288 protein-coding genes, 6 tRNA genes, 1 pseudogene, 9 riboswitches and 1 other annotated feature (1 of these 305 only partly in view) are annotated in these 326,009 nt (G+C 51.9%); of the genes and pseudogenes, 91 read left to right on the top strand and 204 right to left on the bottom strand.

The genetic code is table 11. The features are described 5' to 3' along the window. From QTL79_RS00530 to QTL79_RS00540, 3 genes are all read left to right on the top strand, one after another. On the top strand, positions 1-57 hold the final stretch of the coding sequence (locus QTL79_RS00530; RefSeq protein WP_346352972.1) for a thioesterase family protein. The gene continues 378 nt to the left of window position 1, outside the view; the window shows 57 of its 435 coding nt (coding positions 379-435); its start codon lies beyond the left edge, outside the window; its stop codon occupies positions 55-57. Between the two features lie 139 nt (positions 58-196). After that, complete coding sequence (locus tag QTL79_RS00535; protein WP_346352973.1) at positions 197-1,273, top strand: GTP pyrophosphokinase; 1,077 nt, start codon at positions 197-199, stop codon at positions 1,271-1,273. 135 nt (positions 1,274-1,408) lie between these two features. After that, positions 1,409-2,053 (top strand): DUF4253 domain-containing protein, encoded by a 645-nt coding sequence (locus QTL79_RS00540; protein ID WP_346352974.1) that lies wholly within the window; start codon positions 1,409-1,411, stop codon positions 2,051-2,053. 103 nt (positions 2,054-2,156) lie between these two features. On the opposite strand, the gene QTL79_RS00545 is transcribed toward QTL79_RS00540, so the two are convergent. Together QTL79_RS00545 and QTL79_RS00550 are read right to left on the bottom strand one after the other, a co-directional pair. Then, a complete protein-coding gene (locus QTL79_RS00545) occupies positions 2,157-3,044 on the bottom strand; it encodes a DMT family transporter (RefSeq protein WP_346352975.1) in 888 nt (295 codons plus the stop codon). A 116-nt stretch (positions 3,045-3,160) separates the two neighbouring features. Then, positions 3,161-3,865, bottom strand: a complete 705-nt coding sequence (locus QTL79_RS00550; RefSeq protein ID WP_346352976.1) for a helix-turn-helix transcriptional regulator — start codon at positions 3,863-3,865, stop codon at positions 3,161-3,163. A gap of 266 nt (positions 3,866-4,131) precedes the next feature. Between QTL79_RS00550 and QTL79_RS00555 the strand changes: the two genes are divergently transcribed. Continuing rightward, positions 4,132-5,427 (top strand): lipase family protein, encoded by a 1,296-nt coding sequence (locus QTL79_RS00555; RefSeq protein ID WP_346352977.1) that lies wholly within the window; start codon positions 4,132-4,134, stop codon positions 5,425-5,427. A gap of 276 nt (positions 5,428-5,703) precedes the next feature. Here QTL79_RS00555 and QTL79_RS00560 read toward each other — a convergent pair whose 3' ends face one another. From QTL79_RS00560 to QTL79_RS00595, 8 genes are all read right to left on the bottom strand, one after another. Next, positions 5,704-6,468, bottom strand: a complete 765-nt coding sequence (locus tag QTL79_RS00560) for a 4Fe-4S binding protein (protein ID WP_346352978.1) — start codon at positions 6,466-6,468, stop codon at positions 5,704-5,706. Positions 6,469-6,522: 54 nt separating this feature from the next. Next, the gene (locus QTL79_RS00565; protein WP_346352979.1) at positions 6,523-7,101 is read right to left on the bottom strand and encodes a TetR/AcrR family transcriptional regulator; all 579 of its coding nucleotides are present in this window, start codon (positions 7,099-7,101) and stop codon (positions 6,523-6,525) included. 132 nt (positions 7,102-7,233) lie between these two features. Beyond that, entirely contained in the window at positions 7,234-9,204 is a 1,971-nt protein-coding gene (locus QTL79_RS00570; RefSeq protein WP_346352980.1) for a methyl-accepting chemotaxis protein, read from the bottom strand. 41 nt (positions 9,205-9,245) lie between these two features. Then, positions 9,246-10,409 (bottom strand): MalY/PatB family protein, encoded by a 1,164-nt coding sequence (locus QTL79_RS00575; protein ID WP_346352981.1) that lies wholly within the window; start codon positions 10,407-10,409, stop codon positions 9,246-9,248. A 44-nt stretch (positions 10,410-10,453) separates the two neighbouring features. Continuing rightward, positions 10,454-11,047 carry a DUF1847 domain-containing protein gene (locus QTL79_RS00580; protein ID WP_346352982.1) on the bottom strand — a complete coding sequence of 198 codons (594 nt, stop codon included), beginning with the start codon at positions 11,045-11,047 and terminating at the stop codon, positions 10,454-10,456. 15 nt (positions 11,048-11,062) lie between these two features. Continuing rightward, positions 11,063-12,418 carry a C4-dicarboxylate transporter DcuC gene (gene dcuC, locus QTL79_RS00585; RefSeq protein WP_346352983.1) on the bottom strand — a complete coding sequence of 452 codons (1,356 nt, stop codon included), beginning with the start codon at positions 12,416-12,418 and terminating at the stop codon, positions 11,063-11,065. Between the two features lie 134 nt (positions 12,419-12,552). Beyond that, entirely contained in the window at positions 12,553-13,293 is a 741-nt protein-coding gene (locus QTL79_RS00590; RefSeq protein WP_346353257.1) for a FadR/GntR family transcriptional regulator, read from the bottom strand. Between the two features lie 206 nt (positions 13,294-13,499). Then, positions 13,500-14,465, bottom strand: coding sequence for an MBL fold metallo-hydrolase (locus QTL79_RS00595; RefSeq protein WP_346352984.1), 966 nt, complete (start codon positions 14,463-14,465; stop codon positions 13,500-13,502). 212 nt (positions 14,466-14,677) lie between these two features. Between QTL79_RS00595 and QTL79_RS00600 the strand changes: the two genes are divergently transcribed. Beyond that, positions 14,678-15,478 (top strand): carboxylesterase family protein, encoded by an 801-nt coding sequence (locus QTL79_RS00600; protein ID WP_346352985.1) that lies wholly within the window; start codon positions 14,678-14,680, stop codon positions 15,476-15,478. Between the two features lie 49 nt (positions 15,479-15,527). On the opposite strand, the gene QTL79_RS00605 is transcribed toward QTL79_RS00600, so the two are convergent. From QTL79_RS00605 to QTL79_RS00635, 7 genes are all read right to left on the bottom strand, one after another. After that, the gene (locus QTL79_RS00605; protein ID WP_346352986.1) at positions 15,528-17,276 is read right to left on the bottom strand and encodes a methyl-accepting chemotaxis protein; all 1,749 of its coding nucleotides are present in this window, start codon (positions 17,274-17,276) and stop codon (positions 15,528-15,530) included. A 202-nt stretch (positions 17,277-17,478) separates the two neighbouring features. Next, positions 17,479-18,216, bottom strand: a complete 738-nt coding sequence (locus QTL79_RS00610) for a sulfite exporter TauE/SafE family protein (protein ID WP_346352987.1) — start codon at positions 18,214-18,216, stop codon at positions 17,479-17,481. A 63-nt stretch (positions 18,217-18,279) separates the two neighbouring features. Next, on the bottom strand, positions 18,280-18,933 hold the full coding sequence (locus QTL79_RS00615; protein ID WP_346352988.1) for an HAD family hydrolase: 654 nt from the start codon (positions 18,931-18,933) through the stop codon (positions 18,280-18,282). Between the two features lie 98 nt (positions 18,934-19,031). Next, complete coding sequence (locus tag QTL79_RS00620; protein WP_346352989.1) at positions 19,032-19,610, bottom strand: pentapeptide repeat-containing protein; 579 nt, start codon at positions 19,608-19,610, stop codon at positions 19,032-19,034. Positions 19,611-19,850: 240 nt separating this feature from the next. Continuing rightward, a complete protein-coding gene (locus QTL79_RS00625) occupies positions 19,851-21,107 on the bottom strand; it encodes an MFS transporter (RefSeq protein WP_346352990.1) in 1,257 nt (418 codons plus the stop codon). A gap of 73 nt (positions 21,108-21,180) precedes the next feature. Beyond that, complete coding sequence (locus QTL79_RS00630) at positions 21,181-22,449, bottom strand: L-cysteine desulfidase family protein (protein WP_346352991.1); 1,269 nt, start codon at positions 22,447-22,449, stop codon at positions 21,181-21,183. Positions 22,450-22,478: 29 nt separating this feature from the next. Continuing rightward, positions 22,479-22,985: an L-2-amino-thiazoline-4-carboxylic acid hydrolase gene (locus QTL79_RS00635; RefSeq protein ID WP_346352992.1), complete on the bottom strand. Its 507-nt coding sequence runs from the start codon at positions 22,983-22,985 to the stop codon at positions 22,479-22,481. Between the two features lie 414 nt (positions 22,986-23,399). On the opposite strand from QTL79_RS00635, the gene QTL79_RS00640 reads away from it, so the two are divergent. After that, positions 23,400-24,041 (top strand): GntR family transcriptional regulator, encoded by a 642-nt coding sequence (locus QTL79_RS00640; protein ID WP_346352993.1) that lies wholly within the window; start codon positions 23,400-23,402, stop codon positions 24,039-24,041. A gap of 228 nt (positions 24,042-24,269) precedes the next feature. Then, the gene (locus tag QTL79_RS00645; protein WP_346352994.1) at positions 24,270-25,286 is read left to right on the top strand and encodes an alpha-hydroxy-acid oxidizing protein; all 1,017 of its coding nucleotides are present in this window, start codon (positions 24,270-24,272) and stop codon (positions 25,284-25,286) included. Positions 25,287-25,355: 69 nt separating this feature from the next. On the opposite strand, the gene QTL79_RS00650 is transcribed toward QTL79_RS00645, so the two are convergent. Continuing rightward, positions 25,356-25,709, bottom strand: a complete 354-nt coding sequence (locus QTL79_RS00650) for a winged helix-turn-helix transcriptional regulator (protein WP_346352995.1) — start codon at positions 25,707-25,709, stop codon at positions 25,356-25,358. Between the two features lie 150 nt (positions 25,710-25,859). On the opposite strand from QTL79_RS00650, the gene QTL79_RS00655 reads away from it, so the two are divergent. Then, on the top strand, positions 25,860-26,729 hold the full coding sequence (locus tag QTL79_RS00655; RefSeq protein WP_346352996.1) for an SDR family oxidoreductase: 870 nt from the start codon (positions 25,860-25,862) through the stop codon (positions 26,727-26,729). Between the two features lie 82 nt (positions 26,730-26,811). Here QTL79_RS00655 and iadA read toward each other — a convergent pair whose 3' ends face one another. From iadA to QTL79_RS00670, 3 genes are read right to left on the bottom strand one after another with little or no spacing between them, the layout of a single operon-like run. After that, positions 26,812-28,014 carry a beta-aspartyl-peptidase gene (gene iadA / locus QTL79_RS00660; RefSeq protein WP_346352997.1) on the bottom strand — a complete coding sequence of 401 codons (1,203 nt, stop codon included), beginning with the start codon at positions 28,012-28,014 and terminating at the stop codon, positions 26,812-26,814. A gap of 31 nt (positions 28,015-28,045) precedes the next feature. Then, positions 28,046-28,525, bottom strand: coding sequence for a YjiG family protein (locus tag QTL79_RS00665; protein WP_346352998.1), 480 nt, complete (start codon positions 28,523-28,525; stop codon positions 28,046-28,048). Beyond that, positions 28,522-29,184, bottom strand: a complete 663-nt coding sequence (locus QTL79_RS00670; protein ID WP_346352999.1) for a nucleoside recognition domain-containing protein — start codon at positions 29,182-29,184, stop codon at positions 28,522-28,524. The genes QTL79_RS00665 and QTL79_RS00670 overlap by 4 nt, the downstream gene beginning before the upstream one ends. A gap of 204 nt (positions 29,185-29,388) precedes the next feature. Between QTL79_RS00670 and QTL79_RS00675 the strand changes: the two genes are divergently transcribed. Then, positions 29,389-31,389, top strand: a complete 2,001-nt coding sequence (locus tag QTL79_RS00675; protein WP_346353000.1) for a sigma-54 interaction domain-containing protein — start codon at positions 29,389-29,391, stop codon at positions 31,387-31,389. A 204-nt stretch (positions 31,390-31,593) separates the two neighbouring features. On the opposite strand, the gene QTL79_RS00680 is transcribed toward QTL79_RS00675, so the two are convergent. The 4 genes from QTL79_RS00680 to QTL79_RS00695 all read right to left on the bottom strand — a co-directional run bounded on the left by QTL79_RS00680 (position 31,594) and on the right by QTL79_RS00695 (position 34,094). Then, positions 31,594-31,869 (bottom strand): hypothetical protein, encoded by a 276-nt coding sequence (locus QTL79_RS00680; protein WP_346353001.1) that lies wholly within the window; start codon positions 31,867-31,869, stop codon positions 31,594-31,596. 199 nt (positions 31,870-32,068) lie between these two features. Further along, on the bottom strand, positions 32,069-33,172 hold the full coding sequence (locus tag QTL79_RS00685; protein WP_346353002.1) for a Coenzyme F420 hydrogenase/dehydrogenase, beta subunit C-terminal domain: 1,104 nt from the start codon (positions 33,170-33,172) through the stop codon (positions 32,069-32,071). A gap of 43 nt (positions 33,173-33,215) precedes the next feature. Next, entirely contained in the window at positions 33,216-33,404 is a 189-nt protein-coding gene (locus QTL79_RS00690; protein WP_346353003.1) for a hypothetical protein, read from the bottom strand. A gap of 42 nt (positions 33,405-33,446) precedes the next feature. After that, a complete protein-coding gene (locus QTL79_RS00695) occupies positions 33,447-34,094 on the bottom strand; it encodes a LysE family translocator (protein WP_346353004.1) in 648 nt (215 codons plus the stop codon). Between the two features lie 169 nt (positions 34,095-34,263). Between QTL79_RS00695 and QTL79_RS00700 the strand changes: the two genes are divergently transcribed. The 3 genes from QTL79_RS00700 to QTL79_RS00710 all read left to right on the top strand — a co-directional run bounded on the left by QTL79_RS00700 (position 34,264) and on the right by QTL79_RS00710 (position 37,860). Further along, positions 34,264-35,145: a LysR family transcriptional regulator gene (locus tag QTL79_RS00700; RefSeq protein ID WP_346353005.1), complete on the top strand. Its 882-nt coding sequence runs from the start codon at positions 34,264-34,266 to the stop codon at positions 35,143-35,145. Between the two features lie 267 nt (positions 35,146-35,412). Then, positions 35,413-36,327: a helix-turn-helix domain-containing protein gene (locus QTL79_RS00705; protein ID WP_346353006.1), complete on the top strand. Its 915-nt coding sequence runs from the start codon at positions 35,413-35,415 to the stop codon at positions 36,325-36,327. A 231-nt stretch (positions 36,328-36,558) separates the two neighbouring features. Then, entirely contained in the window at positions 36,559-37,860 is a 1,302-nt protein-coding gene (locus QTL79_RS00710) for a hypothetical protein (RefSeq protein ID WP_346353007.1), read from the top strand. Between the two features lie 70 nt (positions 37,861-37,930). Here QTL79_RS00710 and QTL79_RS00715 read toward each other — a convergent pair whose 3' ends face one another. The 9 genes from QTL79_RS00715 to QTL79_RS00755 form a co-directional block, all read right to left on the bottom strand. After that, positions 37,931-39,163, bottom strand: coding sequence for an EAL domain-containing protein (locus tag QTL79_RS00715; protein ID WP_346353008.1), 1,233 nt, complete (start codon positions 39,161-39,163; stop codon positions 37,931-37,933). 143 nt (positions 39,164-39,306) lie between these two features. After that, entirely contained in the window at positions 39,307-39,828 is a 522-nt protein-coding gene (locus QTL79_RS00720) for a hypothetical protein (RefSeq protein ID WP_346353009.1), read from the bottom strand. A gap of 168 nt (positions 39,829-39,996) precedes the next feature. Beyond that, on the bottom strand, positions 39,997-42,768 hold the full coding sequence (locus tag QTL79_RS00725) for a sigma-54-dependent transcriptional regulator (protein WP_346353010.1): 2,772 nt from the start codon (positions 42,766-42,768) through the stop codon (positions 39,997-39,999). 26 nt (positions 42,769-42,794) lie between these two features. Beyond that, complete coding sequence (locus QTL79_RS00730; RefSeq protein WP_346353011.1) at positions 42,795-43,286, bottom strand: mannose/fructose/sorbose PTS transporter subunit IIB; 492 nt, start codon at positions 43,284-43,286, stop codon at positions 42,795-42,797. A gap of 251 nt (positions 43,287-43,537) precedes the next feature. After that, on the bottom strand, positions 43,538-44,341 hold the full coding sequence (locus tag QTL79_RS00735) for a Cof-type HAD-IIB family hydrolase (RefSeq protein WP_346353012.1): 804 nt from the start codon (positions 44,339-44,341) through the stop codon (positions 43,538-43,540). A gap of 101 nt (positions 44,342-44,442) precedes the next feature. Further along, positions 44,443-45,264: a PTS mannose transporter subunit IID gene (manZ, locus tag QTL79_RS00740; protein WP_346353013.1), complete on the bottom strand. Its 822-nt coding sequence runs from the start codon at positions 45,262-45,264 to the stop codon at positions 44,443-44,445. Positions 45,265-45,278: 14 nt separating this feature from the next. Continuing rightward, positions 45,279-46,046, bottom strand: coding sequence for a PTS mannose/fructose/sorbose transporter subunit IIC (locus tag QTL79_RS00745; RefSeq protein ID WP_346353014.1), 768 nt, complete (start codon positions 46,044-46,046; stop codon positions 45,279-45,281). A gap of 24 nt (positions 46,047-46,070) precedes the next feature. Beyond that, complete coding sequence (locus tag QTL79_RS00750; protein WP_346353015.1) at positions 46,071-46,544, bottom strand: mannose/fructose/sorbose PTS transporter subunit IIB; 474 nt, start codon at positions 46,542-46,544, stop codon at positions 46,071-46,073. 1 nt (position 46,545) lies between these two features. Next, positions 46,546-46,965 (bottom strand): PTS sugar transporter subunit IIA, encoded by a 420-nt coding sequence (locus QTL79_RS00755; protein WP_346353016.1) that lies wholly within the window; start codon positions 46,963-46,965, stop codon positions 46,546-46,548. 301 nt (positions 46,966-47,266) lie between these two features. Here QTL79_RS00755 and rarD (QTL79_RS00760) point away from each other — a divergent pair, with 301 nt between their 5' ends. Next, positions 47,267-48,166: an EamA family transporter RarD gene (rarD, locus tag QTL79_RS00760; protein ID WP_346353017.1), complete on the top strand. Its 900-nt coding sequence runs from the start codon at positions 47,267-47,269 to the stop codon at positions 48,164-48,166. Between the two features lie 99 nt (positions 48,167-48,265). Here rarD (QTL79_RS00760) and QTL79_RS00765 read toward each other — a convergent pair whose 3' ends face one another. The 7 genes from QTL79_RS00765 to QTL79_RS00795 all read right to left on the bottom strand — a co-directional run bounded on the left by QTL79_RS00765 (position 48,266) and on the right by QTL79_RS00795 (position 53,722). Then, entirely contained in the window at positions 48,266-48,586 is a 321-nt protein-coding gene (locus QTL79_RS00765) for a DMT family transporter (RefSeq protein ID WP_346353018.1), read from the bottom strand. Between the two features lie 523 nt (positions 48,587-49,109). After that, entirely contained in the window at positions 49,110-50,168 is a 1,059-nt protein-coding gene (locus tag QTL79_RS00770; protein WP_346353019.1) for a hypothetical protein, read from the bottom strand. 243 nt (positions 50,169-50,411) lie between these two features. Continuing rightward, positions 50,412-50,690 (bottom strand): DUF3795 domain-containing protein, encoded by a 279-nt coding sequence (locus QTL79_RS00775; RefSeq protein WP_346353020.1) that lies wholly within the window; start codon positions 50,688-50,690, stop codon positions 50,412-50,414. Positions 50,691-50,765: 75 nt separating this feature from the next. Then, the gene (locus QTL79_RS00780; RefSeq protein WP_346353021.1) at positions 50,766-51,677 is read right to left on the bottom strand and encodes a helix-turn-helix transcriptional regulator; all 912 of its coding nucleotides are present in this window, start codon (positions 51,675-51,677) and stop codon (positions 50,766-50,768) included. A gap of 132 nt (positions 51,678-51,809) precedes the next feature. Beyond that, positions 51,810-52,244, bottom strand: coding sequence for a CPCC family cysteine-rich protein (locus tag QTL79_RS00785; protein WP_346353022.1), 435 nt, complete (start codon positions 52,242-52,244; stop codon positions 51,810-51,812). 99 nt (positions 52,245-52,343) lie between these two features. Further along, the gene (locus QTL79_RS00790; RefSeq protein ID WP_346353023.1) at positions 52,344-52,772 is read right to left on the bottom strand and encodes a contact-dependent growth inhibition system immunity protein; all 429 of its coding nucleotides are present in this window, start codon (positions 52,770-52,772) and stop codon (positions 52,344-52,346) included. Between the two features lie 29 nt (positions 52,773-52,801). Beyond that, positions 52,802-53,722, bottom strand: a complete 921-nt coding sequence (locus QTL79_RS00795; RefSeq protein ID WP_346353024.1) for a LysR family transcriptional regulator — start codon at positions 53,720-53,722, stop codon at positions 52,802-52,804. Between the two features lie 142 nt (positions 53,723-53,864). Between QTL79_RS00795 and QTL79_RS00800 the strand changes: the two genes are divergently transcribed. Continuing rightward, complete coding sequence (locus QTL79_RS00800) at positions 53,865-55,217, top strand: Na+/H+ antiporter NhaC family protein (protein ID WP_346353025.1); 1,353 nt, start codon at positions 53,865-53,867, stop codon at positions 55,215-55,217. Positions 55,218-55,332: 115 nt separating this feature from the next. On the opposite strand, the gene QTL79_RS00805 is transcribed toward QTL79_RS00800, so the two are convergent. Further along, positions 55,333-55,647 carry a hypothetical protein gene (locus QTL79_RS00805; protein WP_346353026.1) on the bottom strand — a complete coding sequence of 105 codons (315 nt, stop codon included), beginning with the start codon at positions 55,645-55,647 and terminating at the stop codon, positions 55,333-55,335. 62 nt (positions 55,648-55,709) lie between these two features. Beyond that, entirely contained in the window at positions 55,710-56,246 is a 537-nt protein-coding gene (locus QTL79_RS00810; RefSeq protein ID WP_346353027.1) for a peroxiredoxin, read from the bottom strand. Between the two features lie 310 nt (positions 56,247-56,556). Here QTL79_RS00810 and QTL79_RS00815 point away from each other — a divergent pair, with 310 nt between their 5' ends. Continuing rightward, the gene (locus QTL79_RS00815; protein WP_346353028.1) at positions 56,557-56,934 is read left to right on the top strand and encodes a hypothetical protein; all 378 of its coding nucleotides are present in this window, start codon (positions 56,557-56,559) and stop codon (positions 56,932-56,934) included. A 236-nt stretch (positions 56,935-57,170) separates the two neighbouring features. Here QTL79_RS00815 and QTL79_RS00820 read toward each other — a convergent pair whose 3' ends face one another. The 9 genes from QTL79_RS00820 to QTL79_RS00860 all read right to left on the bottom strand — a co-directional run bounded on the left by QTL79_RS00820 (position 57,171) and on the right by QTL79_RS00860 (position 67,809). Further along, positions 57,171-58,250: a class I fructose-bisphosphate aldolase gene (locus tag QTL79_RS00820; RefSeq protein WP_346353029.1), complete on the bottom strand. Its 1,080-nt coding sequence runs from the start codon at positions 58,248-58,250 to the stop codon at positions 57,171-57,173. Between the two features lie 101 nt (positions 58,251-58,351). After that, positions 58,352-59,869: a peptide MFS transporter gene (locus QTL79_RS00825; RefSeq protein ID WP_346353030.1), complete on the bottom strand. Its 1,518-nt coding sequence runs from the start codon at positions 59,867-59,869 to the stop codon at positions 58,352-58,354. A 241-nt stretch (positions 59,870-60,110) separates the two neighbouring features. Further along, the gene (locus tag QTL79_RS00830; RefSeq protein ID WP_346353031.1) at positions 60,111-61,589 is read right to left on the bottom strand and encodes an apolipoprotein N-acyltransferase; all 1,479 of its coding nucleotides are present in this window, start codon (positions 61,587-61,589) and stop codon (positions 60,111-60,113) included. Positions 61,590-61,631: 42 nt separating this feature from the next. Next, positions 61,632-62,489 (bottom strand): AraC family transcriptional regulator, encoded by an 858-nt coding sequence (locus QTL79_RS00835; RefSeq protein WP_346353032.1) that lies wholly within the window; start codon positions 62,487-62,489, stop codon positions 61,632-61,634. Between the two features lie 142 nt (positions 62,490-62,631). Beyond that, positions 62,632-64,257, bottom strand: a complete 1,626-nt coding sequence (aspD, locus tag QTL79_RS00840; RefSeq protein WP_346353033.1) for an aspartate 4-decarboxylase — start codon at positions 64,255-64,257, stop codon at positions 62,632-62,634. 137 nt (positions 64,258-64,394) lie between these two features. Further along, positions 64,395-65,600 carry an MFS transporter gene (locus tag QTL79_RS00845; RefSeq protein ID WP_346353034.1) on the bottom strand — a complete coding sequence of 402 codons (1,206 nt, stop codon included), beginning with the start codon at positions 65,598-65,600 and terminating at the stop codon, positions 64,395-64,397. Between the two features lie 16 nt (positions 65,601-65,616). Beyond that, positions 65,617-66,546, bottom strand: a complete 930-nt coding sequence (locus tag QTL79_RS00850; RefSeq protein ID WP_346353035.1) for a LysR family transcriptional regulator — start codon at positions 66,544-66,546, stop codon at positions 65,617-65,619. A gap of 456 nt (positions 66,547-67,002) precedes the next feature. After that, positions 67,003-67,434, bottom strand: coding sequence for a hypothetical protein (locus tag QTL79_RS00855; RefSeq protein ID WP_346353036.1), 432 nt, complete (start codon positions 67,432-67,434; stop codon positions 67,003-67,005). Between the two features lie 33 nt (positions 67,435-67,467). Further along, entirely contained in the window at positions 67,468-67,809 is a 342-nt protein-coding gene (locus QTL79_RS00860) for a winged helix-turn-helix transcriptional regulator (RefSeq protein ID WP_346353037.1), read from the bottom strand. Positions 67,810-67,946: 137 nt separating this feature from the next. Between QTL79_RS00860 and QTL79_RS00865 the strand changes: the two genes are divergently transcribed. Both QTL79_RS00865 and QTL79_RS00870 read left to right on the top strand, forming a co-directional pair. Continuing rightward, positions 67,947-68,333 (top strand): cupin domain-containing protein, encoded by a 387-nt coding sequence (locus QTL79_RS00865; protein ID WP_346353038.1) that lies wholly within the window; start codon positions 67,947-67,949, stop codon positions 68,331-68,333. A 17-nt stretch (positions 68,334-68,350) separates the two neighbouring features. Continuing rightward, positions 68,351-69,247 carry a PhzF family phenazine biosynthesis protein gene (locus tag QTL79_RS00870; RefSeq protein WP_346353039.1) on the top strand — a complete coding sequence of 299 codons (897 nt, stop codon included), beginning with the start codon at positions 68,351-68,353 and terminating at the stop codon, positions 69,245-69,247. Positions 69,248-69,282: 35 nt separating this feature from the next. On the opposite strand, the gene QTL79_RS00875 is transcribed toward QTL79_RS00870, so the two are convergent. The 6 genes from QTL79_RS00875 to QTL79_RS00900 form a co-directional block, all read right to left on the bottom strand. Further along, the gene (locus tag QTL79_RS00875; protein WP_346353258.1) at positions 69,283-69,582 is read right to left on the bottom strand and encodes a hypothetical protein; all 300 of its coding nucleotides are present in this window, start codon (positions 69,580-69,582) and stop codon (positions 69,283-69,285) included. A 297-nt stretch (positions 69,583-69,879) separates the two neighbouring features. Then, the gene (locus tag QTL79_RS00880) at positions 69,880-71,436 is read right to left on the bottom strand and encodes an SLC13 family permease (protein ID WP_346353040.1); all 1,557 of its coding nucleotides are present in this window, start codon (positions 71,434-71,436) and stop codon (positions 69,880-69,882) included. Positions 71,437-71,517: 81 nt separating this feature from the next. Continuing rightward, a complete protein-coding gene (locus QTL79_RS00885; protein WP_346353041.1) occupies positions 71,518-71,829 on the bottom strand; it encodes an XdhC family protein in 312 nt (103 codons plus the stop codon). A gap of 1 nt (position 71,830) precedes the next feature. After that, a complete protein-coding gene (locus QTL79_RS00890) occupies positions 71,831-72,598 on the bottom strand; it encodes an XdhC family protein (RefSeq protein WP_346353042.1) in 768 nt (255 codons plus the stop codon). Positions 72,599-72,897: 299 nt separating this feature from the next. Then, positions 72,898-74,613: a methyl-accepting chemotaxis protein gene (locus QTL79_RS00895; RefSeq protein WP_346353043.1), complete on the bottom strand. Its 1,716-nt coding sequence runs from the start codon at positions 74,611-74,613 to the stop codon at positions 72,898-72,900. 232 nt (positions 74,614-74,845) lie between these two features. Continuing rightward, the gene (locus tag QTL79_RS00900; RefSeq protein ID WP_346353044.1) at positions 74,846-76,045 is read right to left on the bottom strand and encodes a MalY/PatB family protein; all 1,200 of its coding nucleotides are present in this window, start codon (positions 76,043-76,045) and stop codon (positions 74,846-74,848) included. A 264-nt stretch (positions 76,046-76,309) separates the two neighbouring features. On the opposite strand from QTL79_RS00900, the gene QTL79_RS00905 reads away from it, so the two are divergent. After that, the gene (locus QTL79_RS00905; protein ID WP_346353045.1) at positions 76,310-77,017 is read left to right on the top strand and encodes a helix-turn-helix domain-containing protein; all 708 of its coding nucleotides are present in this window, start codon (positions 76,310-76,312) and stop codon (positions 77,015-77,017) included. A gap of 86 nt (positions 77,018-77,103) precedes the next feature. On the opposite strand, the gene QTL79_RS00910 is transcribed toward QTL79_RS00905, so the two are convergent. After that, a complete protein-coding gene (locus tag QTL79_RS00910; RefSeq protein WP_346353046.1) occupies positions 77,104-77,364 on the bottom strand; it encodes a hypothetical protein in 261 nt (86 codons plus the stop codon). A gap of 122 nt (positions 77,365-77,486) precedes the next feature. On the opposite strand from QTL79_RS00910, the gene QTL79_RS00915 reads away from it, so the two are divergent. Beyond that, on the top strand, positions 77,487-78,395 hold the full coding sequence (locus tag QTL79_RS00915) for an AraC family transcriptional regulator (RefSeq protein WP_346353047.1): 909 nt from the start codon (positions 77,487-77,489) through the stop codon (positions 78,393-78,395). A gap of 137 nt (positions 78,396-78,532) precedes the next feature. Here the strand turns inward: QTL79_RS00915 and QTL79_RS00920 are convergent, their stop codons facing one another. The 4 genes from QTL79_RS00920 to QTL79_RS00935 all read right to left on the bottom strand — a co-directional run bounded on the left by QTL79_RS00920 (position 78,533) and on the right by QTL79_RS00935 (position 96,667). Next, positions 78,533-79,813, bottom strand: coding sequence for an MFS transporter (locus tag QTL79_RS00920; protein ID WP_346353048.1), 1,281 nt, complete (start codon positions 79,811-79,813; stop codon positions 78,533-78,535). Between the two features lie 21 nt (positions 79,814-79,834). Continuing rightward, the gene (locus tag QTL79_RS00925) at positions 79,835-95,287 is read right to left on the bottom strand and encodes an amino acid adenylation domain-containing protein (RefSeq protein ID WP_346353049.1); all 15,453 of its coding nucleotides are present in this window, start codon (positions 95,285-95,287) and stop codon (positions 79,835-79,837) included. A 199-nt stretch (positions 95,288-95,486) separates the two neighbouring features. Continuing rightward, positions 95,487-95,756: a hypothetical protein gene (locus QTL79_RS00930; protein ID WP_346353050.1), complete on the bottom strand. Its 270-nt coding sequence runs from the start codon at positions 95,754-95,756 to the stop codon at positions 95,487-95,489. 128 nt (positions 95,757-95,884) lie between these two features. After that, entirely contained in the window at positions 95,885-96,667 is a 783-nt protein-coding gene (locus tag QTL79_RS00935) for a C39 family peptidase (protein ID WP_346353051.1), read from the bottom strand. A gap of 178 nt (positions 96,668-96,845) precedes the next feature. Here QTL79_RS00935 and QTL79_RS00940 point away from each other — a divergent pair, with 178 nt between their 5' ends. Beyond that, positions 96,846-97,955: a coiled-coil domain-containing protein gene (locus QTL79_RS00940; protein WP_346353052.1), complete on the top strand. Its 1,110-nt coding sequence runs from the start codon at positions 96,846-96,848 to the stop codon at positions 97,953-97,955. Between the two features lie 149 nt (positions 97,956-98,104). On the opposite strand, the gene QTL79_RS00945 is transcribed toward QTL79_RS00940, so the two are convergent. From QTL79_RS00945 to QTL79_RS00960, 4 genes are read right to left on the bottom strand one after another with little or no spacing between them, the layout of a single operon-like run. Next, positions 98,105-98,521: a cupin domain-containing protein gene (locus QTL79_RS00945; protein ID WP_346353053.1), complete on the bottom strand. Its 417-nt coding sequence runs from the start codon at positions 98,519-98,521 to the stop codon at positions 98,105-98,107. Positions 98,522-98,543: 22 nt separating this feature from the next. Continuing rightward, positions 98,544-99,038, bottom strand: a complete 495-nt coding sequence (locus tag QTL79_RS00950) for a cyclophilin-like fold protein (RefSeq protein WP_346353054.1) — start codon at positions 99,036-99,038, stop codon at positions 98,544-98,546. Positions 99,039-99,089: 51 nt separating this feature from the next. Beyond that, positions 99,090-99,626, bottom strand: a complete 537-nt coding sequence (locus QTL79_RS00955; RefSeq protein ID WP_346353055.1) for a flavodoxin family protein — start codon at positions 99,624-99,626, stop codon at positions 99,090-99,092. 3 nt (positions 99,627-99,629) lie between these two features. After that, positions 99,630-100,028, bottom strand: a complete 399-nt coding sequence (locus QTL79_RS00960) for a MerR family transcriptional regulator (protein WP_346353056.1) — start codon at positions 100,026-100,028, stop codon at positions 99,630-99,632. A 249-nt stretch (positions 100,029-100,277) separates the two neighbouring features. Between QTL79_RS00960 and QTL79_RS00965 the strand changes: the two genes are divergently transcribed. Then, the gene (locus QTL79_RS00965; RefSeq protein WP_346353057.1) at positions 100,278-101,327 is read left to right on the top strand and encodes an alpha/beta hydrolase; all 1,050 of its coding nucleotides are present in this window, start codon (positions 100,278-100,280) and stop codon (positions 101,325-101,327) included. A 93-nt stretch (positions 101,328-101,420) separates the two neighbouring features. Here QTL79_RS00965 and QTL79_RS00970 read toward each other — a convergent pair whose 3' ends face one another. From QTL79_RS00970 to QTL79_RS01030, 13 genes are all read right to left on the bottom strand, one after another. Further along, the gene (locus QTL79_RS00970) at positions 101,421-104,360 is read right to left on the bottom strand and encodes a response regulator (protein WP_346353058.1); all 2,940 of its coding nucleotides are present in this window, start codon (positions 104,358-104,360) and stop codon (positions 101,421-101,423) included. 12 nt (positions 104,361-104,372) lie between these two features. Next, positions 104,373-105,452: an HD-GYP domain-containing protein gene (locus QTL79_RS00975; RefSeq protein ID WP_346353059.1), complete on the bottom strand. Its 1,080-nt coding sequence runs from the start codon at positions 105,450-105,452 to the stop codon at positions 104,373-104,375. A 5-nt stretch (positions 105,453-105,457) separates the two neighbouring features. Next, positions 105,458-106,555 (bottom strand): sensor histidine kinase, encoded by a 1,098-nt coding sequence (locus QTL79_RS00980; protein ID WP_346353060.1) that lies wholly within the window; start codon positions 106,553-106,555, stop codon positions 105,458-105,460. 26 nt (positions 106,556-106,581) lie between these two features. Then, the gene (locus QTL79_RS00985; protein ID WP_346353061.1) at positions 106,582-107,892 is read right to left on the bottom strand and encodes an extracellular solute-binding protein; all 1,311 of its coding nucleotides are present in this window, start codon (positions 107,890-107,892) and stop codon (positions 106,582-106,584) included. A 319-nt stretch (positions 107,893-108,211) separates the two neighbouring features. Then, positions 108,212-109,408 (bottom strand): pyridoxal phosphate-dependent aminotransferase, encoded by a 1,197-nt coding sequence (locus tag QTL79_RS00990; protein WP_346353062.1) that lies wholly within the window; start codon positions 109,406-109,408, stop codon positions 108,212-108,214. A 139-nt stretch (positions 109,409-109,547) separates the two neighbouring features. Beyond that, the gene (locus QTL79_RS00995) at positions 109,548-110,354 is read right to left on the bottom strand and encodes an acetoacetate decarboxylase family protein (RefSeq protein WP_346353063.1); all 807 of its coding nucleotides are present in this window, start codon (positions 110,352-110,354) and stop codon (positions 109,548-109,550) included. Positions 110,355-110,491: 137 nt separating this feature from the next. Next, positions 110,492-111,481 carry a DUF3089 domain-containing protein gene (locus QTL79_RS01000; RefSeq protein ID WP_346353064.1) on the bottom strand — a complete coding sequence of 330 codons (990 nt, stop codon included), beginning with the start codon at positions 111,479-111,481 and terminating at the stop codon, positions 110,492-110,494. An 88-nt stretch (positions 111,482-111,569) separates the two neighbouring features. Beyond that, positions 111,570-111,971 (bottom strand): FosX/FosE/FosI family fosfomycin resistance hydrolase, encoded by a 402-nt coding sequence (gene fosX, locus QTL79_RS01005; RefSeq protein WP_428845452.1) that lies wholly within the window; start codon positions 111,969-111,971, stop codon positions 111,570-111,572. Positions 111,972-112,158: 187 nt separating this feature from the next. After that, on the bottom strand, positions 112,159-112,884 hold the full coding sequence (locus tag QTL79_RS01010) for an MIP/aquaporin family protein (protein WP_346353066.1): 726 nt from the start codon (positions 112,882-112,884) through the stop codon (positions 112,159-112,161). A 24-nt stretch (positions 112,885-112,908) separates the two neighbouring features. After that, entirely contained in the window at positions 112,909-114,399 is a 1,491-nt protein-coding gene (locus tag QTL79_RS01015) for a sigma-54 interaction domain-containing protein (RefSeq protein ID WP_346353067.1), read from the bottom strand. Between the two features lie 310 nt (positions 114,400-114,709). Continuing rightward, complete coding sequence (locus QTL79_RS01020; RefSeq protein ID WP_346353068.1) at positions 114,710-115,852, bottom strand: acyltransferase family protein; 1,143 nt, start codon at positions 115,850-115,852, stop codon at positions 114,710-114,712. A gap of 109 nt (positions 115,853-115,961) precedes the next feature. After that, entirely contained in the window at positions 115,962-116,774 is an 813-nt protein-coding gene (locus QTL79_RS01025; RefSeq protein WP_346353069.1) for a substrate-binding periplasmic protein, read from the bottom strand. Positions 116,775-116,791: 17 nt separating this feature from the next. After that, positions 116,792-118,768, bottom strand: a complete 1,977-nt coding sequence (locus QTL79_RS01030; protein ID WP_346353070.1) for an ATP-binding protein — start codon at positions 118,766-118,768, stop codon at positions 116,792-116,794. Between the two features lie 464 nt (positions 118,769-119,232). Here QTL79_RS01030 and QTL79_RS01035 point away from each other — a divergent pair, with 464 nt between their 5' ends. After that, on the top strand, positions 119,233-120,519 hold the full coding sequence (locus QTL79_RS01035; protein ID WP_346353071.1) for a condensation domain-containing protein: 1,287 nt from the start codon (positions 119,233-119,235) through the stop codon (positions 120,517-120,519). Positions 120,520-120,679: 160 nt separating this feature from the next. On the opposite strand, the gene QTL79_RS01040 is transcribed toward QTL79_RS01035, so the two are convergent. The 11 genes from QTL79_RS01040 to QTL79_RS01090 form a co-directional block, all read right to left on the bottom strand. Then, on the bottom strand, positions 120,680-122,611 hold the full coding sequence (locus tag QTL79_RS01040; RefSeq protein WP_346353072.1) for an alpha-amylase family glycosyl hydrolase: 1,932 nt from the start codon (positions 122,609-122,611) through the stop codon (positions 120,680-120,682). Between the two features lie 162 nt (positions 122,612-122,773). After that, positions 122,774-123,880: a pyridoxal phosphate-dependent aminotransferase gene (locus tag QTL79_RS01045; RefSeq protein ID WP_346353073.1), complete on the bottom strand. Its 1,107-nt coding sequence runs from the start codon at positions 123,878-123,880 to the stop codon at positions 122,774-122,776. A 291-nt stretch (positions 123,881-124,171) separates the two neighbouring features. Next, a complete protein-coding gene (locus QTL79_RS01050; RefSeq protein WP_346353074.1) occupies positions 124,172-125,488 on the bottom strand; it encodes a sigma-54 interaction domain-containing protein in 1,317 nt (438 codons plus the stop codon). A gap of 122 nt (positions 125,489-125,610) precedes the next feature. After that, positions 125,611-126,507 (bottom strand): class I SAM-dependent methyltransferase, encoded by an 897-nt coding sequence (locus QTL79_RS01055; RefSeq protein ID WP_346353075.1) that lies wholly within the window; start codon positions 126,505-126,507, stop codon positions 125,611-125,613. Positions 126,508-126,820: 313 nt separating this feature from the next. Next, positions 126,821-128,137, bottom strand: coding sequence for an amidohydrolase (locus tag QTL79_RS01060; protein WP_346353076.1), 1,317 nt, complete (start codon positions 128,135-128,137; stop codon positions 126,821-126,823). 34 nt (positions 128,138-128,171) lie between these two features. Continuing rightward, a complete protein-coding gene (locus tag QTL79_RS01065) occupies positions 128,172-128,630 on the bottom strand; it encodes a hypothetical protein (RefSeq protein WP_346353077.1) in 459 nt (152 codons plus the stop codon). After that, a complete protein-coding gene (locus QTL79_RS01070) occupies positions 128,627-129,421 on the bottom strand; it encodes a DUF3100 domain-containing protein (protein ID WP_346353078.1) in 795 nt (264 codons plus the stop codon). The genes QTL79_RS01065 and QTL79_RS01070 overlap by 4 nt, the downstream gene beginning before the upstream one ends. A gap of 235 nt (positions 129,422-129,656) precedes the next feature. After that, positions 129,657-130,967: a helix-turn-helix domain-containing protein gene (locus QTL79_RS01075; RefSeq protein ID WP_346353079.1), complete on the bottom strand. Its 1,311-nt coding sequence runs from the start codon at positions 130,965-130,967 to the stop codon at positions 129,657-129,659. Between the two features lie 166 nt (positions 130,968-131,133). Next, positions 131,134-131,907: a PhzF family phenazine biosynthesis protein gene (locus tag QTL79_RS01080; RefSeq protein WP_346353080.1), complete on the bottom strand. Its 774-nt coding sequence runs from the start codon at positions 131,905-131,907 to the stop codon at positions 131,134-131,136. Between the two features lie 127 nt (positions 131,908-132,034). Next, the gene (locus QTL79_RS01085) at positions 132,035-132,427 is read right to left on the bottom strand and encodes a carboxymuconolactone decarboxylase family protein (protein WP_346353081.1); all 393 of its coding nucleotides are present in this window, start codon (positions 132,425-132,427) and stop codon (positions 132,035-132,037) included. 482 nt (positions 132,428-132,909) lie between these two features. After that, a complete protein-coding gene (locus QTL79_RS01090; RefSeq protein ID WP_346353082.1) occupies positions 132,910-133,164 on the bottom strand; it encodes a hypothetical protein in 255 nt (84 codons plus the stop codon). Here QTL79_RS01090 and QTL79_RS01095 point away from each other — a divergent pair. Next, positions 133,133-133,555 (top strand): hypothetical protein, encoded by a 423-nt coding sequence (locus QTL79_RS01095; RefSeq protein ID WP_346353083.1) that lies wholly within the window; start codon positions 133,133-133,135, stop codon positions 133,553-133,555. The two genes, QTL79_RS01090 and QTL79_RS01095, sit on opposite strands and share 32 nt — an antisense overlap. Positions 133,556-133,683: 128 nt before the next feature. Here QTL79_RS01095 and QTL79_RS01100 read toward each other — a convergent pair whose 3' ends face one another. The 4 genes from QTL79_RS01100 to QTL79_RS01115 are packed head-to-tail and all read right to left on the bottom strand — an operon-like array spanning position 133,684 to position 137,164. Further along, a complete protein-coding gene (locus QTL79_RS01100; RefSeq protein WP_346353084.1) occupies positions 133,684-134,979 on the bottom strand; it encodes a sensor histidine kinase in 1,296 nt (431 codons plus the stop codon). Continuing rightward, positions 134,979-135,650 carry a response regulator transcription factor gene (locus QTL79_RS01105; RefSeq protein WP_346353259.1) on the bottom strand — a complete coding sequence of 224 codons (672 nt, stop codon included), beginning with the start codon at positions 135,648-135,650 and terminating at the stop codon, positions 134,979-134,981. The genes QTL79_RS01100 and QTL79_RS01105 overlap by 1 nt, the downstream gene beginning before the upstream one ends. Continuing rightward, positions 135,625-136,215: a ferric reductase-like transmembrane domain-containing protein gene (locus QTL79_RS01110; RefSeq protein ID WP_346353085.1), complete on the bottom strand. Its 591-nt coding sequence runs from the start codon at positions 136,213-136,215 to the stop codon at positions 135,625-135,627. The genes QTL79_RS01105 and QTL79_RS01110 overlap by 26 nt, the downstream gene beginning before the upstream one ends. Then, entirely contained in the window at positions 136,199-137,164 is a 966-nt protein-coding gene (locus tag QTL79_RS01115) for an FAD:protein FMN transferase (protein WP_346353086.1), read from the bottom strand. The genes QTL79_RS01110 and QTL79_RS01115 overlap by 17 nt, the downstream gene beginning before the upstream one ends. Before the next feature lie 31 nt (positions 137,165-137,195). Between QTL79_RS01115 and QTL79_RS01120 the strand changes: the two genes are divergently transcribed. Then, complete coding sequence (locus tag QTL79_RS01120) at positions 137,196-137,648, top strand: hypothetical protein (RefSeq protein ID WP_346353087.1); 453 nt, start codon at positions 137,196-137,198, stop codon at positions 137,646-137,648. 344 nt (positions 137,649-137,992) lie between these two features. Here QTL79_RS01120 and QTL79_RS01125 read toward each other — a convergent pair whose 3' ends face one another. Then, the gene (locus QTL79_RS01125; RefSeq protein WP_346353088.1) at positions 137,993-138,976 is read right to left on the bottom strand and encodes an MORN repeat-containing protein; all 984 of its coding nucleotides are present in this window, start codon (positions 138,974-138,976) and stop codon (positions 137,993-137,995) included. A 221-nt stretch (positions 138,977-139,197) separates the two neighbouring features. Here QTL79_RS01125 and QTL79_RS01130 point away from each other — a divergent pair, with 221 nt between their 5' ends. The 3 genes from QTL79_RS01130 to QTL79_RS01140 all read left to right on the top strand — a co-directional run bounded on the left by QTL79_RS01130 (position 139,198) and on the right by QTL79_RS01140 (position 141,344). After that, complete coding sequence (locus tag QTL79_RS01130; protein ID WP_346353089.1) at positions 139,198-139,830, top strand: TetR/AcrR family transcriptional regulator; 633 nt, start codon at positions 139,198-139,200, stop codon at positions 139,828-139,830. Positions 139,831-139,849: 19 nt separating this feature from the next. Next, positions 139,850-140,617: a class I SAM-dependent methyltransferase gene (locus tag QTL79_RS01135; RefSeq protein WP_346353090.1), complete on the top strand. Its 768-nt coding sequence runs from the start codon at positions 139,850-139,852 to the stop codon at positions 140,615-140,617. A 298-nt stretch (positions 140,618-140,915) separates the two neighbouring features. Beyond that, complete coding sequence (locus tag QTL79_RS01140) at positions 140,916-141,344, top strand: hypothetical protein (protein WP_346353091.1); 429 nt, start codon at positions 140,916-140,918, stop codon at positions 141,342-141,344. A 112-nt stretch (positions 141,345-141,456) separates the two neighbouring features. Here QTL79_RS01140 and QTL79_RS01145 read toward each other — a convergent pair whose 3' ends face one another. From QTL79_RS01145 to QTL79_RS01155, 3 genes are all read right to left on the bottom strand, one after another. Beyond that, positions 141,457-142,845 carry a multicopper oxidase family protein gene (locus QTL79_RS01145; RefSeq protein WP_346353092.1) on the bottom strand — a complete coding sequence of 463 codons (1,389 nt, stop codon included), beginning with the start codon at positions 142,843-142,845 and terminating at the stop codon, positions 141,457-141,459. Between the two features lie 871 nt (positions 142,846-143,716). Beyond that, a complete protein-coding gene (locus tag QTL79_RS01150; protein ID WP_346353093.1) occupies positions 143,717-144,094 on the bottom strand; it encodes a VOC family protein in 378 nt (125 codons plus the stop codon). Between the two features lie 85 nt (positions 144,095-144,179). Then, positions 144,180-145,001, bottom strand: a complete 822-nt coding sequence (locus tag QTL79_RS01155; RefSeq protein ID WP_346353094.1) for a helix-turn-helix domain-containing protein — start codon at positions 144,999-145,001, stop codon at positions 144,180-144,182. Between the two features lie 508 nt (positions 145,002-145,509). Here QTL79_RS01155 and lplT point away from each other — a divergent pair. Beyond that, positions 145,510-146,670 (top strand): lysophospholipid transporter LplT, encoded by a 1,161-nt coding sequence (gene lplT / locus QTL79_RS01160; protein ID WP_346353095.1) that lies wholly within the window; start codon positions 145,510-145,512, stop codon positions 146,668-146,670. Positions 146,671-146,695: 25 nt separating this feature from the next. Here the strand turns inward: lplT and QTL79_RS01165 are convergent, their stop codons facing one another. From QTL79_RS01165 to QTL79_RS01175, 3 genes are all read right to left on the bottom strand, one after another. Continuing rightward, positions 146,696-148,564 (bottom strand): serine hydrolase domain-containing protein, encoded by a 1,869-nt coding sequence (locus QTL79_RS01165; protein ID WP_346353096.1) that lies wholly within the window; start codon positions 148,562-148,564, stop codon positions 146,696-146,698. Between the two features lie 52 nt (positions 148,565-148,616). Then, entirely contained in the window at positions 148,617-150,728 is a 2,112-nt protein-coding gene (locus QTL79_RS01170) for an AMP-binding protein (protein ID WP_346353097.1), read from the bottom strand. A 131-nt stretch (positions 150,729-150,859) separates the two neighbouring features. Further along, positions 150,860-151,819: a helix-turn-helix transcriptional regulator gene (locus QTL79_RS01175; RefSeq protein WP_346353098.1), complete on the bottom strand. Its 960-nt coding sequence runs from the start codon at positions 151,817-151,819 to the stop codon at positions 150,860-150,862. Positions 151,820-151,911: 92 nt separating this feature from the next. Between QTL79_RS01175 and QTL79_RS01180 the strand changes: the two genes are divergently transcribed. Continuing rightward, positions 151,912-152,526, top strand: coding sequence for a peptidase E (locus QTL79_RS01180; protein WP_346353099.1), 615 nt, complete (start codon positions 151,912-151,914; stop codon positions 152,524-152,526). A 76-nt stretch (positions 152,527-152,602) separates the two neighbouring features. On the opposite strand, the gene QTL79_RS01185 is transcribed toward QTL79_RS01180, so the two are convergent. Then, positions 152,603-152,932, bottom strand: a complete 330-nt coding sequence (locus QTL79_RS01185; protein ID WP_346353100.1) for a hypothetical protein — start codon at positions 152,930-152,932, stop codon at positions 152,603-152,605. A 137-nt stretch (positions 152,933-153,069) separates the two neighbouring features. Between QTL79_RS01185 and QTL79_RS01190 the strand changes: the two genes are divergently transcribed. From QTL79_RS01190 to QTL79_RS01205, 4 genes are all read left to right on the top strand, one after another. After that, positions 153,070-153,402 (top strand): helix-turn-helix domain-containing protein, encoded by a 333-nt coding sequence (locus QTL79_RS01190; RefSeq protein ID WP_346353101.1) that lies wholly within the window; start codon positions 153,070-153,072, stop codon positions 153,400-153,402. Positions 153,403-153,780: 378 nt separating this feature from the next. Then, a complete protein-coding gene (locus tag QTL79_RS01195; RefSeq protein ID WP_346353102.1) occupies positions 153,781-154,362 on the top strand; it encodes a helix-turn-helix domain-containing protein in 582 nt (193 codons plus the stop codon). A gap of 60 nt (positions 154,363-154,422) precedes the next feature. Beyond that, positions 154,423-155,082 carry a hypothetical protein gene (locus tag QTL79_RS01200; RefSeq protein ID WP_346353103.1) on the top strand — a complete coding sequence of 220 codons (660 nt, stop codon included), beginning with the start codon at positions 154,423-154,425 and terminating at the stop codon, positions 155,080-155,082. A 247-nt stretch (positions 155,083-155,329) separates the two neighbouring features. Beyond that, positions 155,330-155,494 (top strand): hypothetical protein, encoded by a 165-nt coding sequence (locus QTL79_RS01205; protein WP_346353104.1) that lies wholly within the window; start codon positions 155,330-155,332, stop codon positions 155,492-155,494. A gap of 275 nt (positions 155,495-155,769) precedes the next feature. Here the strand turns inward: QTL79_RS01205 and QTL79_RS01210 are convergent, their stop codons facing one another. From QTL79_RS01210 to QTL79_RS01240, 7 genes are all read right to left on the bottom strand, one after another. Further along, complete coding sequence (locus QTL79_RS01210) at positions 155,770-156,498, bottom strand: type II toxin-antitoxin system death-on-curing family toxin (RefSeq protein WP_346353105.1); 729 nt, start codon at positions 156,496-156,498, stop codon at positions 155,770-155,772. Between the two features lie 354 nt (positions 156,499-156,852). Next, a tRNA-Arg gene (locus tag QTL79_RS01215) sits at positions 156,853-156,928 on the bottom strand. An 87-nt stretch (positions 156,929-157,015) separates the two neighbouring features. Further along, the gene (locus QTL79_RS01220; protein WP_346353106.1) at positions 157,016-157,399 is read right to left on the bottom strand and encodes a VOC family protein; all 384 of its coding nucleotides are present in this window, start codon (positions 157,397-157,399) and stop codon (positions 157,016-157,018) included. Between the two features lie 115 nt (positions 157,400-157,514). After that, a tRNA-Arg gene (locus QTL79_RS01225) sits at positions 157,515-157,591 on the bottom strand. Positions 157,592-157,917: 326 nt separating this feature from the next. Then, positions 157,918-158,202 carry a hypothetical protein gene (locus tag QTL79_RS01230; RefSeq protein WP_346353107.1) on the bottom strand — a complete coding sequence of 95 codons (285 nt, stop codon included), beginning with the start codon at positions 158,200-158,202 and terminating at the stop codon, positions 157,918-157,920. 15 nt (positions 158,203-158,217) lie between these two features. After that, entirely contained in the window at positions 158,218-160,320 is a 2,103-nt protein-coding gene (locus QTL79_RS01235) for an RNA degradosome polyphosphate kinase (protein ID WP_346353108.1), read from the bottom strand. Then, positions 160,310-161,854 (bottom strand): Ppx/GppA phosphatase family protein, encoded by a 1,545-nt coding sequence (locus QTL79_RS01240; RefSeq protein WP_346353109.1) that lies wholly within the window; start codon positions 161,852-161,854, stop codon positions 160,310-160,312. Before QTL79_RS01240 ends, QTL79_RS01235 begins: the two co-directional genes overlap by 11 nt. A 152-nt stretch (positions 161,855-162,006) precedes the next feature. Between QTL79_RS01240 and QTL79_RS01245 the strand changes: the two genes are divergently transcribed. The 18 genes from QTL79_RS01245 to thiC all read left to right on the top strand — a co-directional run bounded on the left by QTL79_RS01245 (position 162,007) and on the right by thiC (position 184,239). Beyond that, positions 162,007-163,521, top strand: coding sequence for a Ppx/GppA phosphatase family protein (locus QTL79_RS01245; RefSeq protein ID WP_346353110.1), 1,515 nt, complete (start codon positions 162,007-162,009; stop codon positions 163,519-163,521). Positions 163,522-163,719: 198 nt separating this feature from the next. Next, positions 163,720-163,804: riboswitch (cyclic di-GMP riboswitch) on the top strand. A gap of 79 nt (positions 163,805-163,883) precedes the next feature. Continuing rightward, positions 163,884-164,870: an endo alpha-1,4 polygalactosaminidase gene (locus QTL79_RS01250; protein ID WP_346353111.1), complete on the top strand. Its 987-nt coding sequence runs from the start codon at positions 163,884-163,886 to the stop codon at positions 164,868-164,870. A gap of 33 nt (positions 164,871-164,903) precedes the next feature. Beyond that, positions 164,904-167,066, top strand: coding sequence for an NAD-dependent epimerase/dehydratase family protein (locus QTL79_RS01255; RefSeq protein WP_346353112.1), 2,163 nt, complete (start codon positions 164,904-164,906; stop codon positions 167,064-167,066). 1 nt (position 167,067) lies between these two features. Further along, positions 167,068-167,970 carry a hypothetical protein gene (locus QTL79_RS01260; RefSeq protein WP_346353113.1) on the top strand — a complete coding sequence of 301 codons (903 nt, stop codon included), beginning with the start codon at positions 167,068-167,070 and terminating at the stop codon, positions 167,968-167,970. Next, a complete protein-coding gene (locus QTL79_RS01265) occupies positions 167,960-169,771 on the top strand; it encodes a DUF2194 domain-containing protein (RefSeq protein ID WP_346353114.1) in 1,812 nt (603 codons plus the stop codon). The genes QTL79_RS01260 and QTL79_RS01265 overlap by 11 nt, the downstream gene beginning before the upstream one ends. 13 nt (positions 169,772-169,784) lie before the next feature. Then, a complete protein-coding gene (pelF, locus tag QTL79_RS01270; protein WP_346353115.1) occupies positions 169,785-171,209 on the top strand; it encodes a GT4 family glycosyltransferase PelF in 1,425 nt (474 codons plus the stop codon). After that, on the top strand, positions 171,197-172,660 hold the full coding sequence (gene pelG, locus QTL79_RS01275; RefSeq protein WP_346353116.1) for an exopolysaccharide Pel transporter PelG: 1,464 nt from the start codon (positions 171,197-171,199) through the stop codon (positions 172,658-172,660). Before pelF ends, pelG begins: the two co-directional genes overlap by 13 nt. Before the next feature lie 15 nt (positions 172,661-172,675). After that, a complete protein-coding gene (locus tag QTL79_RS01280) occupies positions 172,676-174,556 on the top strand; it encodes a coiled-coil domain-containing protein (RefSeq protein WP_346353117.1) in 1,881 nt (626 codons plus the stop codon). A 297-nt stretch (positions 174,557-174,853) separates the two neighbouring features. Next, positions 174,854-175,462 carry a TetR/AcrR family transcriptional regulator gene (locus QTL79_RS01285; RefSeq protein ID WP_346353118.1) on the top strand — a complete coding sequence of 203 codons (609 nt, stop codon included), beginning with the start codon at positions 174,854-174,856 and terminating at the stop codon, positions 175,460-175,462. Beyond that, complete coding sequence (locus QTL79_RS01290; RefSeq protein ID WP_346353119.1) at positions 175,462-176,469, top strand: HlyD family secretion protein; 1,008 nt, start codon at positions 175,462-175,464, stop codon at positions 176,467-176,469. The genes QTL79_RS01285 and QTL79_RS01290 overlap by 1 nt, the downstream gene beginning before the upstream one ends. Continuing rightward, positions 176,462-177,592 (top strand): ABC transporter permease, encoded by a 1,131-nt coding sequence (locus QTL79_RS01295; RefSeq protein WP_346353120.1) that lies wholly within the window; start codon positions 176,462-176,464, stop codon positions 177,590-177,592. The genes QTL79_RS01290 and QTL79_RS01295 overlap by 8 nt, the downstream gene beginning before the upstream one ends. Beyond that, positions 177,589-178,758 carry an ABC transporter permease gene (locus tag QTL79_RS01300; RefSeq protein WP_346353121.1) on the top strand — a complete coding sequence of 390 codons (1,170 nt, stop codon included), beginning with the start codon at positions 177,589-177,591 and terminating at the stop codon, positions 178,756-178,758. Before QTL79_RS01295 ends, QTL79_RS01300 begins: the two co-directional genes overlap by 4 nt. Positions 178,759-178,861: 103 nt before the next feature. Continuing rightward, a riboswitch (TPP riboswitch) is annotated at positions 178,862-178,964 on the top strand. An 86-nt stretch (positions 178,965-179,050) separates the two neighbouring features. Next, positions 179,051-179,251 carry a sulfur carrier protein ThiS gene (gene thiS / locus QTL79_RS01305; RefSeq protein WP_346353122.1) on the top strand — a complete coding sequence of 67 codons (201 nt, stop codon included), beginning with the start codon at positions 179,051-179,053 and terminating at the stop codon, positions 179,249-179,251. A gap of 2 nt (positions 179,252-179,253) precedes the next feature. After that, positions 179,254-180,030 (top strand): thiazole synthase, encoded by a 777-nt coding sequence (locus QTL79_RS01310; protein WP_346353123.1) that lies wholly within the window; start codon positions 179,254-179,256, stop codon positions 180,028-180,030. Then, a complete protein-coding gene (thiH, locus tag QTL79_RS01315) occupies positions 180,024-181,118 on the top strand; it encodes a 2-iminoacetate synthase ThiH (protein WP_346353124.1) in 1,095 nt (364 codons plus the stop codon). Before QTL79_RS01310 ends, thiH begins: the two co-directional genes overlap by 7 nt. Further along, positions 181,115-181,741 (top strand): sulfur carrier protein ThiS adenylyltransferase ThiF, encoded by a 627-nt coding sequence (thiF, locus tag QTL79_RS01320; RefSeq protein WP_346353125.1) that lies wholly within the window; start codon positions 181,115-181,117, stop codon positions 181,739-181,741. The genes thiH and thiF overlap by 4 nt, the downstream gene beginning before the upstream one ends. A 2-nt stretch (positions 181,742-181,743) precedes the next feature. Continuing rightward, positions 181,744-182,796, top strand: a complete 1,053-nt coding sequence (locus tag QTL79_RS01325) for a thiamine phosphate synthase (RefSeq protein ID WP_346353126.1) — start codon at positions 181,744-181,746, stop codon at positions 182,794-182,796. 141 nt (positions 182,797-182,937) lie between these two features. Continuing rightward, complete coding sequence (thiC, locus tag QTL79_RS01330; RefSeq protein ID WP_346353127.1) at positions 182,938-184,239, top strand: phosphomethylpyrimidine synthase ThiC; 1,302 nt, start codon at positions 182,938-182,940, stop codon at positions 184,237-184,239. A gap of 50 nt (positions 184,240-184,289) precedes the next feature. On the opposite strand, the gene cuyB is transcribed toward thiC, so the two are convergent. Continuing rightward, positions 184,290-185,039: a cysteate racemase gene (cuyB, locus tag QTL79_RS01335; RefSeq protein ID WP_346353128.1), complete on the bottom strand. Its 750-nt coding sequence runs from the start codon at positions 185,037-185,039 to the stop codon at positions 184,290-184,292. A 102-nt stretch (positions 185,040-185,141) separates the two neighbouring features. Then, entirely contained in the window at positions 185,142-186,032 is an 891-nt protein-coding gene (locus QTL79_RS01340; RefSeq protein ID WP_346353129.1) for a LysR family transcriptional regulator, read from the bottom strand. 160 nt (positions 186,033-186,192) lie between these two features. Between QTL79_RS01340 and QTL79_RS01345 the strand changes: the two genes are divergently transcribed. Continuing rightward, on the top strand, positions 186,193-186,618 hold the full coding sequence (locus QTL79_RS01345) for a universal stress protein (protein WP_346353130.1): 426 nt from the start codon (positions 186,193-186,195) through the stop codon (positions 186,616-186,618). 158 nt (positions 186,619-186,776) lie between these two features. Here QTL79_RS01345 and QTL79_RS01350 read toward each other — a convergent pair whose 3' ends face one another. The 8 genes from QTL79_RS01350 to QTL79_RS01385 all read right to left on the bottom strand — a co-directional run bounded on the left by QTL79_RS01350 (position 186,777) and on the right by QTL79_RS01385 (position 196,206). After that, complete coding sequence (locus QTL79_RS01350; RefSeq protein ID WP_346353131.1) at positions 186,777-188,060, bottom strand: O-acetylhomoserine aminocarboxypropyltransferase/cysteine synthase family protein; 1,284 nt, start codon at positions 188,058-188,060, stop codon at positions 186,777-186,779. A 99-nt stretch (positions 188,061-188,159) separates the two neighbouring features. Continuing rightward, a riboswitch (SAM riboswitch) is annotated at positions 188,160-188,274 on the bottom strand. A 148-nt stretch (positions 188,275-188,422) separates the two neighbouring features. Continuing rightward, a riboswitch (glycine riboswitch) is annotated at positions 188,423-188,501 on the top strand. A gap of 361 nt (positions 188,502-188,862) precedes the next feature. Next, positions 188,863-188,942, top strand: a riboswitch (glycine riboswitch). 609 nt (positions 188,943-189,551) lie between these two features. Further along, positions 189,552-190,673 carry a M20/M25/M40 family metallo-hydrolase gene (locus QTL79_RS01355; protein ID WP_346353260.1) on the bottom strand — a complete coding sequence of 374 codons (1,122 nt, stop codon included), beginning with the start codon at positions 190,671-190,673 and terminating at the stop codon, positions 189,552-189,554. Between the two features lie 136 nt (positions 190,674-190,809). After that, positions 190,810-191,979, bottom strand: a complete 1,170-nt coding sequence (locus tag QTL79_RS01360; RefSeq protein ID WP_346353132.1) for a DNA polymerase IV — start codon at positions 191,977-191,979, stop codon at positions 190,810-190,812. Positions 191,980-192,027: 48 nt separating this feature from the next. Then, positions 192,028-192,717 carry a thymidine kinase gene (locus QTL79_RS01365; RefSeq protein WP_346353133.1) on the bottom strand — a complete coding sequence of 230 codons (690 nt, stop codon included), beginning with the start codon at positions 192,715-192,717 and terminating at the stop codon, positions 192,028-192,030. Positions 192,718-192,834: 117 nt separating this feature from the next. After that, positions 192,835-194,190, bottom strand: a complete 1,356-nt coding sequence (locus QTL79_RS01370) for a lipase family protein (RefSeq protein WP_346353134.1) — start codon at positions 194,188-194,190, stop codon at positions 192,835-192,837. Between the two features lie 68 nt (positions 194,191-194,258). After that, positions 194,259-195,422, bottom strand: a complete 1,164-nt coding sequence (locus QTL79_RS01375) for an MFS transporter (protein WP_346353135.1) — start codon at positions 195,420-195,422, stop codon at positions 194,259-194,261. 247 nt (positions 195,423-195,669) lie between these two features. Next, positions 195,670-195,912 (bottom strand): hypothetical protein, encoded by a 243-nt coding sequence (locus tag QTL79_RS01380; protein WP_346353136.1) that lies wholly within the window; start codon positions 195,910-195,912, stop codon positions 195,670-195,672. Positions 195,913-196,041: 129 nt separating this feature from the next. Continuing rightward, positions 196,042-196,206 (bottom strand): hypothetical protein, encoded by a 165-nt coding sequence (locus QTL79_RS01385; RefSeq protein ID WP_346353137.1) that lies wholly within the window; start codon positions 196,204-196,206, stop codon positions 196,042-196,044. Positions 196,207-196,460: 254 nt separating this feature from the next. Between QTL79_RS01385 and QTL79_RS01390 the strand changes: the two genes are divergently transcribed. Continuing rightward, positions 196,461-197,966, top strand: a complete 1,506-nt coding sequence (locus tag QTL79_RS01390; protein ID WP_346353138.1) for a diguanylate cyclase — start codon at positions 196,461-196,463, stop codon at positions 197,964-197,966. 123 nt (positions 197,967-198,089) lie between these two features. Here QTL79_RS01390 and QTL79_RS01395 read toward each other — a convergent pair whose 3' ends face one another. Both QTL79_RS01395 and QTL79_RS01400 read right to left on the bottom strand, forming a co-directional pair. Then, positions 198,090-201,302, bottom strand: a complete 3,213-nt coding sequence (locus QTL79_RS01395) for an efflux RND transporter permease subunit (RefSeq protein WP_346353139.1) — start codon at positions 201,300-201,302, stop codon at positions 198,090-198,092. Continuing rightward, positions 201,299-202,435, bottom strand: coding sequence for an efflux RND transporter periplasmic adaptor subunit (locus QTL79_RS01400; protein WP_346353140.1), 1,137 nt, complete (start codon positions 202,433-202,435; stop codon positions 201,299-201,301). The genes QTL79_RS01395 and QTL79_RS01400 overlap by 4 nt, the downstream gene beginning before the upstream one ends. Positions 202,436-202,631: 196 nt before the next feature. On the opposite strand from QTL79_RS01400, the gene QTL79_RS01405 reads away from it, so the two are divergent. From QTL79_RS01405 to QTL79_RS01420, 4 genes and pseudogenes are all read left to right on the top strand, one after another. Then, entirely contained in the window at positions 202,632-202,925 is a 294-nt protein-coding gene (locus QTL79_RS01405) for an ArsR/SmtB family transcription factor (protein WP_346353141.1), read from the top strand. A gap of 19 nt (positions 202,926-202,944) precedes the next feature. Further along, positions 202,945-205,389 carry a DsrE/DsrF/DrsH-like family protein gene (locus tag QTL79_RS01410; protein ID WP_346353142.1) on the top strand — a complete coding sequence of 815 codons (2,445 nt, stop codon included), beginning with the start codon at positions 202,945-202,947 and terminating at the stop codon, positions 205,387-205,389. An 18-nt stretch (positions 205,390-205,407) separates the two neighbouring features. Beyond that, positions 205,408-205,656, top strand: a complete 249-nt coding sequence (locus QTL79_RS01415) for a TIGR03905 family TSCPD domain-containing protein (RefSeq protein WP_346353143.1) — start codon at positions 205,408-205,410, stop codon at positions 205,654-205,656. Positions 205,657-205,793: 137 nt separating this feature from the next. Beyond that, positions 205,794-205,982: pseudogene (locus QTL79_RS01420) on the top strand (hypothetical protein); the annotation flags it as partial. Between the two features lie 77 nt (positions 205,983-206,059). Here QTL79_RS01420 and QTL79_RS01425 read toward each other — a convergent pair. Continuing rightward, complete coding sequence (locus tag QTL79_RS01425; protein ID WP_346353145.1) at positions 206,060-207,013, bottom strand: sirohydrochlorin cobaltochelatase; 954 nt, start codon at positions 207,011-207,013, stop codon at positions 206,060-206,062. Positions 207,014-207,311: 298 nt separating this feature from the next. Beyond that, positions 207,312-207,493, bottom strand: a riboswitch (cobalamin riboswitch). A 350-nt stretch (positions 207,494-207,843) separates the two neighbouring features. Continuing rightward, the gene (locus QTL79_RS01430; RefSeq protein WP_346353146.1) at positions 207,844-208,200 is read right to left on the bottom strand and encodes a winged helix-turn-helix transcriptional regulator; all 357 of its coding nucleotides are present in this window, start codon (positions 208,198-208,200) and stop codon (positions 207,844-207,846) included. A 133-nt stretch (positions 208,201-208,333) separates the two neighbouring features. On the opposite strand from QTL79_RS01430, the gene QTL79_RS01435 reads away from it, so the two are divergent. Further along, positions 208,334-209,227 carry an SDR family oxidoreductase gene (locus tag QTL79_RS01435; RefSeq protein ID WP_346353147.1) on the top strand — a complete coding sequence of 298 codons (894 nt, stop codon included), beginning with the start codon at positions 208,334-208,336 and terminating at the stop codon, positions 209,225-209,227. 116 nt (positions 209,228-209,343) lie between these two features. On the opposite strand, the gene QTL79_RS01440 is transcribed toward QTL79_RS01435, so the two are convergent. Further along, complete coding sequence (locus QTL79_RS01440; protein WP_346353148.1) at positions 209,344-209,973, bottom strand: TetR/AcrR family transcriptional regulator; 630 nt, start codon at positions 209,971-209,973, stop codon at positions 209,344-209,346. Between the two features lie 183 nt (positions 209,974-210,156). Between QTL79_RS01440 and QTL79_RS01445 the strand changes: the two genes are divergently transcribed. Next, entirely contained in the window at positions 210,157-210,951 is a 795-nt protein-coding gene (locus QTL79_RS01445; RefSeq protein WP_346353149.1) for an MBL fold metallo-hydrolase, read from the top strand. Positions 210,952-211,038: 87 nt separating this feature from the next. Here the strand turns inward: QTL79_RS01445 and QTL79_RS01450 are convergent, their stop codons facing one another. The 3 genes from QTL79_RS01450 to QTL79_RS01460 form a co-directional block, all read right to left on the bottom strand. Then, the gene (locus QTL79_RS01450) at positions 211,039-211,341 is read right to left on the bottom strand and encodes a phosphatidylserine decarboxylase (protein ID WP_346353150.1); all 303 of its coding nucleotides are present in this window, start codon (positions 211,339-211,341) and stop codon (positions 211,039-211,041) included. 142 nt (positions 211,342-211,483) lie between these two features. Beyond that, positions 211,484-213,388, bottom strand: coding sequence for a heavy metal translocating P-type ATPase (locus tag QTL79_RS01455; protein WP_346353151.1), 1,905 nt, complete (start codon positions 213,386-213,388; stop codon positions 211,484-211,486). Positions 213,389-213,401: 13 nt separating this feature from the next. Next, positions 213,402-213,626 carry a cation transporter gene (locus QTL79_RS01460; RefSeq protein ID WP_346353152.1) on the bottom strand — a complete coding sequence of 75 codons (225 nt, stop codon included), beginning with the start codon at positions 213,624-213,626 and terminating at the stop codon, positions 213,402-213,404. A 189-nt stretch (positions 213,627-213,815) separates the two neighbouring features. Here QTL79_RS01460 and QTL79_RS01465 point away from each other — a divergent pair, with 189 nt between their 5' ends. After that, a complete protein-coding gene (locus tag QTL79_RS01465; RefSeq protein WP_346353153.1) occupies positions 213,816-214,175 on the top strand; it encodes an ArsR/SmtB family transcription factor in 360 nt (119 codons plus the stop codon). Positions 214,176-214,595: 420 nt separating this feature from the next. Beyond that, a complete protein-coding gene (locus QTL79_RS01470; RefSeq protein ID WP_346353154.1) occupies positions 214,596-215,516 on the top strand; it encodes a LysR family transcriptional regulator in 921 nt (306 codons plus the stop codon). A gap of 17 nt (positions 215,517-215,533) precedes the next feature. Here QTL79_RS01470 and QTL79_RS01475 read toward each other — a convergent pair whose 3' ends face one another. After that, positions 215,534-215,959, bottom strand: a complete 426-nt coding sequence (locus QTL79_RS01475) for an ester cyclase (RefSeq protein WP_346353155.1) — start codon at positions 215,957-215,959, stop codon at positions 215,534-215,536. A gap of 342 nt (positions 215,960-216,301) precedes the next feature. Here QTL79_RS01475 and QTL79_RS01480 point away from each other — a divergent pair, with 342 nt between their 5' ends. Further along, positions 216,302-217,531: an ATP-binding protein gene (locus QTL79_RS01480; protein ID WP_346353156.1), complete on the top strand. Its 1,230-nt coding sequence runs from the start codon at positions 216,302-216,304 to the stop codon at positions 217,529-217,531. Positions 217,532-217,733: 202 nt separating this feature from the next. Here QTL79_RS01480 and QTL79_RS01485 read toward each other — a convergent pair whose 3' ends face one another. Then, positions 217,734-218,948, bottom strand: a complete 1,215-nt coding sequence (locus QTL79_RS01485; protein ID WP_346353157.1) for a trans-sulfuration enzyme family protein — start codon at positions 218,946-218,948, stop codon at positions 217,734-217,736. Positions 218,949-219,203: 255 nt separating this feature from the next. On the opposite strand from QTL79_RS01485, the gene QTL79_RS01490 reads away from it, so the two are divergent. Next, positions 219,204-220,454, top strand: coding sequence for an AraC family transcriptional regulator (locus QTL79_RS01490; RefSeq protein ID WP_346353158.1), 1,251 nt, complete (start codon positions 219,204-219,206; stop codon positions 220,452-220,454). Between the two features lie 198 nt (positions 220,455-220,652). Here QTL79_RS01490 and QTL79_RS01495 read toward each other — a convergent pair whose 3' ends face one another. From QTL79_RS01495 to QTL79_RS01525, 7 genes are all read right to left on the bottom strand, one after another. After that, entirely contained in the window at positions 220,653-221,138 is a 486-nt protein-coding gene (locus QTL79_RS01495; protein WP_346353159.1) for a pyridoxamine 5'-phosphate oxidase family protein, read from the bottom strand. A 29-nt stretch (positions 221,139-221,167) separates the two neighbouring features. Then, entirely contained in the window at positions 221,168-221,482 is a 315-nt protein-coding gene (locus QTL79_RS01500; protein WP_346353160.1) for a DMT family transporter, read from the bottom strand. Between the two features lies 1 nt (position 221,483). Next, positions 221,484-221,807 carry a DMT family transporter gene (locus QTL79_RS01505; RefSeq protein ID WP_346353161.1) on the bottom strand — a complete coding sequence of 108 codons (324 nt, stop codon included), beginning with the start codon at positions 221,805-221,807 and terminating at the stop codon, positions 221,484-221,486. A gap of 72 nt (positions 221,808-221,879) precedes the next feature. Beyond that, a riboswitch (guanidine-I (ykkC/yxkD leader) is annotated at positions 221,880-221,975 on the bottom strand. A gap of 114 nt (positions 221,976-222,089) precedes the next feature. After that, positions 222,090-222,180: transfer RNA gene (locus tag QTL79_RS01510), tRNA-Ser, on the bottom strand. A 30-nt stretch (positions 222,181-222,210) separates the two neighbouring features. After that, positions 222,211-222,299: transfer RNA gene (locus tag QTL79_RS01515), tRNA-Ser, on the bottom strand. Between the two features lie 74 nt (positions 222,300-222,373). Then, positions 222,374-223,186 (bottom strand): polysaccharide deacetylase family protein, encoded by an 813-nt coding sequence (locus QTL79_RS01520; protein WP_346353162.1) that lies wholly within the window; start codon positions 223,184-223,186, stop codon positions 222,374-222,376. A gap of 27 nt (positions 223,187-223,213) precedes the next feature. Further along, positions 223,214-223,414 carry a hypothetical protein gene (locus tag QTL79_RS01525; RefSeq protein WP_346353163.1) on the bottom strand — a complete coding sequence of 67 codons (201 nt, stop codon included), beginning with the start codon at positions 223,412-223,414 and terminating at the stop codon, positions 223,214-223,216. Between the two features lie 138 nt (positions 223,415-223,552). On the opposite strand from QTL79_RS01525, the gene ubiE reads away from it, so the two are divergent. Beyond that, complete coding sequence (ubiE, locus tag QTL79_RS01530; protein ID WP_346353164.1) at positions 223,553-224,308, top strand: bifunctional demethylmenaquinone methyltransferase/2-methoxy-6-polyprenyl-1,4-benzoquinol methylase UbiE; 756 nt, start codon at positions 223,553-223,555, stop codon at positions 224,306-224,308. A gap of 275 nt (positions 224,309-224,583) precedes the next feature. Here ubiE and QTL79_RS01535 read toward each other — a convergent pair whose 3' ends face one another. The 3 genes from QTL79_RS01535 to addB form a co-directional block, all read right to left on the bottom strand. Beyond that, positions 224,584-225,159, bottom strand: a complete 576-nt coding sequence (locus QTL79_RS01535) for a superoxide dismutase (protein ID WP_346353165.1) — start codon at positions 225,157-225,159, stop codon at positions 224,584-224,586. A gap of 245 nt (positions 225,160-225,404) precedes the next feature. After that, positions 225,405-228,989 carry a helicase-exonuclease AddAB subunit AddA gene (gene addA / locus QTL79_RS01540; RefSeq protein WP_346353166.1) on the bottom strand — a complete coding sequence of 1,195 codons (3,585 nt, stop codon included), beginning with the start codon at positions 228,987-228,989 and terminating at the stop codon, positions 225,405-225,407. After that, positions 228,986-232,447: a helicase-exonuclease AddAB subunit AddB gene (addB, locus tag QTL79_RS01545; RefSeq protein WP_346353167.1), complete on the bottom strand. Its 3,462-nt coding sequence runs from the start codon at positions 232,445-232,447 to the stop codon at positions 228,986-228,988. Before addB ends, addA begins: the two co-directional genes overlap by 4 nt. 191 nt (positions 232,448-232,638) lie before the next feature. Further along, positions 232,639-232,723: riboswitch (cyclic di-GMP riboswitch) on the top strand. Between the two features lie 95 nt (positions 232,724-232,818). On the opposite strand from addB, the gene QTL79_RS01550 reads away from it, so the two are divergent. Then, positions 232,819-234,807 carry a methyl-accepting chemotaxis protein gene (locus QTL79_RS01550; RefSeq protein ID WP_346353168.1) on the top strand — a complete coding sequence of 663 codons (1,989 nt, stop codon included), beginning with the start codon at positions 232,819-232,821 and terminating at the stop codon, positions 234,805-234,807. A gap of 194 nt (positions 234,808-235,001) precedes the next feature. Here QTL79_RS01550 and rocF read toward each other — a convergent pair whose 3' ends face one another. From rocF to QTL79_RS01655, 21 genes are all read right to left on the bottom strand, one after another. Next, complete coding sequence (gene rocF / locus QTL79_RS01555) at positions 235,002-235,946, bottom strand: arginase (protein WP_346353169.1); 945 nt, start codon at positions 235,944-235,946, stop codon at positions 235,002-235,004. A 364-nt stretch (positions 235,947-236,310) separates the two neighbouring features. After that, entirely contained in the window at positions 236,311-236,628 is a 318-nt protein-coding gene (locus tag QTL79_RS01560) for a hypothetical protein (protein WP_346353170.1), read from the bottom strand. A gap of 229 nt (positions 236,629-236,857) precedes the next feature. Continuing rightward, complete coding sequence (locus QTL79_RS01565) at positions 236,858-238,543, bottom strand: glutamine--tRNA ligase/YqeY domain fusion protein (RefSeq protein WP_346353171.1); 1,686 nt, start codon at positions 238,541-238,543, stop codon at positions 236,858-236,860. A gap of 138 nt (positions 238,544-238,681) precedes the next feature. Next, positions 238,682-239,755, bottom strand: coding sequence for an HD-GYP domain-containing protein (locus QTL79_RS01570; protein ID WP_346353172.1), 1,074 nt, complete (start codon positions 239,753-239,755; stop codon positions 238,682-238,684). Positions 239,756-239,915: 160 nt separating this feature from the next. Beyond that, complete coding sequence (locus tag QTL79_RS01575; protein ID WP_346353173.1) at positions 239,916-240,734, bottom strand: DUF1848 family protein; 819 nt, start codon at positions 240,732-240,734, stop codon at positions 239,916-239,918. Next, a complete protein-coding gene (locus tag QTL79_RS01580) occupies positions 240,731-241,369 on the bottom strand; it encodes a YigZ family protein (protein WP_346353174.1) in 639 nt (212 codons plus the stop codon). Before QTL79_RS01580 ends, QTL79_RS01575 begins: the two co-directional genes overlap by 4 nt. A 58-nt stretch (positions 241,370-241,427) precedes the next feature. Next, positions 241,428-243,278 (bottom strand): PocR ligand-binding domain-containing protein, encoded by a 1,851-nt coding sequence (locus tag QTL79_RS01585; RefSeq protein WP_346353175.1) that lies wholly within the window; start codon positions 243,276-243,278, stop codon positions 241,428-241,430. A gap of 166 nt (positions 243,279-243,444) precedes the next feature. After that, the gene (locus QTL79_RS01590) at positions 243,445-243,867 is read right to left on the bottom strand and encodes an acyl-CoA thioesterase (protein WP_346353176.1); all 423 of its coding nucleotides are present in this window, start codon (positions 243,865-243,867) and stop codon (positions 243,445-243,447) included. 202 nt (positions 243,868-244,069) lie between these two features. Then, positions 244,070-244,852: a CheR family methyltransferase gene (locus QTL79_RS01595; protein WP_346353177.1), complete on the bottom strand. Its 783-nt coding sequence runs from the start codon at positions 244,850-244,852 to the stop codon at positions 244,070-244,072. A gap of 113 nt (positions 244,853-244,965) precedes the next feature. Then, positions 244,966-246,072, bottom strand: a complete 1,107-nt coding sequence (gene alr / locus QTL79_RS01600; RefSeq protein ID WP_346353178.1) for an alanine racemase — start codon at positions 246,070-246,072, stop codon at positions 244,966-244,968. A 191-nt stretch (positions 246,073-246,263) separates the two neighbouring features. Beyond that, complete coding sequence (locus QTL79_RS01605; protein ID WP_346353179.1) at positions 246,264-246,437, bottom strand: Spo0E family sporulation regulatory protein-aspartic acid phosphatase; 174 nt, start codon at positions 246,435-246,437, stop codon at positions 246,264-246,266. Continuing rightward, on the bottom strand, positions 246,403-247,107 hold the full coding sequence (gene hypB / locus QTL79_RS01610; RefSeq protein WP_346353261.1) for a hydrogenase nickel incorporation protein HypB: 705 nt from the start codon (positions 247,105-247,107) through the stop codon (positions 246,403-246,405). The genes QTL79_RS01605 and hypB overlap by 35 nt, the downstream gene beginning before the upstream one ends. After that, positions 247,107-247,451, bottom strand: a complete 345-nt coding sequence (locus tag QTL79_RS01615) for a hydrogenase maturation nickel metallochaperone HypA/HybF (protein WP_346353180.1) — start codon at positions 247,449-247,451, stop codon at positions 247,107-247,109. Before QTL79_RS01615 ends, hypB begins: the two co-directional genes overlap by 1 nt. A gap of 84 nt (positions 247,452-247,535) precedes the next feature. Then, the gene (locus QTL79_RS01620) at positions 247,536-249,518 is read right to left on the bottom strand and encodes a penicillin-binding protein (RefSeq protein ID WP_346353181.1); all 1,983 of its coding nucleotides are present in this window, start codon (positions 249,516-249,518) and stop codon (positions 247,536-247,538) included. Between the two features lie 150 nt (positions 249,519-249,668). Beyond that, positions 249,669-249,824 carry a hypothetical protein gene (locus QTL79_RS01625; protein WP_346353182.1) on the bottom strand — a complete coding sequence of 52 codons (156 nt, stop codon included), beginning with the start codon at positions 249,822-249,824 and terminating at the stop codon, positions 249,669-249,671. A 60-nt stretch (positions 249,825-249,884) separates the two neighbouring features. Next, on the bottom strand, positions 249,885-251,156 hold the full coding sequence (locus QTL79_RS01630) for an exo-beta-N-acetylmuramidase NamZ family protein (RefSeq protein ID WP_346353183.1): 1,272 nt from the start codon (positions 251,154-251,156) through the stop codon (positions 249,885-249,887). A 65-nt stretch (positions 251,157-251,221) separates the two neighbouring features. Then, positions 251,222-251,617, bottom strand: a complete 396-nt coding sequence (locus tag QTL79_RS17905) for a methyl-accepting chemotaxis protein (RefSeq protein WP_428845453.1) — start codon at positions 251,615-251,617, stop codon at positions 251,222-251,224. A gap of 527 nt (positions 251,618-252,144) precedes the next feature. Continuing rightward, positions 252,145-253,320 (bottom strand): FtsW/RodA/SpoVE family cell cycle protein, encoded by a 1,176-nt coding sequence (locus QTL79_RS01640; RefSeq protein WP_346353185.1) that lies wholly within the window; start codon positions 253,318-253,320, stop codon positions 252,145-252,147. Positions 253,321-253,341: 21 nt separating this feature from the next. Continuing rightward, the gene (gene trmB / locus QTL79_RS01645; protein WP_346353186.1) at positions 253,342-253,989 is read right to left on the bottom strand and encodes a tRNA (guanosine(46)-N7)-methyltransferase TrmB; all 648 of its coding nucleotides are present in this window, start codon (positions 253,987-253,989) and stop codon (positions 253,342-253,344) included. Positions 253,990-254,105: 116 nt separating this feature from the next. Then, entirely contained in the window at positions 254,106-256,013 is a 1,908-nt protein-coding gene (locus tag QTL79_RS01650) for a sigma-54-dependent Fis family transcriptional regulator (RefSeq protein WP_346353187.1), read from the bottom strand. Between the two features lie 209 nt (positions 256,014-256,222). Continuing rightward, on the bottom strand, positions 256,223-258,019 hold the full coding sequence (locus tag QTL79_RS01655; RefSeq protein WP_346353188.1) for a heme NO-binding domain-containing protein: 1,797 nt from the start codon (positions 258,017-258,019) through the stop codon (positions 256,223-256,225). A gap of 239 nt (positions 258,020-258,258) precedes the next feature. Between QTL79_RS01655 and QTL79_RS01660 the strand changes: the two genes are divergently transcribed. Beyond that, a complete protein-coding gene (locus QTL79_RS01660) occupies positions 258,259-258,945 on the top strand; it encodes a nitrite reductase (RefSeq protein ID WP_346353189.1) in 687 nt (228 codons plus the stop codon). A gap of 75 nt (positions 258,946-259,020) precedes the next feature. Then, positions 259,021-259,227 (top strand): (2Fe-2S)-binding protein, encoded by a 207-nt coding sequence (locus QTL79_RS01665; RefSeq protein ID WP_346353190.1) that lies wholly within the window; start codon positions 259,021-259,023, stop codon positions 259,225-259,227. 26 nt (positions 259,228-259,253) lie between these two features. Here QTL79_RS01665 and QTL79_RS01670 read toward each other — a convergent pair whose 3' ends face one another. The 13 genes from QTL79_RS01670 to ilvA form a co-directional block, all read right to left on the bottom strand. Next, entirely contained in the window at positions 259,254-259,715 is a 462-nt protein-coding gene (locus tag QTL79_RS01670) for a YaiI/YqxD family protein (RefSeq protein ID WP_346353191.1), read from the bottom strand. 1 nt (position 259,716) lies between these two features. Continuing rightward, entirely contained in the window at positions 259,717-260,901 is a 1,185-nt protein-coding gene (locus QTL79_RS01675) for a metallophosphoesterase (RefSeq protein ID WP_346353192.1), read from the bottom strand. 89 nt (positions 260,902-260,990) lie between these two features. Further along, positions 260,991-262,154, bottom strand: coding sequence for an iron-containing alcohol dehydrogenase (locus QTL79_RS01680; protein ID WP_346353193.1), 1,164 nt, complete (start codon positions 262,152-262,154; stop codon positions 260,991-260,993). A gap of 32 nt (positions 262,155-262,186) precedes the next feature. After that, on the bottom strand, positions 262,187-263,200 hold the full coding sequence (gene namA / locus QTL79_RS01685) for an NADPH dehydrogenase NamA (RefSeq protein ID WP_346353194.1): 1,014 nt from the start codon (positions 263,198-263,200) through the stop codon (positions 262,187-262,189). Between the two features lie 202 nt (positions 263,201-263,402). Then, a complete protein-coding gene (locus QTL79_RS01690; RefSeq protein WP_346353195.1) occupies positions 263,403-263,666 on the bottom strand; it encodes a SemiSWEET family sugar transporter in 264 nt (87 codons plus the stop codon). Positions 263,667-263,790: 124 nt separating this feature from the next. Then, positions 263,791-264,444, bottom strand: coding sequence for a FlxA-like family protein (locus QTL79_RS01695; RefSeq protein ID WP_346353196.1), 654 nt, complete (start codon positions 264,442-264,444; stop codon positions 263,791-263,793). A 206-nt stretch (positions 264,445-264,650) separates the two neighbouring features. Continuing rightward, complete coding sequence (ppnP, locus tag QTL79_RS01700; protein WP_346353197.1) at positions 264,651-264,932, bottom strand: pyrimidine/purine nucleoside phosphorylase; 282 nt, start codon at positions 264,930-264,932, stop codon at positions 264,651-264,653. 4 nt (positions 264,933-264,936) lie between these two features. After that, positions 264,937-265,752 carry a pyrroline-5-carboxylate reductase gene (proC, locus tag QTL79_RS01705; RefSeq protein ID WP_346353198.1) on the bottom strand — a complete coding sequence of 272 codons (816 nt, stop codon included), beginning with the start codon at positions 265,750-265,752 and terminating at the stop codon, positions 264,937-264,939. A 90-nt stretch (positions 265,753-265,842) separates the two neighbouring features. Next, positions 265,843-268,218: a trans-4-hydroxy-L-proline dehydratase gene (gene hypD, locus QTL79_RS01710; RefSeq protein WP_346353199.1), complete on the bottom strand. Its 2,376-nt coding sequence runs from the start codon at positions 268,216-268,218 to the stop codon at positions 265,843-265,845. 7 nt (positions 268,219-268,225) lie between these two features. Continuing rightward, positions 268,226-269,113: a glycyl-radical enzyme activating protein gene (locus QTL79_RS01715; protein WP_346353200.1), complete on the bottom strand. Its 888-nt coding sequence runs from the start codon at positions 269,111-269,113 to the stop codon at positions 268,226-268,228. Positions 269,114-269,131: 18 nt separating this feature from the next. After that, entirely contained in the window at positions 269,132-269,701 is a 570-nt protein-coding gene (locus tag QTL79_RS01720; RefSeq protein WP_346353201.1) for a helix-turn-helix domain-containing protein, read from the bottom strand. 191 nt (positions 269,702-269,892) lie between these two features. Beyond that, positions 269,893-270,258 carry a DUF7674 family protein gene (locus QTL79_RS01725; protein WP_346353202.1) on the bottom strand — a complete coding sequence of 122 codons (366 nt, stop codon included), beginning with the start codon at positions 270,256-270,258 and terminating at the stop codon, positions 269,893-269,895. Positions 270,259-270,645: 387 nt separating this feature from the next. Next, complete coding sequence (gene ilvA, locus QTL79_RS01730) at positions 270,646-271,635, bottom strand: threonine ammonia-lyase (protein WP_346353203.1); 990 nt, start codon at positions 271,633-271,635, stop codon at positions 270,646-270,648. 43 nt (positions 271,636-271,678) lie between these two features. After that, positions 271,679-271,941: a binding site (T-box leader), on the bottom strand. 185 nt (positions 271,942-272,126) lie between these two features. Here ilvA and QTL79_RS01735 point away from each other — a divergent pair. Next, positions 272,127-273,908 (top strand): tetratricopeptide repeat-containing diguanylate cyclase, encoded by a 1,782-nt coding sequence (locus tag QTL79_RS01735; RefSeq protein ID WP_346353204.1) that lies wholly within the window; start codon positions 272,127-272,129, stop codon positions 273,906-273,908. Positions 273,909-273,955: 47 nt separating this feature from the next. Here the strand turns inward: QTL79_RS01735 and QTL79_RS01740 are convergent, their stop codons facing one another. From QTL79_RS01740 to QTL79_RS01750, 3 genes are read right to left on the bottom strand one after another with little or no spacing between them, the layout of a single operon-like run. Continuing rightward, positions 273,956-275,017: a DEAD/DEAH box helicase gene (locus QTL79_RS01740; protein ID WP_346353205.1), complete on the bottom strand. Its 1,062-nt coding sequence runs from the start codon at positions 275,015-275,017 to the stop codon at positions 273,956-273,958. Further along, entirely contained in the window at positions 275,014-276,435 is a 1,422-nt protein-coding gene (locus QTL79_RS01745) for a sensor histidine kinase (RefSeq protein ID WP_346353206.1), read from the bottom strand. The genes QTL79_RS01740 and QTL79_RS01745 overlap by 4 nt, the downstream gene beginning before the upstream one ends. After that, positions 276,419-277,102, bottom strand: a complete 684-nt coding sequence (locus QTL79_RS01750; RefSeq protein WP_346353207.1) for a response regulator transcription factor — start codon at positions 277,100-277,102, stop codon at positions 276,419-276,421. Before QTL79_RS01750 ends, QTL79_RS01745 begins: the two co-directional genes overlap by 17 nt. 168 nt (positions 277,103-277,270) lie before the next feature. Between QTL79_RS01750 and QTL79_RS01755 the strand changes: the two genes are divergently transcribed. Next, positions 277,271-277,732: a hypothetical protein gene (locus QTL79_RS01755; protein WP_346353208.1), complete on the top strand. Its 462-nt coding sequence runs from the start codon at positions 277,271-277,273 to the stop codon at positions 277,730-277,732. A gap of 292 nt (positions 277,733-278,024) precedes the next feature. Here QTL79_RS01755 and lpdA read toward each other — a convergent pair whose 3' ends face one another. The 8 genes from lpdA to gcvT are packed head-to-tail and all read right to left on the bottom strand — an operon-like array spanning position 278,025 to position 286,377. Continuing rightward, entirely contained in the window at positions 278,025-279,419 is a 1,395-nt protein-coding gene (gene lpdA, locus QTL79_RS01760) for a dihydrolipoyl dehydrogenase (RefSeq protein ID WP_346353209.1), read from the bottom strand. 20 nt (positions 279,420-279,439) lie between these two features. Next, on the bottom strand, positions 279,440-280,261 hold the full coding sequence (locus tag QTL79_RS01765; RefSeq protein ID WP_346353210.1) for a lipoate--protein ligase family protein: 822 nt from the start codon (positions 280,259-280,261) through the stop codon (positions 279,440-279,442). Positions 280,262-280,268: 7 nt separating this feature from the next. Further along, on the bottom strand, positions 280,269-281,225 hold the full coding sequence (gene lipS2 / locus QTL79_RS01770) for a LipS2 family lipoyl synthase (RefSeq protein WP_346353211.1): 957 nt from the start codon (positions 281,223-281,225) through the stop codon (positions 280,269-280,271). Then, positions 281,222-282,094: a LipS1 family lipoyl synthase gene (gene lipS1 / locus QTL79_RS01775; protein ID WP_346353212.1), complete on the bottom strand. Its 873-nt coding sequence runs from the start codon at positions 282,092-282,094 to the stop codon at positions 281,222-281,224. The genes lipS2 and lipS1 overlap by 4 nt, the downstream gene beginning before the upstream one ends. Continuing rightward, positions 282,082-283,536, bottom strand: a complete 1,455-nt coding sequence (gene gcvPB, locus QTL79_RS01780) for an aminomethyl-transferring glycine dehydrogenase subunit GcvPB (protein WP_346353213.1) — start codon at positions 283,534-283,536, stop codon at positions 282,082-282,084. Before gcvPB ends, lipS1 begins: the two co-directional genes overlap by 13 nt. Beyond that, entirely contained in the window at positions 283,533-284,879 is a 1,347-nt protein-coding gene (gene gcvPA, locus QTL79_RS01785; RefSeq protein WP_346353214.1) for an aminomethyl-transferring glycine dehydrogenase subunit GcvPA, read from the bottom strand. Before gcvPA ends, gcvPB begins: the two co-directional genes overlap by 4 nt. Before the next feature lie 2 nt (positions 284,880-284,881). Further along, positions 284,882-285,271, bottom strand: coding sequence for a glycine cleavage system protein GcvH (gene gcvH, locus QTL79_RS01790; protein WP_346353215.1), 390 nt, complete (start codon positions 285,269-285,271; stop codon positions 284,882-284,884). A 2-nt stretch (positions 285,272-285,273) separates the two neighbouring features. Continuing rightward, on the bottom strand, positions 285,274-286,377 hold the full coding sequence (gene gcvT, locus QTL79_RS01795) for a glycine cleavage system aminomethyltransferase GcvT (protein WP_346353216.1): 1,104 nt from the start codon (positions 286,375-286,377) through the stop codon (positions 285,274-285,276). 143 nt (positions 286,378-286,520) lie between these two features. Next, positions 286,521-286,607, bottom strand: a riboswitch (glycine riboswitch). Between the two features lie 193 nt (positions 286,608-286,800). Here gcvT and bfr point away from each other — a divergent pair. Next, positions 286,801-287,271: a bacterioferritin gene (gene bfr, locus QTL79_RS01800; RefSeq protein ID WP_346353217.1), complete on the top strand. Its 471-nt coding sequence runs from the start codon at positions 286,801-286,803 to the stop codon at positions 287,269-287,271. 567 nt (positions 287,272-287,838) lie between these two features. Here bfr and QTL79_RS01805 read toward each other — a convergent pair. Together QTL79_RS01805 and QTL79_RS01810 are read right to left on the bottom strand one after the other, a co-directional pair. Then, positions 287,839-288,471 carry an EcsC family protein gene (locus QTL79_RS01805; RefSeq protein WP_346353218.1) on the bottom strand — a complete coding sequence of 211 codons (633 nt, stop codon included), beginning with the start codon at positions 288,469-288,471 and terminating at the stop codon, positions 287,839-287,841. An 11-nt stretch (positions 288,472-288,482) separates the two neighbouring features. Beyond that, positions 288,483-288,701: a hypothetical protein gene (locus tag QTL79_RS01810; RefSeq protein ID WP_346353219.1), complete on the bottom strand. Its 219-nt coding sequence runs from the start codon at positions 288,699-288,701 to the stop codon at positions 288,483-288,485. 195 nt (positions 288,702-288,896) lie between these two features. Here QTL79_RS01810 and gpmA point away from each other — a divergent pair, with 195 nt between their 5' ends. From gpmA to QTL79_RS01825, 3 genes are read left to right on the top strand one after another with little or no spacing between them, the layout of a single operon-like run. Beyond that, positions 288,897-289,610 (top strand): 2,3-diphosphoglycerate-dependent phosphoglycerate mutase, encoded by a 714-nt coding sequence (gene gpmA, locus QTL79_RS01815; protein ID WP_346353220.1) that lies wholly within the window; start codon positions 288,897-288,899, stop codon positions 289,608-289,610. A 35-nt stretch (positions 289,611-289,645) separates the two neighbouring features. Beyond that, on the top strand, positions 289,646-290,035 hold the full coding sequence (locus QTL79_RS01820; protein ID WP_346353221.1) for a response regulator transcription factor: 390 nt from the start codon (positions 289,646-289,648) through the stop codon (positions 290,033-290,035). Further along, positions 290,032-290,844, top strand: coding sequence for an HD-GYP domain-containing protein (locus QTL79_RS01825; RefSeq protein WP_346353222.1), 813 nt, complete (start codon positions 290,032-290,034; stop codon positions 290,842-290,844). The genes QTL79_RS01820 and QTL79_RS01825 overlap by 4 nt, the downstream gene beginning before the upstream one ends. A gap of 44 nt (positions 290,845-290,888) precedes the next feature. Here the strand turns inward: QTL79_RS01825 and QTL79_RS01830 are convergent, their stop codons facing one another. Next, positions 290,889-292,232 carry an MATE family efflux transporter gene (locus tag QTL79_RS01830; protein WP_346353223.1) on the bottom strand — a complete coding sequence of 448 codons (1,344 nt, stop codon included), beginning with the start codon at positions 292,230-292,232 and terminating at the stop codon, positions 290,889-290,891. 143 nt (positions 292,233-292,375) lie between these two features. Here QTL79_RS01830 and QTL79_RS01835 point away from each other — a divergent pair, with 143 nt between their 5' ends. Beyond that, complete coding sequence (locus tag QTL79_RS01835) at positions 292,376-293,725, top strand: MFS transporter (RefSeq protein ID WP_346353224.1); 1,350 nt, start codon at positions 292,376-292,378, stop codon at positions 293,723-293,725. A gap of 160 nt (positions 293,726-293,885) precedes the next feature. Here QTL79_RS01835 and QTL79_RS01840 read toward each other — a convergent pair whose 3' ends face one another. From QTL79_RS01840 to QTL79_RS01850, 3 genes are all read right to left on the bottom strand, one after another. Beyond that, positions 293,886-294,242: a 4-fold beta flower protein gene (locus QTL79_RS01840; protein ID WP_346353225.1), complete on the bottom strand. Its 357-nt coding sequence runs from the start codon at positions 294,240-294,242 to the stop codon at positions 293,886-293,888. 207 nt (positions 294,243-294,449) lie between these two features. Further along, complete coding sequence (locus QTL79_RS01845) at positions 294,450-294,815, bottom strand: response regulator (RefSeq protein ID WP_346353226.1); 366 nt, start codon at positions 294,813-294,815, stop codon at positions 294,450-294,452. A 31-nt stretch (positions 294,816-294,846) separates the two neighbouring features. Next, entirely contained in the window at positions 294,847-295,770 is a 924-nt protein-coding gene (locus tag QTL79_RS01850) for a chemotaxis protein (protein WP_346353227.1), read from the bottom strand. 383 nt (positions 295,771-296,153) lie between these two features. Here QTL79_RS01850 and QTL79_RS01855 point away from each other — a divergent pair, with 383 nt between their 5' ends. Beyond that, positions 296,154-297,116: a hypothetical protein gene (locus QTL79_RS01855; RefSeq protein WP_346353228.1), complete on the top strand. Its 963-nt coding sequence runs from the start codon at positions 296,154-296,156 to the stop codon at positions 297,114-297,116. Positions 297,117-297,170: 54 nt separating this feature from the next. On the opposite strand, the gene QTL79_RS01860 is transcribed toward QTL79_RS01855, so the two are convergent. Then, positions 297,171-297,722, bottom strand: a complete 552-nt coding sequence (locus tag QTL79_RS01860) for an N-acetylmuramoyl-L-alanine amidase family protein (protein ID WP_346353229.1) — start codon at positions 297,720-297,722, stop codon at positions 297,171-297,173. 362 nt (positions 297,723-298,084) lie between these two features. Next, positions 298,085-298,534 carry an Lrp/AsnC family transcriptional regulator gene (locus QTL79_RS01865; RefSeq protein WP_346353230.1) on the bottom strand — a complete coding sequence of 150 codons (450 nt, stop codon included), beginning with the start codon at positions 298,532-298,534 and terminating at the stop codon, positions 298,085-298,087. 132 nt (positions 298,535-298,666) lie between these two features. Between QTL79_RS01865 and QTL79_RS01870 the strand changes: the two genes are divergently transcribed. Next, positions 298,667-299,041: a nuclear transport factor 2 family protein gene (locus QTL79_RS01870; protein WP_346353231.1), complete on the top strand. Its 375-nt coding sequence runs from the start codon at positions 298,667-298,669 to the stop codon at positions 299,039-299,041. Between the two features lie 220 nt (positions 299,042-299,261). Here QTL79_RS01870 and QTL79_RS01875 read toward each other — a convergent pair. Both QTL79_RS01875 and QTL79_RS01880 read right to left on the bottom strand, forming a co-directional pair. After that, positions 299,262-299,337, bottom strand: a tRNA-Lys gene (locus QTL79_RS01875). 4 nt (positions 299,338-299,341) lie between these two features. Continuing rightward, positions 299,342-299,418: transfer RNA gene (locus QTL79_RS01880), tRNA-Gln, on the bottom strand. 180 nt (positions 299,419-299,598) lie between these two features. Here QTL79_RS01880 and rarD (QTL79_RS01885) point away from each other — a divergent pair. Together rarD (QTL79_RS01885) and QTL79_RS01890 are read left to right on the top strand one after the other, a co-directional pair. After that, on the top strand, positions 299,599-300,534 hold the full coding sequence (gene rarD, locus QTL79_RS01885) for an EamA family transporter RarD (protein WP_346353232.1): 936 nt from the start codon (positions 299,599-299,601) through the stop codon (positions 300,532-300,534). Between the two features lie 181 nt (positions 300,535-300,715). Continuing rightward, positions 300,716-300,898: a hypothetical protein gene (locus tag QTL79_RS01890; protein WP_346353233.1), complete on the top strand. Its 183-nt coding sequence runs from the start codon at positions 300,716-300,718 to the stop codon at positions 300,896-300,898. A gap of 101 nt (positions 300,899-300,999) precedes the next feature. On the opposite strand, the gene QTL79_RS01895 is transcribed toward QTL79_RS01890, so the two are convergent. Then, positions 301,000-302,166: a GGDEF domain-containing protein gene (locus tag QTL79_RS01895; protein ID WP_346353234.1), complete on the bottom strand. Its 1,167-nt coding sequence runs from the start codon at positions 302,164-302,166 to the stop codon at positions 301,000-301,002. Positions 302,167-302,347: 181 nt separating this feature from the next. On the opposite strand from QTL79_RS01895, the gene QTL79_RS01900 reads away from it, so the two are divergent. Beyond that, positions 302,348-302,497, top strand: a complete 150-nt coding sequence (locus tag QTL79_RS01900; protein ID WP_346353235.1) for a hypothetical protein — start codon at positions 302,348-302,350, stop codon at positions 302,495-302,497. Between the two features lie 299 nt (positions 302,498-302,796). Here the strand turns inward: QTL79_RS01900 and QTL79_RS01905 are convergent, their stop codons facing one another. The 5 genes from QTL79_RS01905 to QTL79_RS01925 all read right to left on the bottom strand — a co-directional run bounded on the left by QTL79_RS01905 (position 302,797) and on the right by QTL79_RS01925 (position 308,095). Next, a complete protein-coding gene (locus QTL79_RS01905) occupies positions 302,797-304,011 on the bottom strand; it encodes an SEC-C metal-binding domain-containing protein (RefSeq protein ID WP_346353236.1) in 1,215 nt (404 codons plus the stop codon). A 128-nt stretch (positions 304,012-304,139) separates the two neighbouring features. Then, positions 304,140-304,964 (bottom strand): alpha/beta fold hydrolase, encoded by an 825-nt coding sequence (locus QTL79_RS01910; RefSeq protein ID WP_346353237.1) that lies wholly within the window; start codon positions 304,962-304,964, stop codon positions 304,140-304,142. Between the two features lie 101 nt (positions 304,965-305,065). After that, positions 305,066-305,848: an enoyl-CoA hydratase/isomerase family protein gene (locus tag QTL79_RS01915; protein WP_346353238.1), complete on the bottom strand. Its 783-nt coding sequence runs from the start codon at positions 305,846-305,848 to the stop codon at positions 305,066-305,068. Between the two features lie 150 nt (positions 305,849-305,998). Continuing rightward, a complete protein-coding gene (locus QTL79_RS01920) occupies positions 305,999-306,328 on the bottom strand; it encodes a low molecular weight protein tyrosine phosphatase family protein (protein WP_346353239.1) in 330 nt (109 codons plus the stop codon). 81 nt (positions 306,329-306,409) lie between these two features. Beyond that, positions 306,410-308,095, bottom strand: coding sequence for a WG repeat-containing protein (locus QTL79_RS01925; RefSeq protein ID WP_346353240.1), 1,686 nt, complete (start codon positions 308,093-308,095; stop codon positions 306,410-306,412). A 220-nt stretch (positions 308,096-308,315) separates the two neighbouring features. On the opposite strand from QTL79_RS01925, the gene QTL79_RS01930 reads away from it, so the two are divergent. The 8 genes from QTL79_RS01930 to QTL79_RS01965 all read left to right on the top strand — a co-directional run bounded on the left by QTL79_RS01930 (position 308,316) and on the right by QTL79_RS01965 (position 318,247). Next, on the top strand, positions 308,316-308,633 hold the full coding sequence (locus tag QTL79_RS01930) for a hypothetical protein (protein ID WP_346353241.1): 318 nt from the start codon (positions 308,316-308,318) through the stop codon (positions 308,631-308,633). Positions 308,634-308,788: 155 nt separating this feature from the next. Then, a complete protein-coding gene (locus QTL79_RS01935; RefSeq protein WP_346353242.1) occupies positions 308,789-309,919 on the top strand; it encodes a GGDEF domain-containing protein in 1,131 nt (376 codons plus the stop codon). A gap of 168 nt (positions 309,920-310,087) precedes the next feature. Then, a complete protein-coding gene (locus QTL79_RS01940; protein ID WP_346353243.1) occupies positions 310,088-311,935 on the top strand; it encodes a SpoIIE family protein phosphatase in 1,848 nt (615 codons plus the stop codon). A gap of 20 nt (positions 311,936-311,955) precedes the next feature. Beyond that, the gene (locus tag QTL79_RS01945) at positions 311,956-313,944 is read left to right on the top strand and encodes a methyl-accepting chemotaxis protein (RefSeq protein ID WP_346353244.1); all 1,989 of its coding nucleotides are present in this window, start codon (positions 311,956-311,958) and stop codon (positions 313,942-313,944) included. Positions 313,945-313,955: 11 nt separating this feature from the next. Beyond that, positions 313,956-314,255 carry an STAS domain-containing protein gene (locus QTL79_RS01950; RefSeq protein ID WP_346353245.1) on the top strand — a complete coding sequence of 100 codons (300 nt, stop codon included), beginning with the start codon at positions 313,956-313,958 and terminating at the stop codon, positions 314,253-314,255. A 91-nt stretch (positions 314,256-314,346) separates the two neighbouring features. Then, complete coding sequence (locus tag QTL79_RS01955) at positions 314,347-314,838, top strand: GNAT family N-acetyltransferase (protein WP_346353246.1); 492 nt, start codon at positions 314,347-314,349, stop codon at positions 314,836-314,838. Between the two features lie 213 nt (positions 314,839-315,051). Next, positions 315,052-316,296 (top strand): peptidase T, encoded by a 1,245-nt coding sequence (gene pepT, locus QTL79_RS01960; protein ID WP_346353247.1) that lies wholly within the window; start codon positions 315,052-315,054, stop codon positions 316,294-316,296. Positions 316,297-316,306: 10 nt separating this feature from the next. After that, on the top strand, positions 316,307-318,247 hold the full coding sequence (locus tag QTL79_RS01965) for an OPT family oligopeptide transporter (protein ID WP_346353248.1): 1,941 nt from the start codon (positions 316,307-316,309) through the stop codon (positions 318,245-318,247). 58 nt (positions 318,248-318,305) lie between these two features. Here the strand turns inward: QTL79_RS01965 and QTL79_RS01970 are convergent, their stop codons facing one another. Together QTL79_RS01970 and QTL79_RS01975 are read right to left on the bottom strand one after the other, a co-directional pair. Next, complete coding sequence (locus tag QTL79_RS01970; protein WP_346353249.1) at positions 318,306-320,768, bottom strand: ABC transporter substrate-binding protein; 2,463 nt, start codon at positions 320,766-320,768, stop codon at positions 318,306-318,308. Between the two features lie 224 nt (positions 320,769-320,992). After that, positions 320,993-321,598 (bottom strand): ATP-dependent Clp protease proteolytic subunit, encoded by a 606-nt coding sequence (locus tag QTL79_RS01975; RefSeq protein ID WP_346353262.1) that lies wholly within the window; start codon positions 321,596-321,598, stop codon positions 320,993-320,995. Positions 321,599-321,771: 173 nt separating this feature from the next. Between QTL79_RS01975 and QTL79_RS01980 the strand changes: the two genes are divergently transcribed. From QTL79_RS01980 to QTL79_RS01995, 4 genes are all read left to right on the top strand, one after another. Continuing rightward, entirely contained in the window at positions 321,772-323,193 is a 1,422-nt protein-coding gene (locus tag QTL79_RS01980) for an amino acid permease (protein ID WP_346353250.1), read from the top strand. A 230-nt stretch (positions 323,194-323,423) separates the two neighbouring features. Then, positions 323,424-324,089 (top strand): hypothetical protein, encoded by a 666-nt coding sequence (locus QTL79_RS01985; RefSeq protein ID WP_346353251.1) that lies wholly within the window; start codon positions 323,424-323,426, stop codon positions 324,087-324,089. A gap of 77 nt (positions 324,090-324,166) precedes the next feature. After that, a complete protein-coding gene (locus QTL79_RS01990; protein ID WP_346353252.1) occupies positions 324,167-324,637 on the top strand; it encodes a hypothetical protein in 471 nt (156 codons plus the stop codon). Positions 324,638-324,782: 145 nt separating this feature from the next. Beyond that, positions 324,783-325,268: a DUF6803 family protein gene (locus QTL79_RS01995; RefSeq protein WP_346353253.1), complete on the top strand. Its 486-nt coding sequence runs from the start codon at positions 324,783-324,785 to the stop codon at positions 325,266-325,268. Between the two features lie 156 nt (positions 325,269-325,424). Here QTL79_RS01995 and tnpA read toward each other — a convergent pair whose 3' ends face one another. Further along, positions 325,425-325,895 (bottom strand): IS200/IS605 family transposase, encoded by a 471-nt coding sequence (gene tnpA / locus QTL79_RS02000; RefSeq protein ID WP_346353254.1) that lies wholly within the window; start codon positions 325,893-325,895, stop codon positions 325,425-325,427. Positions 325,896-326,009: the final 114 nt, after the last annotated feature.

The following is a 326,009-nucleotide window of genomic DNA, read 5'->3' on the forward strand; positions in this document are numbered from 1 at the left end:
TTTCTGGCTAAAGTCAACGAACGCGTCAAATTGATCAAACCGATTCCATTTAAATGATTTTCGCAGAATAAATAAAAAAGCTGCCTCTTTCGATTCTTTGATCGATTGAGGCAGCTTTTATTCCGGCATCCATAGAAAAGGATTTTATCTTTTCCCGCCGAAGAAACTATCAAACTTCTTTTTCTTGGAGGACTGCATGAAGCATCAAATTCTCGCTCAATACCGCGAACAGATCGATTTATACCGCGATTTCACGCAGCAGCTGCTGACTTTGGTTGCCGATCTTCTGAAGGCGGAAGGCATTCGCATTCATTCCCTCACTGCACGGACAAAGGAAGAAGACAGCCTGGAAGAAAAAATCGCCAAGAACCCCGGCAAATACTTTTGCCTCGAAGACATCACCGACATTGCCGGGCTTCGCATCACCACTTACTTTGAAGATGACGTCGACCGGGTCGCCGCGATCATCCAGCGCGAATTTTATATCGACGAACTCAATTCGATCGACAAGCGCCTCTTAATCGACCCGGATCGCTTCGGTTATCTCTCCTTGCATTACGTCGCTTCGCTGGCCGCGAGCCGTTATGCGCTGCCGGAATACGAGAAATTCAAGGACTGTAAGGTGGAATTTCAAATCCGCTCCATCCTGCAGCATGCCTGGGCCGAGATCGAACATGACCTCGGTTACAAATACCAGTTTTCCATCCCGCGCGAGATACGGCGCAGTTTCTCCCGTTTGGCCGGCCTGCTCGAAATCGCCGACCAGGAATTTCGCAACATCCGCACCTCACTGGCAGACTATGAACAGGATATCGCACGACGGATCAGCGACGCGCCGGAAAAAGTCTTCCTTGATCGCGTCTCTTTGTCCGCTTTTTTGGAGCGCAGCCTGATCGTCGACGAATTGAACCGCGACATTTTGTCGGTCAAAACCTCTTACGAAATCTATCCGGCTTATCAACTGGACAGTTTCATTAGCCAGCTGCATTTCTTCCAAATCGAATCGATCGCACAATTAGAAAAAGCGCTGCGCGAAAACCGCAGTTCCATCCTAAGCCTGGCTCATTCGTTTCTCAAAAAAGATTCCAACACCGCAGCGGACGAATTCACCGAGCTGCCGAATACGATCAGCATTTTTTATTTATGCTATGCCCTGATCGGAAAAAAAGGCTCCGTAGCCTCTGCTCTCGCATTCCTCTCTGAATACAGCATCGGCAACGCGACAGAGCGAGAAAGCCTTGCGCATTATTTGATTGAGTTTCAACTGGAATAACGCCTGACTTGTGCAAAATACTCTCTTGTTATGTTATGGAAAAAATGATTTACACTCTACAGGAAATCTTACTTTCTCTCACGTCGCACAAGCAGTAGAATAAGCATATTCATTGTATCGGGAGGTTCACGTGGCATGACCAAAGAAATCTTTTTTACGCTGTTAGCAGTACTGATTGTCGGCGCACTCCTCTGGCATTTCCGCTCAGGTTTCGCCGGAGAAAGTCCAACTACCGCCAACATCGATGCCTTATTGCGTAATGAGGCAACTCGCAACGGAGGTCAACTTATACGACTAGAAAATACCATGTGGGGTAAAGTCGATCAGCAAAAATATGACGTTTCTTATTTTGAGGTGAATGTGAACCGACGCCCAGAATTGCTGGCGCAATTAAAGAAAAAATGCAATGGAAGTGCTCGGCAAGTCTTTTACAGCAGTTTATCTTTTAAGGATTCACCAGAGCGAATTTGCATTATCAAAAGCCAAGACCCGTATGATATTATTCGTGTCATGGGAACCGACGGCACAAACTATGATATTAACAACGAGCAAATCATTAAAAAACTTAAAGAGTGGGATGAACGCTACGGAATCATTATCAAAGGAGCCGATGGCGATTGGGTCGATGTGCAGTTTAAAGTGATGCCATCAGATATGAAAAAATTTGCTGAAGAAGTGTACGTGTTTTGTCCTGATGCTGTTGAGCAAAACGCTGGCAGTATTGAAGCGCTAGTGGTAGAAATGAACAAATATCATGGCGTATTTTTATGGTGGGATTAAAATATCCGCTTTTCCTTTCTTCCTAATTTCAACCAATAAAATAAAACCAACCGCCCGCTTCAATCACGCGAAGCGAGCGGTTTTCTTTTTGCATCCGGCAGCGTTACTTTTTCGCATACTGAAACAGCACGCCCGAAACGATCACGACGGCCCCGGCAATTGCGCTGGGAAGAATCGGTTCGTTTAGAAACAGGGCGATATAAAGCAATGAAATAAACGGCGTTACATACAATAAGTTCGATAGGATATGCGTTTCGCCGCCCGCCAGCGCTTTGAACCAAAAGACATAAGATATGCCATTTACAAAGACGCCGTTAAAAATGATCCAAGGCCATACGTCGCTGCCGGGCAGCGGAATCGTTGAAAAAGCCAGCACGGTCGGCACGATGGCCATGAACGCCGAGAGAAAATAGATAAAGACGCTGATAATTTTATCGAAATCAAACCGCTTCGCAAGGACGGAAAAAAGCGCGAAAACGAACGCGCCGACAATCGCAAGCAAATCGCCGTTGAGATTTGTCAGATTGAATTGCGTCAGCTCTCCCTGGGTCGTGATGATAATGATGCCGCAAAAACTGACCAGCATCCCCGCAAGTTTTTTTACGGTCAGCTTGTCCGTTCCGAAGACAACGGAGAGCAGCAACACCAAAATCGGCCACGTGTAAGCAAGAATGAAGCCTTCGGCTGCCGTCGTTTTACTCAACGCGCCATAGAGAAAAAGGTAATAAAGATAATTCCCCAGCAGACCAAGTCCGGCCATGATCGCATATTCTTTCTTGCCGTATTGCCTCCAGTCGGCCGCTTTTTTCCGGCTCAGCGCCAAAATCGCCATCACAAGCGTCGAAAGCGCTGTCGAATAGAATAAGATTTGCAGGCTGTTCAGTTCAAGCAGCATTTTTTTTGTAATCACCGGTATCGACGCCCAAAGCAATATGCAAAGCGCCAGATTGACGTATGCATTTTTCCGTCCCGCCCCAGAGCATGCTTTCATTGTTCATTCCCCTTTTGCAATAAAAATAAGGAACCATCTTCACAGTTCCTTACTACCAGTATACCGTTTTCCCGACTGCGTTCTTTGCCGCTTCACAGGTAATTCTTAGCCGCATCTCAGTTTTTCTTGCGAAAATCGACTGGCGTCATTTTTTCGACGTCCTTGAACGCCCGGCTTAAAGAAGAATGATGGCTGTAGCCCGTCATATGCGCAATCTGAATGATCGGCAAGCGCGTGTTTGCCAACAGTTCCTTCGCCTTGTTCAACCGTACGCGCTGTATATATTCAAGCGGCGATACGCCCATGTTTTTCTTAAACCACTCGCTGTAATAGCCGACAGTATAATGTTCAATCTCGGCCAGTTTCCTCAAATCAAGTTCCTCCGCATAATGCGCCTGAATATGGCGCACCGAAGCAGGCAGGCACTCCTCCAGCAACATGGAGTACGCATAGGCAAACAAGTGGTTGATCGCGCCGGAGCGCGTCGTCCTTCCCGCCTCATTCAACAGCAGCTGACGGATCGCCTGCCAGCGTTCGTCAAAGCAGTATTCGCTTCCGCCTGCCAGCTTTTCCAAATCCTGTTTGACAAACAGGGCGTCCGGTATATCCAAAATCAAAAATTCGTTGCGCCTCTCCGCTCGAAAGGTATGGTCACAGTCCGGCGGGAGAAAAAAGAGCCGCGCCTCGTCAACCAGCACTCGCTTAGTTTCCGTTTCAATCTCCAACCGCCCGTTAAGAGGCATAATCAACTGAGCATACGCATGCGCATGGGTGCTAAAGGTACATTCATACCGCCTGCGTTCACACTGTATGTTGTCCAATTATCCTCACCCTTTTCAGCGTTATCTTTCATCCATTATACTCTCCCGTAGGCAATAAAGAAATCTTCGCTTTAAGGCAAGCGCAACATCGCAAAAGCATAGAACACCGTTAAGACAAAGTGGAAACGATTTTTCAGAAACTCCTTTTGATTTTTCAAACCATTCTTTTTTCGCAATTCATTGCTCACTCCCCCTTAAACGCGCAGGATTCTACTGTAAAAAATGGAATTTTATTCTTATGAGCTTTATATAAGGAGTGATCTATTATGTCGGTGACCGCCCCCGCTTCAAAAACATCGCCATTTTCCGGCGGCTATGTACACGAAGAAGCCGCCAATTTCATTGAATTCTGCATTGAACTCAACAATCAGGACAACCGTTTTCAACTGAAGGACAGCAATGACGCCGCACAACTTCAGAAATTCGAAGCCGCTATCGATCCCGCGCTTTGGAATCCGGTACCGCTTTTTGACAGCCGCAAGCAAGTGGCAGCCGACTATATCCGTTTTCGCACTTCACCGTCCGCGCCGGAGCAGGGCGAAGACGATCTGTCGCATTGGGAAAAGCTCTTCACAGAGCTTGAAGCTCGCGCCGCCGCAAAGAACCTTACGCCGCTTACCCAAGAGCTAATTGAAAGCAGCCCGGATCTCAACGGTTTTGGCCCCTGGCAAAATGCCTGGCTGCTCTATCAGGGCGTCGGGTCAAATGCAGGCCGTTACGCCATTGCGATTCGCGGCACAGTATTCAGCAATTCCCCAAGCGCGATTGAGGACGCTTTCTTTCAGCCCGTCCAAGCCCGTCGCTTCTTAAGCGACGCCGTATCCTTCGCCGCTTCCGACGCAGCCGCGCTGCACAGCGGTTTTGCCCATGCAACCTTCACCACGTTGTTTGACCTGCGTTACGGCATCCTGCAAATTCTTAACGAACAACAGCTTCCCACAGATGCTGTTTTGTACATTGTCGGCCACAGCCAGGGCGCCTCCATGGCAACATTGATTCATTCTTTTTTTCATCATGCGATGCAGTCTGCCGAAACAACTGGCGAAGATCCTTTCGCCCTGAAAGACACGCGCTATCATCTTAAATCCTACGCCTTCGCCCAACCCAAACCGGGCACCCCTTCCTTCGCCAGCGATTTTGCCCGCATTACGCAACAATACGACAACGCCGTCGTAATTAACAACGACCTCGATTCCATTCCCAAAGTTCCTTTGACGCTCGAAAGCATGAGCGATCTTGAAACCGCATTTCCTCCGGCAAGCATCGCCACTCGCCTGTTACGCTTTATCAGCGGTTTCTCCTCCGGGTTCCGTTCACTCGTCGGCGCGGTCATCGAGCCTCACGTTCGTAAGAGCGCGCAAAATTACGGCTACTTCTATCGCTACGATTCGCTTAAGCCGCTGCGCAGCATCGCAACCGATTCCTCCTGGTGCTTCGAGCCAGCCGGCCAGGTCTTATTCGTCTTCGGCACGCCAACGCCGCCGCAGTTCGCAGACGATCTTTTTTATCAGCACCATGCCACCACCTACCGCGAGCTGATTCGTGCGCAGTTGGGAGAATAGTCGCGGAAAATTTTCTTTAAACAAAATTCTTCTAAAATGATACCGCGTTTTGTCATCGAAACACATACAACAACTCACAAAAAGCCGCCCCATCCAATCACTTGATCAAATTATCATCTGGATTGAATAGGACGGCTTTGTTGTGAAAACACACTGGCACATTTTTTTGTTTTCAATACAATACTTTTTTCATTTGATGGAAAGCCATTTCAGCGCCTGAAAGATAGACGATATTCACTACCTTCTACTTATTTTTCCTGTCTCTAATGCAACTGTTCACGCTTTAATTCCGACCGGACATGTCTTTAGACAGTTATAACACATGTATTGATTGCCCAAATAGGCGGCCTGTTTCAAGCGTGCGTACTCTTGATCCATCAGCATATTTTTTTGTTCTTCCGGCGAACTGCCTAGACGCTGCAGCTGAAATGTAATATCGCCAACCAAGCCATACGGCTGCGAATGAGCGTAACATTTCATGACATCGGTTTGCCCTTTTGTTGCCAACGCCTGTGACGGGCAGTTTTTTACGCACAGGTCGCAATGAATGCACAAGTCTTCCTCGCATTTAGGCTTGGGTTGCAACGCTAAGTTCGTGATGATGCTGGTAAATTGAATTCTGGTGCCAAAGCGCGGATGAATAACCAGGTTATGGCGGCCAAACGTTCCGAGTCCGGCGGCAACCGCTGCATGGCGCTGCGAAAAATCCGCTATCGCTTTGCGGTCATTATGTATCTCCATCGGATAGGAAATGCCGAAGGTCGCTGTTTTCGCAGCATACTTGCGCTCCAGGAAGCGTGAAATTTGATAGCTCGAGGTTCGGGCAAACGAAGCCAAATCCAAATAGCCGTTTTGCGCCGTCGTCACACTGGGACTTTCACAACTTGTCAGCACTTTGAAGCCCAAGACAATAATCGACTTGGCATCCGGCAAAAATTTGCTGATTTCATAAGATTTCGGGCTATGGTAATCCTGCACCGCAGCAATACCGAAATCATCAACCCCCAACGCCGAAATGTAATTTGCAATTTCTTTTTCCATTCCTTCATCACTCCTTATATTTTAGAACGTTCATTCTAATTCATGCAAAAAAATTCAATCATGCAATATTGCTAACGAACATTCCGCAATACGACGCAATTTTTCTTTATCGGCTGCATTTCTTACCATCACCCGAATGCCAAGCAACGTTGTGTGTAAATGTTCGGCCAGCACTTGTGCGTCATAGGTCGCAGTGAATTCAGCCGCCTGCTGTCCGCGGCGAATCAATGCGGCAAGAAGTTGCTCCAATTGATGAAAGGCTGCTTGCGTCTTTTCTGCGACCGCCTCATCGTGAGGCGCCATTTCCGTGGCCGCATTTACAAACAGGCAGCCCCAGGGCCGGTCCGCTCTGCCTTCGATCATATACTCAAAGATGCAGCGTATCGCTTCTTCGGCCGTCGCGCAGCGTGAAACATCCGCCGTCAGTTTTTCTTTTATCTGTGCGCCGAAAAAATCGATTGCTTTCAAAAACAAGCTGTGTTTATCGCCAAAAGTATCGTATAAACTTCTGCGGTGGATTCCCATATGAGCCACCAGGTCGCTCAACGATGTTTTTTCATAGCCTTGACGCCAAAACAATTCCATCGCTTTTTCAAGCACTATACTTTCTTCAAATTCTCTACTGCGTCCCATTATTATCCCTCCTGTTAGAAATAATAATCTTTCGAGAACGATCGGTCAAGAATTTTTTTACGCATGACAAAAGCCGCCCCATTCATTTGCTTAGCACAAACAGGGCGGCATTTGCCATTTGAGAATCTTTTTTTACAGCTTAAACCGTTTTACCGCGCCCTGCAGTTCTTCCGCCATTTTGACGAGCGCCTGGCTGGCGCTGGCGATTTCTTGCATTGAAGCGGCTTGTTCTTCGGTTGCAGCCGATACGGTTTGTGTATGTCCGGCTGCGGCTTTGCTGATGGTGTCGATGTCATGCACCGAGTCAACGATCAGTTCGCTCTCCGAGGCCATTTGCTGCATCGCCGCCGAGATTCCTTTGACCTGTCCGGACACCCGTTCCACAAACCCAATGATTTCGCCGAACGCCTGCCCTGCAGTATGCACAACCTCGCTGCCGATCTTAACTTCCCGTGTTCCGTTATTCATCGCAACGACTGCTTTTTCCGTCTCGCTTTGCACTTCGATGATCAGCGCTGCGATCTGCTTGGCCGCTTCCTGCGATTGTTCCGCAAGTTTGCGCACTTCCTCGGCGACGACCGCAAAACCGCGGCCCTGTTCACCGGCGCGCGCCGCTTCAATCGCCGCATTTAAGGCCAGCAAATTTGTCTGCCCGGCGATGCCGGATATGGTTTCGACAATCTGTCCTATCATTTGCGAACGCTCGCCCAGTTGCGCGACCGCTTGCGCCGAAGTGGTCACCGTTTTTTCAATCGTACCCATCTGCGACATAACGGCTTCGACCGATTTTCCGCCGCCGCTTGCGGACTCGGAAGCCTGCTCGGCAATGCTCGTCATGGTAATCGCATTTGCGGATACTTCTTCAATCCCGGCCGACATTTGTTCCACAACGGCGGAGGCTTTTTCAATCGAACCCACTTGTTTGTCCGCGCCTTCAGCCAGTTCGCCAATCGTATTCGCCACCAGGCCGGTCGCCTGCGCCGATTGCTCAGCACTGGCCGTAAGCTCTTCCGAAGCGGCCGATACCTGATCGGATGAAACCATAATCCCCTGAATGATGCTGCGCAAATCTTCGCGCATGCGATCCAGCGAGCGGGAAAGTTCATTGACTTCTTCCACGCCGGACACTTCGATTTTACGCGTCAAATCGCCGCCGGCAATCGCTCCCGCGCCAGCGACTAATTGATGCAGTGGACGGGCTAGGCCTTTTGCCGCAAACATCGCCGTGGCCGCAGCAATCAGCAGGACAAAGAGCACTAAGATCGCCATCACCAGTATGCTGTGTTGCACCACGCTGTTGATTTCGCTTTTCGGCAAATAGGTAATTACGCCCCACTTGTAGCTGGCAACCGGTGCATACGCGATTAAGGAAGCAACGCCGACGGAGGACGCGCCTTCCATCGTGCCCGACTTGCCGTCATTGATCACCACTTGTATATATTTTTCCTGCGCAATGCTTGCCTGCTTTTTCACCTTTTCTTCGTCCCGGTGCGCCAAAAGCACGCCTTTTTGATCGACTACGTCCACATAGCCGGTTTTGCCAATGGCAATTTTCCCGGCCAGTTCACTGATGACTTTAAGACTGACGTCGCCTGCCAATACGCCGATTGTTTTGCCTGACGCATCCTTGATCGGAGCGGAAATGGTAACAGTCGGCGCATTCGTCAGCTGCGAAATATAGGAATCCGTCAAATAGGTTTTGCCTTGCATCGCATTTTTGAAATAGTCTTTGTCTGCTTTATTGTTCAAAGCGCTATTGGTTGTTTTCGCAATTTGCATGCCGCTCTGGTTCATCACATAGATTGTCTCAAACTCCGGATTTTTCTTCTGCGCCGTGATGATCATTTCCCGGAATTTGGCTGCATCCATCGAGTATGCGGTGGGCGAAAGAGCCAGCGTTTCGAGCAGCGTCTGATCATTATTGACAAAGCGTTCAATCTCATTGGCAATCTGCGTCGTAATTGTCTGGTTGCTGTTCAGTGCATTTTCCTTTGTCGCTGTAGCGCTAATATAGGAACTCACGCTGCCGATGCCGAGCGCTGCCAAAAAGGAAAAGGCAACCAGCAAAATCGTCAGACGGATTTGCAAAGTATTTTTCAGCATATCAAATCTCCTTTACAGTACCCCCATTATAGAAAGCACGGTTAGCTATTGACGGCCGCTTCGATCCGCGTCAGGGCTTCTTCCAGGCGAGAGCGAGGGCAGGCGATGTTCATGCGCATAAACCCGGCGCCGCCCGGGCCAAACGTCGAGCCTTCGTTCATCGCGACTTTTGCTTTTTCCAGGAAGAAGGCATGCAGTTCTTTCGGCGACAGCTGCAGTTCCCGGCAGTCGAGCCAAATGAGGTAGGTGGCTTGCGGGTTGCCGATTTTAATTTGCGGGATGCGCTCCGCAACGAATTTTTTAAGATAGGCCAGATTGCCTTCCAAATACTCCAGCATTTGATCGGCGTAGTAGTCGCACTCATTGTACGCGACTTCAATCGGCAGCGTGCCGAAGATGGTTCTGCCGTACGCTTTGTTGTCTTCGAGCGGCGCGTAGAAACGATCGTGATTGTGACGATTCGGAATTACGACCGCTCCGGTTCTCACACCGGCGATGTTAAACGTCTTGCTTGGATTCACACACACCACGCAGTTATCCGCCGCTGCTTGCGAAAGACTGCCGAACGGAATATGCCGATTGCCTTTATAAATGATGTCCGAATGAATTTCGTCCGACACGACGAACACATTATGCTTGAGGCAAAGTTCCGAGATGCGGCTCAGCTCTTCGCGCGTAAAACACTTGCCGACAGGATTGTGCGGACTGCAAAGCAAAAACATCGTCGTTCGTTTTTTGCTCAGCAGTTCTTCCAGATTTTCAAAGTCGATCGCATAACTGCCGTCGTCTTTGCGAATCAGCTGATTGCCCAGGATGTGCCGTCCGTTATTGGGAATGATATCGTGGAACGGATGGTAGGCCGGCATTTGAATTACGATATTGTCGCCCGGATTCGTAAAGGCGCGCATCGCATAGACGATTGCAGGAATAACGGCAGGCGTATACTCGACCCAGTCCACTTCCACATCCCAATTAAAGCGCTTCTTTTGCCAGTTAACAATCGACTGCTCAAAGGTTTTGACGTTCATCGGATAGCCGTAAACGCCATGTTGTACGCGTTCCAGCATCGCATCAATCACCGGTTGCGGACATTTGAAATCCGTATCCGCAATCCAAAGCGGCATTACATCGTCCTTATAGGTATCCCACTTTTTACAATCGGTTCCCTTGCGATCGATCAGTTCGTCAAAATCATGCTGCATCATTTCGTCCACCATCCTCAACATTTTTTGTCTGCCAAAAGGCGCGATCAGACTTGTCCTTCGGGATTGATGCCGAGTTTCCGACGCCAGTAGCGCGAATACACTGCGCCCAGCGGATTGTGGGCCAGCACTCTGTCTTTTGCCACGAGGCAGGTAACCGGCGTCGTGCACGCGCTGTTAAACAGTGCGTCATGTCCGACGCACAGGCCCACCGTGACGCAAAATTCCGCATGGTTGTCTGCAAGAACTTTCGCCTGCATCACAGGATTGCACATCGTTTCGTGCACGCCTTCTTTAATTTGTTCCAGGCCCAGCTTGTCTTTGCCGACGCCGCAGACCTTGCAGCAGACCGATTCGACTTCAAAGAACTTGGCAAAATATTTTTCGATCAATTCGGCTTCTTGATTGAGACCAATGCAAAAAGCCAGGCCGATTTTTTTGTAGCCCATGAATTTACAAAACTCAACCGTTTCCTCTAAGCGGGTAAGCTCGTTATAAAAGCGCCCTTCCGTGCAGGCCGCCGCCTTCATGATTTCAAAACGCTCGCCTTCATAGGCGCCCTTCACTTCTTCCTCGCCGATTTTAGTACAGTTTTGACCTTCCAAATAACATTTTCTGTGAGTACATTTTGCACATTTCAAAATAAAACATCTCCTTTATGAATTGATAAAGATAAATGCCACGTTAATTATCGCGGCGACCAGCATAGGGATAGCCGTTCTCTTTACGACCTGAACCGGGGATACCCCCGCCACACCGGCAATGGCGACGATCGCCGCGGTGATCGGCGATACGACGCGGCCAAAGCTTGTCATAATCTGCATCGGCAGGAGCAGCGTGATGACCTCGATCTTAAGCGTCGCAGCAATTTTAGGCGCAAGCGCCGCAAACGAGAAGAACGCCGCATTGCCTGATCCCATCAAAAACGCACAACCGGCAATGACAATGCAGAACAGGATAATCAGCCCATGAATGCCAAGACCCAAGTTTTGTGCGCCTGACGTCAGCGCATCGACTGCGCCGATTTTCGTCAGGCCGCCGGCAAACACTTCACCGGCCACGATTAAGGTTACCACCGTGGCGAAGCTGTTGCCCATGCCTTCATATAAGTATTTCAAACTTTGCAGCGTAGCGCGAATGTCGCGCGTACGTACATACTCGAACGCCATGCTGATGAAGGTACTCAAAAACATCGCGGTGACGACGTCCATCTTGATTTTACTGTGAAAAAGCGGGCTGAAACCAAGAATGAAGAGCATCGGAATAATCGGCAGAATCGCATAAATGAGCGGCGGACGCGTTTCATCTTCTTCGGCAAAATCAGCCAGCGCGTCATTGCCGGTAAAGCCTTCTTTCTTGTCCCACCACTTTTGCACGAAATAATGCGTAATGCCGAGAAGCAGCGTCGTCACGACGAAGATCGGCAGCTGATAAGTAACGAAATATACCGCCGGATCCAGCTTGCAGATGTTGGCCGCCAGAATCGCATTGCCCGAACCGGGGCCGACATCCATATACTGTGCGCAGCCAATCACTCCCAAAGCCGATAATTTGCTGACGCCAGCGCGGATCAAAATAGGATACAACATCACCATTAAGAGCAAGCCAAGCCCGGCATGACTCGGAATAAAGAGCACCAGGAACTGGCTTAAGAAAAAACTGAGGACAAGCAGAATATACGGCGACCTGATGTGTTTTAACGGCGACGCAACCACCGCAAACAACGACTTGCTTGCGCCAATGTACTCCATATACCTGGCAAAACCGGCAATCGACATGATCGTCAGGCCAAGACCGGCAACGCGTGAACTTAGCAGCACGTTTAATGTATGAAAAACATCGAGAAACGCGGAACCGGACGATTCTTTCGCAGACAGTATCGGATTACCAATAAAATAAGCGGCCATAGTCAGGGTTATCCCGGCAATCAAAAGAACCGCTTGCGGATAGTGTTTTTTTATGATCATATACACGACCCAGGCAACCACTAAAATTGAAATGATAATACCCATGCTTCACTAATCCTCCCTCTAAAATCCCCTCTGCTCCCTCTAACTGACATGGACTTTTTATTTTTACTGACGCATCTTATGCACCAAATTATTTTCGGTATACTGGTATACCAATGAGATTAAAGAAAAACATTTTAGTTTTTCTTTTCCTCCTGCAGCATTTTTTGAATCGCAATTTGCGCATTGCTCAAATGCTCTTGCATCGTTAATACTGCCGCCGCAGCATCTTTTTCGATAATATGCCGTAGAATTTGTTGATGATACTGCAATGAAGTCACGTGTCGCGTAACGTCGCTCAACGATTTTTGCCGCGAATAACTCAGCAAGTCCGATAAAAATTCGTTAACCTCGTTGATCACTTCATTATGCGCCGCTGCGATAACCGCCGTATGAAATTTGACTGACACATCACAGACCGGCTTGCCGGAGGCAATCAAGACTTCCATCTCCAACAGCAATTGCTGCATCGCCTCAATATCCTCTGCGGTTCTTCGCTCTGCAGCCAGACGAACCGCCTGAATTTCAAACGCTTCACGCGCTTCGAACAAATTCACCAGTTGATCGGCCGGGTTGGTCATCATAAAATCAAGCGTATGCAAGATCCGCTTCATTTCAATTTTTTTCACGAAAGCGCCTTCGCCCCGTACATAACGGATCGCGCCGAGAAATTCCAGCACCTTTAACGCTTCCCTTACCGGGACGCGACTCACGCTAAACATTTCGGCCAATTCTCGCTCCGAAGGCAACTTATCTCCTTCTTTCAAATGGCCTTCGCGCATAAGCTGCTGAATGCGGCTGACAATTTGCACATAGAGCGCATCCGACGCGTCTTCGGTGAATTTTTTTAATGGTTCTTCTACAAAAAATTTCTTCATTTTCAATCTGTGTTTCACTTTCTTCTTCGATAGTAACGCTGCTTTCCTTCAGTAAAGCGACTTGGTATTCTGGTATACCAGTTTATGCATACGTTAATTATAAAAATTCAATTCAAAACTGTCAATCAATTTTAATTTCTTTTTCTTTTAAACAAAATGCACGCCCACGTTCTCCCGCTGGAGTAACGTGAGCGTGCATTTGATTTTTAATCGATCGGTACAAATTTAAATCCTTCTTCGCCGTCGCTTGTCACATGGCCAATGCCCGGAAAGGCGAGGTGCGCGCCGCCGACAAGCGTATTATTCTTCGCAGCCTCACGCAAAATCTTTTGCCGCACTTTGGCAGCGTTCTCTTGGTCGCTGTCGTAGGCAATCGTCACTGCGGGATTTTCAAACTGCACCGCAGCGACGTGAATTACATCGCCCCACAAAATCAGCGTCTCACCTTTACTTTCAACAACATAAGCGACATGACCAGGCGTATGGCCGAAAAGTTCTTTCGCGCTGATGCCGGGAGTCAGCTGCGTATTGCCGTCAAAGATATTGAATTTCCCCGCAGTCAGATACGGCGTAAGCATTTCTTTTACCGCCTGAAACGTTCTTTTCTGCGTCTCGGAAGCCGTCGTCAGATTGCTCGCGTTCAACCAGTAATCCGCCTCGTTTTTATCGACGTAAAGCGTCGCATTGCTGAAGACGCGCTGTCCGTCGCTTGAGAGGCCGCCGATATGATCCGGATGCATATGCGTCAGATAAATCTCGTCAATTTCCTCCGGCTGATAACCGGCGGCGCGTAAGTTATCGACGACATGCCCCATCAGCGGCTTGCCTTTTACCCCGTTTCCCGTATCAACCAGCACCAGCTTCGAGCCAGTATTAATCAAAAAGGCATTTACTGTCGCCTCCATCTGGCCGCTTGGATAGGTCTCTTCCAATCGCGTGGCGATTTTATCCTTATCGCCTTGCAGCAGTTGCGCTTGCTGCAGAGTCGCACGTTGGCTGACGCCGTCCGAGAGCGTAATCACTTCTATCTCTCCAACCAGTACACGGCCTTTCTTGCCCTCAAGCGATCCGCCCTCCTCGCCAGCGGCAAAAGCAAAATTCATATTGCAGAGCAGCAAGGTTATCGTTAAAAACGCCGTCAAAAATCCGAGCGTCATTCCCGATCGTTCCATAAAAATCGACCTCCTCTTTTCTCGTCGCTTTCTTAGAGGTTCGCCTCATAAAACAGAAATCCTGCCCTGACAAAGTTGCTATTGATCCGTCACTCGCAGTTGCTTAGCTGCACAGTTATAATTAAGCTGTCCCCTGTTATGAAAGGAGACTGTGTCATAAATATCTGCGCTGTTGAAAAAGTTTCGACAGTCCGCGCTAAGGAGCTATCGTTTTGAAAAAACTCATTCTTATTGTCGTCATATTTGCGGCAGCATTCGCCTGCTTGAGCAAAGAAACGTTTTTTCCTGCAACGGACGGATCACAGACCGCCGTTACAGCAGGCAACGCGGAACCGATAGCTCGCTCGGATCGTTTTGTAGAAAAGAAGGCGATTTTTCGCTATAAAGACCAGACTCTGCAATACCTGCTTATTTTTCCCGCGCAATACACGCAAACAAGTAATCGCTGGCCCCTGATTTTATTTTTGCACGGCAGTTCGCTGCGCGGGCAAAATCTGGATTTAGTCAAAGAATATGGGCCAACCTGGCTTGCCGAACAGCGCAATGATTTTCCTTTTGTTGTCCTTGCGCCGCAATGCCCCGAAAATGACGATTGGCTGAACAAACTTGAAATCTTAGCAGCGCTTTTGGATGAAGTTCTTCCCGCATACCGCATCGATCCGGATAGAGTGTATCTGACCGGAACGAGCCTTGGCGGCAGAGGAACGTGGGCTTTAGCGACGCAACGCCCGGACTACTTTGCCGCCATCGTTCCGCTCGCCGCTGCCAAGCCGCTCCTTCCGACAACTTGGCCTAAACAAATGCTGACGTTGCCCGTCTGGGCATTCCATGGCGAAAACGATCGTATCGCGCCATTAGAAAATCATGAAGCCCTTCTTGCCTCGCTGCGCAGTCAAGGCGCAGCGCCGCGTCTCACCATTTTACCCAATCAGGGACATAATATTGCCGGCATCTATAAAAATCAGGAGATTTACGATTGGCTTCTCAGCCAAAAACGTGCTTCCACGCAATAGAAAAGAGCTGTCGCAAGATCGTCTCATCCTGCGACAGCTCTTTTTTACTTTATACCTGGAACTTCGCGACAACCTGGCGCAGCGTTTCGGCCATATTGGCCAATGCGCGGCTGGCTGTGGCGATTTCTTCCATCGAAGCCGCCTGTTCTTCGGTGGCGGCGGAGATCCCTTCGGCCTGATCGCAAACGTTGTTGCTGATGCCGTCGATCTTCTGCACCGACTGAACGATCTGTTCGCTGCTGCTGGCAATCTCCTGCACCGCAGCCGAAATATCGGTCACCTGATACGACAGATCGTTGATCAGGCTGACAATCTGCTGGAAGGTCTGTCCCGCACTGGTGACGACTTCGGTGCCTTTCTTCACTTCCTGATTGCCGACTTCCATCGCCGTAACCGCCGCATCGGTATCGTTTTGAATTTCCTTGATCAGCCCGGCGATTTGCTGCGCCGCAGCCTGCGACTGTTCGGCGAGTTTGCGTACTTCCTCGGCTACGACCGCGAAACCGCGCCCCTGTTCGCCGGCGCGCGCCGCTTCAATTGCGGCATTGAGCGCCAAGAGGTTGGTCTGGCCGGAAATACTCGCGATCGTATCGACGATCTGTCCGATTTCCTTGGAGCGCTCGCCAAGCTTGCCGACGACCACAGCCGTATTAGCCACCGACTGCTCGATGCTTTGCATCTGGTTGGTCGCTTCGTTGACCGCTTTGCCGCCTTCCTGCGCCGCATTGGAGGTTTTTTCCGCCACACCGGCTACGTTGGTGGCATTATCGGCGACCTGATGGATGCCGATCGCGATCTGCTCGACGATGCCCTTGGTATCGCCGACGATGCTGACCTGACCGGCAGCGCCTTTCGCCACATCGGTGATCGAAATCGCCACTTCGTTCGAGGCGGCAGCCGACTGGTCGGCGCTGGCCAGCAGTTCTTCCGAAGAAGCAGCCATCTGCTCCGACGAAGTCCCCAGCTGCTTGATGATCTCGCGCATACTGAGAATCATCTTATCCATCGCCCGCGCCATTACGCCGGTCTCATCCTTGGCCGCGAGTAGTTGGCCGTCAATCCGCTGCGTAAAATCGTTGGCCGCCATCAAATCCAAATGATGCACCGCCGCCGCGAGCGGCCGTGTGATCATTCGCGTAATCACGAACGCGACTGCACCGCCGACCAAGAGCGCGATTAGCAAGCTGATCAAGCTCATTTTCATCGTCTGTTCGATCTGATCCTGCTCTTGATCGAGAATCGTGTTGAAGCGATCAAGACGATATTTTTCGTAGGCCTCCATATGCTTGGCCGTAGCCGCTGCTGCCGGGGCCAATTCGTTGGCCATCAAAGCGAATAGCTCTTCTTTTTTCCCGGCCTGTGCTAACGGCACCGCTTTTTCAAAGGCAATCTTCTGATAAGCATCATCGAGTCGCTTCGCCTCGGCCGCCATTTCCTTGCCCTTCGGCGTCAACGACCCATCCATCAGCTTTTTGCTTATTTCATCATCTTCCTTGTCCAGCGCTTTGTACTCATCGAGAAATGAAGTCTTGCCCGTGATCACGAAGCCACGGATCGCAGCGACTTTCTGCGCGCTATGCACCGCCAGCTTATTCGTCTGCGTCAGCATCGGCAGCGCCGATTCCTGGTTCTCGTTGCTCATGACGAGAACCTGACCGAGAAGATAATAACTGATGCCGCCGGAAATCAGCATTACGGCCAGCACCGCCAGGAATCCTGAGACAATCTTCGCACCAATCTTCATCGTTTCCGGTTGCCGAGCGGCAACCTCACCTGCCCTTCGTTCTAATTTCTCCACCTGCCAGTTGAGAATGATCTAGAGCCACTCACTATGAAGAGATACCGTCTCCCTTTTCCCGCTCCCCCGGTTGCGCCGGTTGTTTCCTTTTTCAAGGTATAGTTTCTATTCGACACCTTCCATTTTTTCCCTTTTAGTTATACGGTAAATTTTGTAATACTTTTGTTATTTTTTTGCTTCGCTTTTCCCCCACTACCTTCCTTTAAATCCGCCCCATCAGTAACAGCATGCCGAGCGCCGCAATCGCGACCAAAACGATTCGTTTGAACCAGTCATACGATACCTTCGGCAGCAGTCTCCCGCCAATCAGCGTTCCGGCGACCGAAGCGCAGACGACGAGCGCCAATAATGCCGCATGTTCTTCCATTGCATGAAACTGCGTATAGGCATAAACCGGTATTCGCGTCACATCAATCAACACTGCGATCAACGCCGCCGAGGCAATCAACTCTTCTTTGCCGAGACCCTGCTGCAGCAGATAAAGCGAACGGATCGCTCCTTGGTTGCCGATCAGACCGCCCAGCAGACCGGATAAGAAACCGCCCAGTGCATCCATGCTTTTCGGCAACGCGAAATTGAGGCCGCGCGGCAATAATGAGAATGCGCCATAAAGAAGCAGAAAAAGGCCGACGCCGCTTTTCAGCCAGTCGCCGCTCAGATACAGCTGCGCATAAGAGCCGATAAACGCCCCGACCACGCTGACGCTGCCGAAACGCCGGATCACCCGCCAGTCGATGGCTTGGCGGTACAACACGATGCGCGACAGATTATTGCAGCCATGCACGATGGCCGTCAAGAAAATCGCGACCTTGACGTCGAAGAACAGCGCCATCACCGGCATCAGCACGGTACCGACGCCGAAGCCGGTGAACAGCGTGACGACGGAAGTCGCCAGCGTAACCAAAAGCAGTGAAAGAACCGACGGCTGCAACAGTTCCATATTCCACACCTCGCTTCGCAAATTCTCTTCCGCTCTTCTGTCGAGACGTTTTACAGGGCAGCTCTATTCTGCGCAGACGATTTTTTCGATTTCGTCCACTCTTTCAACGATATAATCCGCACCGGCTTTTTCATGTTCCGCGCGGTCGCCGTAGCCGAACAGGACACCAAGCGAAGCAATGCCGATCTTTTTTGCACCAAGTACGTCATGTTCCCGGTCGCCGATCATGATCGTTTTTGTCAAATCGGTAATCTTACAGCTTTCGAGAGCATAGGCGATTACTTCGTCTTTCTTCACCCTTGTCCCGTCGAGATTGCTGCCTGCAATAAAGCTAAAGTACTGCGCAATCGCAAAATGCTCCAAGATTTGTTTGGCAAACACTTCCGGTTTCGTTGTCGCCACAAGCAACTGTCTGTGTTTTTCTTGCAGCGTTTTAAGCAGTTCTTCAATGCCGTCATAGATCACATTTTCAAAGATACCTTGAGCGCGGTAGTATTCGCGAAAATATTCCACCGCCTGATTCGCCTTCTCTTCTGAAAAACCATAATATTTTTCAAACGACTCCGCCAGCGGCGGCCCGATAAACTTAAACAGTTCGCTTCGCTCGCCGACTTCGATGCCGTATTTTTTCAGCGCATAGATAATGGAATTGCTTATGCCGAGCGCAGGGTCCGTCAGCGTGCCGTCAAGGTCGAACAATATGTATTCATAACGCATCTTCATTTCTCCCTCTCTGCTTTCCTATTTTCCTTTTTCTATTTCCGCGCTGCAGCGAAAATCTCCTACCCTACAGCACTTTCTTTGCCGGCTTTCGACTATTTCAGCACAATATCCAAATGACGCAGCAGCCCGACCGCCCCCGGCAACGTGAATACGGCTTTCTTGAGCGTATTGTTTTGCGAATGGATCTGATACCCTTCCGCATAGGAAAAATCGGCTTTTGTTAAATTGCAATGATGAAAGACCGTGCATTCAAACACAGCGCCGGTAAATTCACTACTCACCAGTTGCGTATCGATAAAATCATTTTCGATGAGTTTGCATTCGCGAAATGCCGTCTTATTTAAATTCAAATTTGAAAAATTACAGCTTTGCATCAGGCAACTGAGAAAGTCCACATTCAAAATAAAGGGATCACAAGCGCAAAATAAAATGCCAAGCAGTTTGCATTTATTAAACGTCACTTTAGCTAAGCGGCTATCGTTAAATTTAGCCATCGACAGGTTGCAGTCATTAAAACTGCAATTTTCAAAGACCGAATAAGAAAAATCCACCTGCGAAAAATCACAGGCATTGAATTCACAGTTTATAAATTCTTTTTTCGTTAACGACTTGTTGCCTTCCGTCAATTTTCCGTTGGCAATGACCAGATTTTCATACGTCGTATTTTCCATCGCACCGTTGCTCCTTTTATGCCAAATCGGCAGCGCCTCTTTTGTTCAGCATAACAAACTTTCGTTTTATTTTCAAAAGAGGATGGACGTGTGCAATAAACTTTTAAGCATACGCAGCCATTTTAAGAGTACAACAAGCAAAAAGCAGGCAAAGTTTCTCTAAGGAAACCTCGCCTGCTTTTTTCTCTTTTACATTTCTTCGCTCCACTTAAGCAATTTGTTGCAGTAAATAAACCTTGCTTAACCGGCCGCCGATTCGAGTTGCGTTTCCGCTTTCGGCGGCAGTTTGACCAGCGATACGACCAAGGCGGTGAAGACCAACGCCCCGCCCATGAAGACGAACGCAGCGTTGTAACCAGACATGCCGACCAGGTAGCCGATGATGATCGGCGACAAGATACCGCCGATGCTGCCACCTGCATTCATGACGCCGGTCGCCATGCCGACATGGCTGCGTTTGACCGATTCCATCGGCATCGCCCAGAGCGGACCGAAGGCCAAACCGACCAGAAAACCTGTACCGACCAATAGCGCCATTGCGACCGTTTCCGTCGGTGCGGCCACTACGCCATACAGCACCGGGCCCGCCGCGAGGTTCACCACGATGGCCTGCACTTTCCGCTTGCCGCTGAATACCTTGTCGGAAAGCCAACCGCCGAGCGGCTGCGCGATCCCGAGCGCCAGAAATGGCAAACCGGAGAAGATGCCCATTTTCACCAGTTCAAAACCGCGCGCTTTGACCAGATAGCTGGGCAGCCAGGAGAGTAAACCAAAGAAGGCGCACATAAAGCCGAAGTAGGTCAGCGCCAACAAGGCGATGTTCCGGTTTTTCAGGACGCTCATCAGACCGACGCTGACTTCGTCCGTAGCGGCTGTCGCGATTTCCGTCTGCCCGCTTTTGATGTACTGCAGTTCTTCCTTGCTGATTTCCGGATCTTCTTCCGGCGAGTTCTTCACTAAAAAGTACAATAAGGGAAGAACGACAAAACCGAGACCACCGAAGATATAAAAGAGCGCATGCCAGCCCCAAAGGCCGATAATCGCGACCGCGATCGGCGGCGCGATCGCCGGTCCGAACGAGCAGGCCGAAGTAAAGATCGCGTTAGCGGTCGCCCGTTCCTGATTCGGAAACCAATTGCTGTTCAGCTTGAAGGCGCAGGGCGGTTGAAAACCTTCGCCGATGCCGAACAGTACGCGTACGATGAAGAATTGGGAAAAAGAACGCGCCACGCCTGTCGCGATCGTCATGATCGACCACCAGACCAGAGCCACCAAGAGCACCTTTTTCGGCCCGACTTTATCGCTCAGATAGCCGCCGGGGATTTGAAAGACAGTATATGAAATAAAGAAGGCGCTAAACAGATAACCGACCTGCTCCGGCGACAATGAGAACTCCTTGGATATCAGGGGCATCGCGACTGATAAGTTTACCCGATCCAGAAACGCCACGAAAAATATGAGCCAAGATACAGCTAAGACAACCCAACGTTTTTTCATCTAATTTCCCCTCCTGTAGATTTCCTTCCTCGATCTGCAAGGTCTGCCGCCTAGTTTCTTTTCGCCTGCCGCTTTAGTTTCCAATCATGATGTTCAGGATTTCCACGTCGGTGGATCGCATGCCGCAGCAGCCCATGCGCCCGATATTTTGTACGGTCTGTTCATAATCTTTTTCCACCAGACCTTCGCCGAATGGGAAAAAGAGATTTTGTTTCGCCATTTCATAACCCATGATTCCTGCATCAACGGCGGTTGAAATCTTCGCTGCGCATGACGCCTTCGCACCGTCGCATACGATGCCGCCGACATTGCCGAGCGAATTGACCAGCGTCTTGCCGATGATATCATAATCCGCACCGTGCAGTAGGTAGGCGATGCCGCAAGCGGCCGCCGCGCCGGCCGACACCGCGCCGCAATACGCGGAAAGATTGCCGATGTAGCGTTTTTGATGCAGCGAAAGCAGGTTGGCGACGACAAGCGCGCGGTAAAGGCGCTCTTCACTGACCCCTAGCTCCTTCGCATAAACGACGACCGGCATCGTACAGGTGATCCCCTGGTTGCCGCTGCCTGAATTGATGACGACCGGCAGTGCGCAGCCGTTCATTCGCGCGTCGGAACCCGCGGCAGCAGCCGCTCTGGCTCTGGTGCGCACATCATTGTTGCCGAGGCTGGCAAACATCCGCCCGACCTGCGCGCCCCATTTATTCGTCAGACCTTCTTCGGATATCGCCGAATTGAACTGAATCTGGCGGGCAATGATTCCGCTTACGTCTTTCAGTTCCACCGCATCGGCGAATTCGAGGATGTCCCGGATATTGAGCTTTGACTTGTCACCGAACGCTTGCGTTGAGACGCCCGCTTGTTCGAAGATCACGATTCCGTTCTTCTCGATCCGCTGAATGTGTGAGTGCTTGTTGCGCACTTCTACGACCGCCGTTTCGTCGCCCGCGCTCAGCTCCGCCCGGATGAAGAGGTTCTCTTCGCCTTCCGCCAACCGACAGCTGCAGATTCCCGCTTCGCACAATGCCTTAGCCCCGGCAATTTCCTCTTCGCTCACCCGGCTGATGACTTCCAGTTCAAGCGTCGCGTCACCAGCCAGCGCGCCTAAGACGGCCGCCGCTTCGACGCCTTTTTGTCCGCCGGAATTCGGCACGATGACACCCTTCACGTTCTTGATGATATTGCCGCTGCAAGAAACGACGATTTTTTCCGGCATCCTGCCGAGCACCGCGCGCGCCTTTGCCGCCGCGAATGCGATCGCGATCGGCTCCGTGCAGCCCATCGCCGGAACCAGCTCACCTTTTAAGATCGTAAGATAATTATCGTATTGCGCCTTATCCATAAAAGCCGACTCCTTTATGCATTGCTTGCTTATTTCCCTTTCTTGAAGAACGATACCTGACAGGTGCTTTTTCCGTTTGCAATCGTGTCGCCCAAATGAAATTCAAAGCCCATCGCCTTGGCAATCCCTCTGTCTCCGTCCATCGCCATATCGCATAATTTTTCGCAGGTCGCATCGTCGAAGCCAAGATCCTGCCAGCCTTTCAAGAGCGGGCAATGATGGAATTCCAGTTCGACCCGGTCTGCCGTTTTCGTCTTGAATTCGATTTCAAAGGTCTTGAGTACATTCGGCGTCAAAAACGTTTCGGCAAAACAGGTCACGTTTTGCGGCTCTTTGCACTGGGCTTTGATTTCAGCGCCTTGGAATTCTCCCGTTTCCGAAATCGCTTCGCGGATGAATTTTTCCGCCTGCTCCGCCATGCCTGCTTCTCTGGCCTTCGTATACGTCAGGCCGGTCCAGATCGCGCGATGTCCGATCGCGCCTCTTTGGATGTCCACTACCGCGTCGCCTTTGATGCTGATCTTGTTGTCAATCATCTTCATTTCCCCTTTGCTTTTTTATAAATTAATTGTCGCCGCCGTTTTTTTGACACCAACAATAAATTCACGTCCCCTTGCTGATATGATTAGCTATTTTATTTTAAAACCTCTTTAAGTAAGCTTTTCTTCTTATTCTTTCTTATTTTTTCAGTATTTTTATTTGCGCTAATCATATCACCACTCTTTTTTATCGTCAATATATTTTTTGTTTATTTACACAATTGCCATTTTTCTTCTATTTATCTCCCAAGAGAAGGCGAACAGCATTTCACTCGCGCACTTTTTTCGCTTTTGTAATATGATCACAATTTTATTCATTCTCTTTTTCGGTAACGTTTCCGCCGTTTTTCAATTGACTCTCCTTTTTTTTCAATATATAATAGCTTGATAATTCGATTAAGGAGATAGCGCATGAACAAAAGAACGAATGACAGTTTGAAAGACCAGGTCTATGACGCTTTGTTCTCTGATATCATCAACGGCGCCTATCCTGCCGATACGATTCTGACTGAAAAATTCCTGATGGAAAAATACAGCGTCAGCCGCGCACCGATCCGCGAAGCGCTCACACAGTTGACCGGCACGCAAATTCTCTCCAGCATCCCGCGGCACGGCTACAAGATCCTCCAACCCAGCGAACAGCAGCTCTTGGAAGTCATAAAATTCCGTTCCGCACTCGAATGTTCGTTTCTCACCACCTATTGCACTTACATCGACCGCGAGCGCATCAGCGAATTGCGTACCATCTGCATGGACTACGTCAATTGCGCCAGCAACGATTTTAAATCGCACTGGCATTATAACTGCCAGTTCCATCTGAAACTGTTCGCCATCTACGGCAACCACTACGCCTATAAACTCCTGGAAGAAGCGCTGAACATCCAAACGATCTATTTCGTACAGAAAAAGCACAGCGCGACAATGGATCTACACCTGGCCTTGGTCGACTATCTGGAGAAAAACGATATCCCGATGGCGATCACGCTTTTGAAGGCCGATATCGAAAATTTGTTATTGCCGAACACAGCGCCGACTCCGGTAGACAGAACCTGACGTCTGCGGTATTTCCCCGCAGCCAAAAGGCGCCGCCTCGAAGTTAACTCTTCAAGGCGGCGCCTTTTTCGACCCTACTGTATTTTTTTCGCATCACGCTCTTCGATGATTATTACATAACATCATAACGCTCATAGCGAAAAAATATTTTACTTGTCCACTAAACAATCATACAATAAAATGGAGTTATTTTACGCTACAGCATAGGAGATAAAGGAGAGAATGCGTATGAATTACAACGATGTACTGAAAACCGCACGCACCTGTATCGGAAACTATTGCAAGGCCTGCACGATCTGCAACGGCATCGCCTGCAAAAACAGCCTCCCCGGACCCGGCGCAAAAGGCGTCGGCGACACCGCGATCCGCAACTATCAGAAATGGCAGGAAATCCGCGTCAATATGGACACCCTGTTTGCGCCACAAAGCGTCGACACCAGTCTGACTTTGTTCGGCCAAACCTTCCAATACCCCTTCTTCGCCGGCCCGGTCGGCGCAGTCAATCTGCATTACGGCGATAAATTGAATGACATGTCGTATAACGAAATTCTCGTTTCAGCCTGCAAAGAGAACGGCATCGCCGCTTTCACCGGCGACGGCACCGACCCGCGCGTCATGGAAAGTGCAACGGCCGCGATTGCGAACGCGGACGGACGTGGCATTCCGACCGTCAAACCTTGGAATCTTGACCTCATTCGGGAAAAAGTAAAACTGGCTCACAAAGCAGGAGCTTTCGCTGTTGCGATGGATATCGACGCGGCCGGTCTGCCCTTCTTAAAGAACATGACCCCGCCGGCGGGCGGAAAGTCGGTCGCCGAACTGCGTCAAATTTCAGATTTGGTTGGCGTCCCTTTCATCGTGAAAGGCGTGATGACCGTAAACGGCGCGCTAAAGGCTAAGGAAGCGGGCGCAAGCGCGATCGTCGTCTCGAATCACGGCGGACGCGTACTGGATCAATGCCCAGCGACGGCCGAAGTACTGCCGGAAATCGCCGCGGCGGTCGGAAGCGAAATGAAAGTCCTCGTCGACGGCGGCATCCGCTCCGGCACGGATATCTTTAAGGCACTCGCGCTCGGCGCACATGGCGTTCTGATCTGCCGCCCGTTTGTGACCGCCGTTTTCGGCGGCGAAAAAGAAGGCGTGAAGAGCTATATCGACAAACTCGCGGACGAATTAAAAGACGCGATGACGATGTGCGGCGCGTTCCGCTTAAGCGAAATCACGCGCGACATGGTGCGTAAATAAGAAGATGACTCCCTCAAAAAGGAGCTGTCGCAAAAGGCGTTCATTCGCCTCTTTGCAACAGCTCCTTCTTTATCTTGCCGTACCGCTTTCCTTCGTATTATGAAACTCCACATAGCGGTCGCCCCAACTTTTAAGGCTGTCTAGCACCTGCGAGAAATCTTTGCCGATGTCACTCAGCTCATACTCCACCTTAGGCGGCACCTGTGCATAAACAGTTCGCGTGATCATGCCGTATTCTTCCAGCGTCCGCAGTTGTTTGGTCAGCGTCGCCTGCGTCATCTCCGGTAAACGGCGTTGCAGTTCGTTGAAGCGAAGCTTTTCCTCATTCAAAAAGTGCAGGATCATCAGCGCCCATTTGCCGGACAAGATCTTCTGCGCGGTTGCGTACGGACATTTGCCGAACAGTTCTTCTAATGTAAGCATGCTATCCCCTCCATTAGTATCTTTTTTAATACTATCTATTAAATAAAATCGTACTTTTATTTTTTATCGTTGCAGACTATACTTTGTGTAAGGTTGATTGTAGCACTAAAGGTTGCGACAAGCAATGAAAAATGATCTGGAGGGATTCTCATGAAAACATTAGTAACCGGTGCAACCGGGAAATTAGGCTCAAAAGTCGTCGCGGAGCTGCTGAAAAAATTGCGCCCCAGCGAATTGGCGGTCAGCGTCCGCACCCCGGAAAAAGCAGCACACTTAAAAGCACTCGGCGTCGACGTTCGCCAGGCAGATTTTGATCAGCCGGAGACATTAACACGCGCCTTCAGCGGCATCGATAAACTGTTGCTCATTTCCGCCGACGGCGACAACGAAACGCGCATCCGGCAGCATGCCAACGCAGTCGCAGCAGCCAAGCAGGCGCAAGTCAAATTCATCGCCTACACCAGCGTCGGCAACGCAAGCGAAAGTTCGCTCTTCCTCGCGCCGGTTCATAAACTGACCGAAGAGGCAATCCGAAAGACCGGCATTCCCTTCTCTTTCCTGCGCAATAACTGGTATCTGGAAAACGAGACCGGCACCATCCAGGCCGTCCTGGCCGGAGCGCCGTGGCTGACCGCCGCCAAAGACGGTAAAGTCGGCTGGGCCCTGCAGCAAGACTACGCCGAAGCCGCCGCTGCTGTTCTCTTAGGCAGCGAACACGAAAACAGCGTCTACGAACTGTCCGGCAAACCGCTGACGCAAGAAGAGCTGGCCGCCGCACTCGGCGAAGTTCTGCAGAAAGACGTACCCGTAAAGCAGGTCGATGATGCGACCTACGCCGAAATCATGGGCCAAGTCGGCGTACCCGACTTCGTCGTTCCGATCCTGGTCGAAATCCAGCGCGCGATCCGCGCCGGCGCGCTTGATCTGCCGCGCAGCGATTTCGAAGCCTTGCTCGGCCGTCCTTTAACGCCGCTCAACCAAGGTTTGTCCCAGATTGTTGAAGGACTGGCAAAAAAATAATCACCGAAAGAAACACAAAAGCAGCAAACTGCCTCACCACGGCAGCTTGCTGCTTTTCTCGTCGGAAACCTATTTTTTCGAGTTATTGCTTGCCGTTCTTTTCAAATGTACCAAAGACGCATTGCTGTTTTTTCTCTACCATCATGTTTCCTTTAGCAAACACGTATTGAATGTTTTTCACTTCGTCTAAAATCACCAAATCGGCGTCGCTGCCGACCTGGATACAGCCTTTTTTCGGGTACAGTTTCAAGTTTTTCGCCGGATTTTCAGTAATCAAGCGAATCGCACTTTCCAGCGTCAGAGCCCCTTCTTCCATCAATTCCTGCACCGTTTCAAATAAACTGCCTATGCGTGCCGCTTCCAAGCCGATTAGTCGTCCGTCACCGTCAAACGCCGGCATGCTTCCGTTGCCATCGGAGCTCAGCGTAATCTGCTCCGTCCCCACGCCTTGCGCGAGACAATAGCGCACGGCTTTCGCGGCCGTAATGCCTGTTCTTTTGCCGGGAATGTTCGCACTACTGGTCGTAATGTCAATTTTCCCGCCCAGCTTGGCAAAACGAATTCCCTCTTCCAGCAATTCAGGATTACGGCTGATATGCGTCGGCAGGAATTGCGTTATCGGAATTTCGCCCTCTGCGGCAATGGCAAACAAATCCGCCAGTTTTTTCTTGCCGTCGCCGACGTGCAGTTGCAGCACTCCAGCCTTACCGCTCAGCATCCCGCCGACGCGGCTCTGTGCAGCCAAGTTGGCAATTTCTTCTTTGCTTGGCTGCGCCGAGCGATGGTCTGCAATCGCAATTTCGCCGCAGCCAATGACTTTATCAATCAAGATAATATCGTCGCGCACGCTGCGCGTGATCGTATTGGTCGGCACTTCGTACGATCCGGTATAGATGTACGTCGTCACGCCTTCTTCTTCCAAACCGCGCGCTTTGGCCAACAGGCTGGACATATGCCGCGTTGTTCCGTCCGTCCCCAGACAGCCGACGACCGTCGTGACTCCGGCGTTGATCACATCGCCCAGTTGTACTTCCGGCGTGCGCGTCGCATAACCGCCTTCGCCGCCGCCGCCGATCAGATGCACATGTCCGTCGATAAAGCCAGGCACAGCCGAACACGACTCTAAATCAATCACGCGGCAATCCCAGCCCGCCGGAACTTCGATTTCTTGCTCCAATGCGGCAATTTTATCGCCAGCAATCAATATGTCCCTCTTGCCAATTTTATCAGGCGCAAACACCTCGACTCCTTTGAGCAAAGTGAAAAAATGTTTCTCGTTCTGCATGAAAATGCCTCCTTAGCATACGGGCGCTTTATTATTTGATAAATTGCAGCAATAGCTGCATGACCCAGATCGACAGCATCGCATTAATCGCGCCAATCGCTAAAATAGCGGCATAGTGACGCGGATTCGTCTCCGAAAGTCCGAGCACCCGTCCAACATTTTGCACCGGATTGCCCATCAGATAAATGGCCGGCAGCAACGCACTGATATGCAATGAAGTCAGATGTCCCGAAGTATACAAGCTGGCCGCGACGCCGACAGCGCCGCCCATACTCATGACGGATGCTAAAATCACAGCAGCCGCTTCACCGGGTAAGCCCCACATCATCATGACCGGCCCGCAAACATCGCCTACCACTTTCAGCAATCCGGTTACCTCCAAGACACGAATCAAAACGAAGGCCATGACCAACGCCGGAATCAAATTATGTACGCCGATCCGATAACCATTGCGCGCTCCATCCATAAACATGTCCAAAACATTCCGTTTATCTTTTATCTCTTCCATCATGCTTTACCCTCCTGCTTCGCAACTTGTCCCGCTTCAAAACGCAAGTATGCACGCATCAAATTTGCCCCGACCACCTTGAACACAAAAATAACCAAGAGCGGCAAAATGATCGGTCCCACCATCAAACCAAATAGTGCGGCGCCTGATGAAAAATAGTTTGATATCATACCGCTGGCGCTGGACTGGTAGGCAATGAAAACAGAACGCTGTCCATCATCAATTTGCTTCTTTTCATACATTTCTTTTGCCATACCCGCACCGGCATCGGTACTCTGCATATTAGCAATCAGCGCCAAGCCGCAAGTTCCCGGCAAGCCCATCAACGGTTTTAAAACTGGCGTCAGCAACTTTTGCGCCACGCGCAAACCGCCAAGCCCCTCTACCACTTCTACCACGCCAAGAGCCAGGATGATGGCCGGCATCAATTCCAGCGCAAATAAAAAACCGTCCCGTGCGCCACTGCCGCCTGCACCTCTAAACGTAAAACTTTTTCCCGCTTCGCCGCTGATTTTGCCAAATGCGCCATTTAGCACCGTAAAGTCAATTGCCCGATACCATTCCTGACTTGTAGCAAGCAAGCCGGAAAAGAACAGGATTGCAAAGGCAAACACTACATAGGCCTTTACGCCGACTTTTGGCTGTTTGTTATTCCCCTCCATTTTTGTCCCTCCTTAAAAAATATAATTCCATCTACCGAAAACACTATATGCAATTACCATGCCAACTTGAACCTCATCCTTCACGCCTTGTATTTCCTTTCTCTAAGCAGGACTTTTACAAGCACAGCGCGAAATCAGCCCTTTATTGTCCCTTTTACTTTCCCTTTTAATACGCCCTTTTCCCATTAAAGGAGGACTATTAACTTGAAACATCTTACACTGATAACCAAAGGCAGAAACACCTGGCAAACTTTGTCCGAACAACTGGCGGCGCTGCTCGGTAATCACGTGACCATATCCGGTTACCACCTCGGTTCAGCTTTGCCGGATCGTTTGCAAGGCGATTTAGTCCTGCTCTCCAGCAATGAACTGTTACCGCATGTGCGAAACCTGATTCCTGCTTCTTGTCCGGTTCTTATCACTAGACGTTCGATCAATTATCATGAGGTGGAAAAACTCTTCGACATCCCGGACGGCAGTGATGTTTTGCTCGTCAACGACGATATGAGTACCGCGCGCGAAACAATTTCACTGCTCTTGGCGCTCGGCATCGACCATGTTCGCTATCATCCCTACGCCCCCGGCTTGCGCGACTATCCGCAGCTGAAACTGGCCGTCACGCCCGGCGAGCCCGACTGCGCCCCGCCCTGCGTCGAAAGGATAATCGACATTCATTCACGCACCGTCGATATCACCACCCTTGTCGAAATTGCGGACAAACTTGCGCTGTTAGATGCCAATGCCAACATCTTGTCGGCCAACTACATGCGCGATGTGATCCGGCTTATTAAAACAAATAAACAAAACGCGACGATCAGCCACATTTTGAATAACAAGCTACATGCCGTCATTAATACCGTCCACGACGGGATTATCGCAATTGATGAAAATCAAGCCATTTCGGTCATTAATCCCGTAGCTGAAGAGTTGTTGTCATTACCGGCCGAGCAAGTCACCGGCCAAAAGATCGATGCCGCATTAAACAGCCAACTGGAAAAATTCCTGACGCAACTATCTCCACAACAAGAGGAGAATTTTATTTCCTATAACAATCGCCAACTCGTCGCCAATGCGGCTGCAATCGGTAATAACGAAAAACCGTCCGGCTTCATCTACACATTCAAAGACGTCTCGGAAATTCAGCGTTTAGAAGAAGAATTGCGCCGCAAAACCGTACGCGAGCAACAAGTCGCCCGCTATACGCTGTCACAAATCATCGGCAACAGCAAGCCAATTCAAAGCGCAATTGAAAAAGCCACCTGTCTGGCCGCCTCCGATTCGCCGATTCTGATTCAGGGTGAAAGCGGCACCGGCAAAGAATTGCTGGCGCAAGGAATACATAACGCATCCGCCCGGCGGCACGGCCCCTTTATCGCGATCAATTTTGCCGCACTCAGCGAAACGTTGTTGGAAAGCGAATTGTTCGGCTATGAAGAAGGTTCTTTTACCGGAGCGCGAAAAGGCGGCGCTGCCGGTTTGTTTGAGCAGGCGCACAAAGGGACTCTTTTCTTGGATGAAATCGGCGATTCGCCGCTTACCTTTCAAGTCCGCATCTTGCGTGTTTTGCAGGAAAAACAGGTCCGCCGCATCGGCAGCACGCGAAACATCCCAATCGACGTCCGCGTTATTTCGGCCACCAACCAAAACGTAAAAGACCTGGTCGCGCGCGGTTTGTTCCGCCAAGACCTTTACTACCGCCTCAATGTTCTGCCGCTTGCGCTGCCGTCGCTGAAAGAGCGAAAAGAAGACATCCTCGCACTGGCAACGCATTACTACGAACGATTCAAGCCAGCCGCCGATAAACAAAACGCCGCCGATTACTTCCAGCATGTCGCGCCTTATTTTCTCGCCTACGACTGGCCCGGCAACATTCGCGAACTGCAAAACGTCGTCGAATACCTGGTTAACATTTGTCCGAGCGTGCCGCCGAAAGCGGATCTTTTAAACGACGAGCTGCGCCATTATGATCTTCTTTTGCGCAACGTCAGACAAAACAATCCGTCCCAAACGACAGAAAGAACACTGCACGAAAAAGTGCTGGAAGAAATCGCCCGCTGCAATCAGCAAGGCATCTCGGTCGGCCGCCGCTCGCTCGCTCACATGCTCCAGGTGCCGGAAAGCAACATTAGAAAAACCATTTTGCAATTGAAAGCAACCGGACAAATTGAAATTTGCAAAGGCCGCAAAGGTTTACTTCTTATCTGATGAAAACAAAAAGCGTCTCACGTTTTTGCTTATAGCAAAAGTGAGACGCTTTTTATTTTGCACTATCTTTTCAGCCTTTAGTAATTGCTCAACAATACCATGCTAAGCATCCAAGTCATCGACACCATCAGTGGCATAATTTGGTTTTTCCGCATGACATTCCCCTCCCCTTAAACGCTAATCTCGCCTCATTTCGCCGCCACGTTATGATCTGGTCCGAAATTCAAGTTGATGGATAAAATGCGGATGATGCTTACATACGCGTTCCAGTTGATTACAGTCTACCGCTTCCGGCGATTGAATTACCACACTACCCAAATAAGTATAAAGTTCTCCGCAAAAAACCAGTTCAACATCTCTTTCATCCATCCGAATTTCCGTTATATCTGTGGCAATTATTTGTTTATTTAGCCACTCGCTTACAACGCCAATTGAAATTTCCTTATCAACAGAAAACGTAACCATCATTCGTTGTTTCATAATTAATTCGCCTCTTTTCCAATATAACGCCCAACATTATTTTCTACTCTCATTATAAAAACGGTTGCATAAAAACAGTGTAAATATTTGCTGTGTTTATATTAAAATAATATAAATCCGCGCAATTCCGCAAAACACAAACAAAAAACCGGCTCCTTCGTCGCTTTGACGGAAGGGAGCCGGTTTTTCAAAAAAACCTTCACCATTTTTCGATGATATGTGCAAAGCCGAACTGTTTATATTCCTGCCAAAAACGACTGCGTTCCGGCGGAAGTTGCACCGGTTCACGCAGACGCTTCTGCTCGCTAAGACTTTCTTCTTTCTCCCGTTCCTCGCTGAGTAAATCCTCTTTGCAGCGGGCAAACAAGTCCGCTCCTTTGACTGAGTTCAGCATAATCAAGGAAACACCCAACGGATCAAACCACTGTGGACTGTATTTCTCAATGCCCCAATAATCCGCGATCGTCAAGTCGGATGCACGCTGGAGATCGGTAAAGCGGCAGGCCGAACAGGACGACCTTGTAATCGCGCCTACTTTGAAAAACAAATGATAGAATCGATCGTCCTCCTGCAGCCGCGAGTCGCTTTCGGTACGAAAGAGAAAGCCTTTGTTGCTGTTTGCACGACTCCAACCGTCTTTCTTCGAACGGAATTGCACGCCAGCCAGCTTCGCGCCTTGTTCGCGTTCCAGCAGTTTTTTATACTCTTCCCAGATCAACGGACTGGGAATACTGTGGCAGACCAAGTCGCAACAATACAGCTTCTTTGCCAGCGGCGAATCGCCGATAAAGGCGCGCACGCCTGCGGTTTGACACGGAGTACCAGTAAACAACACCATGCGCCCCTCTTTCAGATCACTCTTTATTTGCGCATGGACTTGCGTTATATCGCTCTGCACATATTTAGAGATCCGCATCCGGTCACGCTCCGCGCTCGTTTCCGCCCGCCGGTGCAGTACACGAAAATCCTCATCATAGTCCGCGCCGTAAATGACGCCATTTTGCCGCAAGACCGCGTCGGACAGCGCCGTGAAAGCTCCGCCGGAGGTCGACTGAAGCAGAACGTCCGCCGACTTATGCCGCGCCACGTAAAAACGCGACAACTCTTGCTCCTTATAATGCCCTTCGTGCAAGAGCGGACAAACAGCGCGGCAAATGCCGCAATCCAGGCACTGCGCCGCGTCAATTTTCGGGTAGAGAAACCCCTCTTCATCCGCTTCCATCGTGATCGCCTGCTCGGGACAACGGCTAAAGCAAGCACCGCAGCCGCTGCAGTCTTCTTTTCCTGCATAAACAGATTCCATGTTTCGGCCCATCCTTTCTTTTTATTCTCACGGATGTTTTTTCTTATCGCGCACCGCTGACTGCCGTTTTCTTTTTTCTCAGTTTGTATTGCAGCCACCGTTCACAATCCGTCCAAACAGCAACCGCCGCCAATCCGCCAAGAAAAAGGCGCATCCAATTGATCCCGCTATAAAATTGATCAACAATCGTAAACAACACCCCAATAAAACAAAGCCAACTGCAGGCGCGCATCGTCCTACCTCCTGTGCATTTCGAAATTCACTGCAGCTGCTTTTACTTCAAAAGCATGACGATTGCCGTCACCAACAGCAGCGAACTCGTAGCCATTTTTATCATTCGCTGGACTTCACTATCAAGCAGATACCTGCGAATGCGAAAAATCAATGCGATCAAAAGACTGTACCAAGTCACCAGCATCGCAATAAAAATAAGCGTCAGAAACAAGGATTGCGAAAGCAAGCTCTGATCCTGATTCATGTATTGCGGGAAAATTGAAAGAAAAACCAATGAGGTCTGGATATTCAAGACATTCGTCGTAAAGCCCTTCGCAAAAAAACCGCGTCCTTTTTCCTCTCCGCTTTTCTGCACTGCGTCAGTCTGATCCAAGGCGTTCAAAGGCGTCCTGCGCGCACTCGCCATACCGCTGAGCGCCAAATACATAAGATAGATGCAGCCTAGTCCTTTGAACAAGCTGAGCAAACTTGGCGACTGCAACATGACAAGCGCGACCCCCAAGCCCGACAGCATCATATGCACAAACATCGAAGCGGTAATTCCGGCCACATTATATATCGCCGCTTTGTGTCCAAAATTCAAGCCCGATTGAAAAACTAAAATCTGATTTGCTCCGGGTGTAACCAGCATCAACAACATCACAAGCATAAATGAATATAATTCCGCCCCGCTGATTGGCAAACTCAAAACGCACCGCCCCTTTATCGTTTTTCATTTCATCACAGAGCATTTTACAGGACACTTCCCGACACTTCATTCCTCTGATTTGTTGCCATTGTAACACAGGCTAAACTATAATAAAATTATCAAAAACGCATGTTAGCTATATCAAAAACACATGTTAGGTGGCGATACGATGGATATTCGCGATATGAAAGTATTTTCTGCGATTGCAGAAGAGGGAAACATCAGCAATGCCGCCAAGCGTCTGAACATTGCGCAGCCCGCCCTCAGTCGGCAGATGAAGCAATTAGAAGAGGAACTTGGCGTCCAATTGTTCGAACGAGGCAGCCGCAGAATCCGTTTAACGGAAGCTGGGCAACTTTTCCGTGAGCGAGCCGCGCAAATCCTTGCCTTGGCTGACGCTACCGCAAACGAAATGAGTGACTTTCACTCCGGCCTCGGCGGCGTCATCTCGCTTGGCGCGGTCACCACTTCCGGCGTCGCTTTGCTGCCGAATTTAATCAGCAGGTTTTATCAACTTTACCCCAATGTCACCTTTCAACTCTGGGAAGGCGACGGTTTTCGCGTCTTGGAGCTTTTGAACACCGGCATCATCGAAGTCGGCATCATCCGTGCACCGTTTGATTCAGAACTTTACGAATCGATCCTTTTGCCGCCGGAACCGCTCGCCGTCGCAATGAAAAAAAATGCCTGCTATTGCGGCAAACGAGAAGACAGCGTCAAACTCTCGGAACTGGCCGAACAACCCCTAATCATTCCGCTTCGCTGGAAAGAAATGTTTCTCGACTGGTGCGCCAAAGCCGGTTTCACGCCCAAAATCATCTGCGTCAGCGACAGCATTACGCTGAATATTTTGTGGACAAAACAAGGCCTCGGCATGGCGCTGGTGCCAAAATCAACCGAAGACCTCTTCTCCGACCCGTCGTTGCGCTACAAGATCATTGCAGAGCCATCTCTAGCAACGCAAACCGCCATCGTCTGGTTACGAAACCGCAGACTTTCTGCCAGCAGCCGCCATTTTCTTGATTTGTTGCAAAAAGACATCTTTCAATAGGGAGAAGAAATAAGAACCGATCGCTTCTATCACACGGATGGAAGCGGTTGTTCTTTATTTGACATCTCTTGCATACGCTTTCCCTGAATAAATCCCCATTCACCGCGTAAAAGTTTTCCGCAACTCGTCATCTGCACTTCAACAAATTCAGATTAACCTCTGTTATTTTTAAAAAATCGTTACGACTCGCTTCCGAAAAAACGAAAGCAATTCGGGTCAAGTCCGCCCCTTCCCTGTATGCTATCCTATATCTCAGGAGGTGAAGTTGTGAATGCAATCGATAATTTAGACGCCGTCAATGCCGTTCAGCGCGTGCAGGATTATATCGAATCGCACCTCGGCGAACCGATAACGCTTTATATGCTGTCGCGCGCAGCCGGTTATTCTCCCTGGCATACGTCCCGCTTATTCAAGGAACTGACCGGAAAAACATTGCCTGAATATATTCGCATTCTGCGCCTTTCGCGTGCCGCGCTGACGCTTCGCGACGGCGACAGCAAGATTATCGATGTCGCACTTGATTTCGCGTTCGACTCGCATGAAGGTTTCACGCGCGCCTTCACAAAAAACTTCGGCATCGCCCCACAAACGTATCGCAAAAAAGCGCCGCCCATTTCCCTTTTCCTGCCGAGTCCGATCCGTTCTTATTACATCCTATTGCAGAAGGGAGCATCCGCCATGCCAAAAAATTCATTTGCTAAAACTGTTTTCGTCCAGGTCATCGAACGTCCCGCCCGAAAATTAATTTTGAAGCGAGGTCATCTTGCCGATAACTATTTTGATTACTGCAAAGAAGTGAGTTGCGAAGTCTGGGGATTGTTGTGCAGCATAAAAGAAGCACTGTATGAACCGATCGGCGTGTGGCTTCCGTCCAGATTCCGCAAAGAGAACACTTCCTTTTATGCGCAGGGCGTCGAAGTGCCTGTCGATTACAGCGGCGAAATTCCCGCCGGTTTTGACGTCATCGACTTGCCCGCCTGCAAAATGATGGTCTTTCAAGGCCAACCTTTTGCAGCCGACGATTTCATGGAAGCGATCGAAGAAGTCTGGCAAGGCATCAAAACCTATACGCCCGAACTTTACGGCTTTCAATGGGCGGATGAAGAGAGTCCGCGTTTCCAACTGGAGCCGGTATGCGAGCGAGGTTACATCGAAGCCCGCCCGGTACGTTCTCTGTCATAGCCCTATCATCACAGAAACAAAAAGAACGACACCCTTCTGCTTCACGCAGGAACGGGAATCGTTCTTTTTTTGTTTCTCTCGCAATATTTTTGTTCCAATCTTCTGCTCCCAACGTTTAATATTCTTAGCGATATGAAGATATACCACTGCGAGCGATGAGAGGATACACACGCTTTAGCGAAAGAGATCCGAATAGATCGCCGAATTTAAAATGGATTGGGGGAATGAAAAATGGAACAAAAACTCATCTTAAAAAATAGCAACGGCTCCTTGAGCGCAGACGGCAAGACGTTAACAGGAACTAGCGGTACACATTGGGCATTTGCTTCCGTCGATGACGTTCAGTACAGTTCGGGAAAGCATCGCTTTGCTTTTCGCTATGATGGGCTTATAACAGGACTCGGCATTGCCAGCGTTGATTCAAACTTAGACGGCTATTGGCTTATTGGACGGAACACTCCAGGAAAACAACGCGGTCTTTGTGTTGCAGGAAACAGTTTTGTTAATGCTACGGCAGGTTCAAAATATCCTGACGATGCTGCTTATTGCCAACCGTTTTCAATCGGTGACATTGTTGAAATGGAAGTGGATTTTGATAATGGAACCATGGAATTTTTTAAAAACTCCATCTCACTCGAAGTATGCTTTACTGACATAAACACCTTACCTAAACCAATGTATATTATTGTATGCGCCGTAAGAGAAGGTGGCTCTGGTCAAATTACCATTGTTGAAACGCCAACACCAACCACCCCTATCGCAATCCCCGCCAATCTGGCGACAAACGCAGGAGATGCAAAGGTATCACTTTCCTGGACAGCAGTAACCGATGCCGCCGGCTACAACGTCAAACGTGCTACCACTGCAGGCGGTCCGTATACGACAATCGCCAGCAACGTTAGCGGCGCGACCTATGTGGACGGCAGTGTGACCAACGGTACGACATACTATTACGTGGTAAGCAGTGTGGCGACTGCGGGCGAAAGCGGCAATTCGAATGAAGCCTCGGCAACGCCGAATAAAATTCTTATTCCAACGCCAGTTAATCTAACCGCAAGCGCAGGCGATGCTCAGGTGTCTCTTTCCTGGACGACGGTAACCGGTGCCGCCGGTTACAACGTCAAACGCGCCACCACTGCAGGCGGTCCGTATACGACGATCGCTAGCAACGTTAGCGGTGCGACCTATGTTGACGGCAGCGTAACCAACGGTACGACATATTATTATGTGGTAAGCGCTGTGTCGGCTGCGGGGGAAAGCGGCAATTCGAACGAAGCCGCGGCAACGCCGAACAAGGCAGTTACGCCGCCTGTTCCTGGCGGTAATGTCCTACTGCGCATCGTTATGAGCGATTCCAGCGAGCGCGAATACACGGTGAGCAAAAGCGAGGTCACGACGTTTGTTAGCTGGTACAACCGAACGGTGAACACCGGCAACACTTGCTATACGTTTACAGATAGCATCGACGGCAGCCTCGAGTACCTGGCTTTTGAAAAAATCATTAGCTTTAAAGTTCTACAACTAAGCAAGTAAGCAAAAGAAAGCCCCGCCAAATTCCGAAATGGAATTGGGCGGGGCTTTTCGCTTTATATGGCCGATTCTCCTACTCACTAAAATAAAAATCCACGCATAATATGTACTCCTTGCCGTCCGCGGCGCGAAAGAGGCGCGAAATGGTTCGGTTCAAATTCCCGGTCGCGTAGGAAACATAGGGATCGCTGACATACATTTCCCGTCCGGCCATGATGTGTAGGCAGTAGTTTTTTGCCGATTGATCGCTGCCCTTTGTGGCCGGCTGGAAGAGACGCTTGCTGCAGCCCAGCTTTTCCTGGCAGAGACTTTCGGTCACCTGTACGCCGCGGCTATTTAATACGTAGAGGCATTCGACCGAGTTTTCGCAAAGCATACTGCGCAATACGGCGCTAAAATCGTCGGGCTGGCAGCTTTTTATTCTTTGCAGCAGCTTTTCAACGACCAGCTTATACTGCGTTTGTCGTTCGTAACTCCGGGCAATTTTTTCGATCTTATATTGTTGATAATCAGCAGCGGTCTCTTTCATTTTTGCATTGACCGCATCGCACTGCAGCCTGTCGGCGGCAACCGGGCGGCCGTAGTAATAGCCCTGCGCAAGATCAGCGCCGAGTTCCCACGCCGCCATCGCTTCTTCTTCCGTCTCGACGCCCTCGGCGACCGTCAATGCGCCAACACGGCGCGCCAGCGTTACCAAGGCGGAAAAGATTTCCCGCTTGTATGCGTCCTGCATTAAGTTTTGCACCATGCAGCGGTCAATTTTGATTACGTCCGGCTTGGCAATTAAGATGCGGGCAAAATTGGAATCGCCGACGCCGACGTCATCCAACGCGATCATGAAACCATGCCGCCGATACTGGTCGATGAAACGTTCCAACAAGAGCGGACTTTGATTTCCATTTTCTGATATTTCGATGACCACGCGTTCCGGTTCCACTCCCTTTGCACGGACGGATTCGAGCAGGTAGTCCGAACCGACGACGCCTTCCGTTAAGATGCTGGCATCGATGTTGACGAACAGCAGCCAGTCCTCGCCCTGCCTCGCTTGAAACGCGGCAAATGCGCGATCGCGGCAAAGGCGATCCAAGTGCAAGCGTTGCCCTAATTGATCCGCCTGCTCAAATAAGACACTCGGCATAACCAGCGTCTCTTGATGCCAGCCGCGCGTCAGCGCTTCGACGCCCATCACCTTGCCGCCCTTTAAGGAAACCAACGGTTGAAAATATGTCGTAAGCAAACCTTGCTCAATAATCTCTTTTACGATCGAGCGTTGTTCCTGTTCGACCGCTTCTTGCGCTTCTTTCATCCTGTGTCGCCTCCCCGTTAAGCAAAAAACGGCCGCAAGAATCCCTTCCGGGTTTCTCGCGGCCGCATTGCCGTGCAATCGATTGCTCTGATTATACCGTTCCCTTTGCTTACTGTCAAATCGTCCTTATCAATCGGGCATCTTCACTGCGTCAGTTCTAAGGCAACGCTCTTGCTTTTGGCAAACTGCTGAAAATACCCGGCCACGCGACCGAGCAAAATTCCGGTGCAAAGGCCGGACACGGCAAAGACGACGGCCAAAAGCGGCGTGTTGGGCACGCTGCCTTGCCCGAGCGCCGACGCATAGCCGACGCCGACTTTACCGGCAATGACCAGCAGCATGATAATCAACGTACTCCATGTGCCGGGCAGCTTCACCAGGCGGTTCGCATGATCGAATGTCAGCGTAAGTCGCATCGCAACCATCCAGCCACCGAAGCCTCCGAGCAGCAGGCCGATAATCCAGGTCGTCACATTGGCGTGTCCAAGCACCGCCTGATTCCAAAAACTTTCCACCGCCAGAAAAACCAAAAGCAGCGGTGCGAGAAAGAGTTTTTTTAGCGGCACCACCCGCGTTTGTGACGCTTGGACGCCAATCTTAACGATCATCAATGCAACCAGATAAACCCACCAAGGAATTCCGGCCATGACTTGCGCGATATTCATCGTTTATGCCTCCCTGCCATTTTTTCATTAATGCTACACATATTCCCTTCTTATCGTATCAAATTGCTTTGCTTTTCGCACTAGCCAAACAGTTAGTATGACATATTTTTTCCGCATACGAAAAACAAGACTGTATTTTTCAACAGTCTTGTTTTTTTGTATTGCTCTTTAGTTTTCTTCCGGCATCAACATTTTGCCGACGTAGTATTTCTCGTCCTCCGTCAATGCAATGTTCAATGCCGCCTTGAACAGTTCGCAAGTCTTATCGACTGCCCGTTTGATTTCTGCGTCGACCGGTTCTTTTTCCGTTTCGCATTTCAGGTCTTCGCCAATGACGCTGCGCTCCAGCGCATAGCCCATATGAACCACGATTCGAATCTTTACGGCGTTGTCAAATTCCGCTTTCAGTTCCCGCTGCAAGGTCTCGACAAAATTCAATAGCAAGCCGATGATTTTATGCGGATTCAAAAACGTGAGAAACTGCGCGAGATTTTCTTCGCACAAATCTTTGATCACGACGCTTTCTTGCTGCGGTAAGATTTCCAGCTGCCGTCCTTTGATGATTTCGCGCAGCACCGCTTCGCCGTTTCCGTCGATTAAGCGCTCCAATGGGATGAATGGAATGTTGACTTTCGCCTTTTTCACGCCGACGACCGCCAGCACCTCATACTTTTCCTGCAGCACTCTGACCTTTTTATCCAGCTCACTGATTTCCAGCGGGAAGACCTGGATCGTTTCCGTCGTCAACGTGCGCACTACATTTTCCACGATTTCTTTTAACTTTAGTGCGGTCCCTTTGCCCGACGTGCATACCGTTACGATCGCCTTGTTCCCGTCATTTTTTTCGCTCGCTTCGTTATTGTAGCCCTTGAACGCGCGCAGTGACTGGTAAATCTCCTCCAGTTCCATATCAAAGACACTGGATTTTCTGACCGCTTCCAGTACCAACGGCGTAGAGACCATGTCGATCGTCCGCACGTTGCTGCCCGTCTTTTCGATAATCGTCGCTTCAAATTTGTAGAGCGAGCCCATATCGACGAGCAGCAAGACGCCGCTTCCCTTGTCCATGATTTTCACTTTTTCGATGATGACTTCAAGAATTTCTTTCGGGCTGACGTGCAGCGGCATATCGACCGCGCAAATCGGCATGCCGTCGCCCAACAGCTCGCGCACGAGGCTGACCATGCTGCTGGCGGTGCTGCTGCCGTGCGCGGCGACAATGATGCCGACCGGATCTTCCTTTTCCTCATCGACCGATTTTAATAAGATCGCAATGTACGCGACTTCCGCCTCCGGCACCTCGACTTGGAATGTCTCGCTCATAATCTCTTTGATCTTCAAAGCCACCTTTAGTTCCGCGTCACTGTCCGCCAGTGAACTGATACAGCCTTTGGCGTCATATTTTTCTTCTTTCAGCCGTTTGAAGAAGAGGCTCAAATGAAAGCTCAGCGCATAAATGAAGCGGTCGCTGTATTTGCGCGCCAGTTCGGTCTCCGCCAGCGTCTTCATCTGTTCGGCAAAATCAAGGATTTCCTTATCGATGATTTTCGAGATCCGGTTCCGGTCTTTATTGCCTTTGTTGAAGGTGGTATAAAACTTTTTCAATTTGCCGTTCAGCTCGGCAATAATGAACTGATTGATGCCGCTGTCCGGCATCCCTTCTTCGCGCAGCAGGCTAATCCGGTCTTCGATCAGCTTATACAGGTTGATCGGCACTTCTTCCGTCTCTTCGATAATCGCCTTATAGCGCTCCGGGCTCACCAAAAGCGGCGCAGCGAGGATGTGATCCAGTTCGGCAAATTCCTTGTGGTTTCTGCCGATCTCAAAGAGCCCGCTCTTGATGTCGGAGGAAAGCGTCTTAAAATCCAATTCGATGCATTCGCTGCGTTTGTTGATGCTGTTAAGAAATCCTTTGGCGCAGGTCAGCTGGATATTGGATTTGAGCTGCCCGATGTTGCCGTACGATACGCTGCCGATCAAGGCCTTGACGACTTCGCCGGATATCTTGATCGTCTTGTTCACCCGGTGCGCCTCATTGACGAACAGGTGCTTGATGATGTCGATTTTCTCCTGTATCGTCCGTTCCGTGAGCGAAGGAATGCTGATGTTGATCGGTATTCTGCGCATAAACGTCTTTAGCATGTACGAACCCGGATCTTCGGTCGTCGCGCCGATGATCAATACGCTGGCTTTTCGTTTCCGTTCCGTTTCGCCCAGTTTGTTGTAGCTGCCGGTATCCATGAAATAGAAGATCATTTCCTGCCCTTCCGGCGGCAGGCGGTGTATCTCATCCAAGAACAGGATGCCTTCGTTCGCTTTTTCGATCAGACCTTCTTTTTCCTGCTCCGCGCCGGTAAACGAACCTTTGCTGTGTCCGAAGATATGCGCCAGCAAAAGCTGCGGATTGTTGTAGTAATCCGCGCAGTTAAAGGTAATGAACGGCGTGTCGTCGGTAAATTTTCCGACATGTTTGCCGTAGTTATACATCATTTTGGCGAACAGCGTCTTGCCGACGCCGGTTTGGCCGAAGATCAGCGTATTCAGTCCGACCGGCGGATATAGGATCGCCGCTTTGGCCTGCTCGACCTGATTTTTCAAACTCATTTCCGCGCCGATGATATTGCGAAACGGATCTTCGTCTTCTTTTTCGGCCAAAAGCTGCGCGACGCTGTCCACTTCTACGCAACACTCGCCTATTTTTATCTGCAGCACTGCTTCAAGAGCGCTTTTGTCCAGAAATTTTACTGGCCTGCCTTTTATTTTTATGATCTTATCGGCGCGCAGCAGTTCCTGCAGCTCTTTGCTGACATTATTGCGTAAGATATCCAGCCGATCTGCCATTTCGCCCGTTTCAAACCCCTTGTCGCCCAGCAAATCTTCCCGTGAAAGTTTCTGCGTATTTTCATGCAAGTAAGCATAAATTTTATCAATTCTTTTCATGTACAGCACTACTTTCCACTTTAAATTCAGGCATCGCCAAACGGCAATTCAAGGCTCATCAGATCGACTTTTCTATCGCTCGCCACTTTTCTCAGCTCCAGTTCAATACCTCGCGCATGAAGCTGCTTAAAGGCCGCGACATCCTGCTTGCCGACCGATACCGCGCCGGTAATCAGCATCGTTCCATCCTTATAGCACATGCCGCCGACATTCACCGACGTAATCGCCACGCCCGCTTCCACCATGCGCAAAACGTCAGTCGGATTCGTAAAGAGAAAGAGCGTTTTAAAATCGGCATACTTTGGATTTTTGTACGCTTCGATGGCTTTGTCGATCGGCAGCACGTAGGCCTTCGCGCCGGGCGGCGCCATCTGCAGCAACAGTGCCTTGCGCAGCGGATCGGCAGCAGCTTCGTCGCTGCAGGCAATAATTTTATCAGCGCCGACCGCCTTTACCCAGACAATCACCACTTGACCATGGATGAGCCGGTCATCAATTCTCGCCAGACAAATCTTCATCGCAGCCTCCTGTCCGTTCGTTTCGCAGCCTCTTTGCAAAACTTACATGTGCCGTAATACCGTCACAACAATAAAGACGGCGATGCCGACGCCAAAAACCAATGCAAACCGCACGGCCTTTTCTTTCGCCGTTTGCGGTACATTTTTTTCATTACTCATGTTTATTCCCCCTTCTTTCTTTTCACGAAAACGCTCTTAAGTTACAGCACTTTTCTCTTGTTTCCGTGGTTATGATAAACAACTTTATTAAATCAGCACAACAGATAGGTATCTATCGCATGCGCCACGCCGTCTTCTTCGTTGGACAGCGTGACCGCAACTGCCTGCAGTTTCACTTCGTCCGGTGCATTGCCCATCGCAATCCCAAGCCCCGCATAACGGATCATATCGATGTCGTTGTAATTATCGCCGATCACCATCAACTCGCTACGGTCTATCTTATATTGCTTGATTAACGCTGAAATCGCAACACTTTTCGCAGCATTTTTCGCTATAATTTCCAGATACGTCGGCTTTGAAAGCGACAGATTCAACTTCTCGCCAAACAGCTCTGTTAATTCCTTCTTAAGCGCGATGAGCTTTGTCGGCTCACCCATGCATAGTATTTTGTGGCAACCTTGCCGTCCCCACATCGCAAGCAGCGGCAGGCAATCGCCGATGGTCGCTTGTATTTTAACAATTTCTTCTTCCTGCCGGATCCAAGCGTCTTCTTCGTCGCTATACCATTCATCTTCTCTATATAAACTGACGCTTGCACCCTGTTTTTTCCCGCGCAAATAAATTTCTTTTACATATTGAGACTCAATCCGAAGATCGTCAAGTATTTTTCCATTATAACCGATTGTCAGCGCGCCATTGTAACAAATCATCGGCGCATCGAGTTTTAACTCTTCCGCCAAAAAGCGCATCCCTTTCGGCATCCGTGCTGAAACCAGGACAACCGGAATTTTTTTCTCCTGCGTCGCTTTTGCAATGGCCGCCTTTGTTTGCTCTGTAATCTGGTGCCGCGAATTCAAAAGCGTTCCGTCAATGTCCAAACATAGCATCTTATACATAGCGTCCTCCTTTGCATTTGCCAACGCGGGCAGCACGTAAACGCGCCGAAGGATGCTCTGTTGCAGCGCATTCTCCAGCACGTTTCCGCCATGAGCTATTTTTATTTCAGGAACCCGCCCGCATAACCTGCGATTCCCAGGGCAAAAAGTCCGAAGATAATCGCAATCGCATTGACTTTCCGTTTTAACAGATACATGCAAAGGAACGTCAACGCCAGCGGCAGCATGCCGGGCATCAATTGATCCAAGATCGTCTGAACCGTCGTGACCACCGTTTTGCCGTCCGCACCGGTGACCGTCGAGACGACGAGCGGCACATTCATGCTGGTCCACTTTGAAACCAGACAGCCCATAACGAACAGCCCTAAGATCGACGCGCCTTCCGTCAGCTTTTGCAGACGGTTGCCGGACATATCCGAAACGATGCCCGTTCCGGTCGTGTAACCATATTGAAGGCCGTAGTATTTTGTCGCAAGCCGGATTACGTTAAAGGATAGGAAAAATAAGATCGGGCCTAGAATGGTGCCGCTCAAGGCCAGCGACGCTCCCAGCGCAGCGGTAACTGGACGTATCGTCCCCCAGAAGATCGGGTCGCCGACACCGGCAAGCGGCCCCATCAGGCCGATTTTCACGCCGCTGATCGACGCGTCGTCAATGTTCGCTCCATTCGCGCGCTGTTCTTCCATTGCGGCGGTGATCCCCATGATCGGCGCCGAGATGAACGGTTGCGTATTGAAGAATTCCAAATGCCGTTTCAAAGCCTGTTTTAATTCTTCGCCTTTATATAAGCGTTTCAGCGCCGGAATCATGGTCACGCAAAAGCCCATCGACTGCATTCTTTCAAAATTAAAGGACGCCAACAAAAAATTAGAACGGATAAACATATTGAACAGATCGCCTTTGGTTAATTTCTTTTCACTCATTCTGGTCGCCCTCCCTATAAATCCAATTCATCTACGGTCTGCGTCGCTTCGCTGTATTTAGGGTTTAACTGGATATACAGAATCGCCAGTACCGTTCCCACTACGCCGAAAGCAACCAGATTCAGATTGGTAAATGCAGCCACCACGAAGCCCAAGAAGAAAAATGGCATTAAATATTTGGCTTCCATCATGTTGATGACCATCGCATACCCGACAACGACGATAAATCCGCCGGCAATTTGCAGACCGCGCGTAATGACTTCCGGTATCGACGCCAGCATCATATTAACGGTATCGGTTCCCGCAATCGCCGCAACCAATGCGGTCGGAATCGCGACGCGCAGCGCCTGCAGCGTCCAGGCAAGCAGGTGGCACATTTCAATGCCCCGGCAACTGCCGGCTTCGGCATACTTATCCGCCAGATGTTGAAAGAACGTCGTCGCCGACCGGACAAAGATCGTAAGCACCTGTCCCGCCGCCGCAATCGGAATTGCGACCGCGATGCCCGCGCCGATCGACTGTTTGCCGACGATGACCAAAATTGCGGCGATTACGCTGGCCAGCGCCGAATCCGGCGCCATCGACGCACCGACGTTCATCCAACCCAAAGCCATCAACTCCAGCGTACCGCCCAAAATAACCCCCGTCGTAACATCGCCTAAGACAAGACCGACCAGCGTACAGGCGATCAGCGGCCGATGCCCCTGCCCTTCATCCACTACGCTTTCCAGACCTGTGATAGCCGCAACGATTATCAATAAGACCATTTGCAACTCGCTCATTGCTACCCCTCCATTTATATCGTTTTATACCAGACTCATCAGATCAACCTTGCTGTCCCTGGCCACTTTTCTTACTTCCAACTCAATTCCTTTTGCATGTAATTTTTTAAATGCATCAATATCCGCTTCATCTACCGCAACGGCTCCGGAGATCAACGTCTTGCCTTCTTTGTAACACATACCGCCGACATTCACCGATTTAATCGCTACCCCTCCTTCCACCAGCCGCAAGACATCATTTGGATTCGTGCACAGGAACATCGTTTTAAAATCGCTGTATTTCGGATTTTTATAGGCTTCCAACACCTTGTCAATCGGCAAAACATACGCCTTGATGCCCGGCGGCGTGACTTGCAGCAGCAGCGTCTTGCGCAAGGGATCGGCGGCGACTTCATCGCTGCAGGCAATGATCTTATTACAGCCGGATTCCTTCACCCAAACCGTCGCTACCTGTCCATGGATTAATCGATCGTCAATGCGAGTCAAACAAATTTCCATCTTATAATTCCTCCTCCACTACGTTTCCATATGTTCCGCTGAATGATTGCACCGCATTGCGCCCCGCCGTCATGGCCGTCTCCACCAAATCCGGCAACCCCATAAACGTACGCGGCATATAAACTTCAAGCAGCATCGGCAAGTTAACTCCGGCAACAATGTCCATGTTCTCATGCTGCGCGACAATCCGGCTCGCCGCATTGTAAGGACTTCCGCCGAATAAATCAACGACAAAAAGAACGCCATCTTTTTCGCCCAATTCCGCTATCGCCGTCTTATATTTTTCAACAAGCCCGTCCGCACTCTCGCCCGGTTCAAACGTTATGCATTTTACTTTTTCCTGCTTGCCGAAGATCATCTCTGACGCCTTTACCAGTTCTTCTGAAAATTTCCCATGTGTACATACGATTAAGCCAATCACATTTTCCCCCTCCTTTACTGCGTTATACTAAAGCAAATCGCGTGCCAACTGGTGTATCATTCGCTTGAAGCGGCGCAGCAGCGCTTGTTTCCTCACTCTTCAAGACTTCATATTATTTATTTGATACTCTGCTTCGTTTTTTGATACACTAGTAAGGTAGATTGCCCTTTCCGTGATACAAAATCGCCCTTCCTCTTTGTGTTGCCAATTTGAGTATTCTTACGATACTTAGTATAATCAACCTTGTCGTCGCTTTCGTTTCGTAACGCGGCACGGATTTTTTTACAGAAAGAAGACTTCGATGAAAACAAGACATCTGAACGAGGGCATCGCCTATGCCCTACTGTCTTATATGATGTGGGGCTTTACGCCGGTTTACTGGAAACTGCTGCAACACATATCCTCCGCCGAAATCTTAGCACAACGGATTTGTTGGTCTTTTGTTTTTATGTTGGCGGTTCTATGCGTTAGCGGCAAAACTTCTGCGTTCGTTACGTTTCTTAACGATCTGCCCCGCCGACCAAGATCCTTTGGTGCGTTGTTTCTTGCCGCCGTACTAATCAGCGCAAACTGGGGTATTTTCATGTGGGCTGTGCTTAACGGAAAGATCATCGAGGCAAGTCTTGGGCAGTACATCACGCCGCTTGTCAGCATGCTGGTAGGCGTAGTCGCGCTGAAAGAACGCCCCAGCCGCAGCGAAACGCTGGCATTTTTCCTGGCAGGAAGCGGCGTATTGCTCCTGACGCTTCACTACGGCGCTATTCCCTGGCTTGCGTTGAGTCTGGCGTTTAGCTTCGCTTTCTATGGCCTCGTCAAGAAAACGTTGCAAACGGACTCGTCCATCAGCCTCGCGCTTGAGACGCTGACGCTTGCGCCTCTTGCTTTGCTTTATTTATATCATTTGTCGCTGCAAGCGCCTTTGCAATTTAACGACTCGTTTGTAAACGCAGCCTTGCTGGCCGGCAGCGGCGTCGTGACCGCACTGCCGCTCTTGCTCTTCACCAAGAGCGCTAAAACCGTTTCCTTATCCCGGCTCGTCATCCTGCAATATATTTCGCCGACGTTATCGCTGCTGACCGGTGTCTTCCTCTATCAAGAAACGGTGAGCACCGTACATTGGCTCGCGTTTTTCTTCATCTGGTCAGCGCTGGCTTTGTATGCCTGTTCCTCTCTGCTGCAGCAACGAACGCGCGCAGCGTAACCGTCTTGCACAAAGCCAAAAAGAAGGAGCCGTCTCAGAATGATCTGAGGCAGCTCCTCCTTTTTATCTTCCTTTATCTAAGTTTTTCCAGCGCATCCTCTAATGCGCCAGTTTCAAGCCGATCACCCCTGCAATAATCAAGAGTACGGACCCGATTCGCAGCGTCCCGATCGGGTCGTTATAGAGTATAATCCCCAAAACAAACGTACCAGCAGCGCCGATTCCGGTCCAGACCGCATACGCGGTGCCCATCGGGATGTCTTTCTGCGCCATGAACAGGCAATAACCACTAATCGCCATCGATATCACCGCGATTGTAATGCCGGTTACCTGTTTTCCCTCTACCATCTGCGCCATTTTCAGTCCCAATGGCCAACCGATTTCAAACAATCCTGCAGTAATCAAATAAACCCACGCCATAACAGTATCACTCCTTTTCGTAATTTCATATCTTAGCATCAATAAGCCGCAACCGGTGCCGCTCACGCCGCCAGACTGCAGGAACAACGCTTCGTTTAAATAAAGAAAAACTTTTTCTTACCGTTTAGCCATCGCTTCCTGCAAGAAGGAACTATAGCGTTTGTCCGTATTTGCGATATGGTCGCCCCCCTTTTTTTGCTTTTATTACTAAAGAACTTCGTTTTATCCCATTTTTTTCCTTCTTTTCTTGTTCGATTTTCTTTTTCGTTACACGATAAAAAAGATCTCTGCCTTCATTAAAAATCCAGTCGGCGACCGCTAACTCATTTTCTCAGTAGTTTAAGCGTCGCGCCGCTCAAACGTTCCGGGATAAAGCGAAAGCTGTCTCAGTTTCGCACCGAGACAGCTTTCGTCTAATTTCTAACTCATTTCCTTCAATGCGACAATTTCAAGCCGTACGATCCCGCAATGATCAAAAGCACGAGAGCGCTGCGCATCGTTTCAACCGGATACCCCCTAAGATCTATGCATCGCGCTTCACGCCTTTATAGATCACCTGCCCGTCTTGCGACTGGAAATAAGCGCCGACAAGTTCCGGAACGCCGCTTTCGAGCAACGCCATCATCGCTCTTTTTCTCGCTCCGCCGCTGACGCGCTTGGCGGTCGCTTGCGCCTCAACGAACGCGTTATACGCCAAAAGACGGCCTTTCGTATCCATCACCGTGATCCCGTCCATATTGAACATTTCTAAAACCACGTCGATCAAGCCGTAGAATTTTTCGTCCATATATATATCCGTTATATCCTTAAGCAACGCCAATGCAATTGTTGAAATGTCGATCGGTTCCGGAAGCCAGATGCCGTCTTCGAGTATCGTAAGCGGCATCTGCGTATCCGCTTTTACAACTGCGCAAAGCGTTCCATGCACCTGCGCGACTGAGAGTTTGAAGATCTTATCAAAGACCCTGCACAAAATTTCCTTGTCACGAAGGTCTTTGATGCCGCTGACGATATCCTCTACCGCCGCGCCTATCACATCTTCCATTCTGGAGTTTTCGCTTCCGCACAGCCTGAAGTCAATGATCATTTCCCTTTTGAAGCCTTTGAATTTCAACTCAAAGTCGCTGAGAACCTCGATGCAGACGGCCGCGACATCTTCTTGCGCCGCATCCTCCGAACGGAACAGAGAATCTGTTACACAATCGCCCATCGGGCCGCTGAAGAAACGGAAGATTCCATAGCCCACACTTTCCCCTTCCACATCGATGTATACATGCCATCCGCTACGGCAGAAAGGGATCAGCGATTTTAAGTTCTTTTCAAAATGAAGTTCCCCGACTCTCACTTTTTTGATCGGCACTATATAGGCGTTGCTGATCCGTTCCACGATCCTGGATTTGATCAGATTCCTGCTCAACACGATCCTCGGTTTAATTCTCCGCCCCTCTTCTTCATAACTACAGGCGCGCGACAGAAAAGAGAAAAACTGATCCGCCCATGGCGTGATGCAGACAATCCCTTCCGCGGTCAAAAAATCTGTAATCGTTTCCTGGCCGGACGAAAACACATATCTTTGCACCATCTTGCACACTCTCCCTGTTTTTTCACTTCGCTTTCCCCCGGCGCTTACAAATTTTTCATCCGGTGACGGCATGGGATACAGCGCATTTTTTTCTTTTATCTTATCATAACCGAGTAAATAGCAAAGCGCAAAGAACATCGCCTCCTTTCACGCGGATAAGAAAAAGCTCCATTAGCTGCGACAATAAAACAAGGTCAACGGATAAGAACAAATCCGTTGACCTTGTTTTATCGTCCATACAACTCAAGCCCGTTTCAATTCGACAAGTCGCTCTTGAATCTTTCTTTGATGTTCTTCTTCACTCCGGGCGGGGTCTTTTAACGAAAACCACAGATCACAGGGAACTTGCGCGCAAGCGCCGCAGGTCGGATAACCTTTTTCTTTTACGCAGCTAAAAATCGGACAGCAATCTTTCTCAATATACTTGGTCCAAAAAACTTTGCCCGCCTGTGCGTCGCATCCCGCGCACTCTTTGTTAAAATCGGGACATTTCGTACAATCCACTCCACATACGCTGCTCATTTCATACCCTCCGTAAAAATGTATTTTTTTAGAATTATACAGAGGATAATACGACAACTGTATGTCATATTTAAATTACGCTTCGTATATTTTCACCGCTTGCCGTATTCGCGCCGCAACGTTGGCTCTGATATGCGGCGGTTCCAAGACCTCGACAAAAGCGCCGAACGATAAAATATAATTATACAGCCATTCATTTTCCGGAAACGAGACGGTCACGTCGTAATGGCCTGCTTCCTCTTTGCTGATAAAGGCATCGTCAAACTCGTCGTACAAACGGTTCAGAACCTGCGGCTGAAAGCGCATTTTTATCGGCACAAGCGGTTCCGTAAATGCCTTATTCTCCTCGCACGCCGTTTCGGCAAGCGGGCAGCGCGTAAATTTCTCCTCGCTTATTTCCACATTTTTAATCCGCGACATGCGAAAAATTCGCTGCTGCCGGCGTTGTCGGCAAAACGCGATCAAATACCATGCATAGCCTTTAAAGAGCAATTTCTCCGGCTCTGCAAAGCGGCAACTCCTCTTGCCGTCGCCGTTTACATATTCAAAACGAATCACCTTTCTCTCCAGCATCGCCTTTCGGATGTCGTTAAACTTGTTTTGCTCGTTCGGCGTACTGCTCCAAGCGGAAAAATCAATTTCAATCCAATCGTTTGGCGGCGCATTTTTAAACAGCGCCCCCATTTTTTCAAGAATCACATCCACATCCGGATAGTTGGTCACTTGCAGCGTCCTGACCGCCAACAGCAAGCTTTCGCTTTCCTGATCGGAAATGATCGTCCGGTTGAGCGCATAGTCTTCCAGCAGCGCTATGCCGCCGCCATTGCCTTTACTCATATACACCGGCACGCCGGCTGACGACAGCACATCCACATCACGATAAATCGTCCGGGTCGATACGCCGAAGCGGTCGGCGAGTTCCTTTGCGGTCACGCTTCCCTTATTAAGCAGCACCGTCGTGATTTCAAACAAGCGGTTGAGTTTCATTTTCATCACCCTCTTCAGTATAGCATCTAATATGACATTTACTTGTCACAGCTTTTAAAATTGCAATCCAAGATGAAAAAAACAGCAATTCGGCCATCTTCACGGCTGAATTGCTGCTTCTGTAAAATCCTATCAGTCCTCTAAATTCCTTTCCTTGTAAAATTGGTTGATTTTCAGACTTGTAATTTCATCTAGCTTGTTTTCAAGGTTAATTATTTCTTCCCAAATTTCATCCGCCCTGCATTGATTATTTAAAGTCTTACTTTCCTCGAATAATTTGATTAGAGATTTCTTAATCTCTATTTCTTCGGGCCAATCACCAGAAACTATCCTTGTATCATTATCTGGAGAATACATTATTAGATACTTCTTAAAGTTAGCTCTTGCTTCTGTTAAGGAATATCTTTGATTAGGTCCGCCATATACTCTATCAGCATCTCTATCAGTCTGGCCATCATCTTCCCAATGACATAAGCCGCAAATATCCCATTGCGGCATTTGAGGGTGCATTCTTTTCGGTAATGTAAGATAGCCACAACAAGGACAACAGTCTCTAGAATTTGTCATTTCAGTTCTCCATTATTTTAATGTTAAACTATTCCTGAATATATTCTGCTAAATTAGAAATAGCCATAATAGTCTTTTCTTTGTTTCCTGAAGCCCTAATTATTCTAACAGTTTAGTTTTCAAAGTCTCAAGATTAACTGAAAATTCTTTTTTGCAAGACTCTGACATCCACTCAAAATTTTCAAGCAAATTATTGTTAGTCAACTGAAAAATTATTGCTTTTAACTTTATTCGAAGACTATCATTTTTGCACCAAAATTCTTGACTTAACTTAGATATCTCAGCTAGTCCTTCCCCATCATATATCCCCATCGTCGGATTTTCCAACAGTCTATTTGTAGCTTCAAACACTGCATACTTTACGATTACACCTTGCCTAATAAGCCTAGAAATATCCTCATCTTTAATTTCTTTCAATTTCTTGTTTTGCAATGCTTTAAACCAGTCCGAAAGTCCATATCCCAATTTCGAATTTAGAATCCCCCCAACAATTTCACCAACTGTAGAATTTCTCATATTTTCATTCATTGCTTAGCTCCTCCAACGAGCGAAAATAATTACTTGGTTAGGCAAGCAGGTTCATCCCCACAAGATTTTATAAAAACCGTTTCCGTCACCTCGATAAACGTGCTCAGAATCGACGATATCCACTTGTCTTTGTGGTACCCCATCTGGACCCGCGTCGCGAACGCTTCGCCGCTCCATTTCAGATCGGCCAGTTCGCCGCGCGCCAGTTCTTTCTCTACGACAAAACGCGGCAGGAACGCGATCCCCAAACCGCTTTTGGCGCATTGCAGGATCGCGGTCACGCTGTCGAGTTCCATGAGCGTCTCCGGGTAAATATTTTCTTTCGCCAGGATGTCTTCGAGTATCACGCGGTAACTGCAGTCGCGTTCTCCCAAGATCAGCGTCTCGCCTGCCAGCGCCGCCGGGCTGAGAGATTCTTCGCAGGACCGGCGATAGCCCGGTTTGGCAACCGCGACGATCTCCTCCTCCGTCAGCGGCTTAATCACAAAATCCGAATGACGCAGACTGCGTTGAAAGAAGAATGCGATGTCGATCTGGTTGTTCTTAAGCCAGTATTGAAATTCCTTATACGCGCCCATCTTCAGGATGATTTTCACCGCTGGATAGCGCGCATGATATTCCTGCAGCAACAAGGGCAGCCGCGTCGCGCACAGCGATTCCGGCGCGCCGATCGTAATCGTGCCGCGCGGCGTGCAGGCCGCTGCGCTCAGTCCTTTTGCCTGCTCGGCCAGCGATAAAATTTGTTTGGCATACGGCAAAAAGCGCCGCCCGTTTTCGGTCAGCACCACGCGTTTTCCTAAACGGTCAAACAGTTTCATCTCGAGTTCCTGCTCCAGCAATTGAACCTGCGTCGTAATGCTGGACTGCGCATAGCCGAGAAATTCAGCGGCTTTCGTAAAACTGGCGCTTCGCGCCACCGCAGAAAACGCCTGCAATTGTCGAAATTCCATACGCACCTCCATCAATTCAGTCGATCATCTTTATCTAAACGTTCAATTTTACACATTACTGATTATGATGATACCATGTCAGTAACGGCAGCGCCAGTTCGAGTTCCCCTGGCGCTTGCAGATTTTCTATGAGGTGATTGCATTGGATATAAGTATCGCGTTTTTTATTTTTTTCGGCTCTTTATTTTTTTCTCTCAGCAAGGGAATCACGGTCCTGCTGCCGCTTTTGCTCGGCCTTGCCGCCTTCCTCTTTGCGGCGCTGCGGCGCGGCCATAAGCTAAGCGCGCTGTGCAGCATGATGCAGCACGCTGCCAAAAAGTCGATGATCGTACTGAAAATCTTTCTCCTGATCGGCATCCTTACCGCGGTCTGGCGCGCCTGCGGCACGATTTCTTTCATCGTCTATCACGCAATCGCTTTCATGAGCGCAGAGTACTTTCTTCTCTCCGCTTTCGTACTCTGCTGTCTTGTTTCTGCATTACTGGGAACATCGTTCGGCACGGTCGGGACGATCGGCGTCGTCTTGATGGTGCTTGCGCAAAGCGGCCAGGCCGACCCCACAATGACCGCCGGGGCGATCATCGCGGGCGCTTATTTCGGCGACCGTTGTTCCCCGTTATCATCGAGCGCCAATCTGGTTTCCGCGCTGACGCAAACCGAGCTGCATTTAAATCTGAAGAACATGCTTAAGACGACGCTGCTGCCGCTCGCGCTCTCGCTCGCAGCCTATGCATATCTCTCGCAGTTTTCGCCGCTGCATTTTTACAACGATCAAATGTCCCATGAAATCACGCAAATGTTCCGTTTGGATGCGATCGTATTCTTGCCCGCGCTGCTGATTCTGCTGCTCACTTTGTTCAAGGTCGACGTGAAACGGTCGATGGCGCTCAGCATCCTCTGCGGCATTTTGATCGCAATCTTCATTCAGGGAATTTCGCCGGAGCAAATGCTACAATACATTGTCAGCGGCTACCGCGTCGAAGGCGGCGGCCCGTTTGCCGCCATCATCCAGGGCGGCGGCCTGTACTCGATGCTAAACGTCGCTTTGATCGTCCTGATCTCCTCCGCCTATTCCGGCATTTTTTCCGGAACCGGCTTTCTGCGCGATTTGGAGGAACTGTTTGCCACGCTCGGCGACAAAATCGGTCTCTATGCTTCCACGATCCTCGCCAGCATAATCACCGCGTCCTTTAGCTGCAATCAGACGCTGGCCGTGATGCTGACGCATCAATTCCTGCACAAGAGTTACGCTGCACGCCGCCTTTCCTCCTATCGCCTCGCGGTCGACCTGGAGAACACCGTCATCGTCATTTCGCCGCTGATCCCCTGGAACATCGCCGGCGCCTTTCCGGCCGCCGCGTTGTCGGTCGACTCCGGTTTCATTCTTTATGCGTTTTATCTCTTCCTGGTTCCGCTCTGCAATTTATGTTTTCCCGCTTCCCGACTGTCTGTGCCGGTTTGCAACGATGCACCTCTCTGCACAAAAGAATCATAAATGCTCGCATTTAAAGAGGCCGGGAAGATTTCATACACTTTGAAATCTTCCCGGCCTCTTATTCAAACAGCTTCGGATACGTTATCCGCAGCCGCCAATTTGCATCATATACTGACTAGCTTTCGAGTGCCGACTCAAACGCTACGGCTTCTGCTTGCTCGCTTTTCTTACCAGGATCAACGGTCGCGAAACCTCTGCCGGGAAACGCGCAATTTTCTGCGGCAATTTTCGTCCGATCCGTTCTTGCAAAGCCCATCCCGGCCGTGCTGCAATCTTGTATCGCATGCTTAGTCTCCTGCTCGTTCACCGCAAAACCACGCGGCGGCAAACCACAACTTTCCGCTGCGATTTTTATCCCATCAGTACGGGCAAACCCTTGGCCCGCCGTACTGCAATCCAGTATCCCGTTTTCATTCTTTTTCTCATTCATCTTTTTATTCCTCCTCATTTCTTTTTTTCGCTTTTCTACGCTTTGATGCTTTCACGCATAAATCAGATCGTTTTTTCACCGGCCTGCCAGTCGATCGGGCACAAACCGCCGGTCTGCAAGGCCTGCAGCACGCGTATGATCTCGCCGACGCTGCGCCCGACATTCAGGTCGCTTACCACCTGATAGCGGACAACGCCTTCGGGGTCGATGATAAAGAGACCGCGCAGCGAAATCCCTTTTTCCTCAATCAACACGCCGTAATCCTGTGCGACTTGCTTCGTGATATCGGACGCCAGCGGATAATGCAGTTCGCCGAGTCCGCCTTCTTCCTGCGACGTTTTGATCCACGCGCGATGCGAATAAACACTGTCGGTACTTACGCCGAGTACTTCCGCGCCAAGCGCTCTGAGTTCCTCGATCCGGGAATTGAAGCCTCTGATCTCGGTCGGGCAGACAAACGTGAAGTCCAACGGATAGAAAAAGAGAATCAACCATTTTCCCTGGTAATCGCCAAGCTGCACCACGTGATCCAGCGTATCGATATTTTCCGTAGTAGTCATTGTAAAATCCGGGGCTTTTTCGCCAACTTTAGCCGTCATTTTTATTCACTCCCTTTACTTATAATTAATAATAATTATCGTTTAGTATTTTTTCTTATATTAACCTCAATGCAAAAACTTGTCAAGCGAAAACGCTTTTATTTTTTTACAAAGAAAAAGAAGCTGCCTCAAAATAGATCATAACTATTTTGAGACAGCCCCTAAACCTTTTCAAACAGCATTACAGTTTACTATAGGAAATAGTGGTCTGTAATGCAATGGAACAAAAAGACAGTTCTATGCTGACAGGATTAATTTAACATACGTTGAATTTATCTTAGCACTGGGAGATTGAAGGGATAGCGCTGCTATGAAAAAGATGATAACCGTCATTCTATGTGCCATATTCGTTATTCTTGTTCCGTTCGTTATGGCAAAACTCTATCACAATTTCATATTTGGATTTGCTGTGCCTATAGAATCACTAAATGTAAGTAGCATAACTGTATCCGATAATATCGTTTATATTTCAGGCGATGTATTTAGTTCGTCGCTGGGCTTTTCCGGGTACAGTGCTGAGCTGAACAAAACGCGACTGTTGATAACACCCCGCTACAGCATCGTCTCATGGCTTCACCCAAACCGTGCATTTGAAATCATGTATGACACAAAAGCTGAAACCATTGACGAAATTTTTATCCTTGGCAACGGTGCTAATGACCAAAAACAGATTTGGCCTGCAAAGTAATCTACGTACTTTTGACTCTCATTTGTCACACGGTTTCGTTATCGTCATTCGGATGAATGCTGACGCGATCAGATCGCAAGGCCTCTATCGAACACAACTTTGGCGCAGCGTTCGGCAGCGTTCAGCACGCCAAACGGCGCGACCTCGACCAGTTTCATATACTTTGCCTATTTTTAACGCACTGTAAAAAAGAGCAAGGCTTCGGACTTCTCCGACCTTGCTCTTTTCATTTTTCATCAGGCAATTGTGATTTCCGGGTTTAAGTACACATCCTGAATGGCCTGCAACAAACGCACGCCTTCTTCAAACGGTTTTTGAAACGCCTTGCGCCCGGCAATCAATCCACTGCCTCCGGCCCGCTTGTTGATGACAGCGGTTTTCACCGCATCGGCCAGATCATTTTCGCCGGATGCGCCGCCTGAGTTGATCAAGCCGATTTTCCCCCGATAATTGTTGAGCACCTGATAACGCGCCAGGTCAATCGGATGTTCCGACAGCAGATCACTGTACATGCGTTGGTCAAATTTTCCGTAGCTACTGTCGCCCATGTTCAGCGCCGTATAGCCGCCGAAATTGGTCGGCAGCTTCTGTTTGATCAAGTCGGCGGCAATCGTCACGCCCAAATGATTCGCCTGCCCGGTTAAATCCGCCGATTCGTGATAGTCTTTGTCTTTTTTGAAAGCCGGATTGCGCAGATAGCACCAAAGGATCGTAAACAAGCCCTTTTGGTGCGCATAATCAAACGCTTCGCTAACCTCAACGATTTGCCGCCCCGACTCCGACGAACCGAAATAAATCGTCGCGCCGATTCCGGCAGCGCCCATTTCATAAGCTTGATCCACCGACGCGAACAAGATTTGATCCGCCTTGTTGGGATAAGTCAGCAATTCATTGTGATTAATCTTTACGATAAACGGGATCTTATGCGCATAGCGCCGCGACACCAGTCCCAGAACTCCGAGCGTCGACGCAACACCGTTGCAGCCCGCCTCCAACGCCAAGCGGACAATATGCTCCGGGTCAAAATACAGCGGATTGGCGGCAAAAGACGCTCCCGCCGAATGCTCAATCCCCTGATCAACCGGAAAAATCGACAAATAACCCGAGCCGCCCAAGCGCCCTGACTGATACAAACGCGCCAAATTACCAATCACCCGGTTGTTCCGGTCCGAATCGGTAAACACATCTTCCAAAAAAGTTGGGCCGGGCGTTCTCAGCATCGTCTTCGCAATCTTCGGCGCGGAAAACCCGAGCAAGAATGTCGCATCCTCGCCGAGTAACGCCGCGATTTGATTCGTTGTCAATCCATAACTCATCAGTTGTCGCCCCCTTTGCCTTTTGCGGCCGTGCCGCCTTCTCCCAGTATACCTCAATTCCTTTCTTTTTTTCGTTATTTTTTCCTTAAATTTACAAAACATCACTCTAGTAATGTATCCTGTTTTTCCTCTTCCGCCGTTTCACCTGCCGCCAAATGATGAATCCGCTTCAAAAACGGCACAACAAAGAGATAGAGCAGCGCCACCGAAAGCATTGCTGCTGCGCAGTATAAGAAAAGCGTTGCATATAGCTGCGCATAGGTTTCCACGCTCGCTCCGGGCGCAACATCGCCGCCCACCCACGCGGTCAACAGCCCCGATACATAACCGCCCGCCGCCATCGAAAAAAACATCGATCCCATCATGAAGCCGCTAATATTTTTCGGCGCAAGCTGGGCAATCAAAGACAGACTGATCGGCCCACTTAAAACATCAGAAATCGTAAAAATAAAGAATCCCAAGATGACCAACCAAATAGATGCCTTTGCACCCGTGACCGCTCCCTGGGCCGTCAATCCGAACACGAGAAAGCTGAGCGACATGACCGACAAGGCGAGGAAAAACTTAACCGGCGTCGAAGGTTCCCAATCCCTTTTCCCAAGCCAGCTGTACAGCGTAGCCAAGAGCGGCGCTAATACAATAACGAACAAACTATTGAACAGCAGACTGGCTGCGCCCGAGGAAATGCTGATTCCGGCAACTTGCATATCGACGACCCGGTCCATAAAGAGGATGATCGTATCGCTGACCTGTTGGTAGAGCGAAAAGTAAGCAATTTGGTATACTACGTACACCAAAATCGCCAGGATTCCGCCGCGTTCACGCCGACTTTCATGCCGCTTCCATTGCCAGACAATCGTCGCGATAACCGCGATGCTGACCAGCAGCATGAAATAGTTTGTCACCGCTGGCGTCGTGAAGAAAAATACGATCAGCGGCAGCAACAGTAAAAATCCCGTCGCCAGCCAGAGCTTGTTCGCTACGCCGTAGCTTTTTTCATACAAAGCGGCTTTGCTTTCAATCCGCGCGCTCCCTTTGTACTGCCTGCGTCCAAGCAAAAAAATGACTAGTCCCAATAGCATGCCCACCGTCGCCAGCGCAAACCCAATGCTCCAGTTTTCACTGCGTTCGGCAATTTCGTTGATGCCTGCCGACAGCGTCGCGCCAATGTTTATAAAGAGATAGAAGATCGTATACGCCCTGTCGATGCGGGGATCACCGTCTTCAAACAGCATGCCGACCAGAATCGAAATCGATGATTTCAGCAACCCCGTCCCCAAAATGATAAACGCCAAGCCAAGAAAAAAAGTCAGCAGTCCATCGCTGTGCAACGCTAAAATCAAATTGCCGACGAAGATACCCAAACCGCCCAACTTGATCGCGTTAACCTGCCCCAGCAAATTGTCCGCTAACCAGCCGCCAAGCACCGGCGACATCCAGGTAAAGGAAATGTAGGTGCCGACAATGAGTCCCGCCTGCGCGTCATCGATCCCCAGCCCTTTCGTTAAATACAAAATCAGCACCGACATGATGCCATAGTAGCTGAACCGTTCCCACATCTCCGTGCCTGCCAGGAAGAACATGCCCCGCGGATAGCCGACCTGTCCCTTATTGTCCACTGCTGTCGCCTCCTTTTATCGCATTGTATTTACTTCTCCCTTCTTTTTCCCATTTCCTTCCATCGTTTTATATCTAATTCGCCATCTTCCACCAAGAGTAACCAGAACGTTTTTCAATTTTCGCCTCACTCCTTTATAGCAAGAAAGGACGTTTCCACTTAGAAACGTCCTTTCAAGCTTGTCTTACCTGATTTCATAAGAAATATTCTTCGCTTTTTTAAAAGCAACGCTTATCCAATCACTACTCCACTTCACCGTTTTCTTTTTTCAATTGAAGAAAGAAAACAAGCAATGCAACAAATAACCCCGCGGAAAAATAGGCGAACCAGTCGCCCCAGCAGCTGTAGAGCGACTGCCCTTGGCCAAGTTGCACTTCGCCTACCAACAGTACCGCTTCCTCATCACCGCTACTCTCCATCATTTTAAGCATGCGCCCTTTGTTGTCGCTCAGACTCAGCAAGCCCCACTGCCCAGCGCGCGCCACCGCATAGTTGTACTCAACGCCGCGCACAATCGCAACGCGCGCATGCAATAACGCATCGGTCTTAAAATCGAGCGCAGGCACAAGCAAGAGCTGCGTCCCCGCCTGGCCATAGGCACGGCTCGGTTCTGGAAAGTCCATATCTTTGCAGATGGCAACGCCCCAGACTCCGCCGTCTTTTTGCACGCTCACACCAAGCTTTTCCCCCGCAGTATATTTTCCTTCGGAAAACGGCAGCAAATGTTGCTTGTCATAGCGCAACGCATTTCCCCCACTTGGCAAAAACAAATAGGCCGTGTTGTAAAAACGCCCGTCCTGCTCTACATCCAGCGCTGCAATTAGCGCGACCTGATATTGGCGGGCCGCCGCAGCAAAGACATCCAACACCTGCGCCCGCTCATTCAGATTCAAACCGGCAATTTTTTCCGGCAACACGACTAGCTTGACGCCGGAGCGCGCAAGGCGTTCCACACAAGCAATATATTGGCTGATCATCTCGTCCGCACGTTGCGGCTGTTTGCGCGACAGCAAATCTTCTACCTTCACCGGAATCGACGCCATGCCGATTTTCACTGTCGGCCCTTGGTTCGCTACGGATAAACGGCAGATGCCAAACAGCAGCGTAAGAAGAAGAATGCATAATGGAATCAAACTCGCCTGCAAACATATTTTTCTGTTTTTACGGTAATGCCAGGCTAAGGCAAGACCGGACGGAACCAACAGCAGCAAAAAGGATATGCCCCAGATTCCCGTGATCGAGGCAATTTGGAGCAGCGGCAAATTAAACACCTGCGTATACGCGATGCTGTCAATCGTCCCTGCCTTTGAATATTGTGCAACGATCCACTCAAACGCCGTCCAACCGCTGGCCAAAAGAAAACTCCCTATCCAGTGTGCTTTACGTAATGCCAGATAACGAAACAACATGACCAAACTTGTAAAAGCAACGGCGCTTATTAGATTTCCGTAAACAAGAAACGAGACGGGAATAATAGTCTGCGCATAGGCAAAGACGACATTGGAAAAGCCCGCAAAGCAAACGACAAACGCGGCCAACGCGCTGCAGCGCGTGGATGCCCGCAGTGTATATACCAAAAGCGGAAGCGGCGCCAACCACGTCAGCAACCAATTATTATAGACTCCGGTCGAAAAGTAATAGGCCAGCGAACTACAGAGCATCGTTGCCGCCAGTTCCATCAATCTCAATCCGCCTTGCATAATCTGCTTGCTATCCTGCATTGCCGTCACCGCTTTCTTTCGTCAAATATAATCATTACTTCTCTACTTTATCGGAATGCACAAGTAATATCGCGCAGCCGCATCATTGGGAATGAACGTTTCGTCAAACAGCTCAAAATCATAATCGCCACAGGGTTCAATCTTCCACGCAAACAACAACTCGCCATAAATCCGTCGAATCGTTTTCGGAACCTCTTCAATAATCGCGGCAATCGGAAAGGCCGCATATTGGTTCGCGGGAATTTCGACGGAAACCAGGCCCGGCGGCAGTGGGTCTTCCGCGCCCGCTTCCACGCCTGCAACATACGTTAACACATTGCTGTCTTTGCGATCGTCGCCATATGTTTCAAAGCCATAGCTGAAGTTGGAATTTGCGGCATTTTTTATTTCTGCCATGCGCAACGCCAAACGGCTCCAAAGCTTCGGAATTTCCCGGTTCGAATTATCGCCTCTATACTGCAGCCCCACGATATTTATTTTTCCCCGCTCGATAAAAATCGGCTCGATCCTGTCTTCGCCTTTTTTCAGACTGAGTATCGCCTCGTTAAAAATCACTTGATCCAAATTGGCAAAATGCGTTTTATTTACCCGATAGGCTTTGGGCGTGAAACCATACATCGCTTTAAAACCTCTGGTGAACGCGGCTTGCGATTCGTAGCCGCAGGCAAATGCGATATCGATAATCGCTTTTTTCGTTTCCACCAAATCCAGAGCCGCACGGCTCAGCTTTCTCCGCCGTATATACTCGCTCAGCGTGATGCCGGTAAGCGCTTTAAAAATGCGGCTGTAATGAAATTTTGACAGCCGCGTCAGTTGCATTATATCGTCAAGCCAAATATCGTCGTCCAGATTGCTCTCAATGAACGTTACGATTCGATTCGTGTCCTCTAAAAATTTCATCCTCCAACCTCCTGCATCTCTTCTTATTATATACGCAGCGAATTTTATTTTTTTGATATAAATTGCTGTTTATCAGATGCAAATCGATAAAGATAAAAAAGTTGCCGCAAATTATTTTTCGCGACAACTTTTTTATCTTTTCTTATCTCCGCTTCTCTTCTTCCCATTTCGCAACGAACTCTTTTAATATTTTTCCGATCGCATCGCCGATATGGGAGTAGGCTTCATCCGTAAGGTTCGCCAGCGAGATCCGTATCGACCATTCCGATGCATGAAAGCCGTTGCCGCCCAGCAAGACGACGGAAAATTCCTCGGCCAAGCGCAGCAGGATATCGACCGGTTTATGATTCGCCTGCAGATAGTGGGCGAACTCCTTATTATAATAGTGCGCCGCCCATTCCAAAAGATCAAACTGCGTATAATAGGCCGCGTCGTGCTGGTCTTGTCGCAGCTTCAAGCCTAAGCTGTCGAAGAGTAGCTTCTTGCGACGGCGGCAGATATCTTTCGTCAAATTCTTATAGCGGTCTTCCTTATCCAAGAGCGCAAACAACGAGAAAAAAGCCATCTGAACCTGCTGCGGCGTAGAAAGCCCGGCGGTATGATTCAGCGCGACCTGACGGCTGTCGGCCACGATCCGCTCGATAAACGGAATGCTGTCCGGCTCAATTGAAAGGCCCTCATAGCGTTTTCGCGCGCGCAGCGTTTTGTCCTCCGCCTGATTGCGCAGCAGTTTATCAAAGACATTGTTTTCATACAAGGCAATCGTCCCCAGCCGCCAGCCGGTTACGCCGAAATACTTGGAAAACGAATACACGCCGATCGCATTATAAGGCAGCTCTGCCATCAACGACTGAAAGCCATCGACAAAGGTACTGTAGACGTCATCCGATATGATCATCAGATCCCGGTTATGAGTCTCCACGATCTCGCGCAACTGGCGCACCGTTTCCGGCTTCATCGCCACCGACGCCGGGTTGCTCGGGTTCACGATGAACAAGGCCTTGATCGACGGATCGCAAAGTTTCTTCATTTCTTCCGGCGGGTACTGCCAGGTATGGATGCCGTCGACCGTCATCTCGTCGGCAAGCACCTCGACCACCTGCAAGTTATAGCGCGGCAGATGCGGAATCTCCAGGTAAGGCGTAAAGATCGGCGCCATCAGCGCGATCTTATCGCCCTTATCAAAGATATTATTGGCAATCAGGCTGTCGAAGATATAGCACATGCCCGCCGTCGCGCCTTCGACCGCAAAGAGGCTCAATTTGTCGCCGGATCGCTCCGGCAGCGACAATTCCTGCTCCAGATAGTCACGCACAACCGCTTCCACATGCCTGAGCATGCGGCTGGGCAGCGGATAATTATCGCCGATGATTCCGTCCGCCAGCTCATAGACCCACTCATCCGGCTCGAAGCCTTTCAGCGTGATGCCATAGGCAACGATCTTATTTAAAAGTTCCGCGCCGGGCATTGATGCATGCTTTTCCAGATAGAACTTCAGCCGCTCTGCAATTCCCTCGCGCTTCGGCATGCCGGCCAGATCCTTATCCGCCCAAACCCGGCGCGTTTCTTCGACCGCGAACATGCCGAAAAGAAAGAACGCCTCACGCGGCGTCGCCGCTGTCCAATTCGGATTTCCCCGCCCTGCATCGAGCAGCGAATGCGCTTCGTTTTCCCTTGCCAAACCGATCAATTTGTCTTTGAGTTCAAACGGGCTGACTTTGCCGTAAATCCGCTCAATTTCATCACGCTGAAAATTATGTTTGCTCATGTCCATAATCCTCCTTTAATCCGATACAGCTCTTGCGCTAAGCCTGTCTTCTTACAAGGATTTTTCCATTTACAACCAATTCTTTCCATTATTATACCATGTCCCGTGCGTGAGGATAGCAGCAGATTTTGTACAAATCAGCGTTTGCCGCTAATTTTATTGCGCAGCGGCGCTGTCAGCGGCAGTGTAAGCAGCGCGACCAGCGCAACGATAATGACGGCGGTCTTTACCCCGACGGAATCGCTGAGCATGCCGTAAAGAAACGGCGATACCGCACCGGAGCCGATCGTCAGCGTATAAAAGACCGCGAACGCCTGTTGGCGTCGTTCCTCCGTCACCAACTCCGGCACGCTGCCGTACAGCACCGATGAAGTGCCGTTCAGCGCAATGCCGATGAACGGCGAAAACACGATCGCCGCCTGCAAAGGAAAGAGAATCATCGCAAAGATGCCCAGCGTCGTCATCAGTTCGGTCACAATCACAGAGCGCAGCACCCCAACCTTGAGCGCCAAAATCCCGCAGACCAGTTTTCCCGCCGCGCCTCCGGCAAAGATAAGCGAAAGCACCAGACCGATCGTCGCAATGCCCGCGCCTTTTTCCTGCAATAAAAACGGCAGGAACGTCAAGAACCCCATCCGCGTCGCACTGTCTATGACGCCGATCGTCGACAGAGACCAGAACGCTTCATACCCCCGCCAGCGCAAACGGCCGCCGGATGCTTTGCCCGCCTTCGCTTGCATAGCGCCCTCGCTTTGCCGTACATTCCGCTGGCTCAAAATAATGACAAGCGCAATGCCCGCCCCCAGCAGTCCGAACATCTGGCCGACCGACATCCAACTGTGATTCAGCAGCAGATAAGCGGCCGTTCCCGGCAACGCCAGTTTACCGATATCGCCTGCGACGTTGAACGTGCTCAAGGCCGTCCGGCGCGCACTTACGCCGACATACGCATTCGAGATCAAAGACGACGCGATCGGATGCTGCACACTCGCACCCAAACCGCCAAGCACCAGAAAAACGCCGAGCGCCAGCGGCGTTGCCGCATAACCCCAGCAAAAGACCGTCACACTGGTCAAAACGATCCCTGCCGTCAGTAAGCGCAGCGAGCCGACCCGCTGCGCAAGCGAACTGGCCGGCACCTGAAAGCCCGCCATCGTGCCGGAAAAAAGCGTCTTCAAAAAGCCGATCTCCGCAAAACTCAACGCAAACTGCGCCTGCCAAAGCGGGAAAAAGACATACAGCATATCCGAAAAGCCATCCTGGATAAAATGCGCCAGACTCCCTGTCAGCAGCGTCTTTTTTTCTTTTCTCGCAACCGGTTCACTACTTTCGATTTTAGCCATTTTACCCCCTGCTTTTCTAATGCGCGCGCATGTATTCGAGCAATCCGCTCTCCCTGTTGCCGTGCCGGGCCAGCACTTCGAGCAAGGTGCGGATCGGCAGCGTAAATGTTTTTTCCCGATGAAAAATCAGCGAAAAATCAATCGTCAGCAAAGGCGCGTCCTCGAACGCGACCAGCGCCCCCTCCCTCAGGTCGTGTTTCACCAGCACTTCCGGCAATACGCCGACGCCCAGCCCGTTAAGCGCCGCTTGCCGAATTCCTTCCGAATCGCTGTATTCCAAAACCGGCCGTTTCTTGTTTTCCTTTAAGAGTCCGTCGTATTTTCCCCGGTAGATGGAGCCCTGCTTGAGCGCGATGAACGGGTGGAGCCAGACATCCTTACCGTATTTCGCAAGCAGATCCGGCCGGGCCACCCAGAGCAGCGGTTCGACGACGATATCGAATTTGACGATTCGTTTGTTGGCAATTTCCTTGTGGACAATCGCAAAATCAAAACAATTATCCAACACGCCTTTCACCGCGGTCGGAACGTCAAGACAATGTTCAATTTGTACCGCAACATTGGGCAGCTGCGTTTGAAATTCCTGCAGAACAGGCGAGAGCGTATGCGCCGCGACCGCGGTACCCAGTCCAATCTTGATCACCCTGTCATAGGAAAACTCCTGCAAGGCCGCTTGCGCTTCGCCGTGCAAGAGCAGCATTTTTTCGGCATAGCCGATCAGGCGCGTTCCCGCTTCGGTTCGATACAGCTTCTTGCCCACCCGCTCAAAGAGCAAGACGCCAAAGTCTTCTTCCAGCGTTCTGATCTGCGTCGTCACGGTCGGCTGGCTGAATTTCAGCTGTTCTGCCGCCTGCGTGATATTCTCCATCTTCGCCACCATCAGAAACGTTTCCAATAAACGCAGTTCCATATCCGCAACACATCCTACAATTTTACTTGCTCTCATTGTAAGACATCCTTGCGCGCCTGACAAATTTACAGCAACGGTTCTTCTCATTAAGCATACCCGTTCACGTCGTAAAAAGGAAATTGAAGTTCTTAATTGAGTCAATGCCTTTTTCAAATGAATGCTTTTTTTGTAGCAGAAATGAAAAACGGCCCACGACGTAATGCCGTGAACCATTGATTCGCTTGGGCGGTTATGTTGTTGTCTCTTGTTAGGCCGTTTGGATGCAAATTCTGCAGCCTGGCTTTTTGTGTTTTTTTCCGTGTTTTTTCTTGGTCTGAAATAATTGATTTTATTGCTTGATAGGTTTGGATGCTTGGCTATTTTTTGGGGGAATTCCTTTTTGAATTGCGCTTCTGCTAAACCTCACACTTAGGAAAATACAAAACTATTGATAACCCCATCCACGTCATTTTTTGTTGGACAAATTCATCCAACAAACTTACCCAGTTCAACCTAATTTTCTTCAAATGCGATTTTCAACTCACCTGTGAAACAAATCTTCTGCCCCACTTCGATACTTCCTATTTTTGCTTCAAACTCAACCAACACATCTTCTTTTAGTCCAATGTCGCAGACTGTACTCCAAGAATCAATAATCTTCATCACTTGCGCAGTTATTTTACTATGTGAAGAATTTTTTATAGGTTGTGATATTCCCAATACTTCACTTTCGCTCACCACCGTATATCGATTTACAAAGACAACTTTTATTTCTATGTCAATATCTTGTCCAACTATAAATCGACTGTTCTCCTCCCCATTTTCTGCATACTCTCTTTCATCCAAAAAATAGAACCAAAAATCATTACATTCCGATGTATTAAATATGATATTGATACACCTTTCATATCCATCTCCAATTATTTCACGGATTTTCCCTTTCATTTCATCACTACTTTCTATTCCATTTTCAAAGTTTTATTCACACTGCCTGCACTGATGACATTTTATTGGTTGCTGCGTATTTTTCGTCAGTCCCCATTTCCGCATTTCCTGTAAAATCGTCAGCATACTGGTTCCCATTTCACTCAGCCCATATTCAACGCGCGGCGGCACTTCGGCAAATATCTTGCGCAAAATCAGTCCGTCTTCTTCCATTTCCCGCAGCTGTTGGGTCAAAACCTTGCTACTGATGCCCGTAATATTCTTATTCAGCGCTGTATAACGCACAGGCCCTTTGATCAGTTCCTTAAGAATAAGGATCTTCCACTTTCCGCTGAGCAACGATAGCGTTGTTTCAATCGGACAACCTGCTAACATGCCAACACCTCTACTTTCACAATACTTACCTTTTTACCGCCTACATTACAATAAGGTGCCTTGTTGCATATCGAATGTACTGGCTATATTATATACTCAGCGGCCGCATAATCAAATATTTATCCGAAAGGCTGGCGATGTTTATGCATATAAAGAACATTCATACCCTGTTTGAAGAACTGGTTCCGGATGAAAAAACAGACGTTCAACTGCGGACAATCATTGACGGAGAGACGGCTTTTATTCTTGCCGAATTAAAACCCGGCAAATGTTTACGCGCGCACTATCATCATAGCGGTTCTGAAATATACCACGTGCTAGAGGGCAGCGGCGAGATGGAATTTGGAAGATGGGACGGAGCAACCGTAACTTGGACGGAACGCTGTTCCTTGAAAGCGGGCGATGCGTTCGCAGTATTGCCGGATGTTGTTCACCGCTTATCCAACACGCACGACGAGCGGTTACGCCTTGTCTTTTTGGCGCCGCCTGCGCATTTGTCGGATGAAGATCGATTTTTCGTTTAATAAGGAGGGACAACAATATGCTCGAGTTTGCTTTTAAGAAGATGGATGCATTTACGACAGGCTTATCCTCCGGAAATCCGGCAGGTTACGTAGATCTGGACACTGCCCCTCTGCCCAGCGCAGAAGTCATGCAAAAGATCGCTGCGGAACTGAAGGGTTTCGTTAATGAAGTCGGCTATGTCAGCCGCCAGAAAGAACAGTTAACCCTGCGCTTTTACTCGTCGGAGTGCGAGGTCGCCTTTTGTGGCCATGCCACAATCGCAATCATGTACGATCTGCTGAAAAACAGCCCTGAGCTGCAAAGCGAAAGCGAAGTGTTCATTACGGTTCAGGCGGGAACGCTTTCTGTGTTTAACCGGATACAGGAAGAGAACGCAGTTTACATCATGGCTCCGCCGCCAGCGTTCTTAGAAAGGCAGCTTTCCCCTTCCGCAATCGCTGAAGCGCTTGGCGTCGGGCAAGACTCTCTTGATGCGCAAATGTCCTGCCAGGTTGTCGACGGCGGTCTGCGAACGCTGATCGTTCCGCTTCGCACGCTGGAAGATTGCCTCGCGCTGCAGCCCAATCAGGAACGGCTCCGTTTGTTCTGTTTAGCCAATGATTTTGACATCGTTCACGTTTCCAGCCGCGAAACCGTCTCCAGTGCGCACCAGTATCGCACGCGCGTTTTCGCGCCGAAATACGGTTATCTCGAAGACCCGGCAACCGGTTCGGGCAATTCCGCCTTTTGCTACTATCTGATAAAGAACGGCGTATGGCAAAACGACTTTTCCGTAGAGCAGGGCCCGTCCCGAAACAATCCGAACATCGTCAAGTTGAAACGCTATGCAAAAGACGGCGAAGCGCGCGTATTATTCGGCGGCTGCGCCACCACCCGCATTGACGGAAAATATTGTTTGCATGCTTTTGGCTAAGCGTGCTGCCGTTTTTCATAGCTTTGTATAAGCGATCACCTTTTGTTAATTTCAACGCCAAAAAGCTTCCCTTGTGCGATCCGCAAAGGAAGCTTTTTGTGCCTTAGGCTCTTAGCTAAATTTGAAAACAATTCAGCGAGCCGCGCAAGCCCATTTCCAATCTGACTGGCCGAAGCAATCTCTTGCACCTCTAGGGGTCTACCATTAGAAAAATAGAGGAAGACCCCTGGACTTTTTCGATACCGCTTCTTGCCGCCCTGCTCAAAAAGCAAGACGCCAAAGTCTTCTTCCAGCGTTCTGATCTGCGTCGTCACGGTCGGCTGACTGAATTTCAGTTATTCCGCCGCCTGCGTGATATTTTCTATCTTCAACACCATCAGAAACGTTTCCAATAAACGCAGCTCCATATTCGCAACACATCCTACAATTTTACTTGCTCTCATTGCAAGACATCCTTGCGCGCCTGACAAATTTACAGCAACGGTTTTTCTCATTAAGCATACCCGTTCACGTCGCAAAGAGGAAGTTTAAATTCGTAAAACGGTCAATGTCTTTTTCAAATGAGCGTTGCCAAAAGAAAAGAGAATGGTCTTCGCATTTTGCAAGACCGTTCTCTTTTCAGCGTTATTCACTCAATAGCCGACCCAGCGAACAATATAAATTGCGATTGGTATGGTGATGGCAAAAATGCCGATAAGATCGAGAATAAAGCCCGCTTTGATCATTTGTGTGATGGGGATGAAGCCGCTGGCGTAAACGATCGCATTCGGCGGCGTCGATACCGGAAGCATGAAACCCAGCGAAGACGCAAGAGCGATTGCAACGGCGACAGGCACCGGATTTAACCCCGCCGCCAAAGCAACGGTGATGCCCAACGGACCGACCATATTCGTCGCTGCAGTATGTGACGTCAACTCAGACATGCACAACGAAAACAGTGCAAAAACCGTCACCAACGCCAATTGCGACTGTGCGCCGGTCGAATCGACAATGATCGCGCCGATCCATTTCGAAAGTCCGGTCGTATACATCATACTGCCTAACGACAGTCCGCCGCCGAAAAGCACCAACGTTCCCCAATCGATGCCCTTGACCGCTTCGGGCCAGGTCAAGGTGAACTGCCGTTCTTTCCAGTCCGTAGGCAGCAAGAAGAGCAGCAAACCCGCGAGCATTGCAACCACCGCTTCCGAGAGGTACTTGTTATACGCCGTTAGGATGGAATGATCCGAACCAAGAAACATCGCAAGAAAACCCGGCAGCACCCAAAGCGTTACCGCCACCGCGAATGCGATCACGGCGTTGATCTCACCCCTGCGCCAAGCGCCCAGTCGCGCGCGCTGTTCTCGAATCAACTCTTCCGCGCCTTCTATATGATCGACTTCAGAAGGAAACATTCGCTTAATGACGAGGAAGAGAATCACAAAGTAAGCCGCCATGGCCGCTGCGCCCCAGATCATCCATTCAAAAAAAGGCACTTTTACCGCGCCAAGCTGTTCCAAAAGTCCGATCATGATAAGATTGGGCGGCGTTCCTACCGGCGTCAATACGCCGCCTACCGAAGACGCATAGCCTGCCATCAGCATCAGTCCCGTAGCGTATTTATATTTGTGCAGATCCAATTCACCCTGTCCTGACGCGGCGTGCATATCCTTAATCGCCAAAAGCAGCCCCATCGCAATCGGCATCATCATAGCCGCGGTCGCAGTGTTGCTTACCCAGCCGGAGCAAAGCGCCGTCACCAAGCCCAGCGCCAACATAATGCGCGTCGGGCTCGACCCCACCCATTTCATCGAAAGAATGGCATATGCAAAGCGCTTATCCAGTCCATGGCTCATCATCGCTGTCGCCAGCATAAAGCTGCCCATGAACAGAAAAATCAGGGGGTTGGCAAACGGTGCAAAAGCCTGGTTCGGCGTGACGATGCCAAACAGCGTCGCCAACACCGGACCTAAAAGAGCGCTTACCGGAATCGGCACCGGTTCGGTAATCCACCAGACGGCAACAAAGGCAATCACAGCCAGCAGCCCATGCGCGGTCGCCGCCAGCCCTTCAAACGGCAGCCAATAAACGCTCAGCGCCAATGCCGGACCAAGGATAAAGCCCACGTTTTTACGCCGCCGATCAAACGCGGCCTCCGCCCGCTCAATTTTCATGTCCGTCGCATACTCCTCTTCCAGACGGTTCGCCATAATAACGCCTCCCACAGCAGACCGACGGCAATCGCTTCTCCTTCGGCCGCTTACAATATCGGATTGCATCGTTCTCTCTTTTTAAATCAAACTAATAAAAACATCCATTACGCCGCCGCAGACCATGCCCTCACTTGCGGCGACATCATTGAGCATCTCGATCCGATGCAAAAAGGGTTGGTTACTGTCAAGCGCCATCAGCGCCTGCCTTTTGATATCGGCTTCGGCGCAGCCGCCGCCGATGCTGCCGAGGCTTCTTCCGTCAGGCCAGATCAGCATTTTGCTGCCAGCTTTGCGCGGCGTTGAGCCCAATGTTTTAACGATGGTAATGAGCGCCGCCCGTTCTCCGGCCGCCTTGGCTTTACAGATCGCTTCCAGCATCGTCCTGTCCATATCAGCATCCCTCCTGCAAACTGAGCGAAGCAAGCGAAGCGGCGTTGAAAACGCCCACGACCTGCGCCGCAATGCTCAGTGCGATTTCCGTCGGCGTCGCCGCGCCGATATCGATGCCGATCGGCGCATGCAGCTTGCGAATCGCTTCCGCCGAAAATCCTTCTTCTCTGATCAGTTCGATGATCCCGACGGTGCGTCGTTTGCTTCCGATCATGCCGATGTAGCCGGAATCCTGCGCAAGCGTCGCCTTCAAACAGTCGAGGTCATAGCGATGCCCGCGCGTGACGATGATCACGGCCGTATTCTTATCGATCGCAAGATCGCCTTTCAAGACGCGCGTGAAGGATTCGCAGATGACCTTTTTCGCCCAGGGGAATCTCGCCGCGTTGGCAAACTCGGGGCGATCATCCACCACGGTTACGGCAAAATCCATCCGCGAGAGAAACTCCACCAGCGGCAGGCTGATATGTCCTCCGCCAAAAACGAGCGCCCGTCGGCTGCTGCTATATTCTTCCCGGAAAAACTGACATGCGCTGTTTTGCTCCAGCTGAAAAACCTCCGGTTTATCTGAGCTGACGCGACGTGTATATTCAATCACCTGGGCGGTGACCGTCGCATCAATCAATACGCCATCCACAGTACCATCGGGATAAAGGACGAGCGTTTGCCCCATTTGTTCGGCAAACTCGTTTGGACAGCCAATCAAAGTAATGACCTGTACAGGTATTCCCTCTTTAGCGGCAGCAAGCATCTTAGCATAGTCCGTCAAATCTTCTTCCCCCAGTCGCGCTCATTTTTCGCTGCGTTTTAACGCCCAGCGGCTTCGTAAAGACGTTCCCCATGCGGCAAAAAAACTCCTGCCGGATTCATTTTAAAAGAGTCCTTCGCCGTACTGTGCGAAGGACGCTTTTAACTGTCGACAGAACAAAATCAAGTAGGATGTTTTTACACGAAGAATCGAAGAAGGGAAGCGGGTCGATCGTATCGGCCCGCTTCCCTTCTTCGTGTTATCGTTTCCTTTTATCTTTCGGTTCCTGCCCGTTCTTGCAGGCTTTTTTCCAAGTGACTTTAGATTTGGAAACGGTTCAGCGAACTGCGCAAGCCCATCGCCAGTTTAGCCAAAATCTGACTGGCCGAAGCGATTTCCTGCATCGAGGCGGACTGCTCCTCACTCGCCGCCGATACCGTCTGCGCTTCGCCTGACGTATCCTTGCTCAGCCGGTCGATCTGGCTGACGGAATCGACAATGGTTTTGCTGTTTTGCTCGACATGCGCGATCGCGTCCGAGATCGCCTGCGTCTGCGTGGTAACAAGTTTCACCATGCCGCCGATTTCGTGGAAGGCCTTGCCGGATGCATTCACGACATCGGTGCCGCGGTTCACTTCTTGATTGCCGCGATTCATTGCAAGGATCGCCTTTTCCGTATCCTGCTGAATCTCGCCGATCATCCGCGTGATCTGCTCGGCCGCCTGCTGCGACTGTTCAGCCAGCTTGCGCACCTCTTCCGCGACGACCGCGAAACCGCGTCCGTGTTCACCGGCCCGCGCCGCTTCGATCGCGGCGTTCAGCGCCAGCAGGTTCGTCTGGCTGGAGATGCCCGCGATCGCATCGACGATCTGTCCGATCTCTTTCGAACGTTCACCGAGCGTACCGATGACTTCGGCCGATTCGCGGATCGTCTTTTCCGCGAGCGACATTTGGTTCATCGCCTGATCCGCGAGTTCGATGCCTTCGCTGGCCTTCTTGTTCGCATCGGCCGACTTATGGTTCGCTTCCGATGCGCCGCTGACAACCTGCGTAATATTGAGCGACATTTCTTCGACCGAGGATCGCGCGCCGTCAACCGCGCCGAGTTGTTCGGCAGCGCCGCGCGCCACTTCGGTGATCGAATGGGCCACCTGATTGATCGCCTGCGCCGATTGATCCGCACTCGCGGTCATCTCCTCGGCAGAAGCCGCCAACTGTTCGGCTGACTGATGAATTTCCGTCATCAGACGGCGAAGCTCTGAACGCATTTCCGCCAGGGAATCGCCCACATCGCCGAACTCGTCATGCCGTTTCACTTTGCGCGCTTTATCGCGAAAATCGCCGTCCGCCATCTCCTTGGCGAAGAGCACCATCGCAGCCAGCGGGCCCGTGATCATCCGCGTGACGTTCCAGCCGAAGAAGCAGAGCACCAGCAGCGAAGCGAGCACCGTCAGCGACATCATCTTGGCCGCGCTGCCCATCGCCTCGTGATTCTTTCGGTTCACTTCCGCCGCATCGTCTACCAGGACCTTCGATAATTCCTTGCATTTGAGCGCGGCGGCGTCGGCGAGCGGCGCCACCGAAACCGCGTAGATCGCATACGCTTCGGCATTCTTATTCTCCAAGGCCAGTTTGAGCACCGGCGCTCTTGCATCGCGGTATTTCGCAATGATTGCTTTCATCTCATTTAGTTCCTTGCGCGCCTTTTCCGAAAGATTCGCCTTCTCGATCGCAGTCATGTTCTCATTGAATGCTTTTGCCCGCTCCGTCATGTCTTTTTCCAGCGCCGCATTGCGTGCATCATCAGTCGTCAGCATCAGTTCCAGGATATCCGCCGATACGCGATTGATATGCGCGCGGTTCTCATTGGCCAGTTCCGTCGGGATCAGGTTTTCGCTGTACATTCCACTTAAGCTGCTGTCGGCCTGCTGCAAATAATGGTAGCCGGTATAGCCGATCAAAGACGTGAAGAAGACTGCCAGTACAATCAACAAACCGATTTTCTTTCCCACCTTGATATTGACCAAAAAATTCATGATGCTCTCCTTTCGCTTGCGCTCTTAGAATTTTCCGCTCAGCTCATCGATCCGCTTGCTCTATCGTACGACAGCTTCGTGCCGTCTTATTTGTTTTTCCAAATAATCCCTTTTGTATTTTCACCTTTTCTCTAACGCAAGAGCGAATTCCTGCTTCTTTTTCGCTCATTTTTCCCCAAATAAAAAAAATAAACGGACGCCATCTAAAAACGGCGTCCGCTCCTTCTTTTTTTCACTCCGCCTTGTTCAGCGCGGCGCAAATTCTTTTCAAGCCCTCTTCTAAAACAGCGCGCGGGCAGGCCAGATTGAGCCGGATAAAACCGTCTGAATTGGCGACAAACATATTTCCGCCTTCCAGCAAGACGCCAGCCTGATTGGCAAAGTAGAGCGGCATATTTTCTTCATCAGGCAGATATGCGCCGATATCCAGCCAGGCAAGATAGGTCGCTTCGGGAATACGAAAGACCGCTTTCGGCAAATGGCGCTCCAGATACTGCTTGAGAAACGCAAAGTTTCCGTCCAGATAAACCTTCAGCTGCTTCAGCCACGCTTCGCCGTGCTGGTAGGCCGCCTGCGCTGCCGCAATGCTGAGCGGATTTTCAAAGCTATAGTGACGTGCCCGCCAAATTTCCCTCAAATTTTCATTTGGGATGATGATGTTTGAAAACATCAAGCCCGCCATGTTAAACGTTTTGCTCGGCGCCATGCAGGTAATGATCCGGTCCGTTTCCGGAAAAACTTTGGCCAGCGGCGTATGCACCTGACCGTTACGTAGCAAGTCGCAATGGATTTCATCGGAGATGATCCACAGATTGTTGCTAAGGCAAATCTCGCCGAACCGTTTCAATTCCTCCGGCGTCCAGACCCGCCCACTGGGATTGTGCGGATTGCAGAAAATACACAACGACACTTTCTCGTCTTGCGCTTTTTCCTCCAGATCCGCGAAATCCATCGTGTAGTACCCCTGATCGTTCACTAAAGCGGAGCACACCAATTCAATCTTGTTATAGTCGGCGGCATGTTTGAAAAAAGCATAGGACGGTGTGACGATCAAAATCTTTTCGTCCGGTTTGCAGATATATTCGACCAACTCATACAGCGCAGGAATAATGCCCGGCGAAGTGACGAGCTGCTCTTTGGCGAAACTCCAGTCATACTGGCGTTTTGTCCAATTAACGAAAGCCTGGTAGTACTCCGGATCAAACACCTTCGTATAACCAAAAATCCGTTTGTCCAAACGTTCTTTGATCGCACTAATAATTTCCGGCGGCGAAGCAAACTCCATGTCTGCAACCCACATGCGAACAAACTTGTCATCATCATAAGGAAACTGCATACTGGCAGGCGCTTGAAAAATATATTCCCTAAACCCATCGGTATTCATCGCATTGGTGTTTTTGCGGTCGATCATTTCATCAAAATTATACTGCATTGTTTTCTCCCCTTTTCTTTAAAAATAAGAACTGACAACCTCATTATCCCATACGCATTCCTAGGAAACAAACAACGTCTTTTCTATTTTAAAGAAACTTTCACTCATATTTGTTTCTTTAAAATATGCAAATAAGGCCAATCATGCTATGATCATAATAAATCTTATCAATCGCATCCTCATTTATGCTTTTTTCGTATTTTCACGAACCTTTTTCATACCTGCTCTGTTTTACAAATCAAATCCGCTTGGAGGAATCCGCCCGTGAGCAAGATAACGCAAGAGGTTGGACAAAAGATTAAAAGTTTCCGCAAATCCAAAGGCCTGACAATACAACAACTGGCCGATGCCATTTCGAAAAGCAAGGCTACTTTATCCAAATACGAAAGCGGCGACATCACACTCGATTTAGTCACGCTTTACAACCTTGCCGCCGTTTTAAACATCCAGGTGGAGCAACTTCTTTATCTGGAACCTCGCAAACCTTCTATCCTGGCAAACAATACGCCATCCACTTTCTTCAAAAATTCTACGCGCTTTTATTCGTATTTTTATGACGGCCGGAGCAACAAGCTGGTGCGCTGCATAATCGATATTGTAGCGCAGCCCGACACCAACCGTTATAAAACCGTACTGTATATGAACATCAAAGATTGGAAACATTATCAGGAATGTGAAAATACCTATTGGGGTTACACGGAACACTACGATACGCTCACAACTATTCTTTTGAAAAATCAAGCCACTCCACTCGAAAACATTACCATTAACATTCTTGCTTCTTTCTTAGACTCCGAAAAAAAATGGGGTTTAATGTCCGGCGTTTCATTCCGCCCTTTTATGCCAATCGCCTTAAAAATGCTTTTCTCTAAGATTCCGTTAGAAGAAAACCTGGAATTGATCAATGAACTTAAAATTTCCAAAGACGATATCCGCACAATGAAGATTTATAATATGTTATCGGTTACGTAAAGCTCTTCCACAGATTCGCTTAAACGCTATATTGATCAAAAGCCGCCCCCTTCGACCGCTCGGACCGAATAGGACGGCTCACCCTATTACGATCTTGCTTCAAGCATAAACTGCACCAACTGTTCGACATCCTGGGGACTATTGCATTGCAATTTCAATTTAGGAATACTGCCGGACGGGTCCATCCAGGTCAAAAAATTCTGCGCCAGGAAATTGAAACGCAGGTCTTTTGCCTCGCCGTTGGGCATGCGCAGCATAACCGGTGCAACGCAATGATTGATCCGGTTAAAAAAGCACGAAGCATCCTTAATGTCGAAGAACGTCAGACAAGTCATCTCTTTTTTCATCTGAATCATCTCACTTTACACTTCGTTCGTTGTCATAATGATATCGCCGCCCATTCCTTGCAACAATAATAAAATCGCCATATACTATAATAAAAACGCCATCTTCGACAAGGAGCCGTGCGATGCTTATCCAAACATGTACGCTGACGTTAGCTTCCGACCGCCGCGAGTTGAAAGTGCGCGGCACGCCCATGTTCCCCTGCGGCGCTTATCTTTCGCAGATCGGTCATCATACGCCGGATCTACCCTGGCATTGGCATGAAGAACTCGAAGTACTCGTCGTATGCAGCGGTATTTTACGCATAAGTTTGCCCGGCATGACGTTCACCTTAGAGCAAGGCGACGGCGCTTTCATCAACTCCAACATATTGCATTCCGCGCAGCTTGCCGCTGCTTCCGACGCCGACTGCACTCTGGCCTCGCTGGTCTTTCATCCGAACCTGATCACAGGTGCGGCGGAAAGCATTTTTGAACAGCGCTATATCCGTCCTTTGCTCGACTGCCGCCTTTTGCCCGGCGTTCCCTTCTACAGCAAAACCGAGTGGCACGCCGAAGCCGTGCAATGCATTCGCGCCGCCTACGAAGCCTACGCCGCAGAAAGTTTCGGCTATGAATTTCTTGTCCGCGAAAACCTGTCCCGCCTTTCCTATCTGCTTGTCACAACGCTGCAATCCGTTTTACTGCAACAACGCAGTGAAAATCCCGACACGCTGCGCATCAAAAGCATGCTGGATTTTTTGCACCAGCACTATGCCGAGCCGCTGGAACTATCGCAAATTGCCGCGGCAGCCAGCATCAGCAGCCGCGAATGTCTGCGTTGTTTTAAAAAGAACATCGGCCTTGCGCCGATACAGTATCTGCTCAAACATCGAGTGTCGTTGGCCGCACGCCTTTTAACAGACACCGCCGCGCCGATCACCGAAATTTGCAGTCGAACCGGTTTTGACAGTCCCAGTTATTTCGCCAAAACTTTCAAGCGCTTTTTGGACATCACGCCGACAGCGTATCGAAAGCAGCAACAAAAAAACTAACATCACTCAAAAACAGCCAAGACAAAGTTATTTTACCCTGGATGTTTTTGAACGCCTATAAACAAAACAAGTGGGCCGTCTCAAAATAAGATTTCTCTTATTTTCGAGACAGCCCACTTGTTTGTTCACGCGAACGTTCAATCTTCGTCCGGCAGTTCGACCTCGTTCCCATCATCGTCGTAGCCGATATGCTGGCGCACGCGCGGTATCGCAAGCACCACTCCGGCCAAGAGGAGCGCGCCGATGCCGCAGATCAGCAGCACTGCATCGACGGATGCATAATCGGCGGCAGTGCCGACGAAAAGGTACGAGAGCGGCGCCATGCCTGCGGCAATCGTGCTCATCAGTCCGAAGAAGCGTCCTTTCAACTCCTGCGGCACGGTATGCTGAAAGAGCATGAAGGAAAATGACATCAGCGCGGCAAATGCCATGCCGATCACAAAGATCAGCGCGGTCATCAGATACTCGTCCTCCAGGCAGGCCAGCGCCGCCATCGCCAAACCGATTGCCGCCAGCCCGCTCGCGTAGAGCGGATAATAATTGCGATAACGCTGTCGGAAGCTCATCAGTACGGTCATCAGCACCGCACCGGCCGAAAGGGCGATTTCAAAAACCGCGACCCAGTTGACGCTTTCCGCCAGCACATAGCGAACCAGCATCGGAATCAAAATGAAGATCGGCACGATCAGAAACGTTTCCAGCGCATAGATCAGCGCATACCAGCGCAGCGCCTTGAAATCCCAGACATAGCGCAATCCTTTTTTCAATTCCTGCAGGTAGCCTTCTTCTTCCTCACCTTCTTCCGCTTCTTCCGGCGAGAGATCGCTTTTGATCAGCAGCAAGAAGAAGATGCCGATGACATAGAGCGCCAGATTGACGTATACGGCCGAAAGGATTCCCGCAGCGGCAATGATGCTCGTACTGAGCGCGGCTGCGATGATGTTGGAAAATTCGATCGTCGAAGCCTGTATCGTCGTCGCCCCGGAAAGATGTTCCTCATCGACGAGTTTGCCGACCGAAGCGCTCACCGCATCTTCAAACTGCGGCACAAAGCAGCTCATGCAAAAACTCAAGGCAACGAGATAAACGAATTCCAATTTGCCGACCGCCATCAGATATGCGATCAACGAGACGAAGAAGAGTTGCATAAAGACGCCCATCAACATGCAGACCTTCTTATTATAGCGGTCGATCAACGGTCCGACGAACGGGCTTAGGCAAAGAATCGGAATTGCTTCGACCGCCATCAGCACGCCGAGCCACTTTCCGTTTTCCCCGTCCTGCGAAATGATCCACCAGGCAAAGGTGATCGCAAAGAAACGTTCGGCCACCGCCACCAGGATATCGCCGATGAAGAAATTGCGAAAATCCGGGAAAAGCGCGAGCGGATGATCCTTCAATCTTGCAAGCAGCTTCATAGCATACTCCTTTCTTTTCTTCTAGCTCATGCTGACGACCAGTTTTTCCAAGCGTCGTACCCGTTTGTGCATTTCCTGCAGCAGCGCGAACGCAGCAGCCGGATTGCTTTGCAGCCTTTCTTTCAACAGTTCGGCAGGTATCGCCAGCGCGACCACGTCGCCCATCACGGCTTCTGCGGTAACGGCAGCATTTGCTTCGCCGAAAAGACTTTCTTCGCCGAGGAAATCCTTTTCGCCCGCGATGCGCAGCGTACCCGACCAACCGCCGGCCGAGCTGCGGCTGATTTCAGCAAACCCGTCGACAAGCAGATAGAACGTGTCGTTCGCATCCCCTTCCCAAACGAGGCTGCTTTCGTCGTCATAGAGCCGAAGCTGCGACTGTGCCGCAAGCCCGGCCGCCTCCGTCTCGGATAGGTCTTTGAAGAACGGCGTTTGCAGCAGGAATTCGCTGCGCTCCGTCAGCGCCCGGAAGATCATTTTCTGCAAAGCCGCGCTGTTCAGCTCCGCCCAGGCAAAGCCAAGTTTCTTCAACAGAAGCTCGGTTTTCTCTCCCCAGACAAGCAGCTTGGCCTCGCGCGTCTCTTCCGCCTTGTCGTCCGCCTCATCCATCCAGCCGAAGTGCAGCATGATCTGCTCGATATGCTTTTGGAAAGCGGCATTATCATAGCGGCGTTCCAGATAATCGATGAAAGCTTCGTAAGACAGGCTTTGCACCTGCAGCTTAAGCGCCGCATCGGTCAAAACTTCCTCCAGGAGCAGATTCTGCGTATTGTAGAGATGATGCGTCTCCTGGCGCAAGGCCGGACAAGAGGCCAAACGCACAATCGCTGCCGCCAGTTGGTCGACAAACGAGAATTCGACTTCGGTCCCTTCCGGCACGACGCCGAGATTGACGAAGGCTTTTACCTGCAGATAAAAGGCATTCTCCTCGATATTTTCCTGATAAACGCCGCTATCCGACTGGAAGACGATATTGCCGACCCGGTAGATGTTGGCGTTCAAGCCTCGTTCCCGCGCGGCGGCTACCGCCTTCTCCGCTTCCAACTTAGTCTTCAGGTAATAATTTTCCGGTTCCTGGCCGATATCGGTCTCGTATTCGCTGAACACCGCCGCTTCGCAGCCATCGATCCGCCCCTCACTGACCGAAATGGTGGAGATATGATGAAAGTCCTTCCTGTCTCCCTGCTCGGCCAAAGCGAGCAGCGCCAGCGTCGTTTCGACGTTGCTGCGCCGAAACTCCTCATAATGGCCGTAATGACGTACATTGGCGGCGCTGTGCAAAATGCAGTCGACCTTTCTGACAAGCGCTGCATACGCCTCCGGCGTCAGACCGAACTGCGCTTCCTGCAGATCGGCAGGGATAACATCCAGCCGGTTTGAAGCCAGCGCGCGTTCGGCAAACGCTGCGCCGAAATAGTAGACCATTTTTTCCTGCAGACGCCGCTTCGCTTCCTCCTCGCTCGCCGCCCTGACCGGCAGGACGATTCCGCTCTTTGACGTCTCCAAAAGTTCGCGCAGCAGATGGCAGCCGAGATAGCCGGTCGCTCCGGTAAGCAGCACGTTCCGGTACTCTCTTTTCCCGCTCAGGTCGAGCGCTTCGTAACGCGCATTCGCGTTCCGGTACGCAGCCAGTTTTTTCTCAACCTCTTGGAGCGCACGCTCGCTCAGTTCCGGTTCTTGCTGGCGGAAACGCTCTTTCAATTGCGCCAGTCTTTGATTGCGCTTGTTCTGCTTGCTTTTGCAGTTCGCAGCGAGCGCTTCGACGGTCTGGTGCTCGAAGATCTGATTGATGTTGATTTCAAAATAAGGCTGCAGCTTTGCGGTCACGGTGATCGCCTTGATCGAGTTGCCGCCGATCTGGAAGAAATTATCCTGTACGCCGAGTTCCTCTTTGCCCAGCACCTCTTTCCATACCTTGAGCATCTGCGCCTCGCCCGGATTGGCCGCTGCCTGGTATGTAGCCCGGTTTTCCGTTTCGCCGCAGCTAAACGCGGGTTCAGGCAACGCGCGCCGGTCGATCTTGCCGTTGGCGGTAAGCGGTATCGCCGCGACTTCCATGAAGCAGGACGGCAGCATATATTCCGGCAGATAGCGCAACAGGAACTCTTTTAACTCCTCCACCGCCGGGCGCGCTTCGCGCAGCACCAGATACGCCGCAAGATAGTTCGCGCCGCTTGGGTCGAACGCCTCGATTACCACCGCATCCTCGACGCCGTCATGACGCAGGATCTGCTGCTCGATCTCACCGAGTTCGATCCGATAACCGCGTATCTTGACCTGTTGATCGATGCGACCCAAAAATTCGAGATTGCCGTCCGGCAGCCAGCGCACCAGGTCGCCGGTTCTGTAGATTCTGGCGTTCTTCTCGCCCAGCGCAAACGGGTTCGGCGCGAATTTCTCCGCAGTCAGTTCCGGCTGGTTCAGATAGCCGCGCGCCACTTGACTGCCCGCGATGCAAAGTTCTCCCGCAACGCCCGGCGGCTGCAAGCGCAGCTTTTCATCCAGTACATAGAGCCAGGTATTGCTGAGCGCTTTGCCGATCGGAATATTGGCATATTCCCTGTCCACTTCGAAGACCGTGGCCGAGACCGTGCACTCGGTCGGGCCGTATTCGTTGACCAGCTTATATTTGCGCGGCCGGTAACTTTTCAGTTTGTCGCCGCCGGTGACCAGCGTCCGCAGCGACTCGTTGTCGACCAGCGCAATGAACTGCTCGCAAAACTGCGTCGGCAGATTGGTGATCGTGATCTGCTGCGCCTCGAAGTACTCGTTCAGTTCGAACGGCGAGAGGCGCAATTCGTCCGCGATGATGTGCAGCGTCGCGCCGCAGGTAATGAACGGCATCGTCTCCCAGACCGAAGCGTCGAAACCAAAGCCCGAATAGGCGGCCGCGTTGTCCGCCGCCGTAACCGCGTGATATTCCCTGTGCCAGTTGCAAAGATTGACCAGGTTGCGATGTTCGACCATGACGCCTTTGGGATTGCCGGTAGAACCGGAGGTATAAATGACATACGCCAGATCGCCCGGTTCGCTCTGGTTCTCGATCGCTGCCGCTTCGCCTGCGTACAGTTCCTCCTGCGTCAGATCCAGCCACTCGCCGGAAAACGTTTCGCATTTCTCCCGCAGCGCAGGCTGGCTCAGCACCCATTTCGCGCCGCAATCCCCGAGCATATAGGCGATTCGCTCCGGCGCGTAAGCGGGATCGATCGGCACATAAGCGCCGCCCGCCTTCAGCACCGCCAAAATCGCAAGCATGATCTCCGCCGAACGGTTCACGATGATCGCGACGCGGTCCTCGCGGCCTACGCCCTTGCTGCGCAAAAGCTGCGCCAGCCGGTCGGTCTTTTGATCCAGTTCACGATAACTGTAGCGCTCTTCTTTAAAGACAAGCGCCGCTTTCTCCGGGAATTGTCTGACCGTTCTGGCAAACAATTCTGTCACCGTATGCTGCGCCGAATGCAGCGACGTCGCATTGCCGAACTGTTGCAGCAACGCTTTTTGTTCGGCGGCGGTCATGACTTCGACCTCGCCGAGCAAGACCGCTTCGTTTGCCGCAAGCGCGCGCAGCAGATTGACGAAATGACGGCTCATGCGTTCGACCGTCTCACGCGCAAACAGGCTGACGCTGTATTCGAATTCCAACCGGATGCCGTTCTCTTCTTCCGCCGCTTCGAGCGTCAGGTCGAACTGCGCCGCACTTGCGCCGCCTTCATACGGCTGAAGCGTAAGCTCCGTCTTTTCATTTTGCGCCGACTCTTCCTTGCCGTTAAAGCTGAACATGACGTCAAAGAGCGGGTTGCGGCTCGGATCGCGCCGGATATTCAAGCGTTCGAGCAGCATTTCAAACGGAAACTCCTGGTTATTCAGCGTTTCGAGACAGGTCTGCTTCACTTCTTTTAAAAACGTTTGGAACGTTTTCTCCGGCGACGGATAACTGCGGCAGGGCAGCGTACTGACGAACATGCCGAGCATCTCGTTCAGATCGGCATGCGTTCTGCCGGAGGAGGGCGTACCGACGATAATGTCGTCCTGGCCGATGTATTTATGCAGCAAGACCTGGTACGCAGCCAGAAGGAGCATGAACAGCGTCGCCTGCTCCCGTTCCGCCAGAGCCTTGAGCGCCGCGCTGAGTTTCGCATCGAGCCCGAAGGAAACAACCTCGCCTTCGTAACTGCGCAGTGCAGGGCGCGGGTAGTCAAGCGGCAGATTGAGCACCGGCAATTCGCCGTCAAAGGCGCGCAGCCAATACTCTTCCTGCTTCCTGACCGCCGCCGACTGCAGCCTTGTTTCTTCCCAAAGCGCAAAATCGCCGTACTGCAGCTTTAGCGGCGGCAGCGTCTTGCCCTGATAGAGTTCCAGCAGTTCGCGCAGGAAGATGTCCAGCGAAATGCCGTCAAAGACGATATGATGCACATCGAGGAGCAGGACATGCTCCTGTTCGCTGACTTCGAGCAATTCGACGCGCAAAAGCGGCGGTTTGGCAAAGTCGAAGCGACGCGCAAACGCTTCCAGCCGGGCCTTGATCTCCTCCCGCTTCACCTGCGACAAGCTTTTTTTCAGATGCACCTTGTCCGCCACGCGCTGCATCGGCTGTCCGTCGACAAGCAGAATGCCGCTGCGCAGGACAGCATGGCGTTTCAGCAGTTCGTCAAACGCCGCGCTCAGCTTCGCCTTATCGAGACGCCCGTTCAGTATGAACGCGCTGGTGATATGGTACGACGTGCCGATGCCGCTCATTTGCTCCATGACAAAAATGCGTTTCTGTTTGGAGGACAGCGGATAGTATTCCCGCTCGCCAACGCAGGGAATCAGTTCTGCCGCGCCTTTTTCCTGGCGGCAGACCAGTTCGCTGAGCGCCCTGACGGTCGGACGGGCAAAGACTTCGTCATATTCGAGCGTCACCGCAAACGCCTTTTGAATCTTGGCGATCAGCAGCGTGACCTTGAGCGAGTGCCCGCCCAGTGCAAAAAAGTCGTCTTCGACGCCGATCTCAGCGACGCCGAGCACCTCCTGCCAGATCTGCACCATCCTGGCCTCTTCGTCGCTGCGCGGCGCTGCATAGGCAAGGCTGCGCAACGCCGGTTCCGGCAAGGCCCGCCGCTCGATCTTGCCGTTGGCATTCAGCGGAATGGCCGCCATGAAGATATAGTGCAGCGGCAGCATATACGCAGGCAGATCCAGACTCAGATACTCGTTCAGTTCTTTCGCGCTCGTATCCGGTTCGGCCACGACATAGGCGCAAAGGTATTTGCCGCCCAGCGCATCTTCCCGGTCAATGACCACATTGTCTTTGACCGCAGCATGCTTTTGCAAACGCTGTTCGATTTCGCCCAGTTCGATCCGGTAGCCGCGGATTTTCACCTGCTGGTCGATACGGCCTAGGAATTCAAGATTGCCGTCCGGCAGCCAGCGCACCAAATCGCCGGTCTTATAAAGGCGTGCATTTTCTTCGCCGGTCGCATACGGATTGGCGACGAATTTTTCCGCGGTCAGCTCCGCCCGCGCGTGATAGCCGCGCGCCAGCTGTTTTCCTGCGATGCAAAGTTCGCCCGGCACGCCGACCGGCTGCAAACGCGCCTCTTTGTCGAGCACATAAAGCCAGGTATTCGCCAGCGGTTTGCCGATCGGTATGTTTTCATACGCCCCGTCCAGCACGAACGCGGTCGCCGAAACCGTATACTCGGTCGGCCCGTATTCATTGACCAGACGGTACGGCTGCGGCCGGTAATATTTCAGTTTGTCGCCGCCGGTGACCAGTGTCTTCAGCGACCGGTTCTCCGTCATTTCCATAAACTGCTCGCAAAGCTGCGTCGGCAGATTGGTGATCGTGATGCCGTGCGTTTCAAAGTAACGGTTCAGTTCCAGCGGCGCGAGCCGTATCGCATCCGGCAGGATATGAAGCTGCGCGCCCGCGAGCAGGAACGGATAGATTTCCCAGACCGAAGCATCGAAGCCGAAACCAGAATAGGCAGCCGCCCGGTCCTCTTCCGTCACGCCGTGAAAACGCAGATGCCAGAGGCAAAGATTGATCAGGTTCCGCTGTTCGATCAGCACGCCCTTCGGTTTCCCGGTCGAACCCGAGGTATAAATCAGATAAGCAAGGTTGTTTTCGTTGTTTAACGCATCCGGATTGCTGCCGTCTTTTTCTCTTTCATAAAGGGACGGGTCATCCAGCAGCAAGCGTTCGCCCTGATACGCGCCGCCCTTTTCATGCAAGCCTTGCTGCGTTAAGAGCAAGTGCGCGCCGCTGTCTTCGAGCAGATATTCGATTCTCTCTTCCGGATAGGCCGGATCGATCGGCAGATACGCGCCGCCTGCTTTCATCACGGCCAGCGAACCGAGCACGATTTCCGCGCCGCGTTCCACCATGATCGCCGCGACGCTGTCCGCTCCGATCCCTTTTGCGCGCAAGAGACGGGCCAGGCGATTCGTTTTTTCATTCAGCTGCGCATACGTATAGCTTTCTTCTTTATAGACCAGCGCGATGCGCTCCGGATACCGCGCCGCCATTTCCTCAAACAAACGGTTTGCGGTCATCCCGTCCGGCAATGCCAGTCGCTCGCCGCAGAACGTTTCCAGCAGACGCTGCCGCTGCCGCGCAGGCAGAATTTCGATCCGCTTCACGGCCATTTGCGGCTCGGCCGCGACCTGTTCCAGCACCGTGAGCATCTGTTCCTGCATCTCTTCGATCAGCGCCGCCTTGACTGCCAGCGCATTGTAACTGAAACGGATCTCCATCTCCGGCCCCGGCACGATTGCCAGACCGAACGGATAGCTGATCTGGTCGAAGCCGCCGACCTCGCTTACCTCGAGTCCGCTCTTGAAGCCTTCTCCGCCTTGCGGCAGATTCTGAAACGCAATCAGATGACTGATCAGCGCGCTGCGCAGCGTTGTCTGCGCCTGAATTTCGGCCAGCGGCAAATACTCGTAGCGTTCCGCCGCGAGCGAAGCCTCCTGCATTTCCTGCAGCACTTGCGCGAACGTCGCTTCCGGCGTACAGCGCACCCGCACCGGAATCGTGTTGATAAACAGGCCGACCATCTCTTCGGCCTCGCTCACTTCGGGCGTCCGTCCTGAGATGACCGCGCCGAAGACGACATCCTCCCGGTTGTTGTAGCGTTGCAGTAAAATACCCCAGACGGCCTGCAGGATGATATTCAGCGTAACCTGCTCTTTTTGCGCGACTTCCTGCAGCCTTGCGGTCAGTCTCCGGTCCAGAAGGAGCAGACTTTCCTCGGGGCGATAGCCGTTCGCCGTGTTTTGCACCTGCGGCAATACGGTGGCGCTGTCGCAACCGGCCAGATATTGCCCCCAGTACGCCTTGGCCTCTTCCTGATCCTGCCGCTGCAGCCATTCGATATAGCGTCTGTACTGCGGCGCCGTTTCCGGCAGAGGCTCGCCGTAGCCGCCGAACAGATCTTGCGCGACGATGCTCATGCCCCAGCCGTCCATGATGATGTGGTGAAAACTGAGCAGTGCGATATGGCGACGCTCGCCGGTTTTAAAAAGCGACAGCCTGAATAGCGGCTCCGCATCGAGACGGAACGTTTTTTTGCGTTCTTTTTCCTGATAGGCGGCAATCCGTTCCTCTTGCTGTGTCGCAGCCTGCTGCGAAAGATCTTCGTAATGGATGGTAATTTGCCGTTCGGCAAGCACCACCTGGCGGATGGCTTCCTCATGCACGAAAGCCGTGCGCAGCGCACCATGCTTTTTGACGACCGCGTTCAGATGCTGCTCAAAGCGCGCCGCGTCCAGTTCGCCACGGATCTCCATCAGCGATTGCTCAAAGTACGCTTCCGAATTCGGCTGGCTCAGCGCGATGAAGAGCATCCCCTGCTGCATTGCGCTGAGCGGATATACGGCCTCTATGTTCTCGCCGTAACGATCACGCAGGAGCTGCAGTTCTTCCAGCGTCAGCGTGACGTCGCCGAGATCCGACGGCGTGGCTTCGCTCTTTTTCCGGCTGACGCAATGTTCGAGCAGCGCAAGCAGCGCCCGTTCATAGCCCTGCAGCAAGCGGGCGATCGTCTCTGCGTCATAGTCGAGCCGGCTGTAGTTCAGCGAGACTTCGAGCGCCCCGTTCATGATGCCGCCGGAAACGATCAGCCTGAAATCGCGCGCTGAATCGGCGCTGACGTCTCTGCCGGCTTCGATCGCCGAGATACGGAACAAGCCGTTCTCGCTGCCGGCCGCATCGACCTGCCCCATGTAATTGAATTCGATTTCCGGCTGCAACTGGCGAATAAAACCGGGTTTTAACTCGTCCGGCGTCAGACGGCAGAGGATTTCATAACCGGCGCCCTTGTTCGGGATACGCCGGATCGTTTCCTTGACGCGCTTCAAGACAAGCCCCGGATCACGCTCTTTTCCGGCTTCGATCAACACCGGATAGGCCGCGGTAAACCAGCCGACCGTCCGGCTGACGTCAATGCCTTTTTGCATCTCCCCGCGTCCATGCCCTTCGAGCGTGACCGCGATTCGTTCCAGTCCCGCCCAGTTGCGCAGCGCCAGAGCCAGTCCGGCCAGCAGCAGATCCTCGACTTCGGTATTGTAAGCGCGGTTCGCCAGTTTCAGCAGCTCTTCGGTTTGTTTTGCGCCAAGCGAAAACGCGGCAGAGGCTTCATCGGCGACGGTGCTTTTTGCGTCCGGGTGGTCAAGCGGCAGCCTGTCGACCGGCCGCGCTTCGATCGCGCTCCAGTACGGCAGTTCACGCAGCAAATCCCGGCTTTTTGCATATTCGGCCAGGCTCTTTGCCCAAGCCTGATAGGAATCGGTCTTCGGCGGCAGTTGCAGCGGTCTGCCTTTTGCCGCCTGTTCATATGCGGTCGCAAAATCTTCGAGGATAAATTCCCAGGATAAGCTGTCGACCACCAGATGATGCGCGACGATCGCCAGATAGGACGCTGCGCCCTGCTGGACAAGCGTCGCCTTCAACAGCGGCCCTTCGGCAAGATCGAAGCTGCACTGCAGTTTTTCCCCTTCCTGGATCGCGATCTGCTTTGCATCCTCGTCTGCCAACGCGTGTCGCACCGTCAGCGTAAATAAGCTGCCCTCATCCGTTGCGCGGTTATATTGCCGCACCTTGCCGTCTGAAATCTGATACGTCATGCGCAACGCATCGTGATGTTCCACCACTTTAGCGAGCGCCTGCGCGGTGAATTCGGGCGCAAGCGCGTTTGCGGCATACAAAAGATTCGACTGGTTCCAGTGCTGCGGCTGCGCAAAATCGGCGGCAAAAAACCATTCCTGAATCGGCGTCAGCAGTGTTTCGCCGCTCACGGGCCTGCGATCCTCGGTCTTTTCCAGTTTTCTTACCTGTTCGCTTAATTCGCTGATGCGCGGATATTTGAAAAGCTGCTTCATCTCCAGTTTGATTTGCTCGCGTCCCAGGCGTGAAATCACCTGAATCGCCTTGATCGAATCGCCGCCCAGATGAAAGAAATTGTCCTGCACGCCGACGCGCTCGCAGCCGAGCACCTCCTGCCAGACGCGCGCCAGACATTCTTCCGTTTGATTGCGCGGCGCAAGATATGTCTCGCCGCTTTCCGCCTCGAAAACAGGCTCAGGCAACGCGCGCCGATCCACTTTGCCGTTGGCGGTGAGCGGAATCGCGGCAAGCTGCACGAAGCAGGACGGCACCATGTAGTCCGGAAGTTCTTTGCCTAAAAAAGCCTTTACCTCTTCCGGGCTGATTTCTTTTTCCGCCGTGAAGTAGGCGCAAAGATAGACGGCTCCCGCTGCACCGCTGCGGTCGATGACGATCGCATCCGTAACAACCGGATGGCTGAGCAGCTGCTGCTCGATTTCGCCAAGTTCAATCCGATAGCCGCGGATTTTCACCTGCTGGTCGATGCGGCCCAAAAACTCGAGATTGCCGTCCGGCAGCCAGCGCACCAAATCGCCGGTCTTATAGAGCCGCGCATTCTCTTCGCCTGTCGCGTACGGATTTGCAACGAACTTCTCCGCGGTCAGTTCCGGCCGGTTCAGATAGCCTCGCGCCAGCTGCGCTCCGGCGATGCAAAGTTCGCCCGGCACGCCCTGCGGCTGCAGCTGCATTTGGCGGTCGAGCACATAGAGCCAGGTATTGGCCAGCGGTTTGCCGATTGGAATATTTTCATAAGCCTTGTCCAACAGGAACGCGGTTGCCGAAATCGTATATTCGGTCGGGCCGTATTCATTGACCAGACGGTAATTGCGAGGCTTAAAGTTGCGCAGTTTGTCGCCGCCGGTGACCAGCGTTTTCAGCGACCGGTTCTCGGTCAATTCCATAAACTGCTCGCAAAACTGCGTCGGCAGATTGGTGATCGTGACGCCATTCGCTTCGAAATAGCGGTTCAACGCCTCCGGCGAAAGGCGGATATCTTCGGCAATAATATGCAGTTCCGCGCCGCAGGTGATAAAGGGGAAGATTTCCCACAGCGACGCGTCAAAGCCGAAGCCCGAATACGCGGCCGCGCAATCGTCGCTGCCGACCTGATGATAACGGTTCTGCCAGCAGCAAAGATTGACGAGACTGCGGTGTTCGATCAGCACGCCTTTCGGCTTTCCGGTCGAGCCGGAGGTATAGATGACGTAGGCCAGGTTGCGTGAGGAAACAGACGGCGCGGCAGCAATCGTCCCGTCCGCATAATTTTCTTCCTCTTCCAGTGCAAGAATCTTGCCGTCATAGTTTTGCGCTTTATCGCGCAGGCTCTTTTGCGTCAGCAGAGCCAATGCGCCGCTGTCTTCGAGCATATAGGCAATCCGCTCATCGGGATACGCAGGATCGATCGGCAGATATGCGCCGCCCGCTTTCATCACCGCCAATGCCGCGACAACAAACACTTCCGAGCGCTCCAGCAGCAGCGCGGCAATTTTATCCGCTCCGATGCCGCAACCTACGAGCGTTTGCGCCAAACGATCCGCACGCGTGTTCAATTCACGGTAGCTATAACGTTTTTCCTTATAAACCAGTGCGGTCTTTTCCGGCCAAGCGAGCGCCGCTTCTTCAAAGAGCTGATGCACCGTCTTCTCGCTCGGATAAGGGGCAGCCGTACGATTGAACTCGACCAGCAGTCGTTCGCGCTCCTGATTGTCCAGGAAATTGAAACGTGCAAGCTCACATTGCGGCGCTTTGCAGACTTCTTCCAACAGCGCCAGATAATGCCGCGTCAAACGCTCAATCGTTTCCCGCTTGAAAAGACGCACGCAATACTCTACGACAAGTTCAAGCGACTGTTCGCGTTCCTCCGCTTCGAGCGTCAGATCGACCTGCGCATTGCTTCCCTGCAGCGGGAAAAAGCTGCCTTTCAGTTCCGCGCTTTGAAAATCGGCGTTGCCCGCATTTTGCATCACGAACATCGTATCGAAAAGCGGATTGCGGCTGAGATCGCGTAGAATGCCTTTTTTCTCCATCAACATCTGGAACGGATAATCCTGATGCTCCATCGCGCCGAGCACCGTTTCCCTGACTTCGGTCAGCAAAGTCAAAAACGTTTTCTCGCCGGACGGATACGCGCGCAGGGGCAGCGTATTGACGAAGACGCCGATCATACCCGCCGCATCGGGGTGACTCCTCCCGGCCGACGGCGCTCCGACAATGACGTCGTCCTGTCCGCTGTAGCGCGCCAGTAACGCGTAATACGCGCTGAGCAGGATCATATTCAGGCTGACGTGCTGCTTCTCCGCCAAATCCTTTATTTTTTCGTACAACGCTTGCGGCAATTTGCATTCAATCCGGTCACCGGCAAAGCTCTGCTGCGCCGGGCGCGGATAATCGGTCGTCAGTTGCAGTACCGGCAGTTCGCCGTTTAACTCGCGCAGCCAGAAATCTTCCTGCTCTTTGTGGCGCGGGGAACGCAGGAACTCGTTATGCCAGGCCGCATAGTCCTTATATTGAAACGTCAATTTTTCCATTTTGACGCCGTCGTAAAACGCCGCCAGATCATGGAAGAAAAAGTCCAGCGACATGCCGTCAAAAATAATATGGTGCACTTCAATGAGGAAGATGTGCTCCTCTTCCGTCAGTCTGACTAAAACAGCGCGCAAGAGCGGCGTTTTCTCCAGATCGAACGCCTGCCCCATACCGCCCTGCCGTAGCAGTTCCATGATCCGCGCCTGTCCGGCTGAAGCTTCCGCTTGCAGACAGACCAATTTCACCTTTACCTCTGGCGCGATACGCTGCAGTATTTCTCCGTCTTGAAAAAGAAACGACGTGCGCAGCGCTTCATGCCGTTCGACGACCTGATTCAACGCCGCTTCCAACCGCTTTGCCTCGACCCGCCCCGCAATGCGGTTGGCAATCGCCACATGGTAGCTCGCTCCGACATCTTCCGCCTGATGCAACAGATACATCGCCTTTTGCGCCAGCGAGACCGGATACGCCTCGGCCAGCGGCACCGCAACGAAACCGGCGGCTTCGCCGCTGCCGCCTTCGCGCCCGATCCGCTCCGCCAGCCTGCGAATTGTCGGCAGTTTGAACAGTTCGCCCAATGCAATTTTTACGCCGCAGCGCTTTTGCAGACGCGCCTGCAAGATGCCCGCTTTGAGCGAATGTCCGCCCAGTTCGAAGAAACTGTCGTCGATCCCGATCCGGCTGAGTCCCAGCACTTCTTGCCAGATTTCAACGAGCTGTTCCTCCAGTTCGTTGCGCGGCGCGGCATAGGCTCGCTCGCCCATGCCTTTCAATTCCGGTTCCGGCAGCGCCTTGCGATCCACCTTGCCGTTCGCGGTGAGCGGCAACGCATCCAGCATGATGAAATAAGGCGGGATCATATAATCCGGCAAGTCAGCGGCCAAAAACGCATTCAGTTCTTCCGCGGCCAGCGTACCGGTCGTTACCAGATAGGCGCAGAGATACTTGTTGCCATCTTTGTCGTCACGGTCAATGACTGTGACGTCTCTGACTTTTTCATGTTGCATAATCTGCTGCTCGATTTCGCCAAGCTCAATGCGAAAACCGCGGATCTTGACCTGATAGTCGATCCGCCCCAGGAATTCGACATTACCGTCGCGCAGCCAGCGCGCCGAATCGCCGGTGCGATACATTTTCTCGCCCGGACAGAACGGGTCTGCGACGAATTTTTCCGCGGTCAGATCGGGACGGTTCAGATAGCCGCGCGCCAGCTGCGCTCCGGCAATGCAAAGCTCGCCCGGCACGCCGAGCGGCTGCAGGTTCTGATGTCTGTCCAAAATATAGATTCTGGTGTTAGCCAGCGGTTTGCCGATCGGGATATTGTCATAAAAACGGTCGACCTCGAACGCGGTCGCCGAGATCGTATATTCGGTCGGCCCGTATTCATTGGTCAGGCTGTACGCACCGAGGCGGTAGCTTTTCAGTTTGTCGCCGCCGGTGACCAGACGACGCAGTGCATTCGTTTCCGCCACATCCATGAACTGTTCGCAAAACTGCGTCGGCAGATCGGCAACCGTGATTTTTTGTTCCGCAAAATATTCATTGACCTGCAGCGGCGAAAGCCGCATCTCTTCCGGAATGATATGCACGGTCGCGCCGGCGGTCAGGAACGGAAAAATCTCCCAGACGCAGGCATCAAAACCAAAACCGGAATACAGCGCGGTACTGTCTTTCTCCGTCACATTATGATACTCGTTCTGCCAGGCGCACAGATTCAAGAGTGCGCGATGTTCGATCAGCACGCCCTTCGGTCTTCCGGTCGAACCGGACGTATAGATGACGTAGACAAGATTTTTCGCCGTCGCAGCGGAAACAACGTTTTCCGCACTACCTTCGTCTGCGTTGCAAACGGCAAGATCAAGCCACTCGCCGCCAAAACCTTCGCTTTTCGCGCGTAATTCCGGCTGGCTGATCAAAACAGGCGCACCGCTGTCTGCGAGCATATAGGCGATGCGATCGTCCGGATACGCAGGATCGATCGGCAGATACGCTCCGCCCGCTTTTAAGATCGCCAGTGGTGCGACCAGCATATCGAGACAGCGGTTCAAGAGCACGCCGACGATGCAGTCCGGCCCTACGCCTTTCTTTGCCAATAACGCCGCAAGCCGGTTCGCTTTTTCATTCAGTTCACGATAGCTGAGCGACTCGCCCTTGTAGACGACCGCGTCCTTCTCCGGATATTGTTCCGCCTGCGCTTCAAACAGCGCATGGATCGTCGTGTCGAGATGATAAGCGGCCTGCGTCGCATTAAACGTCTCGCGCACCAGCCTCTCTTCTTCCGGCGGCAAAAGCGGCAGCCGCCGCACTTCGTTTTCCGGCTCCTGAAGCGCCGCTTCAAGCAGAACGGTTATGCCAGAAAGCATTTGCCGGATTTCCTCGGCTGAGAAAAGTTCCGCCTGGTACATCGCAATGATGCGCAGCGCACCGCCCGCATCCGCGCTCTGCTTTTCGAGATAAAAATTCAGCGGCGACGGTTCATGTTCGGGCTCGACGTTCCAAAAGCTGACTTCCTCGGTATCCTGCGGCACGATCTCGCTCACATTGACCGTGATCAACTCCGGTTGATTGCCGTTCTTTTCCTTCAAGTCAAAGACCAGCTGTTCGTACGGATAGGCGCTGTGCTCAATGACCGCCTTCATTTCGACATTGAGCAGCTTTAGCAGTCCGGCAAAGCTTTGCTCGTCTTCGATTGCAAGCCGGAGCGGCAAGGTGCGGACAAACATGCCTGCGGTTTCCGTCGCCTGGCTGTTCGCGCGTCCGTGGTACGGCACGCCCAGCACCAGATCCTCGTTCCCGCTGACGCGCCAGAGATAGGACGCAACGGCGGCAATGAACTGGCGAAAGACCGTCGTGCGCAGCGTCCGGCAGTTTTTCTTCAGCCGTTGCTCCAGTTCCGACGGCAGCGCAAATTCTTCGCGCCCGCAGCGCAGCGTCTCCGCCTTGCGCTTATTAAACTGCAGCTTCATTTCCTCCGGTAAAACCGCATATTTCTCCAGCCAGTATTCTTTATCGCGCAGACGTTCGTCTGACGCTTCATACTCTCGCTCATGTTCCAGGTATTGCAGATAAGAATAGGCCGCTTTTTCCTCCTGCACATCCCCTTGCTGCAGGGAACGGTAGACGCGATTCACCTCGTGCGCCAGCCAGTTTAGCGTCCAACCGTCGGTGATCAGATGATGCAGTTGCGCCATCAAGGCGTTCTCGCCGTCCTTTGTCTCAATGAAGCAAAAGCGATAGAGCGGCGACGCATAGAGAGGAAACGCAACGCGCGCCTTTTCCCTTACCCAGTCGAGGCATTCCTTTCGATCGGCCAAAACGACATGCTGCAGCGCTACGCTGTTGTCTGCACTGATGTATTGCCGCACCGCTTCGCTTTCGCTCTCCGTCTCTTTCATCTGCAGGCGAAACGCGTCATGCCGCGCGATAATCGCTTCCAGCGTCTTTTTTAAGAGCGCCTTTTCCATTTTCGCCGCAAACCAAAAGACGCAGGTATTGTTGGCAAAGCTGGTGTTAGGGGAAAACCGCTCCGTATACATGATCCGCTGTTGCGGGTGACTCAGCGAAAACGTGTTTTTTTCCATTCGCGCGCACGCTCCTTTTTTCGTTCCAATGCTTATCTGCAAACCGGCTAAGCACAAATAAATCTTCTATAGGCCTATTCTATTTGTTTTCCGCCAAAACCTTCCTTAGTGCGCTTACGAGTTAAAACAGTCAAATCACACAGCGCTTATGTCTTTATTTTCCTACATAAAAAAGCGCCCCGTAGGGCGCTTGAACTGTCTATAAAATTCCCAGATGACAGAGAACCGATAAGCCTCTCGGCGTCACGTGCGCCGCAGCGAGCGAGTTCCAATCTTCTTGTCTCTCCGCCGCATCGCATTGTGCAGCGACCATCAAGCCATAATCCTGCAAATTTTGCACCGTCTCCGCAAGGCGAGGCCTGCCGACGCTATCGGCGATCGTTTCGCCGACCTCCTTCAGATCCGCCCGCTTCGTTTGCTCTGCAAGATAAATCTGCTTCAACAATTCCGCGCCCAATTCACCAATCATTACGCCATCTCCTTTTGCGTTTTTCTTTTGTTCAGTTTCGGCAATCGATTGAGAATCCCTGCACGATTTCCCCCGTCTCGCGCATGCATTCTGTATTCTTGCAGAGCGCGGCGTGCCTGCTTTTGAGCTTAGCGCGGTTTCGCGCTAAGCCATTGCTGCGTTTGTTGGCCTTTCGGCAGCATATGCGCGTCAAACCACATATAGTAAAACTTCTCCGACGACTGCACCACATAGCCGTCCTGCTTGTGATCCCCCGTGTCATACGAATCCGCCATAATCAGCACATCATCCGCTAGCGTATCCGTTCCCATCGTGTCATAACCGATAATGACGCGCCAATGCCCGCTCCAGTCGATGTTCTCGACCATGATCGGAGTATTGTTGCGCAGGTTTTCCAAGACAAAATTCTTGAAGTCCTCCTCCTTGGCAAAGGATACGCCTTCTTTGTTGGCGCTTGTCAGACTCGACTTCACATCCCAGCCGATTGCCTTAAAAAAAGCGACCATCCCCTGCGTATCCGTACCGACCACCGCTTTCGTCGCCATAATCTTGGCGATCTCTTTCTCCTGCCAGCTCGTGTTGCCGAAATGATGCAGCACCGTCAGCGCCGCGGCGGGGCCGCAGGTGATCTCAGTCGTCTGCTGGTAGGTCTTGTAACGCGGCAGAATCGTCAGCGTCGCGGTGGGCTGCAGGTTGTACACGTCAAGCGAGGGGAAATACGGCGAGTTCTCCACATTGCCAATCCCGTTGTAGGAAGAGGCGCCCTCCTTCGTGGTATCATAACCGGCCGGGTACGCGATAACACGCCCGCCGGCCGCTTCGTCGCTTGAAGCGGCCAGCGCCGGGCCGCCCGCGACCAGCAGCGCGACAAAGAGCGGTAAAAAAAATTTCGCGGACATCTTTCTCAGCATGCAGAATCATCCTTTCGTTTTTCAGACTCGTATCGTTTATCTATATTGAACAGACCAACGAAAGTTCCTTCCTGCGCGCTGAAAAATCCCCATTTCTTAAAATCTCCTTAAAATCCCCTTAACTTCTCTACCCTGCATGTCGATGAATTTATTGAGACTATTCGAAAGGGATGATCCTATGTTCATCGTGTCCCCGCTTGACCGTCCAGTCAGCATGACGTCTCTCCCCCAGACAAGCCAAAAAGACGCGTCGGCTCCGGCCGTTGCGCTCGTCACTTCAGACTTGGCAAACTCCCCCGCTTTCCAAGTCAACCTAAGCAACCAGCCGCCGCGGGAAAATCCGTTTCTTGCCCGTTTCCGCACCGCAGTGAACGCATCGACCGCAGAAAACGCCGCACATCCGGATCCTGCCGATGCTTCCTTCATTGAAGATTTCGCCCTCACCTACCGCAAATTATACGAAGAGATCCGCAGCGGCAAAAGCGACGGCAGCCTCGCCGAACTCGATGACGCTTACATTCAGGCGACCGAGCGCGCGGCCGATGCGCTTGCGCAGTCCTTTGTGCCGTATGTGCCCGATTCCTACGGCGCCGTGAAGACGCAGCTGCTCAATCTCAGCACCCGCGCGCTGGAAATAACGCTGCAGAATCCGACAAGCAGCGCGGCCGAGCTGAAGGGCATGATGGCCACCGAGCTGCAACAGGTAAAAAGCACGTTCAACGACAAACCGGTCAATCTGACCTACGGCGACGTCAAAGGCCTCTCCACGCTCATTCAGTCCCTGCAGCCGCTTTCGATGGCCTACTCGCCCAACGAGACCGCGCAGACCGTCGCGCAGCAGATGGGACGCTGGTACGCCGCCTATAAGAAAGTCGAGAAGAGCCTCTCTCCCGCCGTCGCCGCGACAGCGCGCACCAATATTAATCTTCATCTGCAGACGTTCAAGCTGATGAAGGCGTTCCAGCACCGGACGAAGAACCTTGAATCCGCGTTGACCGAACTAAGCGAAAAACTCGACAAGCTCTCCAAACAATTCAAGAAACTGGAGAAAGACCTCAAGCCGATGTTGCAGGCCAAAGACAAGAACATGCAGCAGATCAGCCGCCTCCTGAAGCAGCAGCAGGAATGCGCCGCCGAAATGGCCGCTTTGCGCGCGCAGATCAAGACCATATCCGATCAGCAAAGCGAACTGAACGATCATCCGGAATCGATCAAGGACTCGGAGGAATACCAAGGCATCGACACCGCGTTCAAGACGATACAATCCGGTATCGATTACAATTCCTGATGCGCGTTGCAACGCATTAAGAAGCCGCCCCGCGACCCAACCGGTCGAAAGGGGCGGCTTCTTCCTTTTCATGTGCCTGCCGTTTTCTTGTTGTTTACTGCTGTCATGCCTGGGCTTTCTCTTTTCAGCACATGATTTTTGGAGAAAAATCAGCGCAATTGTTGGTACTCTGCGTCCGTAACCGGCTCCAGCCATTTTGCCGGTCCCTTCTGACAGTTGGTTTCAATCGAAAGGTGCGAAAACCAGCTGTCTTGCGCAGCGCCATGCCAGTGCTTCCTGTCAGACGGAATTTTAACGACATCACCGGCTCTGAGTTCGCGGGCCGCTTCGCCCTCTGCTTGATACCAGCCCCGGCCGCCCGTAACAAGCAGGATCTGCCCGCCCGGATGGCAGTGCCAACTGTTGCGGCACCCCGGTTCGAACGTTACGTTGCCGATCGGGCAATTGAATTCATCGCCGCCTGTCGACAGCATGTTGAGATAAGCCTGCCCAATAAAGTTTTCACTATACGGCTGCGGCATTTTATCGCCCTTGGAGAAAATCACGCTGTTCTTTAGATCGTTCATTTTAAATCGCCTCTTCTTTTCATCATTCTATCTTTTCCATGCGAATGGTCGCAGCACCGCTGTCTGTGAGTTTTTCCAGACCGGATTCAATCTTGCCTAATGAAATCAGCCCGTTTGAGTAACCATACTCGTGATAAAACAGAGCTACATTCCCCCAAGGCGCAAAATAGGTAAAGTCACCCGCCTTAGGTTCCATGCCTGCCGGCGCAGCGTCAAGCGACAATTTTTTCGGCAGATAGGCAATCTTTTCCCGCCCGGCATAGTCTTCCACCTTTATCGTCAATGGGAGTAATGTTAAAAAGTCTCTGCTCGTAGGATTATCATACATTTTCACGATGACTTCCGCATTGTTGAACTTCAGTTTTATTCTGCTATCGGCCTGTTTGGAGCTGGCGTTGTCTGCACGGCTATTTTGTCCGGCATCCGTATTTGCAGGCATCACGTTGTTTTTGCCGCTGCAAGCCGTGAGGCTAAATGACAGCAACAAGACAAAGACCAGTATGGCTCTTTTCTTCACCTGCATCCCTCCCCTTAACGCGTCGCCGCGTCTCGCTCATCTTGCGCCGAGTTATACCTTTTTCCCCATAGCATACGCTTCTTCCATCGCTTTCGTGCCGACGATATCGCCTTTCTGCCATGCGCCGACGCCATAGACGACGCCTTTTTCTTTGGCTCCGTTCAAGCAATCGAGAAAACCGCGAAACCCGTCAATCGTCCTTTCCATCGCCGCCACGCTGCTGTCCGCCGCGGACACAATGAAATAGAACTCTTTATCCGTGATTTCCTCATAACGGGCTGCCGTTCGGTCGATCAGCGTTTTCAGCTGCGCATCCATCGTATAAAAATAAACCGGCGTCGCCATCACAATCACATCCGCCGCAACCATCTTTGCCAAAAGATCAGCCATGTCATCGTTTTGCATGCATGTATGCGTCGTATAGCAGGCTCCGCAGCCGCTGCAGTAACCGATCGTCTGCTCCCCCAGAAAAATCTTCTCTACCTGCTGGCCCGCCTCTTTTGCACCGCGCAAAAATTCCTCGCATAAAAGATCGGAATTCCCTTGTTTTCTCGGACTGCCCGACAGGATCAACACTTTTTTACTCATGCATTACGCCTCCGCTTTGCTGTTTTTTTCTTTCGCTATGCTTTCCACAGAATCCTCAAGTTGATCGTAATTTTCGATTTTGCAGGCCAAGCGTTCTTTTACCGCCTGCAAATCGACGATACGTTTCTCCAAGCGACGATATTCCTCGCGCAACAGTTCTTTTCTGGCCTCGCGCGTTTCCCTTCCCTGTTGATAAAGCTGCACATACTCGACAAGCACTTCTACCGGAATCCCAGCTTTTCGCATACAATGGGCAAACTCGATCCAACCGCAGCTGTACGCGTCGTAGTCGCGCAGTCCGCTTGGCTTACGTTTGACCGGCGGGATAAGGCCGACCCTTTCGTAATAGCGCAGCGCATCCTGCGTTAAGCCGTACTTCTCACTCACTTCTGAAATAACCATCCGCTTCACTCCTTCTATCTTTCGGTTTAAAGCCTGTCTTCGTTACGCTTCACTCAGCTGCTCCTAATAAGAACTCTATCATCTGGTGTTAACTCCAGGTCAAGCGTTATTTTTCAAAACAGTGTAAAGCAAACGTTGCTGCTTTTTGTCGTTCGCGATTCTTTTTTAAAAACCGTATTGACATGGTGTTAACACCAGACTGTACGATGCAAGCAGAATTCTAAAAGAAAAGTAAGAGAGGTAAGAAAAATGAAAAAGAAATCCATGATGACGCGCAGCTTTCAAATGCTCACCGCGCTGACGCTGGGCTTGGTCCTGTCTGCGAGCGGCGTTGCTTCGGCGGCGAACAATGCCGCAGCGGACAAAACCTTTCTGCCGAGTGACAAGGTAACCAGCGAAAAAATCACCTACAAGAATCGCTTCGGCATTACCATTGCCGCCGATTTGTATCTGCCGAAAGAGATCGACAAGACGAAGAAATACGCCGCGCTTGTCATCGGCACCCCATATGGCGGCGTAAAGGAACAAGGCGCGGGTCTTTATGCGCAGACAATGGCCGAACGCGGCTTTGTCGCCCTTGCCTTCGACGAATCTTTTAACGGTGAAAGCAGCGGCGAGCCAAGACATGTCTCTTCGCCGGACATTTTCACGGAAGACTTCAGTGCGGGCGTCGATTATTTGGGAACGCGCCCCTATGTGGACCGGGATAAAATCGGCGCGATCGGCATCTGCGGCAGCGGCGGCTTCGCGCTTACCGCCGCGCAGGTCGATCACCGCATCAAAGCGGTCGCAACCGCAAGCATGTACGATATGAGCCGCGTGAAACGCAATGGTTGGCAGGACAGCATGACCGATGAACAACGCAGCCAATATCTCGATCAATTAGGCGAACAGCGTTGGAAAGATTTCGCAAACGGTTCGCCTCAATTAACGCCGCAATTCCCGGCTGAAATTCCCAAGACTGGCGTTGACCCGATCACAAGTGAGTTCTTTGAATATTACGTAGCGCCGCGCGGGCACCACCCTAATTCGATTGGCGCATTTACGGTCACAAGCGATATGTCTTTTATCAATTTCCCCTTGCTGGCGCATATTGAATCGATTTCTCCCAGGCCCATCCTCTTCATCATGGGCGAAAACGCACATTCGCGCTATTTCACCGAGGATGCCTACAAGATGGCCGCCGAACCAAAAGAACTCCTGGTTGTTAAAGGCGCACGGCACATCGACCTCTATGACAGAAAAGATAGCATCCCGTTCGACAGACTCGATTCCTTCTTTAGAGAAAATCTAAAATAGAAGAAAAAACTGCAAAAAGCCGCCCCTTTCGACCGCTTGGCTCGAAGGGGGCGGCTTATCTTCTAGCATACGACAAGCAGTTTTCCTATCTTTTTACACGCCATTTTGGGAAATGATTTCTTTAATTTCGAGCAGCACCTGCTTCAGCAGGACGATAAATTTTTTCTGCAGTTCGTCGATTGCCGCTGTCTCCGCATTGCCTAAGGCTTTTTGCAGCGCCGCCGCGACTTCATGCAATTCTTTTGCGCCGATGCTGCCCGAACTGCTTTTTATCTTATGCACGATTTGTTCCGCTTCCGCATAGTCTTTCTTTTCCAAAGCCTGCTGCAAATGAAACTCGGTCTCCTGGTTCTCGTTGTAATATTCTTTTAAGACCATGCGATACAGCTCCGCCTTGCCGCCGATGTGTCGGATGCCGTCTTCTTTATCCAATACCATGTTCTCGCCTCCCGTTTCTCCGCTCTGCTTCGTTTCAAGCGACGCCATTTTCAGCCGCGTCTCTTCCTGCGCGGCTTTAACCACCTGCACAACCGTTTCGACAAATCTCTCGGGTTCAAACGGTTTACTGATGTAATGGTCGATGCCAATGCTTTTGCACTTTTCTTCCACGCCGACGATCGCATCGGCGGTCATCGCGATGATCGGAATGTCCGCGTTCATTTTTCTGATCAGACTGGCTGATTCATAGCCGTTCATCACCGGCATATGAAGATCCATCAGGATCAGCGCCAGATCACTTTGGTTTTTGCCGAAAGCTTCATAGCCTTCCAGCCCGTTATCCGCCAACGTGACTTTGAAGCCCACCTCGCTCAGAATCGATTGGGCAATGAATTGATTGGTCTTATTGTCTTCCACAATTAAAACGTGATAGGGGTGTTCCAGCCTGAAACTCTCTTCTTTGTTCATCGACGCCGAGCGATCATGCTCCGCCAGAACGTTAAGCTTGAAAATATCGACGATCTCATTATAGAGGATCGACGGTATGATCGGTTTGATTATGCCGAATTCCAATCCGGCGGCCTCGACATTCTCAAGCAGCATTTCTTTCGCCACGGGAATCATTACGATGAATTTGGGCGTTTCTTTGAGCCAGGACAGCTCTTTTACGCTGCTGCAGAATTTAATGCCGCCTTCCTGCGGCGTTTCCAGATCGACGATTAATAAATTATAGGGTGTTCCCTTGTCGCTTGCCGCCGCTTGCATAAGTTCCAAAGCGCGTTCTCCAGAAACGGCAAATTCGGCCACCAAGCCGAAAGACTGCAGGTAGTTTTTCAATACGTTCCGATAAAACGGATTTTTTTCCACGACCAGCACCCGAATGTTGCGGAAATAAAGCGAAGCGGCCTTTTTCTTTTCTTCATAGGCTATGTTGCGATCCGCTTCCAACGTCAGCAAGACGTTAAAGGTGGAGCCTTCGTTGACCGCGCTATACGCCTCGATCTGGCCGTCCATCAATTCGACCAGACTTTTGACAATCGACAGCCCCAGTCCGGTGCCGCCAAACCTCCGACTGATGCTGGAATCCCCCTGACTAAAAGGCGTGAAAACCTCGACCAGTTGCTCGCTGGTCATGCCGATGCCGGTATCCTTGACGCTGAACTCGATGCGATAGGCATCCTTGACCTTGGCCACGAGACGGATCGAAAGCGAAACCGTGCCATCCTTGCTGAACTTGACCGCGTTGTTCACTAAATTAAGTAAGACCTGCTGTATCCGATTGGGATCGCCGAAGAAGAAGACCGGCAACGCCGGATCGCGCTCCAGCGAAAAATCGATGTTTTGCTCCTCGACCTTAAAGGCTGCGATGCTGACCAACTGCTGCAGAACCTCGTCCAGATTGAACGAGATTCGCTCGATGTCGATCTTGCCCGCTTCTATTTTTGAGAAGTCCAGGATGTCGTTGATGATGCCCAGCATATCGCGCGCGGCCCGCGTTATCTTCTCCAGATAGTTCTTTTGCGTGATCGATACCTCTGTTTTTTTGATCATATACGCCATGCCGCTGATCGCATTCAGCGGCGTTCTGATTTCATGCGACATGCGCGCCAAAAAAGCGGATTTGATGTGATTGGCATATTCCGCCTCCTCCTTGGCGACCTTCAGCGCCGCCTCGATCCGCTTGCGCGCTTCGACCTCGCGCCGCAATTTGACGAGCCAATAGAAGGACACGCCGAAGATGAGAACGATCACCGCGCCGATCATACTGGCGATCTTGATGACCTCAGTATAATCGACCTTGTTTTCCACGCCGATCCAACGATTGTTGATCGCGATTTTTTCTTCTTCATTTATATCGGCCAACGCTTTATTCAAGATGCTGACCAGGAGCGGCCAATCGTTTCTTACCGCAAAATACAGGAACTGCTTTTCATCGACTTCCATCTTCACATACTTCAAATTCGTTATACCGTTTGCCTTGGCCAGATAACTCGAAGTCGCCAGATTGCCGACAAACGCTTCTTCTTTTCCGTCGGCAACCGCTTTGAGTCCCTCTTCAACGGTGGAGTAAAGACTGAGCGTAATGCTCGGTACGAAGCTCTGCATAAAACTGTGATGCGAGCTGTTCATCTGCACCGCCACCGTGTGCCGCCTTAAATCGTCGAGACTCTTGACGCTGGTATTGTTTTGACTGATAAAAATAACGCGCTGGAACGAATAATACGGCTCCGTATAGATAAAATAGCGTTCTCGTTCCTTTGTCTTGCCCACGCAGGGTAAGGCGTCCAGTTCTTTCAACACGCCTTTTTCGTAAGCCTTGGCCCAGGTAAGGTCTTTTTCGACCACCAACTGCAGGCCGGTCCGTTCACTGATCAGCTTGATGTAATCGGCGGCGATTCCCTTATATACGCCGTCCGAATCGACAAATTCGTAGGGAATGAATTTAGGATCAACGCCGAGCCGGATCACCGGATGTTCCCTGATAAACGCCTGCTCTTCCGGCGAGAGCTTATTGTCCAAGGATGCCGCCGAACAAAACGAGAGAAAGAGCGGCAACAAAACGATGCTGAAGAAAAAACCGCGCAGCGCGTTCATCGCTTCTCCTCCTTACTGTTCCTGATGGGAATATTCCGTGGCGATTTCTTTGATTCTGTCTGCTATCGCCAGGAAAGCGTCCACGATAGCCGGGTCAAAATGTTTTCCCCGCTCTTCCTTTATCATCAGCAGCGCTGTTTCATGCGTGAACGCCGGTTTATAAACCCGTTTGCTGATCAGCGCATCATAGACGTCGACAATCGCCATCACTCTGCCCGGCAGAGGAATGGCCTCGCCCTTCAAGCCATACGGATATCCTGTGCCGTCATATTTTTCATGATGCCCGGCAATGCATTCGATCGCCGTCTTGATAAAAGAGGGAATCTGTCCCTCGGCCACCTCATAGCGCAGCGCATCGACCCCGTAAATCGCATGTTTCTTCATGATTTCGTACTCTTCAATCGTTAGTTTTCCCGGCTTCAAGAGAATGTTGTCCGGTATGCCGACTTTTCCGATGTCATGCAGCGGCGCCGTTTCAAACAATTCCTTGATGTAGCTCTCCGACAGCAATTTATGATAAGCCTCCTGGGTGCGAAGCTGTTCACAAAGCGCTTTCACCATCCATTGCGTCCGCCTGGTATGGTTGCTCGACTCAATGTCGCGTATCTCGAGCAAACCGACCAAAGCATGAATGGTGATATTGCGGGTTAAAACCAGCTCCTGCGTTCTTTGCGCGACCGTCTGCTCTAGCATTGCATTGTTCTGTTCCAAGGCTTTTGTGGCATTTTTCAATTTCACATGTATCTCGATCCTCTTGCGTAACGATTCTAGATTCAATGGTTTGCGAATGTAATCTACCGCCCCCAGGCTCAAACCGCGTATCTCATTTTCCGCTTCGTCATAGTTAGTCAGAATTAATGTGATGATCTTCTGATAGGCAGGCTCCGCCTGGATAGCTTCTAAAACCTCAAAACCATTCATGCGCGGCATCTTCAAATCCAGAATCATCAAATCGATCTCCGGTTCGCGTGCGATCACTTCCATCGCTTCCACGCCGTCATTGGCGAACAATAACTGATAATCATCCAAAATGTTCTTAATCATGATCATATCCGCTTTTGAATCATCGACGACCAATATGGTGACACCCATTCTACTCACCCTTTCTTGTTGCAAGCTTCGATTTTAAAATAAAAAGTGCTTCCCTTTTCGACTTCGCTTTCCGCCCAGATCGTTCCCTTATGCCGTTTGATAATGCGATCCACGATCGTAAGGCCTACCCCGGTACCTTCAAAGGCATCCTGCGCGTGCAGTCGTTTTATCTTTTTGAAAAGCTCTCCTGCATTCTTCATCTCAAACCCTGCGCCGTCATCTCTGACGAAATATACAACGCCGTCCGCTTGCTTTAGCGCGCCAAACTCGATGCACGCCTGGCTATGTCTGGAGGTATATTTCCAGGCGTTTTGCAGCAAGTTGAACATCGCCATTTCCATCAGACGGCTGTCCGCATCGGCAAACAGCTCCGGTTCGCAAAGAAACTCGACCTGACGCTCCGGCTGCAAGATGCGCAGTTTTTCGATAATGCCTTTCGCCAGTTCACTGAGATTGATCGGGCGGTAGTTTATTTCATACTGGCCGACCTTGGCCAATTGCAGGATATCGTCAATAAGCTGCGCCATACGCTGGCAGGAGTCTTTAATCATCGCGATATCGTCTAGGCCCTCCGCGTCTTCTTTTGCCGCAAGGTTTTTTTCGAGAAACTCACTGTAGGTCTTGATAATATGCAACGGTACTTTTAAGTCGTGCGAGACCGAATAAGAAAACGCTTCCAACTCTTCATTGATCCAGGTCAATTCACTTTTCTGCTTTTCCAGCAGGTCGCGCTGCAATTTTAATTTCAAATGCGTGTTCACTCTCGTCTTAACGACTGCACTATTGATCGGTTTCGTTATATAATCGATCGCACCGAGCTCCAGACCGCGTATCTCGTTTTTCGGTTCATCATAATTCGTCAAAATCAACGTCGCAATTTTTTTGTGTTCAGGATGGCGTTGCATCGCTTCCAACACTTCAAAGCCGTTCATCTGCGGCATGTTCAGATCCAAAATCACCATATCGATATCCTGTTCGCGCGCAAGGATTTCCATCGCTTCTTTGCCATTTTCCGCCAGCAGCAACTGATGCTCCGCGAGAAAATTTTGAATCATTGCCCGATCTGTTTTCGAGTCATCGACAATCAGGATCTTAACCGTCATTTCAGCGTCACGCTCCTTTTCAATCGCTATGGTTGCCGCAAGATTTCGTTGCCTTTGCTTTCGATCCGCTTTAAAAAATCCTCGATCGAAACTTCGCCCGTCATCACCTGATGCAGGCCGGGCGCATAGTATTCGTCCTTGATGATTTGCCACTTCGGCGTCGGCACATCGATACTGGGACGCTTAAAAGCGCTTAAAAACGGCAAATACTGCGGGTATTTCACCGTCATCACGCTGTCGGCCAAATCCTGACGCACAGGGATGCGGAAAGGATAATAGGCATCATGTTCCGGGCTGTATTCGCCCTCCATTATTTTTAGCTGCGCTTCTTTTGAAATCATGAATTTTATAAAAGCTAGCGCGCTTTTCTTTTTTTCACGGCTCATGCTGCCGGGTATCGACAACATCATCGGTCCGACTTCCGAATAGAGTCCGATGTCTTCCAACCTTATGATGCCGACGTCGAACGGGTGGCCGTTTTTTTCAATATCGGTAATCCCCCAAACGCCCTGGAATTCAAAGGCGATTTTCTTTTTTCTAAAATGCTCCATTACCTCAAGGCCGCTGTCGTCAATCCACGAAGGCTGCGCGTGCGGCCCTAAAACATCACGATAAAAGTGAAGCGCCGCTTTTGTCTCGGGTGTATTCACCGCAACGCGCATACCGCTTTGCTCCACCAACCGCCCGCCATAACCATAAACAAACTGATTGACCATCCAGGAAACATCGTTGTGATTGGCGCCGACCAGGCCAATTCCTCTAACGCCGTTTTTTGCTTCAACCGCTTCCAACGCTTTCACCAAGGAAGGCAAATCCCGAATCGCAGCGACATCGACAGCCGCTTTTGCCAAAAGTTCTTTATTATAAATCAGGCCGATCGAATGTCCCAGCCAGGGAATGCCGTACATGCGTCCGTTCACTTGTCCCAGTCGCCACAGTTCCGGGTAGAACCAACCTTCTTCTTCGGTAAAATAATCCGCCAGATCTTCCAAATACCCTTTGGCGGCAAAATATTTAACAAATCGATAAGGCAACACATGAATCGTTGCCGCCTCCGGCTCGGTCAAACGTTTTTCAATCGCATTACGGTCTTCATCGCCGTCGACTAGCGTGATTTCAAATGCGTCACTGTTCTCGGCATTATACAAATTCACGATGCGTTGAATCGCTTCGCCCCGCCCCGAATAAGCCGGCCAGGTGATTTGAAAAAGCAACGGCGCTTTCTTACTGCTTTTTTCCTCCAGCGACGGCCGGTTGTCGATGTTTCGTGCAACAAGCATGACCGCAGCCAAAATGATCAGGCTCAGCAACAAGTCTATGCTTTTACTGCGTTTCATCTTCGCCGCACCTCTCTTCGCAGACGCATGTAAACTATAATCATTGCAGCCACTTGTCTGAGCAACACGGGATACACATGTGCATGCATTCGCATACGACAGTTTGTGTTTCAAACGTCAAAAGCAAAAAACTGTCATATTCTCCTATTATTCCTAATTTCGATTTCACTATAAAAAAAACCTCTAGCGCTTGCAATATTCAGTAAAACAATGGCAAGAAGCCGCCCCCTTTGATCGCTTGGATCGAAGGGAGCGGCTTGCGTTATTTTTTACCCGACAGCAAGTTCTTGCCTTGCAACATCAAACGCCGGAATGTTTTTTATTTGCCTGCATACTCTTTTGCCAGTTTTTCAAAGAGCGGCAGCGCGCGCCGGACCGTTTCCGTCTGCACGCAGTAGGAGATGCGCATATGCCCCGGAGCGCCAAAATCCGTACCGGGCACAAGCAGCAGATCATACTTTTTAGCGCGTTCGCAAAAAGCGTAGTCGTCCGCTTCCAACGTCTGCGGAAAGAGATAAAACGCGCCTTCCGGCTCGATGCACTTGTAACCGAACGCGGCCAGACCTTCTAAGAGCAGCTTACGATTTTCCGCATAAATGGAAAGATCGGCCGTATCGGCCGCGCAGCGGGCGATGACCTGCTGAAAGAGAGCCGGTGCGCAGACATAGCCGAGCACGCGCCCCGCGCCGCAAACCGCCGCGTACACATCGTCGAACGATTCGACCGTATTCGGCACCAGCACATAACCGATGCGTTCACCAGGCAGCGAGAGCGACTTGGAATACGAATAGCAAACCAAGGTGTTCTTGTACTTCGGCGCAATGAACGGAATCTCTCTTGTTCCGTAAATGATCTCACGGTACGGCTCATCGGAAATCAGATAGATCGGATGACCATATTCCGCCGCTTTTTTGTTAAGCAACGCGGTCAAGCGGTCAATGGTTGCCTCCGAATAAACGACGCCGGACGGATTGTTCGGCGAATTGATCAGAACGCCTTTCGTGTGCGGATTCAACTTGCGTTCAAACGCTTCGAAGTTAATCTGAAAGTCTTCGATCTGCGCGGGAACGATCACGCACTTCGCGCCTGCTCCCTGTTCGATAAAGACCTGATACTCGGGAAAATGCGGCGCGAAAATGATGAACTCATCCTCGGGCGACGCGGTCAGCGCTTTCAAACAGATCGAAAGAGAAGCGGCCGCCCCCACCGTAAGATAGAGATTCTTAGCCGCATAATCGGTTCCGAAACGCGCATTCAAAGACGCGGCAATCGCGTTGCGGCTGTCTTCCCGCCCCTGCGCCGACGTATAGCCGTGAACCGCCGCCGGATTTTGGTTGGTAACGATATCGCAGATCGCCTCCTGCACCGAATCCGGCGCAGGCACATTGGGGTTGCCGATCGAAAAATCAAAGACATTTTCCCGACCGATGACTTTTGCACGCTGGTTGCCAAATTCAAAAATTTCACGAATGGTCGAGCGCTTCTTGCCGAGCGCCAGCATGTTTTGGTTCAACATAAACGAACACCTCCAGCAAATTCACCTTAACGTTTCCCCTGCGCGCCTACGCTAAAAACGTTTTCGGCGTAACATAATCAATGCTATTATTCTACCACAAACTTTACCGCCGAAGGGAAGAATGTTCCGGACTGGAAAGTTAACTCCGCTCTTCGCTACGCAGATCGCGAAGCGAAAGCAAGTCATCCACCGTAAGTGCAAACGAGAAGCGATAGCCTGCAAGAACAGACGTCGGCCGCAAGTCAGGCAGCTCGATGTAGGGATGCTCGAAAATCGACATCGACGCTTCCCCTTTCCAGATTGGCGATACGGCGATATCGCGCGATTTAAGCTGCACCAGTTCATGCACCGCCGGTTTGTCGTGTTTCCCTGCCGCAAGTTCAGGAAAATAGCGGACATTGACCGCTTTGGCAAAATTAGGCGCAGGCAGCGAATCGGTCAGCTCGCGCAGCGTGACTTGCGCTTCCGCCAAACGGCGCTCTTTAACCGCTAACGTAGCACCAAATTTCCCGCCCGCTCCGACAACGGGGCTCGCTTTCGACGGCAAATCATAGGCGCGCGTGATCCAGGTCGATCCCATTTGTTTCGGCCAGCCCTGTGCAAGGCCGCGCATTAACGAAACATCCTGATCCACCCAGATAAAAGGGCAATATGATACGGGCGTCCCCTCAAATTCAGCCGACAACAAGATAATCGTTTCCCGATATTGGCTGCGCACAGGGTCTAAATATTCTTCTCCCGTTTCGCTGCAGTATTGCCATTCAATAAAATAGACCGCACAACGACCGGAAGCCAGCTCGAGTCCCTGCGGCAAAAAGCTGGCCGCTGCCAGCGGATTTGCTTCATACTCCACGGCAAGCGCATTACCAACATAATGCCACGGCGGCTCCGGCGCAAGACTCGATGTCCCGCGCGGCGTCCTTGGCAGCGTATAGCCTTTCAACATGATCCTCTCCTCCTCAAATTTATTGTAGCTTTCGTCTCCTTTTTTCTTTTATCTTAGCAACGCATGCCGTCTCTGTATTGTAAAAAATTGACGCCGCTGGATTAGCGGCGTCAATTTTGGCGCATGGGACGATTTAATTATTTCCCCAAGAATTTTGCCGCACGAAGCGCGGCGTTTTCTCTGATGTTATAGTAATAAAACGGATAATCATACGGGTGGTACACGCCTTTGGGAAAAATCGCATTGCCCGGCGACAGCGCCTCGACATCCGCTGTGCTGCAGATGACGACGCCTCTCGTTTTATCAACCCGCGCATCGGCATACTGCGCAACCGCCGTCCATTCCTGTTGCTCATTTAAGAGCAGTGAGCCATAGCTTTCCTCCGCGGTCGCTAGAGTCTCCTCCCTCGTCCAGCTGATCGGATTGATCGCTATCGCGCCCGGCAGCAGAACCGGATTGTTTCCGCTAACGCCCGGCGCTTCGGTATTATACGAAATAATGACGCCCGTATCGTCCGCGCCTTGCGCAAATTTCAAGTGCGGATTGCGGGCGAGATACTCTCCGGTCACCGAATAACCGATCACATACGCGGCGATCATCCGCTGATATACCTCCGGGTGTTCCTTCATATAATCCGCCAGCAGATAGAGCATCACATTCGAGCCTTGCGAGTGCGAAGCCAGGATAAACGGTCTGCCCTGATTGTAATGCTTGATGTAATAGTCAAATGCGGCAAACGCATCCTCTCTCGGCGTGCCCGCAATAATTGCGGCCTGTTTTTCCGGCGGCAGCGTCAAGACAGCACCGATGTCCGCCTGCCTATAGTACGGAGCATAGACGTTTCCGATCGGTTCGAATGCGGTCGCCGTTTTCGCGTACGCCATTTTCGAACCCTTCATCATCGACGCATTATCGATGCCGCAGATGTCCGGTTCCTTTGCATCCGCTTTTTGCCAGGCGGTTGGATAGAGATAAAATACATCCACGTTCTTGTCATTGGCTGTCGGCAGCGCCAGCCATCGTGCCGGATCGGCATAATCGACGGCGCTCGCCGCACCGGCCTGTCCGGAAAAAGCGACGCTTAAACAGAGCACGAGCATGACCAACATGATTTTCTTTACGTTCATCTTCTCTCCCCCTTGCCGTTTGCTTCTCACCCGTCCTATTCGGCTTCCGACGAGGCAATTCCTGCCGCTGTCGTTCACGCACATTTTTTCACTTCGCGTATCGTTCTAACCTTTTTTCCAACGTTCCGGTATGTAATTCGAAGAGATGATTATCAAAATCATAAAAATAAAGCGATCTTCCTTCGCCATCCACACGCGAGCGCGGTCGCTTCCGTTCGATCCCCAAAGCCACGATCCTTTCTTCATAGCGCGCAAAATCATCCTCAGCGATTTGAAACGCGACATGATGATAGCTGCGTTCCTTCAACGGATCGCCTTCCATCAGCGCGATCCATTGTCCGCCGATTACGAAAAAGCGTTCTTTGCTCAGCGAGAATGTCTTTTCGCCGCTCGCATACACCTCTTTCGCGTCAAAGACGTCTTTGAAAAACTTTGCCGCTCTTTCCAAATCGGCCACGATGAACGTGATATGACTGATGCCCTGAATCATCTTCATCCACTCCTCTTACTGCTCTTTCGCCTTATTCTACTTCGCTCTTTCCCGGCTTGCCATATCGCGGGCGTAATGTTTGCATCACAAATTGCAAAAAGCTCTGAGAAAACCTCAGAGCTTTTCGTTTTAGCCAGCCGCTTATCCTTGCCACTTTACTTTCATATACCATTCTCTGACCGGAACATCAAATCAGTTCCGTAGCCCGGGCAATGGCAAATCCGAGCAGACCGCCCAGCATCGGACCGAGAACGGGAATCCATGCATAATTCCAGTCCGAATCTCCCTTGCCTTGGATCGGCAGCAATGCATGCGCAATGCGCGGGCCTAAATCACGCGCCGGGTTTAGTGCATAACCGGTGGTGCCGCCTAAGCTCAAGCCAATGGCCCAAATCAATATGCCCACCGACCACGGTCCGAATCCCGGAGCAAGAATACCGACATTTTTCGAATAGATCGCGAATACTGGTACGACCAGCATGGCCGTACCGATGATTTCCGACGCAATGTTTGCCACGTTGTGGCGAATCGCCGGTCCGGTAGAAAACGCCGCTAAAATCAAGTCGCAATCGTCCGTCTCCGCCCAATGCGGCCAAAAATGAATCCACACGACACAAGCCCCGACAAAAGCGCCAAGCAATTGGCAGACCATCGTGATTGCCGCCTGAGCAGGAGAGTACATTCCCATCAGCGTCTTCACCAATGTCATGACCGGATTAATATCGGCATTTTGCGCCCCAGTCGCAATCGCGCAAAACACACCGATGATGACGGCAAACGTCCAACCCGCGGTCACGACCAGCCAACCGCCGCCTTCTGCTTTTGTACCGCGCAACGCGACATTCGCCATCACGCCGTTGCCTAAAACAATCAAAACCATTGTACCAAAAAATTCGCCAAAATAACTTGTCATATACTCCTGCGACTCCTTTCAATCTCACTCGGCCCTATCCAGGCCGTCTATGCCGTATTTGTGCGCTTTAGCCGCAACCGTCTTATGCGTGATGCCAAGCACTTTTCCAGCCGCCGTATAGCTGCCGTGCTTTTCCAATGCAGCCCGGATGATCTGCTTTTCGTATTCCGCCAGCGGAAATAATTCTCCAGCCTTGATGATGCTGTCGTCAGGCGGCTTCATTCTTTCCGCCATGCAGCACGCAGGGATGTCTTCCAAACCGATATAGGAATTATCGGTAAGCGCAACCATCCTTTCGACAATATTGCGTAGCTCGCGTGTATTTCCCGGCCAATCGTAATTAACTAAAGCCTCCATCGCCTCATTCTTGATCCCCAGTATCTTCTTCCCAAGATCCTGACTGAACTTTTTCATGAAATGATCCAACAGCAGCGGAATATCCTGTTTGCGATCGGTCAGCGACGGCAAATAGATCGGAATTACATTGAGCCGGTAATACAAATCAGCGCGAAAACGATTTTCTTTCACCAGCCGTTCCATATTCTGATTCGTCGCAGCAATAATGCGTACGTCGACTTCGATCGTCTCCTCTCCGCCGACCCTTTCAAATTGGCTGTTCTGTAAGACACGCAACAGTTTCGCTTGCATGTTCAATTCCATCTCGCCGATCTCATCTAAAAAAATCGTACCGCAGTGAGCCAATTCGAACTTTCCTAATTTTCGTTTGATGGCGCCGCTAAACGAACCTTTTTCATGACCGAACAACTCACTCTCCAAAAGATTTTCCGGAATGGCCGCGCAATTTATTTTAACCAGCGGTCCTTGTGCGCGCGGACTGGCTTGGTGAATGCCTTCCGCAATCAATTCCTTTCCCGTACCGCTCGCGCCGCAAAGCAAAACAGTAGACTGCACCTTAGCAGCTTTGGCCGCCAGCGCTAACAGTTCTAGCACCGTTTGGTTCACACCGATAAAACGTTCGAAGGCCTTGCCTGCTTTTAAGCTTCGCAGCATTTTTTGTTCTTGCGACTCACTCTTTAAGCGTCCCGTATGCCAACTTGCCTCTTTCATTTGTCTGGACTTCTTTTCAAGAAACTCGACCTTACGGTACGACAATTCCAGTTCTTCTTTCAACTGGCGAACCTGCTCCTCCAACGAGACATCGCTTGGCAGAGAGGCCAAAACCAGTTGTTGCGTCAATGTTTGTATGTCTTGCGCCAGTTTATACGTATCCTCACTCGCGTCTTCCCTCTGCAACCGTTCTTCCATATATTCTGACATGAGTTGCAAAACAATATCGGCCTGCTGTCCATCACTCTTTATCCGCACCACTTGGCTTTGCTTGGCGAGCAAAGAAAAAACCGTAAAAAAATCAGTGGCCGCCGCCATGATTTGTTCCGCATCATAAAAAAACAGCGGCGTATGATATTGCCGCTCCAGGGCATAGGCTTTTTGTGCAATATCGACTGCTAGTCGCAGTGTAAATGAACCTCCATTTGTCGGTACTGCTTTTTCCATAACTAAATAATACCCCCATCAAATCTACATACCCCAGCAAGCATGCAGCAAAAACAAGCTCACAACCAATCCTAAGCTTTTAGGCTTTTTAAGATGCCGTGTTTAATCATTAGCCCATCTGAGATATTCTTCATAGGCCCTCAAACGCAGCAACTCTTAGGCTTTTCAAAACGCCACAATAAAATAACATTCAAGAAACATTTCTCAAATCCTCCCACTTCTTCAAGTCTTAGGAGATGATGACAAAGAACAAGCCGCCCCACTCAACATAGGGCAGCTTGTTAACGCTTTCTCTTTACTCATTTTCAGACTAAAGAATTCGCTTTAAAAGCGGCAAACGCCGCAGGACAAAATGTGCCAGCGCAAAGCAAAGCGGCAGCGCCAAGACCGACAGCAATGCAAACTTCAAGAGCGGCCAGAATTGCAGATCGCGTAGCAGCAGCGTCAGTGTGATGATAATGGGCGCATGAAAGACATACACGGCAAACGAATTATCTGCCAGCGTTTGCCAAAAGCGGCTTTGCCGATTGCACTTTTCTTTGAACAACGCCAACAGACCAATGGACATGCCTACGCCGAAGAACGACTCCAGCAGCGCATAACAGGCAGCTTGCCACTGCCAGCCGCCTGTTATGACATCAATGCTTTGCATTCTTAAAACGCCGCCGCCGATCACTACCGCGATCCAGCATGGAATCCCCAAGAACAAGACCGCCTTCAGCCATTTCAAACCGTACTCATAGCGCAGCTCGGCAAGCCACTGATTGCGGCTTGCCGCAATACCCGCCGCAAACAAAAAGACGTATTCGGAAAAAAAGCAAAACTGCATGTTCAAAATTGACGTACCGATCGGCTGCACCAGACGAATCGCAAAGGCGACAATGGCAATCAGCAAAATCAGTCCGATGCAGTACCGGGTCGTAAGCGGACACAACGGTCTGCTTCCATTCGCTTCTCCCTCCAGTAAACGAAAGAGAGCGTAGAAGAGTGAAAAAATCAGCAGCGCCACGGCAAACCAGAGCGGGCCGGAGCCGCCAAGAAAAGCGAACGAACTGACGTATCTCGCATACCAAGCAAAAAAATCCGCTTGCTGCCATACTCCGGCAGTCCGCAGTATATAGAGATTCAGCGGCTGCACCAGCAGCATATAAAACAAAGCCGGAACGCCCAAGCGCAAAAAGCGATCCGCAGTAAAGCGCCAAAAACCTTTCCGGTCATATGCGCCCGGAACAAAGCAGCCCGCGATAAAAAACAGCAATCCCATGAAATACGATTGATTGAACGAATTGAAAAATAAAAATACCGTTTGCTGCACCGGCCCCAGCGCCGCTTTTTCTACGTAGTACCAACTGCCAATGCCGCTATACGTAACGGACAAATGCTGCATGACGACAAGCCCGATCAGCAGCAAGCGCAGATAGTCGATATACACTTCCCGTTTCACCGCTCCCATGCCGTTCCTCCTATTCGATCGCTTCTTTATTTTCGCCGCAATAATCTACAACATTTTTCTGCTCGGCTACGCCCCAAACGCTTTTGAACGCGCGCGTTCCCAATTTTCGCTACCGTGTGTAACTGTCGATGATCCGCTGTTGCGTTCCGTCTTTTTTCATTTCTGCCAGCGCTGCATCAAACTTATCACGCACCGCGCCAAGCTCTCGTTTCTTAGCAAAACCCAAATAGACATCCGTTTCGTTGACCGCCGGACGCAAACTTTTCACACGATACATTTTGCCTGCTTTCTTTAATTCATGCAAAATGACGTATTCGCCTTCCACATAGATATCAATTCTGTCGCTCAACAATTTCTCAATGTTATTCTCCACTTCAACCGCTTCCTCAACCTTGATCGTTCCTTCTTTTACGGCCGCGTCAAAAGGAGCCCCATAACTGAAGCCATTGATCACGCCGATGCGATATTGACTTAACTTGCTCAGATCACCGTCAAAGGTTATTGCCGATTCTTTTTTTACCGTTATCAGTTGCCGATCTGTCGCTATTGCCTGCGAATAATCGATGAAAGCTTCCCGCTCCGGCGTCTTCCAAACCGTAAATATGGCATCGACGTCGCCGCTTTCGATCATTTTCAAAGCCCTGGCCCAAGGATAAATCGTAATTGTCGCTGTGTAACCGGCCCGCCGCAACCCTTCTCTGACGATCTCCACAGACAGCCCCACGGCCTCTCCATTCGCTTCATATTCATAGGGCGGGTACACATCACAAACCAGCGTTAGGTTTTTTCCCGCCCTTACCGAAGGCGGCGCTACTTGTTGCGGCTCCGCCTCCGGTTTAGCCATCTGGTTAAAACAGCCGAAATTCAGCAACGATAAACCCACTACCAAGAGTAGCTTCATCCGACCGCACCGCATCATCATCGTTCTCCCCTCCCCGATTATCCTTCGGATAGTTGATTCCCTTCCAGCACCCCATTAGGCAGACGAATCACTACCTGAATTCCGTGACCAACTTCGCTGCGGCATTCGATGCTCCCTTTAAAGAGCTGGGTTACAATATTGTATATCACATACATGCCCAAGCCCGTACTGCCGCCGCCTCGATTCGTAGTGTAAAACGGTTCGAATATCTTCGCGAGTACACTGCCATCCATCCCCTTGCCGTCATCGCGATAGCTAAGCACAAAATGATCGTCCGTCTGTTCCCCGTTGATTTGAATCATACCGGCCGCCCCAGCTTCATAGCCATGCAACAACGAATTCATTACCAGGTTCGTAATAATCTGACCAAATCCGCCTGGATAAGCATCCAACTCGCAGTTTTCATCACAGTCCACGATCACTTCGATCCGGGTATGTTTCAATTTAGGATGCAACGTCAGCAAAATGCCATCCAGATACTCTCGCACCTTGAAGACGCGCCGGATTTCACTGGCCTGATCTACCGAGATTTGCTTGAAATTTTGCACCAATTTTGCCGCCCGTTCCAGATTCCGCTCCAGCATTTCATCAATCTCTTTACTCTCTTGCAGATAGTTCTTTAAGGCATTCCGGCTTAATCGACCATTTTCATATTTGCCTTCCAGATCCCGGTTCAGTTCGCCCCAACGCGACGCCAAAGTCACGCCAAGCCCAAGCGGCGTATTGATTTCATGCGCAATTCCGGCAACCAGCGTACCCATGGCGGCCATTTTCTCCGATTGAATCAGTTTATCCTGCGTTTGATTCAGTTGTTCCAACGTATGAATCAATTCCTGGTTTATCGCCGTCAATTCTTCATTCATCGCCGTCAACTCTTGCGTCCGAACCTCCACTTTGACTTCCAGTTCATCTCTCGCTTGGCGCACTTGTTCCTCCGCCATCTTTCGTTCGCTAATGTCATGCCAGGCAAACAGGACGCAACCTTCACCGCCAATTTCGATGACCTCCGCCGAATAGACGCCGCTTCGCACCGAGCGATCTTTCGTCAGCCAAGCGCCTTCGCGCTGCCGGACTGCGCCACTGACACGCAACTCTTCATACAACTCTTCATAGTCCTGCCGCTCTTTCCACAGCCCAAATTCAAGCGAGCGTCGTCCAATTATTTCTTCCCGCTGATAACCAAGCATCCGAAAAAAGCTCTCACTCACATCGATATATTTTCTATCCGCCAGGCGGACGATGCCCACCACATCGGCAATATGATGAAAAGCCTTGCGAAACCGCTCTTCCGATTCCGCCAGCGCCGCTTGCGTCCGTTCACGTTCTTGCTGCATCCACTCGAGACGCTCCAGCATATAATTGAAACGCTCCGCTAATACGCCAATCTCATCTTGGGACAAAACAGGAAGTCGCTTTTCTAAATTGCCGCGAGCAATTTCATCGGTTCCTTTGCTCAAAGCCTCAATCGGTTTTATCACCGACCGCGAAACAAAGAGGATCATCAACCATAGAATCCCCAGCACCACTATTATTCCTGCGACAGCTTGGCCTATTTCCCTTTGAATATCACGCTGCCGATAATGCGTGGTAATCCCAACATTCAAGGTACCAATCACGCTTTCATCTTTATAGACAGGTTCGTGTACCGTCACGATTTTATCGGTCTGATATTCGTCCCCTTCCTTGCCCTTATGATAAATGACCTTGGCTCCTTCCGCTTCGATCGTGACCCAACCAATTTCTTTGTTTTGCATCAAGGCATCGCCAACGCTGTTAATGCCTCTGCGATTATAATCCCAGATCGGATTAACCAGCGCCAACGCCGCTAAACGATTCAGTTTCTCGGCCTTTTCCTGCCATTCTTCATGAATCGTACTCGTGATAAAAACGGTACGCGCTAAGCCGAACAATGACATCACGACAAATACGGTTACTAACAGATACAACATCAAGCGTTGGCGAATGGATTTCAGCGCCCATTTCTTTTCCGCCATATTGCCTCCTTCTGCAGCATGCCGCACCTTGCTCATTTGTCATTGTTAAGGCTACTTTCACATCCGACAATTCTTCAGCAATACTTCGCCGAAATCGCTCTCACTTCCTGCTATTTTTTCCCATCTCTCTGCTGTTATGAGAAAGTGGATCCTTTTATGAAACGGAAGAAAAACCGCCAGACTCGATTATTTCAATCGCCTCTGGCGGCTTGCTATGTTTAGAATTCTAGAGTTTAAAGCGATTTGTTTTTCGCAAATTTTTTCCAGGTTTTCAGAGTTATTCACGCCAGCCCAGGGGAAAGATAAGTGTCTGCTTTACAAAGGAATCCGCCGCCAGCCATAGAATAGCAAAGATAAAGCGCACCAGTAATTATAGCAGCTGCAAAAATTCCGCCCCGCTCTTCGAACCCATTTTTCATCACAATCTTTTCTTGGTGCAGACAAGCAACTAGGAGCGATGCTTAATGAAAAAGGAACTCCCTTCTTATCCCGTTTTTTCCCAAGATGTTTTCAACTATCTCAGCGCCAAATATTTTGCAAACAACCAACTCAGCTATGTAATCAAACTCAACGGCAGAATAAATGAGACGCTTCTGCGCGATGCCCTGACGCAATCCTTGGCCGCCGAACCCGTTTTAGGTTGTCGGTTCATCGAAAGGGATGAGCAAGCGATTTGGCTGCAGCACCCGGATCTTAAGCGTCTAGAATTATGCTCTGTCGTCGAAACGGACAACAGTGAAAAAGAAGTACAACAATTCATTGCTTCTCCCCATGATTTCGAGCGCGATTGCCAGATAAAAGCCACAATAATCCGTTCCGTTACAGACACCTTGTGCATCAAGGTCAACCATGCCTGTTGCGATGCGGGCGGTTTCAAACGCTATCTCACCCTTTTGTTATCCATTTACGAACATCTTTACCAGGGCCGCCAGTACTTCATCCCCCCCAATCCGTCCGCCAACCGCAGCCAGGAGCCGATCTTTCAATCCCCCGCTATTGCCGCCTGGCTTAAAACCGCGAATACCGAAATCGACATGATGCCGACCGTCGCGCTCCCCTTCACGCCCGGAAAAGACGAAGCGCCTTTCGCCGCGGTGGGACAAACGACGCCCGCACAGTTCGAGCGCCTCAAAAAACAAGCACATGCCCATAGCGTCACGATCAATGACCTTCTCTTGACCGCGTATTTACGAACGCTTGGCGTTATTGCCGAAGCGCCGCAAAAAACAATTGCCGTATGCAACTCCGTCGATTTGCGGCGTTACCTGCCTGACCAGACCATAAGCGCCGTCAGCAATCTTTCCGGGATGAACCTGATTAGGGGCAGCTGCGCTCCGGCGGAATCTTTCGCCGCTACACTGCGTAAGGTCGCAGCAGAAACAACCCACATGAAAAATAATCAACCGGGCATAAACATGGCGTTGTTTATTGCTACCCATGGAAGCATGCCGTTTAAAGACGCCGATTTGCAATGGCAAGGGTTCAAAGAGATGTCGGCTCAGACCAATTTATGCAACCCCTGGCTTTCCAACGTTGGAATCCTTGCCGAAAAACCCGTCTCCTTTGGCTCTGCAACGGCCATCGATTGCTATATGATCGGCCCCGCTTTCTTTGCCCCTGCTTTTATGCTGCTCACCAGCACCTATAACAACGTTTTAACCTTATCGATAAACTTTTTCCAATCGACTCTTAAAAAAGCGGTTGCCGAGCAGATCATCCACTCGATCTTGGATGACCTGCAGAACTGTTAAGAGATAGCCTTACTTCATCACAAAACTCCGCCCGTTTCGGTCACTTTGATCGAAGCGGGCGGAGTTTTCTATGGGGATGCAAAGCCTCAACTAAAATAACAAGTCTTTAAAAAAGCCGGAGTCATCTAAAAAGCCCCGCCCTCCTGAAAAACAATCTAGCTCAATCCACTTTTTCATAAATGACAAAACCATGGGCAGGAACGGTAAGTTGTACTGCGTTTCGAGCATTGAGGGAAACTACTGACAGAGCCTCCGGTACGACGGATGGATCGGATGCATAGATACACCGCAACTGATTACCGGGACTGTGCAAATCGGAATCGATAGTAGTCCAGGCCATTTGATGATTGGATGTATCCGTATTGATAGCCAGCAAGATTTCAGTTTGGTTAAAGATGCGGGACCAAGGGATAATCGAGAGCATCTTTTGGCCCAAAAACTGCGGATAACCAAACGTTATGCCGTCACCGGAAATTTCGCGCAAATACTGTCTGCCTCGGCGCAATGTGATTTTGTCGCTGCGTACGGCTAATATTTTTGCCAGCTCTATATAAAGTGGATGATTTTCGTTGAAAAAGTGTCGGTCACGGCTTCGAAAAGCGCCGAAGGCGCCGCCAAACATCGCTTCCCGCAGATAACGATCGTTGTCGCCTGCACCGTCAAAGCCCTGCTCACTACCGTAGTAAATACAAGGAATCCCCAACGTTGTCGCATTGAGCGCAAACGCATTGAGAATCAATTTTTTCCCGTCTGGCGTTGCAGAGAAACGGGCTTTATTATTTCCTTTGCGTACTTCATCATGATCTTCAAACAAGGTTACGATCTTGTTGTTAAACCAGGTATGCGCGCCTTTGTTTACCAGCAGTGAGTTGCGAAACAAAGAAAAATAGTCATCTGGATTGCACTCTCCTTTTACGAGAGCTTCCAGTCGGTCTGGCGTGTCATCGATTCCCAGCGCTGCACTGATGCCCGTTTCCTCCACTGATTGATAAGCCTGATCACGTCCGCCAGTGATTTCGCCAATGATGTAGAAATTTTCTTTGCCAATGCTTTGCGCAAATTCACGGATAGTGTTAGTGAAAAAGCGGGTAGCGCCCAGTTCCATATGTTTTACGGTGTCGAGGCGAAAGCCATCGAGATCTGCGAAAGCAATCCAGAACTTATAAACTTCGCACAGATGCAAAAGCGCAGCGGAAGGGACAAAGGCCGCTGCATTATTCGAATCAACATACGGCTGCTTCAGTTCGATGTCCTTCAGGTTAAAAAAATCTCCTTCCAGATATTCTGGATAGTTATCCCAGCCTCTGATGAAGCCTTTCTGCGTAAAACTGGCAGGAGCCTGAAGTTCCACCGGCCAGATGGCATGACAGATGGCTTGCGTTTTATCTGGCTCAAACGGAACGCTCGGTTTCCCACTCTTGTCATGATAGGCCGCCGCACGATAGCAACCTCCATCCCAGAAAAAATCTGGTTGACCATCTACTGTATGATGGCGGGCAGAATCTGGAGTATAGGAAAAGACATTGCCGGAATGATTGATGATGATGTCGAGAATTACATAGATACCATGTTCATGTGCCGTGGCGACCATATCCTGAAAATCTTCGCGGCTGCCGAAGTGAGGATCGACATCAAGATAATTTTGAATCGCATAGCCATGGTAGGTATCCTGATAATAGACTTGCTTTAAGAGCGGACTTACCCAGATGGCAGTAACGCCGAGCCGTTTCAGGTAACCGATTTTGCTTTTCAACCCTTTTAATGTACCACCGACCCAAGTGCCGCCTGAATTTCTCCAGGCAGCTGCCTCTTCCGGCGTTCGGATCGCATTGCCGTTGTCTGCAGCATCTTGAAAAAGCGGAGTCGTGCCCGATTTATCGAGCATGCCGTTGTTGTCGAGAAACTCAGCCTCAGCGCCGTCAGAAAACCGATCTAGCATCAAGAAGTAAAGCACTTGATCCTCCCAAGCTGACGGGGATGGATGCATTTTACGCTTGCACAACTTATTAAAATTAATTTCAGATAGACTTCGTTCCACCTCACGATCATACAGTTCTTCCATGTTGGAAACAGGTTTGATTTTCTTCGCCATGATTACACCTCCTTTTTTATGGCCCAGGGTGCAAAGGTCACTTTAAAAAGACATGAACAATAGCGCAATATCGAATATTGAAGCAAATCAGGCCATCCCCATCGTAGCATAAATAAATTTACACTGTCAATTTTTGCCAAGTCAAAACAGGAAGTTTTCTATCTATCCTCGTTCAATCGATTCAACGACTTGAAGCAATTTTTCGATATCACTAGGAATCCTCAAACGCACCGCATTTTTCCCTACACCGATAAAATCCTTGCCGGCTTCTGTAATTACGTTGTTTTTCAGAAAGAGGCGTTGAAGATCGACGCTTTCATCCGGATGCTCCAAGACCAGAATCGGAACAGAGCTGTGCGTATGCCACGCCTTGATTTTCTTGCAACCGTTCTGAAGTCTGGTTTTCGCTCTTCGAATTTTATTTACGGAATCCTCGATAAAGGCAGTATCGTCTAGCGCGCTTTGCAGGATTCGGCAGCCAAGGTCGGAAACAGCGAATGGCGTGTCGACTTTTTTGTAATACGGCATCAGCGTTTTGCTGCAGACCAAATAGCCGAGACGCATTCCGGCAAGACCAAAGCCTTTGGAAAAAGATCGCACGACGAACAAATTTTCGAAGGCATCCACTAACCGAACCGCCGAATTGCTTTTGTCCATAAAATCGCCATACGCCTCATCGACAATGACGCAGCAGCCCATGCCTTCGGCTTTTTCAACAATCGCCCGTATTTCGGACAACGGCAGAATCTGACCGGTGGGATTGTTCGGGTTGTCTATATAAATTAGTTGCGTCCTCTGCTTCATACGCGCCATGAACGCATCCGCATCAAATCTGAAATTGCGTTCCCGGCGCAACCGAACGTAAGCGTACTCTCCGCCAAGGCATTGGACTTCTGAGATATACTCCGTAAATTGCGGCGCATACCCTAACACAGCGGTCTTCTCTGCAACCAGCATCTTGTTTATGGTACTGAGGATGCCCATCGATCCACAGCCAAGGCGAATGGCTTCCATACTAATATCGGCCTCCGCTTTCCAGAACGCGGCGATATGTCGCCGCGCCTCGGCGTACGGATATTGCGGGTACTGGTTCAGCTCTTGCGAAAAAATCTCCCGCACCCAAGCCACTTTATCGGAATATCCGTATGGGTTTGTGCCATAGGCGCAATCCAGCATGCCTTGCGCTGTACCGACCGTTTCTTCCTCAGAAACGTAACTGGCACGTTGATAATTCATCAAATGGGACTTCACAGCATATTTTGCGTTCATCAAATTCCTCCAATCGAATAACTGCTTATCCCTTTAGCAAAAAGCGCGCCAAAGCGTTGCAACCGCCATTAAGCGGCGAATTTAAAGGGCTGCACAAAGCTACTTGCAGAAAACAGAAGAACGGTTTGTGTAAATATATTTACACAAACCGTTCTTCTGTTTTTAATTTCCGCCCTACTCCTTCGCTGCAAGCTCTTACCGCGCAAGAACTCAGCAGCATCGGCACTCATGTGTAAAACGGTTTACATGTAACTCTTTTTACACAGGCTCCGCTAGCAAGCATCGGCATAATTATTTTCGTTTCAGAAGTTTGTAAAGCGTCGGCCGCGAAATCCCTAACGCCTCAGCGGTCTTCTTCTTATTCCCGCCTAGGCGTTGCAGCACGTCCTGCACTTGACTGGCATCCAATTGCACTGGAGCACAAAGCCGCTTGCATGGTTGCTGCAAACCGGCCAGCTTCAGAACCGCTTCCGTAATATATTCTCCTTCACAAATGACCAAAGCGCGTGTGATAACATTTTCTAATTCCCTCACATTGCCGGGCCAAGTATGTTCGACTAGCAACCGCTTTGCCGTTTCATCAAGGCCCATGACATCGCTGTGAATCTTTTGCCTCAGTTTTTTTACAAAATGATCGGCCAAAAGAATAATATCGCTCTCACGTTCCCGCAGCGGCGGGATATCCAGATAGAGTACCTTCAAGCGATAATAAAGATCCTTTCTGAAATGCCCTTCGCGAATCCGCTCTTCCAGATCTCTGTTCGTAGCGGCAATAATTTTCACATCGACATGAACCGGTTTGGAACTTCCAATTCGGCTGATGCTAAGAGTTTCAATCACCCGCAGCAATTTTGCCTGCAGGTGGATAGGCATTTCTCCGATTTCATCCAGAAACAGAGTGCCGCCGTCAGCCGCTTCGAACTTGCCCATTTTCCCTTTTTTTGAAGCGCCGGTAAAAGCGCCTTCTTCATAGCCGAACAACTCGCTGTCGATCAGATCGTTTGGGAAATTCGCGCAGTTTAGTGCAATGAACGGCGCTCCCGCTCGTTTGCTGTGATTGTGGATGGACTGCGCAAACAGCTCTTTCCCCGTACCGCTCTCGCCTACAATCAACACGTTTTCGTTATTTCTGGAATATGCTTTAGCCAGCTTAACGACGCTCTTGATTTTCGCGCTGTTTCCGATAATCTGGTCAAACGTAAAAAGAGCCGAATAACCCGCAATCGTATCGGCTAATTTTAAAGAGCGTTGCATGCCGCGAAAGATATCGATGGCTCCAATGATTTCTCCGCTCTCGTCCGTGACCGGATAACCCGAATTGATCAAATGGACGGTCTTCCCCTTAAAATCGAGAAAATACTCGATATCAATAATCGGTTTCTTTTTTTCGAGAATCTTAACCAGCAACGGCGTGCCCTTCGTCAATCGATCCACCTTTTGGTGGAGCACGTCCTCTCGCTTAGCGCCCATAATCGTATAGGCCGCCCGGTTTGCGTAGCGGATGTATCCCTCCTTATCGATCATCGTGATCCCTTCCTGCACGGAATCCAATGCCTGAAACAGCATGTCGCTGTCGTCACTCTTTCTCAAAAGCCGCTCTTTACTCATCCGTTTTTCCCTTTCTGACCGCTCCGCTCTGACGCCTGCTGCCGCTTTGAATCGAGCTCAGTCTCTCGCTGCTTCAGCGTTACGGCTTATTTGCCGCGATTACTTTGCCTTCGATTATTCTGCTATTCTACCCACGCTTGCACAATATGAGCATACTTACGGCCTTGCGAATAACGTTTTTGGATATCTGCCTGATCCAAATCTTCCTGAAGTCGAAAGCCTGCACTTGCAAGATCAGCAGCTAGTGTCGATGGATCAAGGGCCGTTTGCATGGGTTCACCTGCCTGTTGTGCTCGCGCCATCTCTTCCTGCATTTGCAAATCTACTTTTTGCGGATCAAATATATCCAGATCAAAATAATCAAAAACGATTGCGCTGCCCGACGGAACAATGTCGGCAATCGCACGCAGCGTCTTGAATACGTCCTCACGGGTCAAGTACATGGTGACGCCAAGCCAACTAAAAAAACTTTTAACCTTTGGATCATACGAAGATTCTTTCAGCACAACTGCCAGATCTTCTTGCGTAAAATCCATTGAAATAAAATTCAGTTGTTCTGGAACAGCCCAGCCTAGTTCCGCAATACGATCTGTTTTGAAACATTGCGTAGCCGGATGATCAAGCTCAAATACGCGAAGTTTGTCCAACATATCCCGACGACGAAAAGCGAACGTATCCAGTCCCGCCCCAAGGATTACATACTGCCGCGTCCCTTCCTTTACCGCAGCTTCAAGAGCATCTTCCGTATAGCGTGAGCGCCCTAAAAGATTAGAGCGGCTGTTCATCGTTTCTGTTATCCGCTTCAGAGCGGTCGCCTTGTCAGGAAAGGCCGCACTATGTTCCGGCGCTTTTAGTTGAAGATACTGGATCAAGCCTTCTTCAATGCGCAAGCGATTCTCCTCCGGAATCAATTGCTCCGCCAGAAAATCGTCAAAAATCTTGGGTTCGCCATGCTTGGCATGGGCGGCACGAAGATAGGCGCACATCATTGCCGTAAGACTGAATTGCTTTTCTTTCACTTGACTGACCTCCCTCATAAACACATAAAGACTAACTTCAAGAAACCGTTTCCAAATCCTTTTTAATTTACCATCGCTCAGCGGATAGATGAATGTCTTTTTGCGCTCTAAAACCTTGTCACTTTCAGGTGCATCCGATAAGCATCGACCTGTAGGAAGCCTTTTAAACTATCGTAATCTTTCTCTGTTCCTCTTATACAACAACTTTTCATCCCCACAGTTGCGAATTAGTCGTGTAAAACAAAACTTTTAAGGGGCTGCCTCAATCAGGCTTTTTACTTCCTGCCTTGAGACAGCCCCCAATATGAACTTGCTATGCGTCGCTGCTAAACGAATCCAAGAATTTCAGATACTCTGCCTTTGTCAGCAGCGGTTTGTCGGCAGCAATAATGTCCTGCGCGGTTTCACCTTCGCCATACAGCAAATCAATCACCGTCAGCGCCATCGCCTGCGCCGTCTTGATATAACCCGCCTCCACATCGGCCACGCAATAATCCGCGCTGTGCAGCGCGCCATGCACACAACCAATCCACGGATGAATCGTCGGCATGATGTGCGAAAGATCGCCAGTATCGGTGCTGCCGGCTTCGTGCGGTCCCACGTTCACCTGTTCTGCTCCATACAGTAGCGCGGCGTTTTCACGAAACACTGCATTTAACGCCGAATTATTGCATAGCGGCAGATAGCCCGGCAAATCTTGAATTTTCACTTCGGCTCCGACCGCATCGGCACCCGCCTGCAGCGCACGGTTTATTTTCGTATTACTTGTCAGCAGAGCCGACACATTGGCCGCTCGGACATAACTTTCCATCCGCACATCATCGGGAACCACATTGACCAAATCGCCGCCCTGCGTAATAATCGGATGAAACCGGACATAGTCCTGTTCACGAAAAGTTTCCCGTTGCGCATGAACGCCCATGATGCCAAGCATCGCCGCATTCAGCGCATTGATCCCTTCCTCCGGCGCCATCGCCGCATGCGCGGCCCGGCCTTGATAATGGACTAATTTTCCGATAAATCCATTGCTGGTGCTGCCGAGTCTGACAAAACTGTCTCCCTCCGGCTTAGTAGCCAAATGGATCTGCAGCGCCATATCAATATCGTCAAAAGCCCCAAGACGAATCAATTCCGCTTTGCCGCCCAAATATTTGATCGACCCAGCCTTGCGCAGTTTATCACGATAGGTGATTTCAACATATTCCTCCGCCGGCACCGCAAAGAACACCACATCGCCAGCCAACTGCTCCATCGCACCGCTGTCGATCAGTCCCATCGCCACAGCCGCCATCGCCGCAATCTGCGCATCATGGCCGCAGCAATGGGCCGCGCCGGTCAACGGATCGGCATCCGGATGCCCCGCGCAAATCACTGCATCCATTTCGCCGAGCACCGCAACCGTCTGCTTCGACTGCCTCCCCTTCAAGCGTCCCTTTACGCCAGTGACCGCTAAGCCCGTTTCATGCGCAATCCCAAGACTGCGAAACAACGCCGCTACCTTAGCGGCTGTTTTTGTCTCTTTAAAGCCAAGCTCCGGTTCCTGATAAATTGCGTTCCGTAATTGCATGATATCACTGCGTCTGTCTGCAATCGCTTGACAGACCTTGCTTTTCAATTCTTCTTTTGTCATTTTTACCTCCCCAGTCCGTCATCCATTCTCCGGCTTACTTGATTACTCCTTCCCAACGCAGCGTAAATTGTGCAATCAGCGTGGCAAAGAGGAACGTCCCCGCACACACCGCCAGCGCGACCGGAACGATGCGCCATGACAATTTTTTAAACAATTCCATATCCTTGCCCAACGACAAACCGGCATACGCCAGAATCGGCGTTGCAATCGCCAAGAACTGTACCTTCTTCGTCACATCGATGATCCAGGCACTGCCGGGAAAAACCGGCAATGAAGCAATAACCGCGACAATTGAGACCCAAAACACCATCGGCAATCTTTTCAAAACCGGCAACTGACTTAGGATCGCGCCGATAAGCCCCAGTCCAATAATGACAGCAACGCCAACTAGCGAACTGGCCCAGTCGATCTTATAGCCGATCCAATTGGCCAGCGCTACAAAGAGTCCCGTCAGCAAAAATGTTCCCGCCAAATCCATCAACTTGTTCATCATGCTACCTCCCGACCAGCAGCTTTGCGCCCCGCCAGTTTATTCAGCAAAACATATAGCCGATTGGCAATCGGCAACGACAGGAACAGGCTTACATAGATGCCCAATATCGTCGACATCAAATTAGCAGCACCGGCATACGCTCTGATTTGCTGCTCCTGTTCAGGATATATCGCAATAATAGAGCCCACCGAAGCGGCCATCATGCTGCCGCTGCCGATTCCCGCCCCCATGGCCAACGCATAGGGATGAAACAAATCAAGCTTTGCAACCGCGCCAGCCAAAACCGCCATCCAAACCGCGCCGAACAGCGTACCGCACACATACATCGCCATAACGCCGCGCCCTTCCGGCGAATCAAGTCCATATTTTTCCGCAATAATGGCAATGTTCGGTTCCCGAGCAATTGAATAGGTCGCTCCGACCGCTTCGCGCCCCATGTTCAGCAAGACGGCAATCGGCAAGCCCAGCAATACCGTTCCTAAGAAATGGCCTATTTCCTGGAGCAGCAACGCACCTTTGGAATGCAGCAGCATCGAAATATTCGGCCCGATATCAAGACCGATCTTCACCAACAGCAACATCATCGCCATCGGCAAAATAGCCGCCGCCCTCTCCATTTGCGACCGCGTCAACAGATTAAGCCGCGGATAACTCACCACGCCGCCCAAAACCATCGCATGCAATAGCGGCAACAAAATCAGTAGACCATACTTGATCATGCCAATTTTTTCCGCAGCAACAACAATTAACAATACAAATAGATGTAGTTTTATTTTACGAAAAAAATCCATTCCTTTTTCCTCCTGTCAGCTATTTCAATTTTTCGCATTCACACCCGACTCGTTCGACTAGCCTCCTTTTATTATTTAGTGAACACTAATGGAACTTTTCCACAATTAAATAATATGGGCCAACCGCATCTTTGTCAATCGTTTTTGCGTCATCTTTACACGACACGTCTTGTCGAAAAGAACTTTTGTCATTAAAAAGCAGTTGCTGTAAAAGTTTCCTTTCACAGCAACTGCTTTAACCTGGGAGTCGATAGATTTTGCTGGGTCTTCCGCGCGAAGGCGCAGCTTCCTCACCTTCAACTTCGATCAGGCCCACATTCTGCAGACCTGATACGATACGCCTGACATTGCGCTCCGTCACCGACAACTGCGCTGCCAATTGGGAGACCGTAAAACGTAACCAGCCAAGCCGACGGATTGTACTTTCGATTTTACGATACGTCTTGATGCCAACTTCAGCTTGATGGAGTTTGGCTAGCAACGCTTCATCATTGCTCTGATAATCATAGCGAACGCTCTGTTCTTCCATAGCTTCGACAATAACGCCGTCATCCTGAACAATGATAATTTGCCTCGCCTCGCTGCCCCGTGCATTATGCAAACCACGATTGGCGTTGATTTCCGCGGCAAAAACGGTTCCGGCAAACCCGATTCCCGCTGCAATGGGAACATCAAACGCCAGAACCTCGGCCATTTCATCAATTACCGCACGCAGCATCGCAAGCTCCTGCTCCACTGCGCCGCGCGAACTGAAGATTTCATAGACGCCCAGCCCTTTTTCCAATAGATAGCCGTCGACTTTCTGGCAAAAGGGCAATAGTACCTGCTTCAACTTTAGTTCGGCATACTGCAAGGCATACGGCGTTTTCGATTTTGCAGCAACTTCGTCATAACGTCCGATTTCTAACAAGATCGAGGCCACTTGCGTATTTTTAAAATAAGAAGAGCGCACCTTTTCAACAATCATTTGTAACGACTGCTGAATTTCCTGTTTTGTTAGCGTAAGATGATAGACCGGTACGCCTTGGCGCTGCAAATGATAAAACACGCTTCGCAGCGGCGTAACGACGCCGTCAATTTTTCCCGCTTCCCATAACTGAAGATGAAAACGATTTACTTCTTCAGCATCATAATGTTGCGCATATTTCTTGATATAGACTTCATCCCAGCCCAGCCCGCTTTCTTCCAGCATATTTTCAATATCCATCGCGCCTTCAAACACATCCACCGAAAATCGCCGCAATATCCCACCATGCCGATGGGCAACCTGGAGACAAGCCATATAGAATCCTGCGCCCAGCGACTTGCAATAATCTACCGCATCATCCGCCGCCAAGTGATCCTTGGCAATCAAATACGTCACAGGCCCGGAAAAAAGCCAGCCACGCACCAGTCCTTTGTTTTTCTGCAAAATAGAGGCGATTTCACATTCATCTTCATACGGAAAAGGCACAAATTCAATGCCCGCGACATCCACCACTTGAGCAACCGACAATATTCGTTCAATCGACGGTCCTGGCCCGATTATGCCAATTCTATGCGTCATAGTCACCCTCATTCCCGCTCATTACTCACCGTCCGCTCTCACATTGCCGACAGTTTTAGTTATTCCAGAAAAAAAGACAACCTCCTGCCATTAGACAGAAGATTGCCGCCATCCGCTGTACTTTTCATTTTGCTAAAGTCTTGCTTTCTATCATTTAACTCTTTCCTCAGATTTTCATTTCACCCATCGCGTATAAAACCGCATGACCGCGCAAAGCCACTCTGTCCCCTTTATCCTCGCAATAAAGCGTCCCCCCGCGCGCTGACGCTTGACGCGCGACCAGCTTGCGCTTGTTCAATCGCTTAGACCAGAAAGGTATGATATGGCAGTGCCCAGAGCCGCAGACTGGATCTTCTTTCACGCCAAGCTTCGGGGCAAAGCTGCGCGACACGCAGTCAAATTCCGTCCCTTTTGCCGTCATGTGAACCAACAGTCCCTCTAACTCGAGTAATTTATTGGAATCGGGATTTGCATCCATGACCTGCCGCTCATTTTCCATGACGCAGAGCAAGTCGCGTCCTACATAAGCCTCCAGCGGACGGAAGTGCAGCGCTTCCGCCATTGCATCGGTAACAGCCACTGGTTTTAACTCGTAGCTCGGAAAATCGAGTTCGTACAGGTCAGCCTCTTTTCTTACGCTTAACACACCGCTCAGCGTATCGAACTGAACGCTTGTTGCATCCGGTTCGACGAAATTCGTGATGATATAAGCAGTCGCCAGCGTAGCGTGACCGCACAAATCAATTTCCTCACTTGGCGTAAACCAGCGCAAGTGATAACGACTTCCCTCTTTTACAGCAAAAGCCGTTTCCGAAAGATTGTTCTCCATTGCTATTTTCTGCATTACCCCATCCGGCAACCACTCTTCCATCACGCACACCGCAGCCGGGTTCCCTTCAAATACCTTGTCGCTAAAAGCATCGACAATATAATATCGCATCGCAGTCCCTCCTGTGCATCGACTCTATAGCGGCATTTTAACACGAAGGCTGTTTTTCAAACAATCATAGAATCGTATGACAGACAATTTGCTCTTCCAAAAAACTTCTAAGCGCTTCGACTTCACTTTATACGCTTTCCGCTTCCGTATTTTTGCGACTGTGCTCTTCTGCCGCCTCGATCGCAGCAACACCGCTTTTGCACATGACATTAATCCCTTTGACAATCGTCACGATGTTAAACGCCTCGACCAGCTCCTGCACCGTCAAGCCCGCGTCAATCGCCGCGATCGCATGCGCCTTCGCCCCGGCTGTTTCATCGTCCAGACTATCCAGTATCGTAAAGAGCAGCTCAACTGTCTTGCGCGGCAGAGCGCCCTCATTCACCGCTTGGCGCATTCCAAGATACCCTTCCAACGCCTTGGGCGTATATTTCCCCATCGCCTCTGCGAACGGCGGATTCCATTTCAGTTCTTCCCGGTAATAACGTAATAAGTCGCTCGAAGATTCTTTGTCTTTCATTTTAAGATCCTCCCTGCTTTTCATTTCGTATTCGGCCATTTATCTCTTTGCGTATTTAAGACGATAAAAAGATATCACTCTTATCTTACTGCTCATTTTTCTTGGCTGGCAAGAAATTTCCGCTTAGCTATGGTACACTTACAATGATAGTGATTTCAAGGACGTGATGATGTGATATTTTGCAAAGAACAGTCGTTATACATCAGCGGCGAATGTGAACGGTGCGGTAGCCTCCTAAAAGCGTACTGGCATCAACTCTCCGAAACGGCTGAAGGCTATAGACTTAAAACCACGCTCCAGTGCAACTGCGGCAGGCTCCACGGACATATCGAAGGCAAAGAACGTATTGCTAAGCCAAAACCCGCACGAAACACTCCGGTCAAGCGCACGTCGCGCAGCTCCCGTAGCGCTCGCAATGCACGCCCTTCACGCAAGCGGCGCGCGCAGCATGGGCCGCGCGAACTGCATGCGTCGAGCGCGGTCTATGCCGCACGTGAGGTCGCTGCGACCTCGCTCACGTCGTCGCCCGAACCGGCCAAACCGAGCGCTCGCTCCAAGCGCCTTATCATCGCAGTCGCCGCCTTATTCCTCTTCGCGGTCGGCTGGCGCATCGTCGATTGGCACTCGGCTTCTTCGACCGCGCAGTCGAGTGCCAGCGCTACGGCAGCCGCGCAGGAAGCCGAGTCGCCGAAGACAGAGCCCTCCTTGCTGCAGGAATTGGACACGCAACTCGACATTTATCAGGCGTCCGCCGCGGCTTGGGATCAGACCTTCGAGCAACTTTCCAGCGGCGAGATCAGCCGCGCCCTTGCCCATAGCCGACTGAAACTGCTGCGCAGCCGCCTGGCGCAAAACAGTCTCGAATTCTCGCGCTACGTCCCGCCAAGACAGCTGAGCAAAGAACAGCAAGACAAGCTTTATGACGCTGCGCGTAAAATGGCCAGCGCCGCCGAACGTCGCAGCGAAGCGGCCTCGGCCGCGATCGACTGGATCGATGCGCCAAACGCCGCCAACGAACAACAATTCCGCAGCGCAATCGCGGACAGCACTTCTTTCTCTCTCGCCGCGACACCTCTGATCACGCAGGTACGCGCCGAATTGCCGCCTCCGAAGAGCGCAAAAAACTGACAAACCGCCCCCGGCCAAAGCCGGAGGCGGTTCTTTTCGTTTAAGCAGCAGCCACTTTCTAAAACTTGCAAGCATTGTATTCTAGCAGAAGCGCCCCGCGCTTTTTTATGATAGCCGCGAAACATCTCTCATAGCGGCAGAAAAATATTAAATGCAGTACCGCCGTCCGGCCGAGAAGCCACTTCAATTTCTCCGCCGTGAGCCTCGACAATCCAGCGGGCAATCGGAAGCCCTAGGCCAAAACCGCCGTCGACGCGGGAACGTGTCTTATCGGCACGGTAAAATCTTTCGAAAATAAGCGGCAGGTCAGCGGCGGCAATGCCACTGCCGGTGTCCCGAACCACGATGCTTATGCCCGGAGTTTTTTTGTCTGCAGCCGCGGCGATTGACAGCGTGACGCAACCGCCCGGCGGCGTATACTTGATGCCATTGTCAAGCAGCAGAAAAAACAGCTGAGACAGTCGATCCCGATCGGCGTGAATCAGCATCTCTGACGGTGCATCCAGAACCAGTGCGATGTCTTTGGGGCGCGCGATATGCTGCAAAGAGCGTATCACATGCTCAGCCACGGGACGCAAAGCAAACTCCGTTCTCAGAATTTCCAGCGCACCGGAATCCGCACGGGCCAGCGTAAGCAGGTCGCCGACCAAACGACTCATGCGACGGACTTCATCTTTGGCATCCGCTAGGATTTGCTGGGACAGGCCGGAAATACGGCTGCCCTCCTCCTGCTCCAACACGTCCAGAGAGGCCTGGATGACGCTGAGCGGCGTGCGCAATTCGTGCGATGCGTCAGCAACGAACTGCCGCTGCGCAGCGAAGGATTTGCGGATTGGTATTAACGCCCGCCCGGCGGCGACATGGCCTGCCAGAGCGGCAACCAGCAAGAAAACCAGCGACGCCGCGCTCAAACTCTGCAGCAACAGACGCTGAAAGTGCGCATAAGCAGACAAATCTTTGGCCATAATAAGCTGCCCGGAAACACGCTCTTCACTATTGACCGGCACGCTGGCCAACATCAGCGAAAGTTCCCGCCCATCCTCCAGGGAAAATTTCACGCTCTCGGCGCGGCCAGGCAGTTGGCTGGCCGCTCGCGCCAAAATGTCGGCGCGCAGGGATGGAACGGGTTCGTTGCCGCCCAGCAATTGACCGTCCTTCGTTAGAAGATAATAAAAATTGTCGCCGCTCACGGTAACAAGCGGGGAACGTTTGCCCTTAGCCTCCGAACGCGAATGCTCGGCCTTTTCCAACAACTCGTGATAGACAAGCAATTGACGTTTGGCGAGTTCGATAGTAGCCTGCTCCTCTTCGCGTAACAGCAGCGAGGATAATCCGAAATAGAACAACAGCGCGAAGCCCAGCAATGAACAGGCGGTAAGCAGAGTATACAGCAAGGTCAGCTGGTTGCGAATGCGGCTAAACATTATATCTCCACCTTGTAGCCGATGCCGCGAACGGTCTGAATCAAAGTTGCACCGCCCGGCTCATCGATTTTTTTTCGCAACAGACGAATATAGGCATCCAGATTATTGTCGGAGACCTCGCTGCCCAGTCCCCAGATCCGGTCGAGAATCACTTCGCGCGGCAGTACCTGCCCGGAGTTTTGCACCAGAAAATCGAGAAGTTGGAATTCGCGAGCCGTAAGCTGTACTTGCCGTCCGTTGCATTCGACAGTCCGTGCGCTCCGGTTCAAGGTCAACGGCCCCCGACTGACGATTTCCTCCTGAAGCGGCGTTTCGCCGCGCCGGGTCAACGCCCTGATGCGAGCGAACAATTCGCTGAACTCGAAAGGCTTTACCAGATAGTCGTCTGCGCCAGCATCCAAGCCGGATACGCGGTCAGCAACGGCGTCTTTGGCCGTCAGCATCAGAATCGGTTTTTGATAACGTTGTTCGCGCAGCTGTCGGCAGAGCGCCGCCCCTTCCAGTACAGGTATCATCCAGTCCAGAATGATAACGTCATAGACAAAGTCTGAGGCCAGAGCAAGCGCCTCATCGCCCCGTATCGCCCACTTGACGCGATAGCCTTCGTGTTCCAGCATATGTTTGACCAGTTTTCCCAGCCGTTGATCATCTTCCACGAGCAGTATCTGCATCATAATAGCCCCTCTTTTTCAAAGAGTATCCGATTCGGAGTAAAGTCAGGCAAGCGGTCAGACCGCCGGTAACCGCATAGAGAGCCAAAACAAATTTGTTGCCGCTGTCCGAACCCAGCGTAAAGCCGTGATACAGGGCCAGCCAATAAGCGGGGAAAGCCAGATAGTGAGCATACCGCCACAGTTTTGCCCCGGATAGTTTTATTATAGCCGGAACAGTGGTGATTGCGATAGTCAGCAGGGCATAAAAAGCCAGAATGCCCAGCGCCAGCGGCCAGGAATAGGCATCTGACCAATACGGAATAAGAACGTCCGCCAGAGAAAAAGACACGTGTTTGTCAAACAAGAGAATCAAAGCGTGCAACAAAGTAAACAGCAGCAATGAATACAGTGATTTTTGGTGAAGTCTGGCCAAACGGGGGCGATGCTTTGCGTCGATGAGGCGCAGGCTCTGCAAAAGACCGCTGGCAGTAACCGTAAACAGCAGCAAATATGCAGTCAGTCCAGCTGCCCGGGCAATGTGCCAGGTGGAAAAGGCAGCCGCAACGTCAGATAACGTTAGCATTCGATTGCACCTCCCATTCCGAACAATACCAGTGTAAGTTATCGCTGCTGATTACGCGCCCGTCGCTGCGAACCGCGATAAAAGCGAGCGTAGGCTTTTTTCGCTGCAACCAGGCGAAACCCGTTTGCGATCCCAGAATCAGCAAACACTTGGCATACTGTTCCGCGCTGATAAGATCGCGGGCTAAAACCGTCACCTGCAGCAAATCCGAATCTGCCGGGCCCTGGCTGCGCGGATCGATGATATGATGTTGGTCTTTGTTTGTCCGCGTTCGCCAACGTCGCTTGACGATGCTGCTGGTGGCGATCGCGGTCGTTCCCTCGCACCACAATGCAGCAATATCGCTGCCGGAGCTGCCGGGCGAGGCCACGCCGACTCCCCAAAGTGTATGCTGCGGATGTCGCCCCCATAAAACGACGTCACCTCCGGCGTCGATCAAGCCGCTGCTTACCCCTTCCAGTTGAAGTCGGTCACAATTCTGCTGGGCAATCCAGCCTTTGGCGATGCCGCCAAGATCGAGGGAAACGCCCGGCGTTAAACGAACCTGCGAGTTTTTTTCCTCCAGTTCCAGATAGACGGACAACGGGCAGTCGGCAGTCGGCGCTACGGCAACGCGTGCGCTGCGAAACGTCCCCCAGTCCGGCGGCGCGTTCAAATGCTCAAAACTTCGATCATAACCAATTTGCTGCATCATCTCGCCCAGAAACGGATGAAACAAGCCGTCCGTTTCCTCATACGCATCGATGGCAGCCTGCAACAATTGAAATGTCAATTCAGAAACCGTAAGCCACTGGCCACTGTGCCGGTTAATGCGCGAAATTTCACTCTCTGCTTCAAAACGGCTGAACCTATGCTGCGCCTCTTGAATGGATATTTGAACAGCCGCTGCTTTTGTCTGCGTCAGACCGGCCAGCAGAAAATCGGTGTTCATGGCATGAAAGGTATTCATCCTTCTTCCCTCCGCTTATGACGCTCTTGTCTTGGTGGTCTTAGATTTTGCAGTGACCGCAGGCGCTGTCGGCGCGGCCGGGGTGGGGTTGGGCGCGACCGGCATCAACACCGCGGCGCTGTTTGACGCTGCCGGCTGCGGTGTCGGCTGCGGTGTCGGCTGCGGTGTCGGCTGCGGTGTCGGCTCCGGCGTCGGCTGCACTGCCGCTTGCGTCGGAGCCGCAGTCGCGGCCGCTGTTTCCGTCGGCTTCGTCGGCGGGAGAACGGCAGCCGGCATATCGCTCGCCGGAGGCGTCGCTGGCAGCCCCGGGAGTTGCTTCGCTGCCGCAGCATCAGACGTAGCCGGTATTTCCGGTTGCGGGAGTTGTGCTTTGGGGGCGGGCTTTTTATTTTGCTCCGCCTGCGTGATTCCGGCGATGCACCCGGTAAAGAAAGTGACGCTCGCCAGACCAATGACGATTGCTTTTCGCTTATTGGACATTTAAAATCATCCTTTCATTCTTGATTTGGTTATAATATAACGAAGCAAACTGAAAAAAAGATGAAAATAAAAAGCTAAAGCGTCCCTTTAGATTCGATCGTTATAACACGCCAAAGGCTGACAAACGCAGCCGCCGAAGAGCGCAACAAACTGATAAACCGCCCCCGGCCAAAGCCGGAGGCGGTTCTTTTGTTTAATCAAGCAAGGCAAGCCCTTACTCTTGTATCTTATACTCACTGACGACTTCCCACACACCATCCTGATAGCTAATTAAGCCAGCAAATCGCAATTGATCCAAATCCTCTCTTAGGCCCGACAATTTACTGCAGGCTAGTGCAACTTACCTTATCATGGCATGCGGCGCAGGTGTCTGTAATAAACAACTTTCCCCGTGCCATCTTCGAGCGACATCAGCATATCCCCTGGCAAATGATCCACACCGGCAGCCTGAAACTTCTTTTCGATAATATTTACGCCCCATTTTTCCTGATAACCTGGAATCTGCGCATTCCTGATAAGCATGATTCCCTCTTTGTATTCATAGGACATCGCGCCGCGCAGAACCTTATTCGATTCATCAAGGTCACTGCGCGTCGTTTTCCGTTCTAACGTTGACATGATCGAAGCCGCTTTTCCGTCGGCATAGAAGACAAAATACTGATACGGCGTCGCAGGCCACGGATCGACCTTGTTGATCCGCTTTAACGCTTCCGGCCATTGTACCAGCTCCCAATAACCGACGATTTCCTCCGGCTTGGCAAAGTGTCCGATATCGCTTTTCTGTGTGCCGTACTCCCATTGTCCCGTCCAGATCACATCCCCATTGGCCGCAGACAGCGTCCCCTGTCCATGCCGCTTGCCGTTTAGAAAATCGCCGCGGTACGTTCTGCCGTCAACGTATCGCAACGTCCCTTGCCCTTCCAATTTTCCATTTACAAAATCGCCTTCGTATGATGCACCGTTGGCCCATTGATAGCGGCCCCGCCCGTTCGGAAACGCATCACGGAATTCGCCTTCGTACACATCCTTGTTCCCGTAGAACAGTTTTCCTTTTCCATGAGTTTTCCCTTTCAGCAACTCGCCTTCATAACGCTCTGCCACACTACCGTTCTCCTGCCACTGAAGAACGCCCAGCCCCGTTCCGAAGCCTTCCGCGTCACGTCCGCCGGACCAGAATACCTTCGCATTTTGCTGCGGCGAATGATCCCAGATCTTCGCTCCTTCTTCACTGACCTTCCACGCACCGCAAAACGCGACGCCGGACGACATAAGCATGACGATACAAAGCAAAACCAGCAGCCTTACCTTTTTCATTGCCATCTTCCCTTCCATATAAATATAACTCCGCCTTCGCCATCTTCCCAAAAGCCGGAACATCCGAAGACACTGCTCCTTTCATTATATGGCACCCGCTTCTTCTTCCGATCTTTTTTTAAGTTTCTTAATGCTTCTGCCACTTATTGATCGCGCTTCATATGCAAAGCTTATTGACAAGTAAACGATCGTTGACTAAAATAAGAGTGAACGACCGTTTACTGAAGAGGAGACTTTTGATGGCGGACACAAAAGAAAATATTTTGCATACCGCGCTTCGCTTGTTTGCGCGCGATGGGTACGAAGCAGTCTCGGTCAGCGCGATCGCCGGAGAACTGGGGATGACCAAAGGGGCTCTATACAAACACTATAAAAATAAGAGGGATATCTTTGACCACATTGTGGCGCGCATCTATCAGATTGACAGCGAACGAGCGAAAGAGTATGAAGTGCCGGAAGAAACCTTCGATCAGTCACCCGCGGCCTATCGCCATACGGCAGTGGATAAAATCAGGCTTTTCATCGAAGCGCAGTTTCATTTTTTGACTGAAGACGAATTCGCGATTGATTTTCGCAAAATGTTGACGCTGGAACAATACAGAAATCCGGAGATCATGGCGCTGCATCAAAAATGCCTGGTCAGCGGGCCGCTCAGCTATATGGAGGATTTGTTCCGTGAAATGATGCAGCAAGGCCTTTGGAGCGAAAGCGATTCGAAACAGCTTGCACTTGAGTTTTATGCGCCGTTTTATTTTTTGCTGCTCCTCTCCGATACGATGCCTGACAAGAAAGAGGCCGCCAAACTGTTGGCGTCGCACATCGAACGCTTTATCGAAAAGAACTCCGCCCATGAAAAACAAGAAAACGCTTAGACGCTAAGGAGGATGAACCATGGAAGAAATGCAAAGCAACGGATTTGATTTCACACTGATCAATGAATTCTTCGCCGAACTTGAACGGCAGGGGCCCGGCAGCGCCGAAGAAACCATCCGGGCCTTACGTTTTGTCGGTACGCTTGCAAGCGACGCAAAGATTGCCGACCTCGGCTGCGGCACCGGCTTTCAGACGATGGTGCTGGCGCAAAATACCGCCGCCAGCATCACCGCGCTCGACCTTTACGCAGGCTCGATTGATAAACTCAATGCAACAGCCGCAACACGCGGTCTGCAGGACCGAGTGAAAGGCATCGTCGGCTCTATGGATGCTTTGCCGTTTCAAAAAGAAGAGTTCGATCTTATCTGGTCTGAGGGCGCGATCGGCAGTATCGGTTTTGCAAAAGGTTTGCAGCACTGGCACGGCTTTCTCAAGAAAAACGGCTATATCGCAGTAACCTATGAATCCTGGTTTACCAATGAACGCCCCGCCGAAATCGAGCAGTGGTGGCTGGACGCCGTTCCTGAAATCGCCACGATCGCAGATAATATCGCGATCCTGCAAAAGACCGGCTATGTCCCGGTCGCCGCCTTCACGCTGCCGGAAAGTTGTTGGCTCGACAATTACTTCCTGCCGCAAAAAGCAAGACACGCAGACTTCCTGCAAACCCATGCCGGGAATAAGGCCGCCGAAGATCTGGTCGCCTTCATGCGACGCGAAGCAGAGCTATACTTACAATATAAGCAGTATTACGGCTATGTGTTCTATATCGGGAAGAAAATCTGATTTTTTCTTTCGCCGCTGCATTGGGAACTTTCTTTGCTTCACAAATAATACAAAATGAGGTAAACGGATTCACATTCGCTTACCTCATTTTTATTATTTGCTGCCTTTCCTTTTCATAGACCAAAGCGGAGAGAACTGTCCCCGCGCTTCTTCTTAACAAGTCAATTTTCAAAACAACTCAAAGCCTTACGTATTTAAAATCATCAGCAATGCGAAAAACAACAAACCTGGAAGGGTTTTCCATTATTTCACAGAAGTAGATGAATAAAGATCATAATATAAGGGAGGTATATACCAAATGAGAATTCACTTATTCAAAGGAACCCTACCCATCTTATTGGCGACATTGTTCATTGGGGCCCTGATCATTTACCCCGCGCCAGTTTACGCCGCATCCCAGACAGTGCAATCTACCAATTGTCCAATGATGGATAAGGACAAAATGATGTCTATGATGAAAGATATGATGCAGTCACCCGAAATGAAACCTATGATGATGTCCATGATGAAGGATATGATGCAGTCACCTGAAATGAAACCTATGATGATGTCCATGATGAAAGATATGATGCAGTCACCTGAAATGAAAAACATGATGATGTCTATGATGAAAGATATGATGGACAAACAACATCCGACTGATTCATCCCAACAACCGGTCGACCATAGTAAACATCAGCAACAGCAACAAGAACAACAAGCGGTCGATCATAGCAAACATCAATAGAATGTGTCCGATATAGCAGCAGAACCTTCTTGCATTAGAAGGTTCTGCTGTTTATTTCCCTATAGTCAATCTAACTTGCGGCTTTTTGTTTGTTAAGTAAAGCAAGTATGGCTTACTTATCAGGTCGCGCAATAATCAATGTCATCATTCCGCCATCCTCATGATCCAAGATGTGACAATGAAGCATCCATTCTCCCTTTTCCTCCATTACAAAAGCTACATCCACGTACTGACCCGCCGGCACGTTTATCGTATCTTTCCACATCTCACGCTCAGGCTTTTGCCCATTTTGAGAAACCACTTGGAATTTCGCACCATGAACATGGATCGGGTGATCCATCGGATGCATTCCTCGTGTGTCTTTATTCCAGAAACGCACCTTCACGACTTCCCCTACCTGTACTTTTAACGGCTCCGTGTCAGGAAATGTCTTGCCGTTGATCGTCCACTGCATATCCCCCATTTCGCCGCCTGGCTGCATGTCGTGGCCTTGGTGTTGCACGCCCGGCATGGCGTTTTTCGTCACTTCATTCATTTTCCCGCTTGAATTCAGTTCTAGCAGAAAATCCGGCGATTTATTGTCTATACCTGGAAATTCCCGTGATGAAGGAGCTACGAATGGCGATGAAATCGGCGGTACAACTGCCTCACCTTCATATTTAAAGAGCACTGTCATGCCCAATTCAGGACGCTCATTAGATAATCGATAAGTTTGTCCAACTTCTCCTGTAGCGGCAATTTCTGCATCGATACGTTCACCCGGAACCAAACTGACTGATTCCGTTATATACGGTTTGGACAAAGCATGTCCGTCTGTATGCGTTACCCGAAATCGATGACCGTCCAACCGAAGTGTGTGATACGCTGCCGTTGAGGCATTAATCAGCCGTAACTTGTGCAATTCACCCGGCCGAACAATAATTGGCGGAATTCCGTCGGCAGTTTTTCCATTCACTGTTTCAATGTTGCCATACCTCTCCATATCTCCTCGCGCCGTTCCTGGCAATCGTTTTCCCGTCGAATCTAAATACCAATCATCTAAAATCAGCGTATGATCGCCACTATATTTCTCATCACCTGGCGCTTTTACGATAAAAGGAGCATACAACCCCATATCAACCTGTGTTAGCACAGGTCGGTAATGCGAATGGTACCAATAAGTGCCCGCTTCTTTTACTATAAAATCATAACGAAAGGGCGCTCCTGCTGCAATCGTGCGACTTGGGCCATCCTGATCATTCGGCAATATTAATCCGTGCCAATGAATATTCGTTGCGACTGGTAAATGGTTGATTCCTTCGATGATTACCCGTTCGCCGACAGTTACGATGATTGGAGTTCCCGGAACACTACCGTTATAACTCCAAACGCGAGTCGAAAAACCATTCTTTAATTCCCAATCGATTTCCTTCAGCTCCAATTTAATATCGGCGGCTAAAACAACCGGGTTAATCAATAAAAATAGCATTGCCGCTACCAATGACGTCTTTATCCCATTCACAAAAACACCTCCGTTTATTATATTTTTCTTTCATTATATCAAAAATGTATTTTTTATATTCGCAATTTTTCATACAACGTTCCATAAGCCTTTTTTCGTTTGCTTCGGCTGTTTTAATTCTCCTGATTACGTTTTGTTATGCCACGCGGGATTTTATGCCGATACAGCAAATTGTATTTTTGAGGCCTTTTTCGCTGCGCTTTTTCATAACTAAGACAACGAAGGTTTCGTGTTCTGAAAAGGAATTTTTGGGGTCAGGCATGCATTATTCAATAATATGCTTTATTTCGTCCCTCACGTCCTCCCGTCACCCCCAAGCCCCGCGTCAGTGGTTTTTCCGGAACGCTTAGGACGAGGAGAGTCAGACAGGGTTTCACAGACAAAACCTCTGAAACGCGAAGCAGGACGCTTCGCGCAGACGCTAAGCCATGGATGGCGCATGCGTCTGGAATTTCTGAGGTTGCAGGCTGTGAAGCCCATGTCTGGCCGACGAGTCTATGTTCAGGTAAAACCACTGATGCGGAAAGAGCTAAAGGCAGTGATTCATCTCACCATTAACAAGTTGAATTTGCAAAAGCAATGAATGAACTGAAATTCAAAAACTGTCATATAGCTGGAATGCTCAGCGCGCAGCTGCCTATCCTTCCAGAAGCACTTCTGAAATCTACGCTTCAAGCAAAGCTGCCGACTGCCATAAAATCACTATTTCCCTCTTCTTACACTCACAAGAAAGCGTCGTTACATACAAACGGCATACAAATCACTAAAAAAACACACAAAAACGGCAAGGTTGGAACTTTCCAAAGCCTTGCCGTTACTAGTTTTTAAGTGGTGCGCCTGGAAGGAATCGAATCCCCGCATTAACGCTCGTTTATTCTTTAGAGATTGTCAGGATGAAACCGTTGCAGTCCTGGATCGAGAATTCGTTCGTACCGTAAAACGTCTTATGCAGCTCGGCTACAATCTTGACCTTTCCGTTTAGGCGTTCATACCAGCTTTCCACGTCATTTACCTTGATATACAGCGTCAAAGCGCCGCCCGATTGTTGTTCTTTTAGCATCGGATATTCGGCGATCAGGTTTTTCCGTTCCTGAAACATCAGCTCCACTTTGCCGCATTGCACCATCGCCCAGTTGAACGTGCCCGTCTCCGGCACCGACATCAAGAGCGTAAAGCCTAGCGTATCGCGGTAAAACGCCACCGTTTCATTCACATTGGCAACCATCAGATTCGGCGTCAAACTTTCCATCTTCACTTCACCCTTTCACATTTCCTTACTTGCATTGTAAAGCAAGCAAGCGCGCTTGTATTGCAAAAATCGGACATCGTGCAGCCTAAAGAAACTGTGTCGGCGTGCTGCCGGTGAACGTTTTGAATTCATTGATGAAATGCGACTGGTCATGATAGCCGCTCTCCAGCGCCAGCGCCGCCCAGTCCAACGCTTCGCCGCTCTGCATTTGCCGCACCGCAGCCTGAAAACGGATGATCCTCGCAAATTCCTTCGGCGACACGCCGACCCGTTCACGAAAGAGGCGGTTCAGCTGGCGCTCGCTTACGCATTGTTCCCGCGCGGTCGCGCTGACCGTCGCCAAACCGCGCGCCCCGACGACGCTGTCCAGCGCATTGAGCAGCACCGCGTTTGACGTGCTTTTAGCTAAGCGCCGCAAAAGCAAACGGTCGAGCGCCCGGCAGGTTTCGCTTATGCAGCGCGGTACGTGGAAAGTCGAAAGCAATTCCTTTTCCAGCGCCTTGTCGACAAGCGCCAGTCCCAGCACTTGATTGCTGAAAGGCCGCAGCGATTGCCGGAGCAGCGGATAAAGCCCTGCCGGGAGGAAGCGAATCGCGTATATCTGTTTCGTAAAATCCGGCACGGTTCGGATCGCCTGCGACATCGTGCCGACAACGAAGCAATGCTGCTCTTTCGTCTCCCTGTCAATTTCGCAAATGATATCCATGCAGCCGTCGGGAATGATGACTTCCTCGCGCGTCGCAGCAACGCGCAGGTCGGTATCCCAGCCGAGTGCGGGCGAGAGCCAGTAACTTTGCACCGCCTGCGCCAATTCTGGACACGGACGGTACTCCGCATATAGCCTCGCATCCTTAACAAACGTCGCCATGCTCACCGGCCTAAACGCCCCAACTACGCCTTTTCCCATCTGCCGCTCATTTCCTTCCCCGCCTGCCGCTCGCGTAAAATGCCTCTTCCTATTTTACTTCGTGATCAAGCAACAAACTCCTATCCCAACACTCGGCGAATCGATTTGATGCGGCTTATGACTCTTTGAAAGTTAGCTTTTCAGTAGCTGCCGCCTCCCCAAGAACAAATTCAATTAAAATACCGCCCCCGATCAACGCCGACAGCGGTTACTTTTTATTCTCTCTTTTTGCAAATCAAGCTTTCTTACTTACGTTAAATTTCCGAACCACTTAGCCACACTTTTTAAAGCCGCTTGACACCAGCTCGCCCTGGCATCATTCTATAGGTAAACAACAGCAAGCACAGGGGCTGCCCTGTGAAGGTTATAATGCTTTTATTGCGGCAACGATTGTCTATCCGCTTCATTGGCAGGAACGGCTTGCAAGGAAAGAACCGACGCTCAGAAGACGAACCGCGTCTCTTTGCTTGCCGCTGTCCGCCTAGCTGTCTGATGGAGGTGAGAGAAAATGCCTAAAGCGTCCGCGTTCAACGCGTTGCTCAGCGCCCAATTCCTGTCTGCCTTCGTCGACAACATGATCCTGTTCATCGTCCTTGCGATTATTCGTCGTGACAGCTATCCCGACTTTTATCTGCCCTTCGTCCAGAGCACGTTCCTCGCCGCCTATATCATCTGGTCGCCGTGGGTCGGCCGCTTTGCCGATAAGCATCCCAAGGCTTCCGTCTTGATGATCGGCAACGCCATCAAAGGCTTCGGCGTCATTCTGCTGCTGCTTCACAGCAATCCCGCCGTCAGTTACGGCGTCATCGGCCTGGGCGCAGCTGTCTACAGCCCTGCCAAATACGGCATCCTTCCGCTGCTGACGAACAGCGAGGCCGAACTGCTGCGCGCCAATTCGAAACTGGAAAGCTTCACAATTTTGGCGATCCTGTTGGGCTCGGTCGGCGGCGGTTTTCTCTCAAGCCTCTCCGTCACGCTGTCGCTGACGCTCGGCGTCCTTCTGTACGGCATATCTTTTGCGCTCAACGCGCTGATTCCGAAAGACGCCGGCAATCCGGCGATCCGCTATCAAAATGCGGTCGGCCAGTTCTTCGGCGACACCGCCCACCTGCTCAGACAAAGCCCGAGCCACTATTCTTTGATCGGCACCGGCTCCTTTTGGCTGGCGTCCGCAGTGCTGCGCATGATCATCTTCGCCTGGCTGCCGCTGACGCTCGGCATCACCAGCAGCGCCTCGATCAGCCTGATCATTGCCGTCACCGGCATTGGCATCACAATCGGCGCGGCCGTTACGCCCTTATTAATCAGCCTGCAGCACTATCAACGCACGCTCTGGTTCGGTCTCGGCATGGGCATCGCCATCCTCGGCTTGCTCGCAGTGGATACGTTGCCGCCAACCCTGCTGCTGCTGCTTTTCATCGGCGCCTTGGGCGGCATCTATATCGTGCCGATGAACGCGGTGCTGCAGCAAGTCGGCCATCACAGCATCGGCGCCGGCAAGACGATCGCGGTGCAAAATTTCATCGAAAACACCTTCATGTTTGCCGGCGTCTTTGCCTACACCTGGGCCAGCAAGTCCCAAATCGCGACCAACACCTGCCTCGCCGCCTCCGGCATCGCCTTTTTGCTGCTGGTGCTCTATCTGTTCCTCTACGCCCGGCGGAAATAAAGGCCAAAAGGAAACTATGGCCGCGTTATTTTTGCTGCTTCTTAAAGCTAACGCCGGAAAAAATCAGTTTCTCGCCGTCCTTCTCCTGCCGAATCCAAATCGTTTCCATCATCCGCCGTCCTAAAGCATAAATCACTGCCTCCTGATCGGAAACGGGATACAGCACCAGTTCACCCAATTGAGCGGCTTTCGTATCGGTGGTCAGGTTCATCAGCAAAATCCCCTGCTTGTTCACCTTCAATTCCAAAGAGTCGATTCCCAGCAACTGATTTTCCACATCGTTAGTATGATAGACGCCCTGCCGGTTGCGCCAGGCCTGCGGCAAATTGTAATTGACAATCCGTTTGCCGACTGCGGCTATTTCTTTCCCCATCCGGATAAATACAACGTCTTCTCCGTTTACAGTCCGAAATGCGATACGCATATCTTGCAGCTTCGGATGCGACAACGGCAAAATTCCGAACAGCCGGTACTGCGGGCGCAGCCAGTTCTCTTTATCCGGCAACAGTTCCACCTTGTTGCCTTGCAACTTGGCCGTATACGCTCCTTTATGCGTCTCCTGCACCTCCAGCAGTCCGATAACCGTTCCGTAGCTGCCGGCATAACTTGCCGCTTGCGGCAAATCGGGCAGCAAGGCGGCCACGTTGTTCCCCGGTTTTGTCGTCGGCGGCAGCAGACCGGCATTAACCGCAATCGCGCCTTTGAGCAATTGCTCGGCAATGAGCTTCACCCTTTCCGCCGCCCCGGCCGAATTAGCCAAAACCACCACCGCAACTTTTTCCTTCTTCACGCCCATGACCTGCCCATGAAATAAATACATATGGCCGCCATGACTAAAATCGTCGCCCACATACGAAAACGCCGGATTTTGCAGGAAAAACTCATAGCCGATCTTGAAATTGCCGTCTAACGGCACCGCGTTATTTTGCGCCGTAAGCATTTCGCTAACCAGCGTTGCCGGCAAGAGTTGCTCGCCCTTATAGACGCCGTCATTTAACAGCAGCATCATCATATTGCTAAGATCATTCACACTGGTATACAGATTTCCGGCCGGTATATCCCGCATCGAAACTTCCTGATCCGGCTGCCCCTTCTTGTTATAACCCTTAGACAGCTTTGGCTCCATATGCGAGCGAAGATAATAAGACGAATTTTCCATCCCTAAGGGCTGCAATACCGTTTCCTGCATGACGGCGTCATATTCCGCTCCGCTGACGCGTTCCAGCATAACCCCCAGCAAGCCCGCGCCAAGATTGCAATAAGAATGAATCGTTCCCGGCGGATATGCGATATATTCATCCTTCAGCAACGAAACGACGCTCTGAAACGGCGCGGGCTGCTCTCCCCACATCCCTTTCACGATATCGCTCGGCAAGCCCGAGTGATGCGTCATAAGCTGACGCGGCGTAAATGGCGGCGCAGCCGCAAAGCGCGATTTCACAACCAGCTCCGGAATATAACGCTTAACCGGTTCGTCAAGATCCACTTTGCCGTCCGCGTTAAATTTCAAAACGGCGATCGCATTCGGTATCTTCGAAATGGAACCGACGCGATAAACCGTATCCGGCGTTGCAGGCTGCTTTGCTTCCCGATCCGCATAACCAAAGCCTTTGGCCCAGACAATGCGGTCGCCTGCTATGATCGCGGCGCTGAGACCGACAATAGTATTGCGGCTCATCTCGTCCATTATTAATTCGGAGGCATATTGCTCCAAGACACGCTGCTCGCCTTTAGCGAGCGGTGGAAGCGGCAACGGTTCCGCCAGCTGCGACGGCGCAGACAACAGGCCCCAGATTAACCCCGTCGTTAAAAGCAGAAAAGCAACGAGTCCGCCCCCGTCCAATAAGCGTTGCGTGCGGAAAATCCCTCTGCCGGATGCTTGCTTCAGTCCCATAACCACCCCTCCTTAGCGTTAAAAACGAGCTCTGCTATCCCCCGCGGATCGTCTAAGCCTCGTCAATCCCCTCCGCCTCGGCTATAGCCTTCAGCCTGACGTAATCGATTTTGCCGCTGCCGAGAAGAGGCAGCTTGTCGATAACGATAATTTGTGCAGGCAGAGCCAGCATCGTTTGCCCAGTCTGCTGCATCCATTGCCGCAGTTCCTGTTTGCGGGCGTTCTTCGCGACGGTATACAGGAGAATTTTTTCCCCTTTGCGCGACTCCGGCAGATTAACCGCCGCATTTTGATCCGTGCCAAAACATTGGGCAGCGCATCTTTCCACTGCGTCAAGGCTGATCATTTCGCCGGACACTTTGGCGAAACGCTTGAGACGGGATTTAATATGGATGAATTGCTCCGCATCCACTTCAACCACATCGCCGCTATCGTACCATTCTCCTGCCGGGCTGAAGCCTTTGCCGTGCAGCAGATACCCCGCCATGACATTAGGCCCTTTAACCAACAGCGTTCCGCCCGACTCAATGCCGGGAACCGGCTCCAGACGCCACTCGATACCAGGCAAAAAACGTCCGACGCTTCCGCTTTTATTGAACAACGGAGTGTTGAAGCTGAGCACCGGTCCGGTTTCGGTCGTACCATAGCCTTCAAAAATGCGAATGCCGAATTTTTCATACCAGAGAAATCGCGTTTCATCCTGCAGCTTTTCGCCGCCGGCCAACACATAGCGCAGACTGTAAAAATCGTAGGGATGAGCGCAGCGCCCATAGCCGTGAAGAAACGTAGGCGTGCCCAATAAAATCGTGATATCGCAGTCATAAGCAATTTCGGGAATCAGCGTGTAATGCAGCGGCGACGGATAGAGAAAGACTTGAATGCCGCTCAGCACAGGCAGCAGCGTGCCGCCTGTCAGTCCGAAGGAATGGAACATCGGCAGCGCATTGAGCAGTTTATCCCTGTGCGTGAAATCGAGCGTGCAGGAGATTTGGCTCAGATTGGCCAGCAGATTGCTGTGATGCAGCACGACGCCCTTGGGCTTGCTTTCGCTGCCGCTGGTGAACAGAATCAGATCGCAGGCACCGGCAGCTTTCACGTTCAGCCAGTAGCGAAGCAAACCGCTCAGCTTATCGCTCCAACGGACGGACGCTTTAACGTCTTCCAGATACAACAGCGGCAATGTTTTGTTGAGTCTCTGGGCCAACGGTTCCAGTCCGGCCTTTTCCAGGAACAGGCGGGAAGTCAGTATGTGCGTGACCCCGGCGGTTTCGCAGCAGTCATGGCAGCTTTCCGCACCGGCAGTGAAATTGAGAATCGCGGTTGTCTTGCCGAGATAGGCCAACGCAAACAGCGTGACCAAATGTCCGTTGGAATTGGGCAGCAACAATGCCGGACGGGCCGTTGGCGCAAGCAGCGCGTCCAACTTGCCGCCCAAAACATAGCTGGCGATCAGCGCCTGCCGATAACTAATCGTACCGTTGATGTCTTCAGACATTCGCTTATTGTATCCATGAACCGCACCGGCTTCGCGCAGCTTGTCGAACAGATTGGAGCAGCGTTCAGCCGCTTGGCGGGCAGCGAACAACGTCTGCTGCAGCAGCGTCAGAATTTGATCACTGAGTTTCTTTTTTTGTCGGCGGAACATATCGTCGCCGGGCAATTGCAGGCGGATTGGCTGGCCGACATAAATCAGCACCGACGGGAACCATACGGCGCGAAACTTGTCCCTGGCCCTGGCATAGCGCGAACGCTCGGGGCCGTAAAAGGCAACGGGACAGATGGTCGCGTCGGTACGCAAGGCGATTAGACCGATTCCGTTGTACACCTTCATCAGACTGCCGGTGCTCGTGATGCGGCCTTCAGGAAACAGCACCACCGTACAGCCCTGTTTCACAACGCCGATAATCTGCTTCAGCGAATACGGGTTCAGGGGATCGATTACGATGTGATTGACCCAGCGCAGGAAAAAGCGAATGCGACCGGCAATGCGCCGATTCACCACATAGCAAACGGAGTTGGGCAAATAGGCGTACAGCAGCAACGCATCGAGAAAAGAAACATGGTTCGGCATGATGATGGTCGGGCCAGAGACATTGAGTCTTTCCCGGCCAATAATGACCGCGCCAAACAGCCGCTGCAGCAAAAAGCGAAGCAAAACTTTCATCGCACACCTCCGTCTGGATAATATTGGTTATTTATAGAATGAGGCAAGGACGGCAGCATGTCAATAAACAAAAAAAAAGACAGCAAGGCTTCCATTTTCTGAAGCCTTGCTGTCTTTTTTCTGACTTACCTTTATTTATTGCGTTCGCCACGACTATTTATCAAATGATTTTTCATCTCATCCAGTCGCCCGATAATAAGCTCTTTCAAGCCTTCCGGCTGGATAGACCGGATCGTTTCACCGTAAGCAATAAAGTAATTGGCAATAAACGTCTCTTCGCCTTTATTATAAAAGCCCTTTATATACCAAACGCCGTTTTCCTGCAACAGCTCCATTGATGGATAGTTCTCTTTTTGAAATTTATCCACCCCTTGCTCGGAAACTGCAACCACAAAATCAACGGCCGTTTCATCACGAAACAATTCGGCGCTCGGCAGCAAAAACTCCGCAAGCGCCTTTGCCTTATATTTATTGGACAGTTCCACCGAATGCACTTTATCGCAGCGAAACACCTGCGGTTTACCCGTTTCAAAATTATACGCCGTTGCATACCACTGCCCATATGCAGACGTAATCTTGAAAAATTGCACATAATACCGCTGCAAAACTTCCTGCTTTCGATAGCAGATTTCACAGACGCTTTCATCGCTCGCCATTTGTAAAATTTCGCCCAACAGGCGGCAATCACTTTTATTCTGATACTTCCGCAAACTAAAAATCAATTCCATTTTTCGCAGCCGTTGTATGCGTTCTTTCGAGATACAGCTTTCAAATTTTCGTTTCAGTTCGCCGACGCTCAAATGAAACGGCGTCGACTGATAGTCATTCAAGGTCTGCATCGAAAAATACAACGCCTTTACCTCATCCATAGTAAAGACAATCGGCGACAATAAACGGTTTGCCAAAATTTCATAATGTCCATTTCGCCCTGAATGCGAATAAATCGGCATGCCGATTTCATCCAAGGCCTGAATATCCCTAATCGCAGTACTTTTCGAAATGGAATACCGCTTCATAATGTCTTTTAATTGGAAGGACTTCTTATCATTCAAATAAATCAGCATATCGTTCAGTCGTTTCGTTTTCTCCAAGACGCCATCGCTTCCTTTTTAATGGTTTCATTGTTTGACACCATTATATATTACAATTTACTCAAACGATAACTAAGGAGGCAATAACCATTATGAAAAAACTGTTTCTCGCTTCATATTTTAAAGAAACTGTGAAACGCTTCGCCGCTTTTGAACCGAACACATCCGGCAAAACGATAACATTTATCCCCACCGCGAGCAATGTTGAAGACATTGTTTTCTACGTAGCCGAAGCGCGACAAGAATTTAAAAAACTAGGCTTAGTGGTAGACGAACTGGATCTGTCGACTGCGACAACGGCTGAAATAAGCGCTAAGCTCCGGCACAATGATTTCATTTATGTAAGCGGCGGAAACACATTCTATTTGTTGCAGGAACTGAAACGAACCGGAGCTGACCAACTGATTGTGGATCAAGTCAACTCCGGCAAACTCTATATCGGTGAATCGGCCGGAGCAATCGTTGCATCTCCCTCTGTAGCATACGCCCAAGAAATGGACAGCCGAGAAAACTCTCCTGCTTTAAATGATTTGACCGGCCTTGGGTTAGTCAATTTTTACACCGTTCCACATCATACAAATCCCCCCTTCACAGAAGCTGCGCAAAAAATCATCGACGCTTTTTCGTCGACATTGCCGTTAATTCCCCTCAGTAACAGTGACGCGATCTTAATAACCAACGACGAAGTTAGCATCGAACGCAGCTAAACTTTCGCCGCCATAAAAAACACCCGCCTTCGGTCAACGCCAAAGGCGGGTGTACTCTATGCCCTGCTTTTGCAAATCAAACTTGATCATGCTGCTGCTTTTCAACAGCTAAGCCCCTTTCGTCGCTGCAGCTGAGCATCCGACTGAGGGCAAAGCCGTCACGCAGGCCTTGGAGATAGATTACGTCAAAGACGATCCCTTCGGCATTCGCCTGCTCCGTTGCGATCCGATCCCAAATCTCCCACGCATCCTTGCCCCGCTCGCCCACCAGTTGCAACCCAAGGCGATCCACTTCCCGCACATGCCGCGCATATTCCGCCCGCCGCTCAAAGCGATCCAGACACTTCTCCGTCCGATCTATCGCAAACCCCTGAAATGCTTTCCAAAATTCACCTTGGAGTTTCATGCCTGTTACCTCCTTCTTCTTTTCATATGACTATCTACTTTCAGTTTATAACTTTCAAAATATGTTTTCAACATTATTTTTACGTCAAAACGTAAAAATAAATTCGTTCGTCATATAATTTAAGATAAGGAGTTGATATGATGCCAACTTTTAAAGAACGCTTTGACGAACTATTTCAAGAATCTGATAAAACACAAGAAGAATTTGGTTGCCTGTTCAATGCAAATAAAAACCAAGTCTATAACTGGCGCAGCGGTCTCGGCGAACCTGACACCGCCATGCTCGTCTTAATTGCCCAAGCCTGTCACGTCTCCGTCGACTGGCTTACCGGCAACACCAACCTCCGCACGCCGGTCAATACACTCATCCAGCAGCGCATCCACTCCGACCTAACCACTCTCCCGCCCAAAGCATTAGAGGAAATCGAAGAATTTGAGAAGTTTCTTCAATTCAAATATAATAAAAAATGAGGTAAACGGATTAACATTCGCTTACCTCATTTTTATTATTTGTTACCTATAGTTTTCATAAGACCGAAGCTGAAAGAACCGTCCCCGCGCTTCGCTCAAGCATTTCTATGGACTCCATATTTGATTTCTGGCAATATTTAAACCCGTTAGCTAGCCATTTAACTTAGCCACATAAATATTTTGACCAGAACTCAATTTGGGAGACCCTTTTATAATGCAAGAAGCATATTGAGAAATTTTTCGGGATATTTCAACCAAAATAATTAGATATAAACTTCTCTTATTACTTAATATTTTAATTTATAGGACATAACTGTCCGTTTTTTTACAAAAATATCTATATTATAATTGTAACAAAAGAACTAGGAGAACTAATTTATGAAAACAACAGGAATAATGATTAAAAATTTGAGAACATCGCTCAATTTAAGTCAAGAAAAGCTAGCGGAGGAATTGGGTATTAACATCAAATCAATTCAGCGATATGAAACCGATAAACACAAACCCGATGTCTACACACTTGTAAAACTCGCAACATATTTTGACGTTTCCACTGACTATCTTCTTGGATTACTACCTGTTGAAGAATCTTGCAAAGAAGAATCCAGTAAAGTTTTCAACAATGGATCTTATAATATATTTTACAAGCGCTATCTTGACTGCAAACAGAATCACAATGTTGATGAAACAACTGAATATTACTGGATTTACGAGAAAAACGGCATAATGGGCGGACAGACGGAATGGATCGGTTATACAGATGAAACGCAAACTCTGGAAACAAGAAAATTGCGACCAATCATCGCAACGAGAGCAATTGAATCTTGTACATTGATGTATGGTACGCCAATAATAATTAATGAGGAAGAGGATGTCCTTGTATTCCGTTTATTTGGCGGACATGCGATTGTAAAAAAAGAAATCTGCGAACGCTACTTACCTGAATTTCTAATTTTATAAGCGATACTGAAATTTCCCTCAATAATCAGATGTGAATTTTTATTAAGGCGGCTGATGTTAATGTTGAAAACATACTCAATAAACAACTATATAAAAAGTTTATTCCTCAATATGGCCTTGGTGACATTTTCTTTTACGATGTCATATTATAAGCCATCAAACGACTCCATACTATTCTATTTTTGGTTTTTCGCAGCAGCAGCAACCTATGTTATTTGGTTAAAAATAGAGAATACGATACTAAATAAGCTTCTTTTCCTTATTTTAGCACCACTATGTGTTTTTATTAATTTTGTAGGTACCAAAACGACAACAACACTTAATGAAGGCATTCACCAGTATGTTCTTCTGAATTTTATTGTCATATCTTCTTGGTTATTATTGGCTCTTTGGGGCGATATAAAAAAAGTAAAACCAGCAATGCTAATTATTGAAGCAGTATTAAAATCAGTAGCTGCTGTTTTAGGAATAATGTTTTTTCTTAATAAAATCAACACTGATACAAATTGGCCCCAACTAAAAACAGCTATAGACATTTTAATATTGCCGTTAATTTTAGCAGCAATTTGGGGAAGATTGTTTTTAGAAATAAGAACATCGATTCATAAGCTAATTCATTGCTTCCTATTTGAGCTTTTGTCTAGATATTTTGGAGTCACTTATGCCATTATAAGCATGAGAAAAACACGAAAGTTTTTGAAAATACATTTCGTTGATTGAACTTCAAATACTACATCCGCTTTAACATCGATCATGACTTCAGCTTTTACTTTATTAATGTTTCAGACTATACAAACCACTTTACCTAAATATAAGCTTGGCCAAAGCGCGATTTCGAATACTTTGCAGAAAATGACCGGATTTGATACTGAGTAGCCGTAATATCTTCTTTGATTTCTCGGAAATTCACCTCTATATGGTATAATATCCCTGAAATGTACTTTGAATGAAAGGAGGATTGATTCCAATGGCTAAGAATACAGGTGAAGGATATCGGCAAGGACAAGTTACAAATCGCAGTCAAACGCATGCCCCAAATGGAAACGCCATAAAACGCGACACAAATACCGGTAGATTTATTGATCAAAAAACAACACCTGGAGACTACAAAGGTGTTCGTCACGAAAAATAAGTCCCTGATTTGCTGCATCAATAAAAAGTCGCCTAGTACAATTTAGTGCTAGGCGACTTCTCTTAAAACGGGATATATCTTCCGTGTTTGGTCTCCGGTGAGTTTTTCGCCTATGTTTTTAACTACTTGCCATAATATGAATTCGAATTCAGTGTCGACGATACGACAAGGTGAATCTTCATTCACCTAAATCCGGTAAAATCACAAAACTATTTATAGACCCATTTTATTCCGGGATGTCTTTTTTATATAGTTTTGCAACTATTCCTTCACTTCTAAATTTTCGCCAACCACCTGAAAACCTCACTGTGCAACTGCATATAATCATTAAGTTCATCACTTATTCCTTTTTCACCATAAAAACGCGCACTATCAATCCCATATGCCACCGTAAGATTTAATCTTTTTCTAAGCTCTGCTACATACTCGCGATCATATTCCTCAAGTCCACTTCTGCCTTTTTTCTTAAGTTTTTGTACGATTTGACCTTCTCTTGTTATATCAACATAACTTTTGTTTTCTTCAACATCATATTCAAATCTCTTCAATATATCCCGCAACTCAATAAGTGACAATAGCTTCTCACCTTTTATAATTCGCCTTGAGTTTTTCTCAAACCATCCCACTATTGTTGAAATCTCATCTTCTCGCTTATCACAAATCTCATGCGCTGCAGTTTGTCTTGTAAATTCAAACATTTCTGCATTTTCGCATTTATCTAGCCAAAAATTGTTTTCCCCCAAAAAATACAGCGTTGACAAAAGTGCAGTTCGCTTATTTCCATTGTGAAAACAATGATTCGATATAATTCCATGAAATAACGCAGCCGCCTTCTCAAACTCGCTTGCAAACAATTCTTTCCTGCCAGCTGTAGAGTATGGTCTTGCACAAGCAGACTCTAAAGCACCTCTATTTTTGATTCCCGGAGGAGAAATTGGATCTTCTGATTCATTGAAATATTTCACCAAAAACTGATGTATTTCATCGACTAACTCGACCTTCATGACTAATACCTCCCTTTAGTTGTATCTATATCATTGATGGCAAACGTCAGAATACTTCGTCGTTTGCATTAAGTATCCTGAAATATATTTTCAAGAAACTACTCTCAAACTCCTCCTTATTTTACACAGTTTAGGAGACAGAGCAATCTGCTTCCGTCTAACCGCCCTCAAGCTCCGAGCTATGGTTATTTCCCCGTCGCTTTTTGACCTCCACTCCATACAATACCATGAACCTTACCATTCCACAGTCTACATTATTTATGAAGCAAAATTTCGGCAGCATACAAATCTTCAAAAGCATAAAAAACAGCAAGGCTTCTTTTCACGGAAGCCTTGCTGTCATTATGTTTGAAATGGTGCGCCCGGCAAGAATCGAACTTGCGACCTGCGGTTTAGGAAACCGTCGCTCTATCCCCTGAGCTACGGGCGCATACGGGGTTCAACCAGGATTTAGTTTAGCATTTCGGCTGGGATATGTCAATTTTAACGCATAAGTCGGATGAATCAGTCCTTCTCTTTACATCGCGTCGGCGGCGAAGGTGAGGATGAAGCCGTTGCAGTCTTCGAGCGCGAATTCGTCGGCGTCGTAGAAGGTACGGTGCAGCGGGCGCAGGATCGTGGCGCGGTCTTTGACGCGCGCGTAGAGTCCGGCAACGTCGTCGACCTTGATGTAAAACGTCAGTGCGCCGCCCAGCGCAAGGGAATCGAGCTTCGGGTATTCGGCGACGATGCTGGCGCGTTCCTGGAACATCAACTGCACCTCGCCGCAGGCGACCATTGCCCAGACCGGCGTCCCCTCGTCCGGCACCGTCATCAGCGGTGAAAAGCCGAGCACCTCGCGATAAAAACGCAGCGTTTCTTTCACATCGTCCACCATCAGATTTGGCGTCAACTGTTTCATGTTCTCAGATCCTTTCTATAGCGCGCACGGATATAAGAAAGACTCGGCTTGCACCGAGTCTTCACGGTTCTTACGAACCTGTCTTGCTATATGTGAGTTTGCGAATTGAAAAAAATGGTGACCCCGGCAGGAGTCGAACCTGCGACCTCTTGATTCGTAGTCAAACGCTCTATCCAGCTGAGCTACGGAGCCATTTTTCTGTCGTGCTTGCCGACAAAAACTAGTTTATCATAATCGTGAATTTCAGTCAATCTTTTTTCTGCATTTTTTCGCGATGTGGATAACTTTTTTATTATCCACATCGCGTTATCCACATTTCAAGCGAGTGTTTTTCTGCCGAAACGGGACTTTTCACAGGACTTATCCACATTTAAAGCTGTTTTGTGGATAGTTTTGGGGATAAGTGTGAATAAATTTGCTGTTTTCAGACCATTTAGGTCAATTTACATCGTTTTGCATTTTTTTTAGTTTTTCCGTCTTTTTTGCTACGTAGTTTCAAATAATCTTTGGCTTTCTCTTCAATTTATGCGTCGGCTCCACTGGATCGCCACTTCGGTACGTTCCCACAAGCGACTCAAGGCGCAGTAAAAGTCGTCCAGACTTTCGTGCGCGACGACCAACCGACTAACAAACGGCGCTTTGCAATCTGCGCCGGGAACAAGAAGCGTGTGCGCCTGTTTCAAATAGTCTTCGACCTCACGACGTTTTGCTTCGTCCGGCAGGAATACTTCGATCGTCTTGGCAACCTCGTCATAGTTGATGTACCCGTCCATATTGTTGTAGTCAACCGCCACTTTCATCATTCCCACTCCTTTTCTTCATATGTCTTTGCGGTAGAGCGGCTGCACGCGGTCGCGCAGCGGCAGCGGCGCGCTTTTGGCCGCGGCCTTCGCCTGCCGGTAAAACTCTTCCTGGCTGTTCAGCGGCGGCGCGCTTCTCTTTTCGGGCCGCCGGTAGTGTCCGTCGCTTTTCATATGATGCGACTTGCAGTTGTCTCTGAGCATCACATCGAGCATTTCCGTCACACGCAGCGCGGCATGCTCGTCTTCGAGCGGAAAGAGCAGCTCGACCCGCTCGTTCAGATTGCGGTGCATCCAGTCGGCGCTGGAGAGGAAGACTTTCGGATCGCCGCCGTTATTCAGATACAAAATGCGGTGATGTTCGAGAAAGCGTCCGACGATGCTGTGAATGCTGATGTTTTTGCCGACGCCCTCGATGCCCGGCCGGATGCCGCAGATGCCGCGCACGATGAGGTCGATCTTCACGCCGCGGCTGGCCGCTTCGTACAATTTGAGCATGATGCCTTTGTCGATCAGGGAATTGAGTTTGGCAATGATCCGTCCCTCTTGCCCCTGTTCGGCAAATTCGCTTTCGCGTTCGATCAGTTCTTCGAGTTTTTCGCGCAGGTCGAACGGCGCGACGACGAGCTTGTTCCAGACCGGCGGATCGGAGTAGCCGGAAAGCATGTTGAAAAAGGCGGACGCGTCCGCGCCGAATTGATCGTTGGCGGTAAAGAGGCTGAGGTCGGCGTATATTTTGGCCGTAGTATCGTTGTAATTGCCGGTGCCCATGTGCACATAGCGCTGGATGCCGGAGCCTTCCTGGCGCACGACGAGCGCCATCTTGGCGTGCGTCTTGAGGCCGACCAGACCGTAGATGACATGGCAACCGGCTTCTTCGAGCCGTCTCGCCCATTGAATGTTGTTTTCTTCGTCAAAGCGAGCCTTGAGTTCGACGACGACCGTGACCTGCTTGCCGTTTTCGGCGGCCTGCGCCAGCGCGCGGACAATCGGCGAGTTGCCGCTGACGCGGTAGAGCGTCTGCTTGATTGCCAGAACGCTCGGGTCTTGCGCCGCCTGGCGGATAAAATCGACGACCGGTTCAAACGATTCGTACGGATGGTGCAACAGCATGTCGCGCTCTTTGATCAGCGCATAGAAATCCTCACACTCTTTCAGCGCCGCCGGAATTTGCGGCGTCAACGGTTCGTAGCGCAGATGATCGTAGCCGGAAAGCGCGGTGAACTTAAAAAAGCAGCTGGCGTCAATCGGTCCGTTGATTTCATAGATGTCGCCGTCTTCGAGCTCGCAGCCATCCATGAGGAATTGCTTCACCATTTTTCCCGCCTGTCGCGCGATTTCGAGGCGCACCGCGTCGCCGCGCTTGCGTTGGCGCAACGATTTTTCGACTTCCGCCATCAGGTCCTCGGCGTCATCTTCGTCGATCGTCAAGTCGGCATTGCGCGTAATGCGAAACGGCGTGATCTCTTTGATCTTGTAGCCTTTGAACAAAGCCTGGCAATGCGTCTGGATGATGTCTTCCAGAAAGAGAAACGTTCTTTTTTTGCCCTGGTTCGGCACTTCGACCAAACGGGGCAGTACCGCCGGAACCTGAATCACCGCCAGTTGCTCTTCGTCCTTGCCTCTCAGAAGCAGAACCGCCAAATTCAGACTGCGACTGGCGAGAAACGGAAACGGATGGCTGGCGTCGACCGCCAGCGGCGTAATGACAGGATAGACGGTCTGGCGAAAATATTGTTCGACCCAGTGACGCGCTTTTTCCGGCAAATTCTTTTCTTCGCTAATGATGATCTCATGCTGCGTCAGTTCGGCAAGCAAAGCGCGCAGCACCTTGTACTGTTCTTTCACCAATTCGTGCGCCGCTTCGCCGATGCCGTCCACCTGCTGGCGCACGGTTAGTCCGGCCGCATCGAATTTGTTAACGCCGGCTTCGAGCTGGCTTTTCAAGCCGGCAACCCGGATCATGAAGAATTCGTCGAGATTCGAGCTGGTGATCGCGATGAATTTCAAACGTTCTAAGACGGGCTTGTCGAGCTGCTTGGCTTCGTCCATGACGCGGCTGTTGAATTTGAGCCAGCTTAGTTCGCGATTGATAAAATGTTCTGGTCGGTCAAGTTCCATGGTTGCCTCCGATCGTCCCGACGACGCGGGCTTTTAAGCCGAATACGCTCTCAAAGAATTCCGCCTTTTCAGCAAACGTCCATTCTTCCAGCGACAGATCTTCGCGCGCCTTTACGTTCACGAGCATCTCGTCCCCTTTGATCTGCACGCTGCAATCGGTGATTTTTTGCCGGTGACTGCGATCGAGCGCATCGGCCAGACGAATGATCGCCGACAGTTTAGCCACAGTCAGCTTTGCCTTGTTCGAAAGGCGGGTGAAGTTCTCATCGGCATTGTTCGGCGTTCCTTTGGAGTGATAATAGGAAACATTGGCAATGATTCTTTTTTCGCTGCGGGAGATGCCCAAGATATCGGCCGATTCGATCAGCCGGTAGGAGTAGAAGTAGTGGCGACGCAGGTTGACGAACTTTCCGATGTCATGCAGATGCGCCGCGGCGCGCAGCATCAGTCGTTCTCTGCGCCCCAGGCCGTGGTAGCGGTTCAGTTTGTCGAATAAAAGCAGTGAAAACTCCTCAACGACCGAAGCGTGGGCTTTGTCGTAATGAAACTTGTCTTCAAGCGCTTTGACGACGCTGAAAGTATGTTCTTCCATCACATCGAGCCAGCGACTGTCGGTTTTTTCCGCCACATGCAAGAGCGTCATCCCGTCAATGAAGCGCAGCGTCGGTACGAGGACATGATCGACCGCCGCGACTTCCATCATCTTGCAGTATAAGCCGAGCGCCGGTATGACCAGCGCGGCATCGGCCTCGTTCAGGTCGAAGCGCGTCATCAGTTCCGGCAGGTTGAGCCGGCGAACCTTGCGGTACAGATCTTTCAGTTCTTTCGGGCTGAGAACCGCCAGGCCCTCGCTGTGTCCCAGCAGCTGCAAGAGCAGTCGCGTCTCATTGCCGGTCAGCACCAGGTACGGGCTGCGCTGTCCCATCAGCGCCACGGCGATCGGGTCGATCGCGCTTTCGATATATTCGTCCAACACCTGTTGGAAGCAGACGTCATCGCGCTGGTTTTGCGCAAAGCTTTCTTTGATGCGCATCGCGCCGATGTTGATGTTTTGCTGATAGCGGATCGCACCCTGGCGGTAGAGAGTAATCCCCGTGCCGCCGGAGGAGATGTCGACGAACAGCAGTCCGTCTTCGGTATTCGCCAGCCCGGACGTCTGCAGATGTTTGAACAAGGCCATATATTTATAGAAGATTTCCTGCGGCATGTCGACGATCTCGACTTCCAAACCGGTCTTGATGCGGATCTGATCGATGATATATTGCTGATTTTCGGCTTCGCGCAGCGCGGTCGTCGCCATGACGCGGCAGTCCCGTACGCCGTATTCGCTGCACAAACGGCGAAAGCCTTTCAGCAGTTCGCAAATTTCGCTGACGGAAGCAAAGCTGATCTGACCGCTCTTGAACGCTTCTTCGCCCAAATCCATTTGACGTCTGGCCCGATCCAGCACCCGGATGTCGTCGACGTCCTTATATTCGACAATTTGCAAGCTGACGGTTTCCGATCCGATATGTATCGCGGCAAAACTCGGCATCCTCTCACCTCAATCCGATTCTTAACTACTGTAATTCGATGGAAAACGGGTAAAACTCCTGCTGTCTATTATAGCAATCGGATGTTAAAATTATGTTATGCTGTCCAAACTATGTTATACTTTTCAAATCGAATGCAAAGGGGTGATCTGCCATGAGTGAACGCGTCGCGGTCATCGACCTCGGGTCGAACTCGGCCCGCCTGATCATCATGCAAATTTATAAAAACGGCGCTTACAATCTGATTTATCATCAAAAAGAGGCGGTCCGGCTCAGTGAAGGGATCGCCCAGGACAATAAGTTGCAAAGCGCGGCGATGGAGCGCGCGCTCCGCTCGCTGCAGACCTTTTCGCACATGTGCCGCCTCTTTAACGTCGACAAGACGCTGGCGGTCGGCACCGCTGCCGTTCGCAACACCAAAAACGGCGGCGCTTTCGTTGAACGGGTACGCAAGGAGACCGGCATCCCGCTGCGCGCGGTCAGCGGCGAGACAGAAGCAAAACTCGGTTATCTCGGCGCGATCAACACGCTCGATGTAGAAAACGCGCTGCTCTTCGACCTCGGCGGCGGCAGCACCGAGCTGACGCTGATCAGGAACCGCAAGGCGGAACACATGATCAGCCTGCCGTTCGGCGCGGTCAATATGACCGAACGATTCCGCCTGAACAACCGCGCCTCCGAAGGACAGCTGGACGAACTGCAGGCATTCTTTCGCAAGCAGCTGAATCAGCTGCCCTGGCTGAAGAACCTCAATGTGCCGCTGCTCGGCGTCGGCGGCACCGCCCGGACGATCGCGAAGATGGATCAGCGGCGCAAGAATTATCCGTTTCCCAAACTGCACAATTATCGTATGGGTTCGATGTCGTTTCGCGCCTTATGGCAGGACGTCTCGAAGCTCAGCTTCGCGCAGCGCCGCAAAGTGCCGGGCCTCGGCGGCGAACGCGCCGACATCATCCTGGCCGGCATCGGCATCGTCAAAGCGCTGCAGGAAAAAGCGCACGCGCAGCAACTCATCGTCAGCGGCTGCGGCGTCCGCGAAGGCCTGTTCCTCCAATATCTTCTCTCGCGCAGCGGACAGAGCGAAGTCGTGGCGAATCCGCTCGAACACAGCACGAAAAACACTTTGCTTCTATATAATGGCAACATCTCGCATGCCGAGCATGTCACCAAACTGGCCGATCAGCTTTTTTGCGGCTGCCGCGATTTTTTCGCGCTCGACGATCGCAGCCGCCTGATGCTGCGCACGGCCGCCTTGCTGCATGACACCGGCATCAGCATCAATTATTACGACCACTATCGCCACAGCACCTATCTGGTGGAAAACGCGCGCCTTTTCGGTCTGTCGCACCGCGAACAGATGCTGGCCGCGGTCATCACCGGCTGGCATCACGGCCCGGCGTTCCGTTTCGACCACAACCGCCTCTACCATCAGTTCCTCGATGAGGCCGACTGGCAGACCGCACGCAAACTGGCTTTGCTGCTGAGCATCGCCGAAAGTCTCGATACGACGCAAATGACGCTGGTCAAGAACGTCAACGCGCAAATTGAAGCGGGACGTCTCAGCCTACAGCTCGACGCCAGCGCCCCGACGCCGCTCGAACAGGATGCCGCACTGCGCTTTTCCAAATGGCTACGCCGCGACTTTCAGCTTGAGCTGGCGTTGAAATAGAAAGAAAAATCTGAATAGGACTTGAGGCTATAAACTCGGCCTTAAGTCCTATTTTTCGCTTGACATTTCTTTCATTTCTGTTAAACTCTAAACAAGATACACTATTTTTTACAAATATGCCTCCGAAAGTACCGAAGTTTTTCAGGCCTGGATGTCGGATTTTATCCGTCCAATGCGCCGCCTCATCTTCGCAGTGTTTATTCGGGAGGGCAAACTTGGCGAAAGCCAAGGGCGCAAAGCCATGGGTCTACCGACAAATGTCTACGACTGCCAGGTTGCAACAGTAATCGCTGTTGCCATACCGGCAGTCGTTTTTTAATTTATTTAACGCTGGTTACCATAATTTGAAACGAGGTGATTCCATGTTTTTTCGCAGCGCCTGTTGCACGCTTCTTTTCTTGCTTTGCATCGCTGCCTTGCCTTCGCTGGCGCGCGCGCAGCAAACGCCGCCCGATTATCCGCTCGAAATGGCGCGCCTGCTCGGACAACTGCGCAGCTATAGTCAGGAACGCAACGCAACGTTTCAGCTTTTGGGCAACGGCAGTCTCGATTTATTCGCGCCGGAGACGCTGACGCCGTCCGCACGGACGCTAGTCAATACCAGTCTCGACGGCATCCTGATGGAAAGCTATTTTTACGGCTGGGAGATGAAGGACGACGAGGCGACGCCGCCGGAGGCGCGTCTCGCCTGGTCGTCCGCTTTGACGGCCGCGCAGCAACTGAATCAACCGCTCTTCAACATCGATTACTGCCGTTCGACTGCGGCAGTCGCAGATTCCTACCAGAAAAACCGACAAGCCGGTTTCGTCTCACTGGCCGCCCCCAACCGCCAGTTAACGAAGCTGCCGCAAAAAACGCAGCGCAGCAATCGCAGCGACGTCAGCCGTCTCGCCCAGGCGAAGAACTTTCTCGTGCTGTTGAATCCGGAAGAATTCGCCAGCCGCAGTCTTTATCTCGCCGCTTTGCGCGCCTGTGCATTCGACCTTCTGATCATCGATCCGACCTTCAACAGCTCGCCGCTGACGCCGGATGAAGTCCGTTCGCTCAAACGCAAGCCGCAGGGCGGCCAGCGTCTGGTTCTCGCTTATCTGAGCATTGCGGAAGCGGAAGATTACCGTCCCTATTGGCAGAAAGACTGGAAACAGTCGCCGCCCGCCTGGCTGGTGGCAGCCAATCCCGATTGGGTTGGTAACTTCAAGGTCCGCTACTGGCAAAGCGGCTGGCAGCAGTTGCTCTTCGGCAGCCGCAATGCGCAGCTCGACAGGATTCTCTCCACCGATTTTGACGGCGCGATGCTCGACGTCGTGGACGGCTATCAGTATTTCCTCGACAACCCCGACGTGCAATGAAAATAATCTCTATGTAATAGGAGCGTTCCACACATGAAAATACTTGTCACCGGCGGCTACGGCTTTATCGGCTCGCAGCTGTGCGAAAAACTGATTCAGGAAAAGCACGACGTCTTCGTGATCGACGATTTATCGAGCGGTCTGGCGCGCAACCTCACCTTGCCGCATGTCTTTTACCGGCGCAACATCGCCGATCAGGAATGTGAAGCGATCTTTCAGAACAACAACCTCGACATCGTGATCCATCTGGCCGCCAAGGTCGACGTCGCAGAATCGGCCAAAGCGCCGTACGAAGATTGCCAATCCAACATCTTAGGCTTGGTCAATATGCTGCGTCTCTCACACCAGTATAAGGTAAAAAAGTTTCTCTTCATTTCTTCGACTGCCGTATACGGCGATTCGGCCGAACTCACGCTTTCGGAAGCCAGCCCGCTCAAGCCGCTCTCGCTCTACAGCATCAACAAGGCCAACGGCGAAGCCTACTGCCGCATCTGGCAGGAGCAATACGGTCTGGAGACCGTCATCCTCCGTCTCTCTAACGTATACGGCCCCCGCCAGGGCAGCTTCGGCGAGGCAGGCGTCATCTCGAGTTTCTTAAAACAAATCGCAGCCGGACAGAAGCTCGTCATTCACGGCGACGGTCAGCAATGCCGCGATTATCTCTATGTGGACGACGCGGTCATGGCCATCTACTGGGCGGCGGTAAAAATCGTCCGCCAGCCTGTCATCAACATCGTCAGCCGCCAATCGCACAACCTGCTCGAAGTCGTGAAGCTGCTCGGAAAGCATTACGACCTGCCTGGCCTGACGCACGAAAAGTATCGCACGTTCGACATCTGCCGCGCTTCGTTCGACAACAGTGCGGCCAAAGAGCAGCTCGGCTGGACGCCGCGCTACACGCTGGAAGAGGGCCTTGAAAAAACCTGCCTCTGGCAGGCGGAACAGGCACTTCTTGCGCCGGAAAAAGCGCCGTCCCCGCCTTCATTCCTCTCCGTTTACCGGCCTTATCTGGAAAACGCGACGCTCTTCGCGCTGATGGCCTGCCTCTCCTTCTTCAATCTGCACGGCGGCCTGCTCGATTTTCGTCTGGGCATGGACTACAACTACATCTATATCGCGGTGATGGGTCTGCTCTACGGCAAACAGCAATCGATGCCCGCAACGGCGCTCTCCGTACTGCTCTTTTGCTACAGCATGACGGCCAAAGGCGCCGATCTCGTCACGCTCTTGTATCAGGTGCAATACCTGACGCATCTGGCAGTATACCTGGCGCTCGGCGTGATTACTGGCTACGTCACCGACCGCCGCCGCCACATCCTGGCCGATAAGGAAAACGAACTGGAACGCATCGCCGACAAGCATCGTTTTCTGGAAAAGATGCATTTGGAATGCGTCCAGGTCAAAGACGTCCTTTATAACCAGATCGTCAATTCCGACGACAGCATCGGCAAGATCTACAGCATCATCAAGGATCTCGACAGCTTGGCGCCGGAAGACATCTACACGTCCTCGATCGACGTTCTGCAGCGCATCATGCGCTGCGGCAGCGTTGATATCTATACTGTGAACGCCGATTCGTCTTTCTGGCGGATCAAGGTGCGCGCCAAAGACGATGCGCCGTATCTGGAAAATTCGATTCGTGTCGCCGATTCGCCGTATGCGCAAAAAGTCATGCAGACGAAAGGCGTTTTCGTGAACCGGCATTTCGCCGGCCCGTCGATGGCCGCGGCAATCCGCTATCAGAACAAGACGATCGCCATCGTGCAGCTTTATAACCTCCCGTTTGAAAGCATGACGCTGCATCAGAGCAACCTGCTGCGCGTCACCGCGCTCTTGATCGCGGACGCATTGGGCAAAGCGCACAGCTACGAATTGAGCAGCAGCGAAAAGCAACAGGTCAGCGGCACGCAGCTTTTGCTGCCGGACGCGTTTGCCAAGCTGCAACAGGAAATGACCAAACGCAGCCTGAAGCACAACCAACCCTGCACACTGCTGCGCCTGCGCGATAAGCGCGAGGATCTGGTCGCCCTCTACCACTCGCTGGCCAACGTCATCCGCGCCGAAGATTACGCCGGGCTCGATCCGTCCGGTCACGTCCTGCTGCTGCTGCAGAACGTCACACGCGAAATGCTCCCCGTCGTCCAGGAACGCCTGGCGCAAAAAGGATTCCACACCATAGAGATGGCAGGTGCTTAATATGATTACTGCATTGTTTCTCCTTCATCTTTTCCTCATCGCAGCCTATGCGGCTTACAGCCGCCTCTTCCAGCGCGACCACACGAGCCGTTTCCTGGCGGAACTGGCGCTGCTCAGTCTGCTGCCGTTTTTCGGCTTTTTGCTTCTGCTTTTACTGCGCATCAGCCACAAGAGCAACGCGCAGCAAAAAGAAGATCTCTCCGCACTGTATGGCGAGTTCAAGAAGACGCGCAGCGTCGCGAAACTGGGTCGCCTGCAAAGCGCCGACATCATTCCGGTCCAGGATCTGCTGCTCTTTGAAGATCCGTTGACCCGGCGCAATGCGCTGACGCGCGTCATCAAGCAGGACCAGCTCGACAACCCCTCCATCCTGCTCGATGCGGTACGCGACAAGGACACCGAAATCGCGCATTACGCGGTCTCGATCATGACGCACCGCATCGCGAAACTGGAACTCAAGTTGAATCGCCTGCGCAAGAAAGTAGGCAAGACGTCCGATGATCTTTTGCTGCTGAAAAAGTATGCCGCACTGTTGAAACACTATCTGAAAGACACGATCCTCGACGCAAACAGTCGCAACAAATGGCGCGCGGAATATGAAGCCGCGCTCGACGCGATCCTGCGCAAGGAAAAAAACGAAAAACTTTACTGGGTGGAACGCATCGAACTGGCGCTGAGCATAAAGGATTACCACAGCGCGCGCAAGTACGGCCTGGCTTTCTTCAAACGTTTTTCCGATCAGGAAGAGGCGTATCTTCTTTATATGCGCTACTGCCACCTGACCGGGCGTTACACGATGCTGCACCGTACCCTGCAAAGACTCAAATCGTCCCGTATCCCTTTCAGCCCAACCGCGCTCGAGACCGTCCGTTTTTGGGATCAAGGAGGTCAACATGCCTCATAGGAATATGTTTCTTGTTCTCTTGCTGGTCTTTTCGCTCGGTCTCTTCTTCCAATACAATCGCAGCGACGGATTTCTCCGTCTCTTCAGCAATCAGAACACGCAGCTCTTGAGCGGCCAGGCCAAAGAAGAACCGCCGCTCGCGTCCTCTTTGCCGCGCGAGCGCTATCTGATTGTGTACGACCCTGCCGACCCGGACAGCCTCCGCTTGGGCGCCAATGTGGAGCAAACCTTGAAAAGTCTAAAAAAAGACTACCTCATCCAATCCGCACGCCAGTCTTTGCCGGAACCCTTTCCCGCGGTCAACGGCATCATTCTTGTCAGCGGCGATTTGGAAGCGACCGTTGACTTCGATCGCTTTCGCGCGCAGGTTGATTCCGGTCTGACGCTGTATCTTCTGACGACGCCGGTCTTAAACGACAAGCTCCTTGCCGTACAGACGGAGCTCGGCATCGCTGCCGTCTCCCCCGCGGCCAACGCACCGGGCGGCAGACTGCTCGACAATCTTCTGCTCGGCGGCAAAGATTTCTCTTTGCCGGGCGGCGTCTTCGACAACAGCTCGCTCGGCGTTCAGTTGACGCCGGAAGCGACCGCGCACATGCTTGCGCTTGACAATACGCCGCTCGTTTGGGAGCGCGCTGCCGGTCGCGGCCATTATGTCGTCTTTAACGGCAGCACACTCTCCGGCAAACAGCAGCGCGGTCTGCTGACCGGCCTGCTCTCGCTCGGCCAGCCGCTTTTCGCCTATCCGGTCGTCGCAAGCAAGACCATGTGCATCGATGACTTTCCCGCGCCGATTCCGGAAGGAAAGCACGCCAAGATCTATGACGAGTACCGTCTTTCGACGCCCGAGTTCTTCCGTCAGATCTGGTGGCCCGACATGCTGAGTCTCGCGGCGAAATATGATATCCGTTACACCGGTCTGATCATCGAGACTTACAACACGCAGCAGAGCGCGCCGTTCGCACCGGAGCAGGACGGCCAGCTGATGCGCAACAACCTGATCCTCTACGGGCGCGAGCTCTTGAAAAGCGGCGGCGAACTCGGCGTGCACGGTTACAACCACCAGCCGCTGATCACAGACTTCAACCCGCAGTATTCTGACTACACGCCGTGGCCCGACAAAGCGTCGATGGCGGCAAGCCTGAGCGAAGTCCGGCGCTACGTGAAAGAAGCGTATCCTGAATACCAGCTCAAGACCTACGTACCGCCCTCGAATATGCTGAGTCCCGAGGGACGCCAAGCACTGACCGAAGCGCTGCCCGACCTTGCGATCATCGCTTCGGTCTCGATCGGCGATCCGGGTCTGCGCAACACCTATTACCAGGATTATAAGCGCGCGGCCGACGGCATCCTCGAGATGCCGCGCCTCAGCTCCGACTACAACCGCCATCCGGACGAGGATTGGGCAATTCTGAACGGCATCACGTATATGGGCGTCTTCTCACATTTCGTCCATCCCGACAATATCTTCTATCCCGAAAATGAACAGCGCAGCTGGCGCGATATGTACGAAGGCCTCGATTCGCTGCTAAAGATGGTACAGAAGAAATACGCCTGGCTGCGCAGCTGCACGCTGTCGCAAAGCGGCGAATACTTCAGCGACTATCTCGCGCTCGACTATCGCCTCGTCCCGAGCGATGACGGCCTCGACATCTATTGCTGGGGCTTTCGCCAGGATGCCTGCTTTGTCTTGCGCAGCGCGAAGAAAATCCGCAGCGCCAGCGGCTGTTCTTATCAACGGATCGATGAGCAAAGTTATCTGATTACTTTGCAAGCCACGCAAGCCCATCTCGCGTTTTAAGGAGTGTCACCGCATGAAAATTTGTCTGATTGTCGAAGGCAGTTACCCGTACGTGACCGGCGGCGTAGCCTCCTGGATTCAAATGCTGATCCAGGGCATGCCGGAACACGAATTCGTCATTTATTCGATCGCGGCGGAAGCAAAGGAGCGCGGGCGCTTTCAATATAAGCTGCCCGCCAATTTGACAGAAGTCCGCGAACTGTTCTTAGACAGCATTCTCAAACTGAAGACGCCGCAGTTGAACGCCTGCTCGCTGAGCCGCCAGGAGATCGACTGTTTATCGGCGCTGATTCGCAGCGACGGCGTCTTGGATCTGGCAAAGCTGCTGCCAATTTTTCGTTCCGCACGCACGCGTTCGGCGCTCGATATCTTTATGAGTTTCGATTTTTTTGACGCGATCAAAGAAGCGTACGAGGAAAAATACAGCGATTTGCCGTTCACCGATTTTTTCTGGACGATCCGCTCGATGCTGCTGCCGCTCTTTTACTTGTTGCAGCAGGACGTTCCCGAAGCCGATCTCTATCACAGCGTCGCAACCGGCTACGCCGGCGCAGTCGGCAGTCTCGCCTCCGTCTTATACGAAAAACCGTTCATCCTCACCGAACACGGCATTTATTCGCGTGAGCGCGAAGAGGAATTGTTGAAAGCGACCTGGGTAAAAGAAGACTTTAAAGACTTATGGATTTCCTATTTTTACAGCCTCTCGCGTTTGACCTATGAGCGGGCAACAGCGGTTTACACGCTGTTTGAAAAAAATGCGGAAATCGAACGCTATTTAGGCTGCGCGCCGGAAAAGATCCGAGTCATCCCCAACGGAATCGATGTGGAAAAATACGCGGCACTGGCAAAAAAAGAATCCGGCGGACCGCTGACGATCGGCACGATCGCGCGCGTCGTGCCGATCAAGGACCTCCTGACGATGCTGCGCAGTTTCGCGCTGGTACAAGAGCAGCTTCCGGATGCCCGCTTCCTGATCGTCGGCCCTACCGATGCCGACCCCGAATATTATCAAAACTGTCTGGAACTGGTCGAGAACCTAAACCTTTCGAACATCGAATTCACCGGCCGCCAGGACGTAGCGCCGTATCTGCAGGAAATCGACATTCTCGTGCTGAGCAGCATCAGTGAGGGGCAGCCGCTGGTAATCCTCGAAGCGTTCGCCTGCGCGACGCCCTGCATCGCGACCAATGTCGGCGCTTGCAGCGAACTTATTTATGGCGCTGGGGACGATTTGGGCAAAGCCGGTTATATCGTACCGCTGCTTGACTATGAGACGATGGCCAACGCCATCCTCCGCTTGGCCTCGGACCAGGAACTGCGCAGGCAAATGGGGCAAAACGGCTTTGCGCGCGCAGCCAGCCTCTACACCAAGGATCTGCTGATTCAACGTTATAAAAAAGTTTATGAAGAAAATGGGATGGTACTATGGCAGGAATAGGCTTTGAATTAAAGAAACTCTTTAACAAGACCAGTACCGTTGGCTATCTGATGGCCAGCTTTTACACGGCGATCGTCACGCTAGGGCCGTTCATGCTGGCCACGCTGATGATCCTGGCGATCCAGCAACTGATGACGCTGATGGATGCCTCTTACTACAGCAGACAACTCTATCTCGGTTCCATCGTCTATCCGTTCATCTTCTCGCAGATCGTCTCGAGCGGCTTTTCGATGCTGATCACCCGTTATGTCGCCGACCGTCTCTTCAATGAACAGTATGAAGAGATCATCCCCTCGCTCTTCGGCATCCTCGCTCTTGCCCTCGCGCTCGGCGCTGTGCCGGCTCTGCTTTTTCTTTGGAATTCGCCGCTGCCGTTGCTGCTCAAAGTCCTTACCTATCTTTTATATATGGAACTGATCATCGTCTGGATTCAGGGCGTCTATCTATCGGCCTTAAAGGATTATCTCAAGATCATCTTTTCCTATGCCGCCGGTACCGCAACCGCCGTTTTCCTTGCCTTCGCCGCCTTATACCTGCTGCCGGATCAGGACAGCATGCTGCTCGGCATACTGTTTGCCGTCTGCAGCGGCGTTTTTGTCATTCTCGCGCTGCTGCTCTTTTACATCTTGCAGTTTTTTCCGTTACGCGGCGGCCATTATTTTGCCTTCCTGCATTATTTTGACGATCACACCCGTCTTTTCGTGACGAATTTCTGCTACACGCTCGGCATTTACACCGCCAACTTTTTCTTGTGGCGAAGCGACGCGGCGCAAATCGTCGCGGGTACGTATCGTTTTTCGCCGACCTATGACGTGGCGACATTCTACGCCTTTCTTTCGATCATGCCGACGATGGCGGCCTTTGTCGTCTCCGCCGAACTTGTCTTTTACGATAAATACAGGGTGTATTTCAGCGCCATCACCGGCAAAGGAAATTATCAGGAAATCGAGACAGCCCGCCAGGATATGCTGCAGACGATGTGGTCGGAAATCCGCAACCTGTTTGAATTTCAGTTGGTCTTCTCGCTTCTCTTTCTGGCGCTGGGCGATTTTTTGTTACCCGGCATCGGCATCACGCACGAGTCGATCGACATTTATAATATCCTCATCCTTGGTTCCTTTGCGATCGGCATGGCGCAAATCATCCAGATCATCCTGCTTTATTTTGATGCGCGTCGCGAGGCCTTGCTCATTTCTCTTTTGTTTTTCACCAGTAACTTCGCACTCAATCTGATCGGCCTTCATCTGCCAACGAATCTGCAAGGTTTTCCCTTTTTCCTCTCCAGCATGCTGACCGTGTCCGTTTCGATCTATCTGCTTCATTCCTATGCCAAACGCCTCGATTATTTCGTCTTCAGTTCGCAGCCGATGTTCACACAGACCCTGCCCGGACTACTGCAGCGCGTTTGTCGCGCTCTCGGCGCAAATTTATCCGGCAACTCGAATCGATAAAAGGAGCCTCTATTTATGCGTGTAAAGAAATTTGTTCCTCTGCTTTGCCCCTTGCTCTTGCTTAGCGCTTCGCCTCAAGTATTCGCCGCGGATGCCGTCGGCATCGTTGAAGAAGCGCGCGGCGACGCCGCCGCGCTGCGTCAGGCGCGAACCGCGCTCGAAGATGAGGCGCAGCGCCAGGCCGATATCCGCTCCGCCAGAGCGGCGCTGCAGCAGGCGGAAGTTCAGCTGCGCGCCGCGCTCGACGCCGAGGCGAAAGCGCTCGAAACGCTGCGCCTGTCTGAAGAAGCCGTCCGCAAAGCGGAGCAGGGCCTGCTCGAAGCGACAAGCAATGTCGAGGCGGCCAAGCTCGCATTGCAATCGGCGCAAAGCGCCGAAAAAGAGGCGCTCGCCGAACTTTCCGCTGCGCAAAACGCAGCGACGGCGGCCGAAAACGAAGCCCGGCGCGCCGACGCACAGGTGAAGCGCATCGAATCCGAGAATGCGCCCGCATCCCTGACCACCTTTGAAGGCGCCAATCTCGACGCTCTTTTGGCGCAGGCCGAAGAAACGCGTCGCCGCGTCGAGCTTGCCAGCGCTCACGCCGCAGGCAAATGGCAGACGGCCGATCGCTTATCCGCCGCCGTTGAGCGGGTCGAAGTTCGGGCGGATGCGCTGACGCAAAAACGCGAAGCCGCCGACGAGGCGCTGCAGGAAGCGCAGGATCGCCTTCTGAGCGCCGCCGATTTGCTGCGCGATGCCAAGAATGATAAAACGGATGCTGCCCTTGCGCTGCCCGAAGCACAAAAAGATACGCTCGCTGCCCGCACGGCACTCGCGGAAGTAAAAAGCAATCTGGCTTTGCTCGAAAACCCGCCGCCGGATAAAAACGTCTATTATTCCGTTAGCAGCAAATATTACTATGCCAAGCGAAGCGACGGTCAGGATTTTTATCAGTGGCTGCAGGGTTATGATTTTTCTTATTCGAGTCATGGCGTCGACTACGGTCTGACGAGCAATTACGTCATCTCCAACAGCAGCCTCGGTTCGCGCGTCGCAACGTTTTCCGACACGCAGCTTTCCATCGGCCACACCAATAAAAACAAAGACTATCCCGTCCGTTACACGCTCGACGTCACGTTGCCGACCGGCAAGGCAGCACTGAGCGCACGCGAGACAAACACTCTTATCGAAGAAGATCTTGCGCCGCTGAACAACTTCGGCGAAGGCTGGCAAGTGACGCCGGGCATCAGCATCAGCCGCCCGATCGGCAAGGAAGATAATTGGACCTTCGGCACTCGTTTCAATATCGCCTGGCAATATCAGCCGCTCAAAGACGATCCTACCTCCGTCACGTTGCCCGGCCGCCAGTTGGAAACCTTTATCCGTTGGCAGCATCTCGGCGCAAAGCAGCAGACGCTGGCGGAACTTCTGCATAGCTCTTCGTCAATGACGCAGCAAAACAAACTTGATTATTACCGGGAAGGCTCTGAGTGGGATTTCAAGCTGGTGCATAATCGCAGCCTCTCAAAACGCGACAATCTGATGCTCTATGGACGCGCCACCTACCACCAGGCAGATGCTTATGCTCCCGGCATCGTGCAAAGCGATGCCAATACCGGTTTGCACAGTTACGCGACCGGCGCGGGTTGGAGTCGCGCGCTTTCGCCGACGCGCACGCTGCGTCTGAACCTCGACTATCTGAAACGCAACGGCAGCATCGTCACCTTGAATCTGCCGACCGCGATCGGCAATCGCAGCAAATTCAGCTACGGCATCGGCTTCGACTGGTCGCTGCCGCATGAACGCAGCCTGTCACTGGACTTGCAAAAATTCTGGCTGCATACCTCGAGTGTGAGCGACGCACCGAACTATGACGGCATCGCCATGCAGTTCAAATTCTCTTCCGCCTTTTAAGCAAAGGAGGAAGACCTTCCTTTCTTCCCGCCGGGCCGATACGAGCGGCCCGCTTCCCTTCTTCGTGTTATCGCATTCTATTTTTCAATTGTCTCTCCTCTGTAAGAAGCTCTGGGCTGCACGCTGCGCTCGGAGCTTCTTCGCTTTTGATCGCGTCATCCGTATGCCCGGCGGAAGACTTTTATGCAAATTTTCTTGCGAAACACCCCTTCTTCTTCTTTTATTGACAAGCCTATTTTTTCGCGCTATACTAACGACCGTTAGGTAGTTTTATAATAGAAAGAAATCAGGTGTATCATGAACGCAACCACGCTGAAAGAAATCGCACTTGCTCATTTTGCCGAAAAAGGCTATGACGGTACCTCACTCTCGGCGATCGCAGCCGACGCCGGCATCAAGAAACCTTCAATCTATGCCCATTTTCCCAGTAAGCTGGATCTTTTTTTGGCGATCGCACGCGACTTCAAAGCCGATTACGTCACGTGTTGGCGTGAGGCGCTAGAAAGCAGCGCAAACCTGCCGCCCGACCGGCGTCTCGGTTCCTGTTTTCAGGCTCTCAGCCGCCACTATATGCAGGACCGGATAAAAATGGCTTTTTGGATCCGTCTTTGGATGTTCCCGCCGACGGAGATCGACGCTGAAATTCGCCATGAACTGCAAAGCGTCAACGGCGACTACGTCAAAGAAGTGGAACGAATATTTCGCCAAGGCCGCGCCCAGGAGATTTTTCGCGCCGGAGCGGCGACGGCTTTTTCCCACGCCTACTTCTGCCTCCTGGACGGCTATCTGATGCGGGCGGTCTGCTTCGCGGACTTCAATTACGCGCATGCAGGCGCTCAGATCTGGAACTCCTTTCTCGAAGGCGTGCTTGAGCAGCCTAAAAACAACAACGAGGTGAAAAGATAATGAACCATTCGATACGCCGTTCCTTCAGCCTTCTGCTCTGCCTGCTCTTCTTCGCCTCCAGCCTCTTCGGCTGCGGCAATTCTTCGACGGCACAGGAAGTTTGGGGCCGCGGCGACGCGAAAGAAATCGACATCACATCCAAGATTCCCGGCCGCGTCGTCACGCTGCTGGTCAAAGAAGGCGACCGGGTCGAGCAAGGTCAACTCTTGGCCCGCATCGACAACCGCGATATCGCAGCCAAAGCCGGCCAGGCGCAAGCGGGCATCCAGGCCCTCGAAGCGCAGCTTTCCCAAGCAGCCACGGTCACCAATCTGCAGGACCAGACGCTAAACAGCAGCGTACAGAGCGCGCAGGCCATGCTGGGCAAAGCAGATGCAGATCTGTCCCTGGCGACAAAAGACTATGAACGTTTCAGCAAACTGGCGCTCGACGGCGCAATCTCACAACAAGCACTCGATAAATACCAAGCCCAACTTCAAGTAGCCCAGGCAGCCCGCAATCAAGCTGCCGCTTCGCTGAACGCAGCAGAAGCAACTTTGCTCCAGGGCCGCGCGAACCGTGAAAACGAAGCCGCGCTCAAGGGCAAGGTCAGCCAGGCGCAAGCCAGCCTGCAGGAAGTGAACGTCAATCTCGATGAAACCGAAATCCGCGCACCGTTCAGCGGCATCGTCACCGCAAAATACGTCGAACAGGGCGCGATCGTTTCCACCGGCATGCCGCTCGTCGCGTTGCAGGATCCGCTCGACAACTGGGTCAACCTCAAGGTCAAGGAAACCGAACTCGGAGGTTACCAGCTCGGCCAGACGCTGCAGCTGGAAGGACGCGATCCCGGACTCAAGCTGGAAGGCAAGATCATCGATGTCAGCAAAAAGGCCGAGTTCGCCACCTATCGCGCCACGAACGAACGAGGGGACAGCGACATCATCACCTTCAACGTAAAAATCCAGATCAATTCGGAAAAATTGCGCCCCGGCATGCGCTTCCGCATCGTAGGGTCGCATGTCTAGATCAGGTTGGTTCGGCGGTTTCAAGGACGAACTGCGCCATATCTTTCGCCGTCAACCGAAGCTGGCGCTGCTGCTGTTCGGCGTCCCTCTCTTCTGCAGCCTGGCCTTCGGTTCCGTCTACGGCGGCAACGTCATCAAGAACATTCCGACCGTTGTCTATGACCAGGATCAGACCAAGGTCAGCCGCGCCTTGGTGCAGGCCTTTGCCGATTCGGAGCGCTATGACATCGTTCTTCAGGTAGACAGCCAGGAAGAGCTCGAAAACGCGCTGCAGGAAAACGCCGCTTTGGCCGCGCTCAGCATCCCGCCTGCTTTCTCCCTCGACATCAAGAGCAATCGGGCCTCGCAGCTCCTGGTGACGAGCAGCAGCGACAACCTCTTGTACGCGAATGCGATAGCCAGCACGAGCCAGGAGATCATCCAGACTTTTGCAGCCGGCGCTGCCGCCAAACTGCTCGAAGTCATCGACGAGCAGCCGGATCAGGCGCTTCGCAACGCCGCTCCGCTGCGTCTCGGCATCCGCCTTTTGAACAACCCGACCTCCGCCTATAACTATTTCATGCTGCCCAGTCTCGGCGCTCATACGCTGCAGCTCGGCATCATGCTCGCGACCTGCGGCGTGATGCTGCGCCAGCGCCAACGCCGTGAAGGCGCGGTTTCTCTGGCGGGTCGTCTCTGCGCGTATTGGCTCTGTTCCTTCATCGCCTATCTGTCTTATCTGACTATGATCCACTTCGTCTTTGCCATTCCGATCCGCGGCAGCCTATGGCAAATCGGTCTTTTGGGCTTTACCTTCACCGGAGCGTTGGTCAGCGTCGGCAGTTTCTTCTCTTCCGCAGCCAAGGACGAATTGGACGCGGTACGAAAACCGATGCTCTATATCATGCCGGCCTCGCTTTTCAGCGGCTTTAGCTGGCCGTTCATGGCGATGAATGATTTTTCCTATATCTTCTCCGCTTTGATGCCGCTGAGTTACTGCGCCGACCCGCTGCGCGACCTGCTGCTGGCCGGTTATACTCCGGTATTCTGGCAAAGCATCGCCAGCCTGCTCGCGTTCGCCGTCTTCTTCCTCTCGACGGCCTGTCTCTTGCTGAAACGTAATTCGAAGGAGGTGGCGTCATGACGTTGCGTCAACTGTTTTGGCGAGAACTGAAACAGATCTTCCTCGTAGACCGACAACGAGCCGTCTTCCTTTTCGGCGCTTCGATCATCTATGCTTTGCTCTTCGGTACGCTCTACCACAGTCATGTCATCAACGACATCCCTCTGTTGGTCTACGATCAGGATCAGTCCAAACTCAGCCGTCAACTGATTCGCGCGTTCAGCGATTCGGAAAAATTCCGCCTGGTCGCAGAAGTCAGCTCGCAGGAGGAAATGGAGGAGGCGCTCAGAAACAAGACCGCCGTTGCCGCATTGGCGATTCCGGCCGATTTTTCGCGCGACATCAAGAGCGGCCGTTCCGCAAACGTGTTGCTTGATGCGAACGGTGCGAACATCACGCTTGCCAACCCGATGATCTCCGCCACACAGGAGATCGCGCTCGGTTTTTCCAGTCAGATCGGCGTCTCTTTGCTCGAAAGCATCGGACAGCTGCCCGGTTCGGCGCAGAGCAAAGCGCTGCCGCTTTCCTACCGCCTGCGCATCCTTGACAATCCGACGCTCAGCTATTCGAATTTTTTCCTGCTCGGTCTGGCGATGACCGCCTTGCAGCAGGGCCTCTTTCTTTCAAGCGGCGCCGGAATCCTTTATGAGTTATCCGACCGCCGTCTCTTGAAGCGCATTTCTCCCGGACGTCTGCTCTTCGGCAAGCTTATCCCCTATTGGCTTTGCGGCCTATTCGCCTACGCGCTGACGCTGTCGCTGATCGTCTTCGTCTTCCATCTTCCCTGGCGGATCGGTTTTGGGCCGCTCTTCGCATTCGGCGGCGCTTTCATCTTTGCGGTGCTGATGCTGGCCGCGCTGTCAGCCAACCTGTTTCAGGACGAAGTGAGCTTCACGCAATTTTCGCTCGTTTATTCCATAAGCTCCTTCATCTTTTCCGGCTATGTCTGGCCGCAAGTCGCGATGATCAACGGCGCACAATATCTTCACTACCTCTTTCCGCTCAGCTATTTCGCCGCACCGCTGCGCAACATGGCGTTAAGCGGGCATGCGCCGCAGCTGGGACAGCACATCCTCACGCTTTTCTTGCTGGGCGCGTTATTCGGCGCCTCTGCTTATCTTCTGCTGCGTCGCGCCGCGGCCAGTCAGACCGTGGCCGTTGTCAGCGAAGAGCGACTTGCCGCTTAGCAAAAATTAGTCATTGCTGATTTTATTTTTTCCGCCTTCTGCCGAAAACTCTTTACATGACTTCTTGTTTCAGACTATAATCGAATCAAACAATTCTATAGGTAAACACAGCTGGGGGAGCCGCAAGGCTGAGAGAAAACGAATGTTTTCGACCCTTTGAACCTGATGTGGTTAGGACCACCGTAGGGAAGCTGCCAGCGCGCCTGGGTCAGGGAATCACGAAACGCTGTCAAGCTTGTCTGCAAAGACAGGCTTTTTTTATTTGCCGATTATTCTGCAAGGAGGTAGCTTTATGAACATTACATTGAACGGCCAGTCCGAAGTATTGACAGCACCCTGCTCGCTCTATGATTTCTTGCGCGCAAGAAATCTGGAGCCCGCAAAAGTAATCGTCGAACATAACGGCAATATTATTCCGCAATCCGACTGGAGCACATTGCTCTTAAAGGAAGAAGATCATTTAGAAGTATTACGTTTCGTAGGAGGAGGCTAAGCATGATGGAACCTTTACTGCTTGGCGGACGCGAATTAACGAGCCGCCTTTTTATCGGCAGCGGCAAATATGCCGATGACGCACTGATCCCCGATATTGTCGCCCGCTCCGGTTCTCAGGTCATTACCGTCGCATTGCGGCGCGTCGACCTTTCGAATCCTGATCGCAACATCCTGGCGCATATTCCCGCCGATGTTCAATTGCTGCCGAACACATCCGGCGCGCGCAACGCCGAAGAAGCGGTGCGCTTGGCACGTTTGGCCAAAGCGGCCGGCTGCGGCGACTGGATCAAGATCGAAGTGATTTCCGATCAAAAGTATCTGCTGCCGGATGGCTTTGAAACGGTAAAGGCCACGGAAATTTTAGCGGCAGAAGGCTTTGTCGTTTTACCCTATGTCAGCCCCGATCTGATGGTTGCCAAGGCTCTTGTTAAAGCTGGCGCCGCCGCGGTCATGCCGCTTGGCGCTCCGATCGGCAGCAACCGCGGGCTGCAGACAAAAGAACTGATCCGTATTTTAATCGAAGAAATACCGCTGCCGATCATTGTCGACGCCGGAATCGGCAAACCGTCGCAGGCCTGTGAAGCAATGGAAATGGGGGCTGCCGCCTGTCTCTTGAACACGGCGATCGCGAGCGCTTCCGATCCGCTTTTGATGGCCGAAGCGTTTGCACATAGCGTAATCTCCGGTCGCCAGGCTTATCTGGCGGGCGCCGGCAGCATCCGGCAATATGCGAGCGCCTCTTCGCCATTGACCGGCTTTCTGGAAGCATCATGCTGACGGGCTTCGCGCAGGAGTATCGGCGCTATCAAAGCATTTCCTTTCAGGCGACAAAAGAGCAGGTCGAGCAGGCATTGCATAAGTCTCAGTTAACGCCGGATGATTTTGCCGCCTTGCTCTCGCCTGCTGCAGAAGCCTATCTTGAAGCGCTGGCGCAAAAAGCGCATCAACTGACCGTGCAGCATTTCGGCCGCACCATCTTGCTCTACACGCCGCTTTATCTTTCCGATTATTGCAGCAACCGCTGCCTGTATTGCGGTTTCTCCAGCCAGCAATTGATCCCGCGCCACCATTTGCAGCTCGACCAAGTCGAGGCGGAAGGAAAAGCGATTGCCGCCAGCGGCCTGCGCCACATTTTGCTGCTGACCGGCGATGCGCCCAAGTTAGCCAGTCTTGACTATTTAGCAGACTGCCTGAGAATCCTTCGGCCCCACTTTGCCTCGCTGGCGCTCGAGATCTATGCGCTGGATACAGAAGGCTACCGCCGTTTGGCATTAGCCGGAGCCGACCAAATGACGATGTACCAGGAAACCTATAACCCGGTTCGCTATGCCGAAGTCCATCCGTCCGGTCCAAAGCGGGATTACCACTTCCGTCTTGCAGCGCCCGAAGCGGCTTGCCAGGCCGGTATGCGCGGCGTGAATCTCGGCGCTTTGCTCGGCCTTTCTGCCGACTGGCGAAGCGATGCGTTTTTCACCGCACTGCACGCCCATTATCTGGTGCAGCGCTACCCGGAAGTGGACATCAGTCTTTCTTTTCCGCGGCTGCGCCCGCATGGCGGTACATTTCAAGCGGCAGTCGACGTAAGCGACCGCAATCTGGTTCAGTTTATCCTGGCCAGTCGCCTCTTTTTGCCCCGCTCCGGGCTGACGCTGTCGACGCGCGAATCGGCAAATTTACGCAACCACTTGCTGCCGCTCGGCATCACGAAAATGTCGGCCGGTGTATCGACCGCGGTCGGCGGCCATACCGGTGAAGGCGAAAGCGGCCAGTTTGAAATCGCCGACCGGCGCAGCGTAGCTGAAATGTGCAGTTCGCTGCGCGAACATGGCTACCAGCCGGTCATGAAAGATTGGGAACCGTTATGAATGAGTTTGAAGAGGGACTAGCCCATTTTTTCACGGCGCATCAATTGTCCGCGATCCGTCAGACGCGCATCGCGATAGCCGGTGCGGGCGGCCTTGGTTCCAACGTCGCAACGCATCTGGTACGCAGCGGTTTTCGCCGGCTGCTTTTGATCGACTTTGATGTGGTATCCGCCAGCAATCTGAACCGACAATTTTATTTCAGCGCACAAATCGGCAAAAGTAAAGTACAAGCATTGGCCGACAATCTTCTGGCAATCAACCCTGATCTTGAGTTGACGCTTCATAATAAAACCGTCACTAACGACAATATTGCTGCTTTATTTGCTGAGTATGAAATTATCGTCGAAGCGTTTGACCGCGCTGAAAGCAAGAAAATGCTCAGCGAGTTTTGCCTCAAGCATACTCGTTTGCTGGTTGCCGCATCGGGTCTTGGCGGCTGGGGCAATACAACGTCAATCAAACCGCATCGCTTGCGCGATAATTTTTACGTTGTCGGCGATTTAACGAGCGAAGTTGGCGTGACCTGTCCGCCGCTCTCGCCGCGTGTTGCGATTGCCGCTGCGACGCAGGCCGATCTGGTGCTCAGTTTCGTATTGGAAAATCACGTCGCACGGGAGGAATGAAGATGTCCGATTCAGCCATTTACCGTATTCTCGATGCCAATCTTAATCGTGCGGCGGAAGGTTGCCGCACGCTGGAAGACATGGCCCGCTTCCATTTGGAGGCCAAAGAGCTTACGCAGCGTTTGAAAACATTTCGTCACCAAATTCGCAATCAGGCCGCCGCACTGGAACAGCAATTGCTGACCGGACGAAATGCAAGCGGCGATATCGGACTCCCGCTCTCACAGCAAATTTGCTCCGACAAACGGGATAATCCCTTTCAGGTTTCCGCCGGAGCCAATAAACGTATCCAGGAGGCGCTGCGCGTAATTGAAGAAAACCTGAAACTTGTCGGCTGCTATCCGCTGGCTAAGGTTTATGAAAGCCTGCGTTATCAGTCCTATAGCCTGGAGCAGGATTTCTCGGCGGCGCTGCAAGGTAAACTGCGGCGAAGAAAGCTGCCGTCCGGCTTATACGGCATCACGGCGCAGGAACTATCGAACGGACGCGATAATCTGAGCGTGGCGCACGCAATGCTGGAAGGAGGCTTGCGCATCCTTCAATACCGGGAAAAGGATAAAGCGAAAAAAGAGCAATATGAGGAATGTCTGCAGCTTCGCCGACTGACGCGCGACTATGACGCCGTCTTTATCGTTAACGATCACGCCGACATTGCCTTGGCGGTCGAGGCTGACGGCATACACATCGGCCAAGGCGACATGCCGCTCGAGGCAGTGCGTCGTTTGGTCGGCGAACAAATGCTGCTCGGCCTGTCCACCCACTCTCCAGAGCAGGCGCAAGACGCGGTGCAACGCGGCGCAGACTATATCGGCGTCGGCCCGCTCTTTGCCACCAAAACGAAGAAAGACGTTTGCGCACCGGTCGGTTTCGACTATCTTGACTACGTCGTCGCCAACATTTCCATTCCGTTCGTCGCGATCGGCGGCATCAAAGAAAGTACGTTGCCGCAAGTCATCGAACGCGGCGCCTACTGCGCCTGTCTGGTCAGCGACATCGTCGGCGCTGACGACATTAAAGGAAAAGTCCAAGCGCTGCAAAAGCTCTGGCAGGAATAAGAATGCCTACGGCAACAGCGAGTTTTAACACGAAGAGGGGAAGAAGTGCAAAGACACGAAGATTTTTTCTTCCGCCCTTCGTGTTGGTCGTTCCCAAGCTTCGCCATAAAAGATATTTTTATAAAGCAGAGGAGAAATGACATGATGTATACTACGCAAATGGATGCCGCCCGCAAAGGAATTATTACCCGGGAAATGACGCGTGTGGCGGAACGGGAGCAAATGCCGGCGGAAACGCTGCGCCAATTGGTCGCCGAAGGTAAGATCGCGATTCCGGCCAACAAAAACCACGTCAATCTCGATCCGTCCGGCGTCGGCCAGGGACTCAAGACCAAGGTCAACGTCAATCTCGGCGTATCCAAGGACTGCTGCAACCAGGAGATTGAACTGGACAAGGTTCGCGCCGCGATCGATCTGAAAGCCGATGCGATCATGGATCTGAGCTGCTTCGGCAAGACCAGCGATTTCCGCCGCCGTCTGGTGGAAATGTCTCCAGTCATGCTCGGCACCGTACCGATGTACGACGCGGTCGGCATGTTGGACAAAGATTTAAAGGACATCAGCGTCGATGAGTTTTTCCAGGTCGTCGAAGCGCACGCCGCTGACGGCATTGATTTCATGACGATTCATTGCGGCCTTAACCGCGCCACCGCCGAGCGTTTCAAAAAGAATCCCCGCCTGACCAACATCGTCTCGCGCGGCGGCTCGATTCTCTTCGCCTGGATGGAAATGAACCAGGCCGAAAATCCGTTCTACGAGCATTATGACCGCTTGCTCGACATCTGCGCAAAATATGACGTGACGATTAGCCTCGGCGACGCCTGCCGTCCCGGTTCGATTCACGACGCCACTGACGCGTCGCAGATCGAGGAACTGATCGCCTTAGGCGAGCTGACAAAACGCGCCTGGGCCAAGAATGTCCAGGTCATGATTGAAGGCCCCGGTCATATGGCGCTGAATGAAATCGCCGCCAACATGACGCTGCAAAAGCGCCTCTGCCACGGTGCGCCGTTTTATGTCCTCGGCCCGCTCGTCACCGATATCGCGCCCGGCTATGACCACATCACCAGTGCGATTGGCGGCGCGATTGCAGCCGCCAACGGCGCGGACTTTCTCTGTTACGTCACGCCGGCCGAACATTTGCGTCTGCCCGATCTTGACGACATGAAAGAAGGCATCATCGCCTCACGTATCGCGGCGCATGCCGCCGATATCGCCAAAGGCATTCCCGGCGCACGCGACTGGGACAATGCGATGAGCGCCGCGCGCGCCGCGATCGATTTCCCGCGCATGCTTGATCTGGCGATCGATCCTGTCAAACCGCGCCGCTACCGCGAAGAGTCGAAACCGGAAAGCGAAGACACTTGCACGATGTGCGGCAAGATGTGCGCGATGAAGACAATGAACACCATCCTCGACGGCGAAGACGTGAAGCTGCGTTAAACACAAACGCGGCGTACGAATAAAAACAGAGGCTGTCTCTTTGCAGGCGTTTACTCCGCCTGGCAAGAGACAGCCTCTCTTCGTTTATCATTCGAGCCCAACGGCTCGATCCGCCCGCTGCGCGCCGCCTCCACGGCAGCTTTCGCCAACAATAGTGTCGGGTCGATCGCCTGCAGCCGCTTCGTCAGGTAAGGAAAGAGCAACGGTATTTCCGTACAGCCGCCTATATATCCCTCCGCGCCGTTGTCCGCTTGCCGTTCCAAGAGTCTGTTCAAATCGGCAAGGCAAGCATTGTCCGCCACATGTCCGGCCTTGACGCCTTCGATCGCCCGCGACACGAGCGCCTGCTCTGCTGCGTCCGGCAAGATAAGCTGCGCTTCATTTTTCGCAAACGCCTTTTGATACAATCCCGTATTCACGGTTGCCGCAGTAGCCAGCAGCAGCAGTCTGGCGTTTTGTTCTTTGGCGGCAGCCTGCGCCGTCAGCTCTATCATGTGCAAAAGCGGTACTGTAATCTTCTTCTTCAATGATTGATACCAATAATGCGCCGTATTGCAGGGCATGATTAAAAAGTCGGCGCCCGCTTTTTCTAAACAGCGCGCCGAGCGAACCATTTCTTTTAGCGGATCTGTCCCATCTGACAACAACGCTTCGATGCGCGATGGAATTTGCGAATTGTTATATACTAAAACCGGCACATGCTCCTGATCACAGCCGGCCGGCGTAACGCCGACAATTTTCATCATTAAATCTGCCGTCGCAAGCGGCCCCATGCCGCCGAGAACTCCAATCGTAAGCATATGCTTTCCCCCCGTCTTTTCGCCTGTCTTCAGCTTATCAAGAATCGGCAGATAAGTGAAATCGAGAGATTGCATATGCTTATTTAAAAAACTGATAAAGCATTAGAGCAGCGCTTTCAGACTTTCCGGCGCGTCGACCGCAGCGGCCAATTCCAGGAGCAGCGCATAGATTGCGACGCTGAATTCTTTTTTTCGCAGATGCACGAGCGAAATTTCCAGTTCCAACGCTGGCCCCTGCACCAGCTCGACTAAGCGTCCTGCTTCAATGTCATCCTCAACCAGTGTCCAGGGCAGGTACGAAACGCCAAGCCCCGCCAAAACGGCTTGCCGCAACGCCTCGGAATCACTGTATTCGATATGCGCCTGCCACTCTTCTTCTACGGCCTGTTGCAACAACGAGCGGAAGACCGAGTTTTCCGTGTAGTTGATTAACGGATATGCGCTGATCACTTGGTTGGCATCCTGATTTTCCAGCCACTGCGCGGCGGCCACCCAAACGACCCTTTCACGCCAAATGCGATGCTGCTGTAACTGCGCTAATTTGTTGTTGCCGTGTATAAAGCCCAAATCATAACGCTGTTCCAATACACCGGTCAATACGTCCGCCGTGTTCATGCATACTTCCACCGATAAATATAATTCCGGCAGCTGGCTTTGGATCTTACGCAGCACCGGCGGCAGATAATAATTGATCATTTGCGTCGATACGCCGAGGCGCAAACTGTCGCCGCCATGCCCGAAGACCGTCATCGCATTTTGCGTTTCTTCCCACAGACTCACGATGCGTTCGGCGTAGCCGACCAAGTTTCGTCCCGCCTCCGTCAACGCAAGGCGCTTGCCCCGCCGTTCAAACAAAGCCACCTTGAACACGTCTTCCAGATTGCTGATTTGCGCCGTGATTGCAGGCTGCGAAAAACTGAGCTGTTCGGCTGCTCTGGTAATGTTGAGCAGTCTGGCTACCAATAAAAACGTCTTTAAAAGACGGATATCCACTTTCCTTCACCTCCGCTTCCTCTTTTCTGCACGCGCGCTTCGCTTCCCTGCCGCAGCGTTTCTTTTTACATTCACTTCTTTATCTTCCATATTATTGAAGGAACTTTTTCTTCTTCGTCGAAGTCTTATTATAATAGGAGAAAAAAGGGGGTTCAGTGCTATGTCGTTAAAAAAAATCATCCTTGCCTATGATGCCTCACCCAACAGTAAAAAGGCTCTCGATTGGGCGATCAATCTCGCGAAAACCACTGCCGCCTCGATTCATGTCATGGTTGTATACGACCGCAGTTTTCAACAGATGGATATGATTAATATGACCATGGAACTGGAAAAGACCTTTATCAACAGTTTTGAGGAAGAAGCAGCTTCCGCCGTCACTTACTGCAAGGAAAAAGGCGTCGCTGCAACAAGTGAAATCGGTGAAGGCAATGTCGCCGACGCAATCATGAAAAAAGCGACCAGCCTGAACGCCGATCTGATTGTCTGCGGTACGCGCGGCCACGGCGGCTTTGCCAGCCTAATGCTCGGCAGCGTCGCTCATGCTTTGGTCACTTACGCAAAAATCCCGGTCGTGGTCGTAAAATAAGTTTTCTTAATTTCTCCCGCGCAAACGTTCTTAGTGCGGGCAACACCATTTTAAAATGCAGCGCAAACGTTCTTAGTGCGGGCAACACCATTTTAAAATGCAGCGCAAAGGGCTGTCTCAAGAGGGAATTCCTCTTGAGACAGCCCTTTCTCCATTTCTTAAACCGTCGCCAACGCCGCTCTCAGATCAGCCAGCAAGTCTTCGATCTCTTCAATGCCCACCGAAAGACGGATCATGTCGTCCGGCGCGCCGGCCGCCGCCCGCTGTTCGGACGTCAACTGCGAATGCGTCGTGCTGGCCGGGTGGATAACAAGCGATTTGGCGTCGCCTACATTCGCCTCCAGTCCGAACAAACGCAAGGCGTCAATGAATGTTTTGCCCGCCTGCAGACCGCCTTTGATGCCGAATGTCAGCATCGCTCCGGCGCCTTTGGCGAGATATTTCTGCGCCAGGCCGTGATACGGGCTGTCCGCCAAGCCCGGGTAGCTGACCCACGCCACCTTCGGATGCGCTGCGAGGAATTCCGCAACCTGTTGTGCGTTGGCCGCGTGCTTGGCAACGCGCAGCGACAGCGTCTCGAGCCCCAAAAGAAGTAAAAAGCTATTGAACGGACTGAGGCACGCGCCGAGATCACGCAGGACCTGCACGCGCAGACGCCCCAGGAAGGCTGCCGCGCCAAAGGCCTCGGTCGGTTTCAGCCCGTGGTAGCTGGGATCGGGTTCGCTCAGGCTGGGGAACTTGCCGTTATTCCAGTCGAATTTTCCGCCGTCGATCACGACGCCGCCCATGGCCACGCCATGACCGCCGATGAATTTTGTCGCCGAATGGATCACGATATCCGCGCCGAAATCAATCGGCCGGCAAAGGTACGGCGTGACGAACGTCGCATCGACGATCAGCGGTATTCCGTTGCGGTGTGCAATCTCCGCCAATGCTTCTATATCGAGCACGTCAATTTTCGGATTGCCGATAATTTCGGCAAAGATCAATTTTGTTTCGGGTTTGATCGCCGCCTCGAAACCGGCCAGATCGTCCGGAGAAATAAAATCGACCTTCACGCCCTGACGCGGCAGCGTATATTTGAACAGATTGTAGGTGCCGCCATAAAGGGCGGAGGAACTGACGACATGATCACCGCTCGCGGTGATGTTGCTGATCGCGCCGTAAATTGCTGCATGGCCGGATGCAAACGCCAACGCCCCGACGCCGCCTTCCAGCAAAGCAAGACGCTGTTCCAATACATCGGTCGTCGGATTCATGATGCGCGAATAGATATTGCCGCTTTCCTGCAGCGAAAATAAGCGCGCCGCATGATCGCTGTCTTCAAAGCGATAGGCGACCGATTGATAGATCGGTACCGCCTGTGCCTTCGTCGTCTTGTCATAGTCATATGCGCCATGCAGCGCCTGAGTGGAAAAGCCTTGTTGTCTTTCGTTACTCATCTTGAATCGCTCCTTCACTATTTTGTAAAATAGAAAAACCCCTTCCTGAGGAAGGGGTGACAAGGCCTGCCGAACAGCAAACTGCGCCGTATTTCCCTCCTCTCATCTCCCAGGATTTCTCCTGCTGGAATTGGCACCACTGCAAAAAAAGTTTTTTTCTTTTGCCGGTTGCCGGGCGTCATCGGGCCAGTCCCTCGACCTCTCTGGATAAGAGTCCATGAAGCTATAAAATTTTCTTGTCCTTTATGGTAAGGCATCAACTGTTCATTGTCAATCGTTTTTTTATTTTATCCCTCTTCCCCTGTAACTCAATTGACATTCTTTGTCATTCGCCTTATAATAAAAGCAATCGCATATTCGAGATGACGTCGTTGGGAGAGACCCCGCGGGGCACCGAAGGAGTAAGCAAAAACTCTCAGGTAAAAGGACCGGCGACAGATCGAGCTCTGGAGAATACACCGCTTGGTGTTACCGAAGGAGAGGCCGTTTGGTCTAAATCTCTCAGGTAAAAGGACAGAGGCAATTCAAACTTTTTATAGTTTGGATTGCCTCTTTTTTATTCTTCAAACAGGCACATTTGTTTTCAAAAGAACACTCGTTTTATTTTTGTCCTTCTCAAAAACACTTAGACCGCGCTTAGTGTTTTTAAAGAGGACTGTTACGCTTTACGTTTTGTTACATTTATATCGTTTTTTATTTATTTTTTAATTATTTTTTGTAACATTTCTCTTGACTCTTATTTTTATAGGCTTTATAATAAAGACAGAAAAAGCCAATCGGTTTACAATTTCATATATGCAGGATGAAGTCACCGGGAGAGATCCTGACAAGGACGCCGAAGGAGCAGCAAACACTCTCAGGCAAAAGGACCGTTGACCGACTGCACTCTGGAGAAGGCATCATGCATCGATGCTACCGACGGGGAAAGCTTCCACGCGAAGCAAATCTCTCAGGTAAAAGGACAGAGGCAACCCGGCACCATTTGGTCCAGGTTGTCTTTTAATTTGGCCAAAAATAAGAAAAGGAGGCGATTTCCATGACCGCAGCTCGCAAAAACACTTTGAGCATCGGCGCATTTGCCGCTTGCTACGCCGCACTGATTCTCGTCGTTGCTCTGTAATCAATCTCCACCCTAAAAACAGAAGTAAAGGAGGTAATTCTCATGACCGCAGTTCGCAAAGATTCTCTGAGCATCCTGGCTTTCGCCGCTTGCTACGCCGTACTGATTCTCGTCGTCGCTCTGTAATTAATCAGACCCGTCTAAAAAGTAATATTAAAGGAGGTCATCTCCATGACCACAGCACGCAAAGATTCCTTGAGCATTCTGGCTTTTGCCGCTTGCTATGCCGTATTAGTTTTGATCGTGGCTTTATGATCCAGTTTCTGACGCTACGGATAAAAAAGACGCCCCTACCGAAAGAATAATCGGTTTAGGAGCGTCTTTTTATTTACGATGCCGTTATTGAACCACAGCCGCCTTAGAAATTTTCGCTACTTTTTCGCCGCCTGCAGGATGATCGCCAGCGACAGTTCACCGGTATTATAGAGATCGACTTCTTTGATGAATTCGTCCGTAGTGTGAACCTTGGACATGCCGACGCCGAGTACCGCGGTCGGAATGCCATAGCTGTTAAAGAAGTTGGCATCGCTGCCGCCGCCGGTTCCGACGCAGGCGGCTTTCATGCCGAGCGATTCGACCGCTTTGACCGCAGTCGTCACGACATGCGCGCTTTCTTCCAACACGTACGGGTTATACGCCCGCTTGACGACGACCGTCGCCTTGCCGCCGCTTCTCGCACAAACGGTTTCAAACGTTTCTTTCATATGCGCGGTTTGCGCGGCGAGTTTGTCCATGTTGCGGCTACGCGCTTCGCATTTCAGTTCGACTTGGTCCGGTACGATGTTGGTCGCAACGCCGCCACTAATGAGGCCGACATTGGCTGTGGTTTCAAAATCGATGCGGCCCTGTTTTAATTCGGCCAGTGCTTTGCCGGCCACTACGATCGCATTGACGCCTTCTTCCGGCGCAACGCCGGCATGCGCTTTTTTGCCATGTACCGTTACCAGAATGCTCTCCTGGCCAGGGGCCATGACGATGACTTCACCCGGCGCACCGCTCGAATCGAGTGCATAGCCGAAATCGGCTTTCAGCAGCGACTGGTCGATGTTCTTCGAACCGTTCAAGCCGCCTTCTTCCGCTACGGTGAACACGATTTGCACATCGCCGTGCGGCAGCTGTTTTTCTTCCAAGAGACGCAGTGCTTCCAAAATGCCGGTCACGCCTGCTTTGTCGTCGCCGCCGAGAATCGTATCGCCCGCCGAGGTGATGATGCCGTCTTTCAAGACCGGCTCGATCCCAGTACAAGGTTCCACGCAATCCATATGCGCGGACAGCATGACGACCGGAGCGCCTGCCACATTGCCTTTTTTGTAAGCGATCAGGTTGCCGCAATCGCCGCCGATTTTACTGCCGGTATCGTCTTCCTTCACTTCGAGCCCGAGCGCCTTCAGCTTTGCAAGCAAAACATCCGCCACTTGCCGTTCTTTACGGGTCGACGCGGGGATTTTCACCAGTTCAAAAAATTCATCCAGCATTCGTTGCTTGTTTACCATGTTCATCTCTGTTTCCTCCTACATGCTTGCTGTCAGTAATGATTCCTACACCTTATTATTGTACACCGATTTTTTGCTTTCTTCCAGAACACAAAAAATATTTATGTATTTATTTTTCAGTATATTGAAACAAGTCTCACGTATCCTTTTTCTCTACCTTGCAAAGCGGCGCTTTGGTGAGAATATCGCGTCCGAACTTGTCGCGCAGCCGGTCGACCGCTTCATACATCCGCTGTCGCTTGTCATCAGTCGGCGCAAAGAGCGACAGCTGGCCGCCGTCGGAGGTTTGCAGATTGCCGACCGTCACGCCGAGCAGGCGCACCCCCTCCTGTAGCGTCAGCTTGTCAAGCATCGCCTTGACGGTCTGATAGATTTCCTCATCATAACAGGTCGGTTCCGGCAAGGTCTGGCTGCGCGTCAGCGTCTTGAAGGAGGCGTAGCGCAGTTTCAGCGTCACCGTCCGGCCCGAAAGATTCAACTGCCGCAGCCGCCAAGCGACTTTTTCCGTCAACGCGAGCAATTGGTTCAGGATTTCCTCGCGTCCCAAGAGATCCTTGGCAAACGTCTCTTCATTGCCGACGGATTTCGGCGCGTAATCCGATTCGACCGGGCGATCGTCAATCCCTTTTGCCAGGCGCTGCATATCGGCAGCCGCCTGTCCGAGCTGTCGCACCAGCCGCAACGGATCGAGCGCCGCGAGTTGCCCGATCGTCTTGATGCCCATTTCGAGCAGCACTTTAGCGGTAGCCGGTCCGACACCCCACATCCGCTTGATCGGCATTTCCTCTAAAAACGCCTGTTCTTCACCCGGCTGCACGACAACGAGACCCGCCGGTTTTTTAAGATCGGAAGCCAATTTGGCGAGAAATTTGTTCGGCGCCAATCCGGCTGAGGCCGTCAGATTGAGCTCTTTGGCAATCCGCTCTTTGATCGCCAGCGCAATTGACACCGGATCAGGGTATAGTCTGTCCATGCCGCTGATATCGAGAAATGCCTCATCCAACGAGAGCGGCTCGACGAGCGGCGAAAAATCAGCCATGATCGCGCGGATTTTTTTTGATTCCTGTGTATATTTGCGATGATCGCAAGGCAAAAAGATGCCGTCCGGGCAGCGCCTTCTCGCTTCGGCCATCGGCATCGCCGAGTGCACGCCAAAACGACGCGCTTCATAAGAGGCGGTCGCTACCACGCCGCGACTGCCGATGCCGCCGACAATCACCGGTTTTCCCTGATATTCGGGATGGTCGCGTTGTTCCACCGAGGCGAAAAACGCATCCATGTCCACATGCAAGATCCAGCGTTGCAAAAAGCATCGTCCTTTCTTTTCCCTTTGAACTAATTGGCCGTCCCAGGCTCAGCTTTCAAAGAGTTCCAATTCTTTGCCGCCGCTCTCGCTGCGGCGACGGCTGCATTTTTCACACAGCGCCACATATTTGTCGACGCTGCCGACGTCGACCGTACTTTCCCGGTTCGCCGCGCCATTGTCGATTTTATAAGAAATGTACGCTTCCCGCCCGCAGTCCACACAAACCGCGTGCAGTTTGTCCACGTATTTCGCCTTGCAGGCCAAAACCGGCACGATGCCGAACGGTTCGCCCGATGAATACATGTCGAGTCCGGCCATGACGACTCTCTTTCCTTTGGCAACCAGATGTTCGACCACCTTAAGCAAGCCGTCGTCAAAAAACTGCACTTCGTCGATGCCGATCACATTCGCCTTCCAATCGACCTGCGCCAACAGTTCCGCCGAATTTTGCACGACCACCGCCTGCATCGAGCCCGACAATTGGCGCGTAAGTTCCGCCACCAGCTCTGTCGGCTCTTCGCCATTGTTCAAATGGACTTCGACGATCGTCTCCACTTTGCGGCGCACTTCGCCATATTCATGCGTCGAAACCTGGTTCTGATCATAACGGCTGTCTACAGCCGGCTTGAACAGTTGATACGTCTGCCCGGCAATACGCGCTCGCTTTAAACGCCGGATCAGCTCCTCACTTTTTCCGCAATACATCGAACCGAAAATCAATTCACTCCATCCGCACATCGGGGTCATTCTCCTTATCTCATCCGGAAATTTTTCAAACGCTCACATTCTATAGTATAACGCAAAACGGGAGGAGAGGCCATGTCCGCACAGCCGCTCCTCCCGTTTTTCATCCCGCTATTTTCCCGGCGTCCCCTGCAACCAAGAGGCGCTCTCCTTATTCATGTCGCGCGCCGCACGAACAAACGCCTCCAGCGGCGTAAACTCTTTCGTATTGCTGCCGTAAGCATACGCGCCGACAAACCTCTCATCGGCCACGCTGTACACTTCCTGTTGCAGCGTGATATAGTAACGGTTTTCCTGATCTTTGACCTTCCGCGCCAACACCTTCGGCACGATCAGCACCTGACAGCCCTGTTCTTTAGCCAGGCGGAACAATTCCAAGCGCGGCGCGTCTTCGCTCGCCATCACATAATCCGAAAAGACCCGCCAGTACTGATCTTTGAGGACCTGGTTCATATAGTAAAACTCGCTGTTCAATTCCGCCGGCAACTCGTTGGCCAGCGGCGCAACATATCCTTTGGCTTCGAGATATGGCTTATATACGCCTTTCCACTTAACCGGCTGATGTGTTTCTTCTTCTAAAATCCGCTGCTTATCATAATAATTTTTCATTGCATAATCCAGATAGACCGCCATGCTGTGCGGACGATCTTCCAGTTTTTTCGGCACTTCCCAATGTTCCTCCGGGCCGAATTGCTGATAACCGCCGACCAGCTGCGTCAACGCATAGGGCACGGGATCGCCTTTGTTGATAAAGCGCTGCAAGCGGATCACATTTTTCTCTTTTTCGGCAAAGGCCGCATTGCCGACTGCCGGAGCGCCGAACGTGATGACTTTCAGTTCTTCCGGCAAAACGCCCATGTCGAGCAACCGAGCCGCCAATAGCGTCGCCGCCGCGCCGCCCAGGCTATGGCCGACCAGAACCAGTTCCGTTCCGGGTTCATTGCGCAACCGTTCCAAAAGTCTATGCTGTTCCGGTTTCAGATCCGCCCCTTCTTCCTCGAACACCAGCATCGATTGGACGTATTGGTGAAAGCCTTTGTGCACCAACGGACTATCGCCCGTCACCCCTTTGCGCTGGCTGTACGCCTCAAATTCCTGACGATCCGTCCCGCCGTAAGGCACCTTGCCCCAACGCAGATCCACGGAAACATCTTTCTCACTCTCCGTTCCCGCGACCGCCAGCAGATAGTCCGGCAAGCCGTCACCGCCCATCGTCCGCATCAGGAAAAATTTAGCGTCAACCGCAACGTCATTTTTTTGAAAGCCGCGCAGTTCCCACCCTTCCTGCTCCAGCGCCGCAAAGGTAAGATTGCCGAAACGATCCTGATACGCCGCCATGCAGGAAACCGCCGCCAAGTAAATCTGCCGTGCTTCTTTATAATCTTCGGCCGCCCCAGCCAAAGCCCGGCAAGGCTCCGTCAGGAGAAGCAAGGCAACAAGCAGCAGGCACGCCTTGTTCAGCTTCAATATTTCCGCCTCCTTTTCTAGCTCATCCTTCTTCTGTACCAATACGCCTTTTTTCCCTTTACTCCTGCTTAATTCCGCACCCGCTGCGGTTCACGCACAAACATCGTCAAAATAAACCCGAGCAGCGGCAACACCGTCAGGATCTCAAAGACCAGCGGCAATCCCCAAACGTCCGCCAATTTCCCGAGCCCGGTAACGCCCATCGTGCCGAGACCGATGCTAAAACCGAGCGTCAGACCCGACGCCATGCCGATATTCTTCGGCATCATGCGCTGCGCGAAGACCATGCTGCTGGTCGCCGTCGCCGACAGCAAAATGCTGATCAGCGCCAATAAAAGAAAGAGCGACGCGCCCTGCGCCGTCATAAACAGATAGAGCAGCGCGGCGATCGGCAGCGTCGAATAGAGCATCACCTTTTTGCTGCCGTATTTGTCGCTCATCGTGCCGCCAATCAGTGTGCCGACGACGCCTGCACCGAGGAAGATCGTCAGGAGCGAGCTGACGTATACGCTCTCGCCGCCCAGATACGCCATATAGTAAAGCGGCACGAACGTGCCAAGCCCCGAGCTGATCGTTGCCCGCGTCAGAATCATGCCGAGCAGCGCCATCAGCGGCCAGCTGACCGCCTCTTTCAGCGTTCCAAGCGTACTGGCGCCGCGCACCGTCATCTGCGGGAACTGATGCATCACCGACAGCAACGCAATAAAGATCAGGATACTGGGCAGCGCATACCAGAGCAAACGATAACTCTCGCCGCCGAGCAGCAACGAGCCGAGCAACAAGGAACCGAGCGCCACGCCCGCATAGCCGCCGACCGAAAACACGCTGATGCATTTTCCTTTCGCGACGCCGCTCAATTGATTGACCGTCTTCGCCGCTTCGGGATGAAAGGCCGCGTTGCCGAAACCGCTGATCGCCGTACAGAGCAGCACCAGATAATAATTCGGTGCAAAGAGCGACGCCGTCATAAACAGTCCGGTCAACAGACAGCCCATCGGCATCAGCCAGGGCCGGTGCTTCTTATCGCTGAAATAGCCGAACAGCGGCTGCGTGATCGACGCGGCAATATTCTGCACCAGCACAATCGCACTGACCTCCGCATACGACAAGGCAAATTTCGCTTTCAAAAACGGCAGCGCCACATATAACGCGCCCGGCGATAAATCGGCCACACAGTGCGCAAGACCGAGCAGCCAAACCGATTTCGGCACGGCTTTTAATAATTCGTTCATTTCGACTCCCCTATCCAGTTCCCAAACAACTATTTTCTTTCTCGTTATATCATAAACTTTATTTCTTCGCTTCACCATAACGAAACCCTGCCAACGGCCTGCGAAAATCATTTTATCTTTTATCACGTTTCCGTCCCAAGCGCCAACTTTATCACCTTTTGCCAACAACAAGAAAGAGCCCTCTCAGATGAGACGACTCTCGCTTGTCCTTGCTATATGATTCCGTCCCTGGAAATACAGTCAGTTCTTAGTGGAATTCACCGCGCAAGCGGGCCAGCTCTACCTGGCTTTCAAAATAGTACCAGCGCGTCGATTTTCCCATCACGCAGCGCAGTGCATCAATTTTCCCTGCCAGCGCCAGCGCTCTGATTGCATTGACATCGAAACCATTTGAGGAATAATAGTTTGCTGAAACAAAACCTTTGCGCTGCAATTCTCTGCGATTCTTCGTAGCATCTCTGCTGTCGACTTCCATCTGCCATATTGCCATCGTTCCCTTCAGCCCCTTTCTTATTCTCCGGCATCCGCGATTAGACACCTCTATCTTACACCGTCTAACGCAACTCATTGTTATCCGGATGTAAACACTGCGTAAAAAGCGCAAAAGGGACCGCCTCCCTCAAGAGACAGTCCCTCCGTATATCCACGTTGCAATCGCAGCAGGCAAACGACGCTTTGCCGCAAGAAGACGCCCACCGCTTCTACCAAGCAAAAGAAGCGTGGGATACTGCGTTGCCAATGCGCCTTTGACCGACTGCTGCCGTTCACTCATCCAGCCATTCATACCCCTCACTCCTTTGCACTATAATCTAATAAAACACATTTTACTCTTACCTATGTTAAATTATAGATTCCTGTACAGGATTCCTGCTTTTTTAACTATTTAAACATAGGAAAGTAATTTAGCAGCATCGTCCGCCTTTCTTTTTTCGCACAAATTCGGCATCTTACAAAAACGAGCAGGAGCTTTGCAGCGCAGCCAGAATACAGTCTATAAGAACATGGCTTGCATCTTGAACAAAAAGGAAGGCGCGCATTATGGATTATGCTGAAAAAAATCTTCTTCCCTCCTTCCCTGGCGCAAGCACGGACGAGCAGCTGCACTTTTTACAGACACTGATCAATTCCATCGCCAGTCCTGTTTTTTATAAAGATTGCACCGGAATATACCAGGGCTGCAACAAAGCTTTTGAAGAATATCTCGGCAAACGCAAAGAGGAAATCATCGGCAAGTCGGTCTACGACTTAGCGCCGCCCGATCTTGCCGCCCAGTACGAAGAAATGGATCGCGCACTCTTCGAACAGGGCGGCCAACAAACCTACGAAGCCTCGGTCCTTTATGCCGACGGCAGCCGCCGCGACGTCGTTTTCAACAAATCGCTTTATTATACGAAAGACGGCGTCTTGGCCGGATTAGTCGGCATCATTTGGGATATCACCGAACGCAAGCAGCTCGAGCAGGTCTATCTGGACACGCAAAACACGCTGCAGGAAAAAGTCGTGCAGCGCACCTTTGAACTGCAAAAAGCCAATGAAACATTGCACGAGAAAATACTCGAACTCGAACAGATGACCGCCGCCCTATCCAGTTCCGAAGAAAAATTTTCCAAAGCGTTTCACTACTGTTCCGACGCCATCGGCCTGTTTCGTCTGCACGACGAACGTTACATCGAGGTCAACGACGCTTTTATCGAGCTCTTCGGTTACAGCCGCGAAGAAATCATCGACCATAAGTCTACCGAATTCGGCCTCTGGCTTTATCCCGAAGAACGCGCCAACGCCTTTAAACTCGCACGTGAGCAGGGCTCGTTTCGCGATCTTGAATCCGCCTGGCTCAATAAGAACGGCGATGTTCGCATCGGTCTTTGCTCCGCGGCGTCGGTCGAGATCGACGGCGAAACCTGCATCTTATTCATCGTGCATGATTTCACCGAACGCAAACGCATCGAAAACGAGCTGCGCGCCACGCGCGACGACCTGGAACGGCAAGTCAAGCGGCGCACGCAGGAGTTATACGATCTGAACAGCGCTCTTTTGCAGCTCTCGTCCTCGGACGGCCTGACCGGCCTGGCCAACCGCCGCGCACTCGATGACTTTCTCGAACGGCAATGGCAGCAATGCAAACGCCGTCAGACGCCTCTAGCATTCATCATGATCGACGTCGACTTCTTCAAGGAATATAATGATCTCTACGGCCATCTCTCCGGCGACGAATGCCTGAAAAAAGTCGCTCGCACATTGCAAAACTCCTTAAAACGTTCCAGCGATTTTGCCGCCCGCTTCGGCGGCGAGGAATTCGCCGCCGTTTTGCCCGACACCGACCTGAGCGGCGCGACCTTGCTCGCCGAAGAGCTTCGCGCAGCAATCGAGGCGCTCGGCATCGCCCATCACGCTTCCGCAGTCAGCACGGTCCTGACGATCAGCTTGGGCGTGACCGCGCTCATCCCCCAGAAGAGAGATGTACTCTCCTCGCTGCTCGCCGCAGCCGATCAGGCGCTCTACAAGGCCAAACGAGCCGGACGCAATCGGGTGGAACGCGCATAAAACTTGTTTTTTAAAACGTGTGCCGCCAAAGCGAAATCAAGCGGGACGTTTTTTTACACAAAGAGCCGAAGCGGGTCGATACAATCGACCCGCTTCGGCTCTTCGTGTTATCGCATTCTATTTTTATCCACGCCCCTTTCTGCCGAACAGTTCGAAGTACAGCAGTGGTACGATTAGCAGCGTCAGACCTGTCGCGGCCACCGCGCCGAAGATCATCGCAATCGCCAGTCCCTGAAAAATCGGATCGAACAGCATCACGAAGGAACCGACCACCACCGCGGCCGCGGTCAAAAGAATCGGACGCATTCTGATCGCTCCGGCTTCCGTCAGCGCATCTTCCAACGCTTTCCCGTCTTTGATTTCCGCTTGAACGAAGTCAACCAACAAAATGGAATTGCGCACGATAATTCCCGACAAGGCAATAAAGCCGATCATCGAGGTGGCGGTAAAGAACGCACCAAATAGCCAATGCCCCGGTAAAATGCCGATCAGCGTAAGCGGAATCGGCGCCATGATCACGAGCGGCACAAAAAAGTTCTTGAACCAGGCCACCACCAAAATGTAAATCAGCACCAGCACCGCCGCAAACGCAATGCCCAAATCACGAAACACTTCATACGTGATATGCCATTCGCCGTCCCATTTCAGCGCATAACGGTCTTCCAACCAAGGCTGCGTCGCCGTATATTGCGTCATCGCATAGCCTTCCGGCAGTTTCAGCTCGGCGATGCGCTCTTTCATTTTCATGATCGCATAGACCGGACTTTCTTCTCCGCCGGCCACGTCGCCAATCACATACGTGACCCGTTTCAAATTCTTATGATAAATCGTCTTTTCTTCGCTCTCCCGCTGCGGTTTTGTCAACTCAGCCAGTGAAATCAAATTCCCCTTGGCATCCGGCAAACGGATCGAAGCAAGATTCATTTCCACAAGCGAAGAGCGCTGCACCGGCGCAAGGCGAAGAAACAGTTCCACCGCTTCTTTTTCCTGCGGAAAGTGAACCATGCCCACGCTGCCGCCGCTTAACGCAAGATTAACCGCCTGTGCAATCCGCTTGCTGTCCATGCCGTGATAGGCGGCTTTTTCCTGATCCACCAGATAGCGCACTTTCGGCTGGTCTTCTTCCACATACCAATCGACATCGACTACGCTGGGCGTCTGATTAAAAATATCTTTTACCTGTCGCGCAATCGCAAGTTGACGTTTATCGTTCGGCCCGTAAATTTCCGCAACCAAGGTGCTGAGCACAGGCGGCCCCGGCGGAATTTCAACCAACTTGATTCTCGCATTGTACACTTTGCCAATATCCTGCAGCGGCGCTCGTAATCGTTTGGCAATCGCATGGCTCTGCGCCGAACGCTCCCCTTTCGCGACGAAATTCACCTGAATATCGGCGCTGCTCGGAGCAAAGCGCAGGAAATAATGGCGCACCAATCCATTGAAATTATAAGGCGAGGCCGTACCAATATACGTTTGAAAGTCCGTCACTTCCGGAACGGATTTCAAATATTCACCCAAGGCTCTGCTCAGCGCAGCCGTCTCTTCAAGCGGCGCATCCTCCGGCATGTCGATCACGACCTGCAGCTCGCTTTTGTTGTCAAACGGCAGCATCTTTACCGCGACCGCTTTCAGCGGCAGCAGCAAGACGACGAGCAATAAAAGCACTACGATGCCGCCGATCGCAGCGCGGCGCTGTTTCTTATTTTCAATCAAGCGACGCAGTAAATTCCGATAGCGCTTTTGCAAATCTCCTTCTTTCATTCCAGTAGAAGCATGCGCAAATACGACTTTGCCCAAGAGACGATAGCCCAGCCATGGACTGACGATAAAAGCCACCAGTAAGGAGAAAAGCATGGCCGCTGCAGCGCCTACCGGAATCGGCCGCATATACGGCCCCATCAAACCGGAAACAAACGCCATCGGCAGCAATGCCGCAATCACGGTAAAGGTAGCCAAAATTGTCGGATTGCCGACTTCGTCCACCGCAGCGGCAGCAGTTTCTTCGTCCGCTTTTCCGGCTAAGACAAAACGGCGATGCAGATTTTCTACAACCACAATCGCGTCATCCACCAGAATGCCGATGGAGAAAATCAGCGCGAATAACGTGACCCTGTTCAGCGTGTAGCCAAGCAGATAGCTGGTCAGCAGCGTCAACGCCAATGTCACCGGAACTGCAACGCCGACGACGCCGGCCTCCCGCCAGCCAAGCGTCAAACCGATCAGCAACACCACCGACAGCGTAGCGATCAGCATATGCTGCAGCAGTTCATTCGATTTGTCCTTCGCGCTCTCGCCATAATCGCGCGTCACCGTCAGCTTAATATCCTGCGGCAGTACATCGCCGCGCAACGCTTCCGCTTTGGCCAAGGCCCGCTCGGCTATGCTGGCCGCATTTGCGCCCTTTTTCTTTGCCAATGACAGCGTCACCGCTTCATGCGGCCCCGCTGAGACGCTCTTACTTACTTTCTCCGGCGCTGTTGCCGCGCCAAGTTCCATAAAGACATAGCTGTCGGCTTCCCTTGGCCCGTCCTTGATCGCCGCAACCTCGCGCAAATAAATCGGGCGACCATCTCTCACGCCAATTACCAATCCAGCTACGTCGGACGGACTGTTTAAAAATGCGCCGCTTTCCAAGCGAATTTCCTTATTGCCAGCCTGCAAACTGCCCGACGCCAGATTACCATTACCGCGTTGCAGCGCTTCCGCCAGCTGTTCGAGGCTCAGACCGAAAGCAGCCAAACGCGCAGGGTCGGGTTCGATGCGGATCTGACGCCGCTGTCCACCGATCAAATTGATCTCCGAAACATCTTCATCTTTTTTCAGCTGTTCCGCTAATTCTGCCGCCACCCGCCGCAGTTCGTAACCGCTATAAGCGGAATTCTCGCTCCAAAGCGTCAACGCCAGAATCGGCACATCGTCGATTGAGCGCGCCTTGACCAGCGGTTGCGACACGCCGGGCGGAATGCGATCATAATTGGACATCAGTTTATTGTACAAACGCACCAAGCTGTCTTCCTGACTTTCGCCCACTTTAAAACGTACGATCGTCAGATTATTGCCCGGTTTAACGATGGAATAGACATATTCGACCCCCTGCAGTTCCCAAAGCAATTGCTCCATCGGCTTCGTAACCCGGTTTTCGACTTCCGCCGCACTCGCACCGGGATAGGCGACCTGCACGTCAAGCATCGGCACGACAATCTGCGGTTCCTCCTCGCGCGGCGTCAGGCCGACTGCAAAAAGTCCGAGCAACAGCGCTGCCAGCACGAGAATCGGCGTCAGTTTGGAGTTGATGAAACTTTGCGCCAGGCGGCCTGACAGTCCGATTTTCTTCATTGAAGATTCACCTCCCGGACCACGCCGCCATCTGCCGCCTCTTCCACTCCTTTCACCACTACTTGTTCGCCGTTTTTCAATCCGGCAAGGACTTCTACCTGCCCATCTTGCTTATTTCCCAGACGCACCATCCTGTACCAGATGCGCTTATCCGCATCCACTACATAGACGCCCGTCAGTTCCCCTTTGTTGACAACCGCCTCCAGCGGAACCTGCATCGCCTGTCGCTCCGCCAACGCGATTTGCAGCTTGGCGTACAGACCTGTATGAATCGCAGGATCTGCGGCCAACGCCACTTTCAGCAAAAATGAGCGACTGGCGCTGTCCACCGCCGGAACGATTTCACTGACTGTCCCGCCAAAGATCTTTTCCTCCCGCTCCGTGCCAAGCAGCACGCGCACCGGCATCCCTACGGCAACCTTGCCAAGCTGGTTTTCTTCCATATAGGCTTCCACCAGAAAAGAAGAAGCGTCTTCCACCGTGATCGCCGCCGCCCCCGGCTGCAGCATGCCGCCCACTTCCAAACGTTTTTCCGTCACGATCCCATCCGTCGGCGCGAGCAAACGCGTATAGCCGTCATACGCTCTGGCTTCCTCCCGCGTCGCTGCCGCCCGGTTCATTCCTTCAGCGGCCTTTTCATATTCCAAGCGGGCAATTTGAGCTTGCGTTTGTATTTGATCCAATTGTTGACGCGCAATCGCTTCCGATTCAAATAACCGTCGATACCGCTCATAGGTGATTTCCTGCAGTTCAAGATTGCGGGCTGCCGCTTCCATTCCCTTGCCTGCTTCCCGGTAACCAGCTTCCGCAGCCGCCAGTTTTTGACGGCTATCACTATTTTCCAGCGTAGCCAGCAGTTGCCCGGCTTTCACTCGCTCGCCGGACTTGACCAACAGCTGCGTCACCATCCCCATGACCTTCGGCGCCACCTGACTGACGGTATGCGCTTTTACTGTGCCGGATGTTTCATAATAGTACGGCGTCGCTTGCAATTTCACGCTTTGCACGGTCAGAGACGAAACCGTCTGCGGCGTACTCGCTTCTTTGTTCGTTGCTTTGCCGCAGCCTATTGCCAATAGCAACATGATGAGGATTCCGCTTAGTAATAAAATTCCTCTTCCCGTTCTCAGCATAGCCAGCCACATCCTTTGCCTTGTTTTTTCGCGCAAAGCATTTTATCTTTGCTCTCATCGTAGACTGTTTCTCTTTTATTTTCAATATTTTTCCATCAGAAGGCACTTTTTCAACATCTTGCATTGACACGGAATTCAGATCCTTGTATTATTATATCGTAATAGTTGAATATATCAATGCAAGGAAGTGTTTTTTATGGCGCCCGATGAAAAAAAATATACTGAACTGGCCGAGCTGCTTAAGGCGCTCGCGCATCCGCTGCGACTTTGCATCGTGCGCGGCTTGATTGAAAACGGCGGTTGCAACGTCACGCACATGCAGGAATGCCTCGGTGCACCACAGTCTACGATTTCACAGCAGCTGCAAAAATTGCGCGCGGTCGGCATCGTCGAAGGCGCACGCAGCGGCCTTGAGATTCGCTATCGCGTCTGCGATCCCCGTGTGATCGAACTGATTCGCATTCTCTTTGCCGAAACGGAAGAAAAATAAACCAAGGGAGCTGTTTCTTATGCAGAAAAAAATCGTAATCGTCGGCGGCGTTGCCGGCGGCGCATCTGCCGCCGCTCGCATGCGACGCCTCGATGAACAAGCCGAGATCATTATGCTGGAACGCGACGAGCACATCTCGTTCGCCAACTGCGGTCTGCCCTACTATATCGGCGAAACAATCCAGGAACGGGACAAATTGTTGGTGCAAACACCGGAAGCAATGAAAGCTCGCTTTGCGATCGACGTTCGCGTCCACAGCGAAGTCACCGCGATCAATGCCGCTGCCAAGAGCATCACAATCGCCAGCCGCGACAAAGGCGTTTACGAAGAGACTTACGATGCGCTGATCCTCTCGCCCGGCGCGAAACCGATCCGGCCGAACATCCCCGGCATCGACAGTCCTCGTATTTTCACACTGCGCAACATTCCCGATACCGACCGGATCAAGGCCATCGTCGACCAAGCGGACAGCAAGCGCGCCGTCGTGATCGGCGGCGGCTTCATCGGCGTCGAAATGGCGGAAAACCTGCGCGAACGCGGCCTTGCAGTCAGCCTCGCCGAAGCCGCACCACACATCCTGCCGCCGTTTGACAGCGACATGGCGCTGCTCGTAGAAAAAGAGCTGCGCGAAAACGGCGTGGCGCTGCATCTCGGCGACGGCGTAAGCAGTTTCAGCGAGAACGAAAACGAAATCACGGTCACGCTGCAAAGCGGCGTCACACTGACTGCCGACCTTGTAATCCTGGCGATCGGCGTGACGCCGGAAACCGGTTTTCTCAAAGACAGCGGCATCGCGCTCGGCAGCCGCGGCCATATCCTGGTCGACGAGCACATGGCCACCAATCAGCCGGGGATTTACGCGGTCGGTGACGCCATCGAGGTCAAAGACTTCATCAGTAGCCAAACCACTGCCATCCCTTTGGCCGGACCGGCCAACAAGCAGGGCCGCATCGCCGCCGATAACATCGCTGGCATCCCCAGTCGTTACAACGGAACGCAGGGCACGTCGATTCTCAAAGTCTTCAGTCTTACCGCCGCCTCGACCGGCAACAACGAACGCGGCCTGCAGCGCTTAGGCCAGGCATATCAAACAGCCTACATTCATCCGAACTCGCATGCCGCCTATTATCCCGGCGCTTTGCCGCTGACTTTAAAGCTGCTCTTTGACGGCAACGGTCGCATCCTGGGCGCACAGGCGGTCGGCATTGACGGCGTCGATAAACGGATCGACGTGATCGCGACGACCATTCGCCTCAAGGGTACGGTCGCCGACCTGACGGAACTCGAATTGTCCTACGCGCCGCCTTACTCTTCGGCGAAAGATCCGGTCAATATGATCGGCTTTGTCGCGGAAAACATTCTCTCCGGCCGTAGCGACGTCTTCACTTATGAACAATTGGCCTCCTTTGATCGCAGCAAGACGACGCTGCTCGACGTCCGCTCCGAATTGGAATTTTCCAACGGCCATCTGCCGGGCGCCTTGAACATTCCGGTCGACGAACTGCGGCAGCGCCTGCCCGAACTGAACAAAGAGCAGCTGATTCTTGCCTATTGCCAGGTCGGCCTGCGCGGTTATATTGCCTCGCGCATCCTCACGCAACACGGCTTCCGCGTGAAAAATCTGACCGGCGGCTACAAGTCGGCCTCCGTTCAGTTGCCGCAAAAGACGACAGCGCCGCCCGGCATGACGCTTGACGCCGAAACACAGACGGTTCATGTCGCAGCGCAGGAAAGCGCGGCGCGCACGCTCAACGCCTGCGGCCTTTCCTGCCCTGGCCCCTTGATGCAGGTCAAGGCCGCGCTCGATGAAATGAGCGATGGTCAGATTTTGGAGGTCACTGCCTCCGATCCCGGTTTTCCGGAAGACATCCGTGCCTGGTGCCATCGCACCGGCAATCGTCTCCTGGAAACAAAAAAAGAGAAAAGCCATGTCCTCGTCCGCATCCAAAAGGGCGACGCGTCCGCCAGTGCGGTTCCCGCGGGCGAAAACAGCAAAGACAACAAAACGATCGTCGTCTTCAGCGGCGATCTTGACAAAGCCTTAGCCGCTTTTGTCATCGCCAACGGCGCCGCCGCGATGGGCAAAAAAGTGACGATGTTCTTCACCTTCTGGGGGCTCAACATCTTGCGCAAACCCGAAGGCGCGCCTGTTGCCAAAGGCATCATCGACCGCATGTTCGGCTGGATGATGCCGCGCGGCAGCACAAACTTGAAGCTCTCCAACATGCACATGCTGGGCATGGGTACCCAGATGATGCGCATGGTCATGAAAGATAAGAACATTTCTTCGCTGGAAGATCTGATGCAAGCCGCGCAAAAATCCGGCATCGAAATCGTCGCCTGCCAAATGTCGATGGACGTGATGGGGCTAAAACAGGAAGAACTGCTGGACGGCGTCAAAATCGGCGGCGTCGGCTACTACCTCAACGAAGCCGAAGACGCCAACGTGAATCTGTTTATTTAAAAAGGAGCTGTTTTTACTATGGAACGTTATATCCCGCAGGGCGTTTGCCCGAATGAAATTCAATTCGATATTGAAAACGGAGCTGTTAAAAACGTCAACTTTGTCGGCGGCTGCCCCGGCAACCTGAAGGCGATCAGCAGCCTGATCGACGGCATGCCGGTCGAAGACGTCATCTCCAAGTTCAAAGGCAATATCTGCCGCAACCAGACGTCCTGCGCCGATCAGTTGGCCAGAGCGCTGGAAGCGCGGACAACGAAAAACACATAAAGGGAGGTCATGTAGTGAACATCCTTTTTGAGCCGGCGGTGCTTGATTATCTGCGCCGCAAGGAACCTTCCACCTGCCTGACGCTAAAACTGGCGCAGCAGCCACGCAGCCTTTGAAGCGGCGGCAGTTGCGGGACTTCTTCTCCCGCCTACCCGTCCGTGCGACGGGGCATGCCGGATAGCGCGTCAGGCTTTGAGAAAACGACCGTGGATGGCATCACGATCTACTACACCGCAAGCCTCGCCAGAGAATTTAAAACGGTGACCATCGTTTTGGAACGCTTCTTGTTCGTGAAATCCCTGCTGGCCAGCGGCGAGCGCTATTAAATGATAGAGGGGCTGTCTCAACGGCATTTTAATCGCCTGTTTGAGACAGCCCCTCTACGCGTCTTTAGCAAATTCAATTATTCGACAACCGGAATCGCGGGACGATCCGCGCCTCGCTTCGTCTTGTCGTACGTGTTCTCGATCGCATCTTTCACATGCTGCACATAAATGTCCTGAATACCGCTATTTTCGCCGAGGCCATGCAAATAGGCGTCAACCTTGAAACCGGCTTTGATCAATTGGGACTTGTAAGAGTTCGGTTCATCCCCGGCCATATCATTGTTCGCATGGTCGCCCGCCACCACCATCAGCGGCATCAGCGTGATCTTTTCCACCTTGTTGGCTTTCGCCTTCGCGATGACGTTCTCAATCGTCGGGTAGCCATCCACCGTGAAGACATAGACGTTTTTCAGCCCGGCATCCTGCATCTTCAACTGCAGCGCCGCATATGCGGTGTTGGAAGGATGCACGCCGCCGTGTCCCATAAAGGCGACCGCTTCTTTTTCCGTCAGCTTCGGCAACTGCAGCTTAAGCGCATTGATCGCCAGCGCATAATCATCCGGTTTTTCTTCCTGACCGGTAAAATAGAAGATCGGACGGCCGAGCGTGAGACGCTCGAAGGATTTCGCTTTCACATGGCTGTCAACAATCTTCAATACTTTGTCGTATTCGTCGCCCGCTTCCATGTGCAGCGTCTGCACGATGACCTCACTATAGCCTTCCTCTTTCAGTTTTTCGAGCGCCTGTTTTTCCGTGTCCACCTGTCGGTTATCGCGATCCATCAGTTTCTTGATGATGATCCGGGAGGTATACGCCTGACGCACTTCATAGTCGGGAAAGGCCGCCTTAACCTTATCGGTTACCGCATCGATCGTCACTTTTCTGGTATCGTTAAAAGTGGTGCCGAAGCTAACCATCAGTATCGCCTTCTTGCCTGCTTCAGGCGCAGCCAATGCCTGCCCCTGCCCGAACAGGCCGAAAGACAGCGTCAGCAATAATAACGTCATTACAAAACAATTTTTCTTCTTCATTCATTTCACTCCTCTTTTTTAACCTGGCAGTTGCCGAAACCATTTTCACCTCCTAAAACCATTTTTATCGTAAAAAGTCGTTTTAAAAAGCGGTCCCGTTGCCGGGACCCTGCCGCGTCTACACTCGCGGCAGTCATCACACACATAGTTCCATGAGCATTAGAACCTGTGAAGGAAAACAAAAAACTCCCTCCCGCAGCGCACGGAAAGGAGACGTATCACAAGAGGACCTTACGACCGACAATCGGTCGGCAAAAAGAAGCTCTCATAATCCCCTCCCCATCGCTCGCAGGTAAAAACGGTGATTGTCAAACAGGCAGTTCTCCTGGCTCTGAATCATCGCTCGCCCAAGCCTTCCCAAAGCATTCGCTCCAGTGGCATCTTTCAGGTTCGCTCCTCATTACAGTGGCGGGACCGCGCCGGTATTACACCGGACTTCCCTATTAAGCCCTCACGGGCACCTGTCTCACTATATGCTTTTGTCAACGTTTTGATAGTAACATAGATGGTTGGATGCGTCAAGCGGGGCTGTCTTGATTGAATAAGCTGATGTTTATTCCCCTTAAAACAAAGGTTTTGTAAACTCCGATCAAATAATGCTGCAAATTTAAGCCCCTATTATTACCATCATAGAACCTGCCCAAAATAAATAAGCAATCCTCCTGCCATTTTGGCAAGGGGATTGCTTATTGTTATCTGACTTACAATATATCTTTGAAAATGATGGGGATATGATTTGGATTTATTTTTCACCCAAATAACAAACCAACCATTGCTGATATATTTCTACACCTATATGGGCACTCATGCTGAGATTAGCAGCTAGTTAATTACTCTAGTCCCTGACTGCTTTTTCTTACTCTTCTCGGGTTAGTTGCCATATAATTCAACCCCCAATCCTCTATTTGGCAAAGTATAGCGTGAAGATCCTTCCCGGTCTCTGAAAGTGAATACTCTACCTTGGGTGGAATTTCAGAATATACTTTCCGAATAAGCAACCCATCACTTTCAAGCTCACGCAGTTGGCGTGTGAGTGTACGCTGCGTAATATTGGGAAGTTGCCTTTGTAATTCATTAAACCGCCTGACCCCATGAATCGAAAGCTGGTGCAAAATGGCCAGCTTATACTTGCCGCCGACTAAATTGACCGTAAGCTCAACCGGACATTGAGTGTGCTGCTTATCCAACTTTTCCCCTCCTTTTAGATATCCTCAAGGATACTATATATCCCGAATGTGCGTACTAGTAATTTCACCATTAACCTTATAGTATAAATTATGAGCATGAAATGAAACTACTTAAACGAAGGGATGATGAATCATGGCAAATAAAGAAAAAATATTGGTCTATGGAGCCAGCGGCGTACAAGGTGGAGCAGTTGCCCGCAAGCTTTTGAAAGAAGGATACACCGTTCATACGGTTGTAAGAAATCCGGACAAGGCGGCTCAGCTTCAAAAGGAAGGATTTACAGCCTTTGTCGGCGATTTGTCAGATGCCGGAAGTCTTACTTTAGCTCATGAAGGAGTCGATAAGGTATTCTTGCTATTGCCAGTTGATTATAATCTGGATCGTAACCGCCAATTCATCCGCAATACCATTGCCGCCGCCAAACATGCCAATATTAAGCTTATCGTTTTTAATACCAGCGGTTTTATTCCTGATGATGCGACAGGTGTCACTGCCTTTGATATTAAGAGAGAATCAGTTGCTTATGTGAAGGAAAGCGGCATTGCGTCTATTATCCTTCAACCTATATTTTACATGGAAAATTTCCTTATCCCCGGTGTTGTCGGCAACCAAACACTAGCTTATCCTGTGCCATCCGATGGTGCAATACCCTGGATCAGTATGGATGATGCAGCTGCTTTTGGCGTATATGCGCTTAAACATCCAGAGCTGGCAGGGCAGACATTGCCGATCTTAGGACCTGAGACACTGACTGGAAATCAACTGGCTGAACAATTCAGTGCCGCATTGGGCCGAGAAATACAGTTTTACTCTCTCCCGGCGGAAGCGTTCGAAGAAGCGTTATCTGCAGTAATGGACAAGGCAACTGCAAAGGATCTTGCTGACTCGTATAGATGGACTGGAACAAATACTCATTTACTGCCTAATCCGGAACAAGTAATCGCCGAGATGCGAGCCGCGGTTCCTAGCACTCCGCTCCTAAAGTGGATAAAGCAAGCTATACAGCATGGTTTTTTCGCATCGTAACTGAGGTAAACTCAAATAATTAATCGAATAACAGAAGAACCTTTAGCCAGACACTGTCGCGGTTGAAGGTTCTTGTTATTTACCTTGCATGGATAGTAACTTAGCCGTGAAGTCTACTATGAGCTTGGAGACAAGGCATCCATCCCACCTAGAATAAAGCGAAGCAAATTCCCTTGTATTGCGTACCATTCTTCATCCTTTTTCCACCCAAGCTTTTTATTGACAGCAAACGAGCCATAAATTGCAAACAGAAAAATCATTTCGGCTTTCTTTGGTGATAGCTGACAATACTGCATCAATAATGGAACCATTTTATCCTTTTCAGACTGAAACATCTTGTTAATAATATAATTTGATAAGCTCTCATCCAGAAACAACACACGATATTTGGGTAAGTCTGCTATTCGTTGACATGCCGGCAGTAAAGAACCATACTCTTTCAACTTTTCCAGATCCTTTTCACCCTTCGTAATCAAATAAAGTATCTGCCGCATGTTTTCATTAGAAGTCACTGAAACGTTTTCTGTTATCTGCAGAGCTTCTTCCAAAATTTCATCTAAAACTGCCATCAGATCGTCAAAATGTAGATAAAAGGTAGCTCTGGTGACCTCCGCGTGCTTACAAACCGACGTAACCGTGATTTTTGTAAAGCGTCGTTTTTGCATGAGTTCTAACAGAGCATCCTTAATGACAGTTTTTGTATATATTGTCCGTCGATCCGTTTTGCGCAGTGTCTTTTCTACCAAAATCAGTCCTCCTCATCAAATTTCTTGACACTTTTATTATTTTGTCAGGAAATGTATCTTATTTAAAAAGCTGTAGTTTAACCTTTTCTTGTCCTTCAGTATAATAAGTTTAATACAGCGTGTAAATAACTTTTCATATGGTTTACTAATGAAAATAAATAAAAATTGCGAGGAGATTTTAACATGAAAATTGAACAAATCCGTAATGCCACTATTCGTATTGAATATGCTGGGAAGAATTTTTTGGTAGATCCATGGTTAGCTGATAAAGATACCCTGGGTTCCTTTAATGACATCAAAGCTTTTCAGGTTCCAGATCCAACAAAGGCTAGCATCAAAATGCCAATGTGTGATCTGCCAAAATCGGCAGAAGAAATTCTTGCCGGTATTGATATCTATCTTTTGACTCATCTGCACCCAGATCATTTTGATATAGATCTAGCAACAGGCACGGGGGGCAGATTTCTTGATAAAAACGTACCAATTTTTGTCCAAAATGAGGAAGAAGCCTCATTTATGAAGGGTTCCGGCTTTCAGCATATTAGCGTTCTATCAGAGGATTCTTTATCAATTGGCCAAATCAAAATTACAAAGACTCCGGCCCTGCACGGTACAGAAAAACCATGCGGCCCATCCTGTGGTTTAATTTTACAAAGTTCAGGAGAAAAAACTCTTTACATAGCTGGTGATACCATATGGTATCCTGAAGTCAAAAAAACACTTGAAACCTATCAGCCAGATATCATCATCCTCAATACCTGCGCAGCAGAACTCCTTGAATTTGGCCGCCTGATTATGGATGACAATGATATCTATGAAGTCTACAAAACCTGTCCAAATACCACTATTATTGCTAGCCACATGGACACTGTCAGTCATGCCACTCTCAATCGTGAAACGCTGCAGCAAAAACTTACTGAAAAAAGAATTGCGGAAAACATTTTAATTCCAGCCGATGGTGAGTCTTATCAATTCTAAAAAACCTCTGGATTATTGCATCATTGTGCAATAATCCAGTTTTTTTATGTACCTCACAAAACCGACAAGCAATAGATTTTCCACCTTTTACTCATTCTCCTTTGGCAACGAATATAGCCTCATCAGCTGGCATAATAATTTCCTTGCCTTGATCATTCCATACCGTTGTCCTTGCTGTACTTCGTCTCCCAATGCAACCCAAGAAACAATACTCCTTGCAAGAACACCTGTAACTTGAGTGATCATAATTTTAGTCTTCTCATTCTCCAAACCGATAGTGTGTCGTTCGCTTTCTATGAGAGCTGATTTTTTATCTGCTGGTTTTAACTTACCACAAGTGTATTTCTGGTATTTCACAAGCAAGTCTACTATATGTTCAGTTTGTTGCAAATACCCCTCTCCTTTTTTATTGCCATGTTAAAAAACAGCATGCTGCAATTTTGTTTCTGTGTCAACAAAATCACAGTATGCTGTCTCCTTACCAATAATAAACCTTGTAAGCTCAGTTATATTTTAGCAAAGCCCATTTACTTCAAGCATTGCTTAAGGCCTCAACGTTCCCTTCCCATGCAGGTACTGTGGAGTTATGAATACTTTGCGTATTTAAAACACGCATCGCATTAAGAATGGCAATAACCGAAACACCCACGTCAGCAAAAACAGCCGTCCACATATTGGCGATCCCCATTGCTCCTAAGACTAAAACTATGCCCTTGACCCCTAAGGCAAAAACAATATTCTGCTTTACAATCGATAACGTTTTCTTTGAAGCTCTTATCGCTGTTGCAATTTTCGAAGGTTCATCGGTCATAATTACTACATCCGCAGCCTCAATAGCTGCATCAGACCCCACTCCGCCCATAGCAATACCAATATCCGCTCTTGCCAAAACAGGAGCATCATTAACGCCGTCGCCAACAAAAACCAGCTTGCCCTTTTCTGTTTTCTTTGCAAATAGTTCTTCTAATTTTTCCACTTTATCAGCTGGCAACAGTTCTGTATAAGCCTTATCAAGCCCTAATTTTTTCGCAACATGCTCCCCTATAGATTTTGAGTCGCCTGTCAACATTACAGTCTGCTTAACTTTTTCTGTTTTTAAATCCTGGATGGCTATTGCTGCATCATTTTTAATTTCATCAGCAATAACAATATAGCCAACATATTCTCCACCAACTGCCACATGGACAACAGTCCCCATAATTTCGCCTTTGAAATAAGCAATTTTCATCTTCTTCATTAGCTTATAATTACCAGCCAATACCTCCTTACCATGGACAAAAGCTTGAACTCCATGTCCGGGAAGTTCTTTAACATTTGTAATCGCAGCATTATCAATTGCTTTGCCATACGCTCTCTTTAGAGAAAGAGATATTGGATGATTAGAGTAATTTTCCGCATATGCTGTTAGTTCTATCAGTTCCTCTCGGCTCATTACTTCCGAATGAATCTCTTGTACATTAAAGACGCCTTTTGTTAATGTTCCAGTTTTATCAAAAACGACAATCTCTGTTTGCGCTAATGCTTCTAAGTAGTTACTTCCTTTTACCAGAACGCCTAACTTAGAAGCCCCTCCAATTCCACCGAAGAAACTAAGTGGAATAGAAATTACTAAAGCACAAGGACAAGAGATTACCAAGAAAGTAAGTGCTCTAACCAACCATTTTGTAAATTCTTGATCACTATACATTAAAGGAGGAACCACCGCGAGCAATACCGCTAATATCACTACGCCAGGGGTATAGTACCTTGCAAACTTTGTAATGAAATTTTCCGAATTAGACTTTTTATTACTCGCATTTTCAACTAAATCAAGGATTTTACTTACTGTCGAATCACCAAATTCCTTGGTAACTCGTGCCGTAAGGACTCCGTTAATGTTAACGCACCCACTAAGAAGTTCCGAGCCAACAGTAACTTCTCTAGGAACAGATTCACCAGTTAATGAAGATGTATCAACCATTGATTCACCTTCAATGACAATTGCATCTAACGGTATTTTCTCCCCTGTTTTAACGATGATCTCGTCTCCTACCATTACCTCATCTGGATCTACTTTTACAATTTCACTACCTCGCCGCAAATTAGCATAATCAGGACGAATATCCATTAAGCCAGCTATTGATTTCCTGGATTGATCGACGGCATAACTTTGGAATAATTCTCCTACTTGAAAAAACAGCATAACCCCTACTGCTTCCTCATAATCTCCAATGGCAAACGCTCCAATTGTTGCAATAAACATCAGGAAGTTTTCATCAAAGACTTGACCGCGCAGTATATTTTTCACGGCTTTCCATACTATATCACCGCCGATGATAAAATAACCTAGAAGAAACATAGCAATATTCAATATCTCATTGTCAAAGTCAAAAAAGAACGTGGCGGCATAGAGCGCGCCGCCACCAAGTACTCTCATGAGCCGCTTTTTGTTCTGCATTGTTACCACCTCACTAAGCTTTTTCGATCTTTACATCTGGTTCAATGTTTTTGACAATCTTCATAGCTGCTTCAACAACTCTTTCCATCTTTTCCCGCTCTGCTTCAATATTCATTTTGGTTGTCATGAAATTTACTGTAACTGATACTACATCCGGCAAATCACTAACCGCATTTTCGATTTTCGCAGCGCAGTTAGCACAATCAAGACCGATTAATTTAAACGTTTTTTTCATCATTACTTCCTCCATTTTTTGTTGAACATTGTTCAACGTTCTTTTTACAGTTGAACGATTGCTCAACTGTTGTTTTTTTATTATAGTTGAACAACCATTCAACTGTCAATTATTTTTTTGTATTTTGACAAAGCTTTATAAGCCACCTATAATACAATTAAAACACAAAGCAACCGTAAAGGATGATATTCTATGGAACATAAAGATACTGACTGCGAGATTATTCATGCAGATGTTGTTGATAGAGTCCGCGCGAAAATGCCTAAAGATATGATTTTAAATGAGGTATCTACTTTATTCAAAATTATGGGTGACAAAACGAGAAGTCATATACTCTGGGCATTAGACCAAAATGAAATGTGTGTTTGTGACTTGGCGGCTTTACTTAACATGACCAAATCTGCAATATCCCATCAATTACGAATCCTTCGAGACGCGCACCTAGTTCGATTTCATCGTGAAGGAAAAAATGTTTTTTATGTCCTTGATGATGATCACGTCAAAAACATTTTTGAAAAAGCATTCGAACATACCGTTGAAAAAAAACAATAATCCTACATAAAATAAGTACGCGAACTATCTGTTCGCGTACTTATTTTATGTAGGGAGTAAAACTTCTATAAAATCGAGTAGGAGCTGAATAATTAATTATTCAACGACCTCTCACACCACCCGGCATGCGACGAATAGTTTAAGTGCAATATCCAGCTATCGGCAATACGCCACTCGCCTAGACGAGAATTCGTCCATTCCCTGGCTTTTGGTTTTGGTATGACTTCTTTAAATTGAATTTTTCCCCTTTACGATCCTATATTTAGCATATGCTATAATAACCACAATGAACAAATTTCAAGTCCAACATTTCTTTTAAGTAACTCAAAAAATCAAATCAAACTCCCAACATTATCAAGGAGCTTGATTTTTTCGCTAATTTCTCTTCAAAACATAGTGAAACATTAAAGGAGAATATCTATGAATCAACGCCAATTATTATATTTTTTAGAAGTATATCACCTAAAAAGCATAAAAAAAGCTGCTACTAAACTAATTATCTCGCCTCAAGGCATTAGCAAAACTATTTTGGCTTTAGAGCAAGAGCTTGATATATCATTGTTCACGCGTACTAAAAACGGTCTTGAACCAACAAAACAAGCTATGGCCTTAAAACCACATGCCGAAAAAATTTTAGAAGAATTCTCTACTTTACAGGAAAAATCGTTCTTCACTCATACAAAAAAAGATTTTCTAAAAATTCTTTCTACGCCAGGGGTACTAGAATATTTAACTGCAAATTTTATAAAAGATTTTCAAACGGCCCACCCTAAAATATTGCTAAATTTCACTGAAACAACAGATAAAGCTGCTATCGCCGAATTAAACAACGGGGAAATAGATATGGCTATCCTCTCTGGCACTGTTGATACTACCATATTTTCTTGCCAATATCTTTTTAAGAATTATCATTGTTTCATTGTTAGTACAAAAAATCCACTTGCAAAAAAAGAAAAACTTTCTTTGCAAGATTTGAAAAATCAAGCCTTAATATTAAAAGGACGTGAACAGCCTTTTTATAATACTTATCAAAATCAGTTAATCAAAAACGGCATCCAGCCGAACATAATACTTGAAACAACCGTCAACTCCATAATTGCCGACATTGCAGAACAGAATCTAGCAATTGGCGGTTCACTTGACTATATCGCCTTCAAAAACAAACGCCCGCATACTGTAATTCTCCCAATGGATGACATTGATAATGTACATACAGTCTATCTTGCGGAAAAATACAATACCACTTTAAGTCCTCAATCACTTATTTTTAAAAATTTCTTATTAACTTGGCTCGAAAAACATCGTTCCAAATTATTTCATTGGAATATATTTACCCAATAACTTATCTCTTTATAACTTTATTGTAGTGACAGTTCCTTTATGCCAAGCTGTTTGTAAATATCAAAACGATCATATTTAGCACGCTTTTCAATAATTTTACCATCTTTAAATTGCAACCAGGTCATAAACCCCATCCGCAGATGTTTATTAGTTACTGTCATGCCGTGATACTTTTCGGTCTGCAAATCACCTTCAACAATAAGATATACTGCTACTCGATCACTTTCACCGATCATAAATTCAACTTCCATTTTAAAGTCGCCAAAGGGATCCATGTTAAGCCGTTCCAAATCTACAAATGATTTTGCACCAGACAAAACATTATCCACTTGCGGATAATAAACGAAGTCTCTATGGCACAGTTTTTCCACCTCATCATATTGTTTAGCTGCAATAGAATCATAAAACTTCTGCGCTATCTTTTTATTTTCTTCAACTGACATAAAAATCGTCCTCTCAAATCAATATTGTTATTTCTGTGGCCACATTTAATTTATACACCCAATCAATATCAACCAGCAAGCATATCTTTATATGATCAAAACAACTAAATAGTTGCGGCAGACCGTATGCAAACTTTCACTCCATCACAAACCGTTCCATTCACTATCACTAGTGTAAACATCTCCTTTTCTCAGCCTCAGAACTTCGTAACATTTCAATTGTTTCGGTTACGATCTTGCTTTCATGTATTTCGGCCGAAATTCATTGCTCGAAAACCTCTTTTCGGCTATAATGTACAAAAGTTAAACTTTGGCCGACAAAAAAAAGAGGGGGGTGATCTCATGAATTATATACATAGAGCAATGGAGCGTACTTTCCTTCGACTTAACAAGGAATTCCCAGCGTTGCTGCTTACCGGCCCAAGGCAGGTTGGCAAGACAACCATGCTAAAAAAACTAGCCGAAGAAGAGAACATCGGACGCGAGTATGTCACGCTGGACGATTTGACGGAGCGCCAGATGGCGAAGAATGATCCAAAGTTGTTCCTGCAAATTCATAAACCACCCGTTTTTATCGATGAGGTACAGTATGCACCGGAGCTGTTTACCTATATCAAAATACACGTTGATCAAAATCGACAGGCTGGCGACTTTTGGCTGACCGGTTCGCAGGTCTTCAAATTGATGGGTGGAATACAGGAATCGCTAGCCGGACGTGTCTGTCTGCTACATATGGCTCCCATGTCACAAGCGGAAATCTACGGTACTGCCACCGAGCCTTTTGTAGTCGATCTGGAACAATTGTCTCAGCGAATTAAGCGCCGCACTCCGGTTGATACGCCTGCACTATATGAGCGTATTTTCAAAGGCGGCATGCCCGCCCTTATCAGCGAACAGCACAGCGACTTTCGCGCAGTGTATTCCAGCTATATCAGCACCTATATCGACCGGGACGTAAAAGAGCTTTCTGGCTCTATCGATTCGCTCAAGTTTATGGATTTCATCACGGCAGCAGCCGCCCTGTGCAGTCAGATGCTTAACTACAAGACGATTGCTGACGCTGCTGGCATTGACCAGATTACCGCCAAAAACTGGCTGATGATTTTAGAAAAACTGGGGATCGTGTTTTATCTCCACCCTTATTCCAACAATATGCTGAAACGTATGGTAACGAAGCCCAAGCTTTATTTCTACGACTGCGGCTTGGTAGCCTACCTAACCAAATGGGGTAGCAGCGATACCCTGATGAACGGAGCCATGAGCGGTGCAATCCTCGAAAACTTTGTTGTCTCGGAGATTGTTAAGAGCTATCAGAATTGTGGCCGGGAAGCTTTTATTTACTACTACCGCGATAAAGACACTAAGGAAATTGATATTATCCTTGAAGACAGCGGCAAGCTATACCCTATGGAAATCAAAAAAACCGCCACTCCTCAACAGCAGCTTACTCGTGTGTTTGGCGTGATTGAAAAGGCCAGTTTAGAACGCGGCACAAGCGCCGTACTTTGTACAACTGATAGGCTGTCGGCATTTGACAGCCAAAATTTGATTGTTCCTATTTGGGGCATATAAGCTAAAAATCCTTTGGTCATTGCTCCGTCAATGATAAAAGGATTTTTTTCTACCACCAACTAACACCAATAGACAACAAAAAACCGAGACAAGGAAATTTCTTCCCGTCTCGGATGTCTTGTAAATGGCGGAGTGGGTGGAAACGCCACTATTACCAGAATAACAACTTATTGAACATGCGTTTATGTTAGGAATGCCAATTTTACATTTTCAGTTTTTTCTTTACATGAAGTAACGCTTGATCCAAGTCACTGATAAGTTCTTCTGCCTCCTCAATTCCCACTGACAACCTAACCTGACCTTCGGCAATACCAACTGCCGCTCGTTCCTCTTTAGTCATAGAGGCATGGCTCATTGAAGCCGAGTGTTGAATAAGAGAGTCAACATTGCCGAGAGAAGTGGCTAGACTAATTAAATTAACATTGTCTATTAACATGCGCCCTGCTTCAAAGCCTCCTCGAATGTTGAAACTCATCATCCCACCGAAATTTCTCATTTGCTTTTTAGCAATATCATAGCCTGGATGAGACCTTAATCCTGGGTATAATACTTTTTCAACCATATCATGATTATCTAAGAACTCAGCAATTTTTCTTGCATTAGCGCAATGCACGTCCATTCTGACACCTAACGTTTTAATTCCTTTAGACAGCGTCGCTGCATCTGATGGTGACATAATTCCACCCATCCATTTTAAAAAGTCATTATCCATGCTATGGATTAATTTCTTATTTCCAACGATCGCACCACCCAAAACGTCTCCATGACCGTTTAAGTATTTAGTTGTCGAATGTAAGACAATATCAGCCCCCAAAGACAGCGGCTGTTGCAAATACGGTGTTGCAAAAGTGTTGTCAATGAAGAGTAGCGCACCTCTTTCGTGTGCTATTTCAGCTGCCCTTTTAATATCTGTAACTCCTAAAATCGGATTACATGGAGTTTCAATATAAATGACTTTTGTATTCCCTTTAATGAATTTTTTAATATTTTCAACACTTTCGCCAATCGTTGGCACCATTGTAGCTTCAATACCAAAGCGTGGTAAAATCTTTTTAATAAATCCATGGGTTCCTCCATAAATTGTATCTGCAGCAACTAAATGATCACCTGCACTTAATACTGCAAGCAGAGCCGTAGTGATAGCCCCCATTCCTGATGCCGCTACTAAACAGGCTTCTGCATTTTCTAGAGAAGCGATTTTCTCTTGCACTGCATGTACTGTTGGATTTCCATACCTTGTATACGCATAAACATTTTCTCTGTCACCATATCCCGCAAGAATTGCTTCATCTGCATTTTTCATGACAAATGTTGATGTCCGATAAACTGGTGCAACATGGGCTCCAGTAGTAGGGTCTGGTTTACTTCCGACATGAATTGCTCTTGCATTGAAACTCAGCTCTTTTTGACTCATCATAACCCCTCCAAAAGATATTTACTCGCACAAACACAATGGCTACTCCTACTTTCAATCTACCTTTTTATAGTGTTCTATTAAGCAACATAAATTAACAGCTCTCCTTTTTTCGCATATTTAGTTTTGTGTTTTTGTTATATTCATGAAAAATCAATCAAAAAGTTTTGCACATTCGTTGACCGCGATGAATTTTATTCTTAAAGTCAGTATAATTAACTCAGAGTTATATTTGTTCCTTGAAAGGAGGAAAGTACTATGTCTCCACGGAAAGTGGTGAACACAGTTTCAACTGATTTGAGTTCTTCCAAAATTCTGTCCGGCCTTTTTTTAGCAGAGAGTGGCTATTTCACTAAAAGAAAGACGTTTCAAGAGATTCTAGAAACAACTCATGAAATGCGTCTTTATTACTTAGTAAGTGGAAAAGGAGTTATTCACCTAGCTGGAAAAACGCATACTATTCAACAACATGATGTATTCTTTCAGCCAAAGTTCACACCGCTGCAATTAACGATTAATTCTTCAGTTCCCGCCGAAATATGGTGGATTGACTTTTACGGGCCAGCAGTAGACAGTCTTATGAATAAATTGTCTATAACCAATACCCATCCCTTAATTAACGGCATCTGTGAACCACGTTTTTTCCAGGAACTAAAAACCATCGTGATACACTATGATTATTTATCTGCTGCCGATGAACTTCACATTGCCAGTGGATTAAACAAAATCTTCGCCCTCTTGCTTGAATCGTGTTCATCTTCGCAATGGATAGCGGTACCTCATGATAATGAAAACATTTTATATACAGGCCACTGGAAACCATGGCCAGCCCCTATTGGCGATGCACATGAAGAATATTATACGGCTATGCCTAAAGCATATGCTGAATACAATTTTTATGGCTCAGGTATTAAATGGCTTGGCACCGTGAATCACGATTGCGGTAAAGCAGATGTATTGATTGATGGAATCTACCAGACCACCGTAGATACATACAGTCCGGTGCGACTAACAAAACAATTACTTTATATAAACAGTAAATTGAACTATGGACACCATATAATCAAAATTTTTTGCACTGGCACTAAAAATGATAAGTCCATCAATTGCGATATTGTTATCGAAAGTTTTCAATACTTCTTGTCTTCCAGTTCTTTTGAAGGAAATGAAGGCGATTTGAATACAAGCACGCAGATGTGTCGAAAAGCTGTAGAACTTATGAGATCCAGTGCACATAACATGACTGTAGATAAGTTAGCAAAAACATTGGGAGTAAGTCGTTCTTATCTCACAGTAAAATTCACCAATGAAGTCGGAGTTTCACCCTCGCAATTTTTAATTCAGATCCGTATGGAAAATGCTAAAAAGCTTTTAGCCGAAACAGACATGAATGTCAGTCAAGTAGCAAGCACCTTAGGCTATACTGATGTCTTTTACTTTTCCCGTTTATTCCGAAAGCGAGAAAATCTTACGCCCACTCAATATAAGAAGTTAACTCACAAAAAATAATCCCCTGTTCTCAAACTATAAATTCTGCTTTTCTTGCAGTATAGCAACCGCTTAGAATATTCTCCATAGAGCGATTGCTGATGCCATAGGTATATGTTTTGCAGTAATTGATCCCATTAAGTCTTTTACGCACAAAATAGCCGTCTTCAATTGAAGATGGCTATTTCTGTGTATTATTTCATAACGGAAATTTGTCTATTATTTTTTAGCATTAACGTATTCAATCGCTTCTTTGCCTGTCATATGTTCAATGTCAATGGCAATGACATATGTTTGCGTGCATCCGTTTATTTCTTCTTGTTTTCCTTCTTCAGGCTGGTCGCCTGCATACTTTTCAACTAAAGCTTTTAAACCGTCTCGCCATTCATTCCCTTCTGCGATTCTTGCTTTGCCAAAAACAATTACGCTACGAAAATAAGTAGTGTACTTTTCACTTACTATCGTATCTTCATCGATTACTGAAAAAGACACCTTGGAATGCTTGTTAATCGAATCGATTTTATGTCCCGCTTTTGCTGAATGAAAATAAATTTTGCCATTGAAATAAACATAACTAACTGGAATGGCATAAGGATAATCTTCATCTCCTAAGCACGCTAAGACTCCATTTGTACACCGACCCAGCACAGCAATCGTGTCTTCCATAGATAACAATTGCTTCCCTCTTCTCATTGTTCTAAACACTTTTCGTTTCCTCCCTTTCATCATAGCCACTATTCGATTAGTTTTAGGCCAACAGCAGCACCAAGCACAACGGAAATAGAAATAATTCTTAATAAGCTTTTCGGTTCATCATATACAACCATCCCAAGTAGCGCTCCTCCAGAAGCACCAATCCCTGTCCACACCGCATAAGTAGTTCCCATAGATAATGTCTTCATCGTAAGTGATAGAAAGAAAAAGCTCAACCCAAAACTTATAATCAACAGCACTATTGCTTTTCTGTTGCGATCATGGTGCAGCTTATTAATCATCGCTACCCCTATCATCTCAAAGACACCTGCCAGTATTAACAGTAGCCAATCCATATCATCGCACCTGATTGCTTAGCATTTTAAGACTGATTACACCGCTTAACAGTAGTATGATCAACGCGAGCTTAGTCACAAAGAATGGCGCATCAAACAATATACTTTCTGCCAGTACGGTTCCCACTGTTCCAATTCCAACGAAAACAGCATATACCGTCCCAACAGCAAGATCACGTCCCGCCATAATCATCAGATAAAAACTGATGATTATGGCACATAATGTCCAGCCCCATTCCAATGCACTGCCTGCATGCTTCAACCCAATTACCCAAGCGACTTCAAAAAAAGCAGCGATAACAACCCTTAACCAAACCTTGTTCATATTGTTTTATCACCTCTATTAGCAAAGCACCAATTAAAAAAGCCCGAGAAAATAGGCTGTATATTACAGCTATTCTCCCGGGCTTTTCTCCCTCCGTGTTACAGTTCAAAGACTGTCGTTTTCTCTCGGACCAGACCAGCGAACTGCGGAACCCTAGAAAACTATTTATTGTATTGAATAGTATTATACTCAATTGTTTTACAAATTACAACGACAAGTTAAATATAGATAAAGAAAAACCGGAGCCTGGAAATTCATTCCCAGCCCCGGAACCATTGCTTGTGGCGGAGTGGGTGGGATTTGAACCCACGCACGAGTTACCCCGTCTAACGATTTAGCAAACCGTCCTCTTCAGCCACTTGAGTACCACTCCATATTGAATTGTATAGCCCGCGGAACGTTTTGGCGGAGGGGGTGGGATTCGAACCCACGGTCCCTTGCGGGATCACTGGTTTTCAAGACCAGCTCCTTAAACCACTCGGACACCCCTCCGTGCCCGGTAACACATTTATGATTATAGCAACATATCATCAAGTTGTCAACAAAACATACTATGTAAATTTTTATCAGCCGACCCCAAGTCCGGCGCGCTTGCGCAGGATCTGGCGCAGGTTCCCGTCAAAACGGAAGACCGGTATCCGGCTCAGTTCGAAATCGGGCGAATGTTTGATGCAGGTGCCTTCCTTGACCGTGAAGCCGGCATTGTAGCCGCAGCTCTTGCCGATCGCTATCGTCTCTTCGCTGTAGCTGCCGCGCGGATAGGCGATCGCCGAGACTTCCGCGCCGAGCAGGTCTTCGAGCGTCGCCTTCGACATCGTCAATTCGAGGCTCGCTTCCTCCGCCGACAGTTCGGCCAGCGCACGATGACTCACCGTATGCGAGCCGATCGACATCCCGTGTCTCGCCATCTCCTTGACCTGTTCCGGCGTCACCCGCTCCGGCTGTCCCAGCATGCCGGTGATGACGAAGAACGAGCCGACCATGCCGAACTGTTCCAGAATCGGGAACGCATGTTCATAATTGTCCTGATACCCGTCGTCAAACGTGATCAGGACCGGTTTTTCCGGTAATTCCACGTTTTTGTCGTCGATGAAGCGCATGAAATCCTGCAGCGTGATGCTGGTGTAGCCATCCGCCTTCAGCTGCTGCAAATCGTTCTTGAAACGCTGCAGCGAGACCGTCAGGTCGCTCGTTGTGAAACCGACGCGATGGTACGCCAAAACGGGCACCAGGCGTTCTCCCAAACCGCTGCTGGTTCCCAGAGTCATTAGCAATTGTGATCCGCTTACGGCCACCGCCGTGCTGACGCACATCTTCAAAAAGCGCCGCCTCGACAGCGTCATCTCGCCCCAATCCTGCTGCATCATCGCTACATCCATTCATTTCGTCATAATTCCGTAATAAATTCATTTTACCCTGTAGTACGTCCAAATGCAATAGAATCCTCGCGCGCTTCCGCCGCAGCGGCAGGCGCTAGAACCACAAAGCTGGCTGCAGATGTCCGCGCCGCTTTCTTTCGCCTTTTCCTCCGCCGCCAGACAGATCACGTCCTTTTTCTTTTCTTTGCTTTGCCGTCCCAATTGGCAGAACCATTGCCACAGCCTCATATCGCCTCACCTCACGCACACTCTTTCCTCCAGTATACGCAAGCGATAATTTTCCTGCCGTGACCCTGGTCACAACCGCGCGAAAAAGAGGTATAATAGTTCATAGGGATTATTTCCCAACAAAACATGGGGGCGATCATGATGAAAACCACGGAGCGGCATCGCGACGAAACTTTCGTTCGACAAATGTTTGCCGCCGTAGCTGATCGTTATGACCTGATGAACACCCTGTTGACACTGAATCTCGATGCGTATTGGCGAAGGCGCGCGGTCTTCCATTCCGGCCTGCAGCGCGGCCAGATCGCGCTCGACGTCTGCTGCGGTACCGGTAAGCTCACGCTGCAGTTGGCCCGCAAGGTGGGGCCGGAAGGATCGGTCGTCGGCGTCGACTTTTCGTCGGCGATGTTGGCGAGGGCGCAGGCGAATCTGCACGGCACGCCGTATCTGCCAGTCGTGCAGTATCTGGAAGCCAACGCGCTGCATCTGCCGTTTCCCGACCACCGTTTTCACTGCAGCACGATCGGTTTCGGTCTGCGCAACGTTTCCGACATCGCGCAGACGCTCAAGGAAATGATCCGCGTCACCAAACCGGGCGGCACGATTGTGATCCTGGAACTGGCCAAGCCGCGCCTGCCGATTTTGAAACAATGCTATCATCTCTACGCCAATTACTGGCTTCCCGCGATCGGCAACCTGGGCCCGCAGCGACATCGTCTCTACCAGATGGTGCCCGAGTCGCTGAAGACGCTGCCCGAACCGGAAGAGATCTGCCTGCTGCTGCGCAATCTCAATCTCAGCGCGGTTCGCTGCCGCCGTCTCAGCGGCGGATTGGTCGCCGTTTATACCGGTTATAAAGACCCTGCGCCTTTTTCTTCGGTGCGTACTGCGACGTAAAAAAAAGAAACCGATAAGATCGTAGCTCTTATCGGTTGAGACTCTCGACAAAACGAAATCAAGTGAGACGTTTTTACACGAAGAGTCGAAGAAGGGAAGGTCGGAAGAGATTTTAACTTCTTCCTTTCTTCTCGCCGGGCCGATAGGATCGGCCCGCTTCGCTTCTTCGTGTTATCGTTTTTTTAATCCTTCTATTCGTTCCTGTTATCGTATTCTGTTTTTTCAATTGTCTACACTCTGAAGCGATAAGATCGTGTGATCTTATCGCTTCTTTTTTATAAGCGGCTGGCAACTTCGTGCCAGTTTATGTTGCGGAAGAAAGCGTCCACGTACTCGTAGCGGTTAAAGCCGTAATCATCTTTGTAGGCATGTTCCCAGGCATCCATCACCAAGAGCGGACGGCCGTCAATATCGCTCAGTCCCTGATGCTCGTCCAGCCAGAGATTGTTCAGGTTGCCGCTGACATTGTCGCGGTACAGAATCGCCCAGCCAAGCCCCGGCATGTTCGCAGTCGTTTGAAAGTCCTTGCGCCAGGCCTCAAAACTGCCGAAGTGCTCCGATAAAAGCGCCGCAAGGGTCGTCCCTTTCGGCAACTGCCCGTCGCCGCCCAGATTCTTGAAATACAATTCATGGAGGCGGACCTGATCGGCGCCGCTGGCCAGATGGTGCTGCAAATTGCTGTAATTCGGCGTTTCCACCTGTCCGCGTTTGATCATGCCGGCTACGCTGGTGCGCACTTGATTCAGCTGCGCGATGTGCTTGCGGTAATACTCCAAATGTCCTTCCAATTGCGTGTCGCTAAGGCCTGTTAATGTCGTCGGGAATTCAAATTCTTTCGCTACATAAGTCATCGTGGCACCAACCTCCTTTTGTTTTCCTTGCACGTACGAGAGTCCTCTTTTGTCTTTGTTATAATGTAACTTTTATATATTTTTTCTCCTCATACGTCCAACACTGTTCCAATTATAACATCAAGTCTCTCTTTTTTCTCTAGCCAAGAGACGAAAATATTGTATACATGCACAAGCCCCCGCTCCCAGAGAAAAAGACTGTCGCAAAAGGCAGGAAAAATCGCCTTTTCACGACAGTCTTTTTTCTAGCCGCAGCGTACGACTTCTTGCGCAGCAAAGGCATAGACGTAGGTTTCTTTCACCGGCTTTTTAAGGATGCGGCTCACCGCTTCCGCATACAGCGAGAGCTGCAGCGCGTATTTTTCCCGCAGCGCCTGCGCGTCTTTGACCTGGTCGGTCTTATAATCGAGCAGCACCAGACCGTCCTCTTCGAAGAACAGTGCGTCAATCACGCCCTGAACAAAAATCGTCTCCGCCGGATCCTTCACTTCCGGATAAAAACGCTGCGCGGGCAAGACGATGCTGAACGGCAACTCGCGTTCGACCTGTTTTGCTGCGAGCAGACGGTGTCCGAGCGGCGAGGCGAAGAAGGCGGCGACGCTTGCGGCATCGACCTGCGCCGCCTGCTCTTCGCTGAGCAGCTGACGCAGCGTCATCTCTTCGAGCTGTGTGGCGATCACGTTCGCGTCAAGCTTTTCTTCCAGACGCAGGTTCTGCATCACGCTATGCATCATGATGCCGTATTCGACCGCGCTCATTTTTCGTACCGCCTGCACGAAGGCAGGCCGTTTGGCCACACTTTTCGCCTTGAAGAGTTTTTCGGCATCCGCCTGCTGTTCAAGATCATAGCGCCGCTTAATTTCGGTAACCGACAATTTCGCCGGTTTGTCAACGACAAGCGCCTGCGCATATTCCCAGTCCAGCGCCCGGGCCACCTCAGATTCAAAACCTCCGGGGCGCAGCGCCTGTCCCGCCTTGATCACCGCGATCTGGTCGATCCCGTCCGCCGCGTCGTCTCTTGCGTCCGCGAGGATCCGTTCGGGCAGTAAGACTTGCCAGTATTCATCGCTGAATGCTTTCAAGCCAAAGGCACGACGACTCAAAATGGGTCCGAGCCAGTCGAGAAAGCAGCCCGCCCCTGCCAGTACGCCGTCCGAAAGGAGTACGCCCGGCTGTCTGCCCTGTCGGCTCCAAAGATCGAGACGTTCCGCCAGCTTTTTCACGCTGCCGATCAGGATCAGCTTTTCCCGCGCCCGCGTCATCGCGACATAGAGAATTCTAAGCTCCTCTGCCTTGGTTTCGAGCACCAGTTTATGCGCAATCGCAAGACGCGCCAGATTGGTATATTTATAGCGCAGCTCCGGCTGCGTGACATAGGGCCCGACGCCCAGTTTCTTATGGCAGAGCATCGTTTGACGCGTATCCATCAGATTAAAGGATTTCCCCAGATCGGCAACGATCACGACCGGGAATTCAAGCCCTTTGCTCTTATGGATGCTCATGACGCGCACGACGTTCTCGCTTTCGCCAAGCGTCCTCGCCACCGCAAGATCTGCACCGCTTTCTTGCATGCGCTGAATGAAACGCAAAAAGCGAAACAGACCGCGAAAATTCGTCGTTTCATACTGCCTCGCCCGGTCGTAAAGGGCGCGCAGGTTCGCCTGCCGCAGCGCACCGCCCGGCATGCCCGCCACCACATCATAGTAGCCGGTGTCGCGATAGATCTGCCAGATCAGATCCGGTACACCCTGGCAGCGCGAGAGATTCCGCCAGGCATCGATGCGTGCGACCAGGTCATGCGCCCGTGCCCCGAGAACGTCATGCGGCGCTTTGCCCGCCTCAAGCAGCGCCGCCCATAATGGCTCGCCGGGTTTGAGCAGACGGATCGCCGCCAATTCTTCGGCCGTGAAGTTGGCCAGCGGCGAGCGCAGCACCGCTGCCAGCGCGATATCCTGGCGCGGGTTGTCGATCACATTGAGCAATGCGAGCATGATCTTTATCTCCGGTTCGGCAAAATAGCCGCCTGCCTGATCGGCATAGACCGGTATGCCCGCTTCGCGCAGCGCCTCCTGCAGGACTTCGACCTTGCCGCGCACCGAACGGAGCAGCACCACGATATCGCGCCAGGCCAGCGGCCGGTACTCTTTGCTCTCTTTATCGAAGACCCAGTGTTCCTGGGCCATCAGCTGACTGATGCGCCGTGCGATCGTGCGCGCCTCCGCAGCGAAGGCGTCGTCCTCCTCTTCCGCCTCCGGCGAAGACTGCAGCGCGCGTTCGAGCAGCATCACTTCCACCGGCCCGGCAAGCCCTTTGCCGGGCGGTTCGGGATAGGACGCGCCCGGATTGAGATGTTCCGCCGGGCCATATTCGAGTTCCGTCACCGCAGGCGTCAAAAGCTGCGAAAAGACCTGGTTCACCGCCGCCAGTACGCCGTCGCGGCTGCGGAAATTCTGCGCCAGATCAATCCGTTTGCCATCGGTGCGTCCCGGATAACCGCGATATTTTTCCAGAAACAGTTCCGGTTCCGCGAGTCGGAAGCGGTAGATGCTCTGTTTTACATCGCCGACCGCAAAAAGATTCGGCGCGTCGCGCCGCACCAGAAGTTGCAGGATGCCTTCCTGCACGCCATTCGTGTCCTGGTACTCGTCGACCATGACCTCTTCATATTTCTCCTGTAATGCCAGCGCGACTGCGGACGGCGTCTCGTCCTGCGGCGAAGCGCCGTCTTGGCGGAGCACCTGCAGGCAAAGATGTTCGAGATCGCTGAAATCGACCAGTCCTTTTTCCTGTTTCACACGACTGAACGCGACGGAAAAATCAATCACGAGCGTCGAAAGCGCGCTTACCTGCGGTTCGACCAAAGCCAGATCCGCCAACAGTTCTTCCTGACTGCGCCCAAAGAGCTGCGTCTTCCATTCTTCCAGCTTGTCCTTGCAGCGCTTGCGCTGCTGCTGGACGAGCTTCTTATCTTCTTCTGCCGCCTCTTTGACGCTCGGCAGCCGCGCGAACGAGACCGCCTTCAGCCCCTGTTCCAATGCACGCCAACTGCCAAGGGACTCTCTCAGTTCATCGAGCGCCTTACCGTCCTCTTCGAGGATCCGCACATACCCTTCCGGCAATTGCGGCTCGTCGGCCAGCGCCGCGCCCGCTTCGCGCAGTGCGCCCAGTTCAAGCGCCACCTTCTCCCTGAGCAACGCCCCCCAGGGCGTATCGTCGACGCCCTGTCCCGCGTCGCTATGAAATGCGCGCGGCAGGTTTTCCAGCCACTCCTTCGGCCAGGCATGGCTACGCGAGAATTCGTACAGATCGAGAACCAGACGATAAAGCGGTTCATCATCGCGTTCGCCGCCATAATGCTCGACCAGCGTGAGGAAACCTTCTTCCGCCGCCGCGTATTTTTCTTCACACAACGCCTCTAAGACATCCTGGCGCAGTAGTTCCATCTCCGCTTCACTGCCGACACGGAACGACGGATCGAGGTCGAGTCGATGAAAATGCTGGCGGATCACGCTTTGGCAAAATCCGTGCAGCGTGGAAATAGAAGCCGAACCGAGCAGCGCCAACTGACGCTCGACGTGACGATCGCCGCCTTTTTCCTGCAGCACGCGCTGCAGCGCCGCGCCAATCCGTTCGCGCATCTCCGCGGCCGCGGCACTGGTGAACGTCACCACCAGGAGGCGATCGACGTCTAGCGGTTCTTTTTCATCGAGCAGACGTTGGATGATACGTTCCACCAAGACCGACGTCTTGCCGGATCCGGCAGCAGCCGCCACCAGAATGTTGCAGCCGCGCGTCTCAATCGCCGCGCGCTGCGCTTTTGACCAGCTCATCGGTCTTCACCGTCCTTTTCTTCCATCTCTTTCCCTGCTGCTGCCGGCGTCGGGACCTGTTCGGCCAAACGGCGGTAGCGATTTTCCGGCAGACGCTGATCGAACTGGCAGACGCTGTCGTAAGGGCAATAGCCGCACGGCGTCGCATCGCCCAACTGATAAGGACTGATCGCGATATCTCCCTGCAGAATCTGCTGGGCGGTCTCCACCACCAGGCTCTCGACATGCGCCAACCAGGCGGTGAATTCTTCCTCGCTCTTCACATATGGCAGGCAGTCGGCATAAAAGCTGCCGTCCGCTTTCAGCGCAAGCTTTAAGAATTCGGAGCGTCCCTGCATCGCGCCGTCCAGCAAATTGACCACCTCGGGCTCCGCCACGACCCAACCCGGCATCTTCAGCATCTGATTGAGCTGGCGTTCGATTTCCGCCGCCGCCAGCGGGCCGTCGCCGCTGAGCGACGGGCTGCGCAGAAAATAATAGAGCACGCCCGCAGGCAGACTCTCCGGATAGGCGCGCAAGGCGACCAGCAAGTAGGTCAGGAGCTGCAGGCGCAGGCCATGATAAACATCCGCAGGCTTGATCCACGCGCCGCCGGATTTATAATCGATGACTAGCAGAAATTGCTGCCCGTCGGTCTTCGCTCGGGCCACGTCCAAACGGTCGATCTGCCCGACGACCTCGAGCGCCACATCGCCGGAGAGCATGTAAACGAGCGGCGGAAAGCTGTCCGGCCCCGAGCCGAATGATTTTTCCAGCGCCGCCGGTTTGAAGCTGCTGACCCGGTCGAATTCGACCAGGCGGCGGACGGCGCGTTCGACGGTGCGCGTCAGGCGCTGCAGCAAATGACGGTGCCGCCCGCTGCTGAAGAGAATCTCATTTTGCAGGCGCGGCGCAAGCTCTTCCACGATTTTGCCGACCAGCGCGCCGCATTCCTCTTCCTGCACGCTGCCCCAATCGCGCTTTTCCGCCTGGAGCTGTAAGCCGAAATTCTTCAGCGCGGCATGGAAGAACTGCCCGAGATCGGGCGCTGCCAGCTTGAAGACCTGGCGTTCCTTCAATTTAAGTCCATAGCGGGCAAAATGCTGGAATGGACAGCTGCGGAACGACTCGAAGCGGGTAACGCTGCCGCGCAGGCGACGCCCGCTTTCCATATAGAGCGGCCGCGCCTGCTCTTTTGTCAGCGCCTCCGCCTCATTGCGGTAGAACAAACCCGCCAGGGCCTGACGCAGCGGGCGCTGCATCTCTTGCTTCGGAAGCGCCCAATTATAAACATCGCGCCACAGTGCGCCGAGTTCTTCGCCTTCCAGGCAGGCGCGCAGTGCGCCGCCCATCGCGGATATCGCGCGCTGCGGCTGTTCGACATAGCTAAGCGCCGCTTCCCCTATCGCTTCGGCAGGCAACGCTAAGAGCGGCACACCGCTTATTTGACGCAGGCGAGCGATCAGCGGCGACGGAGCAAGACCTTTGCCCTCTTCATCAGAAAGCGGATAACTGAGGCAGACGCGATGGCTGGCTCGCGTCAATGCGGTATAAACCAGAAACTGCTCGGCAAACACATCGCCCTGAACGCCCGTCCCCAGTTCCAGCCCCGCATCGAGCAGCACGGCGCGCTCGGCATCGCTGAGCAGACCTTCCCCCTTGCTGCGCATCGGCAGGACCCCTTCGTTGACACCCGGCACATAAGCGACCTTCAGGTTGGTCAGGCTCGTTTCTTCGAGCGAAACGACGGTCACATAATCAAGGCCCGGCGGGATCAGACTGAGGCGCATCGCCTCCAAGCCGTCACCGACCAGCGCCGCGTATTCTTCAAGGTTCATCGCCTGTTCGCCGCAGGTCTCGACCAATTGCTCGAGCAATTCCACGACATGTTCCCAAAGTTGCCGGTGTTCGAGCGCTTCTTCCAACCGCCCGTCACTTTCGGCGCGATCGGCCCATGCGATAAGCGTTTCCGCAACATTGAGCGTTTCCAGCAAACCGTACAGCGCCTCCGTCCGTTCCGCGACTGTGGCCGCTTTGCCCATCGCCGCGTCGAAACGTCCGAGCGGCGCAGCCGCCAGAAGGCGAATCCGGTTCAGTTCCAACAAGTATTCCGCACGATCTTCGTCCAGTTCCCGATCCTCGTCAAGCGAAAGACGACGCCAAAACGTCCAGCCCTCTTCCCCCAGCCAACGCTGCCGACCCTGGATGCCAAATTCCAGGACATAATTTTCGAGCCGGTCGATCTCATCGCGACACGGCGCAAAGAAATCGGTCTTAAAGCAGCGAAACAGCGCTTCATAGTGCCAGCGCCCCACCGCTTCAAGCGCCGAACGCAGCAATTCCGCAAGCGGATGATGCACCGGACAGCGCTTGCGGTCGCTGAAGAAAGGGATCTCAAAATCGCCCAGCACGCGTTCCACGAGATCGCCGTATGCGTTGCTGTCGCGCAGCAAGATGCCAATTTCGCGCCAGCGCAGGTTTTCTTCGCGGCACAAACGCCGGATATCGCGCGCCATCGCCTCGACTTCGCCGCGCCGGTTCACCGCTTCGCTCAGCCTCAGGGCGTCAAGCCCGCCTCCTGTCCATTTTTCGAGCGGCATTTGCCAGAAACGGCGCTCCAGATGCGCCAAAAGCGGCGCTGCCGCGAAGCGCCCTGCCGACGTCAGCTCGATTTCTTCGACTTCGCAGCCGATGCGCGCGGCCAGCATTCTTAGCTTGCGCCGCGTATTCCACTGCCGGTGAAAGAGCGACGTTTCCGACGCATGCTCGGGCGAATCCGCCTGATCGAGGCATAGCGTGACCGTCACCTGGCGCGCGGTCTTCAGCATCGCTTCGATTACCGCCATCTCCTGCGGGTTGAACCAAGTCAGGCCGTCCAGCCATACTTCACTCTCACGCAGCAACGTCGAGCGATCGATATTCTCGGCTACCAGCGTCAGATAATCTTCCGGATCGCTGTAACTCTCCCGGAGAAAATCGCGCAGTTCACCATAGAGCAGCGCCAGATCCTGCAACTTATCACCCAGCGGATGGCCGTCCCATTTTTCCGCCGCTGCACCAAGCGCTTCCGGCGTCAGGTTGTACGACTTCATTTCGCGAATCAGGCCAAGCAGCGTATCCGGAAAACTGCGCTGTGCAGCCGCCTGCTGAAAGACCTTGAGACGCGCCCTTTCTTCGCGCAGCAGACGCCCGACGATCAAGCGCTTGCCGAGCTCGGTGACCTGCGGTCGTACGATGCCGCCCGCTTCCTGCAGCACACGATGCGCCAGACGGCGAAAGCCAAACACATAGGCGCGGACAAAACCGCCGAGGTCCGGCGTCGCCGCCAGTTCTTTCTCTACCTGGAAGGTGGCATGTTCCGGCAGGATCAATAAGAGCGGATAACCTTGCGGCTCTCGCCGCAAACGTTCGCGTATCTCTTCCAGGCAGCGTTCGGTCTTTCCCGCGCCGGCCCGGCCCATGACAATGCGTAATTTCATTCTCGTTTCCTCCCCACACGACTACAAAGGATTCTATGTAGCATTCGCGTTAAGCGCGGCAAATTCCTTGCTCCTCCCCGGCGCAGCGAAGCAGTGTGCGTCTTATTTAACTTCTTTCTAATTAATGTTCCTTTTTTAACCTTGACTCTTTCCACTCACGGCACTATAATTTACTGGCAGATACTATTTAAATAAACAAAAGGCAAACTGCCCGAAAGAGCAGGACGCAAAGCTATGGGTCTACGGACGTACGTCTACGACTGCCAAGCCGCCGTAACTGCGCACGTAACGCAAGATCAGACAGGCCTCGGCGTGTCTTTATTTATATTTCTGCGACAAGATTCCGATTCCATATTTTTAGGAGGCAAGACATGTTTTTAAACAAACTGACCGATTCACTGCAGCGAAGACTGATTTTACTGCTGGTACTCTTCGCGCTGCTGCCGGCTGCCGTAACCGGCATCGCAGCCAGCTACCTCAGCGCCAGCCAGGCGCGCCAATCGTTCTCGCAAAGCAACGCGATGGCCGCCAAACAGCTGAGCGACCAGCTCGAACAAAAACTGACCGACGCCAAGGGTCTGATGCTGACGACCGCAGCCGCGATCGGACGCGCGAACAGCGGACGTCCTTTGGATGCCGCCGTGATTCAGGCCACGCTTTTGGAAATGCAAAAAGCGAATCCGCAGTTCGAATTGATCTATGCCAACGACACGACCGGCATGCAGATCGCGAAGACGTCCGGCCAACTGCGCAACCAATTCGGCCGTCCCGGCTTCACGACGACGATGCAGGGCAAAACCTTCTTCACCGATTCGTACATCTCCGTGTCCACCCAATCACCGACAATCACCGTCTACACGCCGCTGCGCGATAATCGCGGCAACATCATCGGCACGCTCGGCGCCGACATCAGCCTGGCTTCCGTCGCCGAAATGGCAAGCGACATCAAGATCGGCAAGACCGGTTACGTCGATGTTGTCGACAGCAAAGGCATCTTAATCGCCCATCCTGATATGGAACGCGTCAAGAAAAGTGACGCAGTCGGCGACGCCCCCTACGTCGCCGATCTGCTGCAAGGGCACCGCGGAGAAAAGAGCGTGACCGCAACCACCGGCGTCCCGGCTTTGGCCGCGTATGCACCGGTTGAGCAATACGGCTGGGGCGTTATCACCTACCTGCCGGAAACCGAAATCCGCAAGGCCATCCTGACGTCTTTGGCCACTACCGCCTTCCTGACGCTGCTGGCCGTACTTCTGGCCGCTGCGACCGCGTATTTTGCGGCGCGCAACATCACCGTCCCCCTCGCTTCGCTGGCAAACAGTGCCCAGCTTCTCGCCTCCGGCGACCTGAGCCACTCGATTACCATTCAAGGCGTACGTGAGATCCGTGATTTGGGAACCTCGCTGCAAGCGATGGAAAACTCCTTCCGCGCCATACTGCAGAGCATTACCGCTTCCGCCGAACAGGTCGCGGCTTCTTCGGAAGAATTGACCGCGCATGCCGAGCAGTCTTCGCAAACCTCGCATAGCGTCGCAAACTCGATCACGCAGGTAGCCGCCGATTCCGAACGTCAGATGACGGCCGTGGAAGAAGCCTCGCGCATCGTCCAGACGATGTCGGACAACATCCGCCAGATCGCACAAAATTCGAACGATGTCGCCTCTTCGTCCGACCGCACCGCGACGCTGGCCCGCCAGGGCGGCAGCGCGGTCGACAGCGCGGTCAATCAGATGCAGTCGATTCAAAGTTCGGTCAGCGCAACCTCGCAGATCGTCACCCAGCTTGGCGCCCGTTCGCAGGAAATCGGCCAAATCGTCGATACGATCGCCGGCCTGGCCAGCCAGACCAATCTGCTGGCTCTGAACGCCGCGATCGAAGCGGCGCGCGCCGGTGAACAGGGCCGCGGTTTTGCGGTCGTCGCCGAAGAGGTGCGTAAACTGGCTGAGCAATCCGCCTTGGCTGCCAAGCAAATTTCTACGCTGATCGCCGGTATTCAGCAGGAAACCGCCGAAGCAGTCACCGCAATGGATGCCGGCACGAAAGAAGTTTCGGTCGGCACCGAAGTTGTGAGCAAAGCGGGTTCTTCCTTCCTCGAAATCGTCAACGCGGTCGATCAGATGTCCGCTCAGGTTCAGGGCATCAGCGCCGCAATCCAGGAACTGGCCAGCGGCAGCACGCAGATGGTCCATACGATCAGCGATATCGAAAGCGCCAGCCAGGCTACTGCGAGTCAGGCGCAAAGCGTCTCGGCCGCCACGCAGCAACAGTCGGCATCGGTACAGGAAATCTCGCACGCCAGCCTCGATCTGGCCCGCATGGCCGAAGCGCTGCAGGAAGCCGTGCACCGGTTCCGGATGTAAAAACGCATTGAACCACAGGTGCCTTCGGCACCACAGAAGTCGCATTGCGCCTTACCAGTCTCCAAAACCATTAAATCGCGCCGCGATTTCCGTGGCGGCAAAGCCGCCTGTGGTTCACAAGCCGCAAGCATTTCCACCCTTCCAAGAAAAAGAGGTCGCTTTAACCCCAACGGGTTGAAGCGACCTCTTTGTTATTATGAAATGGCGCTCTGTTCTTCGCGCACCGGTTTGGCCAGTTTGGGCCGGATCGATTCACCGCAGAACGCGGCGATCAGGTCGACCGTCAGGCGAGCCGTGGCATCGCCCTGTTCTAAAAGCGGATTGACTTCGACGAATTCTGCCGAAACCAATTTTTCGCAACGCCCCAGCATTTGAACAGCCAGTAGGCTGTCGATATAAGAAATGCCTCCCGGCACCGGCGTACCAACGCCGGGAATTTCCTGCGGGTCGATGCCGTCCACATCGAAGCTGAGATGAATGCCGTCGCACTTTCGCGCCAGAAATTCAACCGCTTCTTCGATGACGCGCGCAATACCCAGGCGTTTGACGTCGGATGGGTCATAGACTCGAATGTTTCGTTCCTTGATCAGCGCAACCTCACCGGGGTCAAGATCACGCGCGCCGATCAGCACGATATTTTCTGCCTTGACTTTTTCGCGAAAACCGCCGACATTGACCAGTTCGCGGTTGCCAAGCCCCATTGAGGCCGCCAGAGGCATGCCGTGAACGTTGCCGCTCGGCGACGTTTCCGGCGTGTTCATGTCGGCATGCGCATCATACCAGATGACGCCCAAGTTTTTCACTTGGCTGGCGACTCCGGCAAGACTACCGATCGCAATGCTGTGATCGCCGCCTAAGACCAGCGGAAACCGCTCCTGCTTTAGAATATCCGAAACCTTTGCCGCCAAGCGTTCGCTCGACTTGGCAATGGTCTTCACATTTTTACTGCTTTCCCCCACGGTTTTGAACTGACCGGCAAAACCGACAGGCACATTGCCCTCGTCTTCCACCGTCAGACCCAATTGCCGCAGCCGGTCTGCCAGACCCGCCGTACGCATCGTCGATGGACCCAGATTGGTCCCAAATTTGGTTTGTCCCAGCCACATGGGCATGCCGAGAATCGATACATCTTTTTTCATGACTCGGAATATCACCACCTTTATATATTTACAAGCATGGACTTTATTGTACACCAATGGAAGACACGTCGCAATGCTTTTTTTCTGATAAAAGCATCGAATCTCCTCTTTTTTTCACAGCTCTTTTTCCCTTGCCTCATCAAGGGGCATCTCTGTTTTTCCCCTGTTCTTTCTTTGCAGTAATCCTCCCTGAAATGCGTTTCTTTTTATCCACCCCAAACGGATTTATCTTATTTTTATGTAACACTCTTGCATAAATTCACTAACAAGACTTTTTCACTCACTCGCCCATAAGTCGCATTTCGCCCTCATACTAACGCAAACGGCGTCTGAACGCGATTTCGTTCAGACGCCGACGGTAATTTTATTCAAGTGCGAATGATTTTTCAAATTCTTCGGCCCAGGCGGCAAATTCTGCGATCACCTTGCGCTGCGCCTGCGTCATCTCCTGTTCCTGCAACGCGCGTAGCTGCGTGATGCCGCATCCTTCTCGCCATAGCGCGATGAACTGTTTCCTATTTTGCCACTTCGTCTCATGCTGTGCTATCGGAACAGCCTTAGCTAGGTTCATAAAACATTTCCACTCCAACCGCTGCGGCTGCGGCCGCAGCTCGTTTGCCAAAGCCAACTCCGCCAAACAGCGCGAGACTCTGGCCGCCAACCCTTTTTCCGCCAAGGACATCCACGGCGCCTCCTTTCTTTTATGAACTGACGGATAGTTATTCGAAAAATTAAAAGAAACGATAACACGAAGAAACGAAGCGGGCCGATCGTATCGGCCCGGCAGGAAGAACAGCAGCAGGCTTAAAAAATTCTTCTCTTCCCCTCTTCGACTCTTCGTGTAAAAACGTCCCACTTGATTTCGTTTTGCCGACAGTCACGAAAGCCGGCCGAAAACGGCCGGCTCTTTTCTATTTATTCTGTTGCTTGCCCCAGGAATCCTTGAGGCTGACGATGCGGTGAAAGACCGGCTTGCCGGGTTTGCTGACCTTCGCATCCAGGCAGAAATAACCCTGGCGCAGGAACTGATAGCGCTTCTCGGCAGTCGCGGTCGCCAACGCCGCTTCCAGCTTGCAGTTAGCAAGCACAACTTTGGAGTCCGGATTGAGATCCGACATGAAGTCGCCGTCTTCCGTCTCTTCGTCTTCCTTTTCCTGCAGCAGATAGTCATAAAGGCGCACTTCGGCATCGATCGCATCGGCCGCGGCCACCCAGTGCAGGACGCCTTTCACTTTGCGGCCCGCGGCAATGCCGCTGCCGCTTTTCGTGTCGACGTCATACGTGCAGCGTAGTTCGACAATCTGCCCGGCAGCGTCTTTGATCAGCTCTTCGCATTTGATGATATAGGCGCTCTTTAGGCGGACTTCCTGCCCCGGCGCTAAACGGAAGAATTTCTTCGGCGGATTTTCCGCAAAATCCTCCTGCTCGATGAACAGTTCACGACCGAATTTCACTTTGCGCGTGCCCATTTCCGGTTTGTCCGGATGGTTTTCGAGTTCAAGCTCTTCCCATTGTCCTTCAGGATAATTGGTCAGCACGATCTTGAGCGGGCGCAATACCGCCATCGCACGATCGCCGCGCTCGTTCAAATCTTCGCGGATGCAATGTTCGAGCATCGCCACATCGACCGTACTGTTGCTTTTCGCCACGCCGATACGTTCGCAAAAATCGCGAATCGCTTCCGGCGTATAACCGCGCCGGCGCAGACCCGAAAGCGTCGGCATGCGGGGATCATCCCAGCCGTCGACCAGGTTCGCTTCGACCAGCGCACGCAATTTTCGTTTGCTCATCACGGTATTGGTAATGTTCAAGCGCGCGAATTCGATCTGTTGCGGCCGGTCTTCAAAGCCCAGCGCGAGCAACGTCCAGTCGTAGAGAGGACGATGATCCTCGAACTCGAGCGTGCAAATCGAATGCGTGATGCCTTCGAGCGCATCGGAAATCGGATGCGCATAGTCATACATCGGATACAGGCACCATTCGTCGCCGGTCCGGTGGTGATGCGCCCGCATGATCCGATAGATGACCGGATCGCGCAGCGTGACATTCGGCGAAGCCATGTCGATCTTGGCACGCAGGACGCGCGAGCCGTCAGCAAATTCGCCGTCTTTCATCCGCATGAACAGATCGAGGTTCTCCTCGACGCTGCGGCTACGGTAAGGGCTTTCTTTGCCCGGTTCGGTTAAAGTACCGCGGTATTCGCGCATCTCCTGCGGCGTCAAATCGCAGACGAACGCCTTGCCGCGCCGGATCAGTTCGCAGGCGCATTCATACAGTTTCGGAAAATAATCTGAAGCGTAGAACATGCGTCCTTCCCAGTCAAAACCAAGCCAATGGACGTCTTCCTGAATCGAGTCGACATATTCGACCTCTTCCTTGCTCGGATTCGTATCATCGAAACGCAGGTTGCACTTTCCCTGGTATTCTTTCGCCAGACCGAAATTCAAGCAGATGGACTTCGCGTGGCCGATATGCAAATAGCCGTTCGGCTCCGGCGGAAACCGGGTATGCACGCGGCTCTTATGGTTACCGGCTTTCAAATCTTCATTGATGATCGCCTGGATAAAGTTTGTGGAAACGACAGTATTTTCGGACATTGTAAAACCCCTCTTCCATTTTGGCCTCAATAGTGAACATTTCGTCACAATCCCGCTTTTTTCCTGCCGGACAGGAAAAAGAAAGGAGACGCCGCCGCCGGATCGCGCGATCCGGCGTTTGACGCCTCTTGGTTCCTGTTATCCGGCGATGATCCGGACGATATCGAGCGCTTCGGGTCCGCTCAGGTTGATGAATTCGCCCTGCCGCGTCCGCAGCACTGGCGCGGGCGTGAACACGCTGCCGAAATAAAGGATTTCCGCTTCGCGCCCGTCGCTGAGTTCTACGACGTTTCCGACGAAGCAGTCCTTCAGGTTGTCGAGAAAGACCGTGCAGACGTCAGGATCGAGCCGGTCATACATTTCTTCCAGCATGATCTTGATCACCGAAAGCGGCGTCGCCTTGCTCTTGAAGACGCGATCCGACGTCATCGCATCATAGGTATCGACGACCGCGAGGATCTTCGCATAAGGATGGATTCGTTCCTTCTTGACGCCGCTCGGATAACCGCTGCCGTTCATCCGTTCATGATGTTGCAGAATCGCAAGCGACACATCGTTTGAAATCACGCCGGAGTCCTGCGCCAGTTTATAGCCGATGATCGGATGCAGACGCATGACCTTCATTTCCTCGTCCGTAAGGCGAAGCGGCTTGTTCAGTACCGGCAACGGGATCTGCGTCTTGCCCATGTCATGCAGCAGGCCCGCAAGCGTCAGTTCTTTCAGCTGCGGCGCTTTGTAACCGAGCCAGTGTCCGAGTACGCCCGCCATGATGCCTACGTTGACCGAATGGACGAAGGTGTATTCGTCGACCGAACGGTCGCGCTGCAGATAATTCAGCGCGCCCGCAGTATTGACCATCGGCAGGAGGGCTTCTTCGACCACCTGGTTCATTTCCCGTGTCGGAATCTTTTTAAAGCGGCGCACAGCATCAAAGGTTCTCTGCATCGTTTGCGTCACCGCATCATGTTTCCGCTGAAAATCAAGGCGCAGCGGCGAGGGAGGCCTGTCAAACGCCGTCAAATCAGGTCCGCTTTCGCCTTTGATATGAATGTGCGATACGCCCTGTCCGCGCAGGCGTTGAATCAGCGTTTCCGTCAACACAGTCCCTTCGGTAAGTAAGATCTTGCCGTTATCGCGCAAGATCGCTTTGGCAAGTTCCATGCCGGGAGTGACATCGACCAGGGAACAGGCGCCGCCTTGTTGTACTGACATGTACTGCATACCTCCTGCTGCATAACGCATATCCCGCGCTTTGAAAACGCCAGCATGCTAAAATTCCGTAATAATTTCTTAATAATTACATTTTTACAGCATTCTACATTTTTCTCAAAACCCCTGCAGGACTTTCGTCACTATCGCGAACATTCAGCCCTTACGCTCGGGCATAACAGTAGAGGCAGGCCATGCTACAGGGCTGAAGATAGCTGCCGATATCGCGACTCGCACTGCAGCCGCAGGCCGGTCGCTGCCCGGAATCTTTGGCGCGTGAGACCTTTCCGCCGAAGAGACCTTCGAGCAGTGATCCGTCGATGCAGACGCCCGCTTGGATTCCCGGCACTTTTTCCAAAAGCGGCGTCGCGCAGGAATAGAGCGAAAAACCGTACGTGGCCGCCGTTTGCGCCATTTCTCTCGCCACGCGCAAAAGAAGTTCCGGTTCCTGCTGTACTGTCAGCTCCGCCTCTTGCAAACGTCGCGCGACTTTACCGTACGCGGCCAAGGCGGACGTCGTGATCCGGCAACCGTAAAAGTCAAGGCCCTCCAAATCGGCGCAAAGCCGCGCAAACGCGCTGAGCCGGGCTGCAGCGTCCTCCGCCCCGAGAAATAGCAGCGGATCAAAGCGGATATTAAACTGCCGTGCGCCATAGCTGCGCCTGAGTTTTTCGAGCGTGCGCAGCGTTTGCGCATAATCCGGCGCATGCGGCTCTAAAAGACGAGGATAACGATTGATCGTGTATTGAAAATATAAAGGATAATCGGCCAATCGCCCGGGATCATCCGCCACCTTTTGATAATCCTTGCTCCAGAGGACGATGCTGTGGACTTTCTCCGGCCTCAGATCCACGCGGTAACTTTGCGCGGGTCGGGCCGGGTTCGGCACCATCAGCTCGCCTGCACGCAAAACCTCCTGCAGCCAGGCATAGTGGCAGGCCGGCAGATCCGTGCGCCTTGACGCCGATAGAACAGGCTTCATGTCGCCAGCACCGTATCGACGTATTGCTGCCCGAGCCTGGATAATTCGACCCGCGCCGCGGTCCAGTCGAGCAGTTTGCTTTCCACTTTCTCCTCTTCGCCGCTTGGCGCGAGTACGATTAGATTGACCGCATCATCGAACTCGCGTTGGCTGATGCTGTAGCCGTGCAGGCCGAGCTGGTTCTCGAGCGTGCCCAGCAAGGAATAGTCGCAGCGAACGGCAAGCTGCGTATGCAAACGCCGTTCGATCAAACCGCTTTCTTTGATGCCCTCGACGACCGCCTGGCCATAGGCTCTGACCAATCCGCCCGCCCCGAGCTTGATGCCGCCAAAATAACGCGTCACCACGACCAGCGTATCTTTGAGCGCTTGTTTCTTCAGCACTTCGAGCATTGGACGTCCGGCCGTGCCGGATGGTTCGCCGTCATCGTCCGCTTTCTGCAGTTCGTCGCGTTCCCCGATGATATAGGCCACGCAATTATGTGTGGCGTCCCAGTGCTCTTTGCGCAGCTTGGCGATAAAGGCCAGCGCCTCTTCCTCGCGCTCCGCCCGCGTGACATAGGCAATGAAACGGGAACGCTGTATTTCAATTTCACGGCAGCCGTAACCGGCAACCGTCCGGTAACAATCGATCATCTTTCAGTTCACCTCATCCATCAGCATACCACAAAAAAGAACGAAGAAAAACCGGCTCTCAAGAAAGAGCCGGCATCCTGATCGTGAAACGGCTACCCTCACCCGGCATGCTGCTGCACTCGATCCCGCCCTGCATTCGTCCGGTCACAATGTTGTAGACGATCGACATGCCAAGCCCCGAGCCGCCGCAGGATCGTTTGGTCGTGAAAAAAGGATCGAAGATCTTCTCGAGCACCTCCTCCGACATCCCCTTGCCGTCGTCACCATAAACCAGCACAAAGCCGTCCTCCTCTTTGCTGACTTCAATCCGGATGCAGCCTGCCTCATCGCCGTCATAAGCGTGCAGCAGCGAATTCATCAGCAGATTGGTCAGCACCTGCGCAAAATCGCCGGGGTAACCGTCCATTTCATAGCTGTCCTCACAAACGATTTCAATGCGGTGTTTCGTTTTTTTCAGCTTGGCATGCAGACTCAGCAAGATCTCTTCGATATATTCACGCAGTCTAAAGACGCGCCGGATCTCACCGGCCTGATCGACCGCGACTAGCTTGAAATTCTCGATCTGCCGCTTGGCACGCTCGAGGTTCATTTCCAGCATCAAGACCGCTTCGCCGCTTTGCGTGACATAGTCCTGCAGCGCGCTGCGCGTTAGCTGTCCGCTGGTAAAGTCGCGTTCCAATTTCAGCGTGCTTTGTTTCAGATGCGACGCCAGCGTTACGCCGATGCCGAGCGGCGTATTGATTTCATGCGCAGTGCCCGCCACCAAATCGCCCAGTGCCGCCATTTTTTCCATTTGCACGAGTTTGACTTGCGTCCTGGTCAACTGCGCCACCGTATTGACCAGTTCCGCATTGATCCTCTGCAATTCCTGGTTCGTCTCTCTCCACTCCTGTGTGCGCTGCTCGACCTTGCTCTCCAGCTCCTCTTTCGCCAGGCGCAATGCCTCTTCCATTTCCTTACGCTTCGTGATGTCATGCCAGACGAAGAGCGCACATTCCTCACCGTCAAACTCGATCACATCGGCCGAATAGCTGCCGATGCGCACTGCGCCGTCCGCCGCACGCCAGGCGATTTCCTGCTGCCAAAGCGAACCGCCGCCAAGCAGGACCTCAACCACCGCTTCATATTCATTTCTCTTTTCCCAAAGACCGATTTCTTGCGAAGTGCGGCCGATGATGCTTTCCCGTTCGTAACCGAGCATGCGGGAAAAACTGTCGTTGACTTCCAGATAGCAGCGATCAGACAAGCGAACAATGCCAACCACATCGGCTATTTTGTCAAACGCCTTATGAAAACGTTCTTCGGCCGCAACAAGGGCGTTTTGCACATACTCCTTCTCCCTGATCTCCTTTTTTAACAGCAAATTCGCATGTCCTAACTGCGAAACCAGCGTCGCCATTTTGGCGTAAAAAGACATCAGCGCCTCGACTTGCGTCTTTGTCCGGATCGGCACTTCTTCCAGCGCTGCCAGATAGTCCGCCTCCGCAAAACCATACCGTCTGGCCTGCTGTAAGAAACAGTCCCGGTCGATTTCCTCCGTGTCAAAGAAAAACTGCCCATGGCAGATATTGCCGATCCGGCGACCGTCCACCAAAATCGGCGTCATCAAATCCCACATGTTGTTCTTGCATTTATACGCCTTTACCTTGCCGCCTTCGGCTCCCTCGGAAAGGTTCAGATCGCTCTCCAGGCAATTCTTCAGAGTTTCAGGATGGGCACGATGAAAGCGCGTGCAGATGTCCTGCCAGCCTGTTGCGACAAGCACCTGGCCGTCCAGATCGATTATGCCGATGCCGCAGCCCGTTAACGAATAAAAGTCATCCATAATCGTCTGCAATTCGCCGCAATCAATCAGTTCCCGCAACGTCACTTCACTTTCCGCACGCTCCGGCGCATTCATGACCTCCATGTCCTTCCGCCTCTCTTTTCACCGTCTCTCCGCTTCCATTTTTTTCAATATTTCAATTCATTTGTACCACGCTGTTCATGTTTTGTCAATTGCAGTGCGGCAAAAAAAAGAAAGGCGTCGCAAAACGGCCCGCTCAGCCGTTTGCAACACCTTTCCCATCATTTTATTAGCGTTTTTTAACCAGGTTCTTGGCTTTTTCCATCAGTTCGACCTCTTCGTCGTTCGACGGCGTGATGACCAGACCATGCGGCGTCGAGTGTCCTTCGGAGTCGACATGGATGAACGTCATGAAACCGTCGAGCAAGAATTGCTCGTTATCGGCGCGAACAACCTTTACATAGACGACCATGCTGCTGCGGCCTACATAGGTGACCTTGCTTTCGTAACGCACGATGGTTCCTTTCGGTACCGGCCGGGTAAATACCATACCGTGGATATTGAGGCAGACGGTGTTTTCCGGACAGGTCATGTTGGAGGCGGCGACAAAACCTGCTTCCACGAACCACTCTGCGCCGCGACCGGCAAACAACGTACCATGATGATTCAGGTCATTTCCTTTGACTAAGTGATGGGTGATAAAGGTTTTCATGTTTTTCTCTCCTCTACGCATCTTCCCTACAATAGCGGGCAAATCGTTTTCGATTCTTCTCTCTGTTTGTATTCTGCATACAAAAAACATTTCCTGCTAAATTAGAACAAACTTTTCATTCTTTCACTGCAAGCTCTTCGCCGCAAAAGAATGCGCTTTAAAAAGGAAAAAGGCCAGGGCTACCGCCGAGGCCTTTCCTTTCTTATAATGGTTTGCGGTAAAAGAACGGCAGATAGCTGGTAAAGCCGATCTCACGGAAATTCAGGATCGCCTCGGTGCCGCCGACGAAAAGAACGCCGCCCGGTTTGAGCGCAGCAAGGAAACGACGATAGAGCGCATCCTTCGCCTCTTCGGTAAAGTAAATGACGACGTTGCGGCAGAGAATCAGATCAAAACCGCTTTCGAACTTATCGAGCAGCAGGTTGTTGCGTTTGAACTCGACGCGCGATTTGATGTCTTCACTCAAGACGTAATTGCTGTCCACTTTTTTAAAGTATTTCGACTCGCGCGAATTTGAGATGTTCTTGAACTCGGTCGTCGTATAGACGCCCTGTTTCGCTTTCGCCAGGATCTCGACGTCGAGGTCGCTGGCCAGGATGCGATGCCGCACGTTCGGCGTCAGTTCATTCAAGATGATCGCGAGCGAATATGGTTCCGCGCCGATCGAGCAGCCGGCGCTCCAGATATTGAGCTTCGGGCTGGCCTTCAAGAGTTCCGGCAGCACCTTCTGCTCGAGTTCCTGGAATTTCTCCGGCGTGCGGAAGAATTCGGTGACATTGATCGTCATATAATCGATGAAATCTTTGTACATCTTCGCGTCTTTTTCCAGCATCGCAAAGAAATCGACATAGGTCTTCGCGCCGTGGCGATTCATCAGATTGGTGATCCGTCTTTGCATTTGCGCTGCTTTATAGTCATTTAAATTAATGCCTGCTTTGGCGTTGAATTTCTGTTTGAATTGTTCCCAGTCGCGTTCGTCGCTCATGGTATGCACCTCCGCTTGTTTTCGCTACTAGCTAGCATTCGACAGGCCAAGAGTAAAACCCTACCGGAAAATGCATTTAAGTGAAATTAGCGCCGTCTCTTTTCTTCACTCTGTCACACATAGCTGCGCGGCACACGTTTGCCGATCATGCAGATCACTTCATAATGAATGGTTCCCATATGACGAGCCACTTCCTCGACCGGCAGTTCCTCGCCGCCGAACAAAAGCGCTTCGTCGCCGGCCGCAACGCCGGAAACATCGGTGACGTCGACCATGCACTGGTCCATACAGACGCGTCCGACGACGGTGGCGCGCTGGCCTTTGACCAGCACTTTGGCCCGGTTCGCGAGGGAACGGGACCAGCCGTCCGCGTAACCGACCGGCAAGGTGGCGATGCGGCTGGCCCGCTGCGTATAAAAAGCCAACCCATAACTGATCGGCGTACCGGCAGGAACCGCTTTGACGAAACCGACCTGCGCCTTTAATTTCATTGCCGGTTTGAGATTCAATTGGTGGCGGACTTCTTCCGACGGCCAAAGACCGTAAAGAATGATGCCCGGCCGGATCATATCGAGGTGCATCTCCGGCAGGTCGAGAACGGCCGCGCTATTGGCGATATGACGGATCGGAATCTCGATGCCGCGTGCTTTGACACGTTCGACCGCCGCGCTAAAGCGCCGGTATTGCTGCAGCGTAAACGCCTTGTCATTGCTGTCCGATGCGGCAAAGTGGGAATAGATGCCTTCAAGAAATATATTCGGCAATGCACTGACCGCAGCCGCAAAGTCACCGCTCTCTTGCGGCCGTATGCCGACCCGTCCCATGCCGGTGTCCACTTTGATATGAAGTTTCGCTGTCCGCCCCAACTGTACAGCTGCCGCAGACAAGGCCTGCGCTACCTCAAAGGAAAAGACCGTCTGCGTGATATCATTGGCGATGACGACTTCCGCCTGTTCCGGCGGCGTATAACCCAGCACTAAAATCGGCACCGTGATCCCGGCCTGCCGGAGTTCGAGCGCCTCACTGACAATCGCAACAGCCAGACAGTCCGCACCGGCCGCCAGTACCGCCTTGGCGACCGGTACCGCACCGTGCCCATAGCCGTCCGCCTTGACGACCGCGCAGAGTTTTGCGCTCGGCTTCACCCATTGCCTGATTTCTTTCACATTATGTTCAATGGCGGTCAAATCGATTTCCGCCCATACGGATCGTTCCAACATAAGAATCTCCTGCCTCCTATTCACTGAAAACACGACTGAATCTATGATACTGCGTTCCGCGCTACGGCGCAAGCATTGCAGGCACTCAAACAACTGACGAATCCCAAACAGGCGACGCTGCGACGCCGATACGCAAAAACAGCCCCGCTGGGCTGTCTTTTGGCTAAACCGGCAAGTCGTCAGCCTTCCGTTCAGCTGCCTTGCCGCTTTTTCTCGCGTTCATATTGGACGATCAGCTCATCCAATTCCATGCTGTAGGCCGCCACTTCCGGATCAACCAGGTTGCCGCGCTTGGCCTCTACCAGAAGATGCAAGCGCTTGCGCGCTTCTTCAATCGCGATCTTCATTCCTTCCAACTTCACCATTTCCTCCCTTGCTCCTTACCTGTTTTCTCCGCACTTGCTCCCGCAGCCATTCATACCACGCCGTCAAGCCATCGCCTGTCTGACAGGACACCTCGATGATCGGCGCCAACGGGTTGATCCCCTTGATGTCCCGCACCGCTTTCGTCTTGTCAAAATTTAGATGGGGCAGCAGGTCTGTCTTATTCAAAATAGCCACCGCCGCACGGCGGAAGGCCAACGGATATTTTAACGGTTTGTCTTCGCCTTCGGTAACGCTGAGCAAAACGACCTTGGCATCTTCGCCGATGTCGAATTCCGCCGGACAGACGAGATTGCCGACATTCTCAATCACCAATATGTCAAGTTTCGCCAGAGGCAGATCGCCGAGCACCGCTTCGATCATGCCGGCGTTCAGATGGCAGCCGCCGGCGGTGTTGATCTGAACGGTCGGAATGCCGTGGCGCGCAATCCGTTCGGCGTCCTGCGCCGTGTACAAATCGCCTTCCACGACCGCGAAACGCAGTTCCTGCCCGAGAGCCTCTACCGTCTGTTCGAGCAGACTTGTCTTGCCGCAGCCAGGCGAACCCATGAGATTCAAGACCAGTATGCCGTAGTCGTCCAGTCTTTCTTTTACCGCCTTGGACATCGCTTCGTTATGTTCCAGCAAGTCTTCCATCACACGAATCTGCATCATTCAACCTCCACATATTCCACGGCCAGTTCGCGACCGCTATGAATTTCCGTCTGAGCTGAACCACAATGGATACAGGAAAAGCGATACTCTTGCAAGGTGAAGTCGCGGCCGCAGTTGCGACAAAACACGACGAGCGGCACCGTCTCAAGAAGCAGTGTTGCGCCCTGCGCAGCCGTGCCGTTTGTCGCCGCCAAAAAACCATAACGCAGCGCCTCCGGTTCGACGTTCGTCATCTTCCCGATGCGCAATTTGACCAGCGTCACCCGGCTTTCCTTGCTCTGCGTCGCTAACGTCCGCAGCGCGATTTCAACGATGCTTTGCGCCAGCGCCAGTTCGTGCATAGTGATGCTCCTTGTATTTTGTATCTTCGAATCGTATTTGTCAATAAAAAGAAAAACGCTTTTTCTTTTTCCTGCGCCAGGCTTCTACTCCGGTTCAAAGCGGCCTTTGATCGCGGTGCCGGGATCGACGAGATCACGCGGCGGATAATCCTGTCCGACGCAGCGTCCGCTGCCGAGCGGCACCAGAGCCAAGCCCGCCTGCGAGAGGATTTCTCCGGCCTCGCGGATACTTTTGCCGCGCAGATTCGGTACCAGCACCTTGCCGGGCGGCACAACGACCGGCGTCGCATCGCTCTCGTCGCGTTTCGGCGGCAGTGCAGCCGGCATGCTGAGCGCTTTCGTCTCCGGCAACTGTCCGGCGCTGCCCTGCGGCGCGATGTTCAGATAGCGCAAAATCTGGCCGAGAATGTCGCCGGCAATCGGCGCGGCGATCTGACCGCCGTAATAAACGCCGTTCGGATCGTCGATGATTAAGAGGATAGAAACCTGCGGATTCTCGACCGGTCCGAAACCGGCAAATGAGGCGATATAGCGTCCTTTATAATAACCGCCCTGCGGATCGAGTTTCTCGGCCGTCCCAGTCTTACCGGCGATTCGGTAGCCCTTGACCGCGGCATTCTTGCCGCCGCCTTCCGAAACGACCTTTTCCATCAGCATCGCAATCGTCCTGGCCGTCTGCGTCGAGACGACCTGGCGCACCGATTCCGGCTCCGTCTTTTTCACCAGCGTGCCGTCACTGGCGCGAATCTCTTTCACGATATGCGGTTTTAGCAGCAGGCCATCGTTCGCAATCGCTGAAATGCCCGCAATCAGCTGCAGCGGCGTAACGGCGATACTCTGTCCGATCGCCATCGTCGCCACATCGGACGGACGCATGTCTTTCGCTTCAAAGAGCAGCCCTTCCTCTTCGCCCGGCAGTTCGATCCCGGTCGAATGTCCGAAACCGAAGGCCTTCGCATAATCGCACAGTCTTTGCGCACCGACTCTTAGGCCAACTTCGACGAAACCGGTATTGAGCGATTGTTTGAAGATATCGGTAAACGGCACATTGCCGTAGCTGTCGCCGCTCCAGTTCTGTATCCGCCGGTCGCCAACCTGGATATAGCCTTTATCGAAAAAGCGTTCATCCGGACTTACTTCGTTTTCCTGGATCGCCGCCGCCGTTACCAGCGCCTTAAACGTCGAACCCGGCTCATAAATGAAATTCACCGCCCGGTTGCGCCAGCTGGCGGAATTCGATTGCCCGAAACGGTTCGGATTGAAGGTCGGGCGGCTGGCCATCGCCAGCACTTCGCCCGTTTTCGGATTCATCACAATCAGCGTCGCAGCCTGCGCTCCCGTTGTCGCCATCGCCTTATCCAGTCCCTGCTCCGCGAGAAACTGGATGTTGCTGTCGAGCGTAAGAAAGACATTTTGCGTCCGCTTTTGCGCCGCGAAAGTAAAGATCGATTTAAAGATCGGTATGCCGCGCACATCGGTATCGACAAGCTGTTCCGTCCACGAGCCTTTGATCGTCTTATCGAGCGACAACTCAAGCCCATCCAGTCCGGTATCGTCCGTACCGACGAAGCCGATGACCTGCGCCGCCAGAGAGCCGCTCGGATAATAACGCTTGCTTTCATCCATGAAACCGAAACCGCTCAGATGGTTTTCTTTCATCACCCGTTTGACCTGTTCCGTCATTTCCGGCTCCATCGTCCGTCGCACCCAGACGAAGCGTCCTTTCAGACTGATCAATTCGTGCAGCTCTTCGGTCTTCATGCCGAGCACCGGCGCCAGCAAAGCCGCCGTCTGATCCGCATCCTTGATGCCTTCCGGATCGGCAAACAGCGATTTATTAACATTGCTGACCGCCAGTTCACGCCCGCCGCGGTCATAGATCGTGCCGCGCGGCGAATGCAGGCGTTTGCTTTCGCGCAATTGGCTCTGCGCCTTGGCCGCCATCAGCGGCCCTTCCCAAAATTGAATCCGCGCCAATTTTCCGAGTAGTACTAAAAAGACAAGAACCAGCAGGATCATCATCCAGGCAATCCTTTTCTGCAGTCCCTGCGCTCGTTTCAACATCATGATGAACTATGTTCCTTTCTTCACTTGGCAGCATCGCTCCACTTTGTCACAATCCTCTTTGATTCGTCGTTCGTTGCGCTTTTCCTGCTGCGTAGCGTGCGGCACGCGCGAGAAAAAACCCCCGCCGGACCGGCGGGGGTTAAAAGACCGTCAGGACATTTTACGCCCGCGATCCGTTTGCTTCAATTCTTTATCCAAGAGCGTCTTGAAATCGGCTGCCGCTTTCTTGCGCTGCGCAAGTGATGTGCCGCGCGGCTCGCGCTTCGTCAACTCCGATGGATGCGTCGATGTGATGCGACCTATCAAAACTACCGCCCCCTTTGCAGCTAGCTGTTATAGATAGTATCGTACACTTTTTTTATTTACTTAAGGCTTATATAAATAAAAAATCTCCGCCTGCTTTTGAAACTGTTCCGCTTCCCGCTTCCAAAACGTCTTTATTTCTTCCAGACTATAACGTCCGCTGCGCAGCCGGTCTTCGCCGCTGATCAGATCGATCATGCCTTCACCGTAACCTCGGTTGTAACGGAAGTCCACGCCGCCGCTCTCTTTGATCTGATAGAGCAGCGTAAGCGCCGTCTCGAGTGCACGATACTTTTTCGCATCCGTCACGTGGATCTGTACGCCGCCGCAGACTTCGCCCTGGTACAATCCGAAACGGGGCACAAAATACGCTGCGCGAAAATGCACACCGGGAAGTTTTTTCGCATTCATGTCATCGGCCAGGCTGTCGGCTCTCAACCACGGCGCACCAACAAGTTCGAACGGACGCGTCGTACCCACCCCTTCGGAGACGTTCGTGCCGCCGAACAGTCCGGTGCCCGAATAGACCAGTGCGCTATCGGGCGTAGGTATGTTCGGCGACGTCATGATCCAGGGCAGTCCGGTATCGGCAAACAGCATACTGCGCCGCCAGCCGGTCATCGGCACGACTTCGAGCTTGCAATGAATGCCGAACGACTCATTGAACAGACGCGCCAATTCGCCGACGGTCATGCCATGCCGGATTGGAATCGGATACATGCCGATGAACGAAGTGAAGCCCGGTTTGAGCACCGGCCCCTCCACCATTCCGCCCGCTGGATTGGGCCGGTCAAAGACGACGAAGGTCTTCCCCTGTTCACGACAGCTCTCCATAGCATAGGCCATCGTATAAATATAAGTATAGGAACGCGAACCGACATCCTGAATGTCAAACGCCAGCACATCGATGTCGGCGAGCATCGCCGCGCTCGGTTTCTTCGTATCGCCGTACAGGCTGTAGACCGGCAGTCCGCTGCGTAAGTCGGTATAGGAGCCGACCGCTTCGCCGGCCGGACGATCGCCCCAAAGCCCATGCTCAGGCGAGTAGAGCGTCGTCAGATTGGTCTTGGCTGCCAACACCTCGACGCTCGACTTGTAATCGCTCGTCATTCCGGTCGCGTTGGTGATCAAGCCTACGCGCTTACCCGCAAAAAGCGGCAGGTACTGATCCAGATTATCGATGCCCAGCCTGACCACCGTTTTCTCCGGCGCTGCAGTTACTTGAACTAAGGGCGGCGCAGCCTTGGGGGGCAATTTCGCCGCTTCCGCGCCCGCCGTGAAGAAGGCCAGACTGCCAAGCAGCAACGCCAGCAAGCAACCGTTTCTCTTATCCATACTCTCTTCGCCTCGCTTTCCGCCTTAAAAAGAAAAGCGCCCGCCTGCCGGCAGGCGCTTCTCTCTTAGCGTATCCCTGTGATTAATTCTTCGCCAGCGTGTTTTTCGGTCACGCGGGCCGTTTCTTCGATGCCGGTGATGATGCCCTGCATTGAGTTTTCGATGTTTTGCAGGATCGTGTTGATCTTTTTGGTCGCTTCCACACTGTCTTCGGCCAGTTTGCGCACTTCATTCGCGACTACCGCGAAACCGCGTCCCTGTTCGCCTGCACGCGCCGCTTCGATCGCGGCGTTAAGGCCGAGCAGATTGGTCTGCTGCGAGACCTTATTGATGAAACCGATCACCTCATGCGTATTGCTGATATGGCCTTTCGCGTCATTGACCGACTTCGTCAGCACTTCGACCTTGCCATGCAATTCTTCCTGCATCAGCGTTTGCGATTTCACCAGATGATACATCATTTGCGCAATAAACGCGTCGACCAGTTTTACACCCTCGCCCTTATGCTCTTCGATCAGGCGATTTACTTCCTCATTGCCGGTAATATTCAGGACAACCGTAACCGCTTCCAGTTTCAGCGCCTCTTTCACATCGGCAAAGGTACGGATGCCCAGCTTTTTCGCCAACTGGATCGCAACCGCCTCGCTTTTCGGATCTACGACCCCGACGACCGACACGTCCTTTACCTTGCGGCACAATTCAAGAATTCCCGCGCCGCCGCGGCCGCCGCCTACCAATAACACATTGATCACGCCATACCCTCCCCATTCTCGTCAAACGCTGTAAGCAAAAGACTGCCGCAGGTTTCAAGCTGCCGCAAGAGCAGACGTTCCCGTTTTTGCAAACGATCACTCCGTCCACAGCAGTTGAAGCCTTCACAGCAGTCTCTGGCTCCGATTATGACAGCGCCGCCCTCCGGCAAATATTGCAAATATTGCGATGAAACCTATTATACTATATTACTGCAGCGCCGCACAGTATCTTTAATTTATTTCACCCGACTAAGACGACGTGATTGCTGCAAGCGCTCACGCACCCCACCGGGCAGAGTCGCTTCCGGTTCCGCAGGACGGACGCCCTGCCGATTGACATTCAGCAGAAGGCCGATCGCCGTCATATTCACCAGGAGCGACGTTCCGCCGAAACTGATGAACGGCAGCGGCACGCCGACCACCGGCAAGAGGTTCGTGACCATCGCCATATTGATCATTCCCTGTCCGACGATCAGAAAAACGACGCCCATCGCAAGGAATTTTCCGTATGCATCGCGCGCCTGTAGTGCAATCTTGATGCCATGGTAACCAAGCGCAAGAAAAAGCAGCAGCACCGCCGCCGCGCCGACAAAGCCCATTTCCTGGCAGAGTACGGCAAATGCGAAGTCGGTATGCGCTTCCGGCAGATAATCGAACTTGCTCGCACCCATGCCGAGGCCCGAACCCCAAAAGCCGCCGGAACCGATCGCCAAGAGCCCCTGCACGGCCTGATAGCCGATGCCGTCCTTAAAATCCCAGGGATTCTGCCAGGCATAGTAGCGCTCTGCGCGGTAGGCGGCCGAAAACGTCAGATAGTAGCCCAGACCGCCGCCGATCGCGCCAAGGATCACCAAGTACTCGAACGCCATTCCGCCCAGCACCTGCAGGCCAAGCGCGATTCCGACGATGATCACGGCCGTCCCCATGTCCGGCTGCTTCAGGACGATCCCGCCCAACAGCAGCGCCAGTAAGAGCGGCGCCGTAAAGAGCGGTATCCTGCGCCCGCGCTCCGCCAAGCGGCCGAGATAAACCGCGCTGAACAGCATCACGGTGAATTTTGCCAGTTCCGACGGCTGAAACTGAAAGCCGAGATTCAGCCAACGTCTTGCGCCGTTGACCTCGACGCCGATAAAATGAACGGCAACGAGCATCGCGAACGTGACCAGGCCGAGCGGAAAAACGGCATTTTGCCAACGCTTATAATCGGTTCGGATCATGATCAGCATAAAGAGCATGCCGATCGCCGCCGATAAGAGATGGCGCTTCAAAAAATAATAACTGTCGCCTAAATTTTGTCCCGCATGAACAAAGCTCGCACTGAAAATATTAAGCGCGCCGAACATGAAGAGCAGCAGCGTAATCCAGCCTACGGCCTCACCGTGGCTCACCCACAAACGCGGCAGCCATTTCATAGCGTCCGCCTCCCCTTCTTTTTACTTCGCAAAGCGTGCTTCGCAGCGGTTGATCGGCGTCCCCAGCGCGCTGAACTTGCGTTCGTATTCCGTCATCACATTGTCCTGCCAATCTTCGCTGTGCAAATCATAGGAGACCTTCACCAGTTCCAGTCCGTTCGCCGCAAATTCTTCCAAGGAAAAATCGAAGAGCGGACGGTTGTCGGTCTTGAACCAGATATCGCCCTGCGCCGCCAAAACTTCACGATAGCGCGCCAAAAAACGCGCATGCGTCAGACGCCGTTTGGCATGGCGGACCTTCGGCCAGGGATCGCAAAAATTGATGAACAAGCGATCCATTTCCCCCGGCGCGAAGAATTCAGTCAAACGTCCGACGTCGGCCAACAGCAGGCGCAAATTGACGAGTTTTTGCTCCGCCGCCCGTTTTACCGCCTGGTAGATGACATCCTGCTGCCCTTCGATGCCGATGAAGAGAATATCAGGATGACGCGCCGCCATCTCGGTAATAAATGAACCTTTTCCGGTACCCACTTCGACGTGCAGCGGTCCTGCCGCGGCAAAACGCTGACGCCAGCGCCCCCGGCAATCTTTGTCCTCATGTTCGCGGACGAGAATATCGTTGAATTGATCGAGCGCTTCGCCGATCCATGGTTTTTTTCGTAATCGCATAGTCATTCCTCGCTCTATTGATAATGCAGGCAGCAACGCCATAGACAGCAGAATCTTATCACAATCTTCCCTGTAAAGACAAGAGGCTGTCTCGATTTTGAGACAGCCTCTTCGCTTTAATTCTGCTTATCCAAACCGAATTTTTTCAGATAACGGTAGAGCGTAACCCGGCTGACGTCGAGCATATTGGCCAGACGGCTGATGTTGCCGCCGGCCGCTTTCCAGACATCGATGAAGATTTCTTTGTCTTCTTTCCATTCGTTGCCGATACCGGTATCTCCCAGTAAACTTATATCGTTCGTGGCAATGACATTGCCGTTGGTGCTGAAGAATGCCTGTTCAACGACGCCCTGCAATTGCTTGATATTGCCCGGCCAGTCATAGGACATCAGCAGTTCGGCCGCTTCGGGCTGCAGGCGTTTTTCCGGCAGGCTGTGCTGTTCGGCCAGTTCCCCGATGATATGTTCCGCCAGCAGCGGAATATCGTCGCGCCGCGAACGCAGCGGCGGAATCCGGATCGTGCTGCGCGAGATCAGTTCATGCAGCGCGCCTTCGAACGCGCCTTTTTCCGTCAGACGCTTTAAGTCCAGATCGCAGGCCGCGATGATGCGGATGTCAAAATGACGGCGCACCGTTTCGCCGACACGGCTCAATTCCTTGCTGCGCAAAGCTCCGGCCAGACGCTGTGCGACATGCGACGGCAGCTTCTCCACTTCATCCAAGAACAGTGTGCCGCCATTGGCCAGTTCGAGTTTGCCCGGACGCCCTTCATAGCCGTCGTCAGCGATGCCGAACAATTCGTCTTCGAGCACTTCCGGCAGCATATCGCCGCATTTCATCGAAATAAGCGGCCCTGCCGCACGTCCGCTGGCCTGATGAATGGCATGCGCCAGACGCTGCTTGCCCGTACCGGCTTCGCCCTGCAGCAGGACGTGATTGTTGTTCTTGGCGACACGCGCTGCTTTTTCCTTCATCGTAAGGAAGACCGAGGCCTGCCCGACCATGCTGGAGAGGCTGTAGCGCGCCTTGTAGCCGACCGCATGCGCGACCAGCGTCCTTAGATCTTCAATCGGCAGCGATACCGCGACAACGCTGGCGACGCCTTTGTCCGTCTCCATCGGCACCACGGTCGTGATATCCTCGTACGTCTTTTTCGGCGTAATCCAAGTCACTTCTTTATTATAAGAAGGAATGCCTTTGAAACCTTTATAAATCGGCGTATGGCGATAATTCAGCACTACGTCGCTGAGGTTGGGCGGCCGTTCATCACTGCCCATCGCGTCAATGCCGGCGAGGCGGCTTTGCCCTAATTTATTCGTATATACGACTTCACCGTTCGGTTCGACATGGTAGACGGCAAACGGCACGGCATCGAGGATCGCGTGACGCGCTTTCAACTGTTCCTGCACCGCCAGATGACTTTCCATACCGTACTTGATGCTGACCAGCAGCGCCACGACCGCGCTGTAAGGCAGGCTTTCCTGTTCTACCGATACGATCGTCACGATATATTTCAGTTCGCCATCGAGCATGATCGGAACCGAGCAGGCGTCTCCGTTATGACCTTCTTCCTGCCACATTTCAGCACCGAAGACGAGAAAAGGCACCTTGCGTTCACTCGCAATGCTGATGCTTGACGTCCCGATATCCTGTTCCGCCAGACGCGCGCCTTCCAATTCGCCCGGCGTGCGCTGAAAAAACGGCATCGCATAGTTTTTCAGCACATAACTCTCGGCATCCAATAAGAGCATGCTCAAATTATATACATTGAAATGCTCCCGCGTCTCGTGGTACATGCCTTCCAGATAGGTCATCGCCGGCTGATGCTGCCGTCGTCTGCGCTCCAGTTCATCGCGGCTCAAACGGACGTTGACCTTGAAGCGATCCGCCTTGACGCCCAGGCGTCGGCTTTGTTGCCAGGACTGAGCGATCCAGGGGTGGACATTCGGGTCCAACACTCCGTCCTCCATGAATTTCCGATAATAAATTTCCAGTTTTTCTTTACTCCGCCGTTCTCGAATCATGCACAATCCTCCATCTGACACAATCATGATGAATGTTTCAAAAAAATCATACCACAAAACCTCGTAAATGCCTATACCAGAAAATCCAGTACTCCCATATATCCGCTTGAGAAAGATGGTCGCAGCGCGGCGCTTGCCTTCGCTTTAATTTTTGTAAACCCGGACGAGAAAAAAGGCCGCCGTCAAAAATGACGACAGCCTCTCGCGACTCAAGTCCGATACTGGTTGATATCTTCGCTGAAATGCTGGATGACGACTTTGAATTCGCCGATCTTGCCCATCATGTCATGCAGCTTCTTGTTGTAGTCCTGAACGGCGGCGCTGACTTCTTCGCTCGAAGCGGAATTCTCTTCCGAGATCGCCGCCAGCGATTCGATCTTGCCGTAAACCTGCCCAAGGCCGCTCATTTCGCGCTCCAGTTTGTCGATCATATCGACGATGTTCTCCGAAACCAAGTGCACATTTTCCACATGACGGCTGTTGTTGCGGACGACTTCGCCCATCTGGCGGCTTTCCGCCTCCAACACGCCGTATTCCTCTTCGATCATGCCGACGACCTGACCGATGATGTCGGTCAGGATTTTGAGGTCAGACGTGATGCTTTCCGAATGGCCGTGCGACTGCTCGGCCAGTTTGCGTACTTCTTCGGCGACGACCGCGAAGCCGCGGCCCTGTTCGCCGGCTCGCGCCGCTTCAATCGCGGCGTTGAGCGCCAGTAGATTCGTCTGTCCGGCAATCGCCGCCACCATGCCGGTGATCTCACTGATTTTCTCCGCCTGATTCTGCAGCGCATCGGCCGACTCACGCACCGTGGAAAACTGCGCCAGACTATGCTCGAGTTTCGCGCTTGACGATTCGACCTCGCCGAAACCGCGGCTGATTTCAGCCACCGCGTCTTCCAGGCGCTGCTTATTGCGATTTTGCTCGACCAGCACCGTCTTCAGCGTTTCCAGATTGCCGCTTAGGATCCCGACCGCATCGGTCGTTTCCTGCGCCTGACTGGTGGCGGCATCGGCCACGTCATACATCACGCGGCTGATTTCATCCGATGTCGTGCTCATGTTGGCCGCCAGCGCGTTAAAACCGTCCGCATAACGGTTCATTTCGTCCGTAATCCCTTTAAAGCCGACAAACTCACGCTTCAAACGCTTCTTGTACGCCGCAAGGCCTTGCATGATCTCTTCCAGTTCATCGCCGCTCGACAATTTGACGTCGACGAAATACTGCCGTTCCTGCAAGCGTTGCAGTTCTTCATTGACCGCCGTTAGCGGACGCAAAAGCAGGCTCACGCCGCCCCAGGCCAAGAGGCCGCTAAGCGGCGCGCTCCAAAGCGGCACGCTTACGCCGAGTACGAGCAGCATGCCGTCGAGCAGCAAACTGCCCAGCGTGACCAGCACGCCCGCCTTCACACCTAAGCCGGTCTTGCCGCCGAACGTCAGGAAACGGTTGAGCGCATAGCGTTTGGTGTGCGTGATCTGCGCCGGAAACGTGATCTTGACCTTGATGAAGTCGCTGCCGGATTCGAGCACCGTCGTGCTGATCTTTTCCTTGAAATGCTCCGCCGCTCCGGCAAGCAGGCCATGCATGTAATCAAACATCGCCCGTTTCGAGCGGTACGACAAGACCGCTTCGTGTTCCGACACCGCCTCAAGCAAGAGTTCCGGCGGGTTTGCGCCCGGAATCCGTTTGACCACCTGCACATGGACGTCATACATCGAACGCAGGAAGGAATATAAATTTTCCTGCTGAAAAAAAGCCGGATAGACCTTGAAAAAAGTCCCGATATTATCACGGCCGATCTGCTGCCAGATTTCAGCGCCTGTTTTCCCGAGCGCACGCGACAGCGCGGCGATGAATTGCTCCACCTTGCTGTCCGCCACGTCTTCGGTCGGCGCAAAGATATGTCCTTCCGGCCAACCAACCTGGAGCATCGCCTGCGTTGCGACCGTTTCTCCCCATAATGAGCGCGTCGTATTGACCCAAGTTCCTACTACAGTACCTTTCACAGTTATCACTCCAATATTATTTCATCAATTACGTCTTACTGATTCACATAGGTATTTTAAATTCTTCGTACGGATAACGATTCCTGCTTACTTGAAAATATTATTTATTTCCTGTCGCCCGCATCGCTGACGCGCAAACGCATGGCGAAACTTCGCCCCGCGCTTTTGTGAGCCAGCTCACAGACAAACGCTTTGTCGCCATGTTATATTGAGAAGAAACACACGGGGAGGTCTGCTCTTTGGATATCAGTAAGATCCCTTTCCTGAACAAGCGCATCAAATTTCCGGTCGCCCCTCATATTCCCGGCGGCATCACAACGCCCGAACAACTGCGGCAGATCGCCGCTATCGCAGCCTCACGCTCCTGTCGCATCAAGATCAGCGGCAATACGCTGACGCTGCTGGATCTTCCGGCCGCCGACGGCGCCGCGGTCTTAGAAGAACTCGGCTGCCAGGGAGAATCGTTCATCAATTCCGCCGTACGCGGCGTCAATTTTTGTCCCGGCAAAGGCGACTGCCCGCGCGGCATGCAAAACAGCAGTGAACTGGGACTCGAACTGGACCGGATCTTTTTCGCACAGGAAACACCGGGCAAAGTTCGCATCGCCGTCAGCGGCTGCCCCAATTGCTGCGCGGAATGCTTCGTGCGCGACATCGGCCTTTTCGGTACTGCCTCAGGCTATACGCTGCTTGTCGGCGGCAGCTCCGGCCGCCAGGCCCGCATCGCCACCGAGGTCCGGCGCTCCATTGACGGCGCAGCCGTTCCTGCGCTGATCGAGGCGATCCTCGCGTATTACCGACAGCACGGTAAGGCCAAAGAACGTCTTGGCGCCATGCTCGACCGAACCGGCTGGGCCGCCTTTCAAACTTATCTCGACCAAGCATCCGGCAACGCCGAAGAAAGAAGAGCGCAAGCGGCAGAATGACTTTCGCCGCTTTATTTTTTCTCCGTTTCCCCTTATAATGGTAATTGATAATCATACGTAAGGGGGAATCGTTCCATGGACGAAGAGGTCAATCCCGCGATTCTTGATAAATTGACAAAGGTCTGCCTTTGTAAAGGCATTAGCCGCGCCAGCATGAAGAAAGCGATCAGCGGTGGCGCGACTACGCTTGAAGCGGTGCAAAAAGCGACCGGCGCCGGTTCCGGTTCTTGCTGCGGACGTCGCTGCGGGCCTAAAATCGAAGAGCTGCTGCAACAACGATAAAGAAACGAGCGAATGACCTTTTGGCGTCATTCGCTCGTTTCTTTATTCGCTTGCACCCCTTCGAGAATCATCTCTTCGAGTACACGGCCAAAGCGTTCATCGGCCTGCGGCTCGCGTTTTTTCGGCCCTTTCGTTCTTCCGCCGCTGCGACGTAAGCGCGCTTTCGCCTCGCGCTCTTCGAGCAGGAAGCCGATCGTTTCCGTTTGATAGCGCCGTCCGTTCGGATGCAGGCATTGCGCGCCTTTGCCGAGGATCAGCGCCGCCAACCCCCAGTCCTGCGTCACGACGAGATCACCTGCCGCACTGAGATTGGCGATCTTCATGTCGGCCGCCTGTGAGTCGCCATCGACGACGATGTGACGCGGCGACTCGATCTGGTGATGATAATTCGCTACGGTGTACAGCTCGATTCCGTAACGCTCTCCCAGTCGGAAACACTGCGCAAGCGCCCCTTTCGGGCAGGCATCGGCATCCACGATAATCTTCACTTCATCCCTCTTTCCTCAACGTGATCAGACTGACCTGCGGCGGACAATTCACGCGCAGCGGCAGCCATTGTCCGGTGCCGGTATGAACATAGCCGTAAGAGCGGCCTTCCTGGTAGAGACCCGCCAAATAACGGTAGCCGAAATTGATCAGGTAACGACCGAACAGCTTCACCTGTCCGCCGTGCGTATGTCCGGCAAGCGTCAAAGGCACCCGCTTAACGAATGCTTCTTTCAAAAAATCCGGATGGTGTGCGAGCAAGACATGAAAAGTATTCTCCGGAATCTCGGCAAGCGCTGCTTCAAGGAACGGCAACCGTTTTTCTTCGACCTCTTTTTTGTGTCCCCGAGGATAGTCGACGCCGGCCAGATAAAGTTCTCCTTCTCCCACCTTAATATGGCAGCTTTCGTTTTCCAGTATTACGATCCCTGCTTCCTCGAGTTCGGCTCGCACTTCATCAATGCGATGATAATATTCATGATTGCCCCAGCAAAAATATACCTTCTGCTTCAGCCCAGCTGCCAAATCGCTTATTTTTTTCACGCCTTGTCGCAAAAGCGCCATATCGCCAATCAAGTCGCCGGTAATCACCAACATGTCCGGTTTTGCTTGCGCAACCAGCGCCAGCGTTTCATCTAAACGCGCCAAAGAAAAATAGGGACCCAAATGCGCATCGCTGATTTGCGCAATCACAAAGCCATCCAAGGTAACCGGCAAATCTGGAAAGGCTACTGTCAGTTGTTGCAATGTCATCTCTCGCATCGCCTCATAAACAGCTTTTCCGCCCATGCCAAACGCCAGCAACGGCGCGCCCAAAACCGAACCTTGCAAAAAAGCGCGCCGACTAATGCGCAGCGAATTTACCGCAACCTCTGTCCCGCATTTTTTTGTCGCGCTGGCCAAAAGACATAGCGCCGTAAAAATCGGCAGCAAAAACAGTTGCCCACTAAGCCAGACAACAGCAGCGCACACCAGTGGCGGCAGAATTTCATCAAACACAGAAGTAATTATACGGGGCTGCGCCAGCCAAATCGGCTGCAATAAAAAAGCAGCCGTCAACGTCGCTACGCCGTAATACCATGCCGTGCGGCTGGATATTCTTTTGTCGCCCAAAAAATATAGCAACCGTATATTGATTGCACCAATCAGGCAAAAAAACACTATCGACATAACATTAATCGTCCCCACGTCACGCCTCCTTTCTTTAGCCGTTTTATCTTCTTTTTCCCAAAGCACAAATAGCCTGCGAAAACCATTCGCAGGCTATCCCCCGAGACCTAGAACGCTGCCGTCAAAATTTGCAGCACCGCATCCTTGTCCAATTTTTTCAATGCACCCAGCATGCCAAAGCGCACCGCTTTCTCCGCCATTTCTTCCAATCGGTCGGCCGCTACGCCGCATTCCTTTAGACTGCCCGCCAGACCTAAGCTGCGGAAAAACGCAGCCGTCGCTAGGATACCCGCCTTGGCAGCCTTTAGATCATCGCTTTCGCTGATCGCCCAGACGTTGCGCGCATACTGCGCGAAACGGCCCATGTTCTCGCCGTTCAGGACGTGCTCCATCCAAAACGGCGTGAGAATCGCCAAGCCCAGACCATGCGTAATATCATAAATCGCGCTGACTTCATGCTCAATCATATGCGTCGCCCAATCGCCCGGCGTCTTGCCGGTCTGCAGCAGTCCGTTCAACCCAAGGCTGCTCGCCCACATCAAATTGGCTCTGGCCGCGTAATTGTCAGGTTCACGCACCGCGATCGGCCCGTAATGGATGCAGGTCTTCAGCACGGCCTCGCTCATCCTGTCCGCCAGGAACGCGTCGTTGACCGGTCCGAAATATTGTTCCAGCACATGGCTCATGATGTCCGCCGTACCCGCCGCCGTCTGACTGGCCGGAACAGAAAACGTCTGCGCCGGATCGAGGATCGCGAATTTCGGCAACATCGCCTTATGCATGACCGGCAATTTTTCATCCGTCTCTTCGTTGCTGATTACGGCACCGCTGTTCATTTCCGAACCGGTCGCCGCGAGCGTCAGCACCGAGCCGAGCGGCAGCGCGTCGCTGATCTGCGCCTTGCGCAGGCAAAAGTCCCAGGGATCGCCTTCGTAATAGACCGCCGCGGCAATGACTTTGGCGCAGTCGATGATGCTGCCGCCGCCCACCGCCAAGACAAAGTCCAACTGATGTTCGCGGCAGAGAGCCACGCCGGCGCGGACACTTGTCACACGCGGATTCGGCTGAACGCCCGGCAATTCCTGAAAGAAGATGCCGTTCTCCTGCAGCAACCCAGTGATCGTTGCATATAAACCGCTTCGTTTAATGCTGCCGCCGCCATAGACGAGCAGCACCCGGCTGCCGTGCAATCGAATCGTCTGCGGCAGCGTTTGCACTTGCCCCTCGCCGAAATGCACGACCGTCGGCAGTGAAAAAGTAAAGTTCTTCATCGCTTTTCCTCCCGTTTCACTTTGCTTTCTTCTCAAAATTTGGCCCGCGCGTACGCTTCCGGCCAGGTGACCGTTTCCTGCAGGCTATGCGCCGCCTGCAGCGCCCAATACGGATTGCGCAACAATTCGCGCCCCAGCCAGACAAGCGAGAGTCCCGCCTTGATCGCCTGCTCGGCCTGCAGCGGCTCTGTGATCAGCCCGCCGCCCAGAACTGGCAGACCGGTCTCCTCGGCGATCACGAGCGCCATCGGGATCTGATAGCCCGCATAGGCGCGCGGCAGTCGGTCCACGACGCCGCCGGAACTCACATTGACCAGGTCGATGCCGAGCTCCTTCACCAGATTGATCAACTGCGCCACATCTGCCGGATGATTACCGTCCGCATCGTAATCCTCGGCCGAAACGCGCAGCAAGAGCGGCAGCGTTGCCGGCACGACCTCGCGCACCGCCTGCAGGATCTCGCGCAGCAAACGCACTCTGTTTTCCGGACTGCCGCCGTATTCGTCCTCACGCCGATTCGTGAGCGGCGAAAGAAACTCGTTGATCAGATAACCATGCGCCGCATGGATCTCGATCGCGTCAAAGCCAGCCGCCACCGCGCGCCGCGCCCCTTGCGCGAACGCAGCGACGATACCGGGCAGTTCGGCGAGCGTCAAGGCCTGCGGCAGCTTGTAATCGGCATTGAAGGCAAGCGCAGACGGCGCGACCGGCGTCGTATCCGGCAGATCGCTCTTTCGTCCGGCATGCGCCAATTGAAGCGCGATCTTGCCACCTTGTGCATGCACGCCGTCGACGAGTTCTTTTAAGCCTGCGATCTGCGCATCTTCCCAAATGCCGAGATCCCGATTCGAAATACGGCCGCGATATTCAACCGCAGTGGCCTCGACGATAAGCAGTCCGACCTGGCCGACCGCCCGGCTCGCATAATGGATGCGATGCCAATCCTTGACCTTGCCGTCATTGTCGGCCTTATACATGCACATCGGCGGCATGACGACCCTGTTTTTCAGTTCAAGCGTCCCGATTGCGTATGGCGTAAAAAGCATCGTTCTTCCTCCTCGCTTTCTGCAATCTTCGCGCCGGCATTTTCAGCCAGCCTAAAGAAAAGCAGTCTTTCCTTATCATTTTAATGCCGTTCTTAGACAAGTACGCACTTTAGCGTAACCTAGTATCTATTTGAATACCGGCAAAGAGGCGCTTTGCGTCTAAAAAGCCGCGCATTTGATTCTTCATCGAATGCACGGCTTTTCATTTCTTCATCCGATTGCAAAGCTTCACCCAGACGATGACCGCGACGCAGCTGAAGGTCACCGTGTTTGACGCCACCAACGGCATACTGCCGATGAATACGCCGTAGGCGAGCCAAAGAGCGACTCCGGCCAATGTCATGAGCGCCCAGCTCCAGGAAAGATCATCGGTCGAACGGCTGCGCACCGTCTTGACGACCTGCGGGAAAAAGGCTCCGGTAGTCAAAACGCCCGCAATACTACCGACCCATTCAACATCAAACATGCTTTCCTCCTCGAGCCCGTTCCTCCGTTCTTAGTTCGCCCCGGCTCGCTTTGCCTCCTGCTGCTGCGCTGCGTTTTCCGCTAAAAAAATGCAGGACGCAATCGTAAACTGCGCCTGCATTCGTTTATGCCTGTAAATCGATTCGTTTCTCGCGCTCGCGTTTTTCTTTTTCCTCTTCCGTCTCGCCGTTCGCTTGCGCTTCGTCTTTCTCTTGCTGGCGCTTGACGGTATTCTGCGCCTCTTTGCCTTTTTTCATGATCTGACTGTTCAAATCCGCCGTACTGTTTTCTAAATCGGCCGCCTTGGCCTCTTTCTTCGCTGCACCGACGTCATTAAGGTGTAATCGATCAAGCGCCGCTTCACTTCTGAGCACGCGTCCTTGACCCTCGGTCTGCCCTTTGATCTTCGCCATCGTTTTCATCTGTTTCACATCGGCGCTGAGTTCGAGGAGAACAGCGTTTTTTCGGTCTTCCTCCTGCTTCGGATCCTTCGGTTCCTGCTCTTTCGAGCTCGCTTCGTTCTTACGCGCTTCCTGACGCGATTTTTCCGCCTGCGCCGCCTGAATCTGCGCATCCAGATTTTGCAGTTGTTCCTGCAGCGGTTTCAATTGTTCTTGTTTGGTCTTGGCATCCGCCTTACTCTGCTGAATTTTCTCCATCTGCTTGCTGACATCGTTTTTTTGCTGTTGCAGAAATTTGATCCGTGAATCCAGTTCCGCCGTTGAACTTGCTACAGCAGACGGTGCTTGCGTTTGCGCTCCGCTTCCTGCTATCCGCATTTTTCCTCATCACCTTTCCGTGGTCTTCTACTATCACTATCGATTATTTTTATGGCTGACTTAATAGTCAAATCCAAATTTGCCCAACCGTCTTTTCAAATCGCGAGCTGCCAAAAACGACCGCTCTCTTGGACGGCTTACTAAGCAAGGGGTGGACCTTCCGCCGGACTAGCAGCGTCCCGCTGAAGATCCACCCTTACACTTCCTTATTCGTAGCGGCAAAGGTAGGAGGTCGGTTCTGTCGCTTTCACGTCAAAGGCCGCCCCCGCCGGCACCTTGAACGAAGAGCCGGCAGCATACGTCTGGAACGAAGTTTCGCCCGGCAGTTTCACTTCGAGGCTGCCGCTGACGACCAGCATCGTCTCGAGTTGCGAAGTGTTGAACGTATACGCACCCGGAACCATCACACCGACCGTGGCGGGACCGACCTGATCGGCGAAGCCGATTGAAATTACCTGCCGCTCGAAATACTCATTTACTTTTAACATATCCTTACTCCTTTTGGCTCATCGCCTTTGATTTTGCCACACAGTCATTGACCGCCTGAATGACGGCGCTGCGAAAGCCGCATTCCTCGAGCGTCGCTACCGCTTCGATCGTCGTGCCGCCCGGCGAGCAGACCATATCTTTCAGTTCGCCCGGATGTTTGCCGGTTTCCAGCACCATTTTCGCCGAACCATAGACCGCCTGCGCCGCAAAGCGCATCGCCTGCTGGCGCGGCAGGCCTGCCAACACGCCGGCGTCGGCAAGCGCTTCGATGAACATGAAGACATAGGCAGGCGAGGAACCGCTGATGCCGATGACGCCGTCAATCAGATATTCCGGCACGACTTCCGCCTGGCCGAAACTTTCAAAGATGGCTTTGACGTTGGCCAATTCTTCCTCACTCACTTTGTCGTTCGGACAAAGCGCCGCCATGCCCGCTTCGACCAGAGCCGGCGTATTCGGCATCGTCCGCACCACCTTGACCGTCTCGCCCGCCATGGCCGCGATCGCCGCCAAGGATTGTCCCGCCGCGATGCTGATCACGACTTTACCGTCCGTCAGCAAATCTTTAATGGAGTTAATGACCGGCGCGTACACATTCGGCTTGACCGCCAGGATCAGATAATCGGCTGCCTGCGCCACTTCGCGCCCCTCCGTCGTCGTCGTTATGCCATATAGCGCCTTCATCTCGGCCAGCTTTTCTTTATTCAAATCGGCCACGATAACCTGTTTGGCCGGCACCAGTCCTGCCGCCAGTATGCCGCCGATCATCGCACTGCCCATGTTGCCGCTGCCGATAAAACCAATCGTCTTCTTGTTCATTTTACTGCCTCCGCTTTTCACTATCGTCTTGCCGCTTCATCTCTATTTTATTTACACACCGAAGAAAAAATTCCTGCCGAATCGGATTCCTCAAGCAAAATGCTGCTCAGTCCGTTCGATAATCTCATCCTGCAGTTCCTTGCTCAAATTGCGGAAATGGTCGCTGTAACCCGCTACGCGCACGATCAGATCGCGGTATTCTTCGGGCCTTGCCTGCGCGTCGAGCAGCGTCTTGCGGTCGATGACATTGAACTGGATGTGATGCCCGTCCTGATTGAAATAGGCACGAATCAGCGAAGCCATGCCATTCAGCCCGCTTTCACCCGCCACGACCGCCGGCGTGAATTTCTGATTTAAAAGCGTCCCGCCCGTCATTAAGTGCTCCATCTTAACCGCGGATTGGATGACCGCCGTCGGCCCGTTGCGATCGGCCCCTTTCTCCGGTGAAATCCCTTCGGAGACCGGTTTTCCCGCGCGCCTGCCATTGGGACTTGCACCGATCACGGAACCGAAATAAACATGGCAGGTCGTCGGCAGCATGTCGATCCGGTAACTGCCTCCCTTCATGTTGGGTCGTCCGGTAACCAAATCGTAAAAGCACTGGAACACCTGCCGCATCACGTCATCGGCCTTATCCTCATCATTGCCGTATTTCGGCGTCTTATCGCGCACCAAGTGGAGAAGTCGCTCATGCCCCGCAAAATCATCGCGCAACGCCTGCATCAGTTCACCCATGGTAAAGCGCTGTTCTTCAAAAACATTGCACTTCAGCGCGACCAGACTGTCAGTGATCGTGCCGATGCCAACGCCTTGAATATAGTTGGTATTGTAGCGTGCTCCGCCCGCGTTATAATCCTGCCCTTTGCTGATGCAGTCGCTGGTGACGATCGAAAGGAACGGCGCCGGCATGTGCCGGGCATAAATGGCCTCGATCCGGTTATTGCCGTCTACCTTGATATCAATGAAATGCTTCATCTGCTTTTCAAACGCCGCGAACAGCTCGGCATAGTTTTTAAAATCGGCCGCCTGTCCGGTATGCAGGCCCAGCTGTTTTTTTGCGACAGGGTCATAGCCGTCATGGAGCGTCAGTTCCAGGATCTTCGGCATATTGAAATATCCGGTCAGAATATAGGCCTCTTTGCCGAAGGCGCCCGTCTCGACGCAGCCGCTCGCGCCGCCTTCTCTGGCGTCCACCAGTTGCTTCCCGGCATTGAGCATTTCCTGAATCATCGCGTCGGTGTTGTAAAAGGCGGGCTGGCCCCAACCTTTGCGCGAAATCTCACAGGCCTTCTTCAAAAACGCCTGCGGCGTCTTACGGCTGATCTGCACATTCGAACTGGGTTGCAGCAGTTTCATCTCATCCATCGTTTCCAAGATCAGATACGACACTTCATTGACGCCGTCCGCCCCGTCGGTTGTGACGCCGCCGGTATTCAGATTGGCAAAGTCCGTGTACGTGCCGCTTTCTTTCAGCGTGATCCCGACTTTTGGCGGCGCAGGCTGGTTATTGAACTTGATCCAGAAACACTGCAAAAGCTCCTTAGCCTCTTCACGCTTTAGCGACCCGTCAGCCAGACCGCTGCGGTAAAATGGAGCCAGATGCTGATCAAGCCGCCCCGGGCTGTAAGCATCCCAGGGGTTCATCTCCGTTGTCACGCCCAAATGCACGAACCAGTACATCTGCAGCGCCTGCGCGAAAGTCTCCGGCCGCTGCGCCGGGACCACGCGGCAATTTTCGGCGATCCAGAGCAGTTCTTTGCGGCGTTCCTCGTTCGCTTCGCTTGCCGCCATCGTTCGCGCAAGTTCCTCATAGCGGCGTCCCAGGCAGATGATCGCATCACAGCAGATATCCATCGCCTGCAGCTGCACCTTCCTGTCGTAAGCCGCCGGATCGCTGAGAAAATCAAGTTCGGCCAGGCTGCGCGCAATGTCCGCCTTGAAATCGAGAAATCCCTTGTTGTACATCTTACCGTCCGCCACCGTATGACCCGGACCGCGCTGCTCCATGAACTCGGTGAAGATGCCGCTTTCATAGCAGTCGAGCCACTGCGGCGTCATATGCTCGAAGATCCGCTTGCGAATCGAACGCTTTTCCCAGTACGGGATAATCGTCTCTTTTTGGATCTGCCGGTCCTTCTCGCTTACCCGAAAGAAAATCTGTTCCCGCTGATCCATAACCTCCATATCCTGAAGCGTATGGCAGCAAAGTTCCGGAAATGTCGGCGCGCCCTGCGGCCGTTCGCCTTTTTCTCCAACGATCAGCTCACCGGGGTTGATGCACAGCGTTTTGTTCTGCATCAGATGAAGAAACGTCAACGCGCGCAGAATGGGCGTCTCCACACTCCCTTCCCATTGCCGGTACGCTTCGGTCACCAGCACCGCCCGTTCCATGGAAAGATGAGGCTCCTGCTCCAGGCTTTGCGCCCGCAGTCTTGCGATCCGGCTTGCCATTCCGATTTCTTTCATGTTTCCGTCACCCTCCTACCTGCACTTTATATTGCGCTGCGGCAAAACGTCGGCTGATCGCAGCCAGGCGCTCTGCATCCGGCGCTGAAAACGCTTCCTTGAGGCGGCCGCCTTTGTCGCAGCCCAGACTATGATACGGCAACAGGTATACCTTCTCCAGCGGACGCTTTTTTAAGAAGGCGAGGATCGCCTCGATGTCTGCATCGCTGTCATTTACGCCCGCGACAAGCGGCAGACGAAGCGCGACGTTCGCGCCGCTTTCGAGCAGAAGGTTCAAGTTGTCGAGAATCAATTTATTTTCCTGTCCGGTATAAAGACGATGCTGTGCGGCATCCATCTGCTTGATGTCGTAGAGGAAGAGGCTCGTCCATTGCGCCAGTGCCAGGAGTGCAGACGGAGAGCCGAAACCGCAGGTCTCAACCGCAACATGGATTCCTTTTTCGACCAGAGATTGCGCCAAAGCCGCCGCTTCTTCTCCCTGATGCAGGACTTCGCCGCCCGAGAGCGTCACTCCGCCGCCCGACTCTTCATAAAAAGGCTGGTCACGCTGCGCAAGCGTCGCCAGTTCCTCGATGCCGTACAAGCGGCCGGCCATCTCGCGCGCCTCTTTAGAACACGCCGTTACGCATGCGCCGCAGGCAAAGCATTTTCCCCGTTCCGTCCGCAGCTTTCCCTCTTGCCGAGAAAGCGCGTTAGCGGGACAGACCGCTGCGCAGCCTCCGCAAGCGTCACAGCGTTCCGGGCGGTACATCACCTCGCGCCCATTCGCCTGGCCTTCCGGATTATGACACCAACGGCAGCGCAGCGGACAGCCTTTGAAAAAGATCGTCGTCCTTATGCCCGGCCCGTCGTGAATCGAAAACTTTTGCATATTGAAAACCATGATCTGCATCATACGCTCAGCTCCCTCGTCTTACAACGTTTTTTGCTGAAAGGGATTCGGCAGACTGACAACCAGTAAACGCACCAGCTTATTGGTATAATTCGCCCAGTTGTGCGGCTGCTCGGATGAATAGTGCGCCGAATCACCGGGAAACAGTTCCTGCTCTTTCCCGTCGAGTGCCAAGGTCAGCGTCCCTTCCAGGACATAAACGAATTCTTCGCCCTCATGTCCATAGGATTGGATGCCTTCTTCACTGTTGATCGGCAGTAGTTCGATCAGGCGCGGCAGCATGCTGCGACTGGCAGCGTCTGCGCTTAGATGATAATGCAAAAAGCGTCCGCTTTCGATCTGAAACAGTTCTTTTTCATAGCTGCGCACGACCGGTTTCGCAGCGCGCGACGGACGCGGAAAAAAGTAACCCGCTTCGACCCCAAGTACTTCTGCGATATGGGCGAGCGAATCCGCTGCAATGCTGCTCAATCCCCGCTCCAGCTGCGATAAAAAGCCCACCGACAGCCCCGTGGCATCGCTTACATCTTTCAGCGTCATTTTCTTGCGACCGCGCAGCTCTTTGATCTTTCTGCCAATATCCTCTATCATGACTGCGTCCTCACTTATCCTATTTATATTTTCATTATATTCCATATTCACGCCTATAAAAAGCACTTTATTTCGATATATCTTAATAATTTTCATTATATCGATATTTTAGACATTGCTGGCTTGGGTCGAAATAAAAAAACAAGCGAGTAAGAATCGCCGTTCGATTCCTACTCGCTTGTTTTTGACCCTCAGGTCATTTGCCGCCAGAATTCTTCCACCTGCTTGCCGAGACGCCGCGTCGCTTCGCCCATGTGCGCATGCGCCGCAAGCCAGTCTTCTTCGCTTAACGATTCGAGAAGGCCATAGCAGAGCACATCCTGCATCGTCCGGTCGGGCGAGGCCGCCATATCTTCAAAAAAATCAAATAAGCGTTCGATCACATCGCTTTGGTCGGCTTGCCAAAGACGGGCTTTCATGAACGGACCGACTACCGCGCCAAAAATCTCATGCACCGTCGGCTCTTCGAGCGTCCGCGTCTTCATATAACTCTGGTAATCCGGCCATAATTCCGGCATGTAACAGAGCATTCCTTCTTCCAGACATTCGCGATTCATCTGCATCCTTCCTTTCCCGCAAGCCGCCTTTTTCTTCTACTGCTACCCTATCAAGAACTTTTGCACGATGCAATATTTTACAAGTTATTTAAGCGTCGTCTCAAGACTAAAGTCCCGGTATTTTTAAAAAACGCGACTTAAGTCGCAATAAAAAAAAGGCAGCGCAGTATCCTGCAATGCCTGGTCTTGATAAAACGGGCAACGGAGTCCCCCCTGAACCGACGGCGTCCACCCCAGCAACCGCACGGTTCAAATTCTCCGTTGCTTCATAAAAAGTATACCATAAAATGGTTTTCTCGCCAAGCGTGTTTTTTCACGTTTTAAGGACGACTTTGGCCTTTGCACTCCGAACCTAACGTCCCGTCTTTTCCATCCTGCCACACGCCGCTAAAAACTGGCGGCGCTTCGATAGCGACCATGAATCATGGCCGACAAAGCGAGCGGGTCGAGATTGCCGCCGCTGACAACAAGCGCGACCTTCGCGCCGCGCTGCGGCAGTTTGCCCGCCATCAATGCGGCAATGCCGGCCGCACCGGCGCCCTCGACCATCAGTTTACCGCGTTCCAGCAGCAATAGGACGGCATCGGTCAACTCGTCCTCACTCACGGTCACGATATCATCCACGTAACGCTGCACATGCGCGAACGTCAGCGCACCCGGTTGACGGACACAGATGCCGTCCGCAAGCGTCGCCGCCGCATCGAGACAACGCAGACGGTCGCTGGCCGCCGAAAGCGCCATCGCTGCCGCCCCGGCCGCCTGCACACCGATCACCGTAAGGCGCGGATTGATCTGTTTGGCCGCGGCCGCAAGACCGGCAATCAGACCGCCGCCGCCGACCGGCGCGACCAGCATATCGATATCGTATAAGCGTTCTAAAATTTCTAACGTTATGGTGCCTTGTCCCGCGATCACGGCCCGGTCATCGAACGCATGCACGAAGGTCATCGCCGATTCGGCCTGCAGACGGCAAGCTTCCTGATACGCCTCTTCATAACTGTTTCCCGCCAGGATGACTTTCGCGCCGTAGCTTTGCGTCGCGCTGCTTTTCGTTTCCGGTGCATGGCGCGGCATGACGACAACCGCAGGAACGCCCATCGCCTGCGCCGCAAGCGCGACGCCCTGCGCGTGGTTGCCTGCCGATGCCGTGATCACGCCTTTTGCCGCTTGCTCGGGCGTCAGGCCATAAATCTTATTGACCGCGCCGCGCACTTTGAACGAACCTGTCTTTTGCAAATTTTCCAGTTTCAGATATACTTCACGGCCGCTTTGCTCGCTCAGCGTACGACAGCGCTGCAGCGGCGTCCGGTGAACCACAGAGCGGATCCGATCCATCGCCTCGCCTATTTCTTCCATGCCAACCAATTGTTCTGCCATATTCCCAGCCTCCTTCAATTCCATAAAAAAAAGACTCCATCCCTGAAGGGACGGAATCAAATCCGCGTTACCACCCTGATTGCCGTGAAAAACACGGCCGCTCGCCAAGTACGGAAACAGAAAACTGCTTCGATACCCCGGCACGATAACGGATGCCTCGGCCAATGGCCGCCGTCAAGGCTTACTTAGTTTCAGCCTGCAACTCACGAAGGATGTTCCGTTTGACTCGGCTGCCAGGCTCCCACCTTTTCCCGGCTCTCTGTAAACCATTTGCGTCATTCGTACTGTTTCGCTCATCGTCTTTACATATTTGTTTTTATAATAATAACAACCATCCGCCCTGCATGTCAATTCTTTTTTTAACTTTCGCTTTGTTTCCAGCAGGATTATTTAATTTTTTATTCCCGTTTTCCTTCACTTTCGACAAAGGAACTGTCTTTCTTTTGCAGAATCACTTCCTTATATTCTCTATTTTTCCTAGGAGGCATCTTTTGCATCAGCTACGCATCATCGTAATCCTACTCCAGCTGCTGGCCGTTTCCTTTTGCGCCGCTGCGTCGCCGCCCGAACTGTCGCAGGCCGCGCAGCATATCGACAGCAACCCTGCCTACGCGCTGGAACTGCTCTTGCCGCTCATCGAACAGGCGCAGGAAAATGAAGACAGCAAAACGGAAGCCATCGCGCTGCGTTATGCCGGCATGGCTTATCACCGCATGGGCAAACCCGCGGATGCGGCTTTGTTCCTGCAGGACGGCCTTTCTGCGGCGCGCCTGAACGGACACAGGGCCGAAGAGGGCGATCTTCTCAACACCTTCGGCATTTACTGTTTCGATATCGGCATGTACGAACAGTCGCAGCGCTATTTCCTGCAAGCGCTTGAAATCCGCAAGCAGTCCGACGATACGCTCGGCATCGCCCGCACGACGAATAATTTGGGTCGCATCCAGGACAAGATCGGCAATTTCGACCGGGCAATCGAATATTATCAAGAGTCGCTCGCACTCAAGAATACCACCGCCGAAATCAACGGCCGCATTCTGACCCTGAGCAATATGGGCCTTGCCTATAAGGGCAAGGGCGATCTGGAGCAGGCGATCCGCCTTTACCAGGAAGCGCTGCTTTTATCGGAGCAAACGACGTATCCGGAAGGCGAAGGTTATGCGCAGCAAAACCTCGGCGAGGCGTACCGTCTGCTTGGGCGTCTCGACCTTTCTCTTTCGCACTGCACGAAGGCCCTTGACGCCTACCGCTCCGTCCGCTATCAGCCCCGTCTCAGCCAAGCGGCGTTTGAAACCGCGCTTACCTATCAGGCGCTAAAAGATTATCCGAACGCTGAGCAGCTCTACAATGAAGCGCTCGAACTGGCGACAAGCCAGAATCAGCAGGAACTGATCCGCGATATCATGAAGCAGCTTGCTCTGCTCTCTGAAGAAGAGGGCGATCTTTCGAGCGCGCTTAGCTACTTCAAACGTTTTGTCGCGTTGCAGGATGCGCTTTCTTCCGTTTATAACCGCGAAAAGATCCTCATCCTCGATGCCGAGCACCGCTCCCGCTACCAACAGGCGGAGATCACGCTTTTGCGCCGGGATGCCGAATTGAACCAGAGTAAACTCCAGCAGCAGCATTTCATCGTCTTCGCTTTATCCGCGCTGTCGCTGACCGCCTTAGGCAGCATCTACTATTTCCGCCGCCAGGTCAAACTGCGACGCGCCAAAGAAGCGGAACTGCTCATCGTCACGCAGGCGCTGCAGGAGGCGAACAGCCGCCTGAACCATCTGGCCGCGACCGATTCGTTGACGAAACTGAGCAATCGCCGCCAGTTCGATCAGTCCTATCCTGAAGATTGCGCCCGGGCGAAGGAGAACGGGCTCGACATCGCGTTGATTCTGGCCGATATCGATTTTTTCAAACAGTACAATGACCAACTTGGACATCTGGCCGGCGACCGCTGCCTGCGTCAGGTGGCCTCGCTCCTGCGCCGCTGTTTGAAGGAAACGCCCTACTGGGCGGCGCGCTATGGCGGCGAAGAGTTTGCGATCGTTCTCTATAACGCCGGCGTTGCCGAGGCCGCGAAAGTCGCCGAATGCTTCCGCCGATCGCTGGAAAATCTCACCCTCGCCCATCCGCTAAGCCCGAACGGCCAGATTACGATCAGCCTCGGCATCGCGAGCGCGCTAAGCTGCGGCTCCTATCAGCCGGACGTCCTCTTCAAAGCGGCCGACGACGCGCTTTATCTCGCCAAATCCGGCGGACGCAATCAGGTTCAGCAATAAAAAGCGGCCGTGAGACAGACGGGAACGCCTGTTTCACGGCCGCTTTTTTATTGTTTTAATGCCTGGCGCAGTTTTTTCGCATAGAGTTCGTCGCCAGCGCCGACCAGCGTATAGGCGACGCCGCTTCGCCCCGCACGTCCGGTACGTCCGATGCGATGAATATACGCGTCCACTTCGCGCGGAATATCGTAGTTAAAGACGTGGCTGACATTTTCAAGATCCAGACCGCGCGAAGCCACCTCGGTCGCCACCAGCAGCTGCACCATGCCGGAGCGGAAATCCTCCATCGCCGCTTCGCGCTGCGTTTGCGTCAGTTTGCCATGCAGCAGCGCCGTCGGATAACCGCGCTGCTGCAAAAGTTGCTGCAGTCGCTCCGCGCGCCAATGCGTGCGGCAAAAGACGATGCCCTGCCCGATGCAGTGCTGATTGATGAGACGGCACAGGACATTGGCCTTGTCCTGTTTGCCGAGCGCGATAAAGCTCTCTTCGATCGAGGCGTCTGCCTGCGCCGATTCGTTTTCACGCCAACAAAAAGGATTATTCAGCCCCACGTCCGCAAGCTCAAGAACCGCAGGCGGCAAAGTCGCCGACACTAAGACGGTCTGCCGCCGCGCCGACAGAATGCGTACGATCTCGCCGACTTCTTCACGAAAACCGATTTCCAGCAATTGATCCGCTTCGTCCAGCACCAGGCATTGGCAGCGTTCGGCGGCGATATTGCCCTGGCGCAAATGCGCCAGCAATCGTCCCGGCGTCCCGATCAGCCAGGTTGCACCCTGCTCGAGCCGATCACGCTGCGCGGCCCAATCACGACCGCCGCACAAGAGCGCCGTGTCCGCTTCGGCGACAAACGTTTCCAACACGCCGCTGATCTGCAGCGCCAGTTCACGCGTCGGCGCGACAATCAGTACCGTGCCGGGTCTCGCCTCAAGGAGCGGCAAAAGAAAGGCGAGCGTCTTGCCGCTGCCGGTTCGCGCCTGAATCAGGCAATCCTGTCCTTCGCGAAGCGGCGCCATGACGCCGCGCTGCACCGCGCTCGGTTCTGTCAAACCCTGCGCCGTAAGCTTTTCCACTAAAGCGGACGAAAGTCCGAGTTCGCTAAAATTCATGAGTCATCCCTTTCTTTTCCTTGCGCAGCATCCGCCAGCGGCAGGCGCACCGTAACGCTCGTCCCTTCGCCGGGCGCACTCAAAAGCGTAATCGAACCGCCATGTTCAGCGACGATCCAGCGTGCGATCGAGAGACCGAGCCCGGTCCCGCCGGTCGCCTTCGCACGCGATTTATCGACGCGGTAGAAGCGGTCAAAGACCTTTTCCTGTTCCTGTTCGGCAATGCCGATTCCGCTATCGCGCACCGTGATCACCGCACAATCTTCGTCGCAGTGCGTCTCCAAAGAAATCCAGCCGCCCTCAGGCGTATATTTGATGCTGTTTTCCATGAAGATGCGCAGCATCTGCTTAAGCAATAAACTGTCCGCCAGCACCACGACCGCTTGCTTCGCAACAAAGCGTACCTGATGCTGCGGCGCAATCAGCTGCGTTTCCTTGCCGACCTCCGCCAGCACGTCCGCCAAATCGATCCGCTGTTTTTTCAACTGCTGCTCGCCCTGGTCAGCCCGCGCAAGAAAAAGTAGCTTCTCGATCAGTTTTTGCATCGCCGCCGCTTCATCCTTGATCGCCTGCAAGCCTTCATCCAAGACCGCGGGATCTTCCTTACCCCAGCGGTCGAGCATCGCCGCATAGCCGCTGATCACGGTGACCGGCGTCCGGAGCTCGTGCGACGCATCGCCGGTGAAACGACGCTGTTTTTCAAAACCGGCCTGAATTCTGTCCAGCATCCGGTTGAACGTCAGCGCCAATGCATGCAGTTCATCGCGGCTGCGGCTTTGCGGAATACGGCGTTCCAGGTTATGCACCTCGATTTCCTGCGCCGCCGCGGTCATATCGCGCAACGGCCTAAGGATCCGGCGGCTGAGAAATAGCCCCGCCAGGATCGCGATCAGCATGCCAACGACAGCGGTGCCCAACAGGCTGCTGCCCAGGATGCGAAAGAATTTTTCCTGACTGGCTTCCGCATGGCTGAACAGAAGTTCATAGCGGCCTTGCCATTTGGCGCTACGCACTTCGCCCGGCTCCTCGTCCTCATGTTCCCTGCCATGCAGTTTAGTCGCTTCGCGCTGCGTTTTTTCCACGTCTTTCGCCGAAAGCCGTTTCTCGCCATGCGGGCGGTAAGGATCGCTTTCCAGCACGACGTCTTTCTTTTCATCCAGCACACGCAGCGAAACTCCGGGCTGCAAAAGTTTACGGCGCAGCAGTTCCTCATCGAGCGGGTTCCCTTCCGCCAAGTATTGCAGCACACGGTCACGACTGACGTCCATGTCGCGCGCTACTTGTTCGGCAAGAAAATGCCGCGTCGCCCCCAGCGTCAAAAACGCGCTGATCGCCAGAATGCCGATCAGGACGAGCGCATACAGCGCGGTCAGTTTCACCGCCACCGGCAGATCGCGCCAGCTATTCTTTAACCACATATCCTACCCCCCTGACGGTATGGATATACTTTTCGCCGAACCGCTCATCCAATTTGCTGCGCAGGTAACGCACGTAAACATCGACAACATTGGTATCGCCCAGATAGTCGTAGCCCCACACCTCCTGAAGAATCCGTTCCCGCCCCAATACAACCTGGCGATTGCGCACGAGAAACTCCAGCAGGTCATACTCCTTTTTCGTCAGCTCCAATTGTTCCTCGCCGACTCTCGCTTCATATGCGGCAGGATCCAAGACCAGCTGCTTGATGCGCAGCTGATTCGTCCCACCCCTTTCAGCGCTCTCCGTCTTGCGCAGTGCAACGCGGATTCTGGCCAACAGTTCTTGAATCGCAAACGGTTTCGTCAGATAATCGTCCGCGCCGATATCGAGGCCCTGCACTTTATCACTCAGCTCATCGCGCGCCGTCAGCATGATGATCGGAATCTGCAAAACTTGCCGCACGCGGCGACAAATCTCGATGCCGTCCATTTCCGGCAGCATCAAATCGAGCAAGACCAGATCGAAATCTTCCTGTATGATTCGCTCGAGCGCCCGGCGGCCGTTGCCTTCCGTCTCGATCCGGTATCCTTCGTATTCCAGTTCCATCTGCAAAAAGCGGGCAATTTTCACTTCATCCTCGACAATCAGGATGTTTTTCTTCATCATAATGTCCCTTCTATCCGCACTGTTTTTCCTCTATCAAACCATGTTCGGCATAACAACGAAAGACCCCTGCGTCATTTTTAATCCGATTCTAATCTTTTGGTAGACGCAAGCAGCCCTTTTTCATGTTATTATATCAATAATAACTCTCTAAAAGAAAGGATGATCCAAATGAACCGTTTTACCACCAAGCAATCGTTCGGCGCCATGGCTCTTGGCCTGTTTGCCATTGTCTATTTTCTTTTCATAAGTTCCGCCAGCTTAAAAGGGAACCTGAAGCTTTCCGGCTCGCTGGCCGAGGCGCTGCTTTTCATTCCCCTCTTGCTGCTGCCGGTCTTTATTCTCTTTCGCCGCCGCATTCATCTGCGTTACCCGTTCCTCCTCAAACTCACCGGGCGTCTGCGTACCTGGCACGTTCCAGCCGCGCTGCTGATTGCGGCGATTTTGGTTGCGCATGTTTACTTCGCCTATCTCAAAGGCTTTCGCGTCAATCTCCGTACGCTCAGCGGTTTTCTCGCCTTGGCGCTGATGTCCGGCATGTTCATCTCCGGCATACGGCAGCGTCCCAATTCGACTCTGCTGCATCGAAGTCTGGCGCTGGCCTTGCTGGTTGCCGTTCTTATTCACGCCTGAGTCCGTTGCTGTCACTAAAAAAAGAGATCGCCGCCATCGCGTGATCTCAGAGTGTGGACAATTTAAAAACAAAATGTGCTGACAGGAAGGAAGCGAAAACGGAAAGAGAACGGAAACACGAAGAAGCGAAGCGGGCCGATCGTATCGGCCCGTTGGGAAGAAAGGAAGAAAAATTTAAAAATCCTTCCGATCTTCCCTTCTTCAACTCTTCGTGTAAAAAACGTCCCTCTTGATTCGTTTCGTCGTCAGTCTCCGATCGCCGCAAATTGCGGCGATCTTTTTTTACGCTTCTTTAGCGCGTCAGCTTTAGTTGATGAATGATCGGCCCGTCGATGCCATGCGCCGCTTCCATCACTGTTTCCGACAGCGTCGGATGCGGATGGATCGTTGCGGCGACGTCGGCGGCGCTGAGTCCGTTTCGTATCGCCAGAGCGCCTTCCATGATCAGGTCGCTGGCATGCGCGCCCATGATGTGCATCCCCAGCACTTTACCAGCCGGATCGGTTACTATTTTAACCAAGCCATCCGTCTCGCCCATCGAGACGGCCTTGCCGTTGCCGGCAAAATTGAAGCGGCTTGTCTTGATCGCAAGCCCCTGCTCTTTGGCCGCCTGCTCGGTCAGACCGACGCTCGCAATTTCCGGCGTCGTAAAGACGCAGGCCGGAACGGCGCTGAAATCCATCGTCTTGTCGCCGCCCAGCGCATTCTCCGCCGCGACAAGAGCCGCGGCGGAAGCCGCATGCGCCAGCATCTGTTTACCGGTGACGTCGCCGATCGCATAAAGCGTTGGTATATTAGTCGCCATGCGCTCATTTACAACAATGCCGCCGGGGCTACATTCCACGCCGAGCGTCTCAAGTCCGAGATTTTCAAGAAGCGGGCGACGTCCGACAGCAACCAGTACGATATCGGCAATTACTTCCGATGTTCCTTTCGCACTTTCTAAGCTAAGCGCAGCCCGGCCGCCCTCCTCGCAAATTTCTTTAACCTTCGTGCCGGTCAACGTTTTAACGCCTGCTTTGCGCAGCACAACGCCCATCCGCTTGATCAGATCGTCATCCACATTGGCCAATATGTTCGGCAGCATTTCAATCAGAACCACTTCAGCGCCCAAAGAACGAAACAAGCATGCAAATTCAACGCCGACCGCACCCGCACCGATAACCGCAAGGCTGCGCGGCACTTCAGCCAAATCCAACAGTGCCGTACTGTCAATCACCATCGGTATCTCGCCGCCTGGTAGCGGCAATTTGACCGGCCTCGACCCGGTCGCCAAGATGATTGCTTTCGCCGCATAGCTTTCGACCGTACCGTCTTGCGCCTTGACGCTGAGGCTTTGCGCGCCGGTAAGTTTCGCCGTTCCCCGCACCACTTCGACGCCATTGCTCTTTAGCAACTGTTCAATGCCGGAGCGCATTTGCCCGACCACCTGCTCTTTGCGGTTCTGGATCGCGGCAAAATCAAACGAGATATTTTCAGCCGTCAGACCGTATTCGCTGCAATGCTTTAGTTCCTGCCATTTTTCGGCGCTTTTTAGCAGCGTCTTCGTCGGAATGCAGCCCCAGTTCAGACAGACGCCGCCTAGTTGTTCACGTTCTACCAATAGTACCTTGCCGCCCAATTGCGCCGCTCGAATGGCGGCAACATATCCGCCTGGCCCGCCGCCAATCACCGCTACGTCAAACATCCTCAATTCCTCCTTTGTCTTCAGCGAAGCATCGTCCAAGCCGCGCAGCCGTATTTTTCGTTCACCAAACTTCGGCTCGTTTTGCGTTCATGCTCCGACAGACTGCCCGTTTCTACTTCGACCGGCAGCACACGCCTAAATCCGCCTTCGACTGCCTCCGCTGCTTCCCGCCAACCTACCGTACGGCCAAGTAATTCATCCAAAGCAACCGCCCGTGCCGCCAGTAGTTCGGCAATGCCGTCTCGCTGTTCTTCGCTCAGACGCAACAATGCAGCCAGGCGTTCCGGGCAAAACGAAAGTAAAATCGAACCATGCTGCAATAAAATGCCATCTTTGCGAACCTGCGCACTTCCTGCCAGTTTCCGCCCTTCTGCGGTCAGCTCATAATGCGACGGCGCGTCAAAGCAAGCGGATGATGTGTGCGTTTTTTTCACTTTGCCATATGCCGCCTGTGGCGTCGTCATCGCCGCATTAACGCCGAGCTTTCGTAGTCCGCCAACCAAAGCGGAGCTGAACAACAAGTAGGAGGCCGTGATCGTCGACGGCAATAGCGGATGTTCTTCGTTCACAATTACGCTATAGGTCAGTTCCTGATCGTGCAATACCGCGCGTCCGCCCGTGAGCCGCCGCACCACATCAACCTTCTCTGCACGGCAGCGCTCCAGATCGATTTCGGATGTCGCCCGCTGAAAATAACCAAGGCTGACGGCCGCCGGCTGCCAACCATAAAACCGGATGGTCGGCGGCGCCAGCCTGTCTCGGTGCGCCTGCAAAATTGCTTCGTCAATCGCCATGTTTTCCGCGGCACTGGCAATTCCGCTATAAAGTATCCGCCATTTCATCAGCAAATTACCTCCCGCTGATCCCGCTCTCTTTAATTGCATTGCTGATTTCAAGCTCCGTCAACGGCCGCGGATAATTGTACATCACGCCGCCGGGACGTTCATTGTAAAACGGTCGATTGCAGTCCGGGCAGCCGCTGGTCTGAAAGGCTACACCGTCATACAAACGTTGCCGCAGTTCTTCTTCCGTCAATTCCACTTCCACTATCCGTCCCGCACGACACTTTATCATCCCGACAGATTCGCCCAGCGCCAGCAAGCGATGCGCGATCTGACAACGTCGATATTGCCCAAGTTCCGGCGGTAACCTATTCGACCAGACAGTGCCGCGAACCGGCGTAAACGCGAATAAGCCGACGGTTATGCCGAGCGCACTGCAATCACCAAGCACCTTGACGATATCCTCTTCGCTTTCACCCAGGCCAACGATAAGATGCGTTGTAATGCGTCCTGGAAAGCGGGCCGCACATGCCGTTAAGAGCATCCACTTTTCCTGCCACTCTCCCCCTTTGGCCGACAGGTAAACTTCCGGCGTCGCAGCATCCAATGCGATGCAAATCCGTTCTGCTCCAGCGGCCAGCAATTCTTCCGCCTCGGCAACATTTTGCATAATGCCTGACACGCAGATCGGCATCCCGTCGCCGGCCAATTCTTGCAATGCTGCCAGCGTCGCCGTGCGACCATTCACTTCATTGACGACCTGAAAACAGGCGCGCCGCAAGCGCCCCGCCGCATAGGCCTGCTGGACGGCAGTCGCGGCTTCCGCCGCCTCGACTTCCGGCCACGTCACCCTCGACAGCAGATGTCCCGCTGCTTTACTTTGTCGTGCCTGCGCGCAAAAAGAGCAGTTGTTTCGGCAGCGTTCTCCAAGCATGATATAGGCTGTACTTGGCGGCGCATCGCTGCGGCCGCTTTTTTTCCCCAACAAGCAGGCCGTGCCCGCCGACAGTTTCCAACTGTTCATAATACGCAGCATTCCTCCTTGCAGCGGATTTCGAGTCCCAGTTCCTGTGCGGCCGTTCTGGCTGCCGGCGCCGGGTTGACGATTGTATTGACGCCCAAACGAACCGCCCATTCATCAAGTTCGCTGCGATACCGCCCGCCCGGCCGCATGCAACCGAGGTGAATTGGCGTCGTGGGAAATTGAAGACGCGCCCGGGCAAGCAATTGTATCGTCTCTTCAAGCGGCGGAGGCATGTGTTTTTCGTATTTTGTCCCTTTGGTCGGCAGGAAAACGATAAACGTCAACGCCTCGACGCCCATTTCTTGCAACAATTGCAGCGCCCGGTATTCACCACGAATCGCTCCGCCATGCAAACCGATGCAAATATGCGGAACCACCCGCACGCTGTTTTTAAGACGACTGTAGCATTGAACGTAATCTTCTACCCGATGCTGCAAACCCAAAACCTCACAAATCGTCAGATCGTCTCCGACAAAATCAAAGGAAACGGCATCGGCAAGCCTGCTAATCGTGCCTATTTCTTTTTCATCGATAAGCCCCGTATGAATATTGTAGCGTCGTCCTTGCTTCAAAGCAGTCAGTTTCGTTGCATGCTGCGCGATCGGCACCCGGCCCTGTTTGCTGCAGCCGCCGCTGATCAAGCAACTATCGGCTTGCAGATCAGCCGGTTCATGCAGTTCGGTCAGCGGCTGCATCGCCTGCAGATAATGGCCGCCGCAATGCGCGCAATTCAATGCGCATTCGCTGCCGGTGACGCTGATCGTTTTGGTCCGCTTTGGCGTAGCAAAGGTGATTACCGGAGAAAAATTAGCTTGCCTCACTTGCCAGCCAAGACTGGATATTTCATCGACTTCGCCTATTCTTTCCATCTTACATTCGGTTTGCGCGCAGCGCCGACTTCATCGAGCCGTCCCACGACGGTATGCTGCGGCGCATGTTTCACGACGTCCGGATCGCTCATCGCTTCCGCTGCGATCCGTTTCATCGCATCAATGAAGCCATCGAGCGTTTCTTTGCTTTCCGTCTCGGTCGGCTCGATCATCAACGCTTCTTCGACGATCAGCGGAAAATAAATCGTCGGCGGATGATAGCCGTAGTCGAGCAGACGCTTTGCGATATCGAGCGTATGGATGCCCTGTTCGCGCTGCTTCTTCGAAGTCAGGATGCACTCGTGCATGCAGTAGCGGCTGAACGGCGCATGGTAATCGTCTTTCAGTCGGCTGATGCAATAATTGGCATTCAGCACCGCGTCCTCGCTGGCCTGCCGCAAACCATCCGGCCCCATCGCACGAACATAAGCATACGCGCGCAAAATAATCGAGAAATTCCCCCAGAAGGAATGCACCTTGCCGATCGAAGCCGGACGGTTCGTTTCGAAGCGATATGAACTTCCGTCATGTACGATAACCGGTTGCGGTAAGAACGGTTCGAGACTGCGTTTGACGCCAATCGGACCAGAACCGGGTCCGCCGCCTCCGTGCGGCGTGCTGAACGTCTTGTGCAGGTTGAAATGCACGACGTCGAAACCCATGTCGCCCGGCCGCACCAGGCCCATGATCGCGTTCGCATTCGCGCCGTCATAATAGAGGAGGCCGCCCGCCGCATGGATGATCGCGGCGATTTCCTCGATATTGCTTTCGAAAAGGCCAAGCGTACTCGGATTCGTCAGCATGAACGCCGCCGTATCTTCACCGACCGCGGCACGCAGCGCCGCAAGATCGATCGAGCCGTCCGGATGCGACTTAATCTCGACCGTCTCCATCCCAGCCACGCTCACGGTTGCCGGATTTGTCCCGTGCGCCGAATCGGGCACGATGACTTTGGTCCGTTTCAGATCGCCGCGTTGGCGGTGATAGGCGCGGATCAGCTTAAGGCCGGTCAGTTCGCCATGCGCACCGGCCACCGGTTGCATCGTAACCGCATCCATGCCGACGATTTCCGCCAGATAACGTTCCATGCGATAAAGGATTTCCAGCGCTCCCTGCACGCTCTTTTCCGCCTGCAGAGGGTGCAACGCCGCAAAGCCGCTGTAACGGGCAATGTCCTCATTGATTTTCGGATTATACTTCATCGTGCAGGAGCCGAGTGGATAAAATCCGGAATCGACGCCGAAATTACGCTGCGAGAGCACCGTATAATGGCGCATCAGATCCGGCTGACTGACTTCCGGCAGTTTGGCCGCATCGCGACGCAGAAACCCTTGCGGCAGCAACGCTGCGACCGGCTGCTCCGGCACATCGCAAGGCGGCAGATCGAGTGCGGTCCGTCCCGCTTTACCTATTTCAAATATCAGCGCATTCGCCTTTCTCACAGGATCGCCCCCAATCGTTCGACAAAACGGTCAATCTCCGCTTTGCTCCGTTTTTCCGTAACGCAGACCAGCATGCAGTTTTGCATTTTCTCGTCATAACGCCCGAGATCAAGACCGCCGATGATCTTATCGCCCAGCAAGCGTTCATTAATTTCAGCAATCGGTTTTGCACAGCGGATCACAAATTCTTTAAAGAATGGCGCGGCAAATACAGCGCTGACGCCATCCAGTTTTAACAGGCTCTCATATGCGTAATGCGCTTTTTGCAGCGACAGATTGGCAACCTGCGAAAAGCCCTCCTTGCCGACGGCCGCGAGATAAACGGTAGCCGCCAAGGCGCAAAGCGCCTCATTGGAACAGATGTTTGAATTCGCTTTTTCGCGCCGGATGTGCTGCTCTCTGGCTTGCAGCGTCAATACAAATCCTCTGGTTCCTTCATGGTCCGTCGTTTGCCCGACAATTCGCCCTGGCATCTTGCGAATCAATTTTTCCGTCGCGGCAAAAAAGCCCAGATAAGGTCCGCCAAAGGAGAGCGGAATTCCCATTGCCTGTCCTTCGCCGACGACGACATCCGCGCCCAGATTGCCGGGCGCTTCTAAAAGTCCAAGTGCAATCGGATCGGCAGCTACAATCAGCAGCGCGCCTTGCGCATGCGCAATCTCCGCCGCCGTTTTGACATCTTCGATGCAACCGAAAAAGTTCGGATATTGCAGAATGACCGCCGCGGTATCGCCGTTGACCATCGCCTTAAGCTGCGCCAGATCCGTAACGCCGTTTTCCTGCGGCGCGTCTGCGATCGCATAGTCGCGATCGATGCCGTAGGTGCCGAGAATCGTCCGGTAATGCGGATGCAGCGTCGCCGGCGCGACGACGCCGCGACGGTTCGTCGCGCCGCAGGCCAGCATCGCCGCTTCGGCGACAGCGGTTCCGCCGTCATACATCGAAGCGTTGGCCACGTCCATGCCGGTAATTTCGCAGATCATGCTCTGGTATTCCCACAGCGCCTGTAGATAGCCCTGCGATATCTCCGGCTGATACTGCGTGTATGCGGTGTAAAACTCCGAGCGTCCCAGGACATGGTCGACTACGCTCGGGATGTAGTGGTCATATGCGCCTGCGCCCAAGAAACAAAGATGGTCGCTCAGACTGGCGTTCTTTCCCGCCAGCGCCTTTAGTTCTTCAGCCAAATCCGGTTCCGCAAGGGCCGCGGGCAGATCGAGCGGACGCTGCAAGCGAAGCGTCGCCGGAATGTCGACGAACAGCTCTTCGGCCTTTTTTACGCCGATTGCTTCCAGCATCGCCTTGCGATCATCGTCGGTATGCGGCAAGTAACTGCGCTTCATCGTCACTCGCCTCCCGCCTGGATAAAGGCTGCGTAGGCATCGGCATCCATCAATTGGGCCACTTCGCTCGCATCGCTGATTTCAATAACGGCAATCCAGCCTTCACCGTACGGATCGCTATTCACCGTCTCCGGCGCATCGGTCAAACCTTCATTCACTTCGACAACTGTGCCGGAGAGCGGCGCATAAATGTCCGACACCGCTTTCACCGATTCCACGACGGAAAACCCGGCGCCGCTCTTCACTGCGGCATTGACGGACGGGACTTCCACAAACACCACGTCACCCAGCTGGGATTGTGCAAAATCGGTGATTCCGACCGTCGCCCGGTTCCCTTCGATTTTTACCCACTCATGATCCTTGGAGTACTTCAATTCCTGCAAAATGTTCATCGTTATTTCCCCTCTCTTTTATAAAATGGTTTGCCGATCACCGTTGCCGCGACCGCCTTGCCGCGAATTTCCACCGCAAAATTTTCGCCGATCTTGCCATGCTCGGCTTCGACCAACGCCAAACCGATATTTTTTTCCAGCGTCGGCGCGTAGGAACCGGTCGTGACGCTGCCGATCCTGCGCCCGTCTTTTACGACCGGATATTCGGCGCGGGCAATGCCTCTTTCATTTAAAACGAAGCCGACCACCTTGCGCTTCACACCATCCGCTTTTTGCTGCGCCAGTACCGCGCGTCCATTGAAATCGCCTTTTTCCAGATTGACGAAACGGGGCAGCCCCGCTTCGAGCGGCGTGATTTCCGCCGACAGTTCATGTCCATAAAGCGGCAGTGCAGCCTCGAAGCGAAGCGTATCGCGGCAGCCAAGCCCCGTCGGCTGCAAGCCGTGTTCCCGTCCGGCTGCCATCAGCGCTTCCCAGAGCGGCGCCGCATCGGCCGGACGGCAGTAGATCTCGAAGCCGTCTTCGCCGGTGTAGCCGGTGCGCGAAAGCATCACTTCCTTACCGGCCACGATAACTTTAGGATAGAACCAATAGTAACCCAGCTTGTCGAGCGGCGCGTCGGTCAAGAGACGCAGGATCGTTTCGGCGTTCGGCCCTTGCAGCGCCAGTTCGGCGGTCTGATCCGAGAGATTGGTCAAGGCGACGTCAAAGCCGACGCTGTTCTCGCGCATCCAGGTCCAGTCCTTGTCAATATTCGCCGCATTGATCACCAGTAGATAATCATCCTGCGCATAACGATAAATCAAGAGATCGTCGACTGTTCCGCCATTCAGATAGCACATCGGCGTGTATTGGACCTGATGATCGGCCAACTTGCTCACGTCGTTCGTCACCAAACGCTGCAAATACGCGAGCGCCTGCGGACCTTTGACCGACACCTCGCCCATGTGCGAAACGTCAAACAAACCGGCCTGACGACGCACCGCATGGTGTTCCTCGATAATTCCCGCATACTGGACCGGAAGCTGCCAACCGCCGAATTCGACGATCTTGCCGCCGTATTTGTTGTGCGTGTCATAAAGCGGCGTTTTTTTTCCTGTTGTCACTATGCATTCCCTCCTTATATTTAGATAAAAAAAGAGACAAAGAAGAACACTGTCTTCTTTGTCTCTGTCTCTTGTACCTGAGAGCGTGACCTCAAGTGAGGCTTCCCCATCGGTGACGCCGAGCGGCGTTCTCTCCAGAGTCCGGTCCGGTCATAGTGCTTTTGCCTGAGAGTTTCAACAAAGTCTTACTCCTCCGGCGCCGCCTTGGCGATCTCTCCCACAACCATCATTCCGCATTCGTATGAATTTTTAATATCTTCTGTTAACATTTTACTAACAGCGTCCTCACTCTGTCAATGCTTCCCTTCGTTATATTTTACCAATCATTTTCAATATTTGGATTATACGCGGCAGGAGTTGTCTTTTTCATGTTGAACAATTTCAATAGATCGCGATTATTTGATGAAAGGGGTCTTGTGCATTATGAAAGGAAATCCTAAACTGATTGAGGCCTTAAATGCCCTGCTGGCTGATGAACTGAGCGCCATCAACCAGTATATCGTTCATTCCGAAATGTGCGCCAACTGGGGTTATGAAAAACTTCACAGCACCTTCGAACGGCGCGCCATCGAGGAAATGAAGCATGCGGAAATCCTCATCGCCCGCATCCTCTTCCTGGAAGGACTGCCGGTCGTCTCCAAACTGAATCCGATCCACATCGGCAGCGACGTGACGAAGCAGCTGGAAAAAGACCACGCTGCCGAAGAAGGCGCGATTGCCGCCTACAATGCGGCCATTCGTCTGGCTGGCGACGTCAACGATTTCGCGACGCGCGAAATTCTCGAGCACATTTTGAGCGATGAAGACCGTCACATCGACGGCATCGAAGAACTGCAAGACCAGATCGGCCATATGACGCTGCCGATTTTCCTGACGACGCAGGTCGCCAAATAAGCAAAAGAATAGAAAGACAGGGCATCTCAAGCATCCTTGAAACGCCCTGTCTTTTTCATTTCGCCGCTTCGGCTTATTTGCGCGAAGTCCGCACGCACACTTCCTGGCCGCAACCGGAACATTTTCCGTTGCCGCTGCCGTCCATGCGAACCACATGACCGCATACTGCATGTATCAACATATTGATTTCCTCCTTTTTTCTTTTCTTTGACGTCCGGCTTCCGTTGCCGTTCATCCCCGTTTCTGATTTTCACCCATCTCGCAGCCGCCAGCATGGCTCGGCTTATAAAAAACGAAAGAAGTCCTTACTCGGCTCCCTCCGATTTGACGCAAATTTGAACCCTTTACACACGAAGGACCTTGGTTGAGTCTAAATGGATCGCGCTCTCTGCAAGACCATCTCTTTCTTTTTGCAAAAGAGATCTCTTCTTGTACGGAAAACAAAAAAGAAGCCCTTGGTGTCAGGCTTCTCTAAAAAACAGTTCAAATATGATTTTCATCATTCTTTGTCAGTAGTCAGTCTTTACTCGAGCACATGGTTTATTATAGTCGGATTACCTCATATTGTCAATACTTTTCTATTTCTTTACCAAGAAAAGCTCTTTTGGCCACTTCGCCAATCGCATAGGTCGCCAACGCATCGAGCGTGCCGCCGACAAGTGCGCCGACAAGAGGTACGCCACGCCCCAAACCGGCAATGCCTTTTTCGCTGAACTTGCGCAGCAGCACGGCGCCGATTTTTTGCTGTGTCCGCTCTAAAAGCTGCGTCGACAGTTTGGCCAGCATCCTGCGCGAGATATGCTGTCCCAGCTTAACGCTGAGTTCTTTCAACAGCTCGGTCGCCGCACTGCCGCACAGGCAGAGAAAGACCAGCGTCTTGACCTTGTCGTCGCGCACGTCATGCCCGCCCAGGCAGGCGATCGCGGTGATCATTCGGATTTGCATATAAAGGACACTCGACAGATTGGCCGGCACTGCGACCGGCAGCGTCAGTACGCCGCCCAAACCGGTCAGAAAACCCACGCTGGCGCACTTTGCATTCTGCCAGCGAATCAAGGCATCGGCCTGCTCGTGCAAGTTGCCAGGCGCTTTCCTATATTCAGCCGCCAACTCTTCTGCCGATCCGATCCCCGGCATGCCGTCAACCGCCTTCGCATATCCCCACTCTAACAAACGCCAGATCGTTGCCTGCTCCACCATTTCACCCTCTTCTATACATCGAAATCGATTTTTTCTCCGACATGTTCCGGCGTCGGATGCGCCTTGTTGAGGAGTTTTTTCGGCTCAGCCTCGGCTTTACGCCGCGCGGCAGGCTTTTCCTTGCTCTTGGGACGATAGAACGGGCCATGGTGCGGCCAAATATCCTTGACTTTTCCCGCCGGTGCGACGCGCAGCAACGCTTCTACCGGTTTAAGATCGCGCTCTTCCATCCAAGATGCACCTCTTTTCACGCGCAAAAAGCTGCGCAAACGATTTAGCTTGCTTCTTGATTCGCGCTGCGCCCTTTCTTTTCCTGCTGCACTTCGGCAAAGCTTTTGGGATAAATTTCCGTTTTCTTCGGCAGGGTATGCCTATTTGCCGCCGAATATAAAAAGTAACGCACCCACAGAACGAGGAGGGATACGATGACTAGCGCAACTTACAAGGCCGTATTCATCCGTCACGGCCAAAGCGACTGGAATAAACGCAACCTGTTTACCGGCTGGACCGACGTCGAGCTGTCGCCGGAAGGAGAGGCTGAGGCCCGGCGCGCCGGACTCCTGCTCAAGGCACAAGGCTACGCCTTCGATCTGGCCTTCACGTCCACGCTGAAACGGGCCATCAACACACTGCATCTCGTGCTGGGCGAACTCGATCAGCTCTGGATTCCCGAATACAAGGCCTGGCAGCTGAACGAGCGCCATTACGGCGCCTTGCAGGGCCTGAACAAAGCGGAAACCGCCGCGAAATACGGCGATGAACAAGTCAAGATCTGGCGGCGCAGTTACGACATCCAGCCCCCGCCCTTAGCGCCTGACGACAGCCGCGCCCCCGGACTCGATCCGCGCTATCGCGCGCTTTCGCCGGCAGCTTTACCGCTGAGCGAATCGCTCAAAGACACCGAAGCCCGCGTGCTCGACTACTGGCAAAAAACAATCGCGCCGGCCATTTTAGAAGGCCAGCGCATCATCATCGCCGCCCACGGCAACAGCCTGCGCGCATTGGTCAAACACTTGAACCAGGTCGCCCCGGCCGACATCATGTCCTTTGAAATCCCGACCGGCGTTCCGCTCGTATATGAATTCGACGCCGACTTAAAACCCCTGCGTCATTATTACCTGACAGCGGACGAGGAATAAGCGCGGCACTTGCGAAAGAATAGGCGGTGTATTGCATGCGTATTTTAATTGCGGATGACTCCTGTCTTTGTCGCAGCAATCTGAAACTCCTCTTCGAGGGAATCGCCTCGCTTGAACTGGCGGAGGCCGCCAACGGCGTGGAGGTTTTGGAGTTGCAGCGCAGCTTTCAACCCGACATCCTTTTCATGGATATCACGATGCCGTTGCTCGACGGTCTGGCAACGCTGAAGATCCTGCAGCTGGTCGCGCCAGCGCTGCCGATCGTGATCATTTCTTCGCTGGCCGATCAGCGTTTCGTCAGCCGCGACTGTATCGCAAACGGCGCGGTTGCCGTACTTGGCAAACCGGTCACCAAGGAAGATGCGCTGCGGGCCCTGACAAAGCTGAAGCAAGCTTCCGCGCAACAGGGAGGCGATCCGCCATGAGGCTGCTTTCCATCGATGAATTGAGCGAAGGAATGGTTTGCAACCAGACGCTATGCGATAACCGCGGCATCATCCTGGTTTCGCGCGGCGCCGTCCTGAGCGCGAACTATATCCGCCGCCTGCGCAAATTCGGCGCGGAACGGGTCTGGATCCAAGACGATCCATCTGAAGGCCCGCCGCCCGCAGCCAGTGAAGAAACAAGCCTCGCCACGGCAACGCTGGCGGTGATCCAGCAACTGACCGAGGAAATTCGCGCGCAGCAGCCCTTGAAGATTAACCGTTACGCCGCCAAGATTGCGGAGATCAGTTACGCGGTCCTGGCCAAGCCGTTTTTGCAGGATATCCTGACGCAGCTGGCCGCGCACAGCATCCTATACAAACACAGCCTGCGCACGATGATCATCAGCCTCGCAATGGGCGTGAACAAACGTTATGACCGCGCCAATCTTGAGTGTCTTGCCCTTTGCGCATTGCTGCATGACAGCGGGATGACGGATGATTATTGCGAAGGCGACACCGAGCATCCGCTCCAGACGTTCCGTAAACTGCACGACATCGCCGATCTGGATGTGATCATCGCCCTTTCCTGCCTGCAGCACCACGAACGCTTCGACGGTCAGGGTTTTCCGCTGCATTTCTCCCGCCAGCAAACGACCGAGTTCGCCCGCATTCTTGCGGTGGCCGATGCCTACGACCGCCTCATCCTCGCCAATCGCCCTTCGCGCCCTGCCGTATTCGCGATTTTTGCAGGAATGGGCACAAAATTCGATCCGGCGATGGTTCGGCTTTTCGAGACAACGCTGCGCTGATGCAAAAGCAAAGCCGTCCTAACAAAAATGTTAGAACGGCTTTTTCATAGCGACATTCGGTTCAAATGGCGAAACTCAAGCCATAAGAGCGCGCCGGTCAGCAAAGAGGAGACCAGATCCGCCGCCGGACCGGCCAGCCAGATTCCTGTAAGTCCGAAAAAACGGGGCAGCAGCAGCACGAGCGGCAGCAAGAAGACGAACTGCCGCGACAGGCTGAGAAAAATCGCTTGCCGCGCTTTGCCGACCGCCTGGAAATAGGTGGTGCAGACAACCTGGAAACCGATGATCGGCAGCATGAAGAGATAGATCCGCATGCCGAAAGCACCGATCGCGATCAGTTCCTCATTGCCGTTGAACAAACGGATGATCGACTCGTCGAAAATCTGAACGATCAGGAACGCCGCGCAGCAGATCAACGTGGCCGCCACCCCGGCTTTATAGAGCGTTTCTTTGACGCGTTGAAAATTATTCGCACCGAAATTGTAGCCAATGATCGGCTGCGCTCCTTGGCTGATGCCGAATACCGGCATTACCAACAGCATCGCGACGCGATTGATGATGCCCATCGCCGCCACGCCGAGCTCGCCGCTATAGAGGATCAGACTGTGATTGAAGAGTACGCCGACAACGCTGGCGGCAATTTGCATCAGAAACGGCGATGAGCCAATCGAAACGATCTCTGCGACGATGCTTCGCTTCGGCTTCAGATTCTTCCAGTGCAGTTTGAGGAAACTTTTCTCACTGCGCAAAAACAAGAGCACCCAGAAAGCCGCGACCGCCTGCGCAATCACGGTAGCCAGCGCCGAGCCGCTGATGCCTAAGTGCAAGCCAAAAATAAAAATCGGATTCAAAACCACATTTAAGCCCGCCGCGATCAGCATCGTCGCCATCGCCGTCTTCGGATGGCCCTGCGCTCGGATCACGCTATTCAAGCCGAAGCTTAGGTACATGAAGATACTGCCAAGCAAAAGCACGCGCGTGAACTCTCTCGCCATCGGCAGCAGTTCGGGCGTTGCGCCAAGCAGCATCAGCAAGGGATCGAGAAAGACAAGTAAGGCGGCGGTCAGTCCCGCTGCCAGGAGAAAGAGCAGCCCCGTCGCATTGCCTAAAATCAGCTCCGCCATCGCTTTATCCTTCTGTCCAAGGCAAATCGAGATTCGCGCGCTGGCGCCGACCCCGACCAACATGCCAAAGCCCATCAGGACAATGACCAGCGGAAAGGCGATCGTGACCGCTGCCAAGCCGAGTTCGCCGACGCCGCGCCCGACGAAAACACTGTCCACGATATTATATAAGGCATTGACGACCATGCCGGTAATCGCCGGTACGGAAAACTTCCAGAGCAATCGTCCCACCGACTCTTCGCCCAAGGCATTCGGATGTTCCATTTATCTTCAACCTCAATCTTTTTCTATCTATATATATCGAAGTATAGTATAGTACACTCCGAAGTAAAGCACAAAGTGTTTCCGCAGCAGGCGCTTTCTTTTCGCTCACACTGTCGATCCATTTTTTAAGCGGAGGTTTCATCATGTCAGAACGTTCTGTATTGCTTATCGTCATGTCCACTTCTTTTCTGGCGCCCTTCATGGCCAGTTCCATCAATCTCGCTTTGCCGACGATCGGGCGCGAATTTTCGGCCGATCCCATTTTGCTCAGCTGGATCGCCTCCAGCTATATTCTTGGCGCCGCCGCTTTCCTTATGCCGTTCGGCCGTTTGGCCGACATCATCGGGCGCAAAAAGATTTATCTCAGCGGCATTATCTTTTTCTCCCTTTTCACGCTTCTTTCCGGCACAGCCGACAGTTTATCGATGCTGCTGGCCTTTCGCGTCGCACAGGGCATCGCCAGCGCGATGCTCTTCAGCACCGGCATCGCCATCCTCACCTCCGTCTTCCCGGCGGCGAAGCGCGGTTACGCGCTCGGCCTGACTACCGGTTCCACCTATGTCGGACTCTCGCTCGGCCCTGTATTGGGCGGCTTTTTAAATTATCAGTTCGGCTGGCGCAGTCTCTTCTTCTTCAGCGCCGTTTTCGCAGCGCTTACCGCCGTCTTTGCCATGCGCCGCCTGCAGGGCGAGTGGCGCGAAGCGAGCGGCGAACATTTCGACTGGCCGGGGGCATTTTCTTATACCGCAGGCATCACGCTGACACTCTACAGCCTCTCTTCCTTTTCAACGCTCGCCCATTCCGCGTATTGGCTCGCGCTTGGCCTTTTTCTGCTCGCAGCTTTTCTCTACTATGAAGCACGTCAAGCATCGCCGTTGCTTCCCGTCCGTTTGTTTTGCAATAATCCTCTCTTCGCATTTTCCAACCTGGCGGCGCTGATCAACTACAGTGCGACCTTTGCCGTCAGCTTTCTTCTTTCCCTGCATCTGCAACTGATCCGCCATTTAGATTCGGCGCAATCCGGTCTAATCCTGCTCGCGCTGCCGCTCTTCATGGCCCTTTTTTCGCCACTGGCCGGTCGCCTGTCCGATCGCCTTCAACCGGCGCTCATCGCTTCCTGGGGCATGGCGCTCAGCGCCTTGGGACTCTTTTTCTTCACCTTCCTGCTTGCCGACAGTCCGCTCGCGCTTATCCTTGTGAATCTTACCTTAGTCGGTCTTGGCTTCGCCCTCTTTTCTTCGCCAAACACCAACGCCATCATGAGCTCCGTCGAAAAAAAACACTACGGCGTCGCCGCCTCAACGCTGGCGATGATGCGTCTGACCGGACAAGCCGTCAGCATGGCAATCGTCACGCTGCTCTTTTCGCTCCATTCCAGCAGCGAAAATACGAGCGCGCTCCTTTTGCAAAGCAGCCATAACGCATTTCTCATTTTCACTGCGCTATGCACCTGCGGAATTTTCGCTTCCCTGGCGCGCGGCAAACGGCAGTAGCACGCGCATTTTAAAAGAGCCGTCTCAGATAGAGACGGCCTTTGAAACTGTCGACAAAACGAACTCAAGCGGGGCATTTTTTACACGAAGAATCGAAGAAGCGAAGTCGGCCGATAGAATCGCCCGACTTCGCTTCTTCGTGTTATCGTTTCTTTTTATCCTAATCCCGGATAAAATCGCGCCAATCAAGCGACGACCAGTCCGCACGCGGCCCCGGCACTGCCGAAAGACGCGTCGGCAGCGGCGTCAGCGGCGGCACGACGCCAAGCGGCGAAAACGGTTCCTGCTGGCGTTCCGGCAGGCGTGGCCCGCCAAGCGCCGAATCGATGAACGCGACGACAAAGCCGCTTTTATCGCGGAAAAAGCCGGTCGAAAAAAAGCCCAACGGCTCGCCATGTACATTGAAAACACCTTCATTGTCTAAAAAGCCCAGTACTTTAGAGCCTTCGAGGTTATACACATATTCTTTGTCGAGCCACGCCCGCACGACGCCGCGTCGATCGAAAATTGCAATCATCCTTTGTCCCCCTCTTACCTCTGCTTTTCTTGTATCTTCGGCGTCGAAGACCTGTTTCCTGCTAAACGCCGCCAATCTCTCGAGCCGCAGTGCATGGCCGCTTCAGCAAAAGACCTGTTTCAGACAAAAAAAGACTGCCGTAAACAGCATTTTAGCGCTGTTTTGCGACAGTCTTTCTTTACCGTTATGAAAAAGCGTTGCTCTTTCCTATTTTTCAAGAAACGGGCCGACCACTTCTTTAAATTCCTGCGCCGAAAAAGGTTTCAACAAGAACGCGTCGCTGCCCAAAGCTTTCAATTCTTCAAGCGCCTCAGGCGAGCTGTGGCTGCTGCACATGATGACCTTGGCCTTTGGCTGCGTTTCCTTAAATGCTTTCAGCACCGCGATGCCGTCGATCCCGGTCATCACAATATCCAAAAGCGCCAAATCAAACGCCTGCGCCGCCATGCTTTCCATCGCACCCGCGCCATTATCCGATTGGCTGATTTCACTTTCGGCAATACCGTTCGCCTTCAATTCACGGATGAGAATACCGCGGGCAAAAGTCGAATCATCCACCACCAAGATTTTCATCTGCTTCCTCCCGTTTTGCCGTCAGTTATTTCTACAGTGCTTCTTTATCAACAAGATCGATCAGCTGTGCAATCTCCGGTTTTGAAATCTGCGCATTTGCGCCGAGCGCCTCGCCTTTACGCCGCATTTCCTCATTAATCAGCGACGAGAAGATGATGACCGGCAACGGCTGCAGGTCGCGATTTTCACGAATGCGTTTCAAGAGATGATGCCCGTCCATCTGCGGCATTTCAATATCGGTAATCAACAACTGCACGCTTTTTTCGATCGGCTGTCCGCTCTTGCCAATTTCCTCCAGCTTCTCCCAGGCCTCTTTGCCGTTCGGGAACGCCAATACGTTCACATAGCCGGATGCATGCAGCGTGCTGATCAAGAGGTCACGCAGCATGTGCGAGTCTTCGGCGACCACCAGCGTCTTCTTGTTGCGTTCTTCGCGACGGTCAACGCTGGTTTCCGGCACGGCGCTCAATTTGCGGTTGATTTCCGGATTGATTTCGGAAACGATCTTTTCGAAGTCGAGCAGTACGACCATCTTTTCGTTCATCTTGATAATTCCGACCACCATTTCCGAATCCGTGATATCGGGCGGCGGCTCCATCTGCTCCCAGGACACGCGATGGATACGCGAGACCTTGTCGACAAGAAAGCCGACAAAATAATTATTGAGCTCACTGACAATGATGTTCTGTCCGGCGTCCGCATCTTCCGGATCGACAACCGAGCCCAGGCAGCGCGGCAAATTTACGAGCGGCATGATCCTGCCCCGCAAGGTGAAAATCCCGTCGACATAGGGATGCGCATTGGGAAGCTTGGTCGTCGGAACGCAATTGATAACCTCTCTGACTTTCGCCACATTGATACCGTAGTTCACCTTACCGATTGAGAATTCGATGATCTCAAACTCATTTGTTCCCGTTTCAATCAAAATACCTTTTTTCTCCGCCGCTTGACTCACGATAACACCTCCCAAATAATTCCGCTGTTCTCTATTTATTTTCAGTATGCTTACAGTCGCATCTTTTCATCAATTATTCTGCTTCGCCTGCTTTTCTCCCTGCTTGTCGTTAATATTTTAATTTAGTTAACTCCGCTTCCATTATATCCCATCTTGTGCAAAATAAAAAAGTTTTCTTTTTTATTTTTTTGCGTTACTCTTTTCTTAGAGCTTTTTAAGCATCACACAGTAAGGAGGGATTGTTCATGTATGTATCCTTTCCCCTATTGCGCCGCTGCTCCATGACGCTCGCAGCATTGCGTTCTTTCACACGTTTCGCTTTGCTTGTCGCCGCATTCCTACTACTTCTTCCGTCCTCATTTTGCTCCGCCGGTGATTGGACATTGGCTACTCGCACAGAAAGCGGCACATCGTACTGGTGGAATCCGTGGCAAGCGCATTCCGTTCTCCTTGCCAACGGCGAGACAGTTTTCACGCTTCCCGTTTGCATCGGCAACCCTAACCGCCCTGGAGCCACTCGCCATCTCGTCATAAAACCGGCCAGTCAGGACTGGATCGTTTCACCCGACATGCCGCAAGACAATGGTTACATCACCGTTGCAGAAACTGCCGGCATACAACCTTATTCCGCATCCGCCGCCGCAGGTTGGCAACCCATCATCGATAAGGCATTAGAGCTTAACGCCAGTCTGCCGGATATGCCTCTGCTCGCCGGACAGCTCGTGCCGCTGCCTTACGTCAAGACGCACGCACCGCTAGGCGCCAGCCATCCTGGTTATGCGCTGCGTGACAAACACGGCGACAACTTTAATATTTACATTTTCACCAACTATGAAGAACGCCAAATCAATCAAGCTGACAGCGATCTAGCCTTGTCAAATGACATCATCGTCCGCGGCCGTTACTGGGCCGCCAGCGCCAAAGATAACGCTGCCGTCATCCAAGAAACCTCTCTCTTTCCCAACAACACATCCATCGGACAGTTCAACCTGTCACGCGACATGATTTCGCTCTTGCCGCGCTGGCAAAGCTATCGACAGCCCGATTTGCTTGTTATCCGCCAAGGCGGTACGCTGAATGCCGAGCTGCGTTTTTTCTGCATCGCGGACGGACAACTTAAACCCGTCCTGCTTCGCTTGCCGGACAACAGCGTCAGTGATTACAAAGCAGTAAATCCATTCGCCGCAGCCGACCACAGTGTAAGCGGTTATATCCAGGTTCAGCCGGACGGCCAACTTCTGCTGCGTTCTTATGATCGCAGCCAGGCAAAACCGCTCGACTATAGCCTGCTAACTTTTCAACCGGAACAGCTTGCGCTCGTCGTCAGCAAAAGCTGGAATGAATAAGAAAGAGGTTGTCTCGATATTGAGACAACCTCTTTCTCTTCGCCTAGTCCTTTTTCAAAGCCGCGCCGCATAGTCGGTTACGCCGCGCGCCAGCGCCGCCGCGCATTCCTTTTGCTTTTCGGCACTCGCTAAGAGTATTGCCTCCTCAGGATTTGAAAGAAAGGCGAGCTCGGCCAATACCGCCGGCATAGCCGTTCGCGTTAAGACATATAAACCGTTCACGCCGGGTACGGCCGCTTTGCAGCCTCGATCCGTCAACCCCAGCGCCGCGACCAGTTGATTTTGGATGCAGTTGGCCAGTTCTCTTCCCGCAGCGGAAGCGTCGCAATACCAGACCTCCGTCCCTCGCGCCGCCTGATCGCCTGCGCTGTTGCAATGAATGCTGACAAACAAATCCGCCGCCGCTGCATTCGCCTGCCTCGTCACCTGCGCCAACGAATCATCCTGACAGACCATCACTTCACATCCGGCAGCCCGCAAATAAGCGGCAGCCGCCGCGCCGACAGCCGCGACCACATCCGCCTCCCGCAGCCCAAGCGCCGCATTCACTGCCCCCGGATCGGGCACTCCGCCCGGCGCATGACCGGGATTCAAAAACACTTTCATGAAAATCGCCTCCTTTTATCCTTCCAGCAAGGCAAATTCCAACCGCCGCCGTATTTAAATACCATTCGTGCTCCTTCTTTATGATTGCACTGCTCACCCCTCTGTTTGGCGGCCCGGCAGTTCAAGCAGCGTCAATGCCGGATACGGCGGCTATTGTTTTTCACTCCAGCAGTATAAGCGGCGCTGCTTTTACTCTCACGACTCTGCCACAGGTACGCCGTTCAAAGCGGATTGCATTGCCGCCAGCAATTCGTCAAACGCGTTCTTTAAGAACGTTTTAGACCGTAGCTGAACGCACCTTAGGATTTGCGCAAGGTGCCTTTCAGCTACGGTCTAAACAGGTTAAAAAAATTCTGTTCTATTTACTTCGGGAAGTATTTTTTTATATCTTCATTAATATTCAATTGCTCAAAAACAAACTTTGTTTTCGTCATTGCAAAGGGGGAAATTTCTTTTATAAAATCTTCTGCTTCACTAAATGATGATAATGAAAGCACAACGATAAAGCAAGATTCACCTGCAACTCTAAAACAATATTCACACTTTGGATAATTAATGATATAGGAAGGGGCTAATTCATATTCACTCCCTTTTAAAGTTACTTCCACTATACATTTTATCGTTAACCCTAATTTGTTTTTGTTTATCTTAATCGTATAACCCTCAATCACTCCGTTATCTTCTAATCGTCTAACCCTTTCAGTTACGGAGGGAGGAGATAAATTAATTTTTTTGGACAATTCTCGTATAGATACCCTACTGTTTTTCTGAAGCTCAGCAAGTATATTAAAATCAATATCATCAAATTTCATTCGACAGAACAACTCCTAAAATATATTTCATACGAAACATGTTTAGCTTAATATTTATTTCATACAGAATGGAAAAAATTCATTTAATATTATACTATATTCATAGCAGAAATTACAGGAGGAATTGTTATTATGAATGACATCATAAAAAAATATTTCACAGGTTTGGAAAGTGCCGATTATCAATCTACCATCCAATTGTTCGCAGAAGATGCGATAGTTAAGTCCCCACTTTATGGAACAGTCTCAGCTCAGATTTTTTATAAAGATTTATTTAAAGATACGACACAATCAAAAATCACTTTATTAAATGTATTTTCAAATAAAAACACGCCCTCCGTTGGGGCAGTACATTTTCGTTATGATTGGACTATGAAAGATGGTTCTCAAACATTTTTTGAGTGTGTTGATATAATTAATTTATCAGCCTGCCGTAGAATTAAAGAGTTGACTATTATCTATGATACTTTTGGAACTCGTGATGCCTTCATGAAATTAAAAGCGTAAGGTAGACAAAAGAATCCCCTCTTACTGTTTGGCATATATCTCTAAATCTCCCTTCAAACAGTTCATCCGTAACCATAGAAAAAGACAGGCTTTTACCTGTCTTTTTCTATGGTTACGGAGCTTCTATAATTAGGATATAAAATCTGCTTATAGAATGCGCACAAAACACCCTAAAAGCAAAAAAGGCTTCCCTATAGGGGAACGCCTTAAATCATTAAATTGGTGACCCGCCACGGAATCGAACCGTGAACCTACTGATTAAGAGTCAGTTGCTCTGCCAGTTGAGCTAGCGAGTCGTGTTGGCTGGGGAGGAAGGACTCGAACCCTCGAATGCCTGAGTCAGAGTCAGGTGCCTTAGCCAGCTTGGCGACTCCCCATCAGCTATTTATCTGTTGTACTTTAGCTACAGATATATTCTATGACTCTTCTCGCTTATTGTCAACCTCTCTCTCGTTTTTTCTTTAGCGATTCAGCAGGATTCTGCTATTGCTTTTGCCGCCTTATTGCAATAGACTAAAATGAAATCCGCCATGAGCGCGTCAACAAAGGAGTTTATTATGAAACAAGATACCGCTTCAATTCTGGCCAAGCCAGGTTTATTATCGATCGTTAGCGCCTATATTCTCTGGGGCGCGTTGCCGATCTACTGGAAACTGCTGACGACCGTCCCGGCAATGGAAGTACTCGCGCATCGCATCGTCTGGTCGTTCTTCTTCCTGCTTATCTTGCTGCTCGTCAGCAATTCGCTGGCAACCTTTCGCCAGGAAATCCGCTTCCTCCTAGCGCATCCGAAACATGCGGCGGCGCTCTTTGCGGCCTCGCTTCTGATCAGCGCCAACTGGCTGGTCTATATCTGGGCCGTGCAGAGCAACCGCATCGTGGAATCGAGCCTCGGCTACTATATCAATCCGTTGGTCAGCATCGCCTTGGGCTTGCTTTTCCTGAAAGAGCGCTTGACGCTCTGGCAGGGCATCGGCTGTCTGCTTGCCCTGAGCGGCGTCCTGCACATGACCTGGCAGCTCGGTTCTTTCCCTTGGATCTCCCTTTTTCTTGCTGTTTCCTTCGGTTTGTACGGTTTGTGCAAGAAGGTCATCCAAGTCGGCGCCGTCAGCGGCATCGCCCTTGAGACGCTGTTGGTCTCGCCACTGGCGCTTTTTTATCTCACGCAGCTCAGCCAGCAGGAAACAGCCGCCTTCAGCACGCAGGGAACAGCAATCCTTCTTTTATGCATCGGTACCGGCGCGATCACGGCGACGCCGCTTCTTTTGTTCGCGAGCGGCGTCAAACAGCTGCCGCTCAAAATAGTCGGCTTCATTCAATATCTTTCGCCAACACTGGCGCTTATGATCGGGGTCTTCGTTTACGGCGAACCGTTCAGTTTCAGCCATCTGATATCCTTCGCCTTTATCTGGTCGGCTTTGCTCGTGGTTTCGCTCGGCGAAACAAGCGCCTTCCAGACGTTTGAAAAACGATTTTTACGCACGGCAGCCTAAACTTTAAAATGAGAAACATGGATTTTTCACAAATTCAAGCGCATTCGTCTGATAATTCACAGAATCCCGCTTAAATTCCGATTAAATGCCCGCTTTTCCCCTTTTGCAAGACTTGTCGCAAAGACAAATTCAGTGCTATGCTTGTGGTGAGAAGACTCTTTGCAGAAAGGAGGAACGAATCATGCGGGTAACCAGAATGCCTACGATGATCGCATCGTTTATCCTGTCTCCGCTTTGCATCCTTTTACTCTGCCTGGCCTACCCACTCTTCATGTGCGGCGTGACTTTGATCTGGCCCTTCGCCTATCTGGTACGCAGCATAGCCAATTTCGGTCTGAACAACAGCCGCTACGCGCCCCACTAACGCATTACGGAGGTTACCACGCTACGATGAATTGCATAGGAGAGAGATTAGAGAAACCTTGATGCTACCCTTCGGCGAAGAACGCGAGGGGTATCTTTTTTTTATTTAGCCGCCTTTTCCGCGCCGTTTTCTTCATCAAAGGCGAAACAGTTGCAGCCTTCTTCCTGCGCCCTGGATAGGGCGCGATCTGCCCGCGCCAACAGCATCGCGTACGATTCCCCTTTATGCCAGGTCGCCCCTCCGGCGCTAAGCGTCAGCGATACCTTTTCGTCTCCCCGCGTAACGTAATGATCCCGAATCGCCTCTAAAATCCGCTTTGCTGCCGTTTTCGCCTGTTCACGCTCCGAATCCTGCAGCAATACGGCGAACTCATCGCCGCCCCAGCGACCGACCCAGTCGCCTTCACGCAACAGCCCGCGGCACACCTGAGCGACCGTTTCCAATACGCTGTCGCCCGTCGTCCGGCCATGCTGATCATTAATCAGCTTGAGCGAATCGATGTCGAGCAGCAAGAGGGAAAAAGGCTTCGCCTTGCGATTCGCCATTGCGGAAGAACGCTGCAGGACTTCCTCAAACCCGCGCCGGTTCAAGATCTTGGTCAGCGGATCGGTAATCGTCATTTGCACGATGCGTTGATCGCTTTTTTCTTTCGCCAGCAGGATGAAGCCGAAACCGGTCGTCAGCATCAAGAGATACCAGGCAAGAAAGACCACCATCTGGTAGGCGTTGTTAGCGAACAGGCCGAAGGGATTGATCAGCACCGCGACCACACGGAACAGGACAATCCATGACAACGCCAACGTCACGCCGGCAAGGAAGCGTCGCAGGCGACTCGCACTTTTCCAATCCTTAGAAAGTTCAAAACCGACATAGGCATAGGGCAGGCTGCTGAGCAGTGAAACGATCGCGACGCTGATCGCCGGCCCGATTTTTGCGAGATAAAGATAGAATACGCTGCCGACCAGCAAGCCGATCCCGCCAAGAATGATCGTTTTTCCTTCTTTTGCATTTCCCTGCTGACGCAGTGCGATGCTTTCCAGCCAAAAACCGCTCAAGAGCAGGATATTGCCCAGCAAAAAAGAAGCGCCGTAGGGAATCGTACCGCGCAAGAACAGACAAAGCCAGCCGCAGGCCTGCGCCGCCTTTGACCAATGCCAGTATTCACCGCCCGGCGTTTGTTTTCCCCAGCGGGCAAAAAAACTCAGATTAAAAAACAAAACCATGTTGCCTAGCGCCAACATCAGAATCATCGTTTTTGTGTCCAACATCGAAAGCCTCCCCTTTCAAAGTACAAACGGCAAAGTCCGCCTCTCGCTCCCTCTCCCCTTGGCATTCCCGCTCAATAGTATTGGAAATTTATTCCGCGTCTTAGGCTAAAAGTCCTGCCGTTTATTTCGCTATTTTCTTTTTATTTTGCAAATGGTACACTGTCGGTAAGGAGGCGATCACATGAGCAAAAAGCCGGACAGCCCCGAGCAAAAGAAACCCGCCCCTTTAGCCAACCCCGCCGCACGCAAGGCGGAGCACCCTTTGGCCGATACCGATCCTAAGGTTTTATCCGAATTGATCCGGCGCATCCTGACGGAAGACAAGAACTGAACCCGGTTTTGTCTGTGACCGCGGCGGCAAATAAAACTGGCAACCAGCCGCAACTCGTAGTATAGTAATGTGGAACGTTTATCTGCGCTCATGCAGCGGCCGACGACACGACGACGACGGCGGCCCGAAAATACAAGGTAAGTTGGAGGCATCGGATGGGAAAGATTTCTGACAAGAGCAGTTACAAAAATCTGCTCAAGGCGACGAAGAGTTCTAAATTCTTCACCGACAAACAGGCAAAAACCGTAAAAAGCCCTAAGAAAAAATAGAAGGCGGAAGCTGATTCCGCCTTCTATTTTTTATTGCAATTCGTCTTTATGCGCGCAGCATTTTTTATATTTCTTGCCGCTGCCGCACGGACAGGGTTCATTGCGTCCGATCTGATCCTGGCGCGCCGTCGGTTTATGCAGCAGCACCACATTGCTGTCCGGATTTTTCAATTGACGCAGTTCCTGCGGCGCATATCCTTTAAGCGCCCACTGGCGCGTACCGTTTGAAAGCGCCACCAGCAGGTCAATCATTTTCTTGGCCAGCTTGCGCGTCGGAAACACCAGCGACTCTTCAATAAATGCAAGGACTTCGCCGACTTCCTCGCCGTTTCGCAGCATCATGACCCACTCTTCGACCTGTTCGACCGCTTCGTCCGGTTCCGCCCGCCACTCTTTTTCCAGCAATTGAACGAGGTTTTCAAAGGGCGCATTGCGTTCGACAAAATGAAGTTGCCCGGCCGCATAAAATTGCTCATAGGTGAATGGGTACGGCGTCACATCCGGGTACCGTTTCTGTTCCTGTCGCATCGCCTCCGGATCCCAGACCCGATAGTCGCAGAACCAATCTTCTTCCAGCGCAATGCCCCAGTCGCCTTCGGCGGCATTAATTCCGATCACCGCATAGAGGCGCTCTTCTTCCACCGCATCTCCGGTCAGCTCCGTCAGGCGATCAACCATTTCTTTTGGCGACAGGACGCCGTAATAATAAACGAGACCGCTGGCCAGGATGATCCACTGCGAGTTTTGCGCGGCAATCCTGCTCAGTTCCGCGCCGTCGACGCGCTGAAATACTGTCATCAGTTCGCTCGGCATAATCACACAGCGCGTATCGCCGACATGCCCGAACGCGACCCAGCCGATGCTGTAAAGCCATTCCAGGCAGTGCATCTCGGCCTCCTCTTCCTGTATCGCGACCACGCCGCCTGCAGCGCAAATCTGGCGCAGCCATTGGTGCTGTTTTTCGTCAAGCAGTTCAAAGAGAACTTCGGCGCGTTCGAGAATCGCTTCCGCCACGACACGGACCAGTTCGTCCTTTTTTAGCGTAGCCGCGCCTTTCAGCGTCAGCATTTTCCTGCGTTCATTCAGCTCTTCCTTCGTCATTGCCGCCAAGACTTCTTTCATATCCGGTTTGGCGCTGAAACGCCGCGTCCAACGTTGCGCCTCTTTCTTGGCTTCCTTTTTCAACATCGTCAGCATCATCTCTTCCATTGCCTCTTCTTCGGACTCATCAAACTTCTTGCCCATCGTATCCTCCTTCAGTTTCCGTTAAAAGTGCTCATTCGCTTCTATTTCGCTCTCTTGCGCTAAAATCCTTGCCTTATTTATCATCCTCAGGATATGGATATGCTCCGGTCAAAAGACATACTTGCCGCTTAGATGTCCAGCTGTCCTTCCTGCACGCGCGCCAACCATTCTTTCAGCAGCGCGTTGAAGAGTTCCGGCTGTTCGATCTGCGCGTTGTGTCCGGCTCGGTCAAGCACGGCAAATGTCGCGCGCGGATATTGTTCCAGTAGCTGCCATGCATCTTGATATCCGACGCAGTCATCCTGCCTTCCGGTCAGGATCAGCGTCGGTTTTTGATAGCGGACGCCTTGATCGACCGGAAAGGAAAACGCATAGCCCTGCACTTCAAAGCGTTTTAGGAAATCAGCGTCCGCCAGTTTCAGACCCGGCAACACTTCTTTTTCGTAGCGCCGCCAGGTCTCTTTGCTCTGCACCACCGCCATCGCGGCATAGCCCGGCATATCTTCGGGCGGCAATTGCGCGAGCAACGCCGCATCGCGGCGCAGCACCGCATGCGGCGGCAAGGTACGCCGCTCAGATTGCGCAACGATGCAGGGACAAAGCAGAAACAATCCCGTCACCCGTTTTTCCAACCGCCGGACGATGCCGCGCGCCAGATAGCCGCCATATGACTCGCCGGCCAAGAGAAAATCTTCGCCGGGGAGCAGCCGTTCAATGAAGGCGAGTACGATTTCCAGCATCTCATCCGCACTTTTGAGCCAAGATGCGCTCTCGCTTTGTCCCATACCCGGCAGATCGAGGTAAATCCGTTTATAGCCGTTTTCATGCAGTACGGGTTCCATGCAGCCCGCCATCAGGCGATGATCCGGATAAAATCCGTGTAAAAGCAGGATCGGTTCCCCTTCACCATGGCATTGATAATGTAATTTCAAACCTTTAACGATGCATTCCACCGAAACCCCTCCTGTTAAAACAAACTGTATCGGGCAAGTATAAAGGACGGTCGCAAATCAGGAAAAGCCCTGTTTGCGACCGTCCCTTGCCTTCCTTCGCCTCAGCAGCCGGTAAATTTCGCCTGCCGTTTTTCACGAAACGCGGCAACGCCTTCGGCGTGATCCTGCGTGTCCAGGCATTGCGCCTGTAGTTCCGCCTCCCGTGCCGTAGCCTGCGCAAAGTCGGAGCGTTCCGCTTCATGCAAAGCCTGCTTCAGCTTGGCAACGGCGAGCGGCGGTGCGAGCGTCAACCGTTTCGCCCAAAAAGCGCTCTCTTCTTCGAGCTCTTCCGGTTCCGTCAGATGGTTGAGCAAACCCCATTCCTGCAGTTTTTCCGCATTGACCACATCGCCGGTGAACATCAGCTCTTTGGCCCGGTGCATGCCAATCAAACGCGGCAACAGATAGGTGCCGCCGCAATCGGGAATCAGTCCGACCTTGGCAAAGCTTTGCGCAAACTTGGCGGTTCGGCTAGCCACGATCAGATCACAGGCCAGCGCTAAATTGAATCCGGCGCCGGCCGCTACGCCATGTACCTGCGCAAGCACCGGCTTCGGCAGTCGGCGGATCGCCTCCGCCAATTCGCCAACCGAGACAATGAAGTCCTTCGCACGCGCCGTTCCGGCGATCGATTCCAGATAACCGAGATCGCCGCCGGCGCAAAAACCGCGTCCGCTGCCGCACAGAACCACGACACGCACAGCCGGGTCGACCGCCGCTTCACGCAGCGCCTGCCGCAATTCGGCGACCATCTCCTGGTTCAAGGCATTCAGCGAATCCGGCCGGTTTAGCGTCAGTCGCAAAATTCCATCCTGCTGTTGAACGATTACCGTTTTTTCCATCATCAAACGCCTCCGTTTAGCTGATATTTTGCTGCATCTTTGTTATATACTACTTCCCCTTCGATCAAAAATATCCTCTTGGCAAAGTGCAAATTAAAAGTCCTCCTCGTACATCTTTTGGCGGATCGAGCTTGTTAGCATTCTACGCGTTTTTTATTTTAAATCAATGTATAACGCTACTTGCTCTTGCAGAAGTTCCACTAATTGTTCATCCATAAACCGATATTCATCTGGTATCTGCAGGCAGATCAACTTTTTCTCCCGCAACGCATCCGCAAACTTTTCTTTTAGTCTACGCACGTGTTTCTTTTCCATTGCAAAGATGATGTCAGCCCAACCGATATGACCTGCAGTCACTTTAACTCGTGCCTGTTCTTCTGTCCCGGCCGAGCGTACACTATAAGCGCTCCGGCCAGAAAATATCTTTTCCGCAGTCAGGCTCCGCCACTTGTTGCGACTGCAAACAAATAAAATATTCTGCATGCGCCTTATCCTTTCTGCCGCATTATGCGATTTGAAAAAAACAGACGCGCCGCTCGGCCCGCCTGTTTTTCACTCACACTCTTATAAAAACGCGTCCGCCGCATCGTACTGCGGCTCGACGAGCATCTTTCCGTCGCTGCGGATATAACCCCATTTTCCTTTCACTTTAACGGCCGCCAAACCGTTATGAAAGTCGGAGAGTTCTTCAAAGTTGGCGTTGGCCAGGATGACGAATTCGCCGTTCTTGTCGATCGCGCCCCAAAAGGTCTTGTACTTCACGACCGCGATATCCTCGCTGAACGGTCTTGCTTCATCAAATTTCCCTTTGATCGCGAGATTGCCGCTGCGATTGATAAAGCCCCATTGCTCACCCAGTTTCACGGCAGCCAGACCGCAACTGAAATCCGTGCCTGCAGTAAAGAGCAGCCTAGTCAACGGTTTGTTATTCTTATCCATGTAATTCCATTTGTCATCTTTTTTCGCCACAACGACCTCGTCGCTAAATTCGCCTAAGAACTCATATTCGGCCGGAATCACCCATTCTCCCTTGCGATTCACATAGCCTTGCTTGTCCTTAACGTTAACCAGCGAAAGATCGTTCTTAAACTCCGCCACGTGGTCATACTGGGTCGGAATCACCGCTTTTCCCGTCCGATCGAGAAAACCTCGTTTGATATTCAGATCGGTCAACTCATTGCTGTTTACACGGTATACGCCAGCCGAAGCCGCCAGCGCCATCGTAAATACGCCGCCCCAAGAAGTGCTCCTTACTTCTTGGCGCACTTCCGCCAGACCATTGTCAAACGGGTATACGTGATCATAGTCCGCGACAAATGCGACTGCGCCGCGCGGATCAATATACTTGTACTTGCCGTCTTCTTTTATGATCGCCAAACCTTGTTTGAAGCCATATTCATAGTTGTTGAATTTTTCTTCGATGGCCAGTTTGCCTTTTTTATCGATGAAGCCAATCTTATCTTTACTTCGTACCGCGGCCAAGCCTTCGGAAAATCCATTGGCCCATTTATATGTGCAAGGAATGACCAGTTTTCCTTGTAAGTCAACATAACCATAGCGGTCTTCTTTTTTCACAACAGCCAAACCTTCAGAAAACTTGTACGCCTCCTCAAACGGTCCGGCTACCAGCGCCGCATTCGCTGCACTGTAATAATTCCAGCCCTTGTCCGTCTTTGCAGCGAGCATGCCTTCTTGCGCCGCCAATATTTCTTTGAACTCTACCGGCAAAACAACTTTGCCCGCCTGATTGTAAACGCCTTTTTTTCCATCCAGTTTGACTACGACTAGCCCATCTTGCAACCGTTCAAGTGAATCAAACTGCGCTGCGATTCGGCTCTTTCCATTTTGATCGAACAAACCATACTTTCCTTTTTGCTTGACGATAAGCGTCTCTTTGTCATTCCATTCGAGTTCACTGAAGTCCGTCGGCAGTACGACCGCACCGTTCTGTCCGATATAACCAAATTTACCATCTTTTTTCACTTTGCCGAACACAGGGGCCGGAGCAGTAACCACAGGCGTTACCGGAGTTGAAACTTCACTTTTCCCGTTTGCGTCAACCGTACTCGCCGGTGTATTAATCGCCGCCTCCGGCGCAACAGGGGTTTGTTCGCTTGCCGCCGGCGCACTCATGCTGACCGGCAATACCTCTTTCGCCGCTTCCTCCGCGCCATATGCCGTATGGCTCCACGCTGTCGTCAATAGCGTCAGTGCTCCAATGATCATTCTTGTCTTGATTTGCGATTTCACGTAACCAGCTCCTGTTTTTTATTTCATTGGAAGATTATATCATGCCTACCTTTGCATCATTCATTTAAAAAACTTACAAAACGCTTACAAAACACGTCATATATTCTTCAGTTTTCCTTGACATTTTCTTGACGGAATCTGGCCGCAAACTGAATATCACAAACGTATTCTAAATGTAGGAAGATAACCGCTCTCCCCTTCGGCAATTGCAGCATAAAGGATGTGTTCAGACATGAAAAAGAAACTTTTCCTCTTATTGGCTCTCGCAGTAAGCACGACGCTCTTCCCGACAAACGCCCTGGCGCATGGCGATGATGAACACCACCGCCCGGAGCGCCGTTCGCATCACGAACGCGCCTGGCAGGAACACCGTGAAGACTGGGAACGTTATGACCGCGAGTGGCGCGAACGCCGCGAGGATCGCGCCTGGCGCGAAGAGCAGCGCGAAAACCGCCGCGAGTGGTACCGCTGGCATGAAGAGCACGCCGAGCTGAACCGCATTCACGTGCAAATCGGCAATCTTGACATCGATCTCTAGCGTACGAAGCTCATAAGCAGGCTGGAAACCGGCTCTTTTGCCCGTTCCTAGCCTGCTTTTCCGTTAAAGCGTTCGCCTTTCGCTTCCAAGCGCTTGCATCTGCGCCAAAAGCGCCGTATAGTGTAGCTGATACTATTCGTGCCGCCGAGGTGTTTATGACAACGTTGCAGTCGACCGATTCCAGCATTCTCTCTTTGCTCGTCTTACTCCTCCTCTTTTTCCGCTCTTACCGCAAGAGCGAGCGCGCCCATCTGCCCAACCGACTCTTTCTCGCATTAATCCTCAGCAATATGGCCCTGCTCGTCATCGATCTTCTCGGCTGGGCCTTCAACGGCCTGCCGGGCCTATTTTATTTCCAGCTTAACCGCGCTTTCAATCTTCTTTTGTATGTCGCCGAGCCGCTCGCGCCATCGCTCTGGATTCTTTACACCACCCTACAGGTGCTGCGCGATGAAAGCCGTTTGCGCAAGACCGCGCTGCTCCTGCTGCTTTTCCTGCTGCTCAATGCCGTGCTTGCACTTTGCAGTTTGAAAACCGGCTGGTTCTTTTTTGTCGATCCTGCCAACCTCTACCATCGCGGCGAGTATTTCTTTTTTCACGTCGCCTACTGCTACGCGCTTTTTCTTTATTCCTTCTTCTTTGTTCTGACGCAGCGCGCTTTAGTTGAAAAGCGTTATTATTATTCGCTGCTCTTCTTTGCCTTGCCGTCGTTCATCGGTACGACGCTTCAAATGTTTCACTATGGCGTTTCCTATAATTGGAGCGGCATGATGCTTTCGGTTTTGATCGTCTATCTGAACATTCAGGATCGCAGTCTGAATACCGACTACCTGACCGGCGTCTACAACCGACGCCAGCTCGACCGTTATCTGGCGTCAAAGATCAAGAACAGCCGCCTGCACGCTCCGTTCGGCGCGATCCTGATCGATCTCAACAATTTCAAAGAGATCAATGACGCTTTCGGTCACACGACCGGCGACGATGCCTTGAAAGAAGCCGCAGCACTCTTTCAGGACAACCTGCGTGAAAACGATTTTATCGCCCGCTTCGGCGGCGATGAATTCGTCATCATCTTGGATAGCCTGTCGCACGAAGAATTGATAAAAACGGCAGAACGCCTCAACGCGGCGGCAGAAGATTTCAATCGTCGCGTTGGCAAAAGCTACCGTTTGTCTTTCTCGCTCGGCTACGCCATATATGACGCAAGAACCGCTTTGACGCCCGATGCTTTTCTGCAGCATATTGATTCACTCATGTACGAAGACAAAAAAACGCCACGCGGCTGACTCGACTATCGGCCCAGAAAAACCAAGCGGTTTTTCTGGGCCGTGCTGTTTTTTCGTTTCGCAAAACTATTTTTTGTGTAAAACTTTTCCATAAATGGTATAATGATTGCAATAGCGCGCGGCATCTTTTGCCGCGACATCGAGACTGCAGCATCGGATGGTGAGGCCATGAGTTTGCAAAAAAAAGCGCGTCGTGCTTCTTTGCTTGTTTTGCTAACGCAGGTTTTAACCTTTCTGGCCGTCGATTATTGGCTTGGTTCTGCGCTGGTCAGCGGTCGCTGGCTGGAATTGCTCGCCGCTTTGACGCTGCTCTGCGCGCCGCCGTTATTGCTGTATTGCTGGTTTCTGCAACGTAAAGTGTTGGCGCCGCTATCGCAGCTAACGCAAGGCATCCAAAATATCGATCTGAGCACGGATCACTGGAACCGTCTCTATTTTCAATCCGGCGACGGCGAAGTGGCGCAGGTTTCGCAGGCAGTAAACCAGTTAATCGATCGCCTCGCTTACTACCGCGGTACAATGGTAGATGAGGGGTTGCGCTATAAAGCGTTGCTCGAGCAAAGTACGGAAAGCATTTTTACCGTAAATCCCGTCAGCGGTCGGATTATTCAAGCCAATCCGAGCTTCGCCGCGTTTGTCGGGCGCGAGAATGTCATCGACAGTTTTCTCTGGGATGTGTTTCAAAGCCAACGCGAAGTGCTCGAACAGCATGCCAAGGCCATCTTGGAAAAAGGTTCGCTAGTTCTGCCGTCAGTCACGCTGCGTCTTTGGGATGGTTCGTGGCGCAACGTTGAAATCCGTTGCTCTTTGATTCTCTATAACGGGCAGGAATTGGTGCTTGTCAGTTTATCCGACATGACCGAATATCACCTTTTTCAGGAAGAACTGCGTAATGATCTGGCCCGCGCCGAACAATTACAGCGCAATTTTCTGCCGCCGGATCTTGACAACGATCTTCTGCAAATCCGCTGCATTTTTCACTCCTGCACCGGCATCAGCGGTGATTTTTACGATTACTTCTGGGATCCGCGCGAACGCCGTTTAAAAGGCTTCCTGCTCGACGTCTGCGGACACGGCGTCGCGACCGGCATGCAGGCTTCACTAACCGCTGCCTTTCTTTGGTATGCGGTCCACCTGCCCGGCAGCCTCGGACAGAAACTGCGCTGGGTCAATGAAAAGGCGTTGCGTTATTATCCGGAAGATTCCTTTGCTACCGTATTCTATTTCGAAGTCGATCTGATCGGCAAAAAGCTGCATTATGTGACTGGCGGCGTCAATTATTTCCTCGCATACTGCGCCGGCGAACGAAAGATCGTAGAAACAGCGTCTTCCTTGGTCGGCGTGGACCAGAAGCCGCTTTTCAAGCAGCAAAGCTTTGAAATAAAAGCCGGCGATTGTTTTTATTTCACAACTGACGGCCTCTTCGACGCCTATCCCCGCTGCGAAGAAATCGGCTTGGATCATTTCTCCGACGTGGTGCGGTTTTTGAAAAAAACTGCGCTGCAACCGGTCTGCCGCGACGATGCTTCGGCAATTTGCCTGCGCATTTGCATGCCGCAGGATGGCAAGCGTTGGGCAGTTCTGACAAAATTATTGGATTTGACGCTGAACAGTTTGGATGATTTCGCAGACGCGGTCGAGGAAATCGCCGTCTGTCTACGCGAGATCATGAAAAGCGACGGGGTTAGCCTTTTTGAAATCGCCGTACATGAAGCCATCAATAATGCGTTGTTAAACGGCCGGGATAAAGCAGGACGGCTCGAAGTCCGTCTCACGATTTATCTGCTGCACGCGACGACTTTGGTCGTGGAGGTGCGCGACGGCGGTCCCGGTTTTCCGGCACAAATGATCCTGCGTCAACTTTCCCGTTTAGGTCAGGCGGCTTTTGACAGCGGTGCGTTGTCAGACTGCGGCCGCGGCATCAGCATCATGCTTTTGGCAGCCGACTCGCTCAGTTACAACCGAAAGGGGACGCGCGTGCGGCTGCTTAAGGATATCGTCAGGCAAGGCAGATAAGAAAATGGGGAGATGATAGCGTGCTGAAAGATTTGCGAATCAAACACAAGCTGTTGCTGATCATCCTGGGCTTTCTCTTGATCGGCTGCGGCATCGCGGTCGGATTGTCCATGTATTTTTTTAACCAATATGTCGCTGCCGCAACGCAAGAAGGCGCGGCCAACGGCATGGAAGGCCTTGACGCTTTGCTGAGCGAGTACCGTTCAAACGCAGAAAGCAGCGCTAAGCTTCTAGCTGCCAATCCCGATCTGATCGCCGCACTGGCGTCGAAAGACAGTGCACGACTCTTGCAAGTTGCCGCACCGCTCGCCAAACATACCTCACTCGATTTTCTTACGCTCACCGATGAGAGCGGCACCGTCATCGCACGCACGCATGCACCAGAAAAAAAAGGTGACGTCATTACCGACGAAGCCAACGTCAAACAAGCACTGCAAGGTAAAATCACTTCTGCCGTTGAACCCGGCACAACGGTGAAACTTGGCATCCGTTCCGGCGTACCCGTCCTTGACAAATCCGGCAAATTGGTCGGCGTGGTCAGTGCCGGTTATAATCTTGGCAAGGATTCGCTCGTCGATACGATCAAAGAACTTTATAATGTCGACGCCACCGTTTTCAACGCGGATGTCCGTCTCTCTTCCACGATCCAAAAGGATGGCAAACGGATCGTCGATACCAAACTGGATCCGGCAATCGCCGCGGTCGTTCTTGGCCAGGCTAAACCATACCAAGGTACGGCTCAAATTCTCGGCCAACCCTATCGCACCGTCTATAAGCCGCTGCTCGATTGGGAAAACAAACCGGTCGGTCTTATTTTCAGCGGCAAAAGTCAGCAGAGCGCGAATAGCGTCCTGCAAAATTTCCTCTTTTCCGTCGGCGGAGCCGTTCTCCTGATTCTCCTTTTTTGCAGCGGCGCGGCAGTCTTGTTGGCAGCCCAAATCACCCGTCCGATCGAGACATTGCAAAACTTGATGAGCAACGCCAGCCATGGCGATTTATCGGTCCGTTCGAGCGTGACGTCGCGCGATGAAATCGGCCTGCTTTCCGCCAGTTTCAACGCGATGCTGGAACGCCAGGCACGCGTCGTTTCGGTCGTAAAGAGCTCCGCGCTCGAAATCGCCGCCGCGTCGGAAGAACTGGCGGCCACCAGCGAAGAAGCGAACGCCAACAGTCATCTGATCGCCGACGACGTAGCGGGCATCGCGAAGAGCAGCGATGTCGAATTCAATGCAATGATGGAAGTATCCCGCGTTTTGCTGGAACTGTCGTCTTTGATTCAACTGGCTAAAGACCGTTCTTTGAGCGCTAAGGAAAGTTCGCAAAATACGCTGCAATCGGCACAACATGGACGCAGCACGGTAAATGATGCGATCGGCATCATGGGGAGGATTCAGGCGCAGGCGACCGAAGGCGAAACCGTGATCCGTCAGATGGATGAATACGCGAGCAAGATCGGCGACATCAGCAGCACGATTACCAATATTGCGCAACAGACCAATCTGCTGGCGCTTAACGCGGCGATCGAAGCGGCGCGAGCCGGCGAGGCCGGACGCGGTTTTGCGGTCGTCGCCAATGAAGTCTCCAAGCTGGCCGAACAGTCGAATCGCGAAGCGGGCGAGGTCGGCTCTTTGGTCGAAAAAGTCTCAGCCTGTACAAGCCAGGCGGTTCTTGCCATGCAGGAAACACGCCGCCAGGTCGAGGAAGGCGGCGTAAGCGTCAATAACGCCGGTGAAGCATTGTCGAGCATACTGACTGCGGTCAATGCGACGGTCACTGAAATGCAGTCGATCTCTGAAATCACGAGCGAAGAAGTGGCTTCCTCAGAAAAAATCGTCAACCTGATTAATACGGTCTCCAGCAAGATCGAAGAAACCAAAGGAGCGGCGGAGCATACCGAAGGTGCCGCCAGTGAAGTCGCGCAAGGCATCGAGACGGTGGCAGCCAGTACGGAAGAACTGGCTGCACTGTCGAACGAACTGCGTCGTTCGGTTGAAATGTTCAAAGTATAGGAGGGAAAACGATGATGTCCATGAGAAACGGAGACAACTATCTGAAACTCGAGCCCAAAGGCGGCATTTACGTACGTGAAGCGGGCAAACTGCGCGAAGAGATGCTGGCCGCTTTCGAGAAGGGACAGTTTCATTTCGACCTGGACTTGAGCGGCGTAACGCATATCGACAGTGCGGGACTCGGCGTGCTGATCCAGATTCATAAACGGGTCGAACCGAAAGGCGGCGAAGTCGTGATTCGGGGCTTAAGCGGCGCAGTCAAAGAACTCTTTTATCTGACGCGCATGGATCGCACGTTTCGGATCGAGTAATTATATTGAAGAAAAAGGTCCGGCAAATTTTCGCTTTGCCGGACCTTTTCCTTTGTGCTATACTGGCGGCATTGAGGAAGAGGAGGTTTTTATGTCCAACTTATTAATCCGCGGCGTCCGCTACGACGATGTCGTGCAGATCGCCGCCATAGAAAAAATCTGCTTTCCTGCCGCCGAAGCCGCAGGCCAGGACTCCTTCGCGGCTCGTATCGCCGCTTTTCCCGATTCTTTTTTCGTTGCCGAATTTGACGGTGCGATAATCGGCTTCATTAACGGCTGTGCGACAAACAGTCCTGTCCTATATGATGAACTATTCCACGATGCAACGCAGCATCTGCCAGACGGCGAAAATCTGACCGTTTTCGGTCTGGATGTATTGCCTGAATGTCGCAGGCAAGGCATCGCCGCTCGCTTAATGCGCCATTTCATCGAAACGGCTAGGAAAAATGGCAAAAAACGGGTCTTATTGACCTGCAAAGAGGCATTAGTTCCGTATTATGCCTCCTTCGGTTATAAGAACGACGGCCTTTCCGCCTCGACGCACGGCGGCGCGGAGTGGTTCGATATGACGCTTACCCTGTAATGCGCCGTAAGACAACTTCTTTTGCCTAACGTATTGCTTGGCTAAACCGCTTTCCGCCGCCTGCAGGAAGCGGTTTTTCTTATCTTTGTGCGCTTCGCACAACGTCGCGCCGGAATATTTCGTCATTTATCATCCGCTGTTTTGCTCTGCTTCTTTGTTATAATTAGAGAGACGAAGAATACCATACTGTTCGTTTAAGAAAGGAGTTTTACCATGACGCTAGACAAAACCAGTCTTGTAAACCGTTTTCTTTCGTACACCCGCTTCGACAGCCGTTCCGACGCTGCGTTCGACTGCTGTCCCAGCACACCGGGGCAATTGGTATTGGCCAAACATCTGGCCGCTGAATTGAAGGAACTGGGCCTTAGCGACATCCGGCTCGATGAGAACGGTTATCTTACGGCCACATTGCCGGCCAACGGCTGCCCAAATGCGCCGACCGTCGGCCTGCTGGCCCATTTCGACACCGCGCCGGATTTTGCCGGCAAGGACGTCAAGGCCAGAATCGTTTCTTATCAGGGCGGCGACATCACACTCAACGAGGATCCTGCGATCATCATGACAACGGCCGACTTTCCCGAACTGAGTCAATATGAGGGACAAGATATCATCGTCACCGACGGCACGACTCTGCTCGGCGCGGACGACAAAGCCGGCATCGCCGCAATCGTTAGTGCCATCGAATATCTCATCCATCACCCTGAAATCCCGCATGGCACGATCCGTCTTGGCTTCACGCCGGACGAAGAAATCGGGCGCGGCGCCGACCGTTTTGATGTAGCCGCTTTTGGCGCCGACTTCGCCTATACGATCGACGGCGAGGGACTCGGCGGCATCGAATACGAGAACTTCAACGCCGCCAACGCCAAATTGCTTATACATGGACGCAACGTCCATCCGGGTGCATCGAAGCACAAGATGATCAATGCGCTGACGATCGCCGCAGAATTCCAAATGATGCTGCCGGCCGGAGAGAAGCCGGAATACACCGCTGATTATGAAGGATTTTTTCATGTGAACCAAATGAATGGTTCGGTGGAAAGCGCCGAATTGAAGCTGTTGATCCGCGATCATGACCGCGCCAATTTTGAAAAGCGCAAGCGCTACCTCACTTCTCTCGCGCAATTACTGAACGAAAAATATGGTTCCGGCACGTTGGAACTGGAGATCAAGGATTCTTATTATAATATGCGTGAACAAATCGAACCGGTTTTTCATGTCGTCGAGCTTGCCTGCGAAGCGATGAAGGCAGTCGGTCTAGAGCCGAAGACTACGCCGATTCGCGGCGGTACCGACGGAGCGCGTCTATCTTTTATGGGTCTGCCTTGTCCGAATCTGTTTAGCGGCGGTCATAACGCCCATGGCAAATTTGAATTCCTGCCGGTTCCTTCCCTGCTCAAAGTCGCCGAAACCGCAGTTGAGGTTCTGAAACTGGCCGGTCAAATAAAAAAGAAATAGGAGGAATATCATGTCTGAACACAAACACAGCAGCGCACCTGCCGAACCGCCAATGTCACCGCATCAGGAGTACCAGGAAATCAACCCTTATGTCGTATTTTGGGGTTTGTTTTACGCCGCGTTATTCGCGCTCGCGGTCGGCTATCTTTGTCTGAAGATCGGCCAGACGGTCGACGCTTTCGCACCGGTCTCCATTTTGGCTATGGGCATGGGCGCGGTTTTGAAGCGCAAGAACGCGTTTCCTGAAAACGTGCATATCCAGGCTATCGCCAGCGCCGGCACGAATATCTTAGGCGGCGCAATGTTCATCATTCCGGCCTTGTTCATTCTTAACTCGCCGACAATGAACTTCTTCCAGTTGGCCGCGCCGATCGTACTCGGCGGCATCCTCGGCGTCTTTCTCTCCACCATCTTCCGCCGTTATTTCTGCGAAGAGATGGCGGACGTTTATCCATTCCCTGCCGGACGCGCTGCGGCCGAGGTACTGACCTCCGGCGAAGGCAGCAAAGCCAAGCTGATGATCTTCAGCGGCGCGATTGCACTGATCTATGATTTCATCCTCAACAGCATCGGCTGGTGGCAAGAGATCATCTCGAGCGCCACGTTCTCGCTTGGTCAACAAATCGCTTCGAAATATAAACTGGTCTTCAACCTCGACAACGAATCGGCGCTGCTCGGCATCGGTTATTTCACCGGTCTGCGTTATGCGGCAATCATCGCCGCCGGTTCGTTCTTCTCCTGGTTCGTTTGCATTCCGGTTCTTTATTATCTGGCCGGCGATCATCACATGATCCTGAAGGGTAAAGATATCCTCTTGGCTGATGCGCCGATCCGGGCGGTATTTTCCACCTATGTCCGCCATATCGGCATCGGCATGCTTGCAATGGCCGGTATCATCGGCCTCTTATCGATGTCCAGCGTCATCAAGAACGTAGTCCGCGCAGCGATCGCCGAAATGTCGAAAGCGCCGAATGCGGCGCGTCAGACGCTGCTGCGTACGCAACGCGACATCCCAATGCCGCTGCTTGTCGCAGGCATCTTCGGCATCCTGCTCTTGTTCACGCTGTATTTCCACGTTTACTTCTCCGAAAGCATGCTGCAAACGGGACTCGCACTCGGCATCGTGCTCATCTTCACCTTTTTGCTCTCGGTCGTCGGCATCAGTTCGATCGCCTTTACCGGTACCGAACCGGTCTCCGGCATGACGATCTTTATGATCATCGTCGCCTCGGTCGTTTTGGGCAGCGCCGGCATGCATGGCGACATGGGCATCGTTGCAATCCTGATGATGGCCTCCTTCCTCTGCACCACGCTGGCCGTGGCCGGCAACTTTATGTCTGAACTGAAGGTAGCGAACCTTCTCGGCGCGACGCCGCGTAAGATGGAACAATGGCAGTTGGTATCGGCAGCAGTATCCGCCCTGGTCTCGATCGGCGTCATCTTGCTGCTCAATCAGGCTTATGGCTTCGTCGGTCCGAGCGCACTGCCCGCACCGCAAGCCAACGCAATGGCCGCAATCGTTAAACCGCTGATGGAAGGCGGTGCCGCACATTGGCCGCTCTACATGGCCGGCGCGTTCTTCGCCGTCATCCTTTGGATGGTGAAAGTTCCGCCGCTGGCGTTCGCACTCGGCGCTTACCTGCCGATGGAAATCAACACGCCGCTCTTAGTCGGCGGCTTGATCTCCTACTTGGTCACGAAGAGCAGCAGCAATGAGAAGCTCAGCGCACTGCGCTTCAATGTCGGCAGCACGATCGCTTCCGGTCTGATCGCAGGCGGCGCACTCGGCAGTCTGCTCAGCGCGGTCGTACGCATCCTGGGTTATGATTTCTTCCTCGAAGCCTGGTCGGAAACGCCGGCCGCAACCTATCTCGGCGTCGTGGCCTACCTTGCACTTTGCGCTCTGCTTTACGGCAAAGCGGTAAGCGTCAAGAAAGTCGCTGCCGAATAAAAGGCGCCGATAAAAAACGGTCCCGACAGGCAAAAAGCCTGCCGGGACCGTTTCTCTGTTATTCGACGATTACGTCATCGTACTTGAAGAGGCCGAGCGGCGTCAGTTTGAGGCCGCTGACGCCTTTGCGGCTGACGACGCCGAGGCTGGGGTGATAAATGAAAATCCAGGGCGCGTCCTTTACGATTTCCCTTTGGATTTCGCGGTACTGTTCCTTGCGACGCTTCGGATTGATGATCGTCATCGCGTCCGCAAGTTTCCGGTTGACCGATTCGTTGTTGTAACTGGAACGGTTCGTCTTCAGGCCCGGCGCAAAGAGCGGTTGCAGAAAATTATCAGCATCTCCGGTATCGGCAATCCAACGCGCCACATATAAATCACAGCGCTCGCGGATCAGATTGACGTCGAGATAGTTTTTGAACGGCACGGTCACAAGCGAACATTTGACGCCGACTGCTTCCAGATCCTGCACCAGCAGTTTCGTCATCTGATTGAACACAGAATTTTCCATGCCTTCGCGATACAAAATGCGCAGCGGCTGACCGGTAGCCTGTGCGCCAGCCTGCGCGATCAGCTCCTTGGCTTTACGGACATCATATTCATAGCCGCGCAGTCCCGTATCCTCGAGAATCGCGGGCGGCAACGGCCCTTTCGATTCACTGCCTAAACCGCCCAGCACCTGCGCGATGATCTTCTGCTTGTCCACCGCATGGTTCAGCGCCTGACGCAGCCTGACGTCTTTCAGCCACGGCGAGGCGGACATCATGTTAAATCCCGCATAATAGCTGCCCATGATGCTGCTCGGCCGGATGACGGTTTCCGGACGGCCTTTCAGCTTGTCGAGCGATGCCTTATTGTCGACGAAGATGAAGTCGTACTTTCCGGCGATAAAGCCATCCGCCGGATCCTCGCCCGACAAGTCGACCCGTACTTTCGCAGCATACGCCTCACCGTTGAAGAATTCAGGGAACGACGTCATGTCGCAGTGATCCTCTTTCACGTCGAGGATATAGGGTCCGCAACCGACGAGCTTACCGCGTTCCACTTCTTCTTTCGCAAGGACGGCGCAGTAAAACTGGCCGAGATTGAGCAGGAAACCGCTGTAGGGCGAGGAAAGGCGCAAACTGATGCGATAGCGGTCGAGCACCTCTATGCCCGCCACGCTCGATGCGCGTCCGGCCATGAATTCTTCCGCCCCGGCCACATATTGCAGGCACCAGGAATTCGGCGAATTCGTCTTCGGACTGAGCAGCATCTCATACGTATAGCGGATGTCTTCCGCCGTGATCTCCCGCCCATTGTGAAACTTTGCGCCGCGGCGCAAATTGAATACCCAGGTATCTTCGCCTTCCAGATGCCAGCTTTTCGCAATGCCCGGCGACAGATTCCCGGCCGCGTCGATCGACAGCAAGCCGGCATGCGAATTCGAGAGGATGTGGCCGCCGATGAATTCAGACGACATCGTCGGATTAAAGGTTGAGATCTCTTTGGGCAGACAAGTGCGCAGCGTCACGCCCAAAGAAGAGGGACTTTCGACTTTGTTCAGCATATGCTCAGTAAGATTTTTCAGGTTGCCGGACGCATCGCTGAGCGCCGCCAGTGAGGTATTGACGAACTGGATATAAAGCGACGCCAGTTCCGTATCGCTCGTCAGGCGGCGGAACGCCTCGCCCATGCTCTGCGTCGAGTCGACCACGTTTTCGAGGCTGCTCGTCTGTTTCGAGATCGCCATGTGGATCTCTTCGTAGACATCGCTGTTCTTCTTCACCGTATCGATGATCGTGTTGAACACCTTGGCTGTTCCGTCAGCCGTTTCCGAGCCGTCTGCCACGCGATGAATGATCGTATCCATCGATTCAAGCGTACGCGCCAGACTGCAATTGATCTCTTGGATCGTTTGGTTGATATAGCCGATCGATTCATCGCTGCGCTGCGCCAGGTTTTTCACTTCCTGCGCGACGACCGCGAAACCGCGTCCGGCTTCACCGGCCCGCGCCGCTTCGATCGAGGCGTTGAGTGATAACAAATTCGTGCTCTCGGTGATGTCCTTGATCACGCTGAGCAGCTGGTTGATATGCGCCGCCTGGCCGTTCAGATCGTTGACCACGCTTTTGGCCGCTTCCACCGCCTGACGGATTTCGTTCATCGCGCGTATCGATTCGCCGACGGCGACGCTGCCTTCCTGCGCCACATCGATCGTTTGCCGGGCGATATGCTTCGAACTTTCCGTGCTGGCGAACACTTCTTGCGCCAGCGCCGAATATTGGGTGATCTCATCGACGACCTTGTCGATGCTTTCCATCTGCCGTTCCACCGAACCGGCGATGCTGTCCGTAATCTCAATCAGGCTCTCGGCGGCGATGCCGGTCTCTTCGATCTTATTGCCGATCTTCGCGACCACGCATTTTTGATTATGCTTCAGCGTCGCCAGCTCATCGCCGCTCTGCTTCGCAAGCGTCTGTTTTTCCGGCACGTCCCGTACCACATCTTCGGCCTGTCGTTTTTTAAAAGAAAAAAACATATCCGTCCCCACCTTCTTCGCTCCGTCTTTCCTGGCAACCCGTTATCCGTTTTTGTGCTCACGTTCCTTATTATATTTCATTTTACGACAAGATTCTTCTGAAAATTCAACTTATCTAATTTTCGTTCACTCCTCACTACCCGTCGCTCTTTTTATTGTTCAAAGCTGACAATCAAAAGCGGCTCTTACCGGACGTCTGTCCGCAAGAGCCGCTTTTCCCCGATTTAAAGGCTTAATTCCTCATAACGGGTAACGATATGTTCGACGATGCCGTATTCTTTCGCCTGTTCGGCATCGAGCCAAAAATTGCGCTGTGTGTCTTTTTCCACCTTCTCCAATTTCTGACCGGTAGCTGCGCTAATCATCCGGTTGATGCGACCGCGCATCTTCACGATCTCATCGGCTTCGATCTGGATGTCGCTCGCCTGCCCTTGCACGCCGCCAAGCGGCTGATGAATCATATAGCGCGTGGTCGGCAGCGAATAGCGGTTCTCTTTTTCCGCCGCCAGGAAGATCGTGATGCCCGCGCTGGCGACCCAGCCGGTTCCGATTACGATGACGCGCGGTTTGATAAAACGAATCATATCATGAATCGTATCGCCGGCTTCGACATGTCCGCCCTGGCTGTTGATGAACAGTTTAATCGGTTCATCGCCCGCCTCCTGCAAAAGCAGGAGCTGCGTCATCACTTTTTCCGCCAGCGACTGATTGATTTCGCCCGCTATGATGATCGATCTTGTCTTTAAGAGTTGTTCCTGCAAACGTGCCTTGCCGCCTTTTTCTGCTCGTTCCATTTGTCTGCCCCCTGTCCTTTTCTCTCTTTCTCTTATATTCTGCGCCTGCGCGCTCTACCCTTTTAATCACAGCGCGTTTTCCTAAAAAAGCGGCTGCTTTTCTCTCCCGTAGTCACCGACAGGCTCTCTGCTTTGTCCGTCCCAGGCTTGCTTTTTTCCGCTTCATCCTTTATTCTGTTTATCTGATTACTATGAAGGAGCGAGATTTGATGTTTGCAAAAATGATCCGGACCAAAAGCATCCGCCACATCCTGCAACAGGCGGAAAAAGGCGGCGGACTGCGCCGCACCCTCGGAGCCTGGGATCTTGTCTTACTCGGTTTAGGCGCCACCATCGGCACCGGCATCTTCGTTCTGACCGGCATCGCCGCCGCGACGCATGCCGGTCCCGCTGTCGTTATATCTTTCGTCATTTCCGGCATCGCCTGCATCTTCGCCGGGCTCTCTTACGCCGAATTGGCATCCACCGTACCTCTCTCCGGCAGCGCCTATACGTATTCTTACGCAACGCTGGGCGAATGCCTCGCCTGGCTGGTCGGTTGGAATCTGGTGCTCGAATATGCGGTCAGCGTAGCCAGTGTGGCTGCCGGCTGGTCCGCTTACGTCACCGGGCTGATCAACACGCTCTTTGACCTGGAACTGCCCAAAACGTTCACCGCCTGTCCGTCTCTGGGCGGCATCATGGACTTGCCGGCCTTCGCAATCGTCATGCTCCTCACCTATTTGCTGGTGCGCGGCATCAAGGAAAGTACTAAGGCCAATAATCTGCTCGTTTACGTCAAAGTGGCCGCCGTCCTTTTATTTTTGGCGCTCGCTTCGCCGCATGTCAAGCTGAGCAACTGGACGCCGTTCATGCCGCTTGGTTTTTCCGGCGTGACCTCCGGCGCTGCGCTGGTGTTTTTTGCCTATCTCGGCTTTGACGCGGTCTCCACTTCGGCCGAAGAATGCAAAAACCCGCAGCGCGACTTACCGCTTGGTCTGATCGGTTCCTTGCTTGCCTGCACCGCACTTTACATCCTGGTATCCGGCGTTTTGACCGGCGTCGTTCCCTATCAGGAACTCGACACGGCAGAACCGGTCGCCTATGCTTTGAAAGCTTTGGGCTATCGAATGGGTTCGGCACTCGTGGCCATCGGTGCAATCACCGGCATCACATCCGTTCTGCTCGCCACCCTGTACGGTCAATCGCGCATCTTCTTCGCGATGTCGCGCGACGGTCTGATTCCGCCCGCCATCTGCAAGATTCATCCCCGTTACGGCACGCCGTACATCATCACCTGGCTGACCGGCTTTCTGGTCGCCATTGCCGCCAGCCTGTTTCCGATCGACGAAGTGGCTGAACTCGCCAATATCGGTACGTTCTTCGCTTTCGTTACCACCTCGCTCGGCGTTTTGGTTCTGCGTAAGACGAAGCCTGACCTACACCGTCCCTTTAAATGTCCGGCAGTCTACCTTGTCGCGCCGATCGCAGTCCTGCTGTGCGGCTATCTATCGCTCCAATTGCCGGCCGTCACCTGGTGGCGTTTTTTAGTCTGGTCACTGCTTGGCCTTGTCTTCTATCTTACTTACGGCATCAAACACAGCCGCCTGAACACGCATCCGGATGAAGCGGAGCAACGTCGCTCGGCCTAAAAAAATTCTTCCCTCCTTTCCTTCTTCGACTCTTCGTGTAAAAAACGTCCCGCTTGCTTTTGTTTTTTCGACAGTCTACACGCACCGCTTTGTCCGGTGCGTCTTTTTTTATCCGGCAGCAATCTTGGCAGCTTCTTGATAGCCTCTTGATACTAACTGGATATTTCCTCACTATACTGAACACAACAACGAAATTGACCGCAACAAGCGGCAACGAAGGAGGCATTCTTATGAACCTGTTTAACAAAAAAAATCTGACCGCCCTGGCAATCGGCGGACTCTTACTCAGCGGTATCGCGGCTCCCCTCGCCGTACAGGCGGCGGAAAATCCCCGCCCGCTTACCGTCGAGCAGCGAATGGGCGAGCGGAGTAAAATGACGCAGGAGTTCGGCGCACAATTCGGCATCAGCGAAAGCGAAATGCAGTCCTACCGTGAAAAAGGCGTCAGCATGCGCGATCTCGGACACGCTGCGATGCTGGCGAAGATCAGCGGCAAGCCGCTGGCCGACGTCATGGCTGCCAAAACACTGAACACGTCCTGGAAAGACCTGTCCCAATCGCTCGGCGTAACGCCGCAGCAAATGAAAGCGGCGCGCCAGGACATGATCGCCAGCCGCATGGAAAGCAAACTGAACATCAACAAGCAGACCAGCCTTGACCTGATGAACCAGGGCTACCGAACGAAGGATATCGCAGTCGCCGGCCTGCTCGCAGCGGATACCAATAAGTCGATCACCGATGTCTTAAGCCAAAAGAAGATCAACAATTCCTGGCATGACGTAGCAAATACGCTCGGCGTCAGCGATGAAACCTTTCAACAAAACATGCAGACGCTGCGCCACGCCGTTCCCCCTATGGGCGGTCACAAAGGCCCGCGCATGACGCCAAACTTCTAAAATAGAAAGCCCCGGCAGCAAGTCGGGGCTTATCCCTGTATCAAGGAAGCAAACCATAAGCATGGAGGAAGGTATGGATGAAAAAAACAGCCAGTCTTTTATTAACCGCGCTGCTCTTTGTCGCACTGAGCGGCAGCGCCTTCGCCTGGTCACCGGAGCTGGAAGGCCGTCCGGATTCCTTTCATCCGGGCGACAGCCGCGGCTACTTTATTTGGCATGATGAACACGGGCTACACCTGCGCACCGCCGCCAAGCTGCACGGCCATCAATTCAGCGGCGTGCTTCGTACCGACGGCCATTTTGTCGACGTACGCGGTACACGGCTCGAAGCGGACGACTCCTACAGCCTTGGTCATGAAGAGCATCGCGTCACATTCCATTTTGACACCGGCTCCGGCGGCGTGGACGGCATCGATTTTCGCGTCAGAGGCGGCGACAAGGTGGTGTTCGATCTGTATATGGACGGCCATAAAGTTGCGACGGACGAGATCAGCGGCGGCAGCAGCAACTGGCATCCCGACTCGCACCGCTTTGAGATTTTCCGCTAGTATAAAAGAATGGTTTCGGCAGCATTTGCGCCGAAACCATTCTTTTTGCTATCGCTTCACTTTTTATTCACATTTTACGCATATGTTTTTCAAATTCACTTGCTAGACTGCAATAAGAACAAAGCAATACGGGAGGCGAATTCATATGAACATGACCCACTACATGGAACTACTGGCCACAAACCAACCCTGGAATCTGATTATCTATATGCTGATCCCCGTGGCCTTGGCAGAAGCGCTGGTCGCAACCGAATTCTTCGTCGTATTCAAGCGTCAAACAAGCGGATCCTTGCGCAATTGGAACAAAGGACTCGGTATCGTACTCGGCTTTTACTTTCTCGGCGTTTTCCTCTACCTGCTCACAACAACGGTTCCGTTTATTGAGTGGCGCGGCAGCGCAGACATAATCGCGGTCGGCTCCTACTTAAGCGGCGTAATCCCACTTTTTTCGATTGCGTTATTGGAAATGGGCTTGCTTGCAAAGGGGCAATCCGCTGAAGACAAAATGAAACTGCACTTTTTGCTGCTGACCTTGTTCCTGATCGTCGCACATGTCGCAATGGTGTTCGGCATGGTCGACCCTCGCATTTTAGGCTGGACGCCAGGCGCACCGATGCATCATCCGATGTAACGTTGCGGCGCAAATCAATACTGGAAGAAAATCAGGACCACCCGTCTAACGGGTGGTTTGCTTTAGCCCTATAAGGGCATAATACTGGCTGAGTCTCAAGACTCGCTGAATAGTCCGCCAACCGCATAGCCTTTTCAGTCTACCCCTAAAGGGGTCTTATTTCGACTTTTTTGCTGGCTCACCCGTGAACGGGTCAACTAGCTCTTTCAAAGTAAGTTGCTCGGCGATCACATCGTCTTTTAACTGATTTTTGATATACTCTTCAATTGCTTTTTTATTTCGACCTACTGTATCTACATAGTATCCTTTACACCAAAACTGTCGATTGCCATATCGATATTTCAAGTTCGCATGCCTATCAAATATCATTAATGAACTCTTTCCTTTTAGATACCCCACAAAACTTGACACGCTTATTTTCGGCGGTATGCTTACCAACATGTGAACGTGATCCGGGCAAGCACTTGCTTCTATAATTTCAACACCTTTATGTTCGCATAGCTTTCTCAGTATAACTCCGATATCACTTTTTATTTTCCCATATATGATTTGTCTTCTGTATTTCGGTGCGAAAACTATATGGTATTTGCATTTCCATTTTGTGTGTGCTAAACTGCTGTTATCCATTTTGGATACTCCTCCTTTGTTAGTTTATGCGGTCGGCAAACCTGCATTTATTCTAGCAAAGGAGGCTTTTCTTTTCTACTTATAGCTATAAGCTTTCCGGAACCACACGCCTAG

Origin of the sequence: Azotosporobacter soli, assembly GCF_030542965.1 — a bacterium.
Lineage (GTDB): Bacteria > Bacillota > Negativicutes > SG130 > SG130 > Azotosporobacter > Azotosporobacter soli.

Coding starts and splice junctions, on each gene's coding strand:
- QTL79_RS01255 (WP_346353112.1), top strand. CDS start 164,904: ATGAAAATACTTGTCACCGGCGGCTACGGCTTTATCGGCTCGCAGCTG.
- QTL79_RS01845 (WP_346353226.1), bottom strand. CDS start 294,815: ATGAAAATCTTGGTGGTGGATGATTCGACTTTTGCCCGCGGTATTCTC.
- gpmA (WP_346353220.1), top strand. CDS start 288,897: ATGACTAGCGCAACTTACAAGGCCGTATTCATCCGTCACGGCCAAAGC.
- QTL79_RS01135 (WP_346353090.1), top strand. CDS start 139,850: ATGGAAGAAATGCAAAGCAACGGATTTGATTTCACACTGATCAATGAA.
- QTL79_RS01915 (WP_346353238.1), bottom strand. CDS start 305,848: ATGATGGAAAAAACGGTAATCGTTCAACAGCAGGATGGAATTTTGCGA.
- QTL79_RS01810 (WP_346353219.1), bottom strand. CDS start 288,701: ATGGAAGAGCGCGATCTTAAACCGGTAGAAGCGTTGCTGCGCGTCGCA.
- QTL79_RS00855 (WP_346353036.1), bottom strand. CDS start 67,434: ATGAAAGGGAAAATCCGTGAAATAATTGGAGATGGATATGAAAGGTGT.
- QTL79_RS00570 (WP_346352980.1), bottom strand. CDS start 9,204: ATGCTGAAAAATACTTTGCAAATCCGTCTGACGATTTTGCTGGTTGCC.
- QTL79_RS01070 (WP_346353078.1), bottom strand. CDS start 129,421: ATGGATTTTTTTCGTAAAATAAAACTACATCTATTTGTATTGTTAATT.
- QTL79_RS01895 (WP_346353234.1), bottom strand. CDS start 302,166: ATGTTGGACACAAAAACGATGATTCTGATGTTGGCGCTAGGCAACATG.
- QTL79_RS01565 (WP_346353171.1), bottom strand. CDS start 238,543: ATGTCCGAAAATACTGTCGTTTCCACAAACTTTATCCAGGCGATCATC.
- QTL79_RS01690 (WP_346353195.1), bottom strand. CDS start 263,666: ATGTTTGATGTTGAATGGGTCGGTAGTATTGCGGGCGTTTTGACTACC.
- QTL79_RS00965 (WP_346353057.1), top strand. CDS start 100,278: ATGAAAAAGAAATCCATGATGACGCGCAGCTTTCAAATGCTCACCGCG.
- QTL79_RS01150 (WP_346353093.1), bottom strand. CDS start 144,094: ATGGAAAGTTTGACGCCGAATCTGATGGTTGCCAATGTGAATGAAACG.
- QTL79_RS00615 (WP_346352988.1), bottom strand. CDS start 18,933: ATGCGTTATGAATACATATTGTTCGACCTTGACGGCACGCTGACGGAC.
- QTL79_RS01695 (WP_346353196.1), bottom strand. CDS start 264,444: ATGCGGATAGCAGGAAGCGGAGCGCAAACGCAAGCACCGTCTGCTGTA.
- QTL79_RS01230 (WP_346353107.1), bottom strand. CDS start 158,202: ATGATGAAAGTGGCGGTTGACTACAACAATATGGACGGGTACATCAAC.
- QTL79_RS01825 (WP_346353222.1), top strand. CDS start 290,032: ATGAGGCTGCTTTCCATCGATGAATTGAGCGAAGGAATGGTTTGCAAC.
- QTL79_RS00540 (WP_346352974.1), top strand. CDS start 1,409: ATGACCAAAGAAATCTTTTTTACGCTGTTAGCAGTACTGATTGTCGGC.
- QTL79_RS00775 (WP_346353020.1), bottom strand. CDS start 50,690: ATGAGCAGCGTATGTGGAGTGGATTGTACGAAATGTCCCGATTTTAAC.
- QTL79_RS00980 (WP_346353060.1), bottom strand. CDS start 106,555: ATGACGGTTAAGATCCTGATTGTCGATGACTCGAAAACAGATCGGGCA.
- QTL79_RS01525 (WP_346353163.1), bottom strand. CDS start 223,414: ATGAGGCTGTGGCAATGGTTCTGCCAATTGGGACGGCAAAGCAAAGAA.
- QTL79_RS01030 (WP_346353070.1), bottom strand. CDS start 118,768: ATGGCGGAAAAGAAATGGGCGCTGAAATCCATTCGCCAACGCTTGATG.
- QTL79_RS01715 (WP_346353200.1), bottom strand. CDS start 269,113: ATGATGCAGATCATGGTTTTCAATATGCAAAAGTTTTCGATTCACGAC.
- QTL79_RS01630 (WP_346353183.1), bottom strand. CDS start 251,156: ATGGATAAGAGAAACGGTTGCTTGCTGGCGTTGCTGCTTGGCAGTCTG.
- QTL79_RS01680 (WP_346353193.1), bottom strand. CDS start 262,154: ATGAAGAACTTTACTTTTTCACTGCCGACGGTCGTGCATTTCGGCGAG.
- QTL79_RS01355 (WP_346353260.1), bottom strand. CDS start 190,673: ATGGTAAACAAGCAACGAATGCTGGATGAATTTTTTGAACTGGTGAAA.
- QTL79_RS01995 (WP_346353253.1), top strand. CDS start 324,783: ATGAACATGACCCACTACATGGAACTACTGGCCACAAACCAACCCTGG.
- QTL79_RS01170 (WP_346353097.1), bottom strand. CDS start 150,728: ATGAAAGTTTTGCTTCGCTTTTTGCTGCAGCGGCTGTTTGGCGCGGTC.
- QTL79_RS00885 (WP_346353041.1), bottom strand. CDS start 71,829: ATGGACAGGACGATGCTGGAAGCGATCTGTAAAGCCAAGGCGGCCGGA.
- QTL79_RS01035 (WP_346353071.1), top strand. CDS start 119,233: ATGAAAAAGGAACTCCCTTCTTATCCCGTTTTTTCCCAAGATGTTTTC.
- iadA (WP_346352997.1), bottom strand. CDS start 28,014: ATGCAGAACGAGAAACATTTTTTCACTTTGCTCAAAGGAGTCGAGGTG.
- QTL79_RS01100 (WP_346353084.1), bottom strand. CDS start 134,979: ATGTTTAGCCGCATTCGCAACCAGCTGACCTTGCTGTATACTCTGCTT.
- QTL79_RS01840 (WP_346353225.1), bottom strand. CDS start 294,242: ATGATTGCAATTTTCGATCGACGCGGCGTCGTGCGGGCGTGGCTCGAC.
- QTL79_RS01580 (WP_346353174.1), bottom strand. CDS start 241,369: ATGATCGATTGTTACCGGACGGTTGCCGGTTACGGCTGCCGTGAAATT.
- QTL79_RS01615 (WP_346353180.1), bottom strand. CDS start 247,451: ATGCACGAACTGGCGCTGGCGCAAAGCATCGTTGAAATCGCGCTGCGG.
- QTL79_RS01830 (WP_346353223.1), bottom strand. CDS start 292,232: ATGGAACATCCGAATGCCTTGGGCGAAGAGTCGGTGGGACGATTGCTC.
- QTL79_RS01260 (WP_346353113.1), top strand. CDS start 167,068: ATGATTACTGCATTGTTTCTCCTTCATCTTTTCCTCATCGCAGCCTAT.
- lplT (WP_346353095.1), top strand. CDS start 145,510: ATGCCTAAAGCGTCCGCGTTCAACGCGTTGCTCAGCGCCCAATTCCTG.
- QTL79_RS01180 (WP_346353099.1), top strand. CDS start 151,912: ATGAAAAAACTGTTTCTCGCTTCATATTTTAAAGAAACTGTGAAACGC.
- QTL79_RS00745 (WP_346353014.1), bottom strand. CDS start 46,046: ATGAGCGAGTTGCAAATGGTCTTATTGATAATCGTTGCGGCTATCACA.
- QTL79_RS01365 (WP_346353133.1), bottom strand. CDS start 192,717: ATGTGCGGATGGAGTGAATTGATTTTCGGTTCGATGTATTGCGGAAAA.
- QTL79_RS00985 (WP_346353061.1), bottom strand. CDS start 107,892: ATGAAACGCAGTAAAAGCATAGACTTGTTGCTGAGCCTGATCATTTTG.
- QTL79_RS01220 (WP_346353106.1), bottom strand. CDS start 157,399: ATGAAACAGTTGACGCCAAATCTGATGGTGGACGATGTGAAAGAAACG.
- QTL79_RS01955 (WP_346353246.1), top strand. CDS start 314,347: ATGTCCAACTTATTAATCCGCGGCGTCCGCTACGACGATGTCGTGCAG.
- QTL79_RS01820 (WP_346353221.1), top strand. CDS start 289,646: ATGCGTATTTTAATTGCGGATGACTCCTGTCTTTGTCGCAGCAATCTG.
- QTL79_RS00725 (WP_346353010.1), bottom strand. CDS start 42,768: ATGAAAAGAATTGATAAAATTTATGCTTACTTGCATGAAAATACGCAG.
- QTL79_RS01190 (WP_346353101.1), top strand. CDS start 153,070: ATGATGCCAACTTTTAAAGAACGCTTTGACGAACTATTTCAAGAATCT.
- QTL79_RS01300 (WP_346353121.1), top strand. CDS start 177,589: ATGACGTTGCGTCAACTGTTTTGGCGAGAACTGAAACAGATCTTCCTC.
- QTL79_RS01505 (WP_346353161.1), bottom strand. CDS start 221,807: ATGAACAAGGTTTGGTTAAGGGTTGTTATCGCTGCTTTTTTTGAAGTC.
- QTL79_RS00870 (WP_346353039.1), top strand. CDS start 68,351: ATGCTCGAGTTTGCTTTTAAGAAGATGGATGCATTTACGACAGGCTTA.
- QTL79_RS01405 (WP_346353141.1), top strand. CDS start 202,632: ATGGCGCCCGATGAAAAAAAATATACTGAACTGGCCGAGCTGCTTAAG.
- QTL79_RS01500 (WP_346353160.1), bottom strand. CDS start 221,482: ATGGATTGGCTACTGTTAATACTGGCAGGTGTCTTTGAGATGATAGGG.
- QTL79_RS01090 (WP_346353082.1), bottom strand. CDS start 133,164: ATGTCGAGTTGCGTGTCCAATTCCTGCAGCAAGGAGGGCTCTGTCTTC.
- QTL79_RS00670 (WP_346352999.1), bottom strand. CDS start 29,184: ATGGAGGGGAATAACAAACAGCCAAAAGTCGGCGTAAAGGCCTATGTA.
- QTL79_RS01460 (WP_346353152.1), bottom strand. CDS start 213,626: ATGATGAAAAAAACGTTTAAATTAATCGGTCTTGATTGTGCTAACTGC.
- QTL79_RS00625 (WP_346352990.1), bottom strand. CDS start 21,107: ATGAAAAAACGTTGGGTTGTCTTAGCTGTATCTTGGCTCATATTTTTC.
- QTL79_RS00565 (WP_346352979.1), bottom strand. CDS start 7,101: ATGGGACGCAGTAGAGAATTTGAAGAAAGTATAGTGCTTGAAAAAGCG.
- QTL79_RS00815 (WP_346353028.1), top strand. CDS start 56,557: ATGAAAAAGATGATAACCGTCATTCTATGTGCCATATTCGTTATTCTT.
- QTL79_RS01605 (WP_346353179.1), bottom strand. CDS start 246,437: ATGGTGAAGTTGGAAGGAATGAAGATCGCGATTGAAGAAGCGCGCAAG.
- thiC (WP_346353127.1), top strand. CDS start 182,938: ATGATGTATACTACGCAAATGGATGCCGCCCGCAAAGGAATTATTACC.
- addA (WP_346353166.1), bottom strand. CDS start 228,989: ATGAGCTGGTCAAAAGCGCAGCGCGCGGCGATTGAGACGCGCGGCTGC.
- QTL79_RS01345 (WP_346353130.1), top strand. CDS start 186,193: ATGTCGTTAAAAAAAATCATCCTTGCCTATGATGCCTCACCCAACAGT.
- QTL79_RS01455 (WP_346353151.1), bottom strand. CDS start 213,388: ATGCAGAACAAAAAGCGGCTCATGAGAGTACTTGGTGGCGGCGCGCTC.
- QTL79_RS00640 (WP_346352993.1), top strand. CDS start 23,400: ATGAACAAAAGAACGAATGACAGTTTGAAAGACCAGGTCTATGACGCT.
- QTL79_RS01050 (WP_346353074.1), bottom strand. CDS start 125,488: ATGAGTAAAGAGCGGCTTTTGAGAAAGAGTGACGACAGCGACATGCTG.
- QTL79_RS01890 (WP_346353233.1), top strand. CDS start 300,716: ATGCGGGTAACCAGAATGCCTACGATGATCGCATCGTTTATCCTGTCT.
- QTL79_RS01060 (WP_346353076.1), bottom strand. CDS start 128,137: ATGACAAAAGAAGAATTGAAAAGCAAGGTCTGTCAAGCGATTGCAGAC.
- QTL79_RS01010 (WP_346353066.1), bottom strand. CDS start 112,884: ATGACAAGTTATTTTGGCGAATTTTTTGGTACAATGGTTTTGATTGTT.
- QTL79_RS01465 (WP_346353153.1), top strand. CDS start 213,816: ATGGAACATAAAGATACTGACTGCGAGATTATTCATGCAGATGTTGTT.
- QTL79_RS00845 (WP_346353034.1), bottom strand. CDS start 65,600: ATGGCTAAAATCGAAAGTAGTGAACCGGTTGCGAGAAAAGAAAAAAAG.
- QTL79_RS01285 (WP_346353118.1), top strand. CDS start 174,854: ATGAACGCAACCACGCTGAAAGAAATCGCACTTGCTCATTTTGCCGAA.
- pelG (WP_346353116.1), top strand. CDS start 171,197: ATGGCAGGAATAGGCTTTGAATTAAAGAAACTCTTTAACAAGACCAGT.
- gcvH (WP_346353215.1), bottom strand. CDS start 285,271: ATGAACATTTTGCAGGAATTGAAGTACTCCAAGGATCATGAGTGGGTA.
- ubiE (WP_346353164.1), top strand. CDS start 223,553: ATGATGAAAACCACGGAGCGGCATCGCGACGAAACTTTCGTTCGACAA.
- QTL79_RS01755 (WP_346353208.1), top strand. CDS start 277,271: ATGAACCGTTTTACCACCAAGCAATCGTTCGGCGCCATGGCTCTTGGC.
- QTL79_RS00765 (WP_346353018.1), bottom strand. CDS start 48,586: ATGGCGTGGGTTTATTTGATTACTGCAGGATTGTTTGAAATCGGTTGG.
- QTL79_RS00820 (WP_346353029.1), bottom strand. CDS start 58,250: ATGAGTTATGGATTGACAACGAATCAAATCGCGGCGTTACTCGGCGAG.
- QTL79_RS01590 (WP_346353176.1), bottom strand. CDS start 243,867: ATGAAAACCTTTATCACCCATCACTTAGTCAAAGGAAATGACCTGAAT.
- QTL79_RS01075 (WP_346353079.1), bottom strand. CDS start 130,967: ATGACGCATAGAATTGGCATAATCGGGCCAGGACCGTCGATTGAACGA.
- pelF (WP_346353115.1), top strand. CDS start 169,785: ATGAAAATTTGTCTGATTGTCGAAGGCAGTTACCCGTACGTGACCGGC.
- manZ (WP_346353013.1), bottom strand. CDS start 45,264: ATGAGTGAAAAGAAATTAACCAAAGGCGATCTGTTCAATATGTTTATC.
- QTL79_RS01980 (WP_346353250.1), top strand. CDS start 321,772: ATGTTTGCAAAAATGATCCGGACCAAAAGCATCCGCCACATCCTGCAA.
- QTL79_RS01765 (WP_346353210.1), bottom strand. CDS start 280,261: ATGAAATGGCGGATACTTTATAGCGGAATTGCCAGTGCCGCGGAAAAC.
- QTL79_RS00915 (WP_346353047.1), top strand. CDS start 77,487: ATGCTTATCCAAACATGTACGCTGACGTTAGCTTCCGACCGCCGCGAG.
- QTL79_RS01040 (WP_346353072.1), bottom strand. CDS start 122,611: ATGGCGAAGAAAATCAAACCTGTTTCCAACATGGAAGAACTGTATGAT.
- QTL79_RS01480 (WP_346353156.1), top strand. CDS start 216,302: ATGAATTATATACATAGAGCAATGGAGCGTACTTTCCTTCGACTTAAC.
- QTL79_RS00960 (WP_346353056.1), bottom strand. CDS start 100,028: ATGGTTATTTCAGAAGTGAGTGAGAAGTACGGCTTAACGCAGGATGCG.
- QTL79_RS01535 (WP_346353165.1), bottom strand. CDS start 225,159: ATGACTTATGTAGCGAAAGAATTTGAATTCCCGACGACATTAACAGGC.
- QTL79_RS01575 (WP_346353173.1), bottom strand. CDS start 240,734: ATGAAGCCTGTTCTATCGGCGTCAAGGCGCACGGATCTGCCGGCCTGC.
- QTL79_RS01425 (WP_346353145.1), bottom strand. CDS start 207,013: ATGAAGAAGAAAAATTGTTTTGTAATGACGTTATTATTGCTGACGCTG.
- QTL79_RS00720 (WP_346353009.1), bottom strand. CDS start 39,828: ATGAATATCGCGCAAGTCATGGCCGGAATTCCTTGGTGGGTTTATCTG.
- QTL79_RS01410 (WP_346353142.1), top strand. CDS start 202,945: ATGCAGAAAAAAATCGTAATCGTCGGCGGCGTTGCCGGCGGCGCATCT.
- QTL79_RS00975 (WP_346353059.1), bottom strand. CDS start 105,452: ATGGGTGTCACCATATTGGTCGTCGATGATTCAAAAGCGGATATGATC.
- QTL79_RS01940 (WP_346353243.1), top strand. CDS start 310,088: ATGAGTTTGCAAAAAAAAGCGCGTCGTGCTTCTTTGCTTGTTTTGCTA.
- QTL79_RS01395 (WP_346353139.1), bottom strand. CDS start 201,302: ATGAAGAAAATCGGACTGTCAGGCCGCCTGGCGCAAAGTTTCATCAAC.
- QTL79_RS01325 (WP_346353126.1), top strand. CDS start 181,744: ATGTCCGATTCAGCCATTTACCGTATTCTCGATGCCAATCTTAATCGT.
- hypB (WP_346353261.1), bottom strand. CDS start 247,107: ATGCAGATTCGTGTGATGGAAGACTTGCTGGAACATAACGAAGCGATG.
- QTL79_RS00805 (WP_346353026.1), bottom strand. CDS start 55,647: ATGAATGAGAAAAAGAATGAAAACGGGATACTGGATTGCAGTACGGCG.
- QTL79_RS00795 (WP_346353024.1), bottom strand. CDS start 53,722: ATGGAATTTCGACAATTGCAGGCGTTTTCTGCGGTGGCGCGAAGCGCC.
- QTL79_RS01740 (WP_346353205.1), bottom strand. CDS start 275,017: ATGAATTTTAGCGAACTCGGACTTTCGTCCGCTTTAGTGGAAAAGCTT.
- QTL79_RS00715 (WP_346353008.1), bottom strand. CDS start 39,163: ATGAAAGAAGCGCAAGAAGCGGTCGAACAGGAACAACGCTCGATCGTA.
- QTL79_RS01965 (WP_346353248.1), top strand. CDS start 316,307: ATGTCTGAACACAAACACAGCAGCGCACCTGCCGAACCGCCAATGTCA.
- thiS (WP_346353122.1), top strand. CDS start 179,051: ATGAACATTACATTGAACGGCCAGTCCGAAGTATTGACAGCACCCTGC.
- QTL79_RS01985 (WP_346353251.1), top strand. CDS start 323,424: ATGAACCTGTTTAACAAAAAAAATCTGACCGCCCTGGCAATCGGCGGA.
- QTL79_RS00700 (WP_346353005.1), top strand. CDS start 34,264: ATGGATATTCGCGATATGAAAGTATTTTCTGCGATTGCAGAAGAGGGA.
- QTL79_RS00610 (WP_346352987.1), bottom strand. CDS start 18,216: ATGGAACTGTTGCAGCCGTCGGTTCTTTCACTGCTTTTGGTTACGCTG.
- QTL79_RS01805 (WP_346353218.1), bottom strand. CDS start 288,471: ATGGTGGAGCAGGCAACGATCTGGCGTTTGTTAGAGTGGGGATATGCG.
- QTL79_RS01620 (WP_346353181.1), bottom strand. CDS start 249,518: ATGATGTTGAAACGAGCGCAGGGACTGCAGAAAAGGATTGCCTGGATG.
- QTL79_RS00750 (WP_346353015.1), bottom strand. CDS start 46,544: ATGGAAATTTGTTTGACTCGCATTGACGATCGATTAATCCATGGACAG.
- rarD (WP_346353017.1), top strand. CDS start 47,267: ATGAAAACAAGACATCTGAACGAGGGCATCGCCTATGCCCTACTGTCT.
- bfr (WP_346353217.1), top strand. CDS start 286,801: ATGAAAGGAAATCCTAAACTGATTGAGGCCTTAAATGCCCTGCTGGCT.
- QTL79_RS01865 (WP_346353230.1), bottom strand. CDS start 298,534: ATGAAATTTGATGATATTGATTTTAATATACTTGCTGAGCTTCAGAAA.
- QTL79_RS00850 (WP_346353035.1), bottom strand. CDS start 66,546: ATGAGAGCAAGTAAAATTGTAGGATGTGTTGCGGATATGGAACTGCGT.
- QTL79_RS00925 (WP_346353049.1), bottom strand. CDS start 95,287: ATGGAAAAAAACACGTTTTCGCTGAGTCACCCGCAACAGCGGATCATG.
- QTL79_RS01935 (WP_346353242.1), top strand. CDS start 308,789: ATGACAACGTTGCAGTCGACCGATTCCAGCATTCTCTCTTTGCTCGTC.
- QTL79_RS00940 (WP_346353052.1), top strand. CDS start 96,846: ATGTTCATCGTGTCCCCGCTTGACCGTCCAGTCAGCATGACGTCTCTC.
- QTL79_RS01000 (WP_346353064.1), bottom strand. CDS start 111,481: ATGAACGTAAAGAAAATCATGTTGGTCATGCTCGTGCTCTGTTTAAGC.
- QTL79_RS00810 (WP_346353027.1), bottom strand. CDS start 56,246: ATGACGGCTAAAGTTGGCGAAAAAGCCCCGGATTTTACAATGACTACT.
- QTL79_RS01550 (WP_346353168.1), top strand. CDS start 232,819: ATGTTTTTAAACAAACTGACCGATTCACTGCAGCGAAGACTGATTTTA.
- QTL79_RS01490 (WP_346353158.1), top strand. CDS start 219,204: ATGTCTCCACGGAAAGTGGTGAACACAGTTTCAACTGATTTGAGTTCT.
- cuyB (WP_346353128.1), bottom strand. CDS start 185,039: ATGCTTACGATTGGAGTTCTCGGCGGCATGGGGCCGCTTGCGACGGCA.
- lipS1 (WP_346353212.1), bottom strand. CDS start 282,094: ATGGAAAGAATAGGCGAAGTCGATGAAATATCCAGTCTTGGCTGGCAA.
- QTL79_RS01665 (WP_346353190.1), top strand. CDS start 259,021: ATGGACGAAGAGGTCAATCCCGCGATTCTTGATAAATTGACAAAGGTC.
- QTL79_RS00595 (WP_346352984.1), bottom strand. CDS start 14,465: ATGGAACGATCGGGAATGACGCTCGGATTTTTGACGGCGTTTTTAACG.
- QTL79_RS01390 (WP_346353138.1), top strand. CDS start 196,461: ATGGATTATGCTGAAAAAAATCTTCTTCCCTCCTTCCCTGGCGCAAGC.
- QTL79_RS01415 (WP_346353143.1), top strand. CDS start 205,408: ATGGAACGTTATATCCCGCAGGGCGTTTGCCCGAATGAAATTCAATTC.
- QTL79_RS01560 (WP_346353170.1), bottom strand. CDS start 236,628: ATGTCCTTGGCGGAAAAAGGGTTGGCGGCCAGAGTCTCGCGCTGTTTG.
- QTL79_RS00575 (WP_346352981.1), bottom strand. CDS start 10,409: ATGATGCAGCATGATTTTGACGAACTGATCGATCGCAAGGGAACCGAT.
- QTL79_RS00555 (WP_346352977.1), top strand. CDS start 4,132: ATGTCGGTGACCGCCCCCGCTTCAAAAACATCGCCATTTTCCGGCGGC.
- QTL79_RS00930 (WP_346353050.1), bottom strand. CDS start 95,756: ATGATTGGTGAATTGGGCGCGGAATTGTTGAAGCAGATTTATCTTGCA.
- QTL79_RS00685 (WP_346353002.1), bottom strand. CDS start 33,172: ATGGAATCTGTTTATGCAGGAAAAGAAGACTGCAGCGGCTGCGGTGCT.
- QTL79_RS01195 (WP_346353102.1), top strand. CDS start 153,781: ATGAAAACAACAGGAATAATGATTAAAAATTTGAGAACATCGCTCAAT.
- QTL79_RS01650 (WP_346353187.1), bottom strand. CDS start 256,013: ATGATTCGAGAACGGCGGAGTAAAGAAAAACTGGAAATTTATTATCGG.
- rocF (WP_346353169.1), bottom strand. CDS start 235,946: ATGAAAAAAGATGTATCGATTCTCGGCATGCCCATGTGGCTGGGACAA.
- QTL79_RS01295 (WP_346353120.1), top strand. CDS start 176,462: ATGTCTAGATCAGGTTGGTTCGGCGGTTTCAAGGACGAACTGCGCCAT.
- QTL79_RS00990 (WP_346353062.1), bottom strand. CDS start 109,408: ATGTTGAACCAAAACATGCTGGCGCTCGGCAAGAAGCGCTCGACCATT.
- ilvA (WP_346353203.1), bottom strand. CDS start 271,635: ATGGCAGAACAATTGGTTGGCATGGAAGAAATAGGCGAGGCGATGGAT.
- QTL79_RS01205 (WP_346353104.1), top strand. CDS start 155,330: ATGGCTAAGAATACAGGTGAAGGATATCGGCAAGGACAAGTTACAAAT.
- QTL79_RS00630 (WP_346352991.1), bottom strand. CDS start 22,449: ATGGATAAGGCGCAATACGATAATTATCTTACGATCTTAAAAGGTGAG.
- QTL79_RS00900 (WP_346353044.1), bottom strand. CDS start 76,045: ATGCAGTATAATTTTGATGAAATGATCGACCGCAAAAACACCAATGCG.
- QTL79_RS01950 (WP_346353245.1), top strand. CDS start 313,956: ATGATGTCCATGAGAAACGGAGACAACTATCTGAAACTCGAGCCCAAA.
- QTL79_RS01350 (WP_346353131.1), bottom strand. CDS start 188,060: ATGAGTAACGAAAGACAACAAGGCTTTTCCACTCAGGCGCTGCATGGC.
- proC (WP_346353198.1), bottom strand. CDS start 265,752: ATGAACAAGAAGACGATTGGTTTTATCGGCAGCGGCAACATGGGCAGT.
- pepT (WP_346353247.1), top strand. CDS start 315,052: ATGACGCTAGACAAAACCAGTCTTGTAAACCGTTTTCTTTCGTACACC.
- QTL79_RS01475 (WP_346353155.1), bottom strand. CDS start 215,959: ATGTCAGTTGAAGAAAATAAAAAGATAGCGCAGAAGTTTTATGATTCT.
- QTL79_RS00945 (WP_346353053.1), bottom strand. CDS start 98,521: ATGAACGATCTAAAGAACAGCGTGATTTTCTCCAAGGGCGATAAAATG.
- QTL79_RS01210 (WP_346353105.1), bottom strand. CDS start 156,498: ATGAAGGTCGAGTTAGTCGATGAAATACATCAGTTTTTGGTGAAATAT.
- QTL79_RS01185 (WP_346353100.1), bottom strand. CDS start 152,932: ATGAAACTCCAAGGTGAATTTTGGAAAGCATTTCAGGGGTTTGCGATA.
- QTL79_RS01105 (WP_346353259.1), bottom strand. CDS start 135,650: ATGCAGATACTGCTCGTGGAAGATGATCAACGGCTGGGAAAACTGGTC.
- QTL79_RS01310 (WP_346353123.1), top strand. CDS start 179,254: ATGATGGAACCTTTACTGCTTGGCGGACGCGAATTAACGAGCCGCCTT.
- QTL79_RS00995 (WP_346353063.1), bottom strand. CDS start 110,354: ATGTTGAAAGGCTATACGCTGCCAAGGACGCCGCGCGGGACATCGAGT.
- QTL79_RS00730 (WP_346353011.1), bottom strand. CDS start 43,286: ATGAAGATTTGTCTGGCGAGAATTGATGACCGGCTCATCCATGGTCAA.
- QTL79_RS01930 (WP_346353241.1), top strand. CDS start 308,316: ATGTGTTCAGACATGAAAAAGAAACTTTTCCTCTTATTGGCTCTCGCA.
- QTL79_RS01435 (WP_346353147.1), top strand. CDS start 208,334: ATGGCAAATAAAGAAAAAATATTGGTCTATGGAGCCAGCGGCGTACAA.
- QTL79_RS01990 (WP_346353252.1), top strand. CDS start 324,167: ATGAAAAAAACAGCCAGTCTTTTATTAACCGCGCTGCTCTTTGTCGCA.
- QTL79_RS01375 (WP_346353135.1), bottom strand. CDS start 195,422: ATGAACGAATTATTAAAAGCCGTGCCGAAATCGGTTTGGCTGCTCGGT.
- QTL79_RS01140 (WP_346353091.1), top strand. CDS start 140,916: ATGAGAATTCACTTATTCAAAGGAACCCTACCCATCTTATTGGCGACA.
- QTL79_RS00860 (WP_346353037.1), bottom strand. CDS start 67,809: ATGTTAGCAGGTTGTCCGATTGAAACAACGCTATCGTTGCTCAGCGGA.
- QTL79_RS01595 (WP_346353177.1), bottom strand. CDS start 244,852: ATGAGCGACGAACGCGACTGGGAACAATTCAAACAGAAATTCAACGCC.
- QTL79_RS01045 (WP_346353073.1), bottom strand. CDS start 123,880: ATGAACGCAAAATATGCTGTGAAGTCCCATTTGATGAATTATCAACGT.
- QTL79_RS01085 (WP_346353081.1), bottom strand. CDS start 132,427: ATGAAAGACAAAGAATCTTCGAGCGACTTATTACGTTATTACCGGGAA.
- QTL79_RS00865 (WP_346353038.1), top strand. CDS start 67,947: ATGTTTATGCATATAAAGAACATTCATACCCTGTTTGAAGAACTGGTT.
- QTL79_RS01905 (WP_346353236.1), bottom strand. CDS start 304,011: ATGGGCAAGAAGTTTGATGAGTCCGAAGAAGAGGCAATGGAAGAGATG.
- QTL79_RS00710 (WP_346353007.1), top strand. CDS start 36,559: ATGGAACAAAAACTCATCTTAAAAAATAGCAACGGCTCCTTGAGCGCA.
- QTL79_RS01570 (WP_346353172.1), bottom strand. CDS start 239,755: ATGTCAGTACAACAAGGCGGCGCCTGTTCCCTGGTCGATGTCACTCCC.
- QTL79_RS01835 (WP_346353224.1), top strand. CDS start 292,376: ATGTCAGAACGTTCTGTATTGCTTATCGTCATGTCCACTTCTTTTCTG.
- QTL79_RS01065 (WP_346353077.1), bottom strand. CDS start 128,630: ATGATGAACAAGTTGATGGATTTGGCGGGAACATTTTTGCTGACGGGA.
- QTL79_RS00835 (WP_346353032.1), bottom strand. CDS start 62,489: ATGAAATTTTTAGAGGACACGAATCGAATCGTAACGTTCATTGAGAGC.
- QTL79_RS00620 (WP_346352989.1), bottom strand. CDS start 19,610: ATGGAAAATACGACGTATGAAAATCTGGTCATTGCCAACGGAAAATTG.
- QTL79_RS01380 (WP_346353136.1), bottom strand. CDS start 195,912: ATGGCAATATGGCAGATGGAAGTCGACAGCAGAGATGCTACGAAGAAT.
- QTL79_RS00650 (WP_346352995.1), bottom strand. CDS start 25,709: ATGCTTACATTAGAAGAACTGTTCGGCAAATGTCCGTACGCAACCGCG.
- QTL79_RS00790 (WP_346353023.1), bottom strand. CDS start 52,772: ATGAATGAAAATATGAGAAATTCTACAGTTGGTGAAATTGTTGGGGGG.
- QTL79_RS01130 (WP_346353089.1), top strand. CDS start 139,198: ATGGCGGACACAAAAGAAAATATTTTGCATACCGCGCTTCGCTTGTTT.
- QTL79_RS01115 (WP_346353086.1), bottom strand. CDS start 137,164: ATGAATACCTTTCATGCCATGAACACCGATTTTCTGCTGGCCGGTCTG.
- QTL79_RS00970 (WP_346353058.1), bottom strand. CDS start 104,360: ATGAACGCGCTGCGCGGTTTTTTCTTCAGCATCGTTTTGTTGCCGCTC.
- QTL79_RS00680 (WP_346353001.1), bottom strand. CDS start 31,869: ATGAAACAACGAATGATGGTTACGTTTTCTGTTGATAAGGAAATTTCA.
- QTL79_RS00560 (WP_346352978.1), bottom strand. CDS start 6,468: ATGGAAAAAGAAATTGCAAATTACATTTCGGCGTTGGGGGTTGATGAT.
- QTL79_RS00910 (WP_346353046.1), bottom strand. CDS start 77,364: ATGAAAAAAGAGATGACTTGTCTGACGTTCTTCGACATTAAGGATGCT.
- QTL79_RS01280 (WP_346353117.1), top strand. CDS start 172,676: ATGCGTGTAAAGAAATTTGTTCCTCTGCTTTGCCCCTTGCTCTTGCTT.
- QTL79_RS01015 (WP_346353067.1), bottom strand. CDS start 114,399: ATGGAAAAAGCAGTACCGACAAATGGAGGTTCATTTACACTGCGACTA.
- ppnP (WP_346353197.1), bottom strand. CDS start 264,932: ATGTTAAAAGTAAATGAGTATTTCGAGCGGCAGGTAATTTCAATCGGC.
- lipS2 (WP_346353211.1), bottom strand. CDS start 281,225: ATGAACAGTTGGAAACTGTCGGCGGGCACGGCCTGCTTGTTGGGGAAA.
- QTL79_RS01125 (WP_346353088.1), bottom strand. CDS start 138,976: ATGGAAGGGAAGATGGCAATGAAAAAGGTAAGGCTGCTGGTTTTGCTT.
- QTL79_RS00545 (WP_346352975.1), bottom strand. CDS start 3,044: ATGAAAGCATGCTCTGGGGCGGGACGGAAAAATGCATACGTCAATCTG.
- hypD (WP_346353199.1), bottom strand. CDS start 268,218: ATGAAAGAAATCGGAATGGCAAGCCGGATCGCAAGACTGCGGGCGCAA.
- QTL79_RS01020 (WP_346353068.1), bottom strand. CDS start 115,852: ATGGGAGCGGTGAAACGGGAAGTGTATATCGACTATCTGCGCTTGCTG.
- QTL79_RS01165 (WP_346353096.1), bottom strand. CDS start 148,564: ATGGGACTGAAGCAAGCATCCGGCAGAGGGATTTTCCGCACGCAACGC.
- trmB (WP_346353186.1), bottom strand. CDS start 253,989: ATGCGATTACGAAAAAAACCATGGATCGGCGAAGCGCTCGATCAATTC.
- QTL79_RS00920 (WP_346353048.1), bottom strand. CDS start 79,813: ATGAAGCTGCTTGCAAGATTGAAGGATCATCCGCTCGCGCTTTTCCCG.
- QTL79_RS01860 (WP_346353229.1), bottom strand. CDS start 297,722: ATGAAAGTGTTTTTGAATCCCGGTCATGCGCCGGGCGGAGTGCCCGAT.
- QTL79_RS01720 (WP_346353201.1), bottom strand. CDS start 269,701: ATGATAGAGGATATTGGCAGAAAGATCAAAGAGCTGCGCGGTCGCAAG.
- QTL79_RS01110 (WP_346353085.1), bottom strand. CDS start 136,215: ATGCTAACGTTATCTGACGTTGCGGCTGCCTTTTCCACCTGGCACATT.
- QTL79_RS01750 (WP_346353207.1), bottom strand. CDS start 277,102: ATGATGAAGAAAAACATCCTGATTGTCGAGGATGAAGTGAAAATTGCC.
- QTL79_RS01240 (WP_346353109.1), bottom strand. CDS start 161,854: ATGCCGAGTTTTGCCGCGATACATATCGGATCGGAAACCGTCAGCTTG.
- QTL79_RS01235 (WP_346353108.1), bottom strand. CDS start 160,320: ATGGAACTTGACCGACCAGAACATTTTATCAATCGCGAACTAAGCTGG.
- QTL79_RS01400 (WP_346353140.1), bottom strand. CDS start 202,435: ATGCTGAGAACGGGAAGAGGAATTTTATTACTAAGCGGAATCCTCATC.
- tnpA (WP_346353254.1), bottom strand. CDS start 325,895: ATGGATAACAGCAGTTTAGCACACACAAAATGGAAATGCAAATACCAT.
- QTL79_RS17905 (WP_428845453.1), bottom strand. CDS start 251,617: ATGATGTATCATCTGGTGAAATCGCAAACGCTGATGCAGGAAGAATTG.
- QTL79_RS01445 (WP_346353149.1), top strand. CDS start 210,157: ATGAAAATTGAACAAATCCGTAATGCCACTATTCGTATTGAATATGCT.
- QTL79_RS01520 (WP_346353162.1), bottom strand. CDS start 223,186: ATGGATGTAGCGATGATGCAGCAGGATTGGGGCGAGATGACGCTGTCG.
- QTL79_RS00665 (WP_346352998.1), bottom strand. CDS start 28,525: ATGATGGAAGAGATAAAAGATAAACGGAATGTTTTGGACATGTTTATG.
- QTL79_RS01250 (WP_346353111.1), top strand. CDS start 163,884: ATGTTTTTTCGCAGCGCCTGTTGCACGCTTCTTTTCTTGCTTTGCATC.
- QTL79_RS01970 (WP_346353249.1), bottom strand. CDS start 320,768: ATGTTTTTTTCTTTTAAAAAACGACAGGCCGAAGATGTGGTACGGGAC.
- gcvPA (WP_346353214.1), bottom strand. CDS start 284,879: ATGAAGCGCAGTTACTTGCCGCATACCGACGATGATCGCAAGGCGATG.
- QTL79_RS00780 (WP_346353021.1), bottom strand. CDS start 51,677: ATGAAACTCAACCGCTTGTTTGAAATCACGACGGTGCTGCTTAATAAG.
- thiH (WP_346353124.1), top strand. CDS start 180,024: ATGCTGACGGGCTTCGCGCAGGAGTATCGGCGCTATCAAAGCATTTCC.
- rarD (WP_346353232.1), top strand. CDS start 299,599: ATGAAACAAGATACCGCTTCAATTCTGGCCAAGCCAGGTTTATTATCG.
- QTL79_RS01245 (WP_346353110.1), top strand. CDS start 162,007: ATGAGTGAACGCGTCGCGGTCATCGACCTCGGGTCGAACTCGGCCCGC.
- dcuC (WP_346352983.1), bottom strand. CDS start 12,418: ATGGGTATTATCATTTCAATTTTAGTGGTTGCCTGGGTCGTGTATATG.
- QTL79_RS01025 (WP_346353069.1), bottom strand. CDS start 116,774: ATGATGATGCGGTGCGGTCGGATGAAGCTACTCTTGGTAGTGGGTTTA.
- QTL79_RS00735 (WP_346353012.1), bottom strand. CDS start 44,341: ATGTATAAGATGCTATGTTTGGACATTGACGGAACGCTTTTGAATTCG.
- namA (WP_346353194.1), bottom strand. CDS start 263,200: ATGCTTTTTACGCCATACGCAATCGGGACGCTTGAACTGAAAAACAGG.
- QTL79_RS01870 (WP_346353231.1), top strand. CDS start 298,667: ATGAATGACATCATAAAAAAATATTTCACAGGTTTGGAAAGTGCCGAT.
- QTL79_RS00590 (WP_346353257.1), bottom strand. CDS start 13,293: ATGAAGAAATTTTTTGTAGAAGAACCATTAAAAAAATTCACCGAAGAC.
- QTL79_RS00645 (WP_346352994.1), top strand. CDS start 24,270: ATGAATTACAACGATGTACTGAAAACCGCACGCACCTGTATCGGAAAC.
- thiF (WP_346353125.1), top strand. CDS start 181,115: ATGAATGAGTTTGAAGAGGGACTAGCCCATTTTTTCACGGCGCATCAA.
- QTL79_RS01080 (WP_346353080.1), bottom strand. CDS start 131,907: ATGCGATATTATATTGTCGATGCTTTTAGCGACAAGGTATTTGAAGGG.
- aspD (WP_346353033.1), bottom strand. CDS start 64,257: ATGAGCAAACATAATTTTCAGCGTGATGAAATTGAGCGGATTTACGGC.
- QTL79_RS01200 (WP_346353103.1), top strand. CDS start 154,423: ATGTTGAAAACATACTCAATAAACAACTATATAAAAAGTTTATTCCTC.
- QTL79_RS01900 (WP_346353235.1), top strand. CDS start 302,348: ATGAGCAAAAAGCCGGACAGCCCCGAGCAAAAGAAACCCGCCCCTTTA.
- lpdA (WP_346353209.1), bottom strand. CDS start 279,419: ATGTTTGACGTAGCGGTGATTGGCGGCGGGCCAGGCGGATATGTTGCC.
- QTL79_RS00655 (WP_346352996.1), top strand. CDS start 25,860: ATGAAAACATTAGTAACCGGTGCAACCGGGAAATTAGGCTCAAAAGTC.
- QTL79_RS00785 (WP_346353022.1), bottom strand. CDS start 52,244: ATGACAAATTCTAGAGACTGTTGTCCTTGTTGTGGCTATCTTACATTA.
- QTL79_RS01485 (WP_346353157.1), bottom strand. CDS start 218,948: ATGATGAGTCAAAAAGAGCTGAGTTTCAATGCAAGAGCAATTCATGTC.
- QTL79_RS00535 (WP_346352973.1), top strand. CDS start 197: ATGAAGCATCAAATTCTCGCTCAATACCGCGAACAGATCGATTTATAC.
- QTL79_RS00895 (WP_346353043.1), bottom strand. CDS start 74,613: ATGAATTTTTTGGTCAATATCAAGGTGGGAAAGAAAATCGGTTTGTTG.
- QTL79_RS01290 (WP_346353119.1), top strand. CDS start 175,462: ATGAACCATTCGATACGCCGTTCCTTCAGCCTTCTGCTCTGCCTGCTC.
- QTL79_RS01745 (WP_346353206.1), bottom strand. CDS start 276,435: ATGTGGTTAAAGAATAGCTGGCGCGATCTGCCGGTGGCGGTGAAACTG.
- QTL79_RS00830 (WP_346353031.1), bottom strand. CDS start 61,589: ATGCAGGATAGCAAGCAGATTATGCAAGGCGGATTGAGATTGATGGAA.
- QTL79_RS01265 (WP_346353114.1), top strand. CDS start 167,960: ATGCCTCATAGGAATATGTTTCTTGTTCTCTTGCTGGTCTTTTCGCTC.
- fosX (WP_428845452.1), bottom strand. CDS start 111,971: ATGATTCAGGGCATCAGTCATATCACGTTCATCGTGGCCGATTTGGAA.
- QTL79_RS01155 (WP_346353094.1), bottom strand. CDS start 145,001: ATGGGAAAAGGCGTAGTTGGGGCGTTTAGGCCGGTGAGCATGGCGACG.
- QTL79_RS01385 (WP_346353137.1), bottom strand. CDS start 196,206: ATGAATGGCTGGATGAGTGAACGGCAGCAGTCGGTCAAAGGCGCATTG.
- QTL79_RS00770 (WP_346353019.1), bottom strand. CDS start 50,168: ATGGTGCAAAGATATGTGTTTTCGTCCGGCCAGGAAACGATTACAGAT.
- QTL79_RS01585 (WP_346353175.1), bottom strand. CDS start 243,278: ATGGAGGTCATGAATGCGCCGGAGCGTGCGGAAAGTGAAGTGACGTTG.
- QTL79_RS00635 (WP_346352992.1), bottom strand. CDS start 22,985: ATGATTGACAACAAGATCAGCATCAAAGGCGACGCGGTAGTGGACATC.
- QTL79_RS01725 (WP_346353202.1), bottom strand. CDS start 270,258: ATGAATCGCGAATGTCTGGAAGAAGGAATGCTCTGTTACATGCCGGAA.
- QTL79_RS01640 (WP_346353185.1), bottom strand. CDS start 253,320: ATGAAATGGCTGCCGCGTTTGTGGGTGAGCCACGGTGAGGCCGTAGGC.
- QTL79_RS00935 (WP_346353051.1), bottom strand. CDS start 96,667: ATGCTGAGAAAGATGTCCGCGAAATTTTTTTTACCGCTCTTTGTCGCG.
- QTL79_RS01920 (WP_346353239.1), bottom strand. CDS start 306,328: ATGCAGAATATTTTATTTGTTTGCAGTCGCAACAAGTGGCGGAGCCTG.
- addB (WP_346353167.1), bottom strand. CDS start 232,447: ATGAAATTACGCATTGTCATGGGCCGGGCCGGCGCGGGAAAGACCGAA.
- QTL79_RS00690 (WP_346353003.1), bottom strand. CDS start 33,404: ATGCGCGCCTGCAGTTGGCTTTGTTTTATTGGGGTGTTGTTTACGATT.
- QTL79_RS00880 (WP_346353040.1), bottom strand. CDS start 71,436: ATGGCGAACCGTCTGGAAGAGGAGTATGCGACGGACATGAAAATTGAG.
- QTL79_RS01470 (WP_346353154.1), top strand. CDS start 214,596: ATGAATCAACGCCAATTATTATATTTTTTAGAAGTATATCACCTAAAA.
- QTL79_RS00955 (WP_346353055.1), bottom strand. CDS start 99,626: ATGAGTAAAAAAGTGTTGATCCTGTCGGGCAGTCCGAGAAAACAAGGG.
- alr (WP_346353178.1), bottom strand. CDS start 246,072: ATGTTGGAACGATCCGTATGGGCGGAAATCGATTTGACCGCCATTGAA.